Raw genomic sequence first — 342,307 nt, 5'->3', positions numbered from 1 at the left:
AGGTCCGTCCCCGACAACTCCTTCAGCAGCGACTGCTTCTCCTGCTCTCCCATCAGCGCCAGCTCGGAGAGCTTCGCGCCTGGCTTCGCAACCAGCGACTCCAGCAGCACCCGCAGGTGCTCCGTCATCCGCCGCGCTGTCGCCGCCGCGAACAGGTCCGTGTTGTATTCCAGCGTCCCTTCCAGCCCTCCCGCCGTCTCCGTCAGGTAGAGCGTCAGGTCGAACTTCGCCGTCTTCGACTCCACCTCGTACGGCGTCAACTCCACACCCGGCAGGCGGAAGTGCGGGAGCACGTCCTGCTGCAACACGAACATCACCTGGAACAGCGGCGCGTGGCTCAGGCTGCGCTGCGGATGCAGCTCCTCCACCAGCTTCTCGAACGGCACATCCTGGTGCGCGTACGCTCCTAGCGTCGTCTCTCGCACCTGCGCCAGCAACTCTCGGAAGCTGGGGTTGCCCTCCAGCTTCGTGCGCAGCACCAGCGTGTTGACGAAGAAGCCGATGAGCCCTTCCGTCTCCGCCCGCGTCCGGCCCGTGATGGGCGAGCCGACGCTCACGTCCTCCTGCCCCGCGTAGCGCCCCAGCAGCACCTGGAACGCCGCCAGCAGCAGCATGTACGGCGTCACTCCCTCCTGCTTCGCCACCGCTCCCAGCGTCCGGCTCAGCTCCGCGCCCAGCTTCACCGGCACCGTCGCCCCTCGGTACGTCTGCACCGCCGGGCGCGCGAAGTCCGTCGGCAGCTCCAGCACCGCCGGTGCCCCGGACAGCCGCTGCTTCCAGTACCCCACCTGCTTCTCCAGCACTCCGCCCAGCAGCCACTCCCGCTGCCACTCCGCGAAGTCCGCGTACTGCACCCGCAGCTCGGGCAGAGGTGAACCCCGTCCCGCTCGGAACGCGTCGTAGAGCGCGGCGACCTCGCGCACGAGCACGCCCATGGACCAACCGTCGGAGACGATGTGGTGCATCGTCACCAGCAACACGTGCTTCGCCTCGCCCAGCTTCAGCAGGCGTGCGCGCACCAACGGCCCCACGCCCAGGTCGAACGGACGCACGGTCTCTTCATCCGCGCACCGCCGCGCCTCCGCCTCGCGCGACGCCTCCGCGTGTCCCGTCAGGTCCACGACCGGCAGCTCGAAGGCCTTCGCCGGATGGATGAGCTGCACCGCCTGACCGTTCTCCTCGCGGAACGTCGTGCGCAGCGACTCGTGCCTGCGAACGATCTCCTCCAAGCTGCGCCGCATCGCCTCCGCGTCCAGCGCGCCGTCCAGCCGCACCGCGCCCGGCACGCTGTAGAGCGCGCTTCCCTGCTCCAGGCGGTCCAGGAACCACAAGCGCTGCTGCGCGAATGAAAGCGGCTGCGTGGCCCCCCGAGGCCTCGGCGCGAGCACCGCCGCCTTCGGCGCGTCCCGCTTCGAGGCCGTGATCCGCTGGGCCAGATCCAAGAGGCTCGGCCCCTGGAGCAGCAGCTCCATGGGCAGCGCGATCCCCAGGCCCTTCTCCACCGCGTGCGCCAACTCCACCGCGCTCAGCGAATCCAGCCCGTACCGCGTGATGGGCTCGCGTGGATCCACCGTCTTCGCCGGCACCCGCAACTGCGCCGCCACTCGCTCCACCAACCACGCCAGCGTGGCCCTCACGGGCTCCGGTAGGTCGTCCCGGACCGGCGCCGCGGCCGGTTCAGCCAATGCTTCGGCTTCCTGCTCCTCGGCTTCCTCGAAGCCCGGCTCCCGCCACACCAACACCGCGCGCAGGTCGTCCGCGAGGAACCCCGCCTTGCACGCGTGCCGCTGGATCTTCCCGCTGGAGGTCTTCGGGATGCTGCCCGGCTCGATCAACGCCACGGCGTGCACCTGCACCTCGTGACGCTCGGCGACGCGCTGGCGGATCTCCTTCACCGCCGCTTCGGCCATGTCCACCTGCTTGCGCAGGTTGCCCGCCTTGCGCAGGTCGATCTCCTGCACCACCACCAGGCGCTCCTCCCCCGCCACCTCCAGCGACACCGCCGCGACGCTCCCGGCTCGCAGCGCCGGGTGGCTCTCCTCCACCGTCTGCTCGATGTCCTGCGGGTAGTGGTTGCGGCCCCGGATGATGATCAGGTCCTTGGCCCGGCCGGTGACGAACACCTCGCCATCCCGCATGAAGCCCAGGTCTCCCGTGCGCAGGAACGGGCCTTCATCGCTGCCCTTCACGCGCGCCTGGAACGCCTCCACCGTCGCGTCCGGCTTGCGCCAGTAGCCCAGCGCCACGCTGGGGCCGCGCACCCAGATCTCTCCCACGCCGCCGGGCGCGCACGCCTCGCGCGTCTGCGGATCCACGATGGCCACGGGATGTCCCGGGCGCACCTCGCCGCAGCCGACCAGCAGACGCGCCTCCGGCTTCGCCGCGTCCACCAGCACGGCGCGGCGCTGCTCCAGCGCGGGCGCGTCCAGCGCGCACCGCACCGGCGGCGCCTCCACCCGCCCGCCCGACACCAGCAGCGTCGCCTCCGCCAGGCCGTAGCACGGGTAGAAGAACTCGCGCCGGAAGCCGTGCGGCCCGAAGGCCGCCTCGAAGCGATCCAACGTCGCCGGACGGATGGGCTCCGCGCCGGTGAACGCCACCCGCCACGAGCTCAGGTCCAGCGACTGCCGCTCCTCCGCGGGGATGCGCCGCACGCACAGGTCGAACGCGAAGTTCGGCCCTCCGCTGACCGTGCCCTTGTAGCGGGTGACGGCCTCCAGCCACACGCGCGGGTTCTTCAGCATCGTCAGCGGCGACATCAACGCCGCGTGGAACGTCGCGTACAGCGGCGTGAGGATGCCGCCGATGAGCCCCATGTCGTGGTACGGCGGCAGCCAGATGACGCCCGAGCTTCCCGCGTCCAACTGGAAGGCGTCCGTGATCAGCGCCAGGTTGTGCGCGAGGTTGCCGTGGCTCAGCATCACGCCCTTGGGCGAGCCCGTGGACCCCGACGTGTACTGGAGGAACGCCAGCGTGGACGCGTCCACGTCCGGCGGAGCCCAGTCCGCCTCCGCCCCCGCGGCGATCTCGTCCGTCGCCACCCAGTGCAGCGAGCGCAGATCCGGGGCCTGCTCGAAGACGAACTCCGTCATCCCCAGGATGCCGGACGTGGTGAGCACCACCGTCGCGTTCGCGTCCTGGATGATCGCCCGCAGGCGCGGCAGCGTCCGCTCCAGCCGCATCGGATCCGGCGGATACGCCGGCACCGCGACGAGCCCCGCGTAGAGGCACCCGAAGAACCCCGCCACGTACTCCAGGCCCGGCGGATACAGCAGCATCACGCGCTCGCCCGGCTTCGCCAGCGCCCGCAGCGCCCCCGCGATCCGCCGCGCCCGCGCATCCAGCCCCGCGTAACTCAGCGTCCCGTCTTCCTGCCCCGCGTCGTCCAGGAACGTGTACAGCGGTTGTTCGGAGCGCACTTCGGCCCGGTCGCGCAAGATTTCGACGAGGGTGGAATGCGAGGGCGTCAGCTCAAGGGAACGCGACACAGGAGAACCCATCAGGAAGGCCGGAGCGCACCACAAGGTCTGCAAGAGGGCCGTCTTTGTCGCGCCGCGACACGCACTCCAGGTGCGTGACACGGCGGCCCTTGCAATGCTTCCGGGGGGAGCAGGACTGGTACGAGAATACCACTAGGGCGGTGTTGTACCGAACTTGAATTATTTGCTCGAATCGCGCAGATTCGCTCGCTCGCCCTGCTTCCTGCTCTTCTGCTTGTGCCGCGCCCTGGCTTGACTCGGTGGGATCCACACTCGGATCCCCTGGGATTGCGCGAGGCTGTCGGTGCTTCCCCGAACGCACACCATGACTGCTCCCTTGTTTCGCCTCGCGGATGCCACCCTCGTCGAGCCGCTTGTCCAGGACTTCCAGGCCTGGTGGATGACGGTGGCTCCCATGCCCGCCAGCCTGCACTTGCAGGCCTATCTGGTGCCGCTGCTGAAGGCCTATCTGCAGACCCCGGACTTCCACGCGAAGGCCGCGAAGGATCCCGCGCTCAGCGGCAGCTCCTTCGTGGGCGTGGCGCCCGAGCGCGCGGATGAAGTCCGAGCGCTGCTGCAGCGGATCACCGCCGCGCAGGAGGACCGCCTCCAGCTGGCGGAGTCCTTCGACGAGTTCCAGACGCAGTTGCTGGCGGAGGCCAAGGGCCAATCCCTGGAGCCGCTGTACGCGCGGCTGCCAGAGCCGCTCAAGGGACTGGTGGAGCTGGTCTACGACTACGTGAACCGCCCGTCGATGCGCGTGCACGAGGGCCTGCTGTACCGGGGCCGCCACCACAAGACGGAGCTCCAGTCGCTGCGGATCCGCCGGCTGAAGGCGGACGCGGAGCGCGACTCACTGCTCACCACGCCGCGCCTGCGCGAGGCGGGGCAGTTGGACTGGAAGGTGCCCTTCCACGACGCGCGCCTGGACAAGCTCTTCAGCCTGGACCTGGAGCCCCGGCCGCTGGAGTGGATCCGCGACGTGCTGGGCGACGCGGTGACCTCCGACGCGGAGCTGTTGCCCCTGCTCACGGAGGCGCCCCAGACCGTCTCCGACACCTGGAACGGACCGGGCGCGCGCGTGCGCTACGTGGGCCACGCGTGCGTGCTGGTGGAGTGGAAGGGCACGTCCATCCTCATCGACGCCGTGGTGCCCGTGCGCCCGGAGAAGGTGGGCCCGCTGGAGCGCATGTCCTTCGCGGACCTGCCCCGCCGCATCGACTACGTCCTCATCACCCACAGCCATCCGGATCACCTGGACATCGAAACGCTGCTGCGCCTGCGCCACCGCATCGGGACGCTGATGGTGCCGCGCTCCAGCGGAGCCCTGGCCGGCGACTACTCGCCCCGGCTGCTGGGCAAGGCGCTGGGCTTCCGCGACGTGCTGGAGCCCTACTTCTACGAATCGCTGCCCCTGCCGGACGGAGAGATCATCGCCGCGCCGTTCATGGGCGAGCACGGCGACGTGGCCCACGCCAAGACGGCGTGGATCCTCCGCGTGGGCGAAGAGCGCATGTTCTTCGCCGCGGACTCCATGTGCGTGGATGAGACGACGTACCGCGATCTGCGCCGCACGGTGGGCGACCTGCACACGGTCTTCATGAACACGGAGATCGAAGGCGCGCCGCACACCTGGATGATGGAGGGCTTCTTCCCCAAGAAGCGCGACCGCAAGCTGGAGAAGAACCGCCGCTGCCGCGGCAGCAACTCCACGGAGGGCCTGCGCCTGCTGGAGCTCGTGGGCGCACGGCGACTCTTCAACTACGCCATGGGCCTGGAGCCCTGGATGGAGCACATCATCGGGCCCGCCGCCACGCCGGAGACGCCCCGCATGAAGGAGTCGGATCTGCTGCTCGCCACCGCTCGCGAGCGCGGCCTCCAGGCTGAACGCCTCCAGGGCGCGCAGCAGGTCCACCTCAAGCCCTGAGGCGCCTCCACGGGGAGCGGCCCGACCGGCCGGCCGCTCCCACACGCGAGGCTCGACGGGGCATGGCCAATCGGTATGCTCAGGAACATGAGGAATCCCCGGAAAGAAACCCTCACGTTCATCGTGGTGACGCTCGCGGTGAGCTGGACCCTGGCCGTGCTGTTCCTGATGGGCGGTGAGAAGACGCCGGCCCTGCTGCGCTGGATGATGTGCGTGCCCGGCATCGTGGGCCTCGCGTGCTCCTGGTTCTTCCGCCGCGAGCCGCCGTCCACGGTGGGCTTCGCCTTCCCCGGCTTCAAGTGGTGGTTGCTGGGGCTGGCGCTGCCCCTGGCGTACGCGGCCGTCATCACGCCCCTGGCGTATGGGCTGCGGTTCGCGACCGGGGACGCGGGCCTCATCCAGTATCAGCCGGAGGTGCTCAAGGGTCCGTTCGGGGTGACGGGCGTGGCGACGGTGCCGGTGATGGTGTCGCTGTTCTGGGCGCTGACGGTGACGTGGTGGCTGGCCGCGGCGGCCGTGCGCTGGCGCTGGGTGGAGCGGCTGGGCGCGCGGCTGCCGGAGCGCTGGCGCTGGCTGCGCTTCGGACTGCTGGCGCTGGTGTGGTGGCCCGTCGTCGGCTTCGGGGTCCCCAGCGAGCTGGGCGAGGAGGTGGGCTGGCGCGGAACCCTCACGCGCTGGTGGATGCACCGGCCGGCGCTGGCCGCGGCCATCACCATGCCGGTGTGGGCCGCCTTCCACCTGCCGCTCATCTTCTCCTCCACGCAGCGCGGGCACGTGGCGCAGAACGTGACGTTCCTCGCGTCCATCGCGGTGGCCGCGGTGGTGTTCGCGCAGCTCTACATGGCGTCGCGCTCCATCTGGCCGCCCGCCCTCTTCCACATCAGCTGGAACCTCATCAACCCGCTCCTGTTCGGCAGCGTCTACGACGGCCGGCCGGGGCTGTTCGGTGGAGCGGTCTGGATCTTCAACGGCGAGGGCGTCTTCGGGCTCGTGCTCAACGGGCTCCTGGCCGCGTGGCTCTTCCGCCACTGGCGGCGGAGCGCCCGGAGTGCGGAGAACACCGTCCTTCCAGACTCCGCGGCCACGACGGCCTGAAGCCGTGCGGGCCACCGAGCGCTGCTTTTTTACGCATGTGACATCCCGGGCGGGCTCCAGCTACTCTCGCCCGCGAGATGACTCCTGACGTCCGGGCCGACATGGAAGCACGTGCCGACCGCGCCCTGCGCCGGGGGGAGTTGGCGGAAGCGTTCGAGCTCTTCGAGCACCTGCTGCGCGCCTTCCCCCGCGAGGAGGCGCTGGCCCTCAAGCTCGCCCACCTGCGGGACAGCCTCCAGCCGGAGGAGCTGCAGCACCTGAAGAACCGCGTGCGCGAGCCCCAGCGCCTCCCCTTGGGCCCGCAGTCCCCCATGCAGGAGGGCGAGCGCCTCTTCACCCTGGGTGACTACGTGGGCGCCGCCGCCGCGTACCGCCGCGCGCTCCAGGAGCGGCCCGGCAACGAGCTGGTGCAGGAGCGACTGGAGGAGCTGTACCGGATGGCCCGCGAGATGCCCGTGCAGTCCCCGACCGACCGAGCCCTCCCGGAGCAGAAGGAGGACCGCCTCCAGGCCCTCCTGGACCGCCTGGCCTCCCGCCGCCGCATCAAGCGCGACTGAGGGGGCTCCCTCATCCCTGCGAGCGCGGATCCAACGCGACGCGTGATTCGCGCGTTGCGCACCCCAGGGGTGGCACCTACAATCCGCACCGACGTTGCTGTCATAGTGTCGCCCGGTCCCACTGACACCCGCGTCCGACCTACATCCTTCCCTTATGACCCGACCTCTTCGACTCGGTGTCCTCACCGGTGGTGGTGACTGCCCGGGGCTCAACGCGCTCATCCGAGGCCTCGTCCGACGAGGCGCGCACGAGTTCGGCCATTCGTTCGTCGGCATCGAGAACGGCTACATGGGCCTGGTGGAGCCGGAGCTCGTCCGCCCGCTCGGGGTGGAGGACACGCGCGGCATCCTGCCCAAGGGCGGCACCATCCTGGGCACGTCCAACAAGGCGAACCCGTTCGCCTACCCGGTGCGTGAGGGCCCAGGCTGGGTGGAGCGGGACGTGTCGGATCAGGTGCTGCGCCGCTGCGAGGAGCTGCGGCTGGACGGGCTGGTGGCCATTGGCGGGGACGGCACCCTGACCATCGCGCACCAGCTGGCGGACAAGGGGCTGAACGTCGTCGGGTGTCCGAAGACCATCGACAACGACCTGTCCGGCACGGACCAGACGTTCGGGTTCGACACCGCGAGGCTCATCGTCACGGAGGCGCTGGACCGGCTGCACTCCACGGCGGAGGCGCATGACCGCGTGATGGTGGTGGAGATCATGGGCCGGCACGCGGGCTTCCTCACGCTGGAGAGCGGCATCGCGGGCGGCGCGGACGTCATCCTCATCCCGGAGATCCCATACCGGGTGGAGTCCCTGCTGGAGACGCTGAAGCGGCGGTCCACGCGGCGGCGCAGCTTCTCCATCATCGCCATCTCCGAGGGCGCCTTCCCCCAGGGCGGCGCGCTGTCCGTGCTGGCGGAGGCCGCGGACATCCCGGGCCGGGGCGTGGTGCGGCTGGGCGGCTCTGGGAAGGTGTGCGCGGATTTGCTCGCGAGCCATATCGATGCGGAGATCCGCGTCACCGTGCTGGGGCACCTGCAGCGCGGCGGCAGCCCGAGCGCCGCGGACCGCGTGCTGGCCACGCGCTACGGCTGCAAGGTGCTGGACCTGGTGCGGGATGGCGAGTGGGGGCACATGGTGGCCCTCAGGAACAACGAGATCGTCGGCGTGCCGCTGAGCGAGTCTCGCAAGGAGCGACGGGTGGATCCCCAGGGAGACCTGGTGCGGTTCGCGCGGAGCATGGGCATCGGTTTCGGGGACTGAAGGGAGCACTGCGCACCACGCCATGACGCTCGTCGGCCGCCATATCGGTCGCTATCGCATCCTGGAGGAGCTGGGCTCCGGGGGCATGAGCGTCGTGTACAAGGGGCTGGACACGGCCCTGGACCGCGAGGTCGCGGTGAAGGTGCTGCACCCGCACCTGGCCGGCAAGGACGAGTCCCGCCGGCGGCTGGCCCGCGAGGCCCGCGCGGTGGCGAAGCTGCACCACCCGAACATCCTGGAGGTGTTCGACTTCTCGTCGGCGGAGGCGCACGACGCCTTCATCGTCACCGAGTACATCCGCGGCCGGACGCTCAAGACGTACCTGGATGAAGGCCCGCTGGAGCCGCCGGAGCTGGCGGCGATGATCATCCACGAGCTGGCGGCGGCGCTGGCGCACGCGCACGAGGCGGGCGTCATCCACCGCGACCTGAAGCCGGAGAACGTCATGGTGCGCGAGGACGGGGTCCTCAAGCTCATGGACTTCGGCATCGCGCGGCTGCTCGACATCGAGGACCGGATGACGGTGACGGGCGCCCTGGTGGGGTCGCCCGCGCACATGTCGCCGGAGATCATCGAGGGCCTGGAGGCAGGGCCCGAAGCGGATGTCTTCAGCCTGGGCATCATGTTCTACGCGCTGATGACCGGCCGGCTGCCGTTCACCGCGTCCAACACCACCGCGACGCTCAAGCGCATCCTGGACGGGGCCTACGAGGATCCCCGCCGCCGCGTGCCCGCGCTGTCGGACGAGTTGGCGGAGATCTGCGCGACGTGTCTCCAGCGCGATCCGCAGCGGCGCTACCCCAACGCCGGGAAGCTGCGCGACGCGCTGGCGGACGCGCTCGCGGGGCTGGGGTTCTCCCGCGTGGGCGAGGAGCTGATCTCCTTCTTCGCGGATCCGCCGTCGTACCAGCGGCTCGCGCGCCAGCGCATCGTCGCGTCGCTGCTGGAGCGCGGGGAGCGGCAGCTGGCGGAGAAGCGCACGCCGCGCGCGCTGGCCTGCCTCAACCACGTGCTCGCGCTGGACGCGACGAACGAGCGGGCGCTCGGGTTGCTCAAGGTCATCCAGCGCCAGCAGCGGCGACGCACGTGGCGCAGGCGCGGCATCCGCGTGGGCATCGGGCTGGGCGTGGCGCTCGCGTTGGGCTTGGGCGGCTGGCAGTGGCGCCGGCTGTCTCCAGGGGCCACCCCGTCCGGGCCCCCGAAGGTGGAAGGCACGGGCGGCGCCGCGGACACGGGAGGGGCCACGGCGCCGCGTCCCGTGGGAGCCGCGACGGGCACGGGCTCCCAGCTCGAAGGGACCGCCCCGGGCACGCCGGAGGGCTCGCGGCGCCCGTCCGGGCCCTCCGAGGCCTCCCATGGGCCTCCGGACACGTCCCACGGCGCACCGGCCCCGGGCGGTGCGCCCGGCTCACGTCCCACGCCCGGCTCCTCCACCCCGACGACCAGCGCGCAGGGCACGGGGGGGACCGGCACGGCGACTCCCGGGCGCGACGGGCTCTCGCCGCCCCCGAGCAACACCGACGCCACGCCTCGCCCCCCGAACGGGCTCCCCTCCCCTCCGGAGCGCACGGCGTCGCGCCCGACCGTCGTCGCCGCCCTCGAACCGCAGGACGATGCCCGGCACGCGCGCAACGGCCGGCTCCCCGTGTCCATCCTCGTGCGCCCCTACGGCTCCATCCGCGTGGACGGCGGCCCCGCCAGCGCGCAGCAGCTCGCGCAGCACGACGTGCTCTTGGCCCCGGGCGCGCATACCATCACGGTCTCTTGCGGCTACTGCGAGGACGCGACGGAGACCATCGACGTGAAGCCCCAGGGTGAGAACGTCTTCCGCCTGCGCGCCCTCCTGAAGTCGTCGCAGCTCGCCATGGACTACCAGCCGGCGGACGCCACCGTGCGCGTGGGCGACGTGGAGCGCACCGCGCACGACAGCCTCCAGCACCCCTTCGACATCCGCTCGCCCCGGGGCCCCGCCAGCTTCCAGCACCGCGTGGAGGTGGAGGTCTCCTCCCCCGGCTACAAGACGGAGAAGCGCGTCGTCCTGCTGGAGCCCGGCAAGCCCACCACCCTTCGCGGGAGCCTGCTGCCCGAATGAGCCGCGGCCCCTTGCTGCTCCTGTCGCTCCTGTGGGCCCTGCTCGGCCCCGCGTCCGTGCGCGCGCAGGCGCCCGCCGCCGCGGACCCGGAGGTCGCCGCGCTGCGCTCCTCCTTCGAGTACGGCAAGTACGCCGAGGTCCTGGAGCGCGCTGGCCAGCGCATCGACCGCGGCGACCTGTCCGAGGAGGACCTCGTGGAGCTGCACAAGCTCGCGGGCCTGTCCGCCTTCAACCTCAACAAGACGGAGGAAGCCGAGCGCCACCTGCGCGCCGTCATCCGCCTGGACCCCGACTTCGGCCTGGACCCCTTCGTCGTCCCGCCCCCGGCGGTCGCCTACTTCGAGGACCTCAAGAGCCAGATGGCCGGCGAGCGCGAGTTCCTCCGCCAGGAGCAGCGCCTGCGCCTGGAGCGCGAGAAGGCGGAGTCCGAGCGCCGCGAACAGGAGCGCGTCGCCCTGGAGACGCAGCGCCGCCGCGCGGAGGAGCTGGCCCGCCAGGTGACGGTGCGCACCGTGGAGAAGCGCAACTTCCTGGTCAACTTCGTCCCGTTCGGCGCCGGTCAGTTCCAGCAGGGCCGCAACGGCATGGGCATCGTCTTCGCGGCCACCGAGGGCGTGCTCGCCCTCACCAGCATCATCGCGTTCTTCGCGTACGACTCGCTCTTCGAGGAGCGGTTCATCAACCTGGACAACGTCCTGGACGAGGACGGCCGCGCCTCCATTCCGGTGCGCTTCATCCCCACCGACCGCGCCCGGCAGGCGGACACCTGGCAGCTGCTCAAGCTCGCGTCCGCCACCGGCTTCTACACCGTCTACACCCTGGGCGTGGTGGACGCCGTCTACCACCACGAGGATCAGGTGGTGACGAGCACCACCGTGGAGTCCCGCCCCGAGCCGAAGCCCTCCGCCGTCTCCCAGTCCGCTCCCCCGCGCCTGCGGCTGTACTCCGCCCGCGGTGGGCTGGGCGCCGGCTTCTCCCTCACGTTCTAGCCCCGGAAACCAAGCCCCGACCATGGCCAGCCTCACCGTCCGCACCCCCGATGGAAAGGTCCGTACGGTCTCCCTGCTCAAGCGCATCACCAGCCTGGGACGGGGATCCGACAACGACGTGCCCCTGGAGGACCTCGCCGTCCCCGCCAGCGCGCTGCACGTCACCTTCGACGGCACCCGTTACGAGGTGGGCAGCCTGGGTGCCACCTTCCACGTCAATGGCAAGCGCCGCGACAACCACGCGCTCGCCACCGGCGACGTGGTGAAGGTCGGCGGCACCGAGCTCATCTTCTCCCGCGAGGACGCTCCCCGCGAACCCGTGCGCCGCGAGGTGCCCTCGCGCGAGGTGTCCCTCGGCCCGGCCGCCACCGAGTCCTCCGACTCGCACACGTCCGAGCTGCCCGGCGTGGCGGGCCGCGAGCTCGTGCTGCTCAAGCGGCTCACCGCGTTCAGCGAGCGGCTCTTCGGCAGCTACGACGTGGACCGCATCCTGGAGAGCCTGCTGGACGAGGCCATCGAGGTGACGCGCGCCGACAAGGGCTTCCTCATCCTGGTGGAGAGCGGCGAGCCGCGCGTGAAGGCCGCGCGCAACGTGGCGCGGGAGAACATCGAGGACGCGGTGGAGAAGCTGTCCGACTCCATCATCGCCAAGGTGGTGAAGGACCAGAAGGCCATCATCGTCGCGGACGCGCTGGACGCGCCGGAGTTCAAGGCCAGCGAGTCGGTGGTGAACCTCAAGGTCCACTCCGTCATGTGCGTGCCGGTGATGCACAAGGGCGACCTGTTCGGCGTGCTCTACGTGGGCAACGACCGGCTGGTGAACCGCTTCGAGCCCAAGAGCCTGGACATGCTCACCGTGTTCGCGGCGCAGGCCTCGCTGCTGCTCCAGAACGCGCTGCTCGTCAACGACCTGAAGCTGGACAACACGGAGCTGCGCCGCAAGCTGGAGGACCAGCGCTACGGCGACATCGTGGGCGCGTGCCAGGGCATGCGCGACGTGTACAAGCGCATCGACAAGATCGCCCCCACGGACATCTCCGTGCTCATCACCGGGGAGACGGGCACCGGCAAGGAGCTCATCGCCCGGGAGATCCACCGCCGCTCGCCGCGCGCCAAGGGCCCGTTCATCACGGTCAACTGCGGCGCCATCCCGGAGAACCTGCTGGAGAGCGAGCTGTTCGGCCACGCCAAGGGCGCCTTCACCGGCGCGGTGGCCACGCGGCCCGGCAAGTTCCAGGCGGCCATCGGCGGCACCCTCTTCCTGGATGAGATTGGCGAGATGCCGCTCCAGCTCCAGGTGAAGCTGCTGCGCGCGCTCCAGGACAAGATCGTCTACAAGGTCGGCGAGAACCGCGGCGAGCCGGTGGACATCCGCGTGGTGGCCGCGACGAACAAGATCCTGGAGGAGGAGGTCAAGCGCAACGCGTTCCGCGAGGACCTCTACTACCGCCTCAACGTCGTCACCGTGAAGCTGCCGCCCCTGCGCGATCGCGGCGAGGACGTCATCGTGCTGGGCCGCTTCTTCCTGCAGAAGTACGCGCGCGAGTTCAGCTCCAAGGCCCGGGGCTTCACGCCCGCCGCCGCCGTGTCCATGAAGAAGTACGGCTGGCCCGGCAACATCCGGGAGCTGGAGAACCGCCTGAAGAAGGCGGTCGTCCTGGCGGACAAGCCGCTGATGGGCCCCGACGACCTGGACCTCAAGCCGGAGAACCTGGAGCCCATCATGCCGCTGCTCCAGGCCAAGGAAGAGTTCCAGAAGCGCTACATCAACGAGGTGCTGGCCCGGAACAACGGCAACCGCACCAAGACGGCCAAGGACCTGGGCGTGGATCCGCGCACCATCTTCCGCCACCTGGAGAAGCTGGAGGCGGAGAAGACCGGCCGGCCGCTGCCCCCCGAGGAGAACGAGGACCTGCTATAGGCTTCCTTTTCCACGCCATGCACCGTCACGCGACGCGACAGTCCCGGGGCATCCTCCGGCCGCTCCTGGCGGCGCTGGGCCTCGCATCGCTCGCGGTGGGCTCCGGGTGCCTCATCCCCCAGGATCAGGCGCTCCTGGAGGGCGTGCCCGGGTTCAAGAACCGGCCGCCGCGCGTCGTGGAGGAGCAGGTGGAGCCCTCCGAGCGCATCCTGCGCGCCTTCGGCGTGGGCAGCTGCACGCAGGACTTCAGCGTGGTGGTGGAGGACCTGGACGTGGACGACCGCATCACGGTGGAGTGGTACGTGGACTACAACCCGTCCAACCCCGTGGGCTCGTACCGGCAGATCGTCCTGGCCAACACCGGCCAGCCCCGGCGCGACGACCGGGGCACGCTGCACATGGACCTGCGCGCGGCCAACAACCCGCTGAGCACTCCGGGCATCCACCTGGTGGAGGCGCTGGTGACGGACCGGCACCTCACCAACCGCCAGCCGGATCCTCCGGAGGAGGTGTTCCTCGCGGACGGCGGCGTGGTGAAGAACCCGGGCTTCGTCACCTCGTACTCCTGGGTGGTGAACACCGTGGCGGGGGACTGCCAGTGAGGCGCGCGCTCCGGGCCCTGGCGCTGGCGCTCGGGCTGTCCGCGAGCGGGTGCGCCTTCCTGGAGGACGAGCCGCCGCCGGATCAGCTCGTCTGCCGCTCCGACGCGGAGTGCGCCGCGGGGCAGGTGTGCTTCGTGGATGGCTGCGGCAACCCGGGCGGCGACATCGTCGTGGAGGTGCAGGCCCACCCCAAGGCGGGCCTGCTCGCGCAGGACTTCCCGGTGGACCGGCTGCGCCCGGAGCAGAACCTGGAGCTGTTCAGCCCCGTGCGCCTTCGCGGCGAGGTGTCGCGAGGCGCAGTCACCACGGGGGACGGCGGCGTGGCCACCATCGCCTATCGCGGGCCGGTCCACCTGCTCGCCACGGGCGAGAGCCGCCTCATCCCGGGCGTGGGCCGCCGCTATGAGACGACGCTCATCCCGGACAACGGCGCGTGGGTCCTGCCCGTGGGCAGCGGCGACTACACGGTGACGCTCACCCCGGTGGACAAGGCCGTGCCGCCGCTCGTGCGCACCGCCTCCGTGGACCCCGCCACGGGCGGCAGCGTGGCGTTCGAGCTGCCCACGCCCGCGCGGGTCATCACGCTCTCGGGGACGCTGGTGCTCCAGGGCTCGCGCCGGGTGGACGCGGACGTGGAGGTGCAGGCGCTGGATGACTCCCTTCGCCCCCTGTCCCAGCGCGCCCGCGTGTCCCGGGACACCGGCGGGTTCCAGCTGGCGCTCAGCGCGGAGGACGCCGCGCGCCCCACCGTGCTGCTGCGGGTGACGCCGCTGAACGCCTCGGACGTGGTGCCCCGGAAGACCTTCGTGGTGGATCCGTCCGTGGGCTTCGCGTCCGCGCTGGAGCTGGGTGATCCCGGCGCCCCGGTGCGCGTGGAGGGCCGCGTGCTGGAGACGGACGGAGCCGTGCCCATGGAGGGTGCCCGCGTGTCGCTCCAGGGCCGCGTGGCCGGCGGCGGCACGTTCCAGGGGGTGCCCGCGCTGACGGACGCCCAGGGGCGCTACCAGCTCACCTCCCTGCCCGGCCTCCCCGAGTCCCCGCTCACGCTGGTCATCGTGCCGCCCCCCAGCTCCCCGTCGCGCCTCACGCTCCAGCAGGTGGTGGTGTCCACGGTGGACACGGTGCTGCCGGACGTGACGTGCCCGCCGCGCATGGCGGTGACGGGCAGCGTGCGGCAGCCCGACGGCAGCGGGCCCGCGTCGGGCGTGCGCATCGTGGTGGAGCCGGTGGGCGCGCTCACGGGCTGGCCCCAGCCGCCCATGGGCTTCGAGGCGCCCTTCACGACCGACGGCGCCGGCGGCTTCCAGCTGGCCCTGGATCCGGGCGAGTACCGGCTGGACTTCCTGCCCGGGGAGAACCTGCCGCGCGTCAGCCGCTTCGTCACCGTGCCGCCCCGGACCCAGGAGGAGCAGGTGTTGGAGCTGGCGGCCTTCACGCTGTCGCGGGGCCGCTCGCTGAGCGGACGCATCACCCTGCCCCCGGACCCCGCGCTGGCGCCGGACGGCATCGCGGCGAACGCGTCCGTGCGCTTCTTCCGCGTGGTGACGGTCGCGGGCCGGCCGGCGTCGCTGCTGCTCGCGCAGACGGTGTCCGACAGCACGGGGCGCTACTCCACCGTGCTGCCCACGCGCTGAGGAGCTACCGGCCGCTGTCCTTGCGGCGCGCGGTGTCGAAGGCGGCGTGCAGCGCGTCCACCGCGCCGCCCACCTCGCCCGCGTACTGCACCGCGTGGATGGTGTAGAGGTCCTGCACCTTCGCGAGGTGCCGGTACACCGAGCGCAGCTCCACGCGGGAGGGGTCCCTCGACTCCAGGGCGCACTCGGACTCGGACTTGCGCACGCGCGTCAGCCACTCCGTGCGGTAGCGCATCCACTCCTGGTCGACCTTGCGGGCGGGAAGGACGTGCACGAGCTTCTCGCGCTCGGCCTCCAGGTCCTTCCAGTGGGCATCCGCGGCGTCCAGGCACTCGCGCACGGTGAGGGGCGGTGTCACGGGCGGGAGGCGCCCGGGCGTCATCTCCGCCACGGAGTGCCCGACGTTCCAGATCATCCACAGCGAGAACAACGTCGCCAGCGTGATGTGGACCCCATACGCGGCGGCACGGTAGCGGCGGAAGCGGGGGTCTTTCCTGGGATCGGGAGCGGACACGGGGCCCAGGTCTTACGACCCTGGACCCCGGGTGGCAATGCTTCCGTTCCTCGCCGTCCGGAAGGAGAACCCGGCCCCGGGTGGGCCGGACGGCGGGGGGACGGGCTACTGGCCGGCGGGGGCCGTCTGCACGGCGGGCGCGGCCTGCGGCGCGGCGACGGGGGCGGCGGCGGGCACCGGGACGGCCTCCGAGCCACCCGCGGCGGCGCGCTTCGCGGAGGTCAGGCGCCCGCGGAACTGCGACAGGTACTGGGTGGCCGGGTACGTGGCCAGCGCGTCGCGCACCGTGTCCGCCGCCTTATCGTACGCGCCCGTCTCCTGGTACGACTGGGCGAGCAGCAGCATGGCGTAGTCGCGCGTCTTGGACTTCTTGTCGCCGTCCACGAAGCGGGCCAGCAGCGGCACGGCCTTGTCGTGCTGACGCAGCTGGTTGTACGCGGTGCCCAGGAAGAAGGACGCGTCCAGCGCCTCCGCCTCCGACGGGTTCATGGCGAGGAAGCGGGACAGGTCCGCCACCACGCCGGACATCTCGTTGCGGCGGAAGGCGAGCTTGCCGCGCTCGTAGGCGGCGTCGCCCGTCTCGCGGCGCAGGATGGCGGCGCGATCATTGAGGGCCTGGCGCTCCAGCGACGACAGCCGCTGGGTGTCCAGCTTCACGAGCGCGTCGATGCCCTTGAGCCGCTCGTCGCCCGGCAGCGTGGTCATCATCTTGTAGACCTCGCCGGCGGCGCGCTGGGCCGTCAGGTGCGCGGTGGTGTCCGCGCGCTGCTTCTCCAACTGCGTGGAGAGGTCCGCCACCTGCTTCTCCAGCCGCTCGCGCTCGCTGGTGTTGCTGGAGCTGCGCGCGCCGTTCACCAGGACCGCGCCACCGACCGCCAGCACCGCGAACAGCGCGTAGGCCACCGCCGAGGAGAGCCATTGCCGCTTCTGGAAGTCCTCGTGGCGCTTGCCGACCGCCTTCACCTCCGCGTGGAGGTTCTTCAGCAGGTTGTCCGTCTTGATGACGAGGTTGCGCGACTCGATGACCTCGCGGCGGAGCTCGGAGAGCTCCTTCTCGACGTCGGTCTTCGGCTGTTCAGAGGGGGGCATGGACATCTTCCTGGGACCGGAAATGACTTCGGCCGTCTCACGCATGCTAGGGGACTCTCCGGGAGGAGGGGCGGGTTCTTTTTCCGCTCCCCCAAACAGCACGCTCGGTCCCCACCATTCCCAGGAGGCCGCGCCTCATGCGCGCTTGCCTGCCCTCTTCGCTGGAACTTTCCGCGCCGCTAGAACGTGGGCACGGGCCGCGACGGATCCGGCGGGAACGTATAGGTCAGCCCCAGCGCGAACCAGTTGCCGCCGCTGCTGAAGCTGAAGGGGCCGGCCCACTTCGCCGCGTCTGGAGACTCCACCGGGCCCCGCAGGAACATCAGGCGGTACTCCGCGGTGAGGCCCCACTTCGCGGACAGGCGGAGCGTGGCGCCGAGCGAGCCCACCCAGGCCTGCGCGACGTTCTCCTTGAGGGCCGAGCCCTGGCGCTTGGAGGAGATGACGGTGGGCCCCGTGAGCAGGCCGGCGAACGGCACCAGCCCGTGCGGCCCGATGTCCAACACGCCCTGGAAGCGCAGGCCCACGAGCAGGCCATAGGCGACGGCGCTGACCTTGCGGTTCACGGCGCTGTCGTCCGCGCCGGACTCCGTCAGGTGGAGGTTCTGCGCGGTGCCGATCAGGTCGATGCCCAGCTCCACCAGGTCCGACACCGCATAGGCGAACGTGGCCGCGCCGACGGGCGCCCCATTGGACTCCGGCGCGCGCGCCAGGCCGCCGCCCGGCCCCTTCGCGCCGTACCAGGAGTCATAGAGCGTCCCGTTGGAGGTGAGCCGGTAGCCCGCCTGCACGGTGATGCGGCCCACGCCGTCCAGGTTGGTGGGGGCCCTGTCGTCGTCCTGGGCGAAGGCGGGGACGGCGACGAGCGCGAGGAGGAGCGGCAGACGGCGGAACATCACGGAGAAGGACCCGGGGCTTTCTGCCGGCACGGGCGGTCTCGGCCCGGTGCTACAGGCGTGTCGCACACCGTAGCCGCGAGGCCTGCTTCGTCAAATTTCCGGTGCGGTCCCTCCCGTGTCGATTTCCCGCCCTACCATTCGTCGCCATCCCGAACCCGACGTTCCAGGAGAACGCCCCATGCGCTTCATGATGCTCGTCAAGGCCTCGCAGGACAGTGAAACCGGCAGGCTCCCCTCCTCCGAGGAGTTGGGCGCGATGGGCAAGTTCAACGAGGAGCTGGTGAAGTCCGGCATCCTGCTCGCGGGTGAGGGCCTGCACCCCAGCTCCAAGGGCGCGCGGGTGACGTTCTCCAACAAGCAGACCCAGGTGACGGATGGCCCCTTCGCGGAGACGAAGGAGCTGGTCGCCGGCTTCTGGATCATCGAGGTGAAGTCGATGGAGGAGGCCATCGCCTGGGCGCGGCGCGTCCCCTTCACGGACGGGGAGATCGAGATCCGCCGCGTGTTCGCGCCGGAGGACTTCGCGCCCAGCGACCCCACCGGCGAGCACCGGGCGCACGAGGCGCGGCTGCGCGCCCAGGCCGAAACGAAGTCCTGAGCCGTCAGCGGGCCCGCCGCTCCAGCTCCAGCAGGGGCATCTCCAGCACCACCACCGTGCCGTGCGTGCACGGTGGGGTGAAGTCCGCGCGGTCCAGCTCCCCCAGCAGCGCGCGCAGCTGCGCGTCGGTGAGCGGGGTGGAGGACGCGCGCCGCGCGGCGTGGCAGGCCATCACGCGCACGGCCTCCGCCAGGCTCGTCACGTCCAGCGGCGCGCTGCGAGGAGGCAGCGCGCGCGACAGGGCCTCCAGGAGCGCGCGCGGATCCACGCCCTCCAGCCCCGGCGGCACCGACTTGAGCGCGAGCGCCGTGCCGCCGAAAGGCTCCACGTCCACGCCCAGCTTGAGCAGCGCCTCGCGGCCGTCCACCAGCGTCTTCACCGCCGCCAGCGACAGGTCCACCGTGGTGCCGAACAGCGACGGAGGCGGCGCCTTCGCGTCCTCGTCCAGCCGGCGCAGGTACGCGGAGAGGCGCGCGCGCTCCAGCGCGGCGTGCGGGTCCAGCACCACCAGCGTCCCGCCCGGTCCCTCGCACACGTGGAAGCGGCTGCCCAGCAGGCCCATGGGGCGCAGCGCCGCGAAGTAGCCCGGGGGCGGCGCCTCGTTGAGCTGCGGCTGGGCCTCGCCGAACGCGGGCGTGCGGCCCGGCATCGCGGGGCCCTGGAACCCACTGCCCTGCCCCGCCGGGCCTCCGCCCTGCGGCGCGAAGTAGGAGGGCATCAACGGGCGCGCGGGCATGGAGCCGCCCGGCCCCGGGGCGTCCATGGCGGTGGGCAGCGGCGCGCCCCAGGTGGCCTCCTGGGCGCGGGTGAGGAAGCGCTCCACGGCGTGCGCGTAGTGCGCGGCGTCGCGGGGCTGCTGCGGGTTCGCGGCCTGCTCCTCGGGGGTGCCCAGCCAGGGGGCCGCGCGCAGCACGCGCGAGAGGGCGGCGCTGATCGCGTCCTGCACGCCCCGGGCGTCGGCGAAGCGCACCTCCATCTTCTGCGGGTGCACGTTGACGTCCACCGCGCGAGGCTCCACGTCGATGTGCAGCACCACCACCGGCTGGCGGCCCGCGGGCAGGAAGTCCTGGAACGCGCGCTGCACGGTGCTGATGAGGCCGCGGTCGCGGATGTAGCGGCGGTTGACGAAGGTGTAGAGGCCCCGCGCGTTGGGCAGCGTGTACTCAGGGGACGCGAGGTAGCCCGTGACGACGACGCCCAGCCGCCGCTCCTCCACCGGGAACAGGTGCGGGAAGGACGCGGGCCCCAGGGCCGCGGCGATCCGCTCGCGCGGGTCGTGCTCGCTGGCGGGGCTCGCGAACAGCTCGTTGCCCTCGTGCGCGGCGAAGAAGCCGACCTCCGGGTGCGCGAGCGCCAGACGCACCACGGCCTCCTCGCAGTGCTTGAGCTCGGTGGCGCCCTGGCGCATGAACTTGCGGCGCGCGGGCACGTTGAAGAACAGATCCTCCACGGTGATGACGGTGCCCACGCGGGGCGGCGCGTCCTCCACCGTGGGGGGCCCGCCGCCCTCCACCGTGACCCGGGTACCCTCGAGCGCGTCCGGCTCCGCGGTGTGCAGCGTGAAGCGCGACACGGAGGCGATGGCGGGAATGGCCTCGCCCCGGAACCCCATGGAGTCGATGTGGAAGAGGTCGTCCAGTTCGCGCAGCTTGCTGGTCGCGTGGCGCTCCAGGCAGAGCGTGGCGTCCGCGCGGCTCATGCCGTGGCCGTCGTCGGAGATGGTGATGCGCCCGACGCCGCCGCCCTCCAGCTCCACGCGCACGGTGCGCGCGCCCGCGTCGAGCGAGTTCTCGCACAGCTCCTTCACCACGGAGGCAGGGCGTTCCACCACCTCACCGGCGGCGATCTTGTTGATGAGCACGTCGCTCAGGCGCGCGATTCGGGACATGGCGATCCACCACCCTCCGCCACCTGGATGACGTTGTCCAGCACATCGCGGGCGCGCGCGGCTGACATTCTGGGACGGCTGGGCTAACACCCGTCCCTGCGAATGGAAGTGATCCGAGCAGGCAAGGGCCCGATGCGCATCGCGGTGACAGGCGCCAATGGCGACTACGGCAAGCTGCTCCTGCCGAGACTGGAGGCGGACCCGGACGTGGAGAGCATCCTCGTGCTCGACACGAAGGAGCCCCAGGGGACGACGAAGGTGGAGTTCCACCGCGTGGACCTCACCCGCTACGACGCGGAGGGCGAGCTGACGGACGCGCTCACGGAGCGTCCGGTGGATGCCCTCTTCCACCTGGCCTTCCTCTTCGGGCCCATCCTCAACGGGCCGCTGGCGCACGAACTGGAGGTCATCGGCACGATGAACGTGCTGACGGCGGTGGGCCGCGCGCGGCTCCCCCGGCTGGTGGTTCCATCGCTCACCGTGACCTACGGAGCCCGGGGCAACAACCCGGCGCTGCTGCGGGAAGGCTCGCCGCTGTTCGGCTGTCCGAACAGCCGGTTCGTGAACGACAAGGTCGAGGTGGAGGGGCAGGTGCGGGCCTTCCGCGAACGGCACCCGGACACCCGCACCCTCGTCTTGCGCTTCGCGCCCCTGCTCGGCCGGAGCCTGGACAACCCCGTCACCCGGATGCTGTCCCACGCGGTGGTGCCGACCCTCCTGGGGTTCGACCCGCTCTGGCAGGCCATCCACGAAGAGGACGCGGGCCGGGCGCTGCACCTGGCGCTCCGGGCCGACGCGGCCGGGGAGTTCAACATCGTGGGGCGTGGAGTGCTGCCCTGGTCCGGGCTCATCCGCCAGGCGGGCGCGCAACCGCTCCCCCTGCCGGGGCCGTTGTTTCGTGGAGCACTTCGCGCGTTGGGGGTGGTGGGTGCGGGCACGTTGCCGGTGGCCCTGCTCGACTACATGCATTACTCCTGGGTCGCGGACGGTGAGCGTGCCGAATCCGCGCTGGGGTTCGTGCCCCTCCACCACGTCAGGGACGCCGCGTCGGCGCTCAGAAGGAGCCAGACATGACCAAGGGTGTCCTCGGGAATGATCCCTTCCAGCGGGGCGCCGCGACCCGCGCGGGCGACGCGAAGGACGACGCCGCGGACCCGAAGGCCGCGAAGAAGAAGGCCGCGACGCCGAAGTCCGCGAAGGGAGCGAAGCCAGCGGCCAAGGCGAAGGGCGCCAGCGGTGGCGCGTCGAAGTCCGGCTCGCGGGCGAAGGCCCCGAAGGGTGGCAGGAGTCCGGAGGCGAAGCCGGCGGCCGCCACGCCCAAGACGCCCGCGGCGAAGGTCCACCGGTTCGAGGCGCGCGAGGCCGCGAAGCACGGCTCCCGCGCGCAAGGCCCCGGCGAGGAGACCGCCCCGCTGCGCGAGCCCTCCACGCCCACGCCTTCCCGGGGGCCCCGTCCCCCGCGTCCCCAGGTCCTGGCGGAGGAGGTGCGCGCCGCGCGTCCGCCCGAGCAGACGGTGGATCGCGCGCTGACGGAGGCGCTGGCCGCGGATGCGGCGGAGGCCGCCGCGACGACGGCGGTGGGCGAGCTGTTCCAGGGGAAGCGCGGCCCGGACCGCGACATCGAGCGCGTCCTCGCCACGGAGCTCGTCGCCGAGCTGGCCGAGTCCGCCGTGCGGCAGGTCCTGGACGACAGCCATGGCGCCGCCCCCAAGCGCGAGCTGGCCACCCGCGTCGCCACCCAGGTCGCCGAGGCCACCGCGGGAGTCGCCGTGGATGAAGTGATGGACCGCCACCACTCCACCCCCGAGGAGCGCGCCCTGTCCACCGCCAAGACCAGCGACGATGGGGACCTCGACGCCGACGAAGCCGCGGCGGATGTCTGGACCGCGGACGCCTGGCGCCGCGACCCGAAGCACGTGCCGCCTCCCGAGGATCCCGACGAAACGGCGGCGGATGTCTGGACGGCGGACGCCTGGCGCCGTGACCCGGAGGGCATGGCCGCCCCCCATGACACCGACGCAGGGGATGACCTCGCGAACGGCGTGGAGCGCGGCGAGGAGGACGGCGTGCACGTCTCCGTCTCCGTCATCACGGGCGCGGCCCCGACCGACGTGGCGCCGGAGGTGGAGCTGGTGGACGAGTCCCACGACGAGCTGCCCCCCAGCCGCCGCCCCCTGTCGCTCGTGAGCGAGCCCGGCGAGTCCTCCCGCCAGGAGGAACCACCTCGCGAGGAGCCGTCCTTCGGAAGCCAGGAGGAGACTCCGCCCTCCGCGAGCTTCGCGGGCCGCGCGGCCGGCATGTTCTCGCTGGCCCGGGAAATCGCCGGACAGGCGCTGGCGAGCGAGGGGCTGGGCCGCGCCGTTGGAGCGATGCACGGCCTGGTGGAGGCGGTCCGCACCAGCCTGGGAACGGGCGGAGGCAGCCGCCTGGACGACTACGGCAAGGACGCGGAGCTGGTGGAGAACCTCCAGCCGGTCCTCGACTTCCTCTACGAGCAGTACTGGCGCGTCTCCGTGGAGGGCGTGGATCAGGTGCCTCGGGGCGCGGCCATCCTCGTCGCCAACCACTCCGGCGCCCTGCCCTATGACGGCATGGTGATGGCGCAGGCCCTCATGCGCGAGCGCCCCGACCTGCTCGAGGCCCGCTGGCTCGTGGAGGATCAGGTCTTCCACGCGCCCATGCTGGGCACCCTCTTCAACCGCCTGGGGGCCGTGCGCGCCTCGCCGGAGAACGCGCTGCGGCTGCTCGACGAGCGCCGGCCGCTGGTCGTCTTCCCGGAGGGCTACCAGGGCGCGAGCAAGCCGTTCGCGGAGCGCTACCGCCTCAAGCGCTTCGGCCGGGGCGGCTTCGTGAAGCTGGCGCTGCGCACCGGCGCGCCCATCGTCCCGGTGGCCATCGTCGGCGCGGAGGAGACGTCCCCGCTGCTGGGCCGCATCCCTGGCGGCTTCCTGGGGTTCCCGTCGCTGCCGCTCACCGCGCCGGGCCCGCTGCCGGCCAAGTGGACCATCCGCTTCGGGGAGCCGCTGACGATGGAGGGCCTGCCCCCGGAGGCCGCGGACGACCTGGGCGAGGTGCAGCGGCTCACCGAGCGCACCCGCGAATCCATCCAGGCCATGCTCCAGGCCCTGCTGCGCGAGCGCCGCTCCGTGTTCACGGGCTGAGCGCCGCGGTCCTTCAGTCCGGGGGCGTCAGCCGCAGACGCGGTTGCGCCCCTGGCTCTTGGCCTCGAAGAGGTGTTCGTCCGCGGCGCGCACCAGCTCCGAGGGCTCGCGGTGGTGCGGCTCCAGCGTGGCCACGCCCACGGACAGCGTGACGGGGATGACCTGCTTGTCGAACTCGAAGCGCTGTCGCTCCACCAGCTTGCGCACCTTCTCCGCGAGCTGGCGGGCCCCGGTGAGGTGGATCTCCGGCAGCAGCAGGGCGAACTCCTCGCCGCCGTAGCGGGCGAAGACGTCCTCGCGCCGGATGCGCGTGCGCACCGTGGACGCCAGCTGCTTGAGCACCGAGTCCCCCGCGAGGTGGCCGTAGGTGTCGTTGACTTCCTTGAAGTGATCCAGGTCCAGCATCACCAGCGACAGCACGCGCTCGTAGCGGCGGCTGCGTGAGATCTCCCGGTCCAGCTGCTCGTCGAAGTAGCGGCGGTTGTAGATCTGCGTGAGGCCGTCCATCGTGGTCAGCCGGTAGATCTCGTCGTGGTACGCCGCCTCGATGTTGCCGCCCGCGATGAACTTGAAGATCGTGCGGCCAATCTTCACCAGGTCGCCGTTCTGGAGCGACCGCCCCCCCGACGCCACGTCGTCGTTGACGAACGTGCCATTGGTGGAGCCCAGGTCCTCGATGCGCACGCCCTTGGTCGTGTTGGTGATCCGGGCGTGGTTGCGGCTCACGGCCTCCTGATCAATCTGGATGTCCGCCTTGGACGACCGGCCGATCAGCGTCTCTTCGCGGGTCAGGTCGAACTTGCGGCCCAGATCCAGGCCGTAGATGACCACCAGCGCCGCGTCCAGATTGACGGGCCGCTCGGAGATCTTCGAGATGACGGTGACGACCGTCTCCTTCTGGCCCATGACGAGGCAAACGTATCACCGCGCAATTCGCGAAAGCGAATTCACGGCGGGCATGGGTGCCCCTCCAGGTCGGAGAAGCACTGACACCCCAGCACGTCAGGGCACCCGCACGGTGCGCGCGGCGCTGACCGCCGGACGCAGCGACACCCCGAGCGAATCCACCAGTGACGCCACGAGCGTCACCTCCGGCCCGGAGCACTGGGCGGGCAGCACGAGCGTCACCTCCCCCGCCCGAGTGGCCAGGTCGCCGCGGAGCATCGCGCCGTCACAGCCCACGCCACCGCCGTGCACGGTGATCAGCACCCCGCCTTCGTCCGTGGCGGAGGTTCCGGGCCCCACCTGGAAACCCTCCACCCGGACGCGCACGGTCGCGCCGCGCGCCAGGGCCGCCCCCTCCGCGGGCTCGAGCCACGCCACCTGGGGCCGCCCGTAGTGCAGCGTGGACGCGCCATGGGTGGCCGCGGCGAGTGGTTCGGGCGCGAGCCCACCCGACTCCGCCAGCGCGGAGAGGCTCGGCGCCTTGCCCTCGGGCGTGGCCATGGACAGGGCCTCCACCGACAGGGACGCGCGCGAGCCCTCCGTGTCGCCCTGGAAGGTGCGGTCCTCGAAGCCCGCGGGAGGCACGGGGAGCCGGACGCCAGAGGTGGCGCGGCGGGCATCCAGCCAGATCGACCAGCGCCGCCCGGCCATGTTGGTGAAGGTCCCGCGCACGAGCGTCGCCGACGGCACCGGGGTGTCCATGCGCCACTCCCGAGGCAGCAGTCCGTGCCAGATGAAGGCGTCGGGGTTGTAGCGAGCGCCCTCCGGGACGGCGAGGAACGCGTCCGGGAACGTCACCGGCTGCGTGCCATCGGGATCGAAGTGGGGCGCGTCCAGGGCGGTCATCAGCGCGCTGGTGGCCACGCCCGCGGGCAGCTCGCCCCCCAGCGGACCTGACGACGCGAGCGCGAGCAGCCGGTACGCCTGCCCCTCCAGGCCGTGGTGGGCTGGCGCCATGCGCACGCGCACGAGCCCTGGCGTGGACAGCCCCGGCTGCGTGTCCGTGTTCGGATCCGCCGGGTTGACGTTGATGGCGGCGCCCAGGCCCAGCGGCACCATGCCCCGTCCGGGCGCGACCACGGAGCCCATCACCACGGTGCGCTCCAGAAAGCCGTCACGGAAGCGAGGGAGCGAGGGGACGCGCACCACGAACGGGAAGGCCAGCGGCACCTGCTGGAAGTCTTGCACCACCGGAGCCAGACGCGACGGCTCCCCCGCCCCCGGTGGCCGCAGCGTGAACTGCACGTCGCGCGAGACGACGGAGGAGAACCGCCCCGAAGGCGGCAGCGCGCGAGCCAGCAGCAGCAGCGGATCCACGCCCGGCTCCATCATCCCCGCGGGCAGTTCTCCCGAGGGAACCTGCGCGGTCAGCGCCCAGGCGGCGCGCGTGCCACAGGCGCCCCCGCGCATGGCCTCCTCCGGCTCCGTCACGTCCTTGAGCGCCGCGTCGCACACCCCGGCCAGGCCAGGCGAGTCGACGGACTCCGGCGCCGTGACGCCCAAGCCGCGCACCCAGACGTTGCCGGGCACCTGGAAGGAACGCTTCGCGCCGCCCAGCATGAGCTCCACGGAGCGCTCGGGCCCCACCTGCTGCCCGGGGGCGGCCTCCGATAGGAGCCCGGGGACCGACAGCCCCGTCATCCCCAGCGCCAGCGCGCCCGCCGCCCCCGTCGGAGCGAAGTGGGTGAACAGGGTGCGCACCCCACCCTCGCGATCCGCCGGGTTGCGGCGCAGGGGCAGCCGCAGGTCGCGCGAACCGTTCATCTCGTAGTTCGCCACGGTGAGGTAGCCGAAGTCCGGGTGGAAGACGGACACGGTCGAATCGTTCCGGGAGGCGACCACGGCCACGCCTTGCGCATCCGTCGTCTCTCGGGCCGTGGTGCTGCCCGCGACATCCGCCACCACCACCGCGGCCCCTTCGACGGGGAGCCCGGTGAGCCCGTCCGTCACCACCACCCGCACCTGTCCCTGGGCCGTGAGCTTGGGGAGCACGGTGACGCGCGCCCGGCAGCTGACGCCGCCCACCCGGGCCTCCACGGACTCCAACTCCACCCCGGCCGACTCCAGCGTGAACGAGGCCCCGGTGCTCGTGGCCTCTCCCTTCACCCGCGTGGAGAGGGCGGTCCAGGTGAGGCCCTCGCGCAGGACCACGGGCTGGCCCCTGACGTCGGACACCCAGGCCTCGAAGCGCAAGGGCGTGCCCGCGGGTGCGATGACCCGCTCCGGGACCACGCGGCAGGCCGCGACGGAGGACACGGGCGGGGGCGGACCGCAGGTGCCGTCGCGGCAGACCTCCCCGTTCGCGCACAGGGCGTCCCCGGTGCAGAGGGCGGGCACGCAGCGGCTGGCGTCACAGCGACAGCCCAGCGACTGGAGCTCACAGGCGGCGATGGCGTGCAGCTCCCCCCGGCGCGTCACCGAACAGTCGTCGTCCGAGCGGCACGCGGCTTCACAGCGAGACAGGGCCGTGTTGCAGAAGAACAGCGCGGGATCCGCGCAGTCCTGATCCACCGTGCACGCATCGTCGTTCTTCCCGCCGAAGATGCCGGGCGCGTCCGAGGCGTACATCCCGCAGCCCATGGCGCACGCCAGCAGGCATGCGAACACGAGGCCGGGGGACCGGACCGGATGGGGGATGGGACGCATGGGAACTCCGAGGGGGACCGGCCTTCCCTGGACCTTACAGGGGGATCGGCCGTGACGCGACCCACACCGCACCGGAGGCGCCCGGTCGAAAACACCGGGGTCCGGGGCGAAAGGGAAATGGGACGGGCGGGCAGGCAAAGTGTCGGTTGGCATCCGGCGCCAGGGGTTCCAGAATCGCCCGACGATGGCGCGCAGCGAGCCGAAGACCATGCAGAGCCTGCTTCCCCGGGTGCTGGCGCGACTGGCCGGGGAGTCGGGCCGCGCGTCCTCGCTGACGCCCCTCTGGGTCGCCGCGGTGGGAGAGAACATCGCGCGCCACAGCCGCCCGCACCACCTGGACGGCACCACGCTGATCATCAGCGTGGAGAACGCCGAGTGGGCCCACGTCCTCACCCGCCAGGCGGACTCCCTGTGCGAGCGGCTCAACGAGAAGCTGGGGTCGGGCACCGTGGCGGCGCTCGCCTTCCAGTTGGAGACGCGATGACGCGCGCCGCGCTCCTGAGCCTGTGGCTCGCGATGGGGAGCACCCTGCCGGGCCCCGCGGCCGCCGCCTCGCCGACGGTGGCGGCCCTCGCCGTCCCCGAGGCCGGGGCGCAGGACGCGCTTCCTTCGCTCCCGGTGGAGACGCCCCAGTCGCAGGAGGCTCGGGCCCGGGGGCACATCGCTCGCGAGTTCGAGCGCGTGGGCCGGCGAGCCCCGAGCAACGACAAGGCGCTGGAGCTCGCGGCACGGCGGCTCGCGCGCGAGGCCCTGAGCGAGTTCACCACCGGAGCCCCCGACCTGCACACGCTCACGGAGGCGGTCAGCGACGCGGGCGCGGCGGATCCCTCGCCGAAGGTGCTGGTCATCCGCGCGTGGGTGCGCACGCACGCCATCGAGACGTTCCTCGCCCGCAAGGACTTCAACGACGAGCGCACGAGCCACTTCGGCGTCGGCGTGGCCTTCCAGGGCGAGCGCTCCGCCCTGGTGCTGTTGCTGTCGGACCGCAAGGCGGAGCTCCTCCCCTTCCCCCGCGCCCTGCCGCAGGAGGGGGAGGCGCGCAGGCGGCTCTGCGGGCGGCTCGTGTCTCCGCTGCGAAGCCCCCAGGTCTTCATCACGCGACCGGATGGGGAGGTGGACGGCGTCCCGTTGACTCGCGCGCCCTCCGGCACCAACGGCTTCTGCGCCCCGTTGTCCTTTCCCTCGCCGGGCTCCTACACGGTGGAGGTGGTGGGGCAGGCGGACGCGGGGCCGGAGGTGGCGTCGCTGTTCCTGGTGCAGGTGGGCCCGCGCGCATCCCGGGGCGAGCAGGAAGCCACGCGCGAACCCACCACCCTGGCCGAGGCCCGCGAGGCCATCTACGAGCGCATCAACTCCCTGCGCCGCGCGCACCGGCTCCCGGAGCTGACGCCGGACCCGTCGCTGGAGGACGTCTCTCAGCGCTACAGCACGCGCATGGCCACCGAGGGCTTCTTCGCCCACATCGCGCCAGACGGCTCCACGCTCACGCGCCGGCTGCCGGAGGGCGCGCATTACGTGCGCGCCGGTGAGAACCTGGGCCAGGCATCGGGCCCGCTCGCGGCGCACTTCGGCATCGAGCACAGCCCGGGCCACCGCAAGAACCTGATGGACCCCGCGTTCCGCTTCATGGGCGTGGGGGTGGCCTTCCAGAAGGTGGATGGGCGCGACCAGGCCTTCGTCACGGAGGTCTTCACCGCGGCCTCGCCCGGCGCGGCGCTGTCGGCGGACCCCGTGTCGGATGCCTACGAGGCCCTGTCCCGGCACCGCGCGACGCTCAAGCTGCCCCCCCTGGTGCGCAGCGAGGCGCTGGAGCGGCTGGCGCGCGAACACGCCCGGCGCGCGCTGTCGCACGACGAACCCTCCGCGGGCGACGGCGAGCCCTCCCCCCTGCACGAGCGGGTGTTCTCGGCGCTGCCGGACGCGGGCACGGCGTCCGTGGACTTCTTCGTGGTGGGAGACCCGAGCGCCCTGCCGGAGTCACGCAGCCTCGCGGCCGCCACCAACACCCGCGTGGGCGTGGGGCTGGTGCGCGGCGACTCCAAGCGCTTCGGCCAGGGTCAATACTGGGTGGCCGTCATCTACGCCGCGGTCCCGTGATTCACGGAGCCCAGTCAGGCGGACGACGGCATCCCCGCGACCTCCAGGCCTCGCCGGGGATTGGCGGTGGCGCCGCCACGCGGACTCCGGCCACGTCCCGGGTGGGGGCGTGGCCGGTCACCTCATCGCACGGCCCGGTCCCCAGGGTCGTGTCAGACAGGCGGGTTAGACAGGACGGCGCTGCGTGGCGTACGCCTCCAGCCCCATCTGCGGAGGCGCGAGGTTGGCGTACAGCGGGCACTTCATACACGTGAACGACTGCCAACCACGACGCACGGCTTCATCCAGACAGTTGTCGTAGTGATTGCAGTTCAGATTTCGATGCGTCTCGACGCCTGCCCGCTTCGGGCCGGCTTCGGGATTGATGGTCTGCGGCAGATCGGACGGACACGGCTTCATGGAGCCTCCCCTATGAGCTGTTTCCCCCCCCGAGGTCTGTAGACGAGCAGTGCAACCGACGACAGGTCCGCCTCACACGACGGCGGTCCGGAGTAGCGCTCAACAGCGGCGCAACGTAAGGATTCCCTCCGGATAGCGCAACGGGGCGACAACCCCGCGGGACCAGCCCGTGGGCGCGGGATCTAGGACTTGTCGGGCCGACTGTCAAACCGACCCCCGCCCACCTGGTGGGGAATGTCAGTAGTTTAGCTCTCGTTCCGAAGCCGCAAGGCCGCGAAGTGAAAGGAAGAAATCCATGAGTTGGACCGGCTGGGTGGCGGGTTGGGTGACGGGGGTGGCGCTGGGACAATCCCCCACGACGCTCGAAGCCGTCCGCCTGCACCGGACCGACGCGGCGGCCCTCGTCCAGGCGGAGCTCAGCGCCTGCGAGGCGGCGAAGTGTCCCGACGCCGGCCGCCTGGGGCTGCTCGCCGGCACGCTCGTCCTCTCCGATGGAGATGCCCCCCTCGCCCGGGACCTGCTCACCCGCCACGCGGCCCCGCCGCCCCTGGAGGCCTTCCAGGCCTTCTACCTGGGGCAGGCGCGCTTCTACGCGGGCGACCCCGATGGCGCGGCGAAGGACTTCGAACGCTCTCTGGAGAAGGCCTCCCCCGCGCTCGCGGTGCGCGCGCGGGCCCGCCTGGGTGAGTCCCTGCTGGACGCCCACCGTCCGAAGGACGCGGCCCCCGTGCTGGAGTCGGCGGCGGCGGCGCAGCCCACCGCGGAGCTGCTCTTCCAGCGCGCGGCGACCCGAGAGGCCACCCACAACACAGCCGGCGCGAAGGCGGACCTGAAGGCCGTGGCGCTGCGCTTCCCCACCCACCCCTACGCCGACGAAGCGCTGGAGAAGCTGGCGGCGCTGAAGCCCGCGGTGAAGCTCACCCTTGCCGAACACCTCCAGCGCGCCAGGGGATTTCTCTCCGACGGCGCTCCGGTCCGGGCCGAGGAGGAGCTGGCGACGGCGGAGAAGCGCGCGCTGGTGAAGGGGGCTCCCGCGCAGGCGCAGGTGGCGCTGCTCCGGGCCCAGGTGTTCTTCGCGCGCGGCAAGCGTGAAGAGGCGGAGAAGGCGCTCGCGGTGGCGCGAAAGGGGCCTCCGGCCATCGCCGCGGAGGCCGCGCTGGTGGTGGCACGCCGGGCGCTGCGCTCCGATGACAACGACAAGGCGCGCAAGTTGATGGCGGCGCTGGACAAGGCCTATCCGTCCCAGGCCGCTGGCGAGGAGGGCGCGTTCTTCGCCGCGTGGCTGGACCTCCAGGGGAGCCGCTTCGAGGACGCGACCCGGTCCTTCGCGGACTACGAGAAGCGCTACAAGGGTTCGCGCCGCCGCGACGAGGCGATGTGGTTCCGCGCGCTGGCGCACATCCGGCTGGAGCAGTACCCGCAGGCACGCCAGGCGCTGGACGCGCTCGTGACGGACTTCCCGAAGACGAGCCTCGCACCCCAGGCTCGCTACTGGATGGCGCGCACGGACGAGCTCGCGGGCGCGAAGGCCGCCACCCTGGGGCCCGCGTACGAGGCGGTCATCAGCGCGGCGCCCGCGTCGTTCTACGCGCTGCTCGCCGCGGAGCGGCTGCGCGAGCTGGGCCGCACGCCACCCGCGGCCTTCCCGCAGCCGCCGAAGCAGCTCACCCTGCCCCGCCCGCCGGAGCTGGAGCTGGCGGTGGCGTTGACGCGCGCGGGGCTCTTCCGCGACGCGGCGGACGAGGTGCAGTCGCGAGTGTCGGGCCTGCGCACGGCGGACCAGGCGCTGCCGTTCGCGCACGCGCTGTTGCAGCTGGGCGAGTACGGCCACGCGCACGTCGTGGCGGCGCGCTACCTGTGGGGCCGGGCCTTTGGCGCGAAGGCGCCGGACGCGCTGGCCGCGTTCTATCCCCGCGCGTTCGCCCAGGCGGTGGAGGCGGAGGCCACCCGGCAGGCGCTGGATCCCTTCCTGGTGTGGGCCATCATGCGGCGCGAGAGCGCGTTCCGCCCGGAGGTGATGAGCGCCGCGGACGCGCGAGGCCTGATGCAGATCATCCCGCCCACCGCGACGGAGATCGCCCAGAAGATGGCGGAGCCCGCGCCCGCGCCGGCGGATCTCTTCGCCCCGGAGCGGAACATCCGCTACGGCGCGTGGTACCTGGCGCAGCTGATGAAGCGCTTCGCGCACCCGGCGCTCGCGGCGGCGGCCTACAACGCGGGCCCCAAGGCGGCGGTGCGCTGGACGCAGGAGCGCGGCAGCATGCCGTTGGACCTCTTCGTGGAGTCCATCCCGTACCGGGAGACGCGCGGTTACGTGAAGCAGGTGGTCGCGGACCTGTACCTGTACCACCGCTTCTACGAGAAGGAAGGCACCCAGTCCCGGCTGGCGATGACGGTGCCCTCCCCCTCCACGGAGGGCGTCAGCTTCTGACGCGTCCGGGCCTCAGGCGCCGCGCGAAGCCCGGCGGCGCTCAATCTCCTGCTCGAGCGTCGTCACGACCTCGGACAGGGGCAGGCTGCTGGAGTCCACGCGCACCGCGTCGTCGGCGGCCTTCAGGGGCGCCACCTCGCGGCCGGAGTCGGCGGCATCGCGCCGCGTCTGGTCCGTGAGGACGGCCTCCAGGCTGCTGTCCACGCCCTTCTGGAACAGCTCCTCGAAGCGGCGGCGCGCGCGCACCTCGGGATCCGCCGCGAGGAAGAACTTCACGTCCGCGTCCGGGAACACCACCGTGCCGATGTCCCGGCCCTCCAGGATGGCCCCCGCCTGGGCCTCCAGCGCCAGCCGCCGCTGGAGCGCGAGCAGCCCCGCGCGCACCACCGGCCGGCCAGACACCTGAGAAGCGCCCATCGAAATCGTCGGGGTGCGGATCTCCCCGGACACATCCTCGCCCCCCAGGAAGACGTGGTTCTCCTCGCCCACCACCTGGAAGTGGATGCGCACGCGCTCCAGCAGCTCGCCCAGCTTCGCGTCGTCGTCGAACGCGATGCCCTCGCGCGTGGCCATCAGCGCCACGCAGCGGTAGATGGCGCCCGTGTCCACCAGCGCGAAGCCCAGCCGGCGCGCCAGCACCTTGGACACGGAGGACTTGCCCGCCCCGGCCGGCCCGTCGATGGCGATGATGAACGGCCGCGGGCTCACGACAGGACCTCCGTCAGCGCGCTCACGCAGCGCGCGTTCTCCGCGGGCGTGCCCACGGAGATGCGCAGGCAGGTGGGAAAGCCATTGCCCGCCACGGGCCGGACGATGACGCCCCGGCGCAGGAGCTGCTCGTACACCGCGCCCGCCGGCCGGCGGCAGTCGACGAAGACGAAGTTCGCGTGGCTCTCCGTCAGGGTGACGCCCAGCTTCGGCAGCTCCTGCTCGAAGTAGCGCAGGCCCGCGTGGTTGTTCTCGCGCGTGCGGCGCACATGCTCCGTGTCATCCAGCGCGGCCATGCCCGCGGCCTGCGCCACCACGGTGAGGTTGAAGGGCATGCGCGTGCGGTGCACGTATCCCGCGAGCTTCGTGTCCATCACCGCGCAGCCCAGCCGGATGCCGGCCAGCCCGTGGATCTTGCTGAAGGTGCGCAGGCCCACCAGGTTCGGGTGCGCGTGGAACAGCTCCACGGCGCTCGCGTAGTCGGGCCAGTCCACGAACTCCGCGTAGGCTTCATCGTGGATGACGAGCACGTCCTTCGGCACCGCCGCCAGGAACGTCTCCAGGTCCTTGCGGCCGAACGTGGTGCCCGTGGGGTTGTCCGGGTTGGCCAGGAACACCATCCGCGTGCGCGGCGTGACGGCGCGCGCCATGGCCTCCAGGTCGTAGCGGAAGCCCTCGCGCATGGGGATCTCGACGAAGCGCCTGCCGTGCGCCTGGGCGGAGATGCGGTACGCGGGGAAGGACCCCTGGCACAGGAGGATGTCCTCCTCCGGCGTGGTGAACGTGCGCATCAAGAGCTCGATGAGCTCATTGGAGCCGCTGCCCAGGACGACCTCCTCCGGCTTCACGCCCAGGTGCGCGGCGAGCCGACGCACCAGATGGAAGCTCGTGGCGTCCGGATACAGGTGCACCTGGGTGGCGGCGTTGCGCATGGCCTCCACCGCGCGGGGCGACGGGCCCAGCGGGTTCTCGTTGGAGGCGAGCTTGATGACGCCGGTGAGGCCGTACTCCCGCTCGGTCTCTTCGATGGGCTTGCCCGGAACGTAGGCCTTGAGCGTCTCCACATAGGGAGGAACGAGCGGTCGCATGGAAGGGGGGCCTCTTACTTGCCGGAGAACATGCCGAGCGCGCGGAACTTGTCGTAGCGGTCGCGCACCAGCGCGTCCGGCGACAGCTCCGCCAGCTGGCCCAGGTGCTTGCGCAGCGTCTTGCCCAGCGCCTCGGCCGCCTTGGCCGGGTCGCGGTGGGCGCCACCCGGAGGCTCGGGAATCACCTCGTCGATGATCTTCATCGCCAGCAGGTCCGGCGCGGTGGGGCGCATCGCGTCCGCGGCCTTGTCCGCCTTGGTGGCGTCGCGGAAGAGGATGGAGGCGCAGCCCTCCGGGGAGATGACGGAGTAGACGCTGTTCTGGAACATCAGCACGCGGTTGCCCACGCCGATGGCCAGCGCGCCGCCGGAGCCGCCCTCGCCCACCACGGTGGAGATGATGGGCACGCGCAGCCGGCTCATCACCTCCAGGTTCATGGCGATGGCCTCCGCCTGCCCGCGCTCCTCCGCGCCGATGCCCGGGTACGCGCCCGGCGTGTCCACGAAGGTGAGGATGGGCTTCTCCATCCGCTCCGCCAGCTCCATCAGCCGGCGCGCCTTGCGGTAGCCCTCCGGGCGCGGCATGCCGAAGTTGCGCGCCATGTTCTCCTTCGTGTTGCGCCCCTTCTGGTGCCCGATGAGCATCACCGTCTTGCCGTCGAAGCGCGCGAAGCCGCCGACGATGGACGGGTCCTCTCCGAAGTGGCGGTCGCCGCACATCTCGAAGAAGTCCGTGAAGAGGTGCTGGACGTAGTCCAGGAAGTACGGACGCGCGTTGTGCCGCGACAGCTGCACCACCTGCCAGCGAGACAGGTCGCTGAAGATCTCCGTCTGGAGCTTCTTCGCCTTCTTCTCCAGCTTGGAGATCTCCGAGGAGAAGTCCACGGAGCCGCTGGTGGAGAGGACCTTCAGCTCTTCGATCTTCTTTTCCAGCTCGATGAGCGGGCGCTCGAAGTCGAGCGCGTAGCCAATGCCGGTTGCCATGGCGCGGAACTAGCACCAGGGTTCAGGCCAATCAACGCGCAAGCGGTTACGCACCCCCCCTGGAATGTCCCAGGGGGTCGCCCGTCTGGAGCGCCATGGTCCTCGCCCTGTCCCTGCTGGCCCTGACGCTGTCCGCCGCGCCGCCCGCGCCCCCCTCGGGCCGTGCCCTCAACACGCAGGGCTTCCGGCTCTATCAGGCCGGCCGCTACCCAGAAGCGCTGGAAAAGTTCCAGGCCGCCGCCCAGGCCGCCCCGGACTACGCCCTGGCCCACTACAACGCCGCGGCCACCCTGGGCCTCCTGCGCAAGCAGGGCAAGGTCTGCGAGTACAGCGCCTACCGCGACACCATCGTGGAGCTGCTGTCCACCGCCGTGCGCCTGGACGCGCGCCGCCTCCAGCGGGCGAAGGACGACAGGGACCTGGACGTCATCCGGGACACACTCGGGTGGCAGCGCCTGCTGGGCCGCACCCCACGGAAGGAGGCCGACGTGCCGGCCCTCCTGCGCGCGGTGTCCTGGTACGGCCCCGGCGTCGGCGTCCATGGCACCACACGCGCCTTGAAGTTCCTGAACGGGGGCCGCGTGGAGCTCTGGAGAAGAGAAGTGGACGACGCCGGGACGCCCCAAGAGTCGCGGACACCGGGCACGTACACCGTCCGGGGCCGCGCCGTGGAGGTGACGCTCCCAGGCGCGGGCGCGATCACCGGCGCCCTCGGGGAAACGGGCACCCTGTCCTTCCCGGAGCCCCTGGGCGCCTTCACCGACAGCCCCTCGGAGTGCGACGCCTGAAGTGATGGCCCGTGCACGCCTACACCGTTCCGGGGCGCGCCACCCTGGCGCGCCTGCCTGCCGGTGACCAGCTTCTGGTGCGGAGGGGGAAAACGGTGGACCGACTCAATGCAAGACACTGGGGGCTGGTCGCCATCCTCGCTTCAGGGCCCTTCGTGCTCGCCTTCGTGCTGGGCGCCACGGCCCCGGAGCTGCTTCAGCCAGTGCTGGGCACCCCCTTGGGAGGGTTGAGCTGGGGGCTCGCCACCCTGCTGGGGATCATCGGCGGAGCTCTCTTCGCGCGCATCCTGGCGGACCTGCAACGCCCGCGCATCCAGGCGTCCCCTCCGCTGCGCTTCCTGGGGACGGTGGGCGGCGCCAGCGCGGTGGTGGCCCTGTGCATCGTGCCGGCGGTGGCGCTGCTGCTCGTTGGACCGGGTTGGGTCCTCCAGCAGCACCTGGAGTCACTCCCCGTGGCCCCCACGGTCAGCTCGCTCAAGACGAGCGCCGAGGATCTGCTGGGACAGGCGCGCCGGGCGTATCCCCACCGGCTGCCGCTGTCCCTGCTGCTGCCGGGCCCCCACTAGGGGCGCCCGGCCCGTCACCTCAGGCCGCCTTGATCTTCGCCGGCGGCGCGGACAGCGCGTACCACGCGGTGCGGAACGCCTTGAGCTCGCGCAGCCCCGCGGGGTGACGGCCCAGCGCGGGCGCCATCGTCACGGGCAGGCCGATCTTCTTCTCGATGGCCTTGGCCGCGTTCAGCTCCAGCTTGCGGCGGTTCTCGCACTTCTCACAGGTGGACTTGGGGCCCACGCGGTTGACGAGCACCCGCTCCACCTGGAGCTTGCGCTCCTTCAGGTACTCCACCAGCCGCTCCGTGCGGGACGCCGCCAGCTCCTCGCCGCGCGTGACGACCACGAAGCGGGACTCGCTGGGCGACGCCAGCGCGTCCTCGAAGCGCTTCACGTGCTTGATCATCGCCGCCAGGTCATCCGCCAGCTCGCCCAGGCCCTTGGCGCGGTGCTTGTTGAGGATGGCGTGCAGCGCGCCCAGCCACGTCTTCGCGGTGTCCGCCAGCTCCACCACGCGCACGGACGTCACCTGCGGCGACGAGTCCACCACGATGCGCTTGAACCGCTCCTGCACCAGCGCGTCCGTCAGCACGGACATCGCCGCCAGCTCGTCGATGCCCGGGGGCGCGCACTCCAGCAGGTTGCGCAGGTAGAGCAGATCCGTCGGGACGTCGTTACCCGCCTTCGGCGCGCCCTCGAAGGCCTTCTCCGCCTTCTCCTTGAGCCGCTTGCGCAGGGCATTGAACCACCCCGCCATGTCCAGCTCGCGCGCGTACAGGCCCTTGGTGCCCTTCACCTGGGTCTCGGTGTCGGTGAGCCGGCTCTGCAGCACGTCCGACAGCGAGTGCGCCGGATCCGTGGAGATGAGGAGCACCGGCCCCTCCTTCTCCGTCAGCGTGACCGCCGCGGCGGCGGCGCAGGAGGACTTGCCCACCCCGCCCTGCCCCACGAAGAAGATGAGCCGCGTGGGCGGCAGCGGCGGCGCCGCGATGGGCGGCATGGACGGGGCGCGCACCAGCGCCGGAGGTCCCTCGGCCGCGCTGAACTCCAGCGCCTTGGTCTCCTTGCCCGCCGCCCACTCCTTGGCGAACTCCTTCAGCCCGTCCAGCCCCCGGGGCGCCACCTCGCGGCGGCCCAGCAGGTTCACGGGCACGGTCTTGTCCAGCGCCTGGTACTTGCGCACGTGCGGCGCCTGGAGGCCGCGGCGGCCCTGGCACGCAGGACAGCCCTGGTGATCCTCCACCTGGTTGACCACCACCTCCGTCACCGGCAGCCCGCGCTCGCGCAGCTGGGTGAAGTACATGCGCGTCTGCGACTCGGGGACCGGCTCCGCCAGCGCCACCAGGTGGAACGCCGTGCGCGCCGGATCCTTCAGCAGCGCCAGCAGCTTCTCCGCCTTCTGGCCCACCTGCTCCAGGAAGCCGCCCTGGGAGGCCTGCGCGGCCTCCGCCTTCTTGCCCTTGCCCCCGGAGGCCGGCACGCGGTCCTGGCCGGCCTTCACGAAGCCCAGGAACTTGCGCAGCTGGGTGGGCAGGTCGAACAGGCGCAGCGTGTGGCTGGTGGGCGCCGTGTCCACCACGATGCGGTCGAACTCGTCCGACTCCAGCAGGTCCACCACGTGGAAGAGCGCCACCAGCTCCTCCAGCCCCGGGACCGCCTGCTGGTAGAGCTTGCCCAGCTCCTCGTCCGACAGGTGCGTGCCCTTCACCGCCGCCTTGGCCAGCGCCGGGAGGTACTCCGCCAGGAACGGCTTGAGCAGCGCGGACGGGTTCAGCTCCGCGCCCCACAGGCCGCCTTCGCCCTTGCCCGCCTGGAGCTTCGTCGGCTTCGCCGGAAGCTTCTTCTTCACGAGGTCCGACAGGGACTGGACCTGATCCAACGAGACGACCAGCACCCGGTGCTTGGGCGCTTCTTCGGAGAGCCTCACCGCGTACGCTGCCGCGAGCGTGGTCTTGCCGACCCCGCCCTTGCCGCCGAAGAAGTGAAGAACTCGCGCGTCGCTCATTGCGTTGTGGCCTTCCTTGTGCCCCCCCGGCGGCACCCCAGATCACTCACGTCGGACGACCGCGCCCGTGGGGGCGGAAGTGGCCCGATATGAAACGTACCGGCCGGGCCCTCACCAACGGGTGGGAGAGTTCCGGAGGATCCCCCGTCCAGGGGTGAAAAGTCAAGAATTGACAGGGGTTTTCGAGACCTCCCCCACCCATTTAAACCGCCCCCGAAGGCCTCGCCCGGGCCCTTGCGGGAGCCCCGCCAGGGGTCCGGAATCCCGGGCCGTCCACCTACCTGACAGGTCAGCGGACGGTAGACGTTGGCCCACCCTGGGTCCGATCAGCGGGTGAGGAAGCTGCTGGCGCCCAGGGGACCATCGTTGCCCTGCCCGCCCAGGGGGCTGCCGCCGCCCGGGGAGCCCTGGGCCCGGCTCTCCGCCGCGTAGCGGTTGAGCTTGTTGTAGAGCGTCTTCTCGCTCACCCCCAGCACCTCCGCCGTGCGGGCCTTGTTGTTCCCGTTGCGCTGGAGGCTGCCCAGGATGTACTCGCGCTCCACGGCGTCCAGGCTCAGGCCGAACGGCAGCTTGAACGTGTGGCGCTCCGGGCTCTTGCCGGCCATGTCGGGCGGCAGGTGTTCGCGGGTGATCAGCTCCCCGTCGCAGAGGATGACGGCGCGCTCCACGGCGTTGCGCAGCTCGCGGATGTTGCCCGGCCAGTCGTGGTTCTTGAGCACCTCCATGGCCTCCGGGTGCACGCCGGAGACGCGCTTGGCGGAGTCCCCGCGGAACTTGTCCACGAAGTGCTGAACCAGGATGGGCACGTCGTCCCGGCGCTCGCGCAGCGGCGGCAGGTGGAGCTGGAACACGTTGAGGCGGAAGTAGAGGTCCTCGCGGAAGCGCTGGTTCTTGATCTCCTGCTTCAGGTCGCGGTTCGTGGCGGACAGCACGCGCACGTCCACTTCGATCTCCACCTTGCCGCCCAGGCGGCGCAGGCGGCCCTCCTCCAGCACGCGCAAGAGCTTGGCCTGCAGGTCGATGGGGATCTCTCCCAGCTCGTCCAGGAAGAGCGTGCCGCCGTGGGCCATCTCGAAGACGCCCGGACGGCGCTGATCCGCGCCGGTGAAGGCGCCGCGCTCATGGCCGAAGAGCTCCGACTCGATCAGGGTCGCGGGGATGGACGCGCAGTTGATGGCGATGAAGGGCTTGTCCCGGCGCAGGGACAGGTTGTGCACCGTGCGGGCGACGACCTCCTTGCCCGTGCCGGACTCGCCGCTGATGGAGACGCTGGCCTTGGAGGGGGCCACCTTCTCGATCATCTCGATGACCTTGCGCATCCCCGTGGAGCCGGCGATGAGGTCCGTGGAGCCCAGCTGCTTGAGGCGGCGGCGGAGCGTCTGCACCTCGCGCAGGGTCTCCTTCTTCTCCAGCGCGCGGTCGATGCAGACCTTGAGCCGCGCGGTGTCCAGCGGCTTCACGATGAAGTCGTAGGCGCCCTCGCGGATGGCCTCCACCGCGGTGTCGATGGTGCCGCGGCCAGTCAGGAACACCACCGGGCAGTCCGGCAGCTCCTCGCGCAGGTTTCGCAGCAGCCACAGACCATCCGTCTCCGGCATGGCGAGATCCGACAGGACGACGTCGGGCCGGAACTCACCGGCCTTGCGGAGGGCGTCATGCCCGTCGAACGCGGTCTCGACCTTGTGCCCCCAGGCGGACAGCATCTCCGCCAGGGCCTCGCAGGTCTCACGTTCGTCATCCACGGCCAGGATTCGTGCGCTGCCCAAGGTGAAAACCTCCACTGCGATGAAGCGTGATGAAGCCGCGAGAAGAGCGTCAGCGCCCGACGGGGGAATCAGGCGCGCGGGAAGACCAGGCGGCAGGAGCCCGCCCGGACGGTGAACTGGATGCCCAGCTGGGCCGCGCGGAGCGTCAGCGCGGCCACCGTGTCGGTGGCCTGCTCGGGCGCCGGGGAGCCGTCCTCCACCTCCAGGACGGCGTGGGGGCCCTCCGCGCGAACCGCCACGACCACGGTGCCGCCCGGATCCGCGCGGTTGAAGGCGCGCATCAGCACCTGCACCACGAAGAAGCCCAGCTCGGTGGTGTCCTCCAGACGCGCCTGCACGTCCGGTTCGAGGACCCGCTGCACCTGCACCCGGCGCCGGCGGCTCTCGTGGCCCAGCACGTCCAGGGCCTTGGCGGTGGCGTCCGACAGCGGCGCGTCCCCGGAAGGGCCCGCCCCGCGAAACACGATGAAGTCCGAGAAGAGCTTCAGCAGGCTGTCCACGCGCGCGATCTGCTCGCGCATGGCCTTGAGGTTCTTCTCCTGCGTCGCGGGCACCTGACCGGAGTCGCCCTTGAGCTTCTCGGAGAGGACCTCCAGGTGGATGGCCAGCGCGTTGAGCGGGTTGCGAACGTCGTGCAGCAGGCTGTCCATCAACGGCGGTACGGCGTCGTAGCGGGCCGCGCCCACCACGGGGTCCGACACTTCCTGGACAGAAGGCACACTGCTGGCCATCGCTGATGAGCTAACCACCTGGAACTCCTAGGAATTTCCGTCGCCCCACCCCCGCCGCCGCCCTGCCGAAGTCAGGATTTAGGGAGCACCCCTGGGATCGTCAACCCTGGGGCGGTAATTCTTGCCGGAGTTCTAGAATTCCCGTGTAGAGACAACCACTTACGTGGCCTCGCAAGTGTCACTCAACCAACGTCGACCCGGGACCAGGCGATCCGCGCGTCCAGGGTCTGTCCACCCCTGGACATCGCGTTCGGCTTCAGGTGCCGGTACCGCTGGCGGGAGCGGCTGGCGGCTGCGCGGCGGCCCCCAGGCCGACGAGCTGGAGGCCCAGGCGGGCCGCGTACTCGAAGATGCGCGGATCCCGGTAGAACTCGCCAAAGACGATGCGGGTGCAGCCGCTGTTGGCGATCAGCTTGAAGCACGGCCAGCAGGGGCTGGCGGTGGTGTAGATGGTCGCCCCGTCGATGCGGACGCCGTTCTTCGCCGCCTGGATGATGGCGTTGGCCTCCGCGTGGACGGTGGCCACGCAGTGGCCGTTCTCCATCATGTGGCCCACCTCGTCGCAGTGGGGCAGGCCGCGGATGGCGCCGTTGTAGCCGGTGGACAGGATGGTCTTGTCGCGCACCAGCACGGCGCCCACGTGCTTCCTGTCGCAGGTGGCGCGGGTGGCCACCTGCAGGGCGATGTCCATGAAGTACTGATCCCAATTGCCCCGAGCGGACATGCGCGTGAAACCTCCGGAGGATGAGCCCGCAGCTCTAACGCCGCTTCAAGTCCGGACCAACTAAACGGAAAAGCCCCCGGAGGCTCAGCGACTCGCGGTCTTCCGCGCTCCCGCACCCTCCGCGTCGGCCGCGCGCTCCAGCAGCCAGCCGAAGCCCTTGGCCTGGAGGAAGCCGCGCACCTTGGCGCTGGGCGCGGCGAACGTCTCGCCGGGCATGGGGACGTCGAAGCTGTAGTTCTGGGTGGCCACCTCGAAATCCACCTTCGCGGTGCGGTAGCCCTCCACGATGGCGAGCAGCCGCCCCGTCTCCAGGCTGAAGATGCCGCCGCCAGAGGCCCCATAACCAATGGGCGCGTCCGTCTTCAGCATGCGTGGGAGCTTCGTCCGAGGGTCCCACTCCACCTGGGACACCATGCCCCCGGAGATGGACAGCGCGCGGCCGTAGGGGGACGCCGCCACCACCACGTCCTCGCCGGGCTCCAGCTCATCGTCCCCGGCCAGCTCCGCCGCGGGCCACGTCACGCCCGGCACGCGCAAGAGCGCCAGATCCAGGTCCGGGACCTCCCCCGTGGCCACCACCTCCGCGGCGTACTCGTGCGTCTCCGCGCGGAGATCCATCACGGCCTTGAGCACGGGGTTCTCCAGGTCGCCCTGCTCCACCGCGTGCGCGTTGGTGAGCACGTAGCTGACGGGCCCCGACGCCCCGGCCTCCGTCCCGATGACGACGCCCGACGCCGAGCTGCGCACCTTGCCGCCAACCGTCGTCACCAGCCGCACGTTGAGCGGGAGGATGCGCCGCACCATCGCCTTGCGCGTCGGCCGCGGCGTGGGCTCGGACCTCGCGAGCGCCCGCTCCACCCGCGGCGGGGCCCGCGGAGGCGCCGCGGCCGAGGGGGCTTCGACGGACGGCGACGGGGCACTGGCGCACGACACGAGGGCCCACAGCAGGGGCGTGCCCGACAACAACCGGTTCATCAACACTCCAGGCGCAAGAAGAGGAGGGACGCGAGACGACGACACACGCGCGACTTGGTGCGACGCCCCATCATCCCGAGCCCCGGCCCGGCTTTGAAAGCAGGCGGGCAGGCATCGGCTTCCAGTGCCTGCCCGGCGCGGCCGTCAGGTGTAGCGCTGACGCATGAGGAACAGGATGGCGTCCTTCGCGCAGAACTCGCAGTAGCCGTAGCGCTCCGCCATCGTCTTCAGCGTGTCCTGCACCTGGGACTGCTCGCGCGCGGAGAGCTGGTTGCGGTCCTCGGAGAGGTACTTGAGGATGTTCTCCTTGTTCTTGCGCAGCACGCGCTTGCGCTCCTCGAAGTAGTGGTCGCGCAGGCGCTTGAACATGTCCGGGAAGATGCGCGGGTAGTCCATGGCGCCGTCCGGGTTGTCCAGCCGGTGCGCGCCGATGGACGCGATGAGGCCCCGGCGGAAGTCCGCGGGCGCCTCGCCCTGCGGCATCACGATGGCCTCCACCTCCGCCATGCGCGCCTCGTCCGGCTTCTCCGACTCGCCCGTCACGCGGTTGCGCATCTTCTCCCCGCGCACCCAGTGGCTGACGCTCTGGATGTAGCGCTCCACCAGCTCCCGGTACTGGCCCTCCGACACCAGCCCCATGGAGTCGCGCACCTCCGAGTCCACCCGGTCCAGGTACTCGGTCTCCACCACCCGCACGAACGTCTCGTGGTCGTGGTAGCCGTCCATCACCTCCTGGAGGAGGAACTCGTAGACGCTCTTGTCCTTGCAGAGCGCATGCAGCTCCTCCAGCACGGCCAGCGCGTGCAGGCACTTGTAGTCCGGGTTCTGCGCGGCGTTGAAGAGCGCGGTCTTGATCTCCCTCGCGCTCGCGCCGGAGCGGCCCTCGTAGTTGGGGTACGCGTCCGACTCCTCGTACATCTCCTCGCGCAGCTTGAGCAGCTCCTTGGTGTTCGTGGACGACAGCCGCCCGGGCGCCCCGCCCTCCTGGTACAGGTGCAGCTTCTCCGCCGGGGCCACCTGATCCACCAGCGGCTTCACGTTGGCCGGGTAGCGGTCCGGGATGGGCTTCTTCAGGCGCGTGAGCACCGCCCACATCGCGGCCACCTCCGTCGCGTGGGGCGCGACGTGCTTGCCCACGCTGGTGCCGGTGATCTGCGCGTCGTAGATCTCCTGCTCGACCTTGTAGCGGCGCAGGTACGGCACGCGCACCAGCTCGATGCGGCCCTTGAACGAGGCGAAGTCCGGCAGCTCCTTGAAAGCGGACAGGTGCTTCTCGTTGGAGGACGCGATGAGCACCTCGTCCAGCTGGAGCACGAACGGCTCCAGGGGAACCTCGCTGGTCTCACTGAAGCCCAGCAGGTACTTGAAGGCCTCCAGCGGGCGCTTGAGCAGGTCCGCGTATTCGATGAGGCCCCGGTTGGCGTGCACCAGCGGGCCGTGCGGCTCGAAGAGCACCGTGCTGTGCAGGGCCGCGGGCAGGTTGAGCTGCGTGCGGTCCGCGGAGATCTGCTGCGCGGCGGCGTCCACGCTCATCTGGGGCTCCACCGTCACCGTCCCCACCTGGTAGCGGCGCGACACGTAGAAGCGCTCCACCTGCACGTGCCTCAGGACCTTGAGGTAGTCCCCGCCGTAGGCGTTGAGCAGCGCGGTGTAGATGCGGCGGCACTTGGCGCACAGCTCGCCGTCGCGCACGTAGTCGGACAGGAGGAAGTCCCCCGTCGCCCCGTCGCCGGTGCCCAGGCCCTTCTTCTTGAGCGCGCCCTCCAGCAGGCCCCTGCGCTCTGAAGGGGGGACCGCGAACAGCGGGTGGTCGCGCAGCTCGCACGGCATGCGCAGGTCCAGGGCCTCCGCGTCCAGGTGGGCGTACGAGGTGAGCTCCCCGTCGCCGGACTGCGCACCCGGGCGCTCGCCGAAGCCGATGGAGCCCTTGATCAGCTTCTCCGACGGGAACACCCAGGCGATGCGGTACAGCGCGCCCTGCGGCTGGCGGGAGTAGTCCTCCATGCCCAGCTTCAGCGCGTTCACCAGGCTGGACTTCGCGCTGCCGTTGGGGCCGTGCAGCATGATCAGCTTGTTGATGCGGCCGGCGCGCACGAAGTTTCCCAGCAGGCGGTAGAGGGCGTTCTGCACCTCCTCCTGCCCGGCGACCCGTCCGTCGTGGTCCGTGGACGGCGCGTCGAAGACCTTGAAGCGCCGGATGGTGCCCGTGGGGTGTGGCACCTGCTCCGTGCCGTAGTGGTCCATCACGTCCCGCAGATACTGCGCCGCGTTGCGTGACTGCCCTCTCGGGTCCGCGAAGAAGAGCGACAGGTACTCCTCGAAGGACAGGATGGACCGGTTCTTGACGAAGTCGGCGCTGACCTGCGCGCCCACCTCCTGCAGATAGCCCTTCGCTTCCACGGCGGCTCCCCTCTGGTAGGTGAGTGAATCCCTCGGATGTAGCCACGGCCCTGCGCCGTCGCATGTGAACCCCAGGGGAAGACCTTCGTTCCCGGCCCCCGGGATGTAAAGCGAGCGCCCCCTCTCCCGGGGCCGGTGTGTTGGGGGCCGCGCGCTTGGCGCTGGCCGTGTCCCACCCTGCCAGACGGGCGTCCGGCGGCGGGAGGGGGCAAGGTGTCGTCCGTCGGATGACGGATGGCTGGCGATTCGCGCACCCGGGACGGGTGAGATACGGTGCCGGGAAGCCTCACCTTCTAGCCGCAACGCCTCACCCGGAGCCCACACGGATGCACAAGGAGCCCATCATCGGCATCGACCTCGGCACGACGAACTCGTGCGCGGCGATCGTCGAGGACAGCGGGAACGTCAAGCTCATCCCCTACAAGGGCGGCGAGTACACCATCCCCTCCATCTTCGCCATCGATGACAAGGGCAATGAGCTCATCGGTTTCGAGGCGAAGCGCCAGTGGCAGCTCAACCCGCGCAACACCGTCTACGGCGCCAAGCGCCTCGTCGGACGCACCTTCGGCAGCGAAGTCGTCGACACGATGAAGAAGGTCGTGGCGTACAACATGCGCCCCGGCGCGAAGAACGACGTCACCCTGGACGTGGGCAAGAAGGAGTTCACCCTCCAGGAGATCAGCGCCAAGATCCTGGGGAAGATCCGCGAGGTCGCCTCCAACTACCTGAAGATGCCCATCAAGCGCGCGGTGGTGACGGTGCCCGCGTACTTCAACGACCGGCAGCGCCAGTCGGTGAAGGATGCCGGCAAGCTCATCGACCTGGAGGTGGTGCGGATCATCAACGAGCCCACCGCGGCGGCGCTCGCCTACGGCGTGGGCAAGGGGCTGGCGGAGAAGGTCGTCATCTACGACCTGGGCGGCGGCACCTTCGACGTCTCCATCATCGAGATCCGCGACCGCGTCTTCGAGGTGAAGTCCACCGGCGGTGACGTGTTCCTGGGCGGCATCGACTTCGACAACGCCATCATCCACCACGTCCTCAAGGACTTCGCGGCCAAGACGGGCATCGACCTGGCCACGGATCCGGTGGCCATGCAGCGCATCAAGGACCTGGCCGAGCGCACCAAGATCGACCTGTCCGCGCGCGAGGAGGTGCCCTTCAACATCCCCTTCATCACGATGACGGCGCAGGGCCAGCCGTTGAACATCGAGATGAAGTTCACGCGCAAGATGCTGGAGCAGCTGACCAACCAGCTGGTGGACCGCACCCTCCAGATGGTGGCGCGCGTGCTGGTGGACTCGGGGCTGTCCACCAAGGACATCGACGAGGTGATGCTGGTGGGCGGCCAGACACGCATGCCCGTCGTGCAGGACCGGCTCACCAAGTTCTTCGGCAAGCCGCCCAGCAAGGGCGTCCACCCGGACGAGGCCGTGGCCATTGGCGCCGCGCTCTACGCGCACTCGCTCCAGGACGACACCAACCTGCGCATCCAGCTGCTGGACGTGATCCCCATGGCCATCGGCCTGGAGCGCGGCGACGGCGGCTTCCACGTCGTCTTCCCGCGCAACGCGTCCATCCCCAACGCCAAGCAGCTGCTGGCCACGACGAGCATCGACAACCAGACCGAGCTCGCCATGCGCATCTACCAGGGCGACCACGACGCGGTGGCGCGCAACGACCTGCTAGGGGAGTTCACCTTCTCCGGCATCGTCCCCGCGAAGGCCGGCACGGTGAACGTGGAGATCATCTTCGACGTGAGCGTGGAGGGCATCCTCACCATGCGCGCGAAGGACCCCGGCACCGGCCGCGAGATGAAGACCACGGTGCGCGTCACCCAGAGCTAGAAACACCGCGGCGCCCCTGCCTGCTGGAGGCGAGGGGCGCCGGGTGGGGACAACGGACCGCCGGGGGAAACCTCAGGCGGTCTTCTTTTCCTTCTCCATGACGATCTGCGGGGGCTCGTGCTTGGTGATCACCTGTTCGGTGATCTTGCACTCCTTGACGCCCTCGCGGAACGGCACGTCGTACATGATCTCCAGCATCGCGTCCTCCATGATGGCGCGCAGGCCGCGCGCTCCGGAGTGACGGCGCATCGCCTCGCGGGCGATGGCGCGCAGCGCTTCCTTGGTGAAGGTGAGCTTCACCTTCTCGATCTCGAACATCTTCTGGTACTGCTTCACCAGGGCGTTCTTCGGGATCGTGAGGATGGTGACGAGGTCATCCTCCTTCAGGTCGTTGAGCGTGGCGATCATCGGCAGACGGCCGATGAACTCCGGGATCATCCCGAACTTCATCAGGTCTTCCGGCTCCGTCATCGCCAGCAGCTCACCCACGCTGCGCTCTTCCTTGTGGGTGATCTTCGCGCCGAAGCCCAGGCCCTTCTCCCCCACGCGGCGCTTGATCACGCCGTCGATGCCGTGGAAGGCACCGCCGCAGATGAAGAGGATGTTGGTCGTGTCGACCTGGACGTACTCCTGCTGGTTGTACTTCTTGCCGCCGCGCGGCGTGACGTTGGCGCGAGTGCCTTCGATGATCTTCAAGAGCGCCTGCTGCACGCCCTCGCCGCCCACGTCGCGGGTGGCGCTGGGCATGTCACCCTTGCGGGCGATCTTGTCGATTTCGTCGATGTAGACGATGCCGCGCGCCGCCTTCTCCACGTCGTAGTCGGCGTTGTGGAGGAGGTTCTGGATGATGTTCTCGACGTCCTCACCCACGTAGCCGGCCTCGGTGAGGCTGGTGGCGTCCGCGATGGTGAAGGGGACGTTGAGGAAGCGCGCCAGGGACTGCGCGAGCAGCGTCTTGCCAGAGCCGGTGGGGCCGATGAGCAGGATGTTGCTCTTCTGCAGCTCCACGTCCTCGCCGCCGGGGCTCTTCACGCCGGGGCGCGGCCGGGAGGTCGGCTTCTTCTGGTAGATGCGCTTGTAGTGGTTGTAGACCGCGACCGAGAGGACCTTCTTCGCCTGGTCCTGACCGATGACGTAGTCGTCGAGGAACGCCTTGATCTCCAGCGGCGTGGGCAGGCTGACCTGCGGCTTGCCCTCCTCGCGTTCGTTCTCGTCCGCGATGATGTCGTTACACAGCTTGATGCACTCGTCGCAGATGTAGACCGTGGGCCCGGCGATAAGCTTCCGGACCTCGCGCTGCGACTTGCCGCAGAACGAGCAGGACAGGTTGACGTGGTGCTCCTTCTTCACTGCCGCCTCCGAGTTCGCCGGCCCCGGTTCGGGACCTTCTCCGCCGACCACCGCACTCCAACACCCGCGAAGCCGCCCACGTCTTTCGACGGCTCCCAGCCCACCTGCTACAGGCCCTGAACCCACTATAGGGCCCTCCCCTCCGGGCAGGAAGCCCGGCGGGGGGGACCTTTCCCAGGAGCGTTCAGCCCCGGTCAACGGGTCGGTCTTGGATAACAGCGACTCAGGCGTCCGTCACGCTCGACGCGAGCTCTTCGACATCGTCCGCCAGGGCGGCCGCCCGCTCAGCGACAGCGTTCGGCACCCGACGGCTCCCCGCGAGCTCCGAGGCGAGCTTGCGCGCGAGCTGCGCCAGCTTCCGCACCTGGAGGCTCTCCGGGGGCGGCTCCGGCGGGGGACGGGGGAAGCGCTCGGTGAACTCCTTCTTCAGCTCCGTGGGCGACTTCTCCGGGCTCCAGATGCTGTCGCGCAGCGACTTGTACTCCGTGGGGGACAGCTGGCCGCGCTCCTCGGCGTCGGCCAGGACTTCCACGACCTCGAAGGCGGGGGCCTTCTCCGGGAACTCCTGCTGCTGAAGCTCCTCGGGGGCCTCGTGCTTGGCCAGGAAGCTGAACGAGCGCGTGAGCTTGAGCGCGGTCTGCTTCTTGATGTGGAGCTCCTTGAGGCAATAGGCCTCGAAGGAGGCGTGGCCCCACTCCTCGTACTTCGCTTCGTCCCGGACCTGGACGAGCAGCTTGCCCAGCTCCGCCCAGGTGGACTTGAAGCGCTTGGCGGCGAGCAGGACGGTGTGACGGAACGTCCCCGGAGGGACGCTCATGGCCTTCTTCGAGATCTCGACTTCGGCGACGGATGCGGCGGACATGCCCTTTCTATCGGGCACGTCCGGAAGGTGGGCAAGAAAGTCGCCCTACCCTCGCTTGCCGATGTTGAACGACAGCCCCACGGTGGCGCGCTCGCCGTCGTAGGCCTTGAAGGGCCACTTCTTCAGCTCCGCGAAGAGGCACTCGAAGAGTGGGCCCTGCTTGAACTGGGGGTTGTCCACCCACAGCTTCGCCACGCGGCCGTCGTTGCCGATGACGAACTCCATGGGAATCTTCGCGGCCAGGCCGGGCGTGCGCTCGGCTTCCTCCTTGAAGCAGCGGAAGAGCTTGGACTGGTTGCCGGCGACGACGCGGTTGATGGCGCCCTGGTCGAACTGCTGGGCCATCTCCAGGCCGTCGGGGTCCGTGGTGACGTTGCCCGTGCGGGGCGGCCGGCTGGCGGCGCTGGCCACCGCCGTGCCCGGTGTCTTGCCAGGAACACCCGCCGGCCCCGCGGGGCGATCCGGGCGGCGCGGATCATTGGTGGGATAGGCGACGAGGTCCTCGTCGTCCACGCGGGCCTGGGCGAGCCGGATGGTGGGCGGGTCCATGGTGATGCCGTCGCCCTCCTCGCCCGCGCCGAACAGGCCGTACACCGCCGCGTTGCGCGCCAGGTACCAGCCGGCGATGCCCAGCACGATCGCCACGCCCGCGGCGACCCCGCCCAACACCTTCACGCGGCGCTGGTTGCGCGCCTGCTCCACACGCATCGTCTGCGCGACGCGACCCTGGGCCTCGTACCGCGCGATGTGCACCTGGAAGGCGGCGGTGTCCCGGAGATTCCGGAACTCCCTCTCACCGGCGGGGGCCACCGGGCTGTCCGGCGTCAGCTCCCCCGTGTAGAGCTTCTCCACCACCTGGGACGCGGTGATGGGCCCCAGCACCAGGTCGCCCTGTCGGAAAAGCCACTGCTCATCACTGTCCACCGCGAGTTCTTGTCCGGCCAGCATTCGCGCGGAGTATCGTGTGTCTCCCCGCGCCATCGCAACGCCGTGGCTAGACCCTCCGTCAAACGAATTCCCGCCGTACTGTGGACTTGGTATCGCGGCGGAAACTTCCGCGGCTTCCAGCGCCAGGTGGAGGGCCCGACCGTCCAGGACGCCCTGGAGGGGGCCCTGCATGAGGCGGGCTGTCCCGCGACGGTGATGCCGTCGGGCCGTACGGACCGGGGCGTCCATGCGCGGATGCAGGTCATCAGCCTGCGCCTCAATGAGGACGTGTCGTTGGAGGCCCTGCCCGGACGGCTCGCGCCGCGCCTGTCTCCGGACGTGGGCATCAGCATCGCGAAGCGGCCGCCGGGCGCCTTCCATTCGCAGTGGAGCGCGAGCGGCAAGGCCTACCGGTACCGGCTGACGCTGGGCGCGGCCCCATCCGAGGCGTGGAGCCCCTACGCGCTGGACGTGGCGGCGGAGGCGGCGCTCCAGTCGGGGCGCCGGGTGACGCCGGAGAAGCTGGAGGCCCTGCTGGCCCGCGCCGTGGGCACGCGGGACTTCACCGCGTTCCACGAGCGCTCCAGTCCCCAGAAGGCGCGCACCCTCGCGTCCGCCACCCTGAAGGACAGGGGGGAAGGACTCTTCGAGGCGCGGCTGACGGGGGATGGCTTCGCGCGCTACCAGGTGCGGTACCTGGTGGGCAGCGCGCTGAAGGTGGCCGCGGGGCTCCTGTCCGAGGAGCAATGGCACGCGGCGCTGGATGCGGGCACCGCCCTGGCCGGCTTCAAGGCCCCGGCGCATGGGCTGATGCTGTGGGAGGTCCGCTATCCTTCCGCGGTGGACCCCTTCGGGCCCGGCGAGCGCCTCCACCCGCCCGGTCTGCCCGACGTGCCTCCCTTCACGGAAGGTCCGCCGGACTGACGCGCGGCGTTCAGTCCACGAAGCGCGCTTCGTACTTCGCCAGCAGATCCGAGATGGCCTCCCGGAGGTACTCGCTCTGACGGATGCGCGTCGTGCGCGACAGCTCCTTCAGGGCGTCCAGCTTCTCGCGGTTGAGACGAAACACGACCGAGGTGAGGCGGGGATTCATGTCCAAGTGCGTGGCCTCCGACAGATGCACACACCCTCTCACAGTGTCGGACAGTCGCAAGAAAACTCCTTACGAGGCCGAGCCCACCGGGATGATCCACTGCAACCCGGTGAAGAGCTCGGTGTCCGCGCGCAGTCCGGAGCCGAACCCGAAGGTGAATCCGAGCCCGCCGTACAGCGCGAAATGATCCGAGAGGGTGTGACTGGCGCCGAACCCTATGCGAGGCCCCAGCCACGGCCCAGAAATCGGACGCACGGAAGCGCCGAGTTCGAAAAAGGTCCTCCAGGACTCGGATCCGAAGACGCTCCGGTACCCGCCGATCAGCGCCAGCTCCTCGCCGGGCCTGCCGGCGCTGCCGCGCACGAGGAGGAACACCTGATCCTCCGCGTAGCCGACGGTGAGCGCCGCCCCCAGATCCAGCTGCCCGGCCAGGCCGGACACGGCGGAGTCGCCGCTGATCCGCTCCGTGTACGTGGCCCCCGGCCCGACGCTGAGGATCAGCGAGCGGCGGCGCGCATAGGGCCCGTCATCCACGAACTCCGCGGCGGCGGCGGGCACCCCGGCGAGGATCAGGACGACCGCCGCGAGTCGGCTCACCCCACCACCGGGAGCGGGAAGCCCTCGGGACGCCCCTGCCCTGCCCCGGCGGCGGGGGCGATGCCGGCGGCCTCGTTGAGGCGGCCGGAGCGGAAGGGCTCCAGATCGAGGGCCACGAACTTGAAGCCCAGGGACTTGAAGGCGCCGTTGATCCGCTCGCGCACGCTGGCCTCGAAGAAGCGCGGGTACTCCTCGCTGGCCAGCTCGATGCGCGCCACGTCCTGGTGGTAGCGCACGCGGAACTGCTTGAAGTCCAGGGCGCGCAGCTCCGACTCCGCGGCGGCGATCTGCAACAGCCGGTCGCGCGTGACGGACGTGCCGTAGGGGATGCGCGACGCGAGGCACGCCATCTGCGGCTTGTCCCAGGTGGGCAGCCCCAGCTTGCGGCTCCAGGCGCGGATCTCGTCCTTGGTCAGCCCGGCCTGCGCCAGGGGGGACACCACCCGGTGCTCCTTCGCGGCCTTGTGGCCGGGGCGGTGATCCTTGAAGTCGTCCGCGTTGAAGCCGTCCAGCACCACCGTGAGGTCCAGCTCCGCGCGCTTCGCCTCGCAGAGGTCGTACAGCTCCGTCTTGCAGAAGTAGCAGCGGTTGGTGGGGTTGGCGGCGTAGTTGGGGTTCGCCAGCTCGTTGCTGGAGACGACGACGTGCCGGGCGCCCAGGCGGGCCGCCAGCTCACGCGCCTCGCGCTCTTCTTCCGGCGCGACGGACGCCGAGAGCGCGGTCAGGGCCAGGGCCCGCTCGCCCAGGACCTCCACGGCGACCTTGAGCACGAACGTGGAGTCCACGCCGCCAGAGAACGCCACCAGGGCGCTGCCCTGCGCGCGCAGGGCTTCGCGCATCGCCTCCAGCTTGGGGAGGGACGCTTCACACAGGGCCTCAATCCGCTCGGGGCTCAGCATGGGGGACTCCTAAAACGAAAGGGCCCCGGATTGCACGCGCATCGCACGTGCAACCTGGAGCCCTTCAACGAAAGAAGGTCAGCGGTGGGGCCTTACCGGGCCTTGCGCTTGGCGGCCTTCTTCGCCGCCGGGGCCGGCTTGCCCACGCGGGCGGCGCGGGTGGCCGGACGCGCCTTGGCGCCCTTGGAACCCTTGTCCGCCTTGGGGGCCTTGGCGAGGACGCGGGCCGGAGGGGCCTCCTCGTCGCGGCGGGCCTTCTTCGGCGGCAGCGGGTTGGCCTTCATCTTCTTGCCGGTGATGGTCTTCAGCTCGTCCGTGGACATCAGCCCCAGGTCCAGCAGCGCCTGGAAGATCTTCGTCCCGCCGTCCTCCACCGACTCCGTGTCGGAGTAGATGGTCACCTCGGGCGAGGTGGGCGGCTCGTACGGCTCCGTGATGCCGATGAAGTTCGGGATCTCCCCGTTGAGCGCCTTCTTGTACTTGCCGGTGGTGTCGCGCTCGATGAGCTTCTCCGTGGGGCAGTCGACGTAGACCTCCACGTACTTGCCCACCGAGCGGCGCACCTCCTCGCGGCTCGACTTGTAGGGGCTCACCGAGGGGACCAGCACCGCCACGCCGTTGCGGGCGAGCAGGCCCGCGACGAAGCCCAGGCGGCGCACCACCATGTTGCGCTCATCCTTGGTGTCGCCGATGCCAGCCCACAGGTCGTTCTGGAGTTCGCCCTCGTCGAGGACCTCCACGTTGCGTCCGACCTGCCGGAGGCGGGCCGCGATGTAGGCGGCCGTCGTGCTCTTCCCGGTCCCGGACATGCCGGTCAGCCAGAGGGTGAATCCAGTGTTGGGGGCCATAAGGGTTCAAACTCCCTGCGTCCGGAGCGCTTCTTGCACGCGGCGTGGGACGCGGCAGATCCAGTAGACCCCCGCTTTATAGACGAAAACCCAGTGACTTGACAATTCGGACCCACCTTTCCGCAGGTGGGGGTGCCGGTCAGGCAAGTCCCTGCCCTTACACAGGTTTTTCAAACCTGAAATCCGGCACTGTAAGCGGAACAGTCTGAAAACCGTCCCCGCGCCACTTGGACTGGGAGGCCGAGTCCACCCGTCCGCGATGTATGGCGATCACCACATACGACACGTGCGGCAGGAGTGGGACGCCCTCCGGCGCGGCCTGTCGGCGGTCCTCGGCGGAGAAGACGGCGGCGGCGTCCACGTGGGAGTGGAAGACGCACGCCACCGTCTCGCCGCGGGCCTCCGCGTCCAGGCAGACCTGGAGCCACGCCTCCGGGGCGAAGGCGTAGGCGACGCGTGGCGTGGGGGAGGCGTTGGGCAGCAGGACGACCCGCCAGGCGCCGCCCTGCCCCGCCCCTTCCTGGAGGATCACGCCGCAGCCCTCGTGAGGCCACGTCGCCTCCAGGTGGCGGACCATCCGCGCGACGACCTCCGGTGGGAAGGCGGGGATCAGGGCTTCGGGTCCGCCGCCGCGCAGCGCGAGCACCGGCGCGGTTCCAGGTCCGACATCGCGCCGGGCGCGCCCAGCCACTTTCCACCCAGCGCCGGGCCCAGGCCCAACCGCAGCCGCTGGAAGACCAGCGCGCCCAGGGCCCCCAGCGCCACGCCCAACGCCCCGTCTGGCGGCGTGCCCAGGTGGCGCACCGTCTCGCCGAAGCACCAGACGCAGCCGTCCGCGCCCCGGAACACCACCGCGCCGCGCGCGCCGTCACCGCCCAGCGCGACCCAGGGCCCCTCGCCGCTCCATGCCGCCGGCAGCTCCGCGAGCAGCCCGCCTCCCGGGGTGCCTACCGCGTCCGGGTTCACCTCTGGCACCACGCGCGCCAGCACCTCCGGCACGGGCCGACCCACGTCGTGCGCCGAGGCGAGGAACCCCGGGGACCAGGGCCCCATCGTCAGGGTGCCCACGCCCGTCACCGGGGTGCCGCCGCCCGCGAGGTACGCCGCCGCCGTGAGGCCGGACGCGCCCAGGCCGTCCACGCGCGCGCCTCCCGACAGCAGGGCCTCCTGTCCGCGGCCGCCCACGTCCCGCAGGAGGATCTGCCGGGAGTAGCGGAGAATCTGATCCTCACGCAGCGCCATGACGCCTTCAGCCTCCCGCCATCGCGGGGATGAGGGTGATCCGGTCCGCGTCCTTCACCGGCGTCTCCAGGGCCCTCAGCGCGCGCACGTCCTCGTCGTTGAGGAAGATGTTCACGTAGCGGCGCACCGCGCCCTTCTCATCGAACAGGCGCGCGCCCATGCCGGGGTAGCGCGCGTCCAGGTCGCGCAGCACGTCCCCGACGGTGGCGCCGGTGGCCTGGACCTCGGCCTGGTTGCGCGTGAGCGTCCGCATGGGGGTGGGAACGCGAATCGTGGCCATGGCTCACCTCCCCCGCTTCCGCAGCACCAGCCGGTGCGTGCCGTCACCGCGCGGCGCGAGCGACACCACGTCATGCCCCTCGTCCGCGGCGCTGCGGGGCACGTTCTTCAGGGGCTCCTCGCCCTTGAGCAGCACCTCCAGCAGCGCGTCCGGGGGCAGCGACTCCAGCTTCAGCTTGGTGCGCACGTAGGTCATCGGACACACCTCGCGGGTGATGTCCAACGTCGCCGTCACGTCGGGCATGCGGTGTCCTCCAGGGACGAAGGGAACGGGGGCAGGGACTGGATGGCGCACCCGGGGCAGTCCGGCGCTCGCGTCACCGTCACGGCGCGCCCCTCCAGCGTCTCGCCGTCGAGCACGTGCAGCGTGGACTGGCCGCGCGGCCCGCTCGCGGCGCCGGCGAGCAGCTCCAGCGCGAGCAGCGCCTGCACCGCGCCGATGAGCCCCGCCATCGCGCCCAACACGCCCGCCTGCGCGCAGGTGGGCACCGCGTCCGGGGGCGGAACGTCCTCGTAGAGGCACCTGAGGCAGGGGCCTCCGGGGTCGATGCGCAGGGCCTGCCCCTGCATCCGCAGCACGCCGCCGTACACCAGGGGCACGCCGGTGAGCACCGCCACGTCCGACAGGAAGAACTTGGTGGCCACGCCGTCCGTCGCGTCCACCACCAGGTCGTGCGCCCGGAAGAGGCCCTCCGCGTTGCCCGCGTCCAGCCGCTCGGGCAGGGCCTCCACGCTCAAGCCGGGAAAGGCGCGCAGGAGGCCGGCCGCGGCGGACTCGGCCTTGGAGCGGCCCACGTCCGCGGTGCGGTGCCAGAGCTGGCGGGGCAGGTTCGTCACGTCCACCCGGTCCGGATCCACCAGCGTCAGGTGGCCCACTCCGCCCTGCGCCAGCGCGAGTGACGCGGGACAGCCCAGGCCGCCCGCCCCCACGACGAGCACCCGCGCGCGCTCGATGCGGGTCGCGTGGGGAATGCGTGCGTGGTGGTCGGTGTCCGGGGAACCGTGCATGGGACTGGTGCTCCGCGAGGAACGAAACGAATATGGTGCGGCGACTGAACGTCCGGACTCCAGGACGGTCCCGAAGCCTTCACTCCCGTTGTCGCCACCGCCGCCTTCACAAGCGGCCCTCACCAGCCAGGACATATGAAAAACCTGACCGGCGCGCTCGTGTTTTCCACCCTGCTGTCCCTGGCTGTCGGCTGCCACAAGAACACCGGGGAGAGCCCCGACGCGGCCACCCAGACGGGCACCGTCCAGGGGGAGCTCCAGTCGGGCCGTGAGGCCGCCGCCCCGACGGCCACCGCCGAGGCCGGCACGTCCGACCCCAGCTACGACTCCGGCGCCAGCGACCGGCTGGCCCTGGAGTCCTGCGTGGACGGCTGGCTCAAGTCCCACAACCTGGACCGGTTCGGCAGCCCCAAGGGCACCATGTACGCGGGCGGCTCGCCCCTCTTCGACGAGCGCACCGGCGAGAGCCACGACCGCCTGGACTTCGTCCTCTCGCGCCAGCCAGAGGCGAAGAAGGCGTGCGTCGACGCGGGCGCCCCGAAGTAGCCCCCTCGCCCGTCCGCACCCGCCCGGCCGCCGACCTGGCAGCTTGCTGGGAATTCCGCTCCCTGGGGAAGCTCCCGTAAGCTGCCGGCCGAATGGACAGCGACCTGCGACCCGGCGACGAGCACCCGGCCCATGACTTGAAGGCCCGCGTCCGCGCCGTCTTGGAGCGCCGCAACCTCACGGACAACGTGTCCGCGGAGCAGGCCGCGGCCTCCTGGGAGCAGGACCGCTTCGTCGCCCGGGCCCGCGCGCTGTTCTACGCGCGGATGATGTTCCTCACGCTGGGCCTGCTCATCCTCGCGGTGCCCGCGTGGAGCGGCTACTTCGGCTTCGACGGCCCCGTCTCCTTCCTGGGCTACTTCGCGATGCTGATGTACAGCGTCGCGAACCTGCTCGTCATCGACCACCCGAAGGCGGGCCGGTGGGTGACGTACCTGTCGCTGTGCTGCGACCTGCTCATCACCGTGGTGCTCATCGCGCGGCCCCTGGTGGGCGGCGGCCTCCAGAGCCCGCTGCTGGCGACGCAGCTGTTGTTCACCACGCTCTTCGCCATCCTCTTCCCCAAGCCGCTGGCCATCCTGCCCCCGCTGCTGGCGCTGCCCATCACCACGCGCCTGGACCTGCTCCTCAACCGCTCCGTGACGGCGGTGGAGCTGCTCACGCTGCTCTGGTACCTGGGCCTCAACTTCATCATCGTCTACGTGCTCGTGTACCTGAACGAACGCGAGGCCACCGCGCACCGCGAGGTGGTGTCCCTGCAGGGCGACCTGAAGGAGCTGGCGGTGGTGGAGGAGCGCAACCGTCTGGCGAGGGAGATCCACGACGGCCTGGGCGCGTCGCTGTCGTCGATGATCATCCAGGCGGAGTACATCCTGAACCTCGCGCGCGAGGACGGGCTGCGCGCGGAGATCCGCGAGATGAAGGCCACCGCGGAGGAGTCCATCGAGGAGCTGCGCCGCAACCTGCGGATGATGCGCGACGACTTCGAGCTGGCGCAGGGGCTGGAGGACTACGTCAAGACGTTCCGCGACCGCACCGGCCAGGACATCCGCTTCGAGCGCACCGGCCACGCGCGCAAGCTGCCCCCGGACGCGCAGCTGGCGCTGTTCCGCATCCTCCAGGAGTGCCTGGCCAACGCCGCGAAGCACGCCGAGGCGAAGGAGGTCCAGGTGCGCCTGGACTTCAGCACCGAGGGCGTGCACCTGGTCGTGCGCGACAACGGCAAGGGCTTCGACCCGGGCCGGACGCCGCGTGGCCACTACGGCCTGCTCAACATGCGCGAGCGGGCCATGAAGCTCGGGGGCTCCATCGTGGTGGACTCGGCGCCCGGCGCCGGCGCCCAGGTGGCCTTCTCCCTTCCCTGCCTTTCCGCCTGACACGCACCGGAGCCTGAACCGTGGACGCGAACCCGACCGCCCCTGCCCTGCCCATCCGCGTGTTCGTCGTGGAGGACCAGACCAAGATCCTGAAGAACCAGCTGCGCCTCTTCGAGGGCCACCCGGACATCGACATCGTGGGCACCGCGCTGTCGGGCGAGGCCGCGCTGGAGGAGGTGGCGCGCGCGAAGCCGGACGTGCTGCTGCTGGACCTGGGGCTGCCGCGCATGAGCGGCATCGACGTCACGCGCGAGGTGAAGGCGCGCTTCCCGAAGATGGAGATCCTGATCTTCACCATCTTCGACGAGGAGGACAAGGTCCTGGAGGCGGTGAAGGCCGGCGCCTCCGGCTACCTGCTCAAGGGCGCCACGGTGGACAAGATCGTGGAGGCCATCAAGGAGGTGCGCGCGGGCGGCACCGTCATCCAGCCGAACCTCGCGCGGCGCCTCCTGCGCCACTTCCGCGTGGAGCCGGACACGACGCCCGTGCCCACCGAGCCCCTGGCCGTGGCCCCGTCCGCCGCGGAGCCCCCCGCCCCTTCCGCGTCCGCGCCGGGCGCCGAGGACGCCTCCGCGCAGGAGCCGCTGCTCAAGCCCCTGTCGGATCGCGAACGGGAGATCCTCCAGCTCATCGCCAAGGGCGTGTCCAACAGCGAGGCGGCGCGGCTCTTGTCCCTCTCCAAGGCCACCATCCGCACGCACCTGGAGCACATCTACCGGAAACTCGAGGTGACGAACCGCGTGGAGGCCGTCACCGAGGGCATCCGAAAGGGCCTCATCTCCGTGTAGCGGTGGACCCATTGTGTGGGGCCCCACCTTTTTCGCGGCCGACGCGGTGCGCGGCTTCTACAGTGGGGGGCTTCGTTCCCCCTCTGACTGGAGCCGCACCATGGACGTCCGCGCCGCCGTCGCCTTCGAGGCCGGCAAGCCCCTGAGCATCGAAACCGTGCACCTGGAGGGCCCCAAGGCCGGCGAGGTGCTCATCGAGCTGAAGGCCACCGGCCTGTGCCACACCGACGAGTTCACCCGCTCCGGCGCGGACCCGGAAGGTCTGTTCCCCGCCATCTTCGGCCACGAGGGCGCGGGCGTCGTCGTGGACGTGGGCCCGGGCGTCACCAGCGTCAAGAAGGGCGACCACGTCATCCCGCTGTACACCCCCGAGTGCCGGGGCTGTAAGTCGTGCCTGTCCCAGAAGACGAACCTGTGCACGGCGATCCGCGCGACGCAGGGCAAGGGCCTGATGCCGGATGGCACCAGCCGCTTCCGCCTGGGCAAGCAGCTGATCCACCACTACATGGGCTGCTCCACGTTCGCGAACTACACGGTGCTGCCGGAGATCGCCGTCGCGAAGATCCGCGAGGACGCCCCCTTCGAGAAGGTCTGCTACATCGGCTGCGGCGTCACCACGGGCGTGGGCGCCGTCGTCTACACCGCGAAGGTGGAGGCGGGCGCGAAGGTGGTGGTGTTCGGCCTGGGCGGCATCGGCCTCAACGTGGTGCAGGCCGCGCGCATGGTGGGCGCCGACATGATCGTCGGCGTGGACCTGAACCCCGCGCGCAGGGCCATCGCGGAGAAGTTCGGCATGACCCACTTCGTCAACCCGAAGGAGGTGGAGGGCGACCTCGTGCCGTACTTGGTGAACCTCACCGGCGGTGGCGCGGACTACAGCTTCGAGTGCATCGGCAACGTGAAGACGATGCGCCAGGCGCTCGAGTGCTGCCACCGCGGCTGGGGCGAGAGCATCATCATCGGCGTGGCGGGCGCGGGGCAGGAGATCAGCACCCGGCCGTTCCAGCTGGTGACGGGACGCGTGTGGAAGGGCAGCGCGTTCGGTGGCGCCCGGGGCCGCACCGACGTGCCGAAGATCGTCGACTGGTACATGGACGGGAAGATCCAGGTCGACCCGCTCATCACCCACACGCTGAAGCTGGAGGACATCAACCACGGCTTCGAGTTGATGCACAAGGGTGAGTCCATCCGCAGCGTGGTGAAGTACGCATGAGCGCCGTCGCTCCGACGCTCGTCAGCGAGCACGCGTGCTTCGGGGGGACGCAGTCCTTCTGGAAGCACCCGTCCGAGGCCTGCGGCGGCGAGATGCGCTTCAGCGTCTTCACCCCGCCCCAGGCGAAGCAGGGCCCGGTGCCCGTGCTCTACTACCTGGCCGGCCTCACCTGCACCGAGGAGACCTTCCCCACCAAGGGCGGCGCGCAGCGCGTGGCGGCCGAGCTGGGGCTGATGCTCGTGTCGCCGGACACCAGTCCGCGCGGCGCCAACATCCCGGGCGAGGACGCGGACTGGGACTTCGGCACCGGCGCGGGCTTCTACCTGGACGCCACGCAGGAGCCGTGGAGGGCGCGCTACCGGATGGGCACGTACATCACGAAGGAGCTGCCCGGCATCCTCGGCGCGCACTTCCCCGCGCGCATGGACCGCGAGGGCATCTTCGGCCACTCCATGGGCGGGCACGGCGCGCTCGTCACCGCGCTGCGCGACCCGGGCCGCTACCGCTCCGTGTCCGCGTTCGCGCCCATCGGGGCGCCCATCCAGAGCCCGTGGGGAAAGAAGGCCTTCGGGGGCTACCTGGGCCCGGATGAGCGCGCGTGGCGCGAGTACGACGCCACGGAGCTCTTGAAGTCCGGCCGGCGCGTCCCCGCGCTGCTCGTGGACCAGGGGACGAAGGACAAGTTCCTGCCGGATCAGCTCCTCCCGCACTACCTCAAGGACGCATGCGCGGCGGCGGGCCAGCCCCTCACGCTGCGCATGCAGGAGGGGTACGACCACGGCTACTACTTCATCTCCACGTTCATGGAGGACCACCTGCGCCACCACGGCGCGGCCTTGAACGCGGCCTGACGACGCGGCTTCGCGCCCCGGGGCTCCACCTGCCCGGGGCGTCTGCGTTCGCCCCTGGCGTCCTGGCGAGGCGCCTCCCCTGGGGGCTGTTCCCGCCCCGGGGGCCCGCTCCGACCTCAATCCCCTTCCCTCCCCGGCCCGGACGTGGGAGGCGTGGGGACATGAGCGCCTCCTTCAAGTCCCTGGGCCTGTCCCCCGAAACGCTGGGCGCGGTGAAGCGTGCCCGCTTCGGTGCCCCCACGCCCATCCAGGCGCAAGCCATCCCGCCCGCGCTGTCCGGCCGCGACGTCATTGGCTGCGCCGCCACCGGCACCGGCAAGACGGCCGCCTACCTGCTCCCCATGATCGAACGCTTCGCCGGGGAGCGCGGCACGCTGGGCCTCATCCTCGCCCCCACGCGCGAGCTGGTGCAGCAGGTGGCGGAACAGGCCCGCTTCTTCGGCGAGCCCCGAGGCGTCCTGCCGACCATCATCATCGGCGGCGAGGACATGAACGCGCAGGTGGACGCGCTGCGCGAGCGGCCCACCCTCATCGTCGCCACCCCGGGCCGGCTCGTGGACCTGCTGGGCGTGAAGGCCGTGAACCTGTCGCGCATCCGCACCCTCGTCCTGGATGAGGCGGACCGGATGCTGGACATGGGCTTCCTGCCGCAGATCAACCAGGTGCTCCACGCGCTGCCCCGCGAGCGCCAGACCCTGCTGTTCTCCGCGACGCTGGGCGCGGACGTGGCGCGCTTCGGCCAGCGCGCCCTGCACAAGCCCGTGCGCGTGGAGGTGACCCCCAGCGGGACCCCCGCGCCGCGCGCCGAACAGCACCTCTACATCGTCAAGCCCGAGGAGAAGTGGCCGCTGCTGCTCACGCTCCTCGCGCAGGATCAGGCGAGCGCGCTCGTGTTCGTGCGCACCCAGCAGCGCGCGGACAAGATGAAGGAGCTGCTCGCCGCCGCGGGCCACAAGTCCGCCGCCCTGCACGCGGGCCGCACGCAGGCCCAGCGGCGTCAGGCGCTGGAGGGCTTCCGCCGGGGCCAGTACCGCTGCCTCGTGGCCACCGACCTCGCCGCGCGCGGCCTGGACGTGGACGACATCGGGCACGTCATCAGCATGGACGTGCCGCACGGGCCGGAGGACTACGTGCACCGCATTGGCCGCACCGCTCGCGCGGCGGCCAGCGGGCGCGCATCGCTGTTCGCGCTGGAGGTGGAGCGCCGCACGCTCCGGGACATCGAGAGCATCATCCGCCAGGAGCTGCCCCGCGCGGAGGTGCCGCGCTCGGATCCGCTCTTCCGGCGGGAGATGGAGGCGTTCCAGGCGAAGCAGCGCGACCCGGGGCCGCGCCAGCCCGACCACGGGCGCTCCACCCGGCCCCCGGACGCGGCGCCCGGGCGGCATGCCCGGTCGCACGGCAAGGGCCGGCCGAAGGGCCCTGAACGTCAGTGATCGTGGTCGTCGTCGGGACCGTGCGCGTGGCCGTGCTCGAGCTCCTCGGGCGTCGCCGCGCGCACTTCCTTGATGGTGACCTCGAAGTGCAGCTCCTTGCCCGCGAACGGGTGGTTGAAGTCCACCAGCACGGTGTCCTTGCGCACTTCCTTGACCAGGAAGTCCACTTCGTCCCCGTCCGGATCCGTGGCGCTGAGGATGCCGCCCGCCTTGATCTCCAGGTCCTCGGGGAACTCCGTGCGGGGAACCTCCTCGACGCCTTCCGGATCGTAGTCGCCGTAGCCGTCCGCCGCGGAGACGGTCGTCTTCAGGGACTCGCCCGCGGACTTGCCCTCCAGCGCCTTCTCCAGGCCGGGGACGATCTCCTCGTAGCCGTGCAGGTAGACGAGCGGCTCGCCCGCCTCGCTCTCGTCCACGATCTTTCCGTCTCCGAGGTGCAGCTTGTAATCAATGGAGACAACGCTGTCCTTGCCGATTTTCATGGGGCCCTCATAGCGCATTCACTCATGTCGCGGTGGAAGGATGATGCCCACCGTTACCGCGTGCACACGGACGTCCTACCAACGCATGCGCAGCTCGAAGCGGCCGCGTCCGTCGTCGCTCTCCAGCACCGCGCTGGAGTTCGCCGCCCCGGCCTGCCGCAGGGCCTCCTCGCAGCACCCCGCCGCGGCCTCCGCCGGAAAGGGGTAGCCCTGGAACATCACCCGCCAGTCCCGGGGTGCCAGCTCCAGCGAGGTGATCTCCACCGGCTCCATCACCGAGCGGAAGCTCAACGCCACCCGCTTCATCGCCCGGTCCGGGCCCGCGATCTTCAGGGCCACGTGCACCACCTTGCCCACCAGCGTCTCGAAGTAGCCCCGCACCAGGTCCCGGCCCATCTGCCGCAGGGCGTCCCGGGGCTCCCGGTCCGAGTAGCCATACGAGAGCACCAGGTTCTGGCACCTCAGGAACACCGACGCCGGATAGCTGGCCCGGGGCCTGTCCGGATCGTAGCCCGCCGCCGCCAGGCGCTCCCGCAGCGACGCGTCCAGCCTCACGCAGCGCACGAGCGATTCGAACAGCGTGGACTGGATGACGACCTCGGCCGGGGCCATGTGCGCTCGAAGTGGGTAAAGTCGTTTAAACCGGTAAGGCTCGCGACACTACCCGTTCATCCCCTGGAAGGGAGCCCCCTGGTTTTCCGGCCCCGGAGTCCAGTGGTTTCAATGCCTTGAAGCGTCCAACTCCCCAACCGACCGGCCTTGGAAACGATTTTCCGGCAGGGCCGTCCGTGAGCGAAGAAATGGGGAGTGTCACGGACGAAGCGCTCATGGACCTGTTCTGCCAGGGAGATCACTCGGCGTTCGAGGCGCTGTTCGCCCGACACGCCGGGCGGGTGCACGGCTTTCTCGCGCGCATGGTGAGGGACGGGCCGCTGGCGGAGGACCTCATGCAGACGACCTTCCTGTCCGTCATCCGCGCGAGGGGACGCTACGAGAAGGGCACGCGGTTCACGCCCTGGCTGCTCACCATCGCGGCGAACGCGGCCCGGGACGCGCTCCGGCACCAGCAGCACGTGGACGCGCACGTGCACGCCCCGCCGGAGGGCCCCACGTCGGTGCCGGCGCCGGACGGCGATCCGGTGATGCGCCAGCGCATCGAGGACGCGCTCCAGCAGCTGCCCGTCGAGCAGCGCGAGGCGGTGGTGCTGAGCAAGCTGGAGGGTTGGTCCTTCGAGGAGATCGCCGAGCTGCGCGGCATCCGCGCGGGCGCGGCCCGGCTGAGGGCGCACCGGGGCTACGAGAGGCTGCGCGAGCTGCTCGGCGGGCAGGTGGAAGCGTGATGCCGCCTCCTTCCGACCCGCTGCGCGCCCCCCCTCCCCGCCTGGATCCCAAGGCGCTGGAGCGCGCGCTCGCGGCGTCGCGCGCGGAGCTGGCCCTGGGGAGGCCGGTGCGCGGCTGGCGCTCGCAGGCGCTGGGGCTGTTCGCCGCGTCCGCGGGCATGGCGCTCGCGGTGGCCGGGGTGCTGCTGGCGCTGGGACGCACCACGGGAGCGATGCTGCTGGGCCGCGCGCCGATGCTCGCGATGCTGCTGGCCACGGGGGCGGTGTGTTCGTGGGGGGCGCTGACGCCGCGCGGGCGCCGGGTGCGCCAGGCCGGCCTGGGAATGGCGTGGGTGAGCGCCGCGCTGCTGGTGCTCACGCGGGCGGCGCCGCACGGTCCCGCCGTCCTGCCGGAGTGGGTGTGCACCGCGAGCCATCTGGCGCTGGCGCTGGCGCCGTTGACCGTCGCGGTGGTGGCGCTGCGCTCGGCGGCGTTCGATCCGCTGCGGGCGGCCGTGGCGGGGCTCGCGGTGGGCACGGTGGGGGCGTTCGTGGGCGAGCTGGCCTGCGAACGAGGCGCGGAACATGTGGCTGCGTATCACCTGAGCGCGTGGGCGCTCCTGTCGCTCACGACCTGGGCGCTGTCGAAACGACTCAAACCCCGGACCTACGCACCATGAAGCAAGACCCTTCGCTCATCCTGAAGGAAGACGTGGACGGCGCACCGGTGCGCATTGGCGCGGCGGTGATGATCATCCGCACCGAGCCGGACGACCTGGTGTCCGAGCGCTTCCTCGGCCGGGTGGGCACCGTCGTGGCGCTGGTGTTCGACGACCCGCCCACGCAGTACCCCGCGGACCCGCTCATCCAGGTGCGCGTGCATGGCGTGGGCGAGGACCTGTTCTTCACCCAGGAGCTCGTCGCGGCCCCCCAGGGTCACCTGGTGGCGTTCGGGTCGTCCAGCTCCGGGTAGTGGCGGAAGATGCCCTGCGTGTTGAAGGGCTGGGCGCGCGGGGACCGCTTGTACGCCGCGATGCGGGGGCGCTCCGCGACACGCTGGCGCAGCGCCATCACGCCGGGCACCTGGGGCGCGATGCGGCGCATGGCGTTGGGGAAGGCATACAGCAGGCCCTCCACCAGCTGGTACAGCGCCAGCTCCGGATAGGTGAAGTCGCCGCCCAGCAGGTGCTCCCCTCGGGCCCGCGCGTTCGCCTGGAGCACGCGCTCGAAGTGGCCCAGGTACTTCGGGATGCGCTGGGCGCGGAAGTCCTCGGCGCGGGCCTTCGCGGCGTCCTTCTGCTCCTCGTAGTACTTCATCGCGGCGATGGGGTGATGCGCGTCGTGCGCCTCCGCCACCACGTCCGCGACGGTGAGCTGGAATTGACGGGCGTGCAGGCGCGCGGCCTCGTCGGTGGGCACCAGGCCGAAGCGCTCGCCCAGGTAGGAGCAGATGTTCGCCGCCTGGGAGAAGACGACGTCGCCCACCTTGAGGACCGGCGGCGCGTACGCGGGCACGGGACCCCGGCCCAGCATCTCCATCACGGCCCTGCCCCCGCCCCCCTTGGATTCAGGGAGGAGGCCGACGTCCACCCAGTCCGCCCCCGCCTCCTCCAGCACCAGCCGCACGAACTCGCCCCGGCCGGGAATGCCGGGCCAGTAATACAGCTCGAACTTCGCGTCGCGCATCGTCGTGACCTCGCCCGAGAAATCCCGGACGCATCCTTCGCTGGCGAGGCAGGTAGGCCGGAAGGGCCCGCGCCGCGGGAGGATTCACTCCCCCACAGTCCGGCGTCCCTCCCGGCCTCTTTTCAGCGCGCGCCCAACCTCAGTGCGAGCCGCCCGTGACCTTCAAGCCCACGATGGCGACCAGCAACAAGCCGAGGAAGAAGAGCCGCGCGGGCGTCGCGGGCTCATGGAAGAGCACCATGCCCAGCACCGCCGCGCCGAGCGCGCCAATGCCGACCCAGACCGCGTAGGCCGTGCCGATGGGCAGCTGCTTCACCGCGAGGGACAAGAGGCCCATGCTCGCGACGATGGCCGCCACCGTGAGCACGCTGGCGAGCGGCCGGGTGAAGCCCTGCGTGTACTTCAGGCCCAGGGTCCAGGCCACTTCCAGCAGCCCCGCGAGGATGAGGAGGATCCACGACGACGTCATGACACACGACTCCCGTTCAGGCGTCGTCTTGTCGTGACCGGGTACGGCGCACCTCGTCCGGGCTCGAAGTCCCACCCTGGGCCTTCGCACGCGGCGCGAACATAACCGCCTCGGGCCCCGCGCGGTACTCCGCTTCCACGGGACAAACGACCTCAAGGCCGTTAAGCTTGAATAACAGGACAAATCAACAAAGCCGTAAAATTCCAGGAAGGCCCACGCCATGAAGTCCCAGCATCTCGCCGTCGCCGCGGGAGTGACCCTGTTCACGTTCGGACTGGTCGCCGAAGCCGCGGAGATCTTCCGCAACACGGGCACGCTCTCGGGTTGGAACGCCATCAACCGGGAGCACAACGGGACGGTGAATGAAGTCACCAACGTCACCTACGAGGGCCCCACCGCCATCAAGGTGACGCAGATCTACGACCCCAACTACACCGGCCGCTACCATTCGGAGGTGGTGAAGAACAACGTGTACCGCCGTGGCGACACGGGCTTCTACGGCTTCACGTTCCGGCTGCAGCAGGACTGGCAGTTCCAGCCGCAGTCCTACAACATCGCGCAGTTCATCGCGGACTTCGGCGACACCGGCTGCGATGACTACATGCCGTCCACGATGGTGTGGCTGTCGGGCAACCAGCTCTACACGCGCGTCAAGCAGGGCACGGTCTGCAGCCAGAAGACCGTCACCTTCCCCAACCTCGCGACGGTCAGCGCGGGGGAATGGCACAAGGTCATCATCCAGGCGAAGTGGGCCAGCGACAGCACGGGCTACATCAAGCTCTGGTTCGACGGCGTGAAGGTCCTGGAGCAGTACAACCTGGCCACCACCGTCGCGGATGATCGCTTCTTCCAGTTCCGCGTGGGGCTCTACGCGAACGGCTGGCACGACAGCGGCGCCATGCAGGGCAGCCAGGGGACGCGCAGCATCTGGTTCGACGAGATCGCCGCAGGCACGACGTTCGCCGACGCCGATCCCGCGCAGTGGTAGTGCCGGCGGGCGCGGCGAGGTCCTCCCCCTCGCCGCGCCGCCAACCTTCAGGGCAGCTGTGACTGGAGCGCCGTCCAGCGCGTGTGCACCCACTGCCGGACGTACTCCACCTCCTCCGCGTGCGTCTTGAAGTCCTGGCGCAGGTGCCACTCCGGGAAGTTCAGGTAGCCGACGGTGTCCGGCCGCGCGAAGGTCCGGTACTCGGCGGACCAGCGCGCCTCGTCGCGGAGCGCGTTGGGGCCCAGCTCCCGTTCATACCCGTCGATCATCGCCTGCACCGTGGCCTCGCTCAGCTCGTTCTGGAGCGCCTGCCGGTAGCGTTCGCGCAGCGGGCCCGCGAGGGTGGGGTCCGCCAGCATCCGCTGGAAGATGTGGTTGTCCGACGCGTAGGTGGGCCGCGCCAGGGGGCTGGAGCGGGTGGTGTCGTACTCCTGCCCGAAGCTCGCATCCAGGTCCCACGGGATGAAGCGCCACGGCCCGCCCGTCTTCGGATTGAACGCGTGGTAGGCGTTCTTCGCCTGTGAGTCATTGCCCAGGATGAGCGTGTTGAAGATCCACCAGTCCTCGTAGTCGCGAGCCCTCAGCTTCGTGCCGAGCTCCTGGCGGAAGGTGTCCGCGCTGGAGTCCGCGACCCAGGCGACGAACGCGTCCAGCGTGTCGTAGGCGTGGGGCTGGCCCTCTTCGGGTGTGCCTTCGTCCTTCTCGAAGCCCATGTGGAGGTTCGCCTTCGTCTGGCCGCTGCGCCGGAGGCGGGAGAAGTTGGCGTCCGCATCCACCGCCTTGAAGAGGTCCGCGTCCTTGCCGATGCCGCTCGCCGTCAGCAGTTGTTTGTCCAGGTGATCCGCCGCCGTGTAGATGCCCTGGAACTTGTTGTTCGCGTAGACGACCACGCTGAAGTTGCGGATGCGCACGGCGTCCGGGGACAGGCGGTTCCACAGGTCGAACGCGAGCCGCGAGCGCAGGTACGAGTTGTCATTGAACGGGGAGATCAACACCAGACGCTTGCGGTCCGTGAAGCCGCCGCCGAAGACGGGCTCGGAGAACAGGTCGTCCTCCGCGAACTTGAACGTCAGGCTGCGCTTGGGGAACACGCTGGACGTGGCGCCGCGGTACTTCGCTTCGGCGGTGTAGCGGTGGCCCCGGTACACCACCCCAACCGGCCGGTAGCCGCCGGACGTCAGCCCCACGCTGGGGTCGAAGAAGAGGTGCACCACCGGCAGGCCGTACTCCTCCGTGTAGGTGACAGGGTCCACGATGTCGACCCGGCCCGGCGCCGCGTCGTTGTTGGCCACGCCCACCTTCAGCGTGCCCGTCTCGTCGGTGGTGTACTCCACCAACGTGAGCATCCACACCGCGCCCTGATTCAACGCGGGCATCCAGTGCAGCGTGGCGGTGGACTCGTCGAACGTGGCGCCCAGAGGCAGGTTGCTCACCCCGAAGCGCAGCCCCGGCGAGGTGTAGCCCGTCGCGCAGACCACCCGCGCGCTGAAGAACTCCCCCTCCAGCACCCAGCGCGTCTCCCCCGCGGTGGGCATGCACACCGGCCCCACCTCGCCCGCGTCCGCCCCGCCATCCGCTCCAGCATCCGTCCCGGCATCCGCTCCAGCGTCCGCCGTGCCCGGGTCGCCGACACCTCGACCCGCGTCCACGACCTCGGCTGGGGGACGCGAGCCCGCGTCGAACGCGGAATCAGATGGGTCGCCGGAGGAAGGCGGAGGCAGGGGGTGATTCCCGGCACCGCACGCCACCAGGCCCACGCACATCAGGCCCACCAGTCCCTGCGTCCACGCTCGAGTCACTCGCACCGTGAGACACCCCCTTGTGGGTCACGGCGGGAAGCCAGCCGCGGGGGCAAGGGGTAGGCACTGTTGCCGCGCAAAGCACCCACGCCCCCAGGGGCTGTCACGGGGTGGACAGCGCGACGGTCTCCGCCTCAGTACGTGGCGATCAAGCCGGCATGCAGGCTGGAGTACGTCTCCTCGGCGGCTCCGCCGTCGCTCCACCCGGTGCGCGTGCCGGCCCCGGAGAAGCGATCCCGGAAGTGCGCCAGGCGAAAGCCCACGTCGTAGCCGAACGGTCCCCAGATGTCCCCCGACACGCCCAGCTCCGCGCTCCAACCGAAGCTGGACACGGACGTGCCGAAGTCGCGGACCTCCAGCGCCCTGCGCCCACCGTCCGCCTCCGGCGAGTGCCCCGGCGTCGGCGACAGCAGGAGTCCGCTCGACACGTCCAGCCGCACGGAGCTGAACAACGGCACGGACAGATCCAACGCCACCGACGGAAACACCCGGTGCGTGCCCGACAGCGGATTGTCCGCGGTCGCCTCCACGTCGAACGCGCGCGTCTGCACCCCGGCGCGCGCGCCCACGTAGCCCTGCTGGGGCCGCGTCGTGCCGAAGCGGAAGTAGAAGCGATACAGCGCCTGCGCGGTGAACGCGGTGTCCGTGGCGGAGATCTCGCGCACCGGCGTCTTGCCGCCATCTCCGGTGATGGTCACGTCGGACGTGGAGAAGCCCCGCTGCACGCCCAGCTGGAGCCCCAGCCCGCGCAGCGCCGACGACGGGTGCCGCGCCAGCGGCAGCACCTCCGCCTCGACCGCCAGCCCCAGGTACGGGTGGGACGAGGAGAAGTCGAACGTGTCGCCCAGCCGGTCCTCCTCCGGGAGCCGGTCGAACTGGCCACACCCGGACACGCCGGGCCGCGCGCAGTACCGCCGCCACGTCGCCGTCAGCGCCAGGTTGAGCCGCACCCAGGTGGGCGCCCCCACCTCCGGCTCCGCCCGGGACTTCCCCGGTGTTCCCGAGCCCAGCCGCAGGGACAGCCATGCGGGGACTGCGCGGAGGCCGTGGAAGGCCGGCGCCGCCAGGGCGTCAGGGGCCGCGTCAGAGGCCGCCGCGGCCGGAGCCACCAGGGCTCCGACGAGGGCCAGGGTCCGCAGCAGCCCCGAAGGGACCCTCGCGCTTCCGGTGGTCGTCATGCGCCGGTCAGGTTCACCCAGCGCGGCGGCGAAGTCCAGGCTGGGCGCTCAGGCGTTCATCACGTGACCCACGCTGGCCGCGGAAGGCACTGGCGCGGGCCGGGGGCTGAGCGACCCGTCCTCCGACACCCCGGGTTCAGGCGGCGCCTCCGTCCGCGGACGCCCCAGGAAGTCGCGCCGGTAGATGCGCACCATGGCCATGAAGATGGACGCGATGAGCGGGCCCACCAGCAGGCCCATCATCCCGAACACCGCCAGCCCGCCGAACATGGACAGGAAGACGAGCAGCGGGTGCAGCGCCATGCGCGAGCCACACAGCCGGGGACGGATGACGTTGTCGATGCTGCCCACCAGGAACGTCCCCCACGCGAGCAGGAACACGCCCTCGCTCACCCGGTTCGCCGCGATGAGCACCACGCCAATGGGTCCCCACACGAGCGCCGTGCCGCCCACCGGCACCAGCGCCACCAACACCATGGCCGCGCCCCACACGCCGGCGTGCGGCACCCCCGCGATGAGCAGGCCCACGAAGCCCACCGCGCCCTGCACCAGCGCGGTGACGGTGTTGCCGTAGATGATGGCGTACGCGACGTCGGTGAACTCGTGCGAGAAGGCGTCGAAGTACCGACGCTCCAGCGGGATGAGTCGGGCCACCTCGTTCACCAGCCGACGCCCGTCCAGGAAGAAGTAGTACATGGCCACGGTCATCAGGAACATGTCGACGACCAGCTCCGTGCCGGCGCTCACCAGGTCCGCGAGCAGCCCCGCGCCGCCCGACACCGCCGTCATCAGCAGCCGCTCCGCCTCCGAGCTCTCCGGGTCGAAGCGCACGTAGCGCGCGAGGCCCCGCGGCAGGCTGTCGAGGACGTGGTGGCGCAGGTCCACCTGGTCCAGCAGGTCCTGCGCCTGCCCCACGAACTGGAGCACTTCGCGGGCCACCATCCAGCCCACCAGCGCCAGGGGCGCCAGGATGAGCAGGAACACCGCGAGGGTGGACAGTCCGGCCGCCAGGGGCTTGCGGCTCCGGAGCCGACGGTCCAAGGAATCCTGGATGGGCATGAACAGGACGACCAGGAAGCCGCCCAGCAGCACCGGCATCAGGAACGGCAACAAGATGCGCGAGAAGAGAATCAGCGCGAGCGCGAACAGCCCCGCGAAAATGAAATTGGACCACCGCTTCGAATCGCCCGCCGTCACCGCCCCACCCCGTCCCCCAGAACCGCTGCACGCAACGTAGGAACGGCACTTCCCACCTGGAAGCCCGTGCCTCCCTCCCGGAGTTCGCCACCCATGACTACTGGACGTTTCGTTCCCCTGGCGGCCGTCACGACGGCCATGGTGTCCAGCACCCTCCTGCTGCTCGCGCCCGCCTGCGGAACCAAGGGCAACGCGGACTGCGGCGAGTCCTGCGCGCCGGTGGAGGGCGTCTATCCGCTGGTCTTCCAGCCGGATGCGGGCCTGCCCCCCGAGTGCGCCAACCTCAACGCGCCCCCCTTGCCCGACGGCAAGGACCTCACGCTCACGCGCGACGGCGGCGCCCTGGGCGGCAGCCTGGAGGGGGTGGCCCTGCGGGGCCAGGTGTTCCCGACGGGGGACCTGACCGTGTCCGGCGCCCCACCGCCCAGCAGCGATGGCGGGCTCACCCTCTTCATCAGCGTGTCCGCGACCTTCACCGGAGGCGCGTCGGACGGGGGGAGCCTGACGGGGACCTTCTCCGGAAACTTCTCGCGCATCCAGGGCTCCGGCAGCCTCCAGTGCACGGTGACGCGCCCCTTCACGGCGACCCGGCGGTGAGCCAGGGCCGCCGGGAGCGGCGCCAGGGCGAAACTACTTCTTCTTGCCTTCGGCGGCGGCGGCCTTCGCGGCTTCCTTCTGCTTCTTGATCCGCTTCTTCCAGTGCTGACGGATCTTCATCTGCACGCGGCGGTGCTTGGACTTGCTGTTGGCCATGTGGGTGGCTCCTGGTCTCCGGAATGGAGCAAAGGGGGGCTTACCTATCAGAACCCTACGGGCTCCCGGAAGAGGAACCCTCGGGGTCCTCGCCGGAGGTGGGGGGCGGGGGCGCTTCCGGGCGGGCTTCGGCCTCCCCGTCCACGGGGGGCTCGTTGGGGGCGGGCCGGGTCGGGAAGGGAATGCCCTCCGCGCTGCGCACCTGGGTGGGCAGGGCCGAGCCCAGGGTCACGTCCCCCTCCCGGTCCTCGTCGCTGGGGCGCTCCTTGGAGGCAGGCACGCTCGTCTGGTGGGGGCGCTTCTTCACCGAGGCGAAGATGGGGCGGCAGGCGTCCACGAAGCGGCGGACCTCGTCCAGGGGCAGCGCGGGCGAGTAGTTGTCGTTCACGCCCGTCATGGGCGTGGCCATGCACATGGCGTTGAGGATGGCCTCCTCGGTGGCCTCCATCACGGCCTCGTAGAGGGGGTCCAGACGCTGATCCAGGAGGATCTTCATCTTGTAGACCATCTTCTGGGTGCGCCTGGGGATGATGTTCGCGGTGGAGAAGCCCACGACGATCTCACCGGAGCCGTGCGCCGCGTAGCTGCCCACCCGCCCAATGCCCAGGCCCACGCGCTTGCACAGGCGGTTGATCTGATGGCTCAAGAGGGGCGCGTCGGTGGCGACCACGGCGATGATGGAGCCGTAGGACTTGCCGCGGTGGGGGGTGTTCTTGAACTTCTCCACCAGCACCTCGCCCACCGGGAGGCCGCCCACGCGCAGGTTGTGCATCTTCCCGAAGTTGGACATGACGAGCACGCCCAGCGTGTAGCCGCCCAGCACCTCCGGCAGCTTGCGCGACGACGTGCCGATGCCGCCCTTGAAGTCGCACGTCACCATGCCCGTGCCACCGCCGACGTTGCCCTCTTGCACCGGGCCGGACTTCGCGCTGTCGATGGCCGCGACGACGTGCTCCTGGCGCACGTGGCGCCCGGAGATGTCGTTGAGCCACGAGTCGTCGCACTCGCCCACCACGGGGATGATGACGTCGTGCTCGTCGCCGATGCCCGGGTAGCGCTGGACCAGGTAGTTGGCCACGCCGTCGGACACCGCGCCCACGGCCATGGTGTTGGTGAGCAGGATGGGCGTCTCGATGAGGCCCCACTCCATGAGCTGCGTCATGCCGGAGACCTCGCCCGCGCCGTTGAGCACGAAGCCGCCCCCGCTCATCCGCTCCATGAAGATGTTGCCCATGTTGGGCAGGATGGCCGTGACGCCCGTGCGCACCGGCCCGAAGCCGGGCCTCAGGGGCCCCTGGCCCTGGATGATCGTGGTGTGGCCTACCAGCACGCCCTCCACGTCGGTGATCGCGTTGTACTTCCCCGTCTTGAAGCGCCCCAGCGGAAGCCCCAGCTCCCGCGCCCGGACCCTCGGCCCTGTCTCTTCCGGTATCCGCACCATGGCGCCGACCGTACCCGACAATCTCCGACGGTCAACCCTGCTTCCCTACCAACTGTCACGCATCCTGGAGGCGCGTGGGCAGCGCCAGGCCTTCGATGAGCAGCCGCGTCTGCACACGGGCGAGCGCCTCCGCGACCTCCTGCCCCTGCACGGACTCGTTGAGCTGCCGGTCCACGAACAGTGACGCGAGTCCGTGCACCAGGGACCACGCGGTGAGCGTCAGCGGACGCGACTCGCCCTGACGAAGCAGGCCCGCGGCCTGTCCGGATTCGATGGCGTCCACCAGCAACTGGAACGCGTCCGCTTCCCCTTCCACCGCGGGCAGCGGCTTCAGCGGGCGGGTGAAGTGCGGCCCGAACATCACCCGGAAGTGCGGCGGGTGGCGCACCGCGAACAGCACATAGGCGACGCCCGCCGCGTGAAGCCGCTCCAGGGGGCCGTCCGCCGTCGCCATCCGCTCGCGCATCTCGCGCGCCATGGCGCGATACCCTTCGTGCGCCACCGCCTCCAGCAGCGCCTCCTTGTCCGCGAAGTGCCGGTAGGGCGCCGCGTGGGTGACGCCCGCCCGCCGAGCCACCTCCCGCAGCGACAGCGCGCCGAAGCCCTCCTCGGCGATCAGCGCCACCGCGGCGTCCACCAGCGCCTGACGGAGGTCCCCGTGGTGATAGCGCTCCTTGTCCGCTGGAGCCTCCGCCTGCTTCCGCCTGCCCCGGGTCGCCACCGTCCCTGCCTCCTCGAAGTGCCTTCCGTCGACCGCGCGACTTGACCATCCACGGCCTGAAGTTTCCAGCGTCAACATGAATGTTGACACCGACAACATGTGATGTTTACAGTGTCTACAAGAGGCGAGGCGCGGGGGATTCCCGCGCCCCGCGAGGGCCAGGAAAGGGATTCGCATGACGACCGCGACGAAGCAGACGATGTCCTCCTCCGCGCCGGGCTGGCTGCGAGCGTTCCGCACGCTCCCCCGCCAGCACGGCTTCGAACCTCTGCGGGTGGAGGGCCAGGTGCCGGAGGGGCTGCGGGGTTCGCTGTACCGGGTGGGGCCATGGACGTTCGACGTGCACGGCCGGCCGTATCAGCACTGGTTCGACGGGGACGGCGGGATGCTGGGCGTGCGCTTCGGCGCGGACGGGGTGCGAGGCGCGGCGCGCATGGTGGACTCGCCCACCATCGTCACGGAGCGGCGGGCGCACGGGCAGCGCTTCGGCGCGTACGGCACCCCCACTCCGCTGCTGCACAAGCTGCGCAACGTGCGCAAGAACTCCGCGAACACGTCGGTGATGGCGTGGAACGGCAAGCTGTACGCGCTCTTCGAGGCGAGCCTCCCGGTGGAGGTGTCCCAGGAGGACCTGAGCACCCTGGGTGAGACGGACTTGGATGGCGTGGTGGTGGAGAGCTTCTCCGCGCACCCGCACCGCGTGCCGTCGCGCAAGGCGTCCTACAACTTCGGCATCCGCTACGGCCGGGAGACGACCGCGGAGCTGTACGCGCTGCCTGACGGACAGAAGGCCCAGAGGCTGGGCGCGGTGAAGCTGCCCGGCGCGACGATGGTGCACGACTTCATCGCCACGGACCGCTACCTCGTCTTCTTCCTGTCTCCGCTGCGGCTCAACCTCTTCCGCATGCTGCTGCGGATGGGCTCGTACTCGGAGAACCTGCGGTGGCGTCCGGACGCGGGCACGGAGGTGCTGGTGGTGCCCATCGATGACGTGGAACACCCGGTGCGCATCTCCACGGACGCGTTCTACGTCTGGCACTTCGCCAACGCGTACGAAGCGGGCGACACGCTGGTGGTGGACTACGTGCACTACCCCGACTTCACGACGAACCAGTGGCTGGGTGAGCTGGTGCGCGGCACCACCTCCACCGACGCGCAGGGCCAGCTCCACCGCGCGGTGGTGGACGTGAAGGCCGGCACCTTCCGCACCGAGCGCCGGCTGGACATGAGCTGCGAGTTCCCCCGCGTGGCCCCCGGCGTGGTGGGACGGGCGCCCCAGTCCGTCTACCTGGGCGTGCACCAGCGCGATGCGTCCCGGCGCGGCCTCTTCGACGGCGTGGCGCGCGTGGAGCTGGAGACCGGCCGCTTGACGGTGGCTCCGCTCGGCGAGGGCACCTACCCCTCCGAGCCTGTCTTCGTCCCCCGCCCCGGAGCCCAAGCGGAGGACGACGGCTGGGTGCTCACGCAGGTCTACGACGTGAAGTCAGACACGTCCCACGTCGCCGTGCTGGACGCGCGCCACATGGAGGCGGGCCCCGTCGCGCGCTGCCACTTCGACCACGCGCTGCCGCCCACCTTCCACGGCGGCTTCGCGCCCGCGAAGTAGCCCCACGGGTCGCCTCCCCGGACCTCAACGCCGGAGGGCCGCCAGCGCGTCCGTGAGCGCGCCGCGCGGATCCTCGGGCAGGTCCACGGAGCGCCAGCCCACGTACCCATCGGGGCGGATGAGCGAGGCGCCGCCCTGCTCCAGACCGAGGGCCTTCCGGAGCGACTCCGGCTCGGAGGGCAGCACGTCCACGCCGATGCGCACCGCTTCGATGCCCAGGTGCTTCGCTGCGGGGAGCCACCGCTCGTCCTCCGCGAGCAGCACCCAGCCACGCTGGAACAGGTCCAGCGTGGACAGCCGCTCGCCTCCTCGGTCCACCCACGCATGCGGCGCGCGCGCGCCGGGCTGACCGGCCCACTCCTCGGGCCGCGCCGCGGGCGGAAGGTCGTCCCCCGCGCCCAGCACCGCGGCGGAGCGATAGAGCTGGCCGAACTCCATGGCGTCGTCATCGAGGATGCGCACGCCCTCGGAGGCCCCCGCCGCTTCGGCCTTGTAGTCATTGCGCGCGAAGATCTGCTGGTGCCTGAGCCACGCGATGGGGCGCCGCTCCGCGTCGTACGTGTCCAGCAGCGCGGGCGTCGAGGTTCCGGCGAGGACCTCCGCCAGCTTCCACGCGAGGTTGTGGGCGTCCTCGATGCCGGTGTTGGCGCCGTAGCCACCCCGGCTGGGCGGCAGCGTGTGCGCGGCGTCCCCGGCCAGGAACACCCTGCCGGAGGAGAACCGGTCCGCGATCAGCGCGCTCAGCTCCCAGCGGCCCGTGGTGATGAGCTCCACCGGCAGGTCCGTCCTGCCAATCGCCTTGCCCACCATGGCCCGCAGCGTGGCCTCGTCCCGCTGCTGATCATCCGAGAAGATGAGCACCCAGCGTCCGTCCCCGTACGTGGTGAGGAACGCGCTGAAGCCCTCCTGCTCAATCTGGAACTGGGTGACCCCTGCTTCGAGATACGCGTCGAGCGGCGCGCGGAACAGGACGCTGCGCACCGTGCGCATGTGGCCCCGGCCCGTGCGGCCGATGCCCAGCGCCTCGCGGATGGGGCTTCGGTGCCCGTCCGCCGCGATGACGTAGGCCGCACGCAGCGTGGACTCAGCGCCATCTCGACGGCGCAGCCAGGCCGTGACCCCTTCCGCGTCCTGCTCCAAGCGGATCAGCTCGGTCTCCAGCCGGATGTCCGCGCCGAGTTCGAGCGCCCGGTCCCGCAGCAGCGGCTCCAGCCGGTCCTGCGCCACCGCGGCCCCCGTGCACGGCGAGTACTCCAGCGTGGACTTGCGCGCGTTCTCCGGAGTCCACGGAGACTCCTCGAACCACTTGCCGGCGAGGCTCTCCACCCGGGCCCTGCGCAGCCGGAAGCCCGGCGGGATGGGGGGGACGCGGCCCGCCACGCCGACCGCGCGCAGCAGCTCCAGGGTCCTCGGCGTGTAGCCGATGGCCCGTGGATGCGGCGAGCTGCCAGGGTGCCGCTCGACGAGCACCGTCGGGATGCCCCGCCAGGCCAGGAACAACGAGGCGGACAAGCCCACCAGGCCGCCACCCACCACCAGAACCGGAGTCGTTTCCATCCGCGCGACCACCCTTTCGATACACCGTATCCTGTAGATACAGTGTATATTCGAGGCCGCGTTGTCAACCGAATCCCCCTGGGGCAAGACGGCCCGCGATGACCCAGAAGCCTCCCGACCTGGACTCCGCCCTCATCTGGGAGCGCCCGGAGCCCCCCAGCCGTCCATCACCCGGGCCGCTGAGCCGCGAGCGGATCGTCCACGCCGCCCTCGCGCTCGCTGACGCGGAGGGACTGGAGTCCGTGTCGCTGCGAAAGGTCGGGGCCGCGCTCGGTGCCGGGCCCATGCGGCTCTACGGCTACCTGTCCACCAAGGAGGAGCTGCTCGAGCTCATGGTGGACGCCGTGTACGCGGAGATGGTGTCCGAGGGGCCCATCCACGGTGAGTGGCGTGAGGCCCTGCGGACCATCGCCCAGCGCACCCGGCGGGCCGCGCGCGCGCACCCGTGGCTGGTGGACCTGCTGGTGGGCCGACCGCACCTGGGCCCCCATGCGCTCGCGCACCTGGAGGCGTCACTCGCGGCGCTGAGCGGCCTCCCAGGCTTCGAGGACATCGACGCGGTCATGCAGGCCGTGGGCACCGTCAACGCCTACGTGATCGGCGCCACCCGGACCGAGGCCAACGAGCTGAACCTGGAGCGCGCGAGCGGCATGAACAAGTCCCAGTGGCAGACGGCCACGTGGCCGTACATCCAGCGGATGATCGCCACCGGCCGCTTTCCGACCATCGCGAAGGTGGTGAAGGACGCCCGCCACCCGTCGTTCGACGTCATGTTCGATGGCGGCCTGGACTGCGTGCTCGACGGCATCGCGGCACGGCTCGCGCGCTGAGACGAAGAAGGGGACGGCGCTCGCGCACCGTCCCCTGCCCCGCACCGTCAGCGGTGGCTCAGGACTTGAGCTCCACGCGCGGCACGACGACCCCGGGCGTGGCATCCGCGGGCGCGGCGGAGGCAGCAGCGGCGGCGGCGGCCTGGGCGGACTGCTCCTCGATGCGCTGCACCACCTTGTTGAGCGGCGGCGTGGGGCCGGGCGGGTTCTCGGTCTGGGCCCGGCGAGCCTCGCGCTCCTTGTAGCGGCGGATCGCGGGCGCCATGATCTCGCCAATCAGCGTCCGGTAGTCCATGCCCGCGCCCGCCGCGATGAGCACCAGGTCGCTCCAGCCGGGCGTGAGGCCGGGCAGCGGGTTGCACTCGATGAAGTAGATGCGCCCCTTGTCGTCCATGCGGAAGTCGATGCGCGCCACGTCGCGGCAGCCCAGCGCCATGAACGAATTGCGCGCCGCCGTGCGCAGCTTCTCCAGCAGCGCGGGCTCGAGCTTCGCGGGCGCGTCGTAGCGGATGCGGTCCGTCCAATCGAGCTTGTGCTGGAAGCTGTAGACGGGGTTCTTCTCCGCCTTGTCCAGGAAGACGATCTCCATGGGCGGCAGGACGCGCGGACGGCGCTCCCCGAGCAGGCCCACCGTGAACTCCCGGCCGCCGATGTACTCCTCGATCAGCGCGGGCTGCTGGTACTTGCCGGCGATCTCCTTCACCACGTCGCGCAGCTCCGCCTCGGAGTAGCAGACGCTCTTGGTGACGACGCCCTTGGAGCTGCCCTCCGCCACCGGCTTCACGATGAGCGGGAAGGAGGTGAACTCCTTGTTGAGGCGCTCCTTGCCCGTGACCATCAACTGGAAGTTGGGCGTGAGGATGCCCGCCTGGCGGACGATCTTCTTCGCCAGCGCCTTGTCCAGCGCGAGCGACAGCGTCGCGGGATCGCTGCCCGTGTACGGGATGTCCAGCAGCTCCAGCATCGCGGGCACCTGGCTCTCGCGATTGCGGCCCTTGAAGCCCTCGGCGATGTTGAAGACGATGTCCAGCGGCGTGCTGGAGAGCACCGTGGGCAGCTCCGCCGTGGCCTCCAGGTCGATGACCTCATGGCCCCACGACGCGATGGCCTCGCGGATGGCCTGGAGCGTGTTGGGCGAGTCGTACTCCGCCTCGCTGTCCTCCTGCACCGTCTCCGCGGTGGCGCTGGGCTTCACGCGCTTCACGTTGAAGCTGAAGCCCACCCGCAGCGGCCCGGACTTGCGCGCGGGCTTGCCCTGGCGGCGCGCGGAGTCGCGGATCTTGTAGCGCTTGCCGGCGCTCTGGATGATGGAGTTGATGACCCCGTCCAGGTGCAGGCCCTCCAGCTCCGCCGCGGCGTAGATGCCCGCGCCCGGCTCCAGGCTGGGCAGCGCGTTGATCTCCAGGAAGTACGGCACGCCCGCGTCGGAGATGCGGAAGTCCAACCGGCCCAGGTCGCGGCAGTCCAGCACCTGGAGGATCTTCTGCGCCATCGTGCGCACGTCCTCGGCCATCTTCGCCGGGATGTTCGCGGGAGCGCGGACCGTCACCGCCTTCTCGCGGCGGGTCTTCAGCTCGTAGTCGTAGATGGCGTACTTGCGGCCCGCGGCGGCCTCCGGGTCGATGACGTACTCCACCGGCGCGAGCACGCCGTCGAAGTCGTTGTCCACCGCGGCCAGGAACGGCACCGTGAGGTCGCGCCCGCTGATGTACTCCTCCACCAGCACGCCCGCCGGGTACTTCTCCAGCGCCTTCGCCACCTTCTCCCGCACCTGCTCCAGCGTCTCCGCGACGGAGTCCTGGGTGATGCCCTTGGAGGAGCCTTCGAAGTTGGGCTTCACGATGACGGGGAAGCGCAGGTTCTCCGCCGTCAGCTCGCTGAGCTTCTCCACGTACTGCCAGCCCGGGGTGCGGATGCCGTGCTTGGACAGGATGAGCTTGGTGAGCTGCTTGTCCAGCGTGAGCGCCAGCGCGTACGCGTCCGAGCCCGTGTACGCGAAGCCCAGCTCGTCGAAGAGCGCCGGATAGAAGGCCTCGCGGAAGCGGCCACGGCGGCCCTCCGCCGTGTTGAAGATGAGGTCCGGGCTGTACGCCTCCAGACGGGCGACGGTGCGCGACGCGGGCCCGCTCACCTCGAAGCGCTCCAGGCGGTGGCCCAGCCGTTCAATGGCTCCCGCCAGCGTGTTCACCGTCTCCTGCGTGTCGAACTCCGCCTCTTCTTCCGAGTCCGAAAGCCGCAGGTTGTAGGTCAGCGCGATGCGCATGGCTTACCCCGTCTCCCTTTCCTGAATGCCTTGCCACGGCGCACCTTCGCCGCGGACATCAACCGTCCGGGGGCGCGCGTCGCGGCCACCGGTGTGCGGGCTGCAACCGTCGCGCCCGCGACAACCTTCCCGTCCACCACCTGCGTCTGCGCCCAGGTATCCCCCAGCCGCAGGCCCAGCGGGTCGCGCAGCACACGCCACGCCTCCACGCCGCCAATCACCACGAAGCCCGCCAGGGCGGCCACCACGCCGTGCGGCGCGGGCATCATCCCCAGGAGCACCACCAGCGCGAGCGGCGCGTTGCGCAGCGTGCTGTCCCGGTGCCGGGCGGCGGAGCGCGTGGGCAGGTGCATCACCTTCACGCCGCAGAGGCGCTTGCCCACGCTCTGGCCCTGGAGCATCCCGTCCGCGAGCAGCAGGAACAGGAGCGCCACCACCGCGCCCGCCGCGCCACACACCACATACAGGCCCCAGGCCACCGCGCAGTCCACCACCCGGGCGCCCAGGCGCAAGAGCAGCGACGCCTTCGGGTAGGGCGAATCCGGCTCCGCGTCCTCCTGCACCAGCCGCAGCACCCGGCCCGAGCCCCGCCCCGTGGCCATCAAGCTGCGTTCAGGGGCGGCGCTCACTCCTCGGGCTCCAGCGTGAGGCCCTCTTCGGTGGGCTCCGGCTCGTCCAGCCCCGCCAGCTTCGCCAGCCGCTCGTGCGCGGACAGCGGGTGGACGAAGGGCACCACCGTCTGCGACGCCTCGCCCGCCTGCTCCGCCGCGAGGTGCGCCGTGAGGCTGCCCCCTTCCGACATCCGCAACAGCCGCTCGCGCGCGCCGTCCTCGTCGTGCTGCGCGGCCTCGCCCTCCCGGGTGAAGAAGACGAACGCCATCGCCGGACGCTTGGAGGACTCGCGCATCGCGAACTGCACGCCGTCCAGGTTCCAGCCCTTCGCGGTCCACTCGTTCAAGGTGCGCTCCAGCGCGCCCTCGTCCACCGTGGACAGCTCCACCACTTTGTACTGCAACGGGCCGGGTTCGCGGATGACTGGAGCGTGGCCTCGACCGGGGCGTTGGCCCGCTCGGGAGGCTGGGGACGTGCGGGGCTTCTTGCCCGCCCGGGCCGTCTGGGAGACGGCGCCGCGTCTGGGCGGAGGCTTCGCGGTTCTGCGTCCGGGCCGCTTCTTGGGGGTGGGCATCGTGTGGGGACCATTTGGGCGCAACGGGCGGAGGCGATCAAGCCCTCCGCCGCGCGCGTGCGCCCGGGGTGTCGCCTAGAGGAGTTTGGCCGCTTCCAGGGCGTGGTAGGTGAGGATCAGGTCCGCCCCGGCGCGCTTGATGGAGGTGAGGACCTCCATCATCACGCGCTCATAGTCCACCCAGCCGTTCTGACCGGCGGCCTTGAGCATCGCGTACTCACCGGAGACGTTGTAGGCGGCGAGCGGCAGGTCGAAGTTCTCCCGCAGGGCGCGGATGACGTCCAGGTACGAGAGCGCCGGCTTCACCATGATGAAGTCCGCGCCCTCCTCCACGTCCAGCGCCGTCTCGCGCAGGGCCTCGCGCACGTTGCCCGGGTCCATCTGGTAGCCGCGCCGGTCGCCGAACTGCGGCGTGCTCTGGGCGGCCTCGCGGAAGGGGCCGTAGAAGCCGGAGGCGTACTTCGCCGAGTACGCCATGATGGGCGTGTCCTGGTGCTTCACCTCATCCAGGGCCTTGCGGATGGCGCCGATGCGGCCGTCCATCATGTCCGACGGGGCGATGATGTCCGCGCCCGCCTGCGCGCACGTGACGGCCATCTGGGCCAGGAGGGGCAGCGTGGCGTCGTTGGCCACGTGGTTGCCGTCCAGGACGCCGCAGTGGCCGTGGTCGGTGTATTCGCACAGGCACACGTCCGCGATGACCTGGAGGTCGGGGACGTCCGCCTTGATCTCCTGGATGGCGCGCTGGACGATGCCGTCGCGCGCGTACGCCTGCGTGCCCCGCGCGTCCTTGTGGTCCGGGATGCCGAAGAGGATGACGGACGGCACGCCCAGGGACTTCGCGTGCTTCGCCTCCTGCACGGCGTGCTCCACCGAGAGGTTGAAGATGCCCGGCATGGAGGAGATGGGCCGGCGGATGTCCCGGCCCTCGACCACGAACAGCGGGTAGATGAAGTCCGTGGGCGAGAGACGCGTCTCTCTCACCATGTCACGGAGGGCCGCGGAGCGGCGCAGCCGGCGGGGGCGGTGGACGGGGTGGGCCATGGGTCGCCGGTATAAACCGCCCGGCCCCGCGCTTCACCCCTTCCGCGTTCCGAACCCGCCTGCTCAGCCTGCGACAGGGCGCCAGGTGCGCTGCTGGCGGCGGCTGTCGCGCGCCATGCGGTCGGCCCGCCGCCCGGCGAGGTCCGCCTCGTACAGCGCCCGCGCGTAGCGCACCTTCGCCGCTTCGGTCCCGCTGCCCAGCTCCCGCTCGGCCGCCTCCAGCTCGCGGCGCGCGTCCTGAAGCTGCTGCTCGGCCCCGTCTGCCCACGTCATGCCCATGTCTCCTGTTGAAGAGGTGTCGCGTGTGTCGGCGGCGGTGTCCCGCCGCGTGTCCCCCTCGGGCATTGCAGGCCCTGGACCAAGGGCACCGTTGGAACCCCCAGGAACGCAACGCCCCGGAACAACGAGGTATCGCGTCGCAGCACGCGCGCGGCGGGTGCGCAAGGCGTTTCCCAGCGGCGCGAATGCGGGAACGCGGTGGGCACGGGAGGATGCAGGGCCGTCCGTTCCTCCCCGGGGTGGGAGGGTGCAATCATCGCCCCGCTGGGTCGTCTACAGTCGTAACCGTGACGACACCCCCACCCGCCCTCGAAGTGCAGGGCCTGCGTAAGACGTATCGCCGGGCGTTTGGCCGAGGAGGCCACGAGGCCCTCAAGGGCATGGACCTCCACGTCCCCGCGGGCAGCGCGTTCGGGCTGATTGGCCCCAACGGCGCCGGCAAGACGACCTTCATCAAGAGCGTGCTCGGCATCGTCCGCCCGTCGGCGGGCACGGTGCGCGTGCTGGGCGGTTCGCCGGAGGATCCGGCCATCCGCGCGCGCATCGGCTACCTGCCGGAGCGGCTGCACCTGCCGGGCACCTGGAAGGCGCCCGCGTTCCTGGCGACGGTGGCGCGGCTCAAGGGGCTGAAGCCGGATGGCGGCGCGCACACGCGGCTGCTGGAGCGCGTGGGGTTGGCGGAGGCGCTGGAGCGCCGGATCGGGGGCTACTCGAAGGGCATGCGGCAACGGCTGGGGCTGGCGGCGGCGCTGCTGGGAGACCCCGCGCTGCTGGTGTTGGACGAGCCCACGGACGGCATCGACCCCATGGGCCGGCTGGAGGTGCGCCGCATCCTCCAGGAGGAGGTCCGCCGGGGCGTGACCTTGTTCCTCAACTCGCACCTGCTGGCGGAGACGGAGCGGGTGTGTGACCGGGTGGCCATCCTCGCGGACGGGCGCGTGCTGCGCGAAGGCCGGCTGGAGGACCTGGCGAAGGCGGGGGCCCGCTGGCGCGTGCGCTTCGCCCCCGGCGCGGAGCCCGCGGCGCTGGCGGCGGCGGGCTTCACGCCTTCGGGAGGAGCGGGCCCGGAGGTCCGTGGCGGCTCCGCCCCCGTGGAGGCGCGGGGGGCGGGTGGACGCGAGGAAGGGGTGTACGCGGTGGAGGCGGCGGACGTGACGGTGCTCAACGCGGCGCTGGACCGGGCGCGAGCTTCGGGCGCGCTGCTGATGGAGCTCAAGCGCGAGGGCGCGGACCTGGAGGCGGTGCTCCTGGGCGCGGTCGGCGGGCCGGGGGTGGCGGCATGAGGAGCCCGGTCTTCGTCATCGCGGGGTACGTGCTGCGCGAGGCGGCGTCGCGCAAGTTCATCCTGGCCTTCATGGTCGGGCTCACGCTGGTGCTGGCCACGGTGGCGCTCAGCCTCAAGCTGGAGGTGGTGGACGGGGCGCTCGCGGCGACGCGGCTGTTTGGCGACGTGGTGCACGCCAGCATCACCGCCGTGGACGTGGCGCTGCGGCCCGTCTTCCGCGCGTCCGCCTACATCGTGTTCTACGGAGGCATCCTCTTCGGGATCGTCGCGTGTTCGGACTTCGCGCCGGGCCTGCTGTCGCCCGGCCGCATCGAGCACCTGCTCGCCCTCCCCTTGCAGCGCTGGCACCTGCTGGCGGGCACGTTCCTGGGGGTGATGACGCTGGCCCTGGGCGGCACGGTGTACGCCGCGGGGGGGCTGACGCTCATCTTCGGGGTGAAGACGGGGTATTGGACGGTGGGGCCGCTGGTCGCGGGGGGGCTGGCGTGCGTGGGGTTCGCGGCGGTCTACGCGGTGATGCTCACCACGGCGACGGTGGTGCGCAGCGCGGCGCTGTGCTCCGCGGCGGGCTTCGTGCTGCTGGTGGGGGGCATCCTGGCGGGGTTCCGCGCGGACGTGTCGCGCTATCTGGAGTCCGGCTTCGGCCGCCAGGCGTTCGACGCGGTGACGCTGGTGCTGCCCCGGCTGTCCGCGCTGGCGGTGCGCGCGGCGGATCTGGCCAGCTCGACGCCGTTGGAGAAGGGTTCGCTGGGAATGCTGTTGGGCGGCGTGCTGGTGTTCGGTCTGGGAGCGCTCACGGTGGGCTTCTGGCACTTCGAGGGAAAGGACTGCTGAGGATGGATTCGCGGGGGCGCAGGAAGGTCTGGCTGCTGGGGGCGCTGCTGCTGTTCGCCGTGGCCGCGGTCCTGATGTTCACGGGTCAGGGCGATCCCATGCCGGCGAAGACGCCGGAGGTGGCCTTCCCCTCGCGCATGCGAGGGGCGGACATGGAGCGCGCGGAGAAGCGGCGCACCTGGGTGATGCCCACGGGGGTGGACGCGGGCGTGGCCGCGCCCACGAAGCCCCGCGATCCGCTGCTCGCGGCGCTGCCTCGGGGCCCGGGGCACACGGCGGTGGTCATCGAGGCGAACGCGCTGCGCTACTCGCCCGTGGGCGAGCTGCTGATGGACTGCCTCTTGCGCGACGGCGGCAAGAACCTGGAGCAGTTCAAGGCGATGAGTGGCGTGGATCCGCTCAAGGACCTGGACCGGCTGGTCATCACCGACGAAGGCATCATCCTCTCGGGCGACTTCAGCAACGCGCACTATCAGGAGCTGCTGGGCGACCGCGTGTCGTCGGACCATGGACCGGGCGCGCGCGTGTACGAGCCGGGTGACACGACGTTCAGCCTGCCGGATGGCGGCACGCAGCGCGGGCGGATGGACAGCGCGGTGGGCACCTGGAACAACCAGATGCTGGTGGTGGGCCGGTCTCCGGATTCGGTGAAGACGGTGTTGGACCGCATGGACGGACGACAGGTGGATGAAGGGCCGCCGTTGCTCGATGAGAACAGCACCTACGGGGAGATGTACGGGGTGTTGGCGGTGGAGCAGCTGGCGAAGCTGATGGGACCGAACCAGCCGGAGCTGGCGCGGCGGCTGATGGACGTGGCGCAGAACGTGGAGCTGCACCTGGACACCAGCGGTGACGTGGCCATGGTGGCGAACGTGCGCGGCATGGACGAGGACCAGATGACCGACCTGAGCAAGTCACTGGGGGGCGCGCTGTCCATGGCGCGGATGAAGGCGCAGACGGAGGGCAAGGAGGACCTGGCGCAGCTGCTGGACTTCGCGAAGGTGCGGCCAGACGGCACGTCCTTCAAGCTGGAGCTGGCGGTCCCCCTCTCCGCCCTCCAGGAGCAGTTCGCCTGGTGCCGCGAGGAGCGTCAGGCCGCCGAACGCAAGCAGGCGGCCCCGTAGACGCAGGGCCTGGGGAAAACGGGCCAGATGCCTGTTTTCCCCAGGACACCTGTCGCGGAATACTGCGGCCCGACAGGGAGACGTGACCCGCCACGACCGGGACGGGCGCGCGCTCCTCGAGGGCCGTAATGAACGCACGTGTCGCGAAGGTGGCTCCCCTCCTCTTTGGTTCGGGGCTTTGCGCGCTGGTCTACCAGACAGTGTGGTTGCGAGAGTTCCGCCTCATCTTCGGGGCCTCCACCGCCGCCTCGGCCGCGGTCCTCGCCATCTTCATGGCGGGCCTCGGGCTGGGAAGCGCGCTGCTCGGCGCTCGCGCGGACCGACAGCCGCGTCCGCTCGACTTCTACGCCAACCTCGAGCTGCTCATCGCCGCCAGCGCCGCCCTCAGCCCCTTCCTCGTCGAGGCCGTTCGCTTCCTCTACATCGCGCTCGGGGGCACACCCGTCCTGGGCCTGGGCCTCGGCACCGTCGTGCGCCTGCTGCTGTCGCTGCTCGTCCTCGCCGTCCCCACCATCCTCATGGGCGGCACCCTCCCCGCCGCCGCCCGCGCCGTCCTCTCCGACGAGGACCCTCACCGCCGCGACCTCGCGCTCCTCTACGGCATCAACACCTTGGGCGCCGTCACGGGCGCCGTCGCGTCCACGTTCCTGCTCCTCGAAGTGCTCGGCAATCGCACCACCCTCTGGAGTGCTTGCCTCCTCAACGCCCTCGTCGCCATCACCGCGCGCTCCGTCAGCCGCTCCATGGAGGCGAGCCCCGCCTCCTCGCCTCCGGCGGAGGCCGCCGCGACGCCCTCTGCTTCGGCCTCCGTCACCCCGCCCACGGCGCTCGTCGGCACCGCCCAAGGCCTCCCACCCCAGGCCTTCGTCCTCGTCTCCGCCGCCGTTGTCGGCTTCGCCTTCCTCCTCATGGAGCTCGTCTGGTACCGCATGCTCGGGCCTCTGCTCGGCGGCACCACCTTCACCTTCGGCCTCATCCTCGCCCTCGCGCTCCTCGGTATTGGCCTTGGCGGCACCGCCTACACCGTCTTCTTCCGCCACCGCCCCGCCACCCTCCAGGGCTTCGCGCTCACCTGCGCCGCCGAAGCCGTCCTCATGGCCGTCCCCTTCGCCCTCGGCGACAGGCTCGCCATCCTCGCCGCACTCCTCCGCCCGCTGGGAGGCCTGGGGCTGAGCGGCATGGCGCTCGGATGGACGTTCATCACGTCCATCGTCGTGCTGCCCGCCGCGTTCGTCTCTGGCGTGCAGTTCCCCCTGCTGCTCGCGCTCATCGGTCGCGGGCGGCAGGACGCAGGACGCCAGGTGGGGCAGGTATACGCGTGGAACACGGGCGGCTCCATCGTCGGCTCCCTCGCGGGTGGCTTCGGCGTGATTCCCCTCCTCTCCGCGCCCGTCACGTGGCAGGCCGTCGCCGGTCTGCTCGCGGCACTCGGCCTTGCCGCCGCGGTCCTCTCCTTCCTTCGCGAGCGACAGCGCGGCGCCTTGATTCTCCCTGCCCTCGCCACCTCCCTCGCCATCCTCCTGCTCACCGCCCAGGGCCCCACCGCCGCCTGGCGCCATTCCGGTATCGGCGCGGGCCGCTCGGGCCTCCGCGACCCTGACATCCAGCAGATCGACCGGTTCCTGTCCTCCTTCCGCGCGGACATCGCCTGGGAGCACGAGGGTGTGGAGAGCAGCGTCGCGCTCGCGGATGACAACGGGCTCAACTTCATCGTCAACGGCAAGGTGGACGGCAACGCCATCGGCGACGCGCCGACGCAGATCATGTCGGGCCTCCTCGGCGCGCTCCTCCATCCGGATCCCCGCGCCGCGCTCGTCATCGGCCTGGGCACCGGCAGCACCGCGGGCTGGCTCGGCCGCATCCCTTCGATGGCGCGCGTCGACGTCGTGGAGATCGAACCCGCCATCCTCGAGGTCGCTCGCCGCTGCCACGCCGTCAACGAGAACGTCCTCGACAACCCCAAGGTCCACACCTCCATCGGCGACGCGCGCGAGGTGCTCCTCACCACGCCCCAGCGCTACGACATCATCTTCTCCGAGCCCTCCAACCCCTACCGCGCTGGCATCTCCAGCCTCTTCACCCGCGAGTTCTACCAGGCCGCCAAGCAGCGCCTCGCGGAGGGCGGACTGTTCCTCCAGTGGCTCCAGGCCTACGAGGTCGACGCCCTCACCATCCAAAGCGCCTACGCCACCCTCTCCTCGGAGTTCGCGTCCGTGGAGACGTGGCAGACCCACAGCGGCGACCTGCTGCTCGTCGCGTCCGAGAAGCCGGTCCCGCACGATCTGGCGAAGCTTCGCGTACGCATCACCGAGGAGCCCTATCGCCGCGCCCTCTACTCCGTGTGGCGGACCGACGAGCTCGAGGGAGTGCTCGCGCACTTCATCGGCAACGCGGGGTTCGGGCGGGCGGTCGCGAAGGGCGGCTCGGAGATGATCAACACGGACGACCTGTCCTCCATGGAGTTCGCCTTCGCGCGCAACGTCGGCCGCGCCACCGGCTTCTCCATGGCGGACCTGCGCCGGGTGGCAGGTCGGCTCCACCTGGACCGCATGGAGTTCGCGGGCGGGACTCCGAACTGGACCCGCGTGGAGGAGCTGAGGATCTGGTTGGGCTCCACCGTGCTCGAACAGATTCCCGAGCCCGTCCTCCCCTACAAGGCCTTCGTCTCCGCGGCGCTCGCGGGCAACGACGCCCAGGTGCTGACCCTGTGGCGACAGATGAAGCGGCAGCCCCAGGGTCCGCGCGAGCTGTACTCGCTGGCCCGCGCCCTGGTGATGACGAGGCATCCGGACGCGCACGCGGCCGTGCAGTCGCTGAGGGCCCGGCTCCCGGTCGACGCGGACATGCTGGAGGCCCTGTCGCTGGAGTCGCAGGGACAGGATGCGCGCGCGGTGACGCTCCTGGAGCGCGCCTTCACGGCCCTGCGCGAGGATCCCTGGCCCGTGCGGCCCCTGACGGATGCGGCGCTGGATATGGCGCTGCGGGTGGCCCAGCGCTCACCGGAGCTGGGGCGGCGGCTCTACACGGCACTCGAGCAGCCCTTCGCCGTCAGCGCTGCCACCAGCCTGCGGGAGCTGACCCGGGCCCAGATCGCGGTCGCCGCGGGCGGCGCGGAGCTGTGCGCGGATGGACTCGCGCCCCTGGAGCCGCACGTGCCCTGGAACCACGCCCTGCTCCTGGCGAGGGCCGAGTGCTACGCGCGGCGGGCGGACCCTCGCGCCGACGCGGCTCGGGAGGACCTGGAGCGCTACCTGTCCCAGATGCAGCCATCGTTCATGGACCGCGTGGGAGTGGAGGCGGCCCCCACGGGGACGCAAGCGGGCCCGGAGCCCCTGGCGGACGACACCCCGGCGACCAAGTAGGCCACGGCCCTCCGGCAATGGCACCTCCCGGCCCCGGAGTCAGGGGGCCGGGCGCGACATCCGCGCTTTCTTCCGAGCCGGCGAAGGACGCCAGCCCAGCATCATGCGAGCGTACGGCGTGGGCCCCATCTTGAGCCCTGGGATGTTCAGGTTGTCGCGCTGGCGGTCGAGCAGCGCGTAGTCGTTGATCAGCGACAGGCCCACCGTGGAGCTCAGCCAGAGGTCGCTGCCCAGGTGGACGTTGACGGTGGGCCCCGCCCGGACCTGCAGCTCGCGCAGGTAGTGCGCGTCCAGCGCCTGCATTTCAGGCGCGAACCGGGTGCGGAGCACCTGGACGTCGAGGGCGCCCACGATCCCCAGCTCCACCGTGTCCCCCAACTTTCGCAGCAGCGTGAGCCGGGGCAGGCCCACCTCCACGACATAGGGGCCCCGGCGATAGGTCACGTTCGCGAGGGGAATCACGGGAAGGCCATCGAAGGGCCACAGCGCGACCAGCCCGAACGACACCGCGAAGCCGGGTGTGTCCCCCAACTGATGGCTGGCCATCACGTACGTCACCCAGGACGTGTCGAGCGCGAGGTCGAAGGACGACTCGAAGTCCGTGCGGGTGCTGCCCTGCACCCCGGCGATGAGCATCCAGCGCGGCGCCACGGGCCGCACGAGCGTGAGCCCCAGCTGGATGCGATGGAACCGGCGATCCACCTCATCCTCGCCCGCGCCTCCAGGCCGAGGCACGTTCGCGCCCATCCGCCGCGTCTCGTAGCCGACCGAGGGCAACAGGTAGGTGCCGCCCAGGACGAGCGGAGGCAGGGGCACCCGCAGCTCCAGCAGCCGCCGCTCTTCCACGCGCGTCCGGCCGGCCTCCAGCGCGCCGCCGCCCATGAGGCTGAAGCCCACATAGAGCCGGTCGGCCTGTGTCTGCGCCAGGGCACGGCCACCGAAGAGAACCAGCGCGGCCGCGACCCAGCCGCTCCAGGCCTGGATTCGCCATCGCACCGCGCAGTGGAGGTCCACGCGCATCGCACCCTGCCTTCGCGAGACGGGGCCTCCGGTCCAGGCCCCAGGGCGGGGACTCTACCCTGCCCGGCCGTCTGGAGAGATGCCTGTTTTCCCCAAGACAGTTGGAGCTGGGGCGCCCGGCCGCTCAGCCGACCATGGCGTTCACCTCGTCGCTGAAGGCCGGGTCCTCGTCCGCGTGGACGAGGAGCGGCGGCAGCACGGTGAGGTCCGGCCGGCCGCCCTTCACCGCGTGGAGCAGCACCAGCTTCGCGGGCCGATCCATCCTCGGGTGCACCATGCGCACCGTGCGCGGCTCCAATTGGAGCGTGCGCAGCACCGACACCAGCTCGCTGAACCGCGACGCGGGGTACACCATGCACAGCCCTCCCCGGGGCACCAGCAGGTAGGCCGCGGCGCGCACCACGTCCGGCAGCTCGCAGGCGATCTCATGCCGCGCGAGCGCCTTCTCCAGGGACAGGTTGCTGCGGCCCGCGGTGCGCGCGCGGTAGGGCGGATTGCACACCACGTGACCGAAGCTGCTCGCGGGGAACATCTCCGGCACCTGCCGCAGGTCGCCCTGCACCAGTGACACCGCGCCCTCGCTGCGGTTCAGGTACACGTTGCGCTCGGCCAGGGAGAACAGCCCCGGCTGCAACTCCAGCGCGGTGAGCTCCGAGCGCCCGAACCGCCGCGCCAGCACCAGCGGGATGATGCCGCACCCCGTGCCCAGGTCGAGCAGCCGCCCCCGGTGCGCGCCCGCCTCGAACACGGCGAAGTGCGCCAGCAGCACTGGATCCAACGTGAAGCGGTAGCCCAGCCGGCGCTGGAGCACCTGCACCTCACCGCCGCAGATGGCGTCGAGCGTCTCCCCCGGCCCCGGCTCCAACCGCAGCCGCACCCGGCGGGGCCAGTCCTCCGGGGTTCCCGTCAGCGCCCGCACGTGGCCGTCAGACTTCGGGATCCATGAAGAGCAACCCCGCTGGCACGCGCGGCTCCACCCGCAGGGTGCGCGGCGGCAGCGTGGCCTGAGCCTCCATCACCGCCCGCACCTCCCACACGGGCGGCGGGTTGAGCGCGAAGCCCGCCTGGAACGTGCCGGCCTCCACCCCTCGCACCAGCGCCTCCAGCCCATGCACCGGATACACCTGCGGATGTCCGGAGGACTCCGGCTCCTGGATGCCCAGCACCGTGCGCAGCACCAGCGCGTTGAGCAGCGCCAGATCCAGGCTGCGCAGCGTGGGGTTCCGGGGCGCGCCCTTCAGGTGCGCCAGATCCAACCCCTGACGGAAGCGCAGGATGCGGCCCCGCCCTCCCGGCAACACCAGCAGCACCGCGTGCTGACCCGGCACCAGCGTGGCCAACCGCTCCCGCGCGGCCGCCAGACCCTGCGGCGTGGTGAGCGGCGCGTCCAGCTCCATCACGCGCGCATAGGCCGACACCAGCGTGAGGAACGTGTCCTCCTGGAAGGTCTCCACCCCCTTGAGCGCGCGGTGGATGGGGCACAGCTCCAGGCCCGGCTCGGACAGCGGCACCACCGCCGCCAGGGACGCGCCCTTCTCACTCAGCGCCGCCAGGGGCCGCATGGGCGCTTGATCCAACACCGCCTGAAGCCGCTTGGACACCGGCGAGGGTTCGATGCGCAGGAGCGACACCGGGCTGCCGTCGTACTGCCCCTTCCAGACGGAGATGCCGCGCTCGGCGGCCTCGGCCAGCAACGCGCGCAGGGCGCCATGGTCATCCGCCACCAGGGTGACGGCGGGCTCCACCTCCCACGCGCGCGGCCGGTAGGGGTCCTGCTCCAGCGACGGCACCGCGTCCGGTGTCAGCGCGCACAGCAGGTATCGCACCGGGGGACCGGAGAACCGGCCCGCGGGCCCGTGCAGCTCCACGACGTAGAGCGCCGGACGGGCATCCTTCAGCAGGCCACCGGCGTCGCGCAGGCGGCGCAGCTCCGCGCTCGGGTTCGCGGCCTCCAGCAGGGGCCGCACGTGCGTGGGCAGCGGGGCCGCGTTTCCGCGAGGAGGACCGTCACCGGGCTCCAGGGAGGAGTCCAGCGAGGCCAGGAGGGCCGAGAACGGGAGGACGCGCGCCATACCGGGGAAAGGTGGTGCCGCCCCTCCCCGCGCGCCAGGACGCCTGCTCGCCCGTCCTCCAGGCCGTCTACCACCAGACGTTCTTGTAGGGCCGGTCCTTGGCGGAGTGCCCGCTTCGCAGCGCGGACCGGTCCACGCTCTCCTCCCACAGCAGGCTCACGGTGGTGATGGCGCCCGCGGAGCCCAGGAAGGACAGCACGTAGGGCGTGGACTGGTTGAAGCCGCCCAGCACCACCCCGGAGAGGAGCAGCACCGCCGCGCCCACGCCCGCGCCGAAGAAGTCCGCGCGCAGGATTTGGGACGGCGTCGGGTTGTAGCGCATGGTCGCCAGCGCCAGCACGCCCGCGCCCACGCCCGGCGAGATGAGCAGCATGTCCTTCCACGTCTTGCCGGAGATGGACGTGCCGGAGAAGTGGACGATGGCCAGCAGCAGTGCGCTGTACGCCGCCGCCCAGCCCGCGCCGGAGGCCACCAGCAGTCCGTCCGCGAGCGGAAGCTGTCCGCCGCCAATGCCCGCCGTCAGCCACGCGCCCAGCTCCGCGCCCAGGAAGGCGGACCAGGTGAGCACGCCCGGGTCCTGCGTGATCAGGTCCATGAAGCCCGCGAAGAACATGCCGCCCACCAGCGAGTTGGCGATGCTGAAGTTCGCCATGGGCGTGTCCACCCAGTTGTTGAACTGCCACCACGCGGACGCGCCAAAGCCCAGGCCCGCGCCGATGAGGGTGCCCGCGAGCATCGACTCGCGCGAGCTGCGGTCGAAGCTGAAGTCCTTGGCGAAGGCCTGGGTGAAGAAGCCGCCCAGCGCGCCCATCGCGGTGTGGTGCAGCACGAACCGCAGGCTTCCGGGACCGGAGAGGAAGGGCCCCCGACGCCGCTGGCCGTCCAGGTACATGCCGCTGTTCTCCGGCGGCGGGCGGATGCGGGCGGCCGCGGCCTCCGCGTCGGACGTGGACTCCTGGTGCACGCTCAACGGCCGCTCGGTCAGCGGGGCCTGCGGCTCGGTGCGCAGGCGGTCCGGCTCCGGCGGCAGGCGGGGCGCGTCGCTCGCGGGAGCGCCTGTGTCGAAGGGGTCCGTCGGCCGCGCGGACCCATCCGCTTCCGGGCTCGACGAGGGCCGTCCGTAGGCGTCGTCGGACGGCGCCGCGGGCTGGGACGGCGGAGCCTCTTGCGACGGCGGCGCCGCGTACATCGGCGGCGCGGGCGCGGGCGGCGGCTGGGGCGCCGGGTACACGCCCGTCCCTCCCGCCTGCGCGAAGGCCATGCCGGGCAACATCAGCGCGACAGCGAGGACGGTGACAGGGAGGTTCCAGGTTCGACGGTGTGACACGCGTAGGGCTCCTTGGGTCCGGCCGTTTGGCAGAAAACCACAACCGGTTGGCGGGTGTTGGTTTTCCGCCGCGCGTCAAAGATTCTCGCGAGCCCATGCCTGAAGGAATCTCGTGGTCCGAACTCGCGGTCGACTCCGCTCGAATCCAGGTGGTGAAGGACGTCCCCTTCCCTCCAGGACAGCGGGACTTCGTTCTCTACTGGTGCATGGTCAATCACCGCTGGGAGGAGAACCACGCGCTGGACGCCGCCATCGCGCTGGGCAACCACCTGGGCCTGCCGGTCGTCGTCTACCAGGCCATCCGCCCGGATTACCCCTATGCGTCGGAGCGACTTCACGCGTGGGCGCTGGAGGGCATGGCGGACATGGCCCGGGGCTGCGCCGCGCGGGGGCTGCCATACTGGCTGGAGCTGCCGCGCACGGCGAAGGAGCACAAGCACCGGCTCGCGAGCCTGGGCAAGCGCGCGGCGGCTGTCGTGTCGGACCTCTTCCCCACGTACATCATCCCGGGACACCTCCGCGGCGCGGCGAAGGCGCTGCACGTGCCGCTCATCGCCGTGGACGCGTCGTGCGTGGTGCCCATGCAGCGCATCCCCGCGGCGCAGGTGGGGGCGTACGCGCTGCGGCCCAAGCTGCGCAAGCTGTGGCCGGAGTACCTGGAGCACCTCCTGCCCAAGCGCAAGGCGCGGGTCTCGGGAGCGTCGCTCCAGCCGGACTTCGACCTCTCCGACGCGGCCGAAGCGCGGGCCGCGCTGGACACGTTCGCGGTGGACCACGCCGTGAAGCCCCTGGCGGAGCGCGGCGGCCGCAAGGCGGGCCTGAAGGCCCTGGACGCCTTCCTCCACGAGCGGCTGAAGGACTACGACACCGGCAGGAATGATCCGGGGCGGGGCATGCAGTCCAACCTGTCTCCCTACTACCACTGGGGCAACCTCTTCCCGGGCGAGGCGGCGCGCGCGGCCATCGCGGCGAAGGGCAAGGACCACCCCTCGGTCCAATCCTTCCTGGAAGAGCTGCTCGTGCGCCGCGAGCTGGGCTTCAACTACTGCTTCCACACGCCCGGCCCGAAGCAACTGAGCGTGGCCTCCCTGCCCGCCTGGGCGCGCGAGACGCTCTCCCGCCACCAGAAGGATCCGCGTCCACACCGCTACACCTACGAGGACCTGGACCAGGGCCGCACCGAGGACCCGCTCTGGAACGCGGCCCAGCGCGAGCTGCGCGAGCGCGGCCGGATCCACAACTACCTGCGCATGCTCTGGGGAAAGAAGATCCTCGAATGGAGCCCCACGCCGCAGGAGGCCCTGGACCGCATCGCGCGGCTCAACGACACCTACGCCGTGGACGGACGCGACCCGGCGAGCGTCGCCAACTTCATGTGGGTCCTGGGACTGCACGACCGGCCCTTCCAGGAGCGCCCGGTGCTGGGGAAGGTGCGGCCCATGAGCTCGCTGCGCACCGCGGAGAAGTTCGACCTGGCCCCGTACCTGGAGCGCTGGGGCGCTCCACCCGGAGCGGCGGCCCCCGCCCCCGCGAAGGCGCGGCGCCCCCGGAAGAAGGCCCCCCGCCCGGCCGGCGGATGACAGACGCGCGAAGACGGCGGTTCACTTTCCGGCCCGGTGTCACTAAACCGCTCGGACGCACCCTCTTTCATCCGCGGATACAGGAGTCACGCCATGGGCACGTTGAAGTTCGAAGTCCCCCACAACCTTCCCAAGGACGAGGTCAAGAAGCGCGTCGAACAGCTCCTCCAGTACTGGGGCAGCAAGTACGGCGTGAAGTCGGACTGGCAGGGCGACGAGGGCGCGAAGCTCGCCGGCAAGGTGATGGGCATCAACCTGGATGCGAGCTTCGTCATCACCGACAAGGCCGTGTCGGGTGAGGGCACCGACCCCGGCATGCTCCTGCGCAGCCAGGCGAAGACGTACCTGCAGAAGAAGTTCGGCTCCGTGCTGGATCCAGCCAAGAGCCTGGAGCAGGTCAAGGGCGGTCTGAAGGACTGACCCCCCGCCGGGCCCTTCAGCCCGGCTGTTCCTCCAGCGCGGCCAGCGCATAGCGGGCCGCGCGGGAGATGGCCTCCGCCGAATCCAGCATCTCCGGGTAGTGCCCCGCCAGCGGGCGCTGCGGGTACTTCAGCTGCGCCACCGCGTTGCGGTAGCTGCGGCGGGCCGCCTCGAACTCCTGCGTGCGCTCCTGCACCTGCGCCAGCAGGTAGTGGCCAATGGCCAGCGTGGGCTCCAGGAAGAGCGCCTTGCTCAGCTCGGAGCGGGCCTCGGCCAGGCTCCCCGCCTGCATCGCCGCCACCCCGCCAAAGACGCGCGCCTCCACGCACAGGGGCTCGCGCTGGAGCGCCTGGCCAAAGGTGTCACGCGCTTCTCCAATGTGGCCGGTGAGCGAGTACAGGTTGCCCAGCGTGAGGAGCGCGTCCAGGTCGGACGGCTCGTCCACCAGCAGGCGCTTCACCCCATCGATGGCGCCGGCGAAGTCCCCTTGCACCATCTTCCGCACGGCCATGTTGAGGCGCTCCGCGGGCGGCAGCAGCTGCGGCCACGAACCGCTGGACCGCACGGCGCCGCCGTCCACCCCGGGGCGGGACGCGGCGGTCTCCACCCGCACCACCGGGAACGCACCGGAGGGCCGGTCCGTCGTCGCGCGGCGAGGCGCGTCCACGGCGCGAGGCGGTTCGGTCCGGAGCGCGGGGAACTCCCCCGTGCGCCGCCCCGCCAGGGGGCTCACCGCGGGCATCTCCGTGGTGGGCCTGCGCGGCGCGTCCCCGGAGCGGGCCCCGGACGCCTCGGCGATGCCCGCCGCGCGCAGCTTCGCCGCGGCCTCCGCGCTGGCCTGGAGCCGCTGGCGCAGCTCCTGCGCGAAGGACTCCGGACTGCCCGGGCGCGGCGGCGGCTCCGTGGCCAGGGACACGCGGGGAGGCGGCAGGGGGCGCTCCCCCAGCGGGCGCCGGTACACGAACGCGCCGTCCACTTCGATCATCTCGAAGCGGTCATAGACCTTGAACAGGCTCTCCGAGTACCCCAGGAACAACAGCCCGCCCGGGCGCAGCGCCGCGAGGAACCGGTCCATCAGCCCGCGGATGGTGGGCAGGTCGAAGTAGATGATGACGTTGCGGCACAGGATGAGGTCCAGCGACGCGGGCGACACCTTGTCGAACACCGGCGCGGCCAGGTTCTGGCCGTCGAAGCGGATGTACTCGCGCAGGATGGGCGACGCCTCGTAGCCGTCCTCCACCGAGCGGAAGAAGCGCTGCAGGCGCTCCGGACCAATCGCCATCGCCCGCCGCGTGGAGAAGCGCCCCTGCCGCGCGGCCTCCACCGCGGCCAGGTTCAGGTCGGTGGCCCACAGGTCCACCTCCACCGCGAGCGCCCCCAGCTCCGCCATCACCAGCGCCAGGCTGTAGGGCTCCTCGCCAGTGGCGCAGCCCGCGGACCAGATGGACACCCTGCGCATCTCACGGCGGGCCCGCGCGAGCATCTCCGGCAGCACGCTCTGCTCCAGCGCCCGGAACTGCTTCGCGTCGCGGAAGAACTCCGTGTGCCCCACCGTCACCAGCGGCAAGAGCGCGCGCAGTTCCTCCTCGCCGCTCGCGCTCATCAACTTCTGCAGGTACTTCTCCGGGTCGCTCAGGCCCAGCGCGGGCATGCGCGTGGACAGCGCCAGCCGGAGGCTGTGATAGCCATCCAGGGTGATCTTCAGCCCTGCCCGCTCCAGGAGGAGCGAGGAGAGCTGCTGGAGCACCTTGTTGCCCACGTTCAGCACGCGTCCACCCACTGCACGAGCGTCGGAGCGATGACATCCAGCGGCAGCACCTGCTGCGCCGCGCCCAGGAGCACCGCCTCACGAGGCATGCCGTAGACGACGCACGTCGCCTCGTCCTGCGCGATGGTACGCCCTCCCCGCTCGCGAATCTCCTTCAGGCCCCTGGCGCCATCACGGCCCATTCCCGTCAGGATGACGCCAATGCACCGCGAGCCGAAGGCCTCTCCGGCCGAAGTGAGCAGCATGTCACACGATGGGCGGAAGCCTCGCAGGGCGGGTCCCGAATCCAGTTCCAGACGGCCATCCGACTTCACCAGCAGATGTCCTCCCGAAGGCGCGATGTACACCGTGCCCGGCTCCATCCACGCGTCGTGCGTCGCCTCGACGACGCGCAGCGCTGTCTCCGTGGACAGCCAATGCGCCAGGCCCTCCGTGAAGCCCTGGCTGATGTGCTGACAGTAGGCGATGGGCGCCGGGAATCCCCGCGGAATCATCCGCAGCACCTGCGCCACCGCCTTGGGCCCGCCCAGCGACGCGGCCAGGGCCACCAGGGGAAACGGAGCTGTCGGTCCTTCCTGCGCCTGCTGCGCACGGGAGGCCCGGGGTGAGGCCGGTGGTGAGCGCACGCCCTTCACCTGCGCGAGCATCACCAGCTTGCGGCCGACGGCCGCCCAGAAGTCCGGCCCCGGGCTCATGGGCCGGTCCATCACGTCCAGCGCGCCCAGGGCCAGGGCCTGGAACGCCTGTTGTCCGGTGAGCACGCCCGGGTGCAACGCGAGGATGGGCGTGGGCCGCACGGCCATCACGCGCTCGATGGCGCCCAGCGCCTCCGAGGAGAGGAGGTCCACCAGGAGCACGTCCGGGAAGTGGCGCCGGACGACGCCCTCCGCGCCCGCGTACTCCGCCTCCGGGGGCCCCACGGCCACCAGGGACTCCCCGTCGAAGAGCCCGCGCACCAGCGCGCGCAGGCCCCGCCCCACCAGGAGGACCCGGAACGCGAGTCCCGTCACCGCCGTGCCGCCGCCCACGAGAGGCTCCTCAGGTCAGCCGATCGATGGACTGCGCCAGGCTCTCCACGCCCAGCTCGCCCTTGACCAGGTACGCATCCGCGCCCGCGTCCAGCCCGCGCCTCTTGTCTTCTGGCGACGCGAGCGACGACAGGATGATGACCGGGATGCGCGCCACGGCGGGCGTCCCCTTCAGCCGCCGCGTGAGGGAGAAGCCGTCCAGCTTGGGCATCTGCACGTCGGTGAGGATGAGATCGTACGTGTTCGTCTGCACCTTCGCATACGCCTCCTCGCCGTCCTGCGCCTCCTCCACGGAGTGGCCCAGCGCCTTGACGAGCGCGCCTTCCGTCGCGCGCGCGATGGGCGAGTCGTCCACCAGCAGCACGCGCAGCCGGCGGCTGGCGGGCGCCTGGGTGACGGGGCGGGCCATGCGGCGCACCTCCGTCATGATGTCCGGCACGTGCAGGAGCACCGCGATGCGCCCGTCCTCCAGCGCCGCCGTGCCCGCGATGAAGGGCGCGCCCTTGAGGAACTCACCGCCGCAGGGCTTCACCGCCACCTCGCGCTCGTCCACGAAGCCGTCCACCACCAACGCGGCGTAGTCGTCGCCGTGACGCACCACCACCGCGGGCGGCTTGTCGAAGCGGTTGCCGCCGTTGAGCCCCAGCAGCGGCCCCAGCGCCACGAGCGCCGTGGGCTTCCCCCGGTGCCGCACCGCCAGCGTGCCGAACACCTCCATGCGGTCATCCGGCTTGATGCGCATGACGGCCACCACGTCCGCGGCGGGCATGCCATAGACGTCGTCGCCCAGGCGCACCAGCAGCACCTTCATCAGGGCGAGCGACTGCGGCAGCCGCAGCGTGACGGTGGTGCCACGGCCCTGGCGGCTCGTGACGCCCACGGACCCGCCCAGCGTCTCCACCTTGCGCTTCACCACGTCCATGCCCACGCCGCGGCCGGACAGCTCGCTGACCGTCTCGCGGGTGGAGAAGCCGGGGCGGAAGATGAGCTCGATGGCCTCGCGCTCCGACAGCGCCGCGGCCTGCACCGGCGACAGGAGGCGCTTGTTGACGGCCACCTGCTTGAGCCGGTCGGTGTCCATGCCCCGGCCGTCGTCCTCCACCTCGATGTGGAGCATGTCGCCGTCCACGCGCACCCGGATGCGGATGCGGCCCGTGTCGGGCTTGCCCATCTGCTGGCGGAAGTCCGGAGACTCCAGGCCGTGGTCCACCGCGTTGCGCAGCAGGTGCACCAGCGCGTCGCGCACGTCGGCCAGCATGGACCGGTCCACGCCGATGTCGGCGTTCTCGATGATCAGGTCCACTTCCTTGTTCTGCGTCTTCGCGATGTCGCGCACCGCGCGGGGGAACGCGTCGAAGACGGTGGACAGCGGCACGAGGCGCGCTTCGGCCACGTGGTCCGCCAGCTGCGCCAGGTTGCCGTGCAGTGTGTTGATGCCGTCCCCGTTGCGGCGCACGAAGCGGAACGCGTCGTCGCGCAGCATGTGCAGGTCGGCCTCCGCGCGCTCCAGCTCCGTGCGCACCGCGTCCGGCACTTCCACGTCCTCGGAGATCCGCAGGAAGCGGTCGCCCAGGCGGCTGAAGCGCTCGAACAGCTGCGCCGTCTCCGTGCTGCGAAGCCGGCCACGGGCGCTCTCCACCAACAGGTCGCCGGCGAGCAGGCCCAGCGAGTCCAGCACCTCCACGTTCACGCGGATGCTGCGATCCGCGATGGAGCTGGCCTTCGCGGGGTTCGGGGCCTCGTCCTCCTTCGCGGGGCTGGGCGCCGGGGCGGAGGGCGGTGCGACGGGCGCGGCCTGCGCGGGCGGCATCGCGGCCACCGCGGACGAAGCCGCGGCGACCGCGGGCGTGGCCGCTGGTGGCGGAGCCACGACCTTTGGCGGGGCCACGGGCGGCGCGGCGGAGGCGGCGGGCTTGCGCACCGGGCCCAGGGCGGGGACCGGATGGCCGGACACCTCCGACAGGGCCTTGACCATCTCCTCGGTGGCGGACGTACCGGTGTGGGCGGCGTCCAGGTCCTCCAGGAGGTCCGACAGCACGTCGCATGCGCGGAGCATGACGTCCGTGGCGGTCTCGGTGGCCGTCTTGCCTTCGCGCTCGGCGCGCAGGACGTCCTCGGCCGCGTGCGCGAGCTGCCCGATGGCGGCCAGGCCCAACATGCGGGCCTCGCCCTTCATCGTGTGCAGTTCGCGCGCGACGTCGTCCGCGGCCTGCTCCGCGGTCTCCTTCTCCAGGTCGATGACTCCCAGTTGGATCTTCTGGAGTCGGTCGGCCGTGACCTCCTGGAACTTCTTCAGGAGGGATTTCTTGAGGGCCTCGGTGTCCATGGGTCGCGGGCGTCAGGGCGCGCGAGGCGCCCGTCGACCCATTTCTCCCCTCAGGAGAACGTCTAGTCGGCCTTGAAGCGCTTGATGAGTTCCGCGAGCCGGCCCGCGAGCTGGGTGAGCTCGGCGGCGGCCCCGGTGGCCTGCTTCGACGCCTGCGTCGTCTGGCGCGTCACGTCCTCGATCTCCGCCATGGAGGCCACCACCTGCTCGGTGGCCGTGCGCTGCTGCTGGGTCGCCAGGTTGATGACCCGGGCCGCGTCGCTCGTCTCCTGCACGCCGGCGAGGATGCCCTCCACGGCCTGCGCCGCCACCGCGCCCAGCTTCTCACCGGACTCCGTGGCGTGCTTGGACGCGTCCGCCGCGCCCGCCGCCGCGGCCGTGGCCTCGCGGATCTCCGTGATGAGGTTCTTGATCTCCTTGGTGGACTCCAGGACGTTCTCCGCCAGCCGGCGCATCTCCGCCGCGACGATGGAGAAGCCCTTGCCCGCCTCGCCCGCGCGGCTGCCTTCCAGCGCCGCGTTGAGCGCCAGCAGGTCGGAGCGGTCCGCGATCTCGTCGATGACCTCCACCACCGTGCCAATGCGCTCCACGCGCTTGGACAGCTTGGAGATGGAGTCCGCCACCGCGACCCCGTCGCTGCGGATCTGCTGCATGGCCTGGATGAACTCGCCAATGGCGCCACGGCCCGCGCGGGCCGCGCCCAGCGTCTCCTCCGCCACGCGCGCCACGCTGCCCGCGTTCTCCGCGATCTGCGCGGAGGCGTGCTTCAGCTCCTCCATGGTCGCGGTCGTCTCGTGGATGGCCGCGGCCTGCTCGGTGGAGGACGTCTCGTGCTGCGTGGACGCCGCCAGCACCTGGTTGGCGGAGGACGACAGCCGCAGGGCGGCCTCGTTGATCTCCCGCACGAAGATGCGCAGCGTCTCGATGACCTTGCCGAAGCCCTCCAGCAGGGGCCCGAGCTGGGGGTCCTCGGTGGACGTGTTCCAGCGCGACAGGTCGCCCTCGCGCACCAGGATGATCAGCGAATCCAGCGCCTGATCGATCTCCTGGGCCGCCACCTGCTTGCGGTGTTCAGCGGAGGAGAACTGCTCCAGCACCTGGTTGAGCAGGTGGCCAAAGCCCGTGGGGTCCGCCTGGACGCGATCCTGCGGCACGCGCGCGTTCAGGTTGCCGGACAGCACCGACATCAGCGTGTCGGTGAAGGGCTTGAGCGGATCCACGACCGCGTTGGCGCTGGCGGCCTTCGCGCCCGGGGACTTCCTCGCGCCGCGGGACTTCGCCGCGGGCTTCTCGTTGGGGCTCTCCAGGGACATGTGTGTCAGTGCCTTCCTTGCGTCTTCAAGGTTTCCGCCAAATCAATCAGCAACACCGGACGCCCTGCCTCACCCTCCAGGCAGACGCCCACCGCGTAGGAAGCCGCCGCCGCCGCGGACGGCATGCGGCGCAGCACGCCCAGCGCCACGGAGCGCACCCCGTTGACGCCGTCCACCTTCAGGTGGCCCTCGCCCTCGGGGGTGTCGAAGACCAGCGCGCGCAGGCCCTTGTGGGGCAGGCCCAGGGCGGGCACGGTGAGGTCCTCCGGGAGCGCCCGGTCGATGCGCAACACCTGCGACGCGTCCGTGCCGTATTCGGCGTCGCCAATCTGGAAGAAGAGGATGTCCACCTCTCCCAACGGTGCGTCCGGATCCAGCTCGGGCACCGGCTCGTCCAGGAAGGCGTTGGCGCTCATCGCATCACCGCGCGCTGACGGGCCGTCTGAAGGAGCTTGGAGAAGTTGAGCAGGTTGAGGCTGTCCTGGGGGCCCGTGCCCTGCTGCACGACGCCCAGCAGGTGTTCGGCGGCCTGATCACCGCCCAGGGGCGGCGGGAGGATGTCCGCCACCGGCACGCGGCGCAGGCCGAGCACGGTGTCCGCCACCACGCCGGAGACGTAGCTGCCGCTGACGCCCACGAAGATGCGGGTGCGCTGACCGATGCGCGCCTCGCCCTTGCTGAGGAAGCGCAGCAGGTCCACCACCGGCAGCACCTGACCGCGGTGGCCGGTGACGCCCAGGATGAACGACGGCGTGCGCGGCAGCGGCGTGAGCAGTCCGGCGCGCAGCACCTCGAGCACGTTCTCGCTCGGGACGCCGAAGCGCAGCTCGCCCACGCGGAAGCAGAAGAATTCCTGCTCCGGCCGGGCCTGGGCGGCCACCGTGCGGTCTGGCGCCATGCGCAGCGCGCGTTGGAGGGGAGTGGAGGTCGGGGTCAAGGCAGCGAAGTATCCTGGACGGGGAGAAAGGGGGTCAAGGGTCCATCGTCCCAAGCGGACCGGCCGCCTGCTCTCCGTTTCGATGGTCCGCCGTGGACCAAAGGTGTAGGGTTGTGGGCTGGGAGCCCCTGAGGAGGACGATGTCCCGCGTACTGGTCATTGACGACAGCCCGATGCTTCTGGAGCTCACCGTCCGGGCCCTGACCGCCGCCGGCTACGAGGCCAGCGGCGCCCAGGACCTGGCCGCGCTCGACCAGAAGCTCACCGAGGGCCCGTTCGCGCTCATCCTCATGGACGTGAACATGCCGGAGATGTTCGGCGACGATGTCGTCGAATACCTCCGCCGCCAGAAGGGCGTCACCGCCAAGCTCGTCCTCTACTCCGACATCTCCGAAGCGGAGCTGGACGCGAAGACGAAGAACTCCGGCGCGGACGGCTACATCCTCAAGAGTGGAGGCCTGGAAGGCGTCCTGGGGGGTGTCATGGGACTCATCGGCGCCCCGGCGCTGAACGTGCCCGCCGCGGTCCCCTCCCCCGCCCCGGCCGCGAGCCCCGCCGCCCCCGCCGCGGCGCCCCCGGCCGCGCCCGCCGCCGGCGCCCTGAAGGCGGTGGCCGCCGGCGCCCGCAAGCCGCGCATCCTCATCGTGGATGACAGTGAGATGACGGCGCGGATCATCGAGGCGGACCTGGTGTCCAAGGGCTTCGAGGTCCACGTCGCGGACACCGCCGACAAGGCCACGAAGATCATCCTGAAGAAGCAGACGCGCCCGGACCTGGTGCTCCTGGACGTGCGCATGCCCAACGTGAACGGCGAGCAGTTCTGCCGCTTCATCAAGAGCAACAGCCTCTTCAAGGGCATCAAGGTGCTGCTGTGCTCCGGGGAGAACGTCGAGGAGCTCCAGCGCATCTGCCGCGAGGCCGGCGCCGACGGCTACATCCCCAAGGACGCCGTGATGGGCAACCTCGTCGCCAAGGAGCTGATGCCCCCCGGCGCCGAGTAGTCCCCGCTCGCCTCAGGGCATCTTGGCCGCCTCGGGCTTCCCGGCATCCGCGGCGCAGGAGCCCTGCTGGGCCAGCGCCTTCATCTGGTTCTGAACATCCGCCGACTTCGCCTCGCTGGGCTTCGCCTCCACGTACCGCTGGAGCGCGGCCAGCGAGTCGCAGGGCCGGTTGAGCGCGTCATAGGTCTTGAGCAGCGCGTTGAGGATGGGCCGCTGGGCGGGCTGGAGGTCGAAGGCCTTCTGGAAGTCCGCCGCGGCGCCTTCGTTCTGGCCCAGGGCCTCCTGCGACAGGCCCCGCCACACGTGGTAGCTGGCGTTCTCCGGCTGCACCGCCACCAGCGCCGTGGCGTCCTTCAGCGCCTTCGCCTTCTCCCCCTGCCTCGCGTTGGCCGTGTACGACAGCTGGAGGAGGACGACGTTGGGGCCGCACGCGGCGACGAAGGTGTCCGACGCCCGGGCGACGCCCTTCAGGTCGTTGGCGCTCATCAGCAGCTGCGCGTACTCCTGCGCCTTCGCCTTGTCGCAGGGCGTCTCCTCCAGCTCCGCGCGCAGCTTGCGCACGAGCGGCTTCTTCAAGCCGTAGTCGAACTCCGGCTCCTCGGGCGCCTTGCTGCACGCGCCGAGGACGGTGACGGCGCCAGAGGAGACACAGATGACGGCGATGCGGAACGCGGACGAGAAGGAGACGGACATGCCCGGCTCTGTAGCCGTCCCCTCCCGGAGGGTCAAACCCCAGGCGTGCCCGCGGCGTTCTCGCGCTCGTCCAGGCCCCGCGCGAAGTTGCCGATGATGAGCCCTGGCCGCGCCGTCTTCAGCCGCTGCAGGAGCGTGCGGATCCCCACCGGCTCGCCGCCCGCGCCCTGGCCTCGCGCGACCTCCAGGTACTGGAGCGGGTCGATGCACAGCGAGCGCGTCTGCACCTGATCCACGCGGTACTTGCGCACCAGGTTCTCCAGCGCCTGGACCTCGCCCTCGCGGTCGGTGACGCCGGGGAACAGGAGCAGGTTGAGCGCCAGGTACGCACCGCGCTCGCGCGCCAGCGCGATGGACGCCTCCACGTCCTCCCAGCCGTACTTCACCGGCTTGTAGTAGGCCTCGTAGAGGCCCTTGGTCGCGGCGTTGAGCGACACGCGGACGGCGTCCAGCCCGGCGTCCAGCAGCGCCTCGAGCCCGTGCGTGAGGCTGGCGTTGGTGTTGATGTTGATGGAGCCCCGGTCCGTCTTCGCGCGCATCAGGCGGATGGACTCCGCGATGAACTTCCAGCGCGTGAGCGGCTCGCCCTCGCACCCCTGGCCGAAGCTCACCATGGTGCGGCCCGGCGCGTGCTCCAGGTGGTACAGGCCGATGGCCGCCATCTCCTCCGCGGAGGGACCGTCATCCATGCGCTCGTGCGAGGCCGGAGGGCCGTCCGCGGGCTGATCCGAGATGCAGCCCACGCAGCGCGCATTGCACATCACGGACGCGGGGATGGCACCCTCGTCGCGCGCGTAGAAGATGTTCTGCGACGTGAAGCACCGGTACAGGAGCGCGCACGTCTTCAACTGCTTGAGCACGCGGCTGTCCGGGAAGCGCTCCATGTGCGCGCTGACGAGCCCCTTCAATTCAGGCGTGGAGTACGCCTCCGGCTCCCAGTGCGAGCGCCGGTCGGTGTGGATGGCCCACGCGACCGGACCGTCCTTGCCCCACGCCGCCGCCGTGTATGCCCACTGAGGCAACACGGGCCCGCTGCCCTTCACCTCCCCGGGCAGGAACGTGCGCGTGTAGCCGGGCGGCAAGAGCGCGCCCACCGCGTTGGGCACGAACGTCTTGCCCCCCGCCTTCATCTCGCGCACCAGCTCCAGCTCACCCGAGTCCGGGTTGAGCCCCACGGGCAGGCGGCCAGGCAGGTGCACCAGGCGCCCCGCCGCCGGCAGGGCGATGGGCTTGTCCTGCGGTGGCACGAGTTCCTCGCCGCTGCGCAGGGTGGCGATGAGGTAGGGATGCTCCATCACCCGGCCCTTGGGGTCCGCGAAGAGCAATTTCGGCGCGTGCGTCATGGGCCGTTAACTAACACGGGTGGACCGCGATGCGTCCAACGCCTCGCGTCATGTGGATGGATGAATGAAGTCCATCACAGCCGACACTCCTGGCGCCGGAGCGCGCCTTGAAAGCGCAGGTGCGCTGGTCTATGGGTCCGCCACGTTTTCCGCAGTCCCCCATTCGTCGGAGGCAGTCGTGATCGTCGGAGTTCCCAAGGAGATCAAAACCCGCGAGTACCGTGTCGGCATGGTGCCCGCGGGCGTTCGCGCGTTGACCAGCGCGGGCCACACGGTGCTGGTGGAGACGAACGCTGGCGTCGGCTCCGGCATCCCGGATTCGGAGTACCAGCGCGTCGGCGCGCAGATCATCTCCAGCGCGGATGAGGTCTGGAAGCGCGCGGAGATGATCGTCAAGGTGAAGGAGCCCATCGCGCCGGAGTACGAGCGCATGCAGCCCGGGCAGATCGTCTACACGTACTTCCACCTGGCGGGCGTGGATCCGGAGCTCACCAAGACGCTCATCAAGAAGAAGGTCACGGCGGTCGCCTACGAGACGCTCCAGCTGGACGACGGCAGCCTGCCGCTGCTCAAGCCCATGTCCGAGGTGGCCGGCAAGATGGCCATCCAGGTGGGCGCCGCGTGCCTGGAGAAGGCCCACGGTGGCAAGGGCATCCTGCTGGGCGGCGTGCCCGGCGTGCGCCGCGGCCGCGTGGCCGTCATCGGCGGTGGCGTGGTGGGCCTGTGCGCCGCCAAGGTCGCCGTCGGCATGGGCGCGGAAGTGACCATCCTGGACGTGAACCTGGAGCGCCTCACCTACCTGGACGACGTGTTCCTCGGCCGCGCGCAGACGCTGGCGTCGGACACGGAGTCCATCGCGCGCACCGTGCGCGAGTCGGACCTCGTCATCGGCGGCGTGCTCATCCCCGGCGGCAAGGCGCCCAAGCTGGTGTCGCGCGAGCTCATCGCGGAGATGGAGCCCGGCTCCGTCGTCGTCGACGTGGCGGTGGACCAGGGCGGCTGCATCGAGACCTGCAAGCCCACCACGCACGACAACCCCACGTTCACCGTGAGCGACGTCGTCCACTACTGCGTGGCCAACATGCCCGGCGCCGTGCCGCAGACGTCCACGTTCGCGCTCACCAACACCACCCGCCCCTACTCCCGGAAGATCGCGGACCTGGGCCTGGTGGAGGCCATCAAGTCCGACCGCGCCCTCCAGCGCGCCATCAACACCTACAACGGCCACATCACCTACGAGGCCGTCGCCAAGGACATGGGGTACGACTACGTGCCCCTGATGGACGCGCTCGGCGGCAAGCGCTAGCAGCTGCCTGCCCCCCGACCGGCCAGCCCTGTGCTGGCCGGTTGCCTGGCGGGGACCCTCGTCCGGGGGTCCCCTCCGGTTCCCACCCTGTGGAATAAATGATCCCGCCGGGCGTCTCCGCACTCCAGAAGCGGGCATGCGGGCGGCGCGGCAGGGGAAAGCGTTGTTGACCCGTCTGTTCCGGTGCATAGATTGACCGTTAGGCAGGCGACGCATTCCCCAATCATTTCGGGCCCCTGGAAGGCGGGAGCATGATGCTGGACTTCAGGCAACCCAACCGGACGAAGCAGGAATTCGAAGAGCTGGCGCTGGCGCACCTGGATCCGCTCTATTCGGCGGCCCTTCGGTTGACCAAGAACGAGCGCGACGCCGAGGACCTGGTGCAGGACACCTGCATGCGGGCCTACCGCTTCTTCGACAAGTTCGAGCGCGGGACCAACATCAAGGCCTGGCTCTTCAAGATCCTCACCAACACCTTCATCAACCGCTACCGCCGCAAGGTGAAGGAGCGCACGGTGGTGGAGGGCGTGGAGCGCGAGGCGGTCCACGAGCGCTTCGTGAGCCGGGACGCGACGGACTTCGCGGCCAACCCCGAGCAGTACTTCTTCGACCGGCTCCTGTCGGACGACGTGCTGCGCGCCATCGACTCGCTGCCCATCGACTTCCGGCTGGTGGTCATCCTCGCGGACCTCCAGGAGTTCTCCTACAAGGAGATCGCGGAGATTCTGGAGTGCCCCGTGGGCACGGTGATGAGCCGGCTGTTCCGCGGACGCAAGCTGCTGCAGAAGACGCTGCGCGAGTACGCCGAGGGCCAGGGTGTCTTCCGTCACGACGGAGACCCGGTCCAGGTGCCCGCGGATCTGGAAGAGTACCGGCGCCGGAAGAAGGCAGGCTAAAAAGCAGTTGGAGGGGCGTCGTCTTCTCTCCGACCCGCCTCATCGAGCGCCCATGACCTGCCAGGAACTCGAGCGGTTGCTGTATCCGTACCTCGACGGCGAATTCCAGCCCGAGGAACGCCACGATGTGGAGTCGCATCTCGAAGGCTGCGCCGCGTGTGTCGCGCGCGTGGACGAGGAGATGCAGCTCCGTCAGACGCTGCGGCGCGCGGCGAAGCACGCCATCGCGTCCAAGGGCACGCGCGCGCCGGCGTCCCTGCGCGCGGGCATCCAGTCCGGCCTGCACCGCGAGCAGCGCCGCGCCCAGGTGAGCCAGTGGCTGCGCGCCGGGGCCATGGCCCTGGTGGTGGTGACGGTGAGCGGCGGCTGGATGATGTACCAGTCCGGGAGGGCGCAGAAGGCGACCATCCTGGAGGCCGTGCAGCGCCACACGCGCCAGCGGCCCCTGGAGTTCGTCGCGGGCACGCCGGAGCAGATTGAAGCGTGGTTCAACGACAAGGTCGAACACCGCATCACCCTGCCCCGCCTCCAGCAGGCCCGGCCCGTGGGCGCGCGCTTCTCCACGCTCAACGGCCAGGAGGTCGTCTACGTCAGCTACGAGACCCAGCCGCACCGCGCGAACGAGCCCAAGCGCAACATCGGCGTGTTCGTGTATCCGGCGACGGGCCAGCGGGTGATCAAGGACGAGGGCCCCACGGTGGAGAACGTCGCGGTGGACTCGAGCCAGGCGTACAACGTCGTCACCTGGCGTGATCAGGACATCACCTACGAGCTGGTGACGGACATGGACGACGCCGCCATCCTGCAGATGCTGAGGGATCAGGAGCTGCGCTCCAACGGTCTGGTGCGTCCCGCCCAGGTGAAGCCCGCCGTGAGCATCCAGCCCGTCTCGCTACAGCCCTGAAGTAGCCGGACATCGTGGGGGCCGGGTGGTCGCCTGCTCAACTGAATACCGGGCGTTGCGCCCGGTGTGAAGATTGACGGTCCCATGCATGGCCGATAGCCTCGACGGCGATTCTCCTCTCGCGCGCCACCGCTGAGTTTTCTCGGTGTCACACCGCGCGCCGCACCCCCAGGATGGCCGTCCCTTCATGTCCAAGCGAATCCTGATCGTCGAAAGCGACGCCACCCTCTCCGCCACCCTGCAGCAGGCACTGGAAGCCCGGGGCTTCACGGCGCAGACGACGGGCGACGGAAAGGGCAGCGTGGAGCTGATCCGCCGTGAGCGGCCGGACCTCGTGGTGCTCGCGGTGGACCTGTCCGCGGGACAGAACGGCTATCTCATCTGCGGCAAGCTGAAGAAGGACGACGAGCTGAAGACGGTGCCCATCGTCATCATCGGCAGCCCGGACGGCTTCGCGGCCCATAGCAAGCTGAAGGCGCGCGCGGACGAATACGTGGCGAAGCCGGTGGACACCTCCGTGCTGGTGGACCGCGTGGGCGGCGTGATCGGCTTCCCGGAGCCGCCCGTCAGCGAAGAGGTGGTGGACGAGAGCCTCACCCTCGACTCGCTGGGCAGCGAGCCCGCGACGGACTTCGGCGAGGAGATCGCCGTCGACACGGGCGAGGAGCCCGCGGTGGCCGGCGAAGACCTGGACATGCTCGACGACGCCTTCGGCGACCTGTCCGAGCCCGTCACGGGCACTCCCGAGGAGGAGCCCGTGGTGGCCCCGCCGGAGGAGGCGGAGACGCCGTCCGCCCTGGAGGAGATCTCGGCGCTCGACTCGCTGGGGCCGGACAACGACGACTCGCTCGACGTGCTGGGAGACCTGGGCGACGAACCGGAGGAGAAGACCGTCGTCGGCTTCATGCCGCCGGTGGATCCGGAGCCGGTGGTGGCGCCCACCCCGCCCCCCCGCGCACCCGCCGCGCCGCTGCGCGCGGTGCCCCCGCCCGCCGCCGCCCGCCCCGCGGTGGCCGCCGTCGCGGTGACGCCGATCTCGACGGGACCGTCCGCCGCGGACGTCGCGGAGCTGCGCAACCTGCGCGCGAAGGTGGCGGAGCTGCAGAGCGCGCTGGAGGACTCGCGCGGCCAGGCGTCGCAGGCCGAGGAGCGCGTGCAGTCGCTGGAGTCCGAGCTCCAGGCGAAGACCACGGAGCTGGAGGCGTCGCGGTCCACCGCCGGGAAGAGCGACAAGGACACCTTCGCGCTGCGTGACACCGTCAACAAGCGCGACAAGGAGATCCTCCGCCTCAAGTCGGAGCTGAACCAGAAGGACCAGGAGATCATCGAGCTGAAGGATCAGCACCTGGAGCTGGAGCAGAAGGCCAGCACCTCCGACGAGGAGCTGAGCCGCCGCGACGCGCAGATCAAGACGCTCACCAGCCGCACCGAGCAGCTCACCACGGAGCGCAAGCGCGTGGACCAGCAGCTCGCCACCGCCAAGGAAGAGGCGCGCGGCGCCACCGCGAAGCTGGGCGCGCTCCAGGCGGAGCTGGATCAGCACCAGGCCCAGGCCCAGGCCTTCCAGGGCGAGTCCGAGTCCCTTCGCGCCCAGCTGTCCCAGCAGGACGCGGACCTCCAGGCGGCGCGCGAGGAGGCCGAAGGGCTGCGCGCCCAGGTGGAGGCGGCGCAGGTGGAGGCCGAAGGGCTGCGCTCGCAGTTGGAGCAGTCCCAGGCGGATCTCTCCGCCCAGGGCGCCCAGGCCGCCACGGAGGCGGACGGGCTGCGCTCGCGCATCAGCGAGCTGGAGCAGGCGGCGGTGCGCAACGAGGAGCGCGTGACGAAGCTCTACGCGCGCATCAAGGGCGACGAGAAGCTGCGCGAGAAGACGAAGAAGGCGCTCGCCATCGCGCAGCAGCTGCTGGATGAGCCCGGCACCTCCGTGGGCGACGACGCCGACGAGGAAGCCGCGGCCTGAAGCACCCGCGGGCGGGGGAAGGCGCGGGAAGCACCCGCCCTCCCCTCCCGAAGCCCGGGGACGGCCCGGGCTACTTGCCGCCGTCCTTCTTGGGGGCGGTCTTCTTTTCATGCAGCTTCTTGGCGAAGGACTGCACGGCGGCGGGCACGTTCTTGTCGCGCGACAGGTCCTTCAGCTCCGCGTCGCGCAGCGTGTTGAGGAACTTCATGGTGACGGTGAGCGGCACCTTGGGGTTCTTCACCAGCGCGAGCTTCACCTTCTGCATCTTCGTCCACTCGCGGTTGTTGTAGATGACGCGCAGGACGTCTTCGTTGACGGCGCGGTTCGCGGCGCTCGCGAGCACCTCGCCGTCGGTGATGCGCGGGCTGCGGATGACGGCCACGCAGACGAGCTTGTTGGTGTCGCGGATGAGGGCGGAGCGCGCCTCCTTGTTGCCCAGCGTCCCCAGCTTGATCTTCTCCGCGATGGACATCTTCATGATGCGCTGCGCGAGCGTCAGGCGCTTGCCCTCCTCCATGGGGGCGGCGTCCTCCGCCTGCGCTTCCGTGCCCAGCTCCTGGAGCACCTCCTCCGCGGTGGGGCCCGGATCCGGCGGCGCGGCCGCGGCCTGGGGGCCGTAGATGCGCACCCGGGCCGCCTGCATCGCCGGCACGTCCGCGAGGATGAGGCCGCTGCGCACCGCGAAGTCGCAGACGCCGTCCACGAGCGACACCGGGACGCCGGGGTTCGCGCACAGGTTGCGGACGATGGACTCGTTGCGCAGCAGGCGCAGCTGGTTCTGGGAGATGATCTCCGCCACCTTCGGACTGCACGTGGCGGCCACGTCGGCCACGGCGTCGTCCGGCGTCTCGGAGTTGAGGACCAGCATCTCCGCGTAGGCTTCCTTGTCCTTGAGCAGGCCCAGGAAGTAGCCCAGCACGGGCGGAGGCACGCCTTCGTCGCGCAACGCGGAGCCCAGGATGCGGTCCGGCAGCGACGCGCACGTCTTGGCGGCCGTCTCGCGCACGTTCGCCTCCGGGTCGAAGGTGAGCATGAAGAGCGCGCCCAGCATGTCCGCCGGATTGAGCGGCACCAGCGACTTGGCCGCCATCATCCGCAGCGGCACGGGGGCATTGGGGTCCACGTGCTTGCGCAGGTTGGGCGGCAGGAACTCTGCGTTGAAGGGACAGCCCGGGGGCGGGGCCGGAATGGTGGGATCAGTGGCGGTGCTCATGACGCGTGATTCCTTCCGTAGATGATGCGCAGCCCCTCCAGGGTGAGGAACTCATCCACTTCCTGGATGGCCTTCGATTCACTGGCCACCAGCGGGGCAAGGCCCCCGGTGGCCACCACTTTCGCGGAGAAGCCCATCTCCGCCTCCATGCGCGCGCACAGGCCGTCCACCATGCTTACGTAGCCGTGGACGAGGCCGGACTGCATGGAGTGCACGGTGTTGCGACCCACCACGTGCGGCGGCCGCGCGAACTCCACGCGCGGCAGCTTGGAGGCATTCTGGAACAGGGCCTCCATGGAGATGTTGACGCCCGGACAGATGGCGCCGCCCAGGTACTCGCCCTTGGGCGTCACCGCGTCCAGCGTCGTCGCGGTGCCGAAGTCCACCACGATGAGGCCCCGGTGGTGCTTCTCGTAGGCGGCCACCGCGTTGACGATGCGGTCCGCGCCCACTTCCCGCGGGTTGTCGTAGAGGATGGGCATGCCCGTCTTCACGCCCGGCCCCACGAACATGGGGCGCGTCTTGAAGTAGCGCTCGCTCATCTTCTCCAGGCTGAACTGGAGCGGCGGCACCACGCTGGACACCACCACCGCCTTCACCTGGTTCGCGTCGATGCCGCTCCAGCCGAAGAGCTGGCGCACCAGGATGCCGTACTCGTCCGCGCTCCGGCGCGCGCTCGTCTCCAGGCGCCAGTGGTCCAAGAGCCGCCGGCCCTCGTACACGCCGAGAACGGTGTTCGTGTTGCCAACGTCGATGGCCAGGAGCATCACGCGCGCACTCTAGCGTTGGGGACGCAGCTGCTCCACGTCCCCCGCCAGCACGCGCTCCACGCGGCCGTCCGCCGTGCGCACCATCAGGGCGCCCGAGGGGTCGATGTCCTCCGCGAACCCCTCCCAGTCGCCCCGGTCCGTGCGCACCCGCACCCGCTGCCCCAGGGTGCTGGAGAGGGCCTTCCAGCGGGTACGCACCGCGTCGAAGCCAGAGGCGAGGTACGCGTCCAGCCAATGCTCCAGCCGCGTCCAGAGGGCCGCGGCGAAGGGGGCACGGGCCACCGGCCGCCCCAGGACCTGGGCCAGTGACGTGGCCGTGACGCGCAGCTCCTCCGGGAAGTGCTCCTCGCCCGCGTTGAGGTTGACGCCCACGCCCACGATGACGAAGTGGACGCGCTCGGGTTCGGCGGACAGCTCCGTGAGGATGCCCGCGACCTTCCGGCCTCCCAGCTGGACGTCATTGGGCCACTTGATGCCCGCGTCCGTGCCCGCCTCACGCAGCGTCTCCGCCAGGGCCACGGCGGCCACCAGCGTGAGCTCCGGGGCACGCTGCGGGGACAGCTCCGGGCGCAGGATGGCGGAGAAGTACAGGTTGAGTCCTGGGGGCGACACCCAGGCACGGCCCCGGCGGCCCTTGCCCGCGGTCTGCTGTTCGGCCACCACTACCGTTCCGTGGACCGCGCCGTCCTGGGCCAGCCGGAAGGCCGCCGCGTTGGTGGAGCCGATGGAGTCGTGGTGGTGCAACACCCGCCCCACCGCGCGGGTGCCGAGCAGCGGATGGACCTCCAGCGCGGAGAGCCGATCCGGCCGGCCCACCAGCCGGTAGCCCTTCGCGGGGACGGCCTCGATGCGGTAGCCCTTCAGGCGCAGGGACTCCACGTGCTTCCACACGGCGGTGCGCGACAGGCCCAGGCGGTTCGACAGCGCCTCGCCGGAGATGAAGGCCTCCCCGCCCTCGGCGAGGAAGTTCAGGATGCGCGCATCCTGCGTGAGCTCGTTGGGAGTCTCCACGGAAGCGGGACCTCAGTTCGGGGCGGGCGTGGCGGCGGGCTCGGTGCTCGTGCCCGGTGCGTTCGCCTTGAAGGAGATGAGCTCCAGCTCCGTCTGCGGCACGCGCTTGCCCTCGTGCTCCGTGGCGACGTCCACGCGGACCAGGCCCACGCCCGCGGCGAAGGTCATCGTGTTGACAAGCGTCGTCTGCGCGTCCACCCGGTTGCGGCCCTCCACGCTCACGCAGTTGGAGAAGGAGCCCGCGGGCACCTTGCACGCGAAGCCCACCTGCACCAGCTGATAGCGCTCCGTGGACGACACGGACACGACGTTGTTCCACCCGCGCCCGGCCTCCAGCGGGCCTCGCAGCAGGTAGCGCTTGGGGTCGCGCAGGCCGAAGCCGTCCACGGCGAGCTGGCCGCCCTGGTTGTCCAGGAAGTACCCGTCCTGCTCCTTGACGATCTCCACCGTGACGGGCTTGTCGTCGCGCCCGTCCAGCCGGTACGTCCACTGGTTGCCCACCGCCAGCGGGTAGTATTGGGCGATGGATTCGGGCGAGGGGCGTGCGTCCGTCTCCACGCGCCTCGCGCAGCCGGAGCCCAGGAGCGTGGCGGCCAGGAGGGCCACGCCCCCCACCATCGACAGCGATTGCTTCATGTTCAGGGGTCCGCGTGGCCCTGGCCACGCGCCTCCAGCGTTGCGTGGTTGCGTGATGCGTAGAGCGTGTCCAGCGCCTGCTGCGCGGCGGCCTGCACCGACGGCGTGTCATGGCCCTGGGCGACCGTGTAGAGGTACGCCTCCGCCTCCGGGCCGCCAATCTCTCCCACCGCGAAGACGATCTCCTGCAGGAAGCCGGAGTCCCGGCCGCGCGCCAGATCGATGAGCGCCGGTACCGCGCTCTTCGCCTTCATCTCCGCCAGCGCGCCGATGGTGCGGCGCACCTGATCCGCGTCGCTGGTGTCCTTGAGGCGATCAATCAGGAGCGGCGCGGCCGCGGGGTGCTTGCGCTCGGCCAGCGTTCGGAGGGCGAACTCGCGGATGCGCGAGTCGGCGGCCCGCAGGTCCGCCACCAGCGCGTCATCCGTCCTGTCCAGCGCGGACAGCTGGAGCACCGCCGACTCCGTCACCTGGCGCAGCACGTTCTCCAGCGCGGCGCGCATGGCGGCCTGGCGCCCCTCCACCGAGTCCTCCGCCACGGGCGCCTCGCCCAGTCCCACGACCTCGTAGCGCTGGGGGGTGTTGCCGCCGAAGCGCTCCAGGGACAGGTTGGCGCCGACCTCCGCGAAGCTGTGCGGGTTGCCGTCCTTCAGCACCTCTCGCGTGAAGGGCACGTCCAGCGTCAGCCGCCAGGGGCGGGCCTTCTTGGGGACCTCGTCGCCCAGCAGCTCGAAGCGCCCGGAGGTCGCCAGCGCGTCGGAGAGCAGCTCCTTCACGCCGTCCTGCCCGAAGCCCAGGAGCGCGTTGTCCTGCACGGTGGCCCCGGCCAGCTCCACCGGCGCCACCGGATAGCGCGGGGCCTGCGAGCGGCAGGCCCCGAGGAACAGCACGCAGGAGGTAAGCAGCAGGGCCGGCTTCATGGCCCCCCCAGGCTAACACTCCCGCGTCCACCGCACCCGATTCCGTGCGGGCTTCAGCCCTCCTTGTTGCCCTCGGACGAACCCTCCGTGGAGGAGGACACCGGCGCCTCGTGCACTTCGCGGGCCTCGCGGATCTCCGCGGGCTCCCCGGTGGGCGTCGCCTCGGTGGACGACTCCTCGTGGGGCAACGCCGCGGTCGCGTGCGGGGTCACTGCGTCGGACGCGGCTACGGCCCGGGCCTCGCCTGACTCCGGCGCGGATCCAGACGGAGCCTGCACCGCTTCGCCCGCCTGCCAGGCATTGCCCACGCCTTCCGGCGCGGCGGCGGCCTCACTGTGAGGAGGGCTGGCGGGCACCTCCGGGGTCACGGCCTCGCCCGCGAGCGCGGCAAGCCCTTCAGCGCCACCCGCGGACGGCGCGGCGCTCTCCCCGGAAGCTGCGGCGGCCTCGCCGTTGGGCGCGGCGGCCTCGCCGTTGGGCGCGGCGGCCTCGCCGTTGGGCGTGCCCTCCGCTCCGCGAGTGCCACGGCCCCGGCGACCCCGGCGGCGGCGGCGGCGGCGCTTGCGCTCGGAGGCGTTGGCGTCGGTCGCGGCGCCACCCTCGGCGCCCTCCTTCGCTCCGCCCACGAAGGCGCTGGCGGCCTCCAGGTCATCGTCCTCGCCCTCGTCGTCACCGTCCTCGGACTCGTCCTCCTCCGACGTCGGCGTGAACCCGGCGGCGGCCGGCGGCGCGGGGGCCACCGGTGACGCCTTGGACTCGGGGGCCTCGGCACCGGACGCGGCGGCGTCGCGGGCCTCGGCCCGTTCGCGCTGACGGTCGCGGCGGCGCTCGGAGCGCTCCGCCCGGTCACCGCGCTCGGGACGCTCCGCGCGCTCCGGCCGGTCCGTGGCGGGGGTGGCGGCCTCCACTTCGCCGCCCTCCTCGCGGGCCTGCTTCTCGCTCTTGCGCTCCTCGCGGCGGCGCTGGGCCTCCTCGGCGTCCAGCTTCGCGGCCTCGAAGAAGCGCTCGTCGATGTCGTACAGCTCCACCTGGGTGACGGTGACGGCCGTCTTCGCCTCCAGGAACTTCTCGCCCAGGGCGTCTCCGCACCACAGCATCACGAGCGAGCCCGTGGCCTGCGCTTCGGAGCGCGCGTCGCCACGCACCTCGCCCGCGCTCACCAGCAGGCCCACCTGCGCGGAGTAGTGGCCCAGGTCGCGCCGCAGCTCCTGCACCGTCTTGCGGTCGATGCCCGGCACGCCCTTGAGCATGCGCACCGCGTAGCGCAGCTCCACGCTGCCCTCGCGCTTGCGCGCGGTGAGCAGGGGGCCTTCCTTGGAGCGCTTCGCGACCTTCAGCTCGCGGAAGCCCAGCCCGTGCATCATCTTCACCACGGACTTCTCGAAGGTGCCCACGTCCGCGTCGCCCAACCGCTTGCGCAGCCCGCGCGCCACCGCCCGGCGCGCGTCCTTGAGGGCCGTGCGCGCGGTGGTGATGAGGGCCTCGTCGACCAGCGGCTCGGCACCCGGGGCGGGCTTGCCCAGCACCGGGCGGCCCCCCTCCAGCGGAATGCCCAGCGCCTGCGCGAAGGCGGCCTGGAGCTCCAGGGGCGGCGCCTCGCTCGGCGCGCCCGCGCGCTCCAGCGACACCTCGCCGGTCTCCTGGTTGAAGGCGTACTGCGGCCGGCGGCCCGCGTCGATGCGGCGCTGGTTGTCCTCCAGCAGGGCGGTGAGCACCGCCTCCACCGTGGTCTCCTCGGCGCACAGCTCCTTCGCCTTGGCGCGCTCGATGAGCTGATCCGTGCGCAGCGCGACGTCCGCCTCGCTGAGGATCTCGAACACCACCTCCGGCAGCGGCGGGAAGCGCTTGCGGCGTCCACCCCGCTCCTCGTCGCCCTCGTCCCTGCGGCGCTTGCGCTCCGTGCCCCGCCCCGACGCGCGCACGTTGTCCGTGCGCGGCTCCGGGTGGCGCTCCACGGGCCGCAGCGGAGGGAGATCCTCCTCCGGATGCGGCTCCATCACGCCCGTCTGAGCAAGTGCCTCGGCATCCTCGGAGAGCGACCAGTCCGTCAGCGCGAAGGTATCCTTCGCCGTGACAATCACCTTGCGATCCCGCGTCCGTCTCGCCATGGCAGCCAGACGCGACAACATCGTCACCTCTGGGGTCTTGCCGATGTGGGACAGCAGGCTCAGCTGGATGGACTTCTCCGTGATTTCAAGGAAATGCAGGGGGCGACCTTCGCTCTCCAGTACCCTGAGCGCGGCCTCGTAAAATGTCATCGAGTATTCCCCAAGAATTCCGAACGGTTACAAAAATGTAGGTCCGTATGGGCGGCGGATGCTAGCCACCGCTAAACTGGCTTGTCAACGAACGTCAATGACCCGGCTACGCATCGGACACCACTGGAAGCGCGAACCGTCAGCCTCCCCGCTCGATTCCATCGCGCTGGAACTGGACGGCGTGAACCTGTTGTCCGGGGCGGTGGAGGAGCCCTTGACGGAGGTCATTCCCGCTCTGGTGGAGGCGGTGGCGGCCCTGCACGCGGGGCGGCGGCGGTTGGCGCAGGTTTCGCTCACCGAAGCGCACCTGGAGCTCGTGCTGCGGCGCATCGGACCGGACATCGAACTTTCGGTGGCGAGCCTGGCCCGGCCGGCCCACCTCCTGCGCCCGCCCATCCGGGTGGACGCCGAGGAACTCACCCGGGCGACCCGCCAGAGCGGCCAACGCTTCCTCCAGGACGTGACCAAGCTCGCCCCCAAGGCCCTGTCGGCCGCGGCCGCCCGGAAGCTGGGCGAGGAGCTCAAGGGCCTGGGAAAGGCCACCCCGCAGAGGGAGGACGCGCCGGCGCCCCCCACCCCGCTCCGGATCGAGCCCGTGTCGGTGCCGGGGTTCGGCTTCGAGCTGAAGGACATCTCCCCCGCCTCGCGCGAGGCCCCCTCGAAGGGCCCCCCTGGGGCGCTGGCGCCGCTGCTGGGCGCGGGTGAGGTGTGGCTCGCGCTGCCCGGGCGGCCACAGGCATGGCGCGCGCAGGGGCCGCCCTTCCTCACGGTGCTGGAGCTGTCCCGGCAGGCGGTGGAGCTGGCGCGGGCCGTGGAGCTGGGTGAGGCCCGCTTCGAGTTCGAGCCCGCGGGCGTGCGCCCCGTCCTGACGCTGGACCTCCCAGGCCGGCGGGCGAAGCTCGGGCCCACGGGGGCGTACTTCGAGCTGGAGCCGGCGGCGCTCCTCTCCGCGCTCTTCCAGTTGGGGGAGGCGCTGGGGCTGGCCTTCGCGGAGGCCCACCGGGTCCAGGTCTCCAACCCGTACCTCGTGGAGCTGGCGGAGCGCTGCCGTGAGGGGCTGTCGCACCTGCGAGGCGCCCACAAGCCTCCGGAGGCGGAGGGCGAGGCTCGCGAGCGCAGGAGCCCCCCGGCGCGCGGCGAGTCCCGCCCCCTGAAGGTGTCCGGGAAGCTGCGGCGCCTGCGCTTCGAGAAGCTGTGGGAGCAGCGCGGGCTGGAGGAGCCGGAGGAGGCGCGGCTGCTGCTGGGCCGCCACGGGCCGGTGTACTGCGCGCCGGGGCTCGCGGGCGCGTTCTCACGCAAGGACGGCGCGGTGTTGTGGCGGCGCTCCGCGTCGCTGGGCGTGGCGGCATCCGCGGACGGCTACGCGGTGGCGGCGGACGACGCGCGCGTGTACGGCTTCACCGGCCGGGGCCCGGGCGCGCGCTGGCTGCACGACCACGACGGCATCCCCCTGGGGCCGCTGCTGCTTCGCAAGGACGGGCTGCTCCTGACGCTGTCGGAGGACCGCACGGCGGTGGCCTTCTCGGAGACCACGGGCCGCGAGCAATGGCGTCTGGCCCCGCCCCGGACGCAGCGCGGGTGGCTGGCCACGCAGGGGCACCGGGCGCTCCTGTCCACGGACTCGGGCTATCTCTACGGCCTGGACCTGGAGGATGGACAGGTGCGCTACCGGCTGCGCTCGCCCCTGCCCTTCCACGGGCCTCCGGTGGCGTGGGGCCGGCGCTTCCTGGCGCTCCTGGGGCGCGGCTCGCATCAGGCGTTGCTGCTCGCGGACGCGCATACCGGCGAAGCGCAGTGGACGTACGAGCCGGGCCTCACCCAGCCCTCCAAGCCGCTGCCGGTGGGCACGCGGGCGCTCCTGGCCGGGATGCGGGACGACGACGGGTTCCTGCTGTGCCTGGACTCACGCGGGCGCAAGGTCTGGGAGCGCGCCCTGCACCTGGGGCCCGGGCCCTACGCCCTGGCACCCCTGCCGCGCGCCGTGGTGGTGACGAGCGCGTCCGGAGCCGCCACCCGGGTGGCGCTGTCCGGGCAGGTCGACTGGCGCGTGGGGGCCGCGGGCGAACCGTTGATCACCGCGCTGCCGGCGCGCACCGCGCGCGACGTGACGCTGGTGGCGGGAGAAGTGGTGCGCGCGGTGGACCCCCGCGGCGGTCAGGTGCTCGCGGAGGTCCGCGCGGGGGCGGGGCTGGTCGCGCTCCAGGCCGACGTGCGCCTCAACCTGTACTTCCTGGACGACGCCGGCACGCTGTCCGCGTACCGGCTGGGCTCGCACTTCGCCGTCGTGAAGTAGCGCGGGCGGGGCTGATCCGCCCATCGCTAGAACGAAGGGCTCATCCGCCCATCGCTAGAACGAAGGGCTCATCCGCCCTTCTTGGCGGAGGCCTTGGCCGGGTCGATGTCCTCCTCCGGCCGCTCCTCCTGGGTGGCGCCCTCCCACGTCTCGTTGGCGCCCAGCTTCCACTCCGACGGCACCTCCATCTTCCACACGTAGGTGGCGTTGGCGTTGCCGCCAGAGGCCGCGTGCGAGGAGACGTTGATGGTCATCTCCAGCTTCGACACGTCCGCGGGCAGCAGGTCCAGGTCGTAGTGGCCCAGCACCATCTGCGGGGGGAACTCGGTGACGAGGCGCTCGGGGTAGTCGATCTTCATCGACGGGTCCCCGCCGCGCATCTCGCCCAGCAGCTTGCCCTTCGCGTCGGTGAGCTTCCACACCGTGTCGAACGCGGCGCTGGTGACCATCTTCTTCACCTTGCCCTCGTCCTTCTCCACCCGCTGCGCGCCCCAGAGCACCAGCTGCAGGCGCACCTGCGGCTTGCCCATCACCATCACCACGTCGTTGGAGACGATGTCCAGGCGCATGCCCTTGTCGGTGGCGGTCCACACCGGGCGGTAGCGCCCCTCGTGCAGGGCGTCGAACTGCTTGCGCGCGTACTCGTAGAACGCCTTGCGGTCATTCGCGCGGGTGTCCTTCTTGTCGCCGCCCGACTCCGCGCGCTTGTCCAGCTCCGCGAGGTAGCCGTCGAACTTCTTGTTGCCCCCGAAGCGCGTCAGGTGCGCGTCGATGTCATCGAAGTACGCCTTGAGGAAGGGCTTCAGCTCGTCCCGGTAGGAGGCCTCGTCCGGGTTGGAGCGCATCCACCCCACGCGCTCCAGGTAGACGGCCTGGATGCGGCGAAAGTCCGCGTCCCGCTCCGCCTCCTGCGCCCGGGCGGAGGCGGTGCGATGGCTCGCCACCGCGGCGACGATCACCAGGGCGATGACAACGATGATTCCGAAGTAGCGCTTCAAGCGACAGGCTCCTGTGCGTTCGGGCAGGCAATGATATGAGCCTGCATCATCGTGCCCCAGGCCGAGGGAATCCACCTGTTCACCGTCCCCCTTCCCCTGGAGGAAGGGGATCTGCTGGGAAGCCCCCAGATCGCCTGGCAGGCCTATGGGAAACCGTCTGATGGCAAAGCGGTGGTGGTGCTGCACGACCTGTCGCATTCCCATCAAGCGCTGAGCACGGAAGTGAACGGGCCCTACCAACCTTCGGGCTGGGGCCGTGAGCTCATCGGGCCGGGCAAGGCGCTGGATCCGGACGTGACGCCCGTCCTGGTGCCCAATCTGCTGGGCAGCCCCTTCGGCTCCACGTCGCCGGTGACGCCGGAGCCGAACAGCGGGAGGGTCTGGGGCGCGTCGCTGCCTCCCATCACCGTGCTGGACATGGCGCGAGGCGTGTCCGCGCTGCTCCGGGCGCGGGAGCTCACGCGCGTGCGGGCGCTGGTGGGCGTGGGCCTGGGCGGGCTCGTGGCGCTGCGGCTCGCGGCGCTGTTCCCGGAGCTGGCGGACGGCGTGATCGTGCTGGGCGCGGCGCGAGCGCTGCCGGAGGGCCTGCGCGAGAAGCTGGGCCTCACGTCCCAGGTGCTGCGCATGGCCCCCGACAACGAGGACACCCCGCCGCTGCGTGAGCGCGTCCCCAACCGGACGCTGGCGCGGCTGCGGCTGGACTACCTCAAGCTGCTCTACGGACGCGACCACCTGAGCACGGCGTATCCGGACAGCGCGACCGCGCAGGCGGCGCTGGAGGCGGAGGCCGCGTCATTCGCGGACACGTTCGATCCGGCGGCGTGGTCGGTGCTGTGCTCGGCCTACGCGGCCTGCGACCTGACGGACGCGTTCCCGAAGATCAAGGCGCGGGTGCTGCTGCTCGCGGGCGCGACGGACGCGCTGGCGCCAGCGGGGCGCGTGCGCGACACGTACCACCTGCTGACGGCGGCCGGGGTGCAGGCGCGGTTCGTGGAGCTGCAGGGGCCGGGAGATCACGGCACCTTGCTGGCGGACGCCCACCGGCTCAAGGGGCCGGTGCAGGACTTCCTGCGCTGGCTGCGAGGCTAGCGCGGCGTCTGGTGCTGGGAGGCGAGCCGCGCCCGGAGCGCGCCCACGAGCATCCCGATGGCGATGTCGTTGTTGCCGCCGTGCGGGATGATGATGTCCGCGTGGTGCTTGGACGGCTCCACGAAGCCCATGTGCATGGGGCGCACGTGGCGCAGGTACTGGCCCACCACGTGGTCGAAGTCGCGGCCGCGGTCCTTGATGTCCCGCGTGAGGCGGCGAAGGATGCGCAGGTCGTCGTCCGCGTCGACGTAGATCTTCACGTCCATCTCGTCGCGGACCTCCTTCATGTGCAGCACGAGGATGCCCTCGATGAGGATGATGTCCCCGGGGTCCACGCGGTGCGTGTGCTGCTGGCGGCCGGACGTGACGAAATCGTAGACGGGCTTCTGGATGGCGTGGCCCTGCTTGAGGGCGCGCAGGTGGCTGACCAGCAGCTCCGTATCGAACGCGTCGGGATGGTCGAAGTTCACCTCCCGCCGGTCCACCAGGGACATCTCCTTCAGGTCCCGGTAGTACGAATCCTGATCAATGAAGGCGACCCGGCAGTCGGCGAGGGCCTCACGCACCTTGCGGGCCACCGTGGTCTTACCGGACGCGGTGCCGCCCGCGATGCCAACGACGAGGGGAGACGACATGCGGCGGGCAGTATCCCACCAGACAGGTGGGCGCAAGGATCCGTTGACGGGCCGTCGCCAGGCGTCCTTCACCCCCGCCGCAAGAGGCCTCGACCCTGCCCTTCCGCGAGCAGCCACGCGGGCAAGTCCTCCAACGGACGCGGGCCTTCGGCGAGCATCCGCAGCCCCTCCGCGACCTCCGGCGGCAGCGTCAGGACCTCGAAGCCCGTCCCCTTCCGGCGGATGGCGAAGCGCCAGGGCCCCGGTCCAGGCCGGGCCGCCACCTGGGCCAGGGCCTCCAATCCAGACGTCTCCAGGGCCCCACAGGCCCACGCACGGCCGGTGAGGTGCCGCCGCAATGCGCGTGCGGCGAACACCAGCTCCGTCAGGTCCGCGGGGAAGGCGCCCAGGCGGACGTCCTCGGCCAGCGCCACCTGTCCCGGGGCGGGAGGCTCGGGCGGCTGGAGGAAGGCGTGCGGGAGCATCATCTCCAGCGACAGCGCGGCGGCCACCCCGTCCGACGGCGCGGCCATCACCCGCTTGCGCGCCCAGGACGCGAACGCGTGCGACAGCGACCGGCCCAGGCCGTCGAAGAGGCCCCGGTACTCGCGCGAGCGGGTGAAGGCCTCGAGCCCCTCGGGCGTCGCCGCGAGCAACAGCCGCGTCAGGGGCCAGTCCCGGTCCAACTGCTCGGCCACCACCGCCAGCCGGAAGTCCCGGTCCGCGCGCGTGCCCTCCGGGTCCTCATCCTCCGCGGCGGGCGTCACGCCATGCCCCGCGTCGAACAGCGCCCACGGACGGCTCTCTCCAGTGAGCGCGGGCACGGGCCCCTTCGCCGAAGGAAGGGTGAGGGCCGGACGGGACTCCTTCGGCACGAGCGCCCGCAGGCGGCGCAGCGACACGAGCGCCACCTCTGGCGGATGGCCGTCGCCCTCGAACGTGACGGCGCGCAGGCGTGGGCAGCGCGGGAGCACCTCCGCCAGCAGCTCGAACAGCTCCTCGCGCACGGGCTGCGTGTGGTCATCCACGTAGAAGGTCCGCGCCCCCCGGCGCGTCACCACCCCGCCCGCGAGGTGGATCTCCACCACCTGATCCAACGGGAAGCCGTCCAGCCCCGTTCGCGGAGGCAGCCCCGCGGACAGCTGGTGGCTGAGGAGGTGGCCCAGGTCCAGGAGCAACGGCAGGCCCGTGCGAGCGTGCAGCCTGGCCATGAAGTCCAGCGCGTGAAGCCCGCCGCGCGTGGCGAGCACCGCGGGGTTCTCCACCACCAGCGGGACGCTCAACCCCGCCTGGATGTGGAGCGCGTGCGCCGCGCAGTCCCGGACGCCCGCCTCGCTGAACGGCGGCGTCACATAGAGGTAGCCCGGGAAGGGCTGCCCGCCCGCGTGCCACCACCCCACGTCGTTGCCCACCCAGGGGCTGCCCACCGCCCGCGCGTGCGCGTCCAGTGCCGCGAGCGCGGACGCGGGCTCCAGCTCCGGCCCCCAGAGGTTCAGGTGCACCGGGTGGAAGAGCACCGGCACCTCTTCACGCCGACGCCACATCTCCGGAAAGAGCGTGGCCTGCGCCCTCGCCTCCTCCAACGCGATGGGCGCGCTGTACTCCACGAAGTCGAAGAGCCCAGGCGAGCTGTCGAGCAGCCGGTACGGATGCGGCACGTCCGACGCACTCAGGTTGCTGCTCAGCCCCAGCCCCAGCCAGGGCAGGGACCACGATTCAGGCACGGGACGCGTCATGGCCTCACCCTAATCAGCCCGGCTCGCCTTGTGGGGCCTGCCTTCTGGCGCCTCCAGGCCCAGGCGCGTGTCCTGGGAGGTGAGCAGCCGCCCATCCGCCGCGCGCACCTCCAGCGGCTTCAGCGGCTGGCCATGGGCCTTGTCGAGGAGCCGCGTGCGCGCCTCGCCCGGCTCGAAGCAGTGCGCGTGGCCCCACTCTCCCAGGGCGACGAGGATGGGAAAGAGGCCCCTCCCCTTCTCCGTCAACACGTACTCACTCCAGGCGCTGCCGTCGGACGCGGGGCGGACCTCCAGGATGCCGTGCGAGACCAGGTGGCGCAGGCGCTGCGAGAGGATGTTCTTCGCCACGCCCAGGCTCTTCTGGAACTCGCCAAAGCGGCGCAGCCCGGCATGCGCGTCGCGAACGATGAGCAGCGACCACCAGTCCCCCATGACATCCAGGGACCGGGCCACCGGGCACACCGTCCCCTCCATGCTCGTCCGCTTCATCGCCGCCTCCTTCCGTCCGGGGAGATGCCGGCCCCGTCGCCGGGGACCTCATCGCATCGGGTTGCATAACGAAACCACCGCGTTTATTCATCCGCCAATTGGTTTCATCATGAAACCATTTAAACCGGAGGCAATCGGATGCGGCTCAAGGGGAAGACGGCGCTGATCACGGGTGGCAACAGCGGCATCGGGCTGGCGACGGCGCGGCTGTTCGTGGCGGAGGGGGCGCGGGTGGCCATCACCGGGCGCAATCCGCGGACGCTGGACGCGGTGGTGAAGGAGCTGGGCGGGGACGTGCTGGCGGTGCAGGCGGACGCCACCCAGCCGGCGGCGCTGGAGCGCGCGGTGGCGGCGACGGTGGAGCGGTTCGGCGGGCTGGACATCGTGTTCGCGAACGCGGGCATCGCCGGAGAGACGTTCGTGGGGAAGACCTCGCTGGAGGCGTTCGCGTCCATCCTGGAGACCAACGTCACCGGCGTGTTCTTCACGGTGCAGGCCGCGGCGGCGCACTTGAAGGCGGGGGCGTCCATCATCCTCACGAGCTCGGTGCACAGCGAGCTGGGCATGCCGGGGTACTCGGCGTACGCGGCGAGCAAGGGCGCGCTGAAGGCGATGGCGAGCGTGCTGGCCGCGGAGTTCTCGCCCCAGGGCATCCGCGTCAACGTCGTATCGCCCGGCGCGACGCGCACGCCCATCTGGGCCAAGTCCGCGCCCGACCCGACGGCCCATGCCCAGTTGCACAAGCGCATCTCCGCCACCGTCCCCATGGGCCGCATGGGCGAGCCCGAGGAGATCGCGAAGACGGTGTTGTTCCTCGCCTCGGATGACGCGTCGTACGTGAATGGTCAGGATCTCTACGTTGACGGTGGCGTCAACGGTGCCGCGTTGGGCGCGGCCCTGTTCCGCGCGCCCGCGCCGGCCTGATACTGGCGACCATTCCTCTCAACCCCTGGACGTGGCGATGACCTCCCCCCTCAAGCCCACCGCGGTCGTGGTGGGCGTCGGCGTTGAACAGGGCCTGGGCGCGGCCCTGTGCCGGAAGTTCGCGGCGCAAGGGCACCATGTGCTGGCCGCCGGGCGTACCCGGGAGAAGCTGTCCCGAGTGGTCGCGACCCTCACGGCCGCGGGCGGCAGCGGAGAGGCCATCGTCACCGACACGACCCAGGAAGCGGACGTCGCCCGGCTGTTCGACCGGGCGATGGCGCCGGGGAATGGCTTCGCCCCGGTGGACCTGGTCGTGTTCAACGCGGGCAACAACCGCCCCATGCCCTTCCGCGACGTGGACGCCGCGATGTTCGAGGACTTCTGGCGGGTGGGCTGCTTCGGAGGGTTCCTCGTCGGGCGCGAGGCGGCGCGCAGGATGGTGCCCCAGGGCGGGGGCACGGTGATCTTCACCGGCGCCTCGGCCAGCCTGCGCGGCAAGGCCGGCTTCGCGCACTTCGCCGCCGCGAAGGCGGGGCTGCGGATGATCTCCCAGGGCATGGCGCGCGAGTTCGGCCCGCAGGGGCTGCACGTCGCCCATGTCCTCATCGACGGCGGCATCGACGGCGAGCGGGTGCACACGCTCGCCCCGGAGCGGGTGAAGGCGCTCGGCGAGGACGGACTGCTGAACATCGACGCCATCGCGGAGACGTACTGGCAGCTCCACCGCCAGCATCGTTCCGCGTGGACGCAGGAGGTGGACCTGCGGCCCTTCAAGGAGTCGTTCTAGGGCCAGGGCCCGGCCTCAGCTTTCTGAAGCCTCCTCAATTTTCCGAGCACGGGGACCCCTCCCAGGACAGCGCTCCCGACGGGCAACGCGATGGCATTCCCATTGCTCTGCTCGCGGGACACCACGTCCTACGGGAGTCGTCCATGAACACGAATCGGTTGCGGCATCTCTTCTCTCGGGCCCTGCGGGCATCGCTCGCCACGCCCCTGGTGCTGGCGGGTTGCGGCACCCAGTCGGCGGTCCTGGACGGCTACTCCAACATCGAGTGCACGCCGCGGGGCGAGCCCGCCATCACGGACCTGAGCATCCAACCCGCGCAGGACTCGGTCGCGCTTCGCCTCATCACGAGAAATGGCGACGAGACGCCGACGACGTATTCGAACCAGGCCTCCGTGGGTCAGCCCTGCGCGACGGCCTCCGACGTGCCCGCCTGTGAGCAAGCCCTGACGGATGCGCGGTCCACGGAGGGCTTCCACGGCGCCTGCATCCAGGTCTGCTCGGATTACTTCCTGGCGACGACGCGCGGCGACGAGGTGAAGACCTGGTCGTCGCTGAAAGCGCTCCAGCAGCTCCTGGGCGCCGTCGACACCGCGCAGGATGCGGCGCTGCTGACGTTCGCCGCGGGATACCAGCTGAGCTGCGACACGCTCGAGAAGGGGGCGGTGCGGCGGAACGACGACGGGAGCTTCAACGTCGTGGGCACGAAGGGCTTCGCATGCGGAGAGGGCACGAACCTGACGCAGTACGTGGTCAAGGTGTCCGCCAATGGCGAGGTCCACGAAGTGGAGAAGCACGTGCTGGAGAAGGGCAGCAGCAACTGCGCCGTGGGCCGCCGGCCCGCCGGGCTCCAGGACACGGGCGCGGAGGCTTGCGAGGACGCGCTGGGCCAATACTTCGCGACGACCGCGCACCTGGAGGCCGCGTCCATCCACGCCTTCCTGCGCCTGCGTGAGGAGCTGGCCCTGCATGGCGCGGACGCGGGCCTCCTGGACGCGGCGCTCGCGAGCGCCGTGGACGAGGTCGCGCATGCGGAGATGACGGGGCGGCTCGCGCGCCGCTTCGGGGCCACGCCTCCGCCGCCGTCCGTCACGGACGTGCCGCCGCGGCCCCTGGACGCCGTGGCGCGCGACAACGCCGTGGAGGGCTGCGTGCGCGAGACGTTCGGCGCGCTGGTGGCCCACCACCAGGCCCTGCACGCGCGCGATGCCGAGGTGCGCGAGGCCCTGGTCCGCATCGCCGAGGACGAGACGCGGCACGCGGGCCTCTCCTGGGACATCGACCGGTGGGTCCGTTCGCGGCTGTCCGCGCCGGAGCGGGAGGCGCTGCGAGAGGCCCAGCGGCACGCCGTGGCGCTGCTGCGCGCGGAGGTCGCGATGCCCGTCGACGCCGCGCTCGTCACCGAGGCCGGCCTGCCCACGCCCGAGGCCGCGCTGGCGATGCTCGACACGCTGGAGCAGGAGCTCTGGGCCTGAGTCCCACCGGAGGACGCGTGCTCAGGTCGTCGGCTTGCGGGTGGCGGCTTCCCGCGCGGCTTCGAGCACGTCGTCCACCGCGGACTCCACCGCGTCGCTGACCAGCTCCGGCGCGGACGTGCGCCAGCGCTCGAGCGACGCTTCATGCATCGCCTCCGGGTCCTGCAGGCGCGCATCCGCTTCGGGAGCCACCTGCGCGATGCAATCCGGGCACACGCCCTCCAGCGCGCGCGACCAGACCTCCAGGTGCGTGGTGATGAGCACGCCCTCCATGGCCAGGGCCTCGCGCAGCCCCCGCCGGCCCGCGCCGCGCATCTGCGCGCCATGCACGCGATCCAACATCGTCCGCATCCACGAGGCCACCGCCTCTGGCCGCGGACAGGTCTGCCTGCCACACACCCGACATGTCGTCTGCCAGGGCTGTCCTTCGGGGGGATTCATCACTTCCGGCTCCTCGCGCCCGGCGTCCGCGCTCGCTTTAGCAGGGCCCCTGCCCTCGCGCACGTAGACGCGGACCTCGGAGAATGCGGAGAATCCAACTTCTTTGCCCACCCGTGGAGGCAAGCCCATGTCCCGAGCCGAAATCGACGAATCGTATGCGCAGTTCCGTGGAGCGTGGCGGCTGTTCGCGCTGGGGCTGCCCGGTGGCGAGGTGGTGGAGCGGCCGGAGGTGTTCATCACGGCGGGCCACGTGGCGTGGTCGCTGATGAACATGGCGTTCCTCCCGAAGCCGGTGGAGACGGAGGCGGAGCTGGAGCGCGCGGTGGACTCGGCCGCGCGCTACTTCGCGCGAGGGCCCCATGGATGGGCCTTCACGCTCACGCAGGACTGGCTGGCGCCGTCGTTGCGGGAGCGGGCGGACGCGGTGCTTGCGGCGCGGGGACTCAAGCCCGGCATGGTCACGACGGGCATGGTGGCGGACCGGCTGCTCGAACCGGTGCGCCCGCTGCCGCCGCTCGACCTGCGGCCGGTGCGGGATGCGTGGGGCCACAACGCGATCGCGGACGTGAACGCCGCCAGCTACGACATGCCGCAAGTGCTCGGGCGCGAGGCGCTGGCCGCGCCGGGCATCTTCGGCCCCGAGTGCCGCGCCTTCGTGGGCTGCCACGAGGGCGCCCCCACGACGACCACCGCGGCGCTGCGCGTGGAGGGCGTCGTCTACATCGCGCTCGTGGCGACCCTGGCCGAGCACCGCCGCCAGGGCGCCGCGGAGACCGTCTTGCGCCACGCGCTGGAGCAGGCGAAGGCGGCGTGGGGGCTGGAGCGCACGGTGCTGCATGCCACGGCCGCCGGCGCGCCCGTCTACCGCCGCATGGGCTACCGGGACGTCACGACGTTCTGCTCGTACTTCGCCCCCGCGAAGGGCGCGTGACCGCGCGGGTGGACGGGAGCCCCCCGACGGGGAACAATCCGCGCCCCGATGGAGCCCCCCGCACCGCTGGCGCGCGCTGAACCACGAGTCCCGGGTCCGCGCGCGGCCTGGGCCGTGGTGGGCGGGGCGCTCGGGCTGACGTGCCTGTTCTTCTACCGGGCGGTGTTCAGCGCGCAGGTCTTCACCGGACGCGACATGCTGCTCGTCTACGCGCCCCTGCGCCGCTACTGGGCGGAGCGCGTGGCGGCGGGCGGCTTTCCGAGCTGGTATCCCTTCGACGGACTGGGGCAGTCGTTCCCGGGGATGATGCTCTCCGCAGCGTTCCATCCCTCCCAGTGGGCGGGGCTGGTGCTGTCCACCGGCATGGCGATGAAGCTCTCCGTGCTGCTGTGCCCACCGCTGGCGCTGCTGGGCACGTACGCGCTGCTGCGCCTGTACGCGGTGCCCCGGGCGGGCGCGTTCTTCGCGGGAGTGGCGTTCGCGTACAGCGGCTACCTCGTGTCGCTCACCAGCAGCCTCGCGTACCTGATGGCGGGGGCCACCCTGCCCTTCGCGCTCTGGGCCGCCGTGCGCTTCCTTCGGGAGGCCACACCCGCTCGCGGGGCCATCGCCGCGCTCGGGCTCGCGGGCGTGCTGCTGGCCGGTGACACCTGGGCCTATGCCTTCGCGAACGCGTTCGTGCTGCTGCTCGCGCTGACGGAGACCGGGGCCCGGGCGGTCCTCCTGCGGCGGGCGCTGGGACTCGTGGCGCTGGGTATTGGCATGTCCGCGCCCCAGCTGTTCGCAGGCGTGGCGGTGTTCGCGCGGGGCGCTCCCGGCGCGAGCTCCGTCGAGGACGCGCAGCGCTGGTCGGTGGAGCCCTGGCGCCTCGCGGAGTTCCTGCTGGGGCCATTCCTCGCGAACCCCACCGTGGAGCGCGCGGCGCCGGAGGAGCTCGTCAAGTCGCTGCTGCGAACGGGCGGGTTCTCCACGCTGTGGTCGGAGTCGCTGTTCATCGGCGTCCCCGTGATGGTGCTCGCGGTGGCGGGCCTTCGCTTCATCCCCTTCCGCCGGTGGGCCCCGTTCGGCGCGGCGTGGAGCGCGGTGCTCACGCTGGCGCTCGGATCCGCGCTTCCCGTCTACGCGCTGCTCTACCGCGTGCTGCCGCTGTGGCGGCCGTTCCGCTATCCGGAGAAGCTCGTCGTGCACCTGACGCTGGGGCTGGCGCTGCTCGCGGGCTTCGGATGGAAGGCCGTGGTGGAGGCTCCGGAGCGCCAGCGTTGGACCGCTCGCGCGGCCGGGGCCCTCGCCGGGGTCCTCGCCCTCGTGGCCCTGGTGGAGCGCACGGCGGGCGCGTGGTCCCACCTGTTCGTGCTCGAGCGCTGGCCCCAGGTTCCGGCGGAGACGCTGGCCGCGCTCTCCCAGGCGTTCAGCACCGCGGGCTTCATCGCGGCGGGCATCGCGCTGGCTTGCGCGTGCGCCCTGCCAGGGCTCGCGGACTCATGGCCTCGCATGGCCGTGCTGCTCGCGCTCCAGGTGGGCACGTCCTTCACCGCGAATGAACCGCTCATCCTCCTCGGCTCCGAGGAGCTGCTGGACAGCCCGCCGACCTTCATCGAGACCGTGCGGGCGTGGGCGGACCGGAATGGAGACCCCGTGCCCCGCGTGGCATCGCGCATCCAGCGCTACCGCCTGCCGCGCTTCGAAGGCTTCGAATACCAGGACAGCGTCGCGCTGATGTCGCGCGCCACGCTGGTGCCGGACAGCCCCGCGTTGTGGGGCATCGGCACCGCGGAGGCCTACCTGCCCGCGGCGAGCCCGCGCCTGCTGCGCCTCCAGGACACGGACCCCCGCCTCTTCACCGAGCTGCTGCCTTTCTACGGCGTTCGCTTCAGCGCCTACACGCCAGCGGACTACGACGCCCTGAAACACAAACCCGGACCAGTCGTGGCGCGCGACACCGTCTTCGAACTGCTGCTGGTGGAGCACCCGGAGGCCCGGCCACGCCTGTCGCTGGCGAGGCCCCGGTGCGTCGCGGACGCGGAGGCCGCGCTCGGACTGCTGCGCGATGCGTCCTTCCGCGCCAGCCCCGAGGCCGCGGTGGAATGCGGCGACATGCGCCTGCCCTCCTCCGGGACCGGGCCACTGAATGGCCGCCTCCGGGTCGAACGGGATGACCCCGAACACCTCGTCGTCGATGTCGACACGCCCGAGGACTCGGTGCTTGTCATCAACGACGCGTGGCAAGCCGGTTGGACGGCATGGCTCGATGGCGCCCCCACGCTGCTGCTCCCCGCGAACGTGGCGGTGCGCGCCGTGCCCGCGCCCCAGGGCTCCCACCGGGTCGAACTGCGCTACCGCGCGCCGGGCGTGCAGCCGGGCCTCTGGCTCTGCGCGGCGACGTGGCTCGGGCTGGTAATGGCCGAGGGCTGGCGCCGCCGTTCACCCCGAAAGTCCGGGGCACCCGCCGCTGACGGGCGCTGACCGCGCGCGTCAACGCCGCACGCCTCTGCCCGGAGGGTCGACCACTCAACGCTGCACGGTCGCGGTCTCGAAGCCTGGGGTTTTGAGCGTCCGCCCGAGTGCCTAGCTTGGTCGGTCATCCCCCACACCCTGGACTCTCTCCGTGGCGATTCTTCCTCGCACCGACGCCCATCCCGCCTCCTTCACGCGCCTCCCTGTGTTGCTCGGCGCGCTGCTGTTCCTGTCCACCCGCGCCGCCTGGGCGCAGCCCGCGCCGACGCCGCTGGAGGACAACCGCACCATCACGTTGGGCTACATCGACATCGCGTATGAGCTGGGCGGCATCATCGATCCCTCCCTGCTCCCCGGTGGCAGCAGCAGCGCGCGTCCCAACTGGTTCACCTTCGCGCCGCATGCCTCGCAGGCCGGTGGAAAGGGCATGTATGGCACGGCGCTCGCGCGGCATTTCCTGGCGGCGGCACGGCTGCAATCCTCGCTGTCACTGACGAACGCGCTGGACCGGCTGGGGCTGGACGGCGTGCCTCGGCAGCGGCTCCAGGAGCTGTCGCTCCAGCTCATCGCGCAGGGCCTGACGGTGGACGCGGCCACCGCGCTCAGCGTGATGACGAGCTCGCTCAACATCGAGGTGCTCGCGGATCCCCGCACCCTGCTGACCACCGCGGCGCGCATGGGCGCGCTGTACTGGAGCGCGCCCGGAAGCTCTCCGCTCGACAAGACGGAGGTCGTCGTCATCACGCTGGAGCGCACGCTGCACGAGGGCAACCTCGCCATCTTCAACGACATCGGCGGTTCGGCGCGGCTGTACCTGGACTGGCGCCGCGACGCCTCGGGCCCCATCACCCCCGAGCGAGTGCTCACTGAGTTCACCCTCGTGGATGCCTTCGCCGCGGAGGCCCGGCAGGCATACGACTTCGCCGTCGCGCACGCCGAGGACACGCCGCGCGCGACCCGCATGGACCTGCTCTTCCCCGGAATGCACTGGAAGAGCCTGCTGGTGGCGGCCTTCGCCGTTTACGAGGAGGCCCGCCTCGCGACCACGCCCGCGCGCCGCGACGCGCTCATCGCCATGGGCACGAACTTCGTCGCGTGGCGTGAACAGCGCGACCAGGCCCAGCCGGTCTTCACGCCCACGGGCTCGCCCACCGACGAGGTGTCCCGCGCGGGCGTGCTCCAGATGCTGACGCCGCTCCTGATGACGGACTTCGGCACGGTGCGTTGGACGTACGCGGACTACGCCAACTCGCAACCGGACCGAGACGGCAACCCGCTCACCCCCCGGCCGTGCGAGTACAGCTGGGCGGACTTCTGGGATCGCTGGAACGGCATCCTCTTCGCGTTCGACGCCGCCTATGCCCGGCCCACGGAGCTGTGGGTCATGCCCGAACCCCTCATGGATCCACTGGGCTGACACACGGCCGGTGCGCTCCGCGCGCTCGCTTGACGGGCGCGGGGGGCGTGCGGGAGCGTGCATCCCCGATGAGTCCCCTCCCCGGCGGTCCTTTCGAAACCGCTCGCCACGCGTCGAAGGACGAGCCGTCGTCGCCGGACGCGGCATCCGCGCGTGTGCAGAAGGACGCGACCCAGCCCCCGCTCCCGGCCGACGAGGCCGGCATGTCCGCGCAGACCCGCTTGCAGGTCCTGCGGGAGATGATGGCCGAGGCGTTCCTGGCGCTGGACGCGCAGGGAGTCGTCCATGAGCTCAACCACCGGGCCGCGTCCCTCCTGGGCCTGCCATACGGCCGCTGCGAGGGCATGACGCCATGGGCAGCGCAGCCGATGCTGGCGGGCACGTCGCTGCATGAGCGGCTCCTGGACGCGCTCACCACGCGCGAGCCGTCGCGGTTCCTGTCGGAGCTGCCCTCGGGGGTGTGGCTGGAGGTGTCGGTCCGGCCGGTGGGCGGCGAGACCTGGGTGCTGGCCACGGACATCACCCGCCGCCAGCGCGCGGAGAGCGAGGCCGCGCGCACCGACGAGCGCTTCCGCCAGTTGGGCGAGCGCTTCCAGGTGGCGCTCGAATCCGCGCAGATGGCCGTCTGGGAGACGAACCTCGTCACCGGGCAGGTGTTCCGCTCGGAGGGGCATGACCGGCTCTACGGCTACATGCAGCCCCTGGCGGAGTGGACGCACGAGCGGTTCCTGGCGTCGCTGCATCCGGACGACCGGCCCGCGGTGGAAGCGCAGGTGACGTCCATCTTCCACAACGACGTGCTGTCGTACGCCTCCACGTTCCGCACGCACTGGCCGGACGACACGTGGCACTGGCTGAACAGCCGTGCGCGCGTCATCCGCGACGCGAACGGAAAGGTGATGGTGGTGCGCGGGGCCATCCTGGACATCACCGCGCTGAAGGAGACGGAGGAGGCGTTGCAGGAGGCGGTGCGGACGCGCGACGACTTCCTGTCGGTGGCGAGCCACGAGCTGCGCACGCCGCTCACGTCGCTGCGGCTCCAGGTGGATCTCCTGCGGCGCATGTTCCAGAACCCCACGAGCGATCCGCTGGGCACCGCGAAGGCGACGACGCGGCTGGACGCGGCGGACCGGCAGCTCAAGCGGTTGGGGGCGCTGCTCGACAACCTGCTGGACGTCAGCCGGATCCGCACGGGCAAGCTGGACTTCGACCTGGCGCCAGGCGACCTGGCGACCGTGGCGGAGGACCTGGTGGCGCGCTTCGCGGACGAGGCGAAGCAGTCCGGGGTGGAGCTGGCCGCGCGGCTGGAAGCGCCGGCGCCGGGCCGGTTCGACCGGCTCCGGATGGAGCAGGTGGTGAGCAACCTCATCGCCAATGCGCTGCGCTACGGCCAGGGCTCGCCGGTGCAGGTGTCGCTGCGCCAGCAGGACGATCAACTGAGGCTGGAGGTGCGGGACGGAGGTCCAGGCGTCCCCGAGGTGGAGCGCGAGCGCATCTTCCAGCGCTTCGCCCAGGTCCAGGGCTCCGCGCGCACGGGGGGCCTGGGGTTGGGGCTCTACATCGTGCGGCAGATCCTGGAAGCGCACGGCGGACGTGTCTGGGTGGAGGACGCGCCCGGTGGCGGCGCGGCCTTCGTGGTGACGCTGCCCGCGGACGCGACGTAGGCAGGCCCTGCGACGGAACCGCGGCCCCTTCAGGGGCTGAGGTACACGGCGCCCTCGTCGAAGGGGCGCTTCACCTCGAAGGCATGAACGCCGGGAGAGGTGAGGTTCAGGGGGTAGCGGCGCACCGCCAGCCCCATCCGATCCTCGACCACGAACACGGTGTAGCGACCCAGCGGCAAGGAGCTGAAGTGGTTGTCGCGCATGCCGCTGTAGATGATCGAGTCATCGTCGTCCATTCGGCGCTCAGGCCTGCGCTCGGCGGACTCTGCTTCCGGATCAACGGCGTCGAGGACCAGCCTGTTCATCGCCTCCGCCGTCGACGGCACTGGAACGTCGCCTTGGACGAGGACGACCCGGCGCCATTCCCCTGCCTCAGGGAACGACACATGCACCGAAGCCGGCCCCGTGCGCGGCCGCAAGTGCACCGGGACCGTCTCCCCGGGACGCCCCTTGAATCGCAGCGGCCAGAAGCTCCTCCGCGGTGGCAATGGCCAATCCGCGCGACGTTCAGTCTGGGTGACCTTCACGACGCACTCGCATCCTCCGGGTGAGCTCAGGGAGAAGCGGCCTTCCGCATCGGACTCGTCACTCCCACCGAAACTGCCTTTACACCAGGACCTGAGGCGGACCCCTTCCAGGGGACGTCCCGTTTCGTCCGCGACCGTGCCCACGGCGGTGGTGTCTGGCACGAGTCGCAACGACACCGCGTCCTCTTCCACGCCCAATGGCCGTGACACCGTGCCACTGAGGTCGTTGCTGGCATGGAGGATCATCGACTCGCGGGGCACATGCTCCAGCACGAACCGGCCATCGGCATCCGCCATGGTGGTGATCGTGGATCCGGCAAGAAAGGCCTCCATGTCCCAGAGAGCAATCAGTGCCACGGGGATCAACGGCGTGGCGGTCTTTCCATCCTCTCGCACGATTCGGCCGCGCACCGTGCGGCCCTCATCCATGACGATATCCGGGAGCAAAGTGCGCTCCGCGCTGGGCGTCACCGTGATGTGCGTGGTCGCGAATCCCTCCGCCTTGAAGGGCAGCGTCCGAGGCCAGGTGCCCTCCAAGGCGATCTCGTAGCGTCCCTCCGGATTCTCGAAGGTTCGCCAGTCCACCGAGAACCGGCGAAGCGGCTTCCCGTCCGGCCCAACGACACGTCCCTCGACCGTGGGTCTGAAGTCGAAGCGCAGCGACGCATCCTTCGCGCCCGCGTCGAGCTCAACCTTCGCGTTGCCCGCGTTGACCTCCACGCGCAGCGGCCCCTCCAGCAGGTGCTCCAGCGCGAAACGCCCGTCCGCATCGGTCCTGCCCCAGGCCTCACTCGCGAAAGCGTCCTGCGTCGCATCGCCCGAGATGGCGCCGATCCCGACATCCGACAGCGGGCGACCATCGCCGCCAACGAGCCGGCCCCGCAGGGGCGCGCGCTCCGGCAGCCCCTTGAAGCCGATGTCCAGGTCGCGGGTCCGACCCACCTCCACCGTGACCTCGGAGTTGGTGGTCCATTTGGAGAACTCCCCCACCGGATGCACGAACGTCACCCGGTAGCGTCCTGCCTCGACGCCCCGGTACACCCGGGCATCCTTGTCGGAAGCATCGATCCACGCCCCCTGCTTCGACACCGGATCGAGTGCCTTGAGCTCCAGTTCGGGCGCCCGCTTCAGGGACCCATCCGGGAGCAAGCCACGCACCCGCAGCGTGCCCTGCTCGCGCAGCACCAGGGTCAGGTCGGCTGGTGGTGCGTCGAAGACGCGCCGCTCGTCGCTGTAGCCCCTGCGTCGGACGAGCAGCACACCCCGCCCGGGCCCCATGCCCTCGAACAGGAAGTGGCCGTCCGGATTGCCCACCACGTCCAGCCGAGGCGCCGTTTCGTCCGCCGGGATCCACGAGAGCGATACGTCCGGGATGGGCTTCCGGGCTCCATCCACCACGAGCCCCGCCACCGCCACCGCTGGCTGGAGCGTCATCGTCACCGTCTGCGGGTGCTCACTCCCATGCCGCACGTCCGGATCCACGAAAGCCTGGTAGCCCGAAGGCTGCGCGGTGAGGACATACCAACCCGAAGGCACTCGGAGCTGGCTCCGCCCGTGCGCGTCCGTCGTGCCCCACAGCCCCTCGGGGCGCTCCGCAACGGCCCTGCGAAGCTGGAAGCCGATGTCGGGCAGAGGCCGCCCGCCCGCGTCCTTCGCCAGCACCGTGAGCATCGCCGCCGTCGGGACCGGCTCGGCGCGTGTTGCTTCGGACCGCGGCACCTGCGTGGACGGGCCCGCGCACGCGAGCATCCCCATCACGAGCACGGCTTGGCTCCATCGCATGTGCCCCAGGCTAACAGTCGCCTGTGAGCGTCGTCAGCCAGCCCGTCAGCCGAACCGCGCGCGGAACGTGCTCAGGTTCGGCCCGTGCCCGCCCCGCTCGTACACGGCGAACACCACGCGGCTGAACGCCCCCGCCATCGTCGACAGGCCCCGCGCGAAGGCCTCCGCCGCGTCGCGCGGGTTGTTGCGGAACGCGCCGCATCCCCATGCCCCCAGGATGAGCGTCCGGTGCCCGTGGTGCGCCGCCACCTGCAACACCTTGAGCGCCCGCGCGATCAACACTTCACGCAGTTGGAGCCCCACCTCCGCGTCGTCCGCGGGCAGCTGCTTCGCGTTGGGCGCGGGCGCCGTGATCAGCGACACGTTGAAGGGCCGCTCCAATAAGTCGTAGTGCTCGTTGCGGAAGAAAGGCACGTCGGGCGAGTACAGCACGTGGTCCGTGTAGAGCGGCGAGCGCAGCTTGCGGTTCACGTCGTAGTACTCCGGAAACCGGAGCAGGCACGGGTACAGCGCCGAGCACCGCGCCAGGTCCTCCTCCTGCGCCTTCGCCCCCGTGAGGAAGCCACCGCCCGGGTTCACCGCCGACGCGAAGTTGAGCGCCACCACGTCCCGCACGCCCTCCAGCTCCACCAGCCGGCGCGCGGCCTCGCCCGTCTTCTCGGAGGTCACCTCGACCGTGAAGCCCGTCACGGGCTCCGGACGCTTGAGGTGTTCGAAGTCGCCCGGGCGCACCAGCACCGTGCCCTGGACCGCGTGCGCCACCGCGTCGCGCACGGACACCTCCCGTCCCGAAAGCGGCACGTAGGTGCCCTGCTCGAGGATGCGAAGGGTCTCGTCCGCGACGCGATTCAGCGACATGGCGTCACTCGCAGCCGATGCGCACGGGCGCCACCGCGAGGTCGTCGATCCACGTCTCCGACGCGGAGTCGCCGTGCGGATGCACGAAGCCGTAGCCCACCGCGAAGCTGGTGAACGGCCGCATGCCCACGTTCGGGAAGTCGAACGCCTGCGCGCCATCCACCCACACCTGCGCGTGGCCCGTGGTGGCCGTGGCACTGGCGCGCTGCACGCCCCACTCGATGCAGGTCCACTTGTTCGGCGACACCGTCACCTTCAGGTCGTCCTGGTAGTTCCACCCCGTGCCCTTGATGCCGCTCCAGTCATCCAGCGCGAAGCCGCCGTTGACCATGCCCTGCAATTCGATGCCGCCGAAGTCGCTCTCCTTGGGCGAGAAGAGGATGAAGTACGTCCCCATCACATCCTGGGGCGCGGCGCGGCTCAGGTAGACATACGCGCGCGTGTAGAGCGTCGTGCCGAAGGCCGGGATGTCCTTGCGCAGGTGCGCGATGGCCTGCGGATCCTGCTCCTTGCCCGTCGTCTCATCGTGCCCCGCCTCCGTCACCACGTGCACCGCGCCGCTGCCGGAGCGCGTGCGCGTGCCGTCGATGGTGATGGTCGCGTGGTGCTCCTCATCCGGGGTCTTCCAGCCGTTCTGCCCCTTGTCGAAGTTCTCGCAGATGATCGCGGAGGCCGGGCACTTGCCGTCGCCCGTTCCATTCGGACCGCCGTCGGTGCCCGCGTCCGTCCCGGAGGAGGTGCCCCCGTCCGGGTTGTTGTCCTTCGCGTCGTCGCCGCATGCCGACAGCGCGCCAAACGCGAGGGAAGCCATCATCAAGGCCAGTGCCGAAGTCGAACGCATGAGTCCTTCCGGAGGGAGCATCGTGTACCTCGCGCACCTGCCGCGAGGACGGGACGTGAAGGCAGTCCTAGCACGGCCCGCCGACCTACTTCGAATGGGGCCTGCCAGACCCCGGCCCTCGCGCCGGGGAGGGAAGACCGTGTCGCGCGGACAGCGGGACACCCCATGGGACCATACGGATGTCGTGCAGTGATGGATGCACGCGCGGCGCGGTCACAAGTGCTCACTACCAGCGGACTGCCCTGTCCGGCAGGTGCGTGTTGCCGTTCCGGTCCGTACTGCTTTCCATGTGAAGGCCTGTCGGCACGAACTTCACCCTGACGGGCAACACGGTGGCGGCGAGGGTGGGATTGGGTGCGTGGGTTTCTGGCATCGGGAGAGCGGGAGCATGGCAGAGGCCTTCCGAAGACTCGCGGTCGTCGAGCCTCCAGCCGACGACGCGCCTTCCAACCGGGACATGAGGCCCCCTCCCTCGCCACACCTGCCTCCCACCGGTTCGGTCGCGCTGGTCTTCACCGACATCCAGGGGTCCACCCGCCTGTGGGAGCGCTGCGGCCAGGGCATGCGCGACGCGCTGGAGCTGCATGATGGCGTGCTGCGCGCGCTGCTGCTGGGCACGGACGGCTACGAGGTGAAGTCGCAGGGCGACGCCTTCATGGTGGCGTTCGCGTCCCCCACGGAGGCGGTGCACTGGTGCCTCCGGGCCCAGGAGGCCCTGCTGCACGTGAGCTGGCCCAAGGCCTTGCTGGAGGAAGCGGACGCGGCGGAGGAGTACGCGGCCGAAGGGCTGGCCCACCGGGGGCTGCGCGTGCGCATGGGCGTGCACGTGGGGGAACCCGACTGCCGGATGGATCCCTCCACCCACCGGTTGGACTACCTGGGGCCTCCGGTGAACATCGCGGCGCGCGTGGCGGACGCGGGCCATGGCGGCCAGGTGCTGCTGAGCGGCGCGACGTGGGCTCGCGTCGCCCAGGAGCTGGCCGCGCTGGGGCTGCCCATCGCGCGCCAGCTGGGCGCCTTCCGCCTGCGCGGCGTGGGCGACAGCGTGACGCTGGTGGAGCTGTTGCCGGTGGCCTTGTCGCACCGCCGCTTCGGGCCTCTGCGCGCGCCACGGGAGCGGCCCGGCAACGTGCCGCTGCTGCGGCAGGACCTGGTGGGGCGCGCGGAGGAGCTGGACACCCTGCGCCAGTGGGTGTCGGAGGGCGCGCGGCTGCTCAGCATCCTGGGCCCGGGGGGCATGGGGAAGACGCGGCTGGCCACGCACTTCGGCGCGCTGGAGTCGGACGCGGGTCACTGGGAGGGCGGCGTCTGGCGGTGCGATCTGGAGGAGGCCCTGACGGCGGATGATCTCTGCCACGCGGTGGGGCGCGCCCTGGGCGTCCCGCTGGCGGCGGATGGCGACGGCAGCACGCCCGCGGAGCGGCTGGGCCGCGCGCTCGCGGGCTGCGGCGACGTGCTGGTCATCCTCGACAACGTGGAGCAGGTGGTGCGGCACGTGCCCGCGACGCTGGGCCGCTGGCGGGTGCTGGCGCCGCACGCGCGCTTCCTCGTCACCACGCGCGAGGCCCTGCGCCTGCCCGGAGAGCGCGTGCTGGATCTGGCCCCGCTGGGTCTGCCAGATCCCGAGGAGACGCGCTGGGACGTCATCCTGCGCTCGGACGCGGTGCGCCTGTTCGTGCAGCGGGCGCGGGAGACGCGCGGCGACTTCATCCTGGGCGACGAGGACGCCCCGCGCGTCGCGGACATCGTGCGGCAATTGGACGGCATCGCCCTGGCCATCGAGCTGGCCGCCGCGCGCGTGAGCGTGCTGGGAGTGGAGCAGCTGCGCGAGCGGCTGTCGAAGCGCTTCGACCTGCTGCGCGTCGGGCGGCGGGATGCACCCGCCCGGCAGGCGACGCTGCGGGGGGCCATCGACTGGTCGTGGAACCTGCTGGAGCCAGCGGAGCGCGCCGCGCTGGCGCAATGCTCGGTGTTCCGCGGCGGCTTCACGCTGGAGGCGGCCGAGGCGGTGTTGGTGCTGCCGGAGGGGTCACCGGACGTGCTGGAGGTGCTGCACTCCCTGCGCTCCCGTTCGCTCGTGTGCGCGCGAGAGGTGGGCTCGCCCGGCGGCTTCCTGCGCCTGGGGCTTTACGAGAGCATCCGCGAATACGCGGCGCTGCGCCTGATGGAACAGGGGGACGAGGTGGCCTGCGAGGCCCGCCATGCGGACACGTATCTCCAGGTCGCGCGGCGGCTGAGAGAGCGCGTCCAGAAGACAGGCGGTGCGACGGCGCTCCGCAGGTTGGCCCTGGAGCGGGAGAACCTGCTGGCCGCATGCGACAACGCGATGGCGGTGCGTCCCGCGTCCGCCGAGTCCCTGGGCCGCGCGCTGGAGACCCTGGTGGCGTTGGAGCCGGATGTGCGGACGCGCGGGCCCGCGGGTCTGCTGCTGGAGAGGCTGGAGCAGGCACTGGAGCTGTCTTCGCGCGTGGCGGTGGCGCCGCTGAAGCGCGCGGAGGCGCTCGCGGTCCTGGGCCGTGCGTACCTGGACGCGGGACAGGCGGACGCGGCCCGCCAGGCGCTGGAGCAGGTGCGCGGCATCTTCCATGTGCTGGGCGAGACCGCGCTGGAGAAGCGCGTGCTCGTGGATCTGTCCATCGTCGCCCGGCACGCCGGAGACGCGGCCGCCGCGTGGACGCTGATGCGCGACGCGCAGGCCCTGCCCTCCGGGAATGACCATTGGTTGGAGGCCTACGCGATGGGCAACCTGGGCCTCGTCGAACAGGTGCGGCGAGGACCGGAGGCAGCCATCCCGCACCTTCGCGCGGCGCTGGCCCTGTTCCGCGAGGTCGGGGACGTGACGTTCGAGGTGGGCTTCCTCACCAACTGCGCGGTCGCCATGGGTGAAGCAGGCGACAGCGGCGAAGCGGTGACGTTGTTGGGCGAGGCGCTGGCACGAGCGCTGAGCGTGGAGGACCGCGCGGGGCAGGCACTCGCGCGGCTCAACCTGGGGTGCTACCTGCTGGACGGGGGCGGCGTCATGGAGGCCTGCGAGCATCTGGAGGCCGCGGTGCGCCTGTCGCGGCTGCTGGGTCAACGCCTGATGGAGGGCACCGCCCTGGGAGAGTGGGGCCGGGCATCGCTTGCCCGGGGCCACTGGAAGCAGGCCCGCGCGGCGCTGGCGGAGGCGGTGGCCATCCTGGGCCGCGCGTCTCGCTGGCAGGCACTGCGCTTCATCGCGCACCTTGCCGCGTTGGATGCGGCGTGCGGCGAACTGACCGCGGCCCGCGAAGGGTTCTCGGCGCTGGATGGGGCTCCCGAGCTGCGCGACGACCCTGCCCTCTTCCAGCTCGTGGAGCTGCTGCGCGCCGCGCTCGACCTCGCCCACGCCGACACCTTGCCGGTGGGAAGCGCGGAAGGCCACGAAGCGCGCGGCTCCGCGCGCCGCCGCATCGAAGCAGCGCGACACGCCCCGAAGGAATCAGCCTCGTCGGACATCCGCGGCGCGCTGCGCTTCCTGGAGGCCCGTCCCGGGGTCGCGGAGTCCCACCCCGACGCCTGAGCCGAGCCGCGGGCCTACGGGGTCACGGTGGAGGTCGGCGCGGACTTGACGGGCACTACCGAAGGCTTCGCGAAGCGCCGGAAGAAGCTGTCGTCATTCCACTGGGGGCGGCCCGGCGCGTCCGCCACCGCGTTCGTCATGGCGGTCAGGAACTCGATGAACCGCGCGGCGCCTTCGTGATCCACGGGCTGCTGGGACAGGTCGTCCGACGGCGCGTGGTAGCGCTCCGTCAGCCACTGCTTGAGGACCTTCTGCTCCTGCGACCCCGGCGTGTAGCCAAACTTGAAGAACAGCGCGGGCACGCCCTCGCGGATGAACGAGTACTGGTCGCTGCGCACGAACAGGTTGCGGTCCGGCTCCGGATCCGGGAGCACCTGGACGCCCTGCTTCGCGGCCACCGCCGCCAGCGGCACCGACAGCGTGGACTCGTCCTTGCCGTGCGCCACCACGGAGGTGAAGGGCCAGTGGGGCATGAACATGTCCAGGTTGAAGTCCGCCACCATGGAGGTGATGGGCACGGGCGGCCGGGCCGCGAAGTACTTCGACCCGAGCAGCCCCTTCTCCTCCCCTGTCACCAGCGCGAACAGCACTGAACGCTTCGGCTTCGTCGGCTGGGCATGCAGCTGGCGCGCGACCTCCAGCACCGCCGCGACACCGGACGCGTTGTCCATGGCGCCGTTGTAGATGCGGTCGCCGTTCACCGGCTCTCCCACGCCCACGTGGTCCAGGTGCGCGCTGAGCACCACGTACTCCTTCGCGAGCACCGGATCCGCGCCCGGCATGACGCCCACCACGTTCATCGACTTCAGCGACTTCACCTCGAACGCCAGCTTCGCCTTCAGCCGGAAGGGCAGCTCGAACCTCGGCAGCGGCTGATCCGCGTCCGCCAACGCCACCAGCTCTTCGTAGCGGTGAGGCGCGCCCTCGAACAGCTTCTGCGACCGCGTCACGTTCATCACCGCCGCGACCTTCAGACCGCCGGTGTCATTGAGCGACGCCTCCGCGAACTGCATCGTCGGGCTCCTGACGGAGCCGACCAGCCGCTCCCACGGCAGCTCCTGGTGCTTGGGGTTCTGCAGGTAGACGTACCCCACGGCCCCCGCGCGCTTGAGGACCTTCACGCGCTCCGTCCACGAAGAGAAATGGGACTTCACCGGGCCCGGGATGTTCCCCGGTCCGCCCTGGAGCAGCACCACCACCTTGCCCTTCAGGTCCAGGCCCGCGAAGTCATCATGGCCCAGCTCGGGAATGGACAGGCCGTACCCCACGAACACCAGCGGCGCGTCCACGGCACCGGCCTCTCCCTGCCGCGAGGACAGGACGGCGTCCTCGCCCTGCACGAGCGGCTGCGTCTTGCCGTCCTTCACCAGCGCGATGCGCGACTTCGACTCGATGAGGCGGCGGGACTCCAGCGCCATGGGCTGGAGGAAGCCGGTCTTCATCACCGGCCGGACCCCCAGCGCGGCCAGCTCCTTGGACACATAGCCCGCGGCCAGCTCGTAGCCCTTGCTGCCCGTGTCCCGGCCCTCCATCGCGTCACTGGCCAGGACCTCGACGTGCTTCCACCACCGGTCCTCCCCGGAGGTGGGAGGCTCCGCGGCGAAGGCCCCAGAGGAGAAGAACAGCGCGAGCGCGGCGGCGGAGGTGACCCGGTTCATGCCCAGGAGCATCCAGGGCGGCGTGCCCCCGTGCAACCGCGATCAGGCCTGGACGCTCAAGCGCCGGCCGCGCAGCTCCGACAGTGTGCGTGCATCCAGCAGGACCGCGGACTTCTCCTGCGCGGACAGGGGCTCCACCGCGCCCGCCAGCAGCTTGCGCCGCGCGGACGCGAGGGCCACGGGCACACCGGCCGTCGGGTGCGCCTCCAGCAGGGCCAGATGCAGGGCGTGCGCGCGCGGATCCGTCAGCACGTGGTCCAGCGCATCGCCCACCGGCTCCAGCTCCTCCCCCGCGAGCTCCTGCGCGCGCACCAGCACCGTGGGGGGAGCCACCTCCTCCGGGATGAGGAACAGGCCCCGCCGCTGCGCCCACAGGCCCAGTGACGCACGGGCGGTGAACACGGAGATGGCCGGGGACAGCCACAGCCCCAGGATGACCGGCGACAACCACGTCAGCATCCCCGGCGCCACCGCGACCGCCAGCAGCGCGAGCACGACGCCGACCACCATGTGCCACTTGTGCCGCCGCAGGGCCTCCGACCAGGGCAGGTCGGTGTCCTCGCGCTGCTGGCTGGACCAGTTCACCTTGTAGCCAAGCAGCGTCCCGAACACGAAGTGCGACTGGAAGAGCATCATCACCGGCGCCATCAGCGTGGACACCACGCCCTCCAGCGCCACGCTCAGCACCAGCATGGCGCGGCCCCCCATCCGCGCCGCCTCCTCGCGGTCCGCGAGCACCAGCCCCAGGCCCATCAGGCGCGGAATCCACAGCATCGCCAGCGACACGAGCATCAGCCGCAGCGCGCCCACCGTGTCGAACGCGTCTCCCCCGGGCAGCGTGGACTGGAACCCCACCAGCGTCGCCGGCGAGAAGAACCACTCGTGCAGCGCGGCGAACAGGCCCGACACCAGGAAGATGAGCCACAGGGGCGATGCGACGTAGGACATCACCCCCATGAGGAAGTGCATCCGGCTCATCGGATGCAGGCCCCCCGCCATCACCAGGCCCAGGTGCTGGAGGTTGCCCTGGCACCAGCGGCGGTCGCGCTGCGCGTACGCCAACAGGTCCGGCGGCGGCTGCTCGTAGCTGCCGCCAATCTCCGGCACCAGCCACACCGTGTAGCCCGCCCGGCGCATCAGCGCCGCCTCCACGAAGTCATGGCTGAGGATGTGGCCGCCGAAGGGCTGCTGCCCCGGAAGCACCGGCAGGCCACAGTGCTCGATGAAGGGCGCCATGCGCAGGATGGCGTTGTGGCCCCAGTAGTTGGAGTCCCCCAGCTGCCACGACGCCGCGCCCGCGGCCACGATGGGCCCGTAGATGCGCCCCGCGAACTGCTGCAGGCGCGCGAACAGCGTGGAGCGACCCACGTTCTGCGGCGGCACCTGGAGGATGCCCGCCCCCGGGTTCAGCTCCATCAGCCGCGCCATCCGCACCACGCTGTCGCCCGCCATCAAGCTGTCGGCGTCCAGCACCAGCAGGAAGTCGTAGCGGCGGCCCCAGCGCTCGCAGAACTCGGCCAGGTTCCCGGCCTTCTTGGCGGTGTTGTCGGAGCGGCGGCGGTAGAAGATGCGGCCCTGCCCGCCCACCCGGCGGCACAGCTCCGACCACGCCAGCTCCTCCGCCACCCACGACTCCGCCCGGGTGGAGTCGCTGAGCACGTAGAAGTCGAACGCGTCCAACTGCCCCGTCGCGGCGATGGACTCGTACGTGGCCTGCACGTGCGCGAACACGGCGGCCGGATCCTCGTTGTAGACGGGCATCACCACGGCGGTGCGGCGCGTCAGCGGGACCGCGGCCTCCTCCTCCGTGGGCCAGAGCAGGCCCGGCACCCGCTGGTTCGACACCAGCTGCACGAAGCCCGCGATGCCGCTCCAGAACGACAGGGAGATCCACGCGAAGCACAGCGTGAACAGCCCCAGCACGAACAGCTCCGGCACCGTGGTCCCGTGGGCGGCCAGCAGCCGGTGCATCTCCACGGATGCGAACCCGGTGCTCAGGGCCGCGAGCCCCAGCACCATGACGCGGCGCGGACGGGCCAGCGCCGGAGTGTACGGTTGGGGGTTCATGCGGACTCCGGGCTCCCGTGCGGCGCTTGCGGTGTGGATGGCGCGCGCCTAGCGCGACGGCGACACGTCCGCCCGGCTGGCGGGGCGCAGCCAGCGGCGCACCATGTCCATGAAGGGATTGAGCACGAGCACCTGCTCCCGCATCTGGCAGGGCACTTCCGCCGGGGCCGACATGGGCACGGCTTCACACACCGCGCGGCGCCACGCCTCCGGCAGCGTGCTGGGCTCGCGCAGCAGCACGTCCGCGCCCCAGCGCGCACCGCCCACCAGGACGAAGGCGGCCCGGCCGCGCACCAGCAGCGCCGGCCCCACGTGCGAAGGCCCGAGCACCGCCGCCAGCCACCCCTCCACGCGCCAGCGCGCGAGCGCCAGCGCGGCCTCCGGAGACAGGGCCAGCTCCCGGGTTCCCAGGACCCAGCTCGCCAGCCGATCCAGGTCCCCTCGGCCGGTGAAACCAAAGTCCTGGAAGAAGCCCACCAGCGCGGCGCGCGTGTCCGCGCGGGCGTCCTGGGGCATCGCCGGAGCGAACGACATGAACGGGTGCGTGGTCACGGAATCCACAGGTAGCTCCAGGTCTCGGTGAGGGTCTCGGAACCGCGTTTCAGGAAGCAGCGCAGCTCGACGGGGGCGTCCCCGTCGGGCAGCAGCTCGAAGGCCGCGCGGTAGCCACCGGAGATCGCATGGACCTCCGCGCGCGGGTGCAGCACCTGGCCGCGTGAAGCGGTGACGACCGCCTCCACCGGACCGGTGCCCTCCCCGGCGTCCTTCGTGAAGTCGAGGACGAAGCGGCGCGCCCCCGGCTTGCTGCCCGCCGCGACACGCGTCGCCGCGACGGTGGAGCCCCCAGCCTTCGCGCCCTCGGGGGCGAAGCCCCAGGACAGCCGGTAGGCGAAGCGAAGCTGCGCGCCCGCCTGCACCGGCGCATCCGGCACCCAGAAGGCCACGATGTTGTCGTGGATCTCCTCGCGGGTCGGGATCTCCACGAGCCGCACGGAGCCGGCGCCCCAGTCACTCACCGGCTCCACCCAGGCGCCCGGCCGGCGCTCGTAGCGCGCCTCCAGGTCCTCGTAGCTGGTGAACGCCTGGTCGCGCTGCAGCAGGCCGAAGCCCGCCAGTCCGTCCGAGTGGAAGCTGCTGACCTGGAGCTGCTTCGGGTTCTTCAGGGGGCGCCACAGCTTCTCGCCGTTCTTCATCCAGACCGACAGGCCGTCGGAATCGTGGACCTCCGGGCGGAAGTCGTCGAAGTCGCCCCGGTCGTTCTCACCGAAGAGGAACATGCTGGTGAGCGGCGCCAGGCCCAACTGCCGCACCACCTTGCGCGCGAACACCGTCGCGTCCACGTCCATCACCGTGCGCTCACCCGGGTGGATGGCGAAGCGGAACGCGCCCGTCACGCTGGGGCTGTCCATCAGCGCGTGCACCACCACCGCGTCCGAGCCCGCGGCCGGCGTCTCCAGCCAGAACTCGCGGAACGTGGGGAACTCCTCGCCCCCCGGCAGCGCCGTGTCGATGGCGAGCCCGCGCGCGGACAGACCATAGAGGTTGCCCTTGCCGAGCGCGCGGAAGTAGCTGGCGCCCAGGAAGGCCACCAGCTCGTCGTAGTAGTCCTTCGTGTTCAGCGGCGCGTTCAGCCGGAAGCCCGCGAAGCCGTTCACCTTGCCCTTGGGCGGCGTGCCCACCAGGGGCCCATAGGTGAACTGCTCCGTGGAGAAGGGCACCGGGCGCGCCCTGCCGCCCTCCACCAGGTTCACGACCACGGGACGCGTGTAATAGAAGCCCGGGTGGAAGAACTGCGCCCGGAAGGGCAGCCCCTCTTCACGCCACAGCGACGCCGAGTCACGGAAGCGGATGTCCCGGAACTGATCGTACGTGAGCTTCTCGAAGGAGGGCGGCACCCCGATGGGGGGCTCCTGGTACGGCTTCGCGGCCAGCGCGCGGGCCCGCTCCTGCACCGACTCCGTGGAGAACCCAGTCCCCCGGACCGCCCCCGCCTTGGGCTGGGCACACGCCAACGCCGCCACGCACAGCCCCAAGCCCCAGGCCAGCCCCACCGTCTGTCGCTGCCACCGCTTCAAATCCCGCTCCTCCCAGGGGCCCACCGCCCGCGCCATCACGGCGCGACGCGGCATGGGCTAGCAACGGGCATGCCAGCCAACGATGGGTGAGGAATTGCCCAATCAATCCCAGGACTTACCCACAGCCATTTAGTTTGAATCCAAATGATTCCGGTGACTTGGGAGGGCGTCCGAGAGAGGAGGCCACTGGCGCCCGGACTGGGGGGTTGGGGACGACGGGGGCAGGCGGCCTCCAGCCCTGTCCGAAATCTCCACAGCGGTGGGGAGCAGCCGGGCGGGGAGGATTTCCCGGGACATTGCCCCCCGTTGCAGGCAGTGTGGCCGGGCCCTGGGCGGCACCGGGAATCCTTCCGGAAGCCCAGGGGTTCCAGGACGTTTCCAGGTGCCTCGGGCCGCAATTTGGCCTGACCGCGTACCGCAAGGCGCCCCCGCAATACCGCGGGAGGGCGCGCTGCGCGGTCGGTCCCCCGCCGGAGGGGGAGTGCGCCCACCCTTCATCGCGGGATTTCATGACTTTCGACGAACTGCAGTTGACCGATTCCCTTCTCAAGGCCGTGAAGGCCGAGGGCTACACCACGCCGACGCCCATCCAGGTGAAAGCGATTCCCCACGCACTGGCGGGCAAGGATGTGTTGGGCGTGGCCCAGACGGGCACGGGCAAGACGGCGGCGTTCGCGCTGCCCATCCTCCAGCGCCTGTCGGCGAAGGCGCCCGCGGGCGGCGCGCGGCCGGTGCGCTGCCTGGTGCTGACGCCCACGCGCGAGCTGGCCAGCCAGGTGAGTGACAGCTTCGGGACCTACGGCAAGCACCTGCCGCTGCGCCACGCGGTGGTGTTCGGCGGCGTGGGCCAGAATCCGCAGGTCCAGGCGCTGCGCCAGGGCGTGGACATCCTGGTGGCGACGCCGGGGCGCCTGCTGGATCTCATTGATCAGGGCCACGTGACGTTGCGCGCGCTGGAAGTGTTCGTGCTCGACGAGGCGGACCGCATGCTGGACATGGGGTTCATCCACGACGTGCGGCGGGTCATCAAGGTGCTGCCGTCGGTGCGCCAGACGCTGTTCTTCAGCGCGACGCTGCCGCCGGACATCGTGGACCTGGCGCGCAACATCCTGAAGGAGCCGGTGCGCGTGGAGGTGACGCCCGCGTCCAGCACCGCGGAGACGGTGAGCCAGCAGGTGTACTTCGTGGAGCGCGAGGAGAAGCGCGCGCTGCTCACGCACCTGCTCCAGGACGCGAAGGCGATTCCGCGCGCGCTCGTCTTCACCCGCACGAAGCACGGCGCCAACCGCGTGGCCAAGCAGCTCACGGCGGCGGGCGTGCGCGCGGACGCGATCCACGGCAACAAGAGCCAGAACGCCCGCGAGCGCGCGCTGGATGAGTTCCGCGCCGGCACGCTCCGGGTGCTGGTCGCCACGGACATCGCGGCGCGCGGCATCGACATCGACGGGCTGTCGCACGTGTTCAACTACGACCTGCCCAACGTGCCGGAGCAGTACGTGCACCGCATCGGCCGCACCGGTCGCGCGGGCGCCAGCGGACAGGCCGTGTCCTTCTGCGACTCCGAGGAGCGCGCGTACCTGCGCGACATCGAGCGCACCATCCGCCGCAGCGTGCCGGTGGCGGACGCGGGCTTCCGCTCGCAGCTGCCCCCTCCCCTGCCCGGGGATGTGGAGGACACCCGTCCCCCGCTGGCCGGCAACCGGGGCGGACGGGGCTCCGCGCGTGGCAACGGCGGGGGTGGCGGCGGGGGTCAGCGTCGCGGTGGCCGAGGCGGCCGCAATGGCGGGGGTGGCGGGGGGCAAGGCCGTTCGAGCGGTGGCCAGTCGCGTCAGGCCAGCGGCGGCAATGCCCAGGCGCCTCGCACGGGTGGCCAGGGCCGTCCGCAGGTGGCGCGTCCGGCGGCTCCGGCCGCGGGGCCGGGTTCGCCTCCGCCCCGTCGCACGATGTCCAAGTGGGGCTGAGCCTGCTCGGCTCCTCGAGGTAGGGATGCGGCCCCATGAGGCCGCTCCTTTCCGGGTGGGCTGGGAAGGATGGAGTTCATGACGCCCGGGTCCTCCCACGAGGGTCCGGGCGTTCGACTGTCCAGGGGGTCGCCCGCGGCGAGAGGCGCGCGCCCTGACGGATGGGGCGTGCTAGCGTGGCGCCCCGTTTCGCGGTGGTGCTTTCGCGCCCTTTGTCATCAGGACACGCCCTCTTCCATGACGCGCTCGGCTGACGGTGAGCTGAACATCGATTCGGTCCTCCGGAACACCTACAAAGTCGTCTCCGTGTTGGGTCGGGGCGGCATGGGGTCGGTGTTCCTGGCCCAGCACCTGCGGCTTCCGGGCAAGCAGGTGGCGGTGAAGGTGCTGCGCATCGGGGACCACGTGGGGCCGGACCTCCACGTGCGCTTCCGGCGCGAGGCGGAGATCGCCTCCCGGCTGGGGCACCCGAACATCGTGGAGGTGTTGGACTTCGACACGCTGGAGGACGGCAGTCCGTTCCTGGTGCTGGAGTACCTGCGCGGCGAGAGCCTCGCGGACCGGCTGCGGCGCGGGCGGCTGTCGTTGGAGGAGGTGTTCTCCTTCACGCGGCAGATGGGTTCGGCGCTCCAGACCGCGCATCGCGCTGGCGTCGTGCACCGCGATCTGAAGCCCGCGAACATCTTCCTGGTGCCCACCGACTCCGGCGGCGTGGTGGGCGAGCGCGTGAAGCTGCTCGACTTCGGCATCTCGAAGGTCATGTCCTCCGAGACGCTCCAGACGCAGGAGGCGGTGCTCATCGGCACGCCGCAGTACATGTCCCCGGAGCAGGCGCAGGGGCACAACCGGCGCATCGACGCGAGGACGGATCTGTTCGCGCTGGGCGGCATCGTGTTCGAGATGCTCTCCGGGATGACGCCCTTTGGTGGCGGGTCGCTGGCGCAGATCATCTACCGCGTGGTGCATGAGCCGCCGGTGTCGCTCTCCACGCTGATGCCGGACCTTCCGCCGAACGTCGCCCGGGCGGTGACGCGCGCGCTGGAGAAGAACCCGGATGATCGCCATCCGGACGTCGGGGCGTTCATCACGGAGCTCACGGGCGCGACGCTCCAGTCGCTGCCGGAGACAGAGGAACAGCTCGCGGCCCGGACGTTCTCGCGCTCGAAGCGTCCCTCCGGCGTCGCCCTGCCCTCGGTGGCCCCGGATGACGAGGACGCGATGGGCGCCACGATGGCGCCGGCGAACAAGGGGCCGGGGACGGGCCGCTTCGGTCCCGGCGCGGTCGCGGAGCCGGATGACATCGGCTTCGATGCGACGCTGGCGCCCCGTGGCAGCAGCACGACGCCGTTCGGTCAGCAGGCCCAGGCCGCGGGCGGCACGCTGGGGTTCGGCGCCACGCAGATGCCCGCGAGCGGAGTGGCACCAGGCGCCGTGGGAGCCTCGGGTGTGGCCCTGCCGGCGCAGCAGGCCTACGGCACGAGCCCGCAGGCCGCGTCAGGGAGCATCGGTGGGCAGCACGTCGCGCCAGGTCACGGCACGGGCCAGCACGTCGCTCCGGGCAGCCTCGGTGGGCAGCTGGCCCCAGGCTCCATCGCGGGCCAACAGCACGTCGCTCCAGGCAGCCTCGCGAGCCAGCACGTCGCTCCAGGCGGCCTCGGCGGGCAGCAGTTGCCCCCTGGATCCATCGCGGGCCAGCACGCCGCTCCGGGCAGCTTCGGCGGGCAGCATGCAGCCCCTGCCTCCTCCTCGGGCCAGCACATCGCTCCGGGCAGCCTCGGCGGGCAGCAGGCGGTTCCAGGCAGCCTCGCGGGTCCCGTCGGTCCCCACGGCCAGCCGCTCGCGCCCGTGAGCGTGGCGGGCGTGGTGGGAGCGCCCGGTCCGACGACGCTGCCCGTCGACGCTACCAGTGGCGGTAAACCAAAGTCACGAGTACTGCCGGTCGCGGGCGCCGCCGCGTTGATCCTCGGCGCCGTGGGGCTGGGTTGGTGGCTGCGGCCGGCGCCTGTCGTGGCGCCGCCGATTGTCGCGAGCACGCCGCCACAGCCCGTCGCGGTTCCGCCGCCCGCCGTGAACAACGTCCCGCCTCCCCTCCCCCCGCCGACCACGGCACCGCAGCCCCCGCCCCAGCCGCCCGTCGTGGCGCAGACCCCGCCCACCCCGACGGCCAAGGTGCCTTCTCAAGGCAAGCCGAAGGGAATCGATGCTCCCGCGGCGAAGCAGGGCCTGAGTGTCGATCCCCCGAACGAGGCCTCGCGCGTGGCCCTCGAGGGAGCGCGTGCGGCGATCGCGGAGAAGGACCTGTCCGCGGCGATCAACCGGGCCCAGCGCAGCTACACGGACGGCCCCAACCTCGCGGCCCGCCTGCTGCTGACGCAGATCCGCTGTATGCAGAAGGACCTGGGCGGGGCCCGCGCCGAGTGGAACCTGCTGCCCAAGAAGCTCCGGCAGAAGGCAGAGCAGGAGTGCCGGAAGTACGAAGTCGACCTGAGCATGGAGCCTTGATCCGGCCCTGGCCGTGCGCGGGAACACCGCCGCGGCCGAGTCCCCCGGCAAGGGGAAGGAAGCGCGCGTGAGAGTCGTCGTCGCAGTGGCCGTGCTGGCCGCCGTCCTGGGCCCCCTCCCCGTCCTGGCCGCGGCCCCCGTCGAGCCCGGCAAGGTGTTCGTGGGTCCGCAGGGAGAACAGGTCGCCGTCGTACCGCTCGCGCCCCGCGAGGAGAAGAAGTTCATCCTGCGCATCCAGGGCACCGGCTCCGTGCTGGACACCCTGGTGCTCCCCTACACCCTGAAGGACTGGAGCAGCCTCAGCACCCAGCGGCATAGCTACACCACCCAGTGGCACGGGAAGGACTACTCGCCGCTGATCATCGTGGGCACGCGCGCGGAGCTGCACTTCCCCGGAGGCCCCGGCAACGGCGTCGCGGTCCAGTACGACGAAGCACGCTCCCAGAAACTCAAGCCGGAGGAGGTCTACGCGCAGCACCAGCAACAGACCCAGAGCGGACAGCTGGCGAAGCTGATGGCCTTCGACCGAAAGGCCGAGGAATCCGTCCACGACACCGCCTACGCCGAAGTGCTCCAGGCGATGAACACCTCCTGCGGGACCTCCGTGGCGGGCGCCATCGACTGGGCCACCATCAGCGAACCCGTGCTCAAGGCCCAGGACATCGCCCGCTTCTGCGCCTTCCCCCTCAACGCGCTGAAGGCGATGTGCGAGGTGTCGGAGGAGGCCCGCGGCGCGGTGAAGGCCCGCCTCCAGCATCTGGACTGCCGCTTTGGCGCCGCGTTGGAGCCCGCCCTGCAAGGCGATCGCTTCGTGTGGACCACGTCTCCGGAGGTCTCCAATCAGCAGAAGGCCGCCACCCGCTACTTCAAGAAGCAGCTCCCCGTGGCCGCGCTCCTCGTCGCAAGCCCCGCCACCGCCGTCGAACCGTCGTGGGGCAAGGCGGAGAACCTGGGGCAGCGGATGCTCCTGGAGGCCACCCCTGTCTGCACCGACGGCAAGGGGCACTACGTCGCCGCGGTGCCCTACGAGGAGACGGACGGCCTGGAGGACCGGCTCTACTACGGCGACGGGAAGGCGTTCTTCGAGGTGCCCCGTCCCCGCGGCGGCAACCTGTCCGCCATGACCTTCATGGATCCGCGCTTCTTCAATCCCAAGGGCAGCCCCGACTACGACGGGCTCGATCTGCGAGTGCACTCGGCGCTGAGCGTGGACCCCCAGGAGCGCACCTGTTCGCTGCGCTGCGGTGAGCGCAAGGTGTCCCTGGAGATGATCCCCGGCACGGAGGCGCGCGAGTTGCTGCGCAAGGCCACCTACGCCCCCAACCCGCAGAAGTTCGTCCCGCACGCGCTGCTGCGCGACTCCAAGGGCACGTACTACTACGTGGACAAGGGCTTCACGCCCTCGGAGGCGCGCAACTTCCGGGTGTTCATCGGGCCCCGGGGCGACCTGAAGCCGCAGAAGATGACCAACGTGGTGGCGGACTCCGAAGGCGAGATCTTCACCACGAAGAAGGGGCAGCTGCGGCTCGTCATCGACCGCGCGCAGACGCCCATGTGGATCGAAAACCCGCGCACGGAGGTCGAGCTGCGCAACGTCCCCGTGGGGCAGAACCTGCCGCTCATCTACAACGAGCTGGGGGTCTACACCGGTCTTCGGCTGGGCACGCCCTGCGACGACCAGTAGCCGGCGTCCCTCAGACGCGCACCAGCAGGGCCATCTGGTGCGCGCCGATCCCCAGGCCCACCATCACCAGGTACTTCGTTCGCAGCTCGCGGTGGAACCGGGCCAGCGTCACCGGGATGGACGCGTGCACCATGTTCCCGAAGTCCTCGAACGTGTCCAGGTACTCGCGCGGGCGGATCTCCTTCGCCCAGTGGTCCATCAGCTTGCGCGTGGCCTGGTGCGAGATGAGCGTCACGTCCTCGCGCGCCACGCCGTGCTTGTGGAGCAGCCGCTCCACCAGCCGGGGCGGCCCGTTCATTCCAGAGTTCAGGAAGGCCTGCACGCCCGACGTGGGCGCGATGCCATAGGTAGGGTGCGCGAGCCCGGACTCCGGCCGCGGCCCCATCATCATCGCGCCGTACTCGTCGCTGAAGGTGTCCGCGCCCCAGTCCACCAGGGTCAGCCGCTCTCCCGCGCCCACCACCACCGCGCCCGCGCCGTCGCCAATGCCGATGGCGTGCCCTTGCGTGTAGTCCACGTTGCGCGTCCACGCGGAGCCCACCGCGACCAGCGCGTGCTGGATGCTGCCCGCGCGCAGCGCCTCCCAGGCCAGCACCACGCCCATCAGGAAGTTGGCGAAGTCCGCCTGCACCGGAACCACCAGGGCGCCCTGCCCCAGCCCCAGCTCCCGGTGCACCGCGTAGAGCGCGTTCGGCGCGATGAACTCCGACACCGACACGTAGCCATACAGCCGCTGCACGTCCGAGGCGGTCAGCCCCGCGTCCTGGAGCGCGGCGGCGCCCGCGCGCGCGGTGAGCGAGGCCAGGGACTCACCCGGCCCCAGCGCCCGTCGCTCGCGATTGCCGTAGAAGAGCGCGTGCTCCCCGCCACTTCCGGCGGCACGGCGCAGGGGCTCGAAGAGGGGATCCTCGTTGCCGCGCACCGTGCCGGGCACGGCGGCGCCAACGCCCAGCAGCGCGTAGGTCGCGGCGCTCATGCGGCGGCTACTTCGCGTCCGAGGCCACGGCGGCGAAGCGGTCGCCGTAGGGCGGCACCTCGCGGTAGTCGATGTGCGCGATGATGACCTGCGGCTGGCCCGTCTCGTCCGCGCGGCGCAGCACTTCCGGCAGCAGCGCGTCCAGCTGCCCGGGCGCGTTCACCGTGTAGGCGCGGGCGCCCAGCGACTCGGAGAAGGCCTTCAGGTCCGGGTTGCCCAGGCCATAGAACTCGTCCTCCAGCGGGTACGTGCGGTCCTGCACGTGCTCGCCGTGGTTCACCATGCCCAGGAAGTTGTCGTTGAGGACCACCGTCACCGTGCCCACGCGGTAGCGCGAGGCGGTGAGCATCTCCGTGCCGTTCATCAGGAACGCGCCATCACCGACGATGGCCACCGCGGAGCGCTCCGGCCGCCCCACCTTGCCGCCGATGACCGCGCCGCAAGACCAGCCCATGGAGGACAGGCCGCAGGGGTAGAAGATTCGCGCGGGCGGCGTGATGTGCAGCAGGTGCGCCGTCCACCCGGTGCAGTTGCCCATGTCGATGTACAGGTCCATGTCCGGGCTCAGGTGCTTGTCGAGCTCCGCCATCAGGTCCTGCGGCTTCACCGAGTCCTGCGCCTGCGGGGCGCGCACGACGGGCGCGGCCTCCGTCAACGCCATCACCTGCGACCAGCGCTCCTGCACGCGGGCGCCGCTGGACGGGCCGATCATCTGCCCCAGCTCCGCCAGCCCCGTCACCACCGAACCCACGTCCGCCACGATGGGCAGCCGCACCGGCAGGAACTGGCCGATGTTCGACGCGTTCACGTCCACCTGGATGACGTGGTGCACGGACTGGAAGTAGCGGTGGAAGCTGCGGGATGCCCACTCGCCCAGGCGGCTGCCCAGGACCAGCATCACGTCCACGCCTTCGCGCAGGTAGGCCTCCGCGCGCTTGCTGCCCGCCAGCCCCAGCACGCCCAGCGACAGCGCCTCGCGCTCGGAGAACAGCCCCTTGCCGCGCATGCTGGTGGCCACGGGGATGCCGTGCTGCGTGACGAACGCGGTGAACGCCTCGCCGTGCTCCGCCATCGCCTCGCGCGCGCCCGAGCCCAGGAAGATGAGCGGACGGCGCGCGGTGCGCAGCAGCGTGAAGGCGGCGCGCAGGTCCTCGAAGGGCGCGTTCGCCGGACGCGCGCGGAAGGCCCCGCGCGTGGTGGGCACCGACGCGCGCTGGATGGGCTGGCGCGCGATGTTGGCCGGGATGCTCAGGTGCGCGGCGCCGCCGGGCAGGCCCTGCGCGGTGCGCAGCGAGCGCGCCAGCAGCCGCTGGAAGCTCTGCGCGTCCGTGACGCCCACGGAGCTGGCGCAGCCCTGGCGGAACATCTCCACCGTGTTCACGCCGTGGGAGCTGGTGCTCTCCTGGATCGCCATCAGGCCCACGCGGTCCGTGGCGATGTTGCCGCTGATGGCCAGCATGGGCACGCCGTCCAGGTGCGCGGAAGCCACGCCCGTCAGCGCGTTGGTGGCGCCAGGCCCGGCCGTCACCATGCACACGCCCAGCTTGCCGGTGGCGCGCGCATAGCCATCCGCCATGAACGCCGCGCCCGCCTCGTGCGACGCGATGATGAAGCGCATGGACGCGTGCTTGCGCAGCGCCTGCTGGAACGGAGCGATGTTGCCGCCCGGGATGCCGAACACCGCATCCACGTCCTCCGCCTCCAGGTGCGCGATCACACAGTCCGCGACCGTCAGGTCCTCCACCGTCTTGAAGCCGCGCGCGTTCGCGTCCCCGTACATCGGGATGGGATCGCCGTGACGGGCCTCCAGCGCGTTCACCTTCCCAGCAGCGGGCGTCTCGTGACGAAGCGCCTCCACGGAAACCTCATGCCTCAACGAGGAGGAGGTGGCGGGCTTCAGCTCAGCGAGCGAGGAGGTGGACATCGGTGGGCTTCTCCAAGGCCCCGGTCCCATCAGACTCGACCTGAGACGCCGAGTCGCTGCCACCGAGTCCGGGGGGACCTCGATGCGAGGGCAGTGTTGTGGGGGTGCTGGAAAGATGCATCCCCCTAATACTGGGGAAGCAAGCAAATGTGAAGTAAAAAGAGTGGAAAGTTCGCCTGACGCTGGATTCTCACACTTCGTGACGGGTTACCACGTCCGCCACCCAACGCCAGCATGTTCACACGGAGCGTGTACCTCGCGCGCGCGTACGTGAGCAACGCGCCAGTGGATCCACGTGCGCATTGAGTGGAGTAGGCTCGCAGGCGCACTGCCATCCGGCTGAAGTCGCATGGGAGTGACGCGCGCACCACAATTTCCACGTGGGGGTTGTCATGGCTGAGAATCTGCGGACGGAGTACGGCTTCAGAATCAATGCGCCGGGCTACATCACCCCAGCCGAGGCCAAGGTCTGGTTCGATGACCTTCGCGCCAAGGTGGCGGTGAAGCGGGGTCGGCCCTTCGGGCTGATGGTGGACATTCGCAGCCAGAAGGCGAACCCGCCGGAGACCCAGGAGATCATCAAGCAGGCGATGGGTTGGTTGCGGCAGAACGGCATGGTGCGCTCGTCGGTGGTGCTGGACAGCACGGTGGCCCGCCTGATGATGGTGCGCATGGCGAAGCAGAGCGGCGTGTACGAGTGGGAGCGCTACATCGACGCGTCGAAGGATCCGGAGTGGGAGCACAAGGCGGTCGACTGGATCACCAGCGCCACCGAGCCCTCGAAGGAAGAGGACGCGGCGGCCTGACGACGTGCCCTGGGTGATGGCGGTGGAGGCCTCTTCCGGAGGCCCACCGCCTCCCCTGCCCCCACCGGGGCCTGATTCCACCCGCTACCTGGAAGGTCCTGTTCCTTGAACGCCGGGTCCCCACGGACGCCAGGCCGGGTCGGTTCTGTCCTCCTCATCATCCTGGGCCTCCTGTGCGCGCGCTGCGCCGCCTCGGACCCGTCCCGTGAAGACCCACGTGGCCGCGTGAGTCCGGCGGCGGCGCCCACCGCCGCGGCCCTTCCCGGGCGCGCGCTGCGGGTTCGCGTCTACGCGGACGCGGATCACCGGGCGCGAGTCCTCCACTGGGAACGAGGCTTCGCGGCGTGGCTCCAGCGCGCGAGCGAGGCCGTGCGCGAGCCGCTGGGGGTGACGTTCGAGCTGGAGTCGGCGCGAGCGTGGGACCGCCGAGGCTCCAACGGGCCGTTGGAGCCGGTGGTGGACGCGCTGGAAGCGGCGGACGCGGGCGAGGACGTGGACCTGGTGGTCGGTCTGGTCGCCGCGCCCCCTGCCTTCAGCGATTCCCAGCACGAGTTGGGCTTCGCGCGCGTGCTCGGACGCCACTGCGTGCTCCGGGGAATCGACGCGGGCCTGCCCGTGGAGGCACGGCAACGGCTGGAGGTGTCGGCGCTGTTGCACGAGTGGGCCCATACCTGGGGCGCTCCTCACGTGCGCGACGGGCGCGGATGGATGTCGCCCAAGTACGACGCGGCTCATGAGGGGTTCGATGCGCGGACGCTCGCGCTGCTGGACGCGGGGCGGCGGCACCTGCCCGGGGCGCGCGTGGAGCTGGCGGCCCAGAAGGCCTGGGCCCGCGAGCTGCGCGCGGCGGTGGAGGGCATGTCTGGCCCCGCGTGGGAGGGCCCGGAGCGGGACTTCCTCCTCGAATGGACCGACCGCGTCCGCGCCGCCAGCGTCGTGTTGGGGCCGGAAGGGACGCCCCGGTCGCTGACGCCGCTGGAGCGGCAGCGGCTGGCGGAGGTCATCGCGTTGGAGAAGGCCGGCCGGGTGGAGGTGGCCGCCGAGGTCATGGAGCCCCTCGCCGTGCGGCATCCCCACGACGAACGCGTGCAGTTGCTCGCGTGCTACCTCGCGGTGCGGCTGACGCCGGGGGCGGAGGCCACGCGTCAGCGCTGCGAGCGGGCCGCCGCGCGCTTTCCCAGTGAGCCTTCGCTGCGGATGAACGTCGCGCTGCTCCACCTGCACGCGGGCCGTTTCGATGAAGCGCGCGACAGCCTGCTGGCCGCGAGACGGAACCTCGAGGCCCGAACCGATGTGGAGCCCGTGCAGTGGGCGGATCTGGCGGGCCTCTTCCTTCGCGCCCACTGCGTGACATGGGCGGAGCAGACCGCGAACCGGGCCCCGGGGCTCGCCGCGTCGTCCGCGGTGCTCGAGCAGGCGGCGCTGTTGCGGAGACAGGTGGCGCTGCGTCCCCACGGGGATGCGCCCCCGACCGTGGATCCCATGCGCGAAGGGTTCCTCGTACGCTCGGTCATCGACATCGAGGCCCTGCTGCATGCCGGCGCTTCCGGTCCGGCGCGCGAACGCATCACGGCGCTCGCACGGGAGTTTCCAGAGACCCCCTCCGTCATGCTCGTGCAGTGCGAGCTGCACCTGCTCCAGGGGCGCCTGGGCGCGGCGCGCACCGCCTGCGAGCGCGTGCTCGCCTTCCGGGAGGACGCCGTGCAGGCACACCTGCTGCTGGGCGTGCTGGCGACGAACACCCGCGCGCACGCTCGCGCACGGGCGCACCTGGAGCGCGTCATCGCGCTGGAGCCTTCGCGCACGGAGGCCTGGCACCTGCTTGCCCGCGAGTACCGGGGCACGCGGCTGCTGCGTCCTCTCCAGACCCGCTATCGCGAGCAGTTCGCTCGCGACCTTCCATGAGGCCCGCGACCTACTCCGCGGCCGCCGCGCGCCACTCCTCCTCGAGCATCGACAACACGAACATGTCGATGAAGCCCTCGCCGTTCGCGCGGGCATGGTGCCCGCGGAGCACGCCTTCCTGCTGGAAGCCCGCGCGCGTCAGCACCCGCAGGGACGCCGTGTTGTGCACCGCCACCATGGCCTCCATGCGGTGCAGCCCCATCTGCTCGAAGCCAAAGCGCAGCAGCTCAGGCAGCAGGAGCTTCATCACGCTCTGTCCCCACAGGGCGCGGGCCAGCATGTAGCCCACCTCCGCGCGGCGGTCCTTCACGCTCCAGTTGAACAGGCACAGGTAGCCCACGGGCGTCGCGTCCTCGCCCCGCGAGAGCACCCAGCGAAGGCCCTCGCCCCGGTGCATCGCCTCCACGTCGCGCGTCAGCTTCTGACGGATCGTCTCCGCGCGCAGGGGCACCGCGTAGTTGAGGCTCCGGGCGACCTCGGGCTCGGCGTACACCGCGCTCAGGCCCTCCACGGAGTCCAGGCCGAGGAGGCGCACGCGGAACGGCGCGGGGACGACGGGCAGCGGCAACGTGACGTAGGACAGGGTCATGCGAAGGAAGCCCCAGGGCGAAGGGACCGCGTCACCCTAGCGGCCACGCGGGACGGCCGCCACCGTCCCAGCGTACGCGCCTCACCGCGACTCGCCCCACCCGCCCCCTACTCCGCGCGCATCGCCTCCACCGGGTCCAGCTTCGCCGCGCGTGCCGCCGGATAGATGCCGAACAGCAGCCCCACGCCACAGCTCATGCCCAGGGACAGCGCCACCGCCCACGCGGGAACGTTCATGGGGAACAGCAGCACCCACTTGCCCAGGAACACGAACCCGAAGCCGAGCCCCAGCCCCAGCACTCCGCCCACGAGCGACAGCAGCACCGCCTCCGTGGCGAACTGCCCCAGGATGCGGCGGCGCCGCGCCCCCAGCGCCTTGCGGATTCCAATCTCCCGCGTCCGCTCCGTCACCGACATCAGCATGATGTTCAAGATGCCGATGCCGCCCACCACCAGCGACAGCAGGCACACGCCCACGCCCGCCAGCGCGATGACCTGCGAGAGCTCGTTGAAGGACGCCGTCATCGACTCGTTGGTGTGCACCTCGAAGTCGTTGGCCTCCTGTGGCGTCAGGCCCCTCCGGCGGCGCAGCAGGTTCACCACCTCGTCCTGCGCCTTCTGGAACGAGCCGCCGTCGCGCGCCTGGATGTCGATCTCCACCGAGCGGCGGCTGCCGTAGAACTGCTGGAACGCGCGCATCGGGACGATGGCCTGGTTGTCCTGGCTGGCCATGCCCATCACGCTGCCGCGCTTCTGGAGCACGCCGATGACCTGGAACGGCCGGCCCTGAAGCCGCAGCTCGGAGCCCACCGGGTCCATGCCCGGAAAGAGCACGTCCGCCACGTCCACGCCAATCACCACCACCGGGCGGCCGTCCAGCGTCTCCGTCTCGTTGAAGAAGCGGCCGTTCGTGACGCTCACGCCGCTCGTCTCCAGGAACGTGGGCTCCGTGCCCACGATGCTCACCGACGCGTTCGTCTCCCGCCAGGCCGTGGTCAGCTTCTTGCCCCACTCCTGCGACGTGGGCGTCGCCGAGCCCACGGAGGGACAGGACTCCAGGATGGCCTTCACGTCCTCGCCGTGCAGGTCCTGGCGCTTCGCGTACTTCGCCCAGTTGATGCGGCCAAAGCCGCTGGGCCACTTCGTCACCTCGAAGGTGTGCGCGCCCAGGCTGCCCAGGTCCCGGTTCACGCGCTCGCGCAGGCCTTCGATGAGGGCCATCATCGTGATGACGGTGGCCACGCCAATCACGATGCCCACCAACGTCAGGAGCGAGCGCAGCGGGTTGCCCAGGAACGTTCCCAGCGCCAGCCGCAGGTTGTCCAGGAAGGCCCGCATGGCCCTATTCGTAGCGGAGCGCTTCCACCGGGTCCAGCCGCGCCGCACGCGCGGCCGGCCAGATGCCGAACAGCAGGCCTACCAGCGCCGCGAACGCCACCCCGCCCACCACCGTGCCCGGCCGCACGTCCGCCGCCAGGGGAGTCACCAGCGACACGATCTTCGCCGTCCCCAGCCCCACGGTCGTCCCCAGAAGGCCCCCCACCGCGGACACGCTGGAGGCCTCCATCAGGAACTGGAGCACGATGGTGCGCTGGCGTGCCCCCAGGGCCCGCCGCACGCCGATCTCCCGCGTCCGCTCCCGCACCGACACCAGCATGATGTTCATGATGCCGATGCCGCCCACGAGCAAGGTGATCAACCCCACGCCCGTGGCCACCGCGTAGAGCGCTCCGGTGAGCTGCTCATAGGTCGCCGCGAGCGTGTCCGGCCGGTTGATGGAGAAGTCGTCCGGCTGGCCCGGCGGCGTCGCGCGGATGCGCCGGAGGATGCCCACCAGCTGGTCCTCCGCCTTCTGGACCTGCCCGGCGTCCGCCACGGCGATGGCGATCTGCATGGGCCGGCCCTTGCCGAAGCTGGAGTTGAAGGTCTTGAAGGGCATGAACACGGACAGGTCCATGTTCTCCGCCACGACCTTGCCCTTGCGGCCCAGGGTGCCCACCACCTGGAAGGGCCGCCCGTCGATGCGCACCGTCTGCCCCAGGGGGCTGATGCTGGGAAAGAGCGTGGCGGCCACGTCCGCGCCCAGCACCGTCACCGCCCGGTTCACCTCTTCATCCGCGCGGGTGAGGAAGCGCCCCGACACCACCTCGTAGTTGCCGATGGCGAGGTAGTCGCTCCACACGCCGTTGACGCGCACGTTGGACACCTGGAAGGCGCCGTGCGCCACGTCCGACGTGCGCATCACCGCTGGCGAGATGGCGGTGATGAAGTCCGCCTGCCCGCGCAGCTGTGACACCTGCTCCAGCGTGAGGTTCTTCCGGTTGCGGAACGCCCACCAGTTGCCCTTGATCATCCAGGGGAACTTGGACACGTAGAGGGTGTTGGCCCCCAGCGAGTCCAGCTGCTTGTGGAACGACGTGTTGAGCCCCTGGATGATGCCCACGATGGCCAGGAGCGTCGCCACGCCGATGCCAATGCCCAGGGTGGTGAGCACCGTGCGCATCCGGTTCGCCCGGAGGGAGAACACCGCGATGCGGGCTCCCTCCAGCACGTCCACGCGGAAGCCCTTCTGAAACTTCACGCGGTCCCCGCCTGGGGCACCAGCCCCGACCCCGCGAGCGCGACCTCGGGACCGGGACCATCCGCGACGATCTCTCCGTCGCTCAAGCGGATGGCGCGCGGACAGCGAGCGGCCAGTTTGGGCTCGTGCGTGACGAGCACCAGCGTGTGTCCCGCCTTGTGCAGCTGCTCGAAGAGCTTGACGATCTCCTCGCCCGTGGCCGAGTCCAGGTTGCCCGTGGGCTCGTCCGCCAGCAGCATGGACGGCTCCGACACCAGCGCCCGCGCGATGGCCACGCGCTGGCGCTGACCGCCCGACAGCTCATTGGGCCGGTGGTGCATGCGGTGCGTGAGCTGCACCTTGTCGAGCGCCGCCTTCGCGCGCTCGCGCCGCTCCTTCGCGCCCATCCCCCGGTACACCAGCGGCAGCTCCACGTTGGCGAGCGCCGTCTCCCGGGGCAGCAGCTGGAACGTCTGGAAGATGAAGCCGATCTCCACGTTGCGGATGACGGCGAGGTCGTCGTCGTCCATGCGCGACACGTCCTTGCCGTTGAGCATGTAGCGGCCGCTCGTGGGCGTATCCAGGCACCCCAGCACGTTCATCAGCGTACTCTTGCCGGAGCCCGACTGGCCGATGATCGCCACCCACTCACCCCGGTGGATGCCGAAGGACACGCCGCGCAGCGCGCGCACCTCCTCGCCGCCCACGAAGAAGGCCCGCGTGAGGCCCTCCACCTGGATGAGGGGGGCCGAGCCCGGTGCAGGGGACGTCGTCACGACTTGCCCTTCGCCGAGGCCTTCTCCGGCTCGCGCACCGCGTCCCCGTTGGACAGCTCCTTGGACAGCGTGCGGTAGGGGCCCTCCACCACGCGGTCACCCGGCTGGAGTCCCTCCAGCACTTCCAGCTCCGTGTCGGACGCGATGCCGGTCCGCACGCGGCGCACCTGCGCCTTGTTGTCGTTGTCCACGACGAAGACGACCTTGGCCAGCGTCTCCGTGCGGCGCTTGGCGGTGAGGGACGTGCCCTCCACCGGCGCCTGGTAGTCCGGCAGCGTGCGCTCGGAGCGCACCGTGACGGCCTGGATGGGCACGAGCACCGCGTCGTTGTGCGTCTCCGCGCTGATGCGCGCCTCGGCGCTCATGCCGGGCAGCACGCCCGGGGGACGCGCCTCCAGGGCGACCGTGATGGGGAAGCTGGTCACCTCCGCCTCCGTGCCCGGGTTCTTGATGGTGGCCTTCTGGGCGATCTCCACCACCGTGCCGTTGAAGGACTGCCCCTCCAGCGCGTCCAGCGTCACCTCCGCGGGCTGGCCGTACTTCAGGTGCACGACCTCGTGCTCACCCACCTCGAACTTCACCTCCATCTGGTTGAGCGCGGCGATGGTCATCACCACGTCCTCGGAGAAGTCGGAGCCACGCACGCGCTCGCCCACTTCACGTGACAGCTCGATGACGTTGCCGTCGATGGGCGACAGCAGCGTGGTGCGCGACAGGTCCGTCGTCGCCTGGTCCAGCACGGCGCTGCTCTGGGCCACGCGCTGCTTGGCGGCGGCGAGGCGCGCCTCGGACGTGTCCGTCACGGCCTTGGCCTGCTCCACCTCCGCGGCGGAGGCGAGCCCCTTCTCCGCGAGCCCCTTCACCCGGACGAGCTCCGCGCGCTGGCGCACGACGTCCACGTCGGACACCTGCACCTCGGCGCGGGCCGCGTCGCGGGACGCGGTGGCCTGCTTCACGGCCGCCTCGTAGTAGCGCTTGTCGATCTGCCCCAGCACCTGCCCCTTGGTGACAGGGTCTCCGTCCTTCACCTTGAGGGCGACGAGGTCGCCGGACAGGTTGGAGGAGATCTTCACCGTGGTGGCCGCCTGCACCTTGCCCGCGCCCGTGATGGTGCGGGTGATGGTGCCCTTGCGGGCCTTGGCCAACTGGACTTCCTGCGTCGGGGGCGGCCGGTCGCGCAGACCGCCCACGGTGATGGCCGCCGCGCCGAGCAACAGCGCGCCGGCGATTGCCGCCTTCCACCACGTCATTGTGAGTCTCCCGGGTTCAGCGTGCCCATGGCCCGGTACAGGGCATAGCGGGCGATTTCGACATCGATGCGGCTCTGGAGCAACACCAGCTCCGACTGGGTCAACTTGAGCTGTGCGTCACGGACATCCAGCGTGGAGCCGGCCCCCGCGCGGAAGCGCTCCTCCGCCAGTTGCAGGCCCTGCTGGGCGACCGCGCGGTTCGCGGTCGACAGCTTCGCGGCGGCGATCTGCCCTTCCAGCACCGCGTGGGCTCGGCGCACCTCCGCCTCCAGCTCTCGCGCCGTCTGGGCGAACGTCAGCTCCGCCTTGCGGATGTTGACCTCGGCCCGCGCGGACTGCGCGTCGGTGGCGAACCCGTTGAACAGGTCCCAGGTCAAGGTGATGCCGCCGTTGAACGTGTTGCCGTAGCGGGCCTCGCTGAAGAACGGCCCCAGGTCCTGGCTGGTGTGCGAGTACCGAGCGGACAGCCCCACGCGCGGGATGTAGTCCCCCTGCACGATGGCCCGCTGGAGCTCCGCCACACGGACACGCTGCTGGAGCGCCTTCAACAGGGCGCGGTGCTCGCGGGCCTGCTTGAGCGCGTCATCCAGGGCGGGCGCGGGAGGCGGCTCCTGCTGGAGGACGCCGGGGTCCACCGCCTGGAGCAGCTCGGTGCCGGGGCGGGCCAGCCACACGGCCAGCTGCACCTGATCCGCCACCAGCTGGTTCTGCCGCTGCACGACGTTGATGCGATCGTTGCCCAGGTTGACCTGCGCGGCGATCTCCTCGGTCTTGCCCACGCGGCCCGCCATGAAGAGGGCGTGCGCGCGCTCCAGCTGCTCCTCGCTGCGCTTCGCGGTGGCGTTGAGCACGTCCAGCGAGGCCTGTGACAGGAAGAGCGTGAAGAAGCGCCGGATGGCCTCCAGCTCGGAGGTGTCCGCCTCCTCCAGCGACTGGTTGCGCGTGGCGTCCAGCGTGACGCCCGCCTGCTCCAGCTGCTTCCAGAGGCCCCGGTTGTAGATGACCTGCGTCAGGCCCAGGGACGCGAAGTAGCTGTCCGCCGTGTTGGAGGAGCCCACCACTTCGCGCGTGAGGACCTCCGAGTCGGAGATGGGGATGGTGACGACCTGCCGACGGCGGCCCAGATAGTCGAGGCTGGGGCCCAGGTTGAGCTGGACCTGGGGCAGGAGGCCGGAGCGCGCCACCCGCCGGTCTTCCTGCGCCACGGCGACGTCCAGCGCGGCCTGGAGGGCCTGGGTGTTCTGGCGGCCCAGCGCGCGCGTCTCCTCCAGCGTGATGGGCGTGGCGGTGAGGAGCGTCGCGACGACGAGGAAGGCGCTCACTGGCCACCCCCGGCGGGGATGCCGATGAAGAAGATTCCGACGAACATGGCGTAGAGCACCAGTGTGAGCAGCAGCGAGCGGCCCAGGCGCATCCCGGTGGCGGTGGAGAAGCCCACGCCCAGGAGGCCCACGCTCCAGAGGTTGAAGAAGTCCACGCCCTTCAGGACGCGCTGCATCTTCGGCGTCAGCCCGTCCAGGAGGGCGAGGCTGGAGGGCACGAGCCGCTCCGAGCGCAGGTCGGTGAGCGAGTGCTGATAGCCCGCGCACACCGCGTAGATGAGGTGGTACAGCGCGATGGGCAGCAGCGCCACCGCGGCGGCCGCCATCAACTGCCCGAAGGCCGCCGGCTTGTTGAAGAGCCAGGCCACCACCCAGAGGGCGCAGGCCAGGAGCAGCACCATCAGGGGCATGGCGAACAGCCCCTTGGCGATGCCGCCCACCAGCGCCTTGCGTGAGGCGGTCTGGATCTGCTCGGCGATGTCGGACTCGGACACGCTGGGCGCGCCCGGCTCCGTCGGCAGGGCCCCCACGATGGAGGCGGTGGCATCCCAGCGCAGTGCGTAAACGGTGCCGGAAGCGGCGACACAGAAGGCGAGGATGAGGAGCGGCCACAGCCAGCGCCGGGCCTCGACGGCGCTGCGCGTGGCCCCGAGGGGGTCCACGAAGACGCGAGCCGGTTGTGCAAGGGAGGTCATAGGGATGGGGTCTCTGGGCGAATTACGCAGCCCTCCCGGAGTGATTGCCCGGTCCCTTGAATTGAGTCGGTAAAGGGGCAGGCAGCCAATCGAAATCCGGCCGCGACCCGTGGTTTATCGCGCCTTGCACCCATCCTGTAGCGGTCTGTAGCCTAAATTTTGCGGTGGGGCGCCGGACGGTGTATTCCGCTCGGCTGCACGCTTGCCGGAGCATGAATGGTCGACAGCACGGATCTCGCCCAGGTTCTCCATGAGGCGCATGACATCGCCCGCAGCGTCGCCCAGAAGCCCACGTCGGCCCATGTGCTGCTCGCGCTCTTCACGGTGGAGAACCGCGCCCAGCTCCTCCTGAAGGAGAAGGGGGTGGACGAGGACGCGCTGCTGCAGCTCATCACGGAGGCCCCCGCGGAGACGGGCAACGTGGTGCAGGAGTTGACCGCGCGCGCACGGGAGCTGGCCAGCACCTTCCGTGCGGGCGAGGCGGACTGCCTGCATCTGCTCATCGCCATCATCCGCAAGCGCTGCGCCGCGAGCGACCTGCTGGGGCGGACGGGGCTGGACCTCATCTCCCTGTCCAACACGGCCCTCGCCTACTCCACGAGCGGCGGGCTGCCGCGGAGGCTCCAGCCCGGCTATGGCCAGGCGGTGGCCACGCGCGCCCCGGTGAGCCGCCCGGTGGGCGCGCCGCCGTCGCCCCTCCCCTCCTCCACGTTCGCGCTGAGCGTGCCGCGCCCGGCGCCCGTGGCGACGCCCCCGGTGACGGTGCCGCCGCCGGCCGCGCGCATGACGCCCGCGCTGTCGCCGCGCGACCTCATCGACGTGGACGAGGACCTGAACACGGCGGAGGCCCCCTCCGAGCCTGAAGTCCCGCCGATGCCCCGGATGGCGCCGCCCGCCCCCGCGGCCCCGGTCGCCCGAGCGGTGCCGCCCCCCGCCGCGCCGCCCGCGCCCGTGGCCCGGCCCGCGGCGCCGCCCCCCGCGCAAGCCAAGGGACAGGGCCTGGCGCTGGATCCCAAGGCGTATCCGATGCTCACGTCGCTGGGGCGCAACCTCAGCCAGGCGGCGAGAGAGGGGAAGCTGGACCCGGTGGTGGGCCGCGCGCGCGAGGTCGAGGAGGTCATCGACATCCTGGGCAAGCGCCGCACCAACAACCCGTGCCTCCTGGGCGAGCCCGGCGTGGGCAAGACGGCGGTGGTGGAGGGCGTGGCGCAGCGGCTGCTGGGCCTCCGGGGGACGCTGGCGGAGAAGATCCTCGTCGAGCTGGACATGGCCACGCTGGTGGCGGGCACGCAGCTGCGCGGCTCCTTCTCCGAGAAGCTCAACGCCCTGAAGGACGAGGTGCGGCGGGCCGAGGGCCGCGTGGTGGTGTTCATCGATGAGATCCACACGCTGGTGGGCGCGGGCTCCACGGGCGACGGGCCGCAGGACGCGGCCAACGAGCTGAAGACGGCGATGGCGCGCGGCGAGTTCCCCTGCATCGGGGCGACGACGCATGACGAGTACCGCAAGTTCATCGCCGCGGATCCCGCGCTGGAGCGCCGCTTCACGGCGGTGGTGGTGAACGAGCCGTCGGTGCCGGAGACGGTGCAGATCCTCCAGGGCATCATCGGGCGCTACGAGGAGCACCACGCGCTGCGCTACCTGCCGGAGGCGCTGGAGGCGGCCGCGTCACTGGCGAGCCGCTACGTGACGGACCGGTTCATGCCGGACAAGGCCATCAGCGTGGTGGACCTGGCGGGCAGCCGCTGCCACCGCGAGGGCAAGCACCGGGTGGACGCGGCGGATGTGGCGCGCGTGGTGGCGAAGCTGGCGGGCGTGCCGGAAGAGCGCCTGTTGATGAACGACTCCGCGCGGCTGCTCCGGCTGGAGAATGACCTCGCGGAGCGCGTGATTGGGCACGCGGACGCGGTGGGCCGCATCGCGCGGGTCATCCGCCGCAACTACGCGGGCTTCAGTTCGCGCCGGCCCATGGGCAGCTTCCTCTTCCTGGGCCCCACGGGCGTGGGCAAGACGGAGATGGCGCGGGCGCTGGCGGAGGTGCTGTTCGGCAACCGGGACGCGCTGGTGCGGCTGGACATGAGCGAGATGTCCGAGTCCCACGGTGTGTCGCGCCTCATTGGTTCGCCCGCGGGCTACGTGGGCTTCGGCGAGGGTGGTCAGCTCACGGAGCCGGTGCGCCGACGGCCGTCGTCCGTGGTGGTGCTGGACGAGATCGAGAAGGCGCACCGCGAGGTGCAGATGCTGCTGCTCCAGGTCCTGGAGGAGGGCCGGCTGACGGACGGCAAGGGCCGGCACATCGACTTCTCCAACACGGTCATCGTGATGACCACGAACCTGGGCGCGGAGGCGTTCTCGCGCACGGGCCGAGCGGTGGGCTTCGGCGCTGCGGATGCGGCGGCGGGGAACGCGCTGGACCTGGCGGCGGACACGGCCCGCAAGGCGCTGCCCCCGGAGCTGTGGAACCGCATCGACGAGCGGCTGCCGTTCCGTCCTCTGGCGGAGCAGGAGGTGGCGAAGATCGCCACGCTCATCCTGGCGGAGAGCAGCAAGCGGCTCGCGACGGAGCGCGGCATCGTCTACACGGCGGGCACGGACGTGGTGGGCCACCTGCTGAAGTCCGGCGGTTTCGACCCGCTGCTGGGCGCGCGGCCGATGCGCCAGGTGGTCCAGCGGCTGGTGGAAGGCCCCCTGGCGGAGCGCATCCTCTCTGGCGAGTTTGGCGCGGGTGACCGCGTGCGCATCGCAGTGCAGGCCGGACAGCTTCAGTTCGCTCGGGACGCCGCCTGACGGCGGCGCGGCGAGGCCGGGGCGCACCGAGCGGGGGCAAGCGCTCCGTACCGCGCTCGAAGGGGGCTCCGCGCAGCGAGTCCAGGCGGAGCACTCCGGCTTCGCCCGCGAAGGCGCGGCGTGCCCGGGTCGTCATCGTCGGCGCGGGACGTCTGGGCGGCGCGCTCGCCCTGGCGCTCCAGGCGAAGCGCTGGCCCGTGCGCGTGTACTCGCGCGACGACGCGGGCCGGGAGCGCACTCGGGCCCTGGGGCTGAAGCCCGCGACCCTGGCGGACCTGGAGAAGGCCCGCGTCTGCGTGCTGTGCGTTCCGGACGCGGTGGTGCCCTCCGTCTCCCAGGCGCTGTCCCAGGAGCTGCCGCGCTCGGTGGCGCTGGTGCACACCGCGGGCGCCCTGCCCCTCTCCGCCCTCGAGACACAGCGAGGCCGAGCGGTGGGCTCCTTCCACCCGCTCTGCGCCGTGTCCTCCGCGCGGGATTCGCTCGCGGGCCACACGGCCGCCATCAGCACGCGCTCCCCTGCCCTGCGCGCCCTGCTCCAGCGCATGGCGGAGGACGTGGGCTTCGCGATGTTCGACGTCCCGGAGCGACACCGGGCCGCCTACCACGCGGGCGCGGTGCTCAGCGCCGGTGGACTCGTGGCGCTGGCGGACGCGGCGGTGGGCGCGCTGGGCGCCGCGGGAATCGAACCAGAGGCGGCATTGAAGGCGCTGCTGCCCCTGATGCGCTCAGCCCTCCGAGGCATCGAGGCGCGCGGCCTCTCAGGCGGACTCACCGGCCCCATCGTCCGGGGCGACGCGGGCGTCGTGGCGGCGCACCTGGCGGCGCTGCCCGCGGACATCGCTCCGCTCTACGCACGGCTCTCGCGGCGGGCCCTGCGGCTCGCGGCGGACCGACTGCGTCCGGAGCCGCGCGCCGCGCTGGAAGCCCTGCTCGAAGAGCAGTGACGGCGCGCGTCCCGGGGGACCCCGGACGCGCGCCCCTCCCACCCGACTAGGTGAGGATGATGCGCGGGCTCTGGAGGGCGCGGCGCACGATGGCCAGGGCCTGCTCGGACGCGGCCTCGGCCTCGGTGAGGCGGCGCAGGCAGACGTCGCCCGGCACCGACACGGAGCGCTTCAGGTCCGCCAGCAGCGTCAGCGCCGCCTGGAGCATCTCCTTGCCCTGCGGGGACTCCGCGGCCGGCTGGCCCGCCGCCTGGGCCACGTGCGCGGTGAAGCGCTGCACCGCGTCCATGGTCGCGTTCGGGTCGTACTTCTCCAGCAGCGGCTTCAGCCGGTCCGGGTTGATGCGGATGAGGCGCAGCGCGCCGACCTTCTGGAAGGCCGGGTGCACCAGGCCGATCTCCGACATTTCGAACGCGCCCAGCAGCCCCTCATCCGGCGCGCGGTGCGAGTGCGGCACCACGTCCACGAAGAGCGCCAGCGGATCCGCGCCCTGCTTGAACGCCTCCAGTTCCTCGTCGTCCAGCGGCGGGAAGCTCGCGGGCGTGCCGATGAAGAGCAGCGGCAGCACCACGTCGTGCCAGAACTCCTCCGGCGCGGAGCCCGTGCCCCCCACCGTGGCCACCAGGTGCGTCATCAGCTCCGCGAGCCGGGGCGCGCGCTCGGCCTGCTCCGCCAGCGTCTTGCCCTGCTCCATGCGCTGCAGCGACGTGACGATCTGCCCCTCGAACTGCTGGCGCGCTTCCGGCGGCAGCGGCGGCTGGGTGCGGCCCAGCGCGTCACGCACGTCGCGGGCGAGCGCGTCCGTCTTCGACTCCAGCGTCTGCTTCGCCTTGGCCGAATCCACCACGATGAACTGGAGGAAGCCCGGGTCGAACAGGCGCTGGTAGTCCTGCGGCGCCAGCTGCTGCGGCTGCCCGCCCAGGGCCTGCGCGGGGTTGGTGCCAAAGCGCACCTGCCCCAGCGAACGGCGGATGTCGCTGGCCAGGTCGTCCAGGCGCGTCAACTTGCCCTGCGCCAGCGCGTCCATCACCGCCCCGAACGGGGACAGCATGATGATCGCCTGGGGGAAGCCCAGCGAGGCGCCCTCGGGCGAGTCCCGGTTGGGGAACCAGAATGCCTGGTGCTCCGTGATGAGACGCAGCGCGAAGCCACCCGCGAGCCCCAACGCCGCGCCCTGGTGGTTCGGGTTGTTCGGGTCGAACTTGCCGCCCAGCAGCTGGATGACCGACTTCTCCACGTCCGCCCACGGCGCCTTCACCAGGTCGACCGGCTTGCCTTCGGCCTTCTCCAGCGCGGCGGCGATCTGGAGCTGCGCGTTGTGGACATGCTGCGGGACGGGAAGCGCCTGGGGCTCGGCGGGTTCGGACATGTGAAAGGTTCCTGTGAGAAAGCGACGCGATCCCTTACCGTGAAAATCGCGTTCGTGACTACGAATTGTGGTCGGTAGGATGCTCCGCCATGTCAGCCTCTCGCGGGCCTGCCCGCCAGCCCGCCATCCTCGCTTGTCTCCTCCTGCTGACATCCGGGTGTGCTTTCGTCGCACCCCGTTTTCCGCAAAACGTCCAGGCCTCGTTCGCCCGCGACGAGATGCACAAGCTGACGACCCGGTCGATGGAGCTGTACTACCCGGTCCACCTGCGCACGACGGCGCTGCGGGTGGCGGCCCGGATGGAGTCCTGCGTGGACCGGCTGCGCTCCGACGCGTGGAGCCAGACCGAGCGCAAGCGGGTCCTCGTCTACCTGACGAGCGCGGACTTCAACAACGCCTACGTCCAGTCGGAGTTCGCCAGCACGCCGCAGCAGATGGTGCTGCCGCAGCACATGACGCTGGAGCAGTTCAACCTCCTGGGGTTGGGTGAGACGGACATCGGCGACGTCGCATGTCACGAGTCCGTCCACTACGTGCAGATGCAGCAGGTGGGCGGGGTGTGGAGCGCGCTCAACCTGGTGACGGGCGGCCTCTTCCAGCCCAACATCTTCACCGAGTCCTGGTTCCTGGAAGGCCTGGCCACCTACTACGAGGGCCGGCTGGGCAAGGCCACCGGCAGGCCCTACAGCCCGGTGTGGCGCGGCTGGTGGGAAGGGGCGGTGCAGGCCAAGCGCGGCGAGCTCAACGCGGGCTACCTGTCTCCGGAGAACCGCGCGCTGGATCCGTTTGGCGGCAACTACCTGAGCGGCATGCACTTCGTGGAGTATCTGGCCCGGACATACGGCGAGAAGCGCCTGTGGAAGCTGGTGGACGAACAGGGCAGCTCGCTCTTCCCGCCCATCGCGGTGACGCTGCGGTTCAAGCGCGTATACGGCAAGGACATCGGGTCGCTGTTCAGCGAGTACGAGGAGAGCCTCCAGAAGAACCTCCAGGTGCGGGAGCGCCCCGCGACGCAAGCGGTGCTCGTGCCGGACGCGGGCTACTTCGCGAGGCTCGCGGCCAACCCCCAGGACGGCAGCACGGCGCTGCTGAGCGTGGGGCGCGAACAGATCACCCGGCTCACCGTGCGCGACCGCGACGGGCGCGAGCGCTTCAGCCGCGCGCTGGTGCAGCTGTTCCCAGGGCGCCGGTGGGTGGTGGCCAGCCCCTCGCTCGTCAGCGGCATGACGTTCAGCCGCGACGGCGCGTGGCTGTACCTGGTCAGCGCGGACGTGGACTCGGTGGGCAGCTACACGGCGAAGCTGTGGCGGGTGGACGCGCGCACCGGTGACGTCGTGCGGCTGTGGGACGGGCTGGAGGGCATGGGCGGCGATGTCACCGAGGACGGCCGGGGCTACGTGTTCGTGGAGGTGCGCGGCGACGTGGCGAACCTCGTGCGGCTGGACCTGGAGTCCGGCCAGCGCGAGCGGCTGACGGACTTCCGGGCGCACACGGCCTTGGGCCCCCCCGCGTCCTCGCCGGATGGCGGGCAGTGGGTGTTCCCGATGGAGGGCACGGAGGGCTGGGACCTGGTGCTGCGCGAGCCGGACGGCTCCCTGCGCTGGCTCACGCGCGACGGGCTCTTCAACTACTCGCCCCGGTGGCTGGACGCGGACCACCTGGCCTTCCTGCGCGAGTCCGAGGGCCGGCTCCAGGTCCACGTGATGACCGTGTCCACCCGGCGCATCGAGCGCGTCACCGACGCACCCCACCTGACGCTGGACGTGGCGTCCGTGGGAGGGGACTCGGTGGTCTTCCTCAACCGCGACGGCACGAGCTTCACCGTGGATCGCGCGCCTCTCACCGAGGCCCTGGCCGCGTTGCGCGCGCCGCCCGTCACGGCCGTCGCGGCGACGGGGACACCGGGTGCCGACTCCGCCTCCGTGAGGCCCGTCTCCCCTCCCCTCGATGCGGCCCTCTCCGCTCCAGGCGATTCCGTGGCGGGTGCGCCTGTCGGCATGGCTTCCGGAACAGGCGCGCGGGCAGCCATCGCCAACGCGGACGCGGGAGCACCGGGGGCGGTGCCACCGGAAGCGACGTCATCGCCCTCCAGCCCGTATGCGCAGGGCACGGCCTCTCCGCCTCCGGACGCGCAGGACGACTTCGCCACCTTCCCCGGTCAGCCCCCGGCTCCGGCGGATGCCTCCACTCAGGGTCCGCAGGTCGCGACTCCCATCCCGGAGCCGGTCGCGCCACCTCCGCTCCCGGTGGATCCCGCCCACGATCTGGAAGCCCCCGTGGCTTCCCCGCCCAGCGCCTCCCGCGAGGTGGAGGTCCTTTCGGACAAGCCCTACTCGCCGCTGGAGGGCTTCTTCATCCCGAACTACCGGGTGCCCTATTTCTACACGGTCCCCAACGACGTCGATAACGAGGACCCGTACCTCGCGGCGGGCGTCTCCATCGCGGGCCAGGACCGGCTCGGCTTCCACGCCTACGCCCTGACGCTCACCTACGACACGAAGGAGAAACAGCCCAGCGTGTCGTTCGCCTACGGCAACGCGCAGCTCTCGCCCTTCTACATCCAGGTCTCCGGGGCGCGGCTCCGCGAGTCGGACCGCACCGACCTTCAGGCCACGGCGTTCGCCACGCGCGCCTTCTGGACGACGCCCGTGTCGTTCGGCCTGCTCGCGCTGGACCGCCGGTTCGACGCGACGGATCGCCGTCCGGCCATCACCACGCGTCTGATTGGCCCGGAGGTCGCGGCCTCGTACTTCGCGGGCGAGGGCACCTCCTACGGCGGCACGCAGCGCGGCCTGGGGTTGTCCGTGAGCGGTGGCCTCTTCCCGCAGGCCTTCGCGGGCGATGCCACCGTGGGCGACGTACGGCTGGGCGTGGATGGCTACCTGGGAGGTCTGCCCTTCACCGGCAAGGACAACCTCATGCTCTCCGTCACGGGGCGCGCCCTCCCCGGAGCACCCGACGGGCTGCTGGAGGTGGGCGGCCTGCTCCCGGGACAGGCCTTCTTCATCAACCGCGACAGCACGAGCGACGGCGGCCTCCCCCTGCGCCTCCAGCCGGGCCTCGCCTTCAGCGAATACCTGCGCGGTTACGAGGACCACACCTTCCGCGCGCGCAACGTGCTCATCGCCAACGCGCGCTACCGGTACCGCTTCATCATCGACTACGGCTGGGCCTCCACGCTGTGGGTCCTGCCGTCCCTCTTCATCAGCCAGTTCGAGCTGGAAGGCTTCGGCGCCATCGCGCGCACGGACAACCGGGCCAACCACGGAGCCGTGGGCGGCTCGGCTACGCTGCGGCTCACCATGGGCCAGGCGTACGCGCTCGCCTTCTTCTACCAGTACGCGCACCGCTTCGAGAGCGGCTTCGGCGACCTGCACATCGTGGGCATGACCTTCTAGTCCGCCTGGGCGCGAGGGACGCGCAGGCCGAACAGGCCCGCCTCGCGCGCCACCGCGAGCACCGCGGACGGCACCAGCTCCGACGGCTCGATGCCGCGCGCCAGCTGCTCCCGCACCTGCGTGGAGGACACCTCCGCCAGCGGCGGCCCCACCGTGTCCGGCGCCGGGTAGCCCGCGCGGTAGAGCACCAGCACCCGCGCCATCCGCTGGATGCGGTCGAAGTCCTTCCAGTGCGGCAGGTCCCTCAGGATGTCGCTGCCGATGATCAGCGAGAACTGGATGTCCGGGTGGCGCTCCACCAGGAACGCCAGCGTGTCCACCGTGCGCCCGCCACCGCCCACCTCGCGCTCCACCAGGCTCGTCTGGAGCCAGCCGGACGTCTCCTGGCACAGCGCGTCGCACATGCGCACGCGCTGCTCGAAGGACTCCAGCTGCTTGCCGAACGGATGGTGGAACGTGGGCATCAGCCACACCGCGTCCACGCCCTGCGTCGCATGGACGTAGGAGGCCGCCATCAGGTGGCCCACGTGCGGCGGGTTGAACGAGCCTCCGAGCAGCGCGACCTTCACGGCGGGCCTCTTATTTGACGGTGAGCTTCGTCGAGCGCGAATCGACCTGGATCACCCGGGGCGGCAGCACCAGGTGTCCATCCAAGCGGAACGCGGAGAAGCTCAGGTTGCGATCCACCTTCTCCAGCAGGCCGCACGTCTGCTCCGCGGCCCCCACCAGCCGGCCTGGCGTGACGAAGTAGCGCGGACCAATCTGCACCACCGCGGGGTCCGGCTCCTTGCCGTGGATGAACACCAGCGCGTTGAGCAGGTCGTCGCGCACCAGGTCGTTCTTGTCGTGCACCACGCAGCAGAGCGTGTCCCCCACCAGGTCCATGGCCTTGTTCGCCACGGTGGGGTCCCGGTAGGCCAGCGAGTCGCGCTCCGGCACGCGCACGAAGCGCTCCATCACCAGCCGCCGGTCATCCTCCGACGCCAGGTCCGCGGGGGCTTCGCGGGTCACGGGCGTGCGCGGACGGCCCTCCTGGGGCGCCACCAGCCACTGCGTCACGTCCGCCAGGAAGTCCGCGTCGGAGTACTCGCGTCCCCCCCGGCTCTTCTGCCTGCGCCACAGCACCCATTCATCCAGGTCCGTGTAGCGCGCGCCGGTGAAGAGGAAGCGCCGGGCGCCCTTCGCCCGCAACAGCTCATAGGCCGCGTCGAAGGCGCCCAGGTCGCCGTGCGTATCGGAGAAGACGCCAATCACGTGGAGGTCACCGGCCCGGAGCGTACAGCAGGGCGGGCTCGCGGTGCTTGCGGAAGGCCTCCGTCTGCACCTCGAAGCCCTCCAGCATCCGCTCCAGGCTCCACCCCTGCTCGATGCCGCGGCGCACCTGGTCCGTGCCGCACAGCAGGTCGAACGCGGGCACGTCCTCCACGAACTCGTACGCGTCCGCCCGCCAGTCGAAGTGCCCCGGCCCGATGTCGTGCAGCGCCTGGAAGATGGCGATGCCGGTGCGCAGCGGCTGGAACGCGCGCCGGTCCGTGACGTGGATGAACGCCCCGCTGCACGACTGCCCCTGGTACTTGTCGAACGTGGGGGTGAAGCCCACGGGCCGGAAGGCCACGCCCGGCAGGCGCTCCCGCTCCAAGCGGGCCAGGAGCTTGTCGGTGTCCACCCACGGCGCGCCGAACTGCTCGAAGGGGCGGCAGGTGCCGCGGCCCTCCGACACGTTGGTGCCCTCGCCCAGGCACATGCCCGGGTACACGAGCGCCGTGTCCGCGGTGGGCATGTTGGGCGACGGCGGCAGGAACGGCAGGCCCGTGTCGCTCCAGTGCATGTCGCGCGTCCAGCCCTCGCACGGCACCACCGTCAGCTCACAGCCGAAGCCCTCCTGCGCGTTGAACAGCCGCGCCAACTCCCCCGCCGTCATGCCGTGGCGGTTGGGCAGCGCGTACAGGCCCACGAAGGAGCGGAAGCGATCCCCCACGAGGTTGCCCTCCAGCGACACCCCATCCAGCGGGTTGGGCCGGTCCAGCACGTAGAAGGGCACGCGGGCCTGGGCGGCGGCCTTCATCGCCAGCGCCATCGTGTAGACGTAGGTGTAGTAGCGGCTGCCCACGTCCTGGATGTCGAACACCAGCGCGTCCAGCCCCTTCAGCCACTCCTGGCGCGGGGAGAGCGATTCGAAGGTGGAGCCGTAGAGGCTGTGCACGGGGACGCCCGTCCTGCGGTCGCGCGCCTCGTCCACGGCCACCATGTACTGGGCCTCGCCCCGGATGCCGTGCTCCGGCCCGAAGAGCGCCGCCAGCGTCACGCCCTCCGTCCCCGCCAGCAGGTCCGCCAGGTGGCGGAAGCGCGAGTCCACGCTGGTGGGGTTGACGATGGCGCCCACGCGCTTGCCCTTGAGCGCGGAGAAGCCCTGCGCGGCCCACACATCCAGTCCCGTCTTCACCTTCGTCACGTTCGCTCGCCTCTCCCCGTGGCCCACGATATGCGCGGGAGGTCAGTTCGCGGCCAGGCGCTTGAGCGCGCTCGTGGCCGCCTTCTTCGAGTCACAGGTGCTCAGGCCCAGGATGCCGCTGGAGCTCCCGTCGTTCGGACCGCCGTCGTCCGCCAGCGACTCCAGCGCCCTGCGAGCCGCCTCCAGGCGCAGGCTGGCCACGACCTCCGCCGCGGACGAGCGCACGCCGCACTGCTCGTGCTTCAGCAGGGAGATGAGCCGGGACGTCGAGTCCCCGTTGCTCACGTCCTTGCGCAGCGCCTGGGAGTAGAAGCTCATCGCGCCGCCCCAGTTGCCCTGCGCCTCCTCCAGCCGGCCGCTGAGATACAGGCGCTGGGCCGGATCCTTCTCGTCCTTGATGAGCCGCCGCGCCTCGCCCACGCGGGTGGACTTCTCCGCGCCGGATGTGCCCTCCACCGCGCGGATGGCGCGCAGGGTCGCGCCGTCCCCGGCCGCGAGCAGCCACACGCCCACCAGCACCAGGACCAGCGCCGCGCTCACCGCCCACCCGGCCACCGTCGACGACAGCTTCGAAGTGATGGCGGGCGGCAGCCGGGCGTACATGCGAGACCAGAGCGCATCCGTCGCGGAGCGCGCCTGCTTCCCCAGCACCGTGGCCCGCTGCCCCACCGCCACCGCGCCCATCGCCGCCCGCTGCCCCACCGCCACCGCGCCCACCGCCGCGCGCTGCCCCAGGGCGCCCAGGTCCAGCCCCGGGTCGGCCACGCGCGACAGGGCCAGGTTGCCGAACGGCGGCATCGCGGACTCGTCCACGGGCGACACCACCGCGTCCGGCGAGGGGGCCTCCACCCGGTAGGGCGCGCGCGGCACGCGGAAGACGCGGATCTTCCCCGGGATGCCCTTGAGCTCGAAGGCGCCCACCTCCTGCGACGGCACCTCCGCCTTGTTCATGGAGAGGTAGACGGCCTCCGTGAAGAAGACCTCGCCCGCGTCGGTGATGCCCTCCACGCGGGCCGCGATGTTCACCGGCTCGCCGAAGATGTCGTTGTTCTCCACCCGCACCTCGCCCACGTTGACGGCGACACGCACGTGGATCTGGTCCTGCTCCAGCAGCGCCCGGTTGTGGTGCCAGAGGCGGTCCTGGATGGCGATGCCGCTGAGCACCGCCTGGGTGGGCGACTCGAAGGTGACGAGGAACGCGTCGCCAATGGATTTGATGATGCGTCCACCGAAGGCCCGGAACAGCGGCGCGAGCAACGCCTCATGCACCTGGAGCAGCCGCTGGTTCTCCTCCAGCGTCTGCCGACTGGTGCGTTCGGTGAAGCCCTTGATGTCGGTGAAGACGATGGCGAGGTTGGCGGTCTTCAAGGCCGGCGCAGTGTATGCAGCGCGTCGCGCGAAGCAATCGCTCCCGACCGCGCCTTCCCGCTCGCTGTCAACGCTTCGAAGGTTTGAGCACCCGCATGGAGCGCTTCTCCGGCGCGGCGAGCTGGGCCCTCACCTTCGCGGCGAGCTGGGGCCTGGCCGTCCGGTCGTAGAAGGCCGCCAGGGTCCTCAGGACACCCGGGCTGTCGGGCTGGGCGTCGCGCGCGGCCAGGAACTCCCGCTCCGCGTCCAGCGTCCGCCCCTGCTTCTCCAGCACCGCCGCCAGCTGCATGCGCACCTGCACCCACGCGGGCCGGGACTTGGACAGCGGGCGGTAGTGCAGCTCCGCCTTGAGCCAGTCCCCGGCCTGGGCCCAGAGCCCCGCGAGCCGGAAGCGCGCGTCGTCGTAGGACGGGCGCAGCTCCACCGCCTTCTCATAGGCACGGATGGCGTCGAAGGTGGCCCCCCGCTCCTCCAGGAGCTGGCCGCGGAGGAACTGGACCCGGGGGTTGTCCGGGGCCTCGCGCAGGGCCGCGTCCAGATGGACCCCGGCGCGCTCCAGCTCCGGGGCGCTGCCTCCCTTGAGCAGCAGCCGCGCGGCCTCCATCCGGGGCAGCTCCCACCGGGGCTGGGTGAGCACCAGCCGCTCCAGGGCGGCCAGGGCCCCGGCGTCATTCCCCGCGGACTCCAGGGCGAGTGCGTCCGCCAGCGGGCTGGGGGCCGCCTGCGCCGTCAGGACCGGAGGAGACGGTGCGTCGGAGGCGCCCGCCAGCAACGCCACCACGAGAACCCACATCATGGATGGCAGATAGCAGAGCCAGGTGGGGCACCTCAATACTTCCCCTTGACGGGCACCCGGCCTCGCATGAAACCCATGATCGTGCAGATTTCCCAAAGGACGTTGGAAGACCTTGGTTACTCGGAAGTGCTCCGCGCGCTGACGCAGCGCTGCCGCACGGAGCCAGGCAAGGAGCGAGTGCTCGCCCGCCCCTTCCACGACACCGAGGCGGAAGTGGCCGAAGCGCTGGCGCTCGTGGACGAGGCGCGCTTCCTGTCACAGCAGCAGTTCTCCCTGCCCCTGGGCGGCGTGACGGACCTGCGCACCGCGGTAGGCCACGCCGAGAAGGGCGGCGTGCTGGAGCCCCGGCAGCTCATCGACGCGGCCCAGCTGCTCTTCGCCTTCGCGCGCACCCGCGAGGCGCTGGACGAGCGCAAGGAGCGAGTCCCCCGGCTGGTGGAGATCTCCAAGCGCCTGCCCTTCCTGGAGGCGATGGCGCGCCGGTTGGATCAGTGCTTCGAGCCGGACGGGGAGATCTCCGACCGCGCGAGCCCCGAGCTGAAGGAGGCGCGCGACCGGGCCCGCGGCCTGCACCGGCGCATCAAGACGCGCCTGGACGAGCTGCTCCACGACGAGTCCTTCACCCCCAAGCTGCGCGAGAACTACTACACGCTGCGCAACGGGCGGTACGTGGTGCCGGTGGTGTCCAACTACCGCTCGGAGGTGGACGGCATCGTCCACAACGCCAGCCAGACGGGGCAGACGCTCTTCATGGAGCCCCAGGCGATGGTGGGGCTGGGCAACGACCTGGCCATCGCGCAGTCGGAGGTCGCGGAGGAGGAGCTCAAGGTGCTCCAGGAGCTGAGCAAGCTCGTGGGCCGCGAGTCCTCGCGCATCCTGGAGGGCCTGGAGGCGGTCGCGGAGCTGGACGAGGTGGAGGCCATCGCCATCCTCTCCGCGGACCTGGACGCCACGACGCCCACGTTCGTGGACGTGAAGGAGCTGCAGCTGCGCGCGCTGCGCCACCCGCGCCTGGTGCTCAAGGGCTCGGAGGTGGTGTCCAACGACGTGACGCTCACCGACAGCGCCCGGGCCCTGGTGGTCTCCGGCCCCAACGCGGGCGGAAAGACGGTGACGCTGACGGGCGTGGGCCTGTGCGCGCTGATGCTGCGCGCGGGGCTGCCCATCCCGGTGGGCGAAGGGTCGCGGATGCCGCTGTACCGCTCCGTGCATTCGACCGTGGGTGACACGCAGGACCTGACGCAGGGCCTGTCCTCGTTCAGCGGCCACGTCACCCTGCTGCGCGACATCCTGGCGGTGGTGGGCGCGGACTCGCTGGTGCTCATCGACGAGATCGCCGCGGACACCGATCCGCGCGAGGGCGCGGCCATCGCCATCGCGGTGCTGGAGGAGCTGCTGGGCAAGGGGGCGTACGTCCTGGTGACGACGCACCTGGAGGAGCTCAAGGCGCTGGCGCACATGGACCCGCGCTTCCTCAACGCGCGGGTGGGCTTCGACTCCAAGCGGATGGCGCCCACGTACCGGCTGCAGATGGGCGCCGCCGGCCAGTCGTCCGCCATCGACGTGGCGGCGCGGGTGGGCCTGCCCTCGAACGTGTGCGAGCGCGCGCGGGAGCTGTCGCTCAACGCGGGCGGTCCCCTCACCAAGGCGCTGGCGGCGGCGGAGGATGACCGGCGCAAGCTCTACGAGGAGCTGGAGAAGGCGCGGCTCGCGGCGAAGGAAGCGGAGGCGCTGCGGGCGGACCTGGAGAAGCAGAAGGTCGCCTTCGAGCGCGAGCGCAAGGGCCGGATGATGCAGTTCAACGAGGACGTGCACCTGGCCAGCGAGCACGCCGCCCAGGAGGTGCGCGACCTGCTCGTGAAGCTGCGCTCGGAGCAGAGCGAGAAGGCGCTCTCCGAGGCCCGCCTGCAGCTCCAGCAGCGCGCGGAGGAGGCGCAGAAGCGCGCGGCGGCGGCCAAGGCGGAGCTGTTCCAGGTGGAGGCCCCGGGGCCCGCGAACCTCAAGGTGGGTGCGTGGGTGCACCACTCCGGCCTGGGCCGGGACGTGGAGATCCTGGAGCTGACCGAGGGCCAGGCGGTGGTGTCCGCGGGCGGCGCGCTGAAGATGCGGGTGCCCACGACGGAGCTGTCCGGCTCGCGCACCCGCAAGCCGCAGCAGACGAAGTTCCCGGAGCAGCGGAAGGGCGAGGCGGCCCTGAAGCGCGCGGCCTCCGCGGCCCCCGCCCAGGTGGACGCCACGAACTTCCGCTGCGACGTGCGCGGCATGCGCGCCGACGACGCGCTGGCGGAGCTGGAGACGTTCCTGGACCAGGGCCTGCGCAAGGGCGAGGAGGCCGCGCTCATCATCCACGGCCACGGCACCGGCGCCCTCAAGCAGGCCATCCGCGACCACCTGGCCGCGTCGCCCTACATCCGCATGTTCCGCCCGGGTGAAAGCCACGAGGGTGGAGATGGCGTCACCGTGGTGTCCCTGCGCGGCTGATGCCACGGGATGGAGGCGGGGTCTGGACGGCCCCCTCCCTCCTTTCGAGCCGGGTTGAGTACAGTGCGGCGCCATGTATCGGCTCTGCCTGCTGGGATGTGTGGTGCTGCTGGCTTCCTGCGGGGAGAAGGCTCCCGACGAGGGAGCGATCCGCGTGGCCGTGGCGTACGGCTCCTTCAAGCCCGCGTGCGTGCGCGTGGAGGTGAAAGACGCGAACGGTCACCAGGACGGGACGGACATCCCCTCCACCCAGTTCAAGAACGCCGACAAGCCCGAGATCCTGGTCGCGGTGCGCCGCAAGCCGGAGTGGGACACCGCCCTGAGCGTGACGGTGTCGTCGTACGCGGAGGCCGCCGGGAACCGGTGCACGGGCGACGCGGTGGAGGGCCACACCAGCGGCTCGCCCGTGGTCGTGCCCGCGAAGGCGTTCGCCCGCTGGGACGTCCGGCTCGCCGCGGAGGACGCGGACCAGGACGGCCACCTCGTGGGTGCCATGTGGGACCGGGAGCCGGACTGCGACGACTCGAACGCGGCCATCCATCCGGGCGCCGTCGAGACCTGTAGCTCCACCGTCGACCTCAACTGCAATCAACGCGTGGGCTGCCAGGAGGCCAACTGCGGGGGCTCGCTGTGCGACGACGGCAATGCGTGCACGACGGGGGATCACTGCGAGGGAGTAGGCCTCGCGGCGAAGTGCATGCCGTCCAGCACGGTGTCGTGCCCCCAGCCAAGCGGAGTCTGCGACGCGCGACAGGAGTGCAAGCCCGCCACGGGGCGGTGCGAGGCCGTCGAGTCGACCGAGGGCAGGCCGTGTGACGACAACAACGGGTGCACGAACAACGACCTGTGCGGGAACGACGGGGCATGCCGTGGCACTCCGCGGACGTGCGAGTCCGCCGAACAGTGCAAGGAGACTCAGGGCACCTGTGAGCCGGCCACCGGGCTCTGCTCTTTCGCTCCCCTTCCGAATACGGCCTCTTGCCAGGACGGGCTGACGTGCACCACTCCCGACCTCTGCGACGGACAAGGCCACTGCGTGGGCACGCCCACGGCCTGTATTCCGTCTCCGTGCTACCGGGTCAAGCAGGTGTGCACGACGAGCGCTGAGTGCGCTTACGAGGTGGACGTCAACGCGGCGTGCACCACCTCCGGGGGTGTCCCGGGTGTGTGCCTGGCGACCGCCGAGTGCAGCCCGTTCCCCTACCGGCCCCTCAACTTCGACCCGAATGCCATCGCGGCCGCGGACATTGGTGAGCTCAAGACCAGTGGGAACGTGACGTTCGACACCACCGACTCCAGTTGGACTCCCGCCAGCTCCGTCCCGACCCGGGCCACGCTCAAGATCGTGACGCTGCAGCAAGGTGCTGGAAATCCGCCTGCCCTGCTCATCCCGGTGCGCACCCTCGAGCTGAATGGGACACTGCAGATCAAGGGCCCCCTGCCCGTCATCCTGGCCGTCTACGGCGACGCGACCGTGAGCCAGTCCATCCTCGCCACGGGCAGCATCCTGAATGGAAACGCGGAGTGTGGTGCGTCCGCTGGCGGCGCTGGCACCTTCGGAGGAAAGACGGGCGGAGGCGGAGGTGGGGCGGCCAATGGCACCACGGGCGTCGAAGGTGGCAGGGGCTACAACAACGGTCAGAGCCAGGGCACCGGGGGCGCCAGCCGCTCCGCGCTGGCGGAACCGCTGCTGGGCGGCTGCCCGGGTGGCAATGGCGGAGGCGCGACGCCCCAGCCGGAGGCAGGCAAGGGCGGAGCTGGCGGCGGTGCCATCCAACTCTCGGTCGCACGCACCCTGACTATCTCCAAGGTCATCTCCACCAGCGGTGACGGCGGTACGGGTGGTAAGGCGGGCGGCAACAAGGGTGGAGGCGGCGGAGGCGGCGGCAGCGGTGGCCGTGTGGTGTTGGAAGCCTTCCAGTTGTCGCTCACCTCCGCGGCTCGCATCACCGCCAATGGCGGCGGCGGTGGAAAGGCGGGCACCAGTAACAACAATGCCGGCAGCAACGGAGCCAATGGATCGCAGGACACGGCCGCTCCCGCCGGTGGAGGTACACAGGGAAACACGACGGGAGGCGAGGGCGGCGGCGGCGGTGCGTTGTCAGCCGCGCCTGGCCGAGGTGTCGACGGGATCAAGGATTTCGCAAGCACCGAGGGCGGCGGCGGTGGAGGTGGCGGCAGCGTGGGCTACATCCACCTGCGCAGCGTCAAGAATTGCACGCAGGAAACAGGCGCCATCCTCAGCCCCAACGCCACGGGAGGCTGTGTCACCCCCTGAACAAGGTGTCTCGCATGCCACTCCATGCGAGCAAACATGCCCAGGAGGAATGACAGGAAATCAATAACAAACAAACGAAGCATCACGACACGACACCGGGTCTGGATTTGGCCAGCCCCTCCAATGCCTTCGTGTCCTGGAGCCTGCGCCCTACGTTTTGGCACCTCATCGCTGATCCAGCGCACCAGCACCGCCGGTGGCATTGGCCGTGGCCTGTCCATCGACAACCCGCAGGTCAACAATCCATGATGCGCACAGGCCACTGACGCTCCAGCATCCCCGCCATTTCGTGGCCCCCGGGCCGCCCCCCTTCCTCGGCGGCGGCCCTTCTTCTTCGCCCGGGCGGGCGACCTGCCGTTCATCGATGCACGTTTCAGAACCGCCCCCCGCCAAGGCACTGGTCATCCCAGGCGGGAGCCACGAAGTTCCATCGCCTGGGCTGGCCTTCCACCAGGGAAGGCGCATCCGAGCGTGGAGACGCATGAGCGCGGTGGACGACGTCCTTCGGGGCGGAGGCGCCTGTGGCGCCCTGATGCGACAGGTGGACTGGGCGAACACGGCCCTGGGGCCGGTGGAGACGTGGCCCCAGTCACTGCGAACCACCATCGGCATCCTGCTCGCGTCGGACTACCCCCTCTACCTCGCGTGGGGCCCGAAGTACGTCCAGCTCTACAACGACGCGTACCGCCCCATCTGCGGCCGCACCAAGCACCCCTCGGCCCTGGGACAGGAGGCCGCCGTCACCTGGCCGGAGGTCTGGCACATGCTGGGCCCAGACTGGGAGCGCATCCGCCAGACGGGCGAGGCCATCTTCGTCGAGAACTTGATGATGCCGCTCGACCGGAACGGCTTCGTCGAGGAGTGCTACTTCACCTACAGCCACTCGCCCGTGCGCGACGAGTCCGGCGGCGTGGGCGGCATCTTCGCCGCGCTCACCGAAACCACCGGTCAAGTGGTGGGCACCCGGCGGCTCGACACCCTGCGCGAGCTGGGCGCGACCACCACGGAGCAGGCGACCACGGACGAAGCCTGCCGCGAAGCGCTGCGAGTCATCGCCACCAACCCGCACGACGTGCCCTTCGCCCTGCTCTATCGGGTGGATGACACCACCGGCGCGGTCCACCTCGCGGGAACGAGCGGACTCGCCCGGGGCGGCGAGCTGGCCCCGGAGACCCTCGCCCTCCCGGAAGACCTCCCGGCGACGGACCTCCCCTGGCCCCTGGGCCCCGTCCCCCGCACCGGCGCCGCCTTCCTCTGGGAGAAGCTGCCCGGGGAGTCGAGCACCGTGGCCGCGGGGCCGTGGCCAGAGGGGACGGCCTCCGCGTGGGTGCAAGCCCTGCCTCGCGCCGGCCATGCGCGGCCCGCGGGCTTCCTGGTGACGGGCCTGAGCCCCCGGCTGGCGCTCGACGCGAAGTACCGCGGCTTCCTGGAGCTGCTGGCCCGAGGCGTGACGACGGCGATCTCCGGCGCCCAGGCGCGCGAGGAGGAGCGCCGCCGCGCGGAAGCCCTGGCCGCGCTGGACCGCGCGAAGACGGACTTCTTCAGCAATGTGAGCCACGAGTTCCGCACGCCCCTGGCGCTGATGCTGGGGCCCGTGGAGGACGGCCTCCAGGACGCACTGGAGCCGCTGGGGCCCCGTCAGCTCGAACGGCAGCGGACGGTGCACCGCAACGGCCTGCGGCTGCTCAAGCTCGTCAACACACTGCTGGACTTCTCCCGCATCGAAGCGGGCCGCATCCACACGAGCGAGGTGCCCACGGACCTCGCCACGCTCACCGGAGGGCTGGCCAGCGGCTTCCGTTCCACGGTGGAGCGCGCGGGCCTGTCGCTCGTCGTGGACTGTCCCCCGCTGCCACACGCCGTGAGCGTGGACCCGGAGCAGTGGGAGAAGATCGTCCTCAACCTCATCTCCAACGCGTTCAAGTTCACCCACCACGGCGGCATCCACGTGAGCCTGCGGTGGGAGGGCTCCCAGGTGGCGCTGCGCGTGGCGGACACCGGCACGGGCATCCCTCCCGAGGAGCTGCCGCGCATCTTCGACCGCTTCCACCGGGTAGAGGGCGCGCACGGGCGCAGCTACGAGGGCAGCGGCATCGGACTCGCCCTGGTGCGGGAGCTGGTGCGGCAGCACGGAGGCGACGTCCACGTGGAGAGCGTCTCCGGCCAGGGCAGCACCTTCACCGTCACGCTCCCCACCCACGAGGCGTCAGCTCCCCATCCTTCCCTGGGAACCGGGAAGGCGCCCGGGCCGACGCGGGCCTCGCCGAGAACGACCGCGGCGGCGTTCCTGGAGGAAGCCTCCGGATGGCTGGGACCGGAGACCCGCCCCGAACCGGACACGTCCGTCCCCTCGCCCACCACGAGGAGGACGGGCGGCCACATCCTGTTCGTGGATGACAACGCGGACATGCGCGCGTACGTGGGCAGGCTGCTGGCGGAGCGCTTCGAGGTGACGGTCGCGGACAACGGACTGGAGGCGCTGGAGGCGTGCCAGGTCCGCGTGCCGGACCTCATCCTGAGCGACGTGATGATGCCGGGGCTGGATGGCTTCGGGTTCATTCGCCAGCTGCGCGAAACCCCGAGGACCCAACACGTGCCCGTCATCCTCCTGTCGGCGCGCGCCGGGGAGGAAGCCACGGTGGAGGGGCTGCGCATGGGCGCCACCGACTACCTGGTCAAGCCGTTCTCCGCGCGCGAGCTGCTGGCGCGCGTGGAGGGCAACCTCGCCGCGGCGCGGGCCCGGCAGGAGCAACGCCGGGCGGAGCAGGAGCGCGAGAAGCTGACCGCCGTGGTGGAGCAGTCCTCGGACTTCATGGGCATCGCCAACCCGGACGGACACGCGGTGTACGTCAACGAGGCGGGCCAGCGGATGGTGGGACTGGACGGGCTGGAAGCCGTGCGGAAGACGCAGGTGCTCGACTACTTCCAGGAGGAAGACCGGCCCTTCGTGCGCGACGTCATCATGCCGCGCCTGCGCGAGGAGGGACGCTGGGAGGGAGAGTTCCGCTTCCGGAACTTCCGCACCGGCGCCACCGTGCCCGTGCACTACAACCTCTTCACGCTGCGCGACGCCAGGACGGGGGAGGACATCGGCGTCGCCACGGCGAGCCGCGACATCACCGAGCTTCACCGCCGCGAGGCGGAGGCACGGGAGCGCGCGGAGTTCGAAAAGCAGCTCATCGGCATCGTCAGCCACGACCTCCGCAACCCGCTCAACGCCATCCTCCTGTCCGCGCACGCCCTGCTCCAGCGCGACGACCTGGGCGAGCGCGCGACGAAGAACGCGGGCCGCATCATCAGCAGCGCCGAGCGCGCGAACCGCCTCATCCGCGACCTGCTGGACGTGACGCAATCACGGCTGGGCGGAGGGCTCCCCGTGCACCGCAGGCCCATGGACTTCCACGAGGCCGCCCGCCAGTCGCTGGAGGAGGTCCAGCTGGCGTTCCCGGAGCGACAGGTGGTGCTGGAGCAGCAGGGCGACGGCCGAGGCGAATGGGACGAAGAGCGCCTGGGACAGGTGGTGCAGAACCTGGTCACCAACGCCCTCCGCTATGGCGATCCCAACGCCCCGGTCCGCGTGGCCACGAGAGAGGACGGCGCGGACCTGATGCTGGAGGTCCACAACCGGGGCCGCCCCATCCCACCGGACATGCTGCCCAGCCTCTTCCAGGCCATGCGGCGCGGCCCCCACGAACAGGGACGGGCTTCCCGAGGCGTCGGGCTGGGGCTCTACATCGTGCAGCAGGTGGCGCGCGCGCACGGAGGCCACGTGAGCGCGACGTCCAGCGCGGAGGACGGCACGACCTTCACGGTCCGCCTGCCCAGGGTCGCGCCCCCGGCCTACGACACCGCGCCATGAGCCCGCACCCGGGCTTCACTCATCGCTGCGCAGCGCGATGGCCAGCGACACGCGCAGCGCGCGGCGGGCGGGAAGCCAGCAGGGCCACCATGCCCAGCAACAGCGGCACACCGATGAACGTCATGGCGTCGAACGTGCTCACGCCGGACAGGCCGCGCGAGGCCCACCGCCCCCACCGCGACGCCCATCGCCCGGCGGCAGGAGGCCCGGGGTCGTGAGCCCCGCGCGCACGCGCTGTGCCGGTCCCCCACCGGTCAGCGTGAAGTCCAGCGCCGTGACACCTTCGATACCTTGGAAGGCACTGGAGTGCTCGCGCCACGCGCGGAGGTACGACACGGACACCCCGCCCCGCTCGCGCTGGGGCGTGGACTGGTACAGGTGAACCAGCTCCTCCGGTTCAGGGTACGGAAGGGGCCGGAGCAGCACCTGCTACACCAGGCTGAAGATCGCCGTGGTGGCACCGATGGCGAGCGCGAGCGTGGCCGCGACCACCGTCGTGAACGCGGGCTCGCGGCGCATCCGGCGCAACGACAGACGGACGTCTTGGAGGAGTTGGGACATGGCATCAATTCCTGTCGGGCTGCAACTCTAGCGCCACCGGCCCTCCGCCCGGACAGGGCACGGTCTCCCCCGCCATCAGTGTCCGCTCATGGCACGGCGCGTCCCGGGAGCGGACAGCCGCCCGGCTTTTTTCGGGAGTAAAGGCGGCGGCCGGACGTATATGGCGCCCATGCGCTACGCACTGATGACGGCTTCGTTCCTGTGGCTTACGGGATGTTCCCACTCGACGTCGGCGACCCCGACGTCGCCCTCTCAATCCCAGACAGCGCCCGTGTCGGCGCAGGCACTGGTGGACGCACCGGACCGCACGGAGGCGGACCGCAAGCTGGACGCGGGCCGTCACCCCGCGGCCCTCATTGAATTCGTGGGCGCGAAGCCCGGCATGCGCGTGGCGGAGCTGATGGCGGGCGGTGGCTACACCACGGAGCTGCTGGCGCGCGCGGTGGGGCCCACGGGCAAGGTGTACGGCGAGAACCCGAAGGTGGTGCTGGAGCGGTTCGCGGGGAAGCCGTGGCAGGAGCGGCTGGCGCGGCCGGTGAACCAGAACATGGTGCGCCTGGATCAGGAGCTGGACGCGCAGTTCCCTCCCGAAGCGAGCAACCTGGACGTGGTGGTGAGCAACATCATCTACCACGACACCCCGTGGCTCGGCGTGGACCGGGCGAAGATGAACGCGGCGGTGTTCCAGGCGCTCAAGCCCGGCGGTGTCTACGTCGTCCTCGACTCGAGCGCGAAGCCGGGCTCGGGCATCACGGACGGCTCGACGCTGCACCGCATCGATGAGCAGGTGGTTCGCGACGAGGTGCTGGCCGCAGGCTTCCAGCTCCAGGAGGAGAGCAACGCCTGGCGCAACCCCGAGGACACGCGCGACTGGAGCTCCAGTCCGAGCGCGGCGGGCGAGCGCCGCGGCACCAGCGACCGGTTCGCGCTGAAGTTCGTCAAGCCTCAGTAGGGAGCGACCCGCACGTGGCGACCCAGACGTTCAAGGCGAAGCTCGAAGTGGCCAATGACGTGGGAGGCCGCTTCGTCCAATGCCCCTTCGACGGGCGCGAGACCTACGGCGAGGCACGGCCCGCCGTGGTCGGCACGGTCAACGGGCATCCCTTCCGGAGCCGGTTGATGGTCTACGGCGGCAAGACCTACCTGGGCTTCACCAAGCAGGTGCGCGAGGCCGCGGACATCCAGGACGGCATGATGTTGAAGATCGTGCTGGAACGGGACACGGCGCCTCGTGAGGTCGAGGTCCCTGACGACCTCCAGCGCGCGCTCGACGCGGAGCCCGCGCTTCGGGACGTGTTCACGAAGCTCTCCTTCACGAACCGGAAGGAGATCGCGCAGGCGCTCACGGAGGCGAAGCGCGAGGAGACCCGCGCGCGTCGCCTGACCCAGGCCCTGGAGAAGCTGCGCGCCCGCGCGATGGAGTAGAGTCAGGCGCTCGCATGGCGCCCACCCAGCCCGCTCCTCGTGTCCGAAGCACGCCGTCACACATGCGGACGCGGCTCGCCGCCTCGGCGGCCGCGTCCGTGCTGTTCCTCCTGGCCTGCGCGACGCCCGCGATGACGGTGCTCAACGCCGGCGGTCAGAAAGAAGAGGAGATGTGGGGGGCGGTCCTGCTGCTCATGGGCTGGCTCGGCGCGTTCACGTTCCAGCTGGGCTGGTACGCCAATCCCCTGTTCGCCATCACGCTGGTCCTGCTGCTCATGGGCAAGGACCGGGGAGCCATCTGGACCGGCGTCGCCGCGAGCCTCCTGGGACTGTCCTCGCTGAGCTGGTACTTCAATCCCGTGCCCGCCAACGAGGGCGGGGGCCAGGACCTCAACCTGCTCTACCCGTCGATCGGCTTCTACCTTTGGATGTTCAGCCTCTTGCTGGGCCCCATCACCGCGTACGAGCTGTCACAGCGGGATGCCGCTGCCCGAGCCGCTGTCCCCCCACCCACCGCCGCGTGACCGCCTCGGTTTGGAGGATCCGGAAGACATGGCCACCACATGGCTTCGGCGCGAGGAGAAGTCGACACGCTGGCGAGTGATGCCGTTCCTGACGCCGCTCTTGTTGTTGGGGGCGGCGCTGTTGTTCGCCCCGTTCCCCCAAGCCCTGCGTGGATATCAGGGCAGCCCGCTCGTCTCCGTCACGGGAGTGGCCCTCGTGATCTCCGGGGTCGCCATCCGGTCGCGCTCGCTCCAGGCGGCCCGGCTCCTGTCCGCGCTCTCGCTCATCCTCGCCGTCCCGGTGTTCCTCTTCTTCCATTCGGAGACGGCCCAACTCCGCGGGCTGTACCGCCTGCACGCCGTGGCGACCGAGGCCTGCCAGTCCGCGCGCGAGGATCCCTCGCTGTCATCCGAGGCCGTCTTCGAGAAGGCAGCGCGGCTCGCGGGGCTGGATCCAAAGAGGTCCTCGCATCTTGGCCTCAGGTGCGAGGACCCAGGGTCTCGGACCTACACCACCGACGGCTTCGACCCGCGATGGGGGCTCTCCGCGGACGGTGTGCTGCACTGACTCATGAGGCCGCGTCGTCGTCCGGTCCCGAGGCCGGTCCCCGCACCGCCGTGAGCAGCAGGTCGTACTTGCCTCCCAGGTACGTGCGGAAGCCGTGCTGGTGCAGATAGCGGCGGTAGAACGACAGGTCCTTCACCAGCAGCGACAGGTCCGGCTCGCGCAGGTTGCGCACGCGCGCGCCGTACACGACCTCACCGTCGCGGAAGCGTGAGTTGGGGAAGCCCAGCACCAGCGAGGCCCGGGGCTCCAGGTGCTCCTGCACCAGCCTGCGCAAGAGCGCGTGATCATCCACTCCCGGGCTCTGCAGCGTGCCCACCGACACCACCGCGTCGAAGCGCCCCAGGTCCGCGGGCAGCGCGTTCAGGTCCGCCTGCACGAAGGCATGACGTGCGTCCGGGAACGCCGCCCGTGCCTCCGCGAGCGCGCTCGCGCTGTGGTCCACGCCCACGAAGCGGACGCCTTCCACCGCCTCGAAAGCGGCCAGCTCATCTCCTCGGTTGACGCCCAGGTCCAGCACCCGCGCGCCCGGTGGCAAGGCCAGCCGCCCCACCGCGTCCAGCCACGGCAGTAGGAAGCCCGCGTCCTCGAACTTCCGCACCCGGGCGAAGTCGGACGCGGAGCCATAGCGCTCCCGCGGTGACTCCGTCCGCTCCCCTCCTCCGGCGTGCCACGGGGCCTCCGCGCCCAACGGCTCGAACGTGAGCCTCACATGCGTGGCATCCACGCCTCGTGGCGTGCGCAGCCGACACGACAGCCCCTCCGCCAGGTCGCACCAGCTCCGCAGCGGCCGGTGCACGAGCCCACCCTCCACGCGCTCTCCTGCATAGCGTCCGGGGCCCAGGTCCGGATCCGGCACTTCGATGGACGCGGTGCCCGACACCAACGCCGCCTCCAGGTGGCGCAGCACGACGACCAGGGGCTCGGAGTGGAAGCGACGGGGGCTTTCAGCAGGGGGGCGCGACGACATGCCCCCCACCCTATCCAGAAGTCCGGCGCGTGGCTCAGGGGGACTCCACCACGATCTTCCCGAACGCCCCCCGGCCCAGGTGCTCCAGGGCGGCGGGCAGCGCCTCCAACGGATAGCGCGCGTCGATGACCGGCTTGAGCCCCATGGAGTCCACCGCGCGGACCAGCGCCTCCTGCGCCCGCCGGTGCCCCACGTTGATCCCCCGGATGGTCGGCTCCTTCAGCAGGAGCGGTCCGGAGGGGCCCGTCACCGAGAAGCCTTCGAACACGCCAATCACGGAGATGGTGCCGTGCAGCGCCACCGCTTCGATGGAGCGCCCCAGGTTCGCGCCACCCGCCAGCTCCAGGATGTGGTCCACGCCCCGATCCGCGGTGAGGCGGTACACAGCCTCCACCCAGTCCTCACGCGTCCGGTGGATGACGTGCGTCGCGCCCAGCGCCTTCGCGCGCGCCAGCTTCTCGTCGCTCCCCGACGTCACGATGACCTCCGCCCCCTGCGCGCGCGCCAACTGCAAGCCGAACAACGCGACGCCGCCCGTGCCCTGCACCAGCACCGTCTGCCCCGGACGAACCGGGCCGTATTCGACGAGCGCGGTCCACGCCGTCAGCCCCGCGCACGGCAAGGTGCTGGCCTCGCCCGCGTCCAGCGTGGCCGGAGCCTTCACGAACCAGTCCTCCGGAAACGCGACGTACTCCGCGAGGACCCCCGGATATGCACCGCCCAGCGTCTTGTACGGAGGCACGCGCGCCGTCCCCAGGGCCGGTCCATCCAGGCGCCCCGGCGAGAACGTGGAGATCACCCGCGTCCCCACCTCGAAGCGCGTCACCCCAGAGCCCACGGCCGTCACCACGCCCGCCAGGTCCGAGGCCGGCGTGAAGGGGAAGGTCAGCGGCAGGCCCATTCCGGATTCGATGACGCGCAGGTCGCGGTAGTTCAGCGACACCGCCGCCACCTTCACCAACACCTCACCCGGTCCCGGTTCCGGAATCTCCACCGTCCGCGGTCGCAACCGGTCGCGCCCCAGCGCATCCAGCTCCCAACGCCTCATCGTCGCAGTCCCCACGCGCCACTCCTTTGCAGCAGGTTCGCGAAGGAAGATATTGGCGACGTGCCTTCGCCGGTGGCGACAAGAACTCCCCTCACTGTCGCCGCCAGGGCGACAATGGACGAACCGTGAGCGATCCCCTTCAGGGTGTGTCCGTCTTCGTGGAGGCGGTGGAGGCCGGAGGCTTCTCCGCCGCCGCCGTGAAGCTCCACCTGTCGCGCTCCGCCGTGGGCAAGACGGTGGCCCGGCTGGAAGAGCGGCTGGGCGTGCGCCTCTTCCACCGCACCACGCGCGCGCAGAGCCTGACCCAGGATGGACAGGTCTTCTACGAGCGGTGCCTGCGCGCGATGAACGAGCTGCGCGCGGGCCAGGCCCTGCTGGAGTCCGGCAAGCAGGAGGTCTCCGGGAGGCTGCGGGTCAGCGCGCCCGTCCTCTTCGGCCGTCGCTGCGTGGCGCCCATCCTGCGCGACCTCGCCCGCGCGCACCCGAAGCTCGAGCTGGACCTGTCGTTCAATGACCGCCTCGTGGACCTGCTGGAGGACGGCTTCGACCTCGCGATCCGCAATGGCGGGACGCGCGGAATCGTCGCGGGCGACGGCCTCACCAGCCGCCGCGTCAGCTTCCAGCGCATGAGCGTGTGCGCATCCCCCAGCTACCTGCGCAAGCACGGCACGCCCCGCACGCTGGAGGCGCTGGCCCGCCACGAAGCCCTCGCCTACGTCCGCGCCGGGAAGACGCGCACCTGGCTGTTTCCCCAAGAAGATGGCTCGAACGTGGAGGTCGTCCCGCGGGCACGCCTGCGCTTCGACGACCTGGAGGCCATCGCCGACGCGGCCGTCGCGGGCATGGGGTTGGCGTGGCTGCCCTGCTGGCTCATCCGCGATGACGTGCGCGACAAGAAGCTGGTGCGCGTCCTGACCGGCCACCCCGGCCTCTGCTTCGACGTCCATGCGCTCTGGCCCACGACGCCCCACCTCCCCGTGCGCGTGCGGGTCGCCATCGACGCGCTCGCGGAGGGCCTGCCAGCGTTCGTCAAGTGAGCGTCGCCGCGCTCACACGGGCGCGGGAACGCGGCGTGCCTGGAGCTGCTCCCAGACGAAGGCGAGGAGCAGGAACCCGCCGCCCACGCCACACACGCCCCACCAGCCGGCGTGGTCCCACGCGATGGCGGAGAGCGCCGAACCGCAGGCACCGCCCGCGAAATAGAAGATCTTGTAGAGCGTGTTGAGGCGCGTCTGCGCGGACGGATGCAGCCGGTACAGCTCCGTCTGGTTGGAGACCGTGGCGGCCTGGGCCCCCAGGTCCAGCAGCACCACGCCAGAGATCAGCCCGGCCCACAGCGTCCCGAACGCGGCGAAGACCCCGAAGGCCGCGAGCATCGTGAGGATGCACGCCCGGACGATCCTTCGCGCACCGACGCGCTGCGCATGACGCCCCGCCACGTTCGCGGCGAGCGCCCCCACCGTCCCGATGAGGCCGAACATCCCAGCCGTGCCGGGCCCCTGGTGGTACGCGTCACTGCTCAAGAAGAACGCCAGCGACGCCCAGAAGGCGGAGAGCGCGGCGTACATCAGGGCCCCCGTGAGCGCGATGGCCCGGAGCCCGGGAAGATCCCTCAGCAGCTCCCACAGCGAGCGCAACAGGCGCGGATAGGTCAGCCGCGTGGAGGACTCGTAGCGGGGCAGCGACAGCCGGAGCGTCATCCCCAGCCCCAGCATCGTCGCGCCGGCCGCGAAGTACATCCCACGCCAGCCCAGGTGCGTCGCGACGAAGCCGCTGAGCGTGCGGGAGAGCAGCACGCCCACCAGCGCGGCGCTGAGCACGAGGCCCAGGTTCCGGCCCCGCTCCTCCGCCGAGCTGAGCGCCGCGACGAAGGGGATGAGGATCTGCACCAGCACGGAGGACAGGCCGATGGCGACACAGGCGACCAGGAACAGCGGAAACGTCGGCGCCAGCCCCGCCGCGAAGAGCGCCACGGCCGCGAACCCGAGCATCGTCACCAGCAGGCGGCGCTTCTCCAGCGCGTCGCCCAGCGGCGTCAGGAACAACAGCCCCGTCACGTAGCCCAGCTGCGACACCATGGGCACGGAGCCCACCGCGGAGGCGGACCGGTCGAAGGTGCGCGCGATGACGCCCAGCAACGGCTGGCTGTAATAGATGTTGCCCACCGCGAGGACGGTCGCCGTGGTCATCGTCCACAGCAACCGGCGGTCCATCTGCTCGGCCTGGACGTGAGGCACGGCGGCGATGACGGCGCTGGACGGGCTCTCCATGCACCATGCCTAGCGCGCCCCCACCCATACTTCCAATATATCCTGGGTCTGGAACCCAGACCTGGAGGGTATGGACCATGGAGCTTCGCCACCTGCGGTACTTCGTCGCGGTCGCGGAGGAGCTCGGCTTCACCCGCGCCGCGCGGCGGCTGCACATCGCCCAGCCGCCGCTCAGTCAACAGATCCGCAAGTTCGAGGCCGAGCTGGGCGGCGCGCTCTTCGAGCGGATGGGCCGCACGGTGGTCCTCACGAAGCTTGGGCGCGACCTGCTGCCAGAGGCGCGCCAGCTGCTGGAGAGCGCCATGCGGTTCCAGGAGCGCGCGGCGCGGCAGGCTCGGGGGGAACAGGGCGCGCTGATGCTCGCGCTCATCTCCTCGTTCGCGACGCCCCGCTTCACCGCGATGCTCCGCGCCTTCCAGAAGAAGGCGCCGGACGTCCACATCGAGCTCAGCAACCACCCTTCCGCGTGGCAGCTGGAGGCGCTGGAGCGGGGAACCCTGGACGTCGGCATCCTGCGTCCTCGCGAGCGGATGCCTCCGAACGTGGTGTTCCAGCTCCTCCGGCGGGAACGGCTCCGGCTGGCGGTGCCCTCGCGGCATCCGTTCGCGAAGCGGAAGTCGGTCCCCTGGACGGAGCTGCGGGGCGAACCGCTCATCCTCGTGGAGGCGGGCGTGGCCCCTCCGGACTACTACGCGGCGTTCTTCGAGCGCCTTCGCGACGCGGGAGTCGAGCCCTCCGTGCGGCAATCCGTGCAGAACGTCGCGACGAAGATCTGGTTCGTCTCCGCGGGCCTGGGCATCGCGCCCCTGCCGCACACGCCCGACACCGAACACCACTCCGGCGTGGTGTTCATCGACCTGCCAGCCGATGCGCCGGTGACGGACACCGTCATCGCGTGGAGGAAGTCGGGCGGCACGCCCGCCCTGCTCCGGTTCGTCGAGTTCGCGCGCGAATCGTTCGCCGCGCGCTGAGCGCTACGACACGTCCTCGCCCACCGCGCGCCGGATGTTCGACAGCTTGTCCGGATTGCGCGTGATGTAGATGGCCACGATGCGGCCGTCCTCGATTCCGAACGCCGTCGTCTGGAAGACGCCGTCCGCTTCCAACGTGACGAACGCAGGCAGGCCGTCGATGACGCCCTCGTGGATGAGCCGGGACGCGTTCACGCCCGTGCGGCGCACCAGCCCCTCGAACAGGCGCACGCTCTTCTCCATGCCATGGATGGGGTTGAGGGCCGCCTTCGCCTTGCCGCCGCTGTCGGAGTACACGACGACATCCTGGGCGAGCAGCGCCTGGAGCGCGTGCGTGTCGCCGCTCCGGGACGCGGCATAGAACGCCGAGGCCAGCTCCCGGCCCTGGCCCTCCGTCACGGGGAAGCGCGGCCGGGCCTCGCGCACGTGGGTCCGCGCCCGGCTGGCGAGCTGGCGGCAGGCCGCGGGGTCCCGGTCGATGGCCTTCGCCACCTCCTCGAAGTCCATGCCGAACACGTCGTGCAGGAGGAACGCGGCGCGCTCCAGCGGGGACAGGCGCTCCAGGGCCATCATCAGGGTCAGCGTCAAGTCGTCACCCTCCACTGTCTCGATGATGGGCTCTGGCAGCCAGGTGCCCACGTACTCCTCGCGCCGGACGCGCGCGGACTTCAGGACGTCAAGGCACAGGCGCGTCACCGTGCGGACGAGCACGGCCTCGGCGTCCCGCACGGCGGCGCGGTCCGCCTGATGCCAGCGCAGGTACGCCTCCTGGACCACGTCCTCCGCCTCCGCGACGATGCCCAGCATCCGGTACGCGATGCGGAGCAGGCGGGGGCGGAGCGGGTCGAAGGCGTCCGCGGGGCTCGCGTCAGGCGGCTTCACTGCGCGTGGCCACCGGGTGCAGGGCACGGAAGCCGATGGCGATCCGGTTCCAGGTGTTGATCTGTCCAATCAGCAGGGTGAGCTTCACGATCTCCTCTTCGGTGAAGTGCGGCTTGAGCGCAGCGTAGTCGGCGTCCGGCGCGTGCGTCTGGGAAACGAGCGTCAGGGCCTCGGTCCAGCCCAGCGCCGCCCGCTCGCGCTCGGTGTAGAGCGGCGACTCGCGCCAGGCGTCCAGCAGGTAGATGCGCTCCTCGGTCTCCCCGCGCGCCCGGGCGTCACGGGTGTGCATGTGGATGCAGTAGGCGCAGCCGTTGAGCTGCGAGGCGCGGATCTTGACCAACTCCATGAGGCGCGACTCCAGCCCCAGTCCAGCGACCTTCTCGCTGAACTCGAGCATGACCTTCAACGCCTCCGGCGCGACCGCCATGGGATTCATCCTGACCTTCATGGGTGGCTCCTCTTTTCCGAGCAGGGGGAATCGCCTGCTCCACCCCCAGGACGACGCGGCGGGGGCGGCGTGTGACATCGCCCTTCAAAAAGTGAAAATGCTCCTCAGGAGGCGCACCCGATGAAGACGGTGACGGATGTGGAGACGCTTGAAGGCCTGTACGGGTTTCCCACAAGGCCCTCCGTCCTCAAGGAGGTGGACCACCTCCACCCGGCGTACCGGCCCTTCATTGAACGCTCGCCGTTCGCGGTGCTCGCCACGTCAGGGCCGGACGGCCTGGACGTGTCCCCCCGGGGCGACCCCGCGGGCTTCGTCGTCATCGACGACGTGCACACGCTGCTGCTCCCCGACCGGCGCGGCAACAACCGCGCCGACTCGTTGCGCAACATCCTGACGAATCCGCACGTCGCGTTGCTCTTCTTCGTCCCCGGCGTCAACGAAACCCTGCGCGTCAACGGCCGGGCGAGCATCGTCATCGAACCGTCGATGCTGGAGCGCTTCACCTTCGAGGGAAAGCAGCCACGCTCCGTGCTGCGCGTCACGGTGGAGGCCGTCTTCTTCCAGTGCAGTCGCGCGCTGATCCGCTCCGAGCTCTGGAATCCGGCCCGGCACGTGGCCCGCCACGAACTCCCGAGCAACGGAGCCATCCTCGCGGCCCTCAGCGAGGACACCTTCGACGGCGACGAGTACGACCGCGAGCTCCCGAAGCGCGTGAAGTCGACGCTGTACTGAGCCTCAAGCGCTGGCGTCGAAGAGGGTGGCCTTGCGCACGCGCACCCTCAGCGGTTGCCCGGCGCGCACGCCGTCCAGCGCGGGACCGACGACGCGCAGGAACGCATCCCCCACCGGGAAGCGGTACTCCGCCGAGTGCCCCAGGAACAGACGCGCGGAGAGGACGAGCGGCGTGCCGGACTCCCCCAACTCCAGGTCCTCCGGCCGCACCACCAACGTCCCAGGCCCGGAGCGCGCCCCCACTTCCGTGGGCAGCTCGAACGAGACCTCCGCCCCCGCGCAGTGAAAGACCCCGGCGCGAGTGTCACCCCGCAGCACGTTCGCGCCCCCGACGAAGCCCGCGACGAAGGGAGTCGCCGGCTGGCGATACAGCCGCTCCGGCGTGTCCACCTGTTCGATGACGCCGCGGTTCATCACCGCGATGCGGTCCGACAAAGCCAGGGCCTCGCCCTGGTCGTGCGTGACGAAGACGAGCGTCGTCCCCAGTCGGGCGCGCAGCGCGGCGATCTCGGCGCGCAACTCCTCGCGCAGTGCCACGTCCAGGTTCGACAGGGGCTCATCCAGCAGCAGCACGCGCGGGTCCGCGACCAGCGCCCGCGCGAGCGCCACGCGCTGCAACTGTCCGCCGGACAGCTCATGCGGCATGCGCGCCGCGAACGCCTCCAGCCGCACCCACCGGAGGGCTTCGCGCACGCGCGCCGCCACCTCGTGCCGGGGCACCTTCCGAAGCACCAGGGGATAGGCGACGTTCGCTTCCACGCTGCGGTGAGGCCAGATGGCGTAGCTCTGGAACACCATGCCCAGGCCGCGACGCTCGGGGGGAACACGCACGCCGGGGCCGGCCACCAGCTCGTCACCCAGGCGGATGGTGCCGGCGTCCGGATGCTCCAGCCCGGCGAGCATCCGCAGCGTCGTCGTCTTCCCGCACCCCGAGGGGCCCAGCAGGGAGACCAGCTCGCCCTGCCCGACCGTCAGGCTCAAGCCCCGCACCACGGGGGGCCCGCCGTACGCCTTGACCAGCTCCTCCAGGACGATGGCCGCCATCACCGCACCTCCGGCACGCGGCGCCGCGCCCACGCGAGCACGGCCTGTCCCGCCACCACCAGCACCACGAACGCGCACGCCAGCACCGCCGCGGCGGCGGGATCCGCGTAGCTCTGCAACTCGAACAGCAGCGTGCCCAGCACCTCGGAGCCCGCGGGCACCAGCAGCACCGACAGGGTGATCTCCGTGGCGCACGCGAGGAACGCCAGCACGAACGCCACCGTGAGCGCGGGCCGGAGCAGCGGCAACGTCGCGTCCAGGAACGCCCGCGTCGGCCCCGCGCCGCCCACCCGCGCCGCCTCCGCCAGGGAGGGGTCCACCTGAGCCAGGGCCTCGGTGCCGTTGCGCTCGCCCAGGGCCAGGTACTTGCCCACGTAGCCCACGAGCAACAGCCACGGGGTGTTCGCCAGGGCCAGCACGAACGCCACCCGCTCCAGCACCACCAGCCGCCAGTCCCGCGAGAACGCCACCAGCAGCGCCAGCGCCAGCACCGTGCCCGGCACCGCGTAGGGCCACACGGCCATCGCCTCCACCACCGCGCCGCCCCTCCGGAAGGACCGCCGCAGCAGCGCCCCCGCGAGCCCCAACCCCACGATGAGTCCCCCCGCCCCCGCCGCGAGCAGCACGCTGCGCCCCGTGGCGCGCAAGGTGCGCGCGTCCCACAGCACACCGGACCAGTGAGACAAGGTCAGCGTGTCCCAGGCCAGCGAGGCGCCAAAGCTGCGTTGCAGCGAGGTGAGCAGGATGGCGGCCAACGGCAGCACCACCAGCGCGCCCCCCAATGCGCCCACGCCCAGGAGCGCCCAGCGCCGCCATGCCCCCAGCGCCAGCGCGCGCGGAGACACGCCCTTGCCCGCGCTCAACCGCACCCGGCCGCTCCGGCCCAGCGCCCACGTGAGGCCCAGCGCCAGCGGCGTCAGCAGCAACAGGAACGACGCGAGCACGGACGCGCGAGGCAGGCCCTCCTCGCTGCCCAGGAGCACCAGCTCATAGATGCGCGTGGTGAGGACGCGCGTGGGCGGCGACGCCGAAACGCCGAGCAGGTACGGCACGCCAAAGGAGGACGCGGCCATGAGGAACACCATCACCGCTCCCGAGAGCAGCGACGGCAGGACCAGGGGGAGCGTGGTGCTCACCAGCGCGCGAAGCGGCGTCGCGCCGGACACGCGGGCAGCCTCCTCCAGCGAGGGATCCACGCGCCTCAGCGCCGCGGCGCCCGCGAGCAGCACGAGCGGCAGCCCCGAGAGTCCCTCCACGAACGCGATGCCGCCCGCGCCATAGACATCGAACACATCCGCGCCCAGCAGCCGGTTCAGGTAGCCCGCGCGCGGGCTCGCGAGTGACAGCCACCCCATGCCCCAGATGAACGCCGGGATGGCGGAGGGCAACGTGAAGAGCACCGTGAACGCGCCGCGAAGGGGCAGGTCCGTGCGGAACAGGAGGAAGGCCAGCGGGGCCCCCAGGCCCAGCGCCCACGCCGTCGCGCCCAGCGAGATGCCCAGCGTGTTCACCAGCGCCAGGGACTCCGCCGCGACCATCCCTCCCATTCCACCCGTCGCCGCCCCCACACCCCGAGCCAACAGCGCCGCGACCGGCCCCCCCGCGAAGAGCAGCAGCGGAACGGCCCAGACAGACAGCGCGAGCCACCGCCCCCAGCCGCGTCCCGTCATCGCGCGAAGGCCCGGCTGAAGGCTTCCTTGATGTCACCACCGTGCAGCAGTCCCTGCTCCAGCAGCACCGGGGTCCACGCCCGCGCGCGGCCCAGCAGGCCCTCCACACCGGGCCCGCCACGCGGTCCGTCCAGCCGCGGATCCACCGCGTTCATGTCGCCCGTCTCCACGATGATGCGCTGCCCCTCCGGCGACAGCAGCACGTCCACCAGCGCCTTCGCCGCCACCGGGTTGCGCGTCGACGCGAACACCGCCACGGGGCCAGGGATGACGACCGCGCCGTCCTCCGGCCAGACGACCTCGATGGGGCTCCCCTTCGCCTTCGCCGCCAGCGCGTTCTCCAGCAGCAACACGCCCGCGTCCGCCTCTCCGCTCTCCACCTTCTGAAGCACCGCCGCGTTGCCTCCGGCCACCACCGCGCCCCTCGCCCTCAGGCCCGCGAAGTACGCATCGCCGTGCTGGGCCCGCAGGAACACCGCCCAGGTGAACGCCGTGCCCGACGTGAGCGGATCCCCGATGGCCACCTTCCCCGTCCAGCTGCCATCCGTCAGCGCGGCGAAGGACCTCGGCGCCGTCCCCGCGCCCACGCGGTGCACCAACACCATGGTGGACAGCCGCACCGCCGCGTACCTCGCATCCAGGTCCATCAGCGAGCGAGGGACCCGCAGCGCGTTCACGGAGGCATAGCGCAGGAAGGCGCCGTCCCTCGCCAGCCGCTCGTACAGGAAGGGATCCGACGTCATCAGCAGATCCGCGCGCACCGCCCCCGCGGCCCGCTCCGCCTCCAGGCGGCTGGCCACCTTCTCACTGCCCGCCTGGTACCAGTGCACCTGGATGCCGGGCAGCCGCTCCTTCAACAGCGGCTCCATCGCATCCAGCACGTGCCGGTACATCGACGTGTAGACCCACACCTCGCCCGAAGGCGTCGCGGCCTGCGCCATGGCGACACCGCCCGATGGCGCGGCGGATTCGATGCGGCACGCGGCCAGGAGGAGCAGCGCGAGGACGGAGCCCACGCGGAGGAGGGGGATGCGCATGCGGGTGTCGATTATGCGGCACATGCGCTCCTCGCACACCCACCGCGCATCGGGAGCCCCCGCGCTCGGGCCGACACGGTGCTGAAACAATCGCCTCCGTGTCTTCCTGGAAAATCAAGCCAAAACAGGCAAAATGGATGCTCCCCCAACCCGGAGCACTCATGCACCGCCCCCTACGCGCTGGCCTGATCACCACAGGACTCCTCACCCTCCTCTCTGGCTGTTCGCCGGAGCCGGAGGCCACGCCCGTGGAGGCGGAGGCCTACGGCCGGACGCAGCAGGGCGAGCGCGCCTACGATCCGGGCGCGGGGTGGACGTTGTCCTGGCAGGACGACTTCACGGGCACGTCGTTGAACACGGGTGCGTGGACGGTGCTCACGAGCAACTGGGATCCGCTGCTCAACAACTGCAACTTCGGCACGGGCGAGCTGGAGTTCCCGCGTGCGCAGAACGTGTCGGTGAGCAACGGCAAGTTGATCATCACGGCGGAGCGCACGGGGGACAACCCCACGGACTCGCACTGCCCGGGCAACTACCGGTCGTTCTATTCCGGCCGCATCCACACCAAGGGCAAGGTGGAGGGGCGCTACGGAAGGATCGTCGCGAGCATCAAGGTTCCGCCGGGCTACGGCATGTGGCCGGCGTTCTGGACGCTGGGCTCCAACCTCACCAGCGCGGGCTGGCCGGGCGCCGGGGAGATCGACATCCTGGAGTGGAAGTCCACGGAGCCCACGTGGATGAAGTCCGCGCTGCATTGGTACAACGGCGGCAACGCGGACTGGGGCACGGGCGCGAGCCGTGGCGTGGACCTGTCGCAGGACTTCCACACGTATGAGGTGGAGTGGAACGCGAACACCATGGTGTTCCGCCTGGACCGCGACTTCGTCTCTACGGCGACCTTCAACCACAACGAGACGGAGTTCCAGCAGCCGCACTTCCTCATCCTCAACCTCGCGCTGGGCGGCGTCTGGTACGGCAACCCGTCGCCGGACGCCATCGACCTGCCCTGGGGCGCGCGCAAGACGATGGAGGTGGAGTGGGTGCGCTGGTACCAGCCCGGCGGCGCCCAGTCGCTGGGCCTGACCAACGCCGGCTTCGAGCAGGGCATGACGGGCTGGGCGACCTGGAGCCCGGACGGCACGGGCGCGGCGGCGTACTCGGAGACGTACAACGGCGGGCACTCGGGCAGCTACCACCTGACGCACTGGACGGCGAGCTCCCCCTTCGAGGCCTGGACGTACCAGACGAAGTCCGGGCTCGCGGCGGGCTCCTACAAGCTGCGCGCGTGGTTCCGCAAGGGCGGCACCTTCGACTTCGCGCGCTTCCAGGTGAAGACCTGCGGCTCGTGCGCGGCGGCCATCACCAACCTGGGCACGTACGGCAACTACACGCTGGTGGAGACGCCCGCCGTCACCGTCCCGGACAACGGCTACCTGGAGTTCGGCTTGCACAGCAAGGCGACCGTCCACGACGCCTCCAGCTTCATCCACATGGATGACGTGGAGCTGATCAAGCTGTAGGCGTCGCATCCCATCCGCGCGCGCCGGAGGCGCAACCGGCGCGCGCGGCTTCGAGGCCGGCTCAGCGGGGAACGAGGATGAAGTCGTCCACGTACAGCGTGCCCTGGTTCGCTCCTGAGTCGTCCATCACGTAGAGGTCATCCACCGTGCCGGACGTCGCGCCCAGCGCGCTCAGCGGAATGGAGACCTTCTGCCACGTCCCCGCCGCGATGGGGTGGCCCAGCGCCGTCGCCAGGTTCATGCTGCCGCGCGGCGTGGAGCCATTGTAGAGCGCCAGCCGCACCTGCTGACCGCCCGTGGTGCCGCCGTGCACCCAGAGGTCGACGGACTGGTACAGCGACAGGTCCAGGCCCGCGTGGTGGAACATCAGCGCCTCCCAGAAGTCCGGCTCGAACCCGATGGCCGTGGCCCCGGAGTGCACCGTGACGGACTGGTCCAGGTCGTGCGTCGCCCAGCTCCAGTCCTGGAACCCGCTGCCCATCGCGTCGTCGTAGACGACCGTGCCCACGGAGACCGGTGGCTCCGTGACGCCGTCCGTCAGCGCCAGCCCTTGCGCGACGGTGACGGTGCGGATGCCGGTCGACCGCACGTAGTCGAGGATGCTGGTGAAGTTGGAGGTCTTGTATTGCGTGTCGCGCGTGGGCGTGCCGCTGGTGAACTCATGGAAGAGGATGATGAGCCAGCTCTTCTCCGCGATGGCCTGGTTGATCCATCCCTTCACCGTCGCCACCGTCACCGCGCTCGAGACGTCGTTGGCGCGCAGCTCGTAGATGACCGTGTCGCGGAAGTTCCGGCCCGCGTTGATGGTGCGGTGGCTGGCGTACTCCGGCTTCAGCGCGGCCATCACGGTCGCGTTGTAGGCACCATAGGGTGAAGCGAAGTCCTTGCCACACGCCGGCCCCACGTTCGTGGACAGATACACCCGCGAGTCATGCAGCTCCGACGTGAGCTGCGCGGGCGTCAACGTGGTGAGATCCGGGTGCGTGCGGGTGTGGCTGGCGATCTCATTTCCCTCCGTATGGAGCGTCCGCACCTGCGCGAGGGTCAGGTAGCCACCCCACCCCTGCGCGATGGCGTCGGTGACGAGGTAGTAGGTCGCGGGAATGCCTCGCGAGTTGAGCGCGGGCCGCGCCGCCGTGTACTGCGTGCTCCAGCCGTCATCCAACGTGATGGAGACCATCCCTTCCGCGAACGGCGATGCGGCAAGGGCAGACGAAGTGCAAAGCAGCGCCGCGGCGCAGAGCGCGCGGGACGACGGATTCATCCAGGCCATGTCCGATTCCCCCTGTGAGGATTTCTCAGGATAAACGCGCTTCACGCGTAAAACCCAGGCTTCGCTTCCCGGCACTCGAGGACGACCCGCGTGTTAGAAGGCGACCCGCCCATGAGTCTCTTCCGCCTCCCCTCGCTGCTCTGCGTGGTGCTCGCACTCGCGGCTGGTTGCCAACGCTCGGCGCCCCCTGCGTCGGAGTCACAGGCGCGGCGGATCATCTCGCTGTCGCCGTCCCTCACGGAGACGCTGTTCGCGCTGGGCGCCGGCGCGGAGGTGGTGGGCGTGTCCGACTACACCACCCTGCCCGAGGGGGCTCCCGCGCTGCCTCGGGTGGGCACCACCTTCACCCCCAACTTCGAGGCCATCGCGCGGCTCAAGCCGACGCTGCTCGTGGACCAGCAGGTGAAGCAGGCTCCAGCGGAGGCGCTGTCCGCGCTCGCGCCGCTGAAGGTGCTGCCCTGGCTGTCGCTTCCGGAGGTCGTGGCGAGCGTGAAGGAGCTGGGCCGGCTGAGCGGACGTGAGCCCCAGGCCGCGGCGCTGGCGGAGCGGCTCCAGGTGACGCTGTCGCGCCCCGCGCCGAAGGACGCGCCACGCGTGCTGCTGGTGCTGGGCGACGTGGCGGGCACGCTGTCGGAGGTCTGGTACATGAAGCGCGCGTCGCTTCACGGCGCCGCGCTGGAAGCCGCGGGTGGGCGCAACGCCGTCGCGGAGGACAAGCTTGGGCCGCCCAACCTGTCGCTGGAAGGGGTCATCGCGCTCAATCCGGACGCGGTGCTGGTCCTCATCAACGCCCCCGCCCTGGACGCCGAGCAGCAGGCGCGCGTGCTCACCCAATGGAAGCAGCTCACCGGACTGCGCGCCGCGCGAGAGGACCGGGTGCGGCTGGTCATCGGCCCCGACGTGCAGTCCACCGGGCCCGCCATCCTCGACGTCGTCGACCGGCTCCACGCCGCCCTGGGCACCCTGCCCTCCGCGCCATGACGGCCGGCCTGACGCTGGAGGCGGTGACGGTGCGAGCGCGCGGGCGGACGCTGCTGGATGGCGTGTCGCTGCGCGTGACACCGGGCGACTTCGTGGCCATCGTCGGGCCCAACGGCGCCGGAAAGTCCACGCTCCTGCGGGTGGCGCTGGGCCTGCTCCAGCCGGACGCGGGCCATGCGCTCGTGGACGGACAGGACGTGGCGAAGCTCGCTCCCCGTGAGCGCGCGGCGCGGCTCGCGTGGCTGCCCCAGCGGCTGGAGGCGGCGGAGCCCATCACCGCGCTGGAGCAGGTCGTCTCCGCGCGCTACCGCTTCCCCGAGTCCCGGCGCGCCTCCGAGGCGGCGGCGCACCAGGCGCTCGCGGAGGTGGGGGCCGCATCGTTCGCCCTGCGGCCCATCACCGAGCTGTCGGGCGGCGAGCGGCAGCGCGTGGCGGTGGCGGGGTTGCTCGCGCAGGAGACGCCGCTGGTGCTGCTGGACGAGCCCGCCAACTTCCTGGACCCCGCGCAGCAGCTGGACCTGTACGCGCGCATGGGTCAGCTCTGGCGCGCGGGGCGCGGCATCCTCTGCGTGACCCATGACGTCAACGTGCTCGCGCACACCCATGCGCCCGGGACGCCCGCGCCGCGCGTGGTCGGGCTCTTCCAGGGCCGCGTGGCGTTCGACTCGCGCCTCGATGCGCCGGACCTGGGCGAACAGCTGGGAGCGTTGTTCGGCGTGAGGATGCACGGCATGCACGTGGAGGGACACCGCGTCTTCGTGGGCCTGCCCCGGAGCGGAGGCACGCCGTGAAGCCCTGGGTCCTCGTGGCGCTGTGCGTGGCCGCTTGCCTCGTGGCGCCGTTCATCGGCCCGGGCTTCTCCGCGGATTCGGCGGACTTCATCTTCTGGCAGCTGCGCGTGCCCCGCACGCTGATGGCCATCCTGGTGGGCGGCACGCTGTCCCTGGTGGGCGCGGTGTATCAGTCCCTCTTCGCGAACCCGCTGGCCGCGCCGAGCACCGTGGGCACCACGGCGGGCGCGACCCTGGGCGCGCTGGTGGCCATCATCCTGGGGGCTCGACTGGCGCCTGGGGGACTGCCGCTCATCACCGCCGCGGCCTTCGTGGGGGCGCTGGGCGTCAGCCTGGTGGTGGCCGCCATCGCGGCGGGCCGGCGCGTGCGGATGAACGACGTGGTGCTCGCGGGCATCGCCTGCTCCATGGCCGCGGGGGCGATCGCCACCGGATTGCAGTTCTCCGCGGACTCCGCGGAGCTGATGGCGGCCACGCTCTGGTCGCTGGGCCACCTGCCCCAGGTGGGCTATTCGGGCGTGCTGCTGCTGACGCCGTTCGCGCTCGTCACCGTCGTGGGCCTGCTCGCCCTCACCCGCGCACTGGAGGTGTTCATCGCCGGCGAGGAGCACGCCGAGTCCCAGGGCGTCCCCGTCCGCCGCGTCCGCACGGTGGCCATCGGCCTGGGGGCGCTGGGCGTCGCCGCGTGCGTCGCCTGGTGCGGCCCCATCGCCTTCGTGGAGCTCATCGTCCCGCACCTCGTGCGCCGCACTCTGGGCGTGAGTCGCCGCGTCCTGCTGCCCGGCTCGGTGGTGGTGGGGGCGGCCTTCCTCGCGTTGTGCGATGCGTCGGCACGGGTGATCCTCCCCGGGCGGGAATTGCCCGTGGGAGTGGTGACGGCCGCCCTGGGCGCGCCCCTGCTCGTCTCCCTGGTCGCGCGCGGCCGCTCCTCCTGAAGTGAAGTGTCCGGCCCTGGCCGCCCGGGGGGAGGCCGGGCCCTCAGGACACGCGGCTCACGAGTCGAGTTCGGGTATATTCCGCGGCACGTGGGGCCCCCGGACGTGGCGTGCCCCCTGGAACTTCACGAAAGGCTTTGAGCATGAAGCGACTGGGTAGCGTGGGTTTGATGCTGGGTGTGCTGACCCTGGGCGGGACCTTCGGCTGTGCGGACGAGAAGGAGGAGAAGGCCAAGGAGCACCGCGTCAAGGGCACCAACTTCCTCGCCGACAAGAACTACGCGGAGGCGGTGAAGGAGTACGAGGAGTCGCTGAAGATCGACCCGAACCAGGAGAAGGTCTGGGAGAAGAAGGCCTTCGCGCACATGCAGGCGGGCCAGACGGACGCCGCCGCGCAGGCCGCGCTGAAGCTGGTGGACTTCGCGAAGACGCCCACCGAGAAGGCCGACGCCTACCGCAACATCGCGGCGATGTACGCGAAGAACGGCCCGCTGGAGAAGGCGGAGCAGTACTTCCAGGAAGCGCTGAAGATCAACCCGAAGGACACCGACGCGCTCAGCTGGATCGCGGAGGTCCACTCGCAGCGCGGCGGGGCTCGCTCCATGGCCGCCCCGGCCGTCCCGGAGGAGTTGGAGAAGGCGCTGAAGACGTATGACGAGGTCCTCGCCATCAACCCGGACTCGCCCAACACGTACCTCAACAAGCGCATCGTGATGGCCAAGTACATGGAGCACGAGAAGGCCCTGCGCGACGCCGCCGAGCAGGAGGCCGTCGAGGCCGCCACGCCGCCCAAGGCGGAGAAGGGCAAGAAGCCCGTCGTGGATCCGCAGGCCGCGGAGCGCGTCGCCGCCGCCAAGGCCAGCGCCGCCGCTCACGCCGCGCGCATCGAGGAGCTCCAGGTCCAGTTCAACGAAATGACCAAGCAGTTCGGCGAGGCGACCAAGCGCGCCAAGGCCGCGCAGGCCACGGCCAAGTAGTCAGTCGGGCCCGGGGACGGGGCGGCCTAGCGCCGGCCTCGTCCCCCTCCGAAGAGGGCCAGGAGCACGCCGCCCACGAGCGCGGCGCCGCCGCCCGCGACGTAGTACGTCGTCTGTTCGGTGTTGCGGCCGGTGATGAGCTCCGTCGCGCGTTCGGTGAGCGAGTCCCGCGCCTTGAGCCCGGTGAACAGCAGCACTCCGCCCGCCACGGCGAGCATCAACCCCACGATTCGCACAGCGCCCACACGGCCTCCTTGAGAGGAACGGCTGCGAGGCCGGCGGTCCCGGCCCCGCGTTCAGCGCTTGCGCTTGCCGGGAGCCCCACGCCCCGGCTTCTTGCTCGCGCCCTTGCTGCCCCCGGTCTTCTTCCCCGAGGGGGATTTCTTCGAAGGCTTCGAGCGGGCCGCCGCGCCCGTCGCCGCCTTGCGCACCTTCTTGGACGCGCCCGCGCGCCCAGGAGCCCCGCCCGTGGTGAGCTGGCCCCGTTGCGCGGCCAGCGCGCGGATCCGGTCGAAGCCCGGATGCGGAGACGCGGCCGGGGCGGTGTCGTCACCGAAAGGACTGGCCTCCAGGCCCGGTGCCGCCGACGGCGCGGCCTCCTCGGAGTCCTGTCCCGGGCGCGCGAAATCCTCACTCGGCGACAGCGCTCCCGCGGTGCTGGCGGAGTCCTCGCCGGACGCCGGTCGCGCGGGGCGAATCACCCGGCGCTTGCCCTTCGCCGGAGCGGAGGGCTCCGCCTTCGGCGTGGGCACGTCTTCGGTCTTGGCACGCGGGAAGCGCGAGGTCGTGCGAGCGGGCGCGGCCTCTTCGCGGCGCCCTTCCCGGCTGAACCGTCCGCGCGGGCGCGGCCTGGACGTCGCCTCCTCGGACGCATCGCCACCAAACCCAGCGAACGACGCGGCTTCTTCCGACGCGACGTCCTCGGCCGTCGGAGGCTCCCAGGGCCTCACGCCGAACGGCGTCTCTTCCGCGTCCGGGCTCCACGGCTCGGCCTCCGCGCCAGGACCCGACAGCTTCCGGTGGGACGCCTCACTGGCCGCCGTGGCGGACTTCCACGACGCGGCCCCCGAGCGAGCACCTTGTGGCTTCTGGCGGCCTTCGTCTCCGGCCGCCGTGACGGACCTCCACGACGCGGCCCCCGAGCGAGCACCTCGTGGCTTCTGAAGGGCCTCGTCCGTGGTCCGCGTCCCCGCCTCTTCCTGTTCGGCGAGCGACCTCCACTGCCCGTCCGCGTCGGCACCCGCCGGCTTCTTCCACGGCGTGCGCCCCGCCTTCGCGGCCTCGCGCTCGTGGCGCCCGGGACGGCCCGGACGCTCATGCCGGCCGCCCTGATGGCGCACCGGCGCCTCGTTGACGTACTCGCGCCGGCGCGACGGCGGCCGGGCCCCCGCGGCCCTCGGGAGCGGCGCTTCGTTCTCGAACTGGAGCGCCTCGAAGTCGATCTTCCGCGACGTCGTGTTCGCGGACAGCAACCTCACGCGCAGCTTCTGGCCCACGCGCACGCGCCTGCCGTTCGCGTACACGAGCGAGTGCGTGCGCTTGTCCAGCTTGGAGCCCGGCCCCAGCGTCTCCGCCTTCACCAGGCCTTCGACGTGCACCTCGTCCAGCTCCACGAAGAAGCCGAAGTCGGCGATGCCCGCCACCGTCGCGTCGAACTCCTCGCCCACGCGGTCCTTCATCATCAGCGCCGCGTAGAACGCCACCACCTCGCGCTCCACCGTCATGGCCGCGCGCTCGCGCTCCGAGCACTGCTGCGCCATGCCCTCCAGCCGCTCCTCCTCGCGCTCCAGCTGCGCGTCCGAGGGCCGCTTGCCCTTGCGCGCCCACACCGCCTTGAGGATGCGGTGCACCAGCAGGTCCGGATACCGCCGGATGGGCGACGTGAAGTGCAGGTAGTTCTCCGCCGCGAGCCCGTAGTGGCCCACGCGCGTCGACGTGTAGACGGCCTGCATCATGGAGCGCAGCAGCAGCTGGTTGAGCGCCCGCTGTTCGGGGTGTCCCTCCAGCTGCGTGATGAACGCGTCCAGCTCCTTCGACGACACACCGTCCTCGACTTCCAGGTGGAAGCCGTACGCCTCCGCCAGCACCGCGAACGCCGCCAGCTTCTGCGGATCCGGCTCGCCGTGGAACCGGTACACCGTGGGCAGGCCCTCGTCCTGGAAGTACGTCGCCACCGCCTCGTTGGCGGCGAGCATGCACTCCTCGATGAGCCGGTGGCTGTCCTTGCGCTCGCGCTTCTCCATGCGCAGCGGCAGGCCGTCCTCGCCCAGCAGCACCTTGTGCTCGGGCACGTCGAAGTCGATGGCGCCTCGCGCCTTGCGCATGCCCATCAGCGCGCGGGCCAGCGCCATCAACTCCTCGAACTGGGGCTTGAGGAAGTTCCGGTGCGGCACGTCCGTGCCATCCAGGACGTCCTGCACCTCGTTGTACGTGCAGCGCGCCACGCTGCGCATCACCGCCGGATACAGCTCGTGCGAGCGGCGCTGGCCGTGGCGGTCGAACGTCATGTCCGCGACCATGCACAGCCGGTCCTCGTCCGGACGCAACGAGCAGATGCCGTTGCTCAGCCGCTCCGGCAGCATGGGCAGCACGCGGTCCGGCAGGTACACGGACGTGGCGCGGTTGATCGCCTCCGCGTCCAGGGCGCTGCGCTCGCGCACGTAGTGGGACACGTCCGCGATGGCCACCACCAGCCGCCAGCCCCCGGCCTTCGGCTCCGCGTAGACCGCGTCGTCGAAGTCGCGCGCGTCCTCACCGTCGATGGTGATGAGCGGCAGGGAGCGCAGGTCGCGGCGGTTTCCCTCCGTGGCCTCCGCTTCGGAGACGCGCACGGCGAACGCATCCGCCTCGTCCATCACCTCCGGCGGGAACTCGTCGGAGAAGCCCTGCGAGAAGGCCGACCCCAGCACCTCGGCGCTCGGCTCACCCGGCCGGCCCAGCGAGCCCGCCACCTCGCCGAACAGCCCCTGTCCCGGCTCCAGGAGATCCGCGCCCACGCCCAGCCGCACCTTCACCAGGTCGCCATCGCGCGCCATCTGCGTCGCGGGGACGCGGATGGGGCCCGGGAGGTTCGCGTCCGTGGGCAGCACCACCGAGTGGCGTCCCTGCGCCACGTACGTGCCCACCGCCAGCTCACGGCGGCGGTTGACCACGCGCAACAGCCGGCCCTCGTAGCGGCCCGGCCGGCCCGCCACCTCCACGAGGACGCGGTCGTTGTCGAGCGCCCGCTGCGCCTCGCCCGGCGGCAGGAAGATGTTCTCGCCCTCGCCCGTCACCGGGTGCACGAAGCCGAAGCCGTCCCGGTGCATGTGGAGGATGCCCTCCACCTCGGGGATGCCGGAGTCGGTGAAGCGCTCGTCGCGGGAGCCCCGCTGGAGCGAGCGCCGGAACGGAGCACCGCTGGGACCGTCATCGCGGAAGCCGCCCCGGCGCTCCTCGCGGCCGCTGCCAGGAGCGGGCCCGCGCTTCTTGAAGGGAGGGGCGGAGGGCGCCCGGCGGAGGTCCGCATCCGCGTCCGGGGCACGGGGCACGCGCGGGCCTTCCAGCCGGAAGCGCTTGCCCTCCTTGAGGATGGCGCCGGAGCGCACCAGCTCGCGCAGGGCGCGCTTGAGTTCGGTCTGCTGGCCGGGGTTCAGCCCCGCGACGCGAAGGAGTTCCTTCACGCCCAGCGGGTGGTCGGCTTCAGCGAGCAGCTGTCGGATGTGGTCTTGGGAGAGGCTCACGGTGGGGGTGCGGCGGGGCCGCTCAGGGAACGGGTAAGCCCGAAGGGTGCGGGCGGGAACCCCCCGGCCCCCATTCGCCCTCCCCGGGAGACCTTTCGGTCCAGGGAGGGCCCGTGCGCCCAGACCCTCAGGGCCTGACCGTGACGTTGATCTTGAAGGAGCGCTCCACCACGCCCGGCGTGAACGCCTTGGCGAGGAAGAACTCCACTTCGAAGCTGCCGGGGTTGCGGGGGGTGAAGAAGAACTCGCGGGTGGCGGGGCTGCCGGCGGGACCCGGCTCGAAGTTGGCCTCGCGCAGACCCACGCGCTTGGCCAGCGTGGGCTCGATGGCCCAGGTCGAACCGGGCTGCTCCTGCAGGCGCACCGTGAGGCCGTGGTTGAGCTTCACGTCCACGGACGTGGGCACCTCGCCCTCGATGTGCACCAGCTCCATCTCGTCGCGCGACACCGAGCGCGCCTCGGACGGACGCGGCTCCACCGTCTCCGCGGCGATGCGGCCACCCCAGCCGGACGTCTTGTCCACCACGCCCGTCACCTGGAGCGTCTGCCCCACGTGCTTGCGCAGGCTCTTGACGGCCGCCTTGCCCTCGATGGCGAAGGACACCTGCTGGCGCGTGCCCCCGTTGGACACGACGAGCACGAAGTCGTCGCCCATCATCTCCAGGTTGCCCCGGATGCTGGCGAAGCCCTTGATGCCGGAGCCCATGCCCGCGGCGATGGCCATGGAGACCTCGCCGGGCGACAGGTAGCGCAGCTTCGGCTCGGTGTCCGCGGGCGGCGGCGCGACCTCCTCCACTTCCGGCTTCTTGGCGGAGTACTTGCGCACCTCCACCACGCCGCTGTGGTTGGTCGTCTTCTTGATGAGGCCGCTCACGGAGACCTTGTGGTCCACGTAGGCCGGGAGGACCTCCTGGTCCGGGCCCTGGAGCAGGAACGTCAGCTCGCGCTTGTCGCGGCCCACGACCACCAGGTGGGGCAGCTCGCCGCTGAGGATGAGCCGGCCCTTGAGGCTGCCCTCCCCCATCACGCCCCGGCCTTCGCCGGCGGTGAGCAGCTGCTCCATCTCGCGCTTCGTGAGCGGCTCGCCCACGGGGGGAAGCTTGGTCGCGCGCGGGCGCGGCTTCTCCACGGGGGGACCGGAGGGAACGGACGAAGGGGTCTTGCCCCCCGCCTTCCCCGCGGCCTTCTTGCCGGCGGGAGCGCCCTTCGCGGGCGCCGCGGGGGCGGCCTTCGCGACGGGCGCGGCCTTGCCACCCTTCGCGGGAGGCGCCGCGGGGGCCGCCTTGGCCACCGCCTTCTTGGCGGTCGCGGACGCCTTCTCCGGCTTCTCCGCCACCGCCTTCTTCGCCGCCGCGACCTTCCCCTTCGCCCCCTCGGCCACCGCCTTGACGACCTTCGTCGCGGCCGTCGCCACCTTCTTCGAGGCGTTCCTGATCAGATCCAGGCGGGCCGCGTTGTCCTTCTTCGCGGCAGGCTTCGCACCGGCTTTTGCAGCGGGAGTCGGCTTCTTCGCCCCGGACTTGGGCTTGGCCATCGACGCTGTCTCCTTGGAAATTTCCCGTGTGCTATCAACGGGTTGGCGGGACGCCCCTGCTGTTGGACGCGAGCCTCGCGATCACGATTGCTTGTAACGATGATCAGCTGGGCTGTCAAACTAACACTTGATTTTCCCACGGACTTTCGGTGTGAAAACGCCTCCTGGAAGCCCCCTGGCGCCGCTATAAACCCGGCATGAGCGACACCCCCGCATTGCTGCCGGTGGAGGAGGCCCGCGCGCGGATCCTCGGGCTGTGCGCGCCGCTGCCCACCGAGTGGGTGCCCACGGATGACGCCCTGGGCCGGGCCCTGGCCGAGGACCTCCGCGCCCGCCGCACCCTGCCTCCCTGGGACAACTCCGCGATGGACGGCTACGCGGTGAGCACCCGGGACCTCCAGGGCCCCATGCCCGTGCGCCTCGCCGTCGGGGAGACGGTGTTCGCCGGCAAGCGCCCCACCCGGGAGGTCGTCCCCGGCACCTGCGCGCGGATCATGACCGGCGCCCCCCTGCCCCAGGGCGCGGACGCGGTGGTGATGCGCGAGCGCACCCGCCCCGTCCCGGGCGCGCCGGACGCCGTGGCGATCCTGGAGGCCGTGGGGCCGGGGAACTTCATCCGCGCCCGGGGCGAGGACGCGCGGGAGGGGGACGTGCTGCTGCGTCGCGGCACCCCGCTGGGCATCCCGGAGCTGGGCCTGCTCTGGGCGCAGGGCCTGGGCACGGTGCCGGTGCCCAGGAGGCCCCGCGTGGCGGTGCTGTCCACCGGCGACGAGCTGTGCCGGGTGGACGAGCCCCCCGGGGACGGCATCGTGGACACCAACGCCCCCACCCTGGCCCTGGCGGTGCGGCGCGCGGGCGGGGTGCCCACGCTGCTGGGCATCGCCCGGGACACGCGGGAGGCCGTCCTGGAGGCCCTGTCCCACGTGGACGGCTTCGACGTGGTCCTCACCAGCGCCGGCGTCTCCGTGGGGGACCACGACTTCGTGAAGGACGCCCTGGAGGCACTGGGCGTGGCGCAGCGGTTCTGGCGCGTGGCCCTCAAGCCCGGCAAGCCGCTCGTCCTGGGCCAGCGCGGCGCCACCCTCTTCCTGGGGCTGCCCGGCAACCCCACCTCGTCACTGGTGACCTTCGAACTCTTCGTCCGCCCTGCCCTGCGCCGGCTCCTGGGCCTGGAGGACGTGGAGCCCCCCCGCGTCTCCGGACGCCTGGAGGGCGCCCTGTCCAAGGCGCCAGGGCTCGCCCACTTCGTCCGGGTCACGGCCACCTGGCGGGCGGGCGAGTTGTGGGCCAGGCCGCTGGGGACTCAAACCTCGGGGGCCCTGCGTTCAGCGACGGCGGCGACCCACCTGCTTCACTTCCCTCGGGAGAGCAACAGCCTGACTGATGGTTCCCATGTCGAGCTGCTCCCCCTCTCCTGGCTCGCCTGAGCAACGAAGTCCACGAAAGCCGCATCCAAGGGGGCGGGTTTCAACACACCCATACGGGTGTCACCTTGACTTGCATCCAGGGGGGCGAGAAGAAACAGCCTTCCACTGGGAGACGACCTACCATGTCCGACACTCGCTCACCCCAGGTCCTGCCGACCCGCAAGCCCTCCCAGCACCTGGAGCGGTACTCGGAAGCGGACGTGCCCACGGCCCGAGGGGTGCTGAAGACCATCGTCTTCCGCGACAAGCGCAACGGGCGCGAGCACGTGGCGTTGGTGGTGGGCGAGCCGGCGGGGATGGAAGGGGTGCCGGTGCGCATCCACTCCGAGTGCCTCACGAGCGAGGTTTTCGGCAGCCTCAAGTGCGACTGCCGCGAGCAGCTGGACCGCGCGCTGGACTTCGTGACCCAGAGCGGCCTGGGCGTGGTGCTCTACCTGCGCCAGGAGGGCCGGGGCATCGGCCTGGGCAACAAGATCAAGGCGTACGCCCTCCAGGCCAAGGGCCTGGACACCTACGAGGCCAACCGGCAGCTGGGCTTCGCGGACGACCTGCGCTCGTATGACATCGCGGCGGAGATGTTGCGCGCCCTGGACGTGCGTTCGGTGGATCTGATCACCAACAACCCGCTGAAGATCGCGGGGCTGGTGGAGGAAGGCGTGGCGGTCCGTCGCCGAATCCCTTCCCGGACCGAGCACAATCCGCATAACGTCGACTATTTGAGGACGAAGCGCGAGCGTACGGGGCACCTGATTGAGCTCTTCGCGGAGGACGACGACACGGAAGCCAAGGCCGGCTAAGCGCCCGGCCCGGCGGAGCTCCCCGCGCTTCGAGGTGCGGTTCTGGGGGGTGCGCGGTTCCATCCCCTCGCCCGGCCCCCAGACGAAGCGCTACGGCGGGAATACGCCATGCGTGGAGGTCCGCTGCGGAGACGAGCTGCTGATCTTCGACCTGGGCTCCGGAGCACGCGGCCTGGGAGATGCGCTGGCGGCGACGCGCAAGCCCGTCAAGGCGTCCATCTTCATCTCGCACTACCACTACGACCACCTGCAGGGCCTGCCGTTCTTCGCGCCGATGTTCTCTCCGGCGAACGACGTGACGCTGTACGGCTCCCCGCGCGATGGCCGGTCGTTGAAGGAGATCCTCGCCGGGCAGATGGTGCCCCCCTACTTCCCGGTGACGGCGGAGGACGTGTTCCGCACGCGCCTGGTGTACCGGGACGTCGTCGTGGGCCAGGACATCCCGGTGGGCGGGGCCACGGTGCGCACGCTGGAGCTGAACCACCCCGGCGGCAACGTGGGGTACCGGGTGGACTTCGGCGGGCGCTCGCTGGTCTACGCGACGGACGTGGAGCACGGCACCGCGCTGGACCAGGCCCTGTTCGACTTCGCGCGGGGCGCGGACGCGCTCATCTACGACTCCATGTACACGGAGGATGAGTACCGCGGCCGCAAGGGGCCGGCCCGCACGGGCTGGGGCCACTCCACGTGGGAGGCGGCGGTGCGCGCGGCGGATGCCAGCGACGTGAAGCAGCTGGTGCTCTTCCACCATGATCCAGGCCGCGACGACGTGGGCATGGACAAGCTGGTCCGCGAGGTGCGCAAGCACCGTCCGGAGGCCATCGCCGCGAAGGAGGCGATGGTCCTCAAGCTGTAACGGAGCTCAGGGCCCGTGCGCCTTGAGCGCGCGGGCCACCGTCTCCCGCAGGCCCCGGAAGGGCAGCCGCTCCAGCGCCGTGGGCACGTCCACCCACTCGAAGGCGTCGTGCTCCGGCCCCAGGCGGACCTGCGCGTCCGGCGCGGCGTGCACCGCGAAGCCGTGCTCCTCCACCAACTTGGGTGGCAGCACGTCCCCCAGCGCGAACGCGTGGCGGTACTCCAGGTCCCGCACGGGGAGGTCCAGGCCCGTCTCCTCGGAGAGCTCGCGGCGCGCGGCTGAGGCGGGCAACTCGCCCGGCTCCAGGCGCCCCGTCACCGTCTGCCAGAACCCGCCGCGCTCCGGGGTCCGGTGCAGCAGCAGCACCCGGGCGTCCGGCCCATGCCCCCGCACCACGGCGACGCTCACGGTGCGCACGTCCACCGCGCCGTCCACGCGCTGGGCGTCGAAGACCTGGGTGAACTCGCGGGCGAGCGCCTCCTCCACCTCCGGGACGGAGACGGCGTGGCCCAGCTCGCGCTGCATGGACGTCACCCCCGCCTCGCGGATGCCGCACGGGACGATGAGCTGGAAGTGCGCCAGGTTCGTGTTCACGTTGAGCGCGAAGCCGTGCGTCGTGAGCCAGCGCGACAGGTGCACGCCAATGGCGCCAATCTTCCGCGCGTCCGGAGCGCCCTCCTGTCCCAGCCACACGCCCGGCCACTTGGGGATGGGCCCGGCGGTGAGGCCGAACGCCGCGAGCGTCTGGATGAGGCCCCGCTCCACGTCGCGCACGTAGCGGCGCACGTCCCGACGCTCCGGCGGCAACAGGAGGATGGGGTAGCCCACCACCTGCCCCGGGCCGTGGTAGGTGACGTCGCCGCCGCGGTTGGTGTCGAACACCTCCACGCCCTGCTCCGCGAGGTGCGCGTCGGTGGCGGTGATGTTCTCGCGCTTCGCGGCGCGGCCCAGCGTGAGGACCGGGGGATGCTCCAGGAGCAGGAGCGCGTCCCCGATGCGCTCCTGGAGGCGGGCCTCGCCAAACAGGTGCATCAGCTTCAGCCCGTCCTCGTACTCCACGCGGCCCAGCCGGAAGATGGTGAGCGTACTCATGGTGTTCCCTTCCGGCCCCCTCGGTGGAGGGGGGACGGCGCGGCGGGCGTCTGCGCGGACTCCAGGCTCCAGGTCCCCGCATGAACGCGGGCCAGCAGCGCGCGCAGCTCGTGCCCGGCGCGCGGCGAGCGGACCGCTTCGGCCGCGAACGCGCCCAGGACTTCCTCCGACAGCGACACCGCCGGCTGGCGCAGGGACAGGGAGCGCCGGGCCACCTCCACCAGCTCCGGCACCGTCGGCCGGCGCACGGGCAGCAGCACCTGCACGTGCTCCAGGAGCGTCACCGGCACCAGGCCCTGGACCGCTTCGATCATGCCGGCGGTGGTGGGCACCGGCAGGCTGCCCAGCTCGCCTCGAACCCAGAGCCCCATCGACGACACCGCGCCGCGCGCGCTCATCACCACGGCACGCCCCGAGGGGTTCGCGACGAAGGCAGCCAGCACGGCCTGGGCTCCGGGCTCCAGGCGATCCACGTCCTCAACCAACAGCGGTCCAGCGCCCGGGGTGGTGTCCAACGACTCCACGGACGCGAGCACGCCCTGGCCTCGCCGCTGGAGGGCCTGGAAGAAGATGCTCTTGCCGCAGCCTTCCGGCCCCACGACGAGCAGGCACCGGGCGCCCGCCTGGAGCGTGCGCTCCAGCAGCGACCGCACGTCGTCGTGCCCGACCATCTCCACGCCCGCTCCGCGCGGCTCGTCCCTCACGGGTTCGCGCACGGGGAGCGGGGGGATGACGTCGCCAAGGAGTCCCTGGGACTCGCGGAGGCAGCCCTTGCAGATGAAGGCGCCCGCGGGGCCCGCGACCAGGTCGCCCACCTCCCCTCGGGGACGGCAGCAGAACGAGCACCACGCATCGAGCGCGGGATCCGCCCGGGTGGGCCCCCGCTCGATGAGGCGCTTCTCCCGGCGCCGTGCTCGGCCGGCTTCGCGGGGCACGGGCGACACGTCCTCCTCCGGTGGACGCAGCAGCCCACCTGGGACGACCGCCATCCCGTCCGGGGAACGCGGCAGGCCGCTGGACGGAAGGTCCTCGTCGTCCTCGGGAGGGAGGAGCAGCCCGCCGGGGACGACGACGTCCGCGTCTCCCTGCTCAGGGTGTGGGCTCCCTATGCCGGCGGCGTGGGTGGCGGAGCCGTCCAGGACGGACTCCACGCTCGCGGGAGGATGGGATGGAGGCACGGCGTCTGGAGGCCCGGCGAGTCCCCCCGGCCCTCCTGACTGGGGGGAAGACTCCGGCTCGGACACGCTTCCGATGGCCGCGATCCTCCCGGCCAGGCGCGGCAGTCCAGGCTCGGGCACGAGCGGCGTGCCTCCGGTCGCGACGGCCTCGCTGTCGTCCAGGACGTGCGCCACGGCGTCGGCCTTGTCGTTGAACGCGGTGGACACCGCGTCGCTCCAGGTCATCGACGACAGCGAGTGGAACGCCTGCGCGTCCTTCCCTCCCGCCATGGCCGCGGCGAAGGCCGGGCTCACGTCAGGGGCGCGGGCCTTCAGCTGGCGCGCCTGCCGCAGCAGCTGCGAGGCGCGCGAGGTGTGCCCGGACTTCTGGTAGAGCGCGGCGGCCTGCTCCAGACACTCCGCCGCTCGCGCACGGTCTCCCTGGAGCTCGGCGGTCTGCGCGGCGCGGATCAACTCACGGGGATTGTCGGCCATCGCGGGTGCCCGCCTCAGCGTTCTGATCCGGAAGTCCCCCGCGTCCCGGCCGCCCCCCGGAGCCGGGGCGGTCGGGCAGCCCCGCGACGCGCGTCCTCACGCCATCGCGAGGAACAGCAGGTCCGGCGCCTCCAGGTACTTGATGATCTCGTAGACGAAGCTCGCCGCGACGTCGCCATCGATGACGCGGTGGTCGCACGAGAGCGACAGGTTCATCATGTCCCGGATGACCACCTGATCGTTCTTCACCGCCGGGCGCTTCTTCAGCTTGTGAACGCCCAGGATGCCCACCTCGGGGTGGTTGAGGATGGGCGTGGCGAAGAGGCCGCCGCTCTGCCCCAGCGAGGTGATGGTGAAGGTGCCGCCCGTCAGCTCCTCCATCTTCAGCTTGCGGTCGCGCGCCGCGACGCTCAGGCGGGTGATCTCCTTCGCCAGCTCGCCCAGCGTGAGCTGATCCGCGTTGCGCACCACCGCCACCGTGAGGCCGTCCGGCGTGGCCACCGCGATGCCGATGTTGTACTCGCCGCGGACCACCAGCTCCTGCGCCGCCTCGTCGAAGTTCGCGTTCAGGTGCGGGAACTTCTTCATCGCCGCGATGGTCGCCTTCACGATGAACGGCAGGTACGTCAGCTTCGTGCCGTCCCCCGCCGCCGCCAGCTGACTGTTGAGCCGCGTGCGCAGCGCGACCAGGTCCGTGGCGTCCACCTCCTCCACGAACGCGAAGTGCGGCATCGTGAACTTCGAGCGCACCATCTTCTCGGCGATCTTCTTGCGCAGCCCGCGCAGCGCGATGCGCTCGTCGCCCTTCCCCGCCGCCAACGGCGCCGCCGGACGCGCGGCCTGCGGCGCGGGCGCCGACACCTCGTTCTTCTTCGCCGCGCCACCGCCCTCCAGCGCCGCCACCACGTCCGCCTTCGTCACCCGCCCCTGAGGCCCCGAGCCGGAGATCTCCGCCAGGTCCAGGCCATGCTCGCGCGCCATGCGGCGCGTGACGGGCGTGGCCAGCACCTTGGTGGCCGACGCCGGCGCGGCAGGAGCCGCCTGCGCGGGGCTCGCCGCGGGCGTGCTCTGCGCCGCAGGAGCGCCGTGCGCGGGCGCTTCCGCCGCGGGCGCGCTGCCCTCCAGCTCCAGCGTCACCAGCAGCTGGTGCACCTTCGCCATGTCGCCCTCGCGGCCGTGCGTCTTCACGACGCGGCCGGCGTGGGGGGTGGGCACGGTGACCGTGGCCTTGTCCGTCATCACCTCGGCGAGCACCTGGTCTTCCTTCACCAGGTCGCCCGCCTTGACGTGCCACTTGACGAGCTCGCCCTCCGCCACGCCTTCGCCGAGGTCTGGGAGCTTGAATTCGAAAGTCGCCATGAGGGGGAGTGTCTCTCTCGGGTTGGGGAAGGGGTGCGTCCGGTCAGCCCAGGCGCTCGACGCGCTCGCGCTCCATCAGGCCCTTCATGAAGAACTCGGCGGCACGGTAGCTGGAGCGCACCAGCGGCCCGGAGGCCACGTAGAGGAATCCGAAGGACTCCGCCAGCGCCTTGTACGCTTCGAACTGCGCGGGCGTCACGAAGCGCTCCACGCGCAGGTGATACTGCGACGGCTGCAGGTACTGGCCCAGCGTGAGCACGTCCACGCCCACGTCGCGCAAATCCTGGAACGTGCGCTCCAGCTCCGCGTCCGTCTCGCCCAGGCCCACCATGACGGACGTCTTGGTGTAGAGCCGCTCGGGGCGGTGCTTCAGGTACTCCAGCACGCGCAGGGACTGGCGGTAGGTGGCGCGGCGGTCGCGCACCGTCGGCGTCAGGCGCTCCACTGTCTCCACGTTGTGCGCCACCACGTGCGGCTTCGCCTCCGCCACCGTGGCCAGGTCCGCTTCCTTCCCCTTGAAGTCCGGGATGAGCACCTCCACGAGCGTGCGCGGGCTCTCCTTGCGCAGCTCCCGGATGGCGGACGCGAAGTGGCTGGCGCCCCCGTCCGGACGGTCGTCGCGGTTCACCGACGTGACGACGATGTACTCGAGGTTCATCTCCTTCACCGCCTGCGCCAGATGGATGGGCTCCATCGGATCCAGCGGCGGCGGCGCCCCGACCTTCACGTGGCAGAAGCGGCACGCGCGCGTGCACACCTCGCCCATCAGCATCACCGTCGCGGTGCCGCCACCCCAGCACTCGGCGATGTTCGGGCAGCGGGCCTCTTCACACACCGTGGCCAGGCCCACGCGCTTCACGATGGCCTTCACCCGCTCATAGCCATCGCCATGCGGCAGGCGCACCTTCAACCACTCGGGCTTTCGGGTGCTTTCAGAGACCTGTGGGAGAGGAAACCGGTCGGGAGTCGCCATGGGTCGCGGGCCTTCTAGAGGGTGGGTGAAAGCAGGGTCAAGCGTGAAGCCCTGACGCGAGGCGTTAGCGCGGGCTGGACCCGAGTACAACTTCCGGGAGGTGTAACGCGGTGGACAGGGCGCGGCCATGGAGGGCGGCGCGAACCCTTGCATCCAGGCGGGCTGCCTGCCCTCCGCTGGCTCCCTTCCCTCTGGCCATGGGCCCTTCGTGGGGGCCCCCATGAAACAGCTGCGCCCGGCCCTCACGGGGGAGGACCGGGCGCAGCCGGGACCGCGTGTCCGGGGAACTACTGACCGAGCACCTGCACTTCGATGCGGCGGTTCTGCACGCGGCCCTCGGGCGTGTCGTTGGAGGCGACGGGGTTCGCGGAGCCCTCTCCGCTGACGTCGATGCGGTCCTGGGTCACGCCGTCGCGCACCAGCGCCTGGCGCACGCTCTCCGCGCGGGTCTGCGACAGCTGACGGTTGGCGTCCGCGTTGCCGGTGGAGTCCGTGAAGCCCGTGATGCGCACGCGCGAGTCGGCCTTCTGCTTCATCAGGTCGCCCAGCTCGCCCACCATCTGCTGGCTCTTCGCGGTGAGCTGCGACGAGCCCTGCTTGAACTCCACGCCATCCAGCACGAAGCCCTGCTGCGCGTTCGGACCGTTGAAGGCGTCACGCAGGCTGTTGGCGTCGTTCACGCGCACCTTCTCCGGACCCGATCCGCCCGTGCCGGAGCCGCCCGTCTGGGGCGGGGTCGGCTCCGTGGCCTGCGGCGGCGTCGCGGGCTGCGTCGCGGGCGCGGGCTGCGGCGGCGTGGGACGGGCGGGCTGCGGCGGAGCCTGCGCGATGCGGTTGTCCACGCGCGGTGGCTGCGTGTTCTGGCTCACCTGCGGGACGCGGGCGGGCTCGTGCCGGCGCCCTCGCAGGGCCCCCCACGCGAGCGCGACCAGTGCGAGCAGGGCCAACGGGACAGCCCAGCCCGCGATGCTCTTCTTGCGCTCCGGCTGCCGGGGGACGGGCGGACGGGTCACGGTCTCGCGCACGGGCACCGTCTCGCGGACCTGGGTGACGGTCTCGCGGTGGGGTTCGATGACCTCCGCCACCGCGTGGCGCGCACCGCCGAAGCCGAGGATGCCACCCAGGCCGGCCGGCAGCGCGGCGGCGATGTTGTTGCGCTGGCTGCCGAGCAGCTGCATCAGCCCGGACGCGCCCATGCGCTGGTCGCGCACCTGCTTGCCCAGGACGCCCATCAGCATCGGCGCGGCCAGGGACAGCAGCCGCATCGAAGAGCCGGAGTTGCGCATCCCGCCGAAGCGCGTGAGGCCCTCGGTGATGGGGCCCAGCTTGTTGCCGAACAGCCCGCTCAGCATCCCCTTCCCGCGCTCCTCTTCGTCGAGCAACCCCTCGCCGACGGCGCCCGTGTGCGGGGGCGCGTCAGGCCCGGTGAAGCCGCCGTCGTTGAGCTTCGACAAGAGCCGGTGGGCGCCTGCCTCGTTTCCGCCCTGGTCCGCGACGCCCGCGGCCACCGCGGCGATCGCGCCCGGCAGGGACTTGGTGGTCGCCTGCGGATCCTCTCCCAGCGAGCCGCTGATCTTCTGGAGCAACCCCTTCTGCATGAATTGTGAGCCGACTGCTTCGATCAGGTTGAACGCCATGTGATGCCTCCCCGGTTGGGTCCCGCACCGGGATGGCCGGTGCGCGAGGCCACGTCCCCGCCGGACCGCACGGGGCTGAGGGCTCTGTGCAATCGATACGGAGCACACCGGGTGCTGATAACCCCTCGCGGTGAGAGCGGGTGGGTGTCCCCCCGAAGGGCCGATACCCTCGCGGTCGACTGTGAAGCAGAGGGCATTTCAGCCCCCGCGTTCACTTGTCGTCGAGCTTCGACGGGAGGGCGCGTGGGAAGTAGTGCGCGAGCAACTGCTCCGCGGTCCAACCCTGCCGTGCGAGCAGGGCCGCGCCGGCCTGACAGAGCCCGACGCCGTGACCATGCCCCTGCCCTTCGAGGAGCGCCTGCTCTCCCCCGAGCGTCAGGGAGAACCGCGCGCTGCGGATCCGATCCCACCCGGCACGGGCGCCGAGCGCGCGGAAGAAGGCGTCGCCGCGCGCATCGCGTCCCGAGGCACGATCCACGACGCGCACGACCGCGCCGCTGGAGTCCCGGTCCAGCAACAGGTCCGCCGCGAGCGCGGGCCCGCCAAGCGCATCCGACGCGGCGGCCGTCACCAGCGCGCGGGGCACGACGGCCCGCCACGGCGACGGAGGACAGCGGTCGGGCACCGCGGCGGCGCCGGTGCGGTCCGGAGCGCCGAACACGGCCACGGGGTCGGCCGTATGGCCGCCGCAGCTCGCGTGGAAGGGCGCGAGCGCGATGGAGCCGTCCGCCAGGCGCAGGACGACGCCTTCGGTGGAGCGCGCGGCGTCGCGGGCGCGGCCCAGGTGACGAGCGAAGCCTTCGCCGCGCAGGACCTGGCAGTGGGTGAGATCACAGGCGCGCGCCTCGTCGTGGCGCCTCCCCGAGGCGAGCGCGTAGCTGCGGGCGGTGATGGCCTGGGCCCGGAGCGCTTCAAATGGGGTGTCGACCTCGGTCTCGCTGGCGGTGACGGCGGCGACGTACGTCTCCAGCGCGAAGGTGGCCACGACGACCAGCGCTCCGGCCCGCGCCGACAGGACCAGCGCCGCCTCGTAGCGCCGGTCCAGGCCCCTCCCCCGGACCCGCCAGCGGCCGGAGTCCAGGCGCAAGGGCGAAGGCCCAGCGCGGCCATCGACGAGCAGCGTGTCGCCGGACGCCACGACCTCCAGCGAGCGGGGGCCGTCCAACCGCAGCCGCGACGGCTGGTGCTTGGAGAGCAGCCGCACCTCCACGGCCGCGTCGGCGGCGGCCTTCGCCACACGGGTGGGCCTCCCGGCCCGGGGCTCCACGCTCGGACCCACCGTGCGATGCCCGCCGGGAGCGGTGCCCACGCCCAGCACGGCGAGGAGCACGGCCATCCCCACGGCGTTCATCGAACGCGGTACCGCGTCACCGCCAGGGGCGCTGAACCGCCGGGCGCCCACAGCTCCAGCCGGCGCTCGCCCGCCACCGCCGGCAACCGCGTCACGAACGGGGGACGCAGCTCAATCCGGCGGCCCTCCTCCGTGCGCAGCTCCAGCAGCTTCGCTCCCGCGGGCGCCATCACTCGCACGGGCACCGCCTGCGCATCCTCGGGCAGCTCCGGCTCCACCAGGAACTCGTCCCCATCCGCGGGCAGGATGAAGCCGGGCCGCGCGCCAGGGGGGCCCTCGCCGCTCACCGACGCCGAGTCCAACCCTTCCGCTTGCGCCCACGCGAGGTAGGCCGGTCCCACGTCCAGCGCGCCGTCGCTCCGGTGCATGGTGCACACATGGTCCGGCGCCGTGCCCGGCAGGTAGACCTCCTTCATCGCGCCCGGACAGTTCGGGCCCGCGCGCTCGCCGGACAAGGGGCAGATCTCCGCGGACTCGAAGTGGCTCCGGTCCACCAGCGGCGCGGCCCGCACGCCCTTCATCGCCAGCGACATCACCCGCGCGAACACCGGCCCCGCGCCCGTGATGCCGGACACCCCCCGCATCGGCGTGCCGTCGAAGTTGCCCACCCACACGGCCACCGTGCGCTCCCGGGTGAACCCCGCCGCCCAGTTGTCCACGTGCGCGCGGCTCGTCCCCGTCTTCGCCGCCACGCGGAACGGCAGGCGCAACGCATTGTCCAGACCGAACGCCGGGGCCCGCGCCGCCTCGTCGGCCAGCACGTCCGTGAGCAGCTCCACCGGCCGCGCCGCCAGGAACCGGTGCTCCACCAGCTCCTCTGGAACCGTCAGCGCCTTGCCATCCGGGCCGTACGCCGCGCGCACCTCCTTCAGCGGCCCCACCACCCCACCCCGCGCCAGTCCCCGGTAGGCCCGCGCGAGCTCCCTCAGCGTCACGTCCCCGTTGCCCAGCACGATGCCGACGCCGTAGTGCGACGCGCTCTCCGTGAGGCTCTGGAAGCCCGCCTCGCGCAGCACGCGCAGCACCTGATCCGGCCCCAGCGCGTCCGCCACGCGCACCGCCGGAATGTTGTAGCTGGACGCGAGCGCCGCCCGCAGGCGCACCGGCCCGTGCACGCGACGGTCGTAGTTCTTCGGGACGTACGCGCCGCCCGGCGTGGCCAGGTGCACCTCCACGTCCGCGAGCACGCTCGAGGGCGTGAACCCCCTGCTCAGCGCCAGCCCGTACGCGAACGGCTTCAGCGCCGACCCCGGCTGCCGCAGCGACCGCACGCCGTCGTTCTGGCCGCCCTTCTCCTCGTCCAGGAAGTCCGACGAGCCCACGTACGCGAGCACCTCGCCCGTCGCGTTGTCCAGGACGATGGCCGCCGCCTCTCCGACCCGCCGGTGCGCCAGCCCCCGCAGCTCCTCCCGGATGGCCTTCTCCACCAAGACCTGGAGCGAGGGTTCGATGGTCGTCTCGATGCGCGACGCATGGTCCAGCCCCAGCTCCGGCAACCGCTGGAGCAGCGCCGTCGTCAGGTGGGGCACCTCGAACACGCGCTCGGGCGGCGCCAGGTCCAACGGCGTCTCCTCCGCCAGCCGCGCCTCCTCCGGGGACAGGAAGCCCTCGGCCACCATGCGCGAGAGCACGTCGCGCATCCCGGCCATCGCCATCTCGGGCCGACGGTAGGGATCCCTCCGCGCCGGGGACCGCGCCATCCCCGCGAGGAGCGCCGCCTGTCCCGCCGACAGCCGCTCCGCCGGCCGCCCGAAGTAGCGCTGCGCCGCCGCCTCCACGCCGAACGTGGAGTTCCCCAGCGGCACGCGGTCCAGGTACTCCAGCAGCACCTGCTCCTTGGGCAGGTGCGCCGTCAGCCGCATCGCCCACAGCGCCTCTCCCGCCTTGCCCCACCACGTGCGCTCTCGCGGCACCAGCCTGCGCGCCAGCTGCTGCGGAATCGTGGACGCACCGGACACGATGCGCCCCGCTGACACGTTGTCGCGCAGCGCCCGCGCCACCGCCACCGCGTCGACGCCCGGATGCCACCCGAAGCGCTGATCCTCCGCGGCGATGAAGGCCATCCGGACCTTCGGGGGAATGCGGCCCCCCGGAAGGCCCACGCTGCGTCCGTCCTCGCGGGAGAGCACCTCGCGCAGGGCGTGGCCCGTGCGGTCGGTGAGCACCAGCGAGGACAGCGCCTCGCGGGACAGCAACGTCGCGGGCAGGGGCATCGCGATGAAGCCCGCGCACCCCAACCCGACGAGCGCCGCGACCACCGCCGCGGCGCGCACCGTCCCACGAAGCGTGAAGCGCCTGCTCACTTCGAAGCGACCTCGTCCGGCATCAGCACCGGGAAGCGGCCACCCTCGGAGCGTCCGAAGACCTCGGGCGCGTACATCTCCTCCGCGTGCGCCGGCTTGAGCACGAAGTCACCCGGCGTCGTGGCACGGGCGACGAAGCTCGTCACGTGCACGCCCGGCGGCAGCTCGTCCGCGAAGAACACCACCCGGTCATCCCGCATCTCCGTGTGGTTGAACGGTGACCAGAAGCGCGTGGCCCAGAAGTTGTTGTTGCCCTCGTCCGTCTCCGACAGGTCCTCCTGGCTCTCGTAGTCGTAGCCCTCGCCGGGGCCCTCCTCCTCGCCAGAGCCCGCCGGCCCGGGCAACCTCGCCGTGCTGGCCAGCGAGGTGTCCACCGGCTCCAGGCCCGCGGGCAGCGGGACGTCCACCGCCACGAAGTTGCGCCGCATCGGCGTCGCCACGCGCACGCGCACGCGCACCAGCTCGCCCGCGCGCGCGGCCTTCGCCTGCCCACCGCCGTTGTACGGCTCGAACCAGCGCTGGACGACGATGCCCCGGTCCATCGGATCCACCGGCATCTGGGCCGGCGCGTAGCGCAGGAGCGCCCCGTAGTAGAGGTTGCCCGTGCCATTCACGCCGAAGGTCAGCGGCATCGCCTTGTCCGCCGGGCCCAGCTTCTCCACCGGCACCTGCACCGTCTTCACGCCCATGTCGCGGCCCTTGAAGTCGGCGGAGGCAATCACCTGGCCGCCCAGCTTCACCACCGCTTCGTACGACGGCACGTCCTTCTCCTTGCGGCGCACCACCTCCGACAGCGCCATCAGCGTGAAGGCCGCCTCCTGCGTGTTGCGGAAGCGCCCGTCACCCTCGCGCGAGGACGCCAGGTAGCGGCCCATCTTGGACACGTAGGGGTGGTCCGGCTGCACGTCCACCAGCGTCTGGAGCACCAGCGCCGTGGTGCGCGTGTCCGACGACCAGAGCGGCGCGTACGTCTTCGCGTCCGTCTCCTGGAAGTGCACCCCCGCCGCGGACTCCTGCGCCTTGTTCAGCAGCTCCTGGAGCAGCTTCTGGCCCTGCGCGCGGTTGCCCTTCCCCACGAAGATGGCGTCCGTCAGCATCGCCTGCGCGAAGAGCGGCAGCTTCTGCCGCTGCTCGAACAGCTCGTTGTAGTACGACGGCCGGGGCGACCCCATGCGCGCCAGCGTGTAGAGCGCGAACGCGCGCGTCTCCAGGCCCGGCGCGGTGCAGCCCCAGGCGCACTGCGTGCACACGCCCGCGGCCACCTTGTCCGCCAGGTACTTCTTCGCGCGCTCGAGCACGCCCGCGTCCACCGGGTAGCCCACCTCGTTCGCCCGCGCGAGCGCCAGCGTCGCGTACGCGGAGGCATACGGCGACGAGCACTCGCTGGAGGCCCAGAAGCGGAAGCCGCCATCGTGGCTCTGGAGCGCTTCGATCTTGCGCACCGTCGCCGTCACCACCGTGTCCGGATCCAACGTGCCCTGCGTCTTCAGCGCGTCATCGCTGAGGAAGCCACGGACGAACTCCTTCTTCTGCTCCTCCGAACCGCCGGTCCACGCCACGCCGAACTTCCCGGACAGCTCGCGCAGCGCGACGAACGGCACCAGCCTCGACGACATCTGCTCCAGGCACCCGTAGGGGTAGTCCACCAGCTGGTTCATCGACTCCTCGAACCCGCCCATCACCGTGGAGGACATCGTCACCGTGAGGCCGCCCATGCCGGGGCGCACGCCGCCCGGCGGCTTGAGCCCCTCCACGCGCTCGCTCGTGGTGTCGCCGTAGGTCGCCACCGCCTCCATGCCCACCGGGAGCTGCACGGGGATCTTCTGCTCCACCCCGTCCGTCTCCCCGCCCCCCGCCACCGAGAAGCGCAGCACCGCGGTGCCCGGCTGCTCGGCCACGAAGGTGAAGCGCACCTCGCGGGCCTTGCCATCCAACTGCACCGTCTTCTCCGAGGGCCCCTCCACCCGCACGCCCGTGAGCTGCGCGGTGACCTTCGCCTCCTTGATGGCCGGGTTCGTGGTGTGGATGACCACGCCCGCCTCCGCCTTGTCGCCCACGCGCACCAGCCGGGGCAGCGCCGGCAGCACCAGCAGGGGCTTCGCCACCTGCACCTTGCTCTCGCCCACGCCGAAGCGGTCCGCCTCCGTCACCGCCACCGCCATGATGCGGAAGGTGGTCAGGTTGTCGGGCAGGGTGAACTCCACCTTCGCCATGCCCTGCGCGTCCGTCTCCACCGTCTGGAACACCGCCGTCGTCTTGAAGTTGGACCGGATGCCGGAGCCCGCCGTGTCCCCACCACCGGAGCCGCCCGGCCGCGAGCCCTTCTCGCCGTACAGCTTGCGCAGCACCAGGTGGATGAGCGGCTCGCCGATGCGCACCGACAGGCCGCGCTCCTGGAACAGCGCGTCCACCGGATCCGGCGCCTTGTAGCCCGTCAGGCGCAGCACGCCCTCGTCCACGGCCCAGAGCGTCACCTCCGACTTCGTGCCCTGCCCCGCCGAGTCCTTCACCGCGATGTCCACCGTCACCTTGTCGCGCGGCCGCTTCTCCTGCGCGTCCGGCGTCAGCGCCACCGACAGGCGCTTCGCCTTCTTCTCCACCTTCAGCTGGGTGTAGCCCACGCGCACCGCGGGGCGGCCCGGGTCGTCCCCGGACTCGATGCCCTTGGATGCCTCCACGCGGCCACGCACCAGCACCACGCCCACGTAGACGTTGGGGATGGCGCCTTCGCCCAGCGGGATGTCCAGCGCGGTGGCGCTGCCCTTCAGCTTCACGCGGCGCACGCTGAGGATGCCCTCGCGCTCCACGGTGACGAGCGCGTCCGCCTGCGGGTACGGGCTCTTCACCAGCACCTTGGCCGTGTCGCCCACGTCATACAGCTGCTTGTCCGCCACCAGGTCGATGCGGTCCGTGTCGTTGCGCTGCCACGACACCCAGCCGGTGCCGGTGACGTAGAGCGAGTCGCGCGTCGTCGCCTTGCGGCCCTTCGCGTCCGTGGCCACCGCCTCCATCACGTACAGGCCCGGCTCGCCCGGGGTGAACTTGCACTGCTGCGGCGTCGCGGCGCTCTTCACCGAGCACTTCGACACCTCCGTCTCCACCGGCTCCGTGACGGTGAACCACTGGCCGCCGTCGCCCTTCTTGCGGATGGACTTCCACTCGCGGCGCTTGATGTTCACGTCCACCGCGATGCCCGTCTGGCGCGCGCCCTCCGGCGAGACGGCGACCACCTCCAGCCCGACCTCCTTGCCGGCCTCCGCGAAGCCGGTGGAGAGCATGCGCAGGCCCGCGTACACGTCCGCGGGGTGCACGACGATGAGGTTGCGGTTGGCGACGCGCTGGCGGTTGACGTCCTCCACCTCCGCCTCCAGCGTGTACTCCCAGGTCTTGCCACCCGGCGCGTCCGCGGTGCCCAGCGCCAGCGCCAGCTGTCCCTGCGCGTCCGTGCGGCCATCGCCCGTGGCGAACGAGTCGCTGCTGTGCTCCGGCTGCTCGTCGTCCCACCACCAGGTGTTCACCCCGAAGGTGAAGGCCTCGTTGCCCGGGGGCGTGAAGAAGGAGCTCGCCCGCTGCACGTTCCAGCGCACCTGCGCGTCGCCCATGGCGCCGCCGAACAGGTAGCGCGCATCCACGCGCGCGGTGAGCGCATCGCCCGCCGCGACGTCCTTCTTCGGCACCGCCACGTCCACGCGGAACTGCGGCGCGCGGTACTCCTCCACGCGGAAGGTGCCGCCGTAGCTGAGCTGCTCACCGGCGACCTTCAGCTTCGCCGCCACGTCGTAGGAGCCCAGGGGCACGTCCTTGCCCAGCTTCAGGTCCGCGCGGAAGGTGCCGTACTTCGTGACCGTGACCTCCGTCTGGAAGACCTTCTCGCCGCGCGAGCTGGTCACCGTCACCTGCGCGCGCGAGCCCGCGGGCGGCGACTTGAGGACGCCCAGGCGGCGGTAGCGCGCCACGCCCTTGAGCATCACCTCGTCTCCGGGGCGGTAGATGCCCCGGTCCGCGAACACGAAGCCCAGGCTGTCCGGGACGCGGCCCTCCCACGCGCTCATCAGCGAGAACGCGCCGGGGGACATGCCGCCCTCCCACGTGGACAGCGTCACGCCGATGTCCCCGTCCTTCTGCGCGGACACCATCGCCCAGGGCGTGTCCCAGGCCGACTCGCTCTTGGGCTGCAGCAGCTCCGACAGGCCCGGCACCTTCGCGAGTCCGTTGGCGTCCGTCGTGCCCGTCCAGTGCTCCGCGCCCGCCTTGTCCCACAGGGTGAGCTGCGCGTCCGGCACCGGGGCGCCCGTCTGGAGTGACGTCACCCACACCACGCCGGAGGCGGCGCCCAGCTTCGCGTGCACCGCCAGGTCCGTCACCTGCCCGATGACGCGGTTCGGGTAGCGGCTCTTGAGCGACGGCGCCACCAGCCGCGCGAGGAACAGGCCCGTCTTCGACCCGTTGAAGGCCTGACGCAGGTCGAGCGGCGCGGTGCGCTCCACGTTGCGCGCGGCGCTCGTGTCCACCGTCGACCGGAAGCCCTCCGTGGACGGCCAGTTGTTCGTGTCGATGAGCTGCGCGAGCTGCGCGGGCGACAGCGACCACACCTCCGCCTGCACCTCCGGAACGTTGGTCACGACCAGCGGCACGGAGCCGTCACCCGAGGCCTCCACCAGCGCCTCGCGGGAGCCGGAGTCGAAGGACGGCGTCACGTCCGACAGCTTCGCCGTCCCCTCGAAGGCGGGCCCCGTCTGGCCGAAGAGGTCCTTGTAGCCCGCGGCGACCTTGATCTTGTACGTGGTGCCGGGACGGTAGCGGCCGGGCAGCGCCACGTAGGGGTTCTTCAGCTCGGAGCCCGACCAGGGCATCTGCGTCTGCACGCGGTCCCAGTCGATCTCCGCCTTCGGCTCCAGCGTCACCTTGCCCTTGAGCGAGGCCACGTCCAGCTCGTTCGACGTGAAGAGGATGAGCGGGCCGTAGGTGCACGACTCGTCCCCCCACATGAACACGCACGCGCTCGCGGACTCCACCTTGAGCGGGCCGAAGGTGGCGTAGCCGTAGCGCACCGCCTCGCCCATGGGCAGCGGGCCTTCCACGCCCGTCAGCTCGCCGTCCACCACCAGGGAGAACTTCGTCCCCGGGGGCAGCTTCTGCGCCGGCTTCAGCTCGTACTTCACGCGCCGGTCCTGGGACCTGCGCTCCGGGCCGCTGCCCACCTGGACGTCCTTCACGTCCGCGAACGCCGTCTCCTTCACCAGCGTGAGCGGCACGGGCGCGCCGCTCGCGGGCTCCAGGCGCGCGCGCTGCGGCAGGTCCTTCACCTTCTGGTTGAACACCAGCGTGAACACCTGCTCCGGCTGCACCCAGCGGAAGTCCGCCTCCGGCTGCGCGGACTGGAGCGAGGGGCGCGGCGTCTCGAACTCGAAGGTGTAGGGCTGCGCCATGGCGGTGCCGTCCATGGCCTTGAGGCCCGCGGGCACCGTCACCGTGTACTTCGTCCCCAGCTTCGCGCCCGACTTCGGCACGAACTCGACGCTCGCGGAGCCCAGCCAGCGCCACTCGCCTTCGAGCGCGGGTTCAATCTTCGCTGGTGACGCCAGCCCGCGCTCCTCGGCCACGGTGCCCAGGGCGATCATCGGCTTGGTGAAGGTGATGGTCGGACGGACGTTGCCATACGCTCGTCCCTCGGGCCGCACGGCCGCGACGGACACCGGGCCCTGCTCCGCCGCGTCCCGTGGATCGATCTTGAGCGCGGGGGGCTCGGGGAGAGGCTCGACGGCGAGGCCAGGGCTCTTCGAGGACGGACCCGGCGCGGTGCCGGTTCCCGAGGTGCCGCCCTTCCCATCCTTGTCGCCGCATGAGCACGCGGCGGCGACGACAAGACAGAGGGCCAGCAGGGAATTTCTGCGCATGGTGGGGCTCACGGAGTTCCAGGGCGGGCACTCGTGACTGTCCCCCCCGAAAAATGACGCGAGCACCGTACCACGGGGCACCCCGCCCGGGCCCTCCCCCTGCGTCATCCGAACCGGTGCGAATCCTCGCCTCGGATTCCGAGCGGCTGAGAGCGCCGGTCCAGACCCGGCACGCCGGTGTAACGCGGCCGGACATCCAGCGCCGGAGGGCCGTCCGCGAGCGCGGAAGCAGGCGCGAAGGCCCTGGCGACGGAAACAACGAAACCTCCGAGCCATCTGCGAAAGGGGGACTTCGGACGGCGGTGGGATGTGGACATGGGAGCCTCCGTGCGTGACGGCGGAATCTCCCAATGTGGAAGGGGGACTGGCCCCCGACCATCGCCCCGGTGAGCAGCCCCCCATCCGTCAGCGGACAGCGTCTATTTCCGCTGCTTCACGTGCTTCTCGATGAGGGCGTTCATCGTCGCTGCGCAGGCCCCTTCGCGGAGGAGGTAGGCCACGGGCTTGCCCGGTTCGAAGAGGTGGGCCGCGGGCGTCGCGGAGATGTCGCGGAGTCCGCGGTCCATGTCCACGGCACCGCGAACACGCTCACCGGCCGTGAAGCAACGTGCCGCCCGCGATCCCCAGCAGGAACGAGACGACGACGAGCAGCAGCACCCAACGTCCAGGCACGCCAGTGGCGCGCGGCGACTGCGGGCCCACGGTGGCGCGGGTAGGCGCGGACTCGTCGGGCACGAGGATGCGGACCTGGATGGCCGCGGTGCGCAGCACTTCATCCACGTCCGTGAGGAACTTCTCGTACTCCTCTGGAGCGAGCTCCAACGGACTGCCGTGCTGGAACTCGTAGCGCTTCGCCACCGCCTCGTGGTTGCGCAACGACGCCTGGCCCTTGGCCACGTCCACCCAGCCGGCGACGAGCGCGGGCGCCGTCCCCTTGCGGTCCACCAATGAGATGGCCTGACGGGCCTGCTTTCCGCCCGCCGTGCTGGGACCCTCGGGTTCGTCCACGCGCAGGATGCGATGCGGGCTGCGGCCGTAGATCTTGTGCTGGAGCTCCGCCTTGAGGCGCTCCGCGAGCAGCGCGGAGTGGGTGGCGAACATCGTGCGCAGCTCGGGGGTTCCCTCGGCATGGTTCGCGGCCTGCGCGGACGGCAGAGGCGCGAAGATCAGCGCCTCTGGCCGCGCGGCCTTCGCGGGAGCCCGGCCCTCGGCGCCGCGCGCATCCGCGCCACGGCGCTCGGAAGAACTCCCGTCCAGCTCCGCGCCACGGCCCGCGCGGATGATCTCCGGCAAATCGAACTCCTCCTCGCGTGCGCTTGCGCGCCCGGGGCGGGCGATCTCCGGAAGCCCCTGCCCCTCTTCCCGCGAAGGGCCACGCGCGGAGTCCGAGCCCCGAACGGCTCGACCGCCGCCCGAAGGGCCCTGCCCCTCCTCGCGCGCACCACCGCGAGCGGGCCGCACGATCTCCGGCAGGTCCAACCCCTCCTCGCGAGCATCGCCACGCGACGGACGCATGCCCTCCGCGGGGTCCTGCCGCTCCGCGCGCGCACCGCCCCGCGAGGGACGCACGATCTCCGGAAGGTCCTGCCCCTCCTCGCGCGCACCGCCCCGCGAGGGACGCACGATCTCCGGCAGCTCCTGCCCCTCCTCGCGCGCACCCCGCGAGGGACGCGCACCCGCCGGTGCGTCCGAGTCCTCCTCACGCGCACCACCGCGCCCTCCCCGCGCACGAGGCGGAGGTGGCGGTGGAGGCGAAAGGCCATCCACACGGGTCTCCAGGACAAGGTCGTCGTCGGGGACCGGAGGCGGCGACATCCGGTTCTCCACGCCCATGAGGTCGGCGGCGCGCAGGGCCGCGCCCGTGGTAGGCGCGACGCGGGTCTGGTTGCCCCACGACTTCCGGCCGGTGCCAGCAGGCGCGGGAACGGACGGGTCCCGTCGCGCGGGCGGCGCCTGGGTCCGCTCGGTGCGGACCTCTTCCGTCTCGTCATCGTCGAGCGGCGCGACACGGGTCTCGTCGATGCGATCCGGCTCGTCGTTCCTGCTGTGCCCCTTGGCCATGCACGACCTCTCGCGTCGGACCATAGCGCTTCGCTGGGCGCGCGGGGATGGGCCGCGACGAGGCTGCCCATCCCGGAGGAGGCGGTGCCCCTCAGTCCAGCGGCCAGTCCGGACACACCGTCTCGATGGCTCCCCCCAACCACGAGGCATAGGCCGCGTCGTCCGCGAGGGGGTACGGCTTCCCATAGGCCCTCTCGAAGTGCTCGGCCCAGTGCGGCTGGGAGCCATCCAGGTCCGTGAAGCCATATTCACGCGCCAGCGTCCACGACGCGAAGACGCGCCCCGCCCGCTGGTGTACGCGCGGATCCGCGGCGAGCGCCGCCACCGCGCGGCCCACGTACGACGGCGTCTCCGAGGCGATGAAGTCCGGCACCTGCTTCGCGGCGTCGCGCCAGTTCGCCTCCGTCACGCCGAACCCGTCCAACATCTCCTCCGAGCGCAGGAACCCCGGTGTCACCGCCAGCGCCGTGACGTTCGTGCGGCGCAGGTCCCTCGACATCGCGAAGGCCAACCGGATGACGGCCATCTTGGTCAGGTCGTACGCGACGCCGCCCCGGTACCCGAAGTGGTCCCCATCCGTCACCTCCACGATGAGGCCCCGGTCGCGCTCCAGCATCAACGGCACCGCGTGGCGGCTGGTGACGATATGCGTGACGATCGCGCGCTCGAACATGAGCCGCGCGTTCCGAGGCGACTGCTTCCAGAACGGAGCCCCCAGCTCGTGCAGCGACTCCCCGCCCCAGATGTCGTTGACGAGCACGTCCAGCTTCCCCGCCTCCGAGCGGATGCGCTGACAGAGCGCCTCCACCTCCGCCTCCACCAGGTGATCCACCCGCACCGCGATGCCCCGGCCGCCCAGCGCGGTGACCTGCTCCGCGGTCTCCTCGATCGTCTCCGGCCGGCCGACCCCGCTCGCGGGCTGGCCTCTCACGCTGCGCCCGGTGCAGTACACCGTGGCGCCCGCCGCCCCCAACATCGTCGCGATTCCCCGGCCCGCGCCCCGCGTCGCTCCCGCGACCAGGACCACCTGTCCCTCGAGTGGCTTCATGGCAGTGCTCCCCTTTCCAAGCACCCACTCTGCGCGCTCAATCCTGACAACCCCTGTCATGATTGCCGGCCCAGGCTGTTCCTCTCCCAGGTCACACCTGTCCATGGCCGGAGGGCCCATGCGCGCGGATCGCCTCGTCCATCTGTTGATGCGCCTTCAATCCCGGCCCCGCAGCACCGTGGGCGAGCTGGCGCGCGAGCTTCAGGTCTCCGGCCGCACCGTGCACCGCGACCTGGACGCGCTCTCCACCGCGGGCGTCCCCGTGTACGCCACGCGAGGCGCGGCCGGAGGCGTGGCGCTGATGGAGGGCTGGCGCACGCAGCTCACCGGCCTCACCCGCCCGGAGCTCCAGGCCCTGGCCACCGTGGGAGCCCCCGGAGCCTTGGAGGACCTGGGCCTGTCCACGCCGCTGCGCACCGGCCTGGTGAAGCTGGCGGCGGCGCTCCCCGCCCTCCAGCAACCCGCGCTGGAGCACGCGCGCCAGCGCCTCCACGTGGACGCCTCTGGCTGGTTCACGGGCCGCGAACCCCTGCCCCACCTGGGCAAGCTGCGCGACGCGGCCTGGCAGGACCGCCGCGTGTCGCTGAGCTACCGGGACTTCGACGGCGCGGGCTCCCGCCGGACGGTGGACCCCTATGGGCTCGTCATCAAGGCGGACCGCTGGTACCTGGTCGCGGGGACGGCCAAGGGCCCCCGCGTCTTCCGGGGCGCTCGCATCGGGAACGTGCGCCTCGTCGCCCAGGGCTTCACCCGCCCTCCGGGCTTCGACCTGCCCACGTTCTGGAAGGACTGGTGCGCGAGGTTCGCCGTCGAGCGGCCCCGCTACGACGTCACGCTCCGGTGCACGGAGGATGGGGCCGCGTCGCTGCGGAGGGTGCGTCCCCCGGCCGACGGCGAGCGCCTGACCCAGGCACCCGCGGCACGCGGTGGGACGCGGAAGGTGACGCTGGACTTCGAGCGGGAGTCCATCGCGGTCTCCCAGCTGTGCGAAGTCGGAGCCGGCGTGGAGGTGCTGGCCCCGGCGTCGTTGCGGCAACGGCTGGCCGCGCTGGCGGCCTCACTCCAGGCGCTCTACGGCGGGCCCGGCCAGGACGGGCCGGGCCGCCGTGCGCGCCAGACCCGCTAGAAGTGCAGCGGGTGGCCCAGCGTGGCCTCGGCGCCCTCGTGCATGATCTCGGAGAGCGTCGGGTGCGCGTGGATGGTGTGGGCCAGCTCCTCGGTGGTGATCTCCAGCTTCATCGCGACGCAGGCCTCGGCGAGCAGCTCCGTGGCGTGCGGCCCGATGATGTGGATGCCCAGCACCTCGTCGTACTTGCGGTCGGAGACGATCTTGATCATGCCGATCGACTCGTTGGAGATGGCCGACTTGGTCACGGCGCCGAAGGGGGCGATGCCCACCTTCACGTCGTAGCCGCGCTCCTTGGCCTTCTTCTCCGTGAGGCCCACGGACGCCACCTCGGGGTAGCAGTACGTGGCCGACGGGGTCAGGTCGTAGTTGATGGGCGCGGGGTTCTTCCCGGCGATGTGCTCCACCACCATCACGCACTCGGCGCTGGCCATGTGCGCCAGCATCGGCGTGGGGATGACGTCGCCAATCGCGTAGACGTTGGGCTCCGTGGTGCGGCAGAGCGTGTCGACCTTGATGAAGCCGCGGTCGGTCTGGATGCTCGTCTTGTTGAGGCCCACGTCCTCGGTGACGGGCGAGCGGCCCACCGCCGACAGGAGGATCTCCGCCTCCAGCGTCTTCGTCTCGCTGCCCACCGTCATGGTGACGCGCACGCCGTCCGCCGTGTGCTCCACCTTCTCCACCTTGGCGCCGGTGTGCACGTCGATGCCGCGGCGGCGGAAGATCTTGTCCAGCTCCTTGGAGACGTCCGCGTCCTCGATGGGGAGCAGCGCGGGCATGTACTCCACGATGGCCGTCTTGCTGCCCACGTGGTTGAACACGGAGGCGAACTCGCAGCCCACCGCGCCCGCGCCCAGGACGATGATGCTCTTGGGGATGCGGTCGATGGTCAGGATGGAGTCACTGTTCATCACCCGCTTGTGGTCCACCTGCACGTTCGGCAGGGACTTGGGCACGGAGCCCGTGGCGATGATGATGTTCTTCGTCTCCAGCGTCTGCTTGGAGCCGTCCTCCGCCGTCACCTCCACCTTGCCCTTGGCGGCGATCCGACCATGGCCCTTCACGACCGTGATCTTGTTCTTCTTCATCAGGAAGTCGATGCCGTTGGCACCCTTGGTGACGACCTTGTCCTTGTGCTTCTGGGCGTTGGCCCAGTTCACGGTGGGGTTCGCCACGTCGATGCCGAAGTCGGACGACTCCTTGATGTGGTGGAAGAGCGACGCCGTCCACAGGAGCGACTTGGTGGGGATGCATCCGCGGTGCAGACAGGTGCCACCCAGGCGCTTGTCCTTCTCGATGATGGCCGTCTTCAGCCCGAGTTGGGCCGCGCGGATGGCGCCCACATAGCCACCAGGACCCGAGCCGATGATCACCACGTCGAAAGTCTCAGCCACGCACGCCTCCGTCATTTTTGCGGATGGAACTCGCGGGCGCTGATAACCCCCGGTCCCGGTTGGAATCAAGGAGTTTGCTCGTGCGCCGCTTCCCGCTCCACACGCTTCTGTTGATGCTAGTAGCGCTGCTTGCGTTCGCGCGCCTCTATTACGTGACCCACCGCGACACGCCCGCTCCGGCCCCCGGGCAGGCGCCCACCGCGAAGCCCGTGAAGATCACCCCGCCCGACCTGGGCCCCGCCGCGTGCCGGGGCCTGGACGCCGTCCTCGCGGACCTCCTCCAGCCCGACGCGGGCACCTCCTGGGATGCCGGGACCGCCTGGAGCGATGCGCGCCGGCAGCTCGGCGACTGCCCCACCCCTCCCGCCGCCGCCTGCGCGAGGGGCCCCGCCCTGGCCTCCCGCGCGCCCCTCGTCGCCCGGGACGCCCTGCCCCGCGACCTGCTCGCCACGCTGTGCGAACGCTGCGCGCCCCAGGACAACCCGTGCGGTCTGGCCGTGACGCACGCGTTGCAGGAGGCCGCGAAGCGGGGGAATCCGGACCTCCAGGAGGCACACTGGAGCCTGGAGCATGCGGGTACGGCCCTGGGCGCGGCCTGCCATGAGCTCGCGCGCTCGGCCGTGGGACCCGCGGCCATGACGGGGACCGACGTGGAGGCGCAGGTCCTGGCGCTGGCGGAGGAGCTTTCGCCCACGTGCGCGAGGACGGGGCAGTTGCCCGCGCCGCTCCTGAACGCGGCGGCGGTGCAGCAGGGCGCGCGGGCGCCCCGGCTCGCCCAGCTCCACACCGGGGGCGCGGTGGAGGCCGCGCCCATCAAGCCGGATCAGCTGGAGGGCCCGGAGGGCACCCTCCGAGCGTTCGACCGGGACGAGCAGTCCGGGGTGAAGCTGTCGACCGCGCCGGGCGCGGAGGGGGCCCTGCGGCTGGGCTACACGCCAGCGCTGAAGTCCCTGGTGTCGTTCCGGGTGCGCGCCACGGGTCCGGGCTCGCTTCGCGCACGCATCCCCGCGCCCGACGGCGTGGGGCGGCAGGACAGCGGCGGCTTCTTCGTGGATCCCACCGTCTGCCGCTTCCACGGCACGGGCAGGTGGGAGACCTGCAAGCCCGCCGTTCCACTGCTCGACGTGGACGCAGTGAACGTCCATCCGGAGCGGCCGGGCGTGGAGCTGAAGGAGCTGGAGATCATCGGCGCCCGGTAGGACGGGCGCCATGACGCACGCGGCGCCGGAGGGACTCCGACGTCGCCCGCGTGCGTCTCAGGCGATCAGACCGCGATCGCGCGCCTGCTTGAAGATGGACGTCGCGTCCCGCTTCAGCGCCGTGGAGACGTCCTTGACGATGGCGTCCGCGGACTTGGCGACCGACAGGTAGTTGTCGAACGTGCGCGTGAGGATGAGCACGCCCGAGATGATGACGCGCTGGAGGTTGTGCTGCAGGTCCGTGCCCTCGTACACCAGCCAGGACTGCTCACAGTACCGTCGGCCCTCCGCCACCATCTGGTTCAGGTGCGCGCGCTCCGTCGCGTCCGGAACCTTCGCCTTCGGGCTGATGGACGCGATGTACAGCACGTTCGAGCCCAGCCGCTGCGTCGCCTCTTCCATCTGCGCCATGATGGCCGCGACGTCGTCCTTCGTCGGCGGGTTGTGCCACCGAGAGAACAGCACGCGGTCGATGAGTTCGGATTGGTACGTGGAAGTCACGAATCCTCCGGTGAAGCGAACGCTGAAGAAGACTGGGGGCGCCTCGTCTGGCGCGGCCCGCGCCGCACGGCGGATTCTGTACCAGGATCGCCGGAGCGGTTGAAGAGTAGCGGACACACCCCTGCACCTTTGGCGCGGCTGTGTGCCAGCCACGCTGTGAGGATGCAGTGATGTTGGACAAGTCCACCCGGGTCGCAACGGACACGTCGGGGAATCCCTGAGAGTCACTTTTGATTCAGGCGGGCGCGAGCGGCCAGCACGGCCTTCACATCCTCCAGGGTCAGGCCCAGGGGACGCACCGCGACGAGCACGTGGAAGAGCACGTCGGCGGCCTCCTCGGCGGCCCGGAGGGGGTCCGCGTCCGCGCAGGCGGTGACGAGCTCCGCGGCCTCCTCGCCCAGCTTCTTCAGGCGCAGGTTCCGGTCCGCCAGCAGGCGCCGGGTATAGCCAGGCTTCTCCCCTTCCGCCTGAGGGCCGGCGGCGCGCGAGGCCAGCGTCGCGTCCAGGTGCGCGAGCGCGTCCCAGCGGCCTTCACCGAAGCAGGTCTCCGCGCCGGTGTGGCACGCGGGGCCGGCCTTCCGCACGCGCGCGAGCACCGCGTCGCCGTCGCAGTCGGCGCGGAGCGAGATGACCTTCTGGGTGTTCCCGCTGGTGGCGCCCTTGTGCCACAGGCCGCGCGTTCGGGAGCGATAGTGCATCTCACCCGTGGCGAGCGTTCGCTCCAGCGCCTCGCGGTCCGCGTGCGCGACCATCAGGACGTCTCCGGAGCGCGCGTCCTGCGTCACCACGGTGACGAGGCCCTGGCCCTTGTCGAAGTTCAGCGCGGACAGGTCCAGCGTCATGGCCGGACTCCCGCGCCCAGCACCTCGCGCACGCGCGCCGCCAGCGCCGCGTTGGTGGCGATGCCGTCTCCGCCGAACGCCGTGCGCGCCCCCTTCCAGTCGGTGAAGACGCCGCCCGCCTCCTCGATGATGGGCTGCAGCGCCGCCGCGTCCCACGGCGACAGGCCCTCGTCCACCATGACCTCCGCGCGGCCGGTGGCGACCAGGAGGTAGCCGTAACAGTCCCCCCACGTGCGGGAGAGGGAGGCTTGACGGGACAGCTCGCGCCACGCGGCGCCCTTCGCGGGGTTCTGGAGGAAGCGCTCGTCGGTGACGAGCACCACGGCTTGGGACAGCGAGTCCTGCGCCGACACGCGCGTGGCGGAGCCGTTCCAGAAGCAGCCCAGGCCTGGAGAGGCGACGAGCAGTTCGTTCACCGCGGGGAAGTACGCGGCGCCCGCGAGGATGCGCTCGCCCTCGGCCACCGCGATGAGCGTGCCCCACAGCGGCACGCCCCGGATGAACGTCTTCGTGCCGTCGATGGGATCCAGGATCCACCGGCGCCTCGCGCCCGGCCGAGACTCGCCGAACTCCTCGCCCAGGATGCCGTCTTCCGGGAAGCGCTCCTCCAACCACTGGCGCGCGGTCCACTCGGCGGTGCGGTCCGCCACCGTCACGGGGGTTCCATCGCTCTTGGTGTCCACGGCGATGCCGCTGCGGAAGAACTCGCGCGCGACGTCACCGGCCTTGCGCGCCACGTCGGCGGCGGCCTGCATCAGATCTCTGGGGTCCACGGTCATGTCGTGCTCCGGATGGGAAGGCCGGTGTCGCGCAGCAGCGATTTCAGGGCACCCACCGTGGTGAGGCCGTCATGGAGGATGCCCGCCACCAGGGCGGCGTCCGCCGAGCCGAGGGTCAGGGCATCACGCACGTGCTCCGCGTGGCCCGCGCCTCCGGAGGCGATGACGGGGACCTCCACGGCCTCCGCCACCGCGCGGGTGAGGTCCAGATCGTACCCGGAACGCGCGCCGTCCCGGTCGATGCTGGTGAGCAACACTTCCCCCGCCCCGCGCCGGACGCACTCCTTCGCCCAGTCCACCGCGTCCAGGTTTGTGGGACGCCGGCCACCGTGCGTGTACACACGGTAGCGCTCACCCTCCCGCTTCACGTCGATGCTGGCCACCACGCACTGGGCGCCGAAGCGCTGCGCGCAGCCGGTCAGCAGCTCCGGCGTGGCCACCGCCGCGGAGTTGATGCTCACCTTGTCCGCGCCTGCCCGCAGCGCCCGCCCCACGTCCTCCACCGTGCGCACGCCTCCGCCCACGGTGAGCGGGATGAACAGGCGCTCCGCCGTGCGCCGCACCAGGTCCCACAAGGTCTCACGCTCCTCGGCGCTCGCGGAGATGTCCAGGAAGGTCATCTCGTCCGCGCCGGCGTCTTCGTAGCGCCGCGCCAGCTCCACCGGATCGCCCACATCCCTCAGGCCCTCGAACCGCACGCCCTTCACCACGCGGCCGCCCTTCACATCCAGGCAGACGATGAGTCGGCGGCGGAGCATCACGTCACCTCCAGGGAGACGCTGCCCTTCATGCTGAAGACGACACCTGAGTCCACCATCGCGTCGCGCAGCGCGAGCCCCAGCGCCTTGAAGGCCGCCTCGGTGAGGTGGTGGCTGTCCCTGCCGCGAAGCACGCGCAGGTGAAGCGTGATGCGCGAGTGCTCGCAGAAGGAGCGCATCCAGTGCTCATACAGCCGGCTCTTCAGCGGTCCTCGGTAGTAGAAGCGTCCGCCGGCATCCAGGCAGGCCTGCACCAGCGCGTCGTCCATGGGCAGGGTGCGCTCGCCATAGCGCGCCGCGGTGGCGGGGATGATGCGCTGGACAGCGGTGCCCAGGGTGATGGCCACGTCCTCCATCAGGTGGTGCCGCAGGTCACCCCGCGCGTGCAGCGTCAGGTCCAGGCCCGCGTAGCGCGCGAAGGTGGCGAGCATGTGATCAAGGAACTTGAGCCCCGTGTCCACGCGGGCCACGCCCGAGCCGCGCGCCAGTTCGACCTTGACCTGTGTCTCCTTCGTTTCCCGGACGACCGTGGTGCTCGTACTCATTCCGTGAACTCCCGCGCGACCGCGCCCGCATCCAGCCGTCCTGTGTAAAGCGCCATGCCCACCACGGCCCCGTGCGCCCCCGCCCTCGCCAGCGCGCGCAGATCCTCCAGCGTCGTCACGCCGCCGGACGCGTACAGCCGGTGCCGGCTCGTGCGGACCACCTCCGCCATCAGCGGCAGGTCCACGCCCCCCAGCTGTCCCTCCTTGTGCACCGCCGTGACGAGCAGTCCCCCCAACGGCAACGGCTCCAGCGCGGCCAGCACGTCGTGGATGTCGCGCGCGCTGCCCGACGTCCACCCCCTCGTCACGACCTCGCGCTCCTTCACGTCCGCCGCGACCACCACCCGGCCCGGGAAGCGCTCCGCGACGCCGGTGAGCCACGCGAGGTCCTCGATGGCGCGAGTGCCGACGACGACCGAGGACGCGCCGCCCGCGAGCACCGCCTCCACGCGCGCGTCATCGCGCACCCCTCCGCCGACCGTGAAGGTGAGGCCCGGGGCATGGGACATGAGCCTCGCCAGCACGTCCGCGTTGGAGCCCTTGCCGAGCGCCGCGTCCAGGTCCACGACATGGAACGTGCGGAAGCCGAGCGCGAGCCATTGCTTCAAGGCGTCCAACGGGTCGTTCACGCGGACGCGCTCCGCGTCGTAGGAGCCTCCCACGAGCTGGACGCATGCTCCCTCCCGCAGGTCGATGGCCGGGATGGCGATCATGGTGCCACCTCTTGGAGGAAGGCCTGCACGAAGCGCACGCCCGCGCTTGAGGACTTCTCCGGGTGGAATTGCACGCCCAGCACGTTTCCCCGCCGCACGGAGGCAGGGAACCGGTCGCCTTCGTGGGTCGTCCACCCCACCACCTCGCGTGGCTCCACGGCGCGGCACGCATAGCTGTGCGCGAAGTACACGGTGGGCAGCCGCGTGGCCCCCAGCGCGCGGTCCTCCTCCACGTCGTTCCATCCCATCTGCGGCACGTGTCGAGCCGACAGCCGCGTCACGCGGCCCTGGAAGTAGCCCAGCCCCTGGCCCTCCCCCTCATCGCTCTCCTCGAAGAGCAGCTGCATTCCCAGGCAGATGCCCAGGCAAGGCAGTCCCGCGTCCAACGCCTGACGCATCGCCTCGCGGCCCGGGGCGAGCCGCGCCGCCGCCGCGCCGAACGCGCCCACGCCGGGCAGCACCAGGACGTCGGTGTCCAGCGCGCGCAGCGGATCCTCCCGCACCCGCACCTCCACGCCCGACCCGGTGGCCAGCGCCTTGGAGAGGGAGTGCAGATTGCCCGCGCCATAGTCGAACAGCGTCACGCGCATCACAGCACCTCCCGGAGTGCCTTCAGCGCCGATGCCATCAGGGGCCAGGGACCACAGCCGATGCGCAGCGCATCCCCCACGCCGGTCAGTCCCTCGAAGACCCGCACGTTCACGTGGCGCTCCCGCATCGCCTCCCCCACCCACGGGGCGCCCGGCAAGGGAACGAGGAGGAAGTTCCCTTCCGACGGCAATGGCTCCAGGCCCAGGGCCCGCAGGCCTCCACGCAGACGCTCGCGGTTCTCCACCGCCTCCGCCGCGCAGGCCTCCATCCACGGGACATCGTCCATCAGCGCGGACACCGCCACGGCCTCGCCCAGCGCCGTGTGCTTGTAGGGGCCCCGGGCCTTCTCCACCTCCGCCACCAGCGCGGGGGCACCGACGGCCCAGCCCACTCGCAGGCCGGCGAGCCCGAACGCCTTGGACATGGTGCGCGTCACCAGGACGTTGGGGCGCGTCCGCGCCAGGTCCATGAAGTCCCCTCCCCGCGTGAACTCCACATAGGCCTGATCGATGAGCACCACGCCCGGGGCCTGATCCACCAGCCGCTCCACCGCCGCGCGCGAGGCCACCGTCCCGGTGGGGTTGTTCGGCGTGCAGACGTAGAAGAGCTTCGCCCTCGTGGCGAGCAGCGCGTCCACGTCCAGATCATGATCCGGCCGCAGGGGAACGGGCACCGGGTTGAGTGCGCTCAAGCGGGCGAGCAGCGGCACCATCACGAACGTCGGATCCGGATAGGCCACCACGTCCCCCGGCTCCAGGAAGGCACGCAGCGCGCAATCGATGACGTCATCCGAGCCACAGCCCGTCGTCACGCACTCGGCCCCGACGCCCGCGTACCCGGCCACGGCGCGCTTCAGGTCCGGGGCATAGCCCGCGGGGTACCTCGCGAGACGATGGAGGCCTTCCTCGCGCAACACGCGCTCCGCGGACGGCGGCGCGCCGAAGAGGTTGGTGTTGTCACTGAGGTCCACCCGGCAAGGCTTCTTCGCCGGCGAGTACAGCGGGATGTCCCGATACGTTTCGCGGAAGGGAATCACGACAGCCTCCAGGCCCGCGCCGCGGCCGCGTGGGCGAACAGGCCCTCGCTGTCCGCCAGCGTTCCTACGTCCTCCGCCATCGCCGCGGCGGCCTCGGGAGTCACCCGTTGCCAGGTGGTCCACCGATAGAAGTCCAGCACGCTCAATCCTGAGTACGCCCGGGCCAGCCCGGACGTGGGCAGCACGTGGTTCGCGCCCGTGAGGTAGTCCCCGAAGGCCACCGACGCGCGCTGCCCCACGAACACGGTGCCCGCGTTGCGCACCCGTGCCAGGTCCGCCGACGGCGTGGACGTCGCGAGCAGCAGGTGCTCCGGTGCGAAGTCCGCGACGAAGGGCCACGCCTCCTCCAGGGAGTCGATGCGCAGCACCGCCCCCCGGCTGCCCAGCGCCGAACGAATGATGTCGCCCCGCCGCGCGGTTCGGGCCTGCTGCTCCACCGCGTCCCTCACGGCCTGCGCGAGCGACGCGCCCAGGACCAACGCCACGCAGCAGGCCTCCGGGTCGTGCTCGGCCTGGGCCAGCAGCTCGCGCGCCACCGCGGCGGGACGGGCGCTCGCATCCGCCACCACGAGGATTTCACTGGGGCCCGCGGGCGCGTCGATGGCGACCGCGTCCACCACCTGGAGCTTCGCGGCGGCGACGTACGCATTGCCCGGACCGACGATGCGATCCACTCGGGGGACACGCTGCGTGCCGTAGGCCAGCGCGGCCACCGCGCCCGCTCCGCCCAGCGCGAAGACCCGGTCCGCCCCCGCCAGCGCCGCGGCCGCGAGCACGCCCGCGCTCGGCTGACCGTCCGGCCCGGGCGGAGAGCAGACGATGACTTCGCCCACGCCCGCGACCCTGGCGGGGACCACGCCCATGAGCACGCTGCTCGGGTAGGTCGCGCGGCCACCGGGTGCGTAGACGCCGACCCTGCCCAGCGGATCCGGCCGTCGGCCCACGACCACGCCTGGCTCTATCTCCACTTCCGTCGCCTGGGGCCGCTGCGCCGCATGAGCCCGAGCGATGTTGCGCGCCGCGCGAGTCAGGGCTCCGCGCACAGCCGGAGGAAGGGCCTCCAGCGCCGCGTCCCATCGCGAGCGCGGCACCTCCAGCGCGGTGAGTTCCACGCGGTCGAACTCCCGAGCGAAGTCGAAGAGGGCACGGTCGCCCTCCACTCGAACCCGAGCGATGAGTGCCTGGACGCGGGTGGCGACTTGAGAGTCCGCGTCCCCCGTGCGTGCCATCAGCTGGCGTCGCGCATCGGGAGCAAGGTCGGACAACGCGCCCTGGAACTTGAGGACCGGGGCGCTCATGCCAGCTCCCTCTCGGACCGCGTGGCACGGGGCTTCCCGCGGTCCCGTGCGCGGAGCCCTCCGGGCTCGTGAACGCGGGCTGTCATGCCCTGTTCCTTTTCGATGCACGTGATGAGGAAGCTCCGGCCGCCCCTCGACTGAAACACACAGGATTCGGGAACGCAGGCGGTCATGCCTCACCTCTCGCGGTGCACGTGACGAGGAAGCTCCGGCCCGTCTCGGACTGAAGCACACAAGACTCGTGAACACAGGCCGTCATGGCTCGCCTCGCTTGATACATGTGACAAGGAAGCTCCGACCGCCGCTTGGCTGAAACAGACAGGACTCGTGATCGCACGGGGTCATGCCGCGCTCCTCTCGGTGAACGTGGCGAGGAAGCTCCGGACGGTCTTCGGTGGGGGCACCCTGGACTCGAGGACGGGGGCGCTCATGCCATCAGCCTCTCGATGCGCGTGACGAGGATGCCCTGGCCGCCCAGGGCCTTCAGGGCATTGACCGTGCGGTAGATGGTCCGGGACGAGACCACGGCGTGCACCGCGACGAAGTTGCCTCCATCCATCACATCCACCACCGTCGGTCCGTTGAGGCCCGGCAGCACCTCGCGCACCTGCTCCAGCGAGGTCTTCGGAACGTTGGCCATGAGGTAGCGCCGCCCCCGCGCCGCGAGCACCGACCCCAGCGCCTGCGTCAGCTCCTCCAGCGCGCGCCGCGCCACCTCGCCATTGCGCGGGCACGCCACCAGCCGGGCGCTGGACTCCAGGACGGTGGCCACCTCGCGCAGGCCGTTCATCTTCAACGTCGACCCCGTGGAGGTGAGGTCCACCACGATGTCCGCGATGCCCAGGTGCGGGGCGATCTCCGCCGCGCCGCTCACCGGCACCACCGTCACCCGCTGCCCGCGCTGCTGGAAGTAGGCCTGCGTCAGCCGCGGGAAGCAGGAGGCCACCCGCACCCCGTCCTTCACGTCCTCCGCGCGGACGATGCGGCTGTCGTCGCGCGCCGCCACCACCAACCGGCAGCGGCCGAACTCCAGGTCCATCAACGACTCCAGCTCGCGCCCCGCCTCGCTCACCAGGTCCCACCCGGTGACGCCGGCCTGCGCCGCGCCATCCGCGACGAACTCCGGGATGTCCTGGGCGCGGACGAAGATGGCCTCGAACTCGCCGCCCAGCGACGCGGTCAGTGCCCGCTCGCCGCGCGCGCGCACCTCCAGGCCCGCGTCGTTGAACAGTTCGCGCACTTCCTCGGACAGACGTCCTTTGTTCGGCAGGGCAATCTTCAACATGGGGGGGCTCGAGGGACTGCGGTGGCGGAAACGAAAAAAGGCCCGTCCTGGGGGGACGGGCCTTCGGTCACTGCGGGCATCTGCCGGAAGTGGGTGCGTTCTAGTGCGTCACCCAGGCATGCGCGCGGCGATCGGTCCCGTCATGGGCCGGCCGATGATGCGCATGGTGGTGATGCAGACAGGAGGAACGCACGACCCTAGGGTTAACGACAGGCCCCCCCGGCGTCAAGTCACCCCCAGTCGCACCCTGTCTTGAGGCTTGCAAACCCGCGCATGCTTGAGCACAAGCGGCGCATGGCGACCTCCGACGTTCTCGTGGTGGGCGGTGGCGTGATGGGCTGCGGCATCGCGCTGCGGTTGCGGCAGGCCGGTGCGCGCGTGACCGTGCTGGAGCGCTCCATCCCCGGCGCCGAAGCCTCCAGCGCCGCGGGCGGAATCCTCGCCCCGCAGTGGGAGTCCGACGGCCCCGGCCCCTTCTTCGAGCTGTGCCTGCGAAGCCGCGCCCTCTATGGCGCCTTCGCCTCCGAGCTGCGTGAGCTGTCCGGCGTGGACATCGCCTACCGGCCCTGCGGCCTCCTGCGCGTCGCATTCGACGAAGCGGATCTCCACCACGTGGAGTCCACCGTGGCCTGGCAGCACGCCTTGGGGCTGCGCGCGGAGCTGCTGGACGGCAAGGCCGCGCGCGAGTTGGAGCCCCACCTGACACCGCGGGCCCAGGGCGCCGCGCACTTCCCGGATGATCATCAGGTCGACAACCGGCTGCTCGTGCGCGCGCTCACCATGGCCGCCGCGCGCGTGGGCGCGGTGTTCAAGAGTGGATACGTGCGCGGCGTGGTGCACGAGCAAGGCCGCGCCGTGGGCGTGGACCTGGACGGAGAGGTGCTGCGCGCCGACGCGGTGGTCCTGGCGGCGGGCTCGTGGTCGTCCCTGGTCCAGGGCGCGGGCGTGTCGGCGCAGGCGGTGCGCCCGGCGCGCGGACAGATGGTGCAGTTGCAGACGCGCCTGCCCCTGCTGGAGCGTGTCGTCACCTCCGCCAAGGGTTACCTGGTGCCGCGCGCGGACGGGCGGATCATCGCGGGCAGCACCATGGAGCACGTGGGCTTCGACAAGCAGGTCACGGCGGCGGGGCTCGCGCGGATCCTCGACATGGCGCTGGAGCTGTGCCCCGACCTGGGGAGCGCACCGGTGACGGAGACGTGGGCCGGCTTCCGGCCGTGGACCCAGGACGCGCTGCCGTACATCGGCGAGGGCCCCATGCCCGGCCTCTTCCTGGCCACGGGCCACTTCCGCAATGGCATCCTCCTCGCCCCCATCACCGCGAAGCTGCTCGCACAGGCCGTGTTGGGAGAGAAGCCCTCCGTGGACCTCGCCCCGTTCCGCTACGACCGCGGGACAATTGCGCACGGCTGAAGCGCCGCCCACCCGCCCTACCTCCGACGGTGGGGAATGCGGACAGAACGGGAGAAGTTTTCCTGGAAGCCAGGGCTCGCACCCCACCCTGGATGGCAGGGAGGCGAGGGGGTGATGATTTCTCGCACTCGTTCGCCTTTAATCCCTGGAAACCTCTAGAATCTTCCGCCGTGGAAGCCATCCCCCCCGCCCCGCCCAGAATCCTGATCGTCGACGACGACGATTCCGTTCGCGACGTCATCTCCGTGCTCCTCCGCGAGGAGGGCTACAACTGCGTCGCCGCCAATGGCGCCGAGATGGCGCTCGACATCGCGGGTGAAGAAGAGACGCCGCTCGTCATCAGCGACATGAAGATGCCGGGCCGCGACGGGTTGTGGCTCCTGGAGAACCTGCGGGAGCGGCTGCCGGACACGTCGGTCATCATGCTCACCGGCTACGGCGACACCGAGTCCGCCGTGGACTGTCTGCGCCGGGGCGCGGTGGACTATCTGCTCAAGCCACCCAAGCTCACCGACCTGATCCGCGCCATCGAGCGCGCGCTCGCCAAGCGGCGCATCGAGATGGCGCGCAAGCGCTACCAGAAGAAGCTCGAGGGCAAGGTGCGCGACCGCACCGCCGAGCTGCGCAGCGCGCTGCACAACATCGCCAACACGTACCAGAACACGCTGCTGGCGCTGGTGGCGGCCCTGGACGCGCGCGAGCACGAGACGAGCGACCACTCGCAGCGCGTGGTCAGCTACACGAGCGCCATCGCCAGCCGGATGGGCATCCGCGGCAAGGAGATGGAGGAGATTGGCCGCGGGGCGCTCCTGCACGACATCGGGAAGATTGGCGTGCCGGACGCGGTGCTGCTCAAGCCCGGCAAGCTCACCCCCGACGAGTGGCTGGAGATGCGGCGTCATCCGGAGATCGGCTTCCAGATGATCCAGAACATCCCCTTCCTCTCCACGCCGGCGGACATCGTCCTGTCGCACCAGGAGCGGTTCGACGGCGCGGGCTACCCCCGCAACCTCCAGCGCAATGAGATCCACATCGGCGCGCGCATCTTCGCGGTGGCGGACACGCTGGACGCGATGACGAGCGACCGGCCGTACCGCAAGGGCACGACGTTCGCGAACGCCATCCAGGAGATCAAACGCTGCGCCAACACCCAGTTCGATCCGGACGTGGTGAAGGCGTTCCTGGACATCGGCGAGGAGGGCCTGATCCGCATCAAGAAGGAGATGGCCGAGAAGAAGCTCAACCCCATGCAGGCCGCCGCCGACGCCGCCGAGGCCGAATCCGAGCTGGCCCGGCTGACCGAATTGGACGACGAGACGGACTCGCCGCCCGTGGGCACGACCGCCAGCGCATCCGCGCCCCACGGCGCGCCGCCGGTCGCCATCCGTTCAGCGTCGGGCACCGAGGGCTGAGCCCCGGCCGGGGAGCGATGTGCGCTCCCACGCGGGTTGTTATCCATGAAGGCGGAAGGCTCCGTCATGACCGCCCCCCTGCCTGCTCCTGATCCGCTCGCTCCGCCGCTCGCTGACGCGCAGGGGCGGCGCATGACCTACCTGCGGCTGAGCATCACGGACCGTTGCAACTTCCGCTGCTCCTACTGCTCGCCGGCCTCATGGGGCGGCAAGAAGGACCTGCTGGACGCGGGGGAGTTCGAGCGCATCGTCTCCGTCTTCGCGCGCATGGGCATCCGCCGCGTGCGCCTGACGGGGGGCGAGCCGCTCGCCCGGCCGGACATCCTCGACATCGCCCGGAAGCTGGGCGCCGTTCACGGCGTGGAGCACCTGGCCATCACCACCAACGCCAGCCGCCTGGAGCCCCTGGCCGTGCCGCTGCGCGAGGCGGGCGTCACCCAGCTCAACCTGAGCCTGGACACGCTCTCCCCGGAGACCTTCCGCCGCATCTCCAAGCAGGGCGACTTCGCTGCGGTGCTGCGCGGCATCGACGCGGCGGCGGGCGCGGGCTTCCAGTCGCTGAAGCTCAACGTCGTGGTGCTCCGCGGCATCAACGACGCGGAGGTGCCCGCGCTGGTGTCCTTCGCGCACGCGCGCGGCATCACCCCGCGCTTCATCGAGCTGATGCCCTTTGGCCAGGGCACGCCCGTCCCCACCGCGGAGCTGCTGGAGCGCCTGGCGGCCACCGGATGGGTGCTGACAGAGGAGCCGCCGGAGAGCGCCGCCTCGCCGACCTCCGGGCCCGCGCGCTACTGGCGCACGGACAGCGGGCGGGTGGGCTTCATCTCCCCGCTGACGCAGAACTTCTGCGGCGGGTGCAACCGGGTGCGGGTGGCGTCCAATGGAGACCTGCGCAGCTGCCTGGGAGGCAGGGCGCAGGCGCCGTTGCACCAGCTCATCCGGGGCGGGGCCACCGACGCGGAGCTGGCCCTGGCCGTGCGCCGCGCGCTGGGGGACAAGCCGGAGGGGCACCGTTTCACGGAGGCCGGAAACGGCGCCACGCTCCTGCCCATGATGGGCATTGGCGGCTGAGGACTACTTCACCAGCCGGAGGTTGACGGGGTAGCGGTAGATCTGGCCCTCGTTCGCCTTGATGCCGCCGATGATGCTGAACACCAGCGACGTCACCGCGACGAGCGGCATCAGGATGAGGCCCACGCCCACGCACATCAGGATGCCAGAGACGACCATCGCGATCAGCGAGGTGATCTGGAAGTTGAGCGACTCCACCGCGTTGCCGCGGACGAAGGAGGACTCCTTGCCCTTGGTCAGCATCAGGAAGAGCGGCACCGCCCAGCCCAGGAAGCCCGCGCCCACCACGAGGCCGGCGATGGCGCCCAGGTGGGCCATCATCCCCATCATCCGTTCATCCGAACTCGCCGTGGGCGAGCCCGTGATGAACGAGCCGAACTGCTGATCCTCGCGCTGCTGGGGGTCCATGTCCATGAGAGCCCTTCCGGGAGTCAAAGGGAGCGCGACAGGGCGCGCCCCGATGGCACGCACCATGGCACGCCGTGTCGGGGGCTGTCATCCAGTGGACAGGGGCCGCGCCAGGAGGCCCCCGCCCGCCGGCTGGCTTCAGCGGTACAGCTCGCTGCCAGCCTTCTTGAATTCCTCGCTCTTCTCTTTCATCCCCTGCTCCAGCGCCTGCGTTTCGTTGACGCCCACCTTGTCGGCGTACTCGCGCACGTCCTGGGTGATCTTCATGGAGCAGAAGTGCGGGCCGCACATGGAGCAGAAGTGCGCGACCTTGGCGCCTTCGGCGGGGAGCGTCTCGTCGTGGAAGGCGCGGGCGCGCTCGGGGTCGAGCGACAGGTTGAACTGATCCTCCCAGCGGAACTCGAAGCGGGCCTTGGACAGGGCGTTGTCGCGCGCCTGGGCGCCCGGGTGGCCCTTGGCGAGGTCCGCGGCGTGCGCGGCGATCTTGTACGTGATGACGCCTTCCTTCACGTCATCGCGGTCGGGCAGGCCCAGGTGCTCCTTGGGCGTCACATAGCAGAGCATCGCCGTACCGAACCAGCCGATCATCGCCGCGCCGATGCCGCTGGTGAAGTGGTCGTAGCCGGGCGCGATGTCCGTGGTGAGAGGCCCCAGCGTGTAGAAGGGCGCCTCGTGGCACACGGCGAGCTGCTTGGTCATGTTCTCCTGGATGAGGTGCATGGGGACGTGACCGGGGCCTTCGATCATCACCTGCACGTCGTGCTTCCAGGCCACCTTCGTGAGCTCGCCCAGCGTCTCCAGCTCGCCGAACTGCGCGGCGTCGTTGGCGTCGGCGATGGAGCCGGGGCGCAGGCCGTCACCCAGGCTGAAGCTGACGTCGTACGCCTTCATGATCTCGCAGATCTCCTCGAAGTGCGTGTAGAGGAAGTTCTCCTGGTGGTGGGCGAGGCACCACTTGGCGAGGATGGAGCCGCCGCGGCTGACGATGCCGGTGAGGCGCCTGGCGGTGAGCGGGACGTACTGGAGGCGCACGCCGGCGTGGATGGTGAAGTAGTCCACGCCCTGCTCGGCCTGCTCGATAAGGGTGTCGCGGAAGATGGCCCAGGTGAGCTCCTCCGCCTTGCCGTTGACCTTCTCAAGTGCCTGGTAGATGGGCACGGTGCCGATGGGGACGGGCGCGTTGCGGAGGATCCACTCGCGCGTCTCGTGGATGTTGCGGCCGGTGGACAGGTCCATGACGGTGTCCGCGCCCCAGCGGATGGACCAGACCATCTTCTCCACCTCCTCCTCGATGGAGGACGTGACGGCGGAGTTGCCGATGTTGGCGTTGATCTTCACCAGGAAGTTGCGGCCGATGATCATCGGCTCCAGCTCCGGGTGGTTGATGTTGGCGGGGATGATGGCCCGGCCGCGGGCGATCTCCTCGCGCACGAACTCCGGTGTGATCACGCGCGGGATGGCGGCGCCCCAGGAGTGGCCGGGGTGCTGGGCGGCGAGGGACGCGTCCAGCTTCTGGTTCTCACGCACGGCGACGTACTCCATCTCCGGCGTGATGATGCCCTTGCGGGCGTAGTGCATCTGGCTGACGTTGCCGCCCGCCTTCGCGACGCGGGGCTTGCGGATGTGGTTGAAGCGCAGGCCGGCGAGGCGCGGATCGGCTTCACGGGCGCGGCCGTATTCGGAGGTGATGCCCGCCAGTTCCTCCGTGTCGTTCCGGGAGCGGATCCAGTTCTCGCGCAGCGCGGGCAGGCCGCGACGCAGGTCGATGTCCGCGGCCGGGTCCGTGTAGGGGCCGCTGGAGTCGTAGACGTGGACGGGGGGGTTGGCCGTCTCGGGGCCCGCGTGGCCGTGGTGGCGCGTGGGCGTCTGGGAGATTTCGCGCAGGGGGACGCGGATGTCGGGGTACAGGGACCCCGGCACATGGACCTTGCGCGAGGCGGGAAGCGGGCCGCGGCTGATCCCCTCCAGTACCTTCCCGTCGACCTTCAGGCTCTTGGACGCTCCACTCATCGGACGACTCCTCGTGAGAACGGACGGGAGTCGGGACGGGCCAGGAGCACCCACACCGCTTCCCTCCGCCGGTACTAACCGGTTCAGGTTCAAAGGGTCGGGCGCGGCCACGCGTCCGTCTCAGCCCCCTTCCGGAGGCGCCCCTAGCGAATGGGGAGCGGTGTAGCGCAGGGGGGAGCGGGCTTCAACCCGCGCGCGCAGTGGACCCAGGCCAGTGGACGCGTGACGGCCCTGCGGGGAGGGACGAAGGACCCGCCAAGGACCTCATGCTCGCGCTCCGACTGGGCGATGCGAGCGTTCTCCGATGGCGTACGGCTATGCTCATCACCAGCCGGTCGGGGACAATGCTCGGAAGGCAACGATGGAGCGCGCAGCCAGATGCGAAGAGATAGTCAAACGCCCGTGCATGGCCTGGTTCGACGACCTCGGCACGGCAAGGCCAACAGGCCTACTCTCATGCAACACATGCATGCATCGACCCTGGGAGTCGTCTGCCTTCTTCTGTTCGCTACGAGCGCGCGTGGCCAATCGCTCTGGATGACCGAGCATCTTGCCAACAATTGCGAATACGAAGCGGCCTTGGCGAGCTGGTCCATGGCACCGGCCGATGTGCGCGGTTCGTTTGACAGCCGGCTTCTCAAAGCAAGGATCCTGATTCAGCTCGATCGCGGCGCGGATGCGGTTTCCGAACTCTCGACGCTGCGAAAAGAGGCATCGGAGAAGCGCATGGCTGAAATCCTGCTGGCGCTCGGGCTGGCACAGAGTTCGGCTCGGATGTTTCGTTCAGCTGAGACCACGCTGCGCGCCGCGCGAGAGAAAGGGGCGGACACTGATTTGGTGGATGCCGCGATTGCGGAGGTGTGGCTTTCCAGCGGGCGGAAGGGGGAGGCGGAAGCGCTCCTGCGCCAGGTCTTGCGCCGTGCTCCCGACATGGCGGGACCCATGCTGAACCTCGCCGCGCTCAGGGCGGCAGAAGGAAACGTCACGGAGGCTGCCGCGTTGATTCGGTTTGCCTGGGCTTTGGGCTATCAGAACCCGACGGAACTTCGCAAAGCGCCAGAGTTTGAGCGAGTGCGTGCGCTCGGCCTGATCAACGACCTGATCTCAACACCCTCCAGGCGGTGTCGAATCTACTGAATCGCGGGTGTGCCGCACCGGTGCGTCCGAGATCCGATACGCTTCCGAACATGCTCAGGCATCGTTCAGGCGGTTGGTTCTTCGTCACAGGACTCCTCGTGGGAGGACTGCTCACCTATGGCTTCTTCTATGGAGTGGAGGCGCTCTTCTGGGGACAGCCTGTCGCCGTGAGGTTGCGTTCGGACCGCGCGTTGTCCCAGTTCTCGTCTCGCCCGGACGCGAGCCGCCCAAGTGAGCGATTAGGCGGACTCCAGGCGGGAACGCAGGGCCTTCTCTGGTCGCAGGGCTCGGTCCGTAGACTCCGTATCGAGTCCCAGTGGGTTGAACCCGGACAGCCCAAAGACATGGACTTCCTCCCGAAATGAACTGTGATTGACAATAGTTTCCGTCACCCTGACAGGGGGCTTGATTCACGCGAGCACTGGGATTGACCGGGGTGTCCTTGCTCTAACTCGGCTCGGTTCGAAGGGCAGGCACCGGAACCTTCCGGGTCGCCAAAGCCCCGCGCAGCACCTTCTCCGTCCACTCGAGTTCCTCCTGGGAGAGATCCATCCCCAGAAGCTCGGTTCCCTGGTCGTGATCAATGACAATGCCCCGGCCTCGTCGGGAGACATCGGTCCTTGCGTCTCGCAGGTCGATGTCCTGGATGCGCGAGGCCGGGAGCCGCAGGACCTTCCTCCTCCGCCACGGTCCGTGGTGTGTCAACTCAAGGCCCCGAGACGACACGTTGAGGGTACAGCCGCTGGTGGCCACCCAGGCTACGCGCCACAGCATGAGGGCGCCGCAGCTGACGAAGATGGCCGTGGCAATCAACGGCACCGTCGAGAAGAACCATTGGGGGCCGAACGCGCGCCGCAACTGCACCCCCAGGAAGAGGGGCCCACCCAGGCCGATGAGCACGGCGAAGGCGCCCTGCCCCGCGTAGGTGGGCTGCCATCCGCACGGGGGCAGCTCCACCGTCAAGCCCCGAGCCCCCTGGGTAAAGCGGATGTCGCTGCCGTAAGGCAGATCCGGGATGCCTTTCTCCGTGAGCGGCGCCTCCTCCAGGCGCGCGGTCACGGCGCGGCTGTGCCCCCCTTCCACGCTCAGCCCCAGCCCGAGGAACCGTGAGACAGCCTGCGCAAGCTCCAAGGCCTCCTCCCGATCATCGCTGTGGGACAGGACGACGACCGTCGTGGGCGACTTCAGCGCCACGGAATAGACCTTCTCGAAGAGCGGGCCATCCGTGGCGGGCGACCGACCGCGCATGACGAGTGCCACCGACGTGAAGGGCTCCAGGGGCTGCGTCTGCCCGCCCAGCTCCCTGTAACCGGTGCGGCGCCACAGGGTGCGTGTCTCCAGGTTCAGCAACACCTTCCACCGAGAACCCAGATGGTGAGCAGCCGCGACGCCCAGAGCCAGCATCAGGAACCAGAGCTGCCAGTCGCCGGAGAGAAAGCCCGTCACCCAAGAGATCAACGGGAACGCCACGGCCGCCAGGAGCGCCCCCCTCGACAGCCACCCATCGATGGAGCGGACCTCGTGCTCGATGGTCAGGAAGGGGCCTGAGATGGACCAACGGTGGGATCCGCAGCGCATTCCCCGCAGGTTAAAGCCCCAAGGCCTACGGCGAAAGCTCGGAGGGCGAAGGACGCCCATGCACGACAAGTCACTCAGCATGGACGGCCTCCGGCTCACACCTTCACGGTCTTCACCAGGAGCAGCTCGCGCACCCGCGTCCCTGTGAGCGCGAATACCGCGATTCAGCGCTTGGAGTCCTTTTAGATTTGAGGAGGGACGCGAAGAGTGTCGCGCTGATGGTCATCCCCTCGCCGGAGGCGGATGATCAGCCAGATGATTCCTCCAACCCCGCCAACAACCCAGAGGACAAACCACCAACTGATGCTGGCGGGCATCAAACCGACAATGTGCGACGGCTCGCGAAAGTAATCCAAGAAATCTTCCAGCATTGCGTCCCTCCTGCTTACACTTTCACGGTTTTCACCAGCGGCAGTTCGCGCGCGCGGGTCCCCGTGAGCGCGAACACGGCGTTGGCCAGGGCCGGCGCCACCGGGGGCACACCGGGCTCGCCGATGCCTCCGGGGCGTCCGTCGCTGGGGATGATGTCGACGTGGATCTTCCGAGGTGCCTCCGCGATCCGCGCCAGCCGGTAGTCCCGGAAGTTGCTCTCCACCGTGGCGCCGTCCTTCATCGTGATGGCACCGTAGAGCCCCAGGCTCAGGCCGAACACCACCGCACCTTCCATCTGCGCACGCACGCGCTCCAGGTTCACGATGGTGCCCGCATCCGCGACGATCCAGGCCTCGTCCACCCGGATGCGCTCGCTCGCGTCCTTCACCACCGACACCACCACCGCCACGTACGTCAGGAAGCTGCGGTGCGCCGCCAGTCCCAGCGCCCTTCCCTGCTGCTTGCGCTCGTCCCAGCGCGCGAGCCCCGTCACCCTCTCAATCACCCGCCGCAGCCGCGCCGTATCCACCGGGTGCTCGTCCAGTGACTGCCCATAGTTCGGCACCTTCGCCACGCCCAGGTCCTTCGGCGTCACGATCCGCGACGGCCCCAGCACCTCCAGCAACGTGTCACGCGGATCCGTTCCCCGCTCGTGCGCCAGCTCGTCGATGAAGCTCTGCACCGCGAACGCGTGGTAGATGTTCGCCACGGAGCGCAGCCAGCCGATGCGCGTGTGCGCTCGCGCCTCGCAGTTCTCCATCCGGATGTCCGGGATCGCCAGCGGCAGGTCCGTGATGCCCTGCCCCATCTCTCCGTCTCCCGCGAAGGTCGCGTCCGCGAACGTCGAGCCAATGGGCGGGAACGCGATGCGCTGGTGCCACGCCACGACCTTGCCCTGCTCATCCAGGCCCGCCTCCAATCGCTGCGCGCTCGTGGAGTGGTAGTAGTCGTGGCGCACGTCGTCCTCGCGCGTCCACTGCAACCGCACCGGCGCCCCCACCGCCTTCGCCACCAGCGCCGCCTCCACCACGTAGTCCGGCTTTGACTTGCGGCCGAACCCGCCCCCCAGCAGCGTCACGTGCACCGTCACCTTCGACGGGTCCATGCCCAGCGCCTTCGCCACCTCGCTGCGCGCCGCCTGCGGGTTCTGCGTCGTCGCCCACACCTCGCAGGTGCCGTTCTCCACCCTCGCCACCGCCGCGGGCGGCTCCATCGGCGCGTGCGCCAGGTGCGGCGTGGTGTAGGTCGCCTGAACCCGCTTCGCCGCCTTCGCCAGCGCGCCCTCCGCGTCACCGACGTTGCGCACTACCTTGCCCGGCTTGCCGATCACCTCCAGCAACTGCTCGCGGTACGCCGCCGAGTCGTAGCTCGCGTTGTCCCCGCCCTCCCACGTCACCTCCAGCGCCGCGCGGCCTCTCATCGCCGCCCAGGTGTGGTCCGCCACCACCGCCAGCCCGCCCAGCGGCTGGAACAGGAAGGGCTTCGTCGCGGCCGGCAACTCCACCACCTGCCGCACCCCCGGCACCGCCAACGCCTTCGTCGCGTCGTAGCGGGCGACCCGGCCCCCCGCGACGGGCGGACGCGCGATGACCGCCGTGCGCATCCCCGGCAACACCACGTCCGCGCCAAACACCGCGCGCCCCGTCACGATGTCCGGCCCGTCCAGCAGCGGCAGCTCCTTGCCCAGATGCTTCAGCTCGCTCCGGGGCCGCAGCGTCACCGCGTCCTTCTTCGGCACCTTCAGCTTCGCCGCGTCGGAGGCCAGCTCTCCGAACTTCAACACCCGCGAGCCCCCCTTGTGGAACACCGCGTGGTCGCGCGCCTCACACTCCGCCGGATCCACCTTCCAGCGCTTCGCCGCCACCGCCACCAACATCGTGCGCGCTGTCGCTCCCGCGTAGCGCAGGTCATCGAAGATCTTCCGCACGCTGCTGGAGCCGTCCGTGTTCTGGTCTCCGTAGGCCGCGTCGCCGTCACCCTGGACGACCTTCACGTGGGCCATGTCCGCGCCCAGCTCGTCCGCGATCAGCACCGGCAGCGAGCTGCGCACGCCCTGCCCCATCTCCGAACGGTGACAGACGATCGTCACCACCCCGTCCGGTGCCACGTGCACGAAGACGTTCGCCCGCAGGCCCTCCGTGGGTACCGCGGGCAGCGACGTGGGCATGGGCGCAGCATGCGCTCTCGCGGGCAGCACCACTTCCAGGCCCAGGCCCGCCGCCACCAGCCCCATTCCTTCAAGCACCGAACGGCGCGACAGACGGATGCGGATGTCTTCCATGGTCGGCGTCCTCACTCGGTCGGCAGTCCCGCCGCCTTCTTCACGGCGGCGCGGATGCGCGTGTACGTCCCGCAGCGGCACAGGTTGCCCGCCAGCGACTGATCGATCTCCGCGTCGGTGGGCTTCGGCTTCTTCGCCAGCAACGCCGCCGCCGTCATGAGCTGCCCCGCCTGACAGAAGCCACACTGTGGCACCGCCAGCTCCACCCATGCCTTCTGCAAGGGGTGCGAGCCATCCGGCGACAGCCCCTCGATGGTCATCACCTCGCGGCCCTCCGCCCGGCGCACCGGCGTCACGCAGGAGCGCACCGCCGCCCCGTCGATGTGCACCACGCACGCGCCGCAGAGCGCCTGGCCACAGCCATACTTCGTCCCCGTCAACGTCAAGACGTCGCGCAGCGCCCAGAGCAGCGGCATCTCCGGATCCACGTCGAGCTCGTGCTCGGTTCCATTCACTCGCACCCGGATGCTCACGGTCGGCTCTCCTCGCGCGGGCACTCCGCGCCGTCCTTCACCCACGCTGCCACCAGGGCCCCGAACTCCGCCTGCGTTCCCGGCGCCGGAACCCGGTCCGCTCCGGGCTTCCAACCCCATCCCACCAGCTCGTCATGCGCGGAGTGCTCCACCAGCTGCGCCAGACTCCTGCCCCCGTTGCGCGCCGGATCCTTCAGCTGCTCGCACAACGCACGGGGCGTTCGCCCCTGCCACGCCATCACCCGGGGCGCCAGATGCCACTGGGGCGCACCGGGGACCCGCGCCAGCTGTGCGTTGCGGTCTTGATGACACGACGTGCACTCCAGGCCCGGCACGCCCTGGTCGCTGGGGCCTCGCGCCACCGGCGGGTCGTGCACCTGGAAGGCGTCTCCCTGCAGCGGGCTGTCTCCCGCGGGATGGCAGTTGACGCACCGGGGATGCAGCATCACCCGGCTCGCCTCCAGGAACAGCGCGCGCGAGCGCTCCTTCTTGTCCTCGATGGAGGCGAAGACCGCCGGAGCACGGAGCGCCTGCGGCTCCACGGCGGGCAACGGCTCCGCGACCGCGTGTCTCGCGCGGCCTCCACATCCCGCGCTGAACATGAGCGCCAGCGTCACCCCCGCCGCACCCGCGCCCAGCACGGCTCCCAGTGCCTTCAAGCGAAGACTCATCGTGCCCCGTCCATCCCTTCGGCCAGAGGTCGCGCCCGCCTCACACGCAGCGTCGCGGGCCGGACAGGCCATGCTGCCCCAGGCCGCCCCTCCCGGAGCCTGACAAAAAGCCGCATGGCCCGTGAAGCGTTTCTTCAGGATGGGACGAAAAGCCGAAGACGCCCCCTCACCCTCCAAAGCGCGGAGTCCTTCGTGAAACCTCCACGTTCGCGCTCGACGGCGAGCGGGCTACCTGCCAGGGCCTCGGAGAGCTTCCTGTCCAAGGCCGCGACGGTGCGCGGGCTCCAGCCTCGAACGGACCGCGTGAAAGCGCGGCGGGAGGAAGGCCCGCTGTGTCTTGCTGACACGGACCTCCGGCGGGATTGACGGAATGTCTTTCGAGGCGGACACGGGCGCCGCGCAAGTGCGCGGAATCGCATGCAAGGAGCGTTGGAACGGCGTGTGTATTGGAGGACGCGCAAGGAGATTGCCCGCCATGCGCCAGAGCCCCGCGTCGTCCGTGTTCTCCCTCACCCGCCTCTTCGTCGAGCAGAGCGCCCGCTGGAAGCTGCGCGAGGAGGTCATCGCTTTCATCCTCGAGTTCGGCACCCCCGCACGCGCTTGCGGCGCCACCCACATCACCGTGCACGAGCGCGACCTGCCCTGGAGCCTGCGGGATTCATCGCTCGCGCGGCAGGCGCGCGGGTGGATCCTCATCCTCAATGACGAGGATCGCCTCCTCACCTGCTACCGCCGCCAGGACGCCTCGCGCTTCCTTCGGCAGAAGCCCAAGCGCCGTCCCGCCGGAGTGCTCCGGGGCCGCGAGGACTTCCTGCGTGGGCTCCAGTTCGCTCCGGCTTGATTCAGTCGAGCCCTGCCTTGCCCACGGCCCAGTAGGCCTTCACCTTGGGCGTGGCGCGCTCGCCGTCGCCGCGCAGCTGCTTCCTCAGGGCCTGGATGGACTGCGCGCGGCCCGTCATCACCAGCGTCGCGCCCGGTCTGGCCTTCAAGGCCTCCTTCAGGCGTTCGTGGACCTGCGCCAGGTGGGCATCCGCCGCGGTGCGCTCCACGTCCCGGCCCTCGAAGCCCAGCTCACGCAGCGCGGGGGCGCACGCGTCGCGGCTCGATACCTCGAAGACGGGCGTGACGTCCCGCTTCGCTCCGGTCCGGAAAGCGTGCGCCACCGCGAACGACGTTTCGTCACCGAAGAGGACCACCGGCGCGTCGCCTGCCTCCAGTGACACCGAGCGCCGGGGCCCGAAGAACTGCACCGCGTCACCGACCCGCGCGTCGCGGCCCCACTTCGCTCCCGGGCTGTCGCCATGCAGGTACACGAGGAAGGCCGTCGCCCCGCGGGCTTCGTCCCACGACAGCGGGGTGTACGTGCGCATGCCCAGGCCCGGCAGGTACACCTGGACCTTGTCTCCCGGCGACCACCCCTGGCCGCGCAAGGCAGGACCTTCACAGTCGATTTGACGGAAGGCGCGCGACACCTCGCGCACCTGCGTCACCCGGGCGTCGTGGAAGAGAAAGCGCCCCAGCAGATTTCCCAGCATGACCTTCGCGGATGCCATGGGTCCCTCCGTTCAGGCGTTCATACCCCTGCCCTGTCACCGTGACACATGAAGTTGCGTGAAGTGTCGCGGGGAGGCGGTGGAGCGTGGCCACGGGGGCGAAGCCGTCGGACGGCCAGACAGCCGGGCGCCACCGCTTCGCCGGCCCACCCCATTGGACCCGAAGACACATCTTCAGGGGTGGACCCCCATGAAAGGAACGCGGACATGAGCCCCTGGAACACCCGGGCGCGCTGGCTTCGAATCGGCGGCGTGACCGCCATCGCCTTCCTGTCAGCCACCAGCTGCGCAATGGGTCCCGAGGAATACGGGCCGCAAGTGACTTCGACGGCCGCCCCCCTGGGCCAAACCTCCTCCATCGCTGACTTCCGGGAGACGCTGTCTCCCTACGGTACGTGGATCAACGTGCCGGACGCCGGCTGGGTCTGGCGCCCCAACCCCGACATCGTCGGCCCGGACTTCGTTCCCTACTCCACCGGAGGCCAGTGGGTCTCCAGCGATTGGGGATGGACGTTCGAGAGCCAATGGAACTGGGGCTGGGCGCCCTTCCACTACGGCCGGTGGTTCATCTCGCCGAACGTGGGCTGGGTGTGGTGGCCTGACACCGAGTGGGCCCCCGCCTGGGTGGACTGGCGGTGGGGCGGCGGCTTCGTCGGCTGGCAGCCCCTGGGGCCTCCTGGCATCAGCGTGGGCATTGGCTTGGGCGCCGGCATCGGCATCGGCCTGGGGTGGACCTTCGTGAGCGCGGGCGACTTCGTGCGACCCGACGTGTGGCGCCATCGCCTTCCTCCCAACCGGGTCCCCCAGGTGTATCGGCAGACGCAGCCAGTGGGTGAGCGCGTGGCGGCTCGCAATGGCCACTGGAACCGAGGCCCCGAGCCGCAGCAGGTCGCACGCGTGACGGGTCATCCCGTGCCGCAAGCGAGGCCGATGACGCCGCCCACGGCGCACCCGCCGCGCGCTCGCACCGGAACTCCCGTGGCGCCTGCACGACCCGTGGCGCCTGCGCGGCCCGTGGCGCCTGCGCGGCCCGTGGCGCCCGCGCCTCAGCGCGCGCCCGCCGCGCCGCGCGAGGAGCCAGCGGCCCGCCCCTCAACCGTGCCGGCCGAGCCGCATGAACCGGTCGCTCCGAGGACTGAACCCGCGGAGCCCCATGAAACCCATGAGCCCGCCCCACCGCACGAGGCCCCGTCTCATCCCGAAGGCGGGCATCCTGAAGGCGGGCATCCTGAAGGCGGGCACTCCGGCGGCGGTTCACACCACGGTCATTGACGTCGACGTCTCATGATTTCAGGGGACGGGCGCGCTGATACCCGGCGCGCCCGTTCCGCTGTATGAGTGACGTCACATGAGACCGACCCTGGCGCTCCTCAGCCTCATCCTGCTCGCATCGCCGGCCTGCACTCACGGAACCAACGCCCAGGTCCCACCCGCGAACCTGGACCTCGACGAGCGCAGCCGCTTGCTCGCGAAGCGACTCCTCATCGCGGACGGCCACATCGACGTGCCCTACCGCCTCCATGAAACGCTGGGGCCCGACGGGACGCCGACCGAGGACATCTCTCAGCGCACCTCGGGGGGCGACTTCGACCATCCGCGCGCCGTGGAGGGCGGGCTCGACGTGGCCTTCATGTCCATCTACATCCCCTCGGAGCTCCAGAAGTCGGGCGGGGCCAAGGCGCTCGCGGACTCGCTCATCGACATGATGGAGCGGGTCGCGCGCGGGGCCCCGGAGAAGTTCGCCATGGCCCACTCCGTGGAGCAGGCCCAGCGCAACGCCCAGGCGGGGAAGGTGTCCTTCGCGCTGGGCATCGAGAACGGCGCCGCCATCGAGGACCGGCTGGAGAACGTCCGCCACTTCCAGCAACGCGGCGTGCGCTACATCACCCTCACGCATTTTCAGGACAACCTCCTCGGCGATGCCGCGGCCAGCCAGGGCAAGGGCACCTGGAACGGGCTCAGCCCGTTCGGGCGACAGGTCGTCGCGGAGATGAACCGCGTGGGCATCATGGTGGACGTCGCGCACCTCTCCGACGACACCCTCCGGCAGGCGGTGGAGGCGAGCCAGGTGCCGGTCATCGCCTCGCACACCTCCTGTCGTCACTTCACGCCCGGCTACTCGCGAAATATCCCCGATGAGCTCATCCGCGCGGTGGCCGCCAAGGGGGGCGTGGTGATGATCAACTTCGGCTCCCGGTTCCTCATCCCGGAGGTCCATGCCTACGACGCGCGGCTCTCCACCGCGCTGGAGGCCTACGCCCAGGAGCGTGGCCTGTCGAAGGGCAGCCCGGAGCTCCAGACCTTCATCGACGCCTATCTCCGCGAGCACCCGTCCCCCCTGGCTCGGGTGGAGGACGTGGCCGACCACATCGACCACGTCGTGAAGCTGGTCGGCATCGAGCACGTGGGGCTCGGCTCCGACTTCGATGGCGTGGGCCCGTCCCTGCCCACCGGACTCAAGGACGTCTCACAGTACCCGAACCTGTTCCGCGTCCTGCTGGAGCGCGGGTACAGCGAGGCGGACATCGAGAAGATCGCCTCGGGCAATGTCTTCCGGGTGTGGCGGCAGGTGGAGGCGTTCGCCCACTGAGGCGGCCTTCCGCTCACGCCGGCTGGAGGAAGCGTCCGTCCACCAGGTGGTCGATCACGTCGCGCGCGGAGTCTGGATCGAGCCGCGCCTTGGAGCCCAGGTGTGACACCGCGCTGGCGACGGTCGTCGGCCGGTCGAAGGCGGCCAGGGCCGCGAGGAGGACGGCGCCATCCTCGCCCTGCGTGAGCGTCGGATCCGAGAACCTTCGCGGGCTCACCGACGGAGCGCAGCTCAGGGTGATGCCGTCCACCGAGCGCAGGACCGTCACGGGCTCCCCCGCCACCTTCGCGGGCGCCCGGTGGCTGCCCAGCCAGTCCCCCAGCGTGAACCGCTGCGTCGAGGGCGCGGTGTTCCGCAGCCGCGTGCGTCCCGTGATGGCCAGCTGCTTCCTCGCGTCGCGGTGCTTCCAGGCCAGCGCGTCCACCCGGTCGGAGGTGCGCTGCACCGCCGCTTCAAGCTGTGCGTCCTTGAAGCGGATCATCGGCACCGACACGTCCCCCGGCTCGCGGCGCTCGAAGTAGTCCAGGAACTCCGTGAACGTCTTCGCTTCGCTCACCATGTCGAACCGCGCGGGGTGCTCGGTGACGAGCGCCCCGGGCTGAGCTTCGAGCCGTTGGTAGCCCACCACGCAGTCGAGCCCGATGATCCGCTCCACGAGCCGAAGCTCCTCCTCCAGCGTCGCCTTGCTCGCGAACGGGAGGCCTCCGATGCCGGAGATTTCGATCTCCACGTTCGCATGGCGGCGACAGGCGTCGATGACGTCCAGCAGCTCCCGGTCCTTCGCGCAGGGCTTGAGCAGCCCTCGGCCCATCTGCTCCAGGCGCTGCTGTTCGGAGAAGCAGCCGATGTCGATGACCATGTAGATGCGCTGGAACGTCCGGGACAGCGCCTCGACGAGCTCCACGCGGGGCACGCCCCACAGGAAGTACGTGCAGCAGTGCCGCGACAGGTCCACCCCGGCCCAGGTGCTGCCCAGGAACTCCGCGGTGCTCCCCGCGAAGTCGTAGCGCATCTGCCAGGTCCGTCCGGCGATCTCCTGGTGGTCCCGGCGCACGCTCTCCTCGGAGCGCAGGAACGGCTTCGCGCGGCCGAACGCGGCCTTCTGGTTGCCCCGGGCCCCTCCGCAGTAGAGGCAGTTCTCGCCACAGCCCTTGCCGGGCGCGACCCACCCCGAGAAGGAGTTCAGGTCCATCTGGCTCAGGAAGAGCTCGTTGAAGTGGGAGTAGTAGATGTCCTCCGTGTTGGTGGCGCGCTGCACGTAGGCCAGCGGCAACCTGCGGGGACGTCCGTCCGGATCCCGGGTCACGCAGTTGGGCGGCGACGGGTCACCGTTGCAGATCGCCAGCAGCGGCAGCTCGCCGTCGCCCAGCACGATGTGGTCGATGCAGTCGTAGGCGTTCAGCTCCCGCCACCAGTACGACGCGGAGTTCCCTCCCACGACGATGCGGATCGCCGGGTCGATCTTCCGCAGCGTCCGCGCGATCAACAGCGCGCGGTCCACGTGGTGGAACCACTTGAGGCTGATCCCCACCAGCTTCGGCCGCACGCGGGCGACCAGGCTCTCGAAGGAGCGCATCACCTCGGCGTCCGTCTCATCCCCATCGTACAGCCGCACGAAGGCCTCGACCCCACCGCGGCGCAGGTAGCTGGCCAGGTAGAGGATGCCGCACGTGGCTTCGCCCGTTCCGGCGCCGACGAGGAGAACTGGCGAGAGGACGCGACCACCACCCATGAGACGAACACCGGCCTTTCGGAAGACGGCCGTCAGCGTAGGCGATCCCAAGGGAGGCGGGCGCGGAATGGTGCGCGCCCCGCCGCCCGGGCGCTCAGCCCTCCCCCTGAGCGCCCCCTTCCCCCGCGCCGCTCCGCCGAGGGCCCGGGTGCGGCTGGGGTCCATGGGAAGACGCCGCCGAGGGAGTCTTGCCTCGCCGCCGTCGCCGCTTCTTCGACACCGCGCCCGCGGCCGGGCCTCCCAGCGAGCGTAGGACCTGGGCCCGCGCGCCCCCCTCCAACCGCAGTTGTTGCATGAGCGCCCGCGCCTGCTGGGCGCCCTGCGGGTGACGCAGCGACTCCCCCAGCCGCTCCACGATGTCGATCCGCAGCGCCACCGGGCCCATCAGCTCGTAGCCGAACGCCCGGGCGTTCCTGCCGCCCAGCGCCGCTACGTCCACCACCGGCTCTCGCGGGATGCCTTGCGGTGGGGGCCCCTGTTGGAACAGCGCTGTCAGCATGCAACGGCGCTCCATCGCCTGTGGCGCGAGCGCGTCGGCGACCCAGAGGAAGCGCTGTCCCTCACGGACACCCAAGGTCCTCAGGCGCTCTTGGGACTCCGCATCCAGGAGCCTCCACTGCTCGCGCGCCTCGCCCTGGGCAATCACCCCCAGCCCCTCCGCCAACCGATAGGCGAGGCCCCGCGTCACCGCGGACTGGCCCGCTCCGGTGAGGGCTTCGGCGGGAAAGCCTCCCATGGCCTCCGTCACGAGATCCCTCGCCAGCGCCACCAGCCTGCGCTCCAGCCGCTGCCGCGCGCCGCCCGTCCAGACCTCCGGCTCCGCCAGCGCGAGCTGCGGTGAGCGGCGATCCTTGCCTCGCACCAGGCGGGCCAGCGGCTGGCTCTCGAAGGAGATGCGTCCCGCCGCGTCCACCTCGAAGGCGTCGTGCGTCGCGTCCACCACCCGCTGGACGAACTGCTCCTCCGTCAGCGCCCCACCCTCCGCACCCGGCACCTCCGCCAGCAACAGCCCGAGCTTCGCGAAGGGACTGTCCGAGCCGACCTGCGGCCTCGCGGGCGTCCTCACGAAGCGGCGTGCGCTCCTGCGCGCGGCCTGTTGGACGAAGCGCTCCACCAGCCGCTCATGGAGGGCGTCCCCCAACGCGTCCTCGATGCGCCGGGTGCGCTCCTGCCACTCCTCCGCGTCATGCAACCAGCCCGGACGATGGCTGATGTAGGTCCAGATGCGGATGGCCGCCAACCGGTCCATCAGGGTGTGGATGTCTCCAGAGGCGTCATCCAGCGGCGACACCTGTCTGCCCAACCAGAGCGGATCCAACCGCCCGTCTCCCGCGGTGAGTTGCAGGAAGGTCTCCCGCAGCAGCGCGACGTGCTGACCGAAGAGCCCCTTGCGGAAGTCCGGAATCTGACAGACCTGCCACAGCAGTTCGACCGAGGCCCGGTCGTGGGTGAGGTCCCGGATGGCCGGGACGAGCGAGAGGCCCTTGAGCGCGTCGAAGTCGTCCGCGCGCTCCACCCGGACGAAGCCATGGTGGCGCGGCGCTCGCGACAGGGAGTCCAGCAGCGCCTCCGGGCTGGCGAAGTCGAGCGCCGAGTTGCGCCAGATGAGGCTGCGCACCGCTGGAAACCGGTGTGACTCGATGGCTGACACCATTCGCGGCGGCAGCTCCGGCAGCGTGTTCAGCGCGCCAAAGCTGCCGTCGTTCAGGTGACGCCCCGCGCGGCCCGCGATCTGCGCCAGCTCATCCGGGAAGAGGTCCCGCTGCTCCGCGCCGTCGTACTTGGAGAGCGTCGCGAAGGCGACGTGGTTGAGGTCCAGGTTCAACCCCATCCCAATGGCATCCGTGGCCACCAGGTACTGGACCTCGCCGGCCTGATACATCGCCACCTGGGCGTTGCGCGTCCGGGGGGACAGCGCGCCCAGCACCACGGCCACGCCGCCCCGGAGGCGACGCAGCGCCTCGGCCAGCTCGTACACGCGGTCCGCGGAGAACGCGACCACGGCCGAGCGCGGCGGCAGGCTCTTCAGCGAGCGGCGCCCGGCATAGCGCAGCTGAGACAGCCGCGTGGCGCGCTTCAGCGACACATGCGGGATGAGCGCCTGGACCATGGGCCGCATCGTGTCCGCGCCCAGGAACCACGTCTCCTTGAGCCCGCGCGCGTGGAGCAGACGGTCGGTGAAGACATGGCCGCGCTCACGGTGCGCGGCGAGCTGGATCTCATCCACGGCGAGGAAGTCGACCTGTCGGTCCGTCGGCATCGCCTCCACCGTGCAGATCCAATAGTCGGGCCGGGGCGGGATGCGCTTCTCCTCCCCCGTCATCAGCGCGACCCGGCCCTCGCCCACCTTCGCGGTCACCCGGTCGTAGACCTCGCGGGCGAGCAGGCGCAGCGGCAACCCGATGATGCCCGTCTCGTGCTCGAGCATCCGCTCGATGGCACGGTAGGTCTTCCCCGTGTTCGTGGGCCCCAGCTCCGCCACGACTGCGGACGGCCGGCCGGATGGGCTCGAATTCATGGGCGAAGCCTAACTCCGAACACCGCCCTCCGCCCCGAAGGCCGCGGGGGACGTTCGCTGGACATCGTCGTGCCACCCCTCACCGGGGGAGCAGGCGCCTCGCGCCCCGGGGTGGGACGGACGGGCACGGGGCGCCCGGCACGCGGGGGCAGGTGGGATGGCCGGACGCGCGGGGAACACCCCAATTTCCAGACACGCATCCGCCAGGAGGCAACGCCATGGCCGACCCGCATCCGCAGCCCTTCGTCAGCGACATCCAGGAGATCCGCCGCCGCGCTCGCGAGCACCTGGAGGAAGGCGCCCACACGGAGAACTACGAGGGCAACGTGCAGACGACCCTCAAGCTGCTCAACGACGCGCTCGCGACCGAGGTGGTCTGCGTGCTGCGCTACACGCACCACTACATCTCCGCGGTGGGCATCAACAGCGATGCGGTGAAGGAGGAGTTCGGCCAGCACGCGCGCGAGGAGCAGGACCACGCGCTGCGGCTCGCGGAGCGCATCAATCAGCTGGGGGGACGGCCGAACTTCAACCCCGAGGGGCTGCTGTCCCGCAGCGCCAGCCAGTACGTCGAGGGCCAGAACCTGGTGGACATGATCCGCGAGAACCTGGTGGCGGAGCGCATCGCCATCGAGACCTACCGCGACATGATCCGCTACTTCGCGGACCACGACCCCACCACGCGGCGGCTCCTGGAGGACATCCTCACCAAGGAGGAGGAGCACGCCAACGACATGCATGACCTGCTGGTGGCCCACCAGGGCAGGCCCATGCTGGAGAATTGAGACCCCGGCCCGGTGGGTTCGTCGGGCCGGCCCCGAACGGGCCCGCCGGGCCGTGGTTCCTCAGGCGGCGGTCCTCAGCCCGGGATCGCCGCGTCGCGGTAGCGCACCATCCGACCGCGCGACGCGTCCCACAGGTTCAGCCGCAGGCAGCCCACGATGTCCTTCACCGTGAGTGTGGTGAGGTGCGGCCCCTGCAGCTCCGGGATGGCCGCCATCGCCTCCGGCAGCCGGTAGAACGGGATGCGCGGGTTGAGGTGGTGCACGTGGTGGTAGCCGATGTTGCCCGTGAACCACTCCATCACCGGCCCGAAGCGCATGTAGCTGCTGGCCTCCAGCGCGGCGTCCGCGTGGTTCCAGGAGGGCTCCGGCAGGATGGCCACGTCGTCGAAGTTGTGCTGCGCGTAGAACAGGTACGTGCCCAGCGCGTACGCGACGAACAGCGGGCCCACGAAGGCGCAGAGGTAGACCCCCAGGCCGAGGAAGTGCCAGACGGCCACGGACAGCGCCACGTGCAGGCCCAGGGCGAGCCCGGAGGTCCAGTAGCGCTTCGGGTTCTTCACGAAGGGCACCAGGCACAGGCTGATGAGGAACGCGGTGACGTAGCCGAACAGCAGCGTCACCGGGTGGCGCTCCACCACGTAGCCCAGCCGCTGCCAGCCCGTGGCGCCGCGCCACTGCTCCGTGGTCCAGGTGACGAAGGTGCCCGCGGAGTCCGCGGCGATGCGCGCCGTGTTGGCGTGGTGGTGGTTGTGCGTGTCATTCCAGATGCGCGCGGGCGTGAGCGTCAGGATCCCCTGCACCTGGAAGAGCGCCTTGGCCCACCGGGACTTCGGCAGGAGCGCGCCGTGCATCGCGTCGTGGAAGAGGATGAAGCAACGGATGAGCACCAGCGCTTCGATGAAGCCCCCCACGATGCGCAGCGGCCACCAGGGCGCGGCGGCCGCCACCGCCACGGCCCCCGCGAGCGCCGCGTAGGTGGACAGCAGGGCCCAGAGCGAGCGCGCGGCGTCCTGATTGGCGAAGGGGCGCGTGCGGGCAATGAGGTCCTTGCTCGACGGCGGCGCGGCTCGTTCCATGCGACAGGGCTCCGGCGGTGACCGCCCGGCGACACACCGGGAAGGATGACCGCCAGCGTTGTCCCATCCCCATGTCATGGGCGGGTCAGCGGCGTGGATTGCGCGCGCATGGGCTCCGCGCGTCATGGATGACGCGTGGAGCCGGGGAGCACCGCGAGTGTCCGGAATCCTCCCGGAGGTCGCGCGTCAGCCCTTCTTGCGCCAGGCCTTGAGCTCGGCCTTCTTCCGCCGGCCGACCTCATCCAGTTGGGCCTGCCAGCGCTCGCGGTAGGGGCGCAGGGCCTCCGCCACGGTGCGAGCCACGACGAGGTTGCGGTACCACTTGGCATCCGAGGGGACCAGGTGCCACGGCGCCTGCTCGGTGGACGTCCGGGCGAAGACGTCCTCATAGGCGTGCGTGTAATTCACCCAGTGCGCGCGATCCTCCCAGTCGCTCGTGGAGATCTTCCACGCCTTGCGCGGCTCCTGCTCACGCGCGATCAGCCGCTGCTCCTGTTCCTTGCGGCTGATGTGGAGGAAGAACTTGAGGATGATGGTGCCGTGCTCGGTGAGCAGCGTCTCGAAGTCGCGGATGTGCTGGTAGCGCGCCTTCCAGAGCGGCTTGGGCACGAGCGACTTCACGCGCGCCACGAGCACGTCCTCGTAATGAGAGCGATTGAAGATGGAGAACTCGCCCTGGCGAGGGGTCTCGCGGTGGACGCGCCAGAGGAAGTCGTGCTCCAGCTCCTCGGGGGTGGGCACGCCAAAGGACGTGACGCTCACGCCGCGCGGGTTGAGGCTGCCCACCACGTGCTTGATGGTGCCGTCCTTGCCCGCGGTGTCGCGCCCCTGCAGGACGATGAGCACGGAGTTCATCCTCGCACCCCAGAGAAGGTCCTGAAGGTCGAACAGCTCCTCGCCCAGCGCGTCGAACTCCGCCTTCGCCTTTTCGCGGTCCGCCTTCTTGGGAGGCAGCGTGGAGATGCGCTCCAGCTTCACCTTCGCGCCCTGCTTTTCGTCGCGGATGATGTCCATGGTCCCCTTCATTCCAGAAGGAGGCGGATCGTGCCCGGAGCGAAGGCGGATTCACACCCTCCCCGTCCACGATGGCGGCGAAACGTCCACGCCGTACCATTCCACCCCCGCCCGCGGGCGCCTCCCCACGGTGACACGCCGGAGGGTGCGTGGTGTTCCCTTGCGGCTGCGTCTTCTGGGAGGGGAACACATGACAGCGAATCGCCTCGTCGCGCGCGCCGGGGGCCATGGCGCTCGCCGCCGGCCTCGCGGGCTGCACCGACACCGCCACCCTCGTTGATGCAACCGAGGACGGACCCGCGCTGGACGAGAACGGCGCGCCCATCACCGGCCCCTCGCTCGCGGCCCAGTGGCATTCCACGGACCCCGGCCGCGCGCTGATCAGCGGCGACCCGGCGGAGTTCGAGGCCTTCGACGTCCCGTCGCTGCGAGGCATCGCCCGGGCCGCGCCGTACTTCCATGACAACAGCCACGCCACGCTCATGGACGTGGTGGATACCTACAGCCGCTTCATCCTTCCCGGCCTCCCCTCCGTGGGCCTTCCGCCGCACCCGCCCGAAGCGCCGGGCGGGCCTCCTGAATCCCTCACGCCCACGCAGCAGCAGGACCTGATCCGCTTCCTGATGCGGCTGTGAGCCTTCAGCGCCGCAAGTCCCGCTCCGCCGCCTGCGTCCGCTGCGGGGGCGGCAGGAAGGTGTGCGCGAGGCCCATGAGGCCGCGGGCGAAGACCTCGTCGCGGATCCACTGGGCCAGCGCCGCCTCCTCGCCCTCGTGGCCGGGCGCCATGTCGAACGTGGCGGACCACTCCACGAAGGTCTGCCCGGTCGCCGTCACCGGCGTCACCCGCAGCTTCGCCTGGTAGCCGCGCACCGGCAGCGGGCCCTCCAGCATCGCGTAGGCGTAGCTGCGCGCGTGCGAGTCGTGCTCCAGCCGCGCCTCCAGGAACACCGAGCCGTCGCGCGTGGTGATCCGGCGCAGGGGCCCTGGACCGGGGCCAGGACGCGCGACCCGCTCGCTGGAGACGATGCCCGGATGCCAGCGGGGAAGGCTGTCAAAACCTCCCACTCGGTCCCAGACGACATCCGCGGGTGCCTGGATGAGTTGACTTGCGTAGGCCTCGGCCATGGGTGCCTCACGTCGTTCGTGCATGGACATGGATCCAATGGGTGCTCCGTGCTGACGGTGGCCACGCCTCCCGGACGCGCCCATCCACTCGCGGGCGGGCCTCCAGGCGCAGGGCGTGTCCCTCGCGCGGGCAACCGCGTCAGGCCGTGCACTCCCGAGCGCCGCTGGCGGTCCGAACCTTCTGTCCCCTCTTGGAAAGACTCCCCCGCCAGGCGCCCCATCGCATCGCATCCATGCCGCCCCCCTTGTCAGACAAAGAGTGACTGGATGTGAAGCAAGGAGCCCTGGGGCGAAATTGTCCAAAAGGGCTGTCCGTCCGGCGCCGCATCGCGGGCCAGGGCACGTGTGGTCCTGCGATCACAGGCCTACCTGGGAGGACTCGTCCTTCAGGGCGATGCCCGGCGGGATGCGAAGCATTGCCGGGGCATGGGTGTTGAATGCGCATGGCGCATGCCCTGCCCGGAGGAGATGCCTTATGACTTCCGCTTCCATCACCGAGTATGAAACGCGCCTGTTCTGGCAGGGAGAACGGGGCGCCGTGCTGACGAGCGACCGGGCGCCACCCGTGCCGATTGGGCGCCCCCTGGGGGATGGGGTTGGAGGGCCGGTGGACGGCCGCTGGGATCCGGAGGCCCTGCTGGTGGGCGCGGTGGAGGGACGCACGCTGCACGCCTTCCTGGACGGAGCCCGGGAGGCGGGGGTGGACGTGCTCTTCTACCAGAGCTGCGCGACGGCCCGGCTGGTGCGGGGGAGCTCGGAGCACGCGCCGCACTTCACCGACCTCATCGTCAGGCCCCACGTCGCCGTGGCCAATGAATGGGAGGCCGACCACGTGCGGTGGCTCTTCGCGCAGCTGCCGTCGCGCTGCTTCCCCAGCTCCATGCTCCAGCTCACGCCGCGCATCGAGCCCGTGGTGGAGGTCTGGGCCAAGGCGCGGGCCTCGGACGGCGCCGCCGCTGTCGTGAAGCGCTCACCGGCCGACACTGGAGAGACAGCTCCGATTCCGTGGAGGAGCGGCATGCACAGTGTGGAGGTCCATGCCGACGAACCCTCAGACGGATCCGCCCGCGAAGCCGGTGAAGGAGCCGGATCCGAAGCCCACGCCTGAAATCGAGCCGCCCCACCCGCCCGCGCCGGAGAAGGAACCACCGCCGGGCGAGCCCCGGCGCAGGGAACCTCCGCCGCCCCGGCAGGACCCGGAGGTGGAGCCAGGCATCCAGGATCCCCCCGCCCACGACCCCGACACGCCCGGACCGCCGCCCGTCATCGGGTAGGCCTGCTGTCTGGGATTGGGCACACCCCGAGGATGGCTTCCCCGCTTTCCCGGGTCCTTCGTCCCATGCCGACGCCAGAGGGTTCGTGCGCCGATGCAAGTGGATGCCGGGAATCGTAGAGTGGCGTGCGCTCCCCGCGCGCCATGTCCACGCCCACTCCAACGCCCTCCCCGCTCCAGACCGCCGCCATCGCCGCCACCTGCGCCGTGCTCATGGCCGCGGTGGGCGCGGTGACGGAAGGCTGGGAGCGGGGGCCGCGCCTCGCGGCGCTGGCGGTGAGCGCCTTCGTGCTCGCGGCGCTGGGCACCTGGCGTGCGCGGGCCGCGACCCGGCGCGAGTGCGAGCGGCTGATCCGGCAGGGGGACGAGGCCCGGTCGCTGCGGGACGCGGTGATGGACATCACGCCGGTGGGCTTCGCGTACTTCGACCGGGACCTGAAGTACGTGCACGTCAACGCCGCGCTCGCCGCGATGAACGGCCTGCCGGTGGACGCGCACCTGGGCCGCCACGTCACGGAGGTGCTGCCCGCGCTGGGCACCGCGCTGGCGCCCCGGTTGACCCGCGCGCTGGAAACGGACTCGCCGTTGCAGGACGTCAGCCTCCAGGTGGAGACGCCCGCCGCCCCCGGAGAGGCGCGCTTCTGGTTCGGAAGCTATTCGCGCGTGCGCGGCGCCGGCGGCGCGGTGCTGGGCGTCATCGCCTCCCTGTCGGAGGTCACGGAGCGGATGCGCGCGGAGGCCTCCCTCCAGGAGCATGAGGGGCGCCTGGACGTGCTCACGCGGTCGCTGCCGGACTACCTGTGGGGCGGGAAGCTGCGCAACGGCGTGCTGCGCGACTTCTACTGCACGCCCGTCATCGAGCGCACCACCGGCTATCCCCTGAGCGCCTTCACCCGCACGGGCGTGGACGGCGCGCCCGCGCCGCTGTGGCTGGAGATGATCCACCCGGAGGACCGGGCGCGCTACCGGGGGTGCGTGGAGGGACTGGCGCCGGGCACGGAGGCGGAGGTGGAGCACCGGCTCATCTGCGCCGACGGGCGCGTGCGCTGGGTGAGCAGCCGCGCAGCCGCCTCCGTCATGGACGCGCAGGGCGCGGTGCACCTGGGCTGCGTCGTCACCGACATCACCGACCGGCGCCTCGCGGAGGATCTGCGCCAGCGCCTGCACGACAGCTTCCGGCGCTCCGCCACGGAGTGGCGCCGCACGTTCGACGCGGTGTCGTCGCCGCTGCTGGTGCTGAGCGCGGACGGCATCATCCACCGGCTCAACGACGCGGCCCGCGCGCTCTTCCGGGAGTCGGACCCCTCCGGCCAGCCCCTGGCCTCCACCGTCGGGGCGCCGCCCTGGTCCAGCGCGGGCCCCCTGGTGGACGAGCTGCGCGCGACGCATGGCAGCGCCAGCCGGCAGGTGCATGACGCGGAGTCCGGACGCACCTGGGAGCTGGCGGCGGCCTGGGTGGACGAGGTGGACAGCGAGGACGCGCGCATCATCCTGGTGGGCACCGAAATCACGCGGCTGCTGGAGCTGCAGGCCCACGTGCGCCGCAGCGAGACGATGGCCGCCATGGGGGCCATCGTGGCGGGCGTGGCCCACGAGGTGCGCAACCCCCTGTTCTCCATCTCCGCCGTGGTGGACGCGGTGGAGGCCACCTTCGGAACGAAGCCCGAGCTGCAGCCGTACCTGGAGGTGCTGCGCGGCGAGGTGCGCCGGCTCACCCACCTCACCCAGGAGCTGTTCGAGTACGGCCGCCCCGCGCGGGGCGAGTGGACCGACGGCGCCGTGGGCTCCGTGGTCGCGGACGCCCTGTCCGCCTGCGAGCTCGCGCGGGACAAGGCGGCGGTGACGCTGCGCCGCGAGCTGGCGGAGGGGCTGCCTCCGGTGCGCATGGACGCGCGCCGGCTGTTCCACGTCTTCCGCAACGTGGTGGAGAACGCCGTGCAGCACTCGCCCCAGGGCAGCACCGTGTCCGTGACGGCCCAGGCCGTGGAGGAGGCGGGCCGCCCCTGGGTGCGCTGCACCATCCACGACGGAGGGCCCGGGTTCAGGAGCGAGGATCTCCCGCACGTCTTCGAGCCCTTCTTCAGCAAGCGCCGGGGCGGCACCGGCCTGGGACTCTCCATCGTCCAGCGCATCCTGGAAGAGCACCAGGGGCGCATCCGCCTGTCCAACCACCCCCAGGGAGGCGCCGAGGTGACCATCCTGCTGCCCGCCCTGACCCCGGCCGCCGACGCCGGCTCCACCTTGAAGTCGCAGGCATCATGACCCGCACCCGCATCCTGCTCGTGGACGACGAGCCCGGCGTCCGCCTGGGCATGAAGGGCTACCTCACCCAGCACGGGTTCGACGTGGCCGAGGCCACCAGCGTGGCCGAAGCCCAGGAGGGCTTCCGCGCCCACCGGCCCGACGTGGCCGTCATCGACTACCGGCTGCCGGATGGCACGGCGCTGGAGCTTTTGCCCCGGCTCAAGGAGCTGGACGCGGCCGTGCCCCTGGTGGTGCTGACGGGCCACGGCTCCATCGAGCTGGCGGTCCAGGCCGTGAAGGAGGGCGCCGAGCAGTTCCTCACCAAGCCCGTGGAGCTGGCGGTGCTGAAGGTGGTGCTGGAGCGGCTGGTGGCCCAGCGGCGCGAGCGGCAGCGGCAGCTGGCGGACCGCTCGCGCACCGCGCGCACGCAGGTGGATCCCTTCCTGGGCACGAGCCCCGCGATCACCGCGCTTCGCGATCAGGCGGAGCGCATGCGCGACAGCGACAGCCCGGTGCTCATCACCGGGGAGACGGGCAGCGGCAAGAGCGTGCTCGCGCGGTGGCTGCATGAATGCGGGCCGCGCAAGGAGGCGCCCTTCGTGGACCTGAACTGCGCCGCGCTGTCCAAGGACCTGCTGGATTCAGAGCTGTTCGGACACGAGAAGGGCGCCTTCACCAGCGCGGTGGCCGCGAAGCAGGGCCTCTTGGAGGTGGCGGACCGGGGCACGCTGTTCCTGGATGAGATTGGCGACATGGACGTGGCCGTCCAGCCCAAGCTGCTCAAGGTGCTGGAGGAGAAGCGCTTCCGGCGGCTGGGCGACGTGAAGGACCGGCGCGTGGACGTCCGGTTGCTGGCCGCCACGCACCAGGACCTGTCGCTGGCCTCTCGCGAAAAGCGCTTCCGCAGCGACCTGTACTTCCGCATCAGCACCCTCATCCTCCACGTGCCCGCGCTGCGCGAGCGCGCGGAGGACGTGCCGGTGCTCGCCCGCCACTTCCTCGCGGAGATGGGGCGTGCCCGGGGCCGGGGCCAGGTGGAGCTGGAGCCGGACGCGGAGCGGGCCCTGATGACCTACGGTTGGCCGGGCAACATCCGCGAGCTGCGCAACGTGCTGGAGCGCGCCGTGCTCCTGTCCGGCACGCCCCGCCTGTCCCGGAGCGCCCTGCGCTTCGAGTCGCTCCCCGCCGAGGAGGAGTCCCTGGGCGCGGACCTCACGCTGGAGGAGCTGGAGCACCGCCACATCGAACGGGTGCTGGCGCGCGAGGGCGGCCACGTGGAGCGCGCGGCCACGAAGCTGGGCATCTCCCGCAGCTCGCTCTACGCGAAGATCAAGGGCTGGCAACACAAGGGGTCCTGACGGGCCGTACGCGGGTGATGGGCGGGCGCCGTCCGGATTCCGGAGTCCGGTCCACAAAATGGAAACGCCTCCTCACGCCCGGGCCTGCCCTGCCCTCAATCCCTTGCATTGACTCGGGCTGGCGCGGCACGCCGTGCATGGCACAACCGCTGCACTGTCGCTGTGCATGCACGGCAAAATCCTCCTCCTCGATTCGAAGCCCCCGGTTCGTGGGGCGACGGCGCGTCACCTGACGGCCGCGGGCTTCACCGTCCTCACCGCGCGCACGGACGCGCAGGCGCGGAGCCTGCTGGACACGCATCTGTTCGACGCGGTCCTCATCGACCATCCGTTCGGGCGGCCCGGCCTGGACGAGGGGCTGCGCTTCGCTCGTGATCTGCGGATGCAGGACCCCCGCGTTCCGCTGCTGTTGATGACGGCGCTGCCGCTGGAGGAGGTCCGGGACTCGGCCTGGGCGAGCGGCATCACGAAGCTGTTGCCCAAACCCCAACTGATGCCGGTGCTCATCCTCCACCTGTCCGCGCTCATTCCCGCGGCGGCCAACGAGGACCTGCCGCATCCCGTCCCGATGCGCTAGACACGCGGCCCGCTCGATTCCAGACTCTGGTCCGGATTCCGGAAAATGGATCCGCAAGCTGGACACCTCCGTCGCGCGGACGCGGTTTCGCGGGGCCAAGTCCCTGGAAACACATCCCCGCTTCTCACCGCCGCCCCTGGCCCTGGCCTTGCTCATGCCGCCCCGCGTGCCCCGGAACCTGCTGATCATCGACGACGAGACGGTGCTGTGCTGGGTCCTGGGTCGCTTCTTCTCCAGCGCGGGCTACGCGGTCGACTCGGCCACGGACCTGCACGAGGCGCTGGAGCGCGTGAAGCATGGCCGGTACGACCTGGTCATCAGCGATCTGCGCCTGAGCGGCACGCAGTCCGAGGAAGGGCTGATCATCGCGGAGCGAGTGCGTGAGGCCTCCCCCGACACGCGCATGGTGCTGCTGACGGCGTTCGCGACCCCGGACCTGGGCACCCGCGCCCAGGCGCTGGGCGTGGACCTGGTGCTGAGCAAGCCCCAGCCGCTGCCCGCCCTGGCGGAGCACGTGTCGCAGCTGCTGGAGGCTCCGCGCTAGGCGCCGTGCCTCCGCGCGCCCTCCCCCGGCTTCGCGGGCGCGACGGGCGGGCGAGGAGGGCGTGAGCAATACCCGCGAATGGAAGCGAGGCCTCGCTCCGTTCCTCCCCAACACCGACGGTGACGGGATTCTGGACGGGCTGGATGGGATCATCGACACCGGTGGCGATGGATTCATCGACGCGCGCGACGCCGACGACGACAATGATGGACTCCTGGATGGCGAGGAAGACGTGAACCACGACGGCATCACCCATGCCCCCGAGACCGACCGGCGCGACGACGCCATGGACGCCGACGGCCTGTCCGACGGCCTCGGGGCGAAGGGCGGCACGGATCGGCTGGATGCCGACGATGACTTCACGGTGCTCGGCCGGCGCCGCTCCCTCGTGGGCCGGGCGCTGACGGTGGCGGTGGCGGTGGCGGTGGGGCTGACGCTGGGTGCCGCGACGCGGGCGGAGGCCCAGGCCTCGGTGTCGCAGGCCATCGACGTGCAGCAGTACAAGCCGGGTCCGGGCGCGTATGACGTGCTCGGGCTGAACAGCGCCCGCGTCGCGCCGCACCTGACGTGGAACGTGGGCGCGTCGCTCAACTACTCGCACCAGCCGCTCAACTTCTATGACCCGCGCGAGGACACCTTCGTCTATCGCATCGTGGCGCGGCAGGTGTCCCTGGACCTGATGGGGGCGGTGTCCCTCTTCGACCGGCTGGAGGTGGGCCTGGTGCTGCCCCTGACGGTGACGGGCTCGGAGCCCGCGGCCGCGGTGTCGGAGCAGTTCGCGAGCGGCGTGGGCAAGACGGGACTGGGCGACCTGCGGGTGGTGCCCAAGCTGGCCCTGCTGTCGGAGGGCGCGCTGAACCTGGCGGTGCTCGCCCCCTTCACCCTGCCCACGGGCGGCGCGGACCACTTCCTGGGCGCGAGCGGGCTCACCTTCCAGCCCCGCGTGGCCGGTGAGTGGGCCACGCCGTCGCTGCGGCTGCTCGCGAACGTGGGCATCAACCTGCGCAAGACGGAGCAGCTGCGCAACCTGCGCGTGGGCAACGAGCTGGCGTTCGGCGTGGGCGCCGAGGTGCCCATCACCCAGGCGCTGTCCGCCCAGGCCACCCTCAAGGGCGCGATGGGCCTGAAGGAGGCCGACACGGAGGAGATCCCCCTGGAGGTGCTGGGCGCGGTGAAGTACCGCTTCGCCCAGGGGTTCGCCGCGAACGTGGGCGCGGGGCCGGGCCTGACGCGCGGCTATGGCACGCCCACCTTCCGCGTCCTCGCGGGGCTGACGTACACGCCGGGAGGCACGAAGGCCCCGGTGGCCGCGGCGCCCCCGTGCGCGCTGGGCCCCGAGGACTTCGATGGGTTCCAGGACGACGACGGCTGCCTGGATCCGGACGACGACAACGACGGCATCCCCGACGTGAACGACATCTGCCCCACCGAGCCGGAGACGGTGAACGGCTACCGCGACGAGGACGGCTGCCCGGACACGCTGCCGGAGTCGATGACGGCCAACGGCGCCCCGCCGGCCCCGCTCGCCCTGGCGCCCGCTCCAGCGGACATGGACGGCGACGGCATCCCGGACACCGAGGACCGGTGCCCGATGGTGGCGGAGGACCTGGACGGCTTCGAGGACGAGGATGGCTGCCCGGATCCGGACAACGACCAGGACGGCATCCCGGACGACAAGGACCTGTGCCCGCTGGAGGCGGAGGTCATCAACGGCGTGAAGGACGAGGACGGGTGCCCGGATCAGGGCGAGTCGAAGGTGCGCCTGGAGAGCTCGCGCATCGTCATCCTCGACAAGGTGTACTTCGCCACCAACAAGGACGTCATCCTGCCCAAGTCCTTCGGGCTGCTGGCGCAGGTGGCCTCCATCCTGCGCACCCACCCGGAGCTGGAGCGGGTGCGCGTGGAGGGCCACACGGACAGCCAGGGCGACGACGCGAAGAACCTGGACCTGTCGCAGCGGCGCGCCAACCACGTGCGCGACTGGCTGATGAAGAGCGGCATCGCGGGGCAGCGCCTGGAGGCGGTGGGCCATGGCGAGACGAAGCCGGTGGACACCAACGCCACCGCGGCCGGACGCGAGAACAACCGCCGCGTGGAGTTCAACATCGTGAAGACCGCCGGTTCGGCGGAAGGAGGGTCGCCGTGAGGACCCCGGGCGCCCCGCTGCTGCTCTCCCTGATGCTGTGCACCGTTCCCGCGGCGGGCTTCGCGGAGGAGGACACCGCCTGCGGCGGCCTGACGTTCGACGATGGGAGGATGATCACGGGCCTCCGACTGGAGCCCCGGGGCGCCCGGACGGAGGCGTGCCTGCGCGAGGTGGCGGAGGCCGTGAAGGCACGCCCCGCCATCCGGAGCATCACCGTGGCCGCGAAGCTGCCGGACGCGGAGCGGTTGGACGGCCAGGGCCTGGCGGTGGCGAAGGCGGCGGCGGAGGTGCTGGTGTCCGCGGGCATCCCCCGCACGCGGGTGTCCTTCGTGGCGCCCATGAACGAGCCCCGCGCCCCGGGCCAGCTGCAGCTGGCGTACGTGGAGCGTCCGGCCCAGCCGGCGGTGGCCAGGGTGCGCACGGCCAGCGGCCCGGTGACGGCCCGCCTGGGCGAGGCGGAGCCCCGGCCGCGCGTGGCGGGTGACTCGCTGTATTCGGGGGAGCTCGTGGCGACGGGCGACACCGGCCGCGCGGAGCTGGCGCTGGCGGATGGCAGCAACCTGTTCCTGTCGCCCCAAAGCGCGGTGCGCCTGGGCACGCTGGAGCTGACGGCCGAGCGCCAGCGCAAGGTGCTCCTGGACCTGGTGAAGGGCACGGTGGAGACGGAGGCGGCGCCGGGCGGGACGGGCTCCACCTTCGAGGTGCGCACGCGCGGCGCGGTGGCCGGGGTGCGCGGCACGCGCTTCCGCGTCTCCCAGCAGGAGGACGGCACCAGCCGCGTGGAGACGCTGGAGGGCAAGGTGGCCCTGGGCGCGGAGAGGGGCTCCGTGGACGTGGGCGCGGGCTTTGGTTCGCGCGCGAAGCCGGCCGAGGCACCGGAAGCGCCCCGCGCGCTCCTGGCGGCCCCGGCGCTGGAGCGGCCGCGCGGCGGCATCTACCCCAAGGCGCCCGCGCTCGTCTGGAAGGCGGTCCCCGGGGCGAAGGTGTACCGCGTGGAGCTGGCGGGGACGGCGGACTTCGCGGGCGACGTGCGGGTCCAGGAGACGGCCACGCCCACCCTGGACGCGTCGGCGACGGGTCCGGGCAAATGGTTCTGGAGGGTGCTGGCGGTGGACGCCGACGGCTTCGTAGGCTACCCCTCCCGAATCTTCAGCTTCGACGTCCCTGGATGAGATGACGCTGCCTACCCGCGCTCCCCGGTCCTCGCTGTCCTCGCCCGCGGTGCTGCGGGGGCTCGGCGTGGGCGTGGGGCTGCTGCTCGCCGTCGTCACGGCGGTGACAGGGGGAGCGCCGGGCCCGGGCGAGCGGGCCCTGTACGACGTCGCGGTGAGCCGGCTGTTGCCGCCGCTGCCCACCACGGCGGACCTGGTGCTGGTGGAGGTGGACGACCGCGCGCTCGCGGCGCTCGGCGAGCGCTGGCCGCTGTCGCGCGCCACCTGGGCCCGGGCCTTCCAGGCGCTGGCGGCGCACCGTCCCAACGCGGTGGTGGTGGACATCCTCTTCGACCAACCGGAGTCGCGCGACGCGCTGGACCTGGGCGAGGACGTGCTGGAGCGGCTGCGCGCGTCGGGGCTCACGCGGACGCCCGAGGGCGCGGCGCTGGCCACGGACCTGGAAGCCCGGCTGCACGCGCAGGACGGGGATGCGCGCCTCGCGGAGGCGTTCTCCGGCCTGGGCCGCGTCATCCTGGGCAGCATGGCCCTGGCCGAGGACGCGGGGCCCCTGCCCGGTGAAGGCAATCCGCTCACCGCGGTGCCCCTGCGCGCGGACCGGCTGCGGCTGGAGGCGAAGGGGTTGTCCACGAACCTGTCCGCGCTGCGGCTGGCGGCCTGGGGCAGTGGGACGCTGAACGTGCTGCTGGACGCGGACGGCGTCATCCGGCGCTATCCCTACGCGGTGGGGGTGGGCGGAAAGGCGTGGCCGTCGCTCGCGCTGGCGACCGCGCTGCGCCTGTGGCCGGAGCGTTCGGAGGCGCTGCTGCGCGTGGCGTCCACCGACGATGGCGCGCCCCTGATGCGGTTGCCCGCGCCGGACTGGCTGCCGCGCGTGAGCCTGGCGGACGTGCTGGCGGCGGGGCCGTCCTCGGTGGGGTTGGACCTGGCGCTGCGGGAGAAGACCGTCTTCGTGGGCGTCACCGCCACGGGCTTGCACGGCCAGAGCACCCTGCCCGGCCAGCTCGCCGTGCCGGGCGTGGAGATCCACGCCTTCGCGATGGACAACCTGCGCACCGGCCGGGTGCTGCGCGCCACGGGCGGCGCGGCGCTCGTGGGCATGGGCGAGACGGCCCTGGTGCTGGGCCTGCTCCTGTGGCGGCGGGGGCGCGCGCGAAGCCTGGGCCGGGTGGTGGGACAGTCCGCGGTGATCCTGGTCGCTCACGTGGCGTTCGTGGCGTGGCTGGCGGCGGACATCGGCTGGGTGGTGCCGCTCCTGCCCGGCGTCGTGGGACTGGTCCTGGTGACGCTCGCGGAGGCCGTCGTGCGGACGGGAGACCTTCAGCGCCAGAGCGGCGCCCTCAAGCGCCTGTTCGGCCGCTTTCCGACCCAACCCGGCGCGCCCACACCCAAGGGAACGGACACCGGAGCGGGCCCGGGCGACACGGATGCGCCGGATGCGGCGGCCGCGCGGTCCGGGGCCGACGGGCCCCGGCGCTAGGGGCGGGCCAGCGGCACGGGCTCGCCGAAACGCGCGCTATGCCTTCGCGTCCTCTTCATGGGCGAGTCGCCGGACCTCGGAGATGCGCTGGAGGGCCAGTTCCTGGATGAACCGCGCCATTTCCTCCAGGGGCTTGGGAAACGCCGTGCCCAGGAGGGCCGTCGAATCCTCGAAGTGCTCCAGCTCGCGCAGGATCTCCGCGCTCAGCAAGCGCTGCGTCACGTCGTCAGGCGCGCACAACGCCAGGAGCGCGTGCAGGTTGTCCCGGGATGCGCGACCGCGCCGTGAGAATGGCAGCCACGCAGCGCCCCCGCGATAGGGCTTGTTGCCAGCCCACCAGGCATGGAGGCGCAGCTCCCGCTCCTCGTCGGGTCGCGGTGCCAGACCTTCCGCGATGGCCTCCAGGTACCCCGCCTCATCTGGCGCCTCGATCCAGGGCGCGGACCTCCATTCGGCGGGGATCGTGGCTCGTTGGAACCCGGTCGCCTCCTGCCTCAGCACCACCCGGGCCCCCAGATCCTCGAAGCGGGCAGCGAACTCCCTGGCTTCGCCCGGGCTGAAGTACCGCCCGAGTTCCACTGGCAGCCTGTCCATCCGCTGCTTCACCTCCTGGAGATTCACGCCGCTCGCTCTCCGGACCAGATGCATGACCTCGACCCGGCGCTTCCCGACAGCCTCCAGCGTGACGATGGTGACGAACTCAGGGGACTCCAGGAAGGGTGAAGGAATCTCCCCCAGCTCCCTGGCCCTACTGACCCAGAAGAGACGCTGGCAGGCCCCACACCGAGAGACGCGAGGCGGCAGCGGCAGCATCGGCATGTCGCACCAGCCATCCGTCCAGACCACGGCACCGAAGGTATTGCTCGAGAGCAGCGAGGGCTGCCTGAGGGGCGCCTCGCACATCGGGCATGCAACGACGATGTCGGGACCGGGCATCATGGCGGTAGACCTCCGACGCTACCGCGCGAGACCTCGAGGCACCACGGGCCCCCCAACCGCCAGGCACTCAACCGGCAGGGGCGCCGCGGCCCTCGTGCGCCGCGGACGGCTCGTACGGAGGCCGCGGGATTCCCACACGTGTCCCCACGTCCGGCCCCTGGGCCCGGCAGGGCGTGTCCCCACGCAAGGCCGAGTACACGGACGGGGCAGGCGTGGCACCATGCTCCGACCGCCATGCCACGCTACGCACTCATCGCCGAACCGGATTCCCACCGCGCCACGGGGCTGCTCGCGCTGGCGCAACAGGAGGGCCTGGAGGGCGTGGTCGCTCGGGATGGCGCGGAGGCCCAGGAGTTCGTGCGCAAGCGCGGCGCCCCCACCCTGCTGTTGACGGACCTGGCGCTCCCGAGAGTGGATGGCTTCGCGCTGCTCGCGTGGCTGCGGGGCCGCCCGGACGCGAGCGGCACGACGGTGGTGGTGGTGACGGCCTTCGACGAGCTGCGCGTGCGCGCGTGGCAGCTCAAGGACACCCTGGGCATCCACGCCCTGCTCAGCCGGCGCTCGGGCCCGGAGGCGATGCGCGACGGCGTGCGGCGCGCGCTCGCCGGACAGCTCGCGGGCAGTGGCCTGCTGGAGCCCAGCTCCGACGAGGAGAAGCGGCGCCTCCAGCGCATCGACGAGCTGAGGCTCGTGGACGCGGGGCCTCCCGACACGGAGCTTCAGGAGCTGGTCTCGGAGGTGGCGCAGGCCTTCGGCGTCCCCGTCGCGCTGCTGACCCTGGTGCTGGGCGACCGCCAGTGGTTCAAGGCGCACGTGGGCCTGCCCGCCGCGCTCGCCCGCGACCGGGGCACCCCGCGCGACTGGTCCTTCTGCCACCACGTGGTGCAGGGCCGCGAAGCCATGGTGGTGCCGGACGCCACCCGCCACCCCGTGTTCCGCGACAACCCGCTGGTGCGCGACGGCATCGTCGGAAGCTACGCCGGCGCGCCGCTCGTCACCGCCAGCGGCGATGTGCTGGGCTCGCTGTGCGTCATCGACACGCGGCCCCTGATGCTCGGCCCGGAGGACCTGGCGGCGCTGCGCGAGCTGGCCGGCCGCGTGGCGGAGAACCTGGAGCACACCACCGGAGGCAGGCGGGGGCGCTCCGCCGCGCCGCGCCCCCAGGGCTCCCTGGAACCGGTCCTCACCGAGGCCTCCGCCCTGGCGCTCGTGCGCGAAGCCGTGCGCGCCCTGGACGTACCGGTCCTGGTGGTGGCCCCGGACCGCCAGCCCTTCGCCGCCAACGCGGCCCTGGCGGAGCTGCTGGGCCTGCCGGAGGAGCGCCTGTCCGGGATGGCCTTCGACGCCCTGTGCCAGCACGTCGCCAACCTGAGCGCGGATCCCGGCGGCACGCTCCGGCAGCTGGACCTGGCGGCGGAGGGCTCCCGAGGCCTGCACCTCACCCTCACCCTGGAGCGGCCCCGGCACCGGGCGGTGCGCTGGGTGGCGCGCCCCTTCCTGGTGCCCGGCGGCGTCGCGCAGTTGCTGTCCTTGATCGACCTGGGCGTCGACACCGACCCGAGGGGCCAGCGCGAACGGCTCCTGCGCCAGGACGCGCTCACGGGCCTGGACACCCGGCGCGTGGGCGAGGAACGACTGGCCAAGGAGATCGGCCGCTGCCGCCGCGAGGACCTGCCCATCAGCCTGGTGCTGGTGGACCTGGTGGGCCTGGGCGACCTCAACCGCACGCGCGGCTTCGACGCGGGCGACGGGGCCCTGCGGGAGCTGGCCCGCCGCGCGGACGCGCTGTGCCCCCCGCCGGGCTTCGCGGTGCGATGGAACGGAGACACCTTCCTGCTCGCGCTGCCCGGCGCGGATGCGGTGGGCGCGGAGGCCGTGCGCCAGCAGTTGCACGCCGTGCCCGGCCTGCCCGAGCTCACCTCCACCGCCGTCACGGTGCGCGGCGAGGAGGATCCCCACGGCACGCTGGCCCGGGCCCACGCCGCGCTCGCCCGCTCGAAGCCAGAGCGGCCCCCGGGCCCGCCGGGCGCCTGAGCGCCAGGGGCAAGCCTGGCTGATGGATGGGGTGGGGCCCGCCTGGGGAGGCCCGGGAGGCCCCGGGGCCTCAATGGCGTGAAAACCCGGGGGGCCCCGGCTATCGAAGGGCCTCTCTCCCGCCTTGCGCGCGCATCTTCCGAGCCCTCCCGGGGCTCAGGGGTCCCGACGATGATTCCCTTCTCCGTACTCGACCTGTCTCCCGTCATCGCGGGAGGCGACCCCGGACAGGCCCTCCGGTGCACCCTGGATCTGGCCCGCCACGCGGAGGCCTGGAACTACCAGCGCTACTGGCTGGCCGAGCACCACAACATGACGGGCATCGCCAGCGCGGCCACGTCCGTCGTCATCGGGCACGTCGCGGGGGGCACGTCCAAGATTCGCGTGGGCGCGGGCGGCATCATGCTCCCCAACCACGCGCCGCTGGTCATCGCGGAGCAGTTCGGCACCCTGGAGACGCTCTACCCCGGCCGCATCGACCTGGGCCTAGGCCGCGCGCCGGGCACCGACCCGCGGACCTCCGCCGCCCTGCGCCGCGGGCTGATGGGCGCGGACTCGTTCCCCCAGGACGTGGTGGAGCTGCAGAACTACTTCAAGGACCCCACGCCGGGGCAGGCCGTGCGCGCGGTGCCGGGCGCGGGCCTCCACGTGCCGCTGTGGCTGCTGGGCTCCAGCACCTTCAGCGCGCAGCTGGCCGCGGCCATGGGCCTGCCCTTCGCCTTCGCCTCGCACTTCGCGCCCGCGCAGATGATGAGCGCGCTGCACCTGTACCGCACGCAGTTCCGTCCGTCGGACGTGCTCCAGAAGCCGTACGCGATGATTGGCGTCAACGTCTTCGCGGCGGACTCGGACAAGGAAGGCCAGCGCCTCTTCACCTCCTTGCTCCAGGCCTTCATCAACCTGCGCCGGGGCCGCCCGGGCCCGCTCCTGCCGCCGGTGGACAGCCTGGACGGTCAGCTCAATGAGATGGAGCTGGCGGAGATCGAGCACATGCTGGCGTGCACCGTGGTGGGCTCGCCCGACAGCGTGCGCGACGGCCTCCAGTCCCTCATCGAGCAGACCGGGGCCGACGAGCTGATGATCACCGCGCAGATCCACGACCACGCCGCGCGGCTGCGCTCCTTCGAGATCGTCGCGAAAGTGCGCGACGGCCTCAAGGCTGGGGACGCGCCGCCCGCACCGTCCCCGCAAGCCTCGCGATGAGCTGCGCGTCGCGGCTGCCGAAGACGCGCCGCGCGCCACCGGGCAGGCCCAGCACCAGGTAGTGCATGTCCTCCACCAGGAGCAGCGCGGCCATGGAGGCGAAGAAGCCCAGCGCGGTGAAGACGAGCCCCGCCTCGTAGGCGCCGCGCATCGCCGTGACGCTGACGGACAGCCAGGACAACAGGGGCAGCCCCACCACGGCGCCCAGGCCCACCACGAGCAGGTAGGGCCACACCTTCGGCGTGCGGCGCACGGTCTCCACCTGGAGCACGTCGCGCAGCGCCCAGGTCCGGCCGCCCACGACGAGCCGCTCACGGGTGACGCGGACCTGGCCCTCCTGGAACAGCACGGGCTCCGCCGCGTCCGCCGTCTCCAGGGGAGCCACGGGCCGGCGCTCGACTTCACGGCGGGGGACGACGGGGTGCAACACGGTGACGGCGGCCATTGGTTCACCCATGGGTGGTCTCCAACGAGGGAAAGTGCGAGCGCAGCAGGTCGCGCAGCTCATCGAGCGGACGGCCCAGCGCGAAACATGCCCGGGCCCCCTGACACAGGGCGCGTGACACCAGGCGCTCGTCCGCGAAGGGAAGGAGGATGACCACCGGCGCGGCGGAGGCACAGGCCCGCGCGCGGGTCAGCACCGGGAGGATGGCCTCTCCGCGCTCCACGTGCGCCAGCACCAGGTCCGGCCGGGCCGCGTCCGCCGCGTCCAGGAACAGGGCGATGCCCAGGTCGCCCAGCACGTCCGCCAGCAGCGATGCCAGGGACTCATCCGCACCGAGCAGCAGGGCCCGGGTTGTGCGCAGGGACGCCACGCTCCCACGTCACAGCAAGCAACATGCCGGAGCCACCGTCCCGGGGGACGGTGGGAGTGGTCACCGGTGGACCGTGGCAATCCGCCATCACCCCATGGCGGATTGCCAGACCGCGGCTCAGCGCTCCCGCTCGCGACGATGGATGGTGGACACATCGATGCCCAGGAGTTCAGCGGCGCGGGTCTTGTTCCCCCCGCAGTGCTGGACCATCCAGTGGATGTACTCCCCCTCCAGCTTGCGCAGGGTCCACACCCCTTCCTGGGCCTGGCTGAGGGGATTCGCCGGCCCCTCGGGCACCGGCGCGTGGGGGCGCAGGTCCTCCAGCCCCACCGTCTCCCGCGGCACCAGCACCACCAGCCGCTCCACCAGGTTCTCCAGCTCGCGCACGTTGCCCGGCCAGGGCATGGCGCCCAGCGCCGCCACCACCTCCGGAGACAGCGCCGTCACGCGGGAGCGCGGGTTGCGCGCGCGGGAGCGGGCGGTGAAGTGCTCCACCAGCTGCGGGATGTCCTCCCCCCGCTCCTTCAGCGAAGGCACCCGCAGCGTGACGACGTTGAGCCGGTAGAACAGGTCCGCCCGGAAGCGCCCCTCCCGCACCCGCGCCTCCAGGTCCTGGTGCGTCGCCGCCACCACGCGCACATCCACCGTGCGGCTGGCGTCCGAGCCCACCGCCCGCACCTCGCCGTCCTCCAGCACGCGCAGCAGCCGCGCCTGGAGCTCCGTGGGCATGTCCCCAATCTCGTCCAGGAACAACGTCCCGCCGTGCGCCTCCACGAACAGGCCGCGCCGGACGGAGGTCGCCCCGGTGAAGGCCCCCTTCACGTGGCCGAACAGCTCGCTCTCCAGCAGCGGCCCCGGCAGCGCCGTGCAGTTGACGGCCACGAAGGGCCCGGAGGCGCGCGGGCCCTCGACGTGCAGCGCGCGGGCCACCAGCTCCTTGCCGGTGCCGCTCTCGCCCCGGAGCAGCACCGGCGCCGCCGCGTGCGCCACCCGGTCGATGAGCTCGTACAGCGCGCGCATGGGCGCGCTCCGGCCCACCAGCGCGCCCAGCCCCGAGCGCTCCTGCGACGCCTGCTTCAGCGCCCGGTGCTCCGCCCGGAGCCTCCGGTCCTCCAGCGCGCGGCCCAGGTACAGCCGCACCTCGTCCAGGCGGAAGGGCTTGGTGAAGTAGTGGTACGCGCCCCGGCGCATCGCCTCCACGGCGCTCTCCACGCCGCCGAAGGCCGTCATCAGCAACACGGGCAGCTCCGGGTCCACCGCGCGAGCCGCGCCCAGCACGTCCAGCCCGTCCACCTTCTCCATGCGCAGGTCGGTCAGCACCGCGTCGTACACGCGGGAGCGCAGGAGCGTCAGCGCCTCCTCGCCGCCGGTCGCCAGGTCCACCGTCCAGCCCGCGTCCACGAGCGGTTCCTGGAGCATGCGCCCCATCTCCACGTGGTCGTCGACGACCAGGATGCGGGCCTCAGCCGGCGCGTTGCTCGACATGTCGCTCCTCCGGCACGGCGCGGGCCACCGGCCACAGCACGGTGACGCGGGTGCCCTGCCCCGGCGTGCTCTCCAGCTCCACCCGCCCGCCATGGTTGCGCACGACGTGGGCCACCATCGTCAACCCCAGCCCCGTGCCCTGCCCGCGCTTCTTCGTGGTGAAGAACGGGTCGAACACCTGGTTGATGCGCTCCTTCGGGATCCCGCAGCCGTCGTCGCGCACCGTGAGCGCGACCAGCCCCCACGCGCCCTCCTCCGGCCCGGCCAGCGCGGAGGCGGACACCTCCACCCGGCCCCCCTCGCGGCACGCGTCGCAGGCGTTGAGCGTCAGGTTGAGCAACACCTGCTGGAGCTGATCCGCGTCCGCCGCCAGCGCGGGCACCGACTCCGGCACGTCCAGCGTCAGCGTCACCTGGCGCCGCTCCGCCTCCGCGCGCAAGAGCTCATGCAGGGCCGTGGCGAGCGGCCCCAGCGCCACCGGCCGCACCATCGCCGGCTGCAAGCGCGAGAAGTCCAGGAGCTGGCGCAGCGTGCGGCTCACCCGGTCGATCTGCTCGACGATGACGCCCAGGCCCGGGCCCTGCGGGTGCGCGGGGCCCAGCTTCCCCTGCACGTACTCCGCCCGGCCGCGCACCACGCCCAGCGGCGTTCCAATCTCATGCGCGATGCCCGCCGCCAGCACGCCCACGGTGGCCAGCTTCTCCGCGCGCAGCAGCTTCGTCTCCAGCGCGCGCACGTCGCTCAGGTCCTCCACCACCAGGAGCACGCGCGCCTCCTCCTTGGGGTCCTCCACCGTCAGGGGCACCGCGTGCAGGTTGTACGTGCCCTCCTCCCCGAAGAGCGCCAGCGGTTCGCCCAGCAGGCTCAGCGTCCGGTCCTCCCGGCCCGCGGACGCGACCAGCGCGTCGAGCCGCTCCACCACCGGCGCCGGAGCCCCGGGGAACGCGGCCAGCAACGGCGCGCCAGTGACGTTGCCGGGCACGCGCGCGCGGAGCGCCTCGTTGACGGCGCTGATCCGCCCGTCCGCCGTCAGCGCGAGGACGCCCGTGGGCAGGTGGTCGAGGATCTTCCGCGTCCGGTCGTGGAGCGCCGCCAGCCGGGCCGCATGCCGCCGGCTCTCCTGGAGCGCCACCGCGCGCCGCCGCGCCAGCACCACGTACACCGCGAAGGCCACCAGGAAGAACGCCACCAGCGCGCCCGCGCCCAACAGCCGCACCACCAGCGACTGCTCATGCGAGCGCAGCGTCGCGGTCGAGACCAGCGCCGCCACCGCCCAGTGACTTCCGCCGCGCATGCGGATGGGCGTGTAGACGGCCACCACCTCCGCGCGCCCCAGCCCCAGCCGCTCCGCCTCGTGCTCGGACAGGGGCAGCATCCCGCGCGCCCCGGCCTTCAGCCTCGTGACGAGGAAGGCGAAGGCGGGCACGCCCGCGTCCTTCTGCCCCACGCGGCCGAACCACTCCGCCAGGCCCGGGTCGCTCGCGGGCGTGGGCTGCCCGTGCGTGCCCACGAGCAGCATCCGCGCCTCCAGGTCGGAGGTGACGATGCGCAGCGGCGCGAAGAAGGTCTCCGTGTCCACCAGCACCGCCACCGCGCCCTCCGGCTTGCCGTCCGTCGCGGGCAGCGCCGTGGCCAGGATGCGCAGCCACCCGCCGTTGGCCGCGTCCAGGATGGGCGACGTGGTGACGTCGCCGGGAGGCCGCAAGAGGGCCCGCCGCGCCGTCCCCGCCATCTCCGCCACCAGCCCCTCGCGCGACACCGGCGTCTCCGGCTTGCGGTCGAACAGGAGCAGCCGCTCCGCGCCCTCGCCGTCGTAGGCCGCGATGGCCTTGTACTGCCCCACCGCCTCCAGCAACGCGCGCAGCTCGCGCCGGTGCTCCGCCAGGCTCCCGGGCTGGGACATCAGCTCCCCGGCGAAGCGCAGGTTGCGGCCCACCTCCTCCAGCGAGTCCGTGACGCCGCCCACGGCCTCGTCCAGCTGCTTCTGCCGGTCCCCCGCGAACTGCTCCACCAGGGCCGTCCGGCTGCGCTTCACCAGCGTCCACACCCCCACCCCCACGCTCGCCAGGGCGGCGCACAGCAGGAGGATGGGCAGGAGCGTGGACCGCATGGGTGGCCCACAACCTAACCCGGCAAGGGGTCCCAAGTCCTTGTTTCCAGGACCTTTTGTCTCACCCGCCCTCCAGTACGGGACCATTGACGAACCGCGTCGGGCAGTGCTACCTACCGGTCGGTAGGCGAATTGACCTACCGGTCGGTAGGTGGTTCTTCCGGGCGGGAGCAGGCCGCCGGCAAGGAGAGCACGCGTGACACCCACGGGGCGCAAACCGGACGAGGGCGAGCGGTACCGGACCATCCTGGAGACGGCGGCCCGGCTCATCTGCGAGCGGGGCTACGAGGGCACGTCGATGCAGGAGATCGCCGCCGCGTGCCGGATGACGAAGGCGGGGCTCTACCACCACATCCAGAACAAGGAGCAGCTGCTCTTCGCCATCATGAACTACGGCATGGACGTGTTCGAGGAGCAGGTCCTCGGGCCCGTGGCGGACGTGGCGGACCCCATCGAGCGGCTGCGCCAGTGCATGCGGCAGAACATCCACCTGGTGACGAGCGGCCGCAGCAAGGAGGTCATCATCATCCTCCACGAGCACGCCACGCTCACCGGCGAGGCGCGCGAGTACATCGACCGGCGCAAGAAGCGCTACGTGCGCTTCCTGGAGGACGCGTTCGCGGAGGCGAACCGGCTGGGCCGCCTGCGCGGCGTGGACCCCACGGTGGCGGCGTTCTCGCTCCTGGGGATGATCCTCTGGGTCTACAAGTGGTTCAAGCCGGACGGCCGCCTCACCGAGGAGCAGATCGCCGACGGGATGGTGGAGCTGCTCTTCCCCAGCCTCTCGCTGGGTGCCTCGGCGCCCGCGCCCTCGGAAGCCCCCGACGACACGCCCGCGCTGCGCATGGTGCCGCGCGCCGCCTCCGGGGAGGAGCCCCAGTGAACCGCGCCCGGTGGTGTTCCCTGACGGAGGCGGTGGCCTCCATCCCGAACGGCGCGTCGCTCGCGGCGGGCGGGTTCATGCTGGGCCGCGCGCCCATGGCGCTGGTGCTGGAGCTGGTGGCGCAGGAGAAGCGCGACCTCCAGCTCATCTCCCTGCCCAACCCGCTGCCGGCGGAGTTCCTGGTGGCGGGCGGGTGCCTGAAGCGCGTGGAGCTGCCCTTCGGCGCGCTGGTGCTGGAGAACCGCGTGCGCCCCCTGCCCTGCCTGAAGCGGGCCATCGAGGCGGGCGACATCGCGTGGCGTGAGCACGACGGCTACCGCGTGGTGCAGCGGCTGCGCGCGGCCTCCATGGGGCTGCCGTTCATCCCCGCGCCGGACGCGGACGTGTCGGAGCTGGCGGAGGTGGATGCGCCGCGCACGGTGGAGGATCCCTTCACCGGCCGCCGCGTGCCGGTGGAGCCCGCCTACTACCCGGACGTGGCGCTCATCCACGCGCGGGCCGCGGACGACAAGGGCAACCTCCTCATCGAGGACCCCACCACGGACCTGCTCGTCGCGGGCGCGGCGAAGCGGGTCATCGCCACCGTGGAGGAGCGCGTGTCGAAGCTGTCGCGCGTCACCGTCCCGGGCTTCCAGGTGGAGCGCGTGGTGCTCGCCCCCGGCGGCGCGCTGCCCACGGGCTGCCTGGGGAAGTACCCGCACGACGACGCGATGCTGTCCGCCTACCTGGCCGCGGCGGAGGCCGGCGGCGCGAAGGACTTCCTGATGTCGCTGCGCGCGACGCGGAGCGCGGCGTGATGGCGACGACGACGGTGGACCCGACGCCCGCGGAGACGGTGGTGTCGCTGCTGGCGCGGGAGATTGGAGACGGCTCGGTGGTGGCCACCGGCGTGGCGTCTCCGCTGGTCATCCTGGCGATCGCCGTGGCGCGGGCCACGCATGCGCCGGGGCTGACGTACCTGGCGTGCGTGGGCTCCCTGGATCCGGCGCTGCCGGAGCTGTTCCCCTCCTCGGAGGACCTGCGCTACCTGGACGGCCGGTCCGCGGAGGTGAGCATCGCGGACCTGTTCGACCACGCGCGCCGGGGCCGGGTGGACACGGTGTTCTTCGGCGCGGCGGAGATCGACCCGGCGGGCCGCACCAACATGACGGCGTCCGGCAGCCTGGAGAAGCCGCGCGCCAAGTTCCCCGGCGTGGCGGGCGCGGCCACGCTGCGCCAGTGGGTGAAGAACCCCGTCCTGCTGGTGCCCCGTCAGTCGCGCCGCAACCTGGTCCCCCAGGTCCAGGTGGCCACCACGCGCGACCCCAGCCGCCCGGTGCGGCTCATCTCCGACCTGGGCACGTACGAGCTGGGCGGGCCTCGCGGGGCGCGGCTGCTGTCGCGTCACCCCTGGGCCACGGTGGACGCCATCGCCGAGCGCACCGGCTTCGAGTTCGCGGTGCCGGACGCGCTGCCCGTCACCTCCCTTCCCGACGCGCGCACGGTGGAGGCCATCCGGGCGCTGGACCCCCGGAACCTGCGCGACGCGCTCGTCGGCGGCTGAAGCGTCTCCTCTCCCCTTTGTCGCGCTACGAAATGAGGCACCAGATGGAAGCTGTCGTTCTTCGCCAGTTCGGGAATGCAGAGAACCTGCGTCTGGAGACCGTGCCGGTGCCCCGGCCGGGCAAGGGCGAGGTGCTTCTGCGCGTGCACGCGTGCGGCGTCTGCTACCACGACGTCATCAACCGCCGCGGCAACCTGCCCCGCACGCACGTGCCCGCCATCCTGGGCCACGAAGCCGCGGGCGAGGTGGTGGAGGTGGGCCCGGAGACGGTGGGCTGGAAGGTGGGCGACCGCGCCGCCACGCTCCAGCGCATGTCCTGCGGTGAGTGCGCGCTGTGCCTCTCCGGCCGCAACAGCCTGTGCAAGCAGGACAACCGCTTCTTCGGCGAGGAGCTGCAGGGCGGCTACGCGCAGTTCATGGTGGCCCCGGTGCGCGGCCTGGGCCGCGTGCCCGCGGACCTGCCCTGGGCGGTGGCCGCGACGGTGTGCTGCACCCTGGGCACCGCGGTGCACACGCTGCGCACGCGCGCGAAGGTGAAGGCCGGGGAGACGGTGCTCATCACCGGCGCCAGCGGCGGCGTGGGGCTGGCCGCCGTGCAGCTGGCGAAGGTGGACGGGGCGCGCGTCATCGCCATCACCTCCGGCGAGGCGAAGGTCGCCGCGCTCAAGGAGGCGGGCGCGGACGAGGTCATCGTGTCGCGCGGCCTGGACTTCGGCTCGGAGGCGCGCAAGCGCACGCAGGGCCAGGGCGTGGACGTGGCGGTGGAGATCGTCGGCAGCGCGACCTTCGACCAGACGCTCAAGGCCATGGCGCCCGGTGGACGCGTGGTGGTGGTGGGCAACCTGGAGTCGGGGGTGGTGAACCTGAACCCGGGGCTCGTCATCGTGAAGGAGCTGGAGATCCTGGGCGCGTACGCGACCACGCGCGTGGAGCTGGATGAATCCCTGCGGCTCACGGCGAAGGGCCTCATCCGTCCCTTCGTGTCGGAGGAGGTGGCGCTGGCGGACGCGGGCCGTGCGCACTTCCGGCTGGAGAACCGGGAAGTGGCGGGCCGGCTGGTGCTGGTGCCGCCGGCGGCGTGAGGCCTTTCGCGGTCGCGACCTTTTGCTCTTGAGGAGTTCCCCATGAAGAAGCGGGTTGGAATCGAAGCGCTGGCGGTGGCGGTCCCTCGCCGGTACGTGGACATCGAGGACCTGGCGCGGGCGCGCGGCGTGGACCCGGCGAAGTTCACCGCGGGCCTGGGCGCGAAGGAGATGGCGGTCAACGACCCGGGCGAGGACTCCGTGTCGCTGGCGGCCACGGCGGCGGCGCGGCTCCTCCAGCAGCAGGACGTGGATCCCGCGAAGCTGGGCATGCTGGTGGTGGGCACCGAGACGGGCGTGGACCACTCGAAGCCCATCGCGTCGCACGTGCACGGCCTGCTCAAGCTGCCGCGCGCCATGCGCACGTTCGACTCGCAGCACGCCTGCTACGGCGGCACGGCGGGGCTGATGGCGGCGGTGGAGTGGATCGCCTCCGGCGCCGCGGCGGGCCGCTCCGCGCTGGTGGTGTGCACGGACATCGCGCGCTACGGCCTGAAGACGGCGGGCGAGCCCACCCAGGGCGGCGGCGCGGTGGCGCTCCTGGTGTCGGAGACGCCGGACCTGCTGGCGATGGACGTGGGGCTCAACGGCGTGAGCACCGCGGACGTGTATGACTTCTGGCGTCCGGTGGGCCGGCGCGAGGCGCTGGTGGACGGGCACTACTCCATCACCTGCTACCTGGACGCGATGGCGGGGGCGTACCGCGGCTGGCGCGAGCGCGCCCTGGAGCAGGGCCTGGTGCGCTGGGACTCCAAGCTGCCCAGCGAGCAGCTGGCGCGGATCCTCTACCACGTGCCCTTCTGCAAGATGGCGCGCAAGGCGCACGCGCAGGTGCGGCTGTGCGACCTGGAGGACTCCGGCAACGGGCCAGCCACGCCCGAGGCGCGCGACGAGGCCGCGAAGTCCCAGGCCAGCTACGACGCGCAGGTGGCGAAGTCGCTGGGGCTGAACGCTCGCGTGGGCAACGTCTACACGGCGTCGCTGTATCTGGCGCTCGCGGGCCAGCTGCACGCGGAGGGCGCGGCGCTGGCGAACCAGCGCATCGGCCTGCTGTCCTACGGCAGCGGCTCCTGCGCGGAGTTCTACTCCGGCGTGGTGGGCGAGAAGGCCCCGGAGCGCATGGCCCGCGCGGACCTGGACACGGTGCTGGCGAAGCGCGAGCGCGTGTCGGTGGAGGAGTACGAGCGGCTGATGAACCTGCCCTACGACGCGCCGGAGGCGATTGCGCCGGAGCCGGGCACGTTCCGGCTGGCGGAGATCCACGAGTACCGCCGCAAGTACGCGGGCGGCGCGGCGTAGCCACGGCGTGCCCGTCGCGGGAGCCCTCCTCCTGGCTCACACCCCCAGGAGGGAGAGCACCGCGCCTTGGGCTTCGTCCTCCAGTGTCGGCACCTCCGGAGGGCCCTTCGGGTTCGCGCCGTGACAGGGGCCCACCGCTCCCGCCGCGAGGACGGGCGGCCTCCGGGAGCAAGGTCAGGAGCGACGTTCACCCTGGCGCATTCGCGCCCTCACATCCGGCGTCCCCGGAAGCTCCACCGCGAGCGGCGGCCCCATGCCGCCGCGACCAGCACGAGCGCCCCCGGCACCCACCCGGGCGCCGCCGCGCAACCATCCTTCGGCGGCGGCTGCTCCCCCGGAGGCGTGGGGGTCACGGGCTCCACCCCGGCGTCGCTGCCGGGAACGGGCGCTCCGAAGAGCTGCGCCAGCTGGGGCCACAAGGCCGGACATCGCTGCTGCACGGGCGTCGTGGCGGGACACTGGTGCGCGCCCTTCACGTCGCTGAGCCGGAACATCGGCTCCCAGGTCGTTCCCTCGTCGGCGCTGCGCGCCAGCGCCCAGCCCCCGGTCCAGCTCGCGCCACAGGCGTAGAGGGAACCGCCGCGCTTCAGGGAGCAGGCGTTTCCGTTCGGCTCCGCGAGCTCCACGAAGGGCTCGTCGTCGTGGCCCCGGAAGAGGCGGGTCGTGGTGGAGACCCAGACCGTGCGCCCGTCCTCGGAGGACTCCACGCTGGCGATCCGCTCGTAGGTGTCCATCACGGGCGTCAACGTGGCGCCGCCATCCGTGCTCTTGAGCAATGAGTCGCGGCCCTGGGCGGAGACCCGCGCCCAGAGCACGTCGGGCGAGGTATCGCTCACGCGCAGCAGGACGAGATCGTACGGGAGCTGGAAGCGGGTCAGCGGCTGGGGCAGCCGGGTCCAGGTCTGGCCGCCATCCTCGCTGCGGGTGAGGAACTGGCCGTCCACGTCCTGGCCCGAGGCATAGACGCGCTGCGGATCCGAAGCGGCGACGCGGATGGACGTGAAGCGGGAGTTCAGCGTCGGCGGGAGCACGAGTGTCCACGACCCGCCGCCATCCTCGGAGCGGTAGAGCCCGTTGCTCAGGGAGGGCCGGCCGGTGCTGACGTAGAGACGCTGCTCGTCGGACGCATGCATGGCCAGACTCGTGACCCAGGTGTCCTTGAAGAAGGCATCCGGAGTCCACGTGCAGCCGGCATCGTCGGAGCGCACCAGCGCGCTCCCCGTGGCGGCGAGCAGCGTCCCTCCGGAAAGCCAGAAGTAGCGCTCCGGGCGCCAGATGGCGATGCCCATGCCCTCCGGGCAGATCCACCGCCACGTCGCGCCGTGGTCTCGGGAGATGAGCGCGCCCGACGGGTCGCCCATGATCCAATCGTCCTCGTGCCCTCCGCGTACGCTGATGCTGCTCGCCTCGTCAGGCATGCCCCAATGCGCCACCGCCGGCGCCGCCCACAGCGACAGGAGCAGCGGCAGCCTCCAGGACAGGAGGACGGAAGTCTTCGTCACGGTGTGGCTCCGGTGCGGCGATGCGCCTCGCGGGCGAGGAGGAGGGGTGAAACTCCGCGCGCCGGGGCCTCCGGCGCGCGGCACTTCGATGGACCGCGCGTCAGTTCGCCGCGTTCCGGTACTCGAAGTCCTCGAGCGTCATCAGGTAGTCGCCCTTGTCGGCGCGGTAGCGCATGCAGTAGCGCGTCGGGTAGAGGCCCGAGGCCTCCATCGCCGGAGGCGCCTTGATGACCCGGCAGTCATCGGCCGGCTTGCTCTTGGCGAAGCTGCCCTCGACGACGGTCTCGAAGTACGTGATGTGGCCGTCGTACGCGCCATAGACGAACGCCTGCGTGAAGGGCTCGCCGTTGAAGGGCGACTCCGCGATGTCCGCCAGGTGGTTGCCCATGCGCGCGGAGACGCCGCGCTGGTTCTCGAAGCCCGTCGGGTAGAAGGGCGCCGGGGGGTCCTTGATGGCCTTCGCGTAGTCGTTGCAGTCCGTGTAGACGCCGCACGGCCCAGTGCGGATGAAGTTCCGCTTCACGAAGTCCTGCATGAAGAAGTGCAGGTCGAAGTGCCCCTTGTCGAACGCGCCGATGGGGCCGTGCCCCCGGCCCTGCCAGTTGAACATGATCCACTGGAAGGGGACGTCCCTGATCTTGGGGAACCAGAGCACGCGCTCGTGCCCGCCGTTGCACTCCTTCTCCGGGTCCGTCACCCCGTCATTGTTCATGTCCCAGCACGTCTGCCCGTCGTTCGTCGGCACCATGGGCAGGGTGTCCATGGCGGCCTGGTCCACGGTCACGCCAATGGCCTTCACCGAACCGTCCGCGTTCTTGTGGACGATGGACTGCACGTAGCCATCGCCAAACGACACACGGTTCTCCATCAGGTCGCATGGGCCTCGGTAGGCACCGTGCTTCACCTCCGAGGACAGCTCCTTCTCGGAGACCTTCTTGGACTGGTTGTCGATACAGGCATCGACGGTCTCCCCTTCATCGGAACAGCCAGCCATGCCCAGCAGGGCCACACCCAGGATCCACGGACTCAGACGCAGCGACACGGTGCACTCCTTGTGAACGAAGAACGAATCCAGACGACGCAAGACAGCCCCGCCCCTGCTCACGCGCGAAGGGCGGACGAAAGCGAGCCCACGAGCGCGTCGAGCCCGTGGCTGAACAGCGTGTAGTGATTGCCTTCCAGCTCCACGAGCTCGCCGCCCGAGGACAGCTGGAGCCACGCCTCCGCGTTCTGCCGCGAGGCGCCTCCGGGCTGCGCGCCCCGACAGAACCAGACGCGGCCGGCGTAGGGCCGGGCCTGGTACGCCGTGAGCGCGCGCATGTTCGCCTTGAACACCTCCGCGTGCGCCCCCAGCGTCGCGCGGTCGAGCTCCGGCGCGATGGCCTCCTGCGCTCGCAGGTCATCCACCACGCGCTCCAGCACCGCCTCCGAGGGCAGGGACCGCAGCGCGCCGGCATCCACCTTCACCCGGCGGGCGGACAACGCGCCCAGGTCCTCCGCGAAGCGCGCCATCAGCGCCGCCTCGTCCATCGCGTCCCCGCCCTGCCCCGCGGGCGGCACGAGCACGTCGATGAGCGCGAGCGTGGCGACCGTGTCACCCGCCGCATGGAGCTGGCGTGCCATCTCGTAGGCCACGACGCCGCCCATGGACCACCCACCCAGGTGATACGGGCCGCGCGGCTGGACCTCGCGGAGCGAGTCCAGGTAGGCGGAGGCCATGGCCTCGATGGACCGGGGCGGCGCACCAGGCGGAACCTGGAGCCCGAAGACGGGCTGCTCCGTCCCCAGCTTGCGCGCCAGCTCCGCGTAGCAGAGGACGCTGCCCCCCACGGGGTGCACCAGGAACAATGGAGGCTTCGTGCCCGCGGGCTGGATGGGCACCAGCGCCCCCCTGCCCTCCTGGGACGTCCCTTCCGCCCCGGACAGCGACGCGGCGAGCAGCTCCACCGTGGGCATCTCGAAGAGGGTCGCGAGCGGCAGCTCCCGGCCCAGCTCCTGGCGCAGCCTCGCCATCAGCCGCACCGCGAGCAGCGAGTTCCCGCCCACTTCGAAGAAGTTGTCGTGGATGCCCACCGGTCCCGGCAGCAGCCCTTCCCAGAGGTGCACCAGCTGCTTCTCCAGGTCCGTGCGGGGCGCCACCCGGGCGACGGGCTGCTTCGGCTGCCGCGCGTCCCCCAGCGACGGCAGCGCGGAGCGATCCACCTTCCCGTTCGCGCTGAGCGGCAGCGCGTCCAGCGTCACGAACGTCTGCGGCACCATGTACTCCGGCAGCTTCGCGCGGAGCGCGTCGCGCAGCGCGTCCATCGCCGGAGGCGCCTCGGCGTCGAGCACCACGTACGCCACCAGCCGCTTGTTGCCCCGCTTCTCACCCACGGCGGACGCCACGGCGGCGCGCACGCCCGGGTGCTGGAGCAGCGCGGTTTCGATCTCGCCCAGCTCGATGCGGAAGCCCTGGACCTTGACCTGGAAGTCCTCGCGGCCCAGGAACTCGATGTCGCCGCTGGGCAGGAAGCGCCCCAGGTCGCCCGTCCGGTACAGCCGCTCTCCGGTCAGCGGATGGCGGATGAAGCTGGCGCGGCTCTTCTCCTCATCCTTCCAGTAGCCCCGCGCGACGCCCACGCCGCCAATGAAGATCTGCCCCGGCACCCAGGTGGGGCACGGCACGAGCGCCTCGTCGAGCACCAGCATCCGCTGGTTCACCATCGCCTTGCCGTAGGGAATGCTGGGCCAGGCCGGGTCGACGTCGCCAATGGGATACAGGATGGACCAGATGGACGCCTCGGTGGCGCCGCCCATGCTGTAGAGCGCGGCCCGGGGCGCCACGGCGCGGATGCGCTCCGGCAGCGACACGGGGATCCAGTCCCCGCTCATCATCACCGTCCTCAACTGGGGCCAGGTCTCCCCACAGCCCGCCAGATGGTCGGCCAGCATCTCCATCAACGCCGGGACGCTGTTCCACACCGTCACGCGGTGCTCGCGCACGAGGTGCAGCCAGCGGCCGGGCTCCCGCAGCTCCCCGGGCTCCGGGATGACCAGCGCTCCGCCCGCGGCCAGCAGGCCGAAGACGTCCCAGACCGACAGGTCGAAGTTCATCGCGGACAGCGCGAACCCCCGGCTGTCCGCGGTGATGTCGAAGCGCGTGTTGACGTCCAGGAGCGTGTTGAGCGCCGCCCGGTGTTCAATCATCACGCCCTTGGGGTGGCCCGTGGACCCGGACGTGTAGATGACGTACGCGAGGTCGTCCGGCCGCTGCACGCTCGCCAGCGGGCCGGCCTCCGGGCGCTGTGCCTCCGGTCCATCGATGGCCAGCACGGCGCCCGGATCCACGCCGGACAGGTCCAGCTTCAGCCAGGACTGGGTCAGCACCTGCCGGGCCCCCGTGTTCTCCAGCAGGTAGCGCAGGCGCGCGGGAGGCAGGTGGGCGTCGATGGGCACGTAGGCCGCGCCGGACTTGAGCACGCCCATCGCGGCCACGACCTGCTCCCAGCCCTTCTCCATCACCACGGCGACGAGCGCGTTGGGCCGCGCACCCTGCTCTCGCAGCCAGCGCGCGACGCGGTTGGAGGCGGCGTCCAGCTCCGCGTACGTGAGCGTGCGGCGCGCGGTGATGACCGCGGGCCGGTCCGGCCCCAGCGCGGCGGCCTTCACGAAGGGCTCGTGGATGAGGCCCTGGACGAGCGGGGCCGCGGTCGCGTTGGCCTGCTGACGGGCCTCCAGTTGCTCCGGCGGCACGAGCAGCCGCGTGCGCTCCGTCCAGGCGGACTCCTCCGCCGCCAGACGCAGCACCAGCCCGGAGTAGGCCTGGAACATGGCGTCGATCATCCCCGCCGGGAACAGCTCCTCGACCACGTCCCAGTTGAGGATGAGCCCCCCGGCGTCCTCCACCACCTGATGGTCCAGGAACACCTGCGGCGTGCGGATGCTGCTGTGGATCTCCTCGCCGCCGGTGCCCATGGCGAGCAGGTGCTGGGCCAGGCCGGCCGGCGCCGCCTCGCCTTCGCGCGAGTGGAAGTTGATGGTGCTCGCGAAGACGACGGGCATGCGGGCACGCCGCATGTCCCCGTCCCGCCGGTTCAGCTCGCGCAGCACCCGGACCCCGCTGAACGAGGCGTGGTCCAGGTCGTTCCACAGCTGCTGCTGAAGCCGCTCCGCCCGGGCGGAGAGGGACTCCGCGCGCTGCACGTCCACCTCCAGCAGCGTGGTGGCGCTGAAGTTGCCAAGCACGCGGTCCACGTGCGGGTGCAGCGGGACGCGGTTGAAGAACAGCACGTTGAGCGTGAAGGCGCGGCTGCGGCCCCACGTCGCCAGCACCTCGGCGTAGGCCGCGCACAGCACCATGGAGGGCGTCACGCCCGCCCCGCGTGCCAGCTCCTTGAAGCGCGCCCACTGCGCCTTCGGCAGCCGGAACGAACGGTGCGTGAAGCGCGGCAGCTCCAGCGTGCCCGGGTGGCGCGCCATCGGGAGCTCCGGCGCCGGGGGAAGCCTGGGCACGCGCTCGCGCCAGTACCTCTCCGCGGCGGCGTAGTCGGGGCCGCTTTCAAGCGCCTGCACGCCCAGGACGTAGTCGCGGAAGGTGATCTCGATGGGCCGCAGCGCCCCCGCCCCCTCGCGGTACACCGTGGACCACTCCTTGAACAACAGCGACGTGCTCCACGCGTCCACCACCAGCGCGTCGAAGCCCAGGTGCAGCCGCGTGCGCTCGCCGTCGATGCGCGTGGCCCGCACGTCGAACAGCGGGAAGCGGTCCGTGCGGAAGACCTGCGTCGCCATCTCCGTCCGGAGGGCCGCCAGCGCCTGCTCGACGTCGGAGGCCTCCTGCCCCCGGAGGTCCACCGTACGGATGACGAACGGGGGGACCGTGGGCAACACCCGCTGCTGCCCGTCCGGCGTGACCACCGCGCGCAGCATGTCGTGGCGCTGGATGATGACGTCCAGGCTCGCGCCCAGCCGCTCCAAGTCCACGCCCAGCAGGTCCACCTCGATGAAGAAGTAGGTCGACACCCCGCCCAGCTCGAACGAACGCGTCCGGCCCAGCAGGTACGCCTGCTGGAGGTCGGTCATGCCGAAGGGCTGGTGGCGTGCCTCCTCGTCGTGCCGCAGCACCCCCACCGGCCCCGAGGAGACCTCCGCCCGCACCGCCAGCGCCTGCTCCAGAGCACCCGCCGCGGTGGCCTCCAAGCCGAGCTGGCCCAGGACCTCCGCGCACAGCGCCTTGAGGTTGGCCCCCGCCAGGAGGCCGCCGAGCGACAGCGCCACGGACAGCTCGTTGGCGACCGCGCTCTTGAGCTCCAGCGCCATCAGCGAGTCGAAGCCCGCGTGTCCCAGCGGCGCGTCCAGGTCGACCTCCGCGGCCGTGGCGCGCAGGATGATCGCGACCTGTCCACGCAGCCACTCGAGGAGCCGGGGCGCGCGCTCCGGCACCGGGAGGCGCGCGAGCACGTCCCGCAGGCCCGTCGACGCGGGACGCGCGGCACGCAGCGGCGCCACCTCCGCGCGCGTCGCCTTCTGGAGCCCTTCGGTCGTCGTGCGCTTGAGCAGCGCCCCTTCCGCGCGCAGGAAGACACGGCCCTGGGCGTCGGCCAGGTCCACGTCCGCGACGAGCGTCGTGTCGCCCTGCTTCCAGGGACGCAGCCGCACGTGGGCCTGGCTCGGCCCCGCCGGAGCGGTGGTTCCGACGACGAACCGCGCCACCTCGACGATCATGTAGATGGCGTCCGCGGGCACATCACCGGGCAGGCACGCGAAGACCGCCTGGAAGAGCGCATCCACCAGCCCCGGGTGGACGCGGTAGTCCTCCGCCTCCCGGCCCTCCGGCGCGCGCATCATCGCGAGCGCCTCGCCCTCGCGGAAGTGGACCTGCTCAATCCAACGCGCCGAGTGCCCCAGCACCAGCTGACGCTGCTCCATGCGCGCGTAGAACTCCGCGCCGTCCAGCTTCCGTGTGCAGTGTTCGAGGACGGCTTCAGCGGACTCCAGGCGTGTGGCCTCTCCGGCCCCCGCGAGCCGCCCCTCCACGTGCATCGCCCAGGCGCCCGAGTCCTCCGGCGCTCCGGGCGGCACGCTGTAGAGCGCGAAGCCGCGCTCCCCCTTCGCGTCCTGCGCGTCCACCACGAGGTGCGCGACGCGCGTCTCCTCCTCGTCCAGCAGGAGGCCGCGACGGACCGAGAGGCCCTCCACGCGGCACGCACCGCCCCCCGGCGTCAGGGCACTCCAGGCCTGGAGCGCGGCCTCCAGGAAGACGCCCACGTTGACCACCCGCATCCCGCCCATGCGGCAGTCGCCCAGACAGGGGTGTTGGGCGGCGTCGTACCGCACTCGGAACTGCGCGGAAGGCAGCGGCGACGGCAGCCGGTGTCCCAGCAGCGTGGGCGCCCCGTCCTTCTCCTCGAGCACCGCCGCGCGACGCGTTCCCGCGCCCGACGCCGCCGTGGGATACCAGTACCGCTTCCGCTCGAAGGCATACGTCGGCAGCGGGACGCGGTGGGGATCGAGCCCCGTCCCGAACGCATCCCAGTCCAGGTCCGCGCCCCGCGTGAACAGGGCTCCGGCGGCCTCCAGCATGGAGCGCAGGGGCTCCAGGCCCTTGCGCATCGAGGGCAGGAAGCTCCGCGCGTCACTGGCCGCGAAGCGCTTCACCATGCCGATCAGGTGCGGCGCGGGCCCCACCTCCACGAAGGTGTCGAAGCCGTTCTCGAGCAGCCACTCCATGCTGGCCTGGAACCGCACGGCCTCGCGGGCGTGGTCACGGAGGTAGCGCGGCCCCAGCGTGGCGGCGTCCACGGGCCGGCCGGTCAGGTTGGAGATGAGCGGAATGGACGGCTCGCGGAACGTGAGCCGGGACGCGGCGCGCTCCAGCTCGTCCAGCATCGGGTCGAGCAGCGGCGAATGGAACGCCTGCGAGACGTTGATGCGCTTGTGCTTGAGCCCCTGCTCCGTCAGGCCGCGCAGCACGTCCTCCACGACGCCCGCGTCACCGGAGATGACCACGTTGTCCGGCGCGTTCACCGCGGCCACGGACACGCGCGCCGACCGCCCCTCCAGCGCCGCGCGCACCTGGGCCTCGCTGGCGAAGACGGACGCCATCGCGCCGGCCTCGGGCAGCGACTGCATGAGCGCGCCGCGCACGGCGAGCAGGGCCACCGCCGCCTCGGGCTCGAAGACGCCCGCCACGCAGGCCGCGACGTACTCGCCCACGCTGTGCCCCAGCACGGCCGAGGGCGTCACGCCCCAGCTGCGCCAGAGCATCGCGAGCGCGTACTCCACGGAGAAGAGCGCGGCCTGGGTGTACCGGGTCTGATCCAACAACCCCGCCGTGAAGCCCTCCGCGCGCAGGAGCGTGAGCAGGGGCACGTCCCAGTGCGGCGTCAGCGCCGACGCGCAGCGCTCCAGGGCCTGCCGGAACACCGGCTGCGTGGCATGAAGCTCCACCGCCATGCCCGGGAACTGACTGCCCTGCCCCGTGAACAGGAAGGCCACCTTGGGCCCCTGCCCGACCTGCGCACGCCCCAGCGAAGCGCCCGCGGGAAGCTCTCCCGCCGCGACAGAGGTCAGCGCGCGCTGGAGTTCGTCCAGGTTGTTCGCGGGGAGCGCCAGCCGCTCCGTGAAGCGGGCCCGCCCCGTGTTCACGCTGAAGCACACGTCCTCCAGCGGGAGGTCGCGCTTCGAGGCGAGGTGCGCCGCGTGACGGCCCGCCAGCTCCGTCAGCGCCGCCGGGCTGCGCGCGGACAGGGTGAAGAGCTGGGCGGAGGGCTCGAAGGCCCTCGCCTCGCGCGCCACCCTCGGAGCCTCCTCCACCACCAAGTGGGCATTGGTCCCGCTCGCGCCGAACGAGCTCACGCCCGCGACGCGCGGACGCTGGGCGCGAGGCCAGGCCTCCGGCTGGGTGACGATGGCCACCGGCAGCGCGTCCAGGTCGATCTCCGGGTTCAGCTCGCGGAACTGGACCTGCGGCGGCAGCTCTTCGTTCTGGAGCGCGAGGATGACCTTCATCAGCCCCGCCGCGCCCGCGGCCGGCTCCAGGTGCCCGATGTTGGCCTTGATGGACCCGATGCGGATCCGCTCCGCGTCGGTGCGGCCCTCGCCCAGCGCGGCGCCCAGCGCGCGGACCTCTATCGGGTCGCCGAGCGGCGTCCCCGTGCCGTGCGTCTCCACGTAGCTGACGCGCTCGGCCCCCACCCGGGCCGCCCGGAGCGCGCCTCGGATGACGTCCTGCTGGGCGGCGGGATTGGGCACCGTGAGGCCACCGCTGCGGCCATCCTGGTTGACGCACGAGCCCCGGATGAGCGCGTGGATGTGGTCCTTCGCCGCCACGGCGTCCGACAGACGCTTGAGCACGAAGACGACGCAGCCCTCGCCCCGGGTGTAGCCATTGGCGTCGCGGTCGAAGGTCTTGCAGTAGCCGTCAGGCGCCAGCATCCCCGCCCGCGACAGCACCACGAACCACTCCGGTGACAGCAGCACGTTCACGCCGCCCGCCAGGGCCAGCGAACACTCCCCCGAGCGCAGGCTCTGACAGGCCTGATGGATGGCCACGGCGGAGGACGAGCAGGCGGTGTCCACGGACAGACTGGGACCGCGCAACCCCAGCCAGTAGGACAGGCGCCCCGCCGCGAACGTCGACGCGTTGCTGGTGAGGCAGTACGCGTCCAGCTGCTCGATGGGCGTCTCCTGCATCAGCTTCTGGCAGTAGTCGTAGTTGGTGATGCCGACGAACACGCCGGCCGTGCTCCCCTCCAGCTTGTCGAAGGGCTGCGCGGCGTTCTCCAGCGCCTCCCAGCTCACCTCCAGGAAGAGGCGCTGCTGTGGATCCAACGTGGCCGCCTCTCGCGGCGAGATGCCGAACACGCCGGCATCGAAGCGGTCGACCTGCTCAAGAAAGCCGCCCCGGAAGGGCTGCCCCTCCGGCGTCGCCGCGTGCCCTCGCTCCGGCGGGAACGCGCGGATGCCGTCGCCCCCGGCCCGGAGAAACCGCCACAGCGCGGCGGGGTCGTCGTTGCCACCCGGAAGGCGGCAGGACATGCCGACCACGGCGATGGGCTCGGTCCGCTGGGACTCGACGGCATCGAGCTTGCCGCGGAACTCACGGATGCGCTCCAGGGCGCGCTGAAGCAGCTCGTCGCGGTTGGGCGCTTCGGTGGAAGCCGGCTGGTGGCTCATGACAGGTCCTTGCTGGAAAGGGAGGAGGTCTCTTCGAGCTCCCGGGCCAGGAGGTCGGCGATGCTGTCCGCGCCGGCTCCTGTCTCCAGGGGCATGAGCCTCGAGGGGGTCGCCTCGGTGCGGTGCGCGGTGGACGGTGCCGGGGGCGGCACCAGGAAGGTGGCCAGCTGTCGGGACAGCCGCTCCACGGAGGGGTTCTCGAAGATGACGGTGACGGCGAACTTGCGCCCCAGCTGCTGCTCCATCCGGTTGCGCAGCTGCCCTGCCATCACGGAGTCCATGCCCATCTGGAAGAAGCCCTCCTTCGGGTCGAGCCGCGCGGCGTCGAACTTCAGGATGCGCGCCACCTCCGTGTGCACCAGGCTCCGCAGCCGGGTGCCTCGCTCACGCTCCGGCAGCGCGGCCCACTCGGCCTGCCTCGCCGTGACCGGCGCGCGAACATCGCCGACGCGCCGGGAGGCGGGCTCCGGGGGCGTGTCACGCACCGCCGCGAGGGGAAGCTCCAGGCTGGTGCCCCGCGTGGAGGTCCGCAGGTTCACCGGCCGCTCCTTGAACCAGAAGGACTCGCGCTCGAAGGGATAGAGCGGAAGGCGGCGGAAGCGCTGATGCGGCGCGAGCAACCCCTCCAGCCGCACGCCCAACCCCGCCGCGTGCAGCGCACCCGCGGACTCCAGCAGGGCCTCCAGCCCGTCCTGGCCCGCACGCAGACTGGGCACCGCGAGCGCATCCGTCGGGCCCTGCCGAGCGGCGACCTCCATCACCGTCGCGACGAACACCGGCTCGGGGCTCAGCTCGACGAAGAGCGCGTGACCCGCGCGCAGCGACTCCTCGAGGGCCGGCAGGACCGACGCCGGATGGCGCAGGCACCGGGACCAGGAGGCGGCGCCCTGAACCTCGCCGTCCAGCTCTGTCCCTTCCGCCGAATACATGGGCACCGACGTGGGCCGAGGGGTCAGCCCCAACCGCTCCGCGGCCAGTGCTTCGGGGGACGCGGTGCCCTTCGTCAGCAGGGCGCCACACCGGGCCGCCACGCGCGCGGCGTCCTCCAGCGAGAGCGCGCCCGCGACATGGGCCGCGGCGATCTCCCCCACGCCCTGCCCCACCACCGCGCCCGGCTCGACGCCCCACGAACGCCACAGCTCGGCGAGCGCCACCTGCACGGCGAAATGCTCACCGACGCTGTCGGCGCCTCCGCGCGGACCTGCCGCCAATTGGAGCGCGCCACGACAGCGCTCCAGGGCCTGGGCGAACACCGGACAGTCTCGGCCCAGCGACTCCAGCCGAGCTCCGGAGAGCGGCTGCTGCGCGGGGAAGACGAACACCGCGCGCCCGGGCCTCCCCGCGGGCCCCGACCGCATCGCCGGGGCACCCTGGTGGAACGCCCGGAGCTTCTGGATGGCATCCTCGCGCGACCGGACCACCAGCCCCACCCGGTGGTTGTGGTGCGTCCTGCGCAGCGCCGCCGTCGCGCAGAGGTCCTCCAGCGGCTCGTGCTGGCCGGGACCGCTCGACAGGTGATCCGCCAGACGCCAGGCCACGTTCGCCAGCGCGGTGCGGCTGCGAGCGGAGAGCACCAGCAGGTGGGCTCGCTCCGCCACGGCCTTGGTCGGACGCGGCGCCGCCTCGGGCCGCGAGGACTCCACGGATCCCAGCACGACGTGCGCGTTGGTGCCGCCCGCGCCGAACGAGCTGACCGCGCCGTACCTGCGCTCGGCGGGGCCCGGCCACGGCGTCAGCTCGGTCGGGACGAAGAGGCGCGTGCCGTCCAGCGAGATGTGGGGGTTGAGCGCCTGGAAGTGCAGGTTCGCCGGGATGGCGCCGTGCTTGAGCGCCAGCGCCACCTTGAGGATGCCGACGATGCCCGCGCCCGCCTCCAGGTGTCCGATGTTCGTCTTGATGGAGCCGAGCGCGCAGGGCCGCCGCTCCCCTTCCGAGCCCCCGTAGATTTCGGACAGGGCCTCGACCTCGATGGGGTCGCCAAGCGAGGTGCCCGTCCCGTGCGCCTCGATGAGGCCCACCTCCGCGCCGGTGAGCCGCGCCCGCTCCAGCGCCTTGCGGATGACCGCGCGCTGCGCCCCGCCGTTGGGGGCGGTGAGGCCGTTGCTGAGCCCGTCCTGGTTGACGGCCGAGCCGTGGATGACGGCCCAGATGTTGTCACCCGCGGCGAGCGCGTCCGACAGGCGCTTGAGCACCACGACGCCGCAGCCCTCGCCGCGCACGTAGCCGTCCGCACGGGAGTCGAACGTCTTGCAGCGACCGTCGGGCGCCAGGGGCAGGCCCTTGGAGTGCGCCACCGACACGACGGGCGACAGCAGAAGGTTGAGCCCGCCCACGATGGCGGTGGAGCTCTCGCCGCCGCGCAGGCTCTGGCAGGCCTGGTGCACCGCCACGAGCGAGGAGGAGCAGGCCGTGTCGAAGGCCATGCTCGGCCCGCGCAGGTCCAACAGGTACGAGAGGCGGTTGGGGATGATGCAGTTCGTGCCGCCCACGAGCGAGTACGTGTCGAGGACGTCCGGCTCGGAGAGCTGGAGCTGGAGGTAGTCGTTCCCGTTGGCCCCCACGAAGACGCCGGTGTCGCTGCCCGCGAGCGCCTTCGCGCTCAGGCCCGCGTCCTCCAGCGCGTGCCACGCTACTTCCAGGAAGAGGCGCTGCTGCGGATCCATCTGCGACGCCTCGCGGGGCGAGATGCCGAAGAAGTACGGGTCGAACCGGTCGGGCGCGTCGAGGAAGGCGCCGTACCGCATGTGCATGCGCCCCGGCGTGGCCACGTCCGCGTCGAAGTACCGCGACACATCCCACCGGTCCGCGGGCACCTCGCTGACCGCGTCCACCTTCCCGCGGAGCATCTTCCAGAGAGACTCCGGGGTCTCTCCTCCCCCTGGGATGCGGCACCCCAACCCGATGATGGCGATGGGCTCCCGGCCACGTGACTCCAGGGCCTCGAAACGGGCCCGGAGGTCCTTCAGCGCGTCGAGGCTGCGCTTGAGCAGCGTGGGATCATTCGCGGTTGGCAATGGGGCCGTCATGGTCAGGACTCCTCGATGAGCTGTTGGACCTGGGCGAGCTCGGCCTCCAGCAGCCGCTCGAGATCCAGGTCGGAAGGGACTTGCGCGACGGGCGGCGCGGAAGGCGGCGGCGCGGCCCGCTCCGGAGGCGGCCGGGACACGGCCGCGGCGGCGGGGGTGGCCTGCTTCAGGACGAAGCCGGTCAGGGCCTCCACCGTGGGGTGGTTCCAGAGCGCGGTCGCGGAGAGCCGGATGCCCGTGCGCGCTTCGATGCGATTGCGCAGCTCCAGCGACATCACGGAGTCCATGCCCAGCGTGCGCAGCGGCTGGTCCATGGGGACCCGAGCCGGGGCCAGCTTGAGCACGGTGGCGACGACCTGCCGCAGCTCCTCCTCCGCGCGAGGCCGCCGCCGCGTCGGCTCCAGCGCGGCCAGCTCGTCGAACAGCGTGCGGGGCACGACGGCCGACGCGCGGGCCTCCTCGCTCCGGGGCGCGGAGCGCGCCACGTCGAGCACGCGGACCTTCAAGCCGTCGACGTGGAACAGCGGCTCGCCCGCGTCGGTGAACGCCACCACGTCCACGCGGAACAGCGGGCCTTCATCGCCCGGACGCAGCCGCGCATGGGCGTGGAAGGTTCCTTCCGGAACGCGGTGGAGCGCGAACGCGTCCACTCCGACGCTGATGATCTGCCGCCCCCGGAACACGAGGCTGGGAGGCAGCGTGGCGATGGCCAGCTGGAGCGCGGAGTCGATGCAGGCCACCGCGGCCAGCTCCGGATCCACGGACGCGGCGGGCGCGACCACGCGCCCCAGCGCCTGAGCATCGCGGGACCAGACGCACTCCACGCCGCGGAACGCGGACCGGTACTCCAGCCCACAGCCCGCCAGCAGCTCGTAGTACCGGACCTGATCCAGGAGCATCGCCGCGGAGCCCCGCAGTGCGTCCCGGGCCGCGAGCGCTTCGAGCGCCCGTTCACGCCCGGCCTGCTCCTGGCCCGCGTCCAGCCAGGCCCGCGCGTGGGGGACCCAGGCTCCGCCCTCCCCCTGGGAGAAGGTCTGGAGCTCCCGCTGGGAACCTCGGACCGAGAGCACGGTCTGCACGCGTGGGGCAGGTCCGGCTCCCAGCACGAGCGGGTGCGGGAAGGTGATGTCCTTCAGCGCCACCGGCGCGCTCCCCATCGCCAGGCGCGCGGCCCGCACCTCCAGGGTCAGGTAGACAGCCCCGGGGACCACCGCGTCGCCGCCCACCCGGTGGTCCGAGAGGAAGTCGGACACCTCCGGGCCCCACTCCGCCTGCCAGTGGTGGAGGCTCGGCTCCACGGCGGACGGCAGGTGCCCCCCCAGAAGCCCTTCACTGCCGCGGCGAGCAGGCCCGGACGCGCGGGCCACGGGCGCGGGCTCGATCCAGAACCGCTCGCGCTGCCACGGATAGGTGGGCAGGGTGACGCCAGGGCGGCCGGCGCGAGCGACCGCGCCCCAGGACACGTCCACTCCCCTCGCGTAGAGCGCCGCCAGGGAGCGGAGCGCCGTCTCCCGTTCGGACTCGTTGCGGCGGAGCGAGGGCAGCACCTCGCCCGCCTCGCCCACGTCCGCCAGCTCCTGCTCCACGGCGGGCAGCAGGATGGGATGCGGGCTCATCTCGATGAAGACGTCATGGCCCGCCGCGCGCGCTCGCCGGACCGCGGAGGCGAAGAGGACTGGATCCCGCAGGTTGCGAACCCAGTAGGCGGGCTCGAAGTCGCGGCCGTCCGTCTCGGCGTCCAGCACCGTGGAGTAGATGGGCACCGCCGCCGTCGTCGGCGCGACGCTGGCCAGCACCTCCAGCAGCTCCGCCTTGAGGACGTCCATCTGCGGGCTGTGGGAGGCGACATCCACCTTGACCCAGCGCCAGAAGACGCCCCGGGCCTGGAGCGCCTGGGAGATGACCTCCAGGGACTCACGGTGGCCGGACAGCACGGTGGACCGGGAGCTGTTGCTCACGGCCACGGAGGCGCGCTGTTCGTGGCCCACGAGTGCGTCCCGGGCCTCGTCCAGCGTCAGCTCCGCCGCGAGCATGGCGCCCTGCCCGCTCACCCGGCGGAGCAGCTGGCTTCGGCCGCAGATGATCCGCGCGGCATGCGCGAGGCTGAGCGCGCCAGCGACATAGGCCGCCGCGACCTCGCCCATGCTGTGGCCGATGACCGCCTTCGGCTCCACGCCCCAGGAGCGCCAGAGCGCGGCCAGACCCGCCGCCACGGCGAAGAGCACCGGCTGCACCACGTCCACCAGGGCCATCCGGGACGCCTCCGCGGAAGCCTCCAGCTCCTCCAGGACGGACCACCCGGTGAGCGCGCGGATGGCGCCATCGCACCGCTCCAGCTCCGCGCGGAAGGCCGGCTCCTGGCGAAGCAGCTGCCGCGCCATCCCGTGCCACTGCGAACCCTGCCCGGGGAAGACGAAGACGACCGACGGCTGCTTCGCGAGGGCTGGCGTCACCAGCCGCTCGTGGGGCTCGCCGCGAGCATGCGCCTCCAGCGCCAGGGCCAGGGACTCTCCATCGCGCGCGACCACCGCCAGCCGCTCCGCGTGGTGCGTCCGGCGCGTCGCGACCGTGGCGGCGACATCCTCCACGCTCACCTGCGGCCGGGCGCGCAGGGACGCGGCCACCCGCCCCGCCAGCTCGCGAAGCGCCTGCGGCGTGTGAGCGGAGAGCGGCACCAGCTCATCGCGCGAGTCACCACCGCCCGTCCCGGAGCACCCCAGCCGGAACAACGTGGCGCGCGCCTCGTGGAAGGCCAGCCGTTCGTCCTCGTCCCGCGTGGTGGACGGAAGCACCACGGGAGGCGGTCGGCGCCCCTCCGCGGCCTGCTGGAGCGCGCCCACCAGCACGGGGTGGGGGCTGAGCTCCACCAGCGCGTCCACGCCCTCGGCCACGAGCGACGCGAGCACGGGGGCGAGCCACACGGGCGTCCGCAGGTTCTGACCGAAGTAGCGCCCATCCACCTCCGGTCCGTCCAGACGCCGTTGGAAGGCGGTGGAGATCATCGGCAGCCGCGCGGGCTTCGGCCGGAGGCCCTGGAGCACCGCTTCGAGCTCCGGGAGGATCGCGTCGATCTGCGGGCTGTGCGCGGCGACGTTCACTCGGATCCGCGCGCAGAGCTCCTTGCGGCGCTTCAGCTCGGCGAGGAGCGCATCGAGCGCGACCGGCTCTCCCGAGAGCACGGTGGACCGGGGACCGTTGTGGCCCGCCAGGACGACCGCGCCGTTCGAGTCCTCCAGGAGTCCGGCCAACGCCGCGGGCGGCAGGTTGACGACCGCCATGCCGCCGCGATCCGCCAGCAGCTTCTGGAGCCGGCTGTAGTGGTGGATGACGAGCGCCGCCTCGTCGAGGTCGAGGATCCCCGCGATGTGCGCGGCCGCGATCTCTCCCAGGCTGTGCCCCACGACCACGTCCGGCGTGATGCCCCAGGCGCGCCACTGCTCCGCCAGGGCGACCTGGAACGCGAAGAGGAGCGGCTGGACCACGTCCACGTCGTCGTAGCGGGCGGAGCCCTCCGCCTTGAACAGCTCCTCCCGGAGCGATTCGCCGGAGTGGACCGCCAGGGCCGCGTCCGCGCGCTCGAAGGCGGCGCGGAAGGCGGGCTCGGTGAGCAACATCCGCCGCCCCATGCCGACCCACTGTCCCCCCTGGGGAGAGCAGACGAACGCCACCTTCGCGGGCCGGTCCAACGCGGTCCCGCGCGTCACCGGCGCGGGCTCCGCGCCCTCCAGGAACGCGCGCAGGCGCCCCTCCAGCTCCACGGTGGAGCGGACGCAGAGCGTGATCCGCTCCCGCCCCGAGCCCTCCGCCGTCAGCGTCTGACAGAGCCTGTCCAACGGGGCCCCGCTCCGCACGGCCTCGAGCGCGAGCCGGGCCCGCGCCCGAAGGCCCTCCGCGTCGTCGGCCGCCAGTCCCAGCCAGGCGAGCCGGGGCGACGGTGCCTCCTGGAGCACGACGTGGGCGTTGGTGCCGCCCCAGCCAAAGGCGCTGACGCCCGCCACCGCGGGCCCGTCCGGCAGCGGCCACGGCTGGGCCGCGCGCGCGACCTCCAGGCGGAGCGCGTCGAAGGGGATGAGCGGATTGGGGCGCTCGAAGTGGAGGCTCGGCACGACGGTGCGCCGCTCGACGCACAGGCACGCCTTGAGGAAGCCCGCGATGCCCGCGGCCCCCTCCAGGTGGCCGATGTTCGTCTTCACCGAGCCGATGAGCAGGGGGCGTCCGTCGGCGCGCGCCTTCGCGAACACGGCGCCCAGGGCCCCCGCCTCGATGGGATCCCCCAGCGCGGTGCCCGTGCCGTGCGTCTCGACGTAGCCGACCGCGCCCAGCTCCACCCTCGAGCGCGCATACACCTGACGGAGCAGCTTCTCCTGGGCCTCCGGGTTGGGCGCCGTGAGGCCGTTGCTCGGCCCATCGTTGTTGCTGTGGGTCGCCCGGATGACGCAGCGGATGGAGTCACCCGCGGCGAGCGCGGCGGAGAGCGGCTTGAGGATCACCACGCCGCCCCCCTCTCCCCGCCCGAACCCGTCCGCGCTCGCATCGAAGGCCTTGCACCGGCCATCCGCGGACAGGCCGCCGAAGCGCGTCAGCGCCACCATCGTGTGCGGCGAGGCCATCACGCTGACGCCGCCGACGATGGCGGTGGTGCTCTCCCCCGCCCAGAGGCTCTGGCAGGCCAGGTGGACCGCCACCAGCGACGACGAGCAGGCCGTGTCCAGCACGAGGCTGGGGCCCTGGAGGCCCAGCACATAGGACAGGCGGTTGGCGATCATGTTGAGCGCCTGCCCGGTGGCCGTGTGCGGCGTGATGCGCTCCGGCTCCGCCCCCCCCAGCTCCGCGTAGTCCCTCCAGATGGCCCCGACGAACACCCCCGTGGCCGTCGAGCGCAGGGCGCCAGGAACGATGCCCGCGTCCTCCAGCGCCTCCCACGCCAGCTCCAGGAACAAGCGCTGCTGCGGATCCATCTCCGTCGCCTCGCGAGGAGAGATGCCGAAGAACAGCGGATCGAACCCGGCGATGTCCGCGAGGAAGCCGGCCCGGCGCGGCACCCGCTGCGCCCCGCCGCCCCGGTCCGCCTGCTGGAGCCGCCCATCGCTCCAACGTCCAGGCGGCACCTCCGTCACCGCGTCACGCCCCTCCCGAAGCAGCTCCCAGAAAGAGGCGATGTCCGGAGCGCCGGGGAGGCGGCAGGCCATGCCCACGACCGCGATAGGCTCGCCGTGGGCCACCGACGACGCGGCCTCCACCGGTGCCGCGTCGTCCGCGCCCTCGGAGGACAGGTGCCGCAGCAGCGCCTCCACGCTGGGGTGGCGCCAGAAGACCGTCGGAGACACCTCCCGCCCCGCCAGCGCCGACAGGCTCCGCCCGAGCGCCACCGCGCCCAGCGAGTCGAGCCCGTAGTGGGTGAAGGGCCGGCGCGCGTCGATCTGCGCCGGAGCCACGCCATTGCGCAGGGCCAATGCCTCCAACAGGTGGGCCCGGAGTGCCGACAGCACGGACGCTTCCGTCACTGGAGCAGACATCATCTCGCCATCCCCAAGGCAGTTCCCCCTGTCAGCCCTTCCCCAAGGGCGTGGGTTCCACGTCAGCGTGTCCGGGACCGCGGTCGCGCTGTTTCATGCTCAAGACAAAACAAGACCTCGCCGCCGGCCGCGGCCGCACGCACCCGCGCGGCAGGGCCGGGGCGTGAGACATTGTCAAATGTCTGAAATGGAGCCGGTGATGGACTCGCGACGGGCGGAAGCTCCGCCTGGAAGGCCGGGCGGTCCGCTGCCGGGCCCCCCTGCGCGCCCGGGGCCACCGGGCGCCGGAATGCCTAACGCGTGACGCCCCCCGCGGGGCGGGTCCACGCGAATTCCTTCAGGGCGGGCTCCAGCTCCACGCCACCGAGGTGATTCGCGTAGTTCACCAGCACCTGCTGGGACAGCGCCAGGAGGACGTCCAGCGCGTTGGCGGGCGTGAAGCCCTGCGCCGTGAACCGGCTCCAGAGCGCGTCATCCACGAAGCCCTTCTCGCGAACCACCGTGCGGGTGAACTCCGCGAGCACCTCCAGCCGGGGGTCGGGAAGCGCCGCTCCCGTCCGGAGCGCGGCGACGATCGCATCCGGTACCTGGAGCTTGCGACATAGAAAACTATGGAAGGCCATACAGTACGAACAGTCATTCTCCCAGCCGATGGTCATGATGACCACCTCGCGCTCGTGCGCGCTCAGGGAGGACTGCGCCAGGATGGGCCCCAGCTGCGCGAAGCCTTGCGTCGCGCTGGGCGACTCCGCCATCAACCCCAGCAGGTTCGAACGGAAGCCCGCGGACTTCTCGACAGCGGCCAGCACCGGACGGGACTGCTCCGGAGCGCTTTCAATCGTATGAATCCTCAGTCGCCCCAAGACTCACGCTCCCCATTGCGTTATTGCTTTAAATCAACAATGCCACCTAAGCATTGACCTTTCAACAACGATTCGCATTCCTTCCATTTCTTTCAAGCGGCGCCCGAAATGAATTTGATATGAATTTCCGGGCACTTTTCATCCTGGAATTCCCCTGCGATTCCAGCCACTTGCGATTCGACCGCGAAGATTCGACGATCGAGGCGTAACGCGCGGGGGGGTTCGCGACCTTAATGACTGGCAAACCGCAATCATGCGGTCCCATGGAGTTTTCATGTCCCGTCTCAACCTTGTCGACGCTTCTCACGCCACGCTCAAACCCATCAAGGAAAAGCTGGGCGCCAACCTCCCTCCGCCGGTCCGGGTGCTTGCCAATTCGCCCGCGGCGATGAATGCCTTCTTCGCCCTGCACGGGACGCTGGGCCAGGGGCAGCTGTCGCCGCGCGTCCGGGAGCAGCTGGCCATCGCGGTGGGCAACGCGCAGGGCTGCCGCTACTGCGTCTCGCACCACACGCAGCTGGGCCGCCGGACGGGGCTCTCCGATCAGGAGCTGGATCAGGCGCGCTCGGGCCGCGCGCCCGACGCCAAGGTGGAGGCCGCGCTCCAGTTCGCCCGGCAGATCGCCGCGCGCCGTGGCGCCGTGACGGACGCGGAGCTGGCGACGGTCCGCGCCGCGGGCTGGAACGACGGTGACGTGGTGGAGATGCTGGCGCAGGTCGTCGCCATCACCTTCGGCAACTACCTCAACCATCTGGCGCAGACGGAGATCGACATTCCGCCCGTGGACCTGGTGCCCGCGGCGGTGATCGACGGAATCCACGCGTGACCGCGACCTTCGAGCCCGGAGCCCGGTTTCCGGACCTGGAGCTCCAAGACAGCGAGGGCAAGCCCACGCGGTTGGGCGAGGCCATGGGCGGCGAGGCGGCGGTGGTGTTCTTCCTCCGCAACGCCGCGTGCCCCGTCTGCCGCAACCACCTGAAGACGCTGGCGAAGCGCCAGGGCGACATCGCGACGAACGGAGCGCGCGTGATCTCCGTCGTCCCGGACGGCCCGGAGGAGGCGCGGGAGCTGGCGGCGTGGCTGGGCCTGCCCGTGCCGGTGCTCACGAGCGGTTCGGGGTCGCACGCGGACGCGGGCCTGGAACCGATGCTCTGGGGCAAGCTCCAGCCCAGCGGCACGGTGCTCCTGGGCGCCTCCCGGCAGGTCGTCTACGGAAGGCAGTCCGCCCTGCCGCCGCTGGGCTTCAATGAGAAGGAGTTGATGAACGCGCTCGCGCAAGGCGGGCACCGCGCCGGGTAGGCGTGCGTCGCCCTGCGTCATCCAGGAGTTCCTGGCCTTCCCCCTTCGGCGCGAAAAGCCGAAGGGGATTAGGATGGCGGAGCCATGCCTGATGACCGAGTCCGAGACCCCGCCACGGAGCGAGCCGAGTTCCTCTCCTGGATCACCCTGCTCGTCCACCAGCACCGTGCGCGCCTCGTGACGAGCGCGAGGCGGCGGGGGTTGCCCCCCGAGGACGCGCTCGACTGTGTCCAGGATGCGTTCGTGACGTTCCTGCGGATGCCGGAGGCGACGACGTTGTCGGCCCGCTCGAACGAGGTGGAGCGCCTGCTCTCGACGCTGGTCGCCCACGCCGCGCTGAACCAGCGGCGCAAGCTGGCCCGGCGGTCCCTGCCCGCGGAGATCGAGCTCTCCGAAGTGGCCTCCGACCTGCCCTCCGCGGACACGCTGGTGGCGGAGGCGGAGGCGCGGGTGAGCCTGGTGCGCTGTGTCGAACAGCTCTCGCAGATGCAACAGGCGGTGATCCGGCTCCGGCTGCTGGACGAGTGTCCCGGCGAGGAGGTCTCCACGCTGCTGGGACTGTCGCCGGAGAACGTCCGCATCCTGTTGTTCCGCGCGCGCCAGCGCCTGCGGGAGTGTCTGGTGCTGGCCATGAAGGATCAGGACGCCCCCCACCAGGCCGCGACGGAGACCGCCCCGGCGTCGCCGCAGGGCTCCGCGCTGGACCGGGTGTGAGCCCGCCCGCCTGAGCCTCGGACAGAAAGCGGCGCGTGAGATGTCCCACGCCCGCCGGTTCGCGTGTCCATGGAGGGCGGGGCCCGTCCCGCGCCATCCTGTGAGGCCTTCATGCGAGCAGCCCGGCTGCTTCGTCTCTTCTCACGCGCCCTGAGGACCACGCTGGCGGCCCCGCTGCTCGTCGTGGGATGCCAAGGGAACGACTTCGCGGAGCCTGTCGCGCCCGCCGAGCCCACCGCGCCCGCCGTGCCTACCGACCTGGGCCAGTACTCCGACGTCGAGTGCGTGAATGGCGCGCCCGCCATCAGCGACCTGTCGATTGAGCCTCCTGCGGATTCGGTCCAGCTCCGCGCCATCTACCTTCAGCGCAAGCCCCCCACGGTCCATGTCCGGACGACGGAGGGAGCGGTCTGCGCGACGGCCTCCGACCCGCGGGCGTGTGAGTCCCGGCTCGACACGCTGGAGGTTCAAGAGGGCTTTCCGCGCACCTGTGGCATCTACGTGGACTGTGGTTCTGATTTCCTGACGATGACCCGGGGTGACGAGGCGGCGGCCTTCACGAGCGCGGCGGCGGTCAAGGAACTGCTGGGCCGCATCGACACGCCCCAGGACGCGGCGCTGCTGGCCTTCGCGGCGGGCTATTCCCTGTGCGAGTGGACCGGGGACCGGCACGGCAAGGTGCGGCTCCTACCGGATGGGACCTTCAGCGTCATCGGCACGCAGGGCTACCCCTGTGGCGAAGGCACGGCCCTGACGCAGCACGTGCTGGCCATCACCCGTGCTGGCGAGCTCACGGAGAAGCAACGCACCGTCCTCGAGAAGGGCGACCCCCTCTGCACCATCGGCCGGCGGCCCGTGGGACTCCAGGAGGCGCGCGCCGGTGACTGCGAGGATGCGCGGGGCCGCTACTTCGCGGACGCAGCGCGGCTGGAGGCCGCGTCCATCCACGCCTTCCTGCGCCTGCGTGAGGAGCTGGCCCTGCATGGCGCGGACACGGCGTTGCAGGACGCGGCGCTCTTGAGCGCGGAGGACGAGGTGCGCCACACCGCCGTCACCGCGCGGCTCGCCCTCCGTTACGGCGCCATCCCGCCTCCGCCCGCGGTGGCCGCCCTTCCCTTGCGTCCCCTGAGGGAGGTGCTGCTCGACAACGCCGTGGAGGGTTGTGTGCGGGAGACCTACGGCGCGCTGCTGGCCCACCATCAGGCCCTGCATGCGCGCGACCCGGAGATCCGCGAGGCGATGCTCCGCATCGCCCAGGACGAAACGCGCCACGCCGGCCTGTCCTGGGACATCGACGCGTGGGCTCGCTCGAAACTGTCATTGGAGGAGCACTCCATCCTGAGGGAGGCGCGGCGCCGCGCCGTCGAAGCGCTGCGCGCGGAGGTGGCCGTGCCGCTCGACCCGCGGCTCACCGCCGACGCCGGACTGCCATCCCCCGAGGTCGCGGAGACCCTGCTGGACGTACTTGAGCAGGAACTCTGGGCCTGCTGATAGGCTTCTGGGGCCGAAAGGGAGTCTTGCCCCTCTGCCTCGGAGTCATTCATGGGTTCGCATTGGATGCTGTCCAAGGTCACCTTGACTGACGCGCTCGGGCCATCACTCCGGCCCAGCCCCCTCCGGCCATGAGCTCGACACCGCGCCCGCCCAGGTCTCCGCTGCTCGCCCGGTCCGCGGGCCCGTTTGGCAACCGCCTGGTGGCGACACGGGCGATCGCGGCGGGAGAGGTGCTCATCGAAGCCATGGAAGGCCTCCAGGTCCCGGAGCCTGGACGTCACACGCTCCAGGTGGGCCGCAACCGCCACCTGGAGGCGCCGCCGGACTCCCCCTGGCGCGACCTCAACCACGCGTGCGAGCCCACTGCCCGGCTGGAGTCCGCTCCTGGGACGGCCCAACTCCAGCTCGTGGCACGGACGGGGATCGCCGCGGGTCAGGAGGTCACGATCAACTACCTGACCACCGAGTGGTCCCTGGCGGAGCCCTTCGCCTGCCACTGTGGCGCGACCACGTGCGTGGGGCAGGTGCGCGGCGCCCGCCACCTCACCGACGCGCAGCGCGATCCCCTGGCCTCGGAGTTCCTGCCGCACCTCCAGCAACAGCTGCTGGTGCTGTCCGCGACCCCGCCGTGGTACCGCGACGCCTTCTCCATCACCGACGCGGTCTGGTACCGCTCGCTCGATGCCACCGCGGAGCGGGAGGTGGAGCAGGTCCTGCGCCTCCTGGAACTGAAGCCCGGCGCGGACATCCTGGACCTGTGCTGCGGACATGGCCGCCACGCGCACGAGCTGGCCCGGCGAGGCTTCCGCGTCACCGGCCTGGACCTGTCCGCCGAACGCCTGGGCATGGCCCGCGAGCGCGCGCTCCGCGACGGAACGCAGCTCACCTGGGTGGAGGCGGACATGCGCGCCATCCCCACGGGAGGCCACGACGCCGTCATCCTGCTCTCCTCCTCCTTCGGCTTCCTGGAGGACGACGCGGCCCACCTGGAGGCGCTGCGCTCCGCGTTCGCCGCGCTGGCCCCCGACGGCCAGCTCCTCATCCAAACCGACAACCGCGACCACGCCATCCGCCAGCCCCCGCGCCAGTGGGGAGAGGACGACACCCTGCTCTGGTGGGAGGAGAACCGCTTCGACCCGCTCACCAGCCGCAACCACCGCCGCTACAGCGGCCGGCATTTGAAGACGGGCAAGACATACGAACAGCGCTTCCACTACCGCCTCTTCTGCGCGCACGAGCTGGGCGCCATGCTGGAGCAAGCCGGGCTGCGGGTGGAGGGCTGCTGGGGCGGGCTGGACGGCCAGCCCCTCACGCTGGACAGCCCGGAGCTGGTCCTCAGGGCGCGGCGTCCGCGCTGAGGGACAGCACCTCCGAGCGCAGCTCGGGGAACACCTTGCCCACCTTGCCGAGCAGGTAGTCCCCGTACGTGCCCCGGAAGGCGTGGACGCTCTGACGGTCCCAGCGCTCCGCGTGGTCGTCCTCGCCCGCGTCCCTCAAGACCGGCGAGTCGATGGCATGAATCTCCGCCGTCCAGTCCGGATCAAAGAAGAGCGGCAGCGACAGCCGGTCGCGGCCCGCGCGGTTGAGCACCCGGTGCGGCGTGGAGCGGTACACGCCCCGAGTCATCCGGTCGAGCATGTCACCGATGTTGCACACGAACGCGTCCTCCACTGGCGGCGCGTCCACCCAGCGCGTGTGCCCATCCTGCCGCGTCTTCACCTGGAGCCCGCCCGCGTCGTCCTGCTTGAGGATGGTGAGCACGCCGTAGTCGGTGTGTTCACCCACGCCCCACACCGGCAGCCCCTCGGCGTCCACCTCCGGGCCCGGTGGGTAGTTGAAGATGCGGAACAGCACCGTGGGGTCCGCCATGTACCGCTGGGAGAAGTGGTCCGCCTCCAGCTCCAGGCTGAGCGCGAGGCCGGACATCAGCGAGTGCCCCACCGACGTCAGCGCCGCCATGTAGTCCAGCACCGCGCCACGCAGCGCCTCGGGTCGCGCGGGGAACAGGTTGGGTCCGTGCAGCGGCGTGCCGGCGCGCACGCGCGGATCCTCCGGCGGCAGCTCCGTGCCGAAATACAGCCCCTCCTTGCGGTCCGGCCGGCCGGACGTGAGCTCCCCGCCCACGGGGAAGAAGCCCCGCCACGCCCGGCCGCCCAGCGACATGCGCACCCGCTGCTTCTCCTCCTCCGGGGACGCGAAGAAGTCCCGCGCCAGCGCCTCCAGCCGGGCCTGGAGCCCCACGTCCACCCCGTGCCCCACGACATAGAAGAACCCGGTGTGCCGACACGCCGCGCCCATGCGCGCGGCGACCTCTCGGCGGGCCTGGAGGCTCGAGGTGGGGTCGACCAGGGCGCGGACGTCGATGAGGGGCACGGTGTCCATGGGGCGGACTCTAACGCGCCACGGCCGATGCGGGTGTTGGGAAGCCGCCAGCAACAGGCCCTCGTGTCCATCCGCTCCAGGGCGGATTCCCGCTAGCCTCCGAGCCCATGACATCCGCTCCCGTCCCCGGCTCCCCGTTGCGTGTGGGTCTCCTCGGCTATGGCCTGTCGGGCTCGCGCTTCCACGGGCCGCTCATCGCCGCGGAGCCCGCGTTCAAGCTGGCCGCCGTGGCCTCGCGCCGCGCGGAGGTCGTGGCGCGCGACTGGCCGGGCGTCCGCACGGGCACGGTGGAATCACTCCTGTCGGATCCGGACCTGCACGTGCTCGTCGTGTGCACGCCCAATGACATGCACGCGTCGCTCGCCGAACAGGCCCTGCGCGCGGGCAAGCACGTGGTGGTGGAGAAGCCCTTCGCGCTCGACGCGGACCAGGCGCTGCGGCTGGACGCGCTCGCGAGGGAGCGTGGGCTGTGTCTCACCGTCTTCCACAACCGGCGCTGGGACGGCGACTTCCTCACCGTGCGACAGCTCCTGGCCCAGGGACGGCTGGGGACGCTCTACAGCCTGGAGAGCCACTTCGACCGGCTCCGCCCGCAGGTGAAGGCGCGCTGGAAGGAACAGGATGTGCCCGGCGGCGGCACGCTGTGGGACCTGGGGGCCCACCTGGTGGATCAGGCCGTGCAGCTCCTGGGCATGCCGGAGTCGGTGGCCGCGGACCTGGGGAGACAGCGTCCCGGCGCGCAGGGCACGGACTGGTTCCACCTGGTGCTTCGCTACGGCGCGCTGCGCGTGCTGCTGCACTCCGGCTCGGTGGTGCACGCACCGTGGCCCCGCTTCATCTTGCAGGGCGACCGGGATGCGTACGTGAAGCACGAGCTGGACCCACAGGAGGGGCAGCTGGAAGCGGGCCTGCGCCCCGGCCACCCGGACTTCGGTCGCGAGCCCGCCGCGCGCCATGGCCGGCTGCTGGCATCGGGAGAGACCGTCGCCACCGTGCCCGGCGACTACGGCCAGTTCTATCGCCAGCTCGCCTCGGCCATCCTCCACGGCGAGCCCGTCCCCGTGACAGCCGTGAGCGCGAGCCAGACCGTGCGAGTCATCCAGGCGGCCCTCCAAAGCGACGCGGAGGGCCGCCGCATCGCCCTCGCGTGAGTCGGTGCGCCCGGCCCAGCGCCCGGAACATGGGCGGCGCGGGACGGCGACCCCGCCTCGCTCAAGGCGACGGCACCAGCCCCGCGCCGGGCTTCACCAGCACGGCGCGGGAGTACGCCATCTGGAACCCCATCCGCATGGCGTTGCGCTCGGTCGGGATGCCGGGCGCGGACATGATGGCCGCCAGGTCGCTGCCCCGCTCCAGGCCCCGCTCCAGCCGAGCGGAGATCAACGCCTGCTGGATGCCGCGCCGCCGGTACGCGGGCAGCACCGACGTGCCGAACAGGGACGTGAGCCCTTCGCTCGACTCGCAGCCTCCAGCCCCCACGGCGACGCCCTCCAGCCACGCCACGAACGAGTCCGTGTTGGGGGCGCGTGCCCCCTTCAGGCCCAGCTCGAAGAACACCTCTGGCATCGCCTCGCCTTCGGGGACGAAGCCACTGTTGGCGACCTCCACGAACCGGCGCACGGCCACCTCGTCGGACGGGTCCACCCGCTCGATGCGCAACCCCGCTGGCGCCCCCTGCCCCTGGGAGGCCCGGCCGGCCCCCGCGCGAAGCGGCCGGTACAGCACCGTCTCGAACTCGCGCAGCACGAAGCCTCGGTCCGCCAGCCCCCGGAGCAGGGCCGGCGGCGTGAAGGGGCTCAGCTCCGCCTTCGGCTCCACCCCGCGCGAGGAGAAGAAGTCCACCAGCGCGTCCAGCTCCGCCCCCGTCACCTCCCGGTCGTAGCCATAGCCGCACGACTTGTTCACGTAGGCGCCCACGCCGCCAAACGCCATCCAGCCGTCGGCCAGCGGCGCGGACTCCGTCGCCAACGCCACCGCGCCGGTCGCCTGCTTTCGCTCGAACCGCCTTGCGATCTCCACCAGGTTCACATCGTTCATCCCGCCCCTTTACCCCGGGCGGATTCACCTGTCAGGGCGCGGAGACGCCGCCCGCCACCTCCCCGTGCGGACGCGCATCCCGGACGACAGGCCCCAGCGGGCGCACCTGACCGGGGACATACGTGGGGGCCATGTCGAACACGGTGTGCAGCGCCTGGGCGCCCAACCCCTCGCGCGCGGCGTTGTGGAGCAGCCCGGTGTCCTGGTGCGCGCCCCCGCAGAACATGCCCCCCAGCCCGTTCGCGGCGACGAACTCCGCCTTCGCCTTCACCGTGCGCGGCGTGTCCAGGGTGATGAGCTGCCGCGCCTCCTCGCTGTAGAGGTAGTCCGCGTCCGCCCAGCTGTCCGTGCACAGCTCGAAGCCATTGCGGCCCACGGGGGGCCGGGCGGAGAAGTCCACCTGGTTGCGCAGCAGATCGTACAGCTCCACCACGCCCGCCTCGAAGGTGCCCAGCGCGGCGCCTTCCGCGTTGTACTGGAGCGAATCCCGGCTGGCCCCCGCGGCGGCCTGTCCTTGCGCGGCGTACCCCAGGTGAAGACAGGCCGGCTCCACCTTGCGCGACACGAGGAAGTCCACGGCCAGCTCGATGGAGTGCATGGAGCCCGGGTAGCGCTTGAGGTTCGCGTGGTGCGCGATGGCGCGCGACGTCCCGGTGCTGAAGAAGTCGAAGCCCTTCAGATACACCCGGTCCAGCCCCACCTCCCGAAGCGCCGGCACGTTCGCCATCCGCAGCTTCGCGAGGTCGCAGCTCGCCGCGATGGAGATCTCCTTGCGGCCCAGGCTCCGCGCCGAGTCCAGCGCCGCCCGCAACTCCCCCACCAGCCGGACATAGTTCGCGCCGTCGTCCTTGGACGACTCGTCGCTCTCCAGCCGCCCGCCCCCCAGGCAATCCCAGTCCAGGTCCACCGAGGAGAACATCGGGAAGAGGGAGAACATCTCCAGGACGCTGGAGATGAACTCCGCGCGCTCCCGGGCGCTGGCCGCCATCCCGGAGAAGTGGCCGGACATCAGCCATCCCCCCACGGAGAAGGCCAGCTCCAACGGATGTCCTCGCGCCGCGGCCTGCAGCTGAAGGTTCCTCAAGCCCCCCAGGATGCCCAGGGCCCGGTCCTGGGAGAAGTACAGCGCGTGGTAGTTGGAGAGGCTGGCCCCCACCTTCGCCATGGCCATTCCCTGGAACGGGAACGACGCCACGTCCTGGAGGTAGTCCACGATGGTGATGCGTCCACGGCGGTCCAGCTGAGAGCCCCGGGCGTGCTTGCGGATCTGCGAAGCGCGGGGCCCCGCGTCCCCCACGATGCCCAGCGCCCCGAACACGAGCCGGTCATACGCCGTGGGCGGCAGGCGCGAGACATCGAACCCCCGCCCGAAGAAGCGCGGCTCACGCAGGCCCACCGGCCGGCCGTCCTCCATGCCCAGGTCCGAAACACACGCGGACAACTGCGGCCGCCGCTCCGTCCGGGAATACGAATTATAGACAGGCCGCCCCACGCGCACGGATGTATAGGAAAGGTTCCCTCCCAACCCATCGCCCCGGTACCCCACGCGCTGATACCCCAGCCGCGTCGACACATCGTCCTGCGTCAGGGCGTCCGGAACGAAGGGCTCCAGGAGCCCCTGCGAATCCCGACTGGGATTGCCCATCCGCGAAAAACCACCCCGCCCCACCCCATCCCATCCACGCTTCGAATCCATCATTTTCGTATTTCCTCACACCGACCCAAGAAAGAACCGCGACACAAAAACACAAACGAGAAATGCAACCCCCAGGGCGCGGGCGCCACGCCGCCTCCAGGGCAATGCCTCACAAGGCGGCCAGCAGCTCCCTGAAGGCGGGCTTGTCATCCAGGTGCCGCTGGAGCGCCGCCACCAGTTGGCGTGCCTGCGCGCCCGGCATCAGGGGCAGGGCCTGGTAGTAGATGCACCCCTGCTGGAAGAGCGTGCGCCCTCCCTTGTCGGGCGGCGGTCCGGCGCCCGGACGGGACAACCCCAGGCTCCCGCCCACCGCGCCCAGCACCGTGAGCAGCTCCGCGATGAGCGCGCCCAGCAGCACCAGCCGGTCCCGCTGCCCGGGCGGGTGAGGCCCCGCGGGGGCCAGGCCCATCCGGTGGAGCCATTCCGGAGACAGGAGCTCCGGGGCCGGCCCGCCCAGCCGCGCGGCGAAATCCAGGACCGTCTTCGCGGGCGTGGAGCGCAGGCTCGTGGCCAGGCACCACGGCGTGTGGAGCGCCCCCTTCTTCGCGCAGACGAGTGCCGCCACGGGGATCTGTTCGGGGGTGAGCCGCACGTCCAGCACGCGCCCCGGGCGCATCGACTCCGGCGTCCAGGCCGCGGCGGGGCGGCGGCCTTCCGTGGCGTGGAACACCTCCGTGTCCGGCGCCACCCTGACGACGTAGTCCAGCCCCAGCGCCGCCAGCTGGCGCACGACGCGGGGCTCGCTGAAGGTCTCGGCCGCCAGGAACACCGCCTTGAGCGCCGGAGGCACCACCTCTCTCAACCGCGCGAGCACCGCGGCCTCCACCGCCGGACGCTCCCGCTCCAAGGCGGCGGCATCCACCGTCCTCCACACCAGCGGCGTCGGAAGGGAGCGCTTCGCCAGCAGCGATGCGACCAGCGTCGCCTGCCCCGCGGCCGGGAAGCGCATCCAGCGCAGTTCGATGAGCGCCCGGAGGCGAGTCGCCAGGACATAGGGCACCCAGTCGCCAAAGAGGCCCCAGGCGCCGGGCGCATCCTCGCGGAAGAGCGCCCCCTGGGCGCCGCGCCAGACATGGGGTGCGGCAGAGAATGACGGGGACGGATGAGCGGACATGGAAAGGCTTCCTTCAGCGCGGCCCGCCTGATGCGGACACACGACTGGAATGAGGGGACCGGCCAGCGGGGCCGGGGCGGTTGAGACCGTGAGGAGTGGAAGGAGCGGCGGGGGCGGACACCGGGGCGCGTGCACCGGCATCCTGGCTCCCGGCCAGGAGCCACTTCGATGCGCGGCGACGCTGGCCGAGGAGGGACCGCCGCCAGGGGGGCGGAGGCCCCTCAAATCAGGGCCTGTGACGCCCGACAGGAGCGTGGGCTACGTCCGACGCATGCTCGCCTCGAACAAGCCCAGCGGAGGCGCCACCTCGGGCCCCACGCTTCCCTCCCCGGTGACCCGCACGTCCTTCATTTCCTTCGCGTCGCTCGCCATTGCGCTCCGCTCCTCCAGGGGCACGCCACCGTGACGTCCTCGCAAGCGGGAATGGACGTCCCCGGGAGCACCCGGCTCCCGCCACGGCTGAATGCCTCAATTGCTTGCGAGCCGGAAGCTGGAACCCGCCCCCAACTCCAGCAACTGCCTTTTGGGTCTATATCGGAGAAGATAGACACACCCACCCGATAAAATTAAAATCACATCTCAACCCGCGCGATTCTGGAACGAGAACTCCAGACCCGAGTGCCGGACGATGCCCCATGGGGCACGCGCGTGACAGATGCCTCCCGCCAGAGCCCTGATCCGCCCAATCACAGCACACCAAAGAGCGCCCAGCCGACACCAATATCAACGACACGTTGACAGCGTTTCATGGACCTGAGACAGCCAATTCCTACCAACCCGGTCATCACTCGCAAGCCAAGGGCAATGTCATTTCCTCCTCTGGGGCAGGACGTCCAGGGTAGCATGCCCACGCTCAATTGCTCCCGAGTGGGATGGAATCCCTTGGTACGAAGGTCCACGGCAACCTGCGCACACTCCCGTGCACACCATCCGCCGGCAGGGCCGGATTGCGTACGCGGAACCACCCTCTTCAGCCCTCGCGTCCGGATAGGCGCGCACACCTCCGCCAGTACGAAGACGCCTGCCTACCTACCCCAGGTGTCCCCACCCTCCCACGGGGTTCCCCGACCTGACCCTCGGGGTGGGGCGGCATCTCCAGACATACCCGCTGGGACGCCGGACCCGGCCCCCTGGAGCGACTGATAATCGTGACCACTGGATTGAGATTTCGAGCCACACAATCCATGCACCTCAACGCCACGACAGGGCTCGACACTGAATCACATTCATGACGACACATCCGACCTTCACGAACCCGATACAACCGTCGCTTTCCGGCGGCGTTGTTTCGAACGACGAAAGACCGTCGCCTGCATGGCGACAGCGCCGAGAGACGTCTCAAGGACTGACTGTCGAAGACGACGCGGATGCGGATGACCATGGCCCAGCACCTGCTCGACACGTCGTGCGTGCCCGCCCGGCTGGCGCGTATCCCAAGGTCGTCTTTGTTATCGACCGTGCCCGTTGGCGGCCGGGGTCATCCGAGGCCCGGGGCCGCCGGGCGTGTTTCACTCCGGCGCGCTCACGCTTCGCGGCACAGCCGGTCCACGCGACGGAGCAAGGTGGGGAAACGCGCGTCGCCGTGCATGCGCTGGACGCAAGCCGCCGCGACCGCCGCGTCCAAGCCCGCGACCGTGACGAACAACGGACGCTGACTCCGGGCGCGGAGCACCGGCACGGCCAGGGTGTTGTCGTGAAAGGAGCGCTTCGCGACGCCCACCACCGGGACGCGCCGCCCCAGCGCTTCGTACAGGTGGGCGCCCAGGCCGGGCCGCGCCTCGCCCAGCCACACGTACCCGTCGATGACCACCGTCTCCAGCGGCTCCGCCACGGCGCCGAGCACGCGCAGCAGGTGGGGCAGCTCCCGGCGGAAGAACTCGCCCGGCACGTACTCCTCCGCCGGCGGGCCGCGTTCGACCTGCCGCCCGGCTTCGCACGCGTCCGCCCAGTCACGGAAAAGGAGGCACGCGGCCACGGTGCACTCCCGCCGGTAGTCCACGTCCACGCACGCGATCATCCAGGGCACGCTCCTCCTGGCCATCCTGCCAGGAGCCGCGGTCCCCGACACGCCTGCCTTCCTTGCCGGGCCCTCACTCCTTCGTGAGGTCGTAGACCTCCTGGATGTTGTGGAGCGTCTGCACGAAGTCGAGCTTCAGGTCCTGGAGGATGCCGTTGCGCAGGTCGAACACCCACGAGTGCACGATGGGGAAGCCCCGCGTCAGATAGGACTTCTGCACGGCGGCCGTCTTGATGATGTTGATGCTCTGCTCCAGGACGTTGAGCTCCACCAGGCGTTCATAGCGCCGGGTCTCGTCCTGGATGGTGTCCAGCTCCTGCTTGTGGAAGCGGTACACGTCTCGGATGTTCCGCAGCCAGGGGTTGAGGATGCCCAGGTCCTTGGGCTGCATCGCCGCCCGCACCCCGCCGCAGCCATAGTGGCCACAGACGATGATGTGCTTCACGTCCAGCTGCCGGACGGCGTAGTTGATGACCGACATCACGTTGAGGTCGACGTTGTTGACCAGGTTGGCGACGTTGCGGTGCACGAACACGTCACCGGGCGCCAGGCCCATGATCTGGTTCGCGGGGACGCGGCTGTCCGAACATCCGATGTAGAGGAAGTCCGGCTGCTGCGACACCGACAGCTTGGTGAAATAGTCAGGGTCCGCGCGGAGCTGTTCCTCCGCCCAGCGCTGGTTGTTCTCGAAGATCTTGTCGTAGGGCGTCACGGGGCGCGACGCTCGCACGGGCGGCCTCCAGCGTCGAGCAGTCCCTGAGCCCAGCGCCGTCCAGCCAACGTCCGTGCCCCCCGACCGTCGGGAACGCGATGACGCGCGAGGGCCTCAGTCCGCCAGCGCGCGGGCCAGCGCCTGTCGCACCGCCGAGCGCACCGGGGCCGGCACGGCGTCCCCGGGGATGCTCCGGCACAGGGACACCGAGCGCTTGAGCGCCCCATGCGCCCGCGCACAGCGAGAGCACCGCGACAGGTGCGCCTCCAGGCGCGCGCAGGTGGCTTGATCCACGTCCCGCGCGACGTACTCCGACAGCTCCCGCGCCAGCTCCGCGCACCCCGGCGCGTCCGGCTGGGCGCCCTCCCCCAACAGCGTCACCACGTGCGCACGAAGCTGGACCCGGGCGCGGTGCAGCCGGCTCTTGAGGGCCCGCACCTCGATGCCCACGACCCGCGCCGCCTCCTCCGCCGTGAGCCCCTCCACGTCCCGAAGCGTCAGCGCCTCGCGCTGCTCCTCGGGCAACGCGAGGATGGCGGCCTGCAACACCTCTCCCATCTGCCGCGCGAGGGAGGCCCTGTCCGGAGTCGCCTCGTCCGCCGCCACTTGCGCGGCCGCGGGCGCATCCAGCGGCTCGAACGCGGCAGGCATCCCGGCGCGCAGGCGGCGCAACCGGCCACAGTACGTCCGGGCCAATTGGTACAGCCACGTGGACAGCGCCGCCTCGCCCCGGAAGGTGTGCAGGCCGCGAAAGGCCGCGAGCAGTGTCTCCTGGAGCACATCCCGGGCGTCCTCCTCGGAGCCGCACATGCGCAGGCCAAAGCGATACACCTGCTGCTCATGGCGGCAGAGGAGCTCCTCCAACGCCCCGGCGTCTCCAGCGCGAGCAGCCTCCATCAGCTCCACCTCGGTCCGGGGTCTCATCACCCGCCGGCCTCCTCCTCACGCGCCCGGCACGTCACCCGGGTGCGCGGCCTCCCCTCAGGATGAGACATGGCGAGGCTCCGCGCCGGAGGCTGGGCGCTCCTGGCCCCGCGCGTCATCTCCGGCGCCGCGCTCCGGGGCCACCCACCGGGCGAGCGCCATCCCGCCCAGCATGGAGGACACGAAGACGAGCAGCGCCGGTCCCCCCTGGCCCAGCGACGCGAGCGCGGGTCCGGGGCAGTAGCCCGCGAGCCCCCACCCCACGCCGAACAGGGCCGCGCCCCCGACGAGCCGTGCATCCACCCGTTGGAGGGAGAACACAGGAAACGCAGGAGCGAACAGGGGCCGCGCCCGCCGCAGGATGAGGGGCCGCAGCGCCGCGTGCACGGCGACAGCGCCCCCCATCACGAACGCCAGCCGGAAGTCCCAGTCCCCCGCGACGTCGAGGAAGCCCAGGACGTTGGAGGGGTCGGTCATTCCGCCCAGGCCCAGGCCCACGGCGAAGAGCAGCCCACTGAGGAACGCGGCGAGAGAGGGTCGCATGGGGTGCGCCTCAGAAGACATGACGGCTGAGGAAGACGGTGAGGATGCCGGTGGCCATGAAGGTGAGCGTGGCCACGAGCGAACGAGGCGAGCCCCGGCTGAGGCCGCAGACGCCGTGCCCGCTGGTGCATCCACTGCCCAGCCGTGAACCCAAGCCCACCAACAGCCCGGCCAAGGCGAGCAGGAGCACTCGGCCCCCGTCCAGCGGCTCCGGAAGGGCGAACGTCCCCGGGCGCGACCATGCCAGCAGCAGGCCGCCTGCCAGCAGGCCGCCCAGGAACTGCGCGCGCCAGGAGATGTCACCTTTGACAGGAGCCAGGAGCGAGGCCACCACCCCGCTGATGCCCGCCACCCGTCCGTGGGCGAGCAGCAGCAAGGAGGCACTCAGGCCGATGAGCGCCCCGCCCAGCAGCGGAAGCGCGAAGGAGGAGTCCATGTGCACTTGGAGCCTGCTTTCCAGTCCAGGGATTCGCACGAAATGCGCCGCGGAATCCCCTTCCCCATCCCCTGGCTCTCACCGACAGGAGGTTTCGAGATGATCTTCCGACAGCTTTTTGATTCCGAGTCGTCAACCTACACCTACCTCATCGGCGACGCTTCCACCGGGCAGGCCGTCCTCATCGACCCCGTCCGGGAACAGGTCGACCGGGACCTGAAGCTGGTGGGCGAGCTGGGCCTCAAGCTCACCTACGTCTTCGACACCCACGTGCACGCCGACCACGTCACCGCGTCGGGCCTGCTGCGGGAGCGCACGCGGTGCACGGTGGCCAGCGGGGCCGGAGGGGCCGCCTGCGCGGACCTCCAGCTCCATCACGGGGACGAGGTGCGCGTGGGCCCGAGCATCTTCTTCCGGGTGCTCGCCACGCCGGGCCACACCGACGACAGCGTCAGCTACCTGCTGGAGGACCGCGTCTTCACCGGGGATGCCCTGCTGGTGCGCGGCAACGGCCGCACCGACTTCCAGAACGGGAGCGCGAGCCAGCTCCACGACTCCATCACCCGCGTCCTCTTCTCGCTGCCCGACGAAACGCTCGTCTACCCCGCGCACGACTACCACGGCCACACGGTGACGAGCATCGCCGAGGAGAAGCGCTACAACCCACGGCTCGCGGGCCAGAGCCTCGAGGAGTTCATCCACACCATGGAGACCCTTCACCTGCCCAAGCCCCAGCGCATCGACGTCGCGGTCCCGGCCAATCGCGCCTGCGGCCGCCCCCCGGCCCCACCTCCCCAGGGACACTGACCCGGGGCCCGGCGATGGGGCACGGGCAGCGCCCGAGCCCCCGCCAGGGTCCTGACGTCAGGCCGGCTTCGCCAGCTCGCCTTCGATGGCCTGGAGCAGCCGCGGGTCGTCCGCCGCCACGTCCGGGGCGAAGCGGGCCGCGACCCGGCCATCGCGTCCGATAAGGAACTTCTCGAAGTTCCACTGCACCTCCGGTCTCGGGTTGGCTTCGATGCCGTAGCCCTTGAGGCGCGCGCGCATCGGGCCCTCGCCCGTGGCGTCGGGGATGGCGTCCGTCAGCGCGTGGTACAGCGGGTGCTTGTCCTTGCCGACGACGGAGACCTTCGAGAACAGCGGAAAGGTCACGTCATAGCTCGTGGTGCAGAACTGCTGGATCTCCGCCTCGGAGCCCGGCTCCTGGCCCAGGAAGTCATTCGCCGGGAAGCCCAGCACCTCCAGGCCCTGGCCCTGCTTGCTCGCGTAGAGCTTCTGCAGGCCCTCGTACTGGGGGGTGAGGCCACACTTGGAGGCCACGTTCACCACCAGCAGCACCTTGCCCTTGTACTGGCCAAGGGTCCGGGGCGCGCCGTCAATGGACTTCAGGGGGATGTCATGGAGGGGCTGGCTCATGTTCCGGCTCGGTTCCTGATCAGGGGGCGGCCACTCTAGCGCAAGCCCGGGGGGCGGGCCTTCGCGAGCGGGGCCCGGCAAAGTGCCAGCCCGGTGTGGTGATTTGCGGCGGTCCCCTGGCGACAGAGGCACTTTGCCCCTGGGGGAACGGCTGGCCCGGGCCTTGCGTTGTGGGGACTCCTGCCCCATGCGCCGCCTCCTCGCCCCCCTCCTCCTGCTGCTCATCGCCCTGGCCAGCGTGGCGGGCGGAGCCGTGTGGTTCATCCAGCGGGACCGGCAGGCGCTGGTGGAGCAGTTCGGCCGGGACCGGCAGGCGCAGCTCGACGAGGCGGCCAGCGGCGTGGCCCGGTCGCTCGAGGACCTGGGAGACAACCTGCGCTTCGCGAGCGAGCTGCTCGCCCAGCCGGGCTCCACCGGGGACCACCACAACGAGCTGCGCGCCCTGCTGGAGTCCGTGGGCCAGTACCGGGCCATCGCCGTGCATGGCCCGGACGGCGCCGAGCGCCTGTTCCTGGTGGACCACAAGTCGCGCCACCTGTCGAAGGAGGCCGTCCATCCCCCGGCCCTGGCGGACACCGCGCGCCAGGCGCTGGAGTCCCCCCCGGGCTACGTCATCCCCTCGTATCCCATCGAGGGCGCCACCTCCGGATGGATGCGGGTCTTCGCCACCCGCATCGACTCCGAGGCGCCGGAGGGTCGAGGAACCGTCGCCATCCTCGTGGACACCGAACCCCTGTTCGCGCCGCTGCGCATGGTGACGGTGGACGAGAACACCCGCCTGTTGCTGCTCGGCGCCCACGGCATGCCCGCGCCCATGAGCGACCCGGGCCTGGTGGCATGGCACCGGCGTCTGTCGGAGCCCGAGGGGACGCTCGTGCCGGGCCTGCGCGCGCTGGAGGAGCACATGCGCGCGGGGGCCTCGGGGACGCTGCGGATCCCCGAAGCGGAGGCGCAGCGGCTCGGCCTGGGGTCCGCGGACGCGGTGGCCAGCTTCCGGCCGCTGCGCATGCGCGACGAGGCGTCATGGTCCGTGGCGACGCTGTCCTCCACCAGCGCGCTGCGCTCCCACGAGCGCACCCTGGTGCTGCGGCTGTCCTTGGCGGCGCTCCTCATCGCGGTGTTCCTCACCGCGTTCGGAACCTACGTGGTGCTCGCCAACCGCCGGGCCGTGGCGCTGCACGAGAGCCGCCGCCACGCCGCGCGCTTCGCGCACCTGCATGAGAAGACGCAGAAGATCCTGGACCACATCCCCACCGGCATCCTCGCCCTGAGCCACGAGGGCCGCATCAGCGGCGTGAACCAGGCGCTGCGTGCGCGGCTGCCGCCCAGCGCGGTGGGCAGCACGCTCACCGAGGCCTTCCCCAGCGCCCCCACCGCGGCGGTGCAGCGGCTGGCCGCGCTGGTGACCTCCGCGCGCGCCGTGGGGGTCGTGCGCAGCCTGCACGGCGAACCGCTCAGCCTCTTCAACGAGAAGGACCAGTACAACGTCCACGCCGTGCCGCTGGAGCACGGCGATGGCGAGGTGAGCACGCTGCTGGTGCTGGAGGACCTGAGCAACGTGCGCATGCTGGAGGATCAGCTGCTCCGCGCGGAGAAGCTGGCCACGGTGGGCGTGCTCGCCGCGGGCGTGGCCCACGAGATCGGCACGCCGCTGGGGATCATCCGGGGCCACGCGGAATACATGCTCCAGAAGGTGGGCGGCACGGAGCATCCCCAGGGCCGGGGCCTCAACGCCATCGTCACGCAGATCGACCGGGTGAGCCGCATCATCCGTCAGCTGCTGGACCTCTCGCGCCTCCAGCCGGCCCGGGCCGCGGCGGTCCCGCTGGCGCCCGTGGTTCGCGGCCTCCAGGAGCTGCTCGACATGGAGGCCGAGCGCCGGCACGTGCACTTCGAGCTCGACGTGCCGGAGCGCCTGCCCTGCCTCTCGGCGGACGCGGATCAGCTGCAGCAGGTGCTGCTCAACCTCGCGCTCAACGCCTGCGACGCGTGCAGCGAAGGAGGCCGCGTGAAGGTGAGCGCGACCGCCTTCGCGGGGGGAGACACCCCGACGCTGGAGATGGTGGAGATCCGCATCCAGGACGATGGCCGGGGAATCGCGCCGGAGCACCTGCACCAGGTCTTCGACCCGTTCTTCACCACCAAGAAGCGGGGCCAGGGCACGGGCCTGGGCCTGAGCGTGGTGGCGCAGATCGTCCGCAATCACGGTGGTCAGATCGGGGTCGACAGCGAGCCCGGGCGAGGCACCGTCGTCACGCTGCGGTGGCCGGTGGCCGCCGCCCCCAATTGGGAGGAGCGACATGCCGTCTAGCGCGCACATCCTCGTGGTGGATGACCACGAGGAGATGGGACAGATGTTGAGAGATCCGCTCACGGACGCGGGCTACCGCGTGGACCTTTCGACCAGCGGCGCGGACGCCATCGCGCAGCTGCGCTCGCGCCTGTACGACGTCGTGCTGTGTGACTTGCGCATGGAGGACGTGGACGGGCTGGACGTGCTCGCGGCGGCGAGGAAGCACGACCCGGAGCTGCCGGTGCTGCTGATGACCGCCTTCGGCGCGGTGGAGAGCGCGGTGGAGGCCATGAAGCGCGGCGCCTACCACTACCTCACCAAGCCCTTCCGCCTGGATGAGGTGCTGCTCCACGTCGGGCGGGCGCTGGACGCCCGGCGCCTGCGCGCCGAGCACCGGGACCTCAAGCGCCAGGTGGCCCAGCGCAGCGGCTTGGGGTCGCTGCTGGGCCACAGCGTGCCCATGCGCACGCTCTACGATCTCATCGAGCGCGTGGCCTGCTCCGAAGCGCCCGTGCTGCTCCGGGGCGAGAGCGGCAGCGGCAAGGAGCTGGTGGCCCGGGCGCTGCACTCGGAAGGGGCGCGGAGCGAGGAGCCCTTCGTGGCGGTCAACTGCACCGCCCTGCCCCACGCCCTGCTGGAGAGCGAGCTGTTCGGCCACCTCAAGGGCGCCTTCAGCGGCGCCACCACCACGCGCCGGGGCCTCTTCGTGGAGGCCGACGGAGGCACGCTCTTCCTGGATGAGATTGGAGACATGCCGCCGGAGCTCCAGGCGAAGCTCCTGCGCGTCCTCCAGGACGGAGAGGTGCGCGCCGTGGGGGCGGACGGCTCACGCCGGGTGGACGTGCGCATCGTCGCCGCCACGCATCAGGACCTGGAGGCGCGGGTGAAGGAGGGGCGCTTCCGGGCGGACCTCTTCTACCGGCTCAATGTGGTCTCCCTGCGCATTCCGCCGCTGCGCGAGCGCACGGAGGACATCCCGAAGCTCGCGGAGCACTTCGTGGCCCAGGCGCGCATCCGCAACCCGCGCTCCCCCGTCACCACCCTGGCCCCGGAGGTGGTGTCCGCGCTCACGCGCATGCCGTGGCCCGGAAACGTGCGTGAGCTGGAAAACCTGATGGAGCGGTTGGTGGTCCTGGGCGCGCAGCCCACCGTGGACCTGGGAATGTTGCGGCTGAACACATCCGAGGGCGCACCGGAGCTCCACCCGTTGGCCGCGGCCCATGGGCAGGTGGTCCCGCTGCGGCAGCTTGAAGGTGAATACATCGCCTGGGTGGTCGCACGCTGTGGAGGCAACAAGACACGGGCGGCGGAGCTGCTGGGGATTGATGTCTCCACCATCCACCGTCGGGAGCGCACCGACAGCGGCATTTCGCAACGTTAGAACAGCGCGCTTTGCCAGTCAGGGCGCCGCACCGCCCACGACGCCAGACGAGGAGTTCGCGGCACGGCCCTTGCTCATGTGCGAGGGCATGAACCGAACCCTCCTCATCCTGCTGCTGGCGGCTGTCGGACTCACGGGCTGCTCGAGACGCGCCGCCAATCCCACGACCTCCGATGCGGCGACGCGGACGCCCCCAGCGCCGGTCGCGGATCGCGGTGACGCCGCGAAGCCCGCGCCCGACGACACGGAGCAGGCGCTCGCGGCGCTCCGGGCGACGCCCATCTACTTCACGCTCGACTCGTCGACGCTTCCGCCTGAAGCCAGCGACGAGCTGGAGCGGCTGGCGAAGGCACTGCGCCAGCGCTCGCTCGCGAAGGTGACGGTGGCGGGCCACACGTGTGAGCTGGGGACGACGGAATACAACATCGCGCTGGGACAGCGCCGGGCCGCCAGCGTGCGCGCGTACCTGGTGCGCCTGGGTGTCGAGCCCGAGCGCATCTCCGTCGTCTCCTATGGCGAGGAGCGGCCGGCGGACGTGAACGCCCCGGCGAAGAACCGCCGCGCCGAGTTCTCCTTCCGCCTGGCCGAACAGGCCCACGCGGGCGACCTGTAGCCCTCCTTCCTCCGCCCCATCCCCGGTTCCCATGAGCCCCGCCGACAACGCTCCCGTCCCGCCATCCTCCCCTCGCTCCCTCCGCTGGCCCCTGGGAATCGCCGTCCTGGTGTCGTTGCTGGGAGGAGCGGGGGTCTTCTTCGTCCTCCGGCCGCCGGAGCCGCCTCCGGAGCCCACGCCCCAGTACGCGGAGCCGCCTCCGCCCACCACGCCCCCACCGCCCGCCGTGCAGCTCTCGGGCACGGACACCCACATCCGGGATGTGTTGAAGGGGCTCTCCAGTGACGCGGACTTCCTGCGCTGGCTGTCGTCGGAGGACCTGGCACGCCGCTTCGCCGCCGCGACGAACCTGATCGCCGAAGGTCAGAGCCCGCGAATGCCGCTGTCGTTCATGGCGCCCACCGGCACCTTCCAGGTCGTGAACCGCAAGGGCCACTCCGTGATGGCGCCGGAGAGCATGGCCCGGTACGACGTCGTGGCGCGGGTCGTGGCTTCAGTGGACACGAAGGCCGTCCAGCGGGTGTACCAGGAGCTGAAGCCGTTGCTGGACGCGGCGCACGCGGAGCTGGCCCCGCCAGGGCGCAGCCTGGATCAGGCGCTGGCGCAGGCCCTGGGAAGGCTCACCGCCGTCCCGGTGCCGAAGGCCCCGGTGGAGCTCACGCCCAAGGGTGCGCTCTATGCCTACGCGGATCCGAACCTGGAGGCACTGGGCGCCGCGGAGAAGCACTTGCTGCGCATGGGCCCGGACAACATGCGCAAGGTGCAGGCGAAGCTCAGGGAGTTCACGACCGCGCTGGCCCTGCCCTCGCAGGAGCAGGCCCGCCAGCCGTAGCCCGCGGACCGGCCCGGGCATGAGGGGTTCCGGAGGCTGCTAGGCCCCCGGCATGGCAGCCAGGTGGCCGGCATGTTTGATGGATCGACCGCCTCATGCCGTCGGAGGAGGCCGCTCCCCGTTCTGCTCGGAGGGCAGTCTACCGGCGGCGCGGGGAGCCTGCCTCTCGGGTCGGGTCATCGCAGCGGGTCCGCTCACGGCGGGTTGACCACCACGTACGTCATCTCACCGCCGGTGTGGCGCGGCTGGTACCAGATGCCTCCACAGTTCTGGTAGGCGATGTTGCGTCTGACGACCGTGGTGCACGCGGAAGGAAGCGTGCGCACCTCCGTGCCGACGGCAATTGCCCCCGCGGTCCGCGCGACAGGGTGGTGGTAGCGATCGACGTTGACGTCCACGTCGCGGTGAACCTCCACGTCGCGGTGATCATCGCGGTGGACGTCGACGTCGCGCTGGACGTTCACGTCGCGGTTACGGTCGACGTCCGTGTTCACGTACGTCCGCGACGTATCGTCGACCTCGCCCGCATGGGCCGTGCCCGCGAGCAGCCCCAGCGTCAGGATGAGTCCCTGGAAGATTCGAGTCGTGCGCATGATGTCCACCCGCTGCTGGCCGCAGCACCCATTACCGTGAAGCTGATGACGCACAGCCTTGACGCAAGGCCCGAGGTCCAGGGTCAAGCCAGGAACAGGGCGCACCGGTGCAAGTGGCTGTGAAGGCAGGCGTCCCGCCTGCCGCCCGCCGCCTCGCACAAACAATCGCAGTCCGCGATGCCCCAGGCATTCACAGCGGAATTGCCAGGAGGCGCGAAGGAGGCAGGCGGCTATCCTCTCGCATCTTCGCCATCAGCCCCAGGTGCGCCACCTGGAGGACGAACTCCAGGACACCTTGGCTTCGAACGTCAGTGAAGTTCGTGCGGTTCGGTCACACGCTCGAACGACACTCCTAGGCCGTGTCTGATGGATGTGGGAGCGCCGGTTGTTGTCTCCGCAAGGAGGCAAGGCGAGATGATGCGCTACGAG

Annotated in this window: 277 protein-coding genes and 2 riboswitches; of the genes, 117 read left to right on the top strand and 160 right to left on the bottom strand. The window is 71.1% G+C overall.

Annotated features, from left to right (window positions below; all coding sequences use genetic code 11):
* The coding region (locus GTY96_RS24815) for a condensation domain-containing protein (RefSeq protein ID WP_161665984.1) at positions 1-3,488 on the bottom strand (3,488 nt) is incomplete at its 3' end.
* A gap of 316 nt (positions 3,489-3,804) precedes the next feature.
* Between GTY96_RS24815 and GTY96_RS24810 the strand changes: the two genes are divergently transcribed.
* The 9 genes from GTY96_RS24810 to GTY96_RS24770 all read left to right on the top strand — a co-directional run bounded on the left by GTY96_RS24810 (position 3,805) and on the right by GTY96_RS24770 (position 15,548).
* The gene (locus GTY96_RS24810) at positions 3,805-5,406 is read left to right on the top strand and encodes an MBL fold metallo-hydrolase (protein WP_161665983.1); all 1,602 of its coding nucleotides are present in this window, start codon (positions 3,805-3,807) and stop codon (positions 5,404-5,406) included.
* An 87-nt stretch (positions 5,407-5,493) separates the two neighbouring features.
* On the top strand, positions 5,494-6,501 hold the full coding sequence (locus GTY96_RS24805; protein WP_143909299.1) for a CPBP family intramembrane glutamic endopeptidase: 1,008 nt from the start codon (positions 5,494-5,496) through the stop codon (positions 6,499-6,501).
* A 77-nt stretch (positions 6,502-6,578) separates the two neighbouring features.
* Entirely contained in the window at positions 6,579-7,058 is a 480-nt protein-coding gene (locus tag GTY96_RS24800) for a hypothetical protein (protein ID WP_186002207.1), read from the top strand.
* Positions 7,059-7,212: 154 nt separating this feature from the next.
* A complete protein-coding gene (locus GTY96_RS24795) occupies positions 7,213-8,310 on the top strand; it encodes a 6-phosphofructokinase (protein WP_143909303.1) in 1,098 nt (365 codons plus the stop codon).
* 22 nt (positions 8,311-8,332) lie between these two features.
* Positions 8,333-10,402 carry a serine/threonine-protein kinase gene (locus tag GTY96_RS24790; protein WP_161665982.1) on the top strand — a complete coding sequence of 690 codons (2,070 nt, stop codon included), beginning with the start codon at positions 8,333-8,335 and terminating at the stop codon, positions 10,400-10,402.
* Positions 10,399-11,391 carry a hypothetical protein gene (locus GTY96_RS24785; RefSeq protein WP_143909307.1) on the top strand — a complete coding sequence of 331 codons (993 nt, stop codon included), beginning with the start codon at positions 10,399-10,401 and terminating at the stop codon, positions 11,389-11,391. Before GTY96_RS24790 ends, GTY96_RS24785 begins: the two co-directional genes overlap by 4 nt.
* A gap of 22 nt (positions 11,392-11,413) precedes the next feature.
* Entirely contained in the window at positions 11,414-13,312 is a 1,899-nt protein-coding gene (locus GTY96_RS24780) for a sigma 54-interacting transcriptional regulator (RefSeq protein ID WP_143909309.1), read from the top strand.
* A 17-nt stretch (positions 13,313-13,329) separates the two neighbouring features.
* Positions 13,330-13,914 (top strand): hypothetical protein, encoded by a 585-nt coding sequence (locus GTY96_RS24775; protein ID WP_143909311.1) that lies wholly within the window; start codon positions 13,330-13,332, stop codon positions 13,912-13,914.
* Positions 13,911-15,548: a carboxypeptidase-like regulatory domain-containing protein gene (locus tag GTY96_RS24770; RefSeq protein ID WP_328700992.1), complete on the top strand. Its 1,638-nt coding sequence runs from the start codon at positions 13,911-13,913 to the stop codon at positions 15,546-15,548. The genes GTY96_RS24775 and GTY96_RS24770 overlap by 4 nt, the downstream gene beginning before the upstream one ends.
* 4 nt (positions 15,549-15,552) lie before the next feature.
* On the opposite strand, the gene GTY96_RS24765 is transcribed toward GTY96_RS24770, so the two are convergent.
* From GTY96_RS24765 to GTY96_RS24755, 3 genes are all read right to left on the bottom strand, one after another.
* Positions 15,553-16,062: a hypothetical protein gene (locus tag GTY96_RS24765; RefSeq protein ID WP_186002208.1), complete on the bottom strand. Its 510-nt coding sequence runs from the start codon at positions 16,060-16,062 to the stop codon at positions 15,553-15,555.
* A 105-nt stretch (positions 16,063-16,167) separates the two neighbouring features.
* Positions 16,168-17,151 carry a tetratricopeptide repeat protein gene (locus GTY96_RS24760; RefSeq protein WP_143909315.1) on the bottom strand — a complete coding sequence of 328 codons (984 nt, stop codon included), beginning with the start codon at positions 17,149-17,151 and terminating at the stop codon, positions 16,168-16,170.
* Positions 17,152-17,330: 179 nt separating this feature from the next.
* Complete coding sequence (locus tag GTY96_RS24755) at positions 17,331-18,080, bottom strand: hypothetical protein (protein WP_255443039.1); 750 nt, start codon at positions 18,078-18,080, stop codon at positions 17,331-17,333.
* A gap of 148 nt (positions 18,081-18,228) precedes the next feature.
* On the opposite strand from GTY96_RS24755, the gene GTY96_RS24750 reads away from it, so the two are divergent.
* Positions 18,229-18,648 carry a YciI family protein gene (locus GTY96_RS24750; protein WP_143909317.1) on the top strand — a complete coding sequence of 140 codons (420 nt, stop codon included), beginning with the start codon at positions 18,229-18,231 and terminating at the stop codon, positions 18,646-18,648.
* 4 nt (positions 18,649-18,652) lie between these two features.
* Here GTY96_RS24750 and mutL read toward each other — a convergent pair whose 3' ends face one another.
* Positions 18,653-20,536, bottom strand: a complete 1,884-nt coding sequence (mutL, locus tag GTY96_RS24745) for a DNA mismatch repair endonuclease MutL (RefSeq protein ID WP_143909319.1) — start codon at positions 20,534-20,536, stop codon at positions 18,653-18,655.
* Between the two features lie 102 nt (positions 20,537-20,638).
* Between mutL and GTY96_RS24740 the strand changes: the two genes are divergently transcribed.
* On the top strand, positions 20,639-21,610 hold the full coding sequence (locus GTY96_RS24740; protein ID WP_143909321.1) for an SDR family oxidoreductase: 972 nt from the start codon (positions 20,639-20,641) through the stop codon (positions 21,608-21,610).
* The gene (locus GTY96_RS38345) at positions 21,607-23,697 is read left to right on the top strand and encodes a lysophospholipid acyltransferase family protein (protein ID WP_143909323.1); all 2,091 of its coding nucleotides are present in this window, start codon (positions 21,607-21,609) and stop codon (positions 23,695-23,697) included. Before GTY96_RS24740 ends, GTY96_RS38345 begins: the two co-directional genes overlap by 4 nt.
* 27 nt (positions 23,698-23,724) lie before the next feature.
* Here GTY96_RS38345 and GTY96_RS24730 read toward each other — a convergent pair whose 3' ends face one another.
* Both GTY96_RS24730 and GTY96_RS24725 read right to left on the bottom strand, forming a co-directional pair.
* Complete coding sequence (locus tag GTY96_RS24730) at positions 23,725-24,603, bottom strand: GGDEF domain-containing protein (RefSeq protein WP_143909325.1); 879 nt, start codon at positions 24,601-24,603, stop codon at positions 23,725-23,727.
* A 96-nt stretch (positions 24,604-24,699) separates the two neighbouring features.
* Positions 24,700-27,288, bottom strand: a complete 2,589-nt coding sequence (locus GTY96_RS24725; RefSeq protein ID WP_161665981.1) for a carboxypeptidase regulatory-like domain-containing protein — start codon at positions 27,286-27,288, stop codon at positions 24,700-24,702.
* Positions 27,289-27,472: 184 nt separating this feature from the next.
* On the opposite strand from GTY96_RS24725, the gene GTY96_RS24720 reads away from it, so the two are divergent.
* The gene (locus GTY96_RS24720) at positions 27,473-27,772 is read left to right on the top strand and encodes a DciA family protein (protein WP_143909329.1); all 300 of its coding nucleotides are present in this window, start codon (positions 27,473-27,475) and stop codon (positions 27,770-27,772) included.
* Positions 27,769-29,385: a CAP domain-containing protein gene (locus GTY96_RS24715; protein ID WP_186002209.1), complete on the top strand. Its 1,617-nt coding sequence runs from the start codon at positions 27,769-27,771 to the stop codon at positions 29,383-29,385. The genes GTY96_RS24720 and GTY96_RS24715 overlap by 4 nt, the downstream gene beginning before the upstream one ends.
* A 165-nt stretch (positions 29,386-29,550) precedes the next feature.
* On the opposite strand, the gene GTY96_RS24710 is transcribed toward GTY96_RS24715, so the two are convergent.
* Complete coding sequence (locus tag GTY96_RS24710; RefSeq protein ID WP_143909331.1) at positions 29,551-29,784, bottom strand: hypothetical protein; 234 nt, start codon at positions 29,782-29,784, stop codon at positions 29,551-29,553.
* Positions 29,785-30,079: 295 nt separating this feature from the next.
* On the opposite strand from GTY96_RS24710, the gene GTY96_RS24705 reads away from it, so the two are divergent.
* Complete coding sequence (locus GTY96_RS24705; protein ID WP_161665980.1) at positions 30,080-32,215, top strand: transglycosylase SLT domain-containing protein; 2,136 nt, start codon at positions 30,080-30,082, stop codon at positions 32,213-32,215.
* Positions 32,216-32,227: 12 nt separating this feature from the next.
* Here the strand turns inward: GTY96_RS24705 and cmk are convergent, their stop codons facing one another.
* From cmk to GTY96_RS24690, 3 genes are read right to left on the bottom strand one after another with little or no spacing between them, the layout of a single operon-like run.
* A complete protein-coding gene (gene cmk, locus GTY96_RS24700; protein ID WP_143909335.1) occupies positions 32,228-32,923 on the bottom strand; it encodes a (d)CMP kinase in 696 nt (231 codons plus the stop codon).
* The gene (hisC, locus tag GTY96_RS24695; RefSeq protein WP_161665979.1) at positions 32,920-34,011 is read right to left on the bottom strand and encodes a histidinol-phosphate transaminase; all 1,092 of its coding nucleotides are present in this window, start codon (positions 34,009-34,011) and stop codon (positions 32,920-32,922) included. The genes cmk and hisC overlap by 4 nt, the downstream gene beginning before the upstream one ends.
* A 14-nt stretch (positions 34,012-34,025) precedes the next feature.
* Positions 34,026-34,994: an acetyl-CoA carboxylase carboxyltransferase subunit alpha gene (locus GTY96_RS24690; protein WP_143909339.1), complete on the bottom strand. Its 969-nt coding sequence runs from the start codon at positions 34,992-34,994 to the stop codon at positions 34,026-34,028.
* Between the two features lie 95 nt (positions 34,995-35,089).
* Between GTY96_RS24690 and GTY96_RS24685 the strand changes: the two genes are divergently transcribed.
* Complete coding sequence (locus tag GTY96_RS24685) at positions 35,090-35,782, top strand: hypothetical protein (RefSeq protein WP_201756341.1); 693 nt, start codon at positions 35,090-35,092, stop codon at positions 35,780-35,782.
* Between the two features lie 95 nt (positions 35,783-35,877).
* The gene (locus GTY96_RS24680) at positions 35,878-36,348 is read left to right on the top strand and encodes a hypothetical protein (RefSeq protein ID WP_161665978.1); all 471 of its coding nucleotides are present in this window, start codon (positions 35,878-35,880) and stop codon (positions 36,346-36,348) included.
* A gap of 19 nt (positions 36,349-36,367) precedes the next feature.
* Here GTY96_RS24680 and GTY96_RS24675 read toward each other — a convergent pair whose 3' ends face one another.
* The 6 genes from GTY96_RS24675 to GTY96_RS24650 form a co-directional block, all read right to left on the bottom strand.
* On the bottom strand, positions 36,368-38,338 hold the full coding sequence (locus GTY96_RS24675; RefSeq protein WP_143908831.1) for an ArsA family ATPase: 1,971 nt from the start codon (positions 38,336-38,338) through the stop codon (positions 36,368-36,370).
* A 326-nt stretch (positions 38,339-38,664) separates the two neighbouring features.
* Positions 38,665-40,104: an enhancer binding protein Nla6 gene (gene nla6 / locus GTY96_RS24670; protein ID WP_143908829.1), complete on the bottom strand. Its 1,440-nt coding sequence runs from the start codon at positions 40,102-40,104 to the stop codon at positions 38,665-38,667.
* Between the two features lie 68 nt (positions 40,105-40,172).
* Positions 40,173-40,835, bottom strand: a complete 663-nt coding sequence (locus tag GTY96_RS24665) for a histidine kinase dimerization/phospho-acceptor domain-containing protein (RefSeq protein WP_186002188.1) — start codon at positions 40,833-40,835, stop codon at positions 40,173-40,175.
* A gap of 256 nt (positions 40,836-41,091) precedes the next feature.
* Complete coding sequence (locus tag GTY96_RS24660) at positions 41,092-41,559, bottom strand: deoxycytidylate deaminase (RefSeq protein ID WP_143908825.1); 468 nt, start codon at positions 41,557-41,559, stop codon at positions 41,092-41,094.
* A gap of 84 nt (positions 41,560-41,643) precedes the next feature.
* Positions 41,644-42,534 carry a S1 family peptidase gene (locus GTY96_RS24655; RefSeq protein WP_161665977.1) on the bottom strand — a complete coding sequence of 297 codons (891 nt, stop codon included), beginning with the start codon at positions 42,532-42,534 and terminating at the stop codon, positions 41,644-41,646.
* Positions 42,535-42,678: 144 nt separating this feature from the next.
* On the bottom strand, positions 42,679-44,934 hold the full coding sequence (locus GTY96_RS24650) for a PrkA family serine protein kinase (protein ID WP_143908821.1): 2,256 nt from the start codon (positions 44,932-44,934) through the stop codon (positions 42,679-42,681).
* A gap of 326 nt (positions 44,935-45,260) precedes the next feature.
* Between GTY96_RS24650 and GTY96_RS24645 the strand changes: the two genes are divergently transcribed.
* On the top strand, positions 45,261-46,781 hold the full coding sequence (locus tag GTY96_RS24645) for an Hsp70 family protein (RefSeq protein ID WP_143908819.1): 1,521 nt from the start codon (positions 45,261-45,263) through the stop codon (positions 46,779-46,781).
* A gap of 72 nt (positions 46,782-46,853) precedes the next feature.
* Here the strand turns inward: GTY96_RS24645 and clpX are convergent, their stop codons facing one another.
* The 3 genes from clpX to GTY96_RS24630 form a co-directional block, all read right to left on the bottom strand.
* Positions 46,854-48,131: an ATP-dependent Clp protease ATP-binding subunit ClpX gene (clpX, locus tag GTY96_RS24640; RefSeq protein ID WP_143908817.1), complete on the bottom strand. Its 1,278-nt coding sequence runs from the start codon at positions 48,129-48,131 to the stop codon at positions 46,854-46,856.
* Positions 48,132-48,354: 223 nt separating this feature from the next.
* The gene (locus GTY96_RS24635; protein WP_143908815.1) at positions 48,355-48,993 is read right to left on the bottom strand and encodes a hypothetical protein; all 639 of its coding nucleotides are present in this window, start codon (positions 48,991-48,993) and stop codon (positions 48,355-48,357) included.
* 45 nt (positions 48,994-49,038) lie between these two features.
* Positions 49,039-49,941, bottom strand: a complete 903-nt coding sequence (locus GTY96_RS24630) for an AgmX/PglI C-terminal domain-containing protein (protein WP_201756340.1) — start codon at positions 49,939-49,941, stop codon at positions 49,039-49,041.
* Between the two features lie 42 nt (positions 49,942-49,983).
* Between GTY96_RS24630 and GTY96_RS24625 the strand changes: the two genes are divergently transcribed.
* Positions 49,984-50,844 carry a tRNA pseudouridine synthase A gene (locus tag GTY96_RS24625; RefSeq protein ID WP_143908811.1) on the top strand — a complete coding sequence of 287 codons (861 nt, stop codon included), beginning with the start codon at positions 49,984-49,986 and terminating at the stop codon, positions 50,842-50,844.
* 10 nt (positions 50,845-50,854) lie between these two features.
* On the opposite strand, the gene GTY96_RS24620 is transcribed toward GTY96_RS24625, so the two are convergent.
* From GTY96_RS24620 to GTY96_RS24580, 9 genes are all read right to left on the bottom strand, one after another.
* Positions 50,855-51,019 (bottom strand): ribbon-helix-helix domain-containing protein, encoded by a 165-nt coding sequence (locus GTY96_RS24620; protein ID WP_014396701.1) that lies wholly within the window; start codon positions 51,017-51,019, stop codon positions 50,855-50,857.
* Positions 51,020-51,082: 63 nt separating this feature from the next.
* Positions 51,083-51,610 carry a hypothetical protein gene (locus GTY96_RS24615; RefSeq protein ID WP_161665975.1) on the bottom strand — a complete coding sequence of 176 codons (528 nt, stop codon included), beginning with the start codon at positions 51,608-51,610 and terminating at the stop codon, positions 51,083-51,085.
* Positions 51,607-52,509 (bottom strand): ATP-dependent sacrificial sulfur transferase LarE, encoded by a 903-nt coding sequence (larE, locus tag GTY96_RS24610; protein ID WP_143908806.1) that lies wholly within the window; start codon positions 52,507-52,509, stop codon positions 51,607-51,609. Before larE ends, GTY96_RS24615 begins: the two co-directional genes overlap by 4 nt.
* A gap of 92 nt (positions 52,510-52,601) precedes the next feature.
* Entirely contained in the window at positions 52,602-53,357 is a 756-nt protein-coding gene (cysC, locus tag GTY96_RS24605) for an adenylyl-sulfate kinase (RefSeq protein ID WP_143908804.1), read from the bottom strand.
* Positions 53,358-53,514: 157 nt separating this feature from the next.
* Positions 53,515-54,003 (bottom strand): M67 family metallopeptidase, encoded by a 489-nt coding sequence (locus GTY96_RS24600; RefSeq protein WP_328700989.1) that lies wholly within the window; start codon positions 54,001-54,003, stop codon positions 53,515-53,517.
* Positions 53,967-54,599, bottom strand: coding sequence for a HesA/MoeB/ThiF family protein (locus tag GTY96_RS24595; protein WP_161665974.1), 633 nt, complete (start codon positions 54,597-54,599; stop codon positions 53,967-53,969). The genes GTY96_RS24600 and GTY96_RS24595 overlap by 37 nt, the downstream gene beginning before the upstream one ends.
* Before the next feature lie 7 nt (positions 54,600-54,606).
* On the bottom strand, positions 54,607-54,879 hold the full coding sequence (locus tag GTY96_RS24590) for a ubiquitin-like small modifier protein 1 (RefSeq protein ID WP_143908800.1): 273 nt from the start codon (positions 54,877-54,879) through the stop codon (positions 54,607-54,609).
* Positions 54,880-54,882: 3 nt separating this feature from the next.
* A complete protein-coding gene (locus GTY96_RS24585; protein WP_143908798.1) occupies positions 54,883-55,122 on the bottom strand; it encodes a sulfurtransferase TusA family protein in 240 nt (79 codons plus the stop codon).
* Entirely contained in the window at positions 55,110-55,886 is a 777-nt protein-coding gene (locus GTY96_RS24580) for a HesA/MoeB/ThiF family protein (RefSeq protein WP_161665973.1), read from the bottom strand. Before GTY96_RS24580 ends, GTY96_RS24585 begins: the two co-directional genes overlap by 13 nt.
* A 135-nt stretch (positions 55,887-56,021) precedes the next feature.
* Between GTY96_RS24580 and GTY96_RS24575 the strand changes: the two genes are divergently transcribed.
* The 6 genes from GTY96_RS24575 (at position 56,022) to GTY96_RS24550 (ending at position 62,096) form a co-directional block, all read left to right on the top strand.
* Complete coding sequence (locus GTY96_RS24575) at positions 56,022-56,432, top strand: hypothetical protein (protein ID WP_161665972.1); 411 nt, start codon at positions 56,022-56,024, stop codon at positions 56,430-56,432.
* A 92-nt stretch (positions 56,433-56,524) separates the two neighbouring features.
* Positions 56,525-57,808: a sensor histidine kinase gene (locus GTY96_RS24570; protein WP_143908791.1), complete on the top strand. Its 1,284-nt coding sequence runs from the start codon at positions 56,525-56,527 to the stop codon at positions 57,806-57,808.
* A gap of 20 nt (positions 57,809-57,828) precedes the next feature.
* Positions 57,829-58,596, top strand: coding sequence for a response regulator (locus GTY96_RS24565; protein ID WP_143908789.1), 768 nt, complete (start codon positions 57,829-57,831; stop codon positions 58,594-58,596).
* A gap of 100 nt (positions 58,597-58,696) precedes the next feature.
* Positions 58,697-59,809 (top strand): S-(hydroxymethyl)glutathione dehydrogenase/class III alcohol dehydrogenase, encoded by a 1,113-nt coding sequence (locus GTY96_RS24560; protein ID WP_143908787.1) that lies wholly within the window; start codon positions 58,697-58,699, stop codon positions 59,807-59,809.
* Positions 59,806-60,660 (top strand): S-formylglutathione hydrolase, encoded by an 855-nt coding sequence (gene fghA / locus GTY96_RS24555; RefSeq protein ID WP_161665971.1) that lies wholly within the window; start codon positions 59,806-59,808, stop codon positions 60,658-60,660. The genes GTY96_RS24560 and fghA overlap by 4 nt, the downstream gene beginning before the upstream one ends.
* Positions 60,661-60,821: 161 nt before the next feature.
* Positions 60,822-62,096 carry a DEAD/DEAH box helicase gene (locus tag GTY96_RS24550; protein ID WP_143908783.1) on the top strand — a complete coding sequence of 425 codons (1,275 nt, stop codon included), beginning with the start codon at positions 60,822-60,824 and terminating at the stop codon, positions 62,094-62,096.
* Here GTY96_RS24550 and GTY96_RS24545 read toward each other — a convergent pair.
* Positions 62,090-62,578, bottom strand: a complete 489-nt coding sequence (locus GTY96_RS24545) for an FKBP-type peptidyl-prolyl cis-trans isomerase (protein ID WP_143908781.1) — start codon at positions 62,576-62,578, stop codon at positions 62,090-62,092. The genes GTY96_RS24550 and GTY96_RS24545 overlap by 7 nt on opposite strands.
* Before the next feature lie 75 nt (positions 62,579-62,653).
* On the bottom strand, positions 62,654-63,190 hold the full coding sequence (locus GTY96_RS24540; protein WP_143908779.1) for a DUF2378 family protein: 537 nt from the start codon (positions 63,188-63,190) through the stop codon (positions 62,654-62,656).
* Positions 63,191-63,378: 188 nt separating this feature from the next.
* On the opposite strand from GTY96_RS24540, the gene GTY96_RS24535 reads away from it, so the two are divergent.
* Genes GTY96_RS24535 through GTY96_RS24525 form a run of 3 tightly spaced genes read left to right on the top strand, consistent with a single transcriptional unit; the run spans position 63,379 to position 64,870 of the window.
* Entirely contained in the window at positions 63,379-63,918 is a 540-nt protein-coding gene (locus GTY96_RS24535) for an RNA polymerase sigma factor (protein ID WP_143908857.1), read from the top strand.
* Entirely contained in the window at positions 63,918-64,577 is a 660-nt protein-coding gene (locus tag GTY96_RS24530) for a DUF1109 domain-containing protein (RefSeq protein WP_143908777.1), read from the top strand. The genes GTY96_RS24535 and GTY96_RS24530 overlap by 1 nt, the downstream gene beginning before the upstream one ends.
* The gene (locus GTY96_RS24525; protein ID WP_143908775.1) at positions 64,574-64,870 is read left to right on the top strand and encodes a Carotenogenesis protein CarS; all 297 of its coding nucleotides are present in this window, start codon (positions 64,574-64,576) and stop codon (positions 64,868-64,870) included. The genes GTY96_RS24530 and GTY96_RS24525 overlap by 4 nt, the downstream gene beginning before the upstream one ends.
* Here the strand turns inward: GTY96_RS24525 and GTY96_RS24520 are convergent.
* Together GTY96_RS24520 and sugE are read right to left on the bottom strand one after the other, a co-directional pair.
* Positions 64,834-65,583: a glutathione S-transferase gene (locus tag GTY96_RS24520; protein WP_161665970.1), complete on the bottom strand. Its 750-nt coding sequence runs from the start codon at positions 65,581-65,583 to the stop codon at positions 64,834-64,836. The two genes, GTY96_RS24525 and GTY96_RS24520, sit on opposite strands and share 37 nt — an antisense overlap.
* Positions 65,584-65,722: 139 nt before the next feature.
* On the bottom strand, positions 65,723-66,052 hold the full coding sequence (gene sugE / locus GTY96_RS24515) for a quaternary ammonium compound efflux SMR transporter SugE (RefSeq protein ID WP_161665969.1): 330 nt from the start codon (positions 66,050-66,052) through the stop codon (positions 65,723-65,725).
* A 17-nt stretch (positions 66,053-66,069) separates the two neighbouring features.
* Positions 66,070-66,140: riboswitch (guanidine-III (ykkC-III) riboswitch) on the bottom strand.
* 132 nt (positions 66,141-66,272) lie between these two features.
* On the opposite strand from sugE, the gene GTY96_RS24510 reads away from it, so the two are divergent.
* Entirely contained in the window at positions 66,273-67,040 is a 768-nt protein-coding gene (locus tag GTY96_RS24510; protein ID WP_143908768.1) for a polysaccharide lyase, read from the top strand.
* 47 nt (positions 67,041-67,087) lie between these two features.
* On the opposite strand, the gene GTY96_RS24505 is transcribed toward GTY96_RS24510, so the two are convergent.
* The 3 genes from GTY96_RS24505 to GTY96_RS24495 form a co-directional block, all read right to left on the bottom strand.
* Entirely contained in the window at positions 67,088-68,845 is a 1,758-nt protein-coding gene (locus GTY96_RS24505; protein WP_370456620.1) for a CotH kinase family protein, read from the bottom strand.
* Between the two features lie 128 nt (positions 68,846-68,973).
* Complete coding sequence (locus GTY96_RS24500; RefSeq protein ID WP_143908765.1) at positions 68,974-70,017, bottom strand: hypothetical protein; 1,044 nt, start codon at positions 70,015-70,017, stop codon at positions 68,974-68,976.
* 48 nt (positions 70,018-70,065) lie between these two features.
* Positions 70,066-71,214, bottom strand: coding sequence for an AI-2E family transporter (locus tag GTY96_RS24495; protein ID WP_143908763.1), 1,149 nt, complete (start codon positions 71,212-71,214; stop codon positions 70,066-70,068).
* A gap of 93 nt (positions 71,215-71,307) precedes the next feature.
* On the opposite strand from GTY96_RS24495, the gene GTY96_RS24490 reads away from it, so the two are divergent.
* Positions 71,308-71,811: a hypothetical protein gene (locus GTY96_RS24490; protein ID WP_143908761.1), complete on the top strand. Its 504-nt coding sequence runs from the start codon at positions 71,308-71,310 to the stop codon at positions 71,809-71,811.
* A gap of 33 nt (positions 71,812-71,844) precedes the next feature.
* On the opposite strand, the gene GTY96_RS24485 is transcribed toward GTY96_RS24490, so the two are convergent.
* Genes GTY96_RS24485 through GTY96_RS24475 form a run of 3 tightly spaced genes read right to left on the bottom strand, consistent with a single transcriptional unit; the run spans position 71,845 to position 74,129 of the window.
* Entirely contained in the window at positions 71,845-71,967 is a 123-nt protein-coding gene (locus GTY96_RS24485) for a hypothetical protein (RefSeq protein WP_014396669.1), read from the bottom strand.
* Positions 71,968-72,022: 55 nt separating this feature from the next.
* Entirely contained in the window at positions 72,023-73,408 is a 1,386-nt protein-coding gene (locus GTY96_RS24480) for a DmpA family aminopeptidase (protein WP_143908853.1), read from the bottom strand.
* Positions 73,409-73,463: 55 nt separating this feature from the next.
* Complete coding sequence (locus tag GTY96_RS24475; RefSeq protein WP_143908759.1) at positions 73,464-74,129, bottom strand: TetR/AcrR family transcriptional regulator; 666 nt, start codon at positions 74,127-74,129, stop codon at positions 73,464-73,466.
* A 175-nt stretch (positions 74,130-74,304) separates the two neighbouring features.
* Between GTY96_RS24475 and GTY96_RS24470 the strand changes: the two genes are divergently transcribed.
* On the top strand, positions 74,305-75,735 hold the full coding sequence (locus GTY96_RS24470) for a carotenoid oxygenase family protein (protein ID WP_143908757.1): 1,431 nt from the start codon (positions 74,305-74,307) through the stop codon (positions 75,733-75,735).
* A gap of 24 nt (positions 75,736-75,759) precedes the next feature.
* Here the strand turns inward: GTY96_RS24470 and GTY96_RS24465 are convergent, their stop codons facing one another.
* Entirely contained in the window at positions 75,760-77,292 is a 1,533-nt protein-coding gene (locus tag GTY96_RS24465; protein ID WP_161665968.1) for an FAD-dependent monooxygenase, read from the bottom strand.
* Positions 77,293-77,390: 98 nt separating this feature from the next.
* On the opposite strand from GTY96_RS24465, the gene GTY96_RS24460 reads away from it, so the two are divergent.
* Positions 77,391-78,122 (top strand): TetR/AcrR family transcriptional regulator, encoded by a 732-nt coding sequence (locus tag GTY96_RS24460; RefSeq protein WP_143908753.1) that lies wholly within the window; start codon positions 77,391-77,393, stop codon positions 78,120-78,122.
* Between the two features lie 58 nt (positions 78,123-78,180).
* Here the strand turns inward: GTY96_RS24460 and GTY96_RS24455 are convergent, their stop codons facing one another.
* The 5 genes from GTY96_RS24455 to GTY96_RS24435 form a co-directional block, all read right to left on the bottom strand.
* Positions 78,181-80,385, bottom strand: coding sequence for a D-alanine--D-alanine ligase family protein (locus tag GTY96_RS24455; protein ID WP_143908751.1), 2,205 nt, complete (start codon positions 80,383-80,385; stop codon positions 78,181-78,183).
* On the bottom strand, positions 80,370-80,987 hold the full coding sequence (locus GTY96_RS24450) for an RDD family protein (protein WP_143908851.1): 618 nt from the start codon (positions 80,985-80,987) through the stop codon (positions 80,370-80,372). The genes GTY96_RS24455 and GTY96_RS24450 overlap by 16 nt, the downstream gene beginning before the upstream one ends.
* Positions 80,988-81,010: 23 nt before the next feature.
* Complete coding sequence (locus GTY96_RS24445; protein WP_235685823.1) at positions 81,011-81,400, bottom strand: hypothetical protein; 390 nt, start codon at positions 81,398-81,400, stop codon at positions 81,011-81,013.
* A 246-nt stretch (positions 81,401-81,646) separates the two neighbouring features.
* Positions 81,647-82,615, bottom strand: coding sequence for a porphobilinogen synthase (hemB, locus tag GTY96_RS24440; protein WP_161665967.1), 969 nt, complete (start codon positions 82,613-82,615; stop codon positions 81,647-81,649).
* A gap of 63 nt (positions 82,616-82,678) precedes the next feature.
* Positions 82,679-82,888: a hypothetical protein gene (locus tag GTY96_RS24435; RefSeq protein WP_143908745.1), complete on the bottom strand. Its 210-nt coding sequence runs from the start codon at positions 82,886-82,888 to the stop codon at positions 82,679-82,681.
* 386 nt (positions 82,889-83,274) lie between these two features.
* On the opposite strand from GTY96_RS24435, the gene GTY96_RS24430 reads away from it, so the two are divergent.
* The 4 genes from GTY96_RS24430 to GTY96_RS24415 all read left to right on the top strand — a co-directional run bounded on the left by GTY96_RS24430 (position 83,275) and on the right by GTY96_RS24415 (position 89,499).
* The gene (locus tag GTY96_RS24430; protein WP_235685822.1) at positions 83,275-84,177 is read left to right on the top strand and encodes an ABC transporter ATP-binding protein; all 903 of its coding nucleotides are present in this window, start codon (positions 83,275-83,277) and stop codon (positions 84,175-84,177) included.
* Positions 84,174-85,013, top strand: coding sequence for an ABC-2 transporter permease (locus GTY96_RS24425; RefSeq protein WP_143908743.1), 840 nt, complete (start codon positions 84,174-84,176; stop codon positions 85,011-85,013). The genes GTY96_RS24430 and GTY96_RS24425 overlap by 4 nt, the downstream gene beginning before the upstream one ends.
* 2 nt (positions 85,014-85,015) lie before the next feature.
* A complete protein-coding gene (locus GTY96_RS24420; protein WP_161665966.1) occupies positions 85,016-86,137 on the top strand; it encodes a hypothetical protein in 1,122 nt (373 codons plus the stop codon).
* A gap of 128 nt (positions 86,138-86,265) precedes the next feature.
* A complete protein-coding gene (locus GTY96_RS24415) occupies positions 86,266-89,499 on the top strand; it encodes a fused MFS/spermidine synthase (protein ID WP_161665965.1) in 3,234 nt (1,077 codons plus the stop codon).
* 39 nt (positions 89,500-89,538) lie between these two features.
* Here the strand turns inward: GTY96_RS24415 and GTY96_RS24410 are convergent, their stop codons facing one another.
* The 4 genes from GTY96_RS24410 to GTY96_RS24395 all read right to left on the bottom strand — a co-directional run bounded on the left by GTY96_RS24410 (position 89,539) and on the right by GTY96_RS24395 (position 93,918).
* Positions 89,539-90,519: a DUF6268 family outer membrane beta-barrel protein gene (locus GTY96_RS24410; protein WP_161665964.1), complete on the bottom strand. Its 981-nt coding sequence runs from the start codon at positions 90,517-90,519 to the stop codon at positions 89,539-89,541.
* Positions 90,520-90,643: 124 nt separating this feature from the next.
* Positions 90,644-91,438, bottom strand: a complete 795-nt coding sequence (locus GTY96_RS24405) for a tRNA1(Val) (adenine(37)-N6)-methyltransferase (protein ID WP_143908734.1) — start codon at positions 91,436-91,438, stop codon at positions 90,644-90,646.
* A gap of 7 nt (positions 91,439-91,445) precedes the next feature.
* A complete protein-coding gene (locus tag GTY96_RS24400; RefSeq protein ID WP_143908732.1) occupies positions 91,446-92,591 on the bottom strand; it encodes a DUF1015 domain-containing protein in 1,146 nt (381 codons plus the stop codon).
* Positions 92,592-92,658: 67 nt separating this feature from the next.
* Positions 92,659-93,918 (bottom strand): hypothetical protein, encoded by a 1,260-nt coding sequence (locus GTY96_RS24395; protein ID WP_328700988.1) that lies wholly within the window; start codon positions 93,916-93,918, stop codon positions 92,659-92,661.
* 95 nt (positions 93,919-94,013) lie between these two features.
* On the opposite strand from GTY96_RS24395, the gene GTY96_RS24390 reads away from it, so the two are divergent.
* Both GTY96_RS24390 and GTY96_RS24385 read left to right on the top strand, forming a co-directional pair.
* Positions 94,014-95,498 (top strand): deoxyribodipyrimidine photo-lyase, encoded by a 1,485-nt coding sequence (locus GTY96_RS24390; protein WP_235685821.1) that lies wholly within the window; start codon positions 94,014-94,016, stop codon positions 95,496-95,498.
* Between the two features lie 93 nt (positions 95,499-95,591).
* Positions 95,592-95,918 (top strand): polyhydroxyalkanoic acid system family protein, encoded by a 327-nt coding sequence (locus GTY96_RS24385; protein ID WP_143908730.1) that lies wholly within the window; start codon positions 95,592-95,594, stop codon positions 95,916-95,918.
* Between the two features lie 16 nt (positions 95,919-95,934).
* Here the strand turns inward: GTY96_RS24385 and GTY96_RS24380 are convergent, their stop codons facing one another.
* The 6 genes from GTY96_RS24380 to GTY96_RS24355 form a co-directional block, all read right to left on the bottom strand.
* Positions 95,935-97,686: a CheR family methyltransferase gene (locus GTY96_RS24380; RefSeq protein WP_161665963.1), complete on the bottom strand. Its 1,752-nt coding sequence runs from the start codon at positions 97,684-97,686 to the stop codon at positions 95,935-95,937.
* Complete coding sequence (locus GTY96_RS24375; protein ID WP_143908726.1) at positions 97,680-98,714, bottom strand: chemotaxis protein CheB; 1,035 nt, start codon at positions 98,712-98,714, stop codon at positions 97,680-97,682. Before GTY96_RS24375 ends, GTY96_RS24380 begins: the two co-directional genes overlap by 7 nt.
* A gap of 10 nt (positions 98,715-98,724) precedes the next feature.
* On the bottom strand, positions 98,725-101,040 hold the full coding sequence (locus GTY96_RS24370) for a hybrid sensor histidine kinase/response regulator (protein WP_161665962.1): 2,316 nt from the start codon (positions 101,038-101,040) through the stop codon (positions 98,725-98,727).
* A 62-nt stretch (positions 101,041-101,102) separates the two neighbouring features.
* Complete coding sequence (locus GTY96_RS24365) at positions 101,103-102,353, bottom strand: methyl-accepting chemotaxis protein (protein ID WP_143908722.1); 1,251 nt, start codon at positions 102,351-102,353, stop codon at positions 101,103-101,105.
* Positions 102,354-102,358: 5 nt separating this feature from the next.
* Positions 102,359-102,769, bottom strand: a complete 411-nt coding sequence (locus GTY96_RS24360; protein WP_235685820.1) for a Frizzy aggregation protein FrzB — start codon at positions 102,767-102,769, stop codon at positions 102,359-102,361.
* Positions 102,766-103,251, bottom strand: coding sequence for a chemotaxis protein CheW (locus GTY96_RS24355; RefSeq protein ID WP_143908843.1), 486 nt, complete (start codon positions 103,249-103,251; stop codon positions 102,766-102,768). The genes GTY96_RS24360 and GTY96_RS24355 overlap by 4 nt, the downstream gene beginning before the upstream one ends.
* Before the next feature lie 179 nt (positions 103,252-103,430).
* Between GTY96_RS24355 and GTY96_RS24350 the strand changes: the two genes are divergently transcribed.
* Positions 103,431-104,291 carry a response regulator gene (locus GTY96_RS24350; protein WP_143908720.1) on the top strand — a complete coding sequence of 287 codons (861 nt, stop codon included), beginning with the start codon at positions 103,431-103,433 and terminating at the stop codon, positions 104,289-104,291.
* A 12-nt stretch (positions 104,292-104,303) separates the two neighbouring features.
* Here the strand turns inward: GTY96_RS24350 and GTY96_RS24345 are convergent, their stop codons facing one another.
* Both GTY96_RS24345 and GTY96_RS24340 read right to left on the bottom strand, forming a co-directional pair.
* Positions 104,304-104,984: a tetratricopeptide repeat protein gene (locus GTY96_RS24345; protein WP_143908718.1), complete on the bottom strand. Its 681-nt coding sequence runs from the start codon at positions 104,982-104,984 to the stop codon at positions 104,304-104,306.
* A 32-nt stretch (positions 104,985-105,016) separates the two neighbouring features.
* Positions 105,017-106,327, bottom strand: coding sequence for a radical SAM protein (locus tag GTY96_RS24340; protein WP_161665961.1), 1,311 nt, complete (start codon positions 106,325-106,327; stop codon positions 105,017-105,019).
* A gap of 178 nt (positions 106,328-106,505) precedes the next feature.
* Between GTY96_RS24340 and ald the strand changes: the two genes are divergently transcribed.
* The 4 genes from ald (at position 106,506) to GTY96_RS24320 (ending at position 111,390) form a co-directional block, all read left to right on the top strand.
* On the top strand, positions 106,506-107,633 hold the full coding sequence (ald, locus tag GTY96_RS24335; RefSeq protein ID WP_143908714.1) for an alanine dehydrogenase: 1,128 nt from the start codon (positions 106,506-106,508) through the stop codon (positions 107,631-107,633).
* A gap of 254 nt (positions 107,634-107,887) precedes the next feature.
* Positions 107,888-108,529: a sigma-70 family RNA polymerase sigma factor gene (locus tag GTY96_RS24330; RefSeq protein ID WP_143908841.1), complete on the top strand. Its 642-nt coding sequence runs from the start codon at positions 107,888-107,890 to the stop codon at positions 108,527-108,529.
* A gap of 52 nt (positions 108,530-108,581) precedes the next feature.
* Positions 108,582-109,433, top strand: coding sequence for an anti-sigma factor family protein (locus tag GTY96_RS24325; RefSeq protein ID WP_161665960.1), 852 nt, complete (start codon positions 108,582-108,584; stop codon positions 109,431-109,433).
* Between the two features lie 187 nt (positions 109,434-109,620).
* Positions 109,621-111,390: a response regulator gene (locus tag GTY96_RS24320; protein WP_143908710.1), complete on the top strand. Its 1,770-nt coding sequence runs from the start codon at positions 109,621-109,623 to the stop codon at positions 111,388-111,390.
* A gap of 70 nt (positions 111,391-111,460) precedes the next feature.
* Here the strand turns inward: GTY96_RS24320 and GTY96_RS24315 are convergent, their stop codons facing one another.
* Genes GTY96_RS24315 through GTY96_RS24290 form a run of 6 tightly spaced genes read right to left on the bottom strand, consistent with a single transcriptional unit; the run spans position 111,461 to position 118,198 of the window.
* A complete protein-coding gene (locus tag GTY96_RS24315) occupies positions 111,461-112,603 on the bottom strand; it encodes a hypothetical protein (RefSeq protein WP_161665959.1) in 1,143 nt (380 codons plus the stop codon).
* The gene (locus GTY96_RS24310) at positions 112,600-113,370 is read right to left on the bottom strand and encodes a type III pantothenate kinase (RefSeq protein WP_143908839.1); all 771 of its coding nucleotides are present in this window, start codon (positions 113,368-113,370) and stop codon (positions 112,600-112,602) included. Before GTY96_RS24310 ends, GTY96_RS24315 begins: the two co-directional genes overlap by 4 nt.
* 12 nt (positions 113,371-113,382) lie before the next feature.
* Positions 113,383-114,384 (bottom strand): biotin--[acetyl-CoA-carboxylase] ligase, encoded by a 1,002-nt coding sequence (locus GTY96_RS24305; RefSeq protein WP_161665958.1) that lies wholly within the window; start codon positions 114,382-114,384, stop codon positions 113,383-113,385.
* Between the two features lie 12 nt (positions 114,385-114,396).
* The gene (locus GTY96_RS24300; protein ID WP_161665957.1) at positions 114,397-115,020 is read right to left on the bottom strand and encodes a hypothetical protein; all 624 of its coding nucleotides are present in this window, start codon (positions 115,018-115,020) and stop codon (positions 114,397-114,399) included.
* A gap of 2 nt (positions 115,021-115,022) precedes the next feature.
* A complete protein-coding gene (locus GTY96_RS24295) occupies positions 115,023-115,940 on the bottom strand; it encodes a HEAT repeat domain-containing protein (protein WP_143908702.1) in 918 nt (305 codons plus the stop codon).
* A gap of 53 nt (positions 115,941-115,993) precedes the next feature.
* Entirely contained in the window at positions 115,994-118,198 is a 2,205-nt protein-coding gene (locus GTY96_RS24290) for an HTH domain-containing protein (RefSeq protein ID WP_161665956.1), read from the bottom strand.
* A 97-nt stretch (positions 118,199-118,295) separates the two neighbouring features.
* On the opposite strand from GTY96_RS24290, the gene GTY96_RS24285 reads away from it, so the two are divergent.
* Positions 118,296-120,491 carry an outer membrane protein assembly factor BamB family protein gene (locus GTY96_RS24285; RefSeq protein ID WP_161665955.1) on the top strand — a complete coding sequence of 732 codons (2,196 nt, stop codon included), beginning with the start codon at positions 118,296-118,298 and terminating at the stop codon, positions 120,489-120,491.
* A 68-nt stretch (positions 120,492-120,559) separates the two neighbouring features.
* Here GTY96_RS24285 and GTY96_RS24280 read toward each other — a convergent pair whose 3' ends face one another.
* Entirely contained in the window at positions 120,560-121,489 is a 930-nt protein-coding gene (locus GTY96_RS24280) for a hypothetical protein (RefSeq protein ID WP_186002183.1), read from the bottom strand.
* 51 nt (positions 121,490-121,540) lie between these two features.
* Between GTY96_RS24280 and GTY96_RS24275 the strand changes: the two genes are divergently transcribed.
* Positions 121,541-122,578, top strand: coding sequence for a homoserine O-acetyltransferase family protein (locus GTY96_RS24275; RefSeq protein ID WP_161665954.1), 1,038 nt, complete (start codon positions 121,541-121,543; stop codon positions 122,576-122,578).
* Here the strand turns inward: GTY96_RS24275 and udk are convergent.
* The 3 genes from udk to GTY96_RS24260 all read right to left on the bottom strand — a co-directional run bounded on the left by udk (position 122,575) and on the right by GTY96_RS24260 (position 125,417).
* Complete coding sequence (udk, locus tag GTY96_RS24270; RefSeq protein ID WP_143908696.1) at positions 122,575-123,213, bottom strand: uridine kinase; 639 nt, start codon at positions 123,211-123,213, stop codon at positions 122,575-122,577. The two genes, GTY96_RS24275 and udk, sit on opposite strands and share 4 nt — an antisense overlap.
* Before the next feature lie 68 nt (positions 123,214-123,281).
* Positions 123,282-124,928 (bottom strand): DUF692 domain-containing protein, encoded by a 1,647-nt coding sequence (locus GTY96_RS24265; RefSeq protein WP_161665953.1) that lies wholly within the window; start codon positions 124,926-124,928, stop codon positions 123,282-123,284.
* 9 nt (positions 124,929-124,937) lie between these two features.
* Positions 124,938-125,417 carry a winged helix-turn-helix transcriptional regulator gene (locus tag GTY96_RS24260; RefSeq protein ID WP_143908692.1) on the bottom strand — a complete coding sequence of 160 codons (480 nt, stop codon included), beginning with the start codon at positions 125,415-125,417 and terminating at the stop codon, positions 124,938-124,940.
* A 138-nt stretch (positions 125,418-125,555) separates the two neighbouring features.
* On the opposite strand from GTY96_RS24260, the gene GTY96_RS24255 reads away from it, so the two are divergent.
* The 3 genes from GTY96_RS24255 to GTY96_RS24245 all read left to right on the top strand — a co-directional run bounded on the left by GTY96_RS24255 (position 125,556) and on the right by GTY96_RS24245 (position 128,600).
* On the top strand, positions 125,556-126,341 hold the full coding sequence (locus tag GTY96_RS24255; protein WP_143908690.1) for an SDR family NAD(P)-dependent oxidoreductase: 786 nt from the start codon (positions 125,556-125,558) through the stop codon (positions 126,339-126,341).
* Between the two features lie 37 nt (positions 126,342-126,378).
* The gene (locus GTY96_RS24250) at positions 126,379-127,128 is read left to right on the top strand and encodes an SDR family NAD(P)-dependent oxidoreductase (protein WP_161665952.1); all 750 of its coding nucleotides are present in this window, start codon (positions 126,379-126,381) and stop codon (positions 127,126-127,128) included.
* Positions 127,129-127,271: 143 nt separating this feature from the next.
* Positions 127,272-128,600: a ferritin-like domain-containing protein gene (locus GTY96_RS24245; RefSeq protein ID WP_143908686.1), complete on the top strand. Its 1,329-nt coding sequence runs from the start codon at positions 127,272-127,274 to the stop codon at positions 128,598-128,600.
* Between the two features lie 21 nt (positions 128,601-128,621).
* On the opposite strand, the gene GTY96_RS24240 is transcribed toward GTY96_RS24245, so the two are convergent.
* Positions 128,622-128,942 carry a hypothetical protein gene (locus GTY96_RS24240; protein WP_143908684.1) on the bottom strand — a complete coding sequence of 107 codons (321 nt, stop codon included), beginning with the start codon at positions 128,940-128,942 and terminating at the stop codon, positions 128,622-128,624.
* 226 nt (positions 128,943-129,168) lie between these two features.
* On the opposite strand from GTY96_RS24240, the gene GTY96_RS24235 reads away from it, so the two are divergent.
* The 4 genes from GTY96_RS24235 (at position 129,169) to GTY96_RS24220 (ending at position 135,507) form a co-directional block, all read left to right on the top strand.
* On the top strand, positions 129,169-129,972 hold the full coding sequence (locus tag GTY96_RS24235; RefSeq protein ID WP_161665951.1) for a GNAT family N-acetyltransferase: 804 nt from the start codon (positions 129,169-129,171) through the stop codon (positions 129,970-129,972).
* A 48-nt stretch (positions 129,973-130,020) separates the two neighbouring features.
* Entirely contained in the window at positions 130,021-132,435 is a 2,415-nt protein-coding gene (locus GTY96_RS24230) for a YfhO family protein (protein ID WP_161665950.1), read from the top strand.
* A gap of 142 nt (positions 132,436-132,577) precedes the next feature.
* Positions 132,578-133,843, top strand: coding sequence for a hypothetical protein (locus GTY96_RS24225; RefSeq protein WP_328700986.1), 1,266 nt, complete (start codon positions 132,578-132,580; stop codon positions 133,841-133,843).
* A 68-nt stretch (positions 133,844-133,911) separates the two neighbouring features.
* Positions 133,912-135,507 (top strand): sensor histidine kinase, encoded by a 1,596-nt coding sequence (locus GTY96_RS24220; protein ID WP_235685818.1) that lies wholly within the window; start codon positions 133,912-133,914, stop codon positions 135,505-135,507.
* A gap of 29 nt (positions 135,508-135,536) precedes the next feature.
* Here the strand turns inward: GTY96_RS24220 and GTY96_RS24215 are convergent, their stop codons facing one another.
* Genes GTY96_RS24215 through GTY96_RS24205 form a run of 3 tightly spaced genes read right to left on the bottom strand, consistent with a single transcriptional unit; the run spans position 135,537 to position 139,515 of the window.
* A complete protein-coding gene (locus GTY96_RS24215; protein ID WP_161665949.1) occupies positions 135,537-137,816 on the bottom strand; it encodes a hypothetical protein in 2,280 nt (759 codons plus the stop codon).
* Between the two features lie 45 nt (positions 137,817-137,861).
* Positions 137,862-138,674: a TIGR02452 family protein gene (locus tag GTY96_RS24210; RefSeq protein WP_161665948.1), complete on the bottom strand. Its 813-nt coding sequence runs from the start codon at positions 138,672-138,674 to the stop codon at positions 137,862-137,864.
* A gap of 4 nt (positions 138,675-138,678) precedes the next feature.
* Entirely contained in the window at positions 138,679-139,515 is an 837-nt protein-coding gene (locus tag GTY96_RS24205; RefSeq protein ID WP_143905107.1) for a hypothetical protein, read from the bottom strand.
* Between the two features lie 388 nt (positions 139,516-139,903).
* Here GTY96_RS24205 and GTY96_RS24200 point away from each other — a divergent pair, with 388 nt between their 5' ends.
* Positions 139,904-143,056: an ATP-binding protein gene (locus GTY96_RS24200; protein WP_161665947.1), complete on the top strand. Its 3,153-nt coding sequence runs from the start codon at positions 139,904-139,906 to the stop codon at positions 143,054-143,056.
* 14 nt (positions 143,057-143,070) lie between these two features.
* On the opposite strand, the gene GTY96_RS24195 is transcribed toward GTY96_RS24200, so the two are convergent.
* Genes GTY96_RS24195 through GTY96_RS24180 form a run of 4 tightly spaced genes read right to left on the bottom strand, consistent with a single transcriptional unit; the run spans position 143,071 to position 148,910 of the window.
* Positions 143,071-144,714, bottom strand: coding sequence for a M28 family metallopeptidase (locus tag GTY96_RS24195; RefSeq protein ID WP_161665946.1), 1,644 nt, complete (start codon positions 144,712-144,714; stop codon positions 143,071-143,073).
* 42 nt (positions 144,715-144,756) lie between these two features.
* Positions 144,757-146,781: a glucans biosynthesis glucosyltransferase MdoH gene (mdoH, locus tag GTY96_RS24190; protein ID WP_143905104.1), complete on the bottom strand. Its 2,025-nt coding sequence runs from the start codon at positions 146,779-146,781 to the stop codon at positions 144,757-144,759.
* A gap of 48 nt (positions 146,782-146,829) precedes the next feature.
* Positions 146,830-147,342, bottom strand: a complete 513-nt coding sequence (locus tag GTY96_RS24185) for a hypothetical protein (RefSeq protein WP_161665945.1) — start codon at positions 147,340-147,342, stop codon at positions 146,830-146,832.
* Positions 147,330-148,910, bottom strand: a complete 1,581-nt coding sequence (locus GTY96_RS24180; RefSeq protein ID WP_235685817.1) for a glucan biosynthesis protein — start codon at positions 148,908-148,910, stop codon at positions 147,330-147,332. Before GTY96_RS24180 ends, GTY96_RS24185 begins: the two co-directional genes overlap by 13 nt.
* A gap of 455 nt (positions 148,911-149,365) precedes the next feature.
* Here GTY96_RS24180 and GTY96_RS24175 point away from each other — a divergent pair, with 455 nt between their 5' ends.
* The 3 genes from GTY96_RS24175 to GTY96_RS37800 all read left to right on the top strand — a co-directional run bounded on the left by GTY96_RS24175 (position 149,366) and on the right by GTY96_RS37800 (position 155,003).
* A complete protein-coding gene (locus GTY96_RS24175; protein WP_143905102.1) occupies positions 149,366-150,817 on the top strand; it encodes a DEAD/DEAH box helicase in 1,452 nt (483 codons plus the stop codon).
* 237 nt (positions 150,818-151,054) lie between these two features.
* Complete coding sequence (locus GTY96_RS24170) at positions 151,055-153,319, top strand: serine/threonine-protein kinase (protein WP_161665944.1); 2,265 nt, start codon at positions 151,055-151,057, stop codon at positions 153,317-153,319.
* Between the two features lie 67 nt (positions 153,320-153,386).
* Complete coding sequence (locus GTY96_RS37800; RefSeq protein WP_235685816.1) at positions 153,387-155,003, top strand: hypothetical protein; 1,617 nt, start codon at positions 153,387-153,389, stop codon at positions 155,001-155,003.
* A 10-nt stretch (positions 155,004-155,013) separates the two neighbouring features.
* Here GTY96_RS37800 and GTY96_RS24155 read toward each other — a convergent pair whose 3' ends face one another.
* Both GTY96_RS24155 and GTY96_RS24150 read right to left on the bottom strand, forming a co-directional pair.
* The gene (locus GTY96_RS24155; RefSeq protein ID WP_161665943.1) at positions 155,014-155,979 is read right to left on the bottom strand and encodes a 3-oxoacyl-[acyl-carrier-protein] synthase III C-terminal domain-containing protein; all 966 of its coding nucleotides are present in this window, start codon (positions 155,977-155,979) and stop codon (positions 155,014-155,016) included.
* A gap of 7 nt (positions 155,980-155,986) precedes the next feature.
* Complete coding sequence (locus tag GTY96_RS24150; RefSeq protein WP_143905099.1) at positions 155,987-157,903, bottom strand: thiamine pyrophosphate-binding protein; 1,917 nt, start codon at positions 157,901-157,903, stop codon at positions 155,987-155,989.
* A 392-nt stretch (positions 157,904-158,295) separates the two neighbouring features.
* Here GTY96_RS24150 and GTY96_RS24145 point away from each other — a divergent pair, with 392 nt between their 5' ends.
* Entirely contained in the window at positions 158,296-158,709 is a 414-nt protein-coding gene (locus GTY96_RS24145; RefSeq protein ID WP_143905098.1) for a hypothetical protein, read from the top strand.
* A 225-nt stretch (positions 158,710-158,934) separates the two neighbouring features.
* Positions 158,935-160,614, top strand: a complete 1,680-nt coding sequence (locus tag GTY96_RS38590; protein WP_161665942.1) for a tetratricopeptide repeat protein — start codon at positions 158,935-158,937, stop codon at positions 160,612-160,614.
* A 10-nt stretch (positions 160,615-160,624) separates the two neighbouring features.
* Here the strand turns inward: GTY96_RS38590 and GTY96_RS24135 are convergent, their stop codons facing one another.
* The 7 genes from GTY96_RS24135 to GTY96_RS24105 all read right to left on the bottom strand — a co-directional run bounded on the left by GTY96_RS24135 (position 160,625) and on the right by GTY96_RS24105 (position 167,805).
* Positions 160,625-161,203 (bottom strand): GNAT family N-acetyltransferase, encoded by a 579-nt coding sequence (locus GTY96_RS24135; RefSeq protein ID WP_143905096.1) that lies wholly within the window; start codon positions 161,201-161,203, stop codon positions 160,625-160,627.
* Positions 161,204-161,310: 107 nt separating this feature from the next.
* Positions 161,311-162,540: an ABC transporter permease gene (locus tag GTY96_RS24130; protein WP_143905095.1), complete on the bottom strand. Its 1,230-nt coding sequence runs from the start codon at positions 162,538-162,540 to the stop codon at positions 161,311-161,313.
* A 4-nt stretch (positions 162,541-162,544) separates the two neighbouring features.
* On the bottom strand, positions 162,545-163,705 hold the full coding sequence (locus tag GTY96_RS24125; protein WP_235685835.1) for an ABC transporter permease: 1,161 nt from the start codon (positions 163,703-163,705) through the stop codon (positions 162,545-162,547).
* A 74-nt stretch (positions 163,706-163,779) separates the two neighbouring features.
* The gene (locus GTY96_RS24120) at positions 163,780-164,538 is read right to left on the bottom strand and encodes an ABC transporter ATP-binding protein (RefSeq protein WP_143905093.1); all 759 of its coding nucleotides are present in this window, start codon (positions 164,536-164,538) and stop codon (positions 163,780-163,782) included.
* Positions 164,535-165,788, bottom strand: coding sequence for an efflux RND transporter periplasmic adaptor subunit (locus GTY96_RS24115; protein WP_143905092.1), 1,254 nt, complete (start codon positions 165,786-165,788; stop codon positions 164,535-164,537). The genes GTY96_RS24120 and GTY96_RS24115 overlap by 4 nt, the downstream gene beginning before the upstream one ends.
* Positions 165,785-167,110 (bottom strand): TolC family protein, encoded by a 1,326-nt coding sequence (locus GTY96_RS24110; RefSeq protein ID WP_143905091.1) that lies wholly within the window; start codon positions 167,108-167,110, stop codon positions 165,785-165,787. Before GTY96_RS24110 ends, GTY96_RS24115 begins: the two co-directional genes overlap by 4 nt.
* The gene (locus GTY96_RS24105) at positions 167,107-167,805 is read right to left on the bottom strand and encodes a YIP1 family protein (protein WP_143905090.1); all 699 of its coding nucleotides are present in this window, start codon (positions 167,803-167,805) and stop codon (positions 167,107-167,109) included. Before GTY96_RS24105 ends, GTY96_RS24110 begins: the two co-directional genes overlap by 4 nt.
* A 216-nt stretch (positions 167,806-168,021) precedes the next feature.
* Here GTY96_RS24105 and GTY96_RS24100 point away from each other — a divergent pair, with 216 nt between their 5' ends.
* Positions 168,022-170,592 carry an AAA family ATPase gene (locus GTY96_RS24100; protein WP_161665941.1) on the top strand — a complete coding sequence of 857 codons (2,571 nt, stop codon included), beginning with the start codon at positions 168,022-168,024 and terminating at the stop codon, positions 170,590-170,592.
* On the top strand, positions 170,589-171,536 hold the full coding sequence (locus tag GTY96_RS24095) for a Rossmann-like and DUF2520 domain-containing protein (protein WP_268903973.1): 948 nt from the start codon (positions 170,589-170,591) through the stop codon (positions 171,534-171,536). Before GTY96_RS24100 ends, GTY96_RS24095 begins: the two co-directional genes overlap by 4 nt.
* 46 nt (positions 171,537-171,582) lie before the next feature.
* On the opposite strand, the gene GTY96_RS24090 is transcribed toward GTY96_RS24095, so the two are convergent.
* Positions 171,583-172,905 (bottom strand): hypothetical protein, encoded by a 1,323-nt coding sequence (locus GTY96_RS24090; protein WP_143905087.1) that lies wholly within the window; start codon positions 172,903-172,905, stop codon positions 171,583-171,585.
* Between the two features lie 218 nt (positions 172,906-173,123).
* Here GTY96_RS24090 and GTY96_RS24085 point away from each other — a divergent pair, with 218 nt between their 5' ends.
* The gene (locus GTY96_RS24085; protein ID WP_235685815.1) at positions 173,124-176,303 is read left to right on the top strand and encodes a hypothetical protein; all 3,180 of its coding nucleotides are present in this window, start codon (positions 173,124-173,126) and stop codon (positions 176,301-176,303) included.
* Here the strand turns inward: GTY96_RS24085 and nadD are convergent.
* The 5 genes from nadD to GTY96_RS24060 all read right to left on the bottom strand — a co-directional run bounded on the left by nadD (position 176,300) and on the right by GTY96_RS24060 (position 180,919).
* Complete coding sequence (gene nadD, locus GTY96_RS24080) at positions 176,300-176,872, bottom strand: nicotinate (nicotinamide) nucleotide adenylyltransferase (protein WP_143905085.1); 573 nt, start codon at positions 176,870-176,872, stop codon at positions 176,300-176,302. The genes GTY96_RS24085 and nadD overlap by 4 nt on opposite strands.
* A 10-nt stretch (positions 176,873-176,882) precedes the next feature.
* Complete coding sequence (locus GTY96_RS24075) at positions 176,883-177,557, bottom strand: hypothetical protein (RefSeq protein WP_143905084.1); 675 nt, start codon at positions 177,555-177,557, stop codon at positions 176,883-176,885.
* A gap of 7 nt (positions 177,558-177,564) precedes the next feature.
* The gene (locus GTY96_RS24070; protein WP_143905083.1) at positions 177,565-178,755 is read right to left on the bottom strand and encodes an exo-beta-N-acetylmuramidase NamZ family protein; all 1,191 of its coding nucleotides are present in this window, start codon (positions 178,753-178,755) and stop codon (positions 177,565-177,567) included.
* A 42-nt stretch (positions 178,756-178,797) separates the two neighbouring features.
* Positions 178,798-180,123, bottom strand: a complete 1,326-nt coding sequence (locus tag GTY96_RS24065; RefSeq protein ID WP_143905082.1) for an adenylate/guanylate cyclase domain-containing protein — start codon at positions 180,121-180,123, stop codon at positions 178,798-178,800.
* A 67-nt stretch (positions 180,124-180,190) separates the two neighbouring features.
* Positions 180,191-180,919 (bottom strand): tetratricopeptide repeat protein, encoded by a 729-nt coding sequence (locus tag GTY96_RS24060; RefSeq protein ID WP_143905081.1) that lies wholly within the window; start codon positions 180,917-180,919, stop codon positions 180,191-180,193.
* Between the two features lie 75 nt (positions 180,920-180,994).
* On the opposite strand from GTY96_RS24060, the gene GTY96_RS24055 reads away from it, so the two are divergent.
* The 3 genes from GTY96_RS24055 (at position 180,995) to GTY96_RS24045 (ending at position 189,537) form a co-directional block, all read left to right on the top strand.
* Positions 180,995-183,400: an endonuclease MutS2 gene (locus GTY96_RS24055; RefSeq protein ID WP_143905131.1), complete on the top strand. Its 2,406-nt coding sequence runs from the start codon at positions 180,995-180,997 to the stop codon at positions 183,398-183,400.
* A 73-nt stretch (positions 183,401-183,473) separates the two neighbouring features.
* Positions 183,474-185,678 (top strand): putative metal-binding motif-containing protein, encoded by a 2,205-nt coding sequence (locus GTY96_RS24050; protein WP_161665939.1) that lies wholly within the window; start codon positions 183,474-183,476, stop codon positions 185,676-185,678.
* A gap of 481 nt (positions 185,679-186,159) precedes the next feature.
* On the top strand, positions 186,160-189,537 hold the full coding sequence (locus GTY96_RS24045) for an ATP-binding protein (protein ID WP_161665938.1): 3,378 nt from the start codon (positions 186,160-186,162) through the stop codon (positions 189,535-189,537).
* A gap of 138 nt (positions 189,538-189,675) precedes the next feature.
* Here the strand turns inward: GTY96_RS24045 and GTY96_RS37790 are convergent, their stop codons facing one another.
* Both GTY96_RS37790 and GTY96_RS38340 read right to left on the bottom strand, forming a co-directional pair.
* Positions 189,676-189,963: a hypothetical protein gene (locus tag GTY96_RS37790; RefSeq protein ID WP_235685814.1), complete on the bottom strand. Its 288-nt coding sequence runs from the start codon at positions 189,961-189,963 to the stop codon at positions 189,676-189,678.
* A gap of 3 nt (positions 189,964-189,966) precedes the next feature.
* Entirely contained in the window at positions 189,967-190,098 is a 132-nt protein-coding gene (locus GTY96_RS38340; protein ID WP_268903971.1) for a hypothetical protein, read from the bottom strand.
* A 271-nt stretch (positions 190,099-190,369) separates the two neighbouring features.
* On the opposite strand from GTY96_RS38340, the gene GTY96_RS24035 reads away from it, so the two are divergent.
* The 4 genes from GTY96_RS24035 (at position 190,370) to GTY96_RS24020 (ending at position 192,594) form a co-directional block, all read left to right on the top strand.
* Positions 190,370-191,050, top strand: coding sequence for a class I SAM-dependent methyltransferase (locus GTY96_RS24035; protein ID WP_328700984.1), 681 nt, complete (start codon positions 190,370-190,372; stop codon positions 191,048-191,050).
* Between the two features lie 14 nt (positions 191,051-191,064).
* Positions 191,065-191,523: a YdeI/OmpD-associated family protein gene (locus tag GTY96_RS24030; RefSeq protein ID WP_161665936.1), complete on the top strand. Its 459-nt coding sequence runs from the start codon at positions 191,065-191,067 to the stop codon at positions 191,521-191,523.
* Positions 191,524-191,585: 62 nt separating this feature from the next.
* Positions 191,586-192,047 (top strand): hypothetical protein, encoded by a 462-nt coding sequence (locus GTY96_RS24025; protein ID WP_161665935.1) that lies wholly within the window; start codon positions 191,586-191,588, stop codon positions 192,045-192,047.
* Between the two features lie 28 nt (positions 192,048-192,075).
* Positions 192,076-192,594 (top strand): hypothetical protein, encoded by a 519-nt coding sequence (locus GTY96_RS24020; RefSeq protein ID WP_161665934.1) that lies wholly within the window; start codon positions 192,076-192,078, stop codon positions 192,592-192,594.
* Between the two features lies 1 nt (position 192,595).
* Here the strand turns inward: GTY96_RS24020 and GTY96_RS24015 are convergent, their stop codons facing one another.
* Together GTY96_RS24015 and GTY96_RS24010 are read right to left on the bottom strand one after the other, a co-directional pair.
* A complete protein-coding gene (locus GTY96_RS24015; protein ID WP_161665933.1) occupies positions 192,596-193,561 on the bottom strand; it encodes a class I SAM-dependent methyltransferase in 966 nt (321 codons plus the stop codon).
* A gap of 34 nt (positions 193,562-193,595) precedes the next feature.
* The gene (locus GTY96_RS24010) at positions 193,596-194,609 is read right to left on the bottom strand and encodes a zinc-dependent alcohol dehydrogenase family protein (RefSeq protein WP_161665932.1); all 1,014 of its coding nucleotides are present in this window, start codon (positions 194,607-194,609) and stop codon (positions 193,596-193,598) included.
* A gap of 125 nt (positions 194,610-194,734) precedes the next feature.
* On the opposite strand from GTY96_RS24010, the gene GTY96_RS24005 reads away from it, so the two are divergent.
* Positions 194,735-195,646 carry a LysR family transcriptional regulator gene (locus tag GTY96_RS24005; protein WP_143905072.1) on the top strand — a complete coding sequence of 304 codons (912 nt, stop codon included), beginning with the start codon at positions 194,735-194,737 and terminating at the stop codon, positions 195,644-195,646.
* 12 nt (positions 195,647-195,658) lie between these two features.
* Here the strand turns inward: GTY96_RS24005 and GTY96_RS24000 are convergent, their stop codons facing one another.
* Complete coding sequence (locus GTY96_RS24000; protein WP_161665931.1) at positions 195,659-196,879, bottom strand: MFS transporter; 1,221 nt, start codon at positions 196,877-196,879, stop codon at positions 195,659-195,661.
* 77 nt (positions 196,880-196,956) lie between these two features.
* Here GTY96_RS24000 and GTY96_RS23995 point away from each other — a divergent pair, with 77 nt between their 5' ends.
* Positions 196,957-197,850, top strand: coding sequence for a LysR substrate-binding domain-containing protein (locus GTY96_RS23995; RefSeq protein ID WP_161665930.1), 894 nt, complete (start codon positions 196,957-196,959; stop codon positions 197,848-197,850).
* A gap of 3 nt (positions 197,851-197,853) precedes the next feature.
* Here GTY96_RS23995 and GTY96_RS23990 read toward each other — a convergent pair whose 3' ends face one another.
* Entirely contained in the window at positions 197,854-198,732 is an 879-nt protein-coding gene (locus GTY96_RS23990; protein ID WP_143905069.1) for a sigma-70 family RNA polymerase sigma factor, read from the bottom strand.
* Positions 198,719-199,180 (bottom strand): carboxymuconolactone decarboxylase family protein, encoded by a 462-nt coding sequence (locus GTY96_RS23985; RefSeq protein ID WP_143905068.1) that lies wholly within the window; start codon positions 199,178-199,180, stop codon positions 198,719-198,721. The genes GTY96_RS23990 and GTY96_RS23985 overlap by 14 nt, the downstream gene beginning before the upstream one ends.
* 120 nt (positions 199,181-199,300) lie before the next feature.
* On the opposite strand from GTY96_RS23985, the gene GTY96_RS23980 reads away from it, so the two are divergent.
* Positions 199,301-199,912 (top strand): pyridoxamine 5'-phosphate oxidase family protein, encoded by a 612-nt coding sequence (locus GTY96_RS23980; protein WP_143905067.1) that lies wholly within the window; start codon positions 199,301-199,303, stop codon positions 199,910-199,912.
* Between the two features lie 3 nt (positions 199,913-199,915).
* Here the strand turns inward: GTY96_RS23980 and GTY96_RS23975 are convergent, their stop codons facing one another.
* From GTY96_RS23975 to GTY96_RS23965, 3 genes are read right to left on the bottom strand one after another with little or no spacing between them, the layout of a single operon-like run.
* Entirely contained in the window at positions 199,916-200,956 is a 1,041-nt protein-coding gene (locus GTY96_RS23975) for an ABC transporter ATP-binding protein (protein WP_201756334.1), read from the bottom strand.
* Positions 200,956-202,626 carry an ABC transporter permease gene (locus GTY96_RS23970; RefSeq protein ID WP_161665928.1) on the bottom strand — a complete coding sequence of 557 codons (1,671 nt, stop codon included), beginning with the start codon at positions 202,624-202,626 and terminating at the stop codon, positions 200,956-200,958. Before GTY96_RS23970 ends, GTY96_RS23975 begins: the two co-directional genes overlap by 1 nt.
* Positions 202,623-203,663, bottom strand: coding sequence for an ABC transporter substrate-binding protein (locus GTY96_RS23965; protein WP_161665927.1), 1,041 nt, complete (start codon positions 203,661-203,663; stop codon positions 202,623-202,625). The genes GTY96_RS23970 and GTY96_RS23965 overlap by 4 nt, the downstream gene beginning before the upstream one ends.
* 161 nt (positions 203,664-203,824) lie before the next feature.
* On the opposite strand from GTY96_RS23965, the gene GTY96_RS23960 reads away from it, so the two are divergent.
* Positions 203,825-205,183: a glycoside hydrolase family 16 protein gene (locus GTY96_RS23960; protein WP_161665926.1), complete on the top strand. Its 1,359-nt coding sequence runs from the start codon at positions 203,825-203,827 to the stop codon at positions 205,181-205,183.
* A 61-nt stretch (positions 205,184-205,244) separates the two neighbouring features.
* Here the strand turns inward: GTY96_RS23960 and GTY96_RS23955 are convergent, their stop codons facing one another.
* Positions 205,245-206,363: a polysaccharide deacetylase family protein gene (locus GTY96_RS23955; RefSeq protein ID WP_235685813.1), complete on the bottom strand. Its 1,119-nt coding sequence runs from the start codon at positions 206,361-206,363 to the stop codon at positions 205,245-205,247.
* A 204-nt stretch (positions 206,364-206,567) separates the two neighbouring features.
* Here GTY96_RS23955 and GTY96_RS23950 point away from each other — a divergent pair, with 204 nt between their 5' ends.
* From GTY96_RS23950 to GTY96_RS23935, 4 genes are all read left to right on the top strand, one after another.
* Positions 206,568-207,437, top strand: a complete 870-nt coding sequence (locus GTY96_RS23950) for an ABC transporter substrate-binding protein (protein WP_143905061.1) — start codon at positions 206,568-206,570, stop codon at positions 207,435-207,437.
* Positions 207,434-208,228 carry an ABC transporter ATP-binding protein gene (locus tag GTY96_RS23945; protein WP_143905060.1) on the top strand — a complete coding sequence of 265 codons (795 nt, stop codon included), beginning with the start codon at positions 207,434-207,436 and terminating at the stop codon, positions 208,226-208,228. The genes GTY96_RS23950 and GTY96_RS23945 overlap by 4 nt, the downstream gene beginning before the upstream one ends.
* On the top strand, positions 208,225-209,163 hold the full coding sequence (locus GTY96_RS23940) for a FecCD family ABC transporter permease (RefSeq protein ID WP_143905059.1): 939 nt from the start codon (positions 208,225-208,227) through the stop codon (positions 209,161-209,163). Before GTY96_RS23945 ends, GTY96_RS23940 begins: the two co-directional genes overlap by 4 nt.
* A 143-nt stretch (positions 209,164-209,306) precedes the next feature.
* Positions 209,307-210,140 carry a tetratricopeptide repeat protein gene (locus tag GTY96_RS23935; protein WP_143905058.1) on the top strand — a complete coding sequence of 278 codons (834 nt, stop codon included), beginning with the start codon at positions 209,307-209,309 and terminating at the stop codon, positions 210,138-210,140.
* Positions 210,141-210,166: 26 nt separating this feature from the next.
* Here GTY96_RS23935 and GTY96_RS23930 read toward each other — a convergent pair whose 3' ends face one another.
* The 3 genes from GTY96_RS23930 to GTY96_RS23920 form a co-directional block, all read right to left on the bottom strand.
* Complete coding sequence (locus GTY96_RS23930) at positions 210,167-210,385, bottom strand: DUF3185 family protein (protein ID WP_186002049.1); 219 nt, start codon at positions 210,383-210,385, stop codon at positions 210,167-210,169.
* Positions 210,386-210,436: 51 nt separating this feature from the next.
* The gene (rnr, locus tag GTY96_RS23925) at positions 210,437-213,862 is read right to left on the bottom strand and encodes a ribonuclease R (protein ID WP_161665924.1); all 3,426 of its coding nucleotides are present in this window, start codon (positions 213,860-213,862) and stop codon (positions 210,437-210,439) included.
* A 127-nt stretch (positions 213,863-213,989) separates the two neighbouring features.
* Positions 213,990-215,396, bottom strand: coding sequence for a protease inhibitor I42 family protein (locus tag GTY96_RS23920; protein ID WP_161665923.1), 1,407 nt, complete (start codon positions 215,394-215,396; stop codon positions 213,990-213,992).
* A gap of 197 nt (positions 215,397-215,593) precedes the next feature.
* Here GTY96_RS23920 and GTY96_RS23915 point away from each other — a divergent pair, with 197 nt between their 5' ends.
* The 3 genes from GTY96_RS23915 (at position 215,594) to GTY96_RS23905 (ending at position 218,476) form a co-directional block, all read left to right on the top strand.
* Complete coding sequence (locus GTY96_RS23915; protein ID WP_161665922.1) at positions 215,594-216,823, top strand: molybdopterin molybdotransferase MoeA; 1,230 nt, start codon at positions 215,594-215,596, stop codon at positions 216,821-216,823.
* A gap of 122 nt (positions 216,824-216,945) precedes the next feature.
* Positions 216,946-217,620, top strand: coding sequence for a GTP cyclohydrolase II (gene ribA / locus GTY96_RS23910; protein WP_143905054.1), 675 nt, complete (start codon positions 216,946-216,948; stop codon positions 217,618-217,620).
* A gap of 34 nt (positions 217,621-217,654) precedes the next feature.
* The gene (locus tag GTY96_RS23905; protein WP_143905053.1) at positions 217,655-218,476 is read left to right on the top strand and encodes an MBL fold metallo-hydrolase; all 822 of its coding nucleotides are present in this window, start codon (positions 217,655-217,657) and stop codon (positions 218,474-218,476) included.
* 6 nt (positions 218,477-218,482) lie between these two features.
* On the opposite strand, the gene lipB is transcribed toward GTY96_RS23905, so the two are convergent.
* The 11 genes from lipB to GTY96_RS23850 all read right to left on the bottom strand — a co-directional run bounded on the left by lipB (position 218,483) and on the right by GTY96_RS23850 (position 237,849).
* The gene (gene lipB, locus GTY96_RS23900) at positions 218,483-219,568 is read right to left on the bottom strand and encodes a lipoyl(octanoyl) transferase LipB (RefSeq protein ID WP_143905052.1); all 1,086 of its coding nucleotides are present in this window, start codon (positions 219,566-219,568) and stop codon (positions 218,483-218,485) included.
* Complete coding sequence (locus GTY96_RS23895; protein ID WP_161665921.1) at positions 219,565-221,220, bottom strand: ClpX C4-type zinc finger protein; 1,656 nt, start codon at positions 221,218-221,220, stop codon at positions 219,565-219,567. Before GTY96_RS23895 ends, lipB begins: the two co-directional genes overlap by 4 nt.
* Before the next feature lie 96 nt (positions 221,221-221,316).
* The gene (locus tag GTY96_RS23890) at positions 221,317-222,579 is read right to left on the bottom strand and encodes a dihydrolipoamide acetyltransferase family protein (protein ID WP_161665920.1); all 1,263 of its coding nucleotides are present in this window, start codon (positions 222,577-222,579) and stop codon (positions 221,317-221,319) included.
* Between the two features lie 43 nt (positions 222,580-222,622).
* Positions 222,623-223,552, bottom strand: coding sequence for a lipoyl synthase (gene lipA / locus GTY96_RS23885; RefSeq protein WP_143905049.1), 930 nt, complete (start codon positions 223,550-223,552; stop codon positions 222,623-222,625).
* A gap of 287 nt (positions 223,553-223,839) precedes the next feature.
* Positions 223,840-225,189 (bottom strand): OmpA family protein, encoded by a 1,350-nt coding sequence (locus tag GTY96_RS23880; RefSeq protein WP_143905048.1) that lies wholly within the window; start codon positions 225,187-225,189, stop codon positions 223,840-223,842.
* 211 nt (positions 225,190-225,400) lie between these two features.
* Positions 225,401-226,525, bottom strand: a complete 1,125-nt coding sequence (locus GTY96_RS23875; protein WP_161665919.1) for a SpoIID/LytB domain-containing protein — start codon at positions 226,523-226,525, stop codon at positions 225,401-225,403.
* An 11-nt stretch (positions 226,526-226,536) separates the two neighbouring features.
* Complete coding sequence (gene pbpC / locus GTY96_RS23870) at positions 226,537-228,843, bottom strand: penicillin-binding protein 1C (protein WP_161665918.1); 2,307 nt, start codon at positions 228,841-228,843, stop codon at positions 226,537-226,539.
* Positions 228,840-234,740: an Ig-like domain-containing alpha-2-macroglobulin family protein gene (locus GTY96_RS23865; RefSeq protein WP_161665917.1), complete on the bottom strand. Its 5,901-nt coding sequence runs from the start codon at positions 234,738-234,740 to the stop codon at positions 228,840-228,842. Before GTY96_RS23865 ends, pbpC begins: the two co-directional genes overlap by 4 nt.
* A gap of 419 nt (positions 234,741-235,159) precedes the next feature.
* Complete coding sequence (locus GTY96_RS23860; RefSeq protein WP_161665916.1) at positions 235,160-235,306, bottom strand: hypothetical protein; 147 nt, start codon at positions 235,304-235,306, stop codon at positions 235,160-235,162.
* A gap of 22 nt (positions 235,307-235,328) precedes the next feature.
* A complete protein-coding gene (locus GTY96_RS23855; RefSeq protein ID WP_161665915.1) occupies positions 235,329-236,801 on the bottom strand; it encodes a hypothetical protein in 1,473 nt (490 codons plus the stop codon).
* Between the two features lie 91 nt (positions 236,802-236,892).
* Positions 236,893-237,849, bottom strand: coding sequence for an SDR family oxidoreductase (locus GTY96_RS23850; protein WP_143905043.1), 957 nt, complete (start codon positions 237,847-237,849; stop codon positions 236,893-236,895).
* A 118-nt stretch (positions 237,850-237,967) separates the two neighbouring features.
* Here GTY96_RS23850 and GTY96_RS23845 point away from each other — a divergent pair, with 118 nt between their 5' ends.
* Positions 237,968-238,975: a helix-turn-helix transcriptional regulator gene (locus GTY96_RS23845; RefSeq protein WP_161665914.1), complete on the top strand. Its 1,008-nt coding sequence runs from the start codon at positions 237,968-237,970 to the stop codon at positions 238,973-238,975.
* On the opposite strand, the gene lpdA is transcribed toward GTY96_RS23845, so the two are convergent.
* Positions 238,972-240,369, bottom strand: coding sequence for a dihydrolipoyl dehydrogenase (gene lpdA / locus GTY96_RS23840; RefSeq protein ID WP_143905041.1), 1,398 nt, complete (start codon positions 240,367-240,369; stop codon positions 238,972-238,974). The two genes, GTY96_RS23845 and lpdA, sit on opposite strands and share 4 nt — an antisense overlap.
* Positions 240,370-240,449: 80 nt before the next feature.
* Here lpdA and GTY96_RS23835 point away from each other — a divergent pair, with 80 nt between their 5' ends.
* Entirely contained in the window at positions 240,450-241,568 is a 1,119-nt protein-coding gene (locus GTY96_RS23835) for a hypothetical protein (protein ID WP_328700983.1), read from the top strand.
* A 57-nt stretch (positions 241,569-241,625) separates the two neighbouring features.
* On the opposite strand, the gene GTY96_RS23830 is transcribed toward GTY96_RS23835, so the two are convergent.
* From GTY96_RS23830 to hisG, 10 genes are all read right to left on the bottom strand, one after another.
* Positions 241,626-242,069 carry a DofB protein gene (locus GTY96_RS23830; protein ID WP_143905039.1) on the bottom strand — a complete coding sequence of 148 codons (444 nt, stop codon included), beginning with the start codon at positions 242,067-242,069 and terminating at the stop codon, positions 241,626-241,628.
* A 224-nt stretch (positions 242,070-242,293) separates the two neighbouring features.
* Positions 242,294-242,911, bottom strand: coding sequence for a bifunctional phosphoribosyl-AMP cyclohydrolase/phosphoribosyl-ATP diphosphatase HisIE (gene hisIE, locus GTY96_RS23825; protein WP_143905038.1), 618 nt, complete (start codon positions 242,909-242,911; stop codon positions 242,294-242,296).
* Positions 242,908-243,690, bottom strand: a complete 783-nt coding sequence (hisN, locus tag GTY96_RS23820) for a histidinol-phosphatase (RefSeq protein ID WP_143905037.1) — start codon at positions 243,688-243,690, stop codon at positions 242,908-242,910. Before hisN ends, hisIE begins: the two co-directional genes overlap by 4 nt.
* Entirely contained in the window at positions 243,687-244,448 is a 762-nt protein-coding gene (hisF, locus tag GTY96_RS23815; protein ID WP_161665912.1) for an imidazole glycerol phosphate synthase subunit HisF, read from the bottom strand. The genes hisN and hisF overlap by 4 nt, the downstream gene beginning before the upstream one ends.
* Positions 244,448-244,993 (bottom strand): imidazoleglycerol-phosphate dehydratase, encoded by a 546-nt coding sequence (locus GTY96_RS23810; RefSeq protein ID WP_161665911.1) that lies wholly within the window; start codon positions 244,991-244,993, stop codon positions 244,448-244,450. The genes hisF and GTY96_RS23810 overlap by 1 nt, the downstream gene beginning before the upstream one ends.
* On the bottom strand, positions 244,990-245,706 hold the full coding sequence (locus GTY96_RS23805; RefSeq protein WP_161665910.1) for a 1-(5-phosphoribosyl)-5-[(5-phosphoribosylamino)methylideneamino]imidazole-4-carboxamide isomerase: 717 nt from the start codon (positions 245,704-245,706) through the stop codon (positions 244,990-244,992). Before GTY96_RS23805 ends, GTY96_RS23810 begins: the two co-directional genes overlap by 4 nt.
* Positions 245,703-246,296 carry an imidazole glycerol phosphate synthase subunit HisH gene (hisH, locus tag GTY96_RS23800; RefSeq protein WP_143905033.1) on the bottom strand — a complete coding sequence of 198 codons (594 nt, stop codon included), beginning with the start codon at positions 246,294-246,296 and terminating at the stop codon, positions 245,703-245,705. The genes GTY96_RS23805 and hisH overlap by 4 nt, the downstream gene beginning before the upstream one ends.
* On the bottom strand, positions 246,296-247,333 hold the full coding sequence (locus tag GTY96_RS23795) for a pyridoxal phosphate-dependent aminotransferase (protein WP_143905032.1): 1,038 nt from the start codon (positions 247,331-247,333) through the stop codon (positions 246,296-246,298). Before GTY96_RS23795 ends, hisH begins: the two co-directional genes overlap by 1 nt.
* Positions 247,330-248,631 carry a histidinol dehydrogenase gene (gene hisD, locus GTY96_RS23790; RefSeq protein WP_161665909.1) on the bottom strand — a complete coding sequence of 434 codons (1,302 nt, stop codon included), beginning with the start codon at positions 248,629-248,631 and terminating at the stop codon, positions 247,330-247,332. The genes GTY96_RS23795 and hisD overlap by 4 nt, the downstream gene beginning before the upstream one ends.
* 427 nt (positions 248,632-249,058) lie before the next feature.
* On the bottom strand, positions 249,059-249,916 hold the full coding sequence (gene hisG / locus GTY96_RS23785) for an ATP phosphoribosyltransferase (RefSeq protein ID WP_161665908.1): 858 nt from the start codon (positions 249,914-249,916) through the stop codon (positions 249,059-249,061).
* Between the two features lie 294 nt (positions 249,917-250,210).
* On the opposite strand from hisG, the gene thiO reads away from it, so the two are divergent.
* The 3 genes from thiO to moaA all read left to right on the top strand — a co-directional run bounded on the left by thiO (position 250,211) and on the right by moaA (position 253,809).
* Entirely contained in the window at positions 250,211-251,326 is a 1,116-nt protein-coding gene (gene thiO / locus GTY96_RS23780) for a glycine oxidase ThiO (protein ID WP_143905029.1), read from the top strand.
* A gap of 170 nt (positions 251,327-251,496) precedes the next feature.
* Entirely contained in the window at positions 251,497-252,738 is a 1,242-nt protein-coding gene (locus tag GTY96_RS23775) for an HD-GYP domain-containing protein (RefSeq protein WP_161665907.1), read from the top strand.
* Between the two features lie 66 nt (positions 252,739-252,804).
* Positions 252,805-253,809, top strand: coding sequence for a GTP 3',8-cyclase MoaA (moaA, locus tag GTY96_RS23770; protein WP_143905027.1), 1,005 nt, complete (start codon positions 252,805-252,807; stop codon positions 253,807-253,809).
* A gap of 3 nt (positions 253,810-253,812) precedes the next feature.
* On the opposite strand, the gene GTY96_RS23765 is transcribed toward moaA, so the two are convergent.
* Both GTY96_RS23765 and thiC read right to left on the bottom strand, forming a co-directional pair.
* Entirely contained in the window at positions 253,813-254,223 is a 411-nt protein-coding gene (locus GTY96_RS23765; protein WP_143905026.1) for a DUF4870 domain-containing protein, read from the bottom strand.
* A gap of 132 nt (positions 254,224-254,355) precedes the next feature.
* The gene (gene thiC / locus GTY96_RS23760; RefSeq protein ID WP_143905025.1) at positions 254,356-256,227 is read right to left on the bottom strand and encodes a phosphomethylpyrimidine synthase ThiC; all 1,872 of its coding nucleotides are present in this window, start codon (positions 256,225-256,227) and stop codon (positions 254,356-254,358) included.
* Between the two features lie 43 nt (positions 256,228-256,270).
* Positions 256,271-256,382, bottom strand: a riboswitch (TPP riboswitch).
* Between the two features lie 301 nt (positions 256,383-256,683).
* Between thiC and GTY96_RS23755 the strand changes: the two genes are divergently transcribed.
* Positions 256,684-257,364, top strand: a complete 681-nt coding sequence (locus GTY96_RS23755; protein WP_161665906.1) for a tetratricopeptide repeat protein — start codon at positions 256,684-256,686, stop codon at positions 257,362-257,364.
* A gap of 447 nt (positions 257,365-257,811) precedes the next feature.
* On the opposite strand, the gene GTY96_RS23750 is transcribed toward GTY96_RS23755, so the two are convergent.
* The 4 genes from GTY96_RS23750 to GTY96_RS23735 all read right to left on the bottom strand — a co-directional run bounded on the left by GTY96_RS23750 (position 257,812) and on the right by GTY96_RS23735 (position 262,739).
* Positions 257,812-258,810 carry a hypothetical protein gene (locus tag GTY96_RS23750; protein ID WP_161665905.1) on the bottom strand — a complete coding sequence of 333 codons (999 nt, stop codon included), beginning with the start codon at positions 258,808-258,810 and terminating at the stop codon, positions 257,812-257,814.
* Positions 258,811-259,327: 517 nt separating this feature from the next.
* Positions 259,328-261,595 carry a xanthine dehydrogenase family protein molybdopterin-binding subunit gene (locus GTY96_RS23745; RefSeq protein ID WP_161665904.1) on the bottom strand — a complete coding sequence of 756 codons (2,268 nt, stop codon included), beginning with the start codon at positions 261,593-261,595 and terminating at the stop codon, positions 259,328-259,330.
* Positions 261,596-261,606: 11 nt separating this feature from the next.
* On the bottom strand, positions 261,607-262,068 hold the full coding sequence (locus tag GTY96_RS23740; RefSeq protein WP_143905021.1) for a (2Fe-2S)-binding protein: 462 nt from the start codon (positions 262,066-262,068) through the stop codon (positions 261,607-261,609).
* Positions 262,065-262,739, bottom strand: coding sequence for an Isoquinoline 1-oxidoreductase subunit (locus GTY96_RS23735; RefSeq protein ID WP_161665903.1), 675 nt, complete (start codon positions 262,737-262,739; stop codon positions 262,065-262,067). Before GTY96_RS23735 ends, GTY96_RS23740 begins: the two co-directional genes overlap by 4 nt.
* 475 nt (positions 262,740-263,214) lie before the next feature.
* Between GTY96_RS23735 and GTY96_RS23730 the strand changes: the two genes are divergently transcribed.
* On the top strand, positions 263,215-263,580 hold the full coding sequence (locus GTY96_RS23730; RefSeq protein WP_161665902.1) for a hypothetical protein: 366 nt from the start codon (positions 263,215-263,217) through the stop codon (positions 263,578-263,580).
* 1 nt (position 263,581) lies between these two features.
* Here the strand turns inward: GTY96_RS23730 and GTY96_RS23725 are convergent, their stop codons facing one another.
* Positions 263,582-264,292 carry a siderophore-interacting protein gene (locus GTY96_RS23725; protein WP_161665901.1) on the bottom strand — a complete coding sequence of 237 codons (711 nt, stop codon included), beginning with the start codon at positions 264,290-264,292 and terminating at the stop codon, positions 263,582-263,584.
* Positions 264,293-264,610: 318 nt separating this feature from the next.
* Here GTY96_RS23725 and GTY96_RS23720 point away from each other — a divergent pair, with 318 nt between their 5' ends.
* A complete protein-coding gene (locus tag GTY96_RS23720; RefSeq protein WP_201756331.1) occupies positions 264,611-265,564 on the top strand; it encodes a DUF6600 domain-containing protein in 954 nt (317 codons plus the stop codon).
* A 76-nt stretch (positions 265,565-265,640) separates the two neighbouring features.
* Positions 265,641-266,882: a dipeptidase gene (locus GTY96_RS23715; protein ID WP_161665900.1), complete on the top strand. Its 1,242-nt coding sequence runs from the start codon at positions 265,641-265,643 to the stop codon at positions 266,880-266,882.
* Between the two features lie 13 nt (positions 266,883-266,895).
* Here GTY96_RS23715 and GTY96_RS23710 read toward each other — a convergent pair whose 3' ends face one another.
* Together GTY96_RS23710 and GTY96_RS23705 are read right to left on the bottom strand one after the other, a co-directional pair.
* Positions 266,896-268,614: a B12-binding domain-containing radical SAM protein gene (locus tag GTY96_RS23710; protein ID WP_143905016.1), complete on the bottom strand. Its 1,719-nt coding sequence runs from the start codon at positions 268,612-268,614 to the stop codon at positions 266,896-266,898.
* 94 nt (positions 268,615-268,708) lie between these two features.
* Complete coding sequence (locus GTY96_RS23705; RefSeq protein WP_161665899.1) at positions 268,709-271,132, bottom strand: helicase-related protein; 2,424 nt, start codon at positions 271,130-271,132, stop codon at positions 268,709-268,711.
* A 218-nt stretch (positions 271,133-271,350) separates the two neighbouring features.
* Between GTY96_RS23705 and GTY96_RS23700 the strand changes: the two genes are divergently transcribed.
* Positions 271,351-271,917 (top strand): ferritin-like domain-containing protein, encoded by a 567-nt coding sequence (locus GTY96_RS23700; RefSeq protein ID WP_143905014.1) that lies wholly within the window; start codon positions 271,351-271,353, stop codon positions 271,915-271,917.
* Between the two features lie 74 nt (positions 271,918-271,991).
* Here the strand turns inward: GTY96_RS23700 and GTY96_RS23695 are convergent, their stop codons facing one another.
* Positions 271,992-272,993: a fatty acid desaturase family protein gene (locus GTY96_RS23695; RefSeq protein WP_143905013.1), complete on the bottom strand. Its 1,002-nt coding sequence runs from the start codon at positions 272,991-272,993 to the stop codon at positions 271,992-271,994.
* Positions 272,994-273,179: 186 nt separating this feature from the next.
* Positions 273,180-274,007 (bottom strand): PPK2 family polyphosphate kinase, encoded by an 828-nt coding sequence (locus GTY96_RS23690; RefSeq protein ID WP_143905012.1) that lies wholly within the window; start codon positions 274,005-274,007, stop codon positions 273,180-273,182.
* Positions 274,008-274,234: 227 nt separating this feature from the next.
* Here GTY96_RS23690 and GTY96_RS23685 point away from each other — a divergent pair, with 227 nt between their 5' ends.
* Entirely contained in the window at positions 274,235-274,642 is a 408-nt protein-coding gene (locus tag GTY96_RS23685; protein ID WP_201756330.1) for a hypothetical protein, read from the top strand.
* Between the two features lie 4 nt (positions 274,643-274,646).
* On the opposite strand, the gene GTY96_RS23680 is transcribed toward GTY96_RS23685, so the two are convergent.
* Positions 274,647-275,156, bottom strand: coding sequence for an SRPBCC family protein (locus tag GTY96_RS23680; protein WP_161665898.1), 510 nt, complete (start codon positions 275,154-275,156; stop codon positions 274,647-274,649).
* A gap of 451 nt (positions 275,157-275,607) precedes the next feature.
* Between GTY96_RS23680 and GTY96_RS23675 the strand changes: the two genes are divergently transcribed.
* The 9 genes from GTY96_RS23675 to GTY96_RS23635 all read left to right on the top strand — a co-directional run bounded on the left by GTY96_RS23675 (position 275,608) and on the right by GTY96_RS23635 (position 285,926).
* Positions 275,608-276,240 (top strand): hypothetical protein, encoded by a 633-nt coding sequence (locus GTY96_RS23675; RefSeq protein ID WP_143905010.1) that lies wholly within the window; start codon positions 275,608-275,610, stop codon positions 276,238-276,240.
* Positions 276,170-276,406: a hypothetical protein gene (locus GTY96_RS23670; protein WP_161665897.1), complete on the top strand. Its 237-nt coding sequence runs from the start codon at positions 276,170-276,172 to the stop codon at positions 276,404-276,406. Before GTY96_RS23675 ends, GTY96_RS23670 begins: the two co-directional genes overlap by 71 nt.
* Before the next feature lie 125 nt (positions 276,407-276,531).
* A complete protein-coding gene (locus GTY96_RS23665) occupies positions 276,532-278,667 on the top strand; it encodes a PAS domain-containing sensor histidine kinase (protein ID WP_328700982.1) in 2,136 nt (711 codons plus the stop codon).
* Positions 278,664-280,007, top strand: coding sequence for a sigma-54-dependent transcriptional regulator (locus GTY96_RS23660; RefSeq protein WP_143905008.1), 1,344 nt, complete (start codon positions 278,664-278,666; stop codon positions 280,005-280,007). The genes GTY96_RS23665 and GTY96_RS23660 overlap by 4 nt, the downstream gene beginning before the upstream one ends.
* 166 nt (positions 280,008-280,173) lie before the next feature.
* Positions 280,174-280,584 carry a response regulator transcription factor gene (locus GTY96_RS23655; RefSeq protein WP_161665896.1) on the top strand — a complete coding sequence of 137 codons (411 nt, stop codon included), beginning with the start codon at positions 280,174-280,176 and terminating at the stop codon, positions 280,582-280,584.
* A gap of 154 nt (positions 280,585-280,738) precedes the next feature.
* Positions 280,739-281,128, top strand: a complete 390-nt coding sequence (locus tag GTY96_RS23650) for a response regulator (protein ID WP_143905006.1) — start codon at positions 280,739-280,741, stop codon at positions 281,126-281,128.
* A 61-nt stretch (positions 281,129-281,189) separates the two neighbouring features.
* Positions 281,190-283,274 carry an OmpA family protein gene (locus GTY96_RS23645; RefSeq protein ID WP_328700980.1) on the top strand — a complete coding sequence of 695 codons (2,085 nt, stop codon included), beginning with the start codon at positions 281,190-281,192 and terminating at the stop codon, positions 283,272-283,274.
* Positions 283,271-284,446, top strand: a complete 1,176-nt coding sequence (locus GTY96_RS23640; RefSeq protein ID WP_255442572.1) for a FecR family protein — start codon at positions 283,271-283,273, stop codon at positions 284,444-284,446. The genes GTY96_RS23645 and GTY96_RS23640 overlap by 4 nt, the downstream gene beginning before the upstream one ends.
* 1 nt (position 284,447) lies before the next feature.
* Complete coding sequence (locus GTY96_RS23635; protein ID WP_161665895.1) at positions 284,448-285,926, top strand: CHASE2 domain-containing protein; 1,479 nt, start codon at positions 284,448-284,450, stop codon at positions 285,924-285,926.
* 36 nt (positions 285,927-285,962) lie between these two features.
* Here GTY96_RS23635 and GTY96_RS23630 read toward each other — a convergent pair whose 3' ends face one another.
* Complete coding sequence (locus tag GTY96_RS23630) at positions 285,963-286,865, bottom strand: ribosomal protein L7/L12 (protein ID WP_161665894.1); 903 nt, start codon at positions 286,863-286,865, stop codon at positions 285,963-285,965.
* Between the two features lie 234 nt (positions 286,866-287,099).
* Here GTY96_RS23630 and GTY96_RS23625 point away from each other — a divergent pair, with 234 nt between their 5' ends.
* Positions 287,100-288,899: a diguanylate cyclase domain-containing protein gene (locus GTY96_RS23625; RefSeq protein ID WP_161665893.1), complete on the top strand. Its 1,800-nt coding sequence runs from the start codon at positions 287,100-287,102 to the stop codon at positions 288,897-288,899.
* A 171-nt stretch (positions 288,900-289,070) separates the two neighbouring features.
* Entirely contained in the window at positions 289,071-290,102 is a 1,032-nt protein-coding gene (locus GTY96_RS23620; protein ID WP_143905002.1) for an LLM class flavin-dependent oxidoreductase, read from the top strand.
* Here the strand turns inward: GTY96_RS23620 and GTY96_RS23615 are convergent.
* From GTY96_RS23615 to GTY96_RS23600, 4 genes are all read right to left on the bottom strand, one after another.
* On the bottom strand, positions 290,053-290,559 hold the full coding sequence (locus GTY96_RS23615; RefSeq protein ID WP_143905001.1) for a DUF6232 family protein: 507 nt from the start codon (positions 290,557-290,559) through the stop codon (positions 290,053-290,055). The genes GTY96_RS23620 and GTY96_RS23615 overlap by 50 nt on opposite strands.
* Positions 290,552-290,917 (bottom strand): DNA-binding response regulator, encoded by a 366-nt coding sequence (locus GTY96_RS23610; RefSeq protein ID WP_143905000.1) that lies wholly within the window; start codon positions 290,915-290,917, stop codon positions 290,552-290,554. Before GTY96_RS23610 ends, GTY96_RS23615 begins: the two co-directional genes overlap by 8 nt.
* A 117-nt stretch (positions 290,918-291,034) precedes the next feature.
* Entirely contained in the window at positions 291,035-292,402 is a 1,368-nt protein-coding gene (locus GTY96_RS23605; RefSeq protein ID WP_143904999.1) for a sigma-54-dependent transcriptional regulator, read from the bottom strand.
* Positions 292,380-294,512 carry an ATP-binding protein gene (locus tag GTY96_RS23600; RefSeq protein ID WP_161665892.1) on the bottom strand — a complete coding sequence of 711 codons (2,133 nt, stop codon included), beginning with the start codon at positions 294,510-294,512 and terminating at the stop codon, positions 292,380-292,382. Before GTY96_RS23600 ends, GTY96_RS23605 begins: the two co-directional genes overlap by 23 nt.
* A gap of 196 nt (positions 294,513-294,708) precedes the next feature.
* Between GTY96_RS23600 and GTY96_RS23595 the strand changes: the two genes are divergently transcribed.
* From GTY96_RS23595 to GTY96_RS23575, 5 genes are read left to right on the top strand one after another with little or no spacing between them, the layout of a single operon-like run.
* Positions 294,709-295,395 carry a TetR/AcrR family transcriptional regulator gene (locus GTY96_RS23595; RefSeq protein ID WP_143904997.1) on the top strand — a complete coding sequence of 229 codons (687 nt, stop codon included), beginning with the start codon at positions 294,709-294,711 and terminating at the stop codon, positions 295,393-295,395.
* Complete coding sequence (locus tag GTY96_RS23590; protein ID WP_143904996.1) at positions 295,392-296,192, top strand: CoA transferase subunit A; 801 nt, start codon at positions 295,392-295,394, stop codon at positions 296,190-296,192. The genes GTY96_RS23595 and GTY96_RS23590 overlap by 4 nt, the downstream gene beginning before the upstream one ends.
* Positions 296,192-296,938 (top strand): CoA-transferase subunit beta, encoded by a 747-nt coding sequence (locus tag GTY96_RS23585; RefSeq protein ID WP_161665891.1) that lies wholly within the window; start codon positions 296,192-296,194, stop codon positions 296,936-296,938. Before GTY96_RS23590 ends, GTY96_RS23585 begins: the two co-directional genes overlap by 1 nt.
* A 44-nt stretch (positions 296,939-296,982) precedes the next feature.
* A complete protein-coding gene (locus GTY96_RS23580) occupies positions 296,983-298,020 on the top strand; it encodes a zinc-binding dehydrogenase (protein WP_143904994.1) in 1,038 nt (345 codons plus the stop codon).
* Between the two features lie 42 nt (positions 298,021-298,062).
* Positions 298,063-299,319: a hydroxymethylglutaryl-CoA synthase family protein gene (locus GTY96_RS23575; RefSeq protein ID WP_143904993.1), complete on the top strand. Its 1,257-nt coding sequence runs from the start codon at positions 298,063-298,065 to the stop codon at positions 299,317-299,319.
* Positions 299,320-299,528: 209 nt separating this feature from the next.
* Here GTY96_RS23575 and GTY96_RS23570 read toward each other — a convergent pair whose 3' ends face one another.
* The 6 genes from GTY96_RS23570 to GTY96_RS23545 all read right to left on the bottom strand — a co-directional run bounded on the left by GTY96_RS23570 (position 299,529) and on the right by GTY96_RS23545 (position 319,382).
* A complete protein-coding gene (locus GTY96_RS23570; protein ID WP_161665890.1) occupies positions 299,529-300,821 on the bottom strand; it encodes a WD40/YVTN/BNR-like repeat-containing protein in 1,293 nt (430 codons plus the stop codon).
* A gap of 100 nt (positions 300,822-300,921) precedes the next feature.
* Complete coding sequence (locus GTY96_RS23565) at positions 300,922-301,863, bottom strand: hypothetical protein (protein WP_161665889.1); 942 nt, start codon at positions 301,861-301,863, stop codon at positions 300,922-300,924.
* A gap of 59 nt (positions 301,864-301,922) precedes the next feature.
* Complete coding sequence (locus tag GTY96_RS23560; protein WP_161665888.1) at positions 301,923-309,977, bottom strand: non-ribosomal peptide synthetase/type I polyketide synthase; 8,055 nt, start codon at positions 309,975-309,977, stop codon at positions 301,923-301,925.
* On the bottom strand, positions 309,974-313,003 hold the full coding sequence (locus tag GTY96_RS23555) for a type I polyketide synthase (RefSeq protein WP_161665887.1): 3,030 nt from the start codon (positions 313,001-313,003) through the stop codon (positions 309,974-309,976). The genes GTY96_RS23560 and GTY96_RS23555 overlap by 4 nt, the downstream gene beginning before the upstream one ends.
* A 2-nt stretch (positions 313,004-313,005) precedes the next feature.
* A complete protein-coding gene (locus GTY96_RS23550; protein ID WP_161665886.1) occupies positions 313,006-318,507 on the bottom strand; it encodes a type I polyketide synthase in 5,502 nt (1,833 codons plus the stop codon).
* A gap of 305 nt (positions 318,508-318,812) precedes the next feature.
* Positions 318,813-319,382: a carboxymuconolactone decarboxylase family protein gene (locus tag GTY96_RS23545; RefSeq protein WP_161665885.1), complete on the bottom strand. Its 570-nt coding sequence runs from the start codon at positions 319,380-319,382 to the stop codon at positions 318,813-318,815.
* Between the two features lie 274 nt (positions 319,383-319,656).
* Here GTY96_RS23545 and GTY96_RS23540 point away from each other — a divergent pair, with 274 nt between their 5' ends.
* From GTY96_RS23540 to GTY96_RS23520, 5 genes are all read left to right on the top strand, one after another.
* Complete coding sequence (locus tag GTY96_RS23540) at positions 319,657-320,208, top strand: carboxymuconolactone decarboxylase family protein (protein WP_143904986.1); 552 nt, start codon at positions 319,657-319,659, stop codon at positions 320,206-320,208.
* On the top strand, positions 320,205-320,681 hold the full coding sequence (locus GTY96_RS23535) for a redoxin domain-containing protein (protein ID WP_143904985.1): 477 nt from the start codon (positions 320,205-320,207) through the stop codon (positions 320,679-320,681). Before GTY96_RS23540 ends, GTY96_RS23535 begins: the two co-directional genes overlap by 4 nt.
* An 84-nt stretch (positions 320,682-320,765) precedes the next feature.
* Positions 320,766-321,395 carry an RNA polymerase sigma factor gene (locus GTY96_RS23530; RefSeq protein ID WP_143904984.1) on the top strand — a complete coding sequence of 210 codons (630 nt, stop codon included), beginning with the start codon at positions 320,766-320,768 and terminating at the stop codon, positions 321,393-321,395.
* Between the two features lie 111 nt (positions 321,396-321,506).
* A complete protein-coding gene (locus GTY96_RS23525) occupies positions 321,507-322,886 on the top strand; it encodes a ferritin family protein (RefSeq protein ID WP_161665884.1) in 1,380 nt (459 codons plus the stop codon).
* 203 nt (positions 322,887-323,089) lie between these two features.
* Entirely contained in the window at positions 323,090-324,247 is a 1,158-nt protein-coding gene (locus tag GTY96_RS23520; RefSeq protein WP_328700977.1) for a methyltransferase domain-containing protein, read from the top strand.
* On the opposite strand, the gene GTY96_RS23515 is transcribed toward GTY96_RS23520, so the two are convergent.
* Positions 324,225-325,271 carry an isopenicillin N synthase family dioxygenase gene (locus GTY96_RS23515; RefSeq protein ID WP_161665883.1) on the bottom strand — a complete coding sequence of 349 codons (1,047 nt, stop codon included), beginning with the start codon at positions 325,269-325,271 and terminating at the stop codon, positions 324,225-324,227. The genes GTY96_RS23520 and GTY96_RS23515 overlap by 23 nt on opposite strands.
* A 143-nt stretch (positions 325,272-325,414) precedes the next feature.
* On the opposite strand from GTY96_RS23515, the gene GTY96_RS23510 reads away from it, so the two are divergent.
* Entirely contained in the window at positions 325,415-326,422 is a 1,008-nt protein-coding gene (locus GTY96_RS23510; RefSeq protein WP_328700993.1) for an oxidoreductase, read from the top strand.
* 61 nt (positions 326,423-326,483) lie between these two features.
* Here GTY96_RS23510 and GTY96_RS23505 read toward each other — a convergent pair whose 3' ends face one another.
* The 8 genes from GTY96_RS23505 to GTY96_RS23470 all read right to left on the bottom strand — a co-directional run bounded on the left by GTY96_RS23505 (position 326,484) and on the right by GTY96_RS23470 (position 334,750).
* A complete protein-coding gene (locus tag GTY96_RS23505) occupies positions 326,484-327,308 on the bottom strand; it encodes a GNAT family N-acetyltransferase (protein WP_161665881.1) in 825 nt (274 codons plus the stop codon).
* A gap of 31 nt (positions 327,309-327,339) precedes the next feature.
* Positions 327,340-328,953: a glycosyl hydrolase family 18 protein gene (locus GTY96_RS23500; protein ID WP_161665880.1), complete on the bottom strand. Its 1,614-nt coding sequence runs from the start codon at positions 328,951-328,953 to the stop codon at positions 327,340-327,342.
* Positions 328,954-329,113: 160 nt separating this feature from the next.
* A complete protein-coding gene (locus GTY96_RS23495) occupies positions 329,114-330,118 on the bottom strand; it encodes a hypothetical protein (RefSeq protein WP_143904977.1) in 1,005 nt (334 codons plus the stop codon).
* A 1,522-nt stretch (positions 330,119-331,640) separates the two neighbouring features.
* Entirely contained in the window at positions 331,641-332,135 is a 495-nt protein-coding gene (locus GTY96_RS23490; RefSeq protein ID WP_143905126.1) for an endonuclease V, read from the bottom strand.
* Positions 332,136-332,208: 73 nt separating this feature from the next.
* Positions 332,209-332,865: a carbonic anhydrase gene (locus GTY96_RS23485; protein WP_255442566.1), complete on the bottom strand. Its 657-nt coding sequence runs from the start codon at positions 332,863-332,865 to the stop codon at positions 332,209-332,211.
* 96 nt (positions 332,866-332,961) lie between these two features.
* The gene (locus GTY96_RS23480; RefSeq protein ID WP_161665879.1) at positions 332,962-333,771 is read right to left on the bottom strand and encodes a sigma-70 family RNA polymerase sigma factor; all 810 of its coding nucleotides are present in this window, start codon (positions 333,769-333,771) and stop codon (positions 332,962-332,964) included.
* Positions 333,772-333,828: 57 nt separating this feature from the next.
* Complete coding sequence (locus tag GTY96_RS23475) at positions 333,829-334,314, bottom strand: DUF6691 family protein (protein WP_235685810.1); 486 nt, start codon at positions 334,312-334,314, stop codon at positions 333,829-333,831.
* Between the two features lie 10 nt (positions 334,315-334,324).
* Positions 334,325-334,750, bottom strand: coding sequence for a YeeE/YedE family protein (locus tag GTY96_RS23470; RefSeq protein WP_161665878.1), 426 nt, complete (start codon positions 334,748-334,750; stop codon positions 334,325-334,327).
* Positions 334,751-334,849: 99 nt separating this feature from the next.
* Here GTY96_RS23470 and GTY96_RS23465 point away from each other — a divergent pair, with 99 nt between their 5' ends.
* A complete protein-coding gene (locus GTY96_RS23465) occupies positions 334,850-335,557 on the top strand; it encodes an MBL fold metallo-hydrolase (RefSeq protein ID WP_161665877.1) in 708 nt (235 codons plus the stop codon).
* A gap of 57 nt (positions 335,558-335,614) precedes the next feature.
* Here the strand turns inward: GTY96_RS23465 and GTY96_RS23460 are convergent, their stop codons facing one another.
* Entirely contained in the window at positions 335,615-336,166 is a 552-nt protein-coding gene (locus GTY96_RS23460) for a glutathione peroxidase (RefSeq protein WP_161665876.1), read from the bottom strand.
* 187 nt (positions 336,167-336,353) lie between these two features.
* On the opposite strand from GTY96_RS23460, the gene GTY96_RS23455 reads away from it, so the two are divergent.
* The 4 genes from GTY96_RS23455 to GTY96_RS23440 all read left to right on the top strand — a co-directional run bounded on the left by GTY96_RS23455 (position 336,354) and on the right by GTY96_RS23440 (position 341,285).
* On the top strand, positions 336,354-338,477 hold the full coding sequence (locus GTY96_RS23455; protein ID WP_143904972.1) for a sensor histidine kinase: 2,124 nt from the start codon (positions 336,354-336,356) through the stop codon (positions 338,475-338,477).
* Positions 338,467-339,840: a sigma-54-dependent transcriptional regulator gene (locus tag GTY96_RS23450; RefSeq protein ID WP_143904971.1), complete on the top strand. Its 1,374-nt coding sequence runs from the start codon at positions 338,467-338,469 to the stop codon at positions 339,838-339,840. The genes GTY96_RS23455 and GTY96_RS23450 overlap by 11 nt, the downstream gene beginning before the upstream one ends.
* A gap of 88 nt (positions 339,841-339,928) precedes the next feature.
* Entirely contained in the window at positions 339,929-340,453 is a 525-nt protein-coding gene (locus GTY96_RS23445; RefSeq protein WP_143904970.1) for an OmpA family protein, read from the top strand.
* A gap of 109 nt (positions 340,454-340,562) precedes the next feature.
* On the top strand, positions 340,563-341,285 hold the full coding sequence (locus tag GTY96_RS23440; RefSeq protein WP_328700976.1) for a DUF3014 domain-containing protein: 723 nt from the start codon (positions 340,563-340,565) through the stop codon (positions 341,283-341,285).
* Between the two features lie 194 nt (positions 341,286-341,479).
* Here GTY96_RS23440 and GTY96_RS23435 read toward each other — a convergent pair whose 3' ends face one another.
* Positions 341,480-341,878: a hypothetical protein gene (locus tag GTY96_RS23435; RefSeq protein ID WP_161665874.1), complete on the bottom strand. Its 399-nt coding sequence runs from the start codon at positions 341,876-341,878 to the stop codon at positions 341,480-341,482.
* Positions 341,879-342,307 lie beyond the last annotated feature (429 nt).

The sequence above is a fragment of the Corallococcus silvisoli genome, from assembly GCF_009909145.1.
GTDB classification, from domain to species: Bacteria; Myxococcota; Myxococcia; order Myxococcales; family Myxococcaceae; genus Corallococcus; species Corallococcus silvisoli.
This window is presented reverse-complemented; position numbering and strand designations above follow the sequence as displayed.

Excerpts from the sequence above, each read along its gene's own strand:
- GTY96_RS23745 (WP_161665904.1), bottom strand. The coding sequence starts at position 261,595 with ATGGAAGACATCCGCATCCGTCTGTCGCGCCGTTCGGTGCTTGAAGGA.
- GTY96_RS24780 (WP_143909309.1), top strand. The coding sequence starts at position 11,414 with ATGGCCAGCCTCACCGTCCGCACCCCCGATGGAAAGGTCCGTACGGTC.
- GTY96_RS23845 (WP_161665914.1), top strand. The coding sequence starts at position 237,968 with ATGCGCGCGGATCGCCTCGTCCATCTGTTGATGCGCCTTCAATCCCGG.
- GTY96_RS24590 (WP_143908800.1), bottom strand. The coding sequence starts at position 54,879 with ATGGCCACGATTCGCGTTCCCACCCCCATGCGGACGCTCACGCGCAAC.
- GTY96_RS24520 (WP_161665970.1), bottom strand. The coding sequence starts at position 65,583 with ATGCGCGACGCGAAGTTCGAGCTGTATTACTGGCCCGGCATTCCCGGC.
- GTY96_RS23995 (WP_161665930.1), top strand. The coding sequence starts at position 196,957 with ATGGAGCTTCGCCACCTGCGGTACTTCGTCGCGGTCGCGGAGGAGCTC.
- GTY96_RS24810 (WP_161665983.1), top strand. The coding sequence starts at position 3,805 with ATGACTGCTCCCTTGTTTCGCCTCGCGGATGCCACCCTCGTCGAGCCG.
- GTY96_RS24130 (WP_143905095.1), bottom strand. The coding sequence starts at position 162,540 with ATGCGGGCCTTCCTGGACAACCTGCGGCTGGCGCTGGGAACGTTCCTG.
- GTY96_RS23580 (WP_143904994.1), top strand. The coding sequence starts at position 296,983 with ATGGAAGCTGTCGTTCTTCGCCAGTTCGGGAATGCAGAGAACCTGCGT.
- GTY96_RS24105 (WP_143905090.1), bottom strand. The coding sequence starts at position 167,805 with ATGACCTCCCTTGCACAACCGGCTCGCGTCTTCGTGGACCCCCTCGGG.
- GTY96_RS24360 (WP_235685820.1), bottom strand. The coding sequence starts at position 102,769 with ATGAGCGCCAACGCCTTCCTGGACGAGCCGGTGCCCGAGCTGGATCCG.
- GTY96_RS24175 (WP_143905102.1), top strand. The coding sequence starts at position 149,366 with ATGACTTTCGACGAACTGCAGTTGACCGATTCCCTTCTCAAGGCCGTG.
- GTY96_RS23455 (WP_143904972.1), top strand. The coding sequence starts at position 336,354 with ATGCGCCGCCTCCTCGCCCCCCTCCTCCTGCTGCTCATCGCCCTGGCC.
- GTY96_RS24345 (WP_143908718.1), bottom strand. The coding sequence starts at position 104,984 with ATGTCCGTCTCCTTCTCGTCCGCGTTCCGCATCGCCGTCATCTGTGTC.
- hisH (WP_143905033.1), bottom strand. The coding sequence starts at position 246,296 with ATGCGCGTGACGCTGTTCGACTATGGCGCGGGCAATCTGCACTCCCTC.
- GTY96_RS24805 (WP_143909299.1), top strand. The coding sequence starts at position 5,494 with ATGAGGAATCCCCGGAAAGAAACCCTCACGTTCATCGTGGTGACGCTC.
- GTY96_RS23480 (WP_161665879.1), bottom strand. The coding sequence starts at position 333,771 with ATGAGACCCCGGACCGAGGTGGAGCTGATGGAGGCTGCTCGCGCTGGA.
- GTY96_RS23715 (WP_161665900.1), top strand. The coding sequence starts at position 265,641 with ATGAGACCGACCCTGGCGCTCCTCAGCCTCATCCTGCTCGCATCGCCG.
- GTY96_RS24450 (WP_143908851.1), bottom strand. The coding sequence starts at position 80,987 with ATGGCCACGGGGCGGGGCTCGGGCCGGGTGCTGCGGCTGGTGCAGGAG.
- GTY96_RS24560 (WP_143908787.1), top strand. The coding sequence starts at position 58,697 with ATGGACGTCCGCGCCGCCGTCGCCTTCGAGGCCGGCAAGCCCCTGAGC.
- GTY96_RS23700 (WP_143905014.1), top strand. The coding sequence starts at position 271,351 with ATGGCCGACCCGCATCCGCAGCCCTTCGTCAGCGACATCCAGGAGATC.
- GTY96_RS24255 (WP_143908690.1), top strand. The coding sequence starts at position 125,556 with ATGCGGCTCAAGGGGAAGACGGCGCTGATCACGGGTGGCAACAGCGGC.
- GTY96_RS23605 (WP_143904999.1), bottom strand. The coding sequence starts at position 292,402 with ATGTCGAGCAACGCGCCGGCTGAGGCCCGCATCCTGGTCGTCGACGAC.
- GTY96_RS24330 (WP_143908841.1), top strand. The coding sequence starts at position 107,888 with ATGCTGGACTTCAGGCAACCCAACCGGACGAAGCAGGAATTCGAAGAG.
- GTY96_RS24390 (WP_235685821.1), top strand. The coding sequence starts at position 94,014 with ATGCCTGAAGGAATCTCGTGGTCCGAACTCGCGGTCGACTCCGCTCGA.
- GTY96_RS24710 (WP_143909331.1), bottom strand. The coding sequence starts at position 29,784 with ATGAAGCCGTGTCCGTCCGATCTGCCGCAGACCATCAATCCCGAAGCC.
- GTY96_RS24790 (WP_161665982.1), top strand. The coding sequence starts at position 8,333 with ATGACGCTCGTCGGCCGCCATATCGGTCGCTATCGCATCCTGGAGGAG.
- GTY96_RS23975 (WP_201756334.1), bottom strand. The coding sequence starts at position 200,956 with ATGGCGGCCATCGTCCTGGAGGAGCTGGTCAAGGCGTACGGCGGGCCC.
- GTY96_RS24010 (WP_161665932.1), bottom strand. The coding sequence starts at position 194,609 with ATGAGGCGTTGGGAGCTGGATGCGCTGGGGCGCGACCGGTTGCGACCG.
- GTY96_RS23585 (WP_161665891.1), top strand. The coding sequence starts at position 296,192 with ATGGCGACGACGACGGTGGACCCGACGCCCGCGGAGACGGTGGTGTCG.
- GTY96_RS23980 (WP_143905067.1), top strand. The coding sequence starts at position 199,301 with ATGAAGACGGTGACGGATGTGGAGACGCTTGAAGGCCTGTACGGGTTT.
- GTY96_RS23725 (WP_161665901.1), bottom strand. The coding sequence starts at position 264,292 with ATGGCATCCGCGAAGGTCATGCTGGGAAATCTGCTGGGGCGCTTTCTC.
- GTY96_RS23960 (WP_161665926.1), top strand. The coding sequence starts at position 203,825 with ATGCACCGCCCCCTACGCGCTGGCCTGATCACCACAGGACTCCTCACC.
- GTY96_RS23450 (WP_143904971.1), top strand. The coding sequence starts at position 338,467 with ATGCCGTCTAGCGCGCACATCCTCGTGGTGGATGACCACGAGGAGATG.
- GTY96_RS23555 (WP_161665887.1), bottom strand. The coding sequence starts at position 313,003 with ATGACGGCCCCATTGCCAACCGCGAATGATCCCACGCTGCTCAAGCGC.
- GTY96_RS23895 (WP_161665921.1), bottom strand. The coding sequence starts at position 221,220 with ATGGCCGACAATCCCCGTGAGTTGATCCGCGCCGCGCAGACCGCCGAG.
- mdoH (WP_143905104.1), bottom strand. The coding sequence starts at position 146,781 with ATGAACCCCCAACCGTACACTCCGGCGCTGGCCCGTCCGCGCCGCGTC.
- GTY96_RS23465 (WP_161665877.1), top strand. The coding sequence starts at position 334,850 with ATGATCTTCCGACAGCTTTTTGATTCCGAGTCGTCAACCTACACCTAC.
- thiC (WP_143905025.1), bottom strand. The coding sequence starts at position 256,227 with ATGAGTGGAGCGTCCAAGAGCCTGAAGGTCGACGGGAAGGTACTGGAG.
- GTY96_RS24180 (WP_235685817.1), bottom strand. The coding sequence starts at position 148,910 with ATGCCGCGTCGCGCCGTGATGGCGCGGGCGGTGGGCCCCTGGGAGGAG.
- GTY96_RS24085 (WP_235685815.1), top strand. The coding sequence starts at position 173,124 with ATGCACAAGCTGACGACCCGGTCGATGGAGCTGTACTACCCGGTCCAC.
- GTY96_RS24400 (WP_143908732.1), bottom strand. The coding sequence starts at position 92,591 with ATGGCGCGCGTCCTCCCGTTCTCGGCCCTCCTGGCCTCGCTGGACTCC.
- GTY96_RS38345 (WP_143909323.1), top strand. The coding sequence starts at position 21,607 with ATGACCAAGGGTGTCCTCGGGAATGATCCCTTCCAGCGGGGCGCCGCG.
- ribA (WP_143905054.1), top strand. The coding sequence starts at position 216,946 with ATGTCCGACACTCGCTCACCCCAGGTCCTGCCGACCCGCAAGCCCTCC.
- lipA (WP_143905049.1), bottom strand. The coding sequence starts at position 223,552 with ATGGCGACTCCCGACCGGTTTCCTCTCCCACAGGTCTCTGAAAGCACC.
- hemB (WP_161665967.1), bottom strand. The coding sequence starts at position 82,615 with ATGGCCCACCCCGTCCACCGCCCCCGCCGGCTGCGCCGCTCCGCGGCC.
- GTY96_RS24465 (WP_161665968.1), bottom strand. The coding sequence starts at position 77,292 with ATGGAAACGACTCCGGTTCTGGTGGTGGGTGGCGGCCTGGTGGGCTTG.
- GTY96_RS23690 (WP_143905012.1), bottom strand. The coding sequence starts at position 274,007 with ATGGACATCATCCGCGACGAAAAGCAGGGCGCGAAGGTGAAGCTGGAG.
- GTY96_RS24480 (WP_143908853.1), bottom strand. The coding sequence starts at position 73,408 with ATGGTGCGGATACCGGAAGAGACAGGGCCGAGGGTCCGGGCGCGGGAG.
- GTY96_RS24050 (WP_161665939.1), top strand. The coding sequence starts at position 183,474 with ATGTATCGGCTCTGCCTGCTGGGATGTGTGGTGCTGCTGGCTTCCTGC.
- GTY96_RS24135 (WP_143905096.1), bottom strand. The coding sequence starts at position 161,203 with ATGACCCTGTCCTACGTCACGTTGCCGCTGCCCGTCGTCCCCGCGCCG.
- GTY96_RS24645 (WP_143908819.1), top strand. The coding sequence starts at position 45,261 with ATGCACAAGGAGCCCATCATCGGCATCGACCTCGGCACGACGAACTCG.
- GTY96_RS24725 (WP_161665981.1), bottom strand. The coding sequence starts at position 27,288 with ATGCGTCCCATCCCCCATCCGGTCCGGTCCCCCGGCCTCGTGTTCGCA.
- hisG (WP_161665908.1), bottom strand. The coding sequence starts at position 249,916 with ATGTTGAAGATTGCCCTGCCGAACAAAGGACGTCTGTCCGAGGAAGTG.
- GTY96_RS23955 (WP_235685813.1), bottom strand. The coding sequence starts at position 206,363 with ATGGTCTCCATCACGTTGGATGACGGCTGGAGCACGCAGTACACGGCG.
- GTY96_RS24170 (WP_161665944.1), top strand. The coding sequence starts at position 151,055 with ATGACGCGCTCGGCTGACGGTGAGCTGAACATCGATTCGGTCCTCCGG.
- GTY96_RS24290 (WP_161665956.1), bottom strand. The coding sequence starts at position 118,198 with ATGACATTTTACGAGGCCGCGCTCAGGGTACTGGAGAGCGAAGGTCGC.
- GTY96_RS24460 (WP_143908753.1), top strand. The coding sequence starts at position 77,391 with ATGACCCAGAAGCCTCCCGACCTGGACTCCGCCCTCATCTGGGAGCGC.
- GTY96_RS24635 (WP_143908815.1), bottom strand. The coding sequence starts at position 48,993 with ATGTCCGCCGCATCCGTCGCCGAAGTCGAGATCTCGAAGAAGGCCATG.
- GTY96_RS23620 (WP_143905002.1), top strand. The coding sequence starts at position 289,071 with ATGATTCCCTTCTCCGTACTCGACCTGTCTCCCGTCATCGCGGGAGGC.
- GTY96_RS24245 (WP_143908686.1), top strand. The coding sequence starts at position 127,272 with ATGAACACGAATCGGTTGCGGCATCTCTTCTCTCGGGCCCTGCGGGCA.
- GTY96_RS24365 (WP_143908722.1), bottom strand. The coding sequence starts at position 102,353 with ATGTCCCTGGAGAGCCCCAACGAGAAGCCCGCGGCGAAGTCCCGCGGC.
- GTY96_RS23495 (WP_143904977.1), bottom strand. The coding sequence starts at position 330,118 with ATGTCCGCTCATCCGTCCCCGTCATTCTCTGCCGCACCCCATGTCTGG.
- GTY96_RS23850 (WP_143905043.1), bottom strand. The coding sequence starts at position 237,849 with ATGAAGCCACTCGAGGGACAGGTGGTCCTGGTCGCGGGAGCGACGCGG.
- GTY96_RS24025 (WP_161665935.1), top strand. The coding sequence starts at position 191,586 with ATGCGGACGCGGCTCGCCGCCTCGGCGGCCGCGTCCGTGCTGTTCCTC.
- cysC (WP_143908804.1), bottom strand. The coding sequence starts at position 53,357 with ATGGCCCCCAACACTGGATTCACCCTCTGGCTGACCGGCATGTCCGGG.
- GTY96_RS23630 (WP_161665894.1), bottom strand. The coding sequence starts at position 286,865 with ATGATGCCCGGTCCCGACATCGTCGTTGCATGCCCGATGTGCGAGGCG.
- GTY96_RS23880 (WP_143905048.1), bottom strand. The coding sequence starts at position 225,189 with ATGGCGTTCAACCTGATCGAAGCAGTCGGCTCACAATTCATGCAGAAG.
- GTY96_RS23915 (WP_161665922.1), top strand. The coding sequence starts at position 215,594 with ATGAGCGACACCCCCGCATTGCTGCCGGTGGAGGAGGCCCGCGCGCGG.
- GTY96_RS23635 (WP_161665895.1), top strand. The coding sequence starts at position 284,448 with ATGACGCTGCCTACCCGCGCTCCCCGGTCCTCGCTGTCCTCGCCCGCG.
- GTY96_RS24300 (WP_161665957.1), bottom strand. The coding sequence starts at position 115,020 with ATGAAGCAATCGCTGTCGATGGTGGGGGGCGTGGCCCTCCTGGCCGCC.
- GTY96_RS24265 (WP_161665953.1), bottom strand. The coding sequence starts at position 124,928 with ATGACGCGTCCCGTGCCTGAATCGTGGTCCCTGCCCTGGCTGGGGCTG.
- GTY96_RS23615 (WP_143905001.1), bottom strand. The coding sequence starts at position 290,559 with ATGGGTGAACCAATGGCCGCCGTCACCGTGTTGCACCCCGTCGTCCCC.
- GTY96_RS24285 (WP_161665955.1), top strand. The coding sequence starts at position 118,296 with ATGACCCGGCTACGCATCGGACACCACTGGAAGCGCGAACCGTCAGCC.
- GTY96_RS24355 (WP_143908843.1), bottom strand. The coding sequence starts at position 103,251 with ATGGCGCCAGACCGCACGGTGGCCGCCCAGGCCCGGCCGGAGCAGGAA.
- GTY96_RS23945 (WP_143905060.1), top strand. The coding sequence starts at position 207,434 with ATGACGGCCGGCCTGACGCTGGAGGCGGTGACGGTGCGAGCGCGCGGG.
- GTY96_RS24055 (WP_143905131.1), top strand. The coding sequence starts at position 180,995 with ATGATCGTGCAGATTTCCCAAAGGACGTTGGAAGACCTTGGTTACTCG.
- GTY96_RS23985 (WP_143905068.1), bottom strand. The coding sequence starts at position 199,180 with ATGAAGGTCAGGATGAATCCCATGGCGGTCGCGCCGGAGGCGTTGAAG.
- GTY96_RS24720 (WP_143909329.1), top strand. The coding sequence starts at position 27,473 with ATGGCGCGCAGCGAGCCGAAGACCATGCAGAGCCTGCTTCCCCGGGTG.
- GTY96_RS24350 (WP_143908720.1), top strand. The coding sequence starts at position 103,431 with ATGTCCCGCGTACTGGTCATTGACGACAGCCCGATGCTTCTGGAGCTC.
- GTY96_RS24525 (WP_143908775.1), top strand. The coding sequence starts at position 64,574 with ATGAAGCAAGACCCTTCGCTCATCCTGAAGGAAGACGTGGACGGCGCA.
- GTY96_RS23660 (WP_143905008.1), top strand. The coding sequence starts at position 278,664 with ATGACCCGCACCCGCATCCTGCTCGTGGACGACGAGCCCGGCGTCCGC.
- GTY96_RS23805 (WP_161665910.1), bottom strand. The coding sequence starts at position 245,706 with ATGATCGCCATCCCGGCCATCGACCTGCGGGAGGGAGCATGCGTCCAG.
- GTY96_RS24775 (WP_143909311.1), top strand. The coding sequence starts at position 13,330 with ATGCACCGTCACGCGACGCGACAGTCCCGGGGCATCCTCCGGCCGCTC.
- GTY96_RS24455 (WP_143908751.1), bottom strand. The coding sequence starts at position 80,385 with ATGCGCATCGCGCTGACCTACAACCTGCGGCTTTCGGACTCGGAAGAA.
- GTY96_RS23560 (WP_161665888.1), bottom strand. The coding sequence starts at position 309,977 with ATGAGCCACCAGCCGGCTTCCACCGAAGCGCCCAACCGCGACGAGCTG.
- GTY96_RS23670 (WP_161665897.1), top strand. The coding sequence starts at position 276,170 with ATGCCGACGAACCCTCAGACGGATCCGCCCGCGAAGCCGGTGAAGGAG.
- hisD (WP_161665909.1), bottom strand. The coding sequence starts at position 248,631 with ATGAGCGCCCCGGTCCTCAAGTTCCAGGGCGCGTTGTCCGACCTTGCT.
- GTY96_RS24230 (WP_161665950.1), top strand. The coding sequence starts at position 130,021 with ATGGAGCCCCCCGCACCGCTGGCGCGCGCTGAACCACGAGTCCCGGGT.
- hisC (WP_161665979.1), bottom strand. The coding sequence starts at position 34,011 with ATGCGACCGCTCGTTCCTCCCTATGTGGAGACGCTCAAGGCCTACGTT.
- GTY96_RS24370 (WP_161665962.1), bottom strand. The coding sequence starts at position 101,040 with ATGGACACCGAGGCCCTCAAGAAATCCCTCCTGAAGAAGTTCCAGGAG.
- GTY96_RS23655 (WP_161665896.1), top strand. The coding sequence starts at position 280,174 with ATGCACGGCAAAATCCTCCTCCTCGATTCGAAGCCCCCGGTTCGTGGG.
- sugE (WP_161665969.1), bottom strand. The coding sequence starts at position 66,052 with ATGACGTCGTCGTGGATCCTCCTCATCCTCGCGGGGCTGCTGGAAGTG.
- GTY96_RS24090 (WP_143905087.1), bottom strand. The coding sequence starts at position 172,905 with ATGTCCGAACCCGCCGAGCCCCAGGCGCTTCCCGTCCCGCAGCATGTC.
- GTY96_RS24630 (WP_201756340.1), bottom strand. The coding sequence starts at position 49,941 with ATGCTGGCCGGACAAGAACTCGCGGTGGACAGTGATGAGCAGTGGCTT.
- GTY96_RS23755 (WP_161665906.1), top strand. The coding sequence starts at position 256,684 with ATGCAACACATGCATGCATCGACCCTGGGAGTCGTCTGCCTTCTTCTG.
- larE (WP_143908806.1), bottom strand. The coding sequence starts at position 52,509 with ATGCTGAGCCCCGAGCGGATTGAGGCCCTGTGTGAAGCGTCCCTCCCC.
- GTY96_RS23625 (WP_161665893.1), top strand. The coding sequence starts at position 287,100 with ATGCCACGCTACGCACTCATCGCCGAACCGGATTCCCACCGCGCCACG.
- GTY96_RS24660 (WP_143908825.1), bottom strand. The coding sequence starts at position 41,559 with ATGTCCGCTCGGGGCAATTGGGATCAGTACTTCATGGACATCGCCCTG.
- GTY96_RS24000 (WP_161665931.1), bottom strand. The coding sequence starts at position 196,879 with ATGGAGAGCCCGTCCAGCGCCGTCATCGCCGCCGTGCCTCACGTCCAG.
- hisN (WP_143905037.1), bottom strand. The coding sequence starts at position 243,690 with ATGACCGTGGACCCCAGAGATCTGATGCAGGCCGCCGCCGACGTGGCG.
- thiO (WP_143905029.1), top strand. The coding sequence starts at position 250,211 with ATGGCGACCTCCGACGTTCTCGTGGTGGGCGGTGGCGTGATGGGCTGC.
- GTY96_RS23695 (WP_143905013.1), bottom strand. The coding sequence starts at position 272,993 with ATGGAACGAGCCGCGCCGCCGTCGAGCAAGGACCTCATTGCCCGCACG.
- GTY96_RS23730 (WP_161665902.1), top strand. The coding sequence starts at position 263,215 with ATGCGCCAGAGCCCCGCGTCGTCCGTGTTCTCCCTCACCCGCCTCTTC.
- udk (WP_143908696.1), bottom strand. The coding sequence starts at position 123,213 with ATGTCGTCTCCCCTCGTCGTTGGCATCGCGGGCGGCACCGCGTCCGGT.
- GTY96_RS23935 (WP_143905058.1), top strand. The coding sequence starts at position 209,307 with ATGAAGCGACTGGGTAGCGTGGGTTTGATGCTGGGTGTGCTGACCCTG.
- GTY96_RS23860 (WP_161665916.1), bottom strand. The coding sequence starts at position 235,306 with ATGGACCGCGGACTCCGCGACATCTCCGCGACGCCCGCGGCCCACCTC.
- GTY96_RS23970 (WP_161665928.1), bottom strand. The coding sequence starts at position 202,626 with ATGACGGGACGCGGCTGGGGGCGGTGGCTCGCGCTGTCTGTCTGGGCC.
- GTY96_RS23435 (WP_161665874.1), bottom strand. The coding sequence starts at position 341,878 with ATGCGCACGACTCGAATCTTCCAGGGACTCATCCTGACGCTGGGGCTG.
- GTY96_RS23735 (WP_161665903.1), bottom strand. The coding sequence starts at position 262,739 with ATGAGTCTTCGCTTGAAGGCACTGGGAGCCGTGCTGGGCGCGGGTGCG.
- GTY96_RS24100 (WP_161665941.1), top strand. The coding sequence starts at position 168,022 with ATGGTCGACAGCACGGATCTCGCCCAGGTTCTCCATGAGGCGCATGAC.
- GTY96_RS24665 (WP_186002188.1), bottom strand. The coding sequence starts at position 40,835 with ATGGCCAGCAGTGTGCCTTCTGTCCAGGAAGTGTCGGACCCCGTGGTG.
- GTY96_RS24575 (WP_161665972.1), top strand. The coding sequence starts at position 56,022 with ATGAAAAACCTGACCGGCGCGCTCGTGTTTTCCACCCTGCTGTCCCTG.
- lipB (WP_143905052.1), bottom strand. The coding sequence starts at position 219,568 with ATGAGTACGCTCACCATCTTCCGGCTGGGCCGCGTGGAGTACGAGGAC.
- GTY96_RS24425 (WP_143908743.1), top strand. The coding sequence starts at position 84,174 with ATGAGGAGCCCGGTCTTCGTCATCGCGGGGTACGTGCTGCGCGAGGCG.
- GTY96_RS24295 (WP_143908702.1), bottom strand. The coding sequence starts at position 115,940 with ATGAAGCCGGCCCTGCTGCTTACCTCCTGCGTGCTGTTCCTCGGGGCC.
- GTY96_RS24715 (WP_186002209.1), top strand. The coding sequence starts at position 27,769 with ATGACGCGCGCCGCGCTCCTGAGCCTGTGGCTCGCGATGGGGAGCACC.
- GTY96_RS24155 (WP_161665943.1), bottom strand. The coding sequence starts at position 155,979 with ATGAGCGCCGCGACCTACGCGCTGCTGGGCGTTGGCGCCGCCGTGCCC.
- GTY96_RS24705 (WP_161665980.1), top strand. The coding sequence starts at position 30,080 with ATGAGTTGGACCGGCTGGGTGGCGGGTTGGGTGACGGGGGTGGCGCTG.
- GTY96_RS24800 (WP_186002207.1), top strand. The coding sequence starts at position 6,579 with ATGACTCCTGACGTCCGGGCCGACATGGAAGCACGTGCCGACCGCGCC.
- GTY96_RS23705 (WP_161665899.1), bottom strand. The coding sequence starts at position 271,132 with ATGAATTCGAGCCCATCCGGCCGGCCGTCCGCAGTCGTGGCGGAGCTG.
- GTY96_RS24510 (WP_143908768.1), top strand. The coding sequence starts at position 66,273 with ATGAAGTCCCAGCATCTCGCCGTCGCCGCGGGAGTGACCCTGTTCACG.
- GTY96_RS24760 (WP_143909315.1), bottom strand. The coding sequence starts at position 17,151 with ATGCCCCCCTCTGAACAGCCGAAGACCGACGTCGAGAAGGAGCTCTCC.
- GTY96_RS24530 (WP_143908777.1), top strand. The coding sequence starts at position 63,918 with ATGCCGCCTCCTTCCGACCCGCTGCGCGCCCCCCCTCCCCGCCTGGAT.
- GTY96_RS23515 (WP_161665883.1), bottom strand. The coding sequence starts at position 325,271 with ATGGACACCGTGCCCCTCATCGACGTCCGCGCCCTGGTCGACCCCACC.
- GTY96_RS23460 (WP_161665876.1), bottom strand. The coding sequence starts at position 336,166 with ATGAGCCAGCCCCTCCATGACATCCCCCTGAAGTCCATTGACGGCGCG.
- GTY96_RS24205 (WP_143905107.1), bottom strand. The coding sequence starts at position 139,515 with ATGCGTTCGACTTCGGCACTGGCCTTGATGATGGCTTCCCTCGCGTTT.
- GTY96_RS23855 (WP_161665915.1), bottom strand. The coding sequence starts at position 236,801 with ATGGCCAAGGGGCACAGCAGGAACGACGAGCCGGATCGCATCGACGAG.
- GTY96_RS24655 (WP_161665977.1), bottom strand. The coding sequence starts at position 42,534 with ATGAACCGGTTGTTGTCGGGCACGCCCCTGCTGTGGGCCCTCGTGTCG.
- GTY96_RS23680 (WP_161665898.1), bottom strand. The coding sequence starts at position 275,156 with ATGCACGAACGACGTGAGGCACCCATGGCCGAGGCCTACGCAAGTCAA.
- GTY96_RS24340 (WP_161665961.1), bottom strand. The coding sequence starts at position 106,327 with ATGACGCACGCGCCGAAATTGCTCTTCGCGGACCCCAAGGGCCGGGTG.
- GTY96_RS24150 (WP_143905099.1), bottom strand. The coding sequence starts at position 157,903 with ATGTCCACCTCCTCGCTCGCTGAGCTGAAGCCCGCCACCTCCTCCTCG.
- GTY96_RS24240 (WP_143908684.1), bottom strand. The coding sequence starts at position 128,942 with ATGTTGGATCGCGTGCATGGCGCGCAGATGCGCGGCGCGGGCCGGCGG.
- GTY96_RS24585 (WP_143908798.1), bottom strand. The coding sequence starts at position 55,122 with ATGCCCGACGTGACGGCGACGTTGGACATCACCCGCGAGGTGTGTCCG.
- GTY96_RS24485 (WP_014396669.1), bottom strand. The coding sequence starts at position 71,967 with ATGGCCAACAGCAAGTCCAAGCACCGCCGCGTGCAGATGAAGATCCGT.
- GTY96_RS24195 (WP_161665946.1), bottom strand. The coding sequence starts at position 144,714 with ATGAACCGGGTCACCTCCGCCGCCGCGCTCGCGCTGTTCTTCTCCTCT.
- GTY96_RS24550 (WP_143908783.1), top strand. The coding sequence starts at position 60,822 with ATGAGCGCCTCCTTCAAGTCCCTGGGCCTGTCCCCCGAAACGCTGGGC.
- GTY96_RS24730 (WP_143909325.1), bottom strand. The coding sequence starts at position 24,603 with ATGGGCCAGAAGGAGACGGTCGTCACCGTCATCTCGAAGATCTCCGAG.
- GTY96_RS24435 (WP_143908745.1), bottom strand. The coding sequence starts at position 82,888 with ATGACGTGGGCAGACGGGGCCGAGCAGCAGCTTCAGGACGCGCGCCGC.
- GTY96_RS23875 (WP_161665919.1), bottom strand. The coding sequence starts at position 226,525 with ATGGCCGTGCTCCTCGCCGTGCTGGGCGTGGGCACCGCTCCCGGCGGG.
- GTY96_RS24200 (WP_161665947.1), top strand. The coding sequence starts at position 139,904 with ATGGCAGAGGCCTTCCGAAGACTCGCGGTCGTCGAGCCTCCAGCCGAC.
- GTY96_RS23600 (WP_161665892.1), bottom strand. The coding sequence starts at position 294,512 with ATGCGGTCCACGCTCCTGCCCATCCTCCTGCTGTGCGCCGCCCTGGCG.
- GTY96_RS24250 (WP_161665952.1), top strand. The coding sequence starts at position 126,379 with ATGACCTCCCCCCTCAAGCCCACCGCGGTCGTGGTGGGCGTCGGCGTT.
- GTY96_RS24020 (WP_161665934.1), top strand. The coding sequence starts at position 192,076 with ATGGCCACCACATGGCTTCGGCGCGAGGAGAAGTCGACACGCTGGCGA.
- GTY96_RS24045 (WP_161665938.1), top strand. The coding sequence starts at position 186,160 with ATGAGCGCGGTGGACGACGTCCTTCGGGGCGGAGGCGCCTGTGGCGCC.
- GTY96_RS23675 (WP_143905010.1), top strand. The coding sequence starts at position 275,608 with ATGACTTCCGCTTCCATCACCGAGTATGAAACGCGCCTGTTCTGGCAG.
- GTY96_RS24420 (WP_161665966.1), top strand. The coding sequence starts at position 85,016 with ATGGATTCGCGGGGGCGCAGGAAGGTCTGGCTGCTGGGGGCGCTGCTG.
- GTY96_RS23810 (WP_161665911.1), bottom strand. The coding sequence starts at position 244,993 with ATGAGTACGAGCACCACGGTCGTCCGGGAAACGAAGGAGACACAGGTC.
- GTY96_RS24430 (WP_235685822.1), top strand. The coding sequence starts at position 83,275 with ATGGACCTCCACGTCCCCGCGGGCAGCGCGTTCGGGCTGATTGGCCCC.
- GTY96_RS23950 (WP_143905061.1), top strand. The coding sequence starts at position 206,568 with ATGAGTCTCTTCCGCCTCCCCTCGCTGCTCTGCGTGGTGCTCGCACTC.
- GTY96_RS23650 (WP_143905006.1), top strand. The coding sequence starts at position 280,739 with ATGCCGCCCCGCGTGCCCCGGAACCTGCTGATCATCGACGACGAGACG.
- fghA (WP_161665971.1), top strand. The coding sequence starts at position 59,806 with ATGAGCGCCGTCGCTCCGACGCTCGTCAGCGAGCACGCGTGCTTCGGG.
- GTY96_RS24795 (WP_143909303.1), top strand. The coding sequence starts at position 7,213 with ATGACCCGACCTCTTCGACTCGGTGTCCTCACCGGTGGTGGTGACTGC.
- moaA (WP_143905027.1), top strand. The coding sequence starts at position 252,805 with ATGACCGCCCCCCTGCCTGCTCCTGATCCGCTCGCTCCGCCGCTCGCT.
- GTY96_RS24385 (WP_143908730.1), top strand. The coding sequence starts at position 95,592 with ATGGGCACGTTGAAGTTCGAAGTCCCCCACAACCTTCCCAAGGACGAG.
- GTY96_RS24500 (WP_143908765.1), bottom strand. The coding sequence starts at position 70,017 with ATGACGACCACCGGAAGCGCGAGGGTCCCTTCGGGGCTGCTGCGGACC.
- GTY96_RS24310 (WP_143908839.1), bottom strand. The coding sequence starts at position 113,370 with ATGCTCCTGGCCATCGACGTTGGCAACACGAACACCGTTCTCGGCGTG.
- GTY96_RS23965 (WP_161665927.1), bottom strand. The coding sequence starts at position 203,663 with ATGCGCATCCCCCTCCTCCGCGTGGGCTCCGTCCTCGCGCTGCTCCTC.
- GTY96_RS23505 (WP_161665881.1), bottom strand. The coding sequence starts at position 327,308 with ATGAACGATGTGAACCTGGTGGAGATCGCAAGGCGGTTCGAGCGAAAG.
- GTY96_RS23530 (WP_143904984.1), top strand. The coding sequence starts at position 320,766 with ATGCCTGATGACCGAGTCCGAGACCCCGCCACGGAGCGAGCCGAGTTC.
- GTY96_RS24570 (WP_143908791.1), top strand. The coding sequence starts at position 56,525 with ATGGACAGCGACCTGCGACCCGGCGACGAGCACCCGGCCCATGACTTG.
- GTY96_RS24580 (WP_161665973.1), bottom strand. The coding sequence starts at position 55,886 with ATGCACGGTTCCCCGGACACCGACCACCACGCACGCATTCCCCACGCG.
- GTY96_RS24060 (WP_143905081.1), bottom strand. The coding sequence starts at position 180,919 with ATGATGTGGGTTCTCGTGGTGGCGTTGCTGGCGGGCGCCTCCGACGCA.
- GTY96_RS24115 (WP_143905092.1), bottom strand. The coding sequence starts at position 165,788 with ATGACGTGGTGGAAGGCGGCAATCGCCGGCGCGCTGTTGCTCGGCGCG.
- GTY96_RS24785 (WP_143909307.1), top strand. The coding sequence starts at position 10,399 with ATGAGCCGCGGCCCCTTGCTGCTCCTGTCGCTCCTGTGGGCCCTGCTC.
- GTY96_RS23685 (WP_201756330.1), top strand. The coding sequence starts at position 274,235 with ATGGCGCTCGCCGCCGGCCTCGCGGGCTGCACCGACACCGCCACCCTC.
- GTY96_RS23710 (WP_143905016.1), bottom strand. The coding sequence starts at position 268,614 with ATGGGTGGTGGTCGCGTCCTCTCGCCAGTTCTCCTCGTCGGCGCCGGA.
- GTY96_RS23865 (WP_161665917.1), bottom strand. The coding sequence starts at position 234,740 with ATGCGCAGAAATTCCCTGCTGGCCCTCTGTCTTGTCGTCGCCGCCGCG.
- GTY96_RS24415 (WP_161665965.1), top strand. The coding sequence starts at position 86,266 with ATGAACGCACGTGTCGCGAAGGTGGCTCCCCTCCTCTTTGGTTCGGGG.
- GTY96_RS24210 (WP_161665948.1), bottom strand. The coding sequence starts at position 138,674 with ATGTCGCTGAATCGCGTCGCGGACGAGACCCTTCGCATCCTCGAGCAG.
- GTY96_RS24215 (WP_161665949.1), bottom strand. The coding sequence starts at position 137,816 with ATGCGATGGAGCCAAGCCGTGCTCGTGATGGGGATGCTCGCGTGCGCG.
- GTY96_RS24260 (WP_143908692.1), bottom strand. The coding sequence starts at position 125,417 with ATGAAGCGGACGAGCATGGAGGGGACGGTGTGCCCGGTGGCCCGGTCC.
- hisIE (WP_143905038.1), bottom strand. The coding sequence starts at position 242,911 with ATGACGCTGGACCTGTCCGCGCTGAACTTCGACAAGGGCCAGGGCCTC.
- mutL (WP_143909319.1), bottom strand. The coding sequence starts at position 20,536 with ATGTCCCGAATCGCGCGCCTGAGCGACGTGCTCATCAACAAGATCGCC.
- GTY96_RS24690 (WP_143909339.1), bottom strand. The coding sequence starts at position 34,994 with ATGGCAACCGGCATTGGCTACGCGCTCGACTTCGAGCGCCCGCTCATC.
- GTY96_RS24685 (WP_201756341.1), top strand. The coding sequence starts at position 35,090 with ATGGTCCTCGCCCTGTCCCTGCTGGCCCTGACGCTGTCCGCCGCGCCG.
- GTY96_RS23490 (WP_143905126.1), bottom strand. The coding sequence starts at position 332,135 with ATGATCGCGTGCGTGGACGTGGACTACCGGCGGGAGTGCACCGTGGCC.
- GTY96_RS24235 (WP_161665951.1), top strand. The coding sequence starts at position 129,169 with ATGTCCCGAGCCGAAATCGACGAATCGTATGCGCAGTTCCGTGGAGCG.
- GTY96_RS24125 (WP_235685835.1), bottom strand. The coding sequence starts at position 163,705 with ATGCGCACGGTGCTCACCACCCTGGGCATTGGCATCGGCGTGGCGACG.
- GTY96_RS24410 (WP_161665964.1), bottom strand. The coding sequence starts at position 90,519 with ATGCGCGTGGACCTCCACTGCGCGGTGCGATGGCGAATCCAGGCCTGG.
- GTY96_RS23890 (WP_161665920.1), bottom strand. The coding sequence starts at position 222,579 with ATGGCGACTTTCGAATTCAAGCTCCCAGACCTCGGCGAAGGCGTGGCG.
- GTY96_RS24325 (WP_161665960.1), top strand. The coding sequence starts at position 108,582 with ATGACCTGCCAGGAACTCGAGCGGTTGCTGTATCCGTACCTCGACGGC.
- GTY96_RS23500 (WP_161665880.1), bottom strand. The coding sequence starts at position 328,953 with ATGGGCAATCCCAGTCGGGATTCGCAGGGGCTCCTGGAGCCCTTCGTT.
- GTY96_RS23920 (WP_161665923.1), bottom strand. The coding sequence starts at position 215,396 with ATGGCCAAGCCCAAGTCCGGGGCGAAGAAGCCGACTCCCGCTGCAAAA.
- GTY96_RS24015 (WP_161665933.1), bottom strand. The coding sequence starts at position 193,561 with ATGTCGTCGCGCCCCCCTGCTGAAAGCCCCCGTCGCTTCCACTCCGAG.
- GTY96_RS23445 (WP_143904970.1), top strand. The coding sequence starts at position 339,929 with ATGAACCGAACCCTCCTCATCCTGCTGCTGGCGGCTGTCGGACTCACG.
- GTY96_RS24470 (WP_143908757.1), top strand. The coding sequence starts at position 74,305 with ATGACGACCGCGACGAAGCAGACGATGTCCTCCTCCGCGCCGGGCTGG.
- GTY96_RS23525 (WP_161665884.1), top strand. The coding sequence starts at position 321,507 with ATGCGAGCAGCCCGGCTGCTTCGTCTCTTCTCACGCGCCCTGAGGACC.
- GTY96_RS24145 (WP_143905098.1), top strand. The coding sequence starts at position 158,296 with ATGGCTGAGAATCTGCGGACGGAGTACGGCTTCAGAATCAATGCGCCG.
- GTY96_RS24740 (WP_143909321.1), top strand. The coding sequence starts at position 20,639 with ATGGAAGTGATCCGAGCAGGCAAGGGCCCGATGCGCATCGCGGTGACA.
- GTY96_RS23475 (WP_235685810.1), bottom strand. The coding sequence starts at position 334,314 with ATGCGACCCTCTCTCGCCGCGTTCCTCAGTGGGCTGCTCTTCGCCGTG.
- GTY96_RS24320 (WP_143908710.1), top strand. The coding sequence starts at position 109,621 with ATGTCCAAGCGAATCCTGATCGTCGAAAGCGACGCCACCCTCTCCGCC.
- GTY96_RS23765 (WP_143905026.1), bottom strand. The coding sequence starts at position 254,223 with ATGGACATGGACCCCCAGCAGCGCGAGGATCAGCAGTTCGGCTCGTTC.
- GTY96_RS24595 (WP_161665974.1), bottom strand. The coding sequence starts at position 54,599 with ATGGCGCTGCGTGAGGATCAGATTCTCCGCTACTCCCGGCAGATCCTC.
- GTY96_RS23540 (WP_143904986.1), top strand. The coding sequence starts at position 319,657 with ATGTCCCGTCTCAACCTTGTCGACGCTTCTCACGCCACGCTCAAACCC.
- GTY96_RS38340 (WP_268903971.1), bottom strand. The coding sequence starts at position 190,098 with ATGTCCCAACTCCTCCAAGACGTCCGTCTGTCGTTGCGCCGGATGCGC.
- GTY96_RS24540 (WP_143908779.1), bottom strand. The coding sequence starts at position 63,190 with ATGGCCCCGGCCGAGGTCGTCATCCAGTCCACGCTGTTCGAATCGCTC.
- GTY96_RS24535 (WP_143908857.1), top strand. The coding sequence starts at position 63,379 with ATGGGGAGTGTCACGGACGAAGCGCTCATGGACCTGTTCTGCCAGGGA.
- GTY96_RS23470 (WP_161665878.1), bottom strand. The coding sequence starts at position 334,750 with ATGGACTCCTCCTTCGCGCTTCCGCTGCTGGGCGGGGCGCTCATCGGC.
- GTY96_RS24750 (WP_143909317.1), top strand. The coding sequence starts at position 18,229 with ATGCGCTTCATGATGCTCGTCAAGGCCTCGCAGGACAGTGAAACCGGC.
- GTY96_RS24490 (WP_143908761.1), top strand. The coding sequence starts at position 71,308 with ATGACTACTGGACGTTTCGTTCCCCTGGCGGCCGTCACGACGGCCATG.
- GTY96_RS24220 (WP_235685818.1), top strand. The coding sequence starts at position 133,912 with ATGAGTCCCCTCCCCGGCGGTCCTTTCGAAACCGCTCGCCACGCGTCG.
- GTY96_RS23575 (WP_143904993.1), top strand. The coding sequence starts at position 298,063 with ATGAAGAAGCGGGTTGGAATCGAAGCGCTGGCGGTGGCGGTCCCTCGC.
- GTY96_RS24545 (WP_143908781.1), bottom strand. The coding sequence starts at position 62,578 with ATGAAAATCGGCAAGGACAGCGTTGTCTCCATTGATTACAAGCTGCAC.
- GTY96_RS24315 (WP_161665959.1), bottom strand. The coding sequence starts at position 112,603 with ATGAGCACCGCCACTGATCCCACCATTCCGGCCCCGCCCCCGGGCTGT.
- hisF (WP_161665912.1), bottom strand. The coding sequence starts at position 244,448 with ATGCTCCGCCGCCGACTCATCGTCTGCCTGGATGTGAAGGGCGGCCGC.
- GTY96_RS24675 (WP_143908831.1), bottom strand. The coding sequence starts at position 38,338 with ATGAGCGACGCGCGAGTTCTTCACTTCTTCGGCGGCAAGGGCGGGGTC.